Genomic DNA, 457,666 nt, shown 5'->3' with positions numbered 1-457,666 from the left:
GCCCAAGGGCACGCTGATCGAGCCGGCATTGTCGACGCTGCCACCGATCAGTGCGGCATAGCCGCCATGGCCGATCGAGACGGAGCCTTCGTTTGAAACAGCCGCCGAGGCGCCTCTGCCCTGGAACGTGAGCTTGCCCGCCTTGAAGTCGTCATCGTTGATATCGAGCGAGGACCCGACGAAACCGGCGGCGCTGACCTTGCCGGTCTTGGAGATGGCGATGCCGTTGGGGTTGACGAGAAAGACCTGGCCATTGGCATTGAGTTGCCCAGCGATAGTCGACTTGGTGCCGCCGGTGACGCGGTTGAGCATCGTCGAAGTCGATGTCGGCTGGTCAATGTTGACGGTCGCACCCGCGCCGATCGAAAAGCTCTGCCAGTTGACGATGGCCGAGTTTGTCGACTGCTTGATGCTGAGTTGCGAGGATGATGGGTTCGAGATGGTGACGCCGCCCGACGCAACACTGCCGCCGGTCGGCAATTCCTGCGCCCGCGCCGAGGTGAAACCGACAAGCGCGGTCGAGGTCAGCAACAGCGCCATCAGTGGCGCGCTGGTGCGGTTGAGGTGTCGTGGGAAGAGGTCTTGGTTTCGCATGCTCACGCCTCAGAACTGGATGGCACCGGCGAGCGAAAAGCGATCGCTGGTCGGTACATGGTCGTCGCGATGCTGGCGGCCCCATTCCAGCGTCAGGCTGGCGTTGGTCGCATCGCCGGCAAGGGCCGTGCCGACCTTCAGGCCAAGCCCGTAGGACGCGCCGACAATGTCGGCCGTCTCGAGCACGGTCGGCATTTCGAGATGGAGCTGCCCGACAGCGCCGAAGACATAGGGCGATAGCGAAACGATGCCGCCGGTGAACGGCACGTACCATGGCGAGGACACCTCGCCGCGCAGCACATAGCCGGAATCGCCCTGCAGCGCGCCGGCGTCGAAGCTCGACAGGCCATTGGGGCCGGTGAGCCCGATCTGCTCCGACTGCAGCAGCGGCTTGCCGAACGAGGTCTGCGCGCGGGCATAGAGATCGAGGCCGAGATGGGTGGCCAGCGGCTGGCTGTAGCTGGCCTGGATCTCCAGCTTCTGGAAGTCGGCATCGGCCCCCTGGCGCGACAGCGGCAGCAGCGGCGTGGCGTCGGCGGCCGAGCGCGCGCCGAGCCCGTCAATGCCGAACGAGGCCACGACATTGCCGGTGAAGACGCCGCCGGGCGGCGTGAACCAGGTGGCGTCCGTGCCGAACCTGATGATGCGCAGCCGATCCTCGGCGATCGGCAACGAAATCGGCGTCACCGCATTGAGAAAATCGTTCTGCGCATCGAAGGAAAGTTCGCTGCTGATGGTCAGCTCGCGGCTGCGGATCCAGGGATAGCGAAGCCTGGCCGAATAACGCTCGAACTCACTGCCAAAGCCGAGCGTACCGGGTTTGGCGGTCGGGTTGGCGTGCGTGCGGGTGGCTTCTAGGTTGAGCGTCAGCCCGTCATAGCCGATCGGCACGACGATGCCGGCGGCATAGTTGCGGTTGCGCGGAGCATCGGTGAACAGCCCGCTCTCGCCGCCATCGGGATAGCCGCCGATGCGCACATAGACGAGTTCGCCGAGGCCGAGCAGCGAGTTGAAATCGACGCCGACGCCCGTCGACCAACGCTGCAGCGATGGCGACAGCGAGTTGTCCACGGTGACCTGGCCGCCAAGCGGGCGGTACTTGCCGTCGATGACCAGCACGCTGGCGCCCTTCGCGGCGCCGGCTTGCAAGGTCGAGCGCAGCCTGGCGCCCGGCGTGTCGCCGGCCAGAAGCAGCTTGCGCTCGATCGCCGACAGCTTGATGCTTTTCTGTCCGACCAGTGACGCCAGCGTTGCCTCGACCCGTCCGCGTATGCGCTCGGGCAGGTTGCTGGTGTCAATCCGTTCGAGGTAGCCGTCGATGACGACGAGCCTGAGCCTGGCGCCGTCGTTGAGCTTTTGCGCCGGCAGCACGACCCGAACCAGCGCGTAGCCGGCGCGGCCATATTCGGTCTCCAGCGCGCGCGCCGCGGCAAAGATTTCCGCCGCCGTCACCGTGCGATGGGCAAGGCCCGCGACGATCTTGCGCGTTGCCTCGGCCATGTCAGGCAGGCCGCCTTCGACACTGACATCCCTGAGCTTGACCTTCAGCTTCTCGGCGCCCGCCGGCGCCTCGAGACCCGAACCTTCCGGGATCGTAACGGCCGCCATGTTGGTTTGCGGCGGCGGCCGGAAACTTGGCGGCGTGATCTGGCTCGCGGTCTCGGCGAATGCACTGGCGGGCAGCCCTAGACATATCGAAGCGGCGAGCATGGCGGACCACCCACCACGCACCCCGGGCCTGCAGGAAACGGGCAGGCCTTTGGCTTGTTTGCCAATCGCGATCTTGCTTCTATACTTCACCCAGCCACTCGTAATTCGAGGTACATGCGGGCATGGCTTCGCCGCCGGGCGATCTCTGATCGCTCGTCTTTGCAGTCGTTTCTCGAATTCATGTCCGAAAGGCATGCCCCCGCCCCTCGGATGACGCGGAAACTATGCCTGGCCCTGATGAAGGTCAATTCAACCTGCGGCGGCTCGGCTGACTATTATTGGGAGGGGTTTTTCAAGCTATAGCAATCAGTTAGCAAGTTGCGCCAGCAACCTGTCGCACTTTGACCGCTCCGGTTCTCGGCATTTGGTACCTCTGGACACAAGTGTTGAAGGCTGGAAAATGAGCAACAAAACTAAGCCGTTGGAGTTGACTCGAAAGAGCAGGAGGATGGCGCTGAATTTGGAAGATATTGCCGGCCATCCGGCGTTGCATCGCTTCGTTCAGGAGCAGTCGCTGGCGTTGATCCAGATCTATGAAGAGAGCCCCAGGCTGGCTGCCATTTTTGCCACGCAGCAGCGCTGGCTGATGGCTCATGTCGGCCTTGCCATGCACTTCAGGCGCGACCCGAACGACCGCCGCAAGGAGCTGACGGTATCGCGTTTCATCGAGGTCGTGCACAAGAACACCGTGGCCAGCCGCAACACGGCGGACGCTTTCATCAAGGAAATGCTGCACTACAACATCGCCGAGTATGTGGCGGGCGGCGATGGCCGTACGCATCCGCTGCAACCGACGGCGGCCACCATTGAGAGATTCACCGGCTGGGTGATCGCCCATCTGCGCACGCTTGACCATATCGATGGCGGCGACCGGCTGACCAGATACCTGGACCGGCCCGACATGCTTGCGACGCTGCAGCCGCTGGTGGCCGACGGCCTGCTTGCGTCAAAGCCGGTGCGCGAACCCAACCAGACCTTTTCCCTGTTCATCTGGCTCAACAATGGCGGCATCGTCATGGACTGGCTGATGTCGGGCATCGATCCCGACCATGCCGGGCTGGAGCGGATACCGACCAGCGTGGTTTCGATCGGCGACTTCGCCAAATGGCTCAAACTGTCGCGGACCCATCTCAGCCGCAAACTGCGCACCGCCGAGGAACTCGGCAGCATTGGCTGGCTCGGCCAGCGTGGCCATTCGGTGATGTGGGTGTCACACGGCTTCTATGAGGAATACATGACCGTCCAGGCCGCCAAGCTGGCCGTCGTCGACAGCGCGTTCGAAGCCTGTTTTCCGCCATCGCAAGGCGGTGGCTGAGCAGCGCCGCGCACAAGGGCAAATTTCGGGGAAGATCGTGAAGCGGATTTCCGTCTGGAATTAAGTCGAAACACCCACTGTACACATTCACTCACTATTGACGGCCGGCGTCTGGACACGAGCCGCGAAGGCTGAAAATGTGGTTTTCGCGTCTTCGCGACAAGGGGGCTTATCGCAGGCGGGGGAGAATGGCGCTCACATTGGAAGAAATTGCCGCTCATCCGGCATTGCATCGCTGTGTTCGCGTCCAGGCGCAGGCGATGAACCAGACCTATGAGACGAACCCGCGGCTTTCCTCGGTGTTCGCCACGCAGCAACGCTGGCTGATGGCCCATATCGGCCTTGCCCTGTATTTCAGGCGCGAGCCTGACGACTATCGCAAGGAACTGACAGCGGCGCGTTTCATCGACGTGATCCGGCAGCATGCCGTGGCCAGCCGCAACACCGCCGACGCCTTCATCAAGGAAATGCTGCACTACGGTTTCATCGAGTATGCGCCGGCGACACAGGACGGCCGCATCCGCCCCCTGCAGCCGTCGGTGGCCTCGCTGGAGCCGGTTACCCTCTGGCTGATGGCGCATCTGCACACGCTGGACAGTCTCGACGGTGCGAACCGCCTGGCCCTTTTCCTGACCCGGCCGGACGCACTCGCCATGGTGCAGCCACGGATTGCCGATGGCCTGCTCTCGTCCAATCCGGTGCGCGAGCCCAAGCAGACCTTTTCCCTGTTCACCTGGCTCAACAATGGCGGCGTCGTCATGGACTGGCTGATAGCGGGCGTCGATCCGGATCATGCCGGCCTGGATCGAATCCCGACGGGTATCGTGTCGATCGGTGATTTCGCCAGATGGCTGAAACTGTCTCGAACCCATCTGGCGCGCAAGCTGCGCGATGCCGAGGACCTCGGTAGCATCGGTTGGCTCGGCCAACGCGGCAATTCGGTGATGTGGATGTCGCCCGATTTCTACCAGGAATACATGACCGCTCAGGCCGTGAAACTGGCCATTATGGATGCCGCCTTCACCGAAGCCTTTGCTTCGACGACAGACCACTGACCGGTGCGGCATCCCCCGTGTGGGGGATGCACGAATCCGCGATGGCCGCTAGCACTTCAGTTGTCGCCATGCGCGGCATTACGATTGGAGAGGGACCTGCATGAAAAAGCGTTACGAAAAGCCGACGCTGGACAAGCGTCAGAAATTGTCCAGCGTTACTGCGGCCTGTACGCCCTCCACCTGTGTCGATTGACGCTCGACGAGCCTGATCGACACTGACCGGAGGCAGACCTCGGCGTTCTCACTCGATGTCGAACGAGACGCCCTGGGCAAGCGGCAGCGCCTTCGAATAATTCACCGTGTTGGTGGCGCGCCGCATATAGGCCTTCCACGCATCGGAGCCGCTTTCGCGGCCGCCGCCAGTTTCCTTTTCGCCGCCGAAAGCACCGCCGATCTCGGCTCCCGACGTGCCGATATTGACGTTGGCGATGCCGCAGTCCGAACCGTCGACGCCAAGGAACCGCTCGGATTCCTGCAGATCGCGGGTGAAGATCGACGAAGAAAGGCCCGCGCCGACCGCATTGTGCTCGTCGAGCACGGCGTCGAAATCCGAATATTTCATCACATAGAGGATCGGCGCGAAGGTCTCTTCCGTCACCGGCGAGACCTGCTTCGGCATCTCGACCAAGGCCGGATGCACATAATAGGCATCCGGGTGGCCGTTCTCGACCCGCGTGCCGCCAGTCACCTTGCCGCCATGGGCGGTGGCTTCCGTCAACGCCTTCTGCATGGCGTCGAACGCCGCCTTGTCGATCAGCGGCCCGACCAGCGACGACGTCTCCAGCGGATTGCCGACCGACACGCTCTGATAGGCCTTCTTCAGCCGCGGCACCAAGGCATCGTACACGCTCTCATGCACGAACAGGCGCCGCAGCGTCGTGCAGCGCTGGCCGGCCGTGCCCATGGCGCCGAAGGCGATGGCGCGCAGCGCCATGTCGAGATCGGCGGTCGGGCAGACGATGCCGGCATTGTTGCCGCCGAGTTCCAGCACGGCGCGGGCAAAACGCTTGGCCAGCCGCGGGCCGACATCCCGGCCCATGCGGGTCGATCCGGTGGCCGAAACCAGCGGCACCTTGGGATGGTCGACCAGGATTTCGCCGACGGCGCGGTCGCCGATCAACACCGGCGCCAGGCCCTGCGGTGCATCAGTGCCGAAACGCTTCACGGCCCGCTTGAAGATCGCCTCACAGGCAAGTGCGGTCAGTGGCGTCTTCTCCGATGGCTTCCACACCACCGCGTCACCGCAGACCAGCGCCAGTGCGGCATTCCACGACCACACCGCGACAGGGAAGTTGAAGGCCGAAATGACGCCGACGACGCCGAGCGGATGCCAGGTTTCCATCATGCGATGGCCGGGACGCTCGGTGGCGATGGTCAGACCATACAATTGCCGCGACAGGCCGACGGCGAAATCGCAGATGTCGATCATCTCCTGCACTTCGCCGAGGCCCTCGGACGGGATCTTGCCGACCTCGATCGACACCAGCCGGCCAAGCTCGGCCTTGTGCGCACGCAATTCCTCGCCGAGCAGCCGCACCAGTTCACCGCGCCGGGGACCCGGCACCATCCGCCACGACTGGAACGCCTTGTGCGCGGCATCGATGGTCTTGGCCGCATCGGCGGGCGAAATCGTCTTCAGCGCGGCAATCCCTTCGCCCGTCACCGGGCTGCGCACGATCAGGTCGCCACCAACAAGCGCGTCCTTGGCCACACCCAGTTTCGCCAGAAGCTCAGCCGTTTCCTTCGCTATGGTCATTTTTATCCCTTTCAGATCCCGTAATAGGGCGTCGGGTCAAAGCCTCGCGCCATGTCGCCCGCGTGCCGAAAGGCACTTCTGGCGCAGTCATGGCGTGGCCTTACTCGTTTCAGGAGAAAATCGCCACCCCGACATGGTCCAAGGCCGGGCGACACGATTGAGCCAGACAGGCGGATGCTGCTCAGTTGGCTTTTTTCGCCGGCGCGCGCACGGCGCCGTCTTTCATCAGCCGGTCGATATGCATGCGGATATGGGCCGCTTCCGCTGCCGTGTTGGCAAGCGCGATGGCGCGGTCGAAGGCGACCCGCGCCTCCTCACCCCGGTCGAGCTGCATCAGCAGCCCGCCCTTGAGGCCGAAGAAGTGGAAATAGCCGGAAAGCCTGTCTTCCAGCGGCTCGACCATGGCAAGGGCTGCTTCCGGGCCGCGCACCTTGGAGACCGCCACCGCGCGGTTGAGCGTGATGACAGGCGACGGCTGCATCTGTTCGAGCAGGCCATAGAGCAGGTCGATCTCCACCCAGTCGGTGTCCTCGGCTCTCTCTGCCCGCGCGTGCAGCGCGGCAATTGCCGCCTGCACCTGGTATGGACCAGGTTTGCGATGGCGCAATGCCTTGTCGACCAGCGCCAGCCCTTCGTCGATCATCTTGCGGGTCCACAGGCTGCGATCCTGGTCCTCGAGCAAGACGATCTCACCGTTCTCGTCGAAACGGGCGGGTGCGCGTGCATGCTGCAGCAGAAGCAGCGCCGTCAGCCCCATGATCTCCGGCTCGGTCTGGAACAGCCGCAGCAACAGCCGGGCGAGCCGGATCGCCTCTTCGCACAGCGGCGCGCGGGCTGGCGCCTCGCCGCTGTTGGTCGAATAGCCTTCGTTGAAGATCAGGTAGACCATGGCAGCGACAGCGGCGAGCCGCTCCGAGCGCTCGACCGCGCCCGGCGTCTCGAACGGCACGCCGGCGTCCGCTATGCGCGCCTTGGCGCGGGTGATGCGTTGCTCCATGGCGCTCTCGCCGACCAGAAAGGCGCGCGCGATCTGCTTGACGGTGAGACCGGAGACGATGCGCAGCGCGACCGCAATCTGCTGCGTTGCCGGCAAATCCGGGTGACAGCAGATGAACAGCAGCCGCAAAATGTCATCGCGGTAGTGCGCACCGTCCAACCGCTCGGCAATATCGCTCTCGGCATCTTCCAGATCGGAAATCTGGTCCTCTTCCGGCATCGGCGCCTGCTTGGCGCGCTTGCGCACCGCATCGATGCCGCTGTTGCGGCCGACGAAGATCAGCCAAGCCGCCGGATCGCGCGGCGGCCCGTTCTGCGGCCAGTTCTTCAACGCCCTGAGACAGGCATCCTGGAAAGCTTCCTCCGCCGTATCGAGATCGCGGAAATAGCGCAGCAGCGCGCCCATTGCCTGCGGGCGGGCAGAACTGATCGCCGAGCTGATCCAGGCAAGTTCGGTCATACGGCCACCTTGGTGGGATTGAACACCGAGACTGGCCGGATCTCATAGGAGCCGCCGCTCGGGTTGACCTCGGAGAGCTCGCGGGCGAATTCGACGGCCTCGTCGAGATCGGCGCATTCCAGCGTATAAAAACCGAGGAACTGCTCCTTGGTCTCGGCGAATGGCCCGTCGATGACCACCGATTCGCCCTTGACCTTCCGCAGCGTGGTCGCTGCCGTCGTCGGCAGCAGCCGGGCCACCGGACCAAGCCGGCCGGCCTTGGCGTACTTGTCCTGAACGTTGAGGAGATTGGCCATAACCTCGTCATCCTGTGCCTTGCTCCAGGAGCTGACGACGTCTTCGGAGGCATAACAGAGGATGGCGTAGAGCATGGTTCGTCCTTTTCTGTATCAAAGGACGAAACAGTAAGACTGATCCCGACACGGCGTCGATAAAAAAATCTGACATGGCGACCGCCAATTGTTGCGTGTCACCCTTCGTGCGTTCTCAACCATCTCAACACGAGCGCTTCCTCGTCATCGAGACCTTCTACGGACCGCTTGCGCTTGTTGGCCTCCGCCATTTCGGCCAGCAACCGCCCCTGCGACCAGGCCTCGAACACCTGCGGATGGATATAGCATTTGCGGCAGACGGCGCGGGTGTTGCCCAGCCGCTCGGCCACTCTGTCGATGACGCTGTTCATCACCCGCTTTTGCTGGGCTTGGGCTTCGGGCAGCTCCGTCTGCGCAAACAGCGACGCGGCATGGATGGTGCCGCCCCAGGTGCGGAAATGCTTGGAGCTGAACGCATCACCGGCGGCGTCCCTGATATAGCGGTTGACGTCGTCGGAGCGGACCGGGCGCCTGTTGCCGTCCTCGTCGAGATACTGGAACAGCTTCTGGCCCGGCAGATCCTGCGCGCCCCGCACGATCCCGGCGATGCGGCGGTCGACCAGCTTCAGTCTCCATTCCTTGCCGGATTTGCCCTTGAAGGCAAAGCGCAGGCTCGATCCCTTGATGTCGACATGGCGGTCGCGCAATGTCGTCAGGCCGAAGCTCTTATTGTCGCGCGCATAGGCGGCGTTGCCGACGCGGATCATCGTGTTGTCGAGCAGCCAGACGACCGCGGCGACGACACGCTCAAATGGCAGGCCGTGGCGGCGCAAATCGCTGTCTATCGTGCGCCGCAGGTCGGCCAAGCTTTCAGCAAAAGCAACGAGGCTCGAATATTTGGCGCCGTCGCGCTCCTCGGCCCATTGTGGATGATAGCGATATTGCTTGCGCCCCCGCTGATCCCTTCCGGTCGCCTGTATATGCCCATTGGCATCGGGCGAAATCCAGACATCCGTCCAGGCCGGCGGAATGACGATCGCCTCGATACGCGCCCTGGCGGCATCCGAGACCGCCTTCCCGTCCGGGCCCGTGTAAGAAAATCCTTTGCCGGTCCTCAGCCGGCGGATACCGGGCTCGGCATCGCTGACATAGGTGAGTGCGGCATCCCTGGCCGAGCTTTGCGCCCCGTTCTTCGGCGCAGCGTCCCCGTCGGTTGACCGGCCGTGCGGCAATCCGGATCTCTGCAGCATGCAAGCTCCACGCAAATATGCGTAGATAAGCTGTTGGCCGACTGCTGGTTCCACACACCGTCTGAAAAGCGGGCGATCCCGAAGGTGTTGGCGGCTGGCAGGTTACAGCGCGCCCTGCATTTGGTTCAGTGGAGCCGACAGCCGGCGTCGCACCGCGAGCTTGAGCCTGTAACGCAGGCAGCGCCAGGCCTCCGACCGCCGCTTCGGCGCGGCCGCGGCCACCGCCAGGAAGCGCGCGGCCATGGCCAGGCCGCCGCGCGCATAGTGGACGCGGGCTATCTTGAGGGCGACAAGCCCCTCCCTGGTCTTGAGCGCCGAGACCGGGATGTTGCAATCGGTGAGCGTGCGCAGTTCCCGGCGCCAATCAAGGAAGCGCCGCACCGGGTTGATCGTAAAACGATCGTCGGAGCGCATCGGCGAGACCTCGTAGACCATCACAGGCTGCTCGATCATGGCTAGCGACGCCGTGCTCATCAGCCGCGCCCAAAACAATGTGTCCTCGTCATAGGCCAGCCCGACCGGAAACCGCGTTTGGCCGATGAGGTGTCGCGAAGCAAGCACACTGCCCACCGCGACGGAGCGAATGTCGCCTTTCACATAGGCCGCAGCGTTTGCCAGGCAGCCGGCCTGATATCCGTTCGGCACCTTGATCTGGCGGTCCTGGCCATTCACCCGACGCCGGTAAGCGCCAACGATCATGTCGGCTTTTGGCTGGCGATCTGCCTGCTGGAGCAACGCGCGCAAGCCGCTCTCAAGATGCAGGTCGTCAGCGTCGATGAGGTACACCCAGGGGTACAGCACCTGCGCCAGCGCAATGTTGCGCGCGCCACCGGCATCGCGGCAATCGGCCGGCAGCACGCGCAGCGGCAGAGACAATTTCGCGGCGGCCTGTAGCGCCGCGGCAGCCGTACCGTCTGACGATGCGTCATCGACGAGCAGAATCTCGCCGATAATCCCGGCCTCGCTGGCGAGGGACGCCAGCGTTGTAGCGATGGTTTTCGCCGCATTGTGGGCAGGGATGACGACGCTGACCGCTTTCAATACCAAACCCCGCGCCCACCTGCCACTTCACCATTTGAGAAGTCATCTTGGTTCATGCCGAATGATACCAGTGCACCACCTGGCGTGGACAGGTCCCGTTTTCACACCTTTTCGAGCGCGACGGGAATGACGTCGACAGCCTGCTCGCCGACCTGTCCGCCAGTGGTTTTCAGCACGCCGACGATCGGCGCGACATCGGAATAGTCACGGCCGTAGCCGACAGTGATGTGGTCGTTGCTGGCCCGCATGCCGTTGGTCGGATCGAATTCCTGCCAGCCGGCGTCACGCCCGCACCAGACCTTGACCCAGGCATGCATGGCATCAGCGCCTTCCAGTCGGGGCTTGCCCTTGGGCGGGATGGTGCGCAGGAAGCCGCTGACATAGCCGGCCGGAATGCCGAGCCCGCGCAGCCCGGCAATCATGATGTGCGAGAAGTCCTGGCAGACACCGCGCTTCAGTTTGAACGCATCGCTGGCCCGGGTCCGCACTGTGGTTGCGTCACCGTCATAGGTGAAATCGCGATGAATGCGGTTGCATAGGTTCATTGCCGTGCCGGCGGCCGAGCCGGCGATGCTGTCTCGTGCGTAGGTGGTGATCGCCGCATCGATGCCGGAGTGAGCGCTTCCCGCCAGAAAGTGGTGCGGCGAGGCAGACGCCAACGAGCGCACCGCAGCCAGTTCCTGCCGCAGCCGCCCGATATCGGGCGAGACGTCGAGCCCGGGCTCCGGCCGTGACACGGAAACGCGGGCGCTCATCCTTATGTCGAGCGCATCATGCGCGTCGCGAAAGGCGATCGAGGTGACGTTGTTGCCGAAGAAATCGGAGAAGTCCGACCGTTCATTGGGCGCCGGCGCGAAGGACAGGGATGCGGCGATAACCCGCTGGACGCCTGATATCGTCGACGGCAGCACGCGGATCTGGTGGCGGCCGCCGCCCGCCGCCGCTGCATAATCGTAATGGAGATGAAGCCTGATGTCGTAAAGCATAGACTACTTTTCTTGTTTTGCCGCAGGTTCTTGTCGCAAAACCGCGCGACACTTTTGCGGAACCTGCCTAACTCTTTGTTTTGACGCAATTCCGGACGGAAAACCGTTTCACACTTTTCCTGGAATTGCTCTAGCCGAAATAGGCCTTGGCGAGGCTGTTGTAGAGGCCTCCGATTTCAAAAGCGAGTTCGTCCAGCGCCTTTGCCGTCATGTCCGAAGGCTCCTTGATGGCGATGGCCGTGTTGAGCTGCAGGATCTCCTTAGCCGCCGGCGACATGTGCCCCTCGCCCCCGACCGACGGCAAAAGGCCGATCTCGGCCTTCAGCCTTTCCAACTGGAACAGGATCGAGCGCGGATTGAGCGGATCGAGCGCCAGGAGATCGATCACCGTGCGCCGGCCGGCCTGCACCGGATATTGCCGGCGATGGGTCATGACGCTGTCGCCGATCTCCAGCATCATGTCGAGCGCGCCGTCCGGCGCCTTGGGACTGGTCAGCCGGGCGAGCGTACGGGCTATCTGGATGCCGCGCTCCAGCCGCCGGCCGATTTCGAGGAAGCGCCAGCCGGCGAAGCGGTACATGTTCTCGTGCAGCAGGCCAGAAAAGCCGGCGAGCTTGCGCAGGATCACCGTCATTGCCCGTGTCGCGTCATCCCCCGGCGCCACCGTCGTGGCGAACTGGTGGATGGTCTTCGACAGGTCCTTCAGCGCCAGCCAACCATCGGGCGAGAAGCGGTCGCGGATCTGGCCGGCGCTGTAGACGGCACTGTCGAGCGTGCCTATCAGCCCCAGCGGGATCGCCGTCTCGACATCAATTCCGAACGGTTCGAGATAGTCCCTGATGTCGGCGAGCAACGGCATGTCGGGGTCGGAGGTCTCGGCCAGCCGCACATGATAGGCGCGCAGGATACGCACCGTGTCTTCCGAACGCTCGATATAGCGGCCGAGCCAGGTCAGGTTTTCCGCCGCGCGGCTGGGCAGGCTGCCCGGCCTGGTGCGCGTAAAACTGTCACCCTCTTGCGGCAGCAGCGTCTCGCGCTCCACCGGCTTGTCGCTGACCACCCAGACGTCCGCCGCCTGGCCGCCGCGCTGCATGGCGATCGCGGTCGGGTCGAGCGACAGGCCGACACGGGCGAAGCCGCCCGGCATCACCGTCCAGCCCTCGGGCGTGCGCGCCAGGTAGACGCGCAGGCTCGCCGGCCGTGGCTCCAGCCAGCCGCCGACAAAGACCGGTGTCGTTGACAGCGTCACCGCTTCCTGGCCGACAAAGGCGCCGCCATCGCGTTCGATGCGTGCCACCAGTTCCGCCCGTTCTCCGGCCGACAGCGCCGAGCCGAGCGTGGTCTGGCCATCATCCTCGAAGGCAAGTCTCGTCGAAAGCGCCGGGCCGACCACCATGCGGTCGATATTGGCAAGCACATGGGCGCGTTCGGTCGCCTGCCCGCACCACCACGTCGCGACACTCGGCAGCAGCAGCTCCTCGCCGCGCAATTCGCGCGCGATCTTGGGCAGGAAAGCAAGCAGCGCCCGCGTTTCCATCAGGCCCGAGCCCAGCGCATTGACGGTCGCCACCGCCCCCTGGCGGATCGCCTCGACCAGCCCCGGCGTGCCGATCTGCGAATCCGAGCGCAACTCCAGCGGATCGGCGAAGGCGGCGTCGAGCCGCCGCCAGAGCACGCTGATCGGCATCAGGCCGGAAACCGTGCGCACCATCAGCCTGCCGCCGGAAACGGTCAGGTCCTCCCCTTCGAGCAGCATGATGCCGAGATAGCGGGCGATGTAGGCGTGTTCGTAATAGGTTTCGTTGAGCGGCCCCGGCGTCAATATGGCGACGCGGCCTTCGCTTTCCCTGGCCATGCCGATCAGCGCATCGCGGAAGCGACGGAAGAAGCCGGCAAGGCGGTGCACATGCATCTCGCCATAGATATCGGAGAGCGCGCGCGTCGTGGCGACGCGGTTCTCGAGCGCAAAGCCGGCGCCGGACGGGGCCTGTGTGCGGTCGCCCAACACCCACCACTGGCCGTCAGGCCCGCGGCCGAGCTCGAAGGCACAGAAATGCAGGTAATGGCCGCCGGCCGGCGTGGTGCCCACGACAGGCCGCAAATATTCGGGGCTGGCCGCGATCAACCCCGCCGGCAGGATGCCTTTTTCGATCAGCCGGTTCGGGCCATAGATATCGGCGATGGTTTCCTCGAACAGCTCGGCCCGCTGCACCAGCCCGGCGCTGATCGCTGCCCATTCGGCGTCTTCGATGAGCAGCGGTACATGCGCCAGCGGCCATTCGCGCTCATTGGCGCCCGCCTTGTCATAGACCCTGTAGTAGACGCCGGCATCGCGCAGATACTGGTCGGCGCGGGCAAAACGCTGGCCGAGCTTCTCGGCACCGAGATCGTCGAGTGCCTCGATGAAATGTTTCCAGACCGGGCGGGGGTTGCCTACGGCGTCGACCATCTCGTCGACGACGCCGTCGATCGGCTGGTAGTGTTCCAGCAGGCTGTGGGTTTGCGGCTTGCCGCGTACCCTTTTGTGATTCCCCTTTGCCATCGCTGATCAGAGTCTTGCCGGCCGCCTGAGGTCAAGGGTCATCGGGAAATCTTCCGCCGGTTGTTCCTCGCGCAGCACATAGCCAGACGGTGTGTGGCCGCGCGGTTCGAAGCGGGCGAGCCGCCGTGCTTCCGCCTCGTTGCCATTGACCGGGAAGGTGTCGTAGTTGCGGCCGCCGGGATGCGCGACATGGTAGACGCAGCCGCCGATCGCCCTTCCCGACCAGCGGTCATAGATGTCGAACACCAGCGGCGTGTTGACCGGCAGCGCCGGATGCAGGCCCGAAGCCGGCTGCCAGGCCTTGAAGCGCACGCCCGCGACCGCCACTTCGCGGTTGTCGGTGACCTTCATCGGCACGATACGGCCGTTGCAGACGATGGCATGGCGCTCCGGGTTGAGGCCTTCAGTCCTAACCTGAAGCCGCTCGACCGAGGAATCGACGAAACGCACGGTGCCGCCGATCGCGCCTTGCTCGCCCATGACATGCCACGGCTCCAGCGCCTGCCGCAGTTCCAGCTTGATGCCGGCGTGCTGGACCTCGCCGCAGAACGGGAAACGGAATTCGAGCTGCGCGTCGAACCATTCGGGACGGAACTCGAAGCCGTTGAGCTTGAGGTCGTCGAGCACGTCAAGAAAATCCGCCCAGACATGATGCGGCAGCATGAAACGATCATGCAGCGAGGTGCCCCAGCGCACGAAGCGGCCGTCGAGCGGGTTCTTCCACGCACGGGCGATGATCGCCCTGACAAGCAATTGCTGCGCCAGCGACATGCGCGCATTGGGCGGCATCTCGAAGCCACGGAACTCGACCAGGCCGAGCCGGCCGGTCGGCCCGTCCGGCGAGAACAGCTTGTCGATGCAGATTTCCGAGCGGTGCGTGTTGCCGGTGACGTCGGTCAAAAGGTTGCGGAACAGCCGGTCGACCAGCCACGGCAAGGGTGCCGCGCCCTGGTCCGGATGCGGCACCTGCGCCATGGCTATTTCAAGCTCGTAGAGCGAATCGTGACGCGCTTCGTCGAAGCGCGGCGCCTGGCTCGTCGGGCCGATGAACAGGCCGGAGAACAGGTAGGATAGCGACGGATGCCGCTGCCATTGCAGCACCAGGCTCTTCAACAGATCGGGTCGGCGCAGGAACGGGCTGTCATTGGGCGTAGCACCACCGACGACGACATGATTGCCGCCGCCGGTGCCGGTGTGACGGCCGTCGATCATGAATTTGTCGGCGCCAAGCCGCGTCAGCCGTGCTTCCTCATAGATCGCCGTGGTTGTCGCCACGCAATCCTGCCAGTTGGAAGCCGGATGGATGTTGACCTCGATGACGCCCGGATCGGGCGCCACACGGATGACGTTGAGGCGCGGATCATGCGGCGGGCCATAACCCTCGATATGGACCGGCAGACCGATCGCCTTTGCCGCATTCTCGGCGGCGGCGACCAGTTCAAGATAATCCTCCAGTGCCTCGACCGGCGGCATGAACACGCAAAGCCTTCCATCGCGCGGCTCAACGGAGAGCGCGGTGCGCACCGCGCCGCCGATCTCGGTGATCTCCTGCTCGACCCGGTCCTGCTGGCCGGTCGCGGCGGTGAAGGACACCGCCTGCTGGCGGCGTGCCATTTCGTCGGCGCCTTCCAGCTCGGCCGGGGCCGCAGTGGGCAAGATCGCCTCGCGCGCCGGCAATGGGCCGCGCGGCAGCGACGGATCGACCGGCACGATGTAGGGGAACTGGGCCGGCGGCACATAGGGCAGCGTGCCCAACGGCAAGCGATAGCCAACCGGTGAATCGCCCGGCACCAGGAACAACCGCCCTCGCCGCGTCTTCCATTTCTCCGAACGCCAGCGCGGTCCCGACGCCTGGCTGTTCCAGCGCTGCACCGGCAGCACGTAGCCGGACGGCTTGGTCAGCCCGCGCTCGAACACGCGCGCCATGCGGCTGCGCTCTTCCGGGTCTTCCAGCTTGGAATTGGACGGATCGACATTTTCGGGCAGCTTGCCTTCCTTGAGCAGCCACTCGGCCGGATCCTCATAGGCTTCGCTGACCATGGTTTTTTCGATGCCGAGTTCACCGGCGATCGCGGTGAGCAGGCTTTCCGCCTGCTGCGGGCCGATATCGGCCGAGCTCTTTTCGCGCGCGATCAGCGACGGGTCGCTCCATACCGGCTGGCCGTCGGCGCGCCAGTAGAGCGAGAAGGTCCAGCGCGGCAGGCTCTCGCCGGGATACCATTTGCCCTGGCCATAGTGGAGGAAACCGCCCGGCGCGAAGCGCTCGCGCAGCCTGCGGATCAGCGCATCGGCCTTTTCGCGCTTGGTCGGCCCGACAGCGGCGGTGTTCCACTCGGCGGACTCGAAATCATCGATCGAGACGAAGGTCGGCTCACCGCCCATCGTCAGCCGCACGTCGCCTGCGCCAAGTGCTGCATCGACCTTGGTGCCAAGCGCATCGAGCGCCTGCCAGCTTTCGTCGGAGAACGGCTTGGTGATGCGCGGATGCTCGGCGATGCGGTCGACCCGCATGTCGAAGCCGAACTCGACATTGGCGAAGCTCGCCATGCCGGAAATCGGCGCGGCATTGCGGAAATGCGGTGTCGCGGCGAGCGGCACATGGCTCTCGCCGGTCAGCAGGCCCGAGGTCGGATCGAAGCCGATCCAACCGGCGCCGGGAAGATAGACCTCGCACCAGGCATGCAGATCGGTGAAGTCGACCGCGGTGCCGGCCGGGCCGTCGAGCGCGATAAGGTCTGGCTTGAGCTGGATCAGATAGCCTGAGACAAAGCGCGCGGCGATGCCGAGATTGCGCAGGATCTGCACCAAGAGCCAGCTCGAATCCCGGCACGATCCCTTGCCGGCGGCGAGCGTCTCTTCCGGCGAGAACACGCCGGTTTCCATGCGCACGATATAGGCGATCTCGCGCTGCAGCCTCGCATTGAGATCGACGAGGAAATTGACGGTGTTTTTCGCGCTGGTGTCGATGGTTCCCAGGAAGGCCGAAAGCAGCGGCCCCGCCGGTTCCGGTGTCCGGTAGATGGCAAGATCGTCGCGAATCTCTTCCGGGTATTCGAATGGGAATGTCTCGGCCGACGGCTCGACGAAGAAATCGAACGGATTGTAGACCGTCATGTCTGCGACGAGATCGACCTCGATCTTCAATTCCGTCACCGGCTCGGGAAAGACGAAGCGGGCGAGGAAGTTGCCGTAGGGGTCCTGCTGCAAATTGACGAAGTGGTTCGCCGGTTCGACCTTGAGCGAATGGCTGAGCACCTTGGTGCGGGAATGCGGTGCCGGCTGCAGCCTGATGATCTGGGGCCCGAGCACCACCGGCCGGTCGTATTTGTAATGGGTCAGATGGTAGACGGCTGCCAGAATTGCCATGGGGCCCCGTAGATCGGCGTTTCAAACGAATTCGCCGAACCCTGACACATCTGCCGGCCATTCTCCAAGCACAGATGTTGCGGTGCACCTAATTTAAGCAGCTAAGGACTGGGCAACCGCGCTTGGCGACTCGTTCTACCAGCCTCCAGCCTCTGCGATTAGTGAGGGCCTCCGCGTCTTCGTCATCCCTGGGCGAAGCAGCCGCGCAGCGGCGTCGCGGAGACCCGAGGATGACGAAACGTAAGGCCTAGAAGAACGCCTGAATTCCCGTCTGCGCCCGCCCCAGGATCAGCGCGTGCACGTCGTGCGTACCTTCATAGGTGTTGACGGTCTCCAGATTCTGCGCGTGGCGCATGACGTGGTAGCCGATCTGGATGCCGTTGCCGCCATGCATGTCACGGGCCTGGCGGGCGATGTCGAGCGCCTTGCCGCAATTGTTGCGCTTGACGATCGAGATCATCTCCGGCGCCATCTTGCCTTCGTCGAGCAGGCGCCCGACGCGCAAGGATGCCTGCAGCCCAAGCGCGATCTCGGTCTGCATGTCGGCGAGCTTCTTCTGGTAGAGTTGCGTGCCGGCCAGCGGCTTGCCGAACTGCTTGCGGTCGAGACCATACTGGCGTGCGCGGTGCCAGCAATCTTCCGCCGCGCCCATCGAACCCCAGGAGATGCCGTAGCGCGCCCGGTTGAGGCAGCCGAATGGGCCGCCGAGCCCCTTGGCGTTGGGCAGCAGCGCATCCTCGCCGACCTCGACGCCTTCCATCACCACCTCGCCGGTGATCGATGCGCGCAGCGACAGCTTGCCGCCGATCTTCGGCGCCGACAGCCCCTTCATGCCTTTTTCCAGCACGAAGCCGCGGATCTCATCCTTGCCGTTCTCGGCCTTCAGCTTCGCCCAGACGACGAACACGTCGGCGACCGGCGCGTTGGAAATCCACATCTTCGAGCCGGAGAGCTTGTAGCCGTTCGCGGTCTTCTCGGCGCGCGTCTTCATGCCGCCCGGGTCGGAGCCGGCATCCGGCTCGGTCAGGCCGAAACAGCCGATCCACTCGCCGCTGGCGAGCTTGGGCAGATACTTCTTGCGCTGTTCGTCCGAGCCATAGGCGTAGATCGGATACATCACCAGCGACGACTGCACCGACATCATCGAGCGATAGCCGGAATCGACACGCTCGACTTCACGCGCCACCAGCCCGTAGGTCACATAGCTGGCGCCGAGCCCGCCGAATTCTTCCGGAATGTTGATGCCGAGAAGGCCGGCATCGCCCATCTCGCGGAAGATCGCGGTATCGAAGGTTTCGTTGAGATAGGCGTCCTCGATGCGTGGCGCGAGCTTGTCGGCGGCAAAGGCCGCCGCGCCGTCGCGCACCATGCGCTCGTCTTCCGAAAGCTGGTCCTCGATCAGGAACGGGTCTTCCCAGACGAATGCATTCTTGTCGGCGGCCATGGCTTCTCGGTCCTCAAACGGGTGAAGCCCGGCTTATCGGCCCGTGGCCTTAAAAAATCAAACGAAATTGCTTCACAGATCAATGAGCGTTAGGAATGGATCATGAGTGTCCAGCGCCGCCTCCTGCCCAACATCAGCGCCCTCGCCGCCTTCGAGGCGGTGGCCCGGCTTGGCAGTTTCACTGCCGCTGCCCAGGAACTGGATCTGACCCAGGGCGCCGTCAGCCGGCAGATCAGACTGCTCGAGGATCAGTTCGGCCGCCGGCTGTTCGAGCGCGACAGCCGCAATGTCCGGCTGTCGACGGCAGGCGAGATCTATGCCGAAGCGGTGCGCTCGGCCTTAGGTCAGTTGCGCGATGCCGCCCTTGGATTGATGAGCAATCGGCATAGTGGCATCCTGAACCTGGCCATCTTGCCGACCTTCGGCACGCGCTGGCTGATGCCGATGATCCCCGATTTCGTCGAGAACAATCCCGACATCACCATCAACTTCGTCACCCGCGTCGGCCGTTTCGACTTCGCCAGGGAGAGGCTGGACGCCGCCATTCATTACGGCCTGCCGGACTGGCCGGAGGCGGACTCCACACTGCTGGTGCGCGAAACGGTGGCGCCGGTGGTGTCGCCCGGATTCCTCGCCGGCCGCGCCGTCGCCACGCCGGCCGATATCGGCCGCCTGCCGCTGCTGCACATGGCAACGCGCCCCGGCGCCTGGACCGAATGGTTCGAGCATCAGGGCCTGAGCGCACCGACCGGGCCTGGCATGCAGTTCGAACAGTTCGGCACCGCCGCCCAGGCCTGCATGGCCGGGCTTGGCGTGGCGCTGTTGCCGCTGCTGCTGATCGCGGGTGAATTGCAGCGCGGCCAGCTCGTTCCCGCACCCGGCCAGCCCATGCAAAGCCGCAGTGCCTATTACCTCGTCGTCCCACACGACAAGCGCGGCCATCCGCCGGTCGCCAGTTTTCGCGACTGGCTGCTGGGCCAGCTTGAGAAGGAGCCGGCTGTTCTGGCTTGGTAGGCTACTTCCGCTTCAGCGCATCCGCCAGCGCCGCACCGAAAGCCCCTTGTTGGGCCGGCCGTTCCGGCTGGCGTTGCGGTGCTGGCGAGCGCGGCGCCGGTCTGCCGCCGCCATTGTCGCGCGGCCCGCCTTTCGATGCGCCGCCATCGCCGCCATCCTTGCGCATGGAGAGCGCGATACGTTTGCGTTTGATGTCGACGTCGACGACGCGCACCTTCACCACATCGCCGGCCTTGACCACCTCATGCGCGTCCTTGATGAAGCGGTCGGCCAGTTGCGAGACATGCACCAGCCCATCCTGATGGACGCCGATATCGACGAAGGCGCCGAAGGCGGCGACATTGGTGACGGTACCTTCCAAGAGCATACCGGGCTTCAGATCCTTGATGTCGTCGACGCCGTCGGCGAAGGTCGCGGTCTTGAAGCCGGGACGCGGGTCGCGGCCGGGCTTTTCCAGCTCGGCCAAGATGTCGCGCACCGTCGGCAAGCCGAAACGCTCATCGACGAAGACGCGCGGATCGAGCGCTTTCAGCGCAGCGCTGTCGCCCATTAGCGAGCGGACATCGCGCCCGCAAGCGGCGACGATCTTCTTGGCCACGCCATAGGCTTCCGGATGCACCGACGAGGCATCGAGCGGCTCGCTGCCATTGGCGATACGCAGGAAGCCGGCGGATTGTTCGAAGGCGCGCGGCCCAAGCCGCGGCACCTTGAGCAGATCCTTGCGGCTGGCGAAAGGGCCGGTCGCATCGCGATGCGCGACGATGGCGTCGGCGAGCGATGCGCCGAGGCCGGAAACGCGGGCCAGCAGCGGCGCCGAAGCGGTGTTGAGATCGACGCCTACCGCGTTGACCGCGTCCTCGACCACCGCCTCCAGCGAGCGGCCGAGCCGGTACTGGTCGACATCGTGCTGGTACTGGCCGACGCCGATCGATTTCGGTTCGATCTTGACCAGTTCGGCCAGCGGATCCTGCAGGCGCCGCGCGATCGACACCGCGCCGCGCAACGACACGTCGAGGCCGGGAAATTCCGCTGCCGCCGTTGCCGATGCCGAATAGACCGAGGCGCCGGCTTCACTGACGATCACCTTGAGCGGCTTCGGTCCGCCATCGGAAGGCATGTCGGACAGGATGTCCGCCACCAGCTTCTCCGTCTCGCGGCTGCCGGTGCCGTTGCCGATCGAAATCAGCTCGACCTTATGCAGGCGGACGAGCTTGGCGAGTTCCGCCTGCGTGCCGCGTACATCGTTCTTCGGCGGGAACGGATAGACCGTCGTCGTTGCCACCAGCTTGCCGGTGCCGTCGACCACCGCGACCTTGACGCCGGTGCGGATACCGGGGTCGAGCCCCATCGTCGGCCGCGAACCGGCCGGCGCTGCCAGCAGCAAATCCTTGAGATTGCGGGCGAAGACATGGATCGCCTCTTCCTCGGCCCGCTCGCGCAGATCGCGCATCAGGTCGAGCGTCAGGTGCAGCGAAAGTTTGATGCGCCAGGTCCAGCCGGCGACCTCCATCAGCCAGCGGTCGCCGGGCAGGCTGGCGCCGATCGCGTAGGCATTGGCGATCATCCGTTCGACCGGTTTCACCGGCGACGCATCGTCGGCATCGACCTCGATGTCGAGCGACAGCACCTCTTCGTTGCGGCCGCGCAGCATCGCCAGCGCACGATGGCTCGGCACGTTGACCCAGCGTTCGACATGGTCGAAATAGTCGGAGAATTTCGCGCCGGCCTCCTGCTTGCCGTCGACCACCCGGGCGCGCATGAAGGCGCGGTCCTTCATGTAGGTGCGCAATTTGCCGACCAGATCGGCATTCTCGGCGAACTGCTCCGACAGGATGTCGCGCGCGCCTTCAAGTGCGGCTTTGACGTCGGCCACCTCCTCGGTGACGTAGGCCAGCGCCGCCTCGGCAGGCACGAGCGAACGGTTGGCAAGGATGGCCTCCGCCAGCGGCCCCAGCCCACGCTCGCGGGCGATCTCGGCCTTGGTCCGGCGCTTGGGCTTGTAGGGCAGGTAGATGTCTTCGAGTTCCGCCTTGGTGGCCGCCGCCGCGATCTTGGTCTCAAGCTCCTCGGTCAGCTTGCCCTGCTCACGGATCGAGCCGAGGATGGTGTCCCGCCGCGCATCGAGCTCGCGCAGATAGGCGAGCCGCTCGGCGAGGTCGCGCAACTGCGTGTCGTCCAGCCCGCCGGTCACCTCCTTGCGGTAGCGCGCCACGAACGGCACCGTCGCGCCCTCGTCGAGCAATTCGATCGCCGCCGCCGCTTGTTCCGGCCGCGCCTTGATCTCTGTCGCGATGATGGCTGCGATGCGCTTGATGTCGGATGCCATGTCGTTCCTGCTCTCATCAAAAAGAGCGGCGACCATAGGCGTAGATGTCAGCCCCGCCAACCGCGACCTTTTCAACCGTCGCGGGCGGTCCACAGGAAAGCATGCGGCAACGGAACCGTGCCGGGCGGTTCAGACCCGTTGGCTCAACGCCTCGAAGAACGCGACAATCTCGGCATCGAGCGGATCGTCGACCGGCACCGGCTGCGACGACATCTTGGCAATGACGACCTCGGTCCTCGGATCGACATAAAGCCATTGGCCATGGATGCCGATGCCGCAATAGGCACCGTTCTCGTGTCCGGTCTGATACCATTTGTTGCGGTAGCGGCCTTTCGGGAACAGGAAAGCCATCGTTCCGCGCTGCCAGGCCTCCGCACTGCCCCCGGTGCTGACCGTGTCGCGCACCCAGGCCTCCGGCACGATGCGGCGGCCATCGACTCTGCCGCCTTGCCGCATCATCTCGCCGACGCGCGCCAGGTCGCGCGGCGTCACCGAAATGCCGCCGGCGGTGCGCGCCGTGCCTTCCATGTCGACGCCGATCGAAGCCTCGCTGACGGCGCCAAGCGGCAGCCACAATTTCTCGCGCATCAGATCGGTGAAGCGCTGGCCGGACGCGCGCTCAAGCAGCAGGCCGAGCAGGTCGGAATTGGGCGAACGGTAGCGGAAGGTCTGGCCATGCGGCTCAGCAAGCCGCTGCAAGGTCAGGATGAATTCGCGCAGGCTTTCCGTACCGCCACCAGGGTTCCACAACGTGGCGCGGCGGTAGCGGGCGAAGGCGCTTTCCGGATCGAGATAGGCCTCCTCGAAATCGAGGCTGACGCTCATGTCGAGCACATGGCGCGCACTCGCGTCGCCATAGGCGGAACCAGCAGCTTCGGGAATGTATTGCGTCACCGGCGCTTCCGGATCGAACACCCCCTCGCCTTCCAGTATGCCGGCGATGATCGCGGTCACCGACTTGCTGATCGAGAAGATGATGTGGCGGGCGCCGAAATCCATATGCGGCGCGAACCAGTCGCCGACCACCTTGCCGCCCTTCATCACCGTCAGCGCGTCGGTGCTGGAGCGCACGAGGAATTCGGCCACCGTCTCCGGCGCACTGGCCACCGAAACCTTTTCGCCGAGCAGGCCGCCCATATCCCGCACGGGTGCTTCGACACCACCTGCAGCCGCGGCCACGCGTGCCGTCGGCACCAGTTCGCCAAGGTTCTGGAACGACCATCGATTGAACGGGTTTTCCCGCCAGTTGGAAAGCAGCACCTGGTTACGGGCGAAGCCGTAGCGGGTCTCGAACGCGGTCTTGCCGGTCATGGCGTTTCCTTCCAGGTCGTTTCTTGTGGGGCGGCTTAGAGCAGTGCGGCGGCGATGGCGTGCACCGCCTTCAGCGTCGCCGTGGAATAGGCGAGATTGCTGAAATCCGGCCAGGTCGAAAGCTTCACCACGACCATTCCTGTGTTCCAGTCGATATGGATCATCTGCCCGAACACGCCCCGACACATCAGCGCGCGCGAGGCGGGATTCTCGATCCAGAACTGGTTGCGGTAGCTGCCCTGCGGCAGGCTGGGGGAGAAATCGGGGCCATGCCTGCCATTGCGTGTCGCCTCGATCCAGTCAGCCGGCACGATGCCGCCGCCATTGTCGAGGATCAGCTGGCCGAAGCGGGCATAGTCGCGCAACGTCGCGTTGAAGCCGCCATCGGCCACGGCATAGCCGGCGCTGTCGACGGTGAAGCAGGCGCTTTCGTCGGCGCCGAGCTTTTGCCAGAGTTCTTCCGACACCAGCTGCGCCAGCCGCTTGCCGGTCACCCGCTCCATGAGGAAGGCAAGCACGTCGGTCTCGATCGAGCGGTATTCGAACGCCGCACCATGCGGACGGATCGTGTCCTTCAAGCCCAGGATCAGCTCGAACATATGCGAGGGCCAGCGAAAGTCCGGATCGCTGCCCGGCGGCACCGGCTTCCAGCCGGTCGCGACATCGACCTGGCCGATATCGGAATAGCGGTCGGTGTATTCTTCGGAGAAACGCACGCCCGTCGTCATGTCGAGCACATGCTGAACGCTGGCACCGGCCCAGCCGGTGGCGCCGAGCTCCGGCAGATAGTCGGTCACCGGCCTGGCCGGATCGATCAGGCCACGCCCGGCCAGTATGCCGAACACCGCGCCGGTGATCGACTTGGCCATCGATTGCGACAGATGCAGCGTGCGCTCGTTCATGCCGTTGAAATAGCGCTCATAGGCGACCTTGCCGTGCTTGAGCACCAGGAAACCATCCGTATAGGTCTCGTCGAGCAGCCCGGCGAGCGTCGAGGGCCTGCCCTCGCTGTCCTCGACCGGCAGCCCGTCGAGATCGACCTCGGCGCGTTCGAGACGATGGCGATGGCCGTTGCCGCGCCAGACTTCGGCGGTCGGCAGAATTTCCCTGATGTGCTGGAACGCCCAGCGGTTCCATGGCGGCCGGTCCCAGTCGAGCCTTGGCGGCACCATGGCCGGCGGCGAGCCCTGCATGATCGGCGGCCGCGGGTCGCTGTTGCGATAGGAGTCCATGAAAGGCCATTCCCGGAAAGAAAAGACCCGGCGGCGTATGCCGCCGGGTCTGGCATGCAGCGATTACTTCTGCAGTTCGGTCCAGATCTTGGTGTAGATGTCCTGGATTTCCGGCGCGCACATCTTCTGGAATTCGCCTTTCGGCTTGGCGTCCGCCGGAATGACGACCTCCGGCGCATCCTTCATGTCGGCCGGCATGTATTTGTCCGAGCCGGTGATGGCGTTGGCGTAGCGGTGGAAGGCCGAGAGGCCTGCAGCGTTTTCCGGATCCATGATGAAGTTCTGGAACAGCTTGGCGTTTTCGACGTTCTTGGCTTCCTTCAGAACGACGACGTTATCGCTCCACAGGCCGTAGCCTTCCTTCGGATAATTGTAGTGGATGGCCGGATTGGCCAGCCGCTGGCGCAGCGCCGAACCGTTCCAGTCGCTGGTGGCCTTGAAGTCGCCGGCGCCCATCTTCTCGATGGTGTTGTACTCCATCGCGATCCAGTTCGGCTTGGCCGCGACCAGCGTGTCGCGCACCTTCTTCAGCACCGCCTTGTCGTCGGTGCACTGCTGACCGCCGACATATTTGATCGCCGCGAAGATGACGTCATTCATCTCGGGAACGACATTGACCTTGCCCTTCAACTCGTCCGGCGTGTTGAAGATGATACCCCAGCTGTCGGCCGGTCCCTTGTAGGTATCGGTGTTGACGACGACGCCGACGGTGCCCAGCGCCCACGGCACCGAATATTTGCGGCCGGGGTCGAAGTCGGGATTGGCCCATTCCGGCGCGACGTTCTTGAAGTTCTCCATCTTGCCCGGATCGGTTTCGAGCACGAGACCTTCCTTGATCCAGATCGGCACATAGGTCTGCGACGGCACGGCGATGTCGAAGCCGGTGCCGCCCTGGCGGACCTTGGCGAGCGCGGTGTCGTTGGAATCGTAGTCGGTGATGGTCACCTTGATGTTGTATTTGTCCTCGAACTTCTTGATCACGTCGGGGCTGGTGTAGTTGCCCCAATTGTAGATGTTGAGCACGCCTTCGGCACGGGCCAGGCCCGTCGAAGCGAGCAGCGCCAATCCCATGGCGCTCGCTGTTGTCTTCCAGTTCATCGTTCTAACTCCCATTATCGGTTTCAGTCTCGTTTCCTGCTGACGAAGAAAAACAACGTGACGATCGCGACCGAAAGCAGCAGGAAAGCGGTCGATATCGCGTTGATCTCGGGTGTGATGCCGCGGCGGATCTGGCCGAGCATATAAGTGGGCAACGTGTCCTGGCCGCCCGATTTGACGAACTCGGTGATGACCACATCATCAAGCGAGATGACGAAGGCCAGCATCAGGCCGGCGAGGATGCCGGGCCACAAAAGCGGCAGCGTGATGCGTCGGAAAGTCTTCCACGGCGTGGCGTAGAGATCGGCGGCGGCGCGCTCCAGCGTTAGGTCCATATTCTCCAGCCGCGCCCGGATCGGCAGATAGGCGAACGGAATGCAGAACGCCGTATGCGCGGCGACCAGGTAGCCGATGCCGGAATAGCCGGTGAAGATCTTGATGCGCGAAAAGAAGATCAGCAGCGCCACGCCGGTGACGATCTCGGGTACCATCAGCGGCTGGTTGATCGCCGCGTATTTGAAGGTGAGGCCGGGATAGGAGGCGGTGCGCGTGGTGGCGAGCGCGGCCATGGTGGCAAAGATCGTCGACAGCACCGCCGCGATGGAGCCGATCTGGAACGAGCGCAGCGTCGCGTCGATGACCTGAGTGTTCTGGTATGCCGACTGGAACCATTTCAGCGAAAAGCCGCCCCATTCGGAGGTCGAGGTCGCCGCGTTGAAGGCATAGATCACCAGCACCACGATCGGCAGGTAGAGCACGACGAAACAGGTCGCCGCGATCGTCGTGAAGCCCGGTTGGTGCTTGATGGAGAAGTTGCTAGCCATGCCGCACCCCCGACTTTCCGGCATTGCGCACATAGGCCAGCAGCGCCACCATGACGATGATCATCACCGTAATCGACAGCGCCGAGCCAAGCGGCCAGTTGCGGCCCTGCCCGAACTGCAATTCGATCAGGTTGGACAGCATCATGTTCTTGCCGCCGCCAAGCACGCTCGGCGTCACATAGGCGCCCAGCGCGGGAATGAAGACCAGGATCGAGCCGGCGATGACGCCGGGTTTGACCAGCGGGAAAATGATCTTGCGCAGCACCTTGAAGCGCGTCGCGTAGAGGTCATAGCCCGCCTCGACCAGGCGAAAATCGAGCTTCTCCATGCTGGCATAGATCGGCAGCACCATCAGCGGCAGGTAGACATAGGCCATGCCGATCAGGATCGCCGTGTCGGTGTAGAGGATCTGGATCGGCGCCGAGATGATGCCGAGTTTGAGCAGGATCGTGTTGATGATGCCTTCGTTGCGGATGATCTGCAGCACGGCGAAGGTGCGGATCAGGAGGTTGGTCCAGAACGGGATGGTGATCAGGAACAGCCAGAGATCCCTGGTCTTCTCGCTGCGCGTGGCCATGAAATAGGCGGTCGGGAAACCGAGCGCCAAGGTCGCCAGCGTCGTCACTATGGCGAGTTTGATCGAGCGCCAGAAGATGGTGACATGCGCCGCCGCGAGCGAAAGCGTGTCGTCGAAAATGTCGCGTTCCAGGAACACCGATGTCCAGGCGTCGGGCGAGAACTGCCATTTCACGTCGCCATAGGCGCCGGGCGTCAGGAACGAGTAGACGAGCACGATCAGCAACGGCCCGGTCGCGGCGAGCAGGATGACCAGCAGCGCTGGCGCTGACAACAGCCAGCGGTCACGGACATCACGCCGTTCCGCGGCCTTGGCGACTTCTTCCGCGGTGGCCATCAGTCCCTCAGCACTTGCGCGGCGTCATTGCCGATCAGGATGCCGACCTTGTCGCCGCGCTCGAAACCGCAGCCCGCGGTCCGCGTGTTTTGCTGGCGCACGGTGAAGGCCTCGCCGCTGTCGAGCTGGACATGGATATGCGTGTCGGTGCCGAAATAGACGATGTTCTCGACCGTGCCCGACAGGTCGCCCTTGTCCTTGGTCAGCTTGGCATGCTCGGGCCGCACCACCACGGTGGCGTTGTCCTTCGGCTGGAAGCCTTCGGCAACGGTTGCCTCGATGGTCGTGCCGGATTTGAGCGTCGCGCGCGCCTTGCCGTTGCCGGTACCCGATATGGCGGCGGTGAGGAAATTGGTTTCGCCGATGAAGTCGGCGACGAAGCGTTCCGCCGGCTTGTCGTAGATATCCCAGGGCGAGCCGACCTGCAGGATCTTGCCCGACGACATCACCGCGATGCGGTCCGACATGGTCAGCGCTTCTTCCTGGTCATGGGTGACGAAGATGAAGGTGATGCCGGTCTCATGCTGCAGCCGCTTCAACTCGATCTGCATCTCCTTGCGCAGCTTGTAGTCGAGTGCCGAGAGCGGTTCGTCGAGCAACAGCACTTTCGGCTGCGGCGCGAGCGCGCGGGCCAACGCCACGCGCTGCTGCTGGCCTCCCGAAATCTGAGCCGTGCGGCGACCGGCCAGCGCTTCCATCTTGACCAGCTTGAGCATCTCGGCGACGCGCGCCTTGATCTCGGCCTTGGGCTTGCCCAGCATCTCCAGGCCGAAGCCGATATTGTCGGCCACCGTCATGTGCGGGAACAGCGCATAGGACTGGAAGACGGTGTTGACCGGCCGCTTGAAGGGCGGCAATGGCGCGATGTCCTGGCCGTAGAGCAGGATTTCACCGGCGGTTGGAAAGTCGAAGCCGGCGATCAGCCGCAACAGGGTGGTCTTGCCGCAACCGGACGGTCCCAGCAGCGTGAAGAACTCGTTCTCGCGAATGGATACCGAGACCTTGTCTAGGGCAGCGACCTGCCCTTCACCCGATCCGAAAATTTTACTGACGTTTACTACTTCAATCGCATTCCGATCCGGTTTGTCCGGCACGATTACGCCTCACTGTTGACCCCGCTCTTGCTGGCGGAGCTGTTCCCCTGTTCGATGTGACCACACGCCCGGTAGGTTGGCAAGCCCGGCATTGAATCACAGTTCAGTCCGTCTTTAGCCAGCAAGCCTCATGCCATTGTCAGGCCTGATAGGTGACCTTGCCGCCGCAAATCGTCGTCACCGGCCGCACCTTGTGCAGATCGGCCGGCGCCGTCTTCTCAATGTCATCAGACAGAACCACCAGATCGGCCATATAGCCTGATTTCAGCGTGCCCTTGCAGTGCTCGGCGAATTCCGCGTAAGCGCCCTCGACCGTGTAGGCGGCGATCGATTCCTGCAGCGAAAAACTCTGGTCCGGATCGCTTGCTGCCCATGGTTTGCGCATCAATGCAGCCTGAATGCCCAGGATCGGATCGATCGGCGACACAGGCCAGTCCGAAGCGAAGACGACATGCGCACCGGCATTCTTCAGGGTGCGCCAGGCGTAGCTCAGCGGCCAGCGGGCCGGCCCGATGCGCGACACGGTCGGCTCCAGCGGGAAATCCATGGCGCCGGGCGGATGCGGCGGCTGCATCGAAGCGATGACGCCAAGTTCGGCAAAGCGCGGCACGTCCGATGTGGTGGTGACCTCGATATGTTCGATGCGATGACGGCTGTCGCGCTTGCCATTGGCCTTTTGCGCCGCCTCATAGCCGTCGAGCACGGCGCGCACCGCGCCGTCGCCGATCGAGTGGACCGCGATCTGCAGTCCACGCTTGTCAACGGCGACAGCCAGGTCGATGAACTGTTGCGGCGTGAACAGCGGCTCGCCGACCCAGTCGGGACGATCAGCATAGGGCTCGACCATGACAGCGGTCCAGGAATCGAGCACGCCGTCGTAAAACACCTTGACCATGCCCGACGACAGCCACTCGCTGTTGTAGCGCTCAGTCATGACGGAGGCCTTGTCGAGCATGTCGAGCGTCATAAAATTCTTGTAGTGGAAGGGGATCTGCACGCGGCAGGGCAAGCCTTCCTCGGCCTCGATTTCGGCCAGCAATTCGAGCTGGTAGAGATTGCCGTCCATGTTCTGGATCGAGGTGATGCCGTGGCGCGCGCACCAGGCGAGCCCGCGCCGCATGATGTCGCGGTCGGCGGCGCGCTCGGCCGCTGACGGCATCGGATCCGGCTCGCCGCCGGTCGCCAGCCCCAGCCGCACCCGGCTTTCGCCGGCAAGATCGAGCACCGGACCGAAGGCTTCGCCCTCGCGCAGTTCGCCCGCTGCCAGGCCGTCGTCGCCCATGACGATCTCATTGCCCGGACCGAGCGTGCGGCCATGAAGGATGCCGGCCATATCCAACGCCTTGGTGTTGGCCCACATTGTGTGATGATCGGGCGCGGCCATGCAGAAGGGGCGATCGGGTAAAATGGCGTCGAGATGGTGACGCGTCACCCGCTCGCTGCCGAGCACGGTGTAGTCGACGCCCTGCCCGACCAGCATTTTCGCGTTCGGCTTAGCCGACGCATAGTCGCGGATCGCCTTTTGCAGCGCTTCGAAGCCATGGACACCGCCAAGCTGAAGATGCGCGAGCTCGGCCCCTCCCGAGAACAGATGCATATGGGCTTCGATGAAACCGGGCAGGACCGAACCGCCCTTGGCGTCGATCACCTTTGTGGCGGGTCCCTTGAGCTCTTCGATGGCGGCGCGGCTGCCGATGGCGATGATGGCGCCGTCCTTGACGGCAACGGCTTCGGCGGTGGGATTGTCATCGTCCATGGTCAGCACACGACCATTGATGACGATCAAATCCGCACTACGACCCGCACCCGTGACAGACATCGCGACTCCGCGCTTTTGACGACTGACTGAAACCGGCAATCCAGCGCCCAACGGCCTGCCACTCCACCGGAGTGGCGCCATCGGACAAAAATCAATGCCAGCGCGCTGCCCTCGAAATTCCCCTTGTTATCCCTGGGGACAGCGTGGATAAAGAATGCGACTGATTATTCGCGTTTGTCAACATGCGGAATTTAGAATGTATTGTGGACAGCACCCTGCGCCTGTGTTCAGACCGGGCGGGGAACGAGGGCATCAAGCCGTGAAGCGCAGTCTCGACCGCAAAACCAAAATAGCGCTCGAGCCGCGCAAGCAGCCGCGGCAACAACGGTCGAGCAAGGTGGTCGACCGGATTCTCGATGCGGCCCTGATCTTGACGCGGGAGCAAGGGACCAGGACGCCGACGACGCTCGCCATCGCGCAGCGCGCCGGCCTGTCGGTCGGTTCGGTCTACCAATACTTTCCCAACAAGGAAGCCATTCTTCTGGACCTCGCCCGGCGCTGGCTGTCGTCCTTTCCCGAGGTGATCGAGAAGCGCATCAAGGTTCCCAGGCCCACCAACCGCGAAGAGTTCCGGCGCGAAGTGCGCAAGCTCTTCATCGACACGTCCAGTATCTATATCGAGAACGCGACCCTGATGCCGGTGATCGAGGCCATTTCAGGCAACGCCGATCTCAGGCCTATCCAGGACGAATATGACGAACAGATCATCGCGCTCTACGCCGCCTGGCTGCGGCATGTGAATCCTGCTCTCGAAGACAAGATCGCCAAACGGCTTGGCCTGGTGATGATGGAGGTCGGGCACGCCTGCCGGCTGGTCGGACTGAAGAGAGATCGCAGGACATTCGACCTCATCGAGGACGATGTCGAAGCCATGTGGCTCGCTCTGGTGAGCCCCTATCTCAACCTGGACTGATTTCGCATTTCGAGAGGAACTTCATGAAGACTGTCTATTCGCCGCTTCATGCTGGCCATGCCGGCCAGATGGAACTGGTCACATCAGCCATCGTGCCGGGTTTTGAAAAGCCCTCGCGGGCCGAGTTCATCAAGGCGCGGGTCGAAAGCGAGAAGCTCGGGCCGATCGTCCTGCCGCTCGAGCACGATCTTGCCGCGGCCAAGCGCATCCACAAATCGGACTACATCGACTTCCTGCCGACTGTCTGGCCGCAATGGGTGGCCTCCGGTCACGAGGGCACGGCCATGCCCTTCACCTGGCCGACGCGCGGCCTGCGCGGCGACGTGCCGCCGAAGCGTGTCGATGCGCTGCTCGGCTACTATTCCTTCGATGCCGGCGCCACCTTCGTCGAAGGCACCTGGGCCGCGATCAAATCATCCTATGACGTGGCGCTGACCGCAGCCGGCCTGGTCAAGGGCGGCGAGAGGTCGGCCTTCGCGCTCTGCCGTCCGCCCGGCCATCACGCGGGTGCCGGCTTCATGGGCGGCTATTGCTACATCAACAACGCCGCGGTCGCCGCGCAGTGGTTCCTTGACCAGGGCGCCAAACGGGTCTCCATCCTCGACGTCGACTACCACCACGGCAACGGCACGCAGGAGATCTTCTACGACCGCGCCGACGTGCAGGTCCTCAACCTGCATGGCGATCCGATGGTCGAGTATCCGTTCTTCCTCGGCCATGCCGATGAACGCGGCGCCGGCGCCGGCGAAGGCTTCAACATCAACTATCCCATGCCCTTCGGCACCGACTGGGACGCTTGGAACACCTCGCTGGAGGATGCTTGCGCGAGGCTCGCCGCCTACGCGCCCGACATCGTCATCGTCTCGCTTGGGGTCGACACTTTCGAGAAGGATCCAATCAGCCAGTTCAAGCTGAAAAGCCCGGACTATCCCAAGATCGGCCGTCGCATCGCCAGGCTCGGCCTGCCGACCCTGTTCGTCATGGAAGGCGGCTACGCCGTCGAGGAGATCGGCATAAACGCCGTCGGCGTGCTGACCGGTTTCGAGGACCGGTAAGCCTGCCCGGGAGTATAGGGCTGGCACGGAGCAAAAAAGGGCGGCATGGCCGCCCTTTTTTCAAGCTACGTTGCGGCACCGGCGCTTGGCGTCGCCATCGGTGCGGCCGCCTTGCGCGAGCGGCCGAGATAATAGACCGCCGCCGCCGCGATGACGCCGGCCGCCAGTATGCCCGCCGCCAGCACCGGCCGATACCAGAACCAGGCAATCGCGATCGTCGTCGTGCCGACCAGGATCGCCAGGAAGAAGGCAATGATGCCCGTCCCCATCCGCGCCATGCTGCCGAGGAACGGGATGACGTCGAGGATCACGCCGATAGGGCTGAGGAACAGGGCAAAGCCGATCGTCAGCAGCAAAAGGCCACCGGCGCGCAGCAGCCAGGTGATCAGCGTGTTGGCGCTCACCGCCTCGGCGAACATCTTGTCGGCCGGCACCAGGCCGGTATCGACCATCAGCAGCGCATCGCCGGCTCGCGTCTGGTAGGGTTCGAACCGGCTGCCGGCTTGGCGCGCGACGATGCTGATCACGCCGAGCGGCGCCAGTTCGTAGCCGATGCGGTAGTCGCCCAATGCGGGCGTCGTGTTGTCACTGCCGAGATAGATCTTGCCGTCGACGATGCTGAGCGGCTTCGTCCCGGTATAGGCGGCCTTGATCGCCGCCGTCTGATTGGCCGACAGCGAGTAGTCCTTGTCGCCCTCGATACGATCCAGCACCGGCGTATCCAGATCGAAGGCAACAAGCTTGCCCTGCGGAATCTGGAAGGCGCGGCTGTGGATCGCCATTGGCGGGTTCTGATGGCCGTCCGGCTTCTTGAAGTCCGACGAGTCGATCTGCTTGTCGTCCCACACCCTGGAATAGCTGTAGGTGGTCTCCGTTTCCTCGCCGCCGCCAAGCTTCTTGGTGGTCTCGGATTTGGACTCTTCCTTCCACTGATACATCTCGACGCTGCGCGACAGCCGCAGCCCTTGCGCGGCGATGCCGAAATCCGGATCGGACAGGCCGCTATCGGCCGTCACCGGCCCACTGACATGCACCAGCTTTCCGTCATTGCCGGCATCGACGCTGTCGGTGTTGATCGAGACCACGGCACCGGCGCCCTCGGCCAGCGAACGCGCCGTCTGCACCGCGCGGCCCTCGTTCCAGAACAGCGCGATCACCATCAGCACGATCAAGAGCAGGCCGAAGATGACCCCGCCGACCGCGCGCTTGATCCGCCCGAACCACGAGACGGAACTAACTTCCCGAAATGAATCGCTCATCGTTTCCCCCGAAACAAAAGATGCCAGGGAGCCCGCATGGCATTGCCGCGGACGACCGCGGCCGTAATGCAGTTACGAACTCCATTGCCGGAGGTGCCCACCCCTTCGGCACTTGCGAATCTATCGCATCGGGCAGAGCACGGATATGGCCGGCTTGCGCAGTCCCGGCATTTTCACACGCGCGAAAGCCACGAAAATCGGCCTCTGAGTCGCATGCGAGTCCGCCGGATTCGATTTTGTCAAATCGCGTTTGATGTCGGATTCATCTGCGGGTAGATTAGACCCGAATCAGCCGGTCCTCGGGGGGCGCGGCGACCACCCAAAGTCTCACGTTCCGGAGTGTTCCGGCGCCAGACGCGGATGTCTTCGCGTTCCCTAAATGGATTCCGTCTGGTTGGGCGCGGCCCCGCGCCTCGTGTGCGTCTCGTGAAAGTAACGCGTTTTTAGGGTTCGGTGGCTGGCCTCCAGCATCCGGGCAGCAGAAACGATTCCGGCCAAAAGCAACAAGAATGAGCAGTCCCGCCGCGCTTCTTCAATCCGACACATTGGGCTCGCGCCTGACGTCGCGCGGTGACTTGACCAGCTTCTTCATGGAGCTGACCGCCGAGATCGGCGCCGACAGCTACATGCTGGTCGCCATCGTCCACGACCAGGACCGCAACGACGCGCGCATCGTCTCGTCGAATTGGATCTTCGACGCCATAGAACTGACCGGCAAGCGGCTGATCGCCAGCCTTGCCCAGGGCGCGCTCACCGTCGCGCCCGGCATCCGCCCGCGACCACTGGTGGCCACGGAAGCGCCCGATGCCGACGGGTTGGTCTCCGGCGAAGAGGCCCGCCTTCTCGACGTGCTCGGCCATGCCGAAATCTACTCGCTCAGGCTGAATGTCGGCCGCCAGCGCCTGTTTGCCCTGTTCTCATCAGCGACGGCCGGCCAGATCGACCAGCCGTCGCTGATGAGAGCGCAGTTGAAATGCTGCTACGCGCTCTCGCATATTCCGCAGCTGATCGCCGCGGCTGCAATGCAGGATCCGCTGTCGGACCGTGAGCGCGAATGCCTGTTCTGGGTCTCGGAAGGCAAGACCACCGATGAGGTCGCGGTCATCCTTGGCGTGTCCTCCAACACCGTCAACAGCTACATCACCCACGCCATCCAGAAATTCGCGGCCTCGAACCGTGCGATGGCCATCGCCACGGCGATCAGGAGTGGCATCATTTGAAACACGCCGACATCAAGGACGCCGCGGAGGCCCTTTTCAACGAGCAGCGCAGCCCGTTCGGCGCCTTCTCGCTTGGCTCCGAAACGCATCATGCCGTCACCGTTCCCGATGCCGTTCGCCGCTGCCGCTGGATATCCGTCGACATCAACGCCTCGGCCTTCGGTCTGTACTTCGTCAGCCCGTCGCCGGAGCGGGCGCGGCTGGTCCCGTGCTTTGATTCCGACTATCCCGGCATTGCCGTGGCGACCAAGTTCATCTCGGGAGCCAATGGCGAGGAGATCGTGCGCCACACCCACAACTCGACCGAGCCACGCTGGTGGACGGATGACGGCATGGCGGCGATGGCCGAAATGTTCGGCAACCTCGCCTGGACCGCACAGATGGCGCCGCTGGCGCCCGGCACCAGCGGCATCGCCTTTCCTGTCCACGCCGATCGCGGCCAGTGCGGCCTCGTCGTCTTCCTGGGATCAGAGATCGCGCTGCCGCAGGATACGCTCTACGAAATCCACGCCCGCTGCTTCTCCCTGTTCGCCGCTGTCGCGCGTATCCGTCCCGGCGACACCGGCAAGATGCGCGCCATCTCCAAGCGCGAACTCGAATGCCTGAAGCTGACCGCCAACGGCAACACCAGCGAGGAGATCGCGCGGCTCTTGAAGCTGTCGGTCCACACAGCCAACCAGTATCTGACCCAGTCGACGCAGAAGCTCAACGCCGTCAACCGCAACCAGGCGGTCGCCAAGGCGCTGCGGCTCGGTTTGATCGAGTAGTGAGGTCTGTTGAGATTCAGGTCAGGGCGAGCCGAAAATGGTGGAGTCCGAGAACCGGAGCGGAGCGTACTTTTGGGTACGTGAGCACCGGAAGCGCAGGGAGCCGTCATTTGCAGGCCGGCCTCACCTGAATATCGACTGACCTCAGAAGGCCAGCGGCTCGACCCTGCGTATCCGGGCCTGTTCGATCACCGCTTCCAGCAGTGCCGTATTGTGCTCGGGGTCCTCGCCGGGCTTTTCGAACGACACGTAATTGACCGCGACCGAGTTGCCGACCTCGCTCAGCGTCAGCTGGAAATAGACGGTCACGCCGGGTGGCCTCAATTCCAGATCGAGCACGATGCGCGGGCTGCCGCTCCAGTCGACATGCGCCTCGCCGCCATGGCCGAGCCTGAGGGTGCCGGGCATGAAGAACAGCTCCACCGCTGAATCGACCAAGTCCGACAGGCAGGCGAAATGCTCCAGCCGGATGAAGGCGATGTAGTCGGCGACATCGATCAATCTCAGTTCGCCGACCACTTGCTCGATGGCGCTGGCGACGATGATCTCGCGGGATTTTGCGTGCGGTTGGCGGTTCATGAAATCTGTCTGCGCTCAGCCTTTTTCGAGTAGACGATCCGCACCAGTTCGGCGACGGCCTGGTAGAATTGCGACGGGATCACATTATCGACCGAAACTTGCTTGTACATGGAGCGGGCGAGCGCCACATCCTCGAAGATCGGGATGTTGTGCTCCTTGGCGATCTCGCGGATTTTCAGCGCGACCAGATCCTGCCCCTTGGCCACCACAAGCGGTGCCGAATCCTCGTCGCGCACATATTTCAGCGCGATCGAGAAGTGGGTCGGGTTGGCGATGATCAGCGTCGCGCGCGGCACCGCCGTCATCATCCGCTTGCGCGCCCGGTCGCGCGCCAGCGAGCGCAGCCGCGACTTGACGATCGGGTCGCCCTCGGATTGCTTGAATTCGTCCTTGACCTCCTGCTTGCTCATGCGCAGGTCCTGCTTCCAGTGGAAGCGCGACCAGACGATGTCGATCGCCGCGATCAATCCCATGACGAAGACAATCGCCACCAGTATGTCGACCGCGATGCTGCGGATGACGAGGCCGAAAGCGATGGGATTGGTGATCATTCCGGCAAGCAGCTTGCGGTGATCCTCCGACAGCGTGAAGGTCAGCACGGCGATGGCGAAGCCGACCTTGGCTAGGGATTTCAGGAACTCGACCCAGCCCTGGGCGCCGAACATCCGGTTCCAGCCCTTGGTGATCGAAATGCGCGAAAGCTGCGGCCTAATCCGCTCGCCGACGAATTGCGGCATGTTCTGGAGCACCGAGGCGCCGATGCCGGCGACGGTCAAAAGCACCAGCAGGCTGACGACGGCGCGGCCTACTTCCAGCATGACGATCTTGTAGAGCTCGATGACATCGGTCTCGGTGTCCATCGGCCAGGCCTCGGGCTTCTCGAGGAACATCGACAGGAACATGCCGAGGTCGATGACCGCGTCCTTGGCATAGAAGACGGTGAACACCAGTATGGCGACGAAGGAAGCGAGGATCGCGGTTTCCCTCGAATGGGGCAGCTTGCCCTGCTCGATGGTGTCGCGGACCTTCTTTTCCGTCGCCTCTTCGGTTTTCGAATCCTTGTCGGTGGCGTCGGACATGCCTTAGGCAGCGTTCTGCGTCGAGGGGAGTTCGAATGCGCCTTCGCGCGACAGCCGGATGGTGGTCGTCACGATGGTCTTGCGCGCCGCCTGTATGTCGGCGGCGGGAACGCCTTCCGACCCTTGGCCGAGTTCGGCTTCGATCATGCGGCGCGACCGCGCGCCGATCGCCGACAGCACCGCTTCGGCGAGCGCCGCCGACGTGCCGCGCAACGCCAGCGTGACGAGCTCGGTCGACAGCCCGTCGAACAGAAGCACGCGCGCCTTCTGGGTGAGCAGCGGCAGATCGTCGAAAGCAAACAGGCGGGCTCGCACACCGTCGAGGTCGGGCGTGCCGGCGGCTTCCAGGTCCTGCATGACCTCCTCGAGCAGCGGCTTGTCCAGCTCGTTGAGCACGCTGGCGACGCGCGCCTGCCCGGCCGAAGTGTCCTTGGTCGAGGTTTCCGCCAGCACGCTGGCGCGCAGCCGGTTCTCGACGATCCTGGTAGCGGCGGCCGGAACATTGGCCATCGTCACCATGCGCTTGATGATTTCGCCGCGCATCGGCTTCGTCAGCGTCAAAAGCACGCTCGCCGCCGCCTGCGGCGCCAGCTTTGACAGCACCATGGCCGCCGTCTGCGGATGTTCGCCGGCCAGGAAAGCACCCAGCCGCGAAGGTTCGAGCTTTTCGAGATCGGGCCAGATCGGCGGCGGCCCTTCGGGTGCCGCCTCCGGCTTCTTGTTGCCCATGATGGCGCTCATCTCTTCGGGCGACAGCGATTCGTTGAGGATGGTATCCATCCTGTCGGCGGAATCGAGCAGGCCGGCACCCTCGGTGAACTCGGCCTCGAATTCGGCGACGATGCGCTCGAGATCGCTCTGCGGGATGGTCCTGAGCAGCCGCGCGCCCTCGATCAGCGCCTTCAGCTCTTCCTGCTTGAAGAATTTCAGGAGGCGGCTGGCGGACGGCTTGCCCATCGCCACCAATATGGCGGCCGCCTTCTGCGCGCGCGTCAGGGTCGTCAGCGGCGTCATGCTGCCTCTCGCCTCCGCTGCAACCGGCAAGCCCCACCAGCCATGTCTAGGCGCCCTTCGTGCCGGCGATGATTTCAGTCAGCCTGATGCCGAAGCGCGAGGGGTCGCTTTCGAGCACGGTGATCTCGCCGCGCGCGATCTTGCGGCCGTTGACCACGACGTCGACCGGTTCCCCGATGCGGCGGTTGAGCGCCACGGTCGACCCCTTCTGCAGCGCCATCAGGTCGGCAACCGCCATCTCGGTGCTGCCGAGGATAATCTGGACATCGACGGGGATGTTCATGATGACGCTGGAATTGGCGCCTGCCGCGGCCCTGAACGCCGCGTCTGGGCGCTGTTCTTCTTCGTGCAGGACCCCGCGCAATTCCTCGATGGCGCGATCGAGCTGCTCGTCCGGCTGGTCGAGCTCTGCTTCCACTTTGGTTTTGGCCATGAATCGTCTCCAAAAGCTCAGGCGCGCCCGGCACCGGCCGGCATGAGCCCATCGATGAAATCTTGCCCGGCATCGAAGGGATGCCTGATTCGGACGGTGTAATTCTGCCCCAGTTTGCCGAACTCGCATACGAACAGCGTCTGGCCGCGGGCGCTGAGGCGTGCCCGTGATTGCGCCGTTTCGTCGAAGTCGATGACTTGGCCCACTTCGAGATTGGCGAGGTCGCCGAGCGTCAGCCGCGCCAGCGGCATGGTGGCTTCGAGCGCCACCGTCGAGCGCATCACCTCTTCCGAAAAGCGCGCGCGCCAACTGGTGCTGTGATCTTCTTCGCTGACGCTGGCGGTGCCGTCGCGGCCGGCAAGCACGACACGCTGCGGCATCGTCACCGTGATCGAGCCGCTGTCGACCGGTGTCGAGATACCAAGGACGATGCGGATGGCAGCACCGTCGCGCAGCACATGCCGTCGGGCCTCGATGCCGGACATGGCCCGCGGCACCGGCAGCCGCAGGTCGAGCGAGCGCCGCCCCGATCCGTTCAGCGCCTGCGCCACCTCCTGGAACACCATGGTCGAGACATCGGCCTCGATCTGCGACAGGTCGCGCTCGATCGGCGACGCCGGCATATCCGGATCGCCGCCAAACAGCGTGGAGACCAGGATCGCGATCGCGGCAGTGTCGATGACGAGCGTCATCGCATCCGAGGATGCCGGCGAGCTGACGATTGTCATGGCGAAATTATCGCCGGCGCGCGAGCGCGCCTCGGGGACGCGGCTGACTTCGACGGCCCTAAGGTCGACGATCACGGGAACGCCAAGCTCGCTCGCGAGCCCCTTCTGCAGCAGCGGCACGGCGCGCTGGGCCATGGCACGGCCGGCATCGATGACCTGGTCGGCCTCGCCGCTGTCGCCGACCAGACGCTCGATGATCAACGAGCGCGCTTGCGCGGGGCTGCCTGGACTGGTCATGACCGTGTCGGCACCGATCTGTCGTGCATCGCTCAAGCGGCCTTCTTCTCGGCGCCGCCGGTGTTCATCGTGCTCTGCTCGACGGCGTCGATGGTCGGCCGTTCATAGGATGAGATGGTCTTGCGACCGAATTCGATCGCCACCTGCGGCAGCGCACCGTTCATGTAGGCGAGCAGCGTCTGCTTGACGATGATGTAGAGGCGGTTCTTCTTCTCGCGCACCGTCTTGATCTTGGTGGCGACGGGCCCAACCACGGCATAGGACAGGAAGATGCCGAGGAAGGTGCCGACAAGTGCCGCGCCGATCAGGCCGCCAAGGATTTCCGGCGACTGGTCGAGTGCGCCCATCGCCTTGACCACGCCGAGCACGGCGGCGACGATGCCCAGCGCCGGCAGGCCGTCGCCGACCGCGACCAGCGCGTGATAGGCCTTCATCTTGTCGGAGCGGATCGTCTGGATCTCCTCATCCATCAGCGCCTCGATCTCATGCGAGCGGGCATTGCCGATGATGATGATACGGCAGTAGTCGCAGATGAAATTCATCAGATCGTGATTCTTGAGCACCGTCGGAAAGGCCTGGAAGATGGCTGATTCTTCTGGATTGTCGATATGCGCCTCGACCTCGCTGCGCGACTTCGAGCGCAATTCGCGCATCAGGCTGTGCAGCACGCCGAGCGTTTCCAGATAATCCTGTTCCTTCGGCACCGCCTGCTTGAAGGCCTCGATAATGCCCTTGCCGGTATCCTTGACCGTCTTCATCGGGTTGGCGACCAGGAAGGTACCCAGTGCAGCGCCGCAGATGACCACGGCTTCCCAGGGCTGGACCAGCACGTGCAGATGCCCGCCCATGGCCATGAAGCCGCCAAGGACGCAGCCGAGCGTCACTACAAGTCCAATGAGAATGCCCACGGCAGGTCCTTCCGCATTTCACGTCGGCTGCAAGGGATAGTCCCCGTGCCTTGTGTGAGGCTTGAATCGGGCCTGCCATCAAACCGAATGTCGGGCGATTCAGTTTCGCGCAAGGAAGTGAGGTTATTGTCGCGATATTAAGCTTCGGCCGGAGGCATGACGTTGCTCAGTACCTTTACCAGCTATCAGTTGATCACCAAGGACATCGCCAAGTCTATCGACCGCATCGAGCAGCAGCCGACGGTCGATCGCGACACCCAATATTATCTCGCCAACATCACCAAGGTGAAATCGATCGACGATTTCGTCAACAATGACCGGCTGTTCAAATATGCCATGAAGGCCTATGGGCTCGAGGACATGGATTACGCCAAGGCCTTCATGGTCAAAGCGCTCAAGGAAGGCGTTTCGGATTCCAACAGTTTCGCCAACAAGCTGACCGACAAGCGCTACGCACAGTTCGTCAGCGCCTTCAATTTCGCCGCCAACGGCGCCGACGCCACCATCTACAACAAGGCGCAGCAGCTGGTGACGAAGAACTACGCCACGCAGGCGCAGATCGCCGGCCTCGATCCGAACTCCGCCTATGTGAAGGGCGAGACGACCTACTACCTCGCCAACATCACCAAGGTGAAGTCCGTCGACGACCTGATGTCGAACAGCCGGCTCTACACCTATGCCCTGGCCGCATACGGTCTCGACTCGGCGACCGAGGACAAGGACCTGATCAAGCAGGTCCTGCAAAGTAAGGTGAGCGACCCTGCCAGCGTCGCCAACAAGCAGACAAACCCAGCTTACGCGGGACTGGCTTTGGCCTTCAATTTCGAGGCCAATGGCGAGAACGCCACCACCATCAATCCTGCGCAGCAGCCGACCGTCGACAAGTACCTGCGTCAGACCCTCGAGGAAGATGCCGGCCAGACCAATGAGGGCGTGCGGCTGGCGCTCTATTTCCAGCGCAAGGCGCCCGACATCACCAGTTGGTACGACGTGCTGGCCGATACGGCCCTTGCTAGCGTCGTGCGCACCGCGCTGGGGCTGCCCGATTCCTTCGCCACGGCCGACATCGACAAGCAGGCGCAGTTGTTCGAGCAGAAGCTCGACCTCACGGATTTCACCGATCCCGCGAAGCTCACCAAGTTCCTGACCCGCTTCACCAGCATGTACGAGATCAACAATCCGACCTCGACGGCGGTGTCGTCGGTCAGCGTGCTCTTCGCTCAGCCGGTCACGGTGGGCATTTCCACCGACCTGATGATGGCCATGCAGAAGTTGAAGTTCTGATCATGCAAGACAGTCTCTACGTCGCCCTTTCCGCGCAGATGGCGCTCGAGCGCCGGCTCGACACGATCGCTGACAATGTCGCCAACGCCAACACGGTCGGCTTTCGCGCCACCGGCGTGAAATTCGAGGACATGGTGTCGGGCACCGGGCAGAAATCGGTGTCCTTCGCCTCGTCGGGCAAGACCTATCTTTCGGGCGCCCATGGCCCCCTGACCGAGACCGGCAATCCGTTCGATTTCGCCATCCAGGGCGACGCCTGGTTCGCCATCGACACGCCGGCCGGCACCGTCATGACCCGCGACGGCCGCTTCTCGATGAACGAGAATGGCGAGCTGATGTCGATCGAGGGCCATCCGGTGCTCGACGCCGGCGGCGCGCCGATCCAGCTCGACCCCCGCAACGGCCCGCCCAAGGCCGGCGCCGACGGCTCGCTGCGCCAGAACGATCAACTCGTCGGCTCGATCGGCCTCTACAATTTCGACCCGGGCGAGAATTTCGTGCGTTACGGCAATTCCGGCATCGTGCCGGCGCACACCCCCGAGCCGGTCACCGATCGTTCCGATGTCGGCATCGCCCAGGGCTTCGTCGAGGAATCCAACGTCAATCCGGTGCTGGAGATGACCCGGCTGATCATGGTCCAGCGCGCCTTCGAGAACACCGCCGCCCTGATGCGGCAGACCGATTCCTCCACCGACGAGGCGATCAAGACGCTCGGCTCGAAGTCGTAGCATGTCGCTGGACCGGTCCTCCATCCGCGTACCCGAAAGACAGCCCCAGCCGGCGCCGGAGGATCGTCTGGCCGCGTTGGAACGGGTTATCAGGCGTTTCAGCAACGCCGACGAACTGGTCAAGCGTGGCGGTCTCGTCACCGAAGTCACGCCCACGCACTACAAGGTGCGCGGCCTTTCCGATTTCGCCAGGCTGGGCGACATGGTCGAACAGCGCGGCCAGGCTGGCGCGCGCCGCGGCGAGGTCGTCAAGATCAGCCGCGACGAGGTCGTCGTCGCCCCCTTCGAACGCAGCGCCGATGCCGGTATCGGCGACGCAGTGTTCCGCCGGGGACCGCTCGCGGTGGCGCCGCACGGCTCATGGCGCGGCCGCACCATCGACGCGCTCACCCGGGCGATCGATGGCGGCCCGCCGCTGATCAGGGGCGACGACCTGTCGGGCAGCGCCACGACGCCCGGTGCCATGGCACGGCAGCGCGTCGGCACCGCCTTCATGACCGGCGTCAAGGTCATCGATATCTTCACGCCGTTGTGCTTCGGCCAGCGCATGGGCGTCTTTGCCGGTTCCGGCGTCGGCAAGTCGACGTTGCTCGCAATGCTCGCCGGCGCCGACGCGTTCGACACCGTCGTCGTGGCGCTGATCGGCGAACGCGGCCGCGAGGTCCGCGAATTCCTCGAGGACACGATCGGCGACAGCATGGCCAAGACCGTGGCCGTCGTCGCCACCAGCGACGAGAGTGCCATGATGCGCCGGCGCGCGCCCGACACCGCCATGCGCGTCGCCGAGCACTTTCGCGACCAGGGCCACCGCGTGCTCCTGGTGCTGGACTCGATCACCCGCTTCGCCCATGCGTTGCGCGAGGTGGCGACGGGAACCGGCGAGCCGCCGGTCGCCCGCGGCTATCCCGCTTCGGTTTTCACCGAACTGCCCAAGCTGCTCGAACGCGCCGGGCCTGGCGTGGAGGGGAAGGGCTCGATCACCGCCATCATTTCGGTGCTGGTCGACGGCGACGACCACAACGATCCGGTCGCCGATTCCGTGCGCGGCATCCTCGACGGCCATGTCGTGCTCGACCGCGCGATCGCCGAACAGGGCCGCTATCCGCCGGTCAATCCGCTGTCGTCCATATCGCGCCTTGCCGGCAAGGCCTGGAGCGTCGAACAGCGCGCTTTGGTGACGCGGCTGAAGTCGATGATCGCCCGCTTCGAGGACACGCGCGACATCCGCCTGCTCGGCGCCTATCAGGGCGGCGCCGACGCCGAGCTCGACATTGCCGTGCGCCAGGTACCGCTGATCTACGAGGCGCTGACGCAATCGCCTAGGGACCGCCCGTCGGCCGATCCGTTCTCCGATCTCGCCCGCCATCTCAAGGGAAAGCTGAATGCCGAATCAGGAGACTGAACGCCAATACACCGAGCGCATCCTGAACGAGATGATCGCCGAGGCGAACGCCGCCGAGGAAGCCCGGGCCGCGGAGGAGAGGGCCGCCAAGGCAAAGGCCGCCAGCGCCATAGCCGCCAAGACCGCGGCCGTTTTGGCCAAGGCCGCCAAACCCGCTCTGCCCAGAGCCAGGCCGGCTCTCCCCAGATCAGAGCCGGCTCCCCCCAGACCCGAGCCTGTTCCGGCTCAGGCTGCCGTGCCCGCCATGCATGTGGTCCCTCGCGTCGAGCCTGCCGAGATGACGCAGGCAAGCCGCGAATCGCTGATCGACGGCCTGTTTCCCGTCACCGAATGGCCGCAACCGCCAAAGGTGCAATTTCCAAGATTGAGCAAGAAGGCGGATCGGCGAAGCGACTTCGTCATCGCCGCGCTCGGCGTCACGCTCGGCCTGATCTGCGCCCTGTTTCCCTGGTATATCTTCTTCAACCAGGAGCAGTTCGGCGTCCAGGCGATCAAGTTTGGCGGGACCGGCACCAATTCGGGACGCGCGGGCGGCGGTGTGGTCGCCTCGCGGAGCGCGCCACTGACGGCCAAGGACGTTCCCAACACCAGCATCGATCTGCTCGCCACCGGAACGGTGCAGGATGACGCCACCCCAGCACAGCCGCCCGGCGACCAGCCCTTTCCCGCCGACGTCGCGAAATTCCGCATGGTTCATGTCGCCAATGGCCGCGCCATGATCGAGGACGACACCGGCCTGTGGATCGTCCAGCGCGGCTCGACGCTGCCGGATTCAAGCACGGTGTCATCGATCGAGCAGCGCAACGGCAAATGGGTCATGCTGACCAGCACCAACCAGGTGATCCAGCTTTCCAGGTAAGGCCGCCGCGGTACGGCCTCGCGGTCGCCCGCAAGGTCCGCGCAAGACTGGCGGCCTAGTCTTTGGGCACATGCCCGGAGATTCCCATGGAGCCTGTTTCCCTTTTCGATCTCGCCGCCAAGCAAGCGCAGTGGCTTTCCGTGCGCCAGTCGGCGATCGCCGGCAACATCGCCAACGCCAACACGCCGGGCTACACGGCAAACGATGTCGAGCCCTTCGATAAGGTGCTCGACCGCACCGCGGTGTCGCTGCAGACCACCGAGGCCGGCCATCTCGGCAGCGCCGCGACCAATGCCGGCTTCACCATCAAGCCGCAGGAGGATGACGGCGTGGTGATGCCGTCCAAGAACACCGTCGTGCTTGAAGACCAGCTTCTCAAGGCCGGCGAGGTGCGCCGCTCCTTCGAGCTCAACACAGCGATCGTCAAGGCCTTCCACTCGATGATGATGATGGCGGTGAAGAGCTGATATGGACGCGCTGACCGCAGCCCTGAAAGTCGCAGCATCCGGCCTCGGCGCCCAATCCGAGCGCCTGCGCGTGGTTTCGGAAAATCTCGCCAATGCCCAGTCGACCGGCACCACGCCCGGTGCCGACCCCTATCGCCGCAAGACCATCAGCTTCGTCTCCGAGCTTGACCGGGCCTCCGGCAGTTCGACGGTTGAAGTGAACTCGATCGATCGCGATCCGAGTGACTTTCCCATCGAGTTCCAGCCGGGCAACGAGGCCGCCGACGAGAAGGGTTACGTCAAGATGCCCAATGTCAACGTACTGATCGAAATGGCCGACATGACCGAGGCCAACCGCTCCTACGAGGCCAACCTGCAAGTCGTGAAGCAGGCGCGCGACCTCATTTCAATGACCATCGACCTGATGAGGAACCAATGATCGTGAATGGCATCGGCGCGCTTAACCTTAAGCCCGGGCTGGGCGATACGGCGACCGACCTGCTTCAGGGCGGTGTCGCGCCGGCGACAGCCGGCAATCTCGGTACCTCCTTCGCCGAAGCGGTGAGCCAGGCCGCCTCCAAGACCGTCAACACGCTGCAGAATGCCGAGCAGGTGTCGCTCCAGGCGCTCAAGGGCGATGCCGACACCCGCCAGGTCGTCGATGCCGTGATGAGCGCACAGCAGGCGCTTCAGACCGCCGTCGCCATCCGCGACAAGGTCGTTTCGGCCTATCTCGAAGTCAGTCGAATGGGTATTTGAGGAGTTAGGGCATGAAAGCACTTGCCATCGCCGCCACCGGCATGAATGCCCAGCAGACGAATCTGGAAGTCATCGCCAACAACATCGCCAACATCAACACCACCGGCTACAAGCGGGCGCGCGCCGAATTCTCCGACCTGCTCTACCAGGTCGACCGCACGCAAGGCGTGCCCAACCGCTCCAACGCTTCGCTGGTGCCGGAGGGCGTTTCGATCGGCCTCGGCGTCAAGACGACGGCCGTGCGCAACGTGCACACCCAGGGCGAACTGACCAGCACCGGCAACAGTTTCGACATGGCGCTGACCGGCAGGGGCTGGTTCCAGATCGAGGGCGCCGATGGCGGCACGCTCTACACCCGCGCCGGCGCATTCAACACCAACGCCACCGGCCAGCTGGTCACGGTGGATGGGGCCAATGTCATTCCGGCCATCACAGTACCGGTTAATGCCGTTGAGGTCATCGTCAACAAGACCGGCGAGGTTTTTGCCCGCATCGACGGCCAGACCGCCTTGCAGAGCCTCGGCCAGCTTCAGATCGCCAACTTCGCCAATGAGGCAGGTCTGGCGCCGCTCGGCGACAATCTCTTCCAGGAAACCACGGCATCCGGCCCGGCCAATGTCGGCGTACCCGGCGATCCCGGTTTCGCCAGCATCCAGCAAGGCTACCTCGAGGCTTCCAACGTCGATCCGGTCAAGGAAATCACCGAGCTGATCTCGGCGCAGCGCGCCTACGAGATGAATTCCAAGGTGATCCAGGCCGCCGACGACATGGCCTCCGTCGTTTCCAAGAACATCAGGTAAGGGATGATGGCCATGCCGATCTCCTGCTCCGCATTCCGCCGCACCGCGCTGATCCTCGCGCTGGTGTCCGGCGGCATGCCGGCTTTCGCTCAGGAATCGACAAGTCAATCGGCAAATCAATCGGCAACCCAGATCGCCAGCAATCAGCCTGCCGGCGAGGTCGTGCTGATCCCCAACCGAGTCATCTATCCCGGCGAGACCATCGAGCTTGCCGCCCTGAAGCAGGTGACCCTCATCCCGGGCAAGCACAAGCCCGACGCCATGGCGACCCGTGCCGAAGAACTCCAGGGCAAGGTCGCCAAGCGCACGCTGCTGCCCGGCCGTTACATTCCCTCCACCGCCATCCGCGAAGCCTGGCTGGTCGAACAGGGTGCTGCCGTGCAAGTCTTCTTCATCGCCGGCGGACTGACGATATCCGCGACCGCGGTGACCTTGCAGCCAGGCTCGGCCGGCGACCTCATCAAGGTTCGCAACAGCGACAGCGGCAAGATCCTCTCCGGCACCGTGATGGCCGACGGAACCATCCAGGTCAGCGCTTCATGATGCGCCTGCTTGCCCTTCTGCTCGCGGCCACGCTCGGCCTGCAGCCGGCCCTGGCCGACGGCCTGACGCCCAAGGCCAAGCGCGAACTCGCTGCCAGGAATGGCGGCGTCGACAATGATCCGGAATATGATCCGGCCACCACCACCCGCATGTTCAGCGTTTCGCCCGGGCCAAGCTCGCTGCCGCCTGGCCAGGTCGCCTCGCGCATCAAGGACATCGCCCAGCTGCAGAGTTCGCGCGACAACCAGCTCGTCGGTTACGGCCTGGTCATCGGCCTCGCCGGCTCGGGCGACAGCCTGCGCAATTCGCCGTTCACCGAGCAGTCGATCCGCGCCATGTTGGAAAATCTCGGCATCGCCACCGAAGGCGGCAGCGCGCGCGCCAAGAACGTCGCCGCCGTCATCGTCACCGCCAACATGCCGCCCTATGTGCAATCGGGTGCCCGCATCGACATCGACGTCTCCTCGATGGGCGACGCCACCTCGCTTGCCGGCGGCACGCTGATCATGACACCTCTGAAGGCGGCGGACGGCGAAATCTATGCCGTCGGCCAGGGTGCGGTCATCGTTTCCGGCTTCATCGCCCAGGGTCAGGCCCAGCAGTTGACGCAAGGCGTGCCGACCGCCGGCCGGGTGCCGAACGGCGCCATTGTCGAGCGTTCGGTGAAGGCCGAATTCGACGACCAGTCGACGCTGACGCTGCAATTGCGCAATCCCGATTTTTCGACCGCCATCCGCATCGCCGACGCGATCAACGACTATACCAGCCAGCGCTTCGGCATGCGCGTGGCGGGCGAGCGCGATTCCCGCACGGTGCAGATCAGAAGGCCAAAGGGCGTTTCGGCCGCGCGCTTCTATGCCGAGATCGAAAACCTGGTGGTCGAATCCGATACGCCGGCCCGCGTCGTCATCGACGAGCGCACCGGCACCATCGTCATCGGCAACGACGTCAAGATCTCGCGCGTCGCCATTAGCCACGGCACACTGACGGTGCGCATAACGGAAGCGCCGCGCGTCGTGCAGCCCGAACCCTTCTCCAAGGGCGAAACCGCTGTCGAGCCGTTCACCGCCATCGACGCCAGCCGGCCCAATGGCCGCGTCGCGGTGCTCGACGGGCCAGACCTGCAAACCCTCGTTTCCGGCCTGAACCGCCTCGGCGTCAAGCCGGACGGCATCATTGCCATCCTGCAAGGCATCAAGTCGGCCGGCGCCCTGCAAGCCGATCTGGTTCTCCAATAGGCGATGCCGATGATCCCTCTCCTCTCACCCCATGAAAGACGCCGCGCGACGCTGTTCGCGGCTGCTGTTCTCACGGCCATGTCCGCTGCCAGTGGCGGTGCACACGGCGAGGATGTCGTTCGCCAGGTTCTACCCGGAGCGCAGCCCGCAGCGGCACCGCAGCAACTGACGCGGGAGAAAGCGCCGGATCAAAGCGAGATCGAGCGCTTCTGCTCCAACATCGCCGACGCCGCCCGCGACCGCCGCTATGCCTTGCAGGCCGAGGAGTTGAAGCAGCTGCAGGCCGGCATTGATGAGCGCATGAAGGCGCTGGACGCCAAAAAGGCCGAATACGAGACCTGGCTGAAGCGGCGCGAAGTCTTCCTGGCCCGGGCCGAGGACGGCGTCGTCAAGATCTATGCCGGCATGAAGCCGGACGCCGCGGCCGAACGCCTGGCAATCGTCAATGCCGACCTGGCCGCGGCCATCCTGATGAAGCTCGATCCACGCAAGGCCAGTGTCATTCTCAACGAAATGGACCAGAAGGCGGCGGCGACGCTCACCGGCATCATGGCCAGCGCAGCCCGAAGGGTAGATCCGTCATGATCCGCAGAATGCTCATCCTGTGCGCGGTCGCTGCGCTGTCCGGCTGCGGCACCAATCTCAGGGAAGTCGGCAAGGACCCGGCGCTGTCGCCGGTCGGCTCCGGCATCGACGGCGGCAACACGTCGGCCCTCTACAAATACCCCGAGCCGCCTCGGGCACCGGTGAAGAAATTCTCGCTGTGGGACGATCGCCAGAGCCGCCTCTTCACCGATCCCCGGGCGCTCTCGCAGGGCGACATCCTGACCGTCAAGATCAAGATCAACGACCGCGCCAATTTCAAAAACCAGAATGACAGGAGCCGTACCGCCAACCGCAAGCTCGGCTTCGACCTCAGCGCGCAGTGGGACAAGTGGAGCACTGCCGGCAAGGGGGCTGGCTCGTTAAACTCTGCCACGGATACAACGGCCGATGGCGAGATCAAGCGATCGGAAACGCTTGAGCTCAATGTCGCGGCGATCGTCACCGATGTCTTGCCGAACGGCAATCTGATGATCACGGGGTCGCAGGAAGTGCGCGTCAACGCCGAGCTGAGGGTGCTGACCATCGCCGGCATCGTGCGGCCGGCCGATATCGGTGCCGAGAACACGATCCCCTACGAACGCATCGCCGAGGCGCGCATCTCCTACGGCGGACGCGGGCGCATCACCGAGATCCAGCAGCCGGCCTACGGCCAGCAGGTTCTCGACCAGGTTCTTCCGTTCTAGCGATTGGAGAACAAAGCACCGTGGCCAATGTCGAACAGCTTCAGCCTCGCAAGGGTCCTTCCCTTGTCGTCCAGGGCGCCGCGCTGCTGGTGGTGACGGCCGCCGCCATCGGCATGGGCTGGATGTCCGGCGGCTATCTCAAGGGCGTCGGCGCGCCGTCATCGGTGCCAGCAGCGCCTGAAAATGAGGGCAAGGTCACCGAACCCGCTGCCGCGCAACAGCCTGGCATGGGGCCTACACTTGTCGCGCTGGCGCCAATCACCACCAACATTGCATCCCCCGCCGACACATGGATCAGGATGGAAGTATCCGTGGTCTACGACGCGCCGCAGCCGCCGGCGATGACGGAGGACATCCATCAGGACCTTCTGGCCTTCGTGCGCACGCTGAAGATGCATCAGGTCGAGGGCGCCAGCGGTTATCAGCACCTGAAAGCCGATATCGAGGAACGCGCCTCGATCCGCAGCCAGGGGCACGCAAAACAGGTTCTCATCAGGACATTGCTGCTCGAATGAAGAAGTTCCTTCTCGCCGCGGCGCTGATCGGCGCCGCCACCTCCGTCGCGGCGGCGCAGCAGCTGGACCTTGGCGGCATCGGCAAGGCCGACGGCACCACCGTCGGCTACATCATCCAGATGTTCGGCTTGCTGACCGTGCTGTCAGTGGCGCCGGGCCTGCTGATCATGGTGACGAGCTTCACCCGTTTCGTCATCGCCTTCTCGATCCTGCGCGCCGGCATCGGCCTGCAGTCGACGCCGGCAAACCTCATCCTGATTTCGCTGTCGCTGTTCATGACCTTCTATGTCATGGCGCCGACCTTCGATCAGGCCTGGAACACCGGCGTCAAGCCGCTGATGGACAACCAGATCAGCCAGACCGAGGCCTTCGAGAAGATCTCGGACCCGTTCCGCACCTTCATGCTGCACAATGTGCGCGACAAGGACTTCGACCTCTTCGCCGATCTCGCCCGCGAGCGCGGCCAGGTCGTTGCCAAAGAAACGGTCGACCTGCGCATCCTGGTTCCTGCCTTCATGATCTCCGAGATCCGCCGCGGCTTCGAGATCGGCTTCCTGATCGTGCTGCCATTCCTGGTCATCGACCTGATCGTCGCCACCATCACCATGGCGATGGGCATGATGATGCTGCCGCCGACCGTGGTGTCGCTGCCCTTCAAGATCCTTTTCTTCGTCCTGATCGACGGCTGGAACCTGCTCGTCGGCAGCCTGGTGCGATCCTTCAACTGACCTCGCCGTCTCGGCGCAAAGCGACGACTGCCGCAAGCACCGCGCAGTGCGCGAGGCGTCGATTTTTTCTCCAATTATTTTTGCTTAACCGTCCAGTTTAGGCCTTTGGTAGGAACTCGCCGCCATAGTCGCTCGCAGATGGCGGGTGACCCAAACGCAACGGTCATTGGCATGATGCCGCTCCGTCATACCGGACAAACCGGTATGTCAAAAAAACACCTGTAAAAACAAGGTACGAGTAGCCATGGCCAGTATCATGACGAACACCGCCGCTTTGACGGCGCTGCAGAGCCTTAACGCCACCCAGAAGAGCCTCGACACCACCCAGTCCCGCATCTCGACGGGCTATCGCGTTTCCCAGGCTTCGGACAACGCCGCCTACTGGTCGATCGCCACCACGATGCGCTCCGACAACCAGGCCATGTCCACCGTTTCGGACTCGCTCGGCCTCGGCGCCTCGAAGGTCGACACCGCCTACACCGGCATGAACAGCGCGATCACCACCATCAACTCGATCCAGCAGAAGCTGACCGCGTCCTACGGCCAGACCGACGCCGCCAAGGAAAAGACCCAGGTGGAAATCGCCGCCCTTCAGGCACAGTTGAAGGGTTACGCCGACTCCGCCACCTTCTCGGGCACCAACATGCTGTCCGTAAACAGCGGCGCGACGGCCACCACCGCTGCGGACGTCAAGGTCGTTTCGGCCTTCAACCGCACCTCCGCCGGCGCGGTTTCGATCTCGACGATCGACGTCAACGTGGAAAGCATCAAGCTGTATGAAGCCGGCACGGCCGCGACGTCGAAGGGCATCCTGGACGCCAACCGTCTCGGTGTCTCTGGCGCCGAGACTGCCACGGCTTCGGCTCCGACGCTGGGCGCTGCCGCTGCGGCCACCGATACCTACTCGGTCGCCAGCCTGTCGATCTTCTCGGGCACCACTGCCGCCAGCGACAGCCAGATCTCGCAGATGATGACCGTCGTCGATGCCGCGCTCAAGGACATGACGACCGCCGCCACCAAGCTCGGCGCCGCCAAGAGCTCCATCGACCTGCAGAAGACCTTCACGCAGAGCCTGATGGACTCCATCGATCGCGGCGTTGGCCAGCTCGTCGATGCCGACATGAACAAGGAATCGACCCGCCTCCAGGCTCTGCAGGTTCAGCAGCAGCTCGGCGTCCAGGCGCTGTCGATCGCCAACGGCTCGTCGCAGTCGATCCTGTCGCTCTTCCGCGGCTGATCGCTCTCGAGCGGCTACATCGGACAAACGGGCCGCGCCAAAAGCGCGGCCCGTTTTGCGTTTGCTCCAGCCCCACGCAACCCTCGTTTCTTAACCCTCGAAAGCTAGCCTTTAAGAGGCCGTTAACCATAACGCGCTAGTCATGGTTAACCATAGCTTACAACGGATTGGCGAATCGGCCCGGTCGGGACGACGCCAATCGATGGGCGGGCGAGTGGCTCGCGAGGGCAATGCCGGTTTTTGAGAAAGACCGGCCTGGAAAAAAGGAGCGAGTTTCTTGGCGAGCATCATGACAAACGCTGCGGCGTTGACTGCACTTCAAAGCCTCAACGCCACCAACAAATCGCTTGAGCACACACAGTCGCGGATCTCGACGGGCTACAGGGTCTCCGAGGCCGCCGACAACGCCGCCTATTGGTCGATCGCCACGACGATGCGCTCGGACAACCAGGCGCTGTCGACCGTGCAGGATGCGCTCGGCCTCGGCGCCTCGAAGGTCGACACTGCCTATACCGGCATGAACAATGTTCTGACGTCGATCGGCCAGCTCAAGACCAAGCTGCTTTCCACCGTTGGCCAGACGGACGCCGCCAAGGCAAAGACGCAGACGGAAATCACGACGCTTCAGGCGCAGATGAAGTCCTTTGCCGATGCCGCTACCTTTTCGGGCTCGAATTACCTTTCGGTGACGTCAACGCAGGTCGCTGCCCCTAATGACGGCGTCCAGGCCGACGCCAAGATCGTCTCGTCCTTCAACCGCTCCTCGTCGGGCGCCATCTCGCTCGGAACGATCGACATCAATGTCGAGAGCACGAAACTGTTCGACAACGGCCTCTCCACCGCCGTAAAGAACCAGGGCACGCTCGACCGCCAGACGTCCGTGTATGCGACAGCGGCCGCCCAGACCCTCTACGACAACGCCTATGCGACCGCGCTCGCCGGCGGCGCCACGGACATCGCCGCCAACACCGCCGGCCAGACGGCCGCGGGCGCGGTGGTCCCCAGGATCGACAATGTTTCCGCCTTCAATCTCGACATCACGGCAGCAGGCGTGACCGACGACATCATCACCCAGATGATCGGCAAGATCGACAAGGTCATGAGCCAGCTGACCGACCAGGCCACCATCCTCGGCGCCGCCAAGAGCTCCATCGACCTGCAGAAGACCTTCACGCAGAGCCTGATGGACTCCATCGACCGCGGCGTCGGCCAGCTCGTCGATGCCGACATGAACAAGGAATCGACCCGCCTTCAGGCACTGCAGGTGCAGCAGCAGCTCGGCATCCAGTCGCTGTCGATCGCCAACAGCTCCTCGCAGTCGATCCTGTCGCTGTTCAAGAACGGCTAATCCAGCCGTAGCCGACGGATACAACTTCCTCCAATTCTCGGGCCGCGCCGCAAGCGCGGCCCGATTTCATTTTCGCACAAGCTTCGAGGGCTAGTGTTCCGGCGGACAATCATGCTGGGAGTCGCTCTATCGTGCCGGAACAGATCCAGAGCATCATCTCGAATCTCCGCGGTTTTGGTGTGAAGCGCCTCGCCATGCTGGCGGGCATCGCCGTTCTGGTGATGGGCGTCATCGGCATCGCCTCGGTCTACCTCAACCGCCCGGCCTACGACACGCTCTATGTCGGCCTCGACCGTTCCGACGTGAACCAGATCGGTCTGGTGCTGGGCGAAGCCGGCATCGGCTTCGACGTCGGCGCCGACGGAACCTCCGTGCTGGTGCCGGCCGGCACCACGGCGCAGGCGCGCATGCTGCTTGCCGAAAAGGGTCTGCCGACCAGCGCCAATGCCGGCTACGAGCTGTTCGACAATGTCGGCGCGATGGGCCTGACCTCGTTCATGCAGCAGATCACCCGGGTGCGAGCGCTGGAAGGCGAGATCGCCCGCACCATCCAGTCCATTTCAGGCATCAAGGCGGCACGCGTCCACATCGTCATGTCCGAGCGCGCCAATTTCCGCCGCGACGAACAGCAGCCCTCGGCATCGGTGGTCATCCGCTATGCCGGCATCGACGCTGAGAAGAGCGCCCAGTCGATCCGCCATCTCGTCGCAGCCGCCGTGCCTGGCCTGTCGGCCGACAAGGTGACGGTCCTCGATTCCAACGGCAACCTCCTGGCCGCCGGCGATGATCCCTCCAACACCAGCGCGGCCCGCACGCTCGGCGTCGAGCAGACCGTGGAGGCGCAGATCGGCGACAACATCCGCCGCGCGCTCACCCCCTATCTCGGCCCCGACAATTTCCGCGCCAGCGTCAAGGCCGATGTCAACACCGACACCCGCCAGACTGAAGAGACGATCTTCGATCCGGAGTCGCGCGTCGAACGCTCGGTGCAGTCGGTGCGCGCCAATGAGAACAGCAACCAGAAGCAGGCCTCGACCCCGGCCAGCGTCGAGCAGAACCTGCCGGAAACCCAGGCGACCAGCACCGAGGGTCCGCAGACCTCTTCGGCGAACGACCGCAAGGAAGAGATCACCAATTACGAGATCAACTCCAAGAAGATCGCCACCGTCTCCAACGGCTACACCGTCACCAAGATGTCGATTGCCGTCGTCGTCAACCAGGACCGGCTGAAGACGATCCTGGGCAAGGACGCGACCCCGGAGCAGATCGCCAAGCGCGTCGCCGAAATCCAGAAGATGGTCAGTTCCGCCACCGGCTTCGACGACAAGCGCGGCGACGTCATCGACGTCTCGGCGGTCGAATTCATCGACGGGCTGGACGGCGAGGCGATCCCGCAGGCCGGCATGCTGGATTCCATTGGCCAGCACGCCGGCACGTTGATCAACGCCGGCGCTTTCATCGTCGTGGTGTTCCTGGTGGCTTTCTTCGGCCTGCGGCCGATGGCGGCGGCGCTGACGGCAAGAGCGACACCCGCTCTGTCTGGTCCCAATTTCGATGAAGTCCAGCGTTCGCTGCCGACACCGGAGGCAGCCGCTTCCGCCGATGCGGGCGCCGCCATCGGCGCCTTGCCCGGCTCGCGGTCAGGCGTCACGCCGCTCGATGATCTTCGCCAGAAGATCAGGCCGGCGCCACAAGAGCGGCTTGCCCGCATGGTCGACCTCAATGAGGAGCGCACCGCGCAGATCCTGCGCAAATGGGCGGCCCAGGAAGTCGCGGCGTAAACCATGGCCTCCGCAGCCCTTTTCGATCTTCTCCCTGACTTCGGTACGCGCGCGCCGCGCGTCAGCCAGCCCCAGGCCGCGTCCGAGCACAGACAGGAAGCACCCGCGCCGCAGGCCGATATCGGCACACTGATCGCCGAGGCGGTTGCCCAGGCGGAGGCAGCGCTGGCGGAACGGCTCGTCGCTGCCCATGACGCGGCGCTGGAAGCGGAGCGCCAGGCGAATGCCGAGGAAGCAAGGATCTTTCTCGAAAGCTTCGGCGGCGATATCGGCAAGGCGGTCTCGCTGCGCATCGACGCCATGGAGACGCACGTGACGGACCTCGTCGCCGCCACGGTCGCCCGCATCATCGGCGGCGTTGTCAGCGACGATCTGCAGAAGCGCTCGCTCGAGGCGCTCGCCGGCGCAATTCGCGAGGCCGTCGGCGATGGTGAAGCGGTGCGCATCGCAATCCGTGGGCCGCTGTCGCTGTTCGAAACGCTGAAGACATCGCTTGGGCCGCGCGCTGCAAATCTCGACTTCATCGAGGCGCCCGGCTTCGACCTGACGGTGACCATTGACGAGGCCGTGTTCGAGACCCGCATCGCCGAATGGTCGGCAACCCTTTCCGAGGTTCTGTCATGAGTGTCGCCGAGGCCGATCACGGCAGGCACGAGATCATCATCGTGCGGCGGGCTCATGACGACCACGACGAAGCCCATCACGGTGGCGTCTGGAAGATCGCCTTCGCCGACTTCATGACCGCGATGATGTGCTTCTTCCTGGTGATGTGGCTGATCAACGCCGCAAACGAACAGACCAAGGCGGCCGTCGCCAGCTACTTCAACCCGGTCAAGCTCGTCGACCGTGAGTCGAGCCGCAAGGGGCTGGAGGATCTCGGCAATGGGCCGCGCGCGGTCGGGATGACGGCCGACGACCCGCAGGAGGCGACAAAAAAGTCCGGACAGGACGGCATCGGCGCGGCGGGCTCATCCAACCGCAAGCAGGACAAGCAGGAGCCGAACAAGGCTGAGCAGTCGGATGAGCATCTGTTCGCCGACCCTTACGCGGTGCTCTCCGAAATCGCCACCGACACCGGCGTCATGCAGAATGTCAGCCAGAAGGGCGACGGCGGCGCGCAGAACGCCGGTCCGGCGACGGGCGCCTCCGGCGGCGCGTCCTACCGCGATCCTTTCGAGCCGGATTTCTGGTCGCAGCAGGTCGCGGCACCCGCCGCCGAGGCGAGTGCCCAGCGCCCCAAGATCGAGGGCGATCCGCTCAAATCAGGTGACAAGGCCGCGCAGACGCAGGTCGCCAAGGTCAAGGCCGTGCCACCGGCGCCGCCCATCAAGGATGCCCCGCTCGAACCCCTGGCCGCGGATGGCAAGGCCGCCGCGACGACGGCCAAGGCCGGCGAAACCAAAGCCAGCGAAACCAAGGCCAATGAGGCCAAGGCTGGAGACGGCAAGGCCGCGGCTGCCGCCAAGGCGGATGCCGCCGCGGCCGCGCAAGAGACAACCCCGCCTGAAGCCGCGGAAAAGCCGCCGACCGCCGCTGCCGTGAAGGCGGCGGCCGACGTCAAGCGGCAACTGGCCGATGCCTTCAAGCCCGGCGACAAGCTGCATGACGGCGTCTCGGTCGAAGCCACCGACAAGGGCGTCGTCATCTCGATCACCGATCAGCTCGACTTCGGCATGTTCGAAGTCGGGTCGGCGGTGCCGAGCCGCGAACTGGTGTTGGCGATGGAAAAGATCGGCCGCATCGTCAACAGCCAGAAGGGCACCATCAGCATCAACGGCCACACCGATGCGCGCCCGTTCCGCAGCGCCAGCTACGACAATTGGCGGCTGTCGACGGCGCGTGCGCATTCCGCCTACTACATGCTCGTGCGCGGCGGCGTCGACGAACGCCGCATCACCGAGGTCGCCGGCTTCGCCGACCGCCAGCCGAAGGATCCGGCCGACCCCATGTCGGCGGCCAACCGCCGCATCGAGATCCTGATGACGAGTGGCGGATGATGCGGGCGGCCGTCACCAGCCGGCTGATGGGCCTGTTGCTGCTGGTCGCCGGATATCCGTCGGCCGGCTTCGCCCAGGATACGCTGCAGCCTTACCAGCTGGTGCGCTCGCTGCAGCTCGTCCAGGACCGCATCGCCGCCGGCGATCACGCCGCGATGCCGATGCAGGCCAAGCTGCTGGAGATGACCGATACGCGCCTGCGCGAAGCGGATGCGGAGGACTTCAAGGACCTCAAGAATTTTCGCGCGCTGCTGGTTTACGGCATGAGCGGCGGCAATCCGGTGACCGTCGAGGCGGCCGTGTCGCGCGCCACCACGGATCCGGGCAGCCTTGCCATCGCCAAGGGTGTGATCGATTATCTGAACGGTCGGCCCGGCGCAGCGATCGAAGCCCTGAGGCCGATCGATCCGATGACACTGCCCGCCGATCTCGGCGCGTTCCTTGCCCTGGTCAAAGGGTCGCTGCTTGCCGGTGATCAGCCGGCGGCGGCGCTCACGCTGCTCGACGAGGCCAAGCTGCTCAGCCCTGGCACATTGGTCGAGGAAGCAGCCTTGCGGCGTTCGGTCGGCATCGCCGTGACGCAAGGCGACGCGGCACGGTTCGCGCTTGCCTCCACGCAGTATGTCGAGCGCTACCTCTATTCGCCCTATGCCAGCCAATTCGCCGATTCCTTCGTCTCCGGCGTCATCACGCTGCACATGTCGATCAGCCAGGACAAGCTGGCCGATATCACCGCGATGATGGATCCCGAGCGCGAGAAGGTGATCTATCTGCGCATCGCCCGCCGCGCCGCGATCGACGGCCTCAGCGACTTGTCGGCCTTCGCTTCCGCTCGGGCCGAACACGGCCGCGACGGCAACGCCAATCAGGGCGATCCGCGTGCCGAGCTTTACTCCAGCCTGTCCACGGTGACTTCCGGTACGATCGAGGACGTGCGCACCAAGCTCGGCAAGATCGACCGCAGCAAGCTGTCGGACGGTGACCGTGCCCTGCTCGATGCCGCCCAGGCCATCGCCGGTGAGGTGGTGGCGCCGCCTGCTTCCCTTCCAGCCGCAAGTCCGGCGCCTGCGGACGCTGCGCCACAGCTCAAACCCGAGGTCGCCGCCGCGCAGGCCGCCGACGAGGCCGGATTGCCGCCCGTTGAGGGTGCCGTCGCCGAGCAGCCTGCCGTCGCGCCGTCCGGTGGGACTGCGGCCGCTGCCCCGAATGCGCCGGCGCCTTCAGCCGATTCGGCGGCGGTCCTGCCGGCATCGGCGCCGGCAAATTCCGCCGGTCCCGACACGACCGATCCGACCGACGCCGCCATGATGAAAACCCGTCGACAGCTCGACCTGATCGACCAGATGCTTGGAGCCGCCCCGAAATGACCCCCAGCCTCGGCCCGGCCCTGCCAGGATTTACCGCCGCACGCACGGCGGAGCAGCCGGCTACGCCCGGCAAGAAGGATGATGTCGGTTTCGGCAGGCTGGTGCATGACGGCGCCAGCCAGGCGGAAAAGCAGCCGGCCACCGAGGCCGGCGGGCGCGATGCGCGTTGGAGCAAGCTAGCCGCCGGTCTTGCGGCACAGGCAGGCGAGGACGAACCGCTGCCGCCCGGCAAAGGCAGGACCACGCCGACCGGATCGACGGCTGCGAAGTCCACGAAGGACAGCAAGGACGTTGGGGCGGACGAGGACACCGATACCGAAACGCCGGCAACCGACGCCGGCGCAACGCCGCTCGACGACCATCTGCCTCTGCTGATGGCGTTTCATGATCTGCGCCATTTCTCGACATCGGCCAAGTCAGCCGATGCAAGCGAGGCCGGACAGGAACCGGCGCTCAGCGGGCAGGTCCTGCCGAAGGCCTATCGGGCGATATCCGCCGCTGGGCAGGACGACCTCGAACCGATGCCGAAGCCGGAGCGGGTCTCGCTCGTCGACGGACCGCTGACGACGCTTGAGTCCGCCCGCGACGCAAGCGCCGGCACTGGCGCGCCACGGCGTGACAACGCAATCGCCGCCGGCCCGCTGCCCGAGACGGCGGCCGCCGAGGTGCCGGGCGTTGAACCGAAGCAGGCGGCGCCGCAGCTGAAATCCATCGCCGACGTCCAGTCCTCGCTGCGGTCGGAGCCAGGAAAACAGCAATCGGCGCAGCCGCGCGTCGACGTGGTTTCCGAGCGCAGCTTCCCTGCCCCGCCGCAGGCGCCGATCAGTCAGGCAGCACTCAACGTAATCAATGCCGTAGCGGCCGATGTTAGCCCTCAGCAGGCGTTTTCGACTGCCGCCGCGGCCAGCCAGCTGGCCGGCTCTGTTGCCGTTCCGACACATGTGTTGAAGATCGAACTTCACCCGGCCGAACTGGGCATGGTCACGGCCCATCTTCGCCTCTCCGGAGAACAACTCTCGATTGAACTCAAGCCCGAAACACACGACGCCTACCGCCGGCTTTCCAGCGACAGCGAAGCAATCGTCAAGTCGCTGCGCGGGCTGGGCTTCGAGGTCGATAAGGTCACCATCATGCAACCGTCAGTCGCCGTTCCGGCTACAACCCGGACGGATGCAACCGCCACTCTCACCACTGCACCTGGCCGCGAGCAGTCTGCCTTTCAGCCCGGGAACTCCAGCGGCGGCAACGGCGGAGCCGGCGGTCAGCAACCAGGCCAACAGTCCGCAAGGGGCAACCATGATGACGCGCAAGCACTCGGCCGCGCCGCTTCGCCTTCTCGCGAGCGCGCTGGCGGCGATATGTTTATCTAGCCTCGCCAACGCCGCGACTGCCGCCACCAATCCCTGCGAGCCCGAGATCCTGCGCGCCGCCGATCGCTATGGCGTGCCCGCCGGCATCCTTTATGCCGTCGGCCTGACCGAGACTGGCAACAAAGGCAGCCTTCAGCCTAATGCATTGAATATAGAAGGAAAAGCGGTCTTCCCAAAGAGCCGGGCCGAAGCGCTCGCCACCTTCGCCAATGCGCAGCGCGAGGGCAAGACGCTGATCGATCTGGGCTGCATGCAGATCAACCATCACTATCATTCGTCGCATTTCCGCAGCGTCGAGGACATGCTCGACCCGCGCCAGAATGTCGACTACGCGGCGCGCTTCCTGGCCAGTCTCCATGCCCGCCACGAAACCTGGTCGATGGCCGTCGCCCGCTATCATGCCGGTCCCGACAACGACCCGGCGCAGAAGGTCTATGTCTGCCGGGTGATTGCCAACATGGTCGCCACCGGTTTCGGCAAGTGGACAACCAACGCCCGCGCCTTCTGCAACCCGTAAGCGTATTTTCTGCTTCTAATACGCCCACCGCGCTGCTCTGGGGTTGCCGTTTTGACTTGCCCAGAACTTGCCACGCCAAGCATATCTGGTTGCACGCTAATGCAACCGGCGCGATTCCAGACTCCCAAGAAACTAGTTACAAGAAATGACGGTTGTTCAGGATTCTCGCCAGCGGTTACGCCTTTCTCCACGGGGCAGATGTGCTGATTCGGAAGGCGGGGCCGATGATCGTGATCGTTGACGAGCGAGAGCTCGTAACTGAGGGATACAATTCACTTTTTGATCGCGAGGGCGTCGCCTGCGCAGGCTTCGCGCCCAGCGAATTCGGCGAGTGGGTGAACTCGGCCGCCGACACCGATCTGCGTTCGGTGCGCGCCTTCCTGATCGGCGACTGCCGTGACGGCGCCATCTCTCCGCGGCAGATCCGAGACCGCACCGGCGCTCCGGTCATTGCGCTCAGCGAGCAGCATTCCCTGGAAAACACGCTGCGGTTGTTCGAGAGCGGCGTCGACGATGTCATCCGCAAACCGGTCCATATCCGCGAGATCCTGGCCCGCATCACCGCCATCCGCCGTCGCGCCCATGAGGATGTCGCCTACACCGAGATCGGCGCCATGCGCATCTTCATGGACGGCCGCGACCCCGAGATCGACGGCCAGCCGCTGCCCTTGCCGCGCCGCGAACGCCGCATCCTCGAATATCTGGCGAGCAACCGCGGCCGCCGCGTCACCAAGACCCAGGTCTTCAACGCCATCTACGGCATTTTCGACGAAGAGGTCGAAGAGAACGTGGTGGAAAGCCACATCAGCAAATTGCGCAAGAAACTGCGCGAGAAGCTGGGCACAGACCCGATCGATTCCAAACGCTTCCTCGGCTACCGGCTCGTCTTCTGATGCCGCGCCGCGCCAGCCTCGCGCAAGACAGGACGCGTAGCCTCGCTGCCAGTGGCATGGATATTGCGGAGACATCTCGATGAGCCTCTACGGAATGATGCGGACCGGCGTTTCCGGCATGAACGCCCAGGCAAACCGCCTGTCGACAACAGCCGACAACATCGCCAATTCCGACACCACCGGCTACAAGCGATCCTCCGCCGAGTTCTCGACGCTGATCATGCCGTCGACGGGCGGCGCCTACAATTCCGGCGGCGTCACCACGACGATCCGCCAGGCGGTCAGCGATCCGGGCGTGCTGCAATACACCACCTCGGTGTCCGACCTCGCCGTCAGCGGTGACGGCTTCTTCGTCGTCCAGGACCCGAGCGGCACACCTTTCCTGACCCGCGCCGGCGCCTTCGTTCCCGATGCACAGGGCAGGCTGGTCAACGCGGCCGGCTTCCAGCTGATGGCCTACAGCTTCGCCAATGGCGTGCCGGCGGCGACGGTGAACGGTTTCGAAGGCCTGGAGCCGGTTGTCATCTCCGACCAGGGATTGACCGCGACCCCGAGCACCACGGGTAGTTTCAGCGGCAATCTGCCGGCGGGTGCGACACCGGTCGTCGCCGCCAACCTGCCCTCCACCAATTCGGCAGGCGCGCAATACACCTCGAAATCCTCGATGGTTGCCTACGACAATCTCGGCAACAAGAAGCTGCTCGACGTCTATTTCACCAACACGGGCACCGGCACCTGGGAAGTGTCGGTCTTCGATCAGTCGAAGGCCACGGCCGGAACATCGTTCCCCTACGCCGCCGGCGGCTCACTCGGCACGGCCAACCTGACTTTCGACACCACCACCGGCAAGCTGACCGGCGCCACCACCGGCGTTACCTTTACCGTGCCAGGCGGCGCCAGCCTCAACCTCGACCTGTCGACACTGACCCAGCTCGGCACCGGCTTCACCGTTACCGACGCGCAAGTCAACGGCAACGCGCCGAGCACCATCGACAAGGTGCAGATCAGCAAGGATGGCACCATCTACGCCCAGTACAAGGACGGGTCCACCAAGCCGCTCTACAAGATCCCGCTGGCCGACGTGCAGAGCCCGGACCAGCTCAAGGCGCTGCCCGGCAACGTCTACGCGCAAGGCACCGAATCCGGCGCGGTCCGTGTCGGCTTTGCCAATGAAGGCAAGGCCGGTTCGATCATCTCCGGCGCGCTCGAAAATTCCAACGTCGATATCGCCGAGGAATTGACCGACATGATCGCGGCGCAGCGCAGCTACACCGCCAATTCGAAAGTCTTCCAGACCGGTTCCGACCTGATGGACGTCCTTGTCAACCTGAAGAGATAAACCGGGCGTGGCCCGTGAAAGACCAGCATGTCGTTATCTTCCGCATTGAGCATCGCCCAATCGGCGCTTATGAGTACCGCGCGTCAGACCAGCGTCGTCACGCGTAACGTCTCTGACGCCTCCAATCCGGACTATACGCGCCGCATCGGCGTCGTCACCAGCACGGCGCCCGGCGCGCGTTCGGTTGATATCCAGCGCGTAACCAACGACCTGCTGTTCCGGCAGAATCTCAGCGCCTTGTCGGCCTATAGCGGCCAGAACGCGCTCTACAGCGGCATGGATCAGCTGGACGTGTCGGTCAACGGCGTAGACAACGCCTCCTCGCCCTCGACGGCCATCGCCAATCTGCAGCAGGCGCTGCAGCTCTACGCCACCTCGCCGTCCAACCAGAATCTCGGCTCCAGCGTCATCGACGCGGCCAAGCAGGTCGTGCGCTCCCTGAACGAAGGCTCCCAGGCCGTTCAGGATTTCCGAACCCAGACCGACGGCCAGATCGACACGGCGGTCAAGGACCTCAACTCGCTGCTCGGCCAGTTCCAGGACGCCAACCAGGCGGTCATTTCCGGCACCCGTTCCGGCACCGATGTTTCCGACGCACTCGACCAGCGCGACGCGCTGCTGAAGAAGATCGCGGACTACGTTCCGATATCGACCTTCACGCGCGGCGACAATGACATGGTCATCACCACCGGTGACGGCACCACGCTGTTCGAGACGATACCGCGCACGGTGAGCTTCACGCCATCGGCTGGCTATGCCGCGGGAAGCCCCGGCAACACCGTCTATATCGACAACGTGCCGGTCTCGGCGGGAAGCGGTGGTAACACCACCGCCAGCGGCAAGCTTGCCGGACTGCTGCAATTGCGCGACGGCGTCGCCTCGACCATGCAGAGCCAGCTCGACGAGACCGCGCGCGGCCTGATCACGGCCTTTGCCGAGACCGCGCCCGCGATGCCCAACGCCGCCGGCCTGTTCACCTGGTCCGGCGCGCCGGCGGTGCCGGCCGCGGGCACGCTGGTCAATGGCCTGGCCGGCACGATCAGCATCAATACGGCGATGGATCCAAGCGCTGGCGGCAATCCGATATTGCTGCGCGACGGCGGCGCCAATGGCGCTGCCTATGTCGCCAACACCACCGGCGGCGCTTCCTATTCCAACCTTCTGGTTGCCTATGGCGACCGGCTCGACCAGCCGATGACGTTCGACCCCGCCGCCGGGATTTCGGCAACGTCCAGCGTTTCCGACTACGCCGCCAATTCGATCGGCTGGCTGCAGGGCATGCGCCAGCAGGCTTCGACCGCCGCGGATGCCAAGGAAGCGCTGGCACAGCGCAGCTCAGAGGCGCTGTCCAATGCGACCGGCGTCAATGTCGACCAGGAAATGTCGCTGATGCTCGACCTCGAACATACCTATCAGGCATCGGCCCGGATGATGAAGACCGTCGACGACATGATGACGGCCCTGTTGAACGCGGTGGGATAATCCATGACCTCAGTCTCCTCGGCCGCCCTCACCAACGCCATGCGCTATCAACAGATGCGCATGCAGGCCGACCTCGTCAAAGCCACGAAGGAATCCTCGACCGGCAAGGTCGCCGATGTCGGCCTGGCACTGGGTGGACGCACCGCCCAGTCCGTCACCTTCCAGCGCGACCTCGACCGGCTGAACGTCATCGTCGATTCCAACGGGCTGGTCACCGCAAGGCTTGCGTCGACGCAGACCTCGCTCGGCCAGCTCTCCGGCGTGGCGCAGACCTTCCTGTCCGCCCTGACCACCGCATCGTCGGGCGACAACTCCGACAGCCTGACCCAATCGACCGGCCAGACGACCATCCAGCAGCTCACCTCGATCCTCAACACCAGCGTCAACGGCGAATATCTGTTTGCCGGCACCAACACCGACGTCAAGCCGATCAACGATTTCACCGCAGCCGGCTCACCGGCCAAGGCCGCCTTCGACGCCTCCTTCGTCGCCAAATTTGGCTTCACGCCCAGCGATCCGGCCGCGGCCAACATAACCACCGCCCAGATGGACGATTTCATCACCAACTATGTCACCCCGCAGTTCCTCGGCACGGGCTGGCAGACCAACATGTCGAACGCCACCGACCAGCAGATCGTCAGCCGCATCGCGCTCAACGAAACCACCGAGACGTCGACCAGCGCCAACAGCGACGGCATCAAGAAGCTTGCAATGGCCGCCGCAATGGTCTCCAGCCTGATGTCCACCAACATCAGCCAGGCGGCGAAGGACAGCATCGTCAGCCACTCGCAGACACTGGTCGGCGAGGCGCTGAGCGGCATTGCCCAGGTTCAGTCCGAAACCGGTATCGTCCAGAAGCGCGTCTCCGATGCCAGCGACCGCATGAAGACGCAGATCGACCTGTTCGAACGCCATATCCTCGATCTCGAAGCCGTCGATCCGGCCACGGCCGCCACCAAGGTCGCGGACCTGACGCAGCATATCGAGACGTCCTTCGCTCTGACAGCGCGCCTGCAGCAGCTCAGCCTGTTGAATTACCTGACCTGAAAACTCCCAGCGGAACGGTAGAGCCGACGATGTACCAATTCTCCTACGCCGACGTCCAAAGCACCTCCGTCTCAGACGCCAAGGACCGTGAGCGCGAACTCCTGACCCGCTCGATCGACATGCTGGCGGCCGCCGCCGCGGCCGGCCAGGATTCGATGGAGGCCGTGGAGGCGCTGAATTTCACCAACCGCGTCTGGACCGTCTTCGTCGAGGATCTTGGCTCCAGTGACAATGCGCTTCCCAAGGAATTGCGCGCCAACCTGATTTCCATCGGCCTGTGGCTGCTGCGCGAGGCGGAGGACATCCGCCAGGGCCGCACCAACAATTTCGAGGGGCTGATCGAAGTGTCCCAGATCATCCGCGACGGCATTCAATGAGCAACACGCTGAAGATATCGCTGAAGCCCAACGAGAAGATCTACATCAATGGCGCCGTCATCCGCGTCGACCGCAAGGTCACCATTGAACTGATGAACGACGTGCAGTTCCTGCTCGAAAGCCATGTGATCCAGGCCGACCAGGCATCGACGCCGCTCAGGCAGCTCTACTTCATCGTGCAGGTCATGCTGATCAATCCCGCTGGCGCCGATGAGGCCCGCGAAATGTTCCGCCGCTCACTGCCGCTGCTCATTGCCAGTTTCGAGGACGCCGAGATCTGCAGTGCACTGAAGCAGATCGACCGCATGGTCGGCGAGGATCATATCTACGAGGCATTGAAGGCGATCCGTTCGCTCTATCCTCTCGAACGCCGCGCGCTTGGCGGCAATGACGATGTTCCGGGCGCACCGCGCCCGCTGGCCGTGGGAGCACGCTACTAATGACCGTGGACATGACGACGACGATACCGGTTGGCGCCAATTCGACCACCACGTCGACCTCCAAGACCGCTGTCGACTACCAGTCCTTCCTGAAGCTTCTGATCGCCGAGATGAAGAACCAGGATCCGACCAAGCCGATGGATTCGACGCAGTACGTCGCCCAGCTCGCCACCTTCTCGCAGGTCGAGCAATCGGTGCAGACCAACACCAAGCTCGACCAGATCATGTCATCGTCGGCGTTGTCGCAGGCCGACGCGATTATCGGCCGCAACATCACCTCGGCCGATGGCAAGACCAGCGGTACAGTGGCTTCGGTGACACTCTCCAGCAGCGGACTGATCGCGGTGCTGCAGGATGGCACCCAGGTCCCCGTCGGCGCAGGCGTGTCGATCAAGCCGGCAAGCTAGGCCAACCTCTGACATGAACGAGGCCGACGCACTCGACATCGTCCAGTACGCGGTGTGGACAGTGCTGACCGCGTCCGCTCCGGTGGTGCTGGTCGCCATGGCGGTCGGCATCGGCATCGCCCTCATCCAGGCGCTGACGCAGATCCAGGAAATCACCTTGACCTTCGTGCCGAAGATCGTCGCCATCATGTTGGTGGTGGCGCTCACCGGCCCGTTCATCGGCGGCCAGATATCGGCCTTCACCAACGTCATCTTCCAGCGCATCCAGAACGGATTCTGACACCCTGCGAGGGAGCGTGCGGCGGCTTCCATCCGGAATTGCCCGAAACCAGCGGCCCGCTTGCGGTTGACCCGGTTCCGGCTAGATTGCCGTGCAGGCCACTCCCGGCCAGGCGATCCTTCTGTCCCAATGGCCTGTCGAAATCCCCTGAACCAACCCAGACCGACCGGCGGACCATGTGCGGCATAGCCGGCGTCTGGCGTAAGCGGAACCCGATCGGCAGCGGTGATCTCGCCGATGTCGGCCGCATGATGCAAGCACTGGCGCATCGCGGCCCCGACGACCATGCCAGCTGGAACGACAGCCGGCTGGCGCTCGGTCACCGGCGGCTGTCGATCATCGATCTCTCGGCGCAGGCGCGCGAGCCGATGCTCACCGCCTGTGGCCAAGGCGTGCTGGTCTACAATGGCGAGGTCTACAATTACCGGGCGCTGCGCGCGACACTTGAGGCTGAAGGCAGGCGGTTCCGTACGGTCTCGGATGCCGAAGTGGTCCTCGAAGCCTTGCACCACTGGGGGCCGGACAAGGCCATTCCGCTGTTCGACGGCATGTTTTCCTTGGCCTATTTCGACGCACGGGCCACCACGCTCTGGCTGGCGCGCGATCGCCTCGGCATCAAGCCGATGTCGGTGGCCGAGACGAGTGAGCGGATCCTCTTCGCCTCCGAAGACAAGGCGATCCTTGCCTGTGACGGCGTCGCACGGGCCATCGATGCGCGCGAGATCACCTTGCGGCTGGCCTGGCAGAGCCGCGACTCCAGTTCCAGCCTGTTCGCGGACATAGAGCGGCTGCCGCCGGCGGGCCTGTGGAAGATCACCGACGCCGGCATCGAGAAGCGCTGTTTCTGGCATGTCCTCGATGTACTCGACGCCGCCCGCATCGCCGGCGACACCGCCACCGACGCAGAGCACATGGCAACCTTGGAGACGTTGATCCAGGACAGCGTCGGGCTACACTGCATTGCCGACACCAGCCTGGCCGGGGCCTGCAGCGGCGGCGTCGATTCCGGTCTCGTCACGACGCTGGCGAAACGGTTCAGGCCGGAAATGACAGCCTATGTCGTCGACCCGCGCCTGGGTCACAGCGAAGCCGACGCCGCCGCACGCACCGCCCGCCATGCCGGTGTGCCGCTGAACAGAGTGCCCGTCGACAAGGACCGGTTCCTCGAACTCTGGCCAAGGACCATCTGGCACCTGGAAAGCGATGGCTGGCACGCAAGCCATGCCTGCCTGCTGGCGCTTGCCGAGCAATGCCGGGCCGACGGCATCAAGGTGCTGTTGACCGGTGAAGGCGCCGACGAGCTCTTTGGCGGCTACGACTGGCAGGAAGCCAGCATGCGGCCGTGGCGGCCCTGGTCATGGCCGGGACGGCTGTTTCGCTCCAAGGCCCGGCTTGCCCGCAGGTTCGAGCGCCAGCGCCATGCCCCCTTCCGGACATCGATAGCCGGTGGCCATGTCTGGGACCGCAACATCGTGCTCAGGGCACTGTCGCCGGAATTGAATTTCCTTCAGACCAAGATCTTCGACCGGCTCGAACCGGTCGCATCCCTCAGCGACCGTGCCTTCCTGGGCTGCTGCCTTCACGACCTGTATGCGCATCTGCAGGACCTGTTGAACAGGCATGACCGGCTCAGCATGGCGGCTTCGGTGGAGCTCAGGGTGCCGTTCCTTGAAAACCGGCTGATCGACTTCGCCATCCATCTGCCGAGGCGGCACAAATACCGCCACAACCAAGGAAAATGGCTTTTGAAGAAAGTCGCGGAAAAGCACATTCCGCTTCAGAACGTGAACGCCCGCAAGAACGGCTTCCAGGTATCGGCCAACTTCACCGCGGGCACAGAGGGTCTGCTCCGCGCAGGCTTGCTGCGCGATGTCATGAAATGGCCGGCCGCTTCCGTCGAGGACCTGATCGACCTGGCAAAGCGGGACCAGCCGTCGCGGCTGCGGCTGGTCGGCATGGAGCTTTTCCTTCGCCTGCACGCCGACGGCCAGGCCACCGGCCACCTCACCGAAGCGCTGCATGTAGCGGTCAACGACGCGCGCTGAAACCATGTCCCGCGGGGCCAATACCGGCGTGGCCCTCCTCTATCCCCTCGTTGGACCATGATCTTGTGCGCATGACATTCGCCCTTTGCGGCGCGATGCCATAGTTTCGGCAAACGATGCGGAGAAACCGCAAGGATCAGCACGCCGAGGCAGGAACCCATCCATGATTGACGAGAAACCGGATAGCGAAGGCGTTTCGGCGCTGGCGCCGTTCCGGCATGGCATTTTCCGCGCCGTCTGGGCCGCAAGTCTCGTTTCCAATTTCGGTGGCCTGATCCAGGGCGTCGGCGCCGCTTGGATGATGACGACGATCGCCACCTCGCCCTATCAGGTCGCCCTGGTCCAGGCCTCGACCACTCTGCCGATCATGCTGTTCGCGCTTGTCGCCGGCGCCATCGCCGACAGCTTCGACCGGCGCAAGGTGATGCTGGTCGCGCAGACCTTCATGCTGGTCGTTTCGCTGCTTCTGACCGTATTCACCTACTACAATCTGCTCACGCCCTGGACGCTGCTCGCCTTCACTTTCCTGATCGACAGCGGCACCGCGCTCAACAGCCCGTCCTGGCAGGCGTCCGTCGGCGACATGGTGCCCCGCAACAAGGTGCCTGCCGCCGTTGCGCTGAACTCCATGGGTTTCAACCTGACACGCAGCGTCGGCCCGGCGATCGGCGGCATCATCGTCGCGGCCGCCGGTGCCGCGGCCGCCTTCGCGGCGAACGCGGTCAGCTATATCGGCCTCATCATCGTGATGGCGCGCTGGAAGCGCGACGTGCCGGCATCGACATTGCCGCGCGAATCGCTGGGCGCGGCCATGGGGGCCGGCCTGCGCTATGTCGCCATGTCGCCCAATATCGGCAAGGTGCTGGTCCGGGGCGCGGCCTTCGGCTTCAGCGCCGGCGCCGTGCTGGCGCTGCTGCCGCTCGTCGCGCGCGACGTCGTCAAGGGCGACGCCTTGACCTATGGCATCATGCTTGGCTCCTTCGGCATCGGCGCCGTCGGCGGAGCACTGATCAGTGTGCGGCTGCGGCAACTGCTGTCCAGCGAGACGATGGTGCGTTGCGCCTTCGCCGGCTTCGCCGTCTGCGCCTTCAATGCCGCGCTCAGCCATCACGCCTGGCAGACCTCGCTCGGCCTGCTGGTCGGCGGTGCCTGCTGGGTGATCGCGCTCTCGCACTTCAACGTCACGGTGCAGATGGCGACGCCGCGCTGGGTGGTCGGCCGGGTGCTGTCGGTCTACCAGACCGCGACCTTCGGCGGCATCGCGCTCGGCAGCTGGATCTGGGGCGTCGTCGCCGATGCGCATGGCGCTGAGACGGCGCTGATCGCCGCCGCCATCACCATGCTGGCGGGCGGTGCCATCGGCCTCGTGCTGCCGCTGCCGCAGCAGCAGGTGCTGAACCTCGACCCGCTGAACCGCTTCAAGGAGCCGCATCTCGCGCTCGACCTGAAGCCGCGCAGCGGTCCCATCGCCATCATGATCGAATACATCATCCGCCACGAGGACGAGGCGGAATTCCTCGCCACCATGGCCGAGCGCGGCCGCATCCGCCGCCGCGACGGCGCCCGCAATTGGACGCTGGCGCGCGATCTCGAAAATCCGACGATCTGGATCGAGCACTACCACACGCCGACCTGGCTCGAATATGTCAGGCACAACGGCCGCATCACCCATGCCGACGCCATGGTCGGTGATCGCTTGCGGGCGCTGCACAGCGGCGACGAACCGCCGCGCGTGCGCCGCGTCATCGAGCGCCCGACCACCGCCGGCACCGCGCTGGTGATGGCCAAGGGGCCGATCGAGCACTGATTTCGTCAGAGCCGATCGACGCCCGTCAGCCGGCCGACTGGATCATGTAGAGCTTGCGCGTAGTCTCGCGGATGCGCCATTCGCCCTTCCATCCCTGCGGCAGCACGAGAAGGTCGCCCGGCCCCAGTTCGCGCGTCTCGCCGTCGGCGCGGCTCACCTCCACCCGCCCCGAAATGATGTGGCATATCTCCGACGAGCCGGTGCGATCGGCAGTGAAGCGGCCGGGCGTGCACTCCCAGATGCCGATGTCGACGGTCCCGTCCGGCGATTGGAAGAACGAGCGCACCGCCTCGACCTGATTTCCCTCGATGGAAGTCGGCTTGGGTGAGAACGCGCCGATATCGGCCTTGGCGAGGTCGTGGAAGGTCGAAAGGTCGATCAAACTGGTCTCCATGAACAAAGCAATTCCAGGAAAAGTGTCCAGCGGTTTTCCGTCCGGAATTGCGTAAAGACAAATTGCTGAAGCGGTTCAGCGAACGCTGAACCGCTTCAGTGGCCCGTGATGCTGTCGGCGAGCGCGGCCAGTTTCGATGTATGAGCAAGCCCGGCGGCCTCGCGCCCGTCAGCGATGCGATAAAGCTGGTACATCGAATGCACGCCGAGCCACCGGAACGGCTCCGGCTCCCATGGCCTGACCTTGCGATTGACCCAGGGCAGGCGCGTCAACTCCGTGTCCTGGTCAAGGATCAGGTCGGCAAGCGTGCGCCCGGAAAGATTGGAGCTCGACACGCCAAGCCCGACATAGCCGCCGGCCCAGCCGATGCGGGTCGCGGGATCGAGCCCGACCGTGGTGCACCAGTCGCGCGGCACGCCGAGCACGCCGCACCAAGCGTGCTCGATGCGGCAGTTCGCCGTCTGCGGCAGCAGCGTCGTCAGGATCTGATGCAGCTGGTCGATCGTCGCCTGCTGCGTCTGCCCATTGACGTCGGTGCGCGAGCCGTAGCGATAGGGCACGCCGCGCCCGCCCATGGTGATGCGCCCCTCGCGCGTGCGCTGGGCATAGCAATAGGCGTGGGCGGCGTTGCCGAGAAGCTCGTGCCCTTCCCAGCCGATCTGGCGCCAAAGCTCATCGGACAGCGGCTCGGTGACGATCTGCGCGCTGTTGAGCGCCAGCCAGGTTCGCTCCTCGCCGGGAATGCCTGCCGTGAACCCCTCCGTCGCGCGGATGATGGTTTCCGCCTGCACCGTGCCGCGGTCGGTGGTCACGCTGCCCTTGGCGATTGCCGTCACCGTCGTCTGTTCGTAGATCGGCACGCCCAGGCGCTCGACGGCGGCGGCAAGCCCGCGCACCAGCTTGGCCGGCTGCACCCGCGCCTGGCCGTGGACGACGAAGCCGCCCATGACATTGCGGATGTTGATGCGTGCCCGCGTCGCCGCCTGATCCAGCAGTTCGACGCGGTCCGGATCGACATCCCAGGCGCGGATCGTTTCGCACTCTTCGCGCGCGCGTTCGAGCTGCGCCGGGTTGGTGGCCACCGTCAGATTGTCGACGCGGCGGATATCGGCATCGATCCCCTCCTCTGTCGCCACCCGGATCACCTCGTCGACGCAGCCCGCCATCGCCGCCTGCATGGCGCTGACACCTTGCCGGGTCGAGGTCTTGAGATATTTTTCACGCGACCACGAGAACCCACCCGACAGCCAGCCGCCATTGCGGCCCGAAGCGCCGAAGCCGGCAAACTTTCGCTCGATCAGCGCGATGCGCAGCGAGGGCCTTGCCTTCTTCAGATAATAGGCGGTCCACAGCCCGGTATAGCCGGCGCCGACGATCGCGACATCGGCTTCGATATCGCCTGATAAGGGCGGCCGGGGCGTGGGAACCCCTCCTATATCCGCATACCAGAACGATATGTCGCCGTTGCGCATGGCTTGCATGGGATGACTTTCAGATGGGGAGCGGGATCAGGTGAGCGCGGTGTCGGCGGTGCTGTCGTCGGCCAGCAGCTTGGCGTCGGCACCGTGAAAGCAAAGCTCCACTGGTTCGCCCAGGCCAAAACTTTCGCCGGTCAGCGGTGAGCGCACGATTGCGGCGGAGCCATCGGCCAACTTCACTTCATATTTCGATTCCGAGCCGAGATAGATGGCCTCGGCGATCGTCCCCGACAGGCGGTTGGCGCCATCGGCAGCACTTTGGCCGGGTCGGCGGATGGCGAGCTTTTCGGGACGCAGCAGCATCACCGGCCTGGCATCCCCGTTGATGCGCGTCGATGCCGTTACCGTCTCGCCGGCTATGGTCAGCGCGGTGCTTGTGCCATCGCTTCTCGCCTCGCCACGCAACACGGTGGAGTCGCCGATGAAGCGGCCGACGAACAGCGTCGCCGGTTCGTCATAGAGCTGGCGACCGGTGCCGACCTGCTCGATGCGCCCGCGATTGAACACGGCGATGCGGTCCGACAGCACCAGCGCCTCCTCCTGGTCGTGTGTCACATAGACGAAGGTGGTGCCGAGCTCGCGGTGGATGCGCTTGATCTCGAGCTGCAGCCATTCGCGCAGCTTCTTGTCGAGCGCGCCGAGCGGCTCATCCATCAATAGCAGCGGCGGGTCGAAGACGATGGCGCGGGCCAGCGCCACCCGCTGCTGCTGGCCGCCCGACAGCTCGCTGGGATAGCGATGCGCGAAGTCGCCCATCTTGACCATGTCGAGCGCTCTGGCCACGCGCGCTTGCCGCGTGGCCAGGTCGACGCCGCGCAGCGTCAGCGGATAGGCGACGTTGCGGCCGACGCTCATATGCGGGAACAGCGCGTAGTGCTGGAAAACGACGCCGATGTTGCGCTTGTGCGCCGGCACGCCGACGACGCTTTTCTCGCCAACCAACAGGCTGCCGCTGGTTACGTCGGTGAAGCCGGCAATCACGTTGAGCGTCGTCGTCTTGCCCGAGCCGCTGGGGCCAAGCAGCGTCATGAACTCGCCGGGCTCGATGCGCAGCGACACACCGTCCAGCGCCTTGAACGTCCCATAGGCCTTGCTGACGGTGGCGAGGTCGATCGCAGCGCCCCGATTTTCCGCTCTCGGGTTCATAGGCGTCCTTTCCGCTCGCGACCAAGGAGAAGCATGCCGCCGCCGATCAGGAGTGTCGTGGCGAACAACAGGATGGTGCCGACCGCGGCCACCGTCGGATCGGCATCGCGCGTGATCGAGGAGAATATCTGCACGGGCAAGGTCTTGAGGTAGGGGTTGGTGATGAACAGCGACACGACGATCTCGTCGAAAGAGGTGGCGAAGGCGAAGAGCAGGCCGGACAGGATGCCCGGCAGGATCAGCGGCAGCGTCACCGTGCGGAACGCGGTCAGCGCTCCCGCGCCGAGGCTCGCCGCCGCCGTCTCCAAGCGCCTGTCGAACACTTCGAGACTGGCCGAGACCGCGATCAGCACGAAGGGCAGTGCCAGGATGGTGTGGGCGAGCACGAAGCCCAGCAGCGTGCCGACGAGGTGGGTATCGAGATAGACGGCATAGATGCCGATGGCCAGCACCACGCCCGGCACCACCATCGGCGTCAGCATCAGCATCCGCAACAGATTGGCCGGCCCAGCCTTCATGCGGTCAAGGCCGAAGGCCGCGAGCGTGCCGAGCACCGTCGCCAGCACCGCCACCACCGAGGCGACCTTCAGCGAGTTGAGGAAGCTCGACGACCAGTCCGGATTGGTGAAGAAGTTCTGGTACCACTGCCAAGAGAAGCCTTGCGGCGGAAAGGCGAGCGACTTGTTCTCGTTGAACGACATCGGCACGACAACCAGCGTCGGCGCCACCAGCCATATCGCCACCAGCAGGCAGACGAGGCCGAGGATCACGCGGGTGAGCGGCTTGATCTCCATTAGCGCCGCCCCGCTTCCCGGTACCGCGAACGCATCACGGGTGCTGCAAGCGCCAGAAGCACAAAGGTGGTGACGAGCAGCACCACGCCCATGGCGCCGCCGCGACCCCATTGCAGCAGGCTGAGCACCTGCGTCTGCACCAGCGTCGACAACATGGTCGAGCGCGGTCCGCCGAGCAGCGCCGGGGTGATGTAGAAGCCCAGCGCCAGGATGAAGACGATGATCGCGCCGGCATAGACGCCGGGCAGCGACAGCGGTAGGTAGACGGTAGAGAACGCGCGCGAAGGTCGTGCACCCAGGCTTTGCGCAGCCCGCATCAGCCTGAGGTCGATGCCCTTCATCACTGAATAGAGCGGCAGGATCATGAACGGCAGAAGCACCTGCGCCATGCCGATCACGACGCCGGTCTGGGTCCGGATCAGCCTTATGCCGTCAAAACCGGCCGACCTCAGCAGCGAATTGATGACGCCTGAATCCTGCAGCAGGATCACCCAGGACAGCGTGCGCACCACCCCGCTCACCCAGAACGGGATGAGCACGCAAAGCACCAGGACGAGCCGCACGCGCGGCCCGACGGCGGTCATCAGATAGGCATAGGGATAAGCGCAGATCACGCAGACGATCGTCACCCAGGCCGAGATGGTGAAAGTGCGCTGCAGTACCGTGAGATTGATGGGCGCGCCGAAGAACCAGACGTAGTTCTGCACGCCCCATTCCGGCTCCGACAGGCTGCGCACAACGATGGTGAACAGCGGATAGCCGATCACCGCGACAAGCAGGATCAGCGCCGGCGCCGTGAGCGCGAACGGCCGCCATGCCCGTCCCGGCCGCACATCGGCGGCGGGTTGGAGTGGAAGCTCAGACGCGCTCACGATCTGCCTCTCGTTCGCTGGTTCAGTTGCCGGCCATCAGCGCCGACCACTTCTCCTGCGCCACCGCGAAGTTCGGGACCCAGAACTTGAAGTTCTGCTTGTAGCCCTGCTTCTGGCGATCCGGCGTGTTGGTCAGGAAGGCGGCGACCGAAGCGTCGACCTTGGGCTGCGCGTCGCTGTTGATCGGCGTGTAGGAGGTCTTCTCCGCCAGGATTTCCTGCGACTGTTTGCCGAGATAGGCATTGAGCAGCGCATAGGACGCATCCGTATCCTTGACGCCGACCGGGATCGTCATCTGGTCCATCACCACCAGCCAGTCCTGCCAGGCGGGCGCGTATTTGGCGCCGTTCTTGACCGCGGTCATGGCGCGGCCGGTCCACATCATCAGCATGTCGGCCTCGCCGGATTCGGCGAGCTGCTGCGATTCAGCACCCGTCTTCCAGAAGATGGTATCGGGGCCGAGCTTGCGGACCACATCGATGGCCTTGTCGATATCGGCCACCGTCATCGTCTTCGGGTCGCCGCCGGCAACCTTGAGCGCCTGTTCGAGCAAGCCGCCCGTCGGGCTGCCGGAGCCGTCGATTCCGCGCACGCCCGGGAACTTTGCCGTGTCGAAGAAGTCGGCCCAGCTCTTGGGCGGATTATCCTTGTACTTCTCCTTGTTGTACATCAGCACGACGCCGTAGTTCATCGCCGGCACCGAGCATTCGCCGACCTGGCCTTCCGGGATTTTCGAGACGTCGAGCTTCGTCAGATCCAGCTTCTGGAACAGCTTGCCGCAATAGACGTAAGGCGGCAGGTCGTCGGTATCGACGACGTCCCAGGTGACATTACCGGACTCGACCTGCGCCTGCAGCTTGGCGATCTCGGTCGGTCCGTCATTGAGCAGCTTGACGCCGGACTTGTCGACGAACTCCTTCAGCGCCGCCGCCTGGCCGTCCTGGTAGATGCCGCCATAGGAGACGAACGTCAGCGTCTTGCCCTTGAGCGAACCTTCCTTCACCTCGCCCGCCACCGGCTTCTCCTGCGCAAAGGCCGCGCCGGCCACAACGCCAAGCGCCAGAATGGCGCCAAGGCCTGCAAATCTCGATCTAAACATCACACTAACTCTCCCATTCATGCCCGCGTTTTTGGATCGAACCTACCTGGCCGCGAGCGGTTTCCAGGCCGTGTATTGATCGAGCTCGGCGCGCACCGAGGTCGGCGGCGCGATGATCCACATCACTTCGGCTCGGCCACTGCCGATGTTCTCTGAGCGATGCGGTGTCGATGTCGTGTATTCGATGCTGTCGCCCTCCTCGAGCACATGGCGCGCCTCGCCGAGCGAGACCTCGACGACCCCGCGCAGCACGACGAGCATCTCGTGCGCGTCGCCATGGGTGTAGCGATCGGGCCCGGTCGAGCCGCCAATGTCGAATTCCCCGACATAGACTTCCATGTCGCTCAGCGGCGGGCGCGACAACAGCATCTTGCGGCAGCCGTCGCTGGGCGGCAGGCTCGGCCGCTCGCTTCGCCTCAGGACGCCATGGTTTTGTGCCGTGCTTTCCTCGAACAGCATGGCGACGCTGACGCCGAGCGCCGAAGCCATCTGGTTGAGCGAGGCGGTGCTGGCCCCGGTCAGGCCGCGTTCGAGCTGGCTGATGAAACTGGCGCTCGTTCCGGTCGCCTCCGCAAGCTCCCGCAGGGACAGCCTTCGGGCGAGGCGAAGGCTTTTGAGGCGCATGCCCAGCACCTGATGGGCATGCGTCGCGGCCGGCGCGTCGACCGTCTTTATCGAAGCCTTGTCGGACCGCTTGCGCATGCCGTCTCCTCACCGCACTTAACACTATGTACAGTACCACTGTACACTTGGCAAGCCGCGCACGGCGCCAGGAGCGCGCCAATACCCGGGCGGCTTGCTCAAATCAGAGGGTGTGTCCATGGGAGCAGGCCGTGCCTGCCGGTCGACAAGGGAACGTGGAGGAGAATCCCCTCTACCCCTCGCCCGACAGGTCCCGGCGCGCCTTTTCGAGCTCCTCGGCATAGCGCCGCATCAAGTGCCCCTCGGTTAGCAGACCAAGCACGATGTGATCGGTGAAATCCTCGACGACCGCCAGTTCCTCGGCGCCGGCGCGCTGGAACGTTTCGGCGGCGGCCTGCACGTTCATGCTGGGCACCAGGACGGCATCCTTGTACTGGGCCAGATCGCGCACCGGCACCTCATCACCGGCGGGATCGCTGTGCAGTTCGGCCACGATGAGCACGCCGACATATTCATCGCCCGGGTCGACGGCGATGACACGCTGGGCGGAGCCGAGCGGGATCTGCTTGCGGAAATCCGCCAGCGTCGTCGAGGCATCGATGGTCTTGATGTCCTTGCGCATCATCGAGCCGACGGTGAGGCTGCGCATCCAGCCGACATCGTGGGCGCTGCGGATCGTCTCGCCGCGCAGATGGAAGCGCCAGGTCGAGAACGAATAGCCGAAGGTTTCGCGCACCAGGATCGCCGCCATGATCGAGGCGGCCAGCACGACGCCGGTGAGCGTTAGGTCGCGGGTCGATTCCAGCGCCAGGAATGTCATGGTCAGCGGACCGCCGACGACACCGACGGCAAGCGAGGTCATGCCGACGACGGCGGCGACGGAGGGGTCGATGCCGGTCGTCGGCGAGACCAGCGCCATCACGCCGGCGAACGCCTTGCCGAGCAGCGCGCCGAGGAACAGCGACGCGAAGAACAGGCCCCCGCGAAAGCCCGAGCCCAGCGAGATGGCTGACGCCGCGAGCTTGAGCACGAAGACGCTCGCCACCACGGTCAAACCATAGTTCATGGCGAATTCGCGGTGCAGCGCGCCATGGCCGCTGGACAGGACCTGCGGCGTGATCAGCCCCAGCAGGCCGACGATGACGCCGCCAATGACGGGGCGCAGCGAGGCATCGACCGAGAGCCTGTTGAAACCACGTTCGATCAGCGTCACCAGCTGCATGATGGCAATCGAGGCGGCGCCGCCCAGCAGCCCGAGCAGCAGGAACGGCACGTACTGGCTGGGGGTGAGTTGCGGCAGCCCTGAAAGCTCGAGCGGAAACGGCACGCCGCCGAACATTTCCGCGGTCAGCGAGGCGCAGATCGCTGCCGTCATGACCGGCGCGACATTGGCGACCGAGTAGATGCCGATGACCAGTTCGAAACCATAGAAGGCACCCGTCAGCGGCGCATCGAAGGCAGCGGCGATGGCGCCGGCCGCGCCGCAGCCGACCAGGATGCGGACATCGTTGCGGCGCAGCCGGAAGATGCGCGCCAGCCGCGATGCCAGGCCGGATCCGACCTGCGTGTAGCCGGCTTCCAGACCGACCGAGGCGCCGAAGCCGCTGGAGATCATGGTCTGGCCGGCAATGATGAACGTATCGGTCAGCGACATGCGCCCGCCATAGAGCGCGTTGGCCTCGATCGGATCGACCGGCGTGCGGAATTTACGCAGCCGCAGCCAGATCACCGTCAATCCGAGCAGCGCGCCGCCGACCGCCGGTATCAGCGCCTGCATGGGATTGGCGAGCGAGAACATGCCCGACAGCCGGCCGCCGGGCTGAACGCCGAACAGCAGCCCATGCAAATCCTGCACGATCTGGCTCATCGCGGTCACCAGTATGCCCGCCATGACGCCGACGACGCCGGCCAGGATGACCACGGCGATGCCGCGCGCCTCGAGCAGAGGAATGGATCTCAGAAGCACCGCGCGCAGCCGGCGGGCGTAGACTTGTGGCTGGTTTCTGGAAAGCACCCGGGCGGCTCGGCGATATCAAAAGGGACGTGAGAAGGCTGATACGCCCAGGGAAACTGCATGGCAACCGCGATGCCGGCTCCCCCATCGCCTGCCAAATCGACGCAACGCCTGAAAGGTGGTATTTGGGTCCGTCTCAATTTCCCTCAAGGAGGAAAACATGAGTGCGCGGGGGTTTTTTTCGTTAGCTGCTTGCACGATTTTTTTGAGCTCGTCTGCAATGAGCAGCTCAAGCATAGATATGCCGGTTAAGCAGGATATTTCATACTCCATATCTCTTTTGCCCGGCGGCAATACGGAAAGACAGAGCCGGCCGACAGGAGGATTTCTTCAGCTTGCACAGCAGGATGTCTGCTGTCCCGGCGGTTATCCCTGGTACCGTAATTCAACAAACATGTGTTACGGCAGCTATGAAGATTGCCACGATACCGATGGCGGCGGTTGGTCCTGCAGACAGGTCAATGCCTGCTAGGCCTTGCGATGCCATATGCCGGCCAGCTTGAGCGGTAGGCCAACCGTCAGTCCGGTATGGTCAGCGGCCCGCAATCGTCGTCGGCGATGAACGTCGCTAGCAGTTCCGCTGGCTCGGTGGTGCTGGCATTCTCGGCGAAGAGATGGACCGTGCCGGGCGGCTCGAACCATGTCTGCCCCAGAGTATAGGTGCCGGCCGGGCTACCTTCGAGTTGCGAGCGCAGCGTGCCCTTCAGGACGAAGGCGCTGACCGAGCCCGGATGCCGGTGGCGCGGCGTAAAACCGTTGGGCGGAAATGCCACGATCACCGTGGTGATCGACTTGCCCGGCACGTTTGGCAGTTTTTCGCAGGAGATCGGCGTGACGACTGTCTTCGGCCGCGCCCCGGCGGCGCCGTCCGTATCGGCATTTGCCATCTGCATGTGCGTTTCCATGCCGTCCGGCACGGTGCCAATGAAACCCGGGCCGGCCCACTTTGCCGCGAGCGCGAACAGAACCCCGACAGCGCTGACGGCGATAAGGGATTGGCCGGTGCGCAAACGAGCTTGATTGCCGATCATACCGATGTCTCCGAATTCAGGCAGGCAAACGGAAATCGGCACGCCAGCCCAGTTCCTCGACCGCCTTCTGCGTCGAGACAGCCGGGTTGGGTTCCGCCACGTTGAAGACACCGGGCGCACCCTTGTCGAGCGCGAGCAGCGCGGCATAGGCAGCAGCGTCGACATGCACCGGTGACGCGCCGGCAGCCGTATCGGCTCCCGTTCCCGGCCCATAGAGCTGGCCGTAGCGTAGCACGACACCGGCGAAGGGCGCGTTGAGAACGGCCTTTTCCAAGGCGATTACACCGCCGACGCTGATGCCGCGATTGCCGCTCGCGCCGTCCTCCAGCGGGTCGGCTTCGCCATGCGGCTCCGGGCCTGGCGCATAGGCCCAGGCGATGCTTTGCGCCACCATGCGCCGGACACCGGAGGCGACGGCGACCGCGACCAGATTGCGGGTGCCCTCGTCGCGGATGCGCGCGTTGCGCACGACCGCCTCGCCCATCCGGCTCGGATCGAGGCCCGACGGCAGGTCGGTCAGCTGATGGACGACGATGTCAGGCCTGTCGGCAAGCATCGCACGCGACAGGGCATCGGCATCGAAGACATCCACGACCACAGGCTCCACGCCGAGGGCGCGCAATGTCGCGGCCTTGTCCGCATTGCGCGTGGTGCCGGTCACCTTATGGCCGGCGGCCAGAAGTTGCGGGATCAGCCGGTGGCCGATGGCGCCCGAGGCGCCGGCGAGAAAAATTCGATGACCCATCGTCATGGACTCCACATCGTCGTAGTATCAGCGCACGAACAACATATAAGAGCTCTGATATCATGCGCAAGCCGAATCCGCATCCATCGATTCCCGCTCCCGGCGAAGGCAAACGCGGCGAGGAAGGCTATCTCGGCTATCTCCTGCGGCAGGCCGCCGGCGCGCATCGGCTCAGGATGGACAGGGCGCTGGGCGATCTCGGTGTGACGCAGCCGCAATTTGTCACGCTGACCATGCTTGCCGCCTATCCCGGTCTCTCCAACGCCGATCTTGCCCGGCTGGCGCTGCTCACCCCGCAGACGCTCAGCGTCATCGTCGCTAATCTCGAACGGGCCGGTTCGCTGGTACGCAAGCCGCATGCCGTCCACGGCCGCATCCAGCACATCGATCTCAGCGACAGCGGCCGGGCACTGCTGAAAAAATGCCGCGAGCGGGTACAAGCCATCGAGAGCGAGCTGACACAGGGGCTGTCGGATGCGGAAGAACGCGCCGTCAGGCGCTGGCTGGTCAGCGTCGCGACGGCCGCCGACGCCTGATTGTTGCCGCTTGCCGACCGGCCAAGCAGCGGCCGATCAGGTCGGCTTGGCCTCACCGGCCTCATAGAGCACAAGGTTGCGCTCGCCAATGCCAAGCGCCGGCCAGCTTGAGCGCCACTCCGCGATGTGCGGCGAGCGGAAATGCGCGTCGAGCGCGGCCTTGTCACGCCACACCTCGCTGACCCGGATCAGCCCGGCGTCGAGCACATCGCGCGCATAGGAATATTCGAGGCAGCCATCCTCGGCGCGGCTGCCTGAAACCATGCGCTCCATCACCGGCCTTGCCTCCTCGAACCTGTCGGGCGGCAAGCGGATCGTGCCGATGATCAGGAGCATGGGTTTCCCTTCCTTCGCGACATTAGGCTCAGCCACTCTCCCACCCTCGCGCAAGCTTGGCCAGCTACCCTCGCCGGGCTGTCCTATGCGCGGCAGTCTATGGTTCGAGGATTTGAATGGCGATCAGCGAAAGCATCCAGCCCGGCGCGGTGGCCAAGAATGGCCGCGACGTCTTCTTCGCGCTCGGCATCGTCATCATCCTGGCCGTGCTGTTCCTGCCGATCCCGGCCTTTCTCATCGACATCGGCCTCGCCTTCTCGATCGCGCTCTCGGTGCTGATCCTGATGGTGGCGCTGTGGATCCAGCGGCCGCTCGATTTCTCCTCCTTCCCGACCGTGCTGCTCATCGCCACCATGCTGCGGCTATCCCTCAACATCGCCACCACGCGCATGATCCTGTCGCATGGCAATGAGGGCACGCACGCCGCCGGTTATGTCATTGCAGGCTTCTCCAAGCTGGTGATGGCCAGCGACTTCGTCATCGGCCTCATCGTCTTCATGATCCTGATCGTGGTGAACTTCATCGTCATCACCAAGGGCGCCACGCGTATCGCCGAAGTCGGCGCCCGCTTCACCCTCGACGCCATCCCCGGCAAGCAGATGTCGATCGACGCCGATCTCTCCGCCGGCATGATCGACGACAAGACCGCGCAATTGCGCCGCCGCGAACTGGAAGAAGAAAGCTCGTTCTTCGGTTCGATGGACGGTGCCTCGAAATTCGTGCGCGGCGACGCCATCGCCGGCCTCATCATCACCGCCATCAACATCGTCGGCGGTATCGCCATCGGCTATATCAGGCACGGCATGGGCATGGGCGAGGCCGCCGACGTGTTCATCAAGCTGTCGGTCGGCGACGGCCTGGTCACCCAGATTCCGGCGCTGATCGTCTCGCTCGCCGCCGGCCTGCTGGTTTCCAAGGGCGGCACCCGCGGCTCGACCAACCAGGCCGTGTTCGGCCAGCTCGGCGCCCATCCGCGCGCGCTTTACGTGGCGGCGGCGCTGCTGGTGCTGCTCGGCCTGATGCCCGGCCTGCCGCTGTTCCCCTTCTTTGCACTGGCCGGCGGCATGGCCGGCCTCGGCTACATCATTCCGCTGCGCGCCAACCGCGTCCTCGCCGCTGCCGAGGCACTGAAGACCCAGGAAAAGGCGACCAAGGCCGAGGAAGAGAAGAACTCGGTCAAGGCCTCGCTTGCCACCGCCGAGATCGAACTCCTGATCGGCAAGCAGCTGTCCACCCGGCTGCTGGTGTCGCATCAGGAGCTGGTCTTCCGCATGGGCAAGATGCGCAAGAAATTCGCCCAGCAATACGGCTTCGTCGTGCCGGAAGTGCGCGTCGCCGACGATTTCGCCATCCCGCCGAAGAGCTACCAGATCAAGGTGCATGGCACGGTGGTTGCCGAATATTCGATGCGCGTCGGCGAGATCATGGTGCTGCTTGGCAACCGCGAGGTGCCCGAAATCCCCGGCGAAGAGATCCGCGAGCCGGCCTTCGGCATGCGCGCCTATTCCGTCATGGAAACCTTCGCCGAGGATCTGAAGCGCGAGAACTACACTTTCGCCGACAATATGTCGGTGCTGCTCACCCATCTCTCCGAGGTGATCCGCAACAACCTGCCGCAGCTTCTGTCCTACAAGGACATGAAGGCGCTGCTCGAACGCCAGGACCAGGAATACCGCAAGCTCGCCGACGAGATCTGCACCACCCACATCTCCTATCCCGGCCTGCAGGCGGTGCTGAAACTGCTGCTCGCCGAGCGCGTCTCGATCCGCAATTTGCATCTGATCATCGAAGCCATCGCCGAGATCGCGCCGCATGTGCGCCGCACCGAGCAGATCGTCGAACATGTCCGCATCCGCATGGCCCAGCAGATCTGCGGCGACCTCTCGGAAGGCGGCGTGCTCAAGGTCCTGCGCCTCGGCAACCGCTGGGACCTCGCCTTCCATCAAAGCCTCAAGCGCGACGCCAAGGGCGAGGTGCGCGAGTTCGACATCGATCCGCGACAGCTCGAGGAATTCGGCCAGGACGCCACCAAGGCGATCAAGAAATTCCTCGAGGCCGGCGAGCGCTTCGTCCTCGTCACGGCGCCCGACGCCCGCCCCTATGTGCGCATGATCATCGAGCGCTTGTTCACCACGCTGCCGGTGCTCTCCCATGTCGAAATCGCCAAGGGCGTCGAGATCAGGGTGCTCGGGACCATATCGTGAGCGTTCTCTCGCAGAGCGTCGTCATCGCGGCGTTCCTCGCCTTCTGCCGCATCGGCGCCTGCTTCATGCTGATGCCTGGCCTGTCCAGCGCCCGCGTGCCGGTGCAGGTCAGGCTGTTCGTGGCGGTCGCCGCCACAGGCGGCCTGCTCGCCTTCCTGTGGGACCGCATCATTCCCTTCGTCGATCCGCGCCCGCAGATCCTGGTGCCGATGATCATCTCGGAACTCCTGGTCGGCGGGCTGATCGGCGCCATGACCAGGCTCTACATGGAGGCACTGCGCTTCATGGGATCGGCGATCGCCATGCTGATCGGCTATGGCGGCTCCGGCGGACCGGCGATCGAAGAGCCGGAACCCCAGGCCGCCCTTGCCGCCATCATCTCGTTTTCGGCGCTGTTGATGCTGTTCGTCTTCGACTTCGACCACGAGATCGTCCGCGCCCTGGTGGCGTCCTACACGGTGGCGCCGGTCAACGTCTTCTTCAACCCGCAGGCCGCCCTCGTCGACATCACCGACACCGTGTCGGATACCTTCTTCCTGGTCATCCGTCTCGGCAGCCCGTTCGTCGCCTATGCCATTCTGGTCAATCTGACGATCGGCTTCGTCAACAAGCTGACCCCGCAGATCCCGATCTATTTCATCTCCCAGCCCTTCGTCATCGCCGGCGGCATGATCATCTTCTATTTCGCCATCGGCACCATGCTGACGCTGTTCGTCGACGGCTTCGTCGACCTGACTTTGGCGAGGTAGCGATGACCACACGCAAGGACCGCCTGAAGAAACTGGTCAAGGTGCAGGAACAGTTGAAGGCGCTGCACGAGACCCGCCATGCCACCTTCCTCGCGGCGGCAAACACGGCGGAAGCCGAAGCCCGCGAATTGATCGGCCATTTCGACCAGGACAATTCGCTGTCCGGCCTGTTCCCCGACCTCTACCACCGCCGCATTGCCCAGGCGGTGGTGCGCCAGGAGACGAGCCTGGAAAGCGCCAGGCAAGAGGCCGGGCTCATCGCCACCGCGAACGCGCGCACCAACATGGTCGAACGCGCCTACAAGGACGTACGCAACCGCGACGAACGCGAACGCTCCGACCGCGAGCGGCTGGATCTGATCGCGCAGAAGCGGAACGAGGAGTAGCGGCGGGGGTGTTCTGGTTATGAACCTCAGTGGGGCATCCTAGGTGAAGTGCGCATGACTGGTTCACCCCTCACCGGCGATTTGGACGCCAACAAGAATGGGTTCCATGCGAGACTGGATGTTGAACCCAGTGACAACAGCCGACCCCACTGTTGTCTGGCTGCCGACAACTCGAATCCCGTGCATCGTCTCACCACCCTGTCCAACTTAGGAAATGGACAGGATCTCAAGTTCACGCTGTCCTACATGGACGACATCGCCAACGGTTTTGCCAATCAGCGCGATCGCAACTGGTGACCCGTGCGATATGGAAGCTTGGGACGGGTTGGCCTCATCCTCGCCAACGATGCGGAAGGTCTGGGTGCGGCCATCATCACGCTCGAAGGTAACGGTGTGACCGAAGGCGATCACTTCGTTGGACGTCGGCGCAGGCATAAGCTGGGCAGTACGGACGCGCTCGGCATAGTAGCGCGTATCTCGAACCGGAACGGCCGACTGCCGTCGCCTTTCGTTGACATCTCCCAGCATGTTGGCGGCCTCGAGCGCCTGCTGGGCGCGAGCCAACTCATCCAGCAGCATCTTGAAGCCCACCTCCGTAACGAGGTTGATCCGATCGGAGATAGGGCGAGCCGGCAGGATGGTTTCCGACGCGGCCTCGGCACTCTCCTCCTTGGCAAATGCTACGCTCAATGATCGGACTCCGTATGGAACATTGTCAGCAATCGGATAACCCATGGCCGACAATAAAGCTGCAAGAATTTAACAGCAGGCTTTGGCAGAAGCGGATTTGTCGGCAGTGGCCTGAACACCAGACCGGACCCCTCGGCACATACCCTTGCGGCGCAAAGCGAATATCCGATCCCCACCCCGCATTCCTCCCTCTCCCCCGCAAGCCTGCCACAAGCTTGTTGAGGCATGGTCTGGCTAAGGAAAACCGGCAAAAGGCGGACTTTCTTGGCAATTTCTCCACCCAGCGACATCGTGATGGATGTCGCCCGAGCTGCCGATCCGATGGATATCGAGGCTGCACGCGCGGCGCTGACGAAGCGCGCGGGTGGTGCCGCGGGCACGTTCTCGGTCGACACCGCGGCATCCGTCGATGCCGGCTCGATCCTGTCGCGCGCCACGGCTGACAAGGCGGCGGCGACAGCCGACCCGGCCAAGAAATTCAAGAAGTTCGAGGCGATGGTCCTGCAGACCTTCATCCAGAACATGCTGCCCAAGGACACCGAGGGCGTCTATGGCACGGGTCTCGCCGGCGACATGTGGAAATCGCAGCTCGCCGAGCGCGTCGCCGACGTCATGGCCGAGCGCGGCGGCATCGGCATCGCCAAGTCGCTGCTCGCCGACCACTATATGGACGGCAAGCGCAAGGTGCCGATCGGCCCGGTCTCGAACGGACCGGAGAAGACCGAGATCGATCAGCAAACCCGTCTGTCCACCTCGCTCGTCCAGGAATTGCAGCGCAAGGCCGCCAGGTCGATGACCGGCGACGAGACAACCATAAAAACAGACATCAAGATCTAGACTGGGAAACGCCATGGCCGACTCTTCCGAATTCACCGCCAACCTGCCGGCGCGGACCACCGCGTCGGAGGCTCCTATACCGTTCGCGCGGCCGGGAAACCTTGCCGCCATCATCGGCCGCATCGAGGAGGTGGTCGAGGAAGAGACCGCCGGCATCCGCCGCGATACCGGCTACGACCTCAAGGCGTCGAACGCCCGCAAGAGCCGCTATCTCTACGAACTGACTCGCGCCATGAAGGGGGGCAGCGAAGCCGATTTCCTCGAACAGCACCGCGAAGGCCTGACCCGGCTGCGCCAGAAACTGGCGAAGAACGAGGCGGCGATCCTGGCGCATCTGAGCGCCGTCAACGAGGTTGCCAGCCTGCTGCGCAGCGCCATCCAGCGCGCCGAAACCGACGGCACCTACTCCGCCGGCGAATTCGGCCGGATGAAGGGTTAGAGCATGATCCCGAAAAGTGGATGCCAGTTTTTGGAAAAGATCATGCGCAAACAAAGGGATAGAGCCCCATCCCGATTGAATCGGGATGAAACAGGCTCTAGAGCGCGATGATGTCGGGCTCGGGCTCTGAATGATCAAGGTCATCGCCATCGCGGTCTGGGTCTGCGCCGCCACGCTCGGCGCGGTGTTCTATTCGTTCCAGGCCGCCGGCGAAAGCGGCGTCGGCGAGAAGCCCAAGCCGATGCTGGGCGGGCTGGATTATGTCAAGACCGACGTCATTTCGGTGCCGCTGATCCGCGACTCCAAGATCGGCGGCTATTTCCTGGCCAAGCTGGTCTACACCGTCGAGCCGGAGCAGATAAAGAAACTATCGATTCCGGCCGAGGCGCTGATCACCGATCAGGTCTACAGCTACCTCTATTCCAATCCCCAGATCGACTTCACCAAGAAGGCGACGATCGACCTCGATGCCTTCCGCGCCGCGATCCGCGACACCGTCAACGCCCGCGTCGGCTCAACCCTGGTGCATGAGGTTCTGATCGATCAGGTCAATTTCCTGAGCAAGGACGAGATCCGCGACAACTGGCTGCGCCGGCGGCAGGATGCCACCAGCGCGGCGCCCGAGGCGGCCAAGCCGGCCGAAGCGGATGCGCCACCGGCTCACTGACCACCGGTGCCCGACAATTGCCTGGTGCGGCGATAGGAACCAGTCGCCGCAATTCGCGTTGACGTAAACGTCAATCCAAAGCTATATGCGCCAGCGATTGTATTCGTCTCAGAGACAGCATGGGCTTCGGCCGGACCGAAATGCCCTCCGCGACAGATGCAACCAGACAAGTGCAACGAGACAGGGAGAACAGCGTGAGCGTTCAGGAGATTGCCGAGAAGATCAAGTCTCGCGTGGCCAGCAGCGGGTTTGATCGTTCCGTGAAGTTCGACACCGGCGACGACGGCGTCATCGTCATCGACGGCGCGACCGTTTCGAACACCGATGCCCCCACCGACTGCACCATCAAGCTCTCGCTCGACGATCTCGATTCGCTGATCGCTGGCGACCTGAACCCGACCATGGCCTTCATGACCGGCAAGATCAAAGTCGAAGGCGACATGACGGTGGCCATGGCGCTCAGCCAGCTGATCGGCTGATGGCTGTCGCAAGCCGTACGGCGGCTTGAACAGACATGAAATCAGACAGGGCCGAAGCGCGCCGCATGATCATTTGGACGCGCTTGGCCTTATCGGAACACCGTCTTCAGGACGGCACTTTCGTTCCACGGGCTTCGGCAATCTTGGCACGAAACGTTCGCGCGGCGGAGAACCGCAAGCCGCTCATACCTTTGATTGCGAAATCACCCATTTAGTCTGACCTCGGCTCCAGAAGAGCGGCAAAGCAGCGAGGTCGGTAATGAATTTCCATAGTGTTCAAGCAGTGGCGCGTGCAGTGCTGATCGCTGCCCTGGTTTCGGTGACGGCGGTCGCGGCCGCCGATGAACGTGTCCTGATTTCCTACGAGGCCACACCTTCCCTCGGCTTCGACCTGCCAAAGCTGAAGACGGCCGGCTACGCTGAGCGGGCCGCGTTTTCGGCTGAGGTGCTTGAGAAAATCGTGCCCAAGATCGTCACCAGCATAGGCATCGATCCGGCCGTGCTTGAGACGGAAGTCACACCGGGTGGCTACCTCCTTAAGACCAACGCATCGCTGCAGACCGAGGCCGCGCTCGACGACGCGACCGCCGATCGTCTGGCCGCTGCCTTCGGCTACATTTTCCACCAGCACAGCGTGCTCGTCTCCCGACTGGACGACAGCAGCGGCAGCACTGGCTTCGTCACCGTCCGCTTCCCCCAGGATACGCTCGACGCCACCGTGGCACAGCGTTTCTTCGAAAAAGCCGATGCCGTGGAAAAAGGCCTGGGCGGCGGTTACACCGCCTTTGGCGACGAGCAGATATTCCTCAATGTCGTGGACGGTAACGGCAAGCCCTATAGCGGCCTCGACAATGCCGCGTTTCTGGATGGGCTCAAGCGCACGGCAGCCGCGTTCGGGCCGCCGGCGCCGGAAGTATCGGATTCCGGCACGGCAGCGGCCCGCTTCATCGGCAACGACTGGGACAAGGCCCCCAAGGGCGAGGACTATCTGGCCCGTCTCGGAGGCGCCGGTTCGCCGGCGGTGACAGCACTGGGTTCCATCGCGACCGAGTACGCCGCGCTGGTTTCAGCCAGCGCGTTGCACTTCGGCTGGAACTGACAGCTTGCGGCCGGAGGCCTTCAGCGTGCCGTGCACGCCATCAAGTGCGCCGTCCACCAGTTCCAGCGCCAGCAGGCGGTGCCGCTCATAGGGGCCTGGCATCGCCAGCCTGCCTGTCTTGTCGGCCGAGAAGCCGAAGCGTCCATAATAGGGCGCATCGCCGACCAGCAGGATTGCCGAGTGGCCGAGACGCGCCGCCTCGGCGACGGCGTGGCGCATCAGCGCCGAGCCGATGCCGGCATTCTTGAGCGACGGATCGACGGCGAGCGGGCCGAGCAGCAGCGCTGCCGGACCGCCCTCGCCCAGCCTGACATCCCACAGCCGCACCGTGCCGGCAACGCCGCCCGACGCATCGCGTGCGACGAAGGCCAAGCCTTCCGAGGGCCGGCGGCCGCGCCGCAGCTTCTCCGACGATTTTCTCCGCCGCATCGGCCCCATGGCGCGATCGAGCAAGGCTTCGCGTGCCACGACGTCGGCAACGGTTTCGGCGACCAGGACGAAGGCCGGCGCATGAGCTACGATTTCAACTGACATTTCCATTTCCGCGATCCCTTCACGAGCGGAGATCTGTTCCACAAGCGAACCCGGGCGGGCGACAGGCGCCCACCTAGGATGATCTGATCGGTTCTTCCGAACCGTCAGATCACGTAGGATCGGAGAGGCTCGAAGCCGTTGAACGCGACCGCCGAGTAGGTGGTCGTGTAGGCACCGGTGCCTTCGATCAGCACCTCGTCGCCGATGGTCAGCGACAAAGGCAGCGGATACGGCGTCTTCTCGTACATCACGTCGGCCGAATCGCAGGTCGGACCGGCGAGCACGCAAGGCGCGGTCTCCGAGCCGTCATGGCGGGTGACGAGGGGATAGCGGATCGCCTCGTCCATGGTCTCGGCCAGACCGCCGAACTTGCCGATGTCAAGAAACACCCAGCGCACATTGTCATTGTCGGCCTTCTTCGAGATCAGCACGACTTCCGACTTGATGACGCCGGCATTGCCGACCATGCCACGACCCGGCTCGATGATGGTTTCCGGAATGGCATTGCCGAAATGCTTGCGCAGCGCCGAGAAGATCGCTTGGCCATAGGCCTGGGCCGCCGGCACGTCACGCAAATAGCGCGTCGGGAAACCGCCGCCCATGTTGACCATCTTCAAGACGATGCCTTCCTCGGCGAGCGTCGCGAACACCTTCTTGGCGTCGGCGAGCGCACGGTCCCAGGCGGTCAGGTCGGTCTGCTGCGAGCCGACATGGAACGACACGCCATAGGCGTCGAGGCCAAGGCCCTTGGCATGGCGCAGCACGTCGACGGCCATGGCAGGCACGCAGCCGAACTTGCGCGACAGCGGCCATTCGGCGCCCTCGCCATCGGTCAGCACGCGGCAGAACACGCGCGCACCGGGAGCGACGCGGGCGATCTTCTCGACCTCCTCGACGCAATCGACTGCGAACAGGCGAATGCCGAGCTGGTAGGCGCGTGCAATGTCACGCTCCTTCTTGATGGTGTTGCCGAAGGAGATGCGGTCCGCGGGCGCACCCGCGTCCATCGCCATCTCGACTTCGGCAACGGAAGCGGTGTCGAAGGACGAGCCCATCGCAGCAAGGAGGCGCAGGATTTCCGGCGCCGGGTTTGCTTTCACCGCATAGTAGATCTTGGAATCGGGCAGCGCCTTCTCGAAGGCGCGGAAATTGTCGCGCACGACATCGAGGTCGACGACGAGGCAGGGGCCGGACGGACGTCGGGTGGCGAGGAAGTCGAGGATGCGCTGGGTAGCCATCGGGTTTCTCCAAACACGCCTTTCGGCGCGCACAAGGGTGCGGACGCGGGCTTTCGGCCTCGCGAACACGCGGTCAAACAAAGGCGGGACGAAAATTCCATGGAACCAGCCGGTGGAGACCCCGGAACCATGAAACGCCGTCTCGCGGCGATGGACCTCGGCCTTGCCCGGCTTCGGTCCGCTTTGTCTGCCTTGGCTTGGATTGGGAGAACCCCGTTCCGCACTGCCGGCAATGAAGGTGTGCCTCTTCAGTAACCCCGGTCTTTGGACAACCGGCAGAGAACCAGAAAGGCCCGCACCGTCGTTGCTTCAAGGTGTCCTCGGGCTGGCGGTTGGCCGCTAGACCGACTGGAGGGGTTAGCTCCAGTTACCTTACCGATTTCCCTCACCATTCGAGGATCGGCGGACACCCACAGGCACGTGCGACTTTGGGCAAGCGCGATATATGGCTGGTTGCCGTCACAATCAATAAAAATCGTATCCAAGGTTGTAAAATTTCTGGCATCGAACAATGTTGAGGCAACCGTATCCGGATATCGAACGATGCCAGGCACGCACGGCCCCTATAATGCCTTCCTCGATCTCCGCCAGATGCCGGTGGCCCATGCCGAACTCGGCCCGCTCGCCGGCCTGCGGCTGGCGGTCAAGGATATCTACGACGTTGCCGGCTACCGCACAGGTTGCGGGAATTTGCAGAAATTCGCCGAAAGCCATGCCGCGTCGCGCACGGCACCGGCCGTGCAGGCGATTCTCGATGCTGGCGCGCGCTTCGTCGGCAAGACGCAGACCGACGAACTGGCCTTCGCGCTGTTTGGCCAGAACGCGCATTTTCCGTTTCCAGTGAACCCGGCGGCCCCCGACCGCGTCACCGGCGGCTCGTCGTCCGGATCGGCGGCGGCGGTGGCGGGCAGGCTGGCCGACATTGCCACCGGCTCCGACACCGGCGGCTCGATCCGCGCGCCGGCAAGTTTTTGCGGACTGATCGGGCTGCGCACCACGCATGGCCGCATCTCGCTCGATGGCACGATGAAGCTGGCGCCGAGCTTCGACACGTTCGGCTGGTTCGCCGACGACATCGAGACCTACGAGACGGTCGGCAAACTGCTGCTTGGCCGCGACCCGCACCAGCATTCCCTGGACCGCCCGATATCGCTCCCTTGGCTGGACGAGATGGTCGCCCGCCCCGCGATTGCCGAATATGCCGGCATGAAGGGACTGGCGAGCGCGGTTTTCGGCACGCCGGCGACGTTAACCATGCGCTTCAGCTCTTCCCCTGATGAGCTCTACTGGTGCTTTCGCCGGCTGCAGGCCAGGGAAGCCTGGAGCGTGCATGGCGACTGGATCATCAGCGGCGAGCGCGACCTTGGACCCGGGGTCGAGGAGCGTTTCGGCTTTGGCCGTGCCGTCGATGACCGGACAGTGCAGGCCGAAAAAGTGCGCCGCCTGACCTTCCGCGGCGAACTCGGCGCCCTGCTCGGCAAGGACGGCTTCCTTGTCCTGCCGACGGTGCCCGGCCCGGCGCCCTATGTCGACTCGACGCCGGAGCAGTTCCAGGCCTATCGCGAGCGGGCGCTGCATCTTCTGTGCCTGGCCGGCCTCTCCGGCTTTCCACAGATCACCTTGCCCATCGGCTCGGTTGCAGGCGCACCGTTCGGCCTTTCGCTGCTTGGCCCTTCCGGCAGCGACATTGCCCTGATACGGCTCGGCCGAAAACTTCTCGACGCAGCACAAAGGGCCTGAACCATGGACACACTGACCCGCATGCGCGCCTTCATCGACGTCGTCGAGGCCGAGGGCTTTTCGGCGGCGGCGCGCAAGATCGGCCGCTCCAAGGCGCTGCTGTCGAAATATGTGCGCGAACTGGAGGACGAACTCGGCGCGCTGCTGCTCAACCGCACCACGCGCCAGTTCTCGATGACGGAGGCCGGCCACACCTATTACCGGCGCGCCTCGGAGATCGTGCGCGAGGTCGACAGCCTGGCGGACGCCGTGCGCGAATCCTCCGGCGACGTGCGCGGCCGGATCAAACTGTCAGCGCCACGCACTTTCGCCGACGCACCGATCGGCCAGTCGCTGATCGACTTCGCCAAGCAGCATCCTGACATCGTGCTCGACATCCAGCTCGACGACCGCTTCGTCGACCTGGTCGAGGAAGGCTTCGACCTCGCAGTGCGCATCTCGCGCCTGGAGAATTCGTCGCTGATCGCGAGACGCCTGGCGCCGTTTTCGATAAGGCTCTGCGCCTCGCCCGAGCTGATCGCCAAGCATGGCATGCCGACGCGGCCGCAGGATCTCGGCCACATGCCCTGCATCGTCGACACCAATGGCCGCGGGCTGAACAACTGGGCGTTCAAGGGCGACAACAACGATCAGCTGAGCGTCGCCGTGTCCGGCCCGATCGAGGTCAACAGCCCGATGGCGGCGCGAGCCGCCGCTCTGTCAGGGCTCGGATTTTGCATCCTGCCGGATTTCATCGCCGCGCCCGACCTCAAGAGTGGCCAGTTGGTGACGGTGCTCGACGACCGCATCCTGTCCGGCGGCGGCATCTTCGCCGTCTATCCGCATCGCCGCTATCTGCCGGCCAAGGTCCGCGTTTTCGTCGACTTCCTGGTGCAATGGTTCAGGACGCGTGAGGTCGCTTGACCTGCCTCGGGCTTGTTGTTGCGTGCGTGTCGTAGTCCCAAAACCGCTGCACACTTTTGGGTGACACGCTTTAAGTCTCGTGCGTGTCATTCCCCCAAAACCGCAGCACACTTTTGGGTGACACGCACTGGCGGTCCCATTTTCGCCCCCTTTCTGGTAACTTTCGGTTTCTCGCCAAAGCCAAGGGAATCGCGACCGGGAATGCACCTCAAACGGCACGCAATCATGCTGGCTTCGGCCTTGGCGGCGACCTTTACCGCGACGGGGCCGGCTTACGTGCATCCGCACGTCTTCGCCGAGGCCCGCCTCGACGTGATCCTGTCCCCGGATCACCAAAGTGTGAAAGCGCTGCGTCATCTCTGGCGCTTCGACGACCTGTTTTCGAGTACGGTGATGATGGAGTTCGACAAGAACTCCGACCTGAAGCTTGACGACAAGGAGCTGAAGGATGTCGCCGACACCGTTCATGCCTCGCTGGCCGAATTCAACTATTTCCAGCTCGTCACGCAAAACGGCAAGGACGTGACGATGACGCCTCCACCGCATCTGATGGCCAATTTCGACAACGACCAGCTGATCATCCTGTTCGAGTCCGAGCCCAAGGCGCCGATCAAGCTGACCGGCACGATCGACATCGGTGTCTACGATCCGACCTTCTATACAGCGATCGACTTCACCGAGGATTCCAACATCACCGTTGAAGGCCTGCCGTCGAACTGCACCAGCAAGGTGATCCGGCCGGATCCGGATGAGGCCATCAAGGAAAACCAGAAGACCTTGACGGATGCCTTCTTCAACGACCCGACAGGGACCGACATGAGCAAGATCTTTGCCACCAAGCTCGAACTGACCTGTCAGCCAGAAGGATGAAGCCGGTGACGAAACCGTCCCTGCGTTTGGCATTCGGCCTGTTGGCCCTCGCCTTTGTGTCGATGCATTTCGCCAACGCCGCGCACGCCCAGAGTTCGCTCGGCATCGGCGTCAATGACGGCACGGCCCCGACCACCGGTCCGTTCGCCCACATCCTGATGTGGATCAATCTCAGGCAGCAGGAATTCTACCGCGCGCTGGCGACGGCGATGAAGGCGATGCGCGAGGACAACAGCAAGCTCTGGGTGCTCATCGGCCTGTCCTTCGCCTATGGCATTTTCCACGCCGCCGGCCCCGGCCACGGCAAGGCGGTGATCTCGTCCTACATGGTGGCCAATGAAGTGGCGCTGCGGCGCGGCGTCCTGTTGTCCTTCGTCTCGGCCCTGCTCCAGGGCCTGACGGCGATCGCGGTCATGCTGCTCGCCTATTTCGTCCTGCGCGGCACCACCGTCTCGATGACCGACGCGGCCTGGTTCATGGAGATCACGAGCTTTGCCCTCGTCACCCTATTCGGTGCCTGGCTGCTGTGGCGCAAGCTCGGCCCGTCCATCCTGCGCCTGTTCGGCAAGGCACCCGCCTACAGCCTGTCGGCGGCGCACGCCGGCCATTCGCACGGTGGCCGCTCGCATGCAGGCCATTCGCACGCAGGCCATTCGCATGCCGCGCACAGCCATTCGGCGCATGCCCATTCGCACGCGCTGCACGGGCATGACCACGACCATTCGCATGACCATCACGGCCATGGCGCCCATGATCATAACCACGGCGCGCACGATCATGCGCATCATGACCATGCACATCACGATCACGCGGCGGGCGAGGTCTGTGAAACCTGCGGCCACTCGCATGCACCCGATCCGGCGCTGCTGTCGGGCGACCGTTTCGACTGGCGCACCGCCTGGTCGGCGGTGGCCGCCGTCGGCATTCGCCCCTGCTCAGGCGCGCTGATCGTGCTCAGCTTCGCCCTGCTCAACGGGCTCTGGCTCGGCGGCCTGCTGTCGGTGCTGGCGATGTCGCTGGGCACCGCCATCACCGTCTCGGCGCTGGCGACGCTTGCCGTGACCGCCAAGAACTGGGCGGTGTATTTCGCCGGCGAAGGCCGCATGGGCAACCGCATCCATTCGATCGTCGAGATCGGTGGCGCGGCCTTCGTGTTCCTGTTCGGGCTGCTGCTGCTGTCGGCGAGCCTGACCGGCGCCTGAGTAGCGTCAAGTGTCTGCTCTGAGATTTAGCTCCTGATTCCGTCTGTCAGGCTCTCCAACTTGCCATTTCTCAGAATGGCGAAGAGACTATTTTAACGAGTTGTCGTCTTTCGTGTAAGCGTGTCAGGCTCGTGCGGTATCTCGCAATGAACAAATTCTTCAGGATGTTTTTGTTGCGTATGACGCTCGTCATCCCGGCCGTCGTTGCAGGAGTGGTATTTCGCCCCTTTTGGCGATCTGCCTGGGGACTACCCACATTTGTTTTTCTCGTCTGGGTCGCAACGTCAATAGCAATAATTTGGATGGGAAAAGGGACCCGACATTCCTTCTTTTTCGGGATCATTGTAGGGAGCATTTTTGCATTGTCTCTTGTTGCGGTAGCTCTTACCAACAGCGCACTTGTCGGAATAGGGTTATTGCTGGCTTTGCTTTACGTGGGAGCAAAGACGAAATTCTTCGCGCGGTGGATCGAAGAAGCAAATTTTCGTCCGAAAAAATAGCGCGGCAGCAGATTTCAAACGCCATCCTTGCCGCCTAGTTCATCCTCGATATGCGCGCGGATGATCTCGTCAAAGCTTCTCTCGGCGCTGAAGCCGAGCTCCCTCGACCGCCGCGCCTCGAACCGGGTCGGCCAACCCTTGACGATCGCCCAGATTGTCTCGTCCGGCTCCTCGCGGATCAGCTTCACCACTTTCGGCCCGGCGATGCGCTCCAGCGCTTCGATCTGCTCGCCGACGGTGACGGCGACGCCGGGCATCGTCAGGTTGCGGCGCGGACCGACGGCAGCACCGTCGATCCCGGCCGCATGGATCAGGAAATTCACCGCCGAGCGCGGGCTGGCATGGGTGTGCACGACCGAGCGCGGCACCGGCAGGATCGCTTCTTGCCCGCTCAATGGCTCGCGGATGATGCCGGAGAAGAAGCCGGAGGCCGCCTTGTTCGGCTTGCCGGGCCGCACGCAGATCGTCGGCAGGCGGATGCCGATGCCGTCGAAGAAGCCGCGCCTGGAATAATCGGCGAGCAGCGCCTCGCTCATCTGCTTCTGCGTGCCGTAGGAGGTCAGCGGCGTCGGATGGAACTCGTCCGGGATGACGTCCGGGAACGGCGCGCCGAACACGGCGATCGACGAGGTGAAGACGACGCGCGGCGCAAAGCCCGCCAGTCGAATGGCATCGAACAGGGCGAGGGTACCGTCGAGATTGACGCGGTAGCCGAGTTCGAAATTGGCTTCCGCCTCGCCCGACACGATACCCGCGAGATGGAAGACGACATCCGGCCGCGACGCGACCAGGCTTTCGGCGGCACCTGCCTCGGCAAGGTCGCCGGTATGGGTGTTGATGCTGACGCCGTCCATGGCCGGGGCCTGCGGCGGCACGATGTCGTGCAGATCGAGCGCGGTGATCTTTTCGCCGCGCAACGTGCCGTCCTTGGCCAGCCGGGCGATGAGCTTGCGGCCAACCATGCCTGCGGCGCCAGTGATCAGAATGCGCATGTCAGATATCCCTTACTTGCCCTGATTTTTGCGCTGGCTGCGCGCACGCAGCCAGAACACGAGGAAAAACGCCAGCACGAAGACAATGCCGAAGATGCCGGCGAGCACGGTCGAAAAACTGCCGAGTGCCAGCATCACCGTCGGCAGATAGAAAGCGGCAATGCCGAACAGCAGCATGATCCAGACCGCCGCGATGGCCGCATTGCGCGTGTCACGGTCCATCATGCCGCACCGGAGCGGCGGTCGTTCGTCGGGCTGGGTTTCAAAGCTGGAGAACTCCTGAGGCAGGTCCGATCAATGGTCATCAATCGGGCCTAGTGATGGTGGCTGTGATGCGCGGCCGCATCGTGCTCATGCTCGTGATCGTGCTCGTCACCGTCATCGGCGCATTGGCCGAATTCCGGTTCCACGGTGGCATGGCTGATGCCGTGCTCGCTGGCAAGCCGCTTCTTGATGGAGCTGACCGCCTGATACGCATCGACGCCCTCATCGAGGCAGGCATGCAGCGTCGCCATATTGCTTGACCCATCTAGCGACCAGACATGCATGTGGTGCACTTCGCGCACGCCCGCGATCGTCGTTTCCAGGTCCTTGGCAACCAGATCCCGGTCGAGGCTTGGCGGCACGCCCTCGAGCAGCACATGGGCGGCGGCGCGCATCAGCGACCAGGCCGTCGACAGGATCAGCAGCGAGACCAGCACCGACAGGATCGGGTCGATCGGCGTCCAGCCGGTCGCCAGAATAACCACTGCGGCCACGATCGCCGCCGCCGAGCCAAGCAGATCACCCAACACATGCAGGATGGCGCCGCGCATGTTGAGGCTCTCGCGGTCGCCGCCATGCAGCACCAGGAAGGAGCCGATATTGACCAGCAGGCCGAGGATCGCCACCACCAGCATTGGTCCGCCCAGCACCGGCGTCGGCGTGAGCAGGCGCCCCCAGGCCTCGTAGACGATCCACAGCGCTATGACGAAGATGGCGATGCCGTTGGTGTAGGCCACCAGTGTCTTGACCCGGCCGAAACCGTAGGTGAGCTGGCCGGTCGCCGGACGCCCGGCAAGATGGAAGGCATACCAGGCAAGGCCGAGCGCGATGGCGTCGGCGAGCATATGACCGGCGTCGGCCAGCAGCGCCAGCGATCCGGTGAAGAGGCCGCCAAGCGCTTCCGCCACCATGAAGCCCGCCGTCAGGCAGGCGGCGATCAGCACGCGTTTCTTGTCGGTCGAACCATGCACATGGCCGGCGCCGTGATCGTGCCCATCGTGGTCATGCCCGCTATGGTCGTGGGTGTCCGCCAATGGCAGCTCCTGTCATGCGCCCCAAGCCGGACTTAAGCGCCGAATTCCGCGCGACAATCCTCGAGCCGTCGCTTCTGCTGACCGGCGTCGTCGAAATTGGCCGGGTCGAGCCACGCTTCATAGGCCTTGCGCAGGGCCGGCCATTCCTTGTCGATGATCGAATACCATGCGGTGTCGCGGTTTTCACCCTTGACGATCAGGTGCTGGCGGAAAATGCCCTCGAACTTGAAGCCGAACCGTTCGGCGGCCCGCTTCGACGGCTCGTTGCGGTTGTTGCATTTCCATTCGTAGCGGCGGTAGCCGAGTTCGTCGAAGATGTATTTCATGAACAGGAACTGCGCTTCCGTCGCCGCCGGCTTGCGCGAGATGAGCGGCCCCCAATAGATGTTGCCGATCTCGATGACGCCGTAAGCGGGATCGATGCGCATCAGGGTCTGGCGCCCGGCGACCTTGCCGCTGGCCTTGTCGATGATGGCGAAGAACAGCGGATCCTCGCTGGCCTCGACCTTGTCCAGCCATGGCTGGAAGGCGGCGCGGGTTTCCGGCGGATAGTCGGGCAGCCAGGCGAAGCGGCCCCCGACATCGGACACGGAAGACGCCTCATAGAGCCCGTCACCGTGCTTTGCGGCGCTCAGCGGTTCAAGCCTGACATAGCGGCCGTCGATCGCCTTGCGCTCCGGACGCGGACGTGGCTGCCAATTCGCGAGATTTTCCGACACCAAACACTCCAATCCGTTTGACTTTTGCGGGCCGAAGCTCACAAAAACGCAACCCCACAGTAAGAACCACACGGACGGGAAAAATGCTCCACACGATTTCGGCCTTCGACCGTCTCGGCGAGGAAAATGCCTTCGCGGTGCTGGCGCGGGCGACGGTGCTCGCCCAACAGGGCCGCGACATCGTCAATCTCGGCATCGGCCAACCCGACTTCAAGACACCGCAGCACATCGTCGAGGCGGCGATCAAGGCGCTGCGTGACGGCCACCATGGCTACACGCCGGCCAACGGGCTGCTGGCAACGCGCGAGGCGGTGGTGCGGCGCACGCTGACCACCACCGGCGTCGAAGTGTCGCCCGAGACAGTGATGATCCTGCCCGGCGGCAAGCCGACCATGTTCGCGGCGATCCTGATGTTCGGCGAACCCGGCGCCGAGATCCTCTATCCCGATCCCGGCTTCCCGATCTACCGTTCGATGATCGAGTTTACTGGCGCGGCACCCATCCCCGTGCCGATGCGCGAGGAGAACGGCTTTGCCTTCTCGGCCGAGGAGACGCTGGCGCTGATCACCTCGAAGACCAGGCTGCTGATCCTCAACTCGCCGGCCAATCCAACCGGCGGTGTCACGCCGCGCGCCGAGATCGAAAAGCTGGTCAAGGGGCTGGAGAAGCACCCTGATGTCGCGATCCTCTCCGACGAGATCTACGACGTCATGACCTATGACGGCGAGACGCATTGCTCGCTGCTCGGCTATCCCGAGATCCGCGACCGGCTGATCGTGCTCAATGGCTGGTCCAAGACCTGGGCGATGACCGGCTGGCGCATGGGCTGGTCGATCTGGCCGAACGGCGACAAGAGCGCCCATCTCTACGACAAGGTGCGCAAGCTGGCGGTCAATTGCTGGTCCTGCGTCAACGCGCCGAGCCAGTTCGCCGGCATCGCCGCCATCGACGGACCGCAGAACGACGTCGACACGATGATGCGCGCCTTCGACCGCCGCAGGAAGGTCGTGGTCGAGGGGCTGAACGCCTTGCCAAACATTTCCTGCATCACGCCCAAGGGCGCATTCTACGCCTTCCCCAACGTGTCGAAGACCGGCTGGAAGGCAAAGAAGCTGGCCTCGGCGCTGCTCGACGACGCCGGCGTGGCGCTGATCGGCGGCCCCGATTTCGGCATTCTCGGCGAAGGCTATGTCAGGCTCTCCTACGCCAATTCCGAGGAGAATATCTTGCGCGCGCTGGAGCGGATCGGGGCGTTCCTGGCCAAGTAGACCTCAAAGCAGGCCGGAGCCATTTTCGGATGGCTTGCGGCCGGCCCCGCCATGTCGATGTCATGATCCGTCCGGAGGATCACGGCCAAGACTGTGCGTCTATGTCGGGAACGGTTACGGTCCTGAGATCAGGATCGAACCGGGATGCCCTAGATGTTTTATGCAATCCTTGCCTATCACGTGGAAGATGCGATCAAGGCGCTGACGCCGCAGGAAGATGCGGCGCTGATGGCCGAGCTGCTCAAGATCAACACAAGGCTTCACGAGGCAGGTACGCTTGGACCGTCCGCGCGTCTGGGAGCGACGCAGGATGCCTTTACCTTGCGCGGCCCGGGCGAAGGCACGATCATCGACGGTCCTTTCGCTGAGACCAAGGAACAATTGCTTGGCCTCTACGTCGTCGACTGCGCCACAAAAGACGAGGCCATCGCCATCGCCCGCGACCTTCGCCGCGTCAATCCGACCGCGGTCTACGAGATCAGGCCCATCCTGCTGTTCAAGCCCGGTGTGCCGCTGGCTGGCAAATGAGCCGGCGGCAGCCCTGCCCGCGTCCGCTGCTCACCCACGCCCGACGAACGGCATCTTGGTCGCCATCACGGTCATGAACAGCACATTGGCGTCAAGCGGCAGGCTGGCCATGTGGACGACGGCATCGGCGACGTGCTGGACATCCATCACCGCTTCGGCGGCGATGGAGCCGTTGGCCTGCGGCACGCCGACGGTCATCGGCTGCGCCATGTCGGTCAGTGCGTTGCCGATGTCGATCTGGCCGCAGGCGATGTCATAGGGCCGGCCGTCGAGCGCCAGCGTCTTGGTCAGCCCCGTAATGGCATGCTTGGTCGCCGTATAGGGCACCGAGCCCGGGCGCGGCGCATAGGCCGACACCGAGCCGTTGTTGATGATGCGGCCGCCCATCGGCCGCTGCTTGCGCATGGCGCCGAAGGCAGCGCGGGCGCACAGGAACGAACCGGTGAGATTGACGCCGACGATATCGTTCCACACCTCGACGGGAATCTCGTCGATCGGCGTCGACTTGTACCCCATGCCGGCATTGTTGAAGAGCAGGTCGACGCGGCCGAAGGCTTCCGCCACCGTCTCGAACAGATCGTCGACCTCACCGGCCTTGCTGATGTCGCAGGCGACCGCCAATGCCTTGGCCTCGGTCCGGCCGGCCTCGGCGACCGCGGCGTCCAGCACCGATTTGCGGCGGCCGCAGAACACCGTATTCCAGCCGGCCTTAAGCAGCGCCGTGGCAACGCTCTTGCCGATACCCGTGCCGGCGCCGGTGACGATGGCGGTTCTTTGCTCGGTCATGGCAGATATCCTCCGGCAGCGCCGCGCGTGCCTGACTGATTTTCAGGATTTGGCTCGGCAGAAGGCATCGCAAATGACGGCAGCGATGGCAAGCTTAGTGGAATCTGGTTTTCGGAGAAAGCCCAGCAAGGGCCGACAAAAAGGGCGGTCATTGGCGACCGCCCTGATCTGAACCGGGCTTGGGAGGAGGAAAAGCCGATCCGACTGTGTAGAATCATGCGCTTCCTGAGTTAACGAAAGGTTAACGCGGGAAAGACGGCCTGTCCCGATCTGACCTACCAGCGCGGGTTGGGCGAGGTCCCTGCCTTGGTTGGCCCCTTGGCCGCAGAAACCGTCGCCTCGACATGGTCGACCAGCGCATCCGGCAGGCCAAGCCGGCCGGCCAGCAGGTCGAGATAGCCGCGCTCGGCGCGCGTGTCGGGATCGATGGTGAGGCGCGAGGCCGTATAGAGTTCGAGCTTCTGCGCGTCGGTCTTGGCGCCCGCCACCAGCGTGTCGAGATCGAGCGGGCTTTCCAGCTCGGCCATCAGGAATTTCTCGGCATCGGTATCGATCCCCGACACGCTGAGCTTGCCGGCGATCTTCTTGCGTTCCTCGTCATCGATATGACCGTCGGCCTTGGCCGCCGAGATCATCGCCCGCACCAGGGTCAGCGTGAACTCGTCCTCGCCCTGCGGCGCCTGCGACGGGTGGAAGGCGGTGTCCTTGGGCGGCGGCAGCAATTCCGGTTCGCCGGCGGCGGGCGCCTGCTCCGGTGCATTGCCGGCCTTGTAGTTCTGGTAGGCCTTGTAGGCGAGGCCGCCGATCGCGGCCAGCCCACCGAGCTTCACCGCGGCACCGGTCACTTCGCGGCCGGCACCTGTTCCAAGCAGCACTGCCGCAAGCGCGCCGGCGGCCAGCGGGTTGTCCTTGGCCATCTGCACCGCTTGTCCAGCCTTGTCGCGGACGGTGCCGCTGGTGCCGGGAATTTGCGAGCCGAGCAGATCGTCGAGAAGCTTCTTGGGATCGAACATTCAGTGCCTCCAGCTTTTGCCCGGCCGAACGGGCAGGTTTCGAACGCCGAAGACGTAGGTCCCGAAACCTGACATTGCAATGACAGGCCGCCGCTTTGCGGGAGCTCAGAGCCTTCGATCAGGATCCGATATGCGGCCCCTTGCCCCGCGCTTGCGCGAGCTCGACCTGCCGCTGACGCTCGGCATAGCGCTGACGGTCTTCGTCGCTACGAGCGTCGAAACAATGCGGGCAAGAGACGCCGGCGGCATACTTAGGCGACGCCAACTCGCTTGCCGTCAGCGGATGGCGGCAGGCACGACAGAGTTGCGCGTCACCCTCAGCGAGGCCATGCGACACCGAAACCCGCTCGTCGAACACGAAGCACTCACCTTGCCACAGGCTCTGTTCGGCCGGAACCTCTTCGAGATATTTGAGAATGCCGCCCTTGAGATGGAACACGTCCTCGAAACCGAGCGACTTCACGTAGGCAGTCGCCTTTTCGCAGCGAATGCCGCCGGTGCAGAACATCGCCACCTTGCGGCCTTCGAGTTCCGCCCGGTGCGCTTCCACCCAGGCCGGGAATTCGCGAAAGCTCGCTGTCGCCGGATCGACCGCGCCCTTGAAGGTGCCGATCGAAACCTCGTAGGCATTGCGCGTGTCGATGACGATCGTGTCGGGCTGCGAAATCAGCGCGTTCCAGGCGGCGGGCACGACATAGGTGCCGGCACTCGCCACCGGGTCGATATCTTCGACACCCATGGTGACGATCTCACGCTTCAGCCGCACCTTCATGCGGTGGAACGGCATATCCGCGGCACTGCTGTATTTGACCTCCAGGCCGGTCAGCCCGTCGATAGCCTCGATATAATCGATGAGCTCGGCGATCGCGGCTTCGCTGCCGGCGACGGTGCCGTTGATGCCTTCATGCGCCAGAAGCAGCGTGCCCTTGATGCCGCGTCCGCAGCAGAAGGCCGCGAGCGGCGCGCGCAATTCGTCAAAGGCATCGAGTCGGGCAAACCGGTAGAGCGCGGCGACGCGGACAGGCTGGGATGGAGCGAACGGTGTCATTGTCAGAGCAACTAGACGCTCGTAAAAGCCGATTCAAGGCGAAACGGAGTTTGTGGCCTGTCATGGCGCTGTCGGGGAAGAGCCCGTAAGCTGTCCGACGGCGCGTGACATCGCGACACGCCTGGTTTCGTGGACAGGCAAACACCCGTCTGCTAATCGGTTGAAATCCCCCTTGGTATGGAGAGACAGATGCCCAGCAAGACCGAAAAACTCCTGTCGCTCCTCAATGGCCAGCCGGTCATCCCGGTGCTGAAGATCACCGATGTCGCCAATGCGGTGCCGCTGGCCCGTGCCCTGGCACGCGGCGGCCTGCCGGCGATCGAGATCACGCTGCGAACCGCCGATGCGTTGGAAGCGATCCGTCGCGTGGCGGCCGAGGTCGAGGAAGCCATTGTCGGCGCCGGCACCATTCTGGACAGCAAACAGTTCGATGACGCAGCTAGCGCCGGCTCGCGCTTCATCGTCAGCCCCGGCATCACGCGCGAGCTGTTGGCGGCCGCCGCCGACAGCGAGGTTCCGCTGCTGCCCGGCGCCATCACCCCCGGCGAGATCATGGCCGCGCGCGAGGCGGGCCTGCGCTTCCTGAAATTCTTCCCGGCCGAGCAGTCCGGCGGCATCGCCTCGCTGAAGGCCTTCGCCTCGCCGCTGGCCGACGTCAAATTCTGCCCGACCGGCGGCATCACCGGCAAGAACGCCGCCGACTACCTCAACCTGCCCAACGTCATCTGCGTCGGCGGCTCCTGGGTCGCGCCCGACGACATGGTCAAGGCCGGCAAGTGGGACGAGATCGAAGCACTCGCCCGCGCTGCCAGCCAGCTCCGGAAATAATCCGTCCTTCGCTCACCAGGGCAACGGACCGTTTTCATCGAAATAGCCGCCGGTGGGGCCGCCGGCCTTGAGCGTCGCCAGCTTATGATCCCGGCGGCCTGCTGCACCGTACGGCCGCCTCTGTGCGCATTGAGATCCGTCGCGGTGTAGCCGGGAGCGGCGGCGTTGACCATGATGCCGCGCGGCGCGAGCTCCCGGGCGAAGGCCACGGTGATCGCATTGAGCGCTGTCTTCGAGCTTCCATAACCCATGACATTGGGCGACTGGCTGTTGCCGGCGGCACGCGCGATCGAGCCGAGGTTGCTGCTGACCATGACGATGCGGGCGGCCGGCGATGCCAGCAGCAGCGGCAGGAATGCCTGGGTGACGCGAACCGGGCCGAAGACGTTAACGTCATAGGTGGCCTTCATATCGGTGACATTCTCGCGGCTCGGCGGCCGTTCGTAGCGGCCGTCGGGTCCGAGCGCGTCGACATAGCCAGGCGCGATGCCGGCATTGTTGACCAGCACGTCGAGGCTGGATAGCTGCGCCGTGAGGGTTTTGGTCGCGGCCGCCACGCTGTCGTCGCTGGCGACGTCAAGCGCGAGCCATTCGATGTCGAGCCCTTCGTCTCGCAACGCCTTGGCCGCTGCCTCCCCGCGCTCGGCATCGCGAGCGCCAAGCCAGACCTTGAACCCCATGGCTGCCAGCCGTCGAGCGGTTTCGAGGCCGATGCCCTTGTTGGCGCCGGTGACCAGCGCATTCGCTTTCGTCGTCATGTCCATGATCTCCTTCTTGGTGACCTGGACATGACGTGCGTCGGCCGATTTCGCGCGCCGGATACTCGCGTCCTCTTGCCTAATCCTCTCAACCGGTTGCGCGGGGTGCATGGATCGGCAATGCTGAAGACATGGAAGAAGCCCTGCAGGAATTGATCGCCATCGCCGGCCGCCATGCGCAGGGGCGGCGCACCAAAACGGCCATCCCGCGCGTCACCATCGGCCGCAGCGAGGTTCCAACCCCGCCGCTGCCCGAGCTTTGCCAACCGACGGCGCTGTTCGTGCTGCAGGGGACCAAGACGGTACTGATCGGCGACCGCACGCTTCGCTATGGCCCCGGCAGCTATTTCGTCTATGCGGTGGAGACGCCCGCCACCAGCCAGCTGATCGAGGCGAGCAGCGCCCGTCCTTACATGGCCATCGCCTTCGCCCTCGATATCGAGCTGATCGCCAGCCTGCTTATCGACCACAGACCGGCGGTCGACGGCGACAGCTTCGTGACCAATCGGGTCGATGACGATCTGCTCGATGCATGGCGCCGCATGCTGCGGCTGCTCGACCGGCCAGCCGAGATCCCCGTGCTCGCGCCGATGCTCGAACGCGAGATCGCATTCCGCCTGTTGCAGGGCCCGCAAGGCGCGAAGCTGCGCCAGCTTGCGCACGCTGACGGCCGCTTGTCACAGATCCGCCGCGCCACCGCCTGGATACGATCGCACTACAACGAGCCTATCGATGTGACGGAACTGGCCGCGCTCGCGCATATGAGCAACGCTTCGTTTCACCGCCACTTCAAGGCGGCGACCGCCATGAGCCCGATCCAGTATCAGAAGCAGGTTCGTCTGCTGGAGGCACGTCATCTGCTGATCGCGGAGCCGGGCAGCGCCACGCGCGTCGCCTTTGCCGTCGGCTATGAAAGCGCATCCCAGTTCAGCCGGGAATATGCGCGTCATTTCGGATTGCCGCCGGCGCGTGACGCCGCACGGCTCCTGGCCAGGGGCGAAGCAGCCACGCTGGAAATCGACTGAAGCTCGGAACCAGACGTAGCGCGGCGTCAGCTGGCACATAAAAAGCCCGGCCGACTCTCGCCGACCGGGCCAATTTCCGGATCCTGTCAGTTCCGGATCGTGTCAGCGGCAGACCTTGACCTTCTCGACCACCCGGTGATGGTGAACCCAATGCGTGACCAGCTTGGTCCTGCAGTGATGTCTGCCATCCTTGATAATCAAGGTTTCGGCTTGCGATGGAGCGATCCCGGTCGATGCTGCAACCAATGCCAGAACCGATGCCAGTAGAATCTTCTTCATGAATTTCCCCAGGTTGGAACGTACGCACGCTAACCCGGAAATGCGGGAGCCGTTCCGGCCTCACGAGAAGTTCAGCCGCGTGTGATCCGCAGCATCGGGACATCGCATCGTTGCCCTGAACAGCAAAAAGCCGCGCCGGTTGCCCTGCACGGCTTCTGCTTTATCTGGCCAGCCGGCTACTTCGTCTGGAAGCGGGCGACCGACAGGAACTTGACGGCGTTGCCGGTGAAGCGGCTGGGGTCTGGCGCCTGGGCGTCGGTCTGGAAGCCGGCCGTATACACCTCGCTCGGCGGCGTATGCACGATATTGTAGGCGTAGCCCGGCGCCGTCGTCGCGCTCGAAACGGTGGCGACATTATCGCCGCTGGTCAGCGCCCAGCGGGCGGCCTGGGGTGCCGCCGCCACCACCATGGCCCTTGGGCCGGGCTTCTGGTCGCGGGCGGTGGCCCTGGCTTCCTTGCGGGTCGTCTTCACGCCGGCGCCGATCGCGGCGGCCGGATCGGAACCGGCCGGACGGGCGGCAACGGCCTGGCGCGGCGATGCGGCATCGACACCTGACGGGTCGTTGAAGGCCGAGCGCGGCTCTTCGGCCAGCGACGCAACCTTGTATTCGTCGGCATTGCCGACCTGCTTGTATTCGACGGCATTGCCGACCTGCGCGTTGGCCTCCTCGAGCACGGCCTTGACGGCGTCCGGCTTGGCCGGCTCGGGCCGTGCCGAGGGCAGCACCGAGAACGCGTCCGTCGCGGTCTTGCCCTGTTCGGCCGTATCCGCCAGCGCCATCAGCACATCCTTGCTGGGCGGCGGCGCGAGATCCGCCGGCAGCGTGTGTTCGGGACGCCATGTCGGCAAGGGGATATTGTTGACGGCAACCTGCGCCGGATCGGCGGCAGCCGCCGCCGCGAGCGCTGCGGGGTCAGCCTTGCTGAAAGGCATGTTTGCCGGCGCTTGCGCGGTCGCCACGGCCTGTTCGGTGGTCGTCGTCGCGTCCGCCATGGCGAACGGAACATTCTCAGGCTGCGCGCCGACATCGACCTTCGGCCGCGGCGCGAAATCGGGCAGCGGAATCTCCTTGGCCGGCAGCGCTGCGATGATCGTCTCCGGCGTATCCTTTTCAGGCTCCGGAGCCTGCTCGTCGGCAATCTGCGGAATGTTGGCGCGCTGCGCTTTCTCCGGCGCCACGATGGCGATGCCCGGCAGGTTGCTGCTCTTGGCGGTCGCGGCCGGCTTCAGGTTTCGAGCCTTGGGCGCGGGCTCGGCCGAAGCGGTCTCGACATCCGCGCTGTCGTCGGCTTCATCGGAGCCGCCGCCGAAGAGAGCAGACAGGAACCCACCCGACTTCTTACCGCCGCCGACACTGGCCATCTCGACATTGGGCGTGCCCGAACCCTTGCGGGCCTTGTAGGAGGCGAGCGCCTGTTCATATCCGGGCAGCGGCCGGCCGTCGCTCGGCACATGCAGCGTCTTGCCATTGGGGAACAGGCTGACCAGTTCCTGGCGGCTGATACCGGGCCAGTGGCGGACATTGCCGACATCCATATGCACGAAAGGCGAACCGGAGGTCGGATAGTAGCCGACGCCACCGCCCTGCATCTTCAGGCCGATGTTGCGCAGCTTCTTCAGCGGCACGCCGGGAATATAGAAATCCATCGCCTTGCCGAGCATATGCTGGCTCTTCTCGGCGACACCCCGGCTGCGGCTGCGCAGCATCGAGTTCGTCGCCGGCGAACGGTAGCCGCAGACAACCTGGATATAGTCGGTGGCGCCGCTTTCGCGATAGGCCTCCCAGACCAGGTCCAGCAGGCGCGGATCCATCTTGGTCGGCTCGTTGCGGCGCCAGTCGCGCAGGATGATGTTGATCTTGCGAAGGCCCTCGGGATCGTAGCGGCCATTGCGCTTGTAGACGATCTCCGCCTTCTCATGCGTGTGGAGGTGGTAGAGCTTCAGCGAACGAACTTCGGCCTGGGCGCAGGTGGCGGCCGCGGCAACAAAACCAAAAGCGACAATCATCGCTGCCAGCCATCTCGGCCAGACGCTCAAATGATCATGACGCCCGTTTCTGAGTCGTTCGATTCTGTTCAAATCAAAAGGCCTTGCAGGCTGCCGTTTGTCCCCGGATTTGCCCAAACGGATGTGTCGTTTTCACATCCGAATATCGATCCTAATGGTTAATCATCACTTATTGAAGCCGAAATGCGGTAACACCATGGCGATATCCCGTCAAAAATTGTTCACAAGATTTCTTGGTAAACCGCTGGTTTAGATCAGGATTCCGGCTTTGGCCGAACACGATCTGTTACCGTTAGCCTTAATGCGTGAACAGATCTGTCCACAGGCTTGCCATATTCCAGCCAAAACCCCGATACAGGGCCAAATCTAGCATGGCAAGCTGGTCCCGGCCTTGCGCCTCAGGAGGCGAGACGATCGACGCGGCCGGTTTCCGGGTCGATGCCGTATTCCTTGAGCTTGCGGTAAAGCGTCGAGCGGCCGATACCGAGGCGGCGAGCGACTTCGCTCATCTGGCCGTTGTAATGGTCGATGGCGAGCTTGATCATCTCGAGTTCGACATCGGCCAGTGCCCGCACGTTGCCGCGTTCGTCGAGCGCCCGCAGCGTTCCGAATCTCGGCTGGAGCACGGCCGGCCGATCCGGTTCGGCCGTCGAGGTGGAATCGCCGGCCGGAACCTCCTCATCGCGCGGTCCTGGAGGCGATGAAAAGTGCGGTGCTGTGTCGTCCGTTTCGAGATTGACGGTGCCTTCCACCTGCGCCCGGATCTGCGGGAAATCATCGACATCGAGCACGTCGCCGTCACACAGCACCGAGGCGCGGAAGACAGCGTTTTCGAGCTGCCTGATGTTGCCGGGCCAGTCATAGGCCTGCAGCACGGCAAGGGCTGCCGCCGAAATGCCTTGCAGGCGGTGGCGCGGGTCGGCGGGCGCCACCTTTTCCATGAAGTGCGTGACCAGATGCGGAATGTCGTCGCGGCGGTCGCGCAGCGGCGGCACGAAGATCGGATAGACGTTGAGCCGGTAGAACAGGTCCTCGCGGAACTTGCCGTCCTTGACCTGCTGCAAGAGGTTGCGGTGCGTCGCCGAGATCAGCCTGATGTCGACCCTGACGGTGGCACGGCCACCGACCGGATCGACCTCGCCGTCCTGCACGGCGCGCAACAGCTTGACCTGTACGTCGAGCGGCAGGTCGCCGATCTCGTCGAGGAACAGCGTGCCCGAATGCGCTTCGACGAACTTGCCGGTGTGCTTGTCGGTGGCGCCGGTGAACGAGCCCTTCTCGTGGCCGAACAGGATCGATTCGACCAGATTGTCGGGAATGGCGCCGCAATTGACGGTGACGAACGGTTTCGAGCGGCGGTCGCCGGTGCCCTGAATGGCGCGCGCCACCAGTTCCTTGCCGACGCCGGATTCGCCTTCGATCAGGATCGGGATGTTGGAGGCCGCCGCCTTCTGGCCAAGGCGGATCACCCTGTCCATGGCCGGACTGTGGGTGATCATATCCTTGAAGGTCAAAAGGCCGCCGCGCTTGCGCGACGTGCGCTTGACCTCGCCCTCGACCGCCTCGACCTTGAGCGCATTGGCGATCGACGCCTGCAGCCTGTCGGGCGACGCCGGCTTGACGACGAAATCGAAGGCGCCGTGGCGCATCGCCGACACCACTGTTTCGATGCCGCCCTGCGCGGTCTGCACGATGACCGGGACGGTGATGTCGCGTTCGCGCATCGCCTTCAGCACGCCGATGCCGTCGACACCAGGCATCACCAGGTCGAGGATGACCACCGAGACGTCGCGGGCGCCAGGCCCGTCGAGCACGTCGAGGCCGGCGGCACCGCCGTCGACGACGATTGCCGTGTGGCCGAAGCGTGTCACCGCCGCCTCGAGCAGCCGGCGCTGCACGGGATCGTCATCGACTATGAGTATGGAACCTGTCATGACTTTCTGAATCGCCCGCTCGAAATCCCCATGGATCATCTTGGCACAGGGTTCTAAATAAGGTTTCAAAAAACCCGGTGAACGAATTGCTTAGGATTTGACCGGCTCCTCTGTTCCCCCTTGAATTCTCTCTCCTTGATGCAAAAAAGGTATTGTCGATGCGCATGATGTTTGGTCGGCGGCTTGCGGCACCAGCGTCCGGTCAGGGCGCGGCCGAGCTTGGCGATCTGCCGGAATGGAACCTTGCCGACCTCTATGCCGGCATGGAAGCCCCGGAACTGAAGCGTGACATCGCAAAGGCCGCTGCCGACGCGATCGCTTTCGAGACCCGCTGGAAGGGCACGCTCGCCGCCGAGGCCGGGCGCGGCGGCACCGGCAGGCTTGGCGAGGCGCTGGTCGCCTACGAGGCGCTGGAGGAACTGATCGGCCGCATCGTCTCCTATGCCGGCCTGGTCTACGCCGGCAACACCGCCGACCCGCAGCGCGCCAAGCTCTATGGCGACATCCAGGAGAAGATGACCGACGCCAGTGCGCACCTTCTGTTCTTCGCGCTCGAACTGAACCTGATCGAGGACGCCGCGATAGAAAGCGCACTGGCCGCCGATTCCGCTTTCGGCCACTACCGGCCCTGGGTGCTCGACCTCAGAATGGACAAGCCATACCAGCTCGAGGACCGCGTCGAGCAGCTCTTCCACGAGAAGTCGATCACCGGACGCGGCGCCTGGAACCGCCTGTTCGACGAGACGATGACCGACCTTCGCTTCGACGTCGATGGCGAGGAATTGACGCTCGAGCCAGCCCTCAACCGCCTGCAGGATGCCGATGGCGAGGTGCGCCGCCGCGCCTCCGAGGCGCTGGCCGCGACCTTCCGCAAGAGCCTGCGCACCTTCACGCTGATCACCAACACGCTGGCCAAGGACAAGGAAATTTCCGACCGCTGGCGCGGCTTCGAGGACATCGCCGATTCCCGCCATCTCGCCAACCGTGTCGAGCGCGGCGTCGTCGATGCGCTCGCCACCGCCGTGCGCGAGGCCTATCCGCGCCTGTCGCATCGCTACTACGCGATGAAGGCGCGCTGGCTCGGCATGGACGTGATGAACCACTGGGACCGCAACGCGCCGTTGCCGGAGACACCGCAAGCGGTGATCGGCTGGGATGAGGCCAGGAACACGGTGCTGTCCGCCTACCAGCGCTTTTCGCCCGAGATGGCCGAGATCGCGCGCACCTTCTTCGACCGCAACTGGATCGACGCGCCGGTGCGCCCGGGCAAGTCGCCCGGCGCCTTTGCCCATCCGACCGTGCCGTCGGCCCACCCCTATGTGCTGCTCAATTACATGGGCAAGCCGCGCGACGTGATGACGCTGGCGCATGAGCTCGGCCACGGCGTGCATCAGGTGCTGGCCGCCGGCCAGGGCGCGCTGATGGCCTCGACGCCGCTGACGCTGGCCGAGACCGCTTCGGTCTTCGGCGAGATGCTGACCTTCCGCTCGCTGCTCGAACAGACCACCGACCGGCGCGAGCGCAAGGCCATGCTCGCCCAGAAGGTCGAGGACATGATCAACACGGTGGTTCGCCAGATCGCCTTCTACGAATTCGAGCGCAAGGTGCATGCCGAGCGCCGCAACGGCGAACTGACCTCCGACAGGCTCGGCCAGTTCTGGCTGGAAGTGCAGGCCGAAAGCCTCGGCCCCGCGATCAAATTGCGCGAGGGCTACGAAGTGTTCTGGACCTACATCCCGCACTTCATCCACTCGCCCTTCTATGTCTACGCCTATGCTTTCGGCGACTGCCTGGTGAACTCGCTCTACGCCGTCTACCAGAACGCCGAGCGCGGCTTCCAGGACAAGTATTTCGAGATGCTGCGCGCCGGCGGCACCAAGCATCATTCGCAGCTTCTGGCGCCCTTCGGCCTCGACGCCACCGATCCCGCCTTCTGGCAGATCGGGCTCGGCGTGATCAGTGGCCTGATCGACGAGTTGGAATCCCTCGACAGCTGAGAGGCCTCTCGCATGGACAGAACAGTTTAGCCGGAATGCATGTTGGGATCGCACTATTCTTGCGCTAAATATTTGTTCTTGAAGAACTCTGGGCAGAAGTTTTTCCCATAGCTTTCCACAAGCTCTATGATAGCCTTCGCTCCAAGCTCAGCCGGAGCGCATGCGGATCGGCGAGGGAAAATCTCAGCCGGCCGTGACGCTCAGGCGAACGCGACAACGGCGGTTGGCCACAGGCTGGAAAAGCCGATCGCCAATTGCTCGAACCAAAGCCGGCTGTTCTGCGAACCCGCGGAACTATCATCGAGTAGTCCATCGCCGAAGGTCATGACCCACGGCAGACGGATCTGACTGGAGAGAGACAATGGGCACTTTTTTCTACGTGGTCCTGGCGTTCCTGGTAGGCGTGTTGGTGGGCTGGTTCATCTGGGGTCGCCTGCGCGGTGAGCTCGACAGTCTGCGCGGCGACCTCGACCGCACCCGCAGCGAGCGCGACCGGCTGCGTGCCGACAGCGACCGGCTGACCGGCGAACTCAATGCATGCGGCAAGACCCGCGCCGACCTCGAACGCCAGTTGCGCGATGCCCAGGCATCCACGGGTAGCGGGGCAAAGGCGTCAAGCCAACCGCCGGCAGCCCTGGTGTCGACGCCGGCCGCGGCCAAATCCGCTCCGGCGGCGGCCAAGGCTGCGCCTGCCAAACCCGCTGCGAAGGCCGCGCCGGCGAAAGCCCCCGCCGCCAAACCCGCAGCGGCCAAACCGGCCGCGGCAAAGACAGCAGCTCCAGCCAAACCCGCCGCGAGCAAACCTGCAGCCTCCACCGCCTCGGCAGCCAAAAGCGCGGCCGCGCCCAAGCCGGCAGCCGCCAAGAAGGCCGCGCCGGCGGCAGCCAAGCCAGCGGCAGCCAAGCCAGCGGCAGCCAAGCCTGATAATCTTCGCCGGCTGATCGGCATCGGCCCGGTCAACGAGAAACTGCTCAAGGCGCAAGGCGTCACCAGTTTCGCCCAGATCGCGGCCTGGACGGCCGCCGACATCAAGCGGATCGAGGACGTGATGAACTTCGACGGCCGCATCGCGCGCGAACGCTGGATCGACCAGGCCAAGCTGCTCGCCGCCGGTGACGAGAAGGAATTCGCCAAGCAGTTTCCGACAGCCGGAACCGCCAGCAACACCTGAGCAGCGGAGGCGGGACAAATTACGACCGGCGGCGCGATAGTGCCGCCGGTTTGTTTTGCCGGCAAGGTCGGCTTACAGGTCTGCCCAAAAGGTCGGCCCAAAGGTCGGCTTTGAGGGGCAAGGTGCCGTTCCCTCGATTGCGCGCGAGCGGCCCCCCATATAGAGCGATCGACGGCTTCATCGATCCCGGTCCCCATGTCCCTGCCCGCCGCCATTTTCCGCAACGACGAAAGCGCGCGCCAGCTCGTGTTCGACCGGCCGGCCGACATCATCGTGGCGCATGAGGCCCGGGATTTCCGGCCGGCACTGGAGGCAGCGCAGGCCGCTCACGACGCCGGCAAGTGGCTTGCCGGCTATTTCTCCTATGAGGCCGGCTACCTGCTCGAACCGAAACTCGTTCCCTTGCTGCCGAAGGGACGTCGCGCGCCGCTGGTCTGCCTTGGTGTCTTCGATGCTCCGGCCGAAGAAGCGCTACCGCCGCGCAATGCGGCAACCCCGAACGGCCCGATCTTCGACGCACGGGCGACGTGGTCTTTCGATGACTATGAGAAACGCTTCTCGCGACTGCACCAGCACATCAGGCAGGGCGACTGCTACCAGGGCAATCTGACCTTTCCGGTGCGGGCGCAATGGTCCGGCGATCCGCTGGCCGCCTTCGACGCGCTGACCGAGCGCCAGCCGGTGAAGTATGGCGCGCTGGTGGCGCTGGGTGACCCGATCGTGCTGTCGCGCTCGCCCGAACTGTTCTTCGAGATCGACGCCGCCGGGATGATCGAGACGCATCCGATGAAGGGGACCGCGCCGCGCGGCGCGACCAAGGCCGAGGACGAGCGGCAGAAGACTTTCCTGCGCAATGACGAAAAGAACCAGGCCGAGAACCGGATGATCGTCGACCTCTTGCGCAACGATATCTCGCTGATCAGCGAGGTCGGCACACTGGAAGTGCCGGAACTGTTCCGCATCGAGAGCTACCCGACCGTCCACCAGATGGTGAGCGACGTCAGGGCGAAGCTGCTGCCGGGGCTCTCGATCCGCCAGGTCTTCGCGGCATTGTTTCCCTGCGGCTCGATCACTGGCGCGCCAAAAATCCGAGCCATGGAGATCCTGCACGATCTGGAGGGCACGCCGCGCGACGTCTATTGCGGCGCCATTGGCTGGATCGCACCCGGCGGCACGATGCGCTTTTCCGTGGCGATCCGCACCATCTCGCTCTTTGCCAGTGGCGAGGCCGTCTACAATGTCGGCGGCGGCATCGTCTTCGATTCGACGCCTGAGGAGGAGTATCAGGAGTGTCTGCTCAAAGCCCGCTTCGCGACGGGGACACCGCCGACTTCGAACTGATCGAGACCATGCGCTGGCAGCCAGAGACGGGCTTCCTGCGCTTCGATCGCCACCTTGCGCGCCTCTATGGCTCGGCGGCGGAACTCGGCTTTGCCTGCGATCCGCAGAGAGTGGGCGCCGTGCTGGGCAAGGCGGTCGACGGCGCCCAAACCGACATGCGCACGCGGCTCGCCTTGGCGCGCAACGGCGACGCAACGGCCTCGGCACAGCCCTACGAACCGCTCGCCGCCGACAAGGTCTGGATGCTGCGCCTGGCGCGGACGCGGCTCGATTCCGGCAACACGCTGTTGCGCCACAAGACCAGCCGGCGCCAGCTCTACACGCATGCCCGTTCCGAATATCTCGTCACCCAGGCCGACGAGGTGCTGCTGGCCAATGAGCGCGGTGAAATCTGCGAAGGCACCATCACCAATGTGTTCGCCGATTTCGGCAACGGCGTGCTGGCAACGCCCCGGCTCGATTGCGGCCTGCTGCCTGGCGTATTGCGCGCCGAGCTTCTGGATGAAGGCCGGGCGCAAGAAGCGATCTACAGCTACGACGATCTGAAGTCGGCCAAGGCGCTCTTTGTCGGCAATTCGCTGCGCGGCCTGATTCCCGCAAGGCTGGTATGACCAGGAGAACGCCATGTTCGTCGTTTCGCTGAACTACAAAGTGCCGCTGACCGAGATCGACCGCCTGCAGGCGGCGCACATCGAATGGCTGAAGGCCTGCTATGCGGAGGGTGTCTTCGTCGCCTCCGGGCCGAAGAAACCGCGGACCGGCGGCATCATCATCGCGCAATGTCCGCGCGAAATCCTCGACGCCAGGCTGGCAGCCGACCCGTTCGCCAAGGCGGGCGCAGCGGAGTACGAGGTCACCGAATTCCTGGCCAGGATGACCGCTGCCGGTCTCGAGGCCATCAAGGAAGCATGAGCTTGGCCGAGGCCCTTCCGACCCACACCCCCTATGACGGCTCGTCGAAGCTGTTCAACATCGGGCTGAAGCCGCTCGAGCCGGCAGGCTGGATCGAGGTCGACGGCCATCTTCTGCCCTATCTCGCCGAGAAGCGCCGGCTCTATGCCGAAATCCCCGACCGGGTTTTCGTCGAGGAGGACGGCACGCGCGACGCCCAGCAGGAAGTGCTCGACTTGCTCGGCGCCTATCTGCCGGACCGATTTCCAGACACCCATCGCCGCACCGATGCGGGCATCGAGGTGGTGGGCGCTGCGAACCACCCTGCTTTGCCTTCGGGTCTCGCCGACGCGCCGCTGGTCGCGGCCTCGCTGCTGGTCCAGGAAGACCTGATCCTGATGCGTCGCGACGACAGCGGCTGGCGGCTCGCCGCCGGATCGCTGTGCTTTCCCTCGTCCTGGTCGCTTCTCGAAAAATTCGGCAAGCCGCTGCAGCAGATCCACGAGCCTGTACCGGGCTTCGGTCCGGGCACGCGGCCGGCCGCATTGATCAACCGCATGTTCGACGGCCTGCAGGGCCAGGCGGTTGAGCGCTTCAACTGGTCGATCCAGGCCGACAATGCGCTCTACCATCCGCTGTCCAATGTCGAGCGCATCGACCGTGCCACCAACCGGCCGTCGCGCTTCCCCGACGGCGACGTCAAGGCGCACGCCTTCATCCGCGTCGAGCGGCAGACGCTGCGCAAGCTGCCGTCCTCACGCGACATCCTGTTCACCATCCGCATCCATCTCGACCCGCTCGCCGTGCTGGCCCGGCACCCCGACCGGGCGGCGCTAGCTGGGTCCTTTGCCGCTCAGCTCGAGGCGCTCGATCTCGACCAGCTCGACTACAAGGGCCTGACATCGGACCGCGACCGGCTGATCGAACATTTGAGGACAATGGCGCGCTGAGTCACGCTACAGGCTGCCGGCCAGGAACTCGACGAATATCCTTGCCCTGGCGCTCGCCTTACGTCCGGCCGGAAACAGCGCCCACAGTTCAACAGACGGCAATGTCCATTCGGTCAGGATCGGCCGCACCGCGCCACTGCGCAGTTCCGGCCCGAACATCCATTCGGAGCCGACCGTGAAACCAATTCCGGCAAGCACCGCCTCACGCGCCCCTTCGGCCGACGTCACGCGCAGCCGCCCCTGGCCGGCAAGCGAAACCTCTTCAGCGCCTCGCTGGAACGTCCAGCGATTGGAATAGCCTGCCTGGACGAAAAGGATCGCCTCGTGCCGCGACAGCTCATCCGGCGCCATGGGCTCGCCCTCGCGCGCCAGGTAGGAGGGTGCCGCCACCACGAGACGACGGCAAGTGGCGATCTTGCGCCCGATATGAGCGGGGGCGAAGCTTTCACCCAGACGCAGCATGACATCCACCCCTTCCTCGACAAGGTCGACGTTCCTGTCGTCCATCGCCACCTCGACGTCGAGCCTTGGGTGAGCGTCCAGGAAGGCTTTCAGTCTCGGCACGACATGCAGGCGGCCGAAGGTCACGGACGTGCCAATGCGCAGCAACCCGGTAAGCGCCGCCGCAGTGCCACGCGCCGCGTTCTCTGCTTCGTCGGCCTCGTCGACCGCGCGCTTGGCGCCTTCATAAAAGCTGAGGCCGGCATCGGTCGGCGATAGACCTCGGGTGGTGCGCGACAGCAGGCGAACGCCGAGCCGTTCCTCGAGCTGCGCGATCGCTTTCGAAACGGCTGGCTGCCCGACGCGCAAATGTCGCGCGGCCGCCGAGAACGAGCCGGTTTCGATGACCCTAATAAAGGTGTTCATCGCCATGAGCCTGTCCATCTATTCCACCTTGGAATTAGTTATATGGTGATATTCCTTCTACCTGACCGGTTTGGGAATAGCCAATTGGCTTGATGTCAAATCCATCCAGCCATTTGGAGAACCAAAATGAGCAAGCTCAACAACAAGGTCGCCATCGTCACCGGCGCCGCGCGCGGCATCGGTGCGGGCATCGCCAAGCGGCTGGCGGCGGAAGGCGCCGCCGTCGTCGTCAACTACGCCACCAGCCATGAAGCGGCCGAACGCACGGTGAAGGAGATCATCGCCAGCGGCGGCAAGGCGACCGCGGTTCAGGGCGACGTGGTCGAGGCCGCTGATGTCGAAAAGATGTTCGAGGCGGCAAGGATCGCATTCGGCAAGCCAAGCATTCTGGTCAACAACGCTGCCACGGCAGTCTTCGGCACCTTCGAGGAAGCCAGTGAGGCGGATTATCGGCGGCTGTTCGACACCAACGTGCTGGGCACGATCCTGACCACCAAGGCGGCGATGCGCCACTTCCCCGAGAGCGGCGGCAGCATCGTCAACATCGGCACGATCTCGAGCTGGAACCCGGTGCCAAACACCAGCCTCTATTCCGCCAGCAAAGCGGCGATCGACACGCTGACGCTTAGCCTGTCGAGAGAACTCGGAGCCCGCAACATCCGTGTCAACATCGTGGCGCCTGGCTATACCCATACCGAAATGACAGAAGGCATGGTTGGCACCGATTTCGGCAATATGCTGATCGCTGGCGTCCCCCTTGGCCAGCGCTTCGGCAGGCCGGACGACATCGCCCCGACCGTGGCCTTTCTCGCCTCGGACGAGGCGGCGTGGCTGACCGGCGAACGCATCAACGCGTCGGGCGGCGCCCGCTGATACGACGCCGGCTCAACATCCGCCATCGGGCAGGCCATGGCCTCCCGGTGGCATCGCCGAGCACTGCCACAGCGGCGTTCCCGGGCGTTTCGCTGGTTTTCCCTTTATTGTGACAATGATCTATGGTTTGTCGCGCCGCGGCCAAGCGGCTGTTCCGGAGTGTTTTTGAGGAGTGCTCGATAAAATGGCGAATGAAAACTGGCCCGTTTACGGTGAGATCACCGGCCCTGTGGTGATGATCGGCTTCGGCTCGATCGGACGGGGAACGCTGCCGCTCATCGAACGCCATTTCAAGTTCGACAAGTCGCGCATGACGGTCCTCGACCCACGCGACACCGACCGCAAGCTGCTCGACGAGCGCGGCATCGCCTTCGTCCAGGAAGCGGTGACCGAGAAGAACTACAAGAAGCTTTTGACGCCGCTGCTAACCAATGGCGGCGGCCAGGGCTTCTGCGTCAATTTGTCGGTCGATACCGGCTCGGTCGACCTGATGCGGCTCTGCCGCAAGCTCGGCGTGCTCTATATCGACACCGTCGTCGAGCCGTGGCTCGGCTTCTATTTCGACGCCAAGGCCGACAATGCCAGCCGCACCAACTATGCGCTGCGCGAGGCCATGATCAAGGAGAAGCACGACAAACCTGGCGGCGCTACCGCCGTCTCCACCTGCGGCGCCAATCCCGGCATGGTCTCATGGTTCGTCAAGCAGGCGCTGGTCAACCTCGCCACCGATCTTGGCCTTGAGTTCTCGGAACCCGCGCAGGAAGACCGCGAGGGTTGGGCGAAGCTGATGAAGAAGGCCGGCGTCAAGGGCATCCACATCGCCGAGCGCGACACCCAGCGCACCAAGAAGCCAAAGCCGATGGATGTGTTCTGGAACACATGGTCGGTCGAGGGCTTCATCTCCGAGGGGCTGCAGCCGGCCGAGCTCGGCTGGGGCACGCATGAGAAGTGGATGCCGAAGAACGCCAAGAAGCACAAGCACGGCTCCAAGGCCGCGATCTATCTGGAACAGCCCGGCGCCAACACGCGCGTGCGCTCGTGGTGCCCGACACCGGGCGCGCAATACGGCCTGCTGGTGACGCATAATGAGGCGATCTCGATCGCCGATTTCTTCACCGTGCGCTCCAAGAAGGGCAAGGTCCAGTACCGGCCGACCTGCCACTATGCCTACCATCCCTGCAACGACGCGATGCTGTCGCTGGACGAGATGTTCGGCGCTGCCGGCAAGCCTCAGCCGGTGCACCACGTGCTCGACGAAAATGAACTCGTCGACGGCGTCGACGAGCTCGGCGTCCTGCTCTACGGCCACGACAAGAATGCTTACTGGTACGGCTCGCATCTCTCGCTCGCCGAGGCGCGCAAGCTGGCGCCCTATCAGAACGCCACCGGCATGCAGGTCACCTCGGCGGTTCTGGCCGGCATGGTCTGGGCTCTGGAAAACCCGGATGCCGGCATCGTCGAGGCCGACGAGATGGACTACAAGCGCTGCCTGGAAGTGCAGTCGCCCTATCTCGGACCGGTCGAAGGCCATTACACCGACTGGACGCCGCTTGACAGGCGCCCCAGCCTCTTCCCGGAGGACCTCGACCGCAGCGATCCGTGGCAATTCCGCAACATCCTCGTCCGATAGCACCCTGCGCACCATGCGCCATTGCCTTGCAATCGCCCGGAAATCGGGCGATTGAAGAGATGCGGCCTGGGGCAGCGTGCGTCTTGCGGGACGCGCGCCCACTCCAGCACTTTGGACGTTCGCCTCGTGCCTGCCAAAATCGAAACCGATTTTTGGGCCGATGCGTTTGGAGAGGATTTCAGATGACTATTGCGCGCAAAGTTCTTTCGATGGGCATGGCGGGTTCCTTTGCCATGATGCTCGCTGCCTGCACGACCAGCGGTCCTGACCAACCGCCGATGGCAGCCGCGCCGAAAGGCGTCGAGGGCTCGTGGATCGATGCCAAGGGCACCGGCCTGTCGACCTTCACCGGCGGAAAGTTCACGACCGTCGCCACCGACACCGGCCAGAAGCTGGCCGATGGCAGCTACACGATGACCGGCGCCACATCGGTCGAGATCAACGGGACGTCGCTGATCCGGCAGACGCCGGTCAGCTTCAACTGCCTGCTGATCTCCACCAGCCAGCTGAACTGCACCAGTTCGTCCGGCCAGAACTTCGTCCTCACACGACGCGCCTGAACCGGCAAACATCGGACTCATCAAGGACGGCGGCCACGGGCCACCGTCCTTTTTTGCGCCGGCAAATCCCCCGGGTTTTTCGCCAGAAAATACCCCGGATTTTGCACTCGCAAATATCCCCGGTTCTGCCCTTGCACATACAGCTGGCATTTCCGCTTGCGTCAGCCGGAACGCGATGGGAACATGGTCAAAACGCTGGCTGTTATATCCCAGTCAAGCACAGGCATTAAACGCCTCTGATCAGCCTACCGGGAGACGAAGATGAAGAAGCTTGCCGCCATTGCAGCCCTGTCCGTATCGACGCTTGGCCTGTCGGCCGGCGCATCTTTTGCCGACTACACATTGAACATTCTGCATTTCAACGATTGGCACAGCCGCATCGAAGGCAACAACAAATACGAGTCGACCTGTTCGGCCGACGAGGAGACCAAGGGCGAATGCATTGGCGGCGCCGGCCGGTTGATCACGGCGATCGCCCAGGAACGCAAGAAGCTCGAAGGGCAGAATGTGCTGCTGCTCAATGCGGGCGACAGCTTCCAGGGATCGCTGTTCTACACCACCTACAAGGGCGCCGTGGAAGAGGAATTCCTCAATCAGATCAAACCCGACGCAGTGACGCTCGGCAACCACGAATTCGACGACGGCGAGAGCGCGCTGGTGCCTTACCTCGACAAGGCGAAGTTCCCGATCGTCAGCGCCAATGTCGTGCCGAACGACAAGTCCGGCGCGGCCGGCAAGATAAAGCCGTCGATCGTCGTCGAGGTTGGCGGACAGAAGATCGGCATCGTCGGCGCCGTCACCAACGACACGCCTGAACTCGCCTCGCCCGGCCCCAACATCGCCATCGCCGACGACGTCAAGTCGATCACGGCGGAGGTCGAGAAGCTCAAGGCGCAAGGCGTCAACAAGATCATCGCCGTGACCCATATCGGCTATAACAGGGAGCGCGATATCATCGCCAAGATCCCCGGCATCGACGTCGTTGTCGGAGGCCACAGCCATACGCTCTTGTCGAACACCGATCCGAAGGCGGCAGGTCCCTATCCGACGATGGTCGACAATCCCGGCGGCTACAAGGTGCCGGTGGTGCAGGCGGCGTCCTATTCGAAATATCTCGGCGAGTTCAAGGTGGTGTTCGACGACAATGGCGCCGTCAAATCGGCGAGCGGCGACCCGATCTACCTCGACAAGTCGATCACGCCCGATCCCGCCGTGCTCGCCCGCATCAAGGAACTCGGCGCGCCGATCGAGGCCCTGAAGAACAAGGAAGTGGCCGAGACCACCGATGTGATCGACGGCAGCCGCGAGAATTGCCGCGCCAGGGAATGCGCGATGGGCAATCTCGTCTCCGACGCCATACTCGACCGCGTCAAGGGACAGGGCGTCGAGATCGTCATCTCCAATGGTGGCGGCCTGCGCGCCTCGATCGACAAGGGCACGGTCACCATGGGCGAGGTGCTGACCGTGCTGCCGTTCCAGAACACGCTGGCGACCTTCCAGATTTCCGGCAAGGACCTGGTCGCCGGTCTCGAGGGCGGCCTCAGCCAGATCGAGGACGGCGCCGGCCGCTTCCCGCAGGTGGCGGGCCTCAAATATTCCTTCGACAAGTCGGTCGCGCCCAATGCCGGCCGCGTCAAGTCGGTCGAGGTGATGGAGAACGGCGCCTGGACGCCGATCAATCCCGACAAGGACTATGTCGTCGCCACCAACAATTATGTCCGCCAGGGCGGCGACGGCTACAAGGTCTTCGCCGAAAAGGCCAAGAACGCTTACGACTACGGCCCCGGCCTCGAGCAGGTCGTTGCCGACTATCTCGGCGCCCACCGGCCCTACACGCCGAAGCTCGACGGCCGCATCACCGAGATCGCCGCGACTGTCGCGGCGGCCCCCGCCGCCGAGCCCGCCAAACCGGCCGAACCGGCAAAGCCGGCCGAGACAGCGCCGGCAACCCCGGCGCCCGCACCGGCCGAGGCGGCGAAACCGGCTGAACCGGCAAAGCCCGCTGAAGCAGCACCTGCACCAGTCGAACCCGCGAAGCCTGCAGAACCGGCAAAGCCCGCCGAAGCAGCACCTGCGCCGGCAGAACCCGCCAAGCCTGCCGAACCGGTAAAGCCCGTTGAAACCGCGCCCGCCACGGGCAGCCATGTCATCGTCACCGGTGACACCTACTGGGACCTGGCCAAGAAGGCCTATGGCGACGCGACCAAGTGGAAACTCATCTACGAGGCCAACAAGGGTCAACGGCCGCATCGGCTTATGCCCGGCGCGACGCTGACCATCCCGGCGAAGTAGAGTCACTTCGCCTGTTCCGACGCCAAGCCCGTCCGGGAAACCGGGCGGGTTTTGCGTTTTCAGGCTAAGGTGCGGCCAGACGCTGCATTGAAAACCGGCGCGCCATCGCTAGTTTCGCGCCGTGTCCGGAGAACCCTTATGACGCTTTCCACTCCTGTCGATCCCAAAGCCGCGAAGGCCCTCGGCCCACAGCCGGCCGGGCATCCGCCGGTCAAGACCGGCAAGATCGGCGTCATGCTGGTCAATCTCGGCACGCCTGACGGCACCGATTTCAAGCCGATGTGGCGGTATCTCAGGGAATTTCTGTCCGACCCACGTGTCATCGAGCTCAACAGGGCGATCTGGTATCCGATCCTCTACGGCCTCGTGCTCACCACCCGGCCGAAGAAGTCCGGCGCCAACTATGCCCGGATCTGGAACCGGGAGAAGAACGAGTCGCCGCTGCGCACCTACACCCGAGCGCAGAGCGAAAAGCTCGCCGAGGCGTTGCGCGACTTGCCCGATGTCGTCGTCGACTGGGCGATGCGCTACGGCAATCCTTCGACCGCGAGCGTCGCCGAAAGCCTGGTCGCGCAAGGCTGCGACCGCATTCTTTCGTTCCCGCTCTATCCCCAGTATTCGGCGACCACCACGGCAACCGCCAACGACCAACTGTTTCGCGCCTTGATGAAGATGCGGGCAGCCCCTGCCATCCGCAGCGTGCCGCCTTACTATGACGAGCCCGTCTACATCGAGGCGCTGGCGCGTTCGATCGAACAGCATCTGACGACACTCGATTTCGAGCCAGAAGTTGTCATCGCCTCATACCACGGCATCCCAAAACCCTATTTCGAAAAGGGTGACCCCTACCATTGCCACTGCCTCAAGACGACGCGGCTGTTGCGCGACAGGCTCGGCTGGGACGAGAAGAAGCTGATCACCACCTTCCAGTCGCGCTTCGGCGCGCAGGAATGGCTGCAGCCCTACACCGACAAGACCGTGGAGAAACTCGGCAAGGACGGCGTGAAATCGATCGCCATCGTCAATCCCGGCTTTTCCGTCGACTGCATCGAGACGCTGGACGAGATCGGCCGTGAGGCGGCCGAGACTTTTCATCACGCCGGCGGCAAGAATTTCGCCCATATCCCTTGCCTGAACGACAGCGCCGAGGGCATGGCGGTGATCGAGGCCATGGTGCGTCGCGAATTGTCCGGCTGGGTCTGATAGCGGAACAACGGCCACTCCGGGGCGTTGAGGCGCGCCTTCCGGAGAATTCCATGCCCCGCAAACTCGACCTCAGAACTGGCCGGCCCGTCTGGTCCGCCTATCGGGCACCAGCCGTGCCGACTGACAGCCTGAGCCGGGACGTCAAGACCGATGTACTCATCATCGGCATGGGCATCAGCGGCGCCATGATGGCCGAGGCGCTGACGGCAGACGGTCATGCCGTGCTCTGCATCGACCGGCGCGGGCCGCTGAAAGGCTCGACCGCCGCGACCACCGCGCTGGTGCAATTCGAAATCGACCAGCCGCTTTCAACGCTCTCAAAGATGATCGGCAAGGCCAAGGCACAGCAGGCCTGGCGGCGCTCGCGGCTCGCCGTTCCCAACCTGGCTGGCCGTATCGAGGACCTCGCAATCGACTGTCGCCTGCGCCGCACCCAGTCCCTTTATCTGGCCGGCACGCTGCTCGGCCCGGCGGAACTGCGCGATGAAGCCGAAGCGCGGCGGCAAGCGGGCATTGCCGCCACCTATCTGACGCCGCGGCCACTGGCGGAAACATTCGGCATCGACCGCGGTGGCGCCATCCTCAGCCACGACAACATCGCGCTCGACCCGCGCAAGCTGACGGCCGGACTGTTGCTCAAGGCGCTCGAGCGCAAGGCCCGCTTCCACACCCCCGTCGAGGCGACAGCGATCGAGGACAGTGCCAACGAAGTGGTGGTCGCCACGAAAGACGGCCCGACCATCGCGGCACAGCATGTTGTCCTGGCCACCGGCTATGAACTGCTCGACATCGTGCCGGCCGCGGCCCACCGGATCATCTCGACCTGGGCGATCGCGACACGCCCGCAACCGCGAAAACTCTGGCCGGGTGCTGCGTTTATCTGGGAGGCGTCAGACCCCTACCTTTACATGCGCGCGACGGCCGACGGCCGCGTCATCTGCGGCGGCGAGGACGAGGATTTTGTCGACGAGACAAGGCGCGACGAACTGATCGCCGACAAGAGTGCCCGTATTGCCGAAAAACTCGGCCGGTTGTTCCCGCATCTCGACGTCAAGCCTGAGTTCGCCTGGACCGGTTCCTTCGGCACCACGTCCACGGGCTTGCCCTATATCGGCGCCATTCCCAGGCACCCACGCATCCATGCAGTCATGGGTTACGGCGGTAATGGCATCACCTTCTCGCGCATCGCTTCCGAAATTATTTCGGCTTCGATCAAGGGGCTAGCCGACACGGATGCAGAGCTGTTCGCCTTCAACCGGTGAGTGCAGGCCTGCAAACAATCCTTCATCACCTGATTGTAACGCATCTGAAACACACTTAAGTCTTTGGTGAAGTCGGCTGCGCGGGAATGGCTCTCGCGGCCTGCTTGTGAGGGAGAGCCAAATGGATTTCAGTGGTTTCGATATTGCGGTCATTGTTCTTGTCGCGCTTGTCGTTCTGGTGCTTTTCAAAGGCATCAAGACAGTTCCGCAAGGCTACAACTATACCGTCGAACGCTTTGGTCGTTACACAAGGACACTGAGCCCCGGCCTCAACATCATTACGCCCTTCGTCGATCGCATCGGCGCCAAGATGAACATGATGGAGCAGGTGCTCGACGTTCCGAGCCAGGAGATCATCACCCGCGACAACGCCATCGTCGGTGTCGACGGCATCGCCTTCTACCAGATCCTCAATGCGGCACAGGCGGCCTATCAGGTTGCCGGCCTGCAGAACGCCATCCTCAACCTGACCATGACCAACATCCGTACCGTCATGGGTTCGATGGACCTCGATGAGCTGTTGTCCAACCGCGACGCCATCAACGAGCGCCTGCTGCGCGTCGTCGACGAGGCGGCGCATCCGTGGGGCATCAAGATCACCCGCGTCGAGATCAAGGACATCAACCCGCCGGCCAACCTCATCGAATCGATGGGTCGCCAGATGACCGCCGAGCGCAACAAGCGTGCGCAGATCCTGGCCGCCGAAGGCCTCAAGCAGTCGCAGATCCTCGAGGCCGAAGGCCGCAAGGAAGCCGCCTTCCGCGATGCAGAGGCCCGCGAACGCTCGGCCGAGGCCGAAGCCCGCGCCACTCAAGTGGTGTCGGAGGCGATTTCCAAGGGCGACGTGCAGGCGCTGAACTACTTCGTCGCCCAGAAATACACCGAAGCGTTGGGCAAGATCGGCACGGCCACCAACAGCAAGATCGTGCTGATGCCTTTCGAGGCGTCATCTCTGATCGGCTCGCTCGGCGGCATCGGCGAAATCGCCAAGGAAGTCTTCCGCAGCGAAGGCACGACAGGTGCGCAACGCCAGGCCGCCCGCCCGCCGCTCGTGCGTCCGAGCGAAAATTGAGATCATAGGAGCATGATCCCGAAAGGTGGTAACCGGTTTTCGGAAAAGATCATGCTCAACAAGAAGTAGGAGCATACTCCCATGTTGGACCGCATTGTTTCTGAACTTGGTCCTTGGAACTGGATGGTCCTGGGCTTCGTCCTGCTGGTTGTAGAGGTCATCGCGCCCGGCTTCTTCATGCTGTGGATCGGCATCGCCGCGCTCATCATCGGCGCGGTGTCGCTGCTGATCTGGGACGCGGCGATCTGGACCTGGCAGGTTCAGGTCCTCGCCTTCCTGGTGCTGTCGCTGGTCTCGGCCTTTGTCGGCAAGAAACTGATGGGCGGACACGACCAGCCAACCGACCAGCCGCTGCTCAACCGCCGCGGCGCCCAGATGGTCGGCAGGATGGCGACGCTTGCAGAGCCGATCAAGGACGGCCGCGGCCGCATCAAGCTCGGCGACACGCTATGGCGCGTCTCCGGCCCCGACCTGCCCGCCGGCACGCAGGTGCGCGTGACGAGTGCCGCGGATACGGACCTGGAACTGAGGGTGGAGCGAGTTTGAATTTTCACAGCATACCCACCTAGGTAGGTATGTCGAGATTCAGGTCAGGCCGAGTCGAAAACGGTGGCTTCCGAGAACCGGCCTACGCCGGCCGTAGCCTTCATAGAGCGGCGAAGGCCGGGGCGGAGCGTACTTTTTCTACGTGAGCTCAGTTCTATTGCCACGCAATAGAACTGGGAAGCGCAGGTATCAGCCGTTTGCAGACCGGCCTCACCTGAATATCGGCATGCCTAAGCGGCGCCGATGCGCAGCAGGTCATGGAAATGCACCACGCCGAGCGGCACGTTGTTCTTGGTCACCACCAGCGCGCCGATATTGTGCTCGTTGAGCAGCGCGATCGCCGTGCCGGCAAGCGTCTGCGGATCGACCGTCTTGGGCGTACGGGTCATCACCTCGTCGACGATGACATCGGCCAGGTGGCGGTGCAGGTTGCGCGCGACATCGCCGTCGGTGATGATCCCGGCCAATTCGCCATTGGTGTCGACGATGAGGACGCAGCCGACCTTCTTCTGCGACAGCGTCATCACCGCTTCCGGCATCTTGGTGCCGAGAAGCGCCAGCGGAATCTGGTCGCCGACCCGCATGATCTCGGAGACCAGCGTCAAGTTGGCGCCGAGCTGGCCGCCGGGATGGAAGGTGCGGAAATGGTCTGGCGTGAAGCCGCGCGCCTCGAGCAGCGCGATCGCCAGCGCATCGCCGATGACCAGTTGCAGTAATGTCGATGTCGTCGGCGCCAGGCCGTGCGGGCAGGCCTCCGGGGTGCGCGGCAAAAGCAGCACGACGTCGGCCGCACGCGCCAGCGCCGACGTCTCCCCGGCGGTTATGGCGATAAGCGGAATGGAGAAGCGCCTGGAATAGGCAATGATGCCCTTGAGCTCGAGGCTTTCGCCCGACCACGACATGGCGATGATGGCATCGTCCTTGGCGATCATGCCGAGATCGCCATGGTTGGCCTCGACGGGATGGACGAAGAAGGCCGGCGTGCCTGTGGAGGCCAGCGTCGCTGCGATCTTCGAGCCGATATGGCCGCTTTTGCCGACGCCGGTGACGATCAGCCGGCCTTCGATCTTCGAGATCATCTCGACGGCCTGCGCGAAAGGCGCGGCCAGTCCGTTCTCAAGCGCTTCGGCCAGGGCGGCGATCCCGGCCTGCTCGGTTGCCACCGTTCTCAGTGCCGAATCAATCGACGCTTGCCTGTCCAGGGGCTTCTTATCCAAGGATTTCGCATGCATGGGTGATGCGATTAGCGCGTTGCCGCCCGCCTGTCCAACAGAAATGGCTTCGGTGCCCTGAGGACAGAGAGCTCGGACGCGCCGCTCGATGCCGCAGACAGCGGCACTTTAACCGGACGAACGATCGCTGCCTCAACCCTCCGTTAACCATCCCCATTTACGGTTCGGTAAGTATGGCGCGCATAGCGCCGCGCAAGCAGTGGTGGCGATGTCCGGGGTCCAGCCAGAAAAATCAAGAGGACGACGGGGCAAGGCGGTCTGCGCCCTGCTGCTGGCGACCAGCATGCTTGCCTTGCTGCGCCCGGGGCAGCTTCATGCCCAGGAAACCGAGCTGCGCGGCGAGGTTTCCGAATCGGCGATCCTCTCCGACCAGCAGCGCAAGGCAAGGCAGCTCGCCCTTGCCGCCCAGGGCCAGCAGCCACCGGCCAATGCCGCGCAGGACGATACGCCGCCGCGCACCTATTTGCCGGCCAGCGCCGGCGCCGTCCCCGACGAGACGGGCACGGATGCCGCCACCGGCAGCATTTTCGATCCACCGCAGGCGACCGACGACGCGTCCACCGACACTCCGACGCCGCCCAAGCCTCGCCGCCGTCCAACGAGCGCCGGGCAGAACGCGACGGATCAGGACAAGACCAAGGCGGACGCCAAGGCGGCCGGCAAGTCGAAAAAGAAGAAAAAATCGACGGCTGCAACCACCGACACCACCGCTTCAACGACTGCCTCCACGACGGACGCTGCCGGTACGACCGACACGGATGAGGAGACGGCCAACCGCCGTGCCCTCACCGTCGATAGCGCCGACAGGCAGAAACTCGACCCCGGTGCCGAGCGCACCGCCGCCATCGAAGGCCACAACAAGAAAGCCGAGGACGATCCGTTCGCCGCCACCGGCGTCAAATGGGGCTCCTTCGTCATCCGGCCGTCGATCGAACAAGGGCTGACCGCCACGACGAACGGCGATTCCAGCAGTGCCGGCACGTCGGCGCTGCTGTCGGAGACGGCATTGCGCTTTACCGCCGTTTCCGACTGGCGCGAAAACTCCGCCACCATCGACGGCTACGGCCTGTTCCGTGAGACCGTGTCGGGCTACCGTGTTCACGATGCGCAAGGCCGGATCGAGGGCCAGCTCAATGTCGACCTCGACAACGAACTGCGCGCCATCGCCAAGCTCGGCTATGAAGCGGTACCTGAAACGGCGTCCTCCCCCAACGCCATTGCCGGCGTCAGCACGCAGCCGCTGCGGCAGACGATCGACGGCAGCCTTGGCGTCGAAAAGCACATCGGCAAGATGCAGTACACGCTGACCGGCGCGGTCTCGCACGACTTCTATGGCGACGCCGAGCTTTCGGACGGCACCACGCTGTCGCAGAAGGATCAGGACAACACGCTCTACACGGCGACCTTGCGCACCGGTTACGAAATCTCGCCGGCCCTCACCCCGTTCACCGAAATCGAGGTCGGCCGCCGGGCCTATGATCAGCGCATCGACAATGAAGGCTTCGAGCGGTCCTCGACGCGGCTTGGCGCCCGCGCCGGCCTGCAACTCGACATGGGTGAGAAGCTGTCGGGTGAATTCTCGGCCGGCTGGCTGCGGGAAGCGATCGATGACAAAAGCCTGGAGGCGATTTCCGGCGCCACCGTCAACGCCGACCTCAAATGGTCACCGGAGCGCGGCACCACAATCGGCCTGACCGGCAAGACCACCGTCGAGACCACGACCACATCAGGCGAAAGCGGCGATATCCTCTATTCCGGCCGCCTGACCGGTGAACGCCAGATCCGTGCCAATCTCACCGCGAATGCGGCCCTGGGCCTCGACTGGCGCCACTATGTCGGCATCGATGGCCATGACCGAATCTTGAGCGCCGAGACCGGACTGACCTGGTGGCTGAACCGCTATGCCGGCCTCACCACAAGGGTGAGAACCGAAAAGCTGACCAGCAACCTGCCCGGCCGCGACTACACCGCCAACAGCATCTACCTCGGCCTGAAAGTGCAGCGTTGAGCTCACACGCGCCAAGGGTATGTCGAGATTCAGGTCAGGCCGAGTCGAGAATGGCTGACACCGAGAACCGGAGCGGAGCGTACTTAAGGTACGTGAGCACCGGAAGCGCAGGTATCGGCCATTCGCAGGCCGGCATCACCTGAATATCGGCGTACCCTAAAACGCCGCCCCGCGGCGCTCTGATGGCTTCATCTCGTCGAGAAGCGTGCGGATCACCCCGGCCATGTTCTCGTTCATGTCGCTGCGCCACAGCGCGAAGGCGACATTGGCCTCGACGAAACCTTCGGGCGAACCGCAGTCGAAGGTGCGGCCCTGATAGTGGTAGCCGTAGAAGGCCTGCTGCTTTTCCAGCTTCAGCATCGCGTCGGTGAGCTGGATCTCGTTGCCGGCGCCCTTTTCCTGGCCTTCGAGGATCTTGAAGATCTCGGGCTGCAGGATGTAGCGGCCGTTGATGTAGAGGTTGGAGGGCGCCGTGCCGGTTTTCGGCTTCTCCACCATCTCGGTGATGCGGAAGCCGTGATGCGTATCCTCGCCGCGGCCGACAATGCCGTATTTGTGGGTCTCCGCCGGGTCGCATTCCTGCACGGCAATGATGTTGTTGCCGGTTTCCTCGTAGAGCTCGACCATCGACTTCATGCAGCTCTTTTCCGACTGCATGATCATATCGGGCAGCAGCAGCGCGAACGGCTCGTCGCCGACCAGTTCGCGCGCGCACCAGACGGCATGGCCAAGCCCCATCGGCACCTGCTGGCGGGTGAAGCTGGTCTGCCCCGGCGCCGGCTGCAGCCGCTGCAGGCGGGCAAGCTGCTCGTCCTTGCCGCGCTGTGCCAGCGTGTCATAGAGCTCGAACTGGATATCGAAATGATCCTCGATGACCGCCTTGTTGCGGCCGGTCACGAAAATGAAATGCTCGATGCCGGCTTCCCGCGCCTCATCCACCACGTATTGGATGACCGGCCGGTCGACGACGGTCAGCATTTCCTTGGGAACAGCCTTGGTGGCCGGGAGGAACCGCGTGCCGAGACCGGCGACCGGGAAAACTGCTTTGCGAACTCTCTTCATGCTTTCAATTATCCGTTTGCTGGCCGGCTCCGCAATCCCGTCTCGCGACATTTTCACGCCGGAATTGAAGATTACTGGGGCGGGCGAGGGAAACTTCCACCGGTTAAAGCATCGAGGGTGTCTTTTCGTTCCAGGCGGCACCTATGGTAAACTAATTCCTAACCCGGTTCGGCGATGAATGGTCTTTCCTGAGACAGAGAAGGAGGAAAACATGTCCGTTCGCAATGCCGCAAAACGTTTCACCAGCGTCATGACGGCCGCCAGCCTCTCGCTCGCTCTGCTGATGCCCGCCGGACCAGCCTTCGCCGACGCCGGTTTCCGGCAGTGGGTCGCCGGCTTCCGCGCCACCGCTGTCGCGGGCGGCGTTTCCGGCGCTGTCTACGACCAGGCTTTCAGGGACATCAAGGAGCCCGATCCGGTGGTGCTGGAAAAGGCCCACACGCAGCCCGAATTCACCGCGCCCGCCTGGGATTATTTCGACAACCGCGTCCATGACCAGTCGGTCGCGGTCGGCCAGCAGATGGCGAAGAAGTGGAAGCCATGGCTGGACAAGATCGAGTCGAGGTTCGGTGTTGACCGCTACATTCTGCTCGCCATCTGGTCGATGGAATCGAACTATGGCGAAATCCTCAAGCGCGACGATATCATGCGCAACGTCATTCGTTCGCTGGCGACTTTGGGCTATGGCGACCCGAAGCGGTCCAAATATGCCCGCACCCAGCTGGTCGCGGCCCTGAAGATCCTGCAGACCGGCGACATCGACGAAAGCCACCTGATGGGCTCCTGGGCCGGCGCCATGGGCCAGACCCAGTTCATTCCCACCAGCTACCAGCATTATGCCGTCGACATGGACGGCAATGGCAAGCGCGACATCTGGAATTCCATTCCCGATGCGCTGGCGACATCAGCCAATCTGTTGAAGAAGAATGGCTGGCAGGCCGGCAAGACCTGGGGCTACGAGGTCACGCTGCCGGCCGGCAAACTGCCCGCCGGATCGAAGACGCTGGCACAATGGCAGGCGCTCGGCGTCGTCAGGGCCAGCGGCAAGCCGTTCAAGACCCTCACCGACAAGGCGACGCTGAAAGTGCCGGACGGCCGTGGCGGGCCGGCCTTCCTGATGATCAGGAATTTTTCGGTCATCAAGGCCTACAACAATGCCGACAAATATGCCCTGGCCGTTGGCCTTCTCGCCGACGAGATCGCCGGTGGCAGCGGCCTTGTCCAGGATTGGCAGCGGCCTTTCACCAAACTCTCCTTCGAGGAAAGGCAGGAACTGCAGAAGCGGCTTTCGCAGCACGGGCTTTATGACGGCAAGTTTGACGGCAAGATCGGTGACGGCACGAAGACCGCCATCATGACCTATCAGGCGAAGGTCGGCTTGACCCAGGACGGCTATCCGAGCATGGAAGTGCTCAAATGGCTCAGGCAAAAATAGAGCCTGTTACGGACTAGGGAGGAATGTTTGGTCTGGGCTATGCGCATTGGGACGCTCGTTCGTCGCATGCCGGTGCTTGTCCTGGCCATCGCCGTGCTCGCTATTGCCGTGGCGGGCACCTTCCATGTGCCGGCCATGGCGCAGGAGCAGCCGCAGCAAAATCGTGGCTGGTCGTTGCGCGATCTTCTATTCCCGCGTCGCAGCGAACGCGTCGAGCCGCCGCTCGACATTCAGAAGGCAAAGCCGAAGCCTCGCAAACCCCGAGTGCCACGTGCGCCGGTCGAACCACAAGTGCCGATAGCTGAGAAGGCGCCAGACGCCCGTACTGTCCTGGTGGTCGGCGACTTCATGGCGTCCGGTCTCGCCGAAGGCCTGGACACCGCCTTTGCCGACAACCCAGCCGTCAGGATCGTCGTGCGCAGCAATGGCTCGTCCGGCTTTGTGCGTGACGATTTCTACAACTGGCCAGAACAGATCAAAACGCTGATCGAGACCGAGAAACCGGCCGCGGTCGTCGTCATGCTGGGCTCCAACGATCGCCAGCAGATGAAAGTGGGGGATGTGCGCGAGCAGCCCCGGTCGGAGAACTGGACCAAGGAATATGAGCGCCGCACCGACGAACTCGGCAAGGCCATCGCCGACGCCAAGGTGCCGTTCCTGTGGGTCGGCATGCCGGCCTTCCGGGTGCCGAAGATGACGTCCGACATGCTGGCCTTCAACGACATCTACCACAAGGCCGCCGAAAGCCATGGCGGCGAATTCGTCGATGTCTGGGACGGCTTCGTCGACGAGAACGGCGCTTTCATCACCACCGGCCCCGACATGAACGGCCAGCCGGTGCGGCTGCGCGCCGATGACGGCATCAATGTCTCCAAGGCCGGCAAGCGCAAGCTTGCCTTCTACACCGAAAAGCCGCTGGCCAAGATCCTGGGCCTGGCCGCACCCGGCAGTGTGGCTCCGGCCACCGCACCCGCCGGTGCCCCCGTCGAGGCGCCTGCGCCGGCCGCCGCACCCATTGTCATCGACCGTACCGCGCCCATGCTGCTCAGCGACCCGGCGCTCGACGGCGGCACCGAACTGCTCGGCGCCGCCCCGCCGGCAAAAGCCAATCCGGCTCTCCCTGGGGAAAAACTGGTGATCGAGGGCAAGGCACCGGAAGCGTCACCCGGACGCGCCGACGATTTCTCCTGGCCACCGAAGGCCGAGCCGCCGGCGACAGCCGCGGCCGCCGACACGACGACGGCGATCACCCCTTAACGCGGCAATACCGACGACCCCATCAGCGCCTCGTCGATCGAGCGTGCCGCCTGGCGGCCTTCGCGGATCGCCCAGACGACCAGCGACTGGCCACGGCGCACATCGCCCGCCGCATAGAGCCGGTCGACGCTGGTCTTGTAGTCACGATCATTGGCCTCGACATTCCGGGAGCGGCGGCTGTCGGTGGTGATTTTCATCTCACCCTCGAGTTCCTTCGCCACGCCCACCGCCGCCGGTCCGGCAAAGCCGATGGCGATGAAGGCGAGATCGGCGCGGATGACGAATTCGGTGCCGGCGATCGGCTTGCGCTTCTCGTCGACCTCGCAGCACTTGACGCCGGTCAGCTGGCCGTCCTCGCCGATGAATTCGAGCGTCGCCACCTGGAATTCACGCTCGGCGCCTTCGGCCTGCGAGGACGAGGTGCGCATCTTGGTCGCCCAGTAGGGCCAGACGGCGAGCTTGTCTTCCTTCTCGGGCGGCTGCGGGCGGATGTCGAGTTGGGTGACGCGCACCGCACCCTGGCGGAAGGCGGTGCCGACGCAGTCGGACGCGGTATCGCCGCCGCCGACGACGACGACATGCTGCCCGCCGGCGATGATCGGATGCGACGGCCACGCCACCGACTGGATCGGCTCGCCGCCGACGCGGCGGTTCTGCTGCACCAGATAAGGCATGGCGTCATGCACGCCACCGAGATCGTCGCCCGGAATGTTGGCCGCGCGCGGTGTTTCCGAGCCGCCGCAATAGAGCACGGCATCATGTTCGGCGAGCAGTTCGGTGACGGGCTTGTCGACACCGACATTGACGCCGCAGTGGAAGCTCACGCCCTCGCCCTGCATCTGTTCGATGCGGCGGTCGATATAGTGCTTCTCGATCTTGAAGTCGGGAATGCCGTAGCGCATCAACCCGCCCGGGCGGCTCTCGCGCTCGTAGACATGGACGTCGTGACCGGCGCGGCCGAGCTGCTGGGCAGCCGCCATGCCGGCCGGGCCGGAGCCGATGATGGCGACCCGCTTGCCGGTCTTCTTCTCCGGCGGATAGGGCCGGATATGGCCGGTTTCATAGGCCTTGTCGGCGATCGCCTGTTCCACCGTCTTGATGGCAACCGGGATGTCCTCGAGGTTCAGCGTGCAGGCTTCCTCGCAAGGCGCGGGGCAGATGCGGCCGGTGAACTCCGGGAAATTGTTGGTCGAATGCAGGTTGCGGATCGCATTGTCCCAGTCCCGGTTGTAGACGAGATCGTTCCAGTCGGGGATCTGGTTGTGGATCGGGCAGCCTGTCGGCCCGTGACAGAACGGAATGCCGCAATCCATGCAGCGCGCGGCCTGTTTCTCGACCTCCTTGTCCGACATCGGCAGCGTGAACTCACGGAAATGCCGGATGCGGTCGGAGGCAGGCTGGTACTTATGCACCTGCCGGTCGATTTCGAGAAAGCCTGTTACCTTGCCCATAGTCCAGTTCCTGCTGTCCAGATGGTGCGGTTTTCGCCGCACCCGTTAACCTCTTGAGGCAGCCATGGCAACCTTGCGCCCGAGGTCAAACTGTCGATGAAGGGGGCCGGGAAGCCTGGGCTCCCCGGCGATTCTCACAAAACTATTCGGCCGCGACGCCCATGCGCATGCGTTCCATCTCGATCAGCGCACGGCGGTATTCGACCGGCATGATCTTGCGGAATTTCGGCCGGAACGTCGTCCAGTCGTCGAGGATCTCGCGGCCGCGCACCGAACCCGTATAGTGGACGTGGTTCGAGATCAGCTGGTAGAGCCGTTCCTCGTCATGGCTGGTCATGTCGCCCGACACATCGACGCGGCCCTTGTGGTCGAGGTCGCCGCCATGGTGCAGCAGCCTCTCCATCAGGTCGTCTTCTTCCGGAACCGGCTCCAGCTCGACCATCGCCATGTTGCAGCGCTCGGCGAAATCGCCCGCCTCGTCCAGCACATAGGCGACGCCGCCCGACATGCCGGCGGCGAAGTTGCGGCCGGTCTTGCCGATGACGACGACGACACCGCCGGTCATGTATTCGCAGCCATGGTCGCCGACGCCTTCGACGACGGCGGCGACGCCCGAATTGCGCACCGCGAAGCGCTCGCCGGCGACACCGGCGAAATAGGCCTCGCCCTCGGTTGCGCCATAGAGCACCGTATTGCCAACGATGATGGAGTCGGCCGCGACGATCCTGGCCTCTTCCGGCGGCCGGATGACGATGCGCCCACCCGACAGGCCCTTGCCGACATAATCGTTGCCGGCACCGACGAGCTCGAACGAGACGCCGCGTGCCAGGAAGGCGCCGAAGGACTGGCCGGCGGTACCGGTGAGCTTCACCTGAATGGTGTCCTCGCGCAGGCCCTTGTGCTTGAAGCGCTTGGCGACTTCGCCCGACAGCATGGCGCCCGTCGAACGGTCGACATTGCGGATGTCGACCTCGATCTTGACCGGCTGCTTGGCCTCCAGCGCGGGCTTGGCCAGTTCGATCAGCTTGCGGTCGAGTACGTCGTCGATCGGATGCTTCTGGCGTTCGGTCCAATGCACCGCTTCATGCGGCGCATCGGGCTTGTAGAACATCTTCGAGAAGTCGAGACCGCGCGCCTTCCAGTGCTGGATCACCTCGCGCTTTTCCAGAAGGTCGCTGTCGCCGATAATCTGGTCGATATGGGTGAAGCCCATATCGGCCAGCAACGCCCTGACCTCCTCCGCCACATAGAAGAAGAAGTTGATGACGTGCTCGGGCGTGCCCTTGAAGCGCTTGCGCAGCACCGGATCCTGGGTGGCGACGCCAACTGGACAGGTGTTCAAATGGCACTTGCGCATCATGATGCAGCCGGCCGCGATCAGCGGTGCAGTCGAGAAGCCGAACTCGTCGGCCCCGAGCAGCGCGCCGATGATGACGTCGCGCCCGGTGCGCAAGCCGCCATCAACCTGCAGCGCCACACGTGAACGCAAGCCGTTCAGCACCAGCGTCTGGTGCGTCTCGGCAAGGCCCATTTCCCACGGGGAACCGGCATGCTTGAGCGAGGTCAGCGGCGAGGCACCGGTGCCGCCATCATAACCCGAAATAGTGATGTGGTCGGCGCGCGCCTTGGCGACGCCAGCCGCGACCGTGCCGACACCGACTTCCGACACCAGCTTGACCGAGACGTCGGCCGCCGGATTGACGTTCTTCAGATCGTAGATCAGCTGCGCCAGATCCTCGATTGAATAGATGTCGTGATGCGGCGGTGGCGAGATCAGGCCGACGCCCGGCGTCGAGTGCCGCACCTTGGCGATGGTCGCGTCGACCTTATGACCGGGCAACTGGCCACCCTCGCCGGGCTTGGCACCCTGCGCGACCTTGATCTGCATGACATCGGAATTGACCAGATACTCCGCCGTCACACCGAAGCGACCCGAGGCGACCTGCTTGATCGCCGAGCGTTCGGGGTTCTTGCCGCCGCCGGGCAGTGGCAGATAGCGGTCGGCTTCTTCGCCGCCCTCGCCGGTGTTGGACTTGCCGCCGATCTGGTTCATGGCGCGCGCCAGCGTCGTGTGCGCCTCACGCGAGATCGAGCCGAACGACATCGCGCCGGTTGAGAAGCGCTTGACGATGTCGGCCGCCGACATGACGTCGTCGAGCGCGACCTTCTTGCGGCCGGTCTCCCCCGCCAGCCTGATCTTGAACAGGCCACGGATGGCCTGGGCGCGAGCCGTCTCGCTGTCGATCTGCGCGGAATACTCCTTGAACGTCTCCCACGAGCCCTGGCGCACGGCGTGCTGCAAGGTGGCGACCGCGTCGGGCGACCACATATGCGCCTCGCCGCGCATGCGGAACAGATATTCGCCGCCGACCTCCAGATTGTTGCGCAGCACCGGATCGTTGCCGAAACCGTCGGTGTGACGGCTGACGGTTTCGCCCGCGACCTCATCCAGCCCGACGCCTTCGATCAGCGTCGCCGTGCCGGTGAAATACTTCTCGACGAAATCGGTCTTCAGCCCGATGGCGTCGAAGATCTGCGCGCCGCAATAGGACTGGTAGGTCGAGATGCCCATCTTGGACATCACCTTGAGGATGCCCTTACCGATCGACTTGATGTAGCGCGACACCACCTCATAGGCATCGACCTCTTCCGGCAGCTCGCCGCGCTTGTGCATGTCGGTGAGCGTGTCGAAGGCGAGATAGGGGTTGATCGCTTCGGCGCCGTAACCGGCGAGGCAGCAGAAATGATGCACTTCGCGCGGCTCGCCGGATTCCACGACCAGGCCGACGGAGGTGCGCAGACCCTTGCGGATAAGGTGATGATGCACCGCCGCCGTCGCCAGCAGCGCCGGAATGGCGATGCGGTCCGGCCCAAGCTGGCGGTCGGACAGGATGATGATGTTGTAGCCGCCGGCGACCGCTGCCTCCGCCCGCTCGCAGAGCCGGTCGATGGCGCCCTGCATGCCCGCGGCGCCCTCATTCGAGCCATAGGTGATGTCGATCGTCTTGGTGTCGAAACGGTCCTCGGTGTGGCCAATGGAACGGATCTTTTCGAGATCGCCATTGGTCAGGATCGGCTGGCGCACTTCGAGCCGCTTGCGGCGCGAATTGCCGACCAGGTCGAAAATGTTCGGCCGCGGCCCGATGAACGACACCAGGCTCATCACCAGCTCCTCGCGGATCGGGTCGATCGGCGGGTTGGTGACCTGGGCGAAGTTCTGCTTGAAATAGGTGTAGAGCAGCTTCGACTTGTCCGACATCGCCGAAATCGGCGTATCGGTGCCCATCGAACCCACGGCTTCCTGGCCGGTGGTCGCCATCGGCGACATCAACAGCTTGGTGTCTTCCTGGGTATAGCCGAACGCCTGCTGGCGATCGAGCAGGCTGACATCCTTGCGCAGCGCGCGCGGTTCAACCGGCTTCAGATCTTCGAGGATGAGCTGCGTGTTGGCGAGCCAGGTCTTGTAGGGATGCCTGGTGGCGATCTCCGACTTGATCTCCTCGTCGGGCACGATGCGGCCCTTGGCAAGGTCGATCAGGAGCATGCGGCCGGGCTGCAGCCGCCACTTCTTGACGATCCTCTCCTCCGGCACCGGCAGCACGCCGGCCTCGGAAGCCATGATGACGCGGTCATCGTCGGTGACGATGTAGCGTGCCGGGCGCAGTCCGTTGCGGTCGAGCGTGGCGCCGATCTGGCGGCCATCGGTGAAGGCAACCGCGGCCGGCCCGTCCCACGGCTCCATAAGGGCCGCATGGTATTCGTAGAAAGCCTTGCGATCGGCATCCATGAGCTTGTTGCCGGCCCAGGCTTCCGGGATCAGCATCATCATGGCGTGGCTGAGGCTGTAGCCGCCCTGGAACAGGAATTCGAGCGCATTGTCGAAGCACGCCGTGTCCGACTGGCCGTCATAGGAGATCGGCCACAGCTTCGAGATGTTGTTGCCGAACAGTTCGGAATCGACCGAGGCCTGGCGCGCCGCCATCCAGTTGTTGTTGCCGCGCACCGTGTTGATCTCGCCATTGTGCGCGACCATGCGGTAGGGGTGCGCCAGCTTCCACGATGGGAAGGTGTTGGTCGAAAAGCGCTGATGCACCAGGATCAGCGCGGTCTCGAAGCGCGGATCCTTGAGATCCTTGTAGTAGGCACCGACCTGATAGGCCAGGAACATGCCCTTGTAGACGATCGTGCGCGCCGACAGCGACACGCAATAGGCGCCGATATCCTTGTTGTCGTTCTCGGCATAGATACGGCCGGAGATGACCTTGCGCAGCAGATAGAGCCGGGCTTCGTACTCCTCGTCATCGGGAATTTCAGCCGTGCGGCCGATGAACACCTGCCGGTGGAACGGCTCGGACGCGACGATATCGGGCGCCTTCGACAGCGACGAATTGTCGACGGGCACGTCGCGGAAGCCGATGAGCGGCAGCCCTTCGGACTGCGCCGATTCGGCAATGATGTCCTCGATATGGGCGCGCAGCGCCGCGTCCTGCGGCATGAACCAGTGTCCGACGCCATACTGGCCCGCTGGCGGCAGTTCGATGCCCTGGGCCGCCATTTCCTCGCGGAAGAACTGGTCGGGAAGCTGCACCAGCACACCGGCGCCGTCACCGACCAGCGGGTCGGCGCCGACGGCGCCGCGATGCGTCAGGTTTTCAAGCACGGCAAGGCCGTCCTTGACGATCTGATGCGACTTCACGCCCTTCATGTTGACGATGAAACCGACACCGCAGGCGTCATGTTCGTTGCGCGGATCGTAGAGGCCCCGAGGGGCAAAACCGGTTTGGCCAATGTCGGTTCGCGACATATTTTTGACGGCACCCGCTTTTGTCTGCGCGGCCTGGCCGTTCGTCGCAGAGAGCGTCATGTCCGTCATTGTCCTGTCCTCCATTCCCAGCCCTTCAGGCGCTGGCCAGTTCTTCGGTCGCTAATTTGCCTCGGCAAGCGCTTGGCTCACCCTGATCCTTGCGGCACGTCTTTTCGAAATCCTTGCCGAACCAGGCGGCTTTCCGCATGGTTCGCGTATGGTATCGTACAGGCCAGTGTCTGGCCGTCCACCTGTCGCTCGCAGCAACAGCCGGAGAGGCCAATATGTTACGCCAATCCAGCCTGTTTTGTGCGACAAAATAAGACAGCACTACTGTCCTAAATTTTTATGGCAGAATTCCCCGACGCACACAAGACCGATTCACAAAAAACTTGAGCTTTCCGCGACATAAAATTACGCGAAGTTGAGGGAAAACGTAAGCTTCAGTCGCCGATCCCTTAGCGCTGAGTTGATTGGCTTCAACGGTTTTCCGGCATCTGGCCCCTTGCGGTTGGGGCGTGAAACCGGTCAACTCCGCGCCGATTTCCCCAAAACCCCGACTTCCCCAAGACATAGGCAGATGCATGTTCTTCGCTTCCGACAATTGGGCAGGCGCCCATCCCAATATCGTTGCCGGCCTGTCGGCCGCGGCCGGCGGCTTTGCCACCGCCTATGGCGACAGCGCACTCGACCAGGCGGTTTACCGGCGCTTCAGTGAGATTTTCGAACGCGAAGTCGCGGTCTTCTTCGTGGCGACCGGCACCGCCGCCAACGCGCTGTCATTGACCACCTTCAACAAGCCCGGCGGCATCTCCTTTGCCCACCGCGAATCGCATGTCATCGAAGACGAGTGCGGTGCGCCTGAATATTTTTCCGGCGGCGCGCGCTTGCATGCCGTCGACGGTGCCCTGGGCAAGATCGACCCGCACAATCTGGAACGGGCCATCGGCCGCTTCGCGCCCGAAATCGTCCACTGGGGACGGCCGATGGCGGTCTCGATCACCCAGTCGACCGAGGTCGGCACCATCTACGGCCTGAAAGAGATCGAGACGATTTCGGCCATCGCCAAACAGCATTCGGTGCCGCTGCACATGGATGGCGCCCGCTTTGCCAATGCGCTGGCGGCGCTCGACACGACACCGGCCGAAATGACCTGGAAACGCGGTGTCGACATCCTGTCCTTCGGCGGCACCAAGAATGGCTGCTGGTGCGCCGAGGCGATCGTGCTGTTCGATCTCGACCGCGCCAAGGAATTGACCTTTCTGCGCAAGCGCGCCGCCCAGCTGTTTTCGAAGTCGCGCTTTGTCGCCGCACAGTTCGAAGCCTATTTCAAGGACGGCCAGTGGCTCGACACCGCGCGCCACGCCAACGCCATGGCCGCCCGCCTCGCGGCGGCGATCGAGGATTCGGCGCACGCGAAGCTGGCCTGGCTGCCGCAGGCCAACGAAGTGTTCGCCGTGATCAAGAAGACGGAAGCCGAGAGGCTGCAGGCGGCGGGCGCTGCCTTCTACGACTGGCATAAGCCGCACGGCTTTGACGGCCATATCGGCGAGGACGAACTGCTTTACCGCTTCGTCACGAGCTTCGCGACGTCAGCCGAGGAAGTCGACCGCTTCGGCCAGCTGATCGCCGGATAGTCGGTCCCCGAGCAACAAAAAAGCGGCGCCTTTCGGCGCCGCTTTCGTCTCGGGAGGAGACGCTTCTATTCCTAGGCTACATTACGCAGCGTTCTTGGCCTCGATCTGCTTGGCCTTGGCCGGAGCCGACGTGATCGCGATCTTGCGCGGCTTCAGTTCCTCGGGAATGTTGCGCTTGAGGTCGACGAAGAGCAGGCCGTTCTTCAGCGCGGCGCCGACGACTTCAACGTGGTCGGCAAGCTGGAAGCGGCGCTCGAAGGCCCTGGAGGCAATGCCGCGATACAGCAGCTCAGAGCCTTCGCCGGTGCCCTCGTCCTTGCGCTCACCCTTCACGGTCAGCACATTGCGGTGGGCTTCGATCGAGATTTCCTCGTCCGAGAAGCCGGCGACCGCCATGGAGATCCGGTAGGAATCCTCACCGGTGCGCTCGATATTGTAGGGCGGATAGGTCTGCGCGCCATCGGGCTGCGCGAGCGAATCCAGCATGGTGAAAAGACGGTCGAAGCCGACGGTCGAACGGTAAAGCGGGGAAAAATCAACGTGACGCATGAGGTGTTCTCCTGTTGAGCAACATGGTTTGCGTATGGTCGGTGCGAAACCCGTAAGCGGCGTTTCGGCAGGACCAGCGGCCCCAACATTGGCGACCGCATTCCACATTTGGGGAGCGCCTGAATGCATTTCAAGATTTCGCCGGACGGTAAAAAACCGTGCCGCCTGCCCCCTTGATGAACGGCAGATGAACCGGACCTTCGGCGCGCGTTCAGACGGCTGCCGCTAGAGTGACCCCAAGATCAAGGATTGGCGGCGCTGGATTTTCAGAGGCGCCGCAACGAGGCCGAACCGGGTGTTAACGTCCCTTCCTCCCGGATCGACAGGGGCCGGAAGCACGCCTTCGAGCGGCTTCCGGCCTTCCCCGTTACGGTCCCGGCATAAGCCGGATTTGCTTTGCTTTTGATGCGTTGGCGTCTATCACCTTGACGAGGCCAGCCGCGACAGGCTGGCACCCGAAGACGCCGAGCACAAAGCGCCGCATGACGGACCTTCTCCACGACACGCCGCTTTTCCACGAAACCGAGGGCAATCCGCGACCGGAAAACGCCACCGGCGGCTTTTTCATCACGCGCGACCGCAAGAAGATCCGCTATGGCCTGTTCGCGGCGGCGACACGTCCGATGCGGGGCACCGTGGTGCTGCTGTCCGGCCGCAACGAGTGCATCGAGAAATATTTCGAAACCATCCGCGACCTTGCCGCCCGCGGCTTTGGCGTCGCCACGCTCGACTGGCGCGGCCAGGGCGATTCCGACCGGTTGATCCGCGACCGCCAACGCGGCTATGTCCGCTCCTTCCGCGACTACACCGCTGACCTCGAGCAGTTCTTCGAGGAGATCGTGCTGCCCGATTGCCGCGGACCGTATTACATCCTCGCCCATTCAGCCGGGGCGGTGATCGCGCTTCTTGCCGCGCCATCGATGGTGAACCGCGTGCGCCGCATGGTGCTGATCGCGCCATTCCTGACCCTGCCGGACCTGCCGGTCTCGATCACGACAGTCCGCCGCGTCTGTTCGGTTTTCTGCGCTTTAGGGCTGGGCCGGCTCTATGCCGCCTGGGGTCCACGGCCCAGACACACGCTGCCTTTCGAAGCCAACAAGGTGACGTCGGATCCGCAGCGCTATCGCCGCAACACACGCATCTACGAAGAGTATCCGCAAATGGCGCTTGGCGGGCCGACCATCCGCTGGCTGCAGGCGGCGGCGAAGGCGTCGGAAGCGGTCAGCGACCCCGACTTCATGGCTCGGATACAGGTGCCGCTGCTCATCATCGCCGCTGGCGCCGACCAGGTCGTCTCGACCAGGGCGGTCGAGGCCTACGCCAGAAGCCTGAGACTCGGCTCGCTGCTGATGATCGACGGCTCCAAGCATGAAATCCTGCAGGAGGTCGACCTCTACCGCGAACAATTGCTCGCTGCCTTCGATGCCTTCATCCCTGGCTCTGACGACCCGACGGCCTGACCGGCGCCGCAGTCCCATCGCGGGCGGGCATAGCTGACACACCGTTGTCAGGATGATCGGCCAGCCGCTCCTCGCGGCAGGCAAACCGCTAAAGATTCTGACAGCCCACCCCGCCCCGAAATGCTCATCTCAATGCGTCGAATTGAACGCCATGGAGACGAGATCATGACCGAGAAAACCTGCGCCGCCTGCGATTGCCAGCTGGATGCCAATCCGATCCGCGTCAAGGTCGGCGGCAAGACCGTCGAGGTCTGCTGCGAGGAATGCGCGACGGCGCTGAACGAGGCCGGCGCCTCGGCGTCCGGCGTGAGCGAGGATTGAGCCATGCGTACCGATCATGCAGCGGCACAACGCCTGGCTGGACAGGTTCCGGCGCCGCCAGCCCGCACCCAAACCAGCCTGCAGGCCTTGCACGCCCAATGCATCGCGGTGGCGAGATGGCTCACCCGCCAGATGGAGAAGCGCCGAAGCCGGCTCGCCTTGCTGGAAATGACCGACGAACAGCTCAAGGACATCGGTCTGTCACGCGGCCAGGCCTATTCGGAATTCAGGCGCCGCTCGTGGGATTGAGGGACGTCCTTCGAGAAGTCTCCTGACAGGATTGGGCAGGCCGTTTGCATAGAGTGCCCATCGCAATTCCGGAATCATTCCGACGCGAGGGAAAACGCAACGGCCATGTCGCAATTCAGGGTGCAGCTCCTTCTGGACACCGGCGTCGTCAAGGTGCGGGACGTCGTCTGCAGCGGCGAATGCCGGCACAGGAGCGAAGAGGAATGCACTGCAACCACGCATCTGGTGTTTCCCTATCGCGGCGTCTTCGTACGCCATGTCGGCCGCAATGACGCCGTGGCGGAAGCCAATCAGTTGCTGTTCTTCAACGAGGCCGAGGGCTACCAGGTCAGCCATCCCATTGAGGGCGGCGATGCCTGCCTCGACCTCGTCGTCGAGGAAGGCCAGTTGCGGGAACTGGCGCCGAAGGAGCAGTTGCGTTCTGGCGGCGTCCTGGCGTTTCGCCGCCAGCGCCGGCGCATCGATCCGCGTGCGCAGGCGCTGGTGGCACTGCTGCGCCACAGTCTGAGCCGCAATGTCGCCGAAACGCTGGAGGCCGAGACGCTGGCGCTAACCCTGGTGCGGCGCTCCCTCGGCGAGCGCACCTCGCATGTCGCGGGCGCCAGCCCCGGCCGGCAAAAGCTGGTCGACCGCGCCAAGCTCGTGCTGGCGTCGGACCTGTCGCGGCGCTGGACGCTGGCCGAGATTGCCGCCGAGGTCGGCGTCTCGCCTGTCTATCTGACGCAGATATTCCAGCAGGTCGAGGCCATGCCGCTCTATCGCTATCATCTGCGCCTGCGGCTGGCGCGCGCGCTCGACTTGCTCGGCCGCTACGACAATCTGACCACTCTGGGCATGGATCTCGGCTTTTCCAGCCACAGCCATTTCAGTGCGTCGTTCAAGCAGGTCTACGGACGCACGCCGGCGGAGTTCCAGCGCTCGATCAAGCCACGCTGAAGCAACTGCTTCAAAGACAGCGCGGAGATATCAGCCGCGCAGGGCAGCCATGGCGGCCGCGTGAAGCTCCGGCGTCGCCGCCGCCAGCACGTCGCCGCCCTTTTCCGCCGGCCCGCCATCGAAGGTGGTGACAACACCGCCCGCCTTCTCGATGATCGGGATCAGCGCGACGATGTCATAGGGCTTCAGGCCGGGATCGGCGACGATGTCGACGCTTCCCGAGGCGATCATGGCGAAGGCATAGCAGTCGGCGCCGTAGCGGGCGAGCTGGACCTGCTTTTCGAACGCGTCATAGCGCGTGCGCGCCTCGCCCTTGTACAGCGCCGGCGTGGTGGTGAACAGCGTTGCGTCAGCGAGGCTGGTTGTCTTGCGGGTCGAAAGCTTGCGCGGGCCGCCCGGCCCCTCATAGTGCGAGCCCGAGGCGTTGGCGTAGAACAGTTCGCCGGTGAAAGGCTGCGCCATCATGCCGGCGACCGCGTCGCCATCAACCGTCAGCCCGACCAGCGTCCCCCACACCGGCAGGCCGGAGATAAAGGCACGCGTGCCGTCGATCGGGTCGATCACCCAGACATGCCGGCTGGAGATGTTTTCGCTGCCATGCTCCTCGCCGAGAATGCCATGGTCGGGATACTGCGCCGATATCAGCGCCCGGATGGCGCGCTCGGTCTCGCGGTCGGCTTCGGTGACCGGGTCGAAACTGCCCTTTTCCTTGTTGGCCACGGCACCCTGGGCGCGAAAGCGCGGCAAGGTCTCGGCCGCTGCCGCTTGCGCGATGCGGCGCATGAAATCGATGCTGATGTCCAACTGATTCTCCCGCATTGCCGAATGCCCAACCGGGCTCTGCCGACACTTTCCCGCGAAAACAAGCCTGTTTATCGATTTATTCGTCGCGACAGCTGTTGCCCAAATGTCACATCAACGTCATCGAAACGCAATTTCCACATCACTCTGAATTAAAAAAGCCTGAAGGTCGCTTGACATTTGTGCACCGCACAATACCCTCAATCTCGGACAGGTTTTCCTGTCCATGCCCTCCTTGGGCGTTTCCTCCCTAGACTTCGACCGTATCGTGCAAACGATGCGGTCTTTTTTTCGCCTTGCGGCTCCAATGCATGTCGCCCAAAAGTGTTTAGCGGTTTTGGGACAACGACATGCATGAAAACAAGCCGCGATTTCACTCGGCCGCCAGCGGCAGGTCGATGAAGTGATGGTCGGGCATTGCCATCAGATCCGCCGAGAATCGCGTCAGATCATCGGCCAGCGCATCGAAGCCGGCGACCTTCTCGAAGGTCCGTTCATTCATGTAGAGCCCGCGATTGACCTCGATCTGCAGCGCATGCAGATGGCGCGCCGGGCGGCCGTAATGTTCGGTAATGAAGCCGCCGGCATAGGGCTTGTTGTGGGCGACGGTATAGCCCATCGCGGTCAGCAGGCCGATCGCCGTCTCGGTCAGGGCCGCGGTGGCGGAAATGCCGAAACGGTCGCCGATGATGAAATCAGGCCGCAGGCCGCTGTCGCCGACGCGGATGCTCGCCGGCATCGAATGGCAGTCGATCAGCACGGCAAAGCCGAAACGGGCGTGCGTCCTGGTCAAAAGCCGCTTCAGCGTCTCGTGATAGGGCTTGTAGACGGCCTCGATGCGGGCAACGGCCTCGGCCAGCGGCAGCCGGCCGGAATAAATGTCGAGCCCCTCGCCGACCAGCTTCGGCACGGTGCCAAGTCCGCCCGCCACCCGCGCCGAGCGGATGTTGCAGAAGGACGGCACCGGCTCGGCGAACATGCGCGGATCGAGTTCCCACGGCTCGCGGTTGACGTCGAGATAGGCGCGCGGGAAGTTCGCCGCCAGCATCGGCGCGCCGAGCGCCACGGCGCCGCCGAACAATTCATCGACATAGCAATCCTCCGAGCGGCGGATGGCGTTGCGGTCGAGCCTCGCCATGGCGAGGAAGCGTTCCGGATAGTAGCGGCCGCTATGTGGTGAGTTGAACAGGAAGGGGACGCGCTGCTCGGCGCCCGATCGGATTTCGAAGGGTTGAACGACCGCAAAATCCTCGGCTGCCGTCTTCAATTTGCACGAACCCGAAAACACCGATGCATCATCGTATGAAACTGCCACCTTGCTGGCCGCATGTCCAGCATTTCGCCATCCGCATCGCCTTGCCGAATGCGGATAATGCTTCGCCGCGTTCACTTGATGTTTACCGTCACCTCCTCATATACAGGATGGTTAACGGGCCTGCCCGACGGCAGTCTCGAGCGGGTGATTCGGACGGGATATCATGGCACGCATTCTTCTGGCGGAAGACGACGACGATATGCGTCGTTTCCTCGTCAAGGCGCTGGAACGCGCCGGCTACCAGGTCAGCGATTTCGACAATGGCGCCAGCGCCTATGAGCGGCTGCGCGAGGAACCGTTCTCGTTGCTGTTGACCGACATCGTCATGCCGGAGATGGACGGCATCGAACTGGCGCGGCGCGCCACCGAGATCGATCCCGACCTCAAGGTCATGTTCATCACCGGTTTTGCCGCCGTTGCGCTGAACCCGGATTCCAAGGCGCCGAAAGACGCCAAGGTGCTGTCGAAGCCCTTCCACCTGCGCGATCTCGTCAACGAGGTCGAGAAGATGCTGCACGCGGCCTGAGCCGCCTTCCGCTGAGGCATCGCCGCTGCGGCGAGACGACGCCTTCTTTCCTTTTTCTCGCTATTGACGCGCCGGACCAAAAATGGTGTATGCGCGGCTTCGGATGGGCGTGTAGCTCAGCGGGAGAGCACTGCATTGACATTGCAGGGGTCACAGGTTCAATCCCTGTCACGCCCACCATCCTTTCAAACACATAGGCGATAGCTCTGCCGGGTTTTTTGCCGATCGCGTCGGCCGCTCCACGATAGTGGCCGGATCGAGCCACCATTGTCGGTCGCCGTTTCCCACGCCGTCCTGAACAAGCGTGAGCGACCGGAATCCTTGTCGGCTCAGATGGTCGTTGTTCTTGGCGGGCGTCCAATCGGTCGGCCGTCATCTATTCGGCCGATGCGCTGGATCAAGGAGGGCGCCACATTCAAACCGATCCTCTCGGATCGTTGGACATCCCAAAGCCGGTCCAGAAAGCCCCGCTTGACTCCCGGTCGGCGGGGTTTTTCATGCGTTCAACTCGCTAAAACGAGTGGCTGGCGCTAACGACGCGGTCGGGCTTTCGGCCCTGGCGAGCTTTCCGCCGGGTTTGCCGCCAATTTGGCGAATCGCCGATCTCTTAGCCACAGGAACTTCCCTTTTGCCAGGAGTTCATCGCGGTCGCCATCATCCGCGGTCGTTTGGCCATACGTCGCAGCAATCAGATAGTCGGCTTTGTTCGTTCTATAATCCTCTTTTTGCACAGACATCGTTTCCTCCCAGTCTGCGGCCTTTCCCTCCTTTGGCCAGACGGAGGAATTAACTGCCGGTACGTGGCGCGAGTCCACCAATTGGGGATTGTATTAAAATGATACACGTCAGGTCACGGCGAACCGCGGACCTGGCACTGGGCGCCGAGATTGTAGATCTCGCAGGGCTGCGTCTCCCGCACCTCCCCAAATCCCCCTCAGGGGATTCGTCTGGCCCGATTGGCCCGGCTCAAACACCCGCGACCGCGCACAGGCTCCTCATCCGCGATATGGCCACGTCCGGATCGGCCAGCAGGCCTGCCTGGTCGGCAAGCTGAAAGATTTCGGCATAGTGGCGGATGCCGCGCGCCGACTGCATGCCGCCGACCATGGCGAAATGGTGCTGGTGGCCGTTCAGCCAGGCCATGAAGACGATGCCGGCCTTGTAATATTCGGTCGGCGCCTCGAAGATCTTTCGCGACAGCGGCACCGTCGGCGCCATCAGCGCGTTATAGCCGACCCGATCGCCCGCGGCGAGCCTTGCCAGGGCGGCGTTGGCGACCGGCGCGATGGCATCGAAAATGCCAAGCAGCGCGTGCGAATGCCTGTTGCCGTCGCCGGCGATCAGTTCGGGATAGTTAAAGTCGTCGCCGGTGAACATCACGACGCTGTTCGGCAGGCGGTTGCGCAGCGCGACCTCCTTGCCGGCATCGAGCAGCGATATCTTGATGCCTTCGACCTTGCTGGCGTGGCGCTCAATGATGGCGACCACCGTATCGAGCGCGGTCTCGAAAACGCCGCTGCCCCAATAGCCCTTCAAGGCCGGGTCGAACATGTCGCCCAGCCAGTGCAGGATGACCTTGCCGGAGGCCTGGCTTAAGATGCGGTCATAGACGGCGGCATAGTCGTCCGGCCCCCTCGCGACAGCCGCCAGCGCGCGGCTGGCCATCATGATCGCCTTGCCGCCCTGTCCTTCGATGAAAGCGAACTGCTCCTCATAGGCGCCAATCACATCGTGCAGTGTCCTGGCCGCCGCCGGTGCCAGATGGTCGGTTCCGGCACCCGAGGCGAGATCGGCGCCATCGACGGCGCGGGACTCGGCGATCGACCGGCGGATCAATTCTTTTGCATTTGCCCAGTCGAAGCCCATGCCGCGCTGCGACGTGTCCATCGCCTCGGCGATGCGGAAGCCGAGCCGCCACAAATGGTGGCGGAACGCCATCGTCCTGTCCCAGTCGACAACGGGTCGCGACCACGGATCGGTCATTTCGAGGGGATCGGCGACGACATGCGCGGCGGCATAGGCGATGCGCGAAAACCGCGCGCCGGTCACCGGCTGCACCGGTTGTCCGACAAGCGTGTAACGGGTGCTGCGGCCACCCTCACCTGGCAAGGCAATGTCCATGGATCTCTCCCTTCGCAGCGCCTATAAATGGAACGTTCCAATAAATCAAGAACCTTTAAGATTCGAATTGGCCCGGAGACGATTGCTGCAATGCAGCACAAAAATCCTTGGTCGACATACTGTTGGACCACGTATGATCGCCTTTTCGGTTGGAGGAAAAAATCTCGATTGACTCCTCCATAGGGCCGAGATTAGAACGTTCCAATAAATTTGATCGAGAAAACCGGGAGGATGCATCGGGATGGCCAGCCGGGCCAAGGCGACGATATTCGACATTGCCCGCGAGGCGGGCGTGTCCAAATCGACGGTATCGCTCGTGCTCCAGGGCAGCGGGCTGATTCGGCCTGAGACCGCGGTCAAGGTGCGCAAGGCGATCGAGGATGTCGGCTATGTCTACAACCGCGGCGCCGCCAACCTGCGCAAGGCCCATTCCAACGTCATCGGCATGGTCATCAACGATCTCACCAATCCGTTTTTCGCCGAACTGGCGGTCGGCATGGAGCGTGTCTTCCAGTCGGCCGGCATCGTGCCTTTCATCGGCAACACGGCGGAGAATCCGGTGCGCCAGGAAGAGGTGCTGAAGTCGCTGATGGAGCAGGGCGTCGCCGGGCTCATCGTGTCGCCGGCGCGCGGCACCACGCCAGGCGCTTTCCGGCGGCTGGAGATGGCGGGTGTGCCGGTGGTCTTCGCCATGCGCCGCTTGCCGGAAAGCCGCATCCCGGTGATTGCGCCCGACAATCATCGCGGCGCCTATCTCGCCACCGCCCATCTGATCGGCAAGGGACATCGCCGGCTCGTCTTCTTCGGCGGCTCGTCCGATCTGGTTGTCTATCACGAGCGCCTTGGCGGATTTCGCGAGGCCTGCGAGACGCAAGGCATCGCCGCGCGCGACGCGCTTGTCGTTGAGGGGGAGACCAGTCGCAGAGGTGGTATCGCGTGTCTCGAAACGGCTCTGGCGATGGCTGAACCGCCGACCGCTGCCCTCTGCTTCAACGACGCCGTCGCCTTCGGCGCCATGCTGGCGTTGCGCAAGCGTGGGCTTGAGCCTGGTGCGGATTTCGCCATCGTCGGTTTCGACGACGTCGCCGAGGCCGAGCACTATATGCCGGCTTTGACCAGCGTCGCCGTGGACTCCGCGGGACTCGGCGAACGCGCCGCCCATGTCATGCTGAAGATGATCCAGTCGCGCACCACGCGGGCCGAAGACCACATCGGCGCGGTCAATCTCGTGGTCAGGGAAAGCTGCGGTCCGGATCGCCGCACGCGAAACAGGCCTGCCGGAGCGGGAGGCGCCGCGTGAGTGTCCTGAATGTCAAATGGGGGCTGATTGGCGCCAGCACGATCGCCAGGCAATTCATGATCAATGCCATCCGCGCGCAGGCCGATGGCAAGATCGCGGCGGTGATGAGTTCCAGCCCGGAGCGGGCCCAGGCATATGCCGTGGAAAACAACATTCCGCTTGCGGTCTCGACGCTTGACGAGCTCCTTGGCGAGGATATCGACGCCGTCTACATCTCGACCACCAACGAACTGCATCTCGATCAGGCGCTCGCGGCGATCAAGGCAGGCAAGCATGTGCTGTGCGAGAAGCCCCTGGCGCTGACCAGCGCCGATGCACGCAGGATGGTCAGTTCGGCCAAGGCCGCGGGCATCGTGCTCGGCACCAACCATCATCTGCGCAATGCCGGCGCCCATCGCGCCATGCGTGAGGCGATCGCAGCGGGGCGCATCGGCAAGCCGATCGCCGCGCGCGTCTTCCATTCCGTCTATCTGCCGGAGAATCTGCAGGGCTGGCGCATCACCAAGCCCGAAGCAGGCGGCGGCGTGGTGCTCGACATCACCGTGCACGATGCCGACACGCTGCGCTTCGTGCTTGGCGACGACCCGGTCGAGGTCTCGGCCTTCACGCAGGCCGCCGGCATGGCCGGCGGTGGGTTGGAAGACGGTGCCATGTGCATCTGGCGCTTCAAATCGGGCCTTATCGCCCAATCGCATGAGGGCTTCACCACCAAATTCGCAGGCACCGGCTTCGAAGTGCATGGTTCGGAAGGCTCGCTGATCGCCAGCAATGTCATGACCCAGAAGCCGGACGGTTCGGTGCTGCTGCGCACGGACAAGGGTGAGGAGCAATTGAGCTTCGACCGCGAGGATCTCTACACGAGATCCGTGCGTCAGTTCCATGCCGCGATCCACGGTGTCGGCCAGCCTGCCGCCACCGGTGAGGATGGCATCTGGTCGCTGGCCTCCGCCGAGGCGGCGCTTCAATCGGCCAGCTCCGGCAAGGCCGTCCAGATCGACCCGAAACTCGGGAGCATGAATTGAGCAAGGTCGTCTCCGCAGCACAGGCAGCCAGCCTGATCAGGGATGGCATGGTCGTCTCCGTGTCGTCATCGAGCGGCCTTGGCTGCCCGGACGCGGTGCTGGCCGCCATCGGCGAACGCTTCGACGGGGAAGGCCACCCAAAAGATATCACCACGCTGCACCCGATCGCCGCCGGCGACATGTACGGCATCAAGGGCATCGATCACCTGGCCAAGCCCGGCCTGTTGAGGCGCACGCTGTGCGGCTCCTATCCGTCCGGCCCCTCCTCCGCCGAGCCGCCGCAGATCTGGAAGATGATCGGCGACAATTCGGTCGCCGCTTACAATGTGCCGTCCGGAATCCTGTTCGACATGCATCGCGAGGCCGCCGCCAAGCGACCGGGCGTGCTGACCAAGGTCGGTCTCGACACGTTTGCCGATCCGCGCCATCAGGGCTGCGCCATGAACGCCGCCGCCAGCGAACCGATCGTCTCGGTGCAGCAGTTCGACGGCGAGGAATGGCTCTATTTCCGTTCGATCGTGCCAAACATCTCGATCATCCGCGCCACCACGGCCGACGAGCGCGGCAACCTCACCTATGAGCATGAGGGCGCCTATCTCGGCGGCCTCGAACAGGCGCTCGCCGCCCGCAACAATGGCGGTATCGTCATCGCGCAGGTCAAGCGAGTCGTCGAGAACGGCACGCTGAAGCCGCATGATGTGCGCGTGCCCGGCGTGCTGGTCGACCATATCGTCGTCGCGCCCGACCAGTTGCAGACGACGCTGACGCCTTACGATCCGGCCATCTCAGGCGAGATTTTCAGGCCGCTGTCGACCTTCCGCAATGCCGAGATGAACGTCCAGAAGGTGATCGCCCGCCGCGTCGCCATGGAATTGCGCGACGGCATGGCCGTCAACATCGGCTTCGGCATCTCCGCCAATGTGCCGCGCATTCTTCTTGAGGAAGGCCAGCACGGCAAGGTCACCTGGGTGATCGAACAGGGTGCGGTCGGCGGCGTGCCGCTGCTCGACTTCAAGTTCGGCTGCGCCTCCAATGCCGAGGCGATCATGCCCTCGCCGCACCAGTTCATCTATTTCCAGGCCGGCGGCTTCGACGCCTCGCTTTTGTCCTTCCTGCAGATCGACCGCCATGGCTCGGTCAACGTGTCGAAGCTGTCTGCGCGGCCGCATGTCACCGCCGGCGCCGGCGGCTTTGTCGACATCACCGCGCGGGCGAAGAAGATCGTCTTCTCCGGCTTCTTCAACGCCGGCGCCAAGCTTTCGCTGGCCGATGGCGGCATCCGCATCGACGCTGAAGGCAAGGTCAAGAAGGTGGTCAACGAGGTCGAGCACATCTCCTTCTCCGGCAAGCGCGCGGTCGCTCAAGGCCAGGACATCACCTATGTCACCGAGCGTTGCGTGATGAAGCTGACCCCTGACGGCCTGATGGTCACGGAACTGGCGCCCGGCATCGACCTCGAACGCGACGTGCTGGCGCAGGCCGAGATGCCGCTCGGTGTCGCCAACGATCTCAAGGTGACGCCGGCAGCGCTCTATCAGGACCGGCCGATCGGCCTGGCGCTCAATGGCGGCGCCTCGCTCGGAGGCGCGCATGGCTGAGCGCCTCGTCACCTTCGAAAGGGATGGCGCCATCGGCATCGTCACCTTGCACCGGCCGGAAAAGTTCAACGCGCTCGACATCCCGATGCTGCGCGCTCTCGAAGTCGCGCTCGACGAAGCGGAATTCGCCGAAGGCGTCCGCGTCGTACTGATCCGCGGCGAGGGCAAGGGCTTTTGTGCCGGCGGCGATGTCGAGGCCTGGGGCGCGATGAGCGCGGCCGATTTCCAGGTGCAATGGGTGCGCTACGGCCATCGTGTCTTCGACCGGCTGGCGCGGTTGCGGCAACCGACGATCGCCGTTCTGTCCGGCCATGCGCTGGGCGGCGGGCTGGAACTGGCGGCCGCCTGCGATTTTCGCGTCGCCGAGGCGCATGTAAAAATGGGCTTCCCCGAAACCTCGATTGGCGTCGTGCCCGGTTGGTCCGGCACGCAGCGCGCAGTGCGCCGTTTTGGCGCGCAAACCGTGCGGCGCATGGCGCTGGGTGGCGAGACGCTTCTCGCTCCCGAAGCGCTGGCCCTGGGCGTGGTCGACCGTGTGGCTGAGACCGGCGGTGGCTTGACCGAAGCCAGAAGCTGGGCCGAAAAGATCGCCGAACGCGGTCCGCTGGCAACGGAAGCCGCCAAGCTGATGATCGCGGTGGCCGAAGGCGAGGAAAGTGCCGCCGCGACCGAAGCGCTGGCCAGCGGCTTCATCGCGCTCACCGGCGACCTCAAGGCTGGCGTGAGCGCCTTCAAGACCAAGCAGAAGCCTGCATTTTCAAGAAGCTAGAGAAAACAGTCCTGATGAACGCACCTCTCAACATCGCCATGCCCGCCGAGGCGTCAGCCGCGCCGAAAACCTATCGGTTGCTGATCGATGGCAAGCATGTCGATGCCCGCGACGGCCGCACGCTGGAGCGCAAAAGCCCGGGCCATGGCTTCACCGTTTCGCGCTATGCACAGGCCGGCGAGGCCGAGGTGGAAGCGGCCGTGCAGGCCGCGCACAAGGCGTTCGAGACCGGCCCCTGGCCGCGCATGAAGGCCTCCGAGCGCGCCGCGATCCTGTTCAAAGCGGCCGACCTGATCGAGGCGCGGCTGGAAGACATCGCCCGGCTCGATGCGCTGGAATCCGGCAAGCCGATCGCCCAGGCGCGCGGCGAGATCGGCGGCGCCGTCGACATCTGGCGCTATGCCGCCTCGCTCGCCCGCACACTGCATGGCGAGAGCTACGCCAATCTCGGCGACGCCATGCTGGGCGTTGTCGTGCGCGAGCCGATCGGTGTCGTCTCGATCATCACGCCATGGAATTTCCCGTTCCTCATCGTCAGCCAGAAACTGCCTTTCGCGCTCGCCGCCGGCTGCACGGCGGTGGTCAAGCCCAGCGAAATGACCTCGGCCTCGACCTTCGTGCTCGGCAACATCCTGATCGAGGCCGGCCTGCCCGCCGGCGTCGTCAACATTCTCGCCGGTCTTGGTGCCGATGTCGGCGCGCCGATGGTCAGCCACCCCCTGGTCGAGATGGTCTCCTTCACCGGCTCCACCCGCGTCGGCAAGATGACCATGGCGTCGGCCGCCCAGTCGCTGAAGAAGGTCTCAATGGAACTCGGCGGCAAGAACGGCCAGATCGTCTTCCCAGATGCCGACCTCGAGGCCGCCGCCGACGCGGCGGTGTTCGGCGGCTTCTTCAATGCCGGCGAATGCTGCAATGCCGGCAGCCGGCTGATCGTGCACGAGGCGATCGCCGACGATTTTCTTGCCGCTGTGAAGGCACTTACGTCGAGAGTAACGGTGGGAGATCCACTGGATGATCGAACCAAGGTCGGCGCGATGATCTCGTCCGACCATCTGGCCAAGGTAACGGATTACGTTGCGGCAGCGGCAGGCCAAGGCAGCAACGTCTATAGCGGCGGCAAGCAGCTGGCCTCCAATGCCGGCCAATATCTCGACCCGACGATCTTACGCGACGTCACCGAGAACATGGCGATTGCGCGTGAGGAAGTATTCGGACCGGTGCTCTCCGTGCTGACTTTTGAAACGATTGAAAAGGCGTTGCACATCGCCAACAACACGCCCTATGGTCTGTCTGCGGGCGTGTGGAGCGCCAGCATCGACACTTGCATGTCGGTGGCGCGTGGGGTGCGTTCTGGGACGGTTTGGGTGAACACATTCATGGAAGGTTATCCCGAGCTGCCTTTCGGAGGCTACAAGCAGTCCGGTCTCGGACGCGAACTCGGCAAACGCGCCGTCGAGGATTATACCGAGGAAAAGACAATCCAGTTTCATCGCGGCCAGCGCACCGGATGGTGGGTCGGCTGAGTTTGGAAGAACCCGGTGGGCTTCCACCGGTCGTGTAATGCAACAAGGGAGGAAGTACATGTTGCGCAAATTGCTTATCGGAACGGCTCTTGCGACGAGCTTTGCGTTCTCGGCGCATGCCGCGGACGTCAAGGAAGTGCAGATGTTGCATTGGTGGACGTCGGGCGGCGAAGCGGCTGCTCTCAACGTGCTGAAGGGCGATCTGGCCAAGGAAGGCTATGCCTGGAAGGACGTGCCGGTGGCCGGCGGTGGCGGCGACGCTGCCATGACCGCGCTGAAGGCGATGGTCGCGGCCGGCAACTATCCGACCGCCTCGCAGATGCTCGGCTACACCGTGCTCGACTATGCCGCGGCCGGCGTCATGGGCGACCTGACCGAAACGGCGAAGAAGGAAGGCTGGGACAAGTCGGTTCCGGCGGCCCTGCAGAAGTTCTCGGTCTATGAAGGCAAGTGGGTTGCCGCTCCGGTCAACGTCCACTCGGTTAACTGGCTGTGGATCAACAAGGCCGTCATGGACAAGATCGGCGGCACCGAGCCGAAGACCTTCGACGACTTCATTGCCCTGCTCGACAAGGCCAAGGCTGCTGGCGTGATCCCGCTCGCTCTCGGCGGCCAGAACTGGCAGGAAGCCACCATGTTCGACTCGGTCGTGCTGTCGACCGGCGGACCTGAGTTCTACAAGAAGGCCTTCAACGACCTCGACGACGCTTCGCTTAAATCCGACACGATGAAGAAGTCGTTCGACAATTTGGCCAAGCTCGTCACCTATGTCGACCCGAACTTCTCGGGCCGCGACTGGAACCTTGCCACCGCCATGGTCATCAAGGGCGATGCCCTTGTGCAGGTCATGGGTGACTGGGCCAAGGGCGAGTTCCACGCCGCCAAGAAGACCCCGGGCACGGACTTCCTGTGCTATCGCTTCCCGGGCACCGACGGCTCCGTGATCTACAACTCCGACATGTTCGGCATGTTCAACGTTCCGGACGACCGCAAGGCCGCCCAGGTCGCGCTGGCCACCGCCACACTGTCGAAGAGCTTCCAGTCGGCCTTCAACGTCGTCAAGGGTTCAGTTCCCGCCCGTACCGACGTTCCGGACACCGACTTCGACGCTTGCGGCAAGAAGGGTATCGCCGACCTGAAGGCAGCCAATGACGGCGGCACGCTGTTCGGCTCGCTCGCCCAAGGCTATGGCGCGCCTCCGGCGGTCGCCAATGCCTACAAGGACGTCGTTTCGAAGTTCGTCCATGGTCAGATCAAGACCTCGGACGAGGCCGTGACCGAACTGGTCAAGGCGATCGACGACGCCAAGTAAGCGCCAGTCAGCAAACACCTTCCCCGCTTCGGCGGGGAAGGTTTTCATCTCAGGATTGGCCGGCTTGAACACCATGCCGACCAAAGACCCGTATGCACGGGCCGCCTTGCCGCCTGACGGCAGAGCACGGACGACCCGAAGCGGGAGGAGCTCATGAGCACGGTAGCAACAAGCCAGATCAAGCTGACGCCGGAGCGGTCGCGCCCCTCTGTGCGCTCGCGCCTGCAGGACGCCTTGCCGAAGATCGTGCTGGCGCCGAGCTTCGCCATCACCATCGTCTTCGTCTACGGCTTCATCCTGTGGACGATCTATCTGTCCTTCACCAATTCCAAGACCTTCCCGTCCTATGTCATCACCGGCTCGCGCGCCTATCAGCGGCTGTGGGGCTGGACCTTCGACACCGACCCGCCATCGAGCTGGTACACGTCGATCACCAATATGGGCATTTTCGGCTTTCTCTACATCCTGATCTGCCTGGCGCTCGGCCTGTTCCTGGCCATCCTGCTCGACCAGAAGATCCGCGGCGAAGGCGTGCTGCGGCCGATCTATCTCTACCCGATGGCGCTGTCCTTCATCGTCACCGGCGTCGCCTGGAAATGGTTCCTCGATCCCGGTCTCGGCCTCGAGCAGACGCTGCATCAGTGGGGCTGGACGAGCTTCCATTTCGACTGGATCAAGAACAAGGATTTCGTCATCTACACCGTGGTCATCGCCGGTGTCTGGCAGGCCTCCGGCTTCATCATGGCGATGTTCCTGGCTGGCTTGCGCGGCATTGACGGCGAGATCATGAAGGCGGCGCAGATCGATGGCGCCACCACCTTCCAGCTCTACCGACGCATCGTCATCCCGCTGCTGCGGCCGATCTTCCTGTCGGCCTTCATCGTGCTCGCGCACCTCGCCATCAAGTCTTATGACCTTGTGGTGGCGCTGACCTCAGGCGGCCCCGGCGGTTCGGCCTGGCTGCCGTCCAACTTCATGTATGAGTACACGTTCAAGCGCAACGAGATGGCCGTCGGTTCGGCCAGTGCGGTGATCATGCTGATGACCATCGTCGCCATCATCGTGCCCTATCTCTATTCGGAACTGCGGGAGAAGCCGCGATGAGCGCTGTCGCCACCCCTGCCCGCCAGGCCGCCGGCGGCATCAACACCAGGATCGTCAACCGCGTCGTCATCTACGGGCTCTTGGCGCTGTTCGCGCTGTTCTACCTGATGCCGCTGTTCGTCATGCTGGTCACCTCGTTCAAGACCATGGACGAGATCCAGAACGGCAACATGCTGGCGCTGCCCAAGGCGCCGACCTTCGACCCCTGGCTGAAGGCCTGGGGCGAGACCTGCGTCGGCCTCACCTGCGCCGGCATCAAGGGCTATTTCTGGAACTCCATCAAGATGGTGGTTCCCGCCGTGCTGATCTCGACCATGCTCGGCGCGCTGAACGGCTACGTGCTGACCAAATGGCGGTTTCGCGGCGCGACGCTGGTGTTCGGCCTGATGCTGTTCGCCTGCTTCATCCCCTTCCAGTCGGTGCTGCTGCCGATGGCGACGATCCTCGGCAGCGTCGGTCGCTTCGGCGTGACGCTGCAGAACTCGGTCGGTACCAGCTTCGGTCTCGGCAATTCGACGGTCAATCTCGTGTTCGTGCACGTCGTCTACGGCATCGGCTTCACCACTTTGTTCTTCCGCAATTACTACGAGGCCTTCCCGACCGAATTGATCAAGGCCGCACAGGTCGACGGCGCCTCCTTCTTCCAGATCTTCCGCCGCATCATGCTGCCGAACTCGATGCCGATCTTCGTCGTCACCGTCATCTACCAGTTCACCAACATCTGGAACGACTTCCTGTTCGCCTCGGCTTACGCCGGCACCGGCGACGCCATGCCGATGACGGTGGCGCTGAACAACGTCGTCAACACCTCGACCGGCGTCGTCGAATACAACGTCAACATGGCGGCCGCGATGATCGCGGCTCTGCCCACCCTGATCGTCTATGTCGTCGCTGGCCGCTATTTCGTGCGCGGGCTGATGGCGGGCGCGGTCAAAGGCTGACCAATTCAGAAGGAACGACCATGGCTTTTCTGGAAATTGACGGGCTGAAGAAGCGTTTCGGGAATGTTGAGATCCTGAAGGGCATCGATGTCGAGCTCGAAAAGGGCGGCTTCCTGGTGCTGGTCGGTCCGTCCGGCTGCGGCAAGTCCACGCTGCTCAACACCATCGCCGGCCTGGAGCAGATCACCGAGGGTGAAATCCGCGTCGACGGCCGCGCCATCAACGATCTGCACCCTTCAAAACGCGACATCGCCATGGTGTTCCAGAGCTACGCGCTCTATCCCAACATGACGGTGGCCGGGAACATCTCCTTCGGCATGGAGATGCGCGGCGTACCGGCCGACGAGCGCCAGAAGGCGATCGACAAGGTGGCCAAGGTGCTGCAGATCGGCCACCTCTTGCAGCGCAAGCCGAGCCAGCTTTCCGGCGGCCAGCGCCAGCGTGTCGCCATGGGCCGGGCGCTGGTGCGCGACCCCAAGCTGTTCCTGTTCGACGAGCCGCTGTCCAACCTCGACGCCAAGCTGCGCGTCGACATGCGCATCGAGATCAAGCGCCTGCATGCCACGACAGGCACCACCATCGTCTACGTCACCCACGACCAGATCGAGGCGATGACGCTGGCGACCAAGATCGCCGTCATGCGCGACGGCGAGGTGCAGCAGTTCGGCACGCCGGCCGAGATCTACAACAACCCCACCAACCTGTTCGTCGCCGACTTCATGGGCTCGCCGGCGATGAACCTGATCCCGGCGACCATTGCCACCTCGGGCAATGCGCTGTCCGTCGTGCTGCAGCGCGAGGCGCGCGAGCCGATCACGCTGCCGATGGCCAGTGCGCCGGCGGGCCTCTCGGCATTCCAGGGCAAGCCGATCATCTTCGGCGTGCGGCCGGAAGCGCTGACCGATCCGGAAGGCGCTGAGCGCAACGCCTCGAACATCGCCACCGCCGACCTGCACATCGAGGTCGTCGAGCCGGCGGGTTCCGACACTTTCGCGGTCACCAATCTCGGCGGCAAGGGCGTGGTGGCACGGTTGCGCGCCGACGCCAACATCCAGCCGGGCACCAGCACGCCGCTCGCCTTCAACCTGACCAAGGCGGTGTTCTTCGATCCGGCGACCGAGAACCGCATTCGCTAATGTATGTCGCCCAAAAGTGGATCCGGTTTTGGGGCAACGACATGCATCAAAAGCGCGCCAGGACGCGATTTAGGCTATGACAAATCCGGACATCGTCATCATCGGCTCCGGCATTGGCGGCGCCACGATCGCCTCCGGTCTGGCCGGCAGCGGCGCCTCGATCCTGATGCTGGAGCGTGGCGAACCCTTGCCGGCAACCCCGCATGCCCGCGACACGCGCTCGATCTTCGTCGACGGCCACTACCGGCCAAAGGAGATGTGGCGCGAGGCCGGCGGCGCTGCCTTCAACCCCGGCAACTACTACTATGTCGGCGGCAATTCGAAATTCTACGGCGCGGTGCTGATCCGCTACCGCAAGGAAGATTTTTCGGCCATGGAGCACTTTGGTGGTGTCTCGCCCGCCTGGCCGTTTCCCTACGAAGAGTTCGAGCCCTGGTATTCCAGGGCCGAGCAGCTGTTTCGCGTGCGCGGCGCGCTGGGCGAAGATCCGACCGAACCGTTCCATTCGATCCCCTACGCCTTCAAGCCGGTGCCTGACGAGGCGCCGATCGCGCGAGCCCGCGCCGAACTCAAGGGGCTTGGCCTGCATCCGGCCTCACTGCCGCTCGGCGTCGACATCGACACCTGGCTCAGGGAAGGCCGTACCGGCTGGGACGCTTTCCCCAACACCGGCCAGGGCAAGATGGACGCCCAGACAGCACCACTGGCGGCAGCGCTCAGGGACACCAACATCCGGATCGAGACCGGCTGCTACGTCGAGTATCTCGAGGCGGCGCCCGATGGCAAAAGCATCGTCGCGATCCACTACCGCCAGAATGGCGAGGCGAAGAAAGTCACGCCAAAACTGATCATCCTGTCGGCCGGCGCGGTCAATTCCGCCGTCATCCTGCTGCGCTCGCCCTCATCGGATGGCAAAGGCCTCGCCAACCGCTCCGACCAGGTCGGCCGCAATTTCATGAACCACAATTCCAGCGCCATGCTGGCCATCGATCCGCGCCGCCGCAACGATGCCGTCTACCAGAAAACGCTGATGCTGAACGACTATTATCTCTCCGACGGCAAGGGCGGCAAACCGCTCGGCAACGTCCAACTGCTCGGCAAGATCGACGGCAACATGCTCAAGGCCAATGTGAAGACGATGCCGAAATTCGTGCTGGATTACATGGCCGGCCACGCCGTCGACTGGTACCTGATGTGCGAGGACCTGCCCGATCCCGAAAGCCGCATCATGGTCGACGGCAAGGACATCGTCATGCAGTGGCGCCGTTCCAACATGCAATCGCTTGACGGCCTGACCAAGGTGATGCGCGAGAACTTCCGCGCCTGCGGTTATCCCATCGTGCTGTCTCGCCCCTTCGACAAGCGCACGCCATCGCACCAATGCGGCACGGTGAAAATGGGCGACGATCCTGCAACCTCCCCGCTCGATCCGTTCTGCCGGTCGTTCGACCACCAAAACCTGTTCGTCGTCGACGGTAGTTTCTTGCCGAACTCAGCCGCCGTGAATCCCGCGCTGTCGATCGCCGCGCAGGCGCTGCGCGTCGCTGATCATATCCGCAAGACAGAGTTGGCCGCATGACCCGCCCCGCGGCCATCGTCACCGGCGGCGCGCGCGGCATTGGGCTGGCTTGCGCCGAGGCGCTGGCCGATGCCGGCTTCGACATTCTGGTCGCCGACCTTGCCGAACAGGCGCCTGACGGGCTCGCCGAGAAAATCACAGCGGGTGGCGCGAAATTCGCTTATGTCAGCTGTGACATCGCCAATCTCCACAGCCACGCCGCACCCGTCGATGCCACCATGCGCGCCTTCGGCCGCATCGACTGCCTCGTCAACAATGCCGGCGTCGGCGCCGTCGTGCGCGGCGACCTTCTGGAGCTGAAGCCAGAAAATTTCGACCGCGCGCTGAACATCAACCTGCGCGGCACGGTCTTCCTGAGCCAGGCCGTCGCCAAGGCGATGCTTGCGGCCCCTGGCGATCACCCAAAATCGATCATCACCATCACCTCGGTGAGCGCCGAAATGGCCTCGCCGGAACGCTCCGAATATTGCATCTCGAAGGCCGGGCTTTCCATGTGGGTGAAGAACCTGGCGCTGCGTCTCGCCCCTGAAAACATCGGCGTGTTCGAGGTCCGGCCGGGCATCATCCGCACGGACATGACGGCAGGCGTGACCGCCAAATACGATGCCTTGATCGACAGCGGCCTGGTGCCGGCCAAGCGCTGGGGCGAGGCCTCCGACATCGGCGCGGTGGTGGCGACGCTTGCCGCCGGCAAGCTCGGCTTTTCGACCGGCTCGATCATCAATGTCGACGGCGCGCTCTCCGTGCCGCGACTGTAAGTGGATGAGACAATGACCGACTACATCATCGTGGGCGCCGGTCCGGCCGGCTGTGTTCTGGCCAACCGGCTGAGCGAGGATCCCGGCAATTCCGTGCTGCTGCTCGAAGCCGGCGGCAAGGACTGGCATCCCTACATCCATATGCCCGCCGGCTTCGCCAAGATGACCAAGGGCATCGCGTCCTGGGGCTGGTCGACCGTGCCGCAGAAAAACATGAAGGACCGCGTCTTCTGGTACACGCAGGCCAAGGTGGTCGGCGGCGGCTCCTCCATCAACGCGCAGATCTACACGCGCGGCAACGCCCGCGACTACGACGCGTGGGAGAAGGAAGAGGGCCTCGCCGGCTGGGGCTATCGCGACGTGCTGCCGTATTTCAAGCGCGCCGAGAACAACCAGCGCTACGCCAACGACTTTCATGGCGACCAGGGCCCTCTCGGCGTGTCGAACCCGATCTCGCCACTGCCGATCTGCGAGGCCTATTTCCGCGCCGGCCAGGAGATGGGCATCCCTTTCAATCCGGACTTCAACGGCGCTGCCCAGGAAGGCGTCGGCTATTATCAGCTGACGCAGAAGGACGCACGACGCTCGTCCGCTTCGGTCGCCTATTTGAAGCCGATACGGGCGCGCAAGAACCTCACCGTCAGAACCGACGTGCTGGTGACCCGCGTCGTCGTCGAGAAAGGCCGCGCGACCGGCGTTGAGGTCGTTGACAGGCCCGGCGGCGAGAAGAAAATCCTGCGCGCGGAGCGCGAGGTGATCGTCTCGTCCGGCGCCATCGGCTCACCAAAACTGCTGATGCAGTCGGGCATCGGCCCCGCCGACCACTTGAAGACGGTGGGCGTCACCCCGGTGCACGACCTGCCCGGCGTCGGCTCCAACATGCAGGATCATCTCGATCTGTTCGTCATCGCCGAATGCACCGGCGACCACACTTACGACAATTACGCCAAGCTGCACCGCACGGCCTGGGCCGGCCTGCAATATCTGCTACTGAAGAAGGGGCCGGTCGCCTCCAGCCTGTTCGAGACCGGCGGCTTCTGGTACGCCGACCCGACCGCCGCCTCGCCCGACATCCAGTTCCATCTCGGCCTGGGCTCCGGCATCGAGGCCGGCGTCGAGAAGCTGAACAATCCCGGCGTCACTTTGAACTCGGCCTTCCTGCGGCCGCGCTCGCGCGGCACGGTGCGGCTGAAGAGCGCCGATCCGGCCGACCACCCGCTGATCGATCCCAACTACTGGTCCGATCCCTATGACCGCGCCATGTCGATCAAGGGCCTGCGGCTGGCGCGCGAGATCATGCGGCAGAAGGCGCTTACGCCCTACGTGCTGCGCGAAGTGCTGCCCGGCCCGTCGCTCGCCAGCGACGACGAACTGTTCGACTACGCCTGCCGCACGTCAAAGACCGACCATCATCCCGTCGGCACCTGCCGCATGGGCCATGACGAAATGGCCGTGGTGACGCCGGATTTGCGGCTGCGCGGCATCGAAGGTCTGCGTGTCTGCGACGCCTCGGTGATGCCGCGTGTGCCCTCCTCCAACACCAATGCCCCGACCATCATGGTTGGCGAAAAAGGCGCCGACCTGATCCTCGGTCGCGAACCGCTGCCGCCGGCCGTGTTTTCCGGCAACCGGGCTGCTTGAGGGGAAAAGAAAATGATCAGGCACTGTGTCTTCGTCCGGTTTCGCAGCGATGTTCCCGACAGCGAGCGCGCGGCGATCCATACCGACCTCGAAACGCTGCGCTCTGTTATCGACGGCATGGACACCGTCCAGTTCAGCGTCAATGTCAGCCCGGAACCATTCGCGCGCGGCTTCAGCCATGGCTTCACCATTGACTTCCGCGATGCCGCCGCGCGCGATGCTTATCTCGTGCATGAAGCCCACCAGCGCGCCGGCGCCCGGCTGGTCGCCGCACTCGAAGGTGGCACCGATGGCTTGATGGTCTTCGACCTCGACCTTACGAAAAAGTGACCGCCGGTTCTTCGAAAGCCGGCTGATCGCTGTTCTCTTTTGCAAGCAGGGCGACATATCGTTCCTTTGGGGGCAGCAAAGGAGGACGCATTGAATCTCACTGCCGAGCAGAAGAAAACCGTTCTGGCCTCGTTCCTGGGCTGGACGCTCGACGCTTTTGATTTCTTCCTTTTGACGTTCCTGCTCACCGATATTGCGAGTGAATTCCACACCGATGTCCCGGCAGTCTCAAAGGCACTGTTCCTGACCTTGGCGACGCGCTTCATCGGCGCGTTTTTCTTTGGCATGCTCGCCGACAAATATGGGCGCAAGCCCATCCTGATGCTCAACATCGTCAGCTATTCGGTGATCGGCGCGCTCGCTGCCTTCTCGCCCAATCTCGGCATCTTTCTGGCCCTGCGCGCGCTATTCGGCATCGCCATGGGTGGCGAATGGGGGCTCGGCAGTTCGCTCGCCATGGAATCCATCCCGCCAAGCGCCCGCGGCATGGTCTCGGGCATCCTGCAATGCGGCTATCCGGCAGGCTACCTCCTGGCGGCGGTGGTCTATGGCCTGCTCTACCAGCAGACGATCGGCGGCTACACCATCGGCTGGCGCGCCATGTTCCTGCTCTCTTTCGTGCCGGCGCTGATCGTGCTCTTCATCCGCTCGCACGTGCCGGAATCGCCCGCCTTCGTCGAAGCGCGGAAATCCGTCAGGCCGGGGCTGCTGGAAACGCTGCAGAAGCACTGGGGTGTGGCGCTCTATGCCGTCGTGCTGATGATGTTCTTCAACTTCTTCAGCCATGGCACGCAGGACCTCTACCCGACCTTCCTGAAGAAGCAGCACGGCTTCGACCCGCATACAGTCAGCTGGATCACCATCGTCGCCAATCTCGGCGCCATTGTCGGCGGCCTGACATTCGGCGCGCTGTCCGAGAGGATCGGCCGCGTCAATGCCATTACCCTGGCCTGCCTGATCGCTCTGCCGGCTATTCCACTGTGGGCCTACAGCTCGACGCCCTTCATGCTCGCCATCGGCGCCTTCGTCATGCAGATCGCGGTCCAGGGCGCCTGGGGCGTCATCCCGGTGCATCTCAACGAACTGTCGCCCGGCACGGTGCGCGCCACCTTGCCTGGCTTCATCTATCAGGCCGGCAATCTCGCCGCGTCCTATGGCGGTCCCTACCAGGCAGGCATCGCTGAAGCCGCGGGCGGCAGCTACGGCTACGCGCTGGCGCTTTTCGCCGGCGTGGTCGCGGTCTGCATCATCGTCGTCATCCGCTTCAGTCCGGAACGGCGCGGCCAGGTGATGACGGTTCTGGAGCAGGGCTAACCCATCCGGAGCGCAATAACTCCAGCAACGATGCTGAGCGCGGCGGCGGCGCGCCAGCCCGTCATCTTCTCGCCGAGCGCGTAGACCGAGATCAGCATGGCAAACAGGATCGAGGTCTCGCGCAGCGACGCCACCGAGGCGATCGGCGCCTTGGTCATCGCCCACATCACGATCCAGTAAGCAGCGCCGCTGAGCACGCCGGTGAACAGCCCGGCCTTCCAGTCGCGCGCCAGCACGGGCAGCGACCGCGGCCCGCGGAAGACCACGCAGAGCACCAGCGCCCATGCCGCGTCGCAGACGAACAGCCAGGCCGCGTAGCTTTGCGCCGTCGCCGCCAGCCGGGCGCCGCTGCCATCCGACAGTGTGTAGCTGGCAATGAAGATCGACGTGCCGAGCGCAAAGCCGACCGCGCGAAGATTGAACCGCTCCAGATGTACGCCGCCGCGAAACGACATCACCAGTGTGCCCGCCGACAACAGAAGGATGCCGAGAATGGCAGATGGCGCCGGCACCTCGTGCACCACCACGATGCCACCAAGCGCTGCCAGCAGCGGTGCCGTGCCGCGCGCCAGCGGATAGGTCTGGGCGAAATCGCCGGCCTTGTAGGCGCCGATCAGGAAGGTTCGGTAGCCCATGTGGAAGACCACCGAAGCGAGAATGAATGGCCAAACCTCGGCCTTCGGGAACTCGACGAAAGGCAGCACGAACAGCGCGGCGAAACCCATGCCCAACGTCATCAGCGTGATTGAAAGGAAGCGGTCGAGATGGACCTTGACCAAAGCGTTCCAGATCGCGTGCATGGCGGCGGCGGCAAGCACCGCAAAGAAGACGAAAAGCGTCATTTCGGCCTTATCGACCTCCCGAGCCGAGCGGCGTTTCGAGATCGATGTCGATCCGGACAGGGAAATGGTCGGACGCCACCTCGCCTATGCCGGATGCCACCGACTGCACCCGCCCGGCGAACACCCCGCCGACGAAACAATGGTCGAGCCGGCGCTTTGCCAGCCTGCCGTCGATGATTTTCTCATGGGTGTGGAAATCACCCGCCGGTTCGATCGCGACGGCGGCGGCATCGACAAAGCCGTCGAGATAGGCAGCGCCGCGATGATAGGGCGTGCTGCCGACGATGCGGCGATATTCGGCGCTGCCCGGCTCCATGTTGAAATCGCCCATCCAAATCGCCGCCAGCGGATTTTCCGGCTCGGTCTCGCCGCTGGTCCAGTTGCGCGAAGGCTCGTCGTCCGTACCGCTCCATGGCCCGCCCTCGGACGGCGCGCGGCGATGTTCGGCCAGCAGATAGTCGATCTGCTCCAGCCGCTCCTCGGCGGCGATATGGGCGAGATGCAGCGAAAACACCCGCACCGGGCCGGCCGGCGTGCGGATCATGCATTCGAGCGCGGCATTGCGGGTGTTGAGTGGCCTGAGCGTCCGGCGCATCGGCAGTGCGTGCAGCCGTGACCAGACGATCGGCAGCTTCGACAGCACCATGGTGCCGAACTGCCGGCGCCGGCTGACCAGGCGGCCGTCCCGCCGCTCGCTGGCATCCATGTCGAAGGCCGGCCCGTAGACCCAGTGATACCAGGGCAGCAGGCGCGACAGCAGTTCCGGCTGGTCGTCGAAATTGCTGCGCTCCCAGTGCCGCTCCACCTCCTGCAGGGCAATGATGTCGGCACCGTCGACGATCCGCGCGGCGCGCGAAAGATCGTAGCGGCCGTCGCTGCCGAACCCGTACTGGATGTTGTAGCTGACCAGCTTCATTGCTTACCCGGCTCACCTTTGGTGATGGCAGTAGCGGCTCAGTGGATTGCTTGCAATGTGCAGGAGAATGGAACCGGCTTGTGCCAGAAGCCCTTCCCCGACGCTGCTGCGCGATCATGCACCGATTCCGGACCGCTCCGGTATCCTCCGCACGCTGGAAAACGCCGCGAGGCGCCTTAGGGACACCGGCGGCTGAGGTCTGACGATGAGCCGTCCTAATAGGTCGTCAGCGGCTGGAACCGGCCCGCTGGCGACGCGGCCAGTTCTGCCCAGTCGATCTCTTCTTCCAGCCGGTGATAGGCCTCGTCGCCGATCGTGCCGTTGCTGCGCAATTCCTCCAGCGTGTCGCGCTGGCGGTCGATGGCATAGAGGCGCAGCCGGTCGTATTCGGTCGCGGCTTGAGCGTCCTCCGGGTTTTCCGCAACGACACGCTGAGCCTCGTACTGCTCGCGCACGACAGCCGCCGCGGCCGAGGTCTTGCGGCTCAGCACGTCGAGTGCCGCCTGCATGATGGCGACGCGCGCCTGCGCCACCTCATTGTCGACTGTCCTGTCGGGATCGAAGTTGAGTATCCGCAGCAAAGGCTTAAGCGTCATCCCCTGCAGCACCAGCGTGCCCAGCACCACCGCGAAGGCGGCAAGCACGATCGGGTCACGTCCGGGAAAGCCGGCCGGCAGCGCGATGGCCACCACCAGCGTCACCAGCCCGCGCATGCCGCACCAGCCGACGAGCACGGCGCCGCCAAAGGTCGGCAAATCCCGCTTTTTGTCTTCGCCGCCGAAGCGGGCAAACCATCGTATGATCGCGACATAACTCGCCACCCAGACGAGACGTGCCACGATGACGACGACCAGCACCGTCGCGGCGAAAAGAAAGGCTTGGCCTTGCCCTTCGCCGGAAAGCCGGCCGACGATCGATCGCGCCTGCAGGCCCATCAGCACGAAAGCCAGCACGTTGAGCACGAACACCGCCGACTCCCACACCGAATAGGTGCTGACGCGCCGCCTTGCCGAAATGCGGCGCGGCGCCCTGCGCGCAAGGGTGATGGCGTAGACGACGATGGTGATGATGGCGGAAAGACCGAGCTTGTCGGCCAGGATCCACACGCCGAACGTGCCGGCGAACTGCACGACAGTGCTGCTCGCCGCATCTTCGATCCGGGTGAGCGTCAGCAGCGAGAAGCGGCCAAGCACATAACCCGCGATCAGGCTGCCTATGGTCGACAACAGGATCGTCGGAATGGCGTTGCTCAACATGATCGAGCCGAGCGCGGCCGAGACCGCCAGCCGATAGATCAAGAGCGCGGTGGCATCGTTGAGCAGGCTCTCGCCCTGCAGGATAGCGGTGATGCGGTGCGGCACCTTGAATTGCCCAAGCACGGCTGATGCCGCCACCGCATCCGGCGGCGCGACGATGGCGCCAAGCGCGATCGCCGCGGCGATCGGCAGGCCGGCCATCTTCCAGCCAACGAAGGCAACCACGACAGTGGTGAAGACCACGGCGCCAAGCGCCAGCAATAGCAGTGACAGCCGGTAGCGCTTCAGGTCGCGCAGCGAGGTGTCATAGGCGGCATCGAGAAGCACCGGCGCGATGAACAGCGCAAGCGCCAGTTCCGGATCGATCTCGATCATCGGCGCGCCAGGCACGAAGGCAATGGCGACCCCGGCCAGGGCCAGCAGGGACGGATAGGGAACCTCCAGCCGCCGCGACAGTGCCGTCAGCGCAACGGCCGTCAGAAGCAGGATAAGGGTGAGTTCAAAAAGAGCCATGGGCGGTTACTTCAATGGGACGGGAGTGCCGGTGCAAATATTCGTGCAGGATGCGGTGGATTGGCCATCAAACTCAAGCCCTCTGGCCGTACGCCTCAACCGCCTCCTGCCGTACAAGACCGGTATGATCCTCATCGGCCAATATGACTCGCCTTTCGTGCGCCGTGTCGGCATCGCGCTGACCCTGTATGGCATACCCTTCGAGCACCGTCCGTGGTCGGCCTTCGGCGATGCCGACAAGATTCGGCCCTACAACCCGCTGACGCGGGTGCCGACATTGGTGCTGGACAATGGCGAGGTGCTGATCGAAAGCCATTTGATGCTGGACTACCTCGACGGCCTCGTCCCGGGCGAAAAGAGGATGTTTCCGACAGCGGAACCGCTGCGTCATCAGGCGCTGAAAATCTCAGCTCTGGCCACCGGGCTCGGCGACAAGGCGGTCAGCCTGTTTTACGAGAAGCGGTTGCACGAGAAGGTCTCCAACGTCTGGGCCGGGCGCTGCCGCACGCAAATCGAGACCGTGCTTGCCGTGTTGGAAGCCGATCGTGCCGAGCGGTCGACGCCTTACTGGTTCGGTGACCGCATCGGCCATGCCGACATCGTGGTCGCCGCCGTGCTGCGTTTCATCGGCGAGGCGCATCCAGGGCTTGTGTCGCTGGCCGACTTTCCGGCGCTAAACACTCACGCCACGCGGATGGAAGCGCTGGTGGTCTTTCAGGAGATCTCGCAGCCCTTCATCGCGCCGGCTTGAAGGGTCTAAGATCCATCTGCAGAAGGCTTGAAGGACTGCGCTATGGCACCCGAACCGCACTGCTCGTTTTGTGGAAAATCCCAAGCAGAGGTGCTGCAGATAATTGCAGGCCCAGACGCCTTCATTTGCAATGAATGTGTTCAGATGTGCGTCGAGATCGTCGCAACCCAAAATCCCGATTGGCTGGACCAGCATCGCCAGTTTCTGACGACGCTACCCTCGAATTCTCGATATTGAACGCACCGCCAGGCGAGATCAGTGCAAGACCAGCATGTCGTCCGATGAGAACGAAATCTCGGCCTTCTCGCCGACGGCGGGCGGCGGTGTCGCCGGGCTGTTGAACGTGTCGAGCGACACCGTGTTGCCGCCGATGCCGACGCGAACGCGGATCACCGAGCCGAGGAAATGCACTTCGGAGATCTCGCCGGACAGGCTGGAATCGCGACCGGGCTGACGGCCGAGCGAAATCGCTTCCGGCCGCAGCGCCAGCGACAGCGTATCGCCGGACTTGGATCCGTTGAGCTTGCCCTTCAGCGAGACCTGTTCGGAATTGACCCGCACCGTGCCAGCCGCCGCGTCGGTGACGGTGCCTTCCAGCACATTCAATGTGCCGACGAAATTGGCGACGAACTTGGTCGCTGGGCGGTTGTAGATTTCGAACGGCGTGCCAACCTGCTCGGCCTTGCCGCCATACATGACCGCGATGCGGTCGGAGATCGACAGCGCCTCTTCCTGGTCATGGGTGACGAAGATGGTGGTGATGCCGAGCTTCTTCTGAATGGACCGGATTTCTTCACGCAGCGAGACACGCACCTTGGCATCCAGCGCCGAGAGCGGCTCGTCGAGCAGCAGCAGCTTCGGTTTCGGCGCGATCGCACGCGCCAGCGCGATGCGCTGCTGCTGGCCGCCCGAGAGCTGGTAGGGATAACGGTCAGCCATTTGCGGCAGCTTGATGATACCCAGCATCTCGGTGACACGGGCGTCGATTTCCGCCTTGGGCATGCCGGCGACCTTCAGGCCGAAACCGATGTTCTGCGCCACGGTCAGGTTCGGAAACAGCGCATACGCCTGGAACACCATCCCGACATTGCGCTGATTGGGCTTCAGCCTCGTAATGTCCTTGCCGCCAACGACGATCTTGCCGGCGCTCGGCTCCTCGAAGCCCGCGACCATGCGCAGCACCGTTGTCTTGCCGCAGCCGGATGGTCCGAGGAAAGAGACGAATTCACCACGTTCAACGTCGAGATTGAAATCCTCCACCACCGTGGTGGCGCCGAAGGATTTTCGAACGTGCTGGATGGAGAGGAACGGGTCGGCCATGGTGTTGTTCTTTCGATCAGTTCGGGCGGTTCGCCGATTTCGGCGCGAAGCGAGACAGGATCTGGATCAGCGACATGCAACCCCAGGTGATGGCGAAGGCAATGATAGCAAGCGCTGCCGGTTCATAGGCGCGGTTGGCGCCGATGTTCTGCAGATACGGGCCGAAGGCCGGCCGGTTGAGCAGGCTTGCCATAGTGAATTCACCAATGACAATCGCGAAGGTCAGGAACGCACCCGACAACACCGCGATCAACACGTTGGGCAGGATAACACGGGTGACGATCGTCCCCCAGCCGGCGCCGAGAATCTGCGCCGCTTCCGTCAGCGTGCGCACGTCGATGGTGCGAAGTCCTGTATCCACCGCGCGGTACATATAGGGCAACGACAGTGTGGCATAGCCGATAACCAACAGGGCATTGGTGCCCGTGTCGGTCGCCAGGAACGGCAACGGCGAATTCGAGCCATACATTCTGATGTATCCGAAGACGATGACGATGGCCGGGATGACCAGCGGCAGCAAGGTGATGAACTCGACGATGGGGCGCAGCTGCGGCAGGCGCAGCCGGATCCAGTAGGCTGCGGGCACCACGATCAGCACGCCGAGAATGATGGTGAAAACGGCGGCAAGCACCGAATAGCCGAATGTCGCCTGGAAGCGTGCGTCGCCCAGCACGACCTTGTAGGCATCAAAGGAGTAGACGCCGCGCCGCATGCGCATGGAGAACTCCACTGTCGCGATCAGCGGAATGAAGAAATAGGCCGCGCCCAGCGCGAAGACGACCCAGGCCCAGAACCTGCCAGCCTTCATTTGAGCCACCTCTCGGAACGGGTGCGGAACCAGATGTAGAAGACATTGGCAAGACCGGTGATGACGATCATGCCGAAGGCTATGGCATAGCCGAGATGGGCATTGTGCAGCACGTCGCCACGGATCTGGGCATAGAGCAGGATCGGCACGATGTTGAGCGACGAGCCGGTCAGCGCATAGGCGGTGGCGATGGCGCCGAAGGCATTGGCGAACAACAGGATCACGGTGCCGAGGAAGCTCGGCCAGATCACCGGGATGACCACCATGCGCCAGTACTGGGACATGGTCGCACCCAGCGTTGCGGCGGCCTCGCCCCACTCCTTCTTCAGCCCGTCGATGGCCGGCACGATGATGACCACCATCAGCGGAATCTGGAAGTAGACATAGGTCAGCGTCAGTCCCCAGAACGACAGGATGTTGAAGCCATGCGCGTAGATGTTGAGACCGAACAGCGTGTTCAGAATCACTGTTGCAAGGCCGAGCCGGCCGAGTGTGGCAAGGAAGGCGAAGGCCAGCGGCACGCCGGCAAAATTCGAGGCGACGCCGGAAAACGTCAGGGTCGCGGAGCGTATCCAGTCTGGCAGGCCGCCACGCACGATGGCAATGGCAATCGCCAAACCCGCAAAGGCGCCAATCAGCGATGAAGCAAGGCTGACCTTGATCGAAATCAAGTAGGCGGCAACGATCGACGGCTGCGCCAATGCAACTATGTTTTCGAGTGTGAATTCACCAGCATCGTTCTGGAATGCGCCCAGCATCAGATAGAGCGTGGGCAGGATCAGGAACATTATGGCGAAGATGAAGAAGGGCGCTACACCGAGCCACTGGGTCGGCAGCCTCATGCTGCGCGCCTCGGCGGGAGGCGCGGTCTTCCCGGAAACAGCGTGGTCGGACATTGAGATATCGGTCATGCGCCGGCTACCGTCTTCGAGAGAAAGAACCGGGCGGCCGTGAAGCCGCCCGGTGGATCTCAACTGTTACTTGACGTTGGCGCCGACAACGGCGTCCCAGTTCTTGGTGATGGCTTCCTTGGCCTTGCCCTGCTCGTCAAGCGTCGGGAACACCGCGGCCGCATAGGACTCAGCCGGCGGCAGCTTGGCCAACACGTCCGCAGGGATCTTGCCGTTCTTGGCGAGATCGTTGAAACGGATCGGGTGGCAATAGCCCTTCAGCCAGGCGATCTGGCCTTCGTCGGAGTAGAGGTATTCCAGCCAGAGCTTGGCCGCATTCGGATGCGGTGCGTAGGCACTGATTGCCTGCACGTAGACACCGGCGACGACACCGGTCTTCGGCACGACGACGTCGACGGGCGGGTTGCCCTTCAGCGTGTCGCGGCCGGCGAGCGCGTTGTAGTCCCAGGTGACGAGGATCGGGGTCTGGCCCTGGGCCAGCGTCGCGGCCTTGCCGATGACCGGCACGAAATTGCCGGCGGCGTTGAGCTTCTTGAAGAAGTCGAGGCCAGCGGTGCCGGCGGCTTCTCCAGCAGCCGCACCCGACGACAGGCCGGCGGCATACACCGCCTGGATGGCCTGGTTCGAGGCGCGCGGATCACCGGCAAGAGCAACCGAGTTGGCGAATTCCGGCTTCAGGAGATCTGCCCAGTCCGTCGGCGACGTCTTCACCAGGTCCTTGTTCACCTGGAAGGAAAGCACGCCGTAGTAGTCGCCCGTCCAGAAGCCGTCGGCATCCTTGGCGCTGTCGGGGATCGAGTCCCAGGTCGACACCTTGTAAGCCTGGATCAGGCCGTCCTTCTTGGCGGACGGACCGAAGGACAAGCCGACGTCGATGACGTCGGGCGCCTGCGGGCCCTTGTTGTCCTTGTTGGCCTTGATCGCCTCGACCTCGTCGCCGGAACCGGCATCGGGGTTGAGTTCGTTGATGGTGATTTCCGGATACTTCGCCTTGAAGCCGGCGATAACGTCGCCGTATCCGCACCAGTCGTGCGGCAGGGCGATGGTGGTGAGCTGGCCCTCGGCCTTCGCGGCCTTGACGAGATCATCCAGCGAAGCCGCGGACGAAATCACCGACGACACCATAAGGGTCGCGGCCGAAAGGGAAAGCACCTTCCCCGTGAATTTGAACATGTGTTCTCTCCGTTGAACTGACGCCGTTGGACGCCTGCGATGCGGTATCGTTTTCATGTGACAGCCAGATGAAAGCTTTATGAAACCGGCTGCTCGCAGTGCGAAAAAGTAAACTCTTTTTAACCGGTTGTAGCAATCGCCTCGCAATTCTTTTTCCGGCTAATTAGTTTGTGCCTTGCCCTTCATCCCCTCCCCTTGTTTTTGTACCCCTTTTTCAGATCAATTTCCTATGCCGAAAACGTCTCAGATCGTACCGGCAATGGCATTTTCCAGCAGCGTCAGCGCCGCCTTCTTGGTCAGCTTGACCGGGTTGCCGCCCGCTGTCGGGTCGACCACCGCCATGTCGGCGATCAGCGCCTTGCGCTTCTTGTCCATATCGAGCCCCTTGATCAGGCTAGGCAGCGCGTGCGGCACCTTCAACTCCTTGCGCAGCTTGATGACCGCCTTGGCGAAGCCGTCAAAGCCACCCTTGATGCCGCAATAGGCCGCGAGCCGGGCGATACGCTCCTCGATGGCGTCACGGTTGAAGGCCAGCACATAGGGCATGAACACGGCGTTGGTCATGCCGTGATGGGTGTCGTAGAGCGCGCCGATCGGATGCGACAGCGAGTGGATGGCGCCCAGTCCCTTCTGGAAGGCGGCAGCGCCCATGGCCGCCGCACTCATCATATGGGCGCGCGCGACAAGGTCCTTGCCGTTGGCGTAGGCCTTCGGCAGGTTTTCGAACACCAGCCGGACACCTTCCACCGCAATACCGTCGGCCATGGGGTGATAGCCCGGCGCGCAATAGGCTTCGAGGCAGTGGGCGAGCGCATCCATGCCGGTGCCGGCGGTGATGAAAGCCGGCATGCCGACCGACAATTCCGGATCGGCAATGACGATCGCCGGCAAAAGCTTCGGATGGAAGATGACCTTCTTGGTGTGCGTTTCTTCATTGGTGATGACACCGGCGCGGCCGACTTCCGAGCCTGTGCCTGCCGTGGTCGGCACGGCGATGATCGGCGCGATGGCGTCCGAATTGGCGCGCGTCCACCAGTCGCCGACATCCTCGAAATCCCACACCGGCCGCGTCTGACCCGCCTGGAAGGCGATCAGCTTGCCGAGATCGAGCGCCGAGCCGCCGCCGAAGGCGATGACACCGTCATGCTTGCCCTTCTTGAACACGGCGATGCCGGCAGTGAGGTTGGAATCGACCGGGTTTGGCTTCACCTCGGAAAACACGCCATAGGGCACCTTGGCATCGTCGAGGATCTTCAGCGTCGAAGCGACGACCGGCAGCTTGGCCAGCCCCGGATCGGTGACGAAGAGCGGCCGCTTGATGCCGGTGGCATCAAGCACCTCAGGCAGTTCCTTGATGCGCCCGGCGCCGAAGCGGACGGTGGTGGGGTAGTTCCATTTGGAGATCAGCTTGGACATTTTTTGTCTTTCGAAAAATCAGATGGCTTCGCGCAGGTGGAAGGATTTCGGGCGGGTCAGATTGTCGTAGCCGATGGCCGACAGTCCCGCGCCCTTGCCGGTGTCCTTGACGCCGGTCCAGACCAGCGCCGGATCGAGATAGTCGCAGCGGTTCATGAACACCGTACCGGTCTCGACGCGGTTGCCGATCGCCACCGCATGCTCGGTGTCGCGGGTCCAGATCGAAGCTGTCAGCCCGTATTGACTGTCGTTCATCAGCGCGATCGCCTCCTCGTCGTTGCGCACCTTCATGATGCCGACGATCGGGCCAAAGCTTTCCTCGCGCATGACGCTCATCTGATGGTCGACTTCAGTCAGCACTTCCGGTGCCAGGTAGGGCGAGCCGGCCTTGTCGTTAGCCACCTTCATGTTGATGTGCGCCTTGGCGCCCTTGCGCAGCGCCTCGGCCTTCTGCTCGCGGATCAGGTCGGCGAAACGCGCCTGCGCCATCGGCCCCATCGTCGTCGCCTGTTCCAGTGGATTGCCGACGACATAGTTCTTGGTCTCGGCGATGAAGCCCTCGACGAACTCGTCATAGACCTTCTCATGCACATAGACGCGCTCGATGCCGCAGCAGCACTGGCCGGAATTGTAGAAGGCGCCGTCGACCAGATTGGCAACCGCATGATCCATCTTGGCGTCGGGCAGCACATAGGCCGGATCCTTGCCGCCAAGCTCGAGGCCGAGCGTCATGAACGTACCCGCCGCCGCCTTTTCGATGGCGCGGCCGCCGCCGACCGAACCGGTGAAGTTGACATGGTCGATCTTGCCGGAGCCAAGCAGCTTCTCGGTCTGGGCGTGATTGAGCACGACATTCTGGAACACGCCCTTGGGCAGGCCGACCTTGTCGAAGGCCTGCTGAAAACGCTCGCCGACCAGCAGCGTCTGCGCCGCATGTTTGAGGATGACGGCGTTCCCGGCCATCAGCGCCGGCACGATGGTGTTGACGGCGGTGAGATAGGGGTAATTCCAGGGCGCGATCACCATGACCACGCCGAGCGGATCTTTTTTCACGTAGCGCCGGAAGCCGTCCTTGGGATTGGAGGCTGGTATGGATTTGAGCGCCTGCTCGGCGATCTCGACCATGTAATTGGTGCGCTCCTTGACGCCGCCGAACTCGCCGCCATAGCGCACCGGACGCCCCATCTGCCAGGCGATCTCCGGCACGATCTCGTCGGTCATCGCCACCAGCGCTTCGAGCATCGCCAGAATGTACTTGCCGCGCTCGACGATCGGCGTCTCAGCCCACTTCTCCTGCGCCGCCTTGGCGCGCTCGACAGCGGCATTGATCGCCTGGTCCGTGGCCACGGGCCGCTCGGCATAGATCGAGCCATCGATGGGGGATATCAACTTGACCGTTTCGGTCATTCCTTCAGTCCTCGCACTTCATGAAATCTTGATTTTGACGTCGCCCGCCATTCAGACGATGGCTAGGGAGGGCGACGCCGACATAGTTTAGTACCGCTCGAAACCCCTGTGCAGTTCCCAATCCGTAATGCGGCGGTCGTATTCGAACTGCTCCCACTTGGCGGTGTGGACATAATGTTCGAGCACGTCCTCGCCGAGCGCCTCTTTCAGCATCTTCGACTTGGCCAGCGTTTCGGTGGCATCGCGCAACGTCTTCGGGATCTCGGGCAGGCGCGAGGCCTGATAGGCGTCGCCGACGAAGGGCTTCTGCAGTTCGAGCTTCTCGTCGATGCCGGCAAGGCCGGCGGCGATCAGCGCCGCGAAGGCGAGATAAGGGTTGAGGTCGGCGCCGCCGATACGGCATTCCATGCGGATGCCCTTGGTGCCCTCGCCGCACAGGCGGAAGCCGGCGGTGCGGTTGTCCTCGCTCCACATGATCTTGGTCGGCGCGAAGGTGCCAGCCTGAAAGCGCTTGTAGGAGTTGATGTAGGGCGCCAGGAACCAGGTGAATTCCTTGGCGTATTTCAGCTGGCCCGCCCCCCATTGCTGGCCAAGCGTCGACAGCGTCCAGTCCGCCTTCTTGTCGAAGAACAGCGCCGTCTTGCCGTCAGCGCTCCACAGCGAATTGTGGATGTGGCTGGAGTTGCCGGCGAGCCCGTAATTGTACTTGGACATGAAAGAAATCGCCTTGCCTTCGGACTCGGCGATCTCCTTGGCGCCGTTCTTCAGGATGACGTGGCGGTCGGCCATGTCGAGCGCCTCGGCATAGCGCACATTGATCTCTTCCTGGCCCGGACCCCACTCGCCCTTGGAGTTCTCGATCGGGATGCCGGCGGCTTCCATCTCGTTGCGAAGCCGGCGCATGACGCCTTCTTCCTTGGTGGTGATGCCGATCTGGTAGTCGCCAATATAGGGCGAGGCCGTGTCGAGGCCCTGCCAGTGCTTCTTGCGGGCGGAATCATAGGTCTCGTTGAACAGATAGAATTCGAGTTCGGAAGCGAAATAGCCGATATAGCCACGCTCTGTCAGCCGCTTCACCTGCTTCTTCAGGATGGCGCGCGGCGAATGCGGCAGGTCGTCATGGGTGTGATGGTCGAGCACGTCGCAGATCACAAGTGCCGTCTTTTCCAGCCACGGAATGCGCCGCAGCGTGGCCAGGTCCGGCTTCATGACGAAGTCGCCATAGCCCTTCGACCAGCTTGCCGCCTTGTAGCCGGGCACCGGCTCCATATCGATGTCGGCGGCCAGGAGATAATTGCAGCCATGCGTTTCATCATGGGCGGAATCGACGAAGTACTGAGCCAGGAACCGTTTTCCCGCCAGCCGGCCCTGCATGTCGACGATGCAGGCCAGCACCGTGTCGATCTCACCGCTGGAGACCGCTTTCTTCAACTGATCGAACGAGAAATTTCCGGCCATTCCTTTGGCACTCCAGCGCTTGGTCATTGAAAGGGAGAAACGAAGCCATGGCCGGCTTGACGTCGGCCATGGCTGTGAAGGTTGAGGCTCAGTGGCCGGTCTCGCCGACCGCCTGTTCCGCTGCCTTGATCGCCGCCTGACGCGCGGCGATGATGTCGCCGAGCGGCGGCCCCTGGAAGCGGTTGCGCTCGAAGGCGAACCAGACAATCGCCGTCAGGATGAAGAAGCCGACGGTGATGTAGAGCGCCCAGTCGTTCGGAGGCTGGATGCCGATGACAAAGATCAGGATCATCGACATGATCGACAGGACGGCAAACAGCATGAAGACGCCACGCCCCATGTTCCACGGTCCCATTTTGTCCCACTTCGGCGTGCCCCAGGCCAGCATGCCAAGCACGATCGGCACGGTGAAGGACAGGAACAGGAAGATGACGGTGCACGACACCACGATGGTGTAGGCCGAGGTGCCGGCAACCGAAACCAGCGTCGAACCCCAGACGAACAGCACCGACAGGATCGACGCCGTCCAGATCGCCGCCACCGGCGTGCGATAGGTCGGGCTGACCTTGGCGAGTGCCGAGGAGCCCGGCAAGCCACCGTCACGCGAGAAGGCAAAGATCATACGCGAGGCCGACGTCACCGTGGCGAGACCGCACAGCAGCTGCGAGACGAACACGACGAGGTAGACGAACTCCTTGACGCCGGGGCTGACACGCTGGTCGAAAGCCCAGAAGAACACGTTCCAGCCCTGCTTGGCGGCATCGTCCATGTTGGGGATCATCAATACGAAAGCGGCGAGGAACAGATAGCCGAAGATCGCCGACCAGACGACCGACATCACCATGGCGCGCGGCACGGAAGAGGCCGCCTTGATGGTTTCTTCCGATGTGTGCGCGGAAGCGTCGTAGCCGGTGATCGTGTAGATCGGCAGCAACAGGCCGAGTGCGAACACCCAGGCATTCGACACCGACGGCCAGACACCGCCGCCGGCGTCACCCGAGTAGTTATGGAAGGTGAACAGGCGGCTGAAATCCCAATGTTCGGCCGAAATCAGGCAAACCACCGCGATCAGGATCGAACCGAAGAAGATCAGATAGCCCGAAAAATCGGTCAGCTTTGCCGTCAGCTTGATGCCGAGATGGTTGATCAGCGCCTGGGCGCCGGTGATGATGACCAGGAAGATCATCTGGTTGGTCAGCGTGCCCTCGATGCCGAGCGCCGGTCCGAAGGCGCCGATGAAGAACGTCCACGTGCCGACATTGATGGCGCCGAGCACGGTGATCAGGCCGAGCAGATTGAGCCAGGCCGTGACCCAGCCGGTGCCGCGATTGCCAAGGATCGAGCCCCAGTGATAGAGGCCGCCGGCGGTCGGATAGGCCGAACTGATCTGCGACATGGCGACGGCGAAGGTCAGCGACACGAAGCAGCCGACCAGCCAGCCGACGCCGATGCCGATGCCGCCGGCTCCCGACGTGCCTTGCGCCAGCGAATTGATGCCGCCCGACAAGATGCAGATGATGGAGAAGGAAACCGCGAAATTCGAAAAGCGGCTGAGACGCCGCTCCAGCTCCTGGGCATAGCCCATGCTGTGGAGGTGTTTTACGTCCTCCGCCTTGTCTGAATCTGTATAACCGGGTGTTGTCATCTCGGAATTCCCCTATGGTTCTCTGCTGGACCGGTCCTGCATACAGACGATGCAGGCCAGCACGGCGTAAATCCCCTCGCCGGAAACTTTTTCTTCAACGGATCGGACAAGAAATTCCCGGCCACTTGATAACATCTTTCAAACTGAAAACTCATGGTCGACGGGGTGCCCGATCGGCCTGAGCCGATCGGGCGATATTGCCTTGCCGTTAGCCGGCTGTCTGGCCGACCGCTTTTTCCGCAGCCGCGATCTCCGCCGCGCGACGAGCAATGTCGGCACCGATCGGCGGACCCTTGAAGCGGCGCGATTCTATGCCGAACCATAGAACCACGAGCAGAATGATCAGTCCGATGGCGTAGTTGATCAGGATGTCGAAGGGAGGCTGGATGCCGGCATACATCAACACCAGGACACCGAGCACGGTGATGACCGCGAACGGCTTTGACCAGACGCCGAGACGGAACGGACCGAACTCAGTCCAACTCTTGCCTTCCGCAAGAAGTCCGGCTGCGATCGGCATGGCATAGGAGACGTAAAGGAAAAGAGCGCAACCGGCAGCGAGCGCCGCGAAAGCCGGCGAATAGAGCGTGGCGGCGATCGAGAGCACCACGCCGAGCCAGATGGCAGGCACCGGCGTGCGCCAGGTCGGCGAAACCTGCTTCCACAAGGACGACCCAGGCAGACCTCCGTCACGCGAAAAGGCGAAGATCATACGCGAGGTCGAAGTGAGCCCGGCCAGCGCGCACAGATAGTTCGACAGCACGATGGCGATGCCGAGCAGAGCCTTCAGCCAGGTTGGCGCCGGCAGGTTGTTGAACAGGTTGAACCAGGCGTTGCCACCATCCTTGGCGGTCGCGACCAGATCGGGGCTGGCGAGAACGAAAGAAACCGCCATCACGAAGCCGAAGACGAGAGACCACAGCACAGCGTGGATCATGCCTCTAGGCACAGCGACACGGGCGTTGTGTGTTTCCTCGGCGGTGTGCGCCGAGGCATCGAAGCCGGTGATCGTGTAAAGCGGGTAGAGAAGGCCGATCAGGAAGGCCACGAGCGCCGTACGAGCCGTCGGAACATAGCCACCACCGGGATCGCCGGTCGTGTTGACGAAAGTCGTCAGCCGCGCAAGATCGAAGCCATGCGCGCCCCAAATCAGGAAAGTCAGCGTCAGCACGACTGCAACAACGAGGATGAGATAGCCGGAAAAGTCAGTCAACATCGTCGTCGTCTTAATGCCGAGATGATTGAAGAGGCCTTGGGTGACGGTAATCAAGACGACTGCCGCCGTCTGCTGCCAGAAGCCCCAGGTCGATGTGTCCCAACCGAAGATCGGACCCGCGACGAGCCCTTGAAATAGCAGATAGACGCCGACATTCACCGAAGCCACGACGAAGATCAGGCCAAGCAGGTTGATCCAGGCCGTTGCCCAACCCCAGCCGCGTCCACCGAGAATCGACGACCAGTGATAGAGGCCGCCGGCGGTCGGATAGGCCGAGCCGATCTGGCCGAGCGAGGCCGCGACGATAAGAGCGAAGACACCGCCGATGACCCAGCCAACGGTCGCCTCGAAACCGCTGCCGGTACCCATGGCCAGCGGAAATGAGGTGATGCCACCGGCCAGAATGCAAATGATCGAGAAGGATATGGCGAAGTTGGAGAAGCCGCTCATGCGGCGGGCCAGTTCCTGGGCGTAGCCCATACTGTGAAGGATCTTTACGTCCTCCGATTTCTCTGTGTGATCCGTTGTCATGCTGGAGTTCCCCTTATGGTTCTTAGCTGGCCGATTGAACTGACTTTCCCATTGCGCGTTGTCGAGAGCCCTTGGCCTCCTCCGGCTCCAGATCCGAAAAAATGCCCGTGAGCAGATCCGCCCATTTCCGCTGCCCGGCTTCGCCGGCGATTTCGTCGTTGCGGATTTCGATCATCGCGCAGGGCAGCCCGCGCGAGCGCGCATGCCGTTCCAGCGTGAAATAGACGCGGTCGGCCGGCGAATAGGGTTCGTTGACGCCGACGGTGACGCCGGCAAGCCGCTTCAGCGCCGATATCAGCGGCGACGCCAGCCGCTGATCGTCATCGTGGATGATGCCGATATGCCAGGGCCGGTTGCGGCCCTTGTAGACCGGGGTGAAGGAGTGCACTGAAACCAGGCGGGTCTCCTGCCCGCGCGCCAGCCTGCCGTCGACAATCTGCTCGATGGCTGCATGAAACGGCTGCCACGAAAGTGCAACGCGCGCCGCGCGCTGCTTTTCCGACAGCCCGGTATTGCCCGGTATCGCCGTGGTCTCGCTGACCGGCGGCACCAGGTCTGGCGCGTCGAGCGGTCGGTTGCAGTCGATGACAAGGCGAGAAATGCGGGTTTCAACCAGCGTCGCGTCGAGCGCCTCGGCCATGCGCAACGCAACCGGCAGCGCGCCTGGGTCCCAGGCGATGTGGCGGGACAGGTCCTCGACGGCAAGGCCCAACGTTCCGAATTCGGCGGGCAGGAAATTGGAAGCGTGGTCGCAGGTCAGCACGAATGGGCTTGACCCGCCTGGGTTGGTCACCCTCACGGTATCAGACGATGCAAGGCTGGCGGGCCGTGCTTTCTCCATAGTCTGCCGTCCCCGGGGAGCGCTGTATCGTATGTTACGTATTTTGCCTCATTGCGTCCCTATGGATGATTTCATACAGTTTGTCCGGCTTTGTCAAATGCGATCTCGTGGGCCAAGCCAGTGGGTGGGGGAAAAGATGATTTCCAGCATTGCCGAACTGATCGCCGACCGCCTCGGCACGATGCCGGCCGGCGAACGGCGCGCGGCGCAGACGCTGATTGCAAGCTATCCGATGATCGGCCTGAAGACGGTTGCCGAATTCTCGGCCGCAGCCGGCGTCTCCTCGCCGACAATCCTGCGTTTCGTGGCCCGGCTCGGCTTCCAGAACTATCCGGAATTCCAGTCGAGCCTGCAGGACGAACTGGCGGCGCAGCTGCAGTCGCCGGCGATACGCACGCTCAACCCGCCCTTGCCCGGTGGCGGCACGGTCTCGCCGATGCTGGAAGCGACGCTCGACAACATGCGCGAAACCTTCCGCCACCTCTCCGACAAGCAGCTTGCGGACATCGCCGCGCGGCTTGCCGACCGGCGTGGCAAGACGTTCCTGATCGGCGGCCGTTTCACCGATCCGCTGGCGCGTTACATGGCCGCCCACCTCGCTGTCATCCAGCCAGATGTCTTTCACCTGGCCGGCCAGGAGAGCATGTGGCGCGACAGGCTGATCGACATGGGCAAGCGCGACGTGCTGGTGATCTTCGACATCAGGCGCTACCAGGACAGTCTCGTCCGCTTCGCCGAGAAGGCGCATCAGCGCGGCGTCCAGATCGTGCTGTTTACCGACCAGTGGCTGTCGCCGATCGCCCGTTTTGCCCGCCACGTCATCGCCGGACGAACCGCGGTGCCGTCGGCATGGGATTCCTCGGCCGCGCTTTTCGTCGTCGCCGAAACGCTGATCGGCGCCGTCACCAGACAGCTCGAGGCCGACGGCGCCCGCCGCATCCGCGAAATGGAAGGCCTGCGTTAGCAGGTCCCGGCCAATTACATCCGGCTCCAACCGCGCGTCCCGCGTTCACGTTACCGAGATTTAATGTGCACGATTGCGTGATAATTGCCATAAACCGGTGATACCGGGATGTGGCGTGGCCAGGTTGCGCCGCCAGCCCTTATCGTCGCTGCATCCGCTTCCACCTGGAACCGGCAGACGATTTCTGCCGCTGGAGTATCGATGCCGAGTTGGAAGCAGATTGTCCTTGCGTTCGTGATCGTGGTCGCCGCCGCGGCTGCGTGGGCGCGCTTCTACCCCGGCGCTCCGCAAGTGCTGGCGCGCTGGGGCATCGACTGGGCCTATGGCGCGACACCTCCAGTAAAGGACACGGCGGCGGCTGGCTCCCGGCGAGCGGCGCGTAACGGCGCCCAGATTGCCACCATCGTCGCCGCGCCGGCCGGCAGCGCGACCATCAACGACCGCTTGCAGGCGATCGGCACCGGCCGCGCCAACGCCTCTGTGACCGTCAATCCATACAGTTCCGGCCGCCTTGCCGAACTGCTGGTCGAATCCGGTACGCATGTCGACAAGGGGCAGATCATCGCCACGCTCGATTCCGAGACCGAGATCATCTCTCAGGACCGGGCCAAGCTCGCTCTGCAGGATGCGCAATCCAAGCTTGACCGTGTCAAGTCGCTGCGCGCTTCCAATGCCGCGACGCCTGTCGCCGTTGCCGACGCCGAGGTGGTGCTGGCTGGCGCCAAGCTGGCGCTTCAGGATGCCGAGCTTGCGTTGCAGCGCCGCTCCATTCTGGCTCCTATCGCTGGCACTGTCGGCATCCTGCCGATCTCGGCCGGCAACTACGTCACCAACCAGTCGGCGATCGCCACGCTCGATGACCGCTCCTCGATCCTGGTCGATTTCCAGGTGCCGGAGCGCTTCGCCGCCGCCGTCAGGGTCGGCGCGCAGCTGACGGCGACGCCGATCGCAAATCCGAGCAACGCCTATACCGGCACGGTGTCGGCCATCGACAACCATATCGACGAGAAAAGCCGCACGCTGCTGGTCAAGGCCAAGATCGCCAATCCCGCCGATTCGCTGCGCGCCGGCATGTCGTTTTCCATCACCATGAAATTCCCCGGCGAAACCTATCCGGCCGTCAGCCCGCTGGCGATCCTGTGGGGGTCGGACGGCGCCTATGTCTGGCAGATCGAGGACGGCAAGGCCAAACGCGTGCCGGTGCGTATCATCCAGCGCAACACAGAGACCGTGCTGATCGACGCCCAGATCGACAGCGGCGACATGCTGGTCACCGAAGGCACGCAGAGCGTCAGCGAGGGCGGCGAGGTCCGCATCGCCGGCCAGGACCGGCCCGCCGCCAACACCGCCGAAGGCTCATGACCGGCCCCGTCAACGCCGCCAGCGATACCGGCTTCACCGCGCTCTTCATCCGCAGGCCGGTCATGGCCTTCGTGCTCAACGTCCTCATCGCGGTTGCCGGCCTCGCAGCCTTCTACGGCGTCGAGATCCGCGAATTGCCGGACGTCGATCGTGCCGTGGTCACCGTTTCGACCACCTTCGCGGGGGCTGCCGCCGAAACCGTCGACCGCGAACTGACCGACACGATCGAGGGTGCGGTGGCCCGTGTCTCCGGCGTCAAGTCGATCTCGTCCTCTTCCTCCTTCGGCCAGAGCCGCGTCACCATCGAATTCAACGACGGCGTCGATCTCAACGTCGCCGCCTCCGATGTGCGCGATGCCGTCGGCCGCGTCGCCAACCTGATGCCGGACACCGCCGATCCGCCGCGCATCGTCAAGGCCGATGCCAATTCCGACCCGGTGATGCGGCTGGCGGTGACCTCGGACAACATGTCGATCCAGGACATGACCGTCGTGGTCCAGGACCAGATCGAGGACGAACTGGCCGCCGTACCCGGCGTCGCCGACGTCCAGGTCTATGGCGACCGCGCCAAGATCTTCCGCATCGACATCGACCAGAACAAGCTCGCCAGCCTCGGCTTCACGGTCGCCGATCTCAGGGCAGCCCTGGCCTCCGTCGCTTTCGATTCCCCGGCTGGGTCGATCACCACCACCAACCAGGACCTGATCGTCCGCACGACCGCCGACGTAACCACGCCCGAGGAATTCGAAAACATTATCATCGGCGGCACGACGCGCATCCGCGACGTCGCCACCGTCACGCTCGGCCCCGATGTCGGCCAGACCGCGCTGCGTTCCGATGGCAAGACCGGCATCGGCATCGGCGTCATCCGCCAGGCGGAATCGAACACGCTGGACATCTCGACCGGCGTCCAGGCCGCCGTCGCCAAGCTGCAGGAAAACCTGCCCAAGGGCATGGCGATCAAGATCACCAGCGACGATGCCGTCTTCGTCAAGGGCGCGGTGCACGAGGTCGAGATCGCGCTCGGCCTGTCGGTGACGATGGTGCTGATCGTCATCTACATCTTCCTGCTCGACTGGCGTGCCACGCTGATCCCCGGCCTGTCGATGCCGGTCGCCATGATCGGCACCATCGCCGCCATTTATCTCGCCGGCTTCTCGGTCAACATCCTGACGCTGCTTGCCATGGTGCTGGCGACGGGCCTTGTCGTCGACGACGCCATCGTGGTCCTGGAAAACATCGTGCGACGACGCAATGAGGGCATGGGGCCACGCGCGGCCGCCGTGCTCGGCGCGCAGGAAGTGTTCTTCGCCGTCGTCGCCACGACGCTGACGCTGGTCGCCGTCTTCGTGCCGATCTCCTTCCTGCCGGGCCAGACCGGCGGTCTGTTCCGCGAATTCGGCTTCGTGCTTGCCATGTCGGTGCTGCTGTCCTGCGTGGTGGCGCTGACGTTATGCCCGATGCTCGCCTCGCGCATGCTGACCAGCGCCTCGCTCCATCACGAGGGCGGCCACGGCATCGGCGCCCGTATCGGCGGCGCCATGAATGCCGCCTACAAGCGCACCCTGCACGCTTGCCTCGATGCCCCCTGGATCGTGGTTCTGGTCGCGGTGCTGTTTGCCGGCATCGCCTTCGCCCTGTTCGGCACCATCCGCCAGGAGCTGACGCCGACCGAGGACCGCGCGGCCGTGCTGTTGCGCATCAACGCCCCGCAAGGCGTCAGCCTCGACTACACGACGCAGCAGATGCAGAAGATCGAAAAACTGATCCAGCCGATGCGCGATTCCGGCGAGATCCGCTCGACCTTCGAGAATGCCGGCCAGAACGGCTCCTACAATTCCGGCTTCATGGTGATGACGCTGGCGCCCTGGAACGAGCGCAGCCGCAGCCAGCAGGAGATCATGGCTGAGATCAGCCAGTTGACCAAGCAGGTGCCGAGCGTGCGCATCTTCCCGGTGCAGCCCAACAGCCTCGGCATCCGCGGCGCCGGCAACGGTTTGCAGTTCGCGCTGGTCGGCAATGACCGCAAGGCGCTCGGCGACGCGGCGGTGAAGATCATCGCCGAGATGCAGAAGGATCCGCGCTTCCAGACGCCGCGCCTGTCGATCGACCCGACGCAACCGCAGCTGGCCGTCGCCATCGACCGCGAGCGTGCCTCCGACCTCGGCATCGACATATCAGGCCTCGCCAACACCATGCAGGCCATGCTCGACGGCAACGACGTCGTCGACGTCTACATCGCCGACCGCAGCTATGGCGTGAAGCTGGTCTCGACCACCAATCCGATCAACGATCCGACCGATCTGGAAAATGTCTTCCTGAAGACGGCCGATGGCCGCTTCGTGCCGATGTCGACCATCGCCACGCTGACCGAGCGCGCCGTGCCGCCGTCGCTGTCGCGTGAGCAGCAGCAGCCGTCGGTGGCGATCACCTCCAACCTTTCAGGCAATTTCGCGCTTGGTGATGCGTTGAGCCAAGCCGAGGAGATCGCCACGCCGTTCCTGCCGCCGGGCAGCCGCATCCTGCCGCTGGCCGAGGCCGCGACGCTGGGCGAAACCAACAGCGCCATGGTCACCATCTTCGGCTTCGCGCTGGTCATCATCCTGCTGGTGCTGGCCGCCCAGTTCGAAAGTTTCGTCAGCGCCGTCATCATCATGGCAACGGTGCCGCTTGGTTTGGCCTGCGCCATCTTCGCGCTGCTGCTGTCCGGCACCAGCCTCAACGCCTACAGCCAGATCGGCCTGGTGCTCCTGGTCGGCGTCATGGCCAAGAACGGCATCCTGATCGTCGAATTCGCCAACCAGCTGCGCGACCGTGGGCTCGGAGTGCGCGAGGCGATCGAGCAGGCCTCGATCATCCGCCTGCGGCCGGTGATGATGACGATGATCTGCACCATCCTTGGCGGCGTGCCGCTGGTGCTGGCCGCCGGCGCGGGTGCCGAGGCACGCGTGGCGCTCGGCTGGGTCATCGTCGGCGGGCTCGGGCTGGCCACCATCTCGACACTGTTCCTGACGCCAGTCGCCTATCTCCTGCTTGGCCGCTTCGTCACCCCGAAGACCCATGAGGAGACACGCCTCAAGCGCGAGCTCGAGGAAGCCGCTTACGTCGGTGTGGAGCCGGCGGAGTAGCTGCTACTTCAGCAACCGTCCTTCGATCGACCAGCGCGCGGCAAGGAAATTCAGCACCGCCGCCACGATGACACCGACGATCTTCGCCGGCCAGACGCCGGCGATGCCGGCGAACAGCGCGATCGACAGGCTGGAGACGCCGAGCGAAATCAGCGCCCCAAGCGAGACGAAGCGCAGGAAGGCGTCATGCAGCCGGATGGCCTGGTTGCGTTCGAACGACCAGAAACCATTGGCCACGAAAGAGAAGACGACGGCGATCGACCATGAGACGACGTTGGCCGGCAGCGGCGGGACATGCAGCTTGAGCAGCAGGAAAAAGCCGGCAAGGTCGATGGCCGTGTTCACCAGCCCGACTAGGGCAAAGCGCACGATCTTGCTGCCGGTCGAACGGCGGGGCTGGTCGGCGCCACTCATCCCTTGCCGTCCATGATCTCGACGCCGGCGCGGGCGAGGCTCGCACCGAACGCGTCCGAAGCCAGCGCCGCGTATTCCACCTCGCGCACGCCTTGCATCGGGTCGCGCGCCCGCAGCGTCTCGTCGACATGGCCGGGGTGGCACATGAACAGGCCTCGTTCCGGCAGCGCCTCGACAGCGGCCTGCAGAACCGGCTCGAACCGTTCGGGTTGCCGCCAGTCATAGATACCGGTCAGCGGCGCGAAAAGGGTGAACCCGGCGCGCGCCATCGAGCGGTTGAAGCCGGCAGCCACGGCAGCGATTGCCGCGACTTTCGGCGCCACGGCGGCATTGCCCAGCGCCGGCGCACCGCGCAGCGCCGGCCTGCCGCCAGCTTCGGAAAAATGCGCCCGCAGCCATTTGCGCACGACAGGCAGGAAATGCACGTGCTGGTGCCCGTCTATGAAGTCAGGTTGGCGGCCAAGCGCTTCGACGAAGCGGCTGTACTGCGCGTCGAGCTCGGCATGGACATCCCGCTCGTCAATGTTTCCGCGCAGGACCGGCAGTGCCAAGGAACGCAGCGGCGGCAGCCGGCCTTCCGGCGCCAGGCTCGATTGGCCGGTGGTGGCCGGCTGGTCGGTGAGGGTCAGGTGCAGCCCGACCGCGGCACGGCCGCACAGCAGCTTTATACGCGCCGCCGCATCCGGCCATTCCGGAAAGCCGGTCATGCAACTGGTGCCGGTCAGCCGGCCGCGATCGAGCAGGTCGAGAATTCCGGCGGAGACGCCGGGTGCCAGGCCATAGTCGTCGGCGATCAGGCGGATGCGCCGCGTCATGCGCCCGGCGGCCTGTCCGGAACGTCGCCACGCACGACATCGCGCACGATATAGACCGGCCGGTCCTTGCTTTCCGAGAGCGTGACCCAGACATATTCGCCGATCAGGCCGAGCAAGGTGAGATTGAGGCCGCCGAGCAGGACGACGGCGACCATGAGGCTGGGATAGCCGGGGACGGCGATACCGTAGAACAGCACCTCGAAGAACACCTTGGCGCCGTAGATGATGCCCGCCAGCGCCGCCAGCATCCCGCTCAGGCTGATGATGCGCAGCGGGATAACGGAAAACGACGTAAACCCTTCCAGCGAGAAGGCGATCAGGTTGAGCCGGCTCCATTTCGAGGTGCCGACAGCGCGGTTTTCCGGCGAATATTGTATGGCTTTCTGGCGGAAGCCGGCCCAGGCGAACAGGCCCTTGTTGAAGCGCCGCTTGTCGCGCAGGCTCGTCAGCGCGCGCACCACGGCGCCACGCATGACGCGGAAGTCACCGGCATTTTCTGGAATGTCGAAACGCTGGCTGCTGTTGATCAGGCTGTAGAACAGCTTCGCCAGTTGGCTGCGCCGCCAGCTGGCCTCGCGGCGGTCGTTCTGCGCGAAGACGACATCGATATCCGGGTTTTCCACCAGCTCGGCGATCATCCTCAGGCTGGTGTCCATCGAATGCTGCAGGTCGGCGTCCATGACCAGCGCCATGTCGCCGCGCGACTGGTCGAGGCCGGCGAGCACCGCGACCTCCTTGCCGAAATTGCGGCTGAGCCGCACGATCTCCCAGGAGCCCGACAGCGCCCGCGAGAACCGCTCGGCGCCATCATCGCGGCTGCCATCGTCGACTAGGATCTTGTGGACTTCGATGCCGAAGCGCTGCGACACCTGGGCTTCAAGCTTGTCGAGCAATGCGGCAAACGCCGATGCCGATTGCGCCTCGTTGAAGAACGGCGCCACGATATCAAGAACGGGCCGCGACTCAGCCATTTGCGACAGGCCTTTCATTCATCACTTTGTCTCGCGTCACCTTGTCTCGTGCCCCCTTGTCTCCTGCGTTCGCCCAGAACCACCAGATCAGGGAGCCGGCGACAATGGTAACCGCGATCGGCCGGAACCAAGGATACGTGAAATCCTGGATATGGCGCTCGATGCCGGTCAGCCCCGTCAGGAACAGGGTCACCGCTAGCACCGACGCCAGTGCACCGCCGCGTTCCTCGCGCCACAACAAGGCGACAGCGAGACCGGCGGGCACGGCGATCATGGCATAGGTGTTGGGCTCGACGCGCGGGTTGAAGACGCACATGTAGAACGTCGCCGTCAGGAAGATGGCGAGACCAGCCGTTCCGCGTTCGAGCTTGCGATCGAACCAGATGACGGCTGAAAGCGTAAACAGGGCCATAACGATGCGCACGATCGTGGCGCCGAATTCCGGGATGGGCAGCCCCACACGGGTAAACGGCGCCGTGAAGTCGGTGGGGACGAAATGGCTGGTGTTGTCGACGGCCATCGAGGTCAGCATCTGGCCAAAAACACGATACTGGTCGTTGAGATAGCTTGCGGGGGCGAAAGCGTAGGGCAGTGCGAGGACGAACAGCACCGCCAGCACCAGCACCGGTATCAGCCGCAGGCGCAGGGCGCCCACCAACAGCAGCATGATGATCGCGGTCGGCTTGGCGATGATCGCGACCGAAGCCCAGAAGAAGGTTTCGGCGCGCCGCCCTTCGAGCGCCGACAAGGTGAGAAGCCAGCAAGCGCCGGTCAAGAGGATCGTCGCCTGGCCGTTGCGGATCGCCCCCAGCGCCATCGGCAGGGCAAGGAACAGCCCAAAGGACAGCAACCATGGCAACTCCCCGTCGCCGAGCTTGCGCACCTGCCGCATCGCGGCGAAGGTCAGCACCGCGAAACCTATGACATGCCACACCAGGCCGCCCAGATGCGGGCCGAGCTTGAACAGCGGAACATAGAGCGCGGCAAAGGCCGGCGCGTAGAGATACCCCATCTCGGACTGGAGATCATAGAGCGGCCGGCCGGCCAAAAACTCCTGGCTGCCATATCTGTAGGCCGACAGCACGCTACGCGTGTCAGGCGCCAACAGAACGAGGACAAGAACGACCAGGAACGCTCCGATCCACAGGCCAAGTCCCAAACGGTCGAAAACCGGCTTGGACATCGTCATCAAGACACCCCACAACACCCGGAACAGGTTCGGTCCAGCACTGTCCCGGCATTCGATGGCGGCGGCATATCACGGACAAAGCGGCGAGGCATAGGGGCTGAAGGACGCGCTTATGAACTCGACAGGCGCTGCGGATGGGTGGACGCCCGCGCGTCCTAACCGGAAAGAGGCCTCGAAAAGCTCCCCGGCACCGCTTCGAATGGCATCAAGGCCGGATGAAAACCTTGCCGTTGGGCTTGGCCAGTTCGGCCGGCACCCGCGCGATTGCCTCGGCGAGCGGCACGACAGCCGTCACGTCGGTCGACCAGCGCCCGTCGGAGAAACGCTTCTGCGCTTCCAGGATCGCCGGACCGCGCCGCTCCCTGGATTGCCGCATCCATTCGCTCAGCCAGAAGCCTTCGATATGCTTGTGTTGGAAGATCAACTGGCCGGGCTCTCGGATGATGGTGGCGTCGCTGTCGAGCCGACCATACATGATCCAGCGCGCCCGTTTCGGCATCGCATGGAAGATGGCTGAGGCCAGCGGCCCGGTGACCGCGTCGAGGAAGATGCGCGGTTGTTCGGCCTTCATCACCTCGCGCAGCGTGGCCTCGAAATCCGGCGCCTTCTCGTTCAGCACATGGGCAGCGCCGATCTCTTTCAGAAGCGCAATCTGCTCGTCGCGGCGCACGGTGACGATAGGCCGAAACCCTTCCTCCTTGGCCAGGCCGATGATCAGCTTGCAAAGCTGGCTGGCGCCGGCGGTCATGATGAAGGCCTTTTCGCCCTCCTGTTTGACGATGTCGAACATGGCGATCGCGGTGAGCGGATTGACGATCATTGCCGCGCCATCCTCGTCGCGCACCGTGTCGAGCAGCGGAATGCAGGCTGCCGCCTCGGCGACGGCATATTCGGCCCACGAACCCCAATTGCTGAGGCCGGTGGCGAAGGCGACGCGCTTGCCGACGAGGCTTTTTGCATAGGGCTCGTCGCCGCCGGCGACCACGGCGCCGACGCCCTCGAAGCCGGCCGGCCGGCCCTTGGCGCGCGGCTGGCCGTACTGGCCCTTAATGAAGGCGACATCGGACGGATTGATTGAAGCCAGGCTGACCTTGATCAGCACCTGGCTCGGTCCGGGCGCCGGCACCGCGATGCTGCCCGGCACGAGATAAGGCTCCATTGCCTCCAGCGCACTGCCGCTGGGCGTCTTGGTGTAGCCGTCGCCGACCAGGAGCAGTGCCTTCATTTCGGAGGGAATGGTCATCGGTGACACTCCTTGGTTGTTGGCGGAAGGACCATGGCGCAGCGGACCGAGCTGCTGTTCAGACCTTCTCCTGCGTGTATTTCTTCAACTCCGTCCGCGCCACCTGGCGGCGATGCACGGCGTCGGGCCCGTCGGCGAGGCGCAATGTCCGCAAATGCGTCCACGAGCGCGCCAGCGGGGTGTCCTGGCTGATGCCTTGTGCACCGAACATCTGCACCGCCTCGTCGGTAACCTTGAGCGCGACGCGCGGCGCGATGACCTTGATCTGGCTGATCCAGGGGGCAGCGGCGCGCGCATCGCCCTGGTCGATCATCCACGCCGCCTTGAGGCAGAGCAGCCGCGCCATCTCGATGTCCATGCGGCATTCGGCGATGATGTCGAAATTGGCGCCGAGTTTCGCCAGCTTCTGGCCGAAGGCCTCGCGGCGCACGGAGCGCTGGCACAGCATCTCCAGCGCCATCTCGGCCTGGCCGATGGCGCGCATGCAGTGATGGATGCGGCCGGGGCCAAGCCGGCCCTGCGCGATCTCGAACCCCCTGCCCTCGCCGAGGATCAGGTTTGTTGCCGGGACCCTGACATTGTCGAAGCGCAGGTGCATGTGGCCATGCGGCGCGTCATCGTCGCCATAGACCTGCATGGCGCGGACCTTGGTCACGCCCTTTGTGTCCGCGGGCACCAGGATCATCGAATGGCGGCGGTGCCGCGGCTCGCCGTCGCCGCCGGTCCGCACCATGACGATGTAGATGGCGCAGCGTGGATCGCCGGCGCCTGAGGCCCACCATTTCTCGCCGTTGAGGACATAGTCGTCGCCCTGCCGCTCGCAGCGCATCGAAATGTTGGTAGCGTCGGACGAGGCGACATCGGGCTCGGTCATCAGATAGGCCGAGCGGATTTTCCCGTCCAGAAGCGGTTCAAGCCACGCTTTCTTATGGTCGGCCGAGCCGTAGCGCTCCAGCACCTCCATATTGCCGGTGTCCGGGGCCGAGCAGTTGAAAGTCTCCGCGCCGAGATGCGCCTTGCCCATTTCCTCGGCGAGATAGGCATATTCGACGGTGGAAAGGCCGTAGCCGCGCTCCGAGCCGGTCAGCCAGAAATTCCACAGGCCGCGCTCTTTTGCGGTCTTCTTCAGCCCTTCGAGGATCTCGCTCTGGCGGGCGCTGTAGGTCCAGCGGTCGCCCGCCTTGCCCACCTCGCCCAAAAATTCCTTGTCGAGCGGCATGATCTCGTCGCGCACCATGGCCGCGACGCGCGCGTGGACCGGCTTCAGCCGCTCGGTCATGCCGAGATTCATCTCCGTCATCGGTCGCTAACCCTTCATAGAGGCCCGGCAATTTACCCGTGGCAAGGATGACCGTACTTCGGATAGCCTTGTCAACGCGAACTCTTTGCCCAGGGCAAAGCGCGGAGGATTGGAATGGCCTATCTCGACGAGCTGTTTTCGGTGGCCGGCAAGACCGCGCTGGTGACGGGCGCGGCGACCGGCATCGGCCGCATGGCGGCGACAGCGCTGGTCAAGGGCGGCGCCAGCGTCATGATCGCTTCGCGCAAGGGCGAGGACTGCATCAGGGTCGCCAATGCGCTGAACGGGCTCGGCGCCCCTGGCCGGGCCGAGGGCTTCGCCGGCGACGTCTCCAGCGAGGCTGGCATCGCCGCACTCGTCGCCGAGGTCAAGGCGCGGACCGGCAAACTCGACATTCTGATCAACAATGCCGGCGTTTCCTGGGGCGCGCCGCTCGAGAGCTTCCCCTATTCGGCATGGGCCAAGGTGCTCGGCGTCAACGTCACCGCGGTCTTCCATCTGACGCGTGAATTGCTGCCGCTGCTGGAAGCCGCCGCCAGCGATGCCGATCCGGCCCGCGTGATCAATCTCGGTTCGGTGATGGGCACGCAGCCGCTGGCCGACGACGCCTATTCCTACACGGCGTCCAAGGCCGCGGTACATCATCTGACACGTACGCTCGCGCTCGAGTTCGCCGCCCGGCGCATCACCGTCAACGCCTTTGCTCCCGGCCCCTTTCAGAGCCGCATGACGGCCTTTGCCACCGGTACCGATGAACAGGCCAGACACGTCGGCAGCCATGTTCCGATCGGCCGTATCGGCGCAGCGGATGACATTGCCGGCGCAACGCTCTATTTGTGCAGCCGTGCAGGCAGCTATGTCACCGGCGCCATCCTGCCGATCGACGGCGGGCAGTCGGTGCAGCATGGATTGACCTTGTTCAAGGAATGACATTTTCCGGCCGTAGAAGCCGGAGGTGAACTGGAGGACATGAGCGTGGAACCGATCAGTCTCGACGTGCTTCTGGCCAGTGTCGGCAAAGAAGTTGGCGTGTCGCCGTGGCGGGTGGTGACGCAGCGCATGATCGACCAGTTCGCCGACGCCACCGACGACCACCAGTTCATCCACTGCGACCCTGAGCGGGCCAAGCGCGAGACGCCGTTCGGCGGCACCATCGCGCATGGCTTCCTGTCGCTGTCGCTGCTTTCGGCCATGACCTTCGAGACCATGCCGCCGCTGGAAAACAGCAAGATGGGCGTCAACCACGGCTTCGATTCGCTGCGCTTCCTGGCCCCGGTGAAGACCGGCGCGCGCATCCGCACCCGTTTCGTGCTGGCCGACGTGAAAGTGAGACCCTCGGGCTGGGTGCAGACGGCGCACGACGTGACGATCGAGATCGAGGGTTCGAAGAAACCGGCTCTGACCGCCCGCTGGCTGACGCTGACGCTGATCGAACGCCAGCCCGAGACCGCATGAGCGACGCGAACGCGCTCGACCAGGCAGCGCTTGCGCCTTACCTCGAGGCTGAAATCCCGGGTTTTTCCGGGCTCGCGTCAATCGAAAAGTTCAAATCCGGCCAGTCCAACCCGACCTATCTCATCACGGCGGCCAGCGGCCGCTACGTGCTGCGCGCCAAGCCGCCGGGGCAGTTGCTGAAATCGGCGCATCAGGTCGACCGCGAATTCCGCGTGATGAAGGCGCTTGCCGGCACCGCCGTGCCGGTGCCGGCAATGCTGCATCTGTCGGAGGAAGACTCGCCGATCGGCCGCATGTTCTATGTCATGGATTTTCTGGACGGCCGCATCTTCTGGGATCCGGCATTGCCCGAGGCGCGCGACAATGACGAGCGCACCACGATCTACGACGCCATGAACGGCACGCTCGCGGCCCTGCACGATGTCGACGTCGACGCCGTGAGTCTTTCCGATTTCGGCCGGCCGGGCAATTATTTCGAGCGGCAGCTGGCGCGCTGGACCAGCCAATACCGCGCCTCGGAAACCGACGCCATTGCCGACATGGACGGGCTGATCGCCTGGCTGGAAACGCACATGCCAGCTGATGACGGCCTGATATCGCTGGTGCATGGCGACTACCGGCTGGACAATCTGATCTTCGCGCCGGACCAACCAAGGGTCATTGCGGTGCTCGACTGGGAGTTGTCTACGCTTGGCCACCCCTTTGCCGACATCGCCTATCAATGCATGCAGTGGCGTCTGCCGCATGCATCGGGCTTTCGCGGCTTGGGCGGTATCGACCGCGCCGCGCTCGGCCTGCCTTCCGAAGAAGACTATGTCGCCGCCTATTGCCGGCGGCGCGGGCTCGGCGGCATCGGCAACTGGACCTTCTTCCTTGCCTTCTCCTTCTTCCGTCTGGCGGCGATCTGCCAGGGCGTCTACAAGCGCGCGCTGGACGGCAATGCCTCCAATCCCGAAAAGGCCAGAACCTATGGCGAGGCGGTGAAGCTGCTTTCGCACCTCGCCGCCAGACTGATCGACAAGCAGACATAGTGAGGAGCCATGATGGGCCGCTTTGACGGAGCAACGGTCCTGATCACGGGTGCCGCCGGCGGCCTCGGCCGTGGTGCCGCGAAAGGCTTTGCCGCGGAAGGCGCCCGGCTGGTGCTGTCGGACATCGACGAAAAGGCGCTCGCCGATCTTGCCGCGACCTTGCCGGCCGAAACCGCGATCCTGGCCGGCGACGTGGCGGACGAAAAACTGTCCGAGGATCTGGTCAAGCTGGCGGTCGAAAGATTCGGCCGGCTGGATGTCGCCGTCAACAATGCCGGCATCGTCCAGAGTTTCGTGCGCCTGCCGCAGGTGCCGTCGGACGAGGCTCGCCGCGTGCTGGAGATCGACCTGCTCGGCGTCTTCTATGCCATGAAGCACCAGATCCCGCAGATGGAGCGGCAGTTCAAGGCGACGGCCAAGGGCGGCGCCATCGTCAACATCGCCTCGGTTGCCGGGCTGGTGGGCGCGCCGAAACTCTCGGTCTATGCCGCCGCCAAGCACGGCGTCGTCGGGTTGACCAAATCGGCGGCCGCCGAATATGCAACCAAGGGTGTGCGTATCAACGCCATCTGCCCGGCCCACACCAGGACAGCGATGGTCGACAGCTTCGTGCGTGTCTCCGGCGCGCCGGAGGCCGAAGCATTGGCCGAGCTGACGCGGGGCGTGCCGATGAAGCGCGTGGCGGAAGTCGACGAAATCACCACCGCCATCCTGTTCGCCGCCGATCCGGCCAACTCCTTCATGACCGGCCATGCGCTGGCCGTCGACGGCGGCATCGGCGCCATCTGACCCCACGATCCGACTCCCATGCCGCTTGGGAACTTCCCGTGCCCTTGTTCGTTTCCGTACAGCGTATATAATTTAGCCAGACACCAACCAACCAGGCACCACTGAGAGGCGCCAGACTTGCCGCCGAGCGTCCAGAAACGCCGCGAAAAACAGAAGGCCGAGCTGCGCTCCGAGCTGGTCGCGGCCGCGCACAAGCTCGTCCAGGAAGAAGGCTATGAAGGCCTGACGATCCGCAAACTGGCCAAGCGGGTCGGCTACGCGCCGATGTCGGTCTATTCTTATTTCGCCGACAAGCAGGACATCCTGTTCGCCCTGGCCGAAGACGCTTTCGAGACACTTGCCCGCCGCATCGAGGAGCACCCGTCCGACGACCCGGTCGAGGCCTTGCAGGCGGTGATGACCGAATATGCCGCCTTCGGCCTCGGCAATCCCAATGAATACCGCACCGTCTTCATGACCGAGAAGACCAGGCCACCGGAAGGCCAGAGTTTTCAAGAAATGCACGAGGCCAATCCGGCGATGAAGGCGCTGATCAGCCGGGTCGAGGCCTGCGTCGCCGCCGGAAAATTGCAAGGCGATGCGCGAGCCATCGCCACCATGCTGTGGGCTGTCGGCCACGGCACGATCTCGCTGCTGATCACCTTTCCGTTCTACCCCTTCGGCGACCCGCAGGCTTTCGTGAAACGCATGTGCGATTTCCAATTGGCCGCACTCAGCACGCAGAACGTGCCGCCATTGACCGAGACACCGGTCAACTGCTGAACGCCAACTCCTTTCGTTTCCAGACCCCTCGCGACCTTCCCCAGCCAAACCTGGGGGTGAATTTCTTGGTTAACAAAAATCTACCGTACGCGTACGAATTCGGCTTGAACTTCGTTATTGGCGGACGTATCTGTACGTAACATCGTACATGTACGGAAGAATTCACCCGTCGAAAACGGAGACTGACAATGAAAAAGACCCTCCTCACCCTCGCCGCCGTGCTGGCACTTTCGGGCTCGGCCTTCGCCGCCAACACCACTCACCCGGTCAAGCACGCGCCTGCCGCGACCTGCGTCGACACCAAGACCAATGTGAAGCTCGATTGCGCCTCGACCGGCTCGGTCGAGAAGAAGGGCACCACGGAAAACACAGCTGAAGGCAAGGGCCCGCGCCTCGGCATCAGCATCAACCCGTGGATCGTGCCGAGCGCGTTCTAAGATCGACTTGGAAATGTTTCTGACCGGCACCAGAGCAATTCCAGGAAAAGTGTGAAACGGCTTTCCCGGAAAAGCGCGTGGCGCTTTTCCTAGGGAGTTGCGTAAAAACAAAGAGTTAGAGAGGTTTCGCCGTTTCCGTGATACGGTGAACCTCTCTAGCCGGCCAGGCGGGTATGTCAGCCGATCGGGACCGGCAGCCTGGCCGCTGAACTCTCGAAGGCGGCGTCGATCAGCTTCTGCATGTCGGCGGCGCGCCGGAAGGACGGATCGCCGTTCTGCCCGGCATCCAGGGCGTCGACAAAACGCCGGGCATTGCGCTTGACATCCGGCAGGGACAGCTCTCGCCAAATCTGAACATCGACGTCCTCTCCCAAGCACGCCGACAACCGCGCCGCCTTGCCGTCGGTCTCGACCTTGAGCGCTCCCTTGGTGCCATGCAGCGTCAGCGACAAATCATTGCCATGGCCGGTTGTGTAGCGGCTCGCCATGATTGTCGCCAGCGCGCCGGATGCAAGCCGCGCCGTCATCGCCACACTGTCATTGGCGTCAAGCACATAGTCGCCGATCCGGTCGCCCTCGGCCTTCGGAAACGTCACCAGATCGGCGTGCAGGCTGACGATATCCTGGGCCGCACCATAGGTGGCAAAGTCCAGGATATGGATGCCGACATCGCCCAGCACGCCGGTCGACCCGTGCCGGCTCGACAGTCTCCACAGCCATTTGTCCTCGACGCGCCAGTCGCCCCACGATTTGCTGACCAGCCAGCTCTGCTTGTAGCTCGCCTCGACATGGCGCAATTCGCCGATCGCACCCGCTAACACCAGACGCCGTGCTTCCTGGATCGCCGGTGAATTGCGGTAGGTGAGATTGACCATGTTGACGAGGCCGGCGGCCTCGGCCGCTTCGGTCATGGCAAGCGCATCGGCATGGTTCGGCGCCAGCGGCTTTTCGCAAAAGACATGTTTTCCCGCGGCAAGCAGCGCCAGCGTTGTCGCCTTGTGCACACCGTCCGGGGTCGCGTTGATGGCGGCGTCGAAATCGCCCCAGGCGATCGCCGCTTCAAGGCTCTCGAAAGAAGCGGCGATCTTGTTGGCAGCGGCGAACGCCGCCGCGCGGCCAGGCAGTTGATCGACACAGGCGACGATGCTGCAGCCAGGAACCTTTGCGAACTCTTCGATATGATGTCCGGCGATCCAGCCGGTGCCGAGCAAGAGCAGGCGACGCATCAGATCAGGTCCCCCATTAACTCAAACCCTTGTCACCGTCGGCATGCAGGCGCAGGCCCTTCTGCACGATCTTCTCCTTGGCCTTGTCCGTCGGCACATTGGGCGCACTGGTGATGCTGGACCATGCGGGTGCCGGATTGTGCGCCCAGTGCACGGCGTTGCGTAGCACCTGCTGCACGCCCTCATTGTGATAGATCGGATAGGTCTCGTGGCCGGGTGAGAAATAGAAGATGCGGCCCGCGCCGCGCTGGTAGGTCAGCCCGGAACGGAACACCTCGCCGCCCTCGTACCAGGAGACGAACACCGTCTCCAGCGGCTCCGGGACCGCGAACGGCTCGCCATACATCTCGGTCTCGCCGATCTCCAGGCATTCGCCGATGCCTTGCGCGATCGGGTGGCTGCGGTTGATCGCCCAGACGCGCTCGCGCTCGCCTGCCTCGCGCCATTTCAGCGAACAGGGCGTGCCCATCAGCCGCTTGAAGATCTTCGAGTAGTGGCCGGAATGCAGCACGATCAGCCCCATGCCTTCCCAGACCCGCTTCTGCACGCGCTCGACGATCTCGTCCTTGACCTCGCCATGCGCGGCGTGTCCCCACCACAAAAGCACGTCGGTGGCGGCCAGGCGCTTCTCGCTCAGGCCGTGCTCAGGCTCCTGCAAGGTGGCGGTGGTCGCCTCGATGCCCTTGTCCTGGTTGAGCGCCGCGGCAATCGTGCCATGCATGGTCAGTGGATAGAGGTCGCGCACGGCGGCATTGGTCTGCTCATGGACATTCTCGCCCCAGACAACAGCTTTTATCGGCATTTTTCCTCTCCAAAGCGCTTTGAATATCTCAACTGCCGATGCCTTGGAAAGATGTCTTCGACCAAAATTGCGGAAAATCAGGGCTTGCGGGGTTTCCGTCCAGGGACGGTCTTGGCCTTGCCAGGCCTGGCAGGCCCGCCGGGGATCGCCGAACTGGTGATGGACACCGGGTCGCTGGCCGGGAACGTATCCTCGAGGCCTTCCTCGAGTTCCTCTTCCGCGCTCGACGCTTCGTGTTGCTCATGCTCAAGCGAGCGGACGGCCGGCGTCTTTTTCACCAGCGACTTCGGCGCGGACTTTGACGGCATCGGCACTTCTCCCTCGACCTGTTGCCGCACAACGAACGCGGGCGGCAAAACGTTCCGGGTCAGCCAGCCGCGTCGCGGGCTCCCTCGGACAGGAAAGTAAAGACATAGTCCGAGAACGAACGCCAGCACTCGACCCGGAAGGCGTCGTCCGCCGTGCGTAACAACACGATCTCGGCCTTGCCGAGGATGGTGCGCGAAGCCGCGCCCACCGGGAAGGCTTCGAGCGACAGGTCCTGCGGGCAGCCCGAATTGATCGCGGCTTCGGCCGCCAGACCAGCGACCGAGATCGCGATGTTGCGGTGTGAAATGCCAACCGCCGAATGCAGCGCGGCAACCCCTGCGCAGTCGGCGAGCGGATCGTTGCCGGCCTTGTCGATGACAAGCCATTCGTCGGGGCCGAGCCACAGGGCGGTGCGCCCACCCTTCGACGCGGAAGTCTTCGGCTTCTTCGGCAAGGTCAGGCCAAGCGCCTTCGACAGCACCGCGACCGAGGCTTCCGGCGCGCGCAGCGAGATGCGCTCGGCCGGCGGCAGCACTTCAACCTTCACGCCGGTCGCCGTCGTACTGCGTCCAGCCAATGCCGGACGGCGGTCGACCGAAGGCGATGCGGCCGCAGCCGTTTTCTTTGCAGCAGCCTTAGCCATTGAGGCGGCCTCCCGTCTCGTCGAAGAACACCATGCCGGTAACCTCCACTTCGATCACCCCGTTCGGCATCGGCACGTAGAGCGTGTCGCCCATCCGGTCGCGGCCGCCGGCGACCAGCGCCAGTGCAATCGAGCGGCCGCAATTCTGCGACCAGTAGCTGGACGTAACGTGGCCTATCATCTTCATCGGGATTGGCTGCTTGGGGTCCGCGACGATCTGCGCGCCCTCCTCCAGCACCACCTTAGGGTCCTTGGTCTTGAGGCCGACGAGCTGCTTGCGGCCCTTGGCGACCAGATCCGGCCGCGCCATGCCGCGGATGCCGACGAAGTCGGTCTTCTTCTTGCCGACCGCCCAGTCGAGACCGGCATCGTTCGGCGTCACCGTGCCGTCCGTGTCCTGGCCGACGATGATGTAGCCCTTTTCGGCGCGCAGCACGTGCATGGACTCCGTACCGTAGGCGGTCGCGCCGTGCTTCTGGCCCTCGGCCCACAGCGCTTCCCAGACGGCCTGTCCATAGTCTGCCGGAACATTGACTTCGAAGCCGCGCTCGCCGGTGAACGACATGCGGAACAGCCTTGTCGGCACGCCACAGATCTTGCCTTCGCGCACCGACATATGCGGCAGCGCCTCATCCGACATGTCGATGCCTTCGACCAGCGGTGCGATGATGTCGCGCGACTTCGGCCCCTGCACCGCGATAACAGCCCACTGCTCGGTGATCGAGGTCAGCCAGACATTCAGATGCGGGAACTCGGTCTGGAGATAGTCCTCCATATGGTTCATGACGCGCGGCGCGCCGCCGGTCGTCGTCGTCACATGGAAGCGGTCCGGCGCCAGCCTGCCGACGACGCCGTCATCATAGATGAAGCCGTCTTCGCGCAGCATGATGCCATAGCGGCAGCGCCCGGGCTCCAGCTTCTCCCACGGATTGGTGTAGAGCAGTTCCATGAACTTCGCCGCATCCGGCCCGACCACTTCGATCTTGCCGAGCGTCGAGGCATCGAACAGGCCAGCCGTCGTGCGGACCGCGACGCATTCGCGGTCGACCGCTGCATGCATGTCCTCGCCGGCCTTCGGAAAGTACCAGGCGCGCTTCCACTGGCCGACATCCTCGAAGACAGCACCTTGCGCCTCGGCCCACGGATGCGTCGCCGTCTTGCGCGTCGGATCGAACAGCGGCCCGCGCGCATGGCTGACGATCGCGCCGAAGGTGACCGGCGTGTAGGGCGCGCGGAATGTGGTCAGGCCAACCTCGGGGATCGGCTTGCCCAGCGTCTCCGCCGCGATCGCCAGACCGTGCATGTTGGACGTCTTGCCCTGGTCGGTCGCCATGCCGTTGGTGGTGAAGCGCTTGACGTGCTCGATCGAGCGCATCCCTTCATGCACCGCCTGACGGATGTCCTTGGCGGTGACGTCGTTCTGGAAGTCGACGAAAGCCTTCACCGTCGTGTCCGGCCCGGCGCCGGGCGCGGCGCCCAGCATGCCACGCGACCAGCTTTCCGAGGTGTCTACCTTCGGCTTCACACCCTTGGCGGTTTTCGCGCCGGCATCCTTGGCCGCCTTGGCGCCAGCCGCATAGGCCTCGTCCACCGTGGCCGACAAGCCGTCCGTGCCGTTGCAGGCGCCGACCGAGACGCAGTCCTGCGCATAGATGCCCGGCACGAAGCGCTTGGTCTCGTCATTGAAGGCGACCTTGCCGCGCGACTGCGAGAACAGGTGCACCGACGGCGTCCAGCCGGCCGACATCAGGATCGCATCGACGGGAATGGTGCGCTCGCCTCCGCCATTCTTCGGCTGCACGGTCATCGAGGACACCCGCAATTTGCCGCCGGCGCGGATCACCGCGCGGCCGAAATTGACCTCGATGCCGAGCGCCCGCGCCTCGTCGATCACTGGACCGGTCGGATTGTCGCGCAGATCGACGATCGCCGCGATGTTGACGCCAGCCTTCTTCAGATCGATCGCGGCCGCATAGGCCGAGTCATTGGCGGTGTAGACGCCGACATTCCGGCCGACCGCCACGCCATAATGGTTGAGGAAGGTGCGCGCCGCGCCCGCCAGCATGATGCCCGGGCGGTCATTGTTGGCGAACACCATGTGGCGCTCTATGGCGCCTGATGCCAGCACGACGCGCTTGGCCCTGATCTGCCACAGCCGCTCGCGCGGCAAATCATGGCCGGGAGCCTTCAAATGATCGCTGACACGCTCGACCAGCCCGACGAAATTCTGCGCGTAGTAGCCGAAGGCCGTGGTGCGCGAGAGCACCCGGACATTGCCCATCGCGCTCAACCTGGCGATCGCCGCTTGGGCCCAGACGAAACCGTCCTGGCCGTCGATCTTTGCCCCCGTCTCGAACCGCAGGCTGCCGCCGAACTCGGCCTGCTCGTCGGCGAGGATGACGCGCACGCCGGTCTCGGCCGCCGCCAAGGCCGCCGCGAGGCCGGCCGCGCCGCCGCCCAGCACCAGCACGTCGCAATGCGCGTAGCGCGAGGAATAGTGGTCGGGATCGGGCTTGTCAGGCGAAACGCCAAGGCCAGCGGCTTCGCGGATCTTAGGTTCGTACAGGCTCTTCCAGGCCGCCTTAGGCCACATGAAGGTCTTGTAGTAGAAGCCCGCCGAAAACATCGGCGACGCAATATCGTTGACTGCGCCGACATCGAAGGACAGCGACGGCCAGCGGTTCTGCGAATTGGCGGCGAGCCCGTCATAGAGTTCCTGCACGGTGGCGCGCACATTCGGCGTCTTGCGCGCATCGTCCCGCACGATCTGCACCAGCGCATTGGGCTCTTCCGCGCCAGCCGACAGGAAGCCGCGCGGACGGTGGTACTTGAACGAGCGGCCGACCAGATGCACGCCATTGGCCAGCAGCGCGGAGGCCAGCGTGTCGCCCTCGATGCCGGTATAGGACTGGCCGTCGAAACTGAACCGCGCAGTCTTGGCCTGGCTGAGGCGACCGGCTCTCGGGATGCGGAACGCGCCGCTCATTTGGCAACTCCCGGCAGCTTGGCGGGTTTGGGTTCGCCGGCCTTGTAGGTCATGACGAACTTGTCGGTTACGGTGTCGCGCACCGCGTTGAAGAAGCGCGCGCAGCCATGCATGTGCCGCCAGCGCTCATAGATGATGCCCTTGGGGTTCGAGCGGATGAAGAAGAACTTCTCGAAGTCGTCGTCGCTCTCGCCCGCAATGTTGGCCGAGCGCGCAATATGCGCCTCGCCGGCGTTGCGGAATTCGAGTTCCGGGCGCTCTTCCTCGCAATAGGGGCAGCGGATGAGAAGCATTCTGTTTGTTCCTACAATTCGCCGTGGCCGACGCGGGCGCCGGGGGGTTGGTCGCAAAGCTTCTGGCCCATGGTCACGAACGGCGCGACGAGCCGCAGCCGCTCCGCGACATCAGCGGAATCGCGAAACAAGGCGCGGTTGGCGATGTTGCCGAGCGTCAGTTGCATCGGGTCGGTCGTGACGATGACGCCACGCGGGTTGAAATCCTCGTCTTCATCCAGGCTCTTCGGCCGGCCTTCGAAGAACATCACAACTTTCTGGCCGCCGCCCCAGACGCAGGTGAGCGTTCCCTCATCGACCGAAAACGGCCATCCGGCCTCGTTGCCGGCGCGCGCGATCGGCTGCAGCCGCACCTCTTCAGCGGACGGCATATGGAACATGCCCTGTTCCCCCGCCAGCATCAGCGGCATAGCGACAGCCATCTCGGCCATCATCATCAGTGCGCCACCGCCGCCGCCGCCGCCTCGTCAATGAGCCGGCCGGTGCGGAAGCGCTCGATGGTGAAAGGCGCGTTGATCGGATGCGGATCGTCCTTGGCGATGGTGTGGGCAAAGACATGGCCCGAACCGGGCGTCGCCTTGAAGCCGCCCGTGCCCCAGCCGCAATTGACATAGAGGCCGGGCACCGGCGTCTTGGCCAGGATCGGCGAGCGGTCGGGCGTCACGTCGACGATGCCGCCCCAGGAGCGCAGCATCTTCATGCGCGTGAAGATCGGGAACATCTCGCAGATGGCATCGAGCGTATGCTGCAATATGTGCAGGCCGCCGGTCTGCGAATAGGAGACATACTGGTCGGTGCCGGCGCCGATCACCAGTTCGCCCTTGTCGGACTGCGAGATATAGGCGTGCACGGTGTTCGACATCACCACGCAGGGCACCACCGGCTTGATCGGCTCCGACACCAGCGCCTGCAGCGGATAGCTTTCCAGCGGCATGCGCACGCCGGCCATGTTCATGATGACCGAGGAATGGCCGGCGGCGACGACGCCGACTTTCTTGGCGCCGATGAAGCCGCGCGTCGTGTCGACGCCCATGACCGCGCCGTTCGGGGCGCGCTTGACGCCGGTGACCTCGCAATTCTGGATGATGTGCACGCCGCGCGCCGAGGCGCCCCGCGCATAACCCCAGGCGACCGCATCATGGCGCGCCGTGCCGCCGCGACGCTGCAGGGCCGCACCGACAACCGGGTAGCGTGCGTCTTTGGAGATATTCAGCGGCGGGCAGAATTCCTTCGCCTGCTCCGGCGACAGCCATTCATTGTCGATGCCGTTCAGCCGGTTGGCATGGACATGGCGCTTCAGCACCTGGATGTCGTGCACATTGTGCGCGAGCATCATGACGCCGCGCGCCGAATACATGACGTTGTAATTGAGCTCCTGGGAAAGCCCGTCCCACAGCTTCAGCGCATGGTCGTAAATGCCGGCGCTCTCGTCATAGAGATAGTTGGAGCGGATGATGGTGGTGTTGCGGCCGGTGTTGCCGCCGCCCAGCCAGCCCTTTTCCAGAACCGCGACATTGGTGATGCCGTGCACCGTGGCGAGATAATAGGCCGTGGCCAGGCCATGGCCGCCGGCACCGACGATGATGACGTCGTATTCCTTCTTGGGCTCCGGCGAGGACCATTGCTCCTCCCAGCCCTTGTGGCCGCGCATGGCCTCGCGGGCGATGGCGAATACCGAATATTTTTTCAACGTCCCAGCCTCGCGCCAACGGATCTCGCGGATTGCGGCCGGGCTTTTGTTGGGCCCGGCACGCGAGGTGTATCACTAGCGAAACAGCGCTTCCACCCTTGCGCTGTTTGCGACGGCGCTTGCCGTTTTGCGCCACAACGAAAAAGACCCATGCGGGCTGGCTCCCATGAGGGCCTTCAGCCACATTGCCTGTCGCGAATCTCTGGAGAACGATCGTGGGCAATGCCTGGTGGAATCTGACGTTGCGCTTCCTGTTGGAGCTTGCCGCCCTGCTTGGTCTCGGCATTGCCGGCTGGACCCTCTCCGACGGATGGTGGCGCTGGGGCCTCGCTCTGGCCTTGCCGCTTGTTGCGGCCGTGCTGTGGGGCATCTTCGCGGTGCCCAACGACCCAAGCCGGTCGGGCCGCGCACCGGTGCCTGTGCCGGGCACGGTACGGCTGACGCTGGAACTGATCATCCTGTTCGGCGGCGCAGCCAGTTTCTATCTGACCGGCCACACGACCACTGGCATCATTATGGCTCTGCTCATCGCCATCAGCTACGCATTTTCGCTCGACCGGCTCGGTTGGCTGCTGAAGCAATAAGTCACCAACCGGCCTGGCCCCGGCGCGCGGAGTGTCGCCAGCGAAACGGCACTTCTACCCTTGCGCTGTTCGCAACAGCGCTTGCCGTTTTGCGCCACGCCTTCGGCGGCCGGCGTTTTGAGCTTCGCCTTTTGGTGTTTCAGCCGACGCACGCGTCAGGATTGACGGCCTTATTGCATAGGTAGGCCGCAGAAAACCCTGACGGCAATCGGCCGCGATCTCACGAACTTCCGCATCGTCCGACTGCTCCACCATGGCCACGAAGCGCTCGATAATCACCTCGCGCGGCCTGATAGCCACCGCCGCTGCAAAGCGCCGCAATACCGCATCCGGATGCGCGAGCAACCGTGGCAGGTCCTTAGCGCCAGGCGTGACGTAGTGACCATAGGCACTGACCAGTGTCTTGAAAACCGAGTCCGGACGCAGCGCAGCGGCATTTTCCACCGCAAGTCTTAGCTGCCAGCGCTCCGCAAGGCAGATGAACTGGACGACCCTCCATCGAACGCCGGCATGTTCGTCATCCAGCCGCAGCATCACCCGGCCTAGGATCGCTCCATCGGCCGGCGTCGTGCATCCCAGAAGCGCCTCAATTGCATCGAACCGGATACCCGAAGACTCACTGTCGAGCAGATCGGCGATCTCCGCGACGACGCAATTCATCCTGTAACTCATTTTGGAATTGGCTTCAGCCACAAGGTAGGCGGCCGCAGCCTGCGTATGAAGGTTGTCGGACGTCAGCAGCGGCCGGAGGTTTTCGAGCGGAAAGCCTTTGTGAAATGCCGATTGAAGAGCGAGCGTCAACTCGCTGTCACCCTCGAAGCCGGGGGCCAACAACTTGCTCATTATGTCTTGGGGGGTCATTGAAATGGGTGGCGCGTCCACCCGCAAGGTTGAATGACGACTCGGTAGCCCGGTGTCGATCCGGCGTCAAGAAATCTTCGCCGACGCCTTCGCAGGTATCGGGTGGCTCGCGCCGCTCCAAGCTGCGACCAAGCATCCCGATTGCCGGCGAGACCGGCGCGAAAAAAGCAGGGATGCAAAAAAATGCTCGCACTTGCCAACAAGATCGCCATCGTCACCGGCGCCAGTTCCGGCATCGGCCGCGCCACGGCAAAACTCTTCGCCGAGGAAGGCGCGAAGCTCGTGGTCTCCGCCCGCCGCCAGGCCGAACTGGATACGCTTGTCGCCGAAATATCGGACGCGGAGGGCACGGCCATCGCGCTTGCCGTCGGCTTGATGGCGCCCCTGCCCGACATGCTGCCGGCGGCGTGGCACGAGACGATGGACATCAACCTGACCAGTGCCTTTCTCGGCGCGAAATACCAGATACCGGCCATGCTGGAGCGCGGTGGCGGCTCGCTGATCTTCACGTCGAGCTTTGTCGGCTACACCGCCGGCATGCCGGGCATGGCCGCCTATGCCGCCGCCAAGGCCGGCCTGATCGGCCTGACACAGGTTCTGGCCGCCGAATACGGGCCGCAAGGCCTGCGCGTCAACGCATTGCTGCCGGGCGGCACCGACACGCCGGGCGCGACAACGACAACGCCCGAGGCCCGTGCCTTTGTCGAAGGCATCCATGCCTTGAAGCGCATGGCGCAGCCGGAGGAGATCGCCCGCTCGGCGCTTTACCTTGCCTCGGACGCCTCGAGTTTCACCACGGGAACCGCGCTGTTTGCCGATGGCGGCGTCTCGATTAACCGGACGTGAAGGTTTTTTGCAGCGAACAGGCCGGTTCGCCGCTTTGCCGCAGGCGGCCGGTCTTGCTTTTTCCGCGCGATTTGGCGATTCCGTTTCCTGTCGAAACGGGTCCCGAAACCATGATGCTGATCCGAACCTATGTGGCCGCGAGCACAATCGAGGGCGTCGGCATGTTCGCCGCCGAGCCGATCCGGCAAGGCGCCTCGATCTGGCGGCTCGACCCGGATTTCGACCGGCTGATCCCGATGGACAAATATGAGGCCGCGCCCCAGCCTCTGAAGGAATTGCTCGATCGCTACGCCTATCCGAGCCCGGATCGGCCGGGTTTCATGGTCTATGAAGTCGACAATGGCCGCTTCATGAACCATTCGGCGACGCCGAACACCGACTTTTCGCAATATGGCGGCGCGACCGCGACCCGCGACATTGCCGCGGGCGAGGAGATCACCTGCGACTACGGCGAATTCTTCGAGGATTTCGAACGGCTGCACCTAGCCACGGCGTAGTTGGCGCCCTATCTCGGGGCGACCGTGGCAATTTGGCTGTTGTCCTTCATTTCGACTGTGGACAGCGCGGCCTGATTCTGCTATCAGCCGCCACAATTCGTGGTGTCGACCGCCGCGGAGGCTAGTGGCTATGGCCACTTGCCTGTTGATATCAAACCCGAAAGACAGGATTGCCCGTGCAGGTACTCGTCCGCGACAATAACGTTGATCAGGCGCTTCGCGCGCTCAAGAAGAAGATGCAGCGCGAAGGCATTTTCCGCGAAATGAAGATGCGCGGTCATTACGAGAAGCCTTCCGAGAAGCGCGCCCGTGAAAAGGCCGAGGCCGTGCGCCGCGCCCGCAAGCTGGCCCGCAAGCGCGCCCAGCGCGAAGGCTTGCTGCCGATGACGCCGCGTCCGGTGGCTGCTGCTGGTGCCGCTGGCGCAGCGCGTCCGCCGCGCTGATTATCGCCAATATTTCGTCCTTTTCGAAGGATACTGGGGTGGCGCGATGCGGAATCGCCGCCACCTTTTTATTTTTGATGTGACCCGGCCCGGAGGGGGGATCCGGACCTGAGCGACGCGGCTTGAAGTGAGGACAGGGCAGACATGAACGCAACAAGCGTGGAGCGCGGGACCGCATTGCGTGGTTTCGCCCTGACAGCCGCCCTGCTTTCCGGATTGGCGCTTGCCGGCTGCCAGACATCGGGCCCGACCGGCGAGTTCAACAACATCGACAAGGCGCAAGGGTCGAGCGAGAACATCTCCTCGCTGTCGGCGGTCATCCAGCGCAATCCCCAGGATCCCGAAGGCTACAATGTGCGCGGCTCGGCCTATGGCCGCGGCGGCCAGTATCAGGCGGCGCTCAAGGACTTCAACCAGGCCATCCAGCTCAATCCGAATTTCTACCAGGCCTATTCGAACCGGGCGCTGATCCAGCGCTTCCTCGGCAATCAGGCGGCCGCGCTCGACGACTACAACAAGTCGATCCAGATCAACGGCAATTACGACGCCGCCTATATTGGCCGCGGCAATCTCTACCGCAAGGCGGGCCGCACGCAGGACGCCTTCAACGATTTCCAGAAGGCGATCCAGCTCGACACGACGGACGCCCGCGCCTACCACAATCGCGGCCTGATCTATCAGAGCCAGGGCCAGCACAAATTCGCCATCGAGGATTTTTCGACCGCCATCTCGCTGGCGCCGGATGCCGCCGAGCCCTACAACGGCCGTGGCCTCTCCTATCTGGCGACGGGCGACGAGGACAACGCTTTCTCCGATTTCAACATGGCCATCAAGCTCGACGGCAAGAACGCCGAGGCCTGGGCCAACCAGGCGCTGATCTACGAGCGGCGCGGCGACAAGGCGAAGGCGGCGAAGTCCTACAAGGAAGCCGTCCGCCTCAACCCGAGCTACCAGCCGGCCAAGGACGGCTTGTCGCGCGTCGGTGGCAGCGCCAGCTGAGAACGGCTTCCGCTTAACCGGCTAAGCAGTACGGGTTGCTTGCGTGTCCAAAAGGACACGCGGCGCCAAAGATCGCCGCCAATCCGGCAACCGCGCGTTAACCCCTGCGACAATGCGTTAACCCTTGCCTTGTTCACGCCAAGTTTTCGACGGAACGCTCTGGCCATTCAAGCCGTTATTTCCAGGCGATTTGCGAAAGGACCCTCCCATGATCAAGAAACTCGTCTGCGCCGCTGCCCTTGCAACGACCGTGTTCGCTGCCGCCCCGGCCAGCGCCGGCAAGCTGCAGCTCGGCACGCTCGACTGCACCATCGATGGCGGCACCGCCTATATCGTTGCCTCCAACAAGGGCGTGTCCTGCGTCTTCCGTCCCTACCACCACGGACCGTCGGAGATTTACACGGGCGTCATTTCCAAGATCGGTGTCGATCTCGGCCAGACGCATCAGGGCCAGCTCGTCTGGGCCGTGCTGGCGGCGACCCGTGACCGCGACGCGGGCGACCTTGCCGGCAGCTATTATGGCGTTAACGCCGAGGCGAGCGTCGTCACCGGTGGCGGCGCCAATCTGCTGGTCGGCGGCTTCGACGGCGCCTTCATGCTCGAGCCGCTCAGCGTCCAGGCGCAGACCGGCGTCAACCTCGCCGTCGCCGTGACCTCGCTTCAGCTGATCCACTCGCTCAAGTGATTGCACGGAGCCACGCGCTCCACGACCCCTATTTCGCGGCGCGGAACCAGGTAGGATGGTTCCGCGCCGTTTGATTTTTGAGGGGAAGAGTATGCCGAAGACAGCCATCGCCGCTGCCATGATTGCACTCGTGCTCGGCGCGACACAGACGCAGGCGCAGGCGCAGGACCGAGGCATCGAACTCGGCACGCTTGAATGCGCCATATCGGGCGGCACGGGCTTCATTTTCGGCTCGAACAAGGATCTGAGCTGCACTTTCACCCCGACCGACAAGAGCTTCGCGCCGGAAGCCTATTTCGGCGCCGTCAACAAATACGGCCTCGACATCGGCACGACCAAGCAGACGGTGATGCAATGGCTGGTGCTGACGCCGCTGAAGAACATCTACGCGCCCGGTGCGCTGGCGGGCGACTATATCGGCGCCAGCGCCGAAGTGACGGCGGCCGTCGGCGCCGGCGCCAACCTCCTGGTCGGCGGCTCCTCACAGGCTTTCACCCTCCAGCCACTCAGCCTGCAGACCCAGACCGGTGTCAACCTCGCCATCGGCGTCAGCCAGTTCCAGCTGCGCAGCACCGAGAACTGATCGCGTCGACGTCACAGGCGGCTTCGGCCAATCTCGAACGTTGCGATGGTCCACCGAAACGAGCCGCTTGAACTCAACCATGGTTGAGGTCTTACAACCTCCCCAACTGGGCAGCGTCTGGATGCGGCGCTGTTGCTGCGCATGGTCCTGCCGGAAAGCCTTGCTGGCTTCTGGTGCCATGCGCCGGCATCGAGATATGCAAAGCATGGGGTGGACATGACTGAAATCAGCACAAACAGGGTCGACTGGCGCGCATTGTGGGCGAGCGGTGACCTGGCGCGCTTCTGCTTCATCAGCCTCGGCATCCTGCTGCACGCCACCAACGAGACGATGGTGGCAACCGTCATGCCGGCCATGGTCGGCGAACTGGCCGGCGTGCAGCTCGTCGGCTGGTCGCTGGCGATCTACGAACTTGGCGCCATTGTCGCCGGTGCCGCGGCCGGACGGCTGGTGAGCTATGTGGCGCTGCGCACCAACATGGTGGTCGCAGCCCTTCTCTATGCGGCCGGTGCGCTGATCTGCGCCACCTCGCCTTCCATGCAATTGTTCCTGGCCGGTCGCCTGATCGAGGGGCTGGGCGGCGGCGCGCTGGTGTCGCTCGCCTTCGTCTCGGTCGAACGGCTGTTTTCGCGCGCCATCTGGCCGCAGCTTTTCGGCATCATGTCGGCGATCTGGGGCGTCGCGGCCTTCAGCGGCCCGTTGCTCGGCGCGATCATGACCGAATTCCTGTCCTGGCGCTGGGCCTTCGGCGTCTTCACCCTCGGCGGCACCACCATGGCGTTGGCAAGCTTCCTCGTGCTCAACACACCGGAGGCGAAGAAGCCCATCACGAGCGCGGGCAAAGTGCCACCCTTCCCGTTCGCCGCCCTTGCCTGCCTTGCCGTCGCCGTGGTGCTGATCGCCTCGGCCGGCGTCGACATCGCCTTGCTGCGCTCGTCGCTGCTGATCGTGCTTGGCCTCGCCGGCCTGGGGCTGTTCTTCTATATCGACGCGCTGAAGCCGCGCTCCCGGCTGTTCCCGTCGGGCCTGTTCTCGTGGCGCACGCCGGTCGGCGCCGGCATGACCATGGTCGCGGCCTTTTCTGTCGCCACCTGCTCCTTCGGCGTCTACGGGCCGCTGCTTTTGACCAGCCTGCACGACATTCCGCTCTTGACCACCGGCTACATCATCGCCGCCGAATCGATAGCCTGGTCGATCCTGTCGATCCTGGTCGCCAACGCGCCGCCGCAGCGCGAGCGGCTGATCATCGTCGTCGGCGCGCTGATGATCGCGGCCGGCATTGCCGGCTTTGCTTACACGATACCGTTGGGTTCCATCCCGCTGATCCTGATATGCGCCCTGTTGCAGGGCGGCGGCTTCGGCATTGCCTGGCCATTCCTGACCCGTGTCATCGTCGCTTCCGCCCCGGACGACGAACAGACCATCGCCTCGGCCGCGGTGCCGACCATGCAGCGCATCGGCTATGCGGTGGGCGCCGCCCTTGCCGGCATCGTCGCCAATGCCACCGGCTTTTCGCAAGGGCTGAACCATGACGCGGCGGCCAATGTCGCGAGCTGGCTGTTTCTTGCTTTCGTGCCGCTTGGCATCCTCGGCTGTCTTGCCGCTTTGCGGGCGTCGGCCACGAACCGGCCATTGGAAGCCATCGGCTGACTGGAGCAATTCCAGGAAAAGTGTTTACGGTTTTCCGTCCGGAATTGCGTGAAAGCAAAAGTTAGAACTTCAATACGAAGGGTATCTCAGTCGACCCGCAACCGATAGCCGACACCGGTTTCAGTGGTTATGTGGTGCGGCTGGTCCGGGGTCTTCTCGATCTTCTGCCGAAGCTGCCTGACATAGACCCTGAGATACTGCACGTCGGTCGAATCGCCCCAGATCTGCTTCAGGATGAAATGGTGGGTCAGCACCTTGCCGGCATGCTGCACCAGGATGCGCAATATGTCGTATTCCTTCGGCGAGAGTTTTATCTCCTTGCCCTCGACCTTGACGATGCGCTTGACCAGATCAACGCTGAGGTCACCGCTCTGGAAGACAGGCTTCTCGCCCTGCTGCTGGAACTTGTGCCGCAGCGCCACGCGGATGCGCGCCACAAGTTCGTTCATGCCGAACGGCTTGGTGACATAGTCGTCGGCGCCGAGTTCGAGCGCATTGACGATGCCGGCCTCGTCGGTGCGGCTGGAGAGGATGACGACGGGAATGTCGAGGCCGTCGTCACGCCATTTGCGCAGCAGCTCATGGCCGCTCATGCCGGGCAGGCCGAGATCGAGCAGCACCAGGTCCGGCTTTTCCTGTTCCATCAGCTCGATCGCCGCCTTGGCGTTCGGCGCCTCGCTGACCGCATAGCCCTGGCTGCCGAGGCCGACGCGCAACAACTTGCGGATCGGCGGCTCGTCATCGACGACCAATATCCTGACATTCGTGTTCGTCATGCCAAATCACCCACATCATTGTCGTCCGCGCTGGCGGCGCCGAGATCGGGCGGGTTCGTCGTCTTCGGCATTTTGATGGTGAAAACCGCACCCGAACGGTCGGTTCGGTTTGCCGCGGTGATCGTGCCCCCCATCGCCTCGATGAAGCCGCGGCAAATGGACAGGCCGAGCCCGGTGCCGGCGCGAACCTGGTCGCGCTTGCGCACCCGGTAGAACGTGTCGAAAATCCGTTCCAGATCGCCTGGAGGAATGCCCAGCCCCTCATCCATGATCTGCAGGATGACGGAACCATTGTCGGTCCAACCCTGCACGCGGATCGTCGAGCCTGCCGGCGCGTATTTCGCCGCATTGTCGAGGAGATTGAACAGCGCCTGCTCGAACAGCACGGGATCGACCTTCAACATCGGCAAATCCGCCGGGATGTCGATCTCGGTCTTATGCTCGGCGATGATTTTCCTGGCCCTCTGCAGGGCCGAGCCGACGATGTCGCCGACATAGTGGAAAGCGAAGTTCGGCTCCATTGCACCGGACTCGATCTTGGTCATGTCGAGCAGGTTGGCGATGAAGCGGTTCAGCCGCTCGGATTCGTCGAGCACGGTCGTCAACAGCTCCGCCCGGTCCTGTTCGGGAAGAGCGGGCGCGAATTCCCGCAGCGTGCCGGCCGCGCCCATGATGGCGGCGAGCGGCGTCTTCAGATCATGCGAAATCGAGGTCAGCAGCGCCGAGCGCAGCCTGTCCGCCTCGGCGGCGAGCTTGGCCCGGTCGACATCGGCGACGAGCTGGATGCGTTCGATCGCCACCGCCGCCTGGTCGGCCAGCGCGTCCAGCAGGCGCTGCTGCTCCGGCGTCAGCAGCGGGCCCTGCTTGTCATTGTCGAGGCCGACGACACCGATCGCGGTGCGCCCTGTCCGCAAGGGAAGATAGAGGCGCTTGGCGCCAGGCAGCGTGTCGGCGCCGCGCCCCGCGGCACGGTTGTGCTCCCAGGCCCAGCGGGCGGCGGCGATGTCGGCCTCGGCCAGCGTGTCGTCGGGCGGATAGCCGGCCTTGACGGTAATGGTGCCGTCTTCCGGCAGAAGCAGCACCACCCGCAGCTTGAGCATCGAGGCGATCTGGAAGGCCGTGGCCCACAGAACGTCGTCGAGCGTGCCGGCACCGGCGAGCTTCTTGGAGAACAGGTAGATATCCTCCGTGGCCCGCGCCCGCGAGCGCGCGGCGATCGCCTGGCGCTGCACGCGGACCGTCAGATTGCTGGCAATGACGGCGACGACCAGGAACACGCCGAGCGCGACAATGCTCTCCGGATCCCGGATCGTCAGCGTGTAGCGCGGCTCCAGGAAGAAATAGTTGAAGGCAAGGGCGCTGGCGAGACAGGCGTAAAGGGCCGGCCACAGACCGCCGGTCACCGCCGACGCCAGGACCCCGATGAGGAAGATGATCGCAAGGTTGCGAACATCGAGAAACTGGTCGAGCAGCACGGCGAAGGCGAGCGAGCCTGCTACATAGGCCGTGGCCAGGAGATAGGGCCAGATCTGGAATTGCGTCTGCTCGTCCGCGGTCCTTACGTTCCTCGACGTCGCCTCGCTGTTGCGTTCGTTTCCCGAAATGACATGGACGCTGATGTCGCCGGCATTGCGGATGAGATCATAGGTCAGCGAGCCCTCGATCAATTCGCGCCAGCGCGAGCGGGTCGGCCTGCCGACAACGATATGGGTGAAATTGTTCGCCGTTGCGTAACGCACGATGTCCTGCGCGACATTCTGACCCGGAATGGTCGTCACCTCGGCACCAAGCTGCTGGGCGAGGCGCAAATTGTTCGCGAGCCGGTCCTTGTCCTCCTCGGGCATGCTGGCCGAGCGAGGGCTGTCGACATGCAGTGCCGTCCACGGCGCACGCAGCCGATCGGCCAGCCGGCGCGCATAGCGGATGCGGGCCGCGCCGCCCAGGCGCGCGTCGAGGCAGACGAGGACCCTTTCCCCGGCAGCCCAGGGGCCCTGGATGGCATGGGACTGCATGTGATTGAGCAACTGCTCGTCGACACGCTGGGCAGTGCGGCGCAGCGCCAGTTCCCTGAGCGCCGTCAGATTGCCGGGCGAGAAATAATTCTCGATGGCGCGTTGCGCCGTGTTGGGGAAGTAGACCTTGCCTTCCTCGAGCCGCTTGATCAGGTCGTCGGGGGTGAGATCGATGATCTCGACATCGTCGGCCTGGTCGATGATGGAGTCCGGAACCGTCTCGCGCACCCTGACCTTGGTGATCTGGGCGACGACATCGTTCAGGCTTTCGACATGCTGGACGTTGAGCGTCGTGTAGACGTCGATGCCTTGCGTCAGGATTTCCTGGACATCGAGATAGCGCTTGGGGTGGCGGCTGCCGGGCGCGTTGGTGTGGGCGAGCTCGTCGACGAGCACCAATGCCGGACGCCGGGCAAGGATGGCGTCGATGTCCATCTCGTCCAGCATGCGCCCCTTGTAGTCGACCTTGCGGCGGGGAATGACTTCATAGCCTTCGACCAGGGCCTGGGTTTCCTGACGGCCATGCGTTTCGACGACGCCGATCACCACATCGATACCGTCGGCCAGCCTGGCGCGGCCCGACATCAGCATTTCGTAGGTCTTGCCGACACCAGGCGCCGCGCCGAGGAATATCCGCAGACGACCGCGCCCCTCCCGCTCGGCATGCTCGAGCAGCGCGTCGGGGGAAGGTCGGTTTTCGTTGCTTCTGTCTTCCGGCATCAGGATCGATCATGGAGAGGTCCGGGGATGCTGTCGATCCCCGGCCCTCGCCGTCACCTATTTAGCGGCGTCCAGCGCCAGGTTGAGCGCCAGCACGTTGACCACCGGCTCGCCCATGAAACCGAGCTCCCTGCCCTCGACCTGGCCGTCGACAAGTGTCTTGACCTTGGCTTCGTCGATGCCCCTGGCCTTGGCGACGCGCGGAACCTGGAAATAGGCCGCCTCCGGGCTGATCTGCGGATCGAGGCCGCTGCCGGACGTCGTCACCAGGTCCATCGGCACGGGCTGGTTCGAATTCTCCGCCTTCAGCTTCTCGGCATCGCCCTTGATGCGCTCGATCAGCTTCGGGTTGGTCGGCCCAAGATTGGTGCCGCCCGACGCCGTGGCATCGTAGCCGTTGCCGGCCGCCGAAGGCCGGCCATGGAAATACTTGTCGCTGGCGAAGGCCTGGCCGATCAGCTCGGAGCCGATGACCTTGCCATCTTTCTCGATCAGGCTGCCATTGGCCTGGCGCGGAAACAGCGCCTGCGCAATGCCGGTCATGCCCAGGGGATAGACCAGGCCGGTCAGCACGGTGAAGAAGACGATCATGATGATCGCGGGTCTGATTTGCTTGAGCATCGGAATGATCCTTATGCAAGGCCAAGGGCCGTGACGGCCATGTCGATTATCTTGATGCCGACGAACGGCACGATGATGCCGCCGAGGCCGTAGACCAGAAGGTTTCGGCTGAGCAGCGCGCCGGCGCCGATCGCGCGATACTTGACGCCTTTCAGCGACAGCGGGATCAGCGCGATGATGATGAGCGCGTTGAAGATGATGGCCGACAGGATGGCGCTCTGCGGCGTCGCCAGATGCATGATGTTGAGCGCCTGCAGCGGCCCGGTGGTCTGTCCCGGCGCGATGTAGAAGACGGCGAACATGGCCGGGATGATGGCAAAATACTTGGCCACGTCGTTGGCGATCGAGAAGGTCGTCAGCGAGCCGCGCGTCATCAACAGCGCCTTGCCGATCTCGACGATCTCGATGAGCTTGGTCGGATCGCTGTCGAGATCGATCATGTTGCCGGCTTCGCGCGCGGCGACCGTGCCGGTGTTCATGGCGACGCCGACATCGGCCTGGGCAAGGGCGGGCGCGTCGTTGGTGCCGTCGCCGCACATGGCGACCAGCTTGCCCTTGGCCTGTTCGTCCCGGATCAGCTTCAGCTTGTCCTCGGGTGTCGCCTGGGCGAGGAAGTCGTCGACGCCGGCTTCCGCGGCGATGGCGGCCGCCGTCAGCGGATTGTCGCCGGTGATCATCACCGTGCGGATGCCCATGCGGCGCAGCTCCGTGAAGCGCTCGCTGATGCCGCCCTTGACGATGTCCTTGAGGTGGACGACGCCGAGCAGGCGCCCGTCACGCTCGACCGCCAGCGGCGTACCGCCGGACTTGGCGACCTCGTCGGCGATCGCCTGGAGATCCCGTACGGACTCGCTGCTTGGACGCGTGCCATGGGCGGCGACCGTCGACTGGTTGACATGGGCAAGCACGGAATCGACCGCACCCTTGCGCACCGACGAGCCGTCGACGTCGACGCCGCTCATGCGGGTCTGCGCGGTGAAGGGGACGAAGGTTGCGTGCAGCGTTGCCATGTCGCGGGCGCGGATGCCGTATTTCTCCTTGGCCAGGACGACGATCGAGCGGCCTTCCGGCGTTTCGTCGGCAAGCGAGGCGAGCTGGGCCGCGTCGGCCAGTTCCTGTTCGGTGACGCCCTTGACCGGACGGAATTCCGTCGCCTGGCGATTGCCGAGCGTGATCGTACCGGTCTTGTCGAGCAGCAGCGTGTCGACGTCGCCAGCGGCCTCGACGGCACGGCCCGACATGGCGAGCACATTGAAGCGCACCAGGCGGTCCATGCCGGCGATGCCGATCGCCGACAGCAGCGCGCCGATCGTGGTCGGGATCAGGGTGACGAACAGGGCGACGAGCACGGTCACCGAGATATAGCCGCCGGAATAGGCGGCGAAGCTCGGGATCGTCGCCGTGGCCAGCACGAAGATCAGCGTCATGCCGACGAGTAGGATGTTGAGCGCGATCTCGTTCGGCGTCTTCTGGCGTTCGGCGCCTTCGACCAGCGAGATCATGCGGTCGAGGAAGGTGTGGCCTGAGGCAGCGGTGATGCGCACGCGGATCCAGTCGGACAGCACCTGCGTGCCGCCGGTGACCGCCGAGCGGTCGCCGCCGGATTCGCGGATGACGGGAGCCGACTCACCGGTGATCGCCGCTTCATTGACCGAGGCGACGCCTTCCATCACCTCGCCGTCCGACGGGATGATGTCGCCGGCTTCGACGAGGACGATGTCACCGACCTTCAGGCTGGTGCCGGGCACCAGCTTGAACTTGGCTCGGTCCTCGCCGGCCAGAAGCTTGGCCTGGGTCTCGGTGCGCGCCTTGCGCAACGAGTCGGCCTGAGCCTTGCCGCGGCCTTCAGCAACCGCCTCGGCGAAATTGGCGAACAGCACGGTGAACCACAGCCAGATGATGATCTGCAGGGTGAACTTGAAATCACCGCCGCCGGTGATGAGATCCCTGACGAACAGCACCGATGTCAGCGCCGAGACGACGGCGACGACGAACATCACCGGGTTCTTGATCAAGGTGCGCGGGTTCAGTTTCCTGAAGGCCCCGCCGATGGCGGGCCACAGGATGCTGGCATCCATGATGCTAGCGGATTTGGACTGGCTCATTTGTTGGCTCCAGTATCGATGTTGTTGGCGGGCACCGATCGATCGGATGCCGAAGGAAGATGCGGCGGCCCATAGACCAGCAGCCAGATCACGATCATGGCTGCCGCAATGCCGAGGAATGTGGACACGGTCGGAAAAGGAGGGGGGATTCTCTCCCCCTCTTTGTCGGTCCGACGCTCAACGTTGCGACGCGTGTTTTTGAACCAGGACATGGCGGCCTCAGAAGGTTTGCCCGTGGATCATGGCCAGGTGTTCGACGATCGGTCCGATCGCCAGTGCAGGGAAGAAGGTCAGGCCGACGACGATCAGGATGACGCCGACCAGCAGGCCGACGAACAGCGGACCGTCGGTCGGGAAGGTACCGGCGGAGGCCGGCACCGTCTTTTTCGCCACCAGCGAGCCAGCGATGGCAAGTGCTGGAATGACGACGAAGAAGCGACCCACCCACATGGTGATGCCGAGCGTGATGTTGTACCAGGGCGTGTTGCCGCTGAGGCCGCCAAAGGCCGAGCCGTTGTTCGCCGCTGCCGAGGTGTAGGCATAGAGAACTTCGGAGAAGCCGTGCGGACCGCCATTGGCCATCGAGGCCACCGCACTTGGCAGCACGACCGCGATGGCCGTGAAGACCAGCATGACCAGGGGCAGAGCGAGGATGGCGAGCATCGCCATCTTGACCTCCTTGGCCTCGATCTTCTTGCCGAGATATTCGGGCGTGCGGCCGACCATCAGGCCGGCGACGAAGACGGCGATGACGATGAACATCAGGATGCCGTAGAAACCGGCGCCGACGCCGCCGACGATGACTTCGCCGAGCTGCATGTTGATCATCGGGATGAAGCCACCTATCGCGGTGAACGAGTCATGCATGGCATTGACCGCGCCGCAGGAGGCGGCCGTTGTGATGACGGCGAACAAAGCCGACAGAGCGATGCCGAAGCGGCTCTCCTTGCCTTCCATGTTGCCGCCGTCGATGCCGAGTGCATGCACCAGCGGATTGCCTGATGCTTCCGCCCAGTAGCAGATGGTGACGCCGGCGATGAACAGCACACCCATCGTCGCCAGGATCGCCCAGCCCTGGCGCTGGTTGCCGACCATGCGGCCGAACACGTTGGTCAGCGAGGCGCCAAGCGCGAAGATCGTCACCATCTGGATGAAGTTGGAGATCGCGTCGGGGTTTTCAAAAGGATGCGCGGCATTGGCGTTGAAGAAGCCGCCGCCATTGGTGCCGAGCATCTTGATGGCGACCTGCGAGGCGACAGGACCAAGGGCGAGCGTCTGCTTGGCGCCTTCGAGCGTAGTGGCGTCGGCATAGGGGCCGAGCGTCTGCGGCATGCCGAGCCAGACATAGACAAGGGTAAGCACGATGCAGGCCGGCAGGAGGATGTAGAGCGTGCAGCGGGTCATATCGACCCAGAAATTGCCGATCGACTTGACCGAATGCCGGGCGAAGCCGCGGATCAGCGCGACGGCGATTGCGATGCCGACCGCCGCCGACATGAAGTTCTGCACCGTCAGGCCGGCCATCTGCACGAGGTAGGACATCGTGCTTTCGCCGCCGTAATTCTGCCAGTTGGTGTTGGTCACGAAGCTGACGGCGGTGTTGAAGGCGAGGGTCTGCTCGACCGCTGTCATGCCGGCCGGATTGTAGGGCAGGACGCCCTGCAGCCGCTGCAAGGCATAGAGCGCCAGGAAGCTGGCCAGGCTGAAGAACATGATGCCGGCCGCATAGGCGGTCCAGTGCTGTTCCTCGCGCTCGCTGGTTCCCGAAATGCGGTAAAGGACCCGTTCGACAGGCCCGAGGATCGGCGAGAGGAATGTCCGATCGCCGTTGAAAACGCGGTACATGTAGCCGCCAAGCGGCTTCACCAGCAGAACGACGACCACGCAGTAGGCGAGGATCTGTATCCATCCGTTGAGAGTCATTGAAGTAGCTTTCCGTGCCTTGCTTCGGTTGCCGTCAGAAGCGTTCTGGGCGAACGAGGGCGTATGTCAGGTAGGCGAGCAGGAACAAGGTCACACCGCCGCCGAGGATATAGTCGAGAAGCATGTTGCAATCCTCCGGCTCAAAGAATGTCGCAGACTTTGATGTAGGCGATGGAGAGAGCGAAAAACAAAATCTCCAGCCCGATAACGACGATATCCATCGTGGGTGTTCCTTATCTTCGTTTTATTTGCGCATTGCGCTGTACGCCTGCAGTCGGCAGGCGGAAACCAAATGGAACCACTCCGCCACGATGGATAATCGCGACCGAGCTGTCTGTTCCCTGGAGAATATGGACCCGATCGCCATAAAGGTTCGAGACGGCACGGGACGGAAAGAAATAGGAATTTTATAAAGGTTTTTGCCAGCCCATCGCCGACGGGCGGATGGCGTCTCGATGAGGATTCGCCGGGGTAAACCGCTTCACCGCGCTGTGCGGCCTGAATGGAACAAATCATCCCGCGGGAGATTGTCGGCCTGAGGGTTCACGCATCAAAGGATATGACGATGGCAAGACAGAAAATGCTCGACGACCTGTTTCACGACACGCTGAAGGACATCTATTTCGCCGAAAAGAAGATATTGGCGACGCTGCCGAAAATGGCCAAGGCCGCGCAAAGCGCCGAACTGAAGGCCGCCTTCGAAAAGCACCGCACGGAAACCGAAGGCCATGTCGCAAGACTGGAGAAGGTCTTCGGCGTCATCGGCAAGAAGCCGGTCGGCAAGACCTGTGCGGCCATCATGGGCATCACCGAGGAAGGTGCCGAGATCATGGAAGAGTACAAGGGATCTCCCGCGCTCGATGCCGGCCTGCTGGCCGCCGCACAAGCGGTCGAACACTACGAGATCTCGCGCTATGGCACGCTGAGGACATGGGCCGGCGAACTCGGCCTGAACGAAGCCGTGACGCTTCTCGAAGCGACGCTGAAGGAAGAGAAGGCGACGGACCAAGCGCTGACCACGATCGCCGAGTCCGCTGTCAACGTTGCGGCCGAAGCGGCGTGATCTGTAGAGATCGGTAGCGCCTAAGGTGTGTTGAGATTCAGGTCAGGACGCGCCGAAAACGATGGCTTTCGAGAACCGGAGCGGAACGTGCTTAGGCACGTGAGCACCGGAAGCACAGAAAGCCACCGTTTGCAGGCCGGCCTCACCTGAATATCAATACACCTTAGCGTGGCTCCCGCATCATGCTCAGATAAGTCGGATCGAACTCGGCGATGTCCTGCAGCCGGTGCCAGTCCAGAATGGTCACCGTATGGTTCGCCCAGCTGACGACGCCGACCTTGCGCAAGGCGCCGATAACCCGGTTCATATGCACCACCGACAGGCCAAGCACGTCGGCCATCTCCGCTTGCGACAGCGGCAGATGAAAGCTCATGCCGTTGGTCCGCTGCACCACCTGTAACCGCACGAACAGCTCACAGACGAGATGGGCCAGATGCGAGGTCTTGGAGCGCCGTCCCATCGCGACGATCCATTCGCGGTGAATGGCGCCGTCGACCAGCGTATCCAGCCACAACAGCCGGGTCAGATGCGGCGCCTGCTCGGTGATGGTGCGAAGCCGGCTGTGATCGGCGAACATGACATGACAGGGCGACAAAGCGACGATGCCGTGATCCATTGTCTTCAAGAGGAAGGCGTGGAGATCGACGAAGTCGCCGGGCACCTGCAACGAGGTGAATTGCCGGCCGCCATTCTCCAGCACCTTGTAGCGCGCCGCCAGCCCGTCGAGGATCAGTGTCGAGTAGGTTGGCCGCGATCCCGATGCGACAATGTCCTGGCCGGTGGCGAAATGCCGCTCGAACGTCATGGCGCCAGCCAGCAGCGCTTTCTCGGCATCGGACAGCGCATCGTGCTGGCCGAGGTTCAGGTAAAGGGATTCAAGCACCGCGACCTCCGGCGAAAGGGCTTCAGGTGGCCGACGCCCAAGTGTTTCTGTCGGAAGCAAGGCGGCTTCGGATGCACTAGGCCTTTGGGCACTGATGAGCATTAACATTTGTTAGGCCCGCTTGTTCCAAATGCCACCGTTGGTGGAACAACTGCCCGGCCCGCGAATTGTCGGTTGAATATCTCGCCATTTCAACAGCCTGAGGTCCAGCCCATCATGCCTCGATATTATCTCGACCTCTACAATGGCGACGGTCTGACGGTCGATGATGACGGCCAGATCTTCGAAACCCGCGAACGCCTGCGGCGCGAAGCGATCCGCATCCTGCCCGACATCGTCCGCGACGAAATGATCGAGAACGACCGCACGGCCATTACTGTCAAGGTGCGCGACGAGAGCGGACGCCATATCTTCGAGGCATCGCTCGTCGTCTCTTCGGGGTGGTGCGACTGACGGCCCTCTCCGGCATCGATGACAAAAGTTCTCCGACCATCATTTGTAATCGCCGCCCCCGCCGCAACGCTGCACCATGCGGGGCCGGAAGAGGCGGCGTTCCGAACCGCCGCCCCCTGCGGGATGGAGGTAGCAGCAGATGAACCGTGCAAAAGTCGACACCCAGCGCGACGAGCGCGCCAAACGTGAATCGCAGATCGTGATCGATGCCGAGCGGGCGGCCCGCGAGGCAAAGACCGCCAAGCTGAGAGAGCTGCGCCTTGCCGCGCAGGCAGCGCAGGAGCCTGATCCGACGAGGCGCAAGACTGCACGCCGGGGCACAGCTTCGAAAGGGTGATTGCCCAAAAGCGCTGGGCAAACATCATCGGTGGATAGGCGCGATCTTCCCTTGGCAAAGTAAAAGCCCGGCTGGAAGGGCCAGGCCGGGCTTTCTGTGGCGGCTGATGTCGAATCGGCCACCACGACGGGAGGTGGCCTCCAAAATCAGGCGGCGTAGCCGCCATAGCCGCGCGCGACGGCGCGCGCCACGATCACCGGCTCGATCTCGGGCCAGAGGATGCCGGCGGCTTGCGCGAATTCGACGAGCGCATGGCGCGCCTCATCCCGGGTGATGCAACCTTCCAGCGCAAGGCCACACGCCTGGACGGCATGGCGATGGAGCGGACCACGGCGCGAGGTCGTCCAATTGGTCAGGAAATCGTGCATTTCGGCCAACGAGGCAATCTCGCGCTTGAAACCGAGGCCGACGGTGAGCGCCACCGGCGAATGAAACAGCTTGTCGTACATGAAACGGCTCCTGATTATCGCAGCGCCAGGAGAAATATCCGGGCTGGTCCACGGACGGGACGCCGTGAAACGCGCGGCAGGGCGGGAGGTTCCAGATGCGCTTTTATTCCTCCGCGACGATGGCTCGTGGGACGACATCAGATGCCCGGTCCGCCAGCCTTGGCTGCTGCTGGCACGATCATCAATGCATGGCCTACAGGCGGGGACGCTTCGTTTGTGTAAGAGAGCGGTCGGCAAGGAAACGCGCGTTCACGCGGCGCGCGGAGGCCGGTCCGGGGCCGCGCATATAGTGAAGCTCTGGTCGGTAGCGCGGTGCAACGAATTCGCGAAAGGCTGATGCAAACCGATTGATTACAGCCAGACGTCCTGTGACCCAATCTCTGCAAGATGCCGCTGCATGAGGCTGTTCAATTCCGATCCATAGTCTCGTCGCCATCGAGGTGGTTCCTATGATCTTGTGATGGCCGGCGGACATGATCGCACGGTCCGCGACACTGACGCCGCCGCCGATAAGGTCTCGGCTGGTGGAGCGCTTGAGCAAAAGACCGAATTGTTTTGAGCCGCAGTCAAAAACCCCCACGAGGGCGGCATGGGGGCGACCACCCCCAGGGCGATGGCCAAGAACACTGCCAGAAGCCCGAACAGAAGCTTACGCGACATCATTGTCCCAACCTCACACGCCGGTGTCGATATGAAACAGCGTCTTTGCGCCCGGCATTGCCTGAACCTGTAGATGCAAGAACCGTGCCACGCGTGCCTCGCATGCTTCATGGAGAGATTGATGTGGCGGCTCTCTTTGAAGAAAACAGGTCAGGCCTTGGCTCGACAATCGACGCAAAGATTTTGAGTTCTGGAGGCGGTGCCGAAACTGTTCCGAAAACTTCCGAAACGTCTAGTATGCCCACATGCAGGGCACCCGCATCGCTTTTGGTCCGTTCCTACTCGATCCCGACACCGGGACGCTCCTTAAAGAGCAAATCCCGATCGCTGTCGGGCATCGTGGGCTGACGCTGCTTGCTGCGCTTACGGCCCGGCCCGGTGAGATCCTGACCAAGGCCGAGCTGATGGACGCTGCCTGGCCGGACACTGCCGTTGAGGAAGGCAACCTTACCGTCCAAATCGCGGCACTAAGAAAGGCACTCGGTCCGGCTGATAAAGGCGGCGAGTGGATCGCCACGGTGCCCCGCGTCGGCTACCGCTTCACCGGGACTGTCGAGCCGGTGGCGAGCGCATCCCGCAGACTGATACCACCCGCCGGCAAGCCGTCGATTGCGGTGCTGCCTTTTGCCAACTTGAGTGGCGATCAGGACCAGCAGTATCTCAGCGACGGCATAACCGAGGACATAATTACGGAGCTGGCCAGGTTCCGCTCCCTCCTCGTCATCGCGCGCAATTCATCTTTTCAGTTTCGCCATCCGGCATTGGACATTGCCGAAGTCCATCGCAAACTGGGCGTTCGCTACCTCGTCGAAGGCAGCATACGAAAGCTTGGCGATCGCATTCGCATCACCACACAGCTGATTGACGCCGCCACCGGCACCCACCTGTGGGCACAACGGTACGACCGGGCCCTCGACGACATCTTCGCATTGCAAGACGAGGTTGCGGCTCTTATCGCCTCGATGGTCGAAGGCCAGGCGGAGGCCGATTCGGCGAGCCGCACCAGACGCAAGCCTCCGGCCGATTGGGATGCATACGACTACTACCTGCAGGGGCGCGCACACTTCTACCGGTATGAACTGGACAAGTCCGAGCCGCTATTCGTCCGGAGCGTCGAGCTCGATTCGACGTTCGCTCAAGGCCACGCCTTCCTCGCACAGGCCCTCGTCGGCAGATTTTGGTACGACAACGATCCGCGGACGCTACAGAAGGCCTGGGACTCGGCACGAACGGCACTCGCTCTCGACAGGAGCGATGGTGTCTGTCACCAGAGCATGGGGTTAGTGCTTACGCACATGCGCCAGCACAGCGATGCGGGAGCGCATTTCGAGCGAGCGCGCTCGTTGAACCCGCTAGACGTGAACATAGCGGGTGACTACGCAAGCTGGCTCAACTACGGCGGACAGGCCGAGACGGCGCTGAACGTGCTCGAAACCGCGCTCCTGCGCGACCCGTTGCCTCCGATATGGTTCTGGGAGGTGAAGGGCAGCTCCCTCTTCCTGCTTGGAAGGTACTCGGAAGCCGTCCGTTCGTATCAGATGGCCGGCGACCATTTCTTCATTCATGCCTTCCTCGCAGCGGCGTACGCGCATTTGGGCGAGGCGCAGAAGGCGTGCGCTGAAGTCGAGGAAGCACTGACAAGGAAACACGACCTGACTGTCCGGCTGATTTCAGGTCTACCGTTCGCCGACCAAGTCGCCCTCGAGCTTTTCACGTCAGGCTTCAGAAAGGCTGGCTTTCCCGCGTGAAACTGGTTTCCCCCAGGAGAAGACAGTATAGCAAGAATTCGGCGTCCTTTATTGACTGAAAGGACACGAAGTGGTGAACACCGACCTCGTATTTGGCCATCCCTTGAAATTTGTCTTCATGGATTGGAGTGGCGAAGACGCTCACGAACAGCTATCGACGAGACTGATGAACGAATTTCAGCCGTGGAAAATTTCGGGGTTTTGCCCCATTTGCCAGAAGAACACAGAGTTCCTGGCGAAGGGCGCCTGGCTTCGCGAGGAACTGCTCTGTACATCGTGCCCTAAAGGGTCAATCCCCAGGGAGCGGGCACTGGCGCTGATCCTCAATGAGCTGAGACCCGACTGGCGCGACTTGCACATCCATGAGTCATCGCCCGAAGTCAGGGGTATATCTCCGGTGATGAAGCGGGAGGCGCGACACTACATCGCCTCGCAATACTTCCCGGACCAGCCATTCGGGTCAATGCACAAGGGAGTTCGCAACGAAAATCTCGAAAGCCTGACTTTTGATGATTGCTGCTTTGATATCACTGTGACGCTCGACGTGATGGAGCACGTATATCATCCGGACAAGGTCATTTCGGAGATTTTCAGAACGATAAAACCCGGCGGAATTTACATCTGTACTTTTCCGGTCCGAAAATCTCAAACCAACGCATGGGAGCGCAGGTTCGTTCAGAATGCGGATGGGACGAGAGAGCATTTGAAAGAGCCGGAAATCCATGGAAATCCGGTCAGCAGCGACGGTTCCATCGTGACTGTCGATTACGGTTACGATCTCCATCTGGCCATCGCGGAATGGGCACCATTTGACGTTCGCGTGTATCGCTTCGCTGATCGCACGCACGGTATCCTTGGCGAATACACAGACCTGATTGTCTGCACCAAGCCGGCTTCAGCCGCCGGAGACAGGACAGCCGTCGAACCGACACCGCCAGCAACGGGGCTTGGTCGCTGGCTTGCTCTTCCTCGCTTCATCAAACGGGCTCGCTCACGTGGTCGCTGATGAACCGGCCCGGCCTGAGATTACCCCGAGAGCCTCCTGGCGTCGCCTCGTCAAGGTTCGCGTGGGAAAATACGAAGTGATTTCAATAATTTAGATGGAACTGGCGGAGAGAGCGCCCGCCTTGTCGCAATAGCGTATCGTTCCAATCGATGCGGAATGCCATTTAAATTCAGCAATATAAGCTTCTCCAGTGTTTTATGCCGCTGCATGTAACCCTACTGTGTTGCATGCTTTTTGGTGGGCCTAATGATGGGTCCGGGAGATCAGATTGCCGCGCAAAGCCAAAGAGCTTGGGCCGTTGGAGGTCAAGCGACTTTCGAAGCCGGGATTACACGCGATCGGCGGCGTGGCATGTCTGGCATTGCAGGTCAAGGATACCGGCGCACGCTCCTGGTTACTGCGAATCTCTATCGGGCAGCGCCGACGCGAAATTGGACTTGGTGGGTATCCGGATGTCACGCTCGCCCAGGCCCGTGAGAAAGCGCGGGAGATGCGTGCGGCAGTTGATCGCGGCATCGACCCTGCCGAAGAGAGGCGGGCAGCTAGGAGTGCCTTGGCATCCGCAGTCGCTAGTGAAATTACCTTCGATGAAGCGGCGCGGCGTTGGCATAAGTCGAAGCGCCGAGAATACCGGAACGAAAAACACGCTGCGCAAGTTCTGACAACGATCCTGACCTACGCGTCTCCGGCATTGGGTACTTTGCCGGTGGGGTTGATCTCACTTGCGCACATTGTTCAAGTTCTCGAACCCATCTGGGCCGACAAGACTGAGACAGCTACCAGGCTTCGCGGTCGAATTGAGAACGTCTTATCCTGGGCCACAGTGTCGGGTTTTCGATCCGGAGAAAATCCTGCCCGGTGGAAGGGGAACCTCGATGCAATCCTTCCAAAGCCGAAAAAGCTGAGGCCGGTATCGCACCATTCAGCCTTGCCATTTGATCGAGTTGCAGAGTTTCTTGTTGCTTTAAAGCGGATCGAGGGGATGGGGGCCAAGGCCCTCGAATTTGCTATTTTGACAGCCGCTCGATCAGGCGAGGTCCGCGAAGCAAGGTGGACCGAATTTGACATGCAGAAATCCGTTTGGACAGTCCCGGCCGATCGAATGAAGGCTGGTAGGGAACACAGCGTCCCTCTCTCACGGCAAGCGATGCTTGTTCTCAACGACATTCCAAAGTTCTTACATTCGGAGCTTGTTTTCACGGCGCCGCGCGGTGGCTCACTCTCGGACATGACGTTGTCAGCGGTGATGAGGCGGATGGGGGTTGCTGCTGTTCCGCACGGCTTCCGGTCTACGTTTCGCGATTGGGTGGCCGAACGCACTGCATATCCAAGTGATGTAGCTGAGATGGCGCTGGCACACAGCATCCGCAACAAGGTTGAGGCTGCCTATCGGCGCGGTGATCTTTTTGAAAAGCGTCGGCAGCTCATGCAGGATTGGGCGATCACCAGATATGTACGGATCACTTCCATCACGATCAGCAGTCCCAGTGCCCACGAGATGAATCCAGTCAATGCAAACGCAGTCGCCGACATATGCCGTCCCCGTTGCTAACAGTCTCGGTCGTCGTAACCAATCACCTAGTCTACCGCTATGCGTTGGTGGAGGCCAATGGCACACCAGTGGCGCATTGCTGGCAGGCGGCCTTGGGGTCGGTTGCCGACAATCCGCTTTTGAATCGAACTAGGTAGAAAGCGGTCGTCCGGCGTTCGCCCGCACGTGAAGACGCTGTGACTGAAGGGCCGCAGGAGGAGAACTATATCCAGTTGGAACCATGGTCCGACTCTTGTTGCGCTACGCGGCACAAACGGCGCGCACATGCTGTGTCTCAAGACAGATCGCCGGCAGGCCAAGTTTCTTGAGGGCGGTAGCGTGGTGCGCTCTCTGCTTCACGGCATTAAAAAGCTCGGTGAGGCTCAAATAGCGCTCGTCATCGGGACGCGAGAACCATTCCGAGGAAACTCGTCCGATCCGCTCGCCGAGCGAGATATCCACACGAAAGCAGCTGGAAGCCGCCTGTTGCTGGTTGTTGCTCAGGCTGGCGATGATGGTGGTCATGTTCATTGTGTTCAATCCTTCTTCCGTCAAATGACGAAGGCATGTCTTTCGGCATGCCTTCCGGGACGCGTGAGCGCGCGGGAGTGATGGGGCCAATGCCGGCGCGCGGAGCGGGCTGCACGGTCGAGCGAAGCGGATGGAAATTGATGGCCACTGTGCTGCAGTCGGCCGCTTTGCGAGCCTGCGGCCTGCTCTGCACAGGCGGCAATGGCGGGGAAGCGAGGGGAGTTCCTCGCTTCCCAACGGACCGACAAGGGTATCCGCAGTCGATGAGAACGATAAAAGCGAAGCTTACTCTTATAATGTTGTGCAAGAGACGTGGATTTTACAAAGAAATGTACTATTTGCCTCGTTGGCGGGACGGGGAAATCAACCGTCGCTCAATTCGTCCGATACAATAAGAGGAAATTATATGACCGCTGCTCTCGAACAAGACGGCCAACTGGATACCGTGTCGATCGCGGCGGACATCGTCGCCGCCTATGTGTCGAACAATCCATTGCCGGTTGGCGAGTTGCCGAAGCTGATCGGCGATATCCATGCCGCTCTGAAAGGCATCGGCACGCCGGCGATAGAACCTATGATCAAGCAGGAACCGGCAGTATCGATCAGGAAATCGGTGACGCCGGATTTCATCATCTGTCTTGAAGACGGAAAAAAATTCAAATCGCTCAAGCGGCATCTTCAGCACTTTAACCTGACCCCCGACCAATATCGGCAGAAGTGGAACCTGCCGGCCGACTATCCGATGGTGGCGCCGAACTATGCGGCGACCCGATCGGCCTTGGCGAAATCAATTGGACTCGGGCGCAAAGCGCCGGCGGCCACATCCGCCGTTGCAGAAAAGCGGAAACCCGTCGTACGAGCGGCGGCAGCGAAAACGACTGCGACTGCCATCAAGTCGCCGGTGAAGAAGGCGCGCAAGTCGCCGGCCAAAGCCTAGCCTGCTGTGTCTGAAACAGGCCTAGGCTGAGCCTGACCTGAACATGGCGAAGCCGGCCTTGCGGCGGGGCTTCGTGTTTTGTCGAGTCACTCTGCGGTGCGGCGTGACCAGATGAGCGAGAACTCGCCCTCGGTGTCGGTCTCGACCAGGCTCGCATAGATCGGAGCGGGGAAGCTGGGATCGTCGAGCTTGACGGAGTGGTAGTCGCGTCCCTCGCGCGAGGTCTTCTTCCATGCCGCCCCGAATTCGGTGGCGCCGGCGAAGATTCGGAAGTCAGGACCTTTTCATTTTCGCCGTCGGTCGGGGAGAACGTGACCGTCTTGACGTTGAGGTTGAGGGTGTTGACCGAGCCGGAGAAGCCGTTCGCGGTGCGGGAGAATGTGCCGATCGTAGCCATTGTGGTGTTCCTGCTGTTTTCTCGGGCCGCGCCCATTGCGGCGTCGATGGTGGTCGTGAGACCGGAGACGATCGTTCTGCATCCCGAAGGGGCTGAAACGAAGTGAAAGACGGCGGCGCGAGCCTTCTTGGACCGCGAGGAATGGACGCGCAGCGACCAGGGGAAGAAAACGCAGCGACGTCGATGTGGGAAGACGATCGATTTGCCTAATCTTTGGGCTGAATCGTCATCGCGTTCGGGGCGGCTCCGAAGGCAACCAAGTGATTGCTGAGGGCAGCGGCTCCTATTCGGCTTCGATTACACTGCGGTCCACCTTGCGGCGACGCTCGGAATAGGTCTGCATCGCCTCCTTCCGGTATCGGCCTGGTGACACTCCGGTTGAGCGACTGAATGCATTGCTGAAGGCACTTTCGGACCCATATCCGAGCGAACAGGCAATATCGGCGACGGAATGGTCCGTCTCACTCAACTCCCGTTCGGCCAGGCGCATCCGCCAATTGAGTACATAGGTCAAAGGCGGGACACCAACGACATCACGAAAGCGTACCGCGAACGATGTGCGCGACATTCCCGACATCTTCGCCAGTCCCTCCAGATTCCACGCATGTGATGGTTTAGCGTGGATTCCTCGTAGCGCGATCGAGATGCGTCTGTCGTCAAGCGCGGTAAGCCAACCAGATCGATCCGACTTGGTCGATTCGATGTGAAGCCGAAGAGCTTCGACGAACAGCAACTTTGCCAAATGGGTGATCGCTGTTGTGGAACCGGCGCGCTTGCGCTGCGTCTCCTCGGCCAACTCTGTAAGGAGCCAGCGCAGCTTCGCAGCTTCTCCTCTCTGACCATTGACGTGAACCACGGGAGGGAGACTTTCTCGCAAAAAGCCGCAGCGCTGCTCGTCGACCTCCAGCAACCCTCCGATCATCGTGAATTCGGAGCCTTCCCCGACGCGCAGGTTACCTTCTGTATCTCGCTCAAGCGGTGTGGAGGATGCGTTCGGCAGCCACTCCACAGCACTGGCCAGGATGACTGCTGGCGCTCTATTCGTGATTACGACGTCACCCGCCTCGAATAATGCCGAGGCTGCTGAGTCGGCTTCGGTCGACAGCCAGCACGTTCCTCTCACGACGGCGAGAAACTTTACCGCGTCCGAGCGCTTGAACTTTCGCGCCCAGTCACCCCCAGCAACAAGCGTGCCGGTGAGAACGCAGCGCGCATCGGCGAGATCGAGGACATCAGAGAGCGGGTCTGTGCGCATAGTTGTACCATCTCGCATAAACATCGCACGATCAAGCATTCATCATTCAGAAATAGCGACTTACCAAGACACGGCGCTCGCGAACAAAAGGAGTCCCACATGCCTCTTGACCATTTCATCACGCTTGGCCGCTCAGGCTTGCGTGTAAGCCCGCTGTGTCTTGGCACGATGACATTCGGCGAAGACTTCGGTTGGGGTGCGAGCGAGGGGGACTCGCATGCGATGCTGTCCGCGTATCTCGATCACGGCGGCAACTTCGTCGACACAGCCAACATCTACACTGGCGGACACTCCGAGAGGATCATCGGCGACTATCTGCGGCAACGGGATGTTCGCCGTGACGGGATTGTGCTCGGCACGAAGTTCTACTGCAGCCTGTTTCCCGGAGACCCCAACGGCGGCGGTGCTGGGCGCAAGGCGCTCTTGCAGCAGTGCGAAGCGTCGCTCAAGCGACTCCAGACCGATTACATCGACATCTACTGGCTCCACAACTGGGATCAGACGACACCCGTCGAAGAGACGCTGCGAGGTCTCGACGATCTCGTCGCGGCCGGCAAGATCCGTTACGTCGGCTTCTCGGATATCCCTGCCTGGAAGACGGCCGAAGCGCAGACGATCGCCCACTTTCGGGGATGGGCGCCGGTCATCGCGCTCCAACTTGAATACTCGTTGCTCGAGCGGACCAGCGAAGGCGAGCTTTTTCCCATGGCCCAGGCTTTGGGAATGGGCATCATGCCTTGGTCGCCGCTGAAGAGCGGATTCCTGAGCGGCAAGTTCAAGCGCGGCAGTAAAGGAGACGTCGACACGAAGCGCACCGGGTTGGTGGGCATCCCAAGCGAAGCCGACTACGACGTCATCGAAGCGGTCGCAGCCGTTGCATCGGAGCTGGGAGCAAGCTCCGCGTCGATAGCGCTCGCCTGGGTCAGGTCACGCGCAGGCGTCAGTTCCACCCTTATCGGCGCCAGGCGCGTCGACCAGCTCAAAGCCAATCTCGATTCCCTCAATGTGACACTGTCTGCCGAGCAGATCAAAAAACTCGATGACGTCTCCAAGCCAAAACTAAATTTCCCGGCCGAGAACAACGAAATGCTGGCCCCGATGATCGGCTTCCCTGGCACGACCATCGACGGACGAACGGTGCCCTCAGCATCGCGCCTTGCGGCCTAATCGCTAGATGATGGTCCACGGTTTCTGCTGTGGACCCAGGCAATCCGCGCAATCGGAGGTGTTTCGAGCGAGTTCAAAGATGATGTCATGAAAGCTAGGAAGAACGCTCTACAATACCAGCGGCGGTGCCGGACTCCGGCAGGCTTGCGTGATCGCTTTCGCCGCTGAGAGTGCGATCGTCACGACCACCGGACGGACTATCCGGCCGATGCGAACGATCGCTCATCAAATATGGACGACCAAGCATTCATCGTTCGCACATGGCTGCGTATTTCTGTCTCCACAAAAAGGAGATATAGCAATGAGCACAGCCCAAGCGCCAGGTTGGCAAACGCCAGCCCTCCACTTGAGTCGTCGGAATTTCGTTGCGGCGATGGGTGCCGCGGGGTTGCTGTTTCTGCCGAAGCACGTCGCCGCAGACGAAATGATAGATCTCGGTCTGCCGGGTGGCGGCGGGGAGCGGCCGGTGACCACGGCCTTCCCGCAAAAAGGCAAGATGATCCTCCAGCGGACCCGGCCGCCGCTTCTTGAAACGCCCTTCGAGGTGTTCGATCAAGGCGTATTGACGCCGAACGATCGCTTCTTCGTGCGTTGGCATTGGGCAAATATTCCAACGCAGGTCGACGCCGGCAGCTTTCGACTGAATATCCGAGGCCATGTGAACGCGACACTCAGCTTGTCGCTCGCTGATCTGGTAGCGATGCCGACTTTCGAGATTGTCGCGGTCAACCAGTGCTCAGGCAATTCGCGAGGCCTATATGTTCCGCGCGTGCCGGGCGCGCAATGGGGCAACGGGGCGATGAGCAATGCGCGCTGGACTGGGGTCCGCCTCAAGGACGTTCTGGATCGGGCCGGTGTCAAGGCCGGAGCGATCAGTGTGCGTTTCAGTGGTCTCGACGAACAGGTGATCGAGGAAGCACCGCACTTCATGAAATCCCTTTCCGTCGACCACGCACGGGATGGAGAGGTAATGATCGCCTATGCGATGAATGGTGAGCAGTTGCCGCTCGTCAACGGATTTCCGCTGCGCCTCATCGTTCCTGGCTGGTATTCGACCTATTGGGTCAAAATGCTCAACGACATCGAAGTACTGGATCGGCCTGACGACAATTTCTGGATGGCGAAGGCCTACGTCATCCCGGATACACCTTTCGCGGCAGTGAAGCCTGGCGAGACCGGATACCAAACCGTTCCGATCAACCGGATGCTGCCCCGCTCTTTCGTGACCAATCTGAAGTCCGGCGCTCGGGTAAAGGCAAATGCGCCGCTCACGCTGCGCGGAATTGCTTTCGGCGGTGATACTGGCATCAACAAAGTCGATTTATCGAGTGACGGTGGCGCCACTTGGTCTCCTACCCAACTTGAATCGGATGAAGGTAAGTATAGCTTTCGAAGGTGGGAGACATCGATCTCTCCAACACCTGGTGATCATCAGATCTTAGTTCGCTGCACCAATTCAAATGGCGAAGTTCAGCCGATGCAGACCTATTGGAACCCATCAGGTTTCATGCGGAATGTCATTGAATCCATCAGCTTTAGCGCAGCGTGAGGAAGGGGCCATGTCAAGATTTCTCGCGCCTTTGGTCCTCGCCACCATCATTGTCGAGGTTGGGTTCAGTGTTTCGACGGCAGCAGCGCCTGCCTCGATGCACTTCAATTCGCTGTCGCTCGACCTGCCATTCGGGGACCGGATGTTTGATGGTCCCGATGCGGACGCGATCAACAACAACTGCCTTGCATGCCATTCGGCAGGCATGGTCCTGAATCAACCCAAGCTGCCGCGCAAAGTCTGGGAAGCGGAAGTCGAAAAAATGCGGGCGGCCTACAAGGCTCCAGTCGCGGAGGAGGATGTAAAGGCGATCGTCGACTACCTCACGCGGATCAAGGGATCAGATTAGGGGTCTGCAACTGCCCCTCACGCACATGCGCTTGTCCGCTCGTGATCGGGCCTGCCATTCCTCAGCGGATTCAACGCTCTCTACGCACCACTCTCAATAATTAATCAAACCTCGCGGAAGCATCTCGCCGGGGGAAGGAGAACTGATGAAATATTTGCTCGCGCTCGCCACCATCGCCGGTTCTTTGTTGATCGGCGGCGTCGCCTCGGCCGCAACCTTCGAAGTGAAGATGCTGAACAAGGGAAGCGATGGCCAGATGATGGTGTTTGAGCCAGCACTGCTGAAGATCCAGCCGGGTGACACGGTCAAGTTCATTCCGACCGACAAGACACATGACGCCGAGACGATACCGGGAATGCTTCCCTCCGGTGCACAGCCGTTCAAGGGCGCTTTGTCACAGAGGCTTTCCGTGACGTTTCAGGAGCCCGGAATTTACGGCTACCGCTGTGCACCCCATTTCGGCTTCGGCATGGTCGGATTGATTGAAGTTGGTGAGAATACGTCAAATCTCGATGCGGCGAGACAGATCAAGCTGCCGCCGCTTGCTACGAAGCGGATGTCTGGACTGTTCGATCAAGTTTCCGCTCACTAGTGCCGCTTTGACCCTTGGCGATATGTTCGGCAAGGGCCGGGCTTCTCGGTCAGTTTCCAGAAAATCCTGCCCGAGAAGCCGCGAAATTTGTGTGTACCTGCCGAGGCTGATCGTGTGACTCATAGGGATGCGGCCGCGCTACGGAAGGATCGTATCGAAGTCGTTCTCGATTGGAAGAGCGACTTGGCCCCGCATTGCCGCGGAGCGCGCGACATATTCGGCGCAGGTCTTAGCGTACCTGCGCACCACGGCGGCCTCCTGCCGCGCCCTCGTTTAACCTCGCCGATGCCTGCTTTCGAGGAGTGGCAGAATTGACGTCAACGACCGGGCTGGGGCGCTCAGCTGAATGCCCGCAATCTGGCGATGAGCCAATGTCTTTGGAAAGGCAACTCCATCCCAATGGCCGATGAGGATCGGGGTGGCGGCAATCAGACGTATCCGGCCGATCGCGAACGATCGCTCATATTTTCTGGACTATTGAGCATTCATCGTTCGACTCCTGTCCCTTATTCATGTCTCCATGAAAACGGAGACATTCCCCACAGCCACGCCACGCGCAACGGTTTCGCCCTGCGCATTCCCCTCCTCTGACCCAGCCCAATCTCCACTCCAGTTCTCGAAAGGATATCCGTCATGAACACGATCAAGACGGCTGCTGCCGCTGCCGCCATGGCGCTGACCGCCTCCGGCACCGCGCTTGCCCAGGCCGCACCGCCCGTCGCCGACGACCCGAACCTCGACCCGCAGGTCCGGTCATTTCTTGAGCAGATCAACAAAGACCCATCCCCGTTTTGGGAACTGCCGCAACCTCGCCCCCAAGAAATTTTGACAGGCCTTCAGAACCAGACGCCGGTTGACATGTCGGGCGTTTCAACGTCGGAGCGTACCATCCTGGTCGAGGGCCGGCGGGTGAAGCTCTACATCATGAAGCCCGATAAGGCTGCGAAGAAGCCCGGCGTATTGCTGTTCATTCACGGCGGCGTGTGGATCGTCGGCAACTTCGACAACCATCAGCGCCTGCTGCGTGATCTCGTCGTTAAGTCGGGCCAGGTCGGTGTGTTCGTCGAATACACCTCTCTTCCCGAGGCGAAGTTCCCGACCCAGCTCGACGAGAGCTATGCTGCGTTGGAATGGGTGAAAGCGCATGCTGCGGACTTCGGCGCCGACGGCAGCCGCATCGCGGTCGCCGGGAATTCGGTGGGCGGCGACATGACGGCCGCACTCTCACTGATGGCCAAGGACCGCAATGGCCCGAAGATCAGCTATCAGGTGCTGTTCATTCCCGCGACCGACGCCAGCGTCGATAGCGCCTCCTATCTGACCTATGGACAGGACCGATTTCTTGGCCGAGCGTTCATGAAATACGGCTGGGATCTCTACGCTCCAGATGCTGGGCAGCGTGACAATCGTTACGTGTCCCCGCTCCGCGCCACCCTCGATGAACTGCACGGTCTGCCGCCCGCACTGGTGATCACCGCAGAGAATGATCCGCTTCGGGACGAGGGCGAAGCCTATGCTCGCAAGTTGAAGGCGGCCGGAAATACGGTCTCGGCAGTGCGGTTCAACGGTACGATCCATGACTTCGTGCTACTCAACGCGCTCAAGGACCTGCCTTCTACTCAGGCAGCCATCCAACTCGCAGCGGACGGAATTCGTCAGCACCTCGATCACTGAGATCAACCCATTCACACGGCGCAGCGTCCGCGCTGCGCCGTGTGTCATGTGTACGCTTCACGGAACGTCGGATCGGGCGCCCGTTGCCATGGCGCAATTGGATACAGCTGAGCGGCAGACCTCTGCCAAGAATAAGATGCAGCGACCGTTCCTGGCTTAAACGAGCCTCCGGACTCTCCCACTGGATTCATATGTGACAAGCTGCAATTGGCTGCGCTCCGGATCGCAATCATCGACCGGTGATCCACGCTTATTGCAAAACGGTCGCGCCGGATCACAAAGGCAAACTGGCAAGCCAGCGGGGGCAAGGAAGGCGCTCATGCGCTCTCTGTGCGCGTCCCCCATCGACCGCTAACATTCAAAGCCCCCATTGCCGATTGGTGATAGGGAGATGCCAAGCGCCGAGCTTCGATACGATCAACCGGCCTCTCAGGCAAGAACGCTCGCACGCTGCCATAGCCCATCGATGGCGAACGATCGCTCATATTTTATGAACCAGTAAGCATTCATCGTTCCGCCCTGGTCGATTATTCCATCTCCATGGAAACGGAGACACAGCAATGAACACAACACAGGCACCGATCCGTTCAGGATTTAGCCGCGCCTCCACGACCGTCGACGTCATCAAGGGAGTCGATCTCGTCGGCAAGGTAGCGATCGTCACAGGCGGCTACTCAGGCCTGGGACTTGAAACAGCGTGCACGCTCGCCTCAGCGGGCGCGCGAATTATCGTGCCGGCGCGTGACGTCGAGCGCGCGCGCAGGGCCATCGCCGAAGCTGGCGGCGGCATGGAGGTTCAATCGATGGACCTCACCGATCCGCGCTCGATCGATGACTTCGCGCGCGACTTCGTCGAGACAGGCCTGCCGCTTCATATGCTCATCAACAACGCCGGCATCATGGCGCTGCCCGAACTGAAGCACGATGTGCAAGGCAACGAATTGCAGTTTGCCACCAACCATCTCGGCCATTTCCGGCTGACCCTTCGGCTCTGGCCGGCGCTGAAGCGCGCTCATGGCGCGCGCGTCGTGTCGGTCTCGTCCGCGGGACATCGCTTCTCGCCGGTGGTTTTCGACGACATCAATTTCGAGCGCCGCGCCTATGACCCTTTCAAGGCCTATGGTCAGTCGAAGACGGCCAATATCCTCTTCGCAGTCGCACTCGACCGGCGAGGCAAGGAAGAAGGCATTCGCGCGTTCGCGCTTCATCCCGGCGGAATAGCGGCAACGAATCTCGGTACGCATGTCGGGGTAGAAATGCTGAAAAAGACCGGGTTCGTCGACGAGAATGATCGGCCGGTCGTCGATCTGAGCCGTGACCTAAAATCGGTGCCACAGGGAGCGGCCACCCACGTCTGGTGCGCGGTCAGCCCGCAGCTCGACGGCAAAGGCGGGGTGTACTGCGCCGATTCAGACATCACCCTCGTATTGCCGGAGGGCGGTTCTTTCGCTCTGACTGAAGATCGTGCCAATCGCGGCACCGGGGTCCAGGCCTATGCGGTCGACCAGAAAGCCGCCGAAGAGCTTTGGCGCAGAAGCGAGGAGATCACCAATATCTCCATCCAAAGCCAGTCGTGACGCGACGACGTTGCGCTGCCTCCCCGTCCAGTGGTTCGATCGCATCGGCGCGCGCGCTTCAGTCCAAAAGGGCCTCGCCACCTTTCGGAGAGACTGAGGCGGGTGCAGCCGATATTGGCCGCGATCGACATGATCGCTGGCTCTTGGGACGGCTGATCATGCTCGTGATCCAGAACCCGCCGCACGGCGCGCTGGCGTACTTGTCTTACTCATATCGACTAGCCTTCTCAGGAATTGAAGCCTCCGGCAAACCCAGCGGGTTCAATGCAGTTGACGATTAGGCCTCGCCTTGTACCTGCTTGCGAATATCGTCAGCGAGTGGGTGCAGCGCTTCAGAGGGCAATGAGCCCACAAGACTGTAACCCATACCGTTCGACGCCCAAGCCCAGCCGTCAACCTTGCCTTGGGAGTGGGGCGTCATCGTCCGCGTCTGGTCCACGGCCATCGGTCTTGTCAACATGACAAGGCGCGTGCCCTGGTCATTGTCATACATCAGCATCAGGCCGGCGCCGTGAGGTGTGGAAACGACGCGACCGCCCATCAGCCGATAGCCGGACTTCGACAGGTCTGGCAGGACCGGCTTGCGCCCCATCCGTTCAGTCGACCAGTCAACCAGTTCTACCATATTGTCGGCCCGGAGCTCCACCGGCCTGGTCCTGTCTCCTGCATAGGTGGTGAAACTGTCAGAGGCTTCGCGAGCGAGGGCGACCACACCTTCGGTTGGAGGCACCATCATATCGCGCATGTACCAGCCGCCGGATCCGCCGGCGAACAGAAGCACCGCGGCGGCGGCTGCAAGCCGCCAGCTGGAGACCCTGCTTTGCCGTCTGGTGGCAATGATGTGGTTGAGATTGAGCCTTGATGGCACTGGCTCGCCAGCGATGGGGTCAAAGGCGCCCTGCAAAAGGGTGCGCTGGACGGAATAGGAGGCAAAACGATTGGCGACATCCGGGTGCTTGTCGAGATACGCGGAGACTTCCTCGTTTCGGGCAGCGTCAAGCCGGCCGTCGACATAGGCGTGGAGATCGTCCTCGGTGATTGGCCTATCCGTCATTTCACTCTCCGCAGATGTGAGCCCGGTCTAACGCCCCTGGCGGGGCTTTCCAAGATCTGCCGCAGGCGCTCACGCGCGCGCGACAGTCGCGACATCACGGTTCCGATTGGGATCGCCAGTACTTCGGCGACCTGGGCGTAGCTAAGGTCTTCGACAGCTACCAGCAGCAGCACGCTACGCGGTTCCTCCGGCAGTTGTTGGATCGCCGAGACGACGTCCTCTCTTGCAAGCTCGTCCTCCTGCGTCGGCGGATGCGCCATGAGATCGTCTGCGATCTCTTCTATGGCAACATGTTGGCCGCGCCGGGCCGCCTGCCGCAGCCGGCTGACTGCAAGATTGTGCAGGATCGCGAACACCCAGGTGCGGGCATCATCATTTCGGCGCCGGTGCCAATGAGAGATCACGCGTTCAAGGCAGTCCTGCACGAGATCGTCAGCAGCGACCGCGTCGTGAACGAAACCACGGGCATAGCGTCGTAGTGCCGGGATCATCGGTTCGACCTGGAAAAGAAGATCATCCATCGCACATCTGCTTCCCGTGGGTTGGCCCGCCTCGACCGAGGCGGGCCATTTTCACTTACTCTGCCTGAACCTGAACAATCTTACCGGGCTTGCCATCGGCAGAGGTGGTGGCAACGACGAGATAGCGCTTCTCGTCCTTGTGCTTGGCTTCGACGATCTGTCGGATCGGACCGACCGCGTTGACAATAGCCGAACCGGCGGGATTGGTCATGAATGCTGCCAGGTCCTGAAGCTGACCGGTGCCATCGGGCTTGTCGGAAAGCGCAAGCACGTAAGGCATCTTCGGAACGAGGCCAGCGACGGCAGCCTGCAGAACCTGCGTCAGCCCCTGATTGAAGAGCGTGACGCTCGTCGACTGCTGCCTGTCCTTGTCACCCTTGGCCGCAAGCTTCAGGTGAGCGGCGTCTCCCGCCCCGCCAAGCGGCACGAGGTTCTGCATCCCATCTCCTTCGGGAACCGCGTTCGGGACGTAGGCGACCGCCTGCGGTGCCTGGCCGATCGGGATGTTGGCGATAACCTTGTTGGTCAGCGTATCGATGACGGCGAACTGGTCGGCATTCTCGAGGCCAACATACACTCGCGTGCCATCGCCCGACGGCCAGATACCGTGCGGCAGGTTACCGACCGGGATGGTCGCGACCTGCTCGAAATTATCCGTGCGATACACCTTCACTTGGTTCAGGCCACCCACCGTCACGTAAGCAAAACTGCCGTTTTTGTTGACGACGAGATTGACGTGGTTGGTGATCGGTCCGGTATCGATGGTCTTGATGAGGTCAAACGGCGCTTGGGCGTTGAAGACCTGCGTCTTGCCGACATCCTTCAGCGTGAACCAAACCTGCTTGCCGTCGGCGGAGGCGGCAATGTTCGGGCAGAAGGGGCTAACCTGCTTCACATGGCCGACGATCTGATGGTCTGCGACGGTGACGACGGCGACATCCGGATTAAAGGAAGAGCAGATATAACCGTATTTGCCGTTCGGCGAGAATATCTGCATGCCGGGGCCAGGAGCGACCTTGATGCGGGTCTTTTCTTCGAAAGTGCTCGCGTCGATCACGGAGATATAGTCTTCGCCGCGGACTGTCACCCAGACTTCCTTGCCGTCGGGCGTAAAAAAGGCCTCATGCGGGGACCGGCCGACATAGGTCGTGTGCTTCACGGCATTGGTGGCCGTATCGATGAAAGTGACCGAATTGGAGCCGATCGACACGATCGCGAGCGTCTTGTGATCCGGGGAGAAACCCATGCCGTGGACCAGCACCTGACCCTTGTAGAGGGGGCTCAGATTGCCGGGCTGTGGATCGCCAAGCTTGATGACGCCGAGAAGTTTGTTGTCGACCGGGTCGGAGACAGAAACCGTGTTGGAGAACTGCTCGGCCGCATAGACGCGGTCTTTGTGGCTGATCGGAATGTCCGGGTCGGAGGCGAGGCCGGGCGCCTGGCCGGCAAAAGCTGCCACGGGAGCAATTAAGGTGCTTGCCAGAAGAGCAAGGATCTTCAGGTTGGTTCTCATGTCTCGGTCCTTTTCAGTTGGCCGGTTTCATCGTCATCATCTGCATGGCCGGGGCCTTTGATGACGTCTCTTCGTGAGGGCTCTGTGTTGTCTTGGCATCATTGGGATCGACCTGCGTCGGCGCCGCGTCGGAGGCGGGAAGCGGATCGCCAAGCGCCATGCGCATAGCCGCGATCTCCTGTTGCTGGTCGACAATGATTTCTTGCGCGATCCGCTTGAGTTGCTCGTTATTGCCGTAGCGCAGGTAGGCGACGGCCATGTCGATCGCTCCTTGGTGATGCGGGAGCATCATCTCGACGAAATCGCGACTGACATCGCCTGCCGGCTTGACCGCCATGTCGTTCATCATTTTCACCATGGCAGCGTCGTTTTCCTGCAGAAACGGTGCTTCGTCCGTCACGCCGGATACGGTTTCATGATGGTGGGCTGGCACATCCTGGGCAAAGGCCCACACCGAGACGACGGCGAGCATCGATGTGGTTACCAGAATAGAAGTTCTGCGAAAAAAGGCGGTCATTTTTATCTCCTGATCTCTCTCGAAGAGTTCAGGAGGGTAGACACCGCAGGCAGCGGATTATTCCGGGCGAACTGAAATTTTTCTTGGCGATGCCGTGCCGGGTCGCGGCGGCATAGGATATTGAGATGAAAAAGCGACATCGGCGGCCTTGGATGCCGTCAAAACGGATCCATGGTTCCGAAGGCGGCAACGAGCGCGATAACGACGGCGCCAAGCAGGAGTTCGAAGGCAGCGCCGGCCAACAACGCGGTTTCTGCCTCGCGGCGCTTTCTGCGCAAGAGGGGAACGAAGATATAGCGATTGACGATGGCCGCGAGCGCCATGATCGCGACAAGTCCGATCTTGATGAGGAGCCTTGCCTGATAGGGCGACCGCCAATCCGTCGGCAAATAACCGAGGATGAGCAAACTATTGGCCACGCCGCTCAAGATCGCTAGTGCGACGGCAACGTGGCCGAGCCTGGAGAATCGGGACAAAGCGACCAATGCTTGAGGCCGATGAGCAACGTCGCGTGCCGCCCGCATGACAAATACAAAGCCAACAAGACCGCCAAACCATGCTCCGGCGGAAAGAACATGGACGATGTCGATGCCGGTATGAAGAGTGCGCTCAAAGCCCGTCCTCATTGCTGCATGCCCCGTCAGGGAAAGGCTCGTCAAGGAACCGCCGGCCAAAACCGCCGCAAGAGTATGGCGACGTGGCATGAGCCAACGGGCCAGTCCAAGCAGTAACGCACCTGCGGCGAGCATATCCCATGCCCGTCCACCGGTCGTCAGCGTGAGAAACGACCAGAGCGTTTGCGGATCCATGGTCGCGCGCCAATCGTCGGTTACGATAGCGATCTGCGCCGGAAGGACCGCCAGGACGCCTGTCGCCACCATCATTGTGCAAATTGCGGAGACCCCTGAAAATCGCCGCACCAGGACTGCGCTTAGGGGTGGCGGTGTAGCGGCCGAAAACAACCCCCAACACCCCCAGAGCAACATGAGGGTGGTGTCAATAACGGCACGACCCAAAATCCAAAGCCCTTGCGGATCGATCAAGGCTTGGCCGTGAAGCTGTAGCTGCCTTCGGTCTTGTGGCCGTCGGCCGAAAGAACATGCCATTTGACCGTATAGTCGCCAGGCCTGAGCGTCGATTGCACAGGAATGGTGAGGGTTTCGTCTCCGTTCGACAGCAGCGCCTTGCCCGACGGAACTTGCGAACCTGAAGCGTCTTGCAGATTAACCCCGGAAAAATCTGGGTTCAGTCCCTCTGTAAAGTCGAGCGTCAGCGCCATCGGGGAGGTCGATACGATCGTCTTATCGGCGGGGTTGGCGCCCTTGAGATGGGCATGCGCGAACGCCGGGCCGGCTGCAAAAAGGCAACCGAGGCCGGCGAATACGAGGAAAACAGAAGCATGTTTCATCGATATGTCCTTCCATGCGTGGAGTGATTTCCACCGATGTGGACATCCGGGAAGCGCGCTTATTCCATCGGACAACGAAAATTGCCGCAGGTAATGTCGCAAGCGTGACGAGGCGTTCACGCAGAAATTCGCTTAGGAGAGCCAGACATTAAGGGGTCCAAGAAGATGGTCTTCATGGACACGTGAATGTCGGGTTCTCCAAACCCATCAATTTCGACAGCTTTTGTGGGTGATGCCTTAGTTGGATGCCGATTGGCGGAAAACAAAGTATGCATTGGCTCTCGGCCCAGGGGATTCGTCAGCTTTTGGGACCCTGCACAACAGTCCGCTACGACCGCGGAAGGCGAGCCGTCAAACATGCTCGGCAAAGGAGTATTTCGGATTGATAGGGCGCAACGAGGTCATCGTGGAATATGCGTTGGCGGGTTCAGCGCATCGTTGCGGACGATGCGTCCTTAGCGCGCCGCCATGACGCACGTCGACAGATTTTAGTATGGCTTCGCTGGAACAGGTTTTGGGTTGGCCACGATACCGATCCGTCTCTGAGCTAGCGCGGGAACGCATGCTCAGGACGAACAGCAGCCGGGTCCTTATAGTGGTATCGCGGCGGGGAACTGCTCGAACGCGGTCATGTCATGCTGTTAGAGGTCAACCCCTTTGCAGCCGCCAGCTTGCGGTATTCGCCGACGGGCATCCCGCCCAACCCCAATTCTCCATCTCTCCTTCCTCAAACACCACCCAGGTCCAGTCCAGCGGCTTCCCGAGGACGTCGAGTAGGACCTCACTCACGCCCTTGTAGATGGCTGCTTTCTGCTCCGCTGTAACATGGTCCACACCGGGCTCGGTGCCCTCGGGTGTGAGTTGGACGGTAACAATAGGCATGAAGGGTCTCCCTTGACTGGTGGGTCAGTGGCGGTGGGTCAGTGGCCAGCGCTCTGGCCGCAGTCGACATGAAGCGTTCCCTCGTCACGAAAAAGGCATCCTCAAGAGGACCGCGCCGACGATGTCGGAAATCTCACCGAGGCGGCCCAGCGGATGCAAGGCGGCCAGCCCGTCGTACGTCTCCGGCGCATGCATCGGCGTCCTGATGACGCCCGGCGACACGGCGTTCACCCGGATTCCACTGCGGGCATATTCGATCATCATGCAGCGTGGAGGATGGTTCAGGCGAAGAAGCCCGCATCCTCTTCGCCGAGATACTTCCTGGCCCCTTCGGCGGCGATTATCGAGACCGAGCCCCGGCGCCTCCAGCAGGCGATTTCGCCGTGTCGAACTGCCACCACGTCGTGGAATGGCAGGCGGCAAGGCTTGATTGACTGATTGTCGCCGCCGGCAAATATTGACCGGAAGGCCCTATTGTCGGCGTGTCTTGGTCAGCGAATCGTTCGAGGCACTGGAAATGAGCCAATCGCAGGTCTTAGCGGCGCCGCCCGGATGGTTGCCGGACGCGTGGCTGCGCAACGCACGGCTGGTGTCGGGCCTTGTGCTTATGGCGTTCGTGACGCTGCATTTCCTGAACCATGCATTGCTCCTGATCTCGCTTGCAGCAGCGGAGAAGGGGCGCGCGGTGTTCCTGCTGATCTGGCGCAACCCGGCCGGCACGCTGCTCCTCTACGGCGCGGTCGCCACGCATCTCGTCCTTTCGCTGCTGGCGCTCTACCAGCGCCGCACGCTGGCTATGCCGGTGCGGGAGTGGGCGCAGATACTGCTCGGCCTCGCCATCCCGCTTCTGATTGCCGAGCACGTGGTCGGCACGCGTGCCATGCACGCCCTCTATGAAGCCAACGACACTTACGAGTTTGTGGTGCGCTCGCTATGGATCCTTGCCCCGCAGGTCGGGGTGCGGCAGGCGATCGCGGTGGTCGTCATCTGGGCGCATGGCTGCCTCGGCCTCTACTTCTGGCTGCGCCATCGTCAGTGGTATCCGCGCGTCGCCTCGGCTCTGCTTGTCTTGGCGGTGCTGGTTCCGGTGCTGGCGTTGCTCGGGTTCGCCAGCGCCGGAAAGGAGGTCTCCGCGATAGGACCGCCGCAGTCGCAGTCCATCGAGCCAGCCCTTTTCGACCGGGCGTTGGCGACCAAGGAGCGCATCGACAGCAGCATCTATGCCGGTTTTGCGGGACTGATCATACTGGTGCTGGCTGCGCGCATCGTTCGCGACCGCATCGAGCGGCGCAACCTGATCGAGGTGCGCTATGCCGGCGGGCGCAAGGTGCGCGTTCCCCGCGGCTACAGCGTGCTCGACGCCAGCCGGCTGGGCGGCATCGCGCATTACGCCGTCTGCGGCGGGCGCGGACGCTGCTCGACCTGCCGCATCCGCGTGGTCGACGGCCTGGCCGAGCAGCCGGAGCCCGGTTCGATCGAAGCGGCGACCCTGCGCCGCATCGCGGCCGACGGCGACGTGCGGCTCGCCTGCCAACTCAGGCCGCGCGGCGATCTTCGCGTCGCGCCGCTGCTGTCGCCGCCAGTCACGGCGGAGGGCCAGCTCGCCGCAACCGCCAACGATCCCGGCCACGAGAAGGTCGTGGTGGTGATGTTCTGCGACATGCGCGGCTTCACCGCGATGACCGACCAGCGCCTGCCGTTCGACGTGGTCTTCCTGCTCAACCGCTATTTCGGCGTGGTCGGCCGCGCCGTCGAAAGCTCCGGCGGCCGCCTCGACAAGTTCGTCGGCGACGGCGCCATGGCGCTGTTCGGTTTGGAGACCACGCCCGGCGAGGCATGCCGCAACGCGCTCTCCGCCGCCAGCGCCATCGTCGAAGGGGTTCGCGCCCTCAGCGACGACCTTGCCGAGGAACTGCGCGCCACTATCAGGGTCGCGATCGGCATCCATGTCGGCCAGGCGATCGTCGGCTCGATGGGCTACGGCGCGGTCATGAACGTGACCGCGATCGGCGACACTATCAACGTCGGCAGCCGGCTGGAGGCCGCGGCGAAGGAATTCGAGGCCGAGATCGTCGTCTCCGAAGCGGCGGTGCGGCTTTCGGGCATGGACCTACCCGGCGCGGAGGCGCGCGAGATCGACATCCGCGGCCGCGCGCGCCCGCTCGGCGTGCTGGTCGTGCCGCGCGGCGCGGCGGTGCCGATCGCCTTGCCGACAAAATGAGATGCGAAGGCGGTTTTTTTGGAACCTGTGTTCGGATTTCTAGCGTCGCAAAACCTGCAATCGCACACGTTCGTCAACGCCCTCAACAAACCACGTCGTGGGCCCCCTTCCGAAAATTTCATAAAAATCAGCCACTTAAGCGGTTGTTTTGGTGGGCCCGGAGGGCGCCTTCAAATCGTTGATTTTGTTATCTTTTTCGTGGGCACAAATCAAGAATTGTTCCGCATCGTCCCGCATGGTTCCGCCGCTCATGTAGCTGGAACACGCGATTCTCCAACGACCCTGTTGGCATCTGGCATGTGACGCCCATGCCTTCTATGCAGCATCAGCTACCCTATGCCTCCTTCCCGCCAAGAGCCGCCGTCACTGAGCCGTTCTCTGAGTGACGTGTTCGGGCCAGGAGCAGTAGGTCCGCTTGAGGTGCAGAGAAGACGACAGCGGACCGTTCAATCTCCAAAGGTCCGGCGACGTGAGCTGACCCGAAACGAGCATCAGATGCAGTGACAGCCCACGTGGCTGGTCTTGGTTGAAATTCGCCGGATTGCACTGGAATGCGCATGTCGTATAAGTTCGAATGCGGCATAAACCCGTGAACGGTCGACGCCCGTCTCGCAGGCGGATGTTCTCTCCGCATTGAGCGCGACCATGAAGGTAGTCACGAGCTACCGGAGTCCACCATGCTCGATCAGGACGTTTCTCATGACGTGATTGCGTCTTTCGGCCCATTTCGCCTGAGCGTCTCTGAGAGATTGCTCGCAAGAGGCGGGGAACCTGTCGGGATTGGCGGCCGGGCGTTGGATATCCTCATCGTACTGGTGGAGCACGCCGGGGAAGTCCTCAGCAGCAAAGAGCTGCTCAAGCGTGTCTGGCCCGACGTGATTGTCGAGGAGGGAAGTCTCCGGGTACACCTCTCCAATCTTCGCAAGGCTTTGGGTGACGGGAAAGATGGCAACCGATACATCGCCAATGTGGCCGGACGGGGATACAGTTTCCTAGCACCGGTGCAGTACTCCGCTCGCATGATCCCGGCACCACCCAGCGGGGGAGCCGGTCGGCCCAAAAGGCTGCCGCCGCGACTTGAAAGGATGATAGGGCGCGAAGAAACAGTTGCCGCCTTGTCCTCTCTCCTTTCGGAGCGGCGGTTCGTCAACGTGGTCGGACCGGGAGGCATGGGTAAGACGACCGTCGCGGTTGCGATAGCCCACTCCTTGCGCGGCGCGTTTTCCGATCAGATCTATTTTCTCGATCTCGGCGCGCTGGGAGATGCATCCCTCGTCCCCGGCGCTGTGACGTCAACGTTGGGTTTGAGCAGTCAGGCGACACAGGACCCGGTTTCTGCTCTGGTTGCCTTTCTGGTCGACAAGCCGACTCTTCTCGTCCTGGACAGTTGCGAGCATGTGATCGATGCCGTCGCCGTGCTGGCAGAGCGTCTGTTTGCCGAGATCCCTCTTATGCACCTGCTTACAACCAGCCGCGAGGCCCTGCGTGTCGAGGGCGAGAATGTGCATCTGCTGATGCCCCTTGAAGGGCCGCCCGAAGACAGTGGGTTAACCGCTGCGCAGGCACTTGCCGCGCCCGCTGTGCAGCTCTTCATGGAACGCGCCGTTGCGGGAGGCCTTTGTGCCGAACTCAGCGATGCGGACGCGCCGATCCTGGCGGCAATATGCCGCCGGCTTGACGGCATAGCACTGGCAATCGAACTCGCCGCCGGCCGCGTGGGCACCTACGGAATTCGCGGAACCGCCGAACTGCTTGATGATCGCTTCAAGCTTCTATGGCACGGCCGGCGAAGCGCAATTCCGCGTCATCAAACGCTCCAGGCAATGTTCGACTGGAGCTACAACCTGCTCTCCCCATACGAACAGACGATCTTGCGCCGGTTGTCTGTATTCGTCGGCCCCTTCACCCTCAAGGATGCCATAGCAATCGCGTCGGACGGTGAAGCCGATGCATCAGCGGTGGCAGACGCCGTCGAGAGCCTAGTCAATAAGTCGCTTATCAGGACGTCCGAGTTGGCGGGATCGACTTACCACCGGCTCCTCGATACCAGTCGAGTGTATGCGGCAGCCAAGCTTGCCGAAACCGGCGAAGGCGCAGCGCTGTCGAGGCGACATGCGCATCACTATGCCGATCGCTTCAAACCAGACTCGACAAGAGCGACTGCGTTCGGGAACCGCGACGTCTCCGCTTACGAGCCGCACATGGGCAATATCCGAGCAGCACTCGAGTGGAGCTTTTCGGACGGCGGCGAGGCCCAGAACGGTGTCCAACTTGCAGCCGGAGCGGCGCCTCTGTTCTTGGGGTTCTCGCTTCTGGGCGAGTGCGAACGGTGGTGTGAGCGGGGCCTGTCCGCTCTAGGGGAGACAGATCGCGGAACGGAGCGCGAATTGGCGCTTCAAGCTGCGCTGGCGATCTCATCGATGTTCACACGCGGTAACAGCGATGCCGTCAGAAAAGCCATCGAACGAGGCATCGGACTGGCGGAGGCGCTGCGGGACGGCCAATACAAGTTGCATCTGCTGGCCGGGCTGAACATCTTTCTTACTCGCATCGGGGACTTTCGCGGGGCCCTCGCCTGCGCCGAGCGGAGCGTGCTCGTTGCGGCAGAGCTTGGGGAGCAGTCAGGGGTCATCATGGCCGAGTGGATGCTCGGCGTATCGCATCACCTGGTCGGAAACCAGGCAGCGTCACAGCGACACAGCGACCGTGGACTGGAGCTGGAAGCAGACGCTGGCAGCGTCCAGGTCGATTTCTTCGGCTACGACCACAGGATACGCGCGCTGATAGCGCTGGCGCGAGCCTTGTGGTTGCGAGGTATGCCGGAAAGAGCGCTCAAAACTGCGGACCAGGCCGTCGAAGAGGCAATCAAACGCGAGCATCCGGTCGCGGTCTGCATGTCGCTTGTTTACACTGTGCCGGTCTATCTCTGGAGCGGCGACTTTGACCGCGCGGCGCAATGGATCGAACGTGTTCTGGCTTATGCAGCGAAGTATTCCCTGGCCCCTTATCACGCCATGGGACTTGCTTTGAAGGGCGAACTCATGATCTTGCAAGGCGAGCCGGCCGAGGGCGCGCAATTGCTCCGGAGCGCTGTTGCAACGCTGAGCGCTGAACGGTTCAATATCCTTGCGACGGCATTCTTGCGAGCGCTTGCCGAAGGCATGATCCGAAGCGGCCAGCTTGATGAGGCTACAACCACAATCGACCGGGCTATTGCCTTGGCAGACCAAGCCGGCGAGACGTACGATCGTCCGGATCTACTGCGTGTGTGGGCCGAAATTCGCCTGGCATATTCTCCGCCCGATGTGAGTGCGGCTGAGGACTCGTTGCTTCAAGCGGTCTATTGGGCAGGTAAACAGGCTGCAACGGCATGGGAGTTGAGGGCAGCCATTCCGCTGGCCAGAATTTGGCAACAAGAAGGTCAGGCAGATCGTGCCCGGGACTTGCTCGGTCGGCTCCTTCAGCGGTTCGGCGAGGGAGTGGGAACGGCGGATGTTAGGACAGCGAGCGATCTGCTAGCCGAATTGAACGGCACATCCGCAAATGCATCGCGCTGACGCTCCCGTTAACGACTCTTAACAACGCATAACGAGCAATTCCCTCCCGTTCGAGCGAACATTCCTCCGCGGCCATTCGATCTGCGTGACCGCATCCGAACAAATAGAAAAATAGAGGAGGATGTCATGTCATCAGCATCAATGTCGCCCACGCGGCGCGAACTTCTTGCCACCGCAGTTGCAGCCGGGGCCATCAGCGCGCTTCCCTCTGCGCTACACGCGGCAACCGGGGCCGACTCGATTCGCCCCTTCACGTTCAGTGCCTCAGAGGAAGATCTGGCCGACCTGCGCCAACGCCTGGCACGGGCCCGATTACCCGACAAGGAAACCGTTACCGATTATTCGCAGGGCGTACCGCTCAAGACGGTTCAGCAGCTTCTGCGTTACTGGCAGACCGAATTCGACTGGCGAAGAGTTGAAGCCAGGATCAATGCCGTGCCTAACTTCATAACTGAAATCGACGGACTGGATATCCACTTCATCCACGTCCGGTCGAAGCATGAGAATGCCCTGCCGCTGATCGTCACACATGGCTGGCCGGGTTCGGTGGTCGAGCAGCTCAAGATCATCGGACCGCTGACAGATCCTACCGCGCACGGCGGCACCGCGGCCGACGCCTTCGATCTGGTGATCCCGTCTATGCCGGGCTACGGGTTCTCCGGCAAGCCAACCACAACCGGCTGGGGTCCTCACCACATCGCCAGCGCCTGGATCACGCTGATGCGGCGCCTCGGTTACAAGCACTTTGTCGCCCAGGGTGGTGACTGGGGTTCGCTCGTCACAGATCTGATTGGCGTGCGAGCGCCGCCGGAACTCCTGGGAATCCACGTCAATATGCCGGGCGCAATTCCTGTGGACATCAACCAGGCTTCGTTCGCTGGCGCGCCGGCACCATCTGGCCTCTCGGCCGAGGAGAGAAAGTCGTACGACCAACTGGTGTTCTTTTATCAGCACGCTTACTACGCGTTCTGGCAGGGAACCCGCCCGCAATCATCGGCCGCGTTTGCGGACTCTCCTATCGGTCTCGCAACCTTCCTGTTGGACCACGACGCGCGCAGTCTCGAGCTCATTGCACGATCGTTCGATGGGCAGACTGAGGGCCTCACACCAGACGACATCCTCGAAAACATCACGCTGTTTTGGCTGACCAACACGGGGGTTTCGTCAGCTCGGCTGTACTGGGAAAACAAGTTCCCGTTTTTCACCCCAAAGGGCGTCTCAGTGCCCGTCGCGGTGAGCGTCTTTCCTGACGAGCTTTACCATACGCCCAAGAATTGGGCGGAGCGAGCGTACCCCAAACTCATTCACTACAACCAGCTCGACAAGGGCGGTCATTTTGCTGCCTGGGAACAGCCGAAGCTCTTTACCGAAGAGCTTCGCACCGCGTTCCGGTCGCTTCGGCAATCGATATGAGATGAACGGGGCGCCCGCCGCTCCGCTCTCCTTCCAAGGCGGACCGGGCACACGCCCCGGTCCGCCGCATATGAACTCACCAGCCACCAAAATCGGAGGAAATTGACATGAACGCTATTCAGCAGCGCGGCGAAGCCGCAATCGCGACACCCGCAGCGCGGGGAGTAGACATAAGGCTCGAAGTCGCGGTCATTCCCGTTTCGGACGTCGAACGTGCCAAGCACTTCTATAGCGGCTTGGGTTGGCGACTGGACGCCGACCTCACAGGCGACGGATTTCGTGTCATCCAGTTTACGCCTCCGGGCTCCCCGTGTTCGATAGTCTTCGGCTCAGGGACCACAACGGAACCCTATGCCCGGCTCGAACTCGATGTCCTCAAAAGCGCTGGCGAGCTGGTCGTGTCGGATGTCGAGATAGCGCGCGCCGAACTTGCCGATCGCGGCGTCGACGTGAGCGAAGTGTTCCACTATGCCGGCAGTGAAGGCCGTGTCAGCGGTCCGGACCCCCAACGGCGCAGCTACTTGTCGTGGGCATCCTTCAGCGATCCGGCCGGAAATATCTGGATGTTGCAGGAGGTCACTGCGCGAGCGCCCGGCCGCGTCGACACTGGCGAAACCACCTTTGGCTCGTCGGCCGAGCTCGCGGCCGCGCTCCGGCGTGCGTCTGTGGCCCATGGCGAGCACGAGAAGCGGACAGGCGGCCAGCGTGATGAGAATTGGCCGGACTGGTACGCGGAGCACATGGCGGCGGAGCAGGCAGGCAAGGAGCTGCCTCTATAAGACGTGCTGTCAGTTGGTTTGAACCAAAGGAGCGGCGTGACTCTCACACTCGCCAACGGCCGCTCCTTGCGCGCAAAGTTGCCTGCGGCTTCTGCAATAGCTATGTCCGCTTTCGGTGAATGGACGGGACCGCAGGAATGACTGCCATGAGGCGCATTTCTGACCGGCAGATTGGGGGCCGCAACCGGACTGTCAGTTTGCGGGACGACTGGATACGAAAGCGGACCTAGACGTCCCGTCATCGTGAGAGCGTCACGAACTTCTTCCAGACCACATGTATCAGGCGGTCTCACCATGGTCGTTCGCATGCCGCGTAAAATTGATGATTAGTGAAGTGACTGCCAACAGAATAACGCCCGCGCCATAGAAATTTGCGATCCGGGTGAGGCCAACAACAGGGGCGAGAAAGCCGGCCGCTATCGCAGGAAGGGTGAAGGAAAGATAGCCCACGACGAAGTAGGCTGATAACAACGCGGCGCGCTCATCCGGTTTGGCAAAAGGCAGTATGGTGCCGAGGGTCCCCGAGAACACAGTCCCAAAGCCGATGCCTCCGATAACCGTGCCAGCGAGCATGACAGCAACATTCTGGTACAGGATACCGGCCAACGTTACCGGTACGCCGAGAGTCAGCATCACGATGCCAACAGCAAGCATCCTGGTCGGGGGAAGATTGCGCAATGCCACTACGGCCGAAGCGCCTGACACGGTCAACGTGGCAACGACCAACCCGCCGATGATAGGGAGGGTGGCTCCTGTCGCGACCCTAACCACAGAAGGCATCAACGAAAAGTAGAACCCGCCTAACGACCATGACGCGATGTTGACGGGCGTTGCGGCAGCGAATGTCGCGCGGGCAGCAGGCGGCACACGGACGTGAGGAAATAGCGATGCGAGCGCGCCAGGCTTCGGCGTTCCTGTCTCGGGCATGAACCAGAGGGTCACTGCCTCCATGAAACTGAGGAGCAGCAAGACAACATAGACAAGCTGTTCCGGCGCTGGTGCAAACGTAACCAGCGCACCGGCACCTAAAGCGCCAGCCGAGAGGCCAGCAAATGCCGTAAAGCTGTTGAGCAGCGGGGCGTGCGCCCTGTCAGTGTCAAGGATTGTGGCCGCCAACGTGGTGATTGCAAAGCCGTTTGCAAATCCCTGTATGCATCGTGCGAGGATAAGCTGAATTGCCGAACCGGCTGTCATGAAGACAACCATGGCCAGGCAATTAATCATGAGGGCAGTCAGGATCACAGGGCGGCGTCCCACATAGTCTGACACGGAGCCGACGGTGAGCAGCGCAACAAGAAGGCTCACAACGTACGCCGCAAATATGATCGTGATCATGAACGGCGTTAGGCCGAAGTGTTCCTGGTAGTCATGATACAACGGGGTCGGGGCGGCCCCGCTAGCTGAAAAAGTAATCGCGGCGGCGACGCATGTTACGGTGGTCACAAAGCATGACAATGTGCCTGGAGGTTTCGATCGGTAGGACTCCGCGCTCGCTGTCATTGAACTCTCCTTTGATCAATTGACCGGTCGGGGTTCTATCCGCGGCTATCGCATCGAGCCACGCCACTTCGACCGGGGTTCTTACTAGCTTTCAGACTTTCTCGGTCGCGCCTCAGCCCGACTTGCGTTTGCTTGTGGACAACGTGGGACAGTTGACAAAACGGCAATCGACGCACGTTAGCACCGGGTCGAAATTGCGATATCCTGGAGATGAGGCAGCCGTTTTCCAGCGCTGCCCAAACTTCCATTGCCCTAATTCTATACCTGCCCGCTAAACATTGAATGGCCACTCGCCGAGCCCTTTGCCTCGTCCTGAATGACATCCCAGTGCTCAACCATCACGCCATTTTTCATGCGGAGAATATCGACCACGATCCAAGGAATAGGAAAGCCATTGTCCGAATATTTGCCATGCACCATGACGAAATCGCCTTCGGCAACAGCAAGCTGATGTTCGAAGCGTGTCGACGCGGGTAAGGAGGCAACGTAGCTGAAAAGGGCTTCCCGCCCATTCGGGATCAGGGGATTGTGCTGGATGTAATCGTTGGCCCAGAAGCGGCTGGCGCCTTCGAAGTCTTTACGGTTGAAGAGGGCATTGAATGCTTCCAAAACTATCTTCTTGTTTTGCTCAGGGGTCATGTCTTTGATCCTGTTGAAATGATGTTCGCGCGCGTGATTAGCCTGCGGCTTTGCAAATTAGATCGGCGACTGCGTTGGGTTGGGCTAGCATAGCCACGTGACTGGCGTCGGCGTGTGCGACGTTAGCCTTCATCCGCGTCGCCATCTTTTCTTGCTCACCGCGGGGGATGGCCCTGTCTTGGTCGCCAATGAGATACCAGGACGACTTCGTCCTCCAAGCCGCCTCGGCCACAGTCCCGCCGAGCGCAGCGCCGCTTATTGGACCTTGGGTTACCAACAGCAGTGATTTTTCCGCCGCCGTCAGATCCTGTGCGAAAACATCGAATATTCCTGCCTTGGACAGTTTGAGAAAACCTTCAGCATCAGGCCGGATCTCGGGGTTCAACGGCGCCGATTCAAATTGCGCAAACAGTGAGCCAGCCGACTCCCCTGCATCCGGCGCGAACCCATCGACGTAAACAAGCGCGGCGACCTTTGCGTGGTTGCCGGCTTGTGTCACGACCGAACCGCCGTAGCTGTGGCCGACCAGGACAACCGGACCATCTTCCAGTTCGATGGCTCTGCTCACTGTGTTCACGTCAGCCTCATAGGAATTGAGAGGCAACTGCACGGCAGTCACGTTTAACCCCTCGCCCACAAGCAGAGGAATGACTTTCGACCAGCTTGAGGCATCAGCCCACGCACCATGGACCAGAACGATGTTTGAGATCTTGCTCATCAGATTATCCTTTGGTTTACCGGCCGCCGAAATGGACGACCAGAAAGAAGATGGCTGCATGGGCTTGCGTTCGAGGCCTCCCTAGGCCGCTACGTGAACGGAGCTAGGGGTGTGAGGAAGAGCGGTTTCGCCTTTTGCGAAGAACCGCTCGCTGATTTCGGTGGCGGTCTGGTTGGCGGCACCGACCTGTTCGATCAATTCTGCTGACCGACTGCCTCTGATGCCGGCAATGGTCGGCTTGCCATCCCGCACGAAGGTATAAAAGCCTGTGACCAGGTAAGCGCCAAGCGCGTCGATGTATTTTTCCTGGGCGCCCAGCATTTTGCGGAATGGCTTGGTAGCGAAGAAATCTCGCGCCGATCGCGCGCTGTCGAAAGCCGCTTCGATAACGGCCAGATTGAGCCGGTCGGCGCCGACGAAATGCCCGACATTGGGCGCCGGCGGCGAAGGCCGGGCGTTGTCATATGTTGTCGGCAGATGCAGCTTCCATTTGCGGACCACATTATCTCCAACCAACTCGGCGCTGATGTCCGTCAGCCAGGCATCGGCGTCTGGTCCCGGCTTGCGGTTCATATAGACATGCACACGATGCAATCGTTCCGGTCCATTGCGCAGGCCATCCTCTTCCCGGTCGACGAAAGTGGCCGATCCATTGGGCAGGTTGTAGGCCACGGACTCGCTGAACAGGTTGAATTCGTCGCCATAGAGGATTGTCCCGGCCTGCCCAAAGGCAGCTTGATCTTCCAGGTTGGCAAAACCCAACTCTGCAGAGCCATCCAAGACGGCCTCAATCCGGTGAACACCATCGGCCATGGGCCAAAGATTGGCGGTGTGGTTGCGGTCGAAATGCTGCTGAACATAGAAGCCAAGGCCAGGAAGCCGTGAGCAAAGTGTCGAATGGACGTCGCGCCAGTAGTTGGTGAAAAGCGCGGCCGGCAGGCCATCCCGGCGGCGAACCGAGGCATAAACATTGTGGCGTACCGCTTTGTCCCGATCAGAATAGTCAGTCGACATGGATAGTCTCCTTGCAGGATGTGATGAGGTTTAGGCGCCGGCTCGGCGCAACAGGGGAGTCGGATCGAAATAGGCCACGCGCAAACGCACGGCTTTGTCATCCCGCACGTCCCAATGCTCGGAAATGATGATGGCGTTATCCGTACCGCTCACGCCGATCTCGATAAGGGCTACGACATGGTCGCCTTCAGCCGTGAGGCTGAGATATGTCATGTTGGCGAAATCGAGGGCATCCGCGACCTGCGGAAGCAGATCGATATACTGCTGCCTGTTGAAAGTGCCGCCCCAAGGAAGCTGTGGCGGGACGAACAGTTCGAAGTCCTCAGACAGGCTGCCTGCGAAGCTCGTGATCTCGCCACGGGCGCCGCCGTCGTAAAAGGTTTTGACCAAGGCGCGTGCGCGCTCAGTTGCCTGTGGATCTGTCATGGCGGGCCTCTGTGTTAAAGGAGGAGTTACGGTCGCGGATGTGAATCGCGGCGGCTATTGGCTGATCTGCTGCATGGCCGCGGCCCAGTTCTCCACATGGTAGGCACTGGCCAGCTTGCCGTCGCGGACAGTGAACATGTCGATGGAGATTGTGCGGAAGCTCTTTCCGGTAGGCTTCACACCGAAGAGCGGTTGGACCGGCGTGCCAGAGGCTTCGCCCCGTACCACGATCTGGTCGCCCGATGTCCAGATATCTTTGACGGTCCAGTGCAGGTCGGGGATGATGGTGCCGAACACCTTGAACTGGCCGGCTAACTCATCTCGCCCAAGGCAATCCTGGTTTGTCGAGCAGGATTTATAATCAGCGTTGGCAGCCCGCGCCAACAATCCGGGGATGTCTTTCTTAAGGGGCTCATTCAGCGCGTCGTAAAGCGGCGCTACGATCGCCCGGGCCTGCTGCAGCGTTAGCGATTCGGCGGCGGCCGAAGCCCCAGCCGTTGAGGCAAAGAGCAGCGCCGCGGCGCCAAGGACGAGTTTCGACATAGCGGGATCCTTCATTGCTGAATACAGGGAATGAAAAAGCGACGGAGGCGCGGAGGCGCCCGCCGTCGGGTTGTTCGGAAGGGGTTTAGCGGGCAGCGGTTTCGATCAGCGCGGCCACAGCCTTCGGGTGCGAGATATATACAACATGGCTTGATGCCACCTCGACCACTTGCGCCTTCGACCGCTTGTACATGAAGCGCTCAAGTTCGGGATTGATCGAACGGTCCTGTGTCGCGACCATTGCGAAGCTGGGCTTGGACTTCCAAGCTGGCGACGTCACCGGGGTGCCGGCCGCCTTGCCTGCTAAAAACACCTGCGACTTGCCCATGAGATCAGCCTGGGCGGCCGGAAGGTCTGCGGCGAAATCGGCATGAAACAGCGTTTGATCCAGATACAGGAAACCGTCCGACGTCTGTTTGATTGCCTTGGAAGCGGGCGGCATCTTTGCACCTAGCGAACCCAGGCTCTCGCCGGTATCCGGCTGGAATGCCGCGATATAGACAAGGTTTTTCACATGCGTGTTGTTGCCTGCCTCCGTGATGATAGCACCACCATAACTATGTCCCACCAAAACGGCCGGACCGTCCAAAGAATCCAGGACGCGGTTGGTAGCGGCAACGTCGTCTTCCAGCGAGGTCTCCGGCGGCTGGACGATGAACGTCTTGTAGCCGTCCTTTTCAAGGATAGCACTCACTGCGGCCCAACCCGAGCCATCGGCAAATGCGCCATGAACGAGCACGATATTCTTGGTAGCGCCGGCGGGTGCGGCGATCGAGGGGAAAGCGCTCGACATCAGAATGAGCGCGATTGCGGTGAGCCCGCGCGAGGTCTTGATCATTGTAGTCTCCTTTGGTTGAAATGGTGTGATCGGCGACGTGTTGGTGCCGTCATCTTCATGATGACCGGCGTTGAGGTTCCACCTGATTGCGCTGGGCTAGGAAACGAACGTTACGTGGCGAAAGTCGATGGAAACCAGCAAGGGCTCCGGCACCTTTTGCAGTTTCTCGTCATAGGCATAGATGCGCCGAGTCATCGGCATCATCAGACCCTGGAAATCCTGGTAGTTCGTCGTGTAGTTCGCACCCGTGGCGCCGCCCAGGATGTCGACCGTGTAGTCATGCCGTCGCATGAGGCCATCGGGTCCAAAATGAGTGATTTGTGTCCTTGTGTGGCTGACGATGTGGTCAGGAAATGTCACACGCAGACGGCGCCAGCGCTCACCATTCTCATACCAGGGGTCGATCTCTTCGCTTTCAAAACCTGGATAGGTGTAAAGGAAGGGCGAAGTAAGATAGGTCCATAGGGCTTCACTAGCAAAGAAAGCCGCGTGAAACTTATCCCAGGGGGTCGAGCGCACATGGTTCTCGAAAGCCGTTTCTGGGTGCTCCCGGACCTCCGCAACTTCGCCCGTCAGCGTCTCGAGTGTCTGGCGGTCCGGGACAAACACTGTCCGCAAACCCGGTTTGAGGTAAGGCGTGATCGAGAGCTGTTGATAGTGCGTCTGCAGGTCGATGGTCTTGTCGGTCAACAGCCCTTGGCAATGCTTCACCTCCCAAATGGCTCCGCCGATTGACAGCTCAGCGCGAAGGGTTTGGAATTCATTCCAGCGCTTCAGCCCGCCGTGCGCCTCTAATGCGAAGTTCAACAGGTCGCTCATTGGGAAACCTTCCGACTGATGTGCTCGACAACGGCTTTTGTCGTCTCGGCAAGCAGTAGAGCTAGGTTCGCCGTCATGCGCTTTAACAAAGCCAGCGCAGATGGGATAAATCCGCCTAATAGGTTCCAGAGTGCCAGGCGCAGCGAAATAGCGAAGGCAGAGAGGCTTCTATTCGTCGTCTACATGGCCCATGGTCCGATGGCGTCTTGCGCAAAGTGCCAAGGTGGGCACGCGATAGCTGCGACTGGAGACTGCGCGATGAAAGCATTCAACCAATCGATAATCAGTGAGCGGTGGGGCGTAGACGCGCCGCCAACGATATTGGCTGACATCAAGTCAGGATCGCCGATTTCCATGTGCCACTTGCTGGGGGCGTCGCCCCGTAGCGAAGTCGCGGTTGTTCCGGAATCCGCCTTTGTCTTCTTGGTACCTCTTGACGTCCTGGCGACAAGCTCCAAGACTGGTGGACAGCGTGTCATCGTCGACGTGAGTGCTGCGCCTGGAGATGTCTACCTTTTGGACCTCTCCAAGAGTTCCAAAAATGCGATAAATACGCCGTTCAATATCATTCGCTTGTACATTTCTACACAGCGGTTGACAGAGTCAGCCTATGAAAAGGAATTGCCGCTGGTCCAAGGATTGTCGTTATCCTCACTTTCAGGGCACGACCCCATCTTGTATCAACTGGCTCAGACAATGGCGTCGGTAATCGCTCGCGGACAATACGCACCAACTCTGTTGACGGATTACCTTGCGCTTGCATTTCACGCGCATGTCGCAAAGACATACGGAGGAGCGACAAGCGATCGGCTTATCGTCAAAGGCGGACTAAGTCCGTGGCAGTTGCGCAGGATTTACGAGTTCATCGACAAACATCCTATGAATCCGTCAATTTCGGAGCTCGCGAGCGAATGCGGGATTTCAGATAGCCATTTTGCGCGTGCCTTTCGCCGTACCGTCGGGATGGCACCCCATGAGTGGTTGATCAAACAGCGGGTTCAGAAAGCCAAGGAAATGTTGATGATTGCCAACGGTCTGTCATTGGCAGAAATCGCCTTGGTATGCGGCTTCGTAGACCAGAGTCATTTTACACGTGTCTTTTCAAGGCGTGAGGGCAAAAGCCCAGGAACTTGGAGAAGGCACTCGGCCTTCAGCAACGGCCACTAGGCGCCGGCACCCTATTGCGACCAACGGAACTGCGCCACGCGCCTAATCCGGACCTGCTGGACGAATATCCGATGGCGGCGCCGAACTATTAGGCCAGCCGACCGTCAGCTTTCGGGAGATCGTGATTCTTATTGAAGCGGCCGATGTCAGGCGCAAAGCTACCCTGCGCGTATTCGAGGGTCTGCACCAGCTGACGTTGGAAATTGCCGATCGTTTCGCGTTACGTTGGACACACTCGACCGCCGACGTGCAATTAAGCCCGCGGCATCCCTCATCCTCGTCAGGCGGTTCAAGCAGATAGCGAAACTTCCATCGCATTCGTTCGTCAGTCGCTCCGTGACGCATTCGGGCCAACTCAGTTTGACACTACCGATGGCGAAGGGCGCTGGATTGCCCGCGACGAACGGGCAAGATCGCCAGCGACTTCACCGGTCTACGCGATACGTTTTTTGACACCAGAAAGTGGCCATAAGGCCGGCGCTCGACCGCCTCAAACTGCCCACTTGATAGCAACCTGCCTATTGGGGGGCCTTAAGGCGGGTCTCTTCGACACAGATTCTTATCGAATTGATTTTTATTATTTTTATCAAGCAACTGGCGGAGAGAGCGGGATTCGAACCCGCGTTACGGTCTCCCGTAAACACACTTTCCAGGCGTGCGCCTTCAACCACTCGGCCACCTCTCCGTCCTTGCCTTCGCGCCGGCCGGTTTCGCCGCGCGGGTTGGGGAGATGCATCTCCTTTGGGGCTGCGGTGCGGATTTTCCGAACCATGATGCCGCCCAACCGGCGGACATCCTTCCCCGGCACCTGAGCTGTCGAAGCAACAGGCGCGGGGCTCATCTAGTCGATCCCGCGCCGAATGCCAAGCCATAAGCGCAGTCTATTCGCTTTGCCGGCCATATGGTGTTTCGCAAGGCCGCCGCCGCACCCGTTTCCGGGGTGTCGGCCCCGAATGATGTGCACAGGCAAGGCAGCAAGGCCGGCCGCGCTTGACTTCCCTGCTGGTCGCGCGTCGAGTGAAGCAGAGGCCATGCGGGGGCATTGTCCGGACATGACATCAAGCAGCGAACAACCGGGCAGTGGGCAGGCGCCAGCCAGCCGCCCGGGCGGTGATCTTTTTTATGTCCCGGTGGGCTGGCTCATCTTCGTCATGGCGTGGTCGGTCTATGGCCTGGCGTCGGCCTGGTGGCTGGTCGGGAATTCCGGCCTGCCGGACAAAATCTTCAATTTCCTGCTCGGCGGCCTCGTCGCCAATGTCATCATCATCCTGTGGGGGCTTTACCTGCTCGGCCTCGCCTTTGGCCGCTCGGGGCGTTTCCCCCGTCATTTCACTGTCTGGCAGATCGCCCTCATCGTCTGGGTGCTGGCAAGGCAGGCCTATGTGCTTGTCGTGCCGGATTTCGTCTTCTCCGCCAGGAGCCTCGGCATCACGGCAATCGAGATCGGCATCGGCCTGCTGTGCATCTACCTGCTGCGCGGTGGCTCCGGTGCCGAGACCGTCTACGCCAGACCGCAAACCGAAGCGCCCTCGGTCGGCGTTTCCATTGCCGCCGCCTTGCTCGGCATCATTCTCGGCGCCGCCATCGGTGCCGTGGGCGGCTTCCTTGCCGGTTCGGTGATCGCCGATGTCGCCGAGGTGAGTTGCTTCGAGGGTGGCTGCGGCTATTTCGCAGCCTTCTTCGGCCTGGGCGGGCTGGTGGTCGGTGCCATTGGCGGCGGCATTCTCGCCGTCTGGCTTGCCCACCGGCGCAGGCGCAAGCCGTTGGCATAGGGAGAGCAAGCACGAGCCTTCAAATTCGCGTATCGCGGTTGCGGGCAGGCCATGCGCACTCTATTTCTCGCAGGGGATACGTGCCGGAGATATTTGGGAAAGCATCCAGGATCGGCCGGGGGAGAGCTTGATGTTTCGCTTCATTTTTCGTCTGGCCGCCATGGTCGCATTATCGGTTTCTGTGATCATGGCGGTGCTCGACACGACCCGCACGGTGGCGGCTTCGGCGCTTGTGCTGACCCCGCTCAACGCCAGCTGGCTGGCCGTCTCGCCGGACACGCGGGCGGCCTTCGAGACCTTCGTCCGCGCCAAGGCCAGCCCGCTTTTGTGGGATGGCGCCATCGCCTGGGTGCTCAACCAGCCGGGCTTTGCCGTGTTCGCCGTGCTTGCCTTCCTGCTTTACGCCGTCGGCTACAGGCGCCAGCGGCGCACGGGCCAATTCGCCGCCAACTGATCCATTTCTTGCGATCCCGCCCAGGGAAGGAAGGCCGCGCATGTTCTTTCTCAGCGACATGCTGAACAAAAAGCTCAATATGCCGAAGCCGTCCGAGGCTTTGCCGGGCCGTGCCAAGGCGATCCCGACAATTTCCAAGCACCATGTCCTGAAAAGGCCGCTCAAGGGCCCCTACCCCGATGGGCTGGAGACGGCGATGTTCGGGCTCGGCTGCTTCTGGGGCGCCGAGCGTCTGTTCTGGCAGACCGAGGGCGTCTGGGTCACCGCTGTCGGCTATGCCGGCGGCATCACGCCCAATCCGACCTATCAGGAAACTTGCACCGGGCTGACCGGCCATGCCGAAGTGGTGCTGGTCGTCTTCGACCCCAAGATCGTCTCCTATGCCGACCTCCTGCAGCTGTTCTGGGAAAGCCATGACCCGACGCAAGGCATGCGCCAGGGCAATGATGTCGGCACCACCTATCGCTCGGCCATCTACACATCAGGCGATGCGCAATTCCAGGCGGCGAACGCCTCGCGCGATGCCTATCAGGCCGCGCTGCGCGGTGCCGGCCACGGCAGGATCACCACCGAGATCGCGCCGGCGCCGGCTTTCTACTTCGCCGAGGCCGATCACCAGCAATATCTGGCGAAGAACCCTTACGGTTATTGCAACCTCAAGGGCACCGGCATTGCCTGCGCCATGCCGGCCGCTACCGCCTGAGGGCTGGAGCAATTCCAGGAAAAGTGTGAAACGGTTTTCCCGGGGAAAGCGCAGAGCGCTTTCCCACAGGAATTGCGTCAAAACAAAATGTTAGAGCGGTTCGGCGTTTCCGCGAAACGATGAACCGCTCTAACGCGCAAGGATCGCTTTGCGGCACGGTCCGCCCGCGGCACGCTTTTCCAAAAGGTCAAAATTCCGCGTGAATTTTGTTTCGGGCCGTGCCAGATTGCCGCCGAGCGGGAGGGGAATACACTCCTGGCTGACGTCGCATGCCTGCCGCAGAACCGGGCAGGCAGGCAGGCGTAACGGAAAAAATAACCGACAGGGTGTGGATCACATGAAACGTATCGTTCTCGGCCTCCTGGCCGCAACCGCAATGGTTCTTCCGGCTTTCGCCGCGGATGTGCAGCCGGCCATCCTTTATGATCTGGGCGGCAAGTTCGACAAATCCTTCAACGAGGCGGCCTTCCACGGCGCCGAAAAATTCAAGACCGAGACCGGCGTCGCCTATGTCGAGTTCGAAGTGTCCAACGCTTCGCAGCGCGAGCAGGCCCTGCGCCGCTTCGCCGAGGATGGCCGCAACCCGATCGTCATGGCCGGTTTTGCCTGGGAAGATGCCCTCAAGGCGGTCGCAAAGGATTATCCCGACCTGAACTTCGCCATCATCGACGACGCCGTCGACATGCCCAATGTCCGCTCGCTGGTGTTCAAGGAGAATGAAGGCTCCTATCTGGTCGGCATCCTGGCAGGGATGGCCTCGAAGTCCAAGAAGGTCTCCTTCATCGGCGGCATGGACATCCCGCTGATCCGCAAGTTCGAATGCGGCTATGTCGGCGGCGCCAAGGCCGCCGGTGCGACGGACGTCATCCAGAACATGACCGGCGACACGCCGGCTGCCTGGAACGACCCGGCCAAGGGCGGCGAGATCGCCAAGACGCAGATCGACCAGGGTTCCGACGTGGTCTACGCCGCGGCCGGCGGCACCGGCGTCGGCGTGCTGCAGGCGGCGGCTGATGCCGGCAAGCTCGGCATCGGCGTCGATTCCAACCAGAACGGCCTGCAGCCCGGCAAGGTGCTGACCTCGATGATGAAGCGCGTCGACGTTGCCGTCTACAATGCCTTCATGGACGGCAAGAACGGCACCTTCAAGGGCGGCGTGCAGAATCTCGGCCTCAAGGAAGGCGGCGTCGACTACGCCATGGACGACAACAACAAGGCGCTGGTGACGGACGAGATGAAGGCGGCGGTCGAGAAGGCCAAGGCCGACATCATCGCCGGCAAGATCCAGGTGCACGACTACACGGCTGACAACGCCTGCCCCTATTGATCGGCAGCGCCATACAGCCAAGAATCTGCAACCGCCGGGCGCAAGCCCGGCGGTTTCGCGTCGGCCTATAGTTTTCCTGCCAGATAGCCGAGCGCGAAGACCGCGATCAGCACGATAGCGATGACGGCACCGCGCCGGTCGCCAAGCGAATGCACACCGACGCCGTAGGGCCGGCGCTCTAGGCTGCGGATCACCGGCGTTGGTTTCGACCCGTCCAGACCAACGCCGCGCATCTGCGGCAATTCGGCGATACGCTGGGTGACCAGTTCCCAATGATTGGCTGGCAGGCCACCCGGTTTTTCGGCACGGTCGAACATATGCATGCGTTCGGCAAGCTGCAGCACGGCATCGCGGAAGGCGGGGTCGATTTCCAGATCGCGTTCGGCCCGTTCGCGCTCCGCGTCGTTCATCAGGCCAAGCACATAGTCACCGGCCCTTGCGATGCGGTCGCTCATGATGTGCGCCCTCCCCTTTTCCTCACCAGTGCGGCGGCTTGGTCACCGGCACATCGGGCGCCGACTGCTCCTCCAGCGCCAGGAAACGGTCGGTGAGCGCGTCGAGCTTGCGCTGCATGCGCTCGATCACCGTCCACTGCTCGGCGATCTGGCCCGACAGCTCCTCGATGGTCTTCTCCTGCTCGGCGGCGCGGATTTCCAGCGTCGTCAGCCGGTCGGCGGGCATGATCATTTGCAGTCCCTGATGTTGCTCCACAATGCCTTGCATCGTGATGCGAATTTCGATGCCGTCATATTAGCGAATATGAAGCTGGCGGACACGTTGGAAATTGACAAGCACACCGGGATTTGCCGAGAGTGGATGCTGCTCCGGCCGATTGGCATGGGCGGAGCGTCATGCTAGGCATTTTGACCAAGCGATAAAAAAATAAGAGTGGGACTGGCTGCATGGCGCAAGCCGCAATCGAACTGATCGGCATCAACAAGAGTTTTGGCGCCGTGCGCGCCAACCGCGACATCAATCTGGAGATCGCGCGCGGCACCATCCATGGCATCGTCGGCGAGAACGGCGCCGGCAAGTCGACGCTGATGTCGATCCTCTATGGCTTCTACCAGGCCGACAGCGGCGAAATCCGCGTCGGCGGCCAGCCGGCGTCGATCAAGACGCCCAACGACGCGATCGCGCTCGGCATCGGCATGGTGCACCAGCATTTCATGCTGGTCGACAATTTCACGGTGCTGGAAAACATCATCCTCGGAGCCGAAAGCGATGCGCTGTTGAAGCGCAGCATCACCAAGGCACGCTCCGAACTCGAACGCCTCGAACGTGAATATGGGCTCGAAGTCGATCCGGACGCGATCATCGAGGAACTGCCGGTCGGCCTGCAGCAGCGCGTGGAAATCCTCAAGGCGCTCTATCGCGGCGCCGAGATTCTCATTCTCGATGAGCCGACGGGCGTTTTGACACCGGCCGAGGCCGATCACCTCTTCCGCATCCTCAAGCAGCTGAAGGAACAGGGAAAGACGGTGGTGCTGATCACCCACAAGCTGCGCGAGATCATGGCCATCACCGACACCGTGTCGGTCATGCGCCAGGGCACGATGGTGGCAACGAGGGAAACGAAAAAGACCACCGTCGAGGAACTGGCCGAACTGATGGTCGGACGCCGCGTGCTGCTGCGGGTCGAGAAGGGTGAAGCCGAAGCCGGGGCCGTCAAGCTTGCGGTCAAGAACCTGACGGTCAAGGATTCGCGTGGCGTCACTATGGTCGACGACATCTCCTTCGACCTGCGCGCCGGCGAGATCGTCGGCATCGCCGGCGTCGCCGGCAACGGACAATCCGAACTGCTCGAGGCGATTTCCGGCATCAGGCACGCCGTTTCCGGCTCCGTCATGCTGGACGGCAAGCCGATCGATCTCACCGGCAAGGCCGACCCCGGCGAATTGCGCGACCGCGGGCTCGCCCATGTGCCGGAGGATCGCCACCATGTCGGGCTGGTGCTGGCCTTCGAGGAGAACGAAAATTCCATCCTCGGCTATCACGACGACCCCCGCTATCTCAAAGGGCCATTCCTCAACGTCGATGCCATCATGGCCGACGCCAAGGACAAGATCGAGAAATACGACATCCGTCCCGGCAATCCGCGGCTGAAGACCGCCAACTTCTCCGGCGGCAACCAGCAGAAGATCGTGCTCGCGCGGGAAATGGAACAAGACCCGGGTGTGTTGATCGTCGGCCAGCCGACGCGCGGCGTCGATGTCGGCGCCATCGAATTCATCCACAAGCGCCTGATCGCCATGCGCGATCAGGGCAAGGCCGTGCTGGTGGTGTCGGTTGAGCTCGATGAGATTCGTTCGCTGTCGGACCGCATCCTGGTGATGTTTGCCGGCCGTATCGTCGGCGAGCGCGGCCCGGAGGCGACCGAGGGCGAGCTTGGCCTGCTGATGGCGGGCGTCGAGCAAGAGGCCGCCGCATGAGCACGCCTTACGCTAAATTGCCGGCCTGGGCCGACTATGGGCTGATCCCGGTGATCAACCTTTCGGTGGCCTTCATCGTCGCCGGCTTCGTCGTGCTGCTGGTCGGCGAAAATCCGTTCCGCGCCGCGGTCATCCTCGTCGAGGGCGCCTTCGGCAAGGGAACCGGCATCGCCTTCACCCTGTTCTATGCCACCACCTTCATTTTCACCGGGCTTTCGGTGGCGGTGGCGGCGCATTGCGGCCTGTTCAACATCGGCACCGAGGGGCAGGCCTATATCGCCGGCCTTGGCATCGCCATCGTCTGCCTGTCCTTCGACAGCACGCTGCCCTGGTGGCTGACATTTCCGCTGGCCATCGTCGCTTCGGCGGCTGTCGGCGCGTTGTGGGCGCTGATCCCCGCCTATCTGCAGGCCAAGCGCGGCTCGCACATCGTCATCACCACCATCATGTTCAACTTCATCGCCGCCTCGATCATGGTCTATCTGCTGGTCGGGCCGTTGAAGCCGGCAGGGTCGCAAGCGCCGCAAACGCGCAACTTCTTCGCGGGCGCCGAACTGCCGAAGCTCAACTGGATCATCGAGCTGTTCGGCGCCAAGATCCGCTCGGCGCCGCTGAACGTCACCTTCCTGCTGGCACTGCTCATGGCCTTCCTGGTCTGGCTGCTGATCTGGCGCACCAAGCTCGGCTATGAGATGCGCACCTATGGCCACAGCCCCAAGGCAGCGCGCTATGCCGGCATTTCGGAAACCCGCATCATCATCACTGCCATGATGATCTCGGGCGCGCTCGCCGGCATGATGGCGCTCAATCCGGTGATGGGCGACCAGCACAATGTCGCGATCGACTTCGTCTCCGGCGCCGGTTTCGTCGGCATCGCCGTGGCGCTGATGGGGCGCCTGCATCCGGTCGGCATCGTGCTGGCGGCAGTCCTGTTCGGCATGCTCTACCAGGGCGGCGCCGAACTCGCCTTCGAGATGCCGGCGATCAGCCGCGACATGATCGTCATCATCCAGGGTCTGGTGATCCTGTTCGCCGGCGCGCTGGAACACATGTTCAGGCCTTACATCCAGGCACTGTTCGCCTCGTTTAGCCCGAGGTCGGTCGGCATGGAAGCGGTCAAGGGAAAGGGCGCCTGAGATGGATGTCTTTATCGCCATCGTGCAGATATTGGACTCAACCATCCGCCTGTCGGTGCCCTTGCTGCTCGCCTGCCTCGCCGGCCTCTTTTCCGAGCGTTCGGGCATCTTCGACATCGGGCTGGAAGGCAAGATGCTGGTCGGCGCTTTCGCCGGTGCCGCCGCGGCTTCCGTGTTCCATTCGGCCTTTCTCGGCCTCGGCATGGCGATCCTGATTTCGGTCGCCTTTGCCATGGTGCACGGCTTCGCCTCGATCACGCACCGCGGCAACCAGATCGTGTCCGGCGTGGCCATCAATTTCATCGCCGCCGGCTCGACCATCATCCTCGGTCAAGCCTGGTTCCAGCAGGGCGGGCGCACGCCGGCGCTGCAACCGGGCGAGCGGTTCGACGCGATTGTCTGGCCCGGCGCCGAGGCGGTCCGGGACGTGCCGATCATCGGTCCGATCTATGCGGAACTGATCTCCGGCCATTCGCTGCTGGTCTACCTCGCTTTCCTGATGGTGCCGTTCACCTGGTGGGTGCTGTTCCGCACCCGCTTTGGCCTGCGCCTGCGCGCTGTCGGCGAGAACCCGGCCGCTGTCGACACTGCCGGCATCTCGGTCGCCTGGCTGCGCTACCGCGCGCTGATCTGCACCGGCATCCTCACCGGCGTCGCCGGTGCCTATCTGTCGATGGTGCAGAATGGCGGCTTCGTGAAGGACATGACCGCCGGCAAGGGTTACATCGCGCTAGCCGCGCTGATCTTCGCCAAATGGAAGCCGGTCAACGCCATGTTCGCCTGCCTGCTGTTCGGCTTCCTCGATGCGGCGGCAATCCGCCTGCAGGGCTCGCCGCTGCCGATCATCGGCAAGGTGCCGGTGCAGTTCATGCAGGCCCTGCCCTATATCCTCACCGTCATCCTGCTCGCCGGCTTCATCGGCAAGGCCATCCCGCCGCGCGCCGGCGGCGTGCCCTACGTCAAGGAACGCTAGGCTCGGCGCGAGGCACGCGCCGGGTTTTGGACACGATCATCGGAGAGAAGAACTGAATGTCGCATGATCTGTTCGAAGCGGCCAGGACCGCCATGGCCAAGGCCTATGCGCCCTATTCGAAATTTCCGGTGGGCGCCGCCTTGCGCACCGAGGACGGGCGCGTCTTCACCGGCGCCAACGTCGAGGTCGCCTCCTATCCGGAGGGCTGGTGCGCCGAGACCACCGCGCTCGGCCACTACATCATGGGCGGCGGCGGCAAAATCGTCGAGATCGCGGTTATTGCCGAACGCATGGCCAAATGCTCGCCCTGCGGCGGCTGCCGCCAGCGGCTCGCCGAGTTCTGCCGCCCGGAGACAAAACTCTACCTCTGCGACAACACCGGCGTCGCCGAGACCGTGACCATGGGCGACATGCTGCCCTACGGTTTTCGCGGCGACATTCTCAAATGAAGAATTGGCTCAAATGAAGAATTGGCTCAAATGAAGAGCGGGCTGCAATGACCGAAAAAACGGTGGACCATCTGATCGAAAGGCTGGACGGCCTGGCCCCGTCGACAGCGCTGGTGCTGGGTTCGGGCCTCGGCGTGCTTGTCGACCGGATCGAGCACCCGATCCGCGTCCCCTATGCCGACCTGCCGGGTTTTCCCAGAAGCGGCGTCAGCGGCCATGCCGGCGAAGTCGTGGCGGGGCTGTTTGCCGGCGTGCCGGTGCTGATGCTGTCGGGCCGCGCCCATTACTATGAGCATGGCGATGCGGCGGCGATGCGGCCGGTGCTGGAGGTGCTCGCCGGCATTGGCATCACCAAACTGATCCTGACCAATGCCGCCGGCTCTGTCGATCCGGATATGCCGCCGGGCTCGGTGATGCTGCTCACCGACCACATCAATTTCTCGGGCAGCAATCCGCTGATCGGCGAGCCGAGCGACCGCCGCTTCGTCGGCCTGACCGAAGCCTATGACGCCGGCATCCGCAAGGCGATCGAGCGCGCGGCGAAGGCGACCGGCACCACGCTGCACCAGGGCGTCTATATGTGGTTTTCCGGCCCCTGTTTCGAAACACCGGCCGAAATCCGTATGGCGCGCATCATGGGCGCCAACGCGGTGGGCATGTCGACCGTGCCGGAGGTCATTCTTGCCCGCTTCCTTGGCCTGCGCGTCGCCGCCTGCTCGGTTATCACCAATCTGGCGGCCGGCATGACCGGAGCCGAACTTTCGCACCAGGAGACCAAGGACATGGCGCCGGTCGGCGGGTCGCGGCTGGCAACGGTCCTGCACAGAGTGTTCCGCGACGGACTGCTGGAGAGCTGATGCTTCCGCAGGAAATCATCCGTCACAAGCGGGACGGCCACAGGCTCTCGGCCGGTGAAATCGCGGCCTTCATCAATGGCGTCACCTCGGGCGCCGTCACCGATGGCCAGGCCGCGGCTTTTGCCATGGCGGTGTTCTTCAACGGCATGAACCGCGACGAGGCCGTAGCGTTGACGCTGGCCATGCGCGATTCCGGCGATGTGCTCGACTGGTCGGACCTGCCCGGCCCGGTCACCGACAAGCATTCGACCGGCGGCGTCGGCGACAATGTCTCGCTGATGCTGGCGCCGCTCGTCGCTGCCTGCGGCGCCTATGTGCCGATGATCTCAGGCCGTGGCCTCGGCCATACCGGCGGCACGCTGGACAAGATGGATGCGATCCCCGGCTACACCAGCCAGCCCGATATTGCGTTGTTTCGCCGGGCGGTTCTGGAAACGGGCTGCGCCATCATCGGCCAGACCGCCGATCTGGCGCCGGCCGATCGCCGGCTCTATGCCATCCGCGACGTCACCGGCACGGTGGAATCGGTGCCGCTGATCACGGCCTCGATCCTGTCGAAGAAGCTGGCCGCCGGCCTGGGTTCGCTGGTGCTCGACGTCAAGGTCGGCAATGGTGCCTTCATGGAGAAATCGCGAGACGCGACCGCGCTCGCCAACAGCCTGGTCGAAGTCGCCAGCGGCGCCGGGCTGAAGGTCTCGGCGCTGATCACCGGCATGAACGAGCCGCTGGCCTCGGCCGCCGGCAACGCCGTCGAGGTGCGCAACGCCGTCGATTTCCTCACCGGCCGTTTGCGTGACCGGCGCCTGGAGGACGTGACACTGGCGCTGGCCGCCGAAATGCTGCAGTCGGCCGGATTGGTGTCGTCCAACCAGGATGGCCTGCGGCGCGCCACCGAGGCGCTCACCAGCGGCCGTGCCGCCGCCACCTTCGCGCGCATGGTGGCGGTGCTTGGCGGCCCCGCGGATTTCATCGAGAATCCGGAAAAATACCTGCCCGACGCGGCAACGGAATTCGCGGTCAAGGCAACGGCAAACGGGTTCGTCACCGGCATCGCCACCCGCGACATCGGCCTTGCTGTGGTTGGCCTGGGCGGCGGGCGCACAAGGCCTGACGACAAGATCGACCCCAGCGTCGGCATCACCAGGCTGCTGCCCATAGGGGCGGAAGTGCACGCCGGAGATGCTCTGGCGCTGATCCACGCCCGCTCACCCTCCGATGCCGAGGCCGCAGCCGCCACCGTGGTTTCGGCCTATGCCATCGGCGCCTCGAAACCGCCGGCCGACAAAACCGTCATCCGGCGGATCCTGCCGCGCGGCTGACCGAGCCGGGAGCCTATTGGACGAGCAGCAACGTGCCGTTTTCGGCCTGGTATTTGCCGAGCCGGTTGAGGAAGCTCATGCCGATCAGGTTGGTGCGCAACGCCTTGTCGTCGAGCACGATGGCCTGCACGCCATCGACGCTGATGCTGCCGATCTGCAGCCGGTCGATCATCACCACCGCCGCCTTGATCGAGCCGTTGGCGGTGTTGACCTCATGGCTGAAATCGGACGGATTGAGCGACAGCCCGATCCGGCGCGCCGTCGACGTGTTGACCGCGACCAGCGTGGCGCCGGTGTCGATCATGCCGTCCACCTGACGGCCGTTGAGTTTGAAGGTCGACGAGAAGTGTCCGCGCCCGTCCGCCGCGACGACGACCTTGCGCCCGGTCGGCAGCGGCGCCGCCGGCTTGTCGGGAACCGACGCCAGGCTGACCTGCGGTTGTCCCTCGACCTCGGGCTTGGCCGTCACCGTCGATTTCAGCAGGTTTTCAAATATCTGCGGATTCGACTGGTAGGCGACCGGGATCGATGCCGATGTACCGGCAAAGACGCTGAGGATGAGAAGCTTGCGCAGCATGGATCGGCCTTTGTGCTGCCGATCCTTTAGCCCCTGATGGTGTTTGCCGCTTTAACGGGCGCCAAAACCGCACCGTTACGTAAACATTCGGTAAATTACTTTGTCCCGTACATGCGGTCGCCGGCGTCACCGAGGCCGGGCATGATGTAGCCCTTCTCATTGAGCTGGCGGTCGATGGACGCTGTGAACACAGGAACGTCCGGATGCGCCTTGGTGAAACGCTCGATGCCTTCGGGTGCCGCCAAAAGGCACAGGAACCGGATGTTGGTGGCGCCACGCCCTTTCAGCTTGTCGATCGCCGCGATCGCCGAATTGGCGGTCGCCAGCATCGGATCGACGACGATCACCAGCCGGTCGGCGAGGTCGCTCGGCGCCTTGAAGAAATATTCGACCGCCTCCAGCGTCTCGTGGTCGCGGTAGAGGCCGATATGGGCGACGCGGGCCGCCGGCACCAGGTCGAGCAGGCCTTCCAGCAGACCGTTGCCGGCGCGCAGCACCGAAGCGAACACCAGCTTCTTGCCCTCCAACGTCGGCGCTTCCATTTCCTCGATTGGTGTCTCGATGGTGGTGGTGGTCAGTTCGAGATTGCGGGTCACCTCGTAGCCGAGCAGCAGCGATATCTCGCGCAACAGCCGCCGGAAGCCGGCGGTCGAAGTCTCCTTCTTGCGCATGATGGTCAGCTTGTGCTGGACAAGCGGGTGGTCGACGACGGTGACGCCCTTCATGGTGCTCTCCTGATGCGTGTCGCCCGGCGCGCGGACGCGCTTCAGGCAGCTGGAACGACCCTAGCGACTATGGAGCGGCCAAGGAACCGCTTGGCCGGCATCGACCACAGCTTTGTCGGAAGAAAATCAGCGTGCCGCGCCGTTCAGCCGCGCAAGAAGTGCCGCCTTGGTCTTCCTGTCGACGAAGGCGGCTTCGATGGCGGTTCTGGTGACGGCCGCAAGCGCCTTTTCGTTCATTGCGAAATGCTCGGCGGCGATATCATATTCGCGCTTCAGCGAGGTCCAGAAATAGGGCGGGTCGTCGGAGTTGAGCGTCACCTTGCAGCCGGCCGCCTGCAAGGCGGGAAACGGATGGTCGGCAAAACTGTCGAACACCTTGAGCGCGATGTTGGAACCAGGACAGCATTCCAGAACGATGCCTTCGTCGGCGATGCGCCGGACGAGGTCCGGGTTCTCGATGGCGCGCACGCCGTGGCCGATGCGCGAGGGGCGGATATGGTCGAGCGCCGCCTGCACGGTCTCCCAGCCCGTCAGTTCGCCGGCATGGATGGTGATGCCGAGCCCGGCCTCGCGCGCGATCTCGAAAGCCCTGACATAGTCTTCCATCTCGCCCATGCGCTCGTCGCCGGCAACGCCGAAGCCGGTGACCAGCGGATGCCCGCAACGTGCCGCGAAGCGCGCCGCCCGTTCGATCGATTCCACACCGACATGGCGCACGCCGGTGACGATCATGCGGCCCTCTATGCCGGTCTTGGCCTTGGCGCGGAGCATGCCTTCGCCAAGCGCGTCGGTATAGGCCTTGGGCGACAGCCCAGCCTTCGTCGCATGATCCGGGGAGGTGAACACTTCGGAATAGATGGCGCCGTCGCGGGCCAGGCTGGTCAGATAATGATCGGCCAGCCGCGCATAATCCTCCTCGGTGCGGAACAGATCGGCGGAAAAGTCGTAGGCCGCGAGGAAGGACGTGAAATCGTGCCAGACGAAGGAACCGTTCTGGATATAGGGCGAGGTATCCTTGCCGTATTTCTGCGCCTGGCGGATGACGAGTTCTGGCGCGGCTGCCCCTTCAATGTGGCAGTGCAGTTCCGCTTTCAAAGGCATTCAAACATCCCGTCTGTCAGTCCAGGTCTTGAAAACCCACCACCTGGAAGCGCGGCTGAACACCGCGCCTTAAACAATAGCGCCCACAGCATCGATCGGCTATGGTCCCGCCGGTTTTATGACGGATCAAAAAAATGTCAGTTGAGAGAACCACGGCCGCGGGCGGCATGGAAACCTCCTATGGTTTCAAGCGTGTAGGGGAAGGCGAGAAGCAGTCCCTGGTCAACGATGTTTTCCACAAGGTCGCCAACCGCTATGACCTGATGAACGACCTGATGTCGGCCGGCCTGCACCGGCTGTGGAAGGATGCCATGGTGACATGGCTCAATCCGCCGAAGCGGGCGGGCTGGAAGGTCCTGGACGTGGCCGGCGGCACCGGCGACATCGCCTTCCGCATTGTCGATGCCAGCCATGGCAACGCGCATGCCACGGTGCTCGACATCAACGGCTCGATGCTCAGTGTCGGGCGAGACCGGGCCGAAAAGAAAGGCCTGTCCGGCAACACCGATTTCGTCGAGGCCAATGCCGAAGAACTGCCCTTTGCTGACGCCACCTTCGACGCCTACACCATCGCCTTCGGCATCCGCAACGTGCCGCGCATCGATGTCGCGCTTGCGGAAGCGTTCCGCGTGCTGAAGCCGGGCGGTCGGTTCCTGTGCCTGGAATTTTCCGAGGTCGAGATGCCGCTGCTCGACAAGGCCTATGAAGCCTGGTCATTCAACGCCATCCCCAGGATCGGCAAGATGGTCACCGGCGACGGCGAGCCCTATTCCTATCTGGTCGAATCGATCGCGAAATTCCCCAACCAGCAGAATTTTGCGGCGATGATTTCCCGCGCTGGTTTCGACCGCGTTTCCTTCCGCAACTATTCCGGCGGTATTGCCGCGCTGCATTCGGGCTGGAAGCTTTGAGGCTGGCCCGCATTTCCCATCCCCGATATGGCTCGTGCCGGTCGCAAGGACCGGCCGGGGTGCGGCCATGAGCAGCGTCGGCGCTGGTTTCAGGCTCGCACGGGCCGGCTGGGTGCTGGTGCGCGAGGGCGTCATCGCCGCTCTGCCGGGCGAGGAACTGTCCGGCCTGCCGAAATTCGGCTGGCGGCTGGCGCGGCTGTTCACCCGCCGCCGCGCGCTGGCCTATGAGCGCAGCGACCGGCTGGCCAAGGCGGTGGTTCGGCTCGGCCCGTCCTATGTCAAGCTTGGCCAGTTCCTGGCAACGCGGCCCGATGTCGTCGGCAACGACATGGCGCTCGATCTCGCCATGCTGCAGGACAAGATGCATACCTTCCCGAGAGCCGAGGCGGTCTCGGCCATCGAAGCCTCGCTCGGGCGCAAGGTGAGCGATCTCTACGCGGAGTTCGGCGACCCGGTCGCCGCCGCTTCGATCGCCCAGGTCCATACCGCCGAAACCATCCATGACGGCGCTGCCACCAAGGTCGCGGTGAAGGTGATCCGGCCCGGCGTGCGCCGCCGCTTCTTCCAGGATCTCGAAAGCTATTTCCTCGCCGCCCGCCTGCAGGAGAAATACATCCCCTCCTCGCGCCGACTGCGGCCTGTCGAGGTGACCGAGACGCTTGCACAGACCACCAAGATCGAGATGGATTTGCGCCTCGAGGCGGCGGCACTCTCCGAACTTGGTGAGAACACCAGGGACGATCCGGGCTTTCGCGTACCGTCCGTCGACTGGGAGCGCACCGGCCGCGACGTGCTGACGATGGAATGGGTCGATGGCGTCAAGATGAACAACATCGCAGGCCTGGAGGAGGCCGGCCATGATCTGAAAGCGATCGCCGCGAACCTCATCCAGTCGTTCCTGCGCCATACTTTGCGCGACGGTTTCTTCCACGCCGACATGCATCCCGGCAATTTGTTCGTCGAGGCGAGCGGTACCATTGTCGCCGTCGATCTCGGCATTGCCGGCCGTCTCGGCAAGAAGGAGCGTCGCTTCCTCGCCGAAATCCTCTATGGCTTCATCACGCGCGACTATCTGCGCGTCGCCGAGGTGCATTTCGAGGCCGGTTACGTGCCGCGCCAGCACAATGTCGCGGCCTTTGCGCAGGCGATCCGCGCCATAGGCGAGCCGATCCATGGCCAGCCGGCCGAGACCATCTCCATGGCCAAGCTGCTGACGCTGCTGTTCGAGGTGACCGAACTCTTTGACATGGCGACGCGGCCCGAGCTGATCCTGCTGCAGAAGACCATGGTGGTGGTCGAGGGCGTGGCGCGCACGCTCGATCCGGCCTTCAACATGTGGAAGACGGCCGAGCCGGTGGTCGGCGGCTGGATCGCTGGAAACCTTGGCCCGCGCGGCATGATGGTCGATGCGCGCGACGGCGCCAGGGCGCTGCTGACGCTCGCCCGCCAGGCGCCGGAGCTTGCCGCGCGCACCGACCGGCTGTCGCGCGAAATCGACCTGATGGCCGAGCACGGGCTACGCTTCGACGAAACCACGGCGCGGGCCATCGGCAGGGCCGAGGCGCGCTACAGCCGCTCCGGCCGCGTGGCGCTGTGGGTGATTGCGCTGACGCTAGTCTATATAGCCTGGAAGTTGCTCTGAGCACCCTCAATGACAGCAATGCAGGCATTGCTGTCATTGAAAGCAACGCTTTCATGGACTACGTTGAGGGTAAGGAGCAAAAACATGAGCACACTTACCATCCGCAATCTCGATACCAACGTGAAGCAGAAACTGCGTGAGCGAGCTGCCATGAGGGGAGTCTCAATGGAAGAGGAAGCGCGCAGCGTTCTTGCCAAGAGTGTCCTTTCGGACGGTGTGGACCAAGACCCTCGGGGCGAGTCCCTTTACGCCGCGATTCGTAGACTGGTTGAGCCCCATGGCGGTTTCGATATCGAGTTGCCGGAGCGCGGCCCTACGCGCGAACCACTGAAATTTGACTAACCATGTTCGTGCTGGATACGAATGTTATTTCCGAAACCTTCAAACCACGGCCGGATGCAGGGGTGGCTACCTGGATGGATAGCTCCCTCGCGACCCGCTCATATGTCACGGCGATGACCAAGGCAGAGCTGCTTGTCGGACTTGCGAACATGCCCGATGGAAAGCGTAAAGCTGCACTGGGCAGTGTTATCGGGGCCTTTTTCACCACGTGGCTCAAGACCCCAGTGCTCGCGTTTGGAGACCGTGAGGCCGAAGCATACGCAGAGATTGTTTCGAAGAGACGATTTCTGGGACGCCCTATCCGCGAATTTGACGCACAGATCGCCTCGGTTGCTCGCTCACGAGGCTTTGCGGTAGTGACTAGAAATGTTGCTGACTTTTCCGACTGCGGTATCAACATAGTCAATCCTTGGGAGGGTGCATGAGCCTCTCCAGCAAACGCATCCTGCTCATCATCGGCGGTGGCATCGCCGCCTACAAGGCGCTCGACCTGATCCGCCGGCTGCGCGAGCGCGGTGCGGCTGTTCGGGTGGTGATGACTGCCGCTGCCCAGGAATTCGTCACCACCCTGTCGGTTGGAGCACTCTCGGCCGACCATGTCTTCACCGAATTGTTCGACCGCAATGACGAACACGATGTCGGCCACATCAGGCTGTCGCGCGAGGCCGATCTTCTGGTTGTGGCGCCCGCCACCGCCGATCTGATGGCCAAGCTTGCCAACGGCCATGCCAACGATCTTGCCTCCACCGTGCTCATCGCCACCGACAAGCCGGTGCTGATGGCGCCGGCGATGAACCCGAGGATGTGGGCGCATCCGGCCACTCGCCGCAACCGCGCGACCTTGGGCAAGGATGGCATCGCTTTCGTCGGTCCGGCCAAAGGCGAGATGGCCGAAAGCAACGAGGCCGGCGAAGGCCGCATGGCCGAGCCGCTGGAGATCGTCGCCGCGGTCGAGGCGATGCTCGATGCCGGCCCCAAACCGTTGGCGGGGCGCAAGATCATCGTTACCTCCGGTCCGACGCACGAACCGATCGACCCGGTGCGCTATATCGCCAACCGTTCCTCCGGCAAGCAGGGCCACGCCATCGCCGCGGCATTGGCAAGGCTTGGCGCCGATGTGCGCCTCGTCTCGGGTCCTGTAAGCATCGCCGACCCGGCCGGCGTGAAGACCATCCATGTCGAGCGTGCGCAAGAGATGCGCGACGCGGTCGAACAGCTTCTGCCCGCCGATGCCGCGGTGTTCGTCGCCGCCGTCGCCGACTGGCGCAGTGAGAATTCGGCGGGCGAGAAGATCAAGAAAGTAGCAGGCGAAGGACCACCGGTGCTGCGCATGGTCGAAAACCCCGACATCCTGGCAGGCGTCGGCCATCACAGCCAACGGCCCGGCCTGGTCGTCGGCTTCGCCGCCGAGACGCAGGATCTTTTGCGCAATGCAGAGGCCAAGCTCAGAAAGAAAGGCGCCGACTTCATCGTCGCCAACGACGTCTCGCATGAAAGCGGCATCGGCCCCACGGGCGTCATGGGCGGCGACCGCAACAAGGTGCGGATCGTCTCAAAGACTGGCGTCGAGGAATGGCCCGAAATGACCAAGGACAAGGTGGCGGCGCGGCTCGCCACCCTCATTGCCGAACGGTTGAAAACAACAATCGTTTGACGCGCATTGGATAAGACACGCGGCGCCCGTTGGACGCCGCGCATCGGATTCCTGTCTGAACCGTCAGTTTGACAACAGTTCCGCCGTGCGGGCGAGCGCGCCGCCGAAACCGTTGAGCGGAATGGAAAAGCTAACCGCTTGTCCCGTGTCGGCCGCAAAGGCGTCGATCTTCAGCGTGGTGCCGTTCTTGAGCAGCGGCGTGACATTGGCGTCGAACGCCACCGGCACCAGGCAGCCGACCACCTGGCAAGTGTTGAACGCCAGGCTGCCATCGAGCTTCTGGTCGTCGATGGTCAGGGTGACGCCCTTGGCGAGCGCCAAGCCAAACGGCAGGGCAAGCGTGCCGGTGGCGTCTTCGCCGGTCTTGCTCGACAGTTCGATCGCCAGCAGCCGCTGGTTGCTTTGCTTGTTGAACTGCTGGTGCGACAGGCTGCAGACCTTGTTCGTGCCCGATATCTGGCAGTTGACCGTCCAGTCGCCATGGGTTTCGGACAAGGCCGATGCCCCGCCGGGCAGCTGCGGCGCATCAGCCGCGGCGGGCGGCGCCGCCACCTTGTCGCCCTTGGTCTGCGCGGCCACGGCCGGCACACCGGCGATGCAGGCCGCACCCAGCATCGCAACCAAATACGCGTATTTCCTCATCAAGACCTCTCCCGCCCGGCTCCGTCTCGAACCAGCCTGGAAGCTGACCTTGAGAGACGCGCTGGCTACATTCTGTTTGACCGTTTCCCCGAAGGCGCCGTTGTACCCGACGGACATGCCGACGCCATTGACGCCATTCAGTTCGAGGCCAGCGCCGACCCCGATAGAGCGGCGAATCGATCGCCTCCGTCAAGTGCAATGCGGGGTTGCCGGGCAGATTCTCGGCAGCCGCAAAGCGACCTTTATTGCGGCAACTCCACCTGGCCTTCCATGGAGCGAATGCCGCAGTGTCGCCGGGCGCGATGTCCATGCCGATCTCAAGCATTGGCGTCGTCGGCAATCTGCGGTCGCGGTCGGATGGCCAGCAGAGGGCTTGATCGATTTCAACGCGCCCGATGGGCCGGCCATGGCATCGCCGGACAAACACCCTATATTACGGGCATGAACAGGTTTTTTGGCAGGAATGATCGGATGGCGGTGGGTCTCCCGTCGGTGCGTCTGGTGTCGGCGCTGCTGGCCGCGGCTTTCGTGGCCGGGCTTGCGCTGCCCGCTTCCGCGCAGGTGCTCAATCCCGCGGCCAACGGCAACGCGCTGGTCCAGCAGAACGATTTGCAGATCTTGCAGAACCGGGTGCAGCGGCAGCAATTTCAGCAGCAGCAACAGCAGTATCGCGCCCAGGACCGGGTGATCGTCCAGCAGCCGGCGCCAGTGGTGCCGCAGGTCAGGCCGAGTTGCCAGACCCAGATCATCGGCAACACCGCCGTGAGCACTTGTCGCTGACAGCCAGACCACTCTTTTAATTAGCCGACTTACATGATAGGGGCCTTCGAGTGCCCCTGCGGCAGTTTGGGTTTTGCAAAGGCGCCGCATCACGCTATGGGGCACTGCACCGACTGGATTGTTACGAATGGCAGTCACCAAGAAAAAGGCCGTGCGCAAGGCCAAGAAAGGCGAGCGGATCCGCCAGGTCGCGGCGATCCCCTTTCGGTTGACCGCGGACGGCGATTTCGAGGTGATGCTGGTCACGTCGCGGACGACGCAGCGCTTCATCGTCCCCAAGGGTTGGCCGATGAAAGGCAAGAGCGGGCGCAAGGCGGCCACCATCGAGGCGCAGGAGGAAGCCGGCGTGCTCGGCAAGGCGCTGAAGAAGCCGGCCGGCACCTATTCCTACTGGAAACGGCTGGCCAACCGCTTTGTCCGCGTCGACGTCATCGTCTACCTGCTTGAAGTGACCGAAGAGCTGGCCGACTGGCAGGAAGCCAGACGCCGGCAGCGGGCCTGGCTGGCGCCGGCCGATGCGGCGATGCTCATCGACGAACCCGATCTGTCGACGCTGGTGAAGACCCTGAAGCTTCCCGATCCTGTGCCGCTCGGCCAGGCATAGGCTTCACTCGCCAGCCCCGTCCTCGCTCGGAAACGACCGTACCGGCGTGCCGGTATAGGCCCACAGCCATTCGCGCGGCAGCGGGCCCTTGTTGCGCTCGCTCTGCTGCGACTGTTCCCAGGCATGCGCCAGGATGCCGACAGAGCGCGACAGCACGAAGAGTCCCCGTGTCAGCGGAGGCGGGAAGCCCAGTTCTCCGTAGATGACGGCCGTGGCGCCATCGATGTTGAGCGGGATCTTCTTGCCCTTGCGGCGTGCGACCTCCGCCTCGATCGCCTCGGCGATGTCGGCGAACCGTCCATTGACGACACCCCGCGCGGCAAATTCGCGGGTCAGTTCCAGCAGGCGCGGTGCGCGCGGATCGACCGGGTGAAAGCGGTGGCCGAGCCCCGGCACATAACCCTTTTCCTCGCCGAAGAACCGGTCGAGCCGGGCGGAGACCGCCTCCCCCAGCGCCATCCCGCCATCGATTGCCATGGCAATATCGCCATAGAAGGACAGCGCCTGTTCACCGGCGCCGCCATGCACGTCGCCAAGCACGTTGATGGCCGAGGCCATGGCGCTGTTGATGCCGACGCCGCAGGTGATGGCCATGCGGGCAATGGCGATCGACGGCGCCTGCGGCCCATGGTCGACGGCCGCACCGAGCGCAATGCCAAGCAGCGCGGCCTGGTCCTCGCTGGGCAATTCGCCACGCAGCATCAGCCAGATCATTGCCGGGAAGCTGACGCGGCCGATCAGGTCCTGGATCTCATAACCGCGCAGCCGGATGACGCCGGGGCTCATCTCGATGATGCCGGTCTGCCACCATTCCTCGCCGCGTTCACGGCCGGTTTTCTTCTGTATATCGCTCATGCCCGTGCCCCGGCCTTGGCGCGTGGTGGCAGCTGGGCGAAGATCTCGTCCATATGCTCGCCAAGTGCCGGCGGCGGCTTCGTCGGCAAAGGCGCCTCACCGTCGACCATGAAGCCGCCGCGCAGAACCGTCAGCGGCCTGTCCATCCCGGCCACATCGTCAAAATTCGCGGTCACCTGGCGTTCGAGCACTTGCGGCTCGACCAGCACTTGCGGGATCGTCAGCACCCTGCCAGCCGGCACACCGGCGCGATTGAACTTCTCTTCCCAAGCCGCGGCCGAGGCCCCTGCCAGGGCCTCCTCGATCTCGGCCTTCAGCGCCACGCGGTTCTTCTTGCGTGTCTCACGCTCGGCAAAGCGCGGGTCCGAGGCCAGCTCCTGTTGACCGATCAGCCGACACAGCGCCACGAACTGCTCCTGCTTGTTGGCGGCGATGTTGAGCAGGCCGTCGCCGGTGCGGAAGGCGCCGGAGGGTGCCGCGGTCATGTTCTCATTGCCCATAGGCATGGGATCGACCCCTGCCGTCAGATAGTTCGACACCGGCCAGCCCAGCGCGGAAAGCGTGCATTCGAGCATCGAGACGTCGAGGAAGGCACCCTCGCCTGACGTCTTCTGCCTGACCAGTGCCGCCGCAATACTGAAGGCACCGACCAGGCCGCCCAGCGTATCGGCAACGGGATAGCCGACACGCAGCGGCGCCGTTTCCGGCGTGCCGGTGATGCTCATGATGCCCGACAGCCCCTGGATGATCTGGTCGTAGGCGGGATTGTCACGCATTGGCCCGGTCTGGCCGAAACCCGATATCGCGCAATAGACGAGACCGGGACGGACCGCCTTCAGCGCTTCATAACCAAGGCCAAGCCGATCCATCACGCCGGGGCGGAAATTCTCCACCAGCGCGTCCGCACTGGCGACCAGGTCGAGGAAACGCTCGCGATCGGCCACTGTCTTGAGGTCGAGCACGACCGATCGTTTGCCGGCGTTCTGCGCCAGGAAGGAGGCGCCCATGCCGGCCTGGTTGAGTTTTGGCGAACCGCCGAGCTGGCGCGCCAGGTCGCCGCCTTGCGGCCCCTCGACCTTGATCACGTCGGCCCCCAACAGCGCCAGCTGATAGGCACAATAAGGCCCGGCCAGGACATTGGTCAGGTCGAGAACGCGGATACCGGAAAGCAGGTCAGTCATGTCGTCTCAAATCGATCAGGCATCGCCCGGCACATGCTCCGGTCCGCGCCGCCGGCGATGTTCGATGAAGGCCCAGATATGCGGCCCGGCGAGGCCGATGAAGGCGAGCGTCAGCAGCGTCAGCGACAGCTTGTGCGTATAAAACACCGACCAGTCGCCGTTCGAGATGGTCATTGCCCGGCGGAACTGGGTTTCGGCGAGCGGCCCCAGGATCATGCCGATGATGACGGGCGCGGTCGGGAAGTCGAAGCGCCGCATCAGGAAGCCCGCCGCGCCCAGAAGATAGAGGATGACGAGATCGATGGGCGATTGCGAGATGCCATAGGTGCCGACGGTCGCGAACACCAGGATGCCGGCATAGAGCTGCGGCGCCGGGATCTTCAACAGTCGCACCCACAGCCCGATCAGCGGCAGGTTGAGGATGACGAGGATGACGTTGGCGATGAACAGGCTGGCGATCAGGCCCCAGACCAAATCGGCCTGCGTCGTCAGAAGCAGCGGCCCCGGATTGATGCCGTAGCTCTGGAACGCCGACAGCATGATCGCCGCCGTCGCCGAGGTCGGCAGGCCGAGCGTCAGCATCGGCACCAGCACGCCGGCGGCGGACGCATTGTTGGCGGCTTCGGGACCGGCAACGCCCTCGATGGCGCCGACCGTGCCGAACTCCTCCTTGTGCTTCGACAGCTTCTTTTCGATGGCATAGGACAGGAAGGTCGGGATTTCGGCGCCGCCGGCCGGCATGGCACCGATCGGGAAACCGATCGCGGCACCGCGCAGCCAGGCCTTCCATGACCGGCCCCATTCGGCCGCGGTCATGTAAAGGGAGCCCTTCAGCGGCACGATCTCGTCCTTGCCGGCATAGCGGCGCGAGGCCATGTAGAGCGTCTCGCCGACCGCGAACAGGCCGACGGCGGCGATGATGACGTCGACGCCGTCGAGCAGTTCGGTCGTACCGAAGGTGAAGCGCGGCTGACCGGTCTGCAGATCGACGCCGATCATGCCGATGACGAAGCCGGCAAACAGGCTGGTGAGCCCACGCACCGAGGACGAGCCGAGCACGGCCGAAACCGTAATGAAGGCCAGCACCATCAGCGAGAAATATTCGGCCGGGCCGAAGGCCAGCGCGAACTTGACCACCACCGGCGCCAGGAAGGCGACGCCCAGCGTGCCGATGGTTCCGGCGACGAACGAGCCGATCGCCGAGGTGGCAAGGGCCGCACCGCCGCGGCCGGACCGGGCCATCTTGTTGCCCTCCAGCGCGGTGACGATGGTGGCGCTTTCGCCGGGCGTGTTGAGCAGGATCGATGTCGTCGAGCCGCCATACATGGCGCCGTAATAGATGCCGGCAAACAGGATGAAGGACGCTTCCGGCGCCACCTGGTAGGTGATCGGCAGAAGCAGCGCGATGGTCAGCGCCGGTCCAAGGCCGGGCAGCACGCCGATGGCGGTGCCGAGCGTGGTGCCGAGCAGGCACCACATCAGGTTCATCGGCGTGAAGGCGACCGAAAAGCCGTGCGCGAGATGGCCAAGCGTTTCCATGGCGTCAGCCTCCAAACGCGCCGATGATCGCATCGATCACCGTGTTCAACTGGTTCTCGATGAAACCGGCGCCGATGTTGACGCCGAGCGCCCTGGCGAAGCCGAAATAGGCGGCCAGTGCCAGGATAAGGCCGGTAAGCGCATCACGCAGCGTACGCTTGCTGCCGAAGCCATAGCAGACGAGAACGAACATGATGACCGACGCCGCGGTGAAGCCGAGCGGCCGGATAAGCAGCAGGTTGGCGACCAGGCCGATGACGACGAAACCCATCGCCTTCCAGTCGGTCGGCGTTTCCTTTTCCTCCTCCGGCTGCCAGCCGCCGCGAAACGCGGCGAGGATGAGCAGCAGGGACAGCACCACCAGGCCGACCATGGTGAGATAGGGGAACACGGTCGGGCCGACCTTGGAATAGAGCGGCGACACCGGGATCGCCAGTGTCTGCCAGGCCACGGCGCCGGCGCAGGCCAAAAGCCCGATGCCAACAAGCAGTTCCGGCACGGCAAGGCGCGAGGGCGGCGCCGGCTGGTTGATGGTGCTCATGGAATGTCCTCCCCAGGATTACGGGCCAAGACGGCTGTCATCGGCCTTCACGCTGTCAGCCATGACCGATCTCTTCTTCGATGCGATCGGCGGAGCTGAGAAAATGAGGGACGGCTCGCGCCGCCCCCCTGGGGAAAATCAGGCGAGGCCGAGATCCTTGAGGATGGCTTCGATACGTGCCGAATCCTCGGCGACGAATTTCGCATAGTCGTCGCCGGTGAGCAGGATGGGCGTCCAGTTGCGGTTCTTGCACTCAGCAGCCCAGGCATCGCTCTTGGCCATCGTCTCGACCATCGTGATCATCGCTGCCTTGTCGGCATCGGACACGCCGGGAGGCGCGAAAACGCCGCGCCAGTTGAACAGCTCGACATCGATGCCGGCTTCCTTCAGCGTCGGCGCGTCGATGCCGTCCTGGCGCTTGTCGGCCGAGATGGCGAGCAGCCTCAGCGCGCCGGCCTTGACCTGCTCGGAGAATTCACCAAAACCGGAGATGCCGGCCGCCACCTGGTTGCCGAGCAACGCCGACAAGGCCTCGCCGCCGCCGGCGAACGGCACATAGGAAAGACTGGTTGCCGGAACGCCGACCGTCTTGGCGATCAGGCCGAACAGGATGTGGTCGGAGCCACCGGCGGAACCGCCGGCCACGGGAACCTTGGTCGGATCGGCCTTGAGCGCGGCGACGAAATCGGCGGCCGTCTTGAACGGCGACTCCGCCGGCACCACCAGGGCCTCGAATTCGCCGGTGAGACGGGCGATCGGCGTGACCTGCGTCAGATTGTTGGCGGCCTTGTTGGCGATGATGGCGCCAACCATGACCATGCCGGCAACCATCAGCGAATTGCCCTTGCCGTTCCACTGGCTGATGAACTGCGGCAGCCCGACCGTGCCGCCGGCGCCGCCGACATTGGTGATCTGCGAGCCGGAGATCAGCTTCTCTGCGCGCAGCACCTGATCCATCGTGCGCCCGGTCTGGTCCCAGCCGCCGCCGGGTGCTGCCGGCACGAAAATCTGGATCTGCGGCGCGCCTTCGGCGAAAGCGGGCGTGAGATGAAGTCCTGCAAGGCCGGCAGCACCTGCCGCCGCCGTGCTCATCAAAAATCTGCGTCTGTTCAGCATGGGATTCCTCCAGATCACGACACCTCCTCCGGTGCCTGCCAAACGCGCCTGCAATCACAGACCCGTGATCGAGTTCAAGCAGATGTTACTGAGTTCTGTCAACGGGAACGATATTCTGCTGGACAGAACGGTCCTGTGGCGCGACAGAGTGGCTCCGCTCGGGCTTCTCCGAACTGGGAACCGCAATGGACTTACCAAGCCAATCGACTGATGAGGAAAGCCGGCGCGCGACAGCCGAAGGTGTTGCGGCACTTGACCGGGCGATTGCCATCCTCGATGCCTTCACCACCGCCGACCGCTCGCTCAGCCTGGCCGAAATCGCGGCGCGCACCGGCCTCTACAAGAGCACGATCCTGCGCCTGGCGAATTCGCTGCTGCGCGGGCAACTGCTCGAGCGCCTCGACGACGGGCGCTACCGCGTTGGGCCGGCCACCTTTCGGCTGGGCGCGCTCTATCAGCGTTCGGTCGTGGCGGTCGACATCCTGTTGCCGATCATGCGCGACCTTTCCGAGCGAAGCTGGGAGAGCGTTGCCTTCTATGTCCGCTCGGGCGACGTCCGCACCTGCCTCTACCGCGTCGAATCCAAACATCCGATCCGCTACACCATTCGCGAGGGTGACGTACTGCCTTTGCTGGTCGGCTCGGGCGGGCGCGTGCTCGCGGCGTTTTCCGGTCAGCCGGGCGAACCCTACGAGACCATCCGCAGGACTTGCAACTGCCTCGCCGTCGGCGACCGCGACCCCGACACGGCGGGCATCTCTGCGCCGGTGTTTGGACCGGGACGCATCCTGCTCGGCGCCTTGACGCTGGCCGGTCCGAGCACGCGCGTAGATGCTGCCTTCCTTCAACGCATGAAACGTCCGTTGCTCGAGGCAGCTGCCCGCGCGACCCGCGCCTTCGGCGAGGATGCCTCCGTGCTCGAACAGGCAAGTCTTACGACGGAGGCTCTGCCCTAGCCTCGGCGGTTGCGACCTGCAAAAGGACCGATAAGCTTCGAATACAAACTGATTCAACTTTAAGCAGTCACTTGACGTTGCGTAATATTCGACTGCCCACGGCAAGAAAAGGCTTCATAGAGAACGGAACTATTTATTAGCTGTTAAGCCCCTCGTGATACCCGATTGCTGTCGCCCTTTAAGCGACATGAGGGAAGAAACATCGTCTCAACCGGCGGATGAAACAGCCGGACAGACGCGCTGACAGGATCATGGCACGTCCGTGAATTCGATGAAGCCGTCATCGAGGAACGCCAGCCCCCGTCTTCTCGGGCTCGTCTGGCCGTTCATTGCCGTCGTTCTCGTCCAGGCGCTGGTCGCCAGCCTCAGCCTCTACACGCTTTCGGCGGTTCGCGCCTATGTCGGCGGCGAAAGCCAGTGGTCCAAAGGGCAAAAGCACGCCATCTATTTCCTCAGCCTCTATGCCGACACCGGCAATGAGGAGTTTTTCGACGAGTATCGCGAAGCGATCGCCGTTCCGCTTGCCGACCGCTCGGCGCGCCTGGCGCTCGAGCAGCCCGACCCCGATACAGAGGCGGCGCGCGCAGGCTTTCTGCAGGGCAGAAACCACCCGGACGACGTGACCGGGATGATCTGGCTGTTCCAGAATTTCCGCGGCTTCATCTATCTCGACACCGCTATCCGGCACTGGACCGCCGCTGACGCGATGATCCTCGCCATCCAGCAGCTCGGCGACGCGATGCACGCGACGTTGAGCAGAGGGCAGGCGTCACCGGCTGAGATCAACGCCTGGAAGACGGATATCCATCAGCTAGACCGTCAGATCAGTCCGCTTTCCAAGGCTTTCTCGGACAGTCTCGGCGAGGGATCGCGCTTCATCGAGCTGCTGCTTACCCTTGCCAATCTCGTCACCGCAGCCTTGCTGATCCTGCTCGCCGTCTGGCGCACGCGCAAACTCCTGGCGCAGCGCCAGGCCTTCCAGCTAGCGCTCAATGCTGAGCGCGAGCGCGCCCAGGTCACGCTGGCTTCGATCGGCCAGGCTGTCATCAGCACAGGCCGTGACGGGCGGCTGGACTACATGAACGCGGTTGCCGAGAAACTGCTGGCCTGCCCGTTCGGCACTGCCAGAGGCAAACCGATCGCATCGCTGTTTCGCCTTGTCGACAAGGACACCAGCGTTGAAGAAACGCAGCTGGTCGAGCGTCTCCTGGCCGGCGAGCAGCGCCGTTCCAGCGCCCGTCCGCAATTGCTGCAGCGGCCGGACGGCTCTGTTGTTCCCGTCGCGCTGACCGGCGCGCCGCTGCTCGTTTCCGGTGAGGTCGTCGGCGCGGTGCTCGCCTTCCACGACATGACGCGCGAAGAGGACTATATCGAGCGGCTTTCGTGGCAGGCTTCGCATGACGCGTTGACCGGGCTCGCCAACCGGCGCGATTTTGAAAGCCGGCTGGAAAGGACGATCGTCGAATTGCAGGGCCAGCCCCGGCAGCACGCCTTGATGTATCTCGATCTCGATCAGTTCAAGCTGGTCAACGATACCTGCGGCCATGCCGCTGGTGACCAATTGCTGCGCCAGATCTCCGCGCTGCTGACCCACGAATTGCGGCCGGGCGACGTGCTGGCCAGGCTGGGCGGCGACGAATTCGGTGTGCTGCTCGTGGACAGTGATTGCGAAACCGCCGCCGACACCGCCGAACGGCTGCGCACAGCCGTGCAGGACCTGCATTTCGCCTGGGATAATAGGCCTTTCAACACCAGTGTCAGCATCGGCATGGTGCAGATCGCCGATGCGCACGTGACAATCGAGGAGACGCTGCGTGCCGCCGATGTCGCCTGCTACATGGCCAAGGAAAAGGGCCGCAACCGCGTCCAGATCCACAGCGATGGCGACATGGCCCTGCGCGAACGTTTCGGTGAGATGGCTTGGGTGCAGCGCCTGCACGCCGCATTGGAGCAAGACCGCTTCAGGTTGCATGCCCAGGAAATCTGGCCGCTCAATGACGACATCGTCGAGGCGGGAGCCCATATCGAGATCCTGTTGCGGCTGACCGACGAAGACGGCAGCTTCGTCACCCCGCAGAGCTTCATTCCCGCGGCCGAGCGCTACGGCCTGATGCCGTCGATCGACCGCTGGGTGGTACGCAACACCTTCCGCATCCTGGCCGCACGGCAAGCCGATCCGCTCACGCCGCCGATCACCACATGCGCCATCAATCTTTCCGGTGCGACTTTCGGCGACGAGACCTTTCTCGGCTTCCTGCGCGAGCAGTTCCTCGTTCATGGCATTTCACCGGCCGTGATCTGCCTTGAGATCACCGAAACCAGCGCCATCGCCAATCTCACCAATGCCATGCGCTTCATTGCCGATCTGCGCGGCCTGGGCTGCCGTTTCGCACTCGACGATTTCGGCTCCGGCATGTCATCCTTCGCCTATCTGAAGCACCTGCCGGTCGACTACCTCAAGATCGACGGCAGCTTCGTCAAGGACATGCTGGAGGATCGCATCGACCGCGCCATGGTCGAGATGATCCATCATATCGGCAAGGTCATGGGCAAACGCACCATCGCCGAATTCGTCGAAAGCGACGGCATCATCGCCGCCCTGAAGACGATCGGCGTCGACTATGCCCAGGGCTATGGCATCGCCAGGCCGAAGCCTTTCGATGCCTCGACGGTGCTGCTTGGCCAGGTTGTCACGCCGGCCGCGGAGAGCGCCGATCCATGGGCCGATCTGACACGGAAGCTGCGCCGCAAGGCCGGTTAGGCCTCACCTCGGTTTAGGGCCGTCGCTCCAGCAGGATGGTCGGGGCATCGTGATAGAGGGTCCGCGTCACCTCGCTGTAGCCGCACTTCCTGGCGACATTCTGTGAAGCCGTATTTTCCGGATCGATGATGCAGACGGTTTTGGTACGTCCGAAGGTCTCGTCGCCCCAGACATGCACGCGACTGACGATCTCGGTGGCAAGGCCGGCACCGTGCACGGCCGGCGCCAATGCCCATCCGGCCTCGGGAATGCCTTCGATCGACGGTTCCATATCACGCTTCAGGTCGTGAAAACCGGCCTCGCCGACGAAGCGGCCTGTCGCCCTCTCCTCGATCGCCCAGAAGCCGTAGCCGAGCAGCGACCACAAGCCGGCGTGACGCAGAAAGCGCATCCAGCTCTCTTCACGCGTGCGCGGCTTGCCGCCGATGAAACGGGTGACGACCGGATCGGCCCACATCGCGACATAGGCGTCGAAATCCTCGATCCGGTGCGCCCTCAGAATGGTTCGCTGCGTCTCGATGACGGGTGCGATGGTCGCTTGCGGATTGTTCATGGGACTTGCCTCGCTGATGTTGTCCGCGCTTAGCAAATCGCCCCTGCGGTGCAAGGGCCAGCACGAGACGCGCCATCATCCAGAAAAGCCGTATGGCCGCTACCAGCTCCGCTATGGGATTTCTGCCTGACAGTGTTATTTTCCCGGCAGGCTGATTCAGCACCTGCCGAGGCGACCTTTTCAGGCGCTCAAACCCACGGGAAAAAAGCATGGACACGACCGACCTTGTGCTTGCCATCGTCCATCATCTGCTGGTGTTTTCGCTGGCAGGGATCATCGGCGCCGAATTCGTGCTGATCCGCGGCGACCTGCCCGCCGTGACGCTCAAGCGGCTCGCTGGCATCGACCGCCACTATGGCATCATCGCCGCGCTCGTTATCATCGTCGGCATCGGCCGTGTCTTCTGGGGCCTCAAGGGTTGGGAGTTCTACGTCTACAACTGGATATTCTGGGCCAAGATGGCCGCCTTCGGAATTGTCGGCCTGCTGTCGATCATCCCGACCGTGCGCTTCATTTCCTGGAACCGGCAAGCCAATGCCAACCCCACCTTCGCCGTGCCCGCGAGCGAACTGGCCTCGGTGAAGACCTGTATCCGCACTGAGGCCTTCGTCTTCCTGCTGATCCCGGTCTTCGCGGCGGCGATGGCGCGCGGTTACGGCACCTGATCGGCAGCGACCGCCGTTTCGAGCGGCGCGATCGGCACCAGGGGCGCCGGCACGCTGGTGGTCTTCTCCTCGGCTTTGCAGATATCGGCGATGACGCAGGCCGGGCAATCCGGCTTGCGCGCCTTGCAGACATAGCGGCCATGCAGGATCAGCCAGTGATGTGCATGGCGCATATATTCGTCCGGGATGATCTTCAGCAGCCCCTGCTCGACCTGTTCGGGCGTCTTGCCGGGCGCCAGGCCAAGCCGGTTGCCGATGCGGAAAATGTGCGTGTCGACCGCCATCGTATGCTGGCCGAACGCCATGTTGAGCACGACATTGGCGGTCTTGCGCCCAACGCCCGGCAGCTTGACCAGTTCGTCGCGGTCGTCGGGCACCGCGCCGCCATGGTCGCGGATCAGCGCTTCCGACAGGGCGATGACGTTCTTGGCCTTGTTGCGCCAGAGCCCGATGGTCCTGATGTAATCACCGACCTTGGCCTCACCCAGCGCCAGCATCTTCTGCGGCGTGTCGGCGACCTTGAACAGCGCCCTTGTCGCCTTGTTGACGCCGGCATCCGTCGCCTGCGCCGAAAGCACTACCGCCACCAGCAGCGTGAAGGCATTGACGTGCTCGAGTTCGCCCTTCGGCTCCGGCCGCTGGACGGAAAAGCGCCGGAAAATCTCGTGCACTTCCGCCGGACTGTAGCGCGACGTCCGCCGCGCCGGCCGTGGACGCGGCTTGGCGTTCGATCCGTCACGTCGTCCGGCCGGCAGCTTTTTTTCGGGCATGGGAGAATCTTTGGACTTGGGGGGCGCGATTTCCCTCCTATAATATCCTGTCATGAGCGACACAAACGCCTCGTTTCAGGCTGACGAGCCCTTCTTTCACGCATTGCTGACGCCGCACCGGTCGCTGGGCAGGACGGGCTTCCTGGTCCTGATGGGCGCGCTGCTGTTCGGCTGGCTGGTGACCGGTGCGTTTTTCCTGTCGCGCGGCGCCTGGCCGGTGTTCGGCTTCTTCGGCCTCGACGTGATCGCCGTATACATCGCCTTTCGCGTCAACTACCGCGCCGCCCGCGCCCGCGAGGAAGTGTCGGTCTCGCGCACCAGCCTCGACATCCGCAAGACGGCCCCCTCGGGAAGATCGGAAGCGCACCGCTTCAACCCGTTCTGGGCGCGGTTTTCGGTCGCCCGACACGCCGAGATCGGCATCACCAGAATGACGGTCGAAGGCCAAGGCCAGAACGTGCCGATCGGCGGCTTTCTCGATCCCGAGTCCCGCGAGAGTTTTGCCACCGCCTTTTCGCGAGCGCTGGCAACTGCCAAGACACGCTGAACCGGCTCAAAAGCGATAGCGCAAGAGCCTGCCGACCTTGCGCAGCGCCGGAATGTGTTTCCACAGCCTAACGAACAGTTTGGCGGACCAGCCCATGCGGGCGGCGTGTTCGGGTTTGTAAGCGGAGATATCCTCGACGAACCGCAGCTTGGGAACCGCCAGTTCCAGTTCGTGCGGATCATCGATCGCCCAGTGAACTTCGGCGCCTGTCGCCTTGATGGTCGGATTGAGGCGAAGCAGCGTCAGGCCGAAACGGCTGTAGGCGTCGAACATCAATTCGCCGCCGGCAAGATGTGAGACCAGCCGCGAAACCAGGCGCAACCCTTCGTCGGCGGGAAGATAGGGCGTCAGCCCCTCCGCCACCACGATGGCCGGGCGGTTGCGGGGCACGTCGGCCAGCCAGCCGGGCTCGGTCACCGACGAAGCGATGAGATGGTAATGGTCGCGGGACGGGTAGAGCCTGCGCCTGAGCTCAATGACCTGGGGATAGTCGACATCGAACCAGTCCACGCCCGCTGGCGGATCGACGCGGAAGATGCGCGTATCGAGCCCGCAACCGAGATGCAGCACGATGGCGCCGGGATTTCTGGCCAGAAATTCCTCGACGCGAACGTCCAGTGTCTTGGCCCGGATCGCCAGGCCGATGCCGAGATTCTCGTCGACCTTGAGCCTGGAAAAATCGTAATCGATCTTGCGCACCGCCTCGTCGGCGAAATGATCCCCAAGCAGCGAATGGGGCAGCCGGCTCTCCAGCGCCTTGCCGTAGAGCGTCATCAGCAAGGTTTCCTTTGCCCCGGTCAGATGCACTTTCTCGCCGGCCATGAGCGACTCCTGGGCACGAAACCCGAGTCTATCTGGGCATGCGCGGCAAGAAAGCAAGTTTCGGGTGGCGATCGGCGCCCCAAGGGGCGATATTCCTGGCCAAGGAGACAGTTCGATGAGCACACAGACGGCCGTCCTCAAGAAGGACATCACACCGCAAGGCAGCGACTACGAGATCGTGCGGCGCGCCATCGAGAAGATCAGCCTCGACTACCGCGACCAGCCTTCGCTCGAGGAGCTCGCGGAAGAGGTCGGCGAGACGCCGACCGGCCTGCAAAAACTATTCACCCGCTGGGCCGGCCTGTCGCCCAAGGCGTTCCTGCAGGCGGTGACGCTCGACCATGCGCGCCGGCTGCTCGATTCCGGCATGCCGCTGCTCGAAACCTCGTTCGAACTGGGCATGTCCGGTCCCGGCCGGCTGCACGACCTGTTCGTCACCCATGAGGCGATGTCGCCGGGTGATTACAAGACACGCGGCGCCGGCCTCACCATCCGCTACGGCTACCATGCCTCACCTTTCGGCACCGCCCTGATCATGGCCACCGACCGTGGCCTTGCCGGTCTCGCCTTCAGCGACCCGGGCGAGGAACGTGCGTCGTTCGCCGACATGTCCAGCCGCTGGCCGAACGCCATCTATGTCGAGGACATGGCCGCGACTGGTCCTTATGCCGCGCGCATCTTCGATCCGACATTGTGGCGTCCCGATCAGCCGCTGCATGTCGTCATGATCGGCACCGACTTCCAGGTCCGCGTCTGGGAGGCCCTGCTGCAGATCCCGATGGGCAAGGCCCGCACCTATTCCTCGATCGCAGCCAGCATCGGCGCTCCAAGCGCCAGCCGCGCCGTCGGCGCCGCCAATGGCGCCAACCCGCTCTCCTTCGTGGTGCCTTGCCACCGCGCCATCGGCAAGTCCGGCGACCTCACCGGCTATCATTGGGGCCTGACCCGCAAGCGCGCCATCCTGGGCTGGGAGGCGGGCCAGGTGTCGCCGTAAAATGTCGATTTTTCAATTTCGATCCAAGAAATATATGAATAGTCGCACCATAAAGTATTAGTGCGATTTCTCATCGGAATTTCTGGATACAACCGGGGACAACCATCGGTTTGTTCATGGTCATTATTGCCGCGAATTATTTAAGTTTACGCTAAATTAACCACGATAAAGCGATCATGACCCATATTAATTCGGGCGATCCGACTTAATAGGAGGTCTCGATGAAGTTGTTTCGCACCGCCTTCGGTGCAGCCTTTCTGGTCGCATGTCTGGACCAGCCCGCATTGGCAACGACGCAAAATGTCATTTTCAATGGCACGATCTCCCCGACCTGCACGCTTGTCATTGCCACCAATGGCACGATGACGGTCAGTCCCGATCTCCAGTCGCTCAGCTCCCACAACAGCGGCGGCTCGGCCGGAACCGTCACGCTGACGACGACCGGCGGCGTGTCGTTGAGCGTCGATCCGGTTACCACCACGACGGTGCCGTCAGCCGACACGACATCGACCACCTGGACCCCGACCTATTCTTCCGCCGGTACGCACTCCATCGTCGAGACCGGCTCGGCGACCGCCATCAGCACGCCCGGCGCCGACCTTGTCTCGGTCCATCTCGCCGGCACCAAGGGCGGCAGCAACCGCTTCGCCAACGGAAACTATCAGGCAACGGTAACGCTGCGCTGCGAGTAGCGCCCGGGAAGGGAGGCATCCTTGACACTTTTTCGAACTCTGGCGACGGCGCTGGCCGTCGGCCTGATCCCTGTTGCCGCGGCAGCCCAATCGATGTCGCCGATGCGCGGCGAGGTCAACAGTTTCACCGACGTCTTCGCGGTCCGCGTATACCCGGCCAATCCATACGACCAGAAGATCAAGGTCGAAATCCACGTCTACGATCAGGATTTTCAGCCGGTGGACGCCAGGATCTCGCCGAGTGCCTTCCAACTGGGGTCCCAGGCTTCCCGTCCTGTCCTTGTGGTCGTGCCTTTCGGCGGCGCCGCCGAGCGTAAAGTGCGTATCTGTACCGAAAGCATCCCCTTCCCCAATCAACAGACGCAGATAAGGGCACAGATATGCGGAAAGTTTTTTGGGCACCGCAAGTCCTGACGCTGGCAGTCGCGGTTGCTGTGACAAGCACCGTTCCAACCCAGGCCCAGGACCAGATCTACAATCTCAACCAGAACGAGAACGGCTTCAATTTGCCCGGTGTCACCTTGCCCCAGGGCCAGGACGAGGTCCATGCCGCGGACGGCACCACTTGCCGTTCCGCCGTTTCCGGTTCCGGTGCCTATATGGATCTCGGCGTTATCAGAGGCAACAACCAGACGGACAATGGCGTCGCCACCTATGGCCGGGTGGTGATCCCGATCGGGCGTACACCGACGCGTCTCGACTGCAGCCGGTTGTACGAACTTGAGGTCCAGCGCCTGCAACTGGAGCTGAAACTGCTCAAGATGGGCCTCGGCGGAGACGGCCCGACGGGAAGCGTGGCCGCCAGCGCTCCCGCTACCGCGGCCGCGTCACCCGGGTGGGCCAACGAAGGCTGGAGCATCAGGACCGGAGATGGCGATGGCAAGAAAAAGAGGAAGAAGAAATAGCCGCACGCTGCTTGCGATGGCCGCACTTGCCGGCTTCTGCCAGCCTGCGCCGGCGGCAATCATCGGCACCTGCACCATCATGGTCGGGGCGTCGGGAACGATGAAGGCAAATCCCGGCCTTAACGTGTTCGGCTCCAAGCAGGCCGGCGGATCGAGCGCGGACGCCACCATCACCGCCAGCTCGCTGCTTTGTACATTGCTCAACCTGCTCGATTGTTATTCCGTTTCCGCACCGGCGCCCGCATCGTTCTCGTCGGCGCCAAGCGGCGGCGGCACCAATGTCAACTTCAGCACCGTCTACCGCCTCGACGGCACCGGCGTCGACACCTCTGGAAGCGTGCCGCAGCGCGTCGTCAACGGCACCCACACTATCCAGGTCGATCTCACCGCCACCAAGTCGAGCGGCATCTTTCCCGCCGGCAGCTATCAGGGCACGGTCACCGTGCGCTGCGAGTGAGGCGACAAATCGCTTTTTGGTATCCACATGGTCTGGCAAGTCATCGCATGACGCGCTAGCTTCCCGCGCAATCGGGGTGCCGGTGCAGCCACAGTGATGCATCGGCGCACCCCGCCATCTCGATCCACATTGTGGATCTTCGATCCACATCGTGCTTTCCGAAAGTCGATCCTGATTTCCGGCCAGCGCTGGCAGGGAGGCACTTTCTTGATAGTCGTCATCGGCTCGATCAACCTCGACCTAATCGCCAAAGTCGACCGCTTGCCGACCCCCGGCGAAACGGTGAGCGGCTCCGGTTTCGCCACGGCGCCCGGCGGCAAGGGCGCCAACCAGGCGCTGGCCGCCGCACGCGCCGGTGTCCCCGTGCGCATGGTCGGCGCCGTCGGCAGGGACAGTTTCGCCGGCGAGGCGCTGGCATTGCTGCGCGAGGCCAAGGTCGACCTGTCGGGCGTGGGGGAAACCTTTGCCTCGACCGGCACGGCGCTGATCATGGTCGGTGATGACGGCGAGAATATCATCGCCGTGGTTCCCGGCGCCAATGCCTCCGTGGTGCCCGGCGACCTTTCCAAGGCCTTCCTGAAAAAGGGCGACGTCGTTCTGCTCCAGCACGAGATCCCGCTGGCGACCGTCGATGCCGCGCTCGACCAGGCGCGGGCGGCCGGCGCCATCACCGTGCTCAACACGGCTCCTTTCCAGGGCGATGCGGCGGCTTTCCTCGGCAAGGCCGATTATGCCGTCGCCAACGAGACCGAGTTCGACCTCTATGGCGAGGCGCTGGCGCTGAGCGGCCGCGACCGCGCGGCGCGCATGCGCGACTTCGCCGCGAAAACCGGCCGCACCATCGTCGTCACGCTCGGCGGCGATGGCGTCATGGCGGCGACGCCGAGCGATTTCCTGACCGTTGCGGCCATGAAGATCACGCCTGTCGACACGGTCGGCGCCGGCGACACCTTCTGCGGCTACTTCGCTGCCGGCCTGTCGTCCGGCCTAGCGCTCGACAAGGCGCTGGCGCGCGCCGGTGCGGCAGGCTCGCTCGCATGCCTCAAGCCGGGTGCCCAGCCGGCGATCCCGCTGGCCAGGGATGTCGACCAGGCCTTGCAGGAAGCCAGCTGAGATGATGCGTCCCCAGACGAAACATGCCGTGCCGCCGGTCGGCGATATCTGCCGCCTGTCGGCCATCGAGCTTGCCGATGCGATCCGCCGCCAGAAGCTGTCCGTGCGCGAGGTGGTGACCGCCTTCCTCGATCGCATCGAGGCGGTCAATCCGCTGGTCAATGCCATTGTCTCGTTGCGCGACCGCGGCGACATCCTGCGCGAGGCCGATGCAGCCGATAGCAGACGGGGAGGCGAAACCGGTACACTCTTCGGCCTGCCGATCGCCATCAAGGATCTCGCCTCGACCACCGGCCTCAGGACTTCCTTCGGCTCGCCGATCTTCGCCGATTTCGTGCCGCAGGAAGACGATTTCTTCGTCGAGCGCATCCGCGACGCCGGCGCCATCATCATCGGCAAGACCAATGTTCCCGAATTCGGGTTGGGATCGAACACCTACAACAATGTCTTCGGGGCGACGCTGAACGCCTTCGATCCGGCGCTCACCGCCGGCGGCTCTAGCGGCGGTGCGGCGGTGGCCCTGGCGCTCGACATGGTGCCTGTCGCCGACGGCAGCGACTTCGGCGGCTCGCTGCGCAATCCCGCGGGCTGGAACAATGTCTACGGTTTTCGCCCGTCGCAGGGGCTTGTGCCCGGCGGGCCGGACTTCGAGGTCTTTCATGCGCAAATGGGCGTCGAAGGGCCGATGGGCCGCAACGTCGCCGACATGGCGCTGCTGCTCGACGTCCAGGCGGGCTACCACCCGCAAGCACCATTGTCCTATGAGAAACCGGGCTCCTTTCTCGAAGGGCTCGCAACGGCATCGACCGGCGGCCGCATCGCCTGGCTCCGCGACCTCGGCGGCCATCTGCCGGTCGAACCGGGCATCCTCGATCTGTGCGAGTCCGCGCTGAACCGATTTGCCGATGCATCCTTCCTGACCGAGCCCTTGCTGCCGGATTTCGATTTCGAAGCGCTGTGGCAGGCCTTCGTGACGCTGCGCCAGGCCAGCAGCGGCTGCGCGCTCAAGGTCCATTACGACGACCCTTCCAGGCGCGGCCTGCTGAAGCCGGAAGCCATCTGGGAAATCGAGAACGCGATGCGGCTGACGGCGCCGCAGATCCGCGCCGCCTCGGTGATCCGTACCTCCTGGCATCGCACGCTGCTGTCGATCTTCGACCGCTTCGATCTGATCGCGCTGCCGACCGCGCAGGTCTTCCCCTTCGAGATCGGCACGCACTGGCCAAGCGAGGTCGCCGGACGGCCTATGGACACCTATCACCGCTGGATGCAGGTTTCCGCCTTTGCCACGCTGGGCGGCTGCCCGGCGGTCAACGTGCCGGTCGGCTTCGACGACAAGGGCCGGCCAATGGGCATGCAGCTGATCGGCCGGCCGCGCGGCGACCTCGCCGTGCTGAGGGCGGCCGCAGCTTATGAGGCGACGCTGCCCTGGCAAGCCGGCGCCTGACGCGCGTGTAGCGGCCCGGCGCTTCGCGCATGGCTTGCGCGGAGCCTGTCGCCATGCATTGATTGTCGCCTGCTGGATCGACAGCATTCCAAGGGAAAAATCATGTCGCTCGAACTCTACGCCGCCTATGTCCTTGCCTGCATCGTCATCATCCTGGTGCCCGGCCCGACGGTCACGCTGATCATCGCCAACAGCATCCGCCACGGCGCCCGCGCCGGCCTTGCCAATGTCGCCGGCACGCAGGCCGGGCTTGCCATCATGATCGCCATCGTCGGCATCGGCCTCAACACGCTGATCGCGGGCATGGGCCACTGGTTCGAATGGGTGCGGCTGATCGGCGCCGCCTACCTGATCTGGATGGGCGTGCAGATGTTCCGCTCCAAGGGCACGCTGAACGCCGACGGCACCGCGAGGAAGCCGCGCGGCGGCTTCTTCCTGCAGGGCCTGGTGGTGGCGCTGAGCAACCCCAAGACGCTGGTGTTCTTTGGCGCCTTCTTTCCACAGTTCATCGCGCCGCAGGGCAATTACACGCTGCAGATCGTCGTCATGGGCCTGACCGCCATGATCTTCGCCGCCCTGTCGGATTCGAGCTATGCGCTCGCCGCCAGCCGCGCCGGACGCCTGCTGTCGGCCAGCCGCATCAAGCTCATGTCCAGGATCAGCGGCAGCTTCCTGGTCGGCGGCGGCCTGTGGCTGGCGTTTTCAAGATCGAAGTAAAGGCGGCCGCTAGGCGGGCGCCGCAAAGAGTTGCAGCGCCCTGGAATGGCAACCGATTGAAACCGTGCTCGCCCACCACCACATGAATCTGCATCGGGGGATTCATGTCTGTCTTTTGGACTTGGGATGGTTTGAAGAGGAACGCGCCTAGCGTGATCCTTTTCATCGGTGCGTTTGCTATTATGCTCATGTTGGCGGCAAACCAATGGGCCAACGACGCAAGCCCGATCCGGTCAGTTGGTGCCATCGATGCAACGATTAAAAGTGCCCAATGGAGAGACGGTAAGTACATCCGCTATGTGCTTGCTCTCAATGATGGCTCGTACGTGCTCATCGACGACGACCGCTCGCATCTGATTGGGTCAGATGCGAGCATCGAACGCGTCACGCGCGACAATGGCGCCGTCTTCTACCGGTTTCCCGAGTGAGACATGCCCAAAAGCTCTATGCTCTGGGCTAACCATTTGCATCGAGGGTGGAGGTGTTACAGCCGCCCCAGCCTCTCCAACAGCAGTGCGAAGAAGCCGTCGTGGTCGATGTCGCGCATCACCATGGCGTTCTTCGGACGCTTGGTCACGCCCCACCAGTCGATCACGGTCATGCCCATGGTCAGTTCCGAGGCGGTCTCCACGCTGACATTGCAGTTGCGGCCCTTGAACAGCTCCGGCTTCAGCAGATAGGCGATGACGCAGGGGTCGTGCAGCGGCCCGCCGTCGGTGCCGTACTTGCCCTCATCGTAACGTTCGAAGAATTCCAGCATCTCGGCGGTCGCGATACCGACCTTGGTGCCGAGCTTGCGGAAGGCCTGTGTGCGCTTGGTCGTCGTCAGCGCCTTGTGGGTGACGTCGAGCGGCATCATCACGATCGGGATGCCGGACTTGAACACCAGATCGGCCGCCTGCGGATCGACATAGATGTTGAATTCGGCCGCGGGCGTAACGTTACCGCCTTCGAAGAAACCGCCGCCCATCAGCACGATTTCCTTGATGCGCGGGGCGATGCGCGGTTCGCGGATCAGCGCCAGCGCGATGTTGGTCAGCGGCCCGAGCGGGCAGAGCGTGATGGTGCCGCTCTCCTCCTTCATCAGCGTCTCGACGATGAAGTCGACGGCATACTGCTCCTGCAATTTCATCGTCGGTTCCGGCAGCTGCGGTCCATTGAGGCCGGTCTTGCCATGCACTTCCTCGGCGGTGACCAGTGTGCGCGCAAGCGGACGGATCGCACCGGCATAGACCTTGATCTCCGGCCGGCCGGCGAGTTCGCAGATCTTGCGGGCATTCTTTTCGGTGAGCATCAACGGCACGTTGCCGGCAACGGCGGTGATGCCGACGATCTCCAGTTCGTTGCTGCCGAGTGCCAACAGAATGGCGACGGCATCGTCCTGGCCGGGATCGGTGTCGATGATGATCTTGCGTGGTTGGGGCATTTCAATTCCTTGTTTGGCTGGCTGTGAGCTCACCGGATCGAGAGCACGCCTGAAGGACGACCTTGGCGCTTCTCCTTGCATCCGCGCGTCGTTTCAAGCGCCATGTCGATTATTCCTGTGAGTCCAAGGCCTGGTCTTTTTGGGCGGGTCTTCTGGTGGCTTGAACTTGGTCGCGGGGCGGACCATATCAAGAGCATCGGGAAAAATGCCATCTGGGTTTTTCCAGTTTATGTCGCTCTTGAGAGGACAGTGTAACATGAGCCGAATGACGCCTTTCTCCAGCCCGCTTCTCCTTGGTTTCGACGCCATGGAAAAGACCTTGGAGCGCCTGGCGAAATCCGGTGACAGCTATCCTCCGTACAACATCGAGCGCCTCAGCGGGACTGACGGCAAAGCCGAAAGGCTGCGCATCACGCTCGCCGTCGCCGGTTTCGCCGAAAGCGATCTCGATGTGACAACGGAGGAAAACCAGCTGGTCGTGCGCGGCCGTCAGACCGACGACACCGAGCGCGAATTCCTTCATCGCGGTATCGCCGCGCGCCAGTTCCAGCGCTGTTTCGTGCTGGCCGACGGCATGCGGGTTATCGCGGCGGAGCTGAAGAACGGCCTTTTGTCGATCGACCTCGATCGGCCGGAGTCGGAACGGCTGGTACGGAAAATAAACATATCGGTGAAAGACTGATCTTTACCGATGGCTCTCATGCGGGATGGCCTATTGCCCAGGAAAGGGCGGCGTCCTCGCGCCAAGGAGGCTTGAAATGACCAGAACTGAAACTGTCACCATGACCAACGGCGAATTCGCTCATCTGGGCGAAGGCTCGGTCGCTTATCTGCGCAAGGTCTCGAGCGACGACCTGCTCGGCCGCTTCCCCAACATCGGCGAAATCGCGCCCGGCATGGAGCTGTGGGCCCTGTTTGCCGCAAACGGCCAGCCGATCCTGCTTTCCGACGCGCGTGATCGTGCACTGGCCGGCGCCATGGAAAACGACCTGACCACCGTCGCGATTCACTAAAGCGACCGGTTGCTGAAACGAAAAAGGGCCGCTCGCGGCGGCCCTTGGCGAATTCATCCAAAATTGGCTTCAGGCGGCGTGCGAGGCCTGCGTGTCCGACAACAGCGCGTGGATCGCCGTGGCGTCGCGCGTCCCCCTGATCTTGGCCACCGTGTCGGCGTCGCGCAGCACCCGCGCGATGCGTGACAGCGCCTTGAGGTGATCGGCGCCAGCCCCTTCCGGCGCCAGCAGCAGAAACACCAGATCGACAGGCTGGTCATCCAGCGACTCGAAATCGACCGGCGTTTCCAGCCGGGCGAAGACACCGGCGATGCGCTTCACGCCGGCGAGCTTGCCATGCGGAATGGCGATGCCGTTGCCGACGCCGGTCGAACCCAGCCGCTCACGCTGCAGGATGGTGTCGAACACTTCCCTCTCCGGAATGCCCGAAATCCCCGCGGCCCGTTCGGACAGCAATTGCAGAAGCTGCTTCTTGGAGTTCGCCTTCAACGCCGGCAAAATCGCCGGAACGCTGATAAGATCGCTCAGATCCATGCTTGAAAATCCCTTGTTCGCCTGCCGTCACCAGTCCTCACCCCTCGTGCGGCTGGCTTTTATCCCTGTGCGACCTTGGTCGTGGACGGGTCGATCCAGCCGATGTTTCCGTCGGGCCGGCGATAGACGATATTGAGATGATCGGTTCCGGCGTTGCGGAAAACGAACACCGGACTGTCCTTGGTATCGAGCTCGATGACCGCCGAGGCCACCGACATGGTCTTCAGCGTCATGGTTGATTCGGCGACGATGGCCGGCGCGAAATCCTCCGGGATCTCCTCGTCGTCATCGGCGAGCGGCGCCATCACCGTATAGGCGATGTCGGTCAAATCGCCATTGCCATTGCCCGAATTGTGCGATTTGAGACGGCGCTTGTAGCGCCGAAGCCGGGTCTCCAGCCGATCGGCCGCGGCCTCGAAGGCGAGCGTCGGATCCTGGGCATCGCCCGTGGCCTGCAGCGAGGCGCCGGAATCCAGCCGGATCATGCAATCGGCCGAATAGCGTGAACCCGATTTGATGACGGTGACGTGTCCCGCAAAACCGCGATCGAAATATTTCCCGATCGCTTCGCCGACACGATCGTTGATGCGTGTGCGGAACGCATCGCCGATATCCATGTGTTTTCCCGATATGCGCAGATTCATCTGAAAACTGACCTTCCTTGCTCAGGCTTCAAACTGGCCCGAGTTTATACTCGTGATCCGTGCGCACAAGCTTTGCGGCGTCACTCGCGCCGATTTAAATCCGAACTTTCCGGTTGATCACAAGCCGCCTTTTTGACCGTCCCGAGGCCATTGTCGTGACGGACCATCCGCTAGCGGGCATCGGGCCCGTCTCATGCGGGCGGGCTTCTAGCCACTTCCCCGCGGCTTGTCAATGAAGCTCGAAAGCTGTGGAAAATCGGGAATTCTTTGTTTGATGCAATTCCCAAGGGAAAACGCTATGCGTTTTTCCCGGCAAAACCGCTTCACACTTTTCCTGGAATTGCTTTAACGCCCCGCGCTGGCGAGCGCCCGCTTCTCGCGCCGGCGCTGCACGGAAGACGGAATATTCATGCCTTCCCGGTACTTGGCGACCGTGCGCCGGGCAATATCGACGCCGCTCTCCTTGAGCATGTCGACGATCGCGTCGTCCGAAAGCACATCGACGGGCTTCTCCTCGTCGATCAGCTGCTTGATGCGGTCACGCACCGCTTCCGAGGAATGCGCGTCGCCGCCACCCGATGCGGCGATCGAGGCGGTGAAGAAATAGCGCAGTTCGAACACGCCGCGCGGGGTCAGCATGTATTTGTTGGCGGTGACGCGGCTGACGGTCGATTCGTGCATGCCGATGGCGTCGGCCACCGTGCGCAAATTGAGCGGCTTCAGCTGGCGCACGCCATGAACCAGGAAGGCATCCTGCTGGCGCACGATTTCCGAGGCCACTTTGAGGATCGTCTTTGCCCGCTGGTCGAGGCTGCGCGTCAGCCAGTTGGCGTTTTGCAGGCATTCAGCCAGGAAATCCTTTTCCGCCTGGTTCTTCGCGTGCGGCGAGACCTGGGCGAAATAGATGTGGTCAACCAGCACGCGCGGCAGCGTTTCGGCATTGAGTTCGACGGTCCAACTGCCGTCATTGGCCGCACGCACCTCGACATCGGCGACGATGGCGTCGCTGGCGCCGCCCGAAAATGCCATCCCCGGGCGCGGGTCGAGCGCCCGAATCTCGGCCAGCATGTCGAGCAGGTCCTCTTCGTCAACGCCGCAGATCCGCTTCAGCGCCTGGAAATCGCGCCGCGCCAGAAGCTCGAGATTGGCGACCAGGGCCTTCATCGCCGGGTCGAGACGGTCGCGCACCGCAAGCTGCAGCGACAGGCATTCGGCAAGGTCGCGGGCGAACAGGCCAGCCGGCTCGAAGGTCTGGCACACCGCCAGCACCTTGGCCACGCTCTCGGCATCAGTGCCCAGGCGCGCGGCAATCTCGGCGAGATCGGCCCTGACATAGCCTGTCTCGTCCAGGCCATCGGCGAGTTCTCCGGCAATCAGCCGCGCCGCGGGATCGGCGAAGGCGAGTGCGACCTGCTCGCCGACATGGTCGCGCAAGGTGATGGCGCCCGCCGCCATATCGCCGGCGTCGAGCCCCTCGGACGAGGAGCCGCCGCCATTGCCGGAAGCCGATTTCCATTGCGCCGTCAGGTCGGGCCCGAGCCGCTCGCTGGTGCCGGGATCATCGGGAAACAGGTTTTCCAGCGACGTATCGAGTTTTTCCGAGATCGCCTCGGCGCTCCATCCCGCCTCGTTCTCGAACCAGTCGCCCTCGACGGCCACTTGCGGCTCCGCATCGATCTTCTGCGCCTGGTCGCTCGCGGCGTCATCCTGCGGCTCGGCGCGTTCCAGAAGCGGGTTGCGCTCGATTTCCTCGTCGATGAAGTGCTCGAGTTCGACATGGGTGAACTGCAGCAGCCGAATCGACTGCATCAGCTGCGGCGTCATCACCAGCGACTGCGACTGTCGAAGCTGTAGTTTCGCCGCCAACGCCATGGTTCGGTTTCAAACGCCTCCTCTGCGCGTCCGGACTTACCGGAAATGAATTTCGCGGCCGACCATAGAAACTGGCCCGGCTTTTGCTTGTCAAGGCAAAGCCTAGCAAAAGCCGCTTACCGGAGCGTTATCTCGGGGCAAAATCGCCGAAAATCAGGCCGTCACACGCAAAAAATCGTGTCAGGAAACAAATTTCACGCCCAAGGCAATTCCAGGCCAAGTGTGCTGAGGGCCGCAATTGTGCGCGAAAAACGGGTCAGAGCGTAAAACCCTCGCCGAGGTAAAGCCGCCGCACATCCGGGTTTGCCACCACCTCGTCGGCGCGGCCATGGGTCAGCACCTGACCGGCATGGATGATGTAGGCACGGTCGATCAGACCGAGCGTCTCACGCACATTGTGGTCGGTGATGAGGACACCGATGCCGCGTGCGGTCAGGTGACGCACCAGCTGCTGGATATCGGCAACAGCGATCGGATCGATGCCGGCAAAGGGCTCGTCGAGCAGCATGTAGGCCGGGCGCGTCGCCAGCGCGCGCGCGATTTCCAGGCGCCGCCGCTCGCCGCCGGAGAGCGACATGGATGGCGCCTTGCGCAGATGGCTGATGTGGAATTCCTCGAGCAGTTCGTCGAGATTGCGCTCGCGCACCTTGCGGTCCTTTTCGACCACTTCGAGCACGGCGCGGATATTCTGCTCGACATTGAGGCCGCGGAAGATCGACGCCTCCTGCGGCAGATAGCCGATGCCGAGACGCGCGCGACGATACATCGGCATCGAGGTGACGTCGAAGCCGTCGATCTCGATCGTGCCTTCATCCACCGGCACCAGGCCGGTGACCATGTAGAAACAGGTCGTCTTGCCGGCGCCGTTGGGGCCGAGCAGACCGACGGCCTCGCCGGCACGCACGCCGAGCGTGACGCCACTGACCACCTTGCGGCCCTTGTAGCTCTTGGTCAGGCCCTTGGCGATCAAGGTTCCCTTGAACTTCGCCTTGTCGACGGTGATCGTGGCCGGAGCCGAAACCTTAGCCGCGGCTCGTCCCGGAAGACGCGCCGTCAGCGATGACAGGCTGGCCATCAGGGGTTCGTCGCTCCCGATTTCGGCGGCGGCGTGATCGACATCTGGACACGCTGCCCAGAGCATGGATCAACCTGGGCCAGCCCGCTTTTCATCTGGACGGTAAGCTTGCAGCCGACCAGGACGTTGTCGTTTTGCGACAGAACGACCTTTTTGCCCGAAAGCACCAGCACCTGGCTCTTCATGTCGAAGCTGCCTTGATCGCCGGTCGCGACCTGCTGATCGGACTTGATGTAGATCTTGTCGGAGATCTCCAGATGGTCGATGTTGGCCGAGCCGGTCATCGCCGCGCCCGCGGCTTCCGTGCCCTTGGCCGCGGCATTGGGATCCTTGATATAATAGACCATCATCTTGCCGGCCTTCATCAGCGTCGGCCCCTGGACGACGGTGACATTGCCGGTGAAGATGGCGACATTTTCGGCCTGCCGGACTTCCAGCTTGTCGCTTTCGATCTGGATCGGCTTGTCGCCGGACAGTTTGAGGCCTGATACCTGACTGGTGGCGCTGGACTGCGCCAGCGACGGCACAAGGCCCAGCAGGAGCAACGCCGAAGTTGCGGCCGCAAGCCGTGTCGAACTATTGAGCCACATTCGCTTCTTCGCCCTTTGCCTCAGCCGCCTTCGCACTGGCGGGATCGATGTTGACGCGCACCCTGTTCTCGAACACCAGGACCTTGCCATTGTCCTGGACCGACAGGGAATTCGCTGTGATCTGTGACCCGCCACTGCTGACGTCGACGGGATCATCCGTCTTCATAGTGCCTTTGCCCATGTCGAGGAAGACCGATTTGAACTTGGCTCGCATGCCGTCGGTCGTGGTGATCGTGACGTCGCTGGTCATTTTCATCGTATTGCCGTCGCGATCGTAGGTACCGCGCGAGGCTTTGATCGCGGCGACATTGTCCGGACCGACCGGCACCTTGGCGTCTATGCCTTCGAGCTCGATGATGCCTTGCGTGTTGACATCCTGTATCGCCCGCAGGGCCGTCATCGAATAGGGCTGCTTCTGCTTGGTGAAACCGTTGAGCTTGGGATTGGCCATCACCAGCTTGCCATTGGAAAAGGCGGTGCCTTCCGCCTGCACCGCGACGGAGACCGGTGCGGCGAGATAGGAATAGACCGGGAAGGCGACGGCGATCAGCGCCGCGGCCAAGGGCACGGCGAACTTGAGCACCCGCACGCGGCGCGAATGGCGTTGGGCGCGGTCGAATGCGTCGCCCCGCTCCCAGCCATCCACCGGGGGAGCCAACTCCATTTCGGGGTTGGTCGGTTCATTCGATCGCGCTAACATGACTGCTTTCTTCTAAACCCCTGCCCGCCAGGGAGCACCGCCTATAGGTGGGGGGCCGGCGCCCTCAAGCAAGCACAAGCCCACGAAAACCGCAAAAATGTGACAACTGTTGTTGTACAAACGAAAACGAGGTCGGCACAACAGCCGCCACTTCATAGCAGAAATGGACGCGCTTGCGCCGTTTTTTCATCACTGCCGTTGCTCCCCCTTACCTTGTGTCCCTTGCGCAGGCCAGTCACAAAACTGACAGCGCCAGGATCGCGGCGGGCGGATTGCCGCGCCATAGGCAAGACGGAACTGCTTCCCGATGAGGACATCATGGTCTAAAAGCGTCTCTTCCCGCCGACTGTGAGGCTGACCATGGCATTGAGAGCCGACGACCTGATCGACCGCCGCCGTTTGCGGCGCAAGCTGACATTCTGGCGTGTTGCGGCCATCGGCATCGTGGCACTCGGGGTGATTGCGCTGTCGGCCTGGTTCTATCGCGACGATCTCGGCGGCTCGGCTGTCGACCATATCGCCAAGGTCAGGATCGAAGGCACGATCACCGAGGACGAGGAACTCATCAAGCGGCTGGAGGACATCCGCAAGTCGTCCAAGGTGAAAGGCGTGATCCTTGCGATCGATTCTCCCGGCGGCACCACTGTCGGCGGTGAATCGATCTACGAGGAGGTGCGCAAGGTGGCCGCCGACAAGCCTATCGTGGCCGAGGTCGGCACGCTCGCCGCATCGGCAGGCTATATGATCGCAAGTGCCGCCGACCACATCGTCGCCCGCAAGACCTCGATCGTCGGCTCGATCGGCGTGCTGATCCAGTATCCTGACGTCAGCGGCCTGATGGACAAGCTCGGCGTCAAGCTGGAGGAGGTGAAATCCTCGCCGCTCAAGGCCTCGCCGTCTCCCTTCAAACCGACCAATGACGACGAGCGCGCCATGGTCCGCAAGCTTATCCTCGACAGCTACGACTGGTTTGTCGGCATCGTCGCCGAACGCCGCAAGATGACCCACGAACAGGCACTGGCGCTCGCCGACGGGTCGATCTTCACCGGCCGCCAGGGTGTCGCCAACGGGCTGATCGACGCCGTCGGCGGCGAGACCGAGGCGGTCGACTGGCTGGCGACCAAGGGGGTCGACGCCAAGCTCAAGGTGGTCGAATGGAAGGATACGGACCGGCGCGGCAGCTTCCTGTGGTCAAAAGCGATGGTGAAAATGGCCGGCAGTGCACTCGGCCTGCCGGACTCCAGCAGCGATGTCATCCACGAACTTGGCGCCGACCGCTTGTTTCTTGACGGCCTCGTTTCCGTCTGGCACCCTTGAGCGCGGTTTGGGATAGCTGAAAAAGCCAATAAAATCATCCTCATAATTTTGACCGAACTGCTTTCACGGGGACCCGTCTGATGATCAAGTCCGAACTTGTGCAGATTATTGCCACGCGCAATCCGCATCTTTTCCTGCGCGACGTCGAAAACATTGTCGGCGCGATCTTCGACGAGATCACCGACGCCCTTGCCGAAGGCAACCGGGTCGAGCTGCGCGGCTTCGGTGCTTTTTCGGTGAAAAATCGCCCCGCCCGCACCGGCCGCAACCCGCGTACCGGCGAATCCGTCGAGGTCGAGGAGAAATGGGTGCCGTTCTTCAAGACCGGCAAGGAACTGCGCGAAAGGCTGAACGGCGGCAAGTAGGCGCGGCTTCAGCGCCGGCTTCCGACGGAAAACACAATGCTCAATCGTTTCATGCTCATCGTGGTCTTCGTGCCCCTGGCGATCATCCTGATCGCGCTCGCCGTCGCCAACCGCGAACTCGTCGCCTTCACGCTGGACCCATTCAACCCCGGCAATCCGAAGCTGACGCTCACCTTGCCGCTGTTCATTTTCCTGTTCCTGGCGCTTGCCATCGGCATGATCGTCGGCAGCCTGGCGACCTGGGTCAAGCAGGGCCGCTACCGCAAGCTGGCGCGCCAGCGCGGCGTCGAGGCGGAAAACCTGCGCCAGGCGGTCGGCCGCGCGCCGTCAGCACCCCAGGGATCAGCCCAAGGGTCGGCCCAAGGATCGGCATTGCCGAAGCCGACCAGTTGAGCCGCCGGCCGGCGGCTTTCGTTCCACGGAGCCTTTCATGCTGACCATTTCGGCTGCCGAGGTCGATCATGCGCTGACCTTTCCCGGACTGGTCGAGACACTGCGCGCCGCCTTTCGCGACGGCGCGGTTCAGCCGGTAAGACACCATCACCCCGTGGAGCGGCCGGATGGCGCGGCTTCGACTTTGCTGCTGATGCCAGCCTGGACCGATTTCAACGCCGCCGGCACCTCGGCCGGTGGTCATATCGGCGTCAAGATCGTCACCGTCTCGCCCGACAACAATGCCATCGGCAAGCCGGCGGTGATGGGGCTCTATCTCCTGCTCGATGGTGCCACCGGCGAACCGGAAGCCCTGATCGACGGCCAGCGCCTGACCCAGTGGCGCACGGCCTGCGCCTCGGCGCTGGCGGCTTCCTATCTGGCACGCGAGGACGCCTCCAGGCTGCTGGTGATCGGCGCCGGTGCGCTGTCACCCTTTCTCGCCAAGGCGCATTCGGCCGTGCGGCCGATCAAGACCATCCGCATCTGGAACCGGACGTTGGCCAATGCCGAGAAGGTCGCGACCGATCTGCGCGCCGATGGCTTCGCCGCAAGTGCTGCAAGTGATCTCGATGCCGAACTTGGCGAGGCCGACATCATCTCCTCGGCAACGATCGCCACCAAGCCGCTGATCAAGGGCGCGCTGCTGAAGCCAGGCGCCCATGTCGACATGGTTGGTGGTTTCACGCCGACCATGCGCGAAAGCGACGACGATGCGATCCGGCGCGCCCGCGTCTATGTCGACACCCGCGCCGGCGCCACCAAGGAGGCCGGCGACATCGTCATCCCGCTTGCGTCGGGCCTGCTGAAGCCGGACGCCATCGTCGCCGACCTGCACGAACTGGCGCGCGGCGAGAAACAGGGCCGCCAAAGTTCCACCGAGATCACGCTGTTCAAGTCGGTCGGCGCAGCACTTGAGGACCTTGCCGCCGGCATTGCCGTTTATAACGCGCTGAAGGCCTAGCTCTCGGTTGCAGCCATTTTGGCGCCCATCGCCTCGGCGATCAGGGCGAAATCGGCCGCGCTGACCGGAAACAGGCCAAAGCGAAGCTGATAGCCCCAGTTCGACTTGCCGGCGGTGAAGTCCAGCCGGTCGAGCAGCGGCTTGATCGGTGCTTCTTCAGCCGCCATCCACTCGACATCGCGCCGGAACGGCGTGAAGCCGGCGCCCATTTCGCCCTGATAGGGTTCGCCCTCCCCCACCGTGCCGATTGCCGTGAAAGTCTGCAGGCCGTCCTTTTCGCCCAAAATTGTGGTCGGCGAATAATAGGCGATGCCATCACCGGGCTTGATGCGGCGCAGCGGTGCCGCCTTGCCGTGATTGACCTGCATGAAGCCGTCCTTTCGGCCGCGCCGGACATGTTGCGCCGACGCCACGGCGATCCAATACGCGTTCATTTCTGTTCCCCATTGGCCTGTTGCCCGTCCGACAGCCAGTAGACACGCAGGCGGTGATTGTCGGGATCGAGCGCAACGAAGGTGCGGCCGAAATCCAGGTCGGTCGGCGTCTGCAGGATCTTCAGGCCGCGTCCGGACCAGTCGGCATGGGTTGCGTCGACCGCCTCGGGCGCCTCCAGCGCAAAGACGATCTCGCCGCCGCCACCGGCCGCGCTCGCGGCCGGCTCCACCGTATGCCGCGACCACAGGCCAAGCTTGAAGCCGTTGTCGAGCACGAACAGCACGAAGGTCGGCGCGCTTTCGACCGGCTCGCGCCCCAGCAGCGCGCTGTAGAAGGCGCCGCTCTCCAGCGGCTGGTCGACATAGAGGATGACGAAATTCGGCGTGGTCATGATCGGCTCTCCAAGGGGTCAGCGTTTTGACGCCCGTGACATAGGACAGGATACTGTCAGATTCTGGCAGCAGCCATCATGACCCACGCGGCTTGTCGAGCGTCGCCCGCCATTCCTTGAGCAACACCTGGCGGCGTCTGGGATAGCGCGTATCGATAGGATTGAGGCCGGATATGCGGTCGGCGCGAAAATGCCGGAAATCCTGCCGCATCTCGCACCACGCCACCACCACCCGCACCTTGTCGAAGAAACCGAGCGCGAACGGCCAGACCACACGCTGCGAAGCAGCACCTCCGGCATCGTGATAGACAAAACCGATCTTGCGTTCGTTGCGGATGGCCTGCCGCACGACGCCGAGGTCTATGCCTTCAACGGCCTGCATCGGAGGCCCAACCAGCAGCGTCGAAGCATCGAGATCCTCGCGCAGATCGTCCGGCAGCACGGCCGCGATCTTGGCCAGCGCATTACCGGCAGCGGCTGAAAGCCGCTGGTCCGGCTGCTTGGCGACCCAACGCGATCCCAGCACGATGGCCTCGATCTCCTCGTCGCTGAACATCAGCGGCGGCAGCATGAAGCCGGGCTTCAGCACATAGCCCAGACCCGCCCCGCCCTCGATCGGCGCGCCTTGCCCCTGCAGCGTGGCGATGTCGCGGTAGAGTGTGCGGATCGAAATCCCAAGCTCATCGGCCAACACATGTCCGCTCACCGGCCGGCGATGCCGGCGCAGGCATTGGATGAGGTCAAGCAGGCGTTCGGAGCGGGACATGATTCTCGCGGTTTGCAGTCTTCACGATAATATATCTCGCTCCGAAGCGCGCAGGCGTCTGAGCTTCACGCCGCCGCGCCGTCAGAGGTGGAATACCTTGACCTCGTTGCCGCGTTCCAAGGCTTTGTTGGCCACGAACATCTGCGTCTTCGACATTTCGACCTCACGCTCGGCAAGGACACCCAGCATCGCTTCCAGCCGCCGCAGCGCGATCGCCTTGTTGCGGTGCTGCGAGCGCTCGTTGCGTGCCGTCACCACAATGCCGGTCGGCAGGTGGATGGCCCGCACGGCGCTGTCGGTGGTGTTCTGATGCTGTCCGCCTGGGCCACCGGCCCGCAAGGTTTCGAAACGGACATCGGACGGTGCAATCGAAACGGCGACGGCATCCGACAGATCCACCACCTGCACACCGACGAACCAGTTCTGTCGCTTGTGGCCTGCGCGCACCGGGCTCTTGAAGACGAACTTGATGGTGCCGCAATAGTCCTGCGCGAGCGCTTCGGCGTTGCGGCCCTCGAGACTGAGCACGGCGGATTTGGCGCCATGCCGGTCCGGCCTGTGACCAAACGAGGCCTCGAAAGTGCAGCCAAGCCGAACGGCTTCCTTCTCGATGATACCGACCAGAGCCATCAAGGCGATGCGGCATTCCACCGGTCCGTTGCCCGAGGTGACGAGCATGTCAATCACGGCCATGGTTCGCCCTCCTTGCCATACGGTCGCGCGACGGCTTCTTGCGTGTCCGGTCGGGCGGGCCTTCCATCGCCTTCTTGTAGGTCACCAGCGGTTTCATCGCCGCAAGCGTCACGACCAGGCCGGCATCGGCAAGGTCTTGCACCACCTGCCCGGCATCCTTGTAGGCGGACGCCGCTTCCTCGATGACCAGGTTGCGGTCGTCGCAGATCAATTGCCCACCCCATGCATTTCTCAGCAAGGCGTCGCGCTCCGACCTGTTGCGCCCGGCACGGCCATGCATGGTGGCACGGTCGTATTTGCGGCCGGCGCCGTGCGAAATGCCGCCCAGTGACGGCCCCGTCCCATCGAGCGCCCGCACGACATAGCTCAGGCTGGCGCGCGAACCGGCGATCGGTGCGACATCGCCTGCCCGCACCGCGGCCGAGCCCTTGTGATGAACGAAACCATCGGCCCGGTCGCGCACAAGGTTATGCGGCACATCTGCCACCAGCCGGACTTCGCTGCGCAAGGCGCTTGCCGCGCGCTCGGCGATCAGCCGGCGGTTGAGCGACGCCCAGGTGACGCAAATGTCATGCTGACGACACCAGCTCCTGCCCTCCGCGGACTCCGGATCGAGCCCGGCCGTGACCGCGGACTGGAGGTCGAGCATCTGCCCGAAGACAAAGGCACCAAGTCCGCGCGAGCCGGAATGCACCAGCAGATAGAGCTTCTGGCGATCGAACAGGCTTTCGCCGGCCACATCGGTCTGGTCGACCGCTTGCAGCTCGCAGAAATGGTTGCCGCCGCCGATCGTGCCCAGTGCATCCGGATAAAGATCCGTCGGCAAATCCGAGGCAGCGAGCGCCGCATGCGGATCGATGTCTTCCGCTTCGATCCGGCGCAGGCATTCGACGGCTTTGTCGATCCTGAGCTTGCGCAATGGCAGATCGAGCTCGAACAACGACATGCCGCAGCCAATGTCGTTGCCGATCAGCTGTGGATGCAGACGCTGCGACAACACGGCAATGCCGGTCGGGCCATATTTGCCCGGATGCAGGTCTGGAAAGGCCGCAACCGAGGCGACGCCGGGCAAGGCCGCGACATTGCGAAGCTGCTGGAGCGCCGCGCCCTCGATCCATGTCTGCGGCGAAAAACAATGCAGGATGCGCGCAGCAGGCGCAGCGCACGACGAAGAGGGGCCGAGGCCCCCGATAAAATTGCCCATGACAAGAACACTTCTGGATAAAGGTCACAAACCGGACGCCGTCAGGCATCCGTTCGACCGGCGGCAGGCAGCAAAATGCTGGCTTACGCCGGAACCCTCGAGGGGTGCGCGGTGAAGATGCTCGTCATCTTTCGCTCCCATTCCAGAAACAACAATGCGGCCCTCATAAACCAAGCGCGCGAAAAAACAAGCGCGATGCCGCAACACCGCCGCACCACTTCGAAGGCGAAGGCTTCCAGTTGCACCAATCGAGCTGCGGGCCATCGCTTGTTGCACCGCCGCTGTCCTCATGCCAAAAGCGGCACGCCGCTCGGAGATGCTCCTGCTTGAAGTCTTTTCGCGACAAACGCCGCGACAGCCGCCCGCCCGCGAAAGGCGGAACCGGAGAGGTGCGTCCGCACGAGCCGCGTGGCCGGCCGGACACCAGGCCGCGCGAACCGCGTGACGTGAAACCGGATAGCCAGCCCGCAGTGAAATCCGCGCCGCGCATCCTTGCCCGCCGCGACGGCGCCCTTCCCGCTGAACAGCTTCCGGTAATCCTCGAAGTAGCTCCCAACGCTGATTACGCGCTGCTCGACAGCGGCGCCGGCCAGAAACTCGAACAATACGGCCCCTATCGCATCGTGCGGCCCGAGGGTCAGGCGATCTGGCAGAAAGCCTTGCCGGCAAAGGACTGGGAGCGTGCCGACGCCATCTTCACCGGCGACACCGACGAGGAAGGCATCGGCCGCTGGCGTTTCCCGAAGACGCCGCTCGGTGAGACCTGGCCGATGAAGCATAACGGCATCGATTATCTCGGTCGTTTCACCTCGTTTCGCCATGTCGGTGTCTTTCCCGAGCAGGCCTCGCACTGGGATCATATGGCCGGCCTGATCGCGGCGGCGAAGCGGCCGGTCAAGGTGCTCAACCTGTTCGGCTATACCGGCCTCGCCTCGCTGGTGGCTGCCCGCGCCGGCGCCGAGGTCACCCATGTCGATGCCTCGAAGAAGGCGATCGGCTGGGCGCGTGAAAACCAGGAAATGGCAGGGCTGGGCAGCAAGCCGATCCGTTGGATCGTCGACGATGCCGTGAAATTCGCCGAGCGCGAGGAACGCCGCGGCAGCCGCTACGACATCATCCTGTTCGACCCGCCGGCCTATGGCCGCGGCCCCAAGGGCGAGGTCTGGCAATTGTTCGAGGATCTGCCTGATCTGACCGACCTTTGCCGCGCGATCCTGACGCCGAAACCGCTTGCCGTGGTGCTCACCGCCTATTCGATCCGCGCCTCCTTCTTCGCCATCCATGCCTTAATGCGCGACACCTTTGCCGGCATGGGCGGCAGGGTTGAATCGGGCGAGTTGATCATCCGTGAAAAGTCCGCCGGCAGGGCGCTTTCGACCTCATTGTTTTCGCGCTGGGTGGCCTGAATGCCCGGGAGTCCTAAATGAACGAACGGCATGTCGGCGCACCCGGCCAGGTGAAGGAAGTCACCAGCCTCGCCAATCCGCTGATCAAGGACATCAAGGCGCTCGCCTTGAAGAAATTCCGCGACCAGCAAAACGCCTTCATGGCCGAGGGTCTGAAGCTGGTCATCGATGCGCTCGACTTGGGCTGGCAGATCAGAACGCTTGTGTTCGCCAAGGCCGGACGTGGCAATGCCGCGGTGGAAAAGGCCGCGGCGCGCACGGTTGCCGCCGGCGGCACGGTGCTCGAAGTCTCGGAGAAAGTGCTTGTCGCCATCACCCGCCGCGACAATCCGCAAATGGTGGTCGGCGTCTTCTCGCAAAAATTCCTGGCCCTCAGGGATATCCGCGCCGACAATGGCGATGTCTGGGTGGCACTCGACCGGGTGCGCGACCCCGGCAATCTCGGCACCGTCATCCGCACCGTCGATGCCGTCGGTGCCAAAGGCGTCATCCTGGTCGGCGACACCACCGATCCGTTTTCCGTCGAGACGGTGCGCGCCACAATGGGTTCGATTTTCGCCGTACCGGTGGCCAAGGCAACGACCGAAGCTTTCCTTGCCTGGCGCGGCGGCTTTTCAGGCCTGGTTGCCGGCACGCATCTGAAAGGTGCGGTCGACTACCGCTCGGTCGATTTTTCCCGCGGACCGGTGCTGCTGATGATGGGCAATGAGCAGCAGGGCCTGCCCGAAACCCTGGCGGCGAGTTGCGACAGGCTGCTCCGGATTCCGCAAGCAGGCCGCGCCGATTCGCTCAATCTCGCCGTCGCCACCGGCATCATGCTGTTCGAGATCCGCCGCGGCGCGCTGAAGCTCGAACCAATCGCCGACCCGCAATGAAGGTTGCCCGCCCGTGAGATCATGGTCCCCCTACGCGCTGCTCGTCGTCGCGGCCATCGCGCTCGATCAGTGGATAAAGCATCTGGTCGAGACCGGCCTGCCCTTCCAGGAAAAGCTCGATCTGGTGCCCTTCCTGGCGCTGTTTCGCACCTACAACAACGGCATCGCCTTCTCGATGTTCTCCTCCTTCGGCGACACCGGCCTGGTGGTCATAGCCGTGCTGGTCGTCGCTTTCGTGCTCTACCTCGCCACCCGCACGCCATCAGGCCATGTCATCGCCCGCACCGGCTTTGCCCTGATCATCGGCGGCGCGTTGGGCAATCTGATCGACCGCGCCGTCTATGGCCACGTCATCGACTACATCCTGTTCCACACGCCGGTCTGGTCCTTTGCCGTCTTCAACCTCGCCGACGCCTTCATTTCCGTGGGCGCGGCGCTGGTCGTCTACGACGAACTCATCGGCTGGCGGCGCGAGCCCAAGTCTTCGAACGCCGAGTCTTCAAACGCCAAACCTTCCAAAGATTGACCCCGCGCGGCCATCGCCGCACAGTTCCAGGACGCCAAGCAAAGCTCGCGGAGAAAAAGATGCCCGAAACCTTCAAAGCCATCCTCGTCTCGCGCGACGCCGACAAGAAACAATCGGTCGCCGTGACCGACCTCACCGAAGCCGACCTGATGGAGGGCGACGTCACGGTCGCTGTCGAGGCGACGACTGTGAACTACAAGGATGGATTGGCCATTACCGGCAAGGCGCCGGTGGTCCGCCGCTGGCCGCTGGTGCCCGGCATCGACTTCGCCGGCACAGTCATCTCGTCCTCCAATCCCGACTGGCGTAAGGGGGACAAGGTCATCCTCAATGGCTGGGGCGTCGGCGAGACGCATTTCGGCGCCTATGCCGGGCGTGCCCGCGTCAAGGGCGACTGGCTGGTGCCGCTGCCGGAAGGCATCAGTGCGCATGACGCGATGGCGGTCGGCACAGCCGGCTACACCGCCATGCTCTGCGTCATGGCGTTGGAGCGGCACGGCATCCTGCCCGACCGGGGCCCGGTTGTGGTGACGGGTGCTGCTGGCGGCGTCGGTTCGGTCGCGGTCTCCATCCTGTCCAGCCTCGGTTACCATGTCGTAGCGTCGACCGGGCGCAATGCCGAAAGCCCCTATCTGATCAACCTGGGCGCCGCCGAGGTGATCTCGCGCGACGAACTCAGCCAACCCGCCAAGCCGCTGGCCAAGGAACGCTGGGCCGGCGGCATCGATTCGGTCGGCAGCCACACGCTGGCCAATGTGCTGTCGATGACCTCCTATGGCGGCGCGGTCGCGGCCTGCGGCCTGGCCGGCGGCATGGATCTGCCGTCAAGCGTCGCCCCCTTCATCCTGCGCGGCGTCTCGCTGCTCGGCATCGATTCGGTGATGGCGCCGAAGGCCGTGCGCCTGGAGGCCTGGCGGCGCATCGGCTCCGATCTCGACCTGGAGAAGCTCGCCAGCCTGTCTAGGACCATCGGCTTCGACGGCATCATCGATGCCGCGCGCGACATCGTCGACGGCAAGATCCGCGGACGCGTCGTCGTTGATATGTAGACCCGCCTGGCCGGTCGCAGGCAGCGGACGGAATTGCCAGATCCGGTGGCAAATCCGCCGCTACCGGGGCAAAAACGCCCTATCCGCTAAAATTCGAACGATCCGCCGCAATTTTCCATAATCTCTGTCTGGCAAGGGTTTCGCATGATCGCGGAATCCGACAGCCAGCAGGCAAACAAAGGCGACGATGTCGATGCGGTTCCGGCGCCGGCGCGGCGGTTTATCGCTGCGCCGCCGCTGGTGCCCGAGCAGCAATTGGCCAGGCAGGAAAGCCTGCCGCTGCTCACCTTCGTTGCCATCATGATCCTGGCAGGCCTCGCGCATCTGACCGGGGCGCCGATCTTCATCAGCCTCGCCTTGCTGGCAACCGGCCTCGCCGGCCTTGGCCTGCATCTGCATGCCAGGCGCAGCGCCCACCGGACCGTGGTGCTGCTGGACGAGACAACCGCCCGCAGCCGCGCCGAGATCGAGACGTTGGCCGACCGCATGTGGGAAATGCAGGAAAGCGAGGAGCGCTTTCGCGGTCTCATCGACGCGCTTGGCGATCTCGTCATCCATCGCGACCGCGACGGCTACATCGTCTATGCCAACAAGGTGTTCGCCGATCTGGTCGAAACCGATCAGCGCGATCTTGCCGGCAAGACCCTGGCCGAACTCGGTGTCGAAGTCGGCATCGTGCCCGATGCCGCCTTTTCCGACCATGAGTGCCTGAGTTCCACCGACGTTGCCATCCGCACGCCGAGCGGCCCGCGCTGGTTCTCGTGGATCGAACTGTCAGTGCGCGACAAGGAGAGCGGAGCGGTTTCGCATCGCGCCATCGCCCGCGACATCACCGCCCGCAAGCGCGCCGAATCCTCGCTGATCACCGCGCGCGAGCGGGCCGAATACGCAAGCCAGGCCAAATCGCGCTTTCTCGCCACGGTCAGCCATGAAATCCGCACGCCGATGAACGGCATCATGGGCATGGCCAGGCTCTTGGCCGACACCAGCCTGTCGCCGGAACAGCAGACCTATGTCGGCGCCATCTCGACCTCGGCCAGCGCCTTGCTCGCCCTGATCGAGGACCTGCTCGACTATTCCAAGATCGAGGCCGGTCGCTTCGATCCGGAGCCGCAGCCAATGTCGGTGCGTGAGATCGCCGACAACATCATCGAATTGCTCGCCGCGCGCGCCTTCGCCAAGGGTATCGGCCTCGGCTGCCACGTCGAACCGGATGTACCGCAATTGATCACCGCCGATCCGGGCCGCGTCAGGCAGGTGTTGCTCAACCTGATCGGCAACGCCATCAAGTTCACCGACAGCGGCGGCGTGCTGGTCAGCGTCGCGCGCGCCCGCACCGAGACCAGCGACCGCATCTGCTTCACCATCACCGACACCGGCCCGGGCCTGCGCGAGGAGGACATGGAGCGCATCTTCGAGGAGTTCGAGCAGGCCGACGGCACCTCCACGCGCACGCATGGCGGGGCGGGGCTGGGACTTGCCATCTCCAAGCGCCTGGTGGCTGCCATGGGCGGCACGATTTCGGTCTCCAGCCGGCTTGGCCAGGGATCGGAATTCGTCTTCGAAATCCCGGCCACGGAGGCCACTGGGGCGCCGCAGGGCCAGCAGAACGTGCTCGCCGGCAGGCGCGCGGTGATCCTGTCCAGGAACGCCATCGAGGCCGACGCCATCGCCCGCACCATCCGCGCCAATGGCGGCACCGCCGGTATCGCCACCACCGTGGCGCAGGCCGTACCCTTGGCAGAGGGCTGCGACGTTCTTCTGGTCGACGCGGCCATCGAGGAGAGCGACGGGAGAGTGCTCAAGCGGTTGCGCCAAAGCGGCTTTTCCGACTGCGAAGCCATCACGCTGATCGCGCCGACCGACCGCGGCATGCTTGGCGAGTTCCGCGCCAGCGGCTACGCGACCTTCCTGGCCCGACCGGTGCGCGGTGGAACACTTTTGCGTGTCCTTTTGACCAGCCATGCACCGGCCCTTACCCAGCCGCAGCCGGAAAAGGGCCGCACCCCGGCGCTTCGCGCCTCAAGTGGCCGCCAGCAGGGCCTGTCCGTGCTGATCGCCGAGGACAACGACATCAATGCCATGCTGGCCCGCGCCACGCTGTTGAAGGCGGGGCACCGCGTCAAGGTTGTCGGCAATGGCAAGGCCGCCGTCGAGGCCGTCACCAGTGCCGGGCACAAGCACCGCTTCGACGTGGTACTGATGGACCTGCATATGCCGGTCATGGACGGTCTGGACGCCATTGCCGCGATCCGCCGCCATGAAGAGGAAACATCGGCGCCGCCCGTGCCGATCATGGTGCTGTCGGCCGACAGCCAGGAAAAGACCCGTCATGCGGTGCTCGCCCATGGCGCCAGCGGCTTCGTCACCAAGCCGCTCGACCCCGATGCACTGGTCAATGCCGTCGAGGGCCAGGTCGCCGCTTGATCCGCTTTTTTCCAACCGCGCGCTGATGCATGTCACCCAAAAGTGACCGCCATTTTGCAAGGGTGACATGCGTGGAAACAGGGACCTTGAGCGCTCCAAATGGGTTCGCGCAGACGAGACATGCCTCGGCTCTCCTCACCGAACGTAGCCGGTTGACCGTTTTCGCCAGCCGACGAAGTATTGCCCGCAACGCCGTATCACGGTACTGTCACAATCCTGTTGCACCTACACCGTATCCCCGTGCCAAGAGGGATGGCTCGAAGGAGAATCACTCGTGCATACAGTTATGCCGGAATGTGACACTCGGCCGAACGCCAGCAGCGCCTTGCTTGCCGGGCGTAATGTCGATTCCGTCATAAAAGGCGCAGCACTCGGCCGTATCGGCAATCTCGAAGTGCGGCTCGCACGCAACGAGGCCGAGATCGCGGCCGCGCAGGAAGTGCGTTACCGGGTATTTTACGACGAGCTTGGCGCCCGCAAGGACCTGTTCCAGGCGCAGGACCGTCGCGACGCCGACCGCTTCGATCCGCTCTGCGACCATCTTCTGGTCCTGGATACGACGCTTTCCGGCCCCGAACATCGCCGTATCGTCGGTACCTATCGCCTGCTGCGGCAAGAAATCGCGGCCACCGCCGGCGGCTTCTATTCCGAAGGCGAGTTCGAGCTGACCAAGCTCATCGCCCGTCATCCCGGCCAGCGCTTTCTCGAACTCGGCCGCTCCTGCGTTTTGCCGCAATACCGCTCGAAGCGCACCATCGAGGCGCTGTGGCAAGGCATCTGGGCCTACATCAATCACTACGAAATCGGCGTGATGACCGGCTGCGCGTCCTTCCATGGCACCGTGCCGGCCGCTCACGCGGAGGCGCTCACCTATCTCGCCCATCACTGCCGCACCAACTCCGCCTGGGACGTGCGCGCGGTTTCCGATCGGTACTGCTCCATGGATCTGATGCCGATCGAGGCAGTCAATGCCAAAGCGGCGATCGCGGCAATGCCGCCTCTGGTCAAGGGCTATCTGAGGGTCGGCGCCCGCATCGGCGACGGCTGCGTCATCGACCGCGAATTCTCTACGGTCGATGTGTTCGTGGTGATGCCGGTCAAGGAAATCGGTGCCCGCTACGTCAACTACTATGGCGGGGAAGCGCAGCGTTTCGCGGCGTGAAGGCAGTAGGCAGTAGGCAGTAGGCAGTAGTGAAGACGGTGCGATTCGTGCTTTTTGCCTACTGACTGATCCCTACCCACTAATCCCTCTCTCACGGAATATCTTCCGGCCTTCGTCCCGGCCGGCTCTTGTAGGACGGAAACGACCAGCCGAAACGCAGCGCGCCGCCGCGCACGGCGAGCGCCACACCGAAGCCGGCCAACCCCGAGATGATCTGCGGCAATCCGGCGACGTCGCCCAGTGTGAAGATCGCGGCGCCGGCCAGGGCGGCCGTCACGTAGATTTCCGGTCTCAGCAGCACCGATGGCTCGCCGGCCAGCAGATCGCGCAATATGCCGCCGAAAGTCGCGGTCAGCATGCCGGTGATGATCGAAACCACCGGCGAACCGGTGATTGCCAAGCCCTTTGCCGCGCCCATCACCGAAAAGGCGGCCAGCCCGATGGCGTCGAGCCACAGCAGCAGTTTGTAGCGGGATTCGACGCGATGCGCGGTGAAGAAGACCAGGACCGCCACCACGGCGCAGATCAGCACATAGTCGCGGTTTCCCACCCAGAAGACCGGCACATTGAGGATGAGGTCGCGAAACGTGCCGCCGCCAATGCCGGTGACGCTGGCCAGGAACAGGAACCCGATAATGTCGAGTTGCTTGCGCGACGCAGCCAACGCCCCGGTCGCCGCAAAAACGGCGACGCCGGCATAGTCGAGAAGGGCGATGGGATGCATGGAAGGCCAGGGCAGTAAGGGAGTAGGGCAGTATGTTTAACACGAAGCGGGAGAGTTGGGACGACCCCTATTCTCCCACTGCCCTACTGCCCAATCCCTAACTACGCATCCCTCTCCGCCTCGTCATTCACCGGCCCCGGCTCGACCGGCGCCTCGGCGGCGACTTTCGGGCCGCCCTTGGCGACGCCGACCATAGCCGGACGCAGCACCCGCTCGCCGATCGAATAGCCCGGCTGCACGACCTGGACCACGGTGTTGGCCGGGACATCGGGATTGGGCACTTCGAACATCGCCTGGTGGAAATTGGGATCGAACTTCTCGCCTTCGGGAGTAAGCTTCTTGACCCCGTGCCGTTCCAGCGCCGAAAGCATGGCGCGCTCGGTCAGGTCGACGCCTTCGATCAGCGCCTTGAAGCCGGCGTCGCCCGACGCCTTGGCCTCGGCGGGTATGGCGTCCAGCGCGCGGCGCAGATTGTCCGACACTGACAGCATGTCGCGGGCGAAATTCGCAACCGCGTAGGTGCGCGCGTCGTGCACGTCGCGCGCGGTGCGGCGGCGCAGGTTCTCCATCTCGGCCGCGACGCGCAGCGCGCGGTCCTTCAGCTCTTCATTTTCCTTCAGCAGCCGCACAAGCGCTTCATAGTCGCCGTCAATGCTGCCTTCCGTGCGCTCGGCATTGGCCTCGGCCGCCTCGGCTTCGCTGGGCGCGCGTTCGTCTTTTGCCTGGTCGCTCATCGCCGTTTCCCGTCATCTCGAATGGTATGGATTTTGTGCCCGATATCGAGGTTTGGCAGCCAAAAATCAAGGGGTAAGCGACCGTTTGGCCTTTGGCCCGACCTGAGCGGCGATCAACGGCGATATTTCGATTTTAATTCAAATTTTACCATGACTGCCGGCTTGGCTTGCCACAGAAGCGTGATGAGGGAACCATTCCCTTGCTGGAGGAGTTTCCGAGCCGACACAGGATTTTATAATGATGACCCGCGACAAGGCTGAAAAAGGAGAAAGGCTCGCCGCCGAAGTCAGGCGCCAGTTCGGTGCCGAGGCGATGACGCGCTTTCTGCGTACCTTGCCGGCTTTCCGTATCCAAGCCGATACTCACGACCGCTTCAGGCAATTGCTCGACCGCCTCGACCGGGTCGAGGACGAGGATACAGGCTGGCGGCGGCAATAATTCCCGTTGGGCGCTTACGCGACAATTACGCACAGTAATTCTGCGTGATGGTTGCCTTGCGGTGGCCACACGCCGCGCCTATGGTTCCTGATGAACATGATTTCCCCCGATGCGGCCGCCAACAGCAAGCGCGCCTGGCTGAAGATTCTGGCGCGCTACAAGAAGCCAGACCGGCGGCGCAGCGCCATCGAACTCGCCATCACCCTCATTCCGTTTGCCACGCTCTGGGCACTGTCCTCGGCGGCCTATGCCTATGGCCATTGGTGGGGGCTGATCCTGATCCTGCCGGCGGCCGGGTTCCTGGTGCGCATCTTCATGATCCAGCACGATTGCGGCCATGGCTCTTTCTTTGCCAATCGCTACGCCGACGACTGGATCGGCCGCGCGCTCGGTGTCCTGACGCTGACGCCCTATGATTGCTGGCGGCGCGCGCACGCGACACATCATGCCAGCGCCGGCAATCTCGACGAACGCGGCATGGGCGATATCAGGACGCTGACCGTTGCCGAATACCGGCAATTGTCCTGGCGCGGCCGCCTCGCCTATCGGCTCTATCGCCACCCGCTGGTGATGTTCGGGCTGGGGCCGATCTGGCTGTTCATCTTCTCGCAAAGGCTGCCCATCGGCATGATGCGCGGCGGCCTGACGCCCTGGGTGTCGTCGATGACCACCAACCTCGCCATCGCGCTTGCGGCAGCCATTCTCATCTGGGCCGTCGGCCCCGGTGCGTTCCTGGTTGTCCATCTGCCAATCGTCATTCTCGCAGGCTCGGCCGGCATCTGGCTGTTCTACGTCCAGCACCAGTTCGAGGAGACGGAATGGGCAAAGGACGACGACTGGGAGTTCCAGCATGCCGCCCTGCACGGCTCGTCCTATTACGACCTGCCGCCGGTGCTGAACTGGTTCACCGGCAATATCGGCGTCCACCACGTGCACCACCTCTCCGCCAAGGTGCCGGGCTACCGGCTGCAGGAGGTGCTGCGGGATTATCCGGAGCTGCGCGGTATCGGTCGCGTCACGCTGCTCGACAGCTTGCGCTGCGTCAAACTGGCATTGTGGGACGAGAACCGCCGCAAGCTGGTGTCGTTCCGCGAAGCACGGGCGGCGTTGTAGAAAGACTGCCGCGCCATGGCGCGGCAGCTTGCCACCGGATCAAGCCGCCTGGCGCTCGTCGCGCATCAGGATCTCGCCATGGCGGATCTCGGTGCCCAGCACCTTCAGGCATTCGCGGATGAAGTTGGACAGGCCAGGCCAACCCTTGGCTGAAACGAGATTGCCGTCGACATGGGCACCGGTCGGGGCGACGTCGATGTAGATGCCGCCGGCCAGCGTCACTTCCGGCTCGCAATAGTGCAGCGCCGCCACTTCCCTGCCCCGCACTACGCCGTCGACCGCGATCAGGATCTGTACGCCATGGCAGATGGTGAAGATCGGCTTGCCGGCCTCGTGGAAATGCCGCACCAGCGCCTGCACCCGCTTGTCGATACGGATGTATTCGGGACCGCGCCCGCCCGCCGCGTAGACGGCGTCATATTTGGCCGGGTCGACCTCGGAGAACGTCTTGTTGAGGATGTAGTCGTGGCCGAGCTTTTCCGTGTAGGTCTGGTGGCCTTCGAAGTCGTGCAGCGACGTCTTCAGAACATCGCCCGCCTTCTTGTCCGGGCAGACGACATGGACCGTGTGGCCGACCGCATGCATGGCCTGTTCAAAGACGAAAATCTCATACTCCTCGCTGAACTCGCCAACGAGCATCAATATTTTCTTGCCAGCCATTCCCGGTTCCTCCCTTGTGGCTATATTTATTTCGGGTCGCGAAATAATGTTCCCTATCCTAGGGGCAGGACGGTTAAAGGGAAAGCTCAAATCGCCAAATTGGTATGACCAGTTTTCCGCATTCTTGACCGAAGGCCGTTCCCGGCAGGCGAAAACAGCCTCGCTGGCTCGACCAGAGCCGCAGTCAGGCGGCCGCCTTGATCATGTCCGCCGCCTTCTCGGCAATCATGATGGTCGGCGCGTTGGTGTTGCCGCCGATCAGGGTCGGCATCACCGAGGCGTCGACGACCCGCAAGGCCTTGAGCCCGTGGACCCGCAATTGCGGATCGACCACTGCCATCTCGTCGACGCCCATCTTGCAGGTGCCGGCCGGGTGATAGATCGTGTCGGCGCGGGCACGGATGTGCGACATCAACTCCGCGTCGCTCGAAACACCGGCGGTGTAGATTTCCTTGTGGCGATATCTGGCCAGCGCCGGCGCCTCCAGGACGCCGCGCATCATCCTGGCCCCCTTGAGCAAAAGTTCGGCGTCGCGTTCGTCCGAAAGAAAGCGCGGATCGATGCGCGGTGGTGCCATGGGATCATGGGTCGACAGCCCGACCTCGCCGCGCGAATGCGGCCGCAGCACGCAGACATGGCAGGAAAAGCCATATCCCATATGCAGCTTTCGGCCATGATCATCCACGATCGCGATGCAGAAATGCAGTTGCAGGTCGGGCCGTTCTATCGCCGGATCGGACTTGAGGAAGGCACCGCCTTCGGCATAGGGCGTGGCGATCATACCGCCGCCATCTCTTCGCCAGCGCAGAATGTGCCGCAGCAGGCCAGGCAGGCCGCGCACTCCGATGCCCATCATGTCGGCATCCCTGGACGTCCAGCCCATGATGAAATCGAGGTGGTCTTGCAGGTTCTTGCCAACGCCGGGCAGCTCATGAATGACCGGAATACCATGCATGGCAAGCTCGGCAGCCGGGCCGATGCCCGACAGCAAGAGGAGCTGAGGCGAACCGAAAGCGCCACCACAGACGATCACCTCGCGCCTGGCTTTCGCGACGGCTTCGCCCTTCCCCGCGCGATACCGCACGCCGGTGGCGCGCTTGCCATTGAGGATGACCGCCGTGGCATGCGCTCCGGTGATGACGGTAAGGTTCGGCCTGTTCATGACCGGTTGCAGATAGGCAGCGGCCGCCGAACAGCGCTCGCCATTGCGGCGTTCACCCCAGAATTGCGTCACCTGATAGAGCCCGGCACCTTCCTGTTCGACGCCGTTGAAATCATCGTTGCGGCGGATCTGGTTTTCGCCGCAGGCCTCGACAAAGGCCCGGGAGAGCGCACGAGGCTCTTGCTGCTCGGCAACCCGCAGCGGCCCGTCACCGCCATGCAGGGCATCAGCGCCGCGTTGGTTGCCTTCCGCCCGCCGGAAATAGGGCAGCACCTCGTCCCATGACCAGCCGTCACAGCCGAGGTCGGCCCATTCGTCATAGTCGCCGCGGTGCCCGCGCGTATAGAGCATGGCATTGATGGCGCTGGATCCGCCCAGCGCCTTGCCGCGCGGCTGAAAACCCCTGCGGCCGTTGAGACCCTTTTGCGGCACCGTCCGGAAGGCCCAGTTGTTGATCTTCGGCCGTCCCGGCAGCAGAGCGATGATGCCGGCCGGCGCGCGGATCAACAGGTTCTTGCCCTCGCCACCGGCTTCGATCAAGCAGACCGTCTTCGATGGATCTTCGGAAAGCCGCGCGGCAAGCGTGCAGCCGGCGGATCCGCCACCGGCGATGACATAGTCGAAATCCATGATCTTCTCCTCCCGCCCGGCGGATGTTTCCGTCCGGACAGCCAAGAGAAGGCCTGATCAGAGCTGATGTAAAGACGCGCGCGATTACCGCTGCGTCAGCTCTTGCGAACGCGCCGCCAGGAATATTTGGGGCCCTTGGGCTCCGGCACGGCGGTTGGCTGGTAGTAAAGCCCCAGCCCACCGGTGTGGCCCTCTTCCAGGCGCTTCAACAGCACCGGATTGGAGATCTCGAACTCGTCGAAGCCCAGCCGCAACATATGCGGCAACGGATCGACCAGCACCTGGCCGGTAGCGCGAACGGCGCCTTCAAAGTGGTAGCGGCTGCGCAGCAGTTCAGCCTTGGAGAAGGAGCGCCCATCGCTGAAGGCCGGGAAGACCAGCGCCACCAGCGACAGCTGGTCGAGCAGGTCCGCTATCTTCTCGAGCTGATCGCCGGGCTGCAGCACCACGCCGAGCCGCTCCTTGGCGGACCGGCGCACCTCTGGATCAAGGCCGAGGAATGCCTGCAGCGGCAGGATGAAGCGGCCATTGCCGGAAAGCGCGTCGGCACTTTCGGCATGAGCCCATTCGTCCTCGCGAAAACCCTGCGGGGTCCAGAGCCGGGTCTCCGCTGTCGTCGTTTCAGTCATCAAAAATTCCTAAAAATTCGAAGAAGCTCGGAGCGCGTTGAGATTCAGGTCAGGCCGTGTCGAAAATGGCTGATACCGAGAACCGGAGCGGAGCGTACTTGAAGTACGTGAGCACCGGAAGCGCAGGTATCAGCCATTTGCAGGCCGGCCTCACCTGGATATCAACCCGCCTATAGCGATGCGTCGGTCAGCGACACTTCCAGCCCCGACAGGTGGATGCCGCACTCGGTCTTGGCGTGACCGGCCCAGCGGCCGCTGCGTGCATCCTCACCCGGCTGCACCGGTTGCGTGCACGGGAAACAGCCGATCGAGAGATAGCCATAGGCGACCAGCGGATTTTCGCGCAGTGCATGGGCGCGCATGTAGTCGGCCTGGTCCGAGGTTGTCCAGTGCGCCAATGGATTGATGCGGATGCGCGCGCCGACCGCCTCGAACACCGGCAACGCCGCCCGCGTCGAGGCCTGGAAGCGCTTGCGGCCGGTGAACCAGGCACGAAACGGCGCCACGCCACGCGCCAGCGGCTCGACCTTGCGCACGTCGCAGCAGGCGTCGGTGTTGCTCTGGTGCAGATTGCCCGTCGGGTCGATCCGCTCGAGCGCGGCTTCCTCGGGCTTGATCACCTGGATGTTGGTCAGCCCGAAATCGGCGACGAGCGCGTCGCGATAGCCGAGCGTCTCCTCGAAATGCTTGCCGGTGTCGAGGAAGATGACCGGCAGCGTACGGTCGATCTCGGCGATCATGTGCAGCAACACCGCCGAGTCCGCCCCGAAGGACGACACGGCGGCGATCTCGTCGTGAAACAGCTCGCGGGCCGAGCGTTCGATGATCTCGAGCGGCTTCAGATGGCCATAGAGCGCGTCGAGCCCCGCCGCCTTGGCGGCGACGCCGTCATCGACGTTGGCGATGTGGTCAAGCGGCCTTGGTTTCGCCAGCATAGAGCGCCTCCTTGAACGGCGCGGGACCGACACGGCGGTAGGCGTCGATGAATTTTTCCTGTGGGTCGAGCCGGAGGCCGAGATAGGTCTCGACGATCTGCTCGATGGCGTCGGTGATCTCTTCCGACGAGAAGCCGCGGCCGATGATCTCGCCGACCGACGTGTTTTCGTCGGCCGAACCGCCCAGCGTCACCTGATAGAGCTCGGAGCCTTTCTTCTCGACGCCGAGTATGCCGATATGGCCGACATGGTGATGGCCGCAGGCATTGATGCAGCCGGAGATCTTCAACTTCAGTTCGCCGATCTCGCGCTGGCGTTCCAGCGAGGCGAAACGTTGCGAGATTTCCTGCGCGATCGGGATCGAGCGCGCGGTGGCCAGCGCGCAATAGTCGAGGCCGGGGCACGAGATGATGTCCGATATCAAATTGGAGTTGGCCGTCGCCAGCCCGATATCAACCAGCGCGTCATAGACCGCCTTGAGGTCGGCGCGCGCGACATGCGGCAGGATCAGGTTCTGCTCATGGCTGACGCGCAGTTCGTCGAAGGCGTATTTCTCGGCGATGTCGGCGACCGCTTCCATCTGGCTGTCGGAAGCATCGCCCGGCACCTCGCCGATGCCCTTGAGCGAAATCGTCACCGCCGCATAGTCGGGATGGCGGTGCGTCACCACATTCTGGTCGAGCCACTCCGAGAAACCCTTGGAATCGAGACGCGCCAGCTTGACGGCCTGGTCGCCTTCCGGCCGATCGGCGAGCGTTGGCGGTGCGAAATAGGCTTCGATGGCGCGGATATCGGCGTCCGGCAGCTTCAGCTCGGCGTCCTTCAACTCCTGCCATTCGGCCTCGACCTGGCGGGTGATTTCCTCGACGCCGGTCTCGTGCACGAGGATCTTGATGCGTGCCTTGTACTTGTTGTCGCGGCGGCCATAGAGGTTGTAAACGCGCAGGATCGCCGTGCAGTAGGACAGAAGGTCGGCTTCCGGCAGGAAGTCGCGGATCTTCCGCGCCACCATCGGCGTGCGGCCCTGGCCGCCGCCGACATAGACGGCGAAGCCAAGCTCGCCGGCGGCGTTCTTCTTCAGGTGCAGGCCGATATCGTGGGTCTGGATGGCGGCGCGGTCGCGCTCGGCACCCGTCACCGCAATCTTGAATTTCCTGGGCAGGAACGAGAATTCCGGATGCACCGACGACCATTGCCGCAGGATCTCCGCATAGGGGCGCGGATCGGCGACCTCGTCGGCGGCGGCACCGGCGAAATGGTCGGCGGTGACATTGCGGATGCAGTTGCCGCTGGTCTGGATCGCGTGCATCTCGACGCTGGCCAGATCGGCGAGGATCGCCGGAATGTCCGACAGCGCCGGCCAGTTGAACTGGATGTTCTGGCGCGTGGTGAAATGGCCGTAGCCCTTGTCGTATTTGCGGGCGATGTGGCCGAGCATGCGCAGCTGCTTGCCGTTCAGCGTGCCGTAGGGCACCGCGATGCGCAGCATGTAGGCGTGCAGCTGCAGGTAGACGCCGTTCATCAGCCTGAGCGGCCGGAACTGGTCCTCGGTGATTTCGCCGGACAGCCGGCGCTGGACCTGGTCGCTGAACTCGGCGACGCGGGCCTGGACAAAATCGTGGTCGAACTCATCGTAACGGTACATGCTTCGTCTTTCAGGGCGCGTCCGCCCGTTTCACTCAAATCCTGGCTATGCCGCCCGCTCGGCCTGCTTGCCGAGATCGCCGCGGATGGTCGGGCCGGCGGCGCGGATCTTTTCACGCAACCGCACCGGCTCAACGACACCGTCGACGACTTCCGCGTCGATCAAATTGACATCGACCACTTCATTGTCGGCATAGGCCTTGGCGCCGATCGCCTCCAGGCGGTCCTCGGCTGCCTTGTCATGGGCAAGGTCGGCCTGGCCCACGGTCTCGGCCCAGCCGCCGTCGGCGTACCAGACGGCGATGCCGTCGGTCAGGCGGTTGGCGGTGAGTATCTTCATGGCTGAACTCTCTCAGTGGCGGCTATGGCCGCGCCTTCATGTCCCAAATCGTCATGCCTGTGTGCCGCGAGCGGCTCGGACCGTTCAAAATTGGCGCCGGCGACCGCATCGCCGATGATGGTCATGACCGGCCCGGAAAGATCGCCACGCGCTTCCAGCGACGGCAGATCGGCCAGCGTGCCGTGGAAGCGGCGACGGTTGGCCAGGCTGGCATTCTCGACCACGGCCACCGCCGTGTCTGGCGACAGGCCGGCCTCGATCAGCCGGCCGGCGACTTCGGCCGCCACCGAGCGGCCCATATAGACGGCGACGGTGGCGCCGGAAATGGCGAGCTTGGCCCAGTCGGGCAATGAATTTCCCTTGAGATCGTGGCCGGTGGTGAACACCATCGACGACGACACGCCGCGCAAGGTCAGCGGCAGTTCGAAATCGGCGGCGGCGGCGAAGGCCGCGGTGACCCCCGGAACCACTTCATAGGCGATGCCGGCATCGCGCAATGCGGCCATTTCCTCGCCGGCGCGGCCGAACACCAGCGGATCGCCCGACTTCAGCCGCACCACGCGCTTGCCCTGTTGGCCGAGCTCGACCAGCAGCGCGTTGATCTCGGCCTGGCTCTTGGTGTGGCAGCCCTTGCGTTTGCCGACCGGAAGGCGCTCGGCGTCGCGGCGGCCCATGGCAACGACCGCCTCCGGCACCAGCGCGTCGTGGACGATGACATCGGCTTCCATCAGCAGGCGATGCGCCCGCAACGTCAGAAGATCCTCGGCGCCGGGGCCGGCGCCGACCAGGGCGATGTGGCCCGAAGCCGGTGCGTTCGACAGCAGCAGATCGACGGCCGCGTCATGCGCCTGCGACAGCTGGCCGGCTTCCACGGCATGGGCAGGCGCACCCTGGAAAAAACTGCTCCAGAAGCGCCGGCGGGCATTGCCTTTCGGCAACAATTTCTCGGCGGCGCCACGCAGTGAAGCGGCGAGCGTCGCCAGCGAACCGAGCGATGGCGACAGCATCTGATCGATGCTGCTGCGCAACAGCTGGGCAAGCACCGGGCCCGCACCTTCGGTGCCGATGGCGATGGCGACCGGCGCGCGGTTGACCAGCGCCGGGGTGAAGAAATCACAGAGCTCTGGCCGGTCGACGGCATTGACCGGGATGCCCAGCCGGCGCGCGTCCGCAGCCACGCGACGATCAAGCGCCTCGTCGCCGCTGGCGGCAAACGCCATGACCGCGCCTACCAGCTGCGAGGCATCGTAAGCTGCCGCAACGTGGCTGGCGCCGGACTGAGCGATGAAGGCAAGCAGCTCCGGCTCGGCATTTTGCGCGATGATGCGCAGCACCGCACTCGACTGTCCGATCAGCCGCGCCTTGGCCAGGGCCTCATCGCCACCGCCGACGATGGCCACGGCTTCGCCCTCGACCCGCACGAAGACGGGAAAGGCGTTGAGCTTGGGCACGGCATGCGGCATGAGATAAGCAATCCGGGAACAGGTTGGCAGTTTTACGCCCGGGCGCGAAAAACCAGAAGCAAAGCACTCGCGCATCCTGTGATGGCAGGCAATCGCTTTTTCGCAACTGCGAAAGGCAGGAGAAAAATATTCCACATCCAGGGTGCGGACGGATTCAAGCCGCTGAAGCGGGCCTTGATTTCAGGTCTTTCTAGCGACCTGCCCCTTATTTCGCAAAACAGTTTTTTCTAATTTCTACCAATTCAGTAGATTAAAGTCACCAACTCAAAGATCCCGAATTCAACCGCCGGGCGGCACCGCCGTAGGGGGGTGGAACGTTGCCGGGTTGAAACGCGTTCCGAAGCGTAGCCATTCATCAAAAGGAGCGCTTTCATGGACACGATCAAACTGAAGCACGGCATCTGGGTCCTGGTGGCCGACGGCGAAAAAGCGCTCTTGCTGAAGAACGCCGGCGACAACAAGTTCCCAAATCTCGAAGTCGTGCAGATAATGGAACAGGAGAACCCGCCCACTCGTGAACAGGGAAGCGACAGCCCCGGCCGGTACAATGATGGCCCGTCCGTGCACCGCAGCGCCGTCGAGGATACCGACTGGCATCGGATCGGCAAGGAACGCTTTGCGGACGAGATCGCGGCCCGCCTCTACAAGCTCGCTCATGGCGGTGAGTTCGACAGCATCGTGCTTGTCGCCCCGCCGATGATGCTTGGCGCCATGCGCAAGAAGCTGCACAAGGAGGTCGGTGACAAGGTGACGGCTGAAATTCCAAAAACCATGACCAACCACGCCATCTCCGAGATCGAGGCCTTTCTGCAAGCGGCCTGACCGCGCGACGGGTCTCCTTATCGGGGCGAATGCCACAGCGGGCGCAAACCGGGCCGGCGGCCTCTCGGCCGCCGGCCAAGCATTTTGTCGCCCCACCGTCGATTTTCACACCCGTTGCGGGTTGCATCACCGTCACCCCTTCCACCATATTGCAAAACAGGCGGCGGCTTCGGGCGGCGCAAATCCGACATCCCCAGCTTGAAAGGCGCTCCATAGACAATGCCGCATGACACGCCCCTTATCGCCACCATCGTCGCCGGTCTGGGGCTGGCTTTCGTCTTCGGCGCTCTCGCCAATCGTTTCCGCATTCCGCCGCTGGTCGGCTATCTCGTGGCCGGCGTGCTGGTCGGGCCGAACACGCCGGGTTTCGTCGCCGATGCCGGCCTTGCCAACGAGCTGGCGGAAATCGGCGTCATCCTCTTGATGTTCGGCGTCGGCCTGCATTTCTCGCTGAAGGATTTGCTGTCGGTCCGGGCCATCGCCGTGCCCGGCGCCATCGTCCAGATCGGCTTCGCCACGCTGCTCGGCGTAGGGCTTGCCTGGATGCTCGGCTGGTCAATGGGCGCGGGTCTGGTGTTCGGCCTGGCGCTGTCGGTCGCCTCGACCGTGGTGCTGCTGCGCGCGCTTCAGGAACGCCGGCTGATCGAGACCGAACGCGGCCGCATCGCCGTCGGTTGGCTGATCGTCGAGGATCTGGCCATGGTGCTGGCGCTGGTGCTGCTGCCGGCCCTTGCCGGCGTGCTCGGCGGCCAGGAACAGGCGGACATGCACACAAGCGGCCTGCTGTCGCTGCCGGCCAGCTACGGCATCTGGGGCGTCGTCGGCATTACGCTCGCCAAGGTCGCCGCCTTCGTCGTCGTCATGCTGGTGGTCGGCCGCCGAGTCATTCCGTGGATCCTGCACTACGTCGCCCATACCGGATCCCGCGAACTGTTCCGGCTGGCGGTGCTGGCCATCGCACTTGGTGTCGCTTTCGGCGCGGCAAAACTGTTCGGCGTTTCGCTGGCGCTCGGCGCCTTCTTCGCCGGCATGATCATGAGCGAATCCGAACTCAGCCACCGCGCGGCCGAAGAATCCCTGCCGCTGCGCGACGCCTTCTCGGTGCTGTTCTTCGTCTCCGTCGGCATGCTGTTCGACCCGTTGAGCCTGTTCAGCAACGGCCTGCCGATCCTGGCGACACTGGCCATCATCGTCATCGGCAAGTCGCTGGCCGCCTTCGTCATCGTCGTCGCCTTCGGCTATCCCCTGGCCACGGCCCTGATGATTTCGGCCAGCCTTGCCCAGATCGGCGAATTCTCCTTCATCCTGGCCGAACTCGGCGTCGGACTGAAACTTCTGCCCGAACAGGGTCGCGACCTGATCCTGGCCGGCGCCATCCTGTCGATCGTGCTCAACCCGCTGATGTTCCTGGTCATCGACTGGATGAAACCATGGCTCGAGGCCCGCGCCGCCCGGACGGCACCGCCGGCCGACGCCAAGCCGGTCGGTCCGGCGACCGAACCCGGTCAGGTGGCCTCGGTTGCCGCGACATCCAAAAAGGAAGACGGCCCACCGCCCAGGACGGCGCTCACCGGCCACGCCATCCTCATCGGTTACGGCCGCGTCGGCGGCCTGGTCGGCGCGGCGCTGAAAGAAGCAGCCCTGTCCTTCCTCGTCATCGAGGATGCCGACAAGACGCTGGCCAAACTGAAAGCCGACGGCGTCGAGACCGTCGCCGGCAATGCGGCCAACGCCGAAGTGTTCGCCGCCGCCAATCCCGAAGGCGCCAGCCGGCTGATCCTCGCCATCCCCAATGCGTTCGAGGCCGGCCAGATCGTGCTCAGGGCGCGCTCCGCCAATCCCAAGATCAACGTCGTCGCCCGCGCCCATTCCGATGCCGAAGTCGAGCACCTCAAGGGGCTCGGCGCCAACACGGTGATCATGGGCGAACGCGAAATCGCGCGCGGCATCGTCGAAGAGGTGCTCGGCCACAAGCCATTCGCGATCGAACCGTCCGCCGCCTGATCACGCCACGAACGCGGAACCGCCATTGCGTGCGATGCTGCTGAGATACTGCGCGGGAGGCTTGCCGAGTGCCTTCTTGAACATGGTGATGAAGGCTGTGACGGACTCATAGCCGAGATCGCCCGAAACCCGCTGGACGCTGGCACCCGAAGCCAGTTCCCTGATCGCAACGATCAGGTGCAATTGCTGGCGCCACCGGCCGAAGCTCAAGCCGGTCTCCTTGACGACGAGGCGGGCAAGACTGCTCTCGCTGAGCGCGAGACGACTGGCCCACTCGGCCAACGTGCTGCGGTCAGCCGGGTCCTGCGCCAGCACTTCTGCGATCCGCCGCAAGCGTGGTTCGGAGGAGATCGGCAGATGCAATTGCTGGATAGGCATATCGGGCAGTTCGGCGAGCAGGATGCTTCCCAGGAAAGCGCACCTCGCATCGTCAGGCGCACAGTCAGACAGTTCGATGATGAGCTCGCGCAGCAGCGGCGAGATCGAAAGCGTGCAGCACCGATCCGGCAGCTCGGCCGCGCCCGGCTCGATATAGACGAAGAAAATCCGCGCGTTGGCCGTCGCGATGTTGCTGTGCTGCATGCGGCTTGGCACCCATACGCCGCAATGCGGCGGCACCATCCACAAGCCGCTGGGAACGCGGCAGGTGACGCCGCCGCCAAGCGCGAAGACGAGTTGCCCCTTGCGATGCCAATGATCCGACACCTCGGCCTTGGTCTCGGTGACGTCAACGCGCACGGCGATCGCCGGAGCAGGGATGTCATCGACGTCGAAATCGAGCCATGGGTAGCGGAGAGGCTGTCGCATGATGCCCGCTTTTAGCGATCAATTGCCTTTATATCTAGATTACTCGACGGCGTAAATCGATAGGCTCGGGCCGTTCTCGCCATTTGGCCAAGGAAGACCCCATGCTCGCCCTCACCATCTCCTCCGACAATGCCGCCAGGCTGAAGCTCACCGAAGTGGACGAGCCACGTCCTTGCGCGAACGAGGCTCTGGTCGCCGTCCGCGCAACCTCGTTGAACCGCGGCGAACTGCGCCTGCTCGCCATACGTCCGGACGGCTGGATACCTGGCCAGGATGTGGTCGGGGTCGTCGAACGGGCGGCAGTCGATGGCTCCGGGCCGACCGTGGGCACAAGGGTCGTGGCCCTGGTCGACGAGGCCGGCTGGGCCGAACGGGTCGCGGTTCCGACCGACCGTCTCGCCGTCCTGCCGGATGAGATCGGCTTCGTCGCGGCGGCCACGCTTCCTGTGGCCGGCACGACGGCGCTGAGGACCTTGCGCCATGGCGGTGACCTCGCCGGCCTAAAGGTGCTGATCACCGGCGCGAGCGGTGCGGTCGGCCGTTTCCAGATCCAGATCGCCCGCGAACAAGGCGCCTCGGTGACCGCGATCGCCGCCGCCCGGCACGCCGGGGATCTGCGAGATCTCGGAGCCGAGCAGGTGGTCGAGGCGATCGAACTGGCCGAAGGGCCGTTTTCATTGATCACCGAGTCCGTTGGCGGTGAAAGCCTCGCCCACGCGATCGAACGCGTCGCGCCCGGCGGGACCATCGTCATGTTTGGCTCAAGCAGTGGCGAACTCACGCCGGTAGGCTTTCGCCAGTTCGTTCCGGGCCATGAGGGCGCGAGGCTTCAGACCTTCGCCTACTACACGTCCGGCTCGGGCATCGGCGCTGATATTGCCGCGCTGCTCGCCCTGGTCGCGGCAGGACAGCTGGAAACCCGTGTCGCCTTGACCGTGCCATGGACTGACATCGCTCAGGCCCTGGACGCCCTGCGGCAGCGCAGCTTCAGCGGCAAGGCTGTTCTCACCATGGCCGGATGAGCAGGCCCAGCCGAAGTCGGCTTGCTCACACGTGCTGGCCGCCATTGATGTGGATTTCCGAGCCGGTCACATAGGAGGCCTGCTGCGAGCACAGGAAGAAGATGATGTCGGCGACCTCCGCCGTGGTGCCGAGGCGCCTGAGCGGAATCGTCTCGACGATCTTTTCCGTACCTGGCGACAGGATCGCCGTGTCGATCTCGCCAGGCGCAATGGCGTTCACGCGAATGCCGTGCGGGCCGAAATCATGTGCCATCTCGCGCGTCAGCGAGCCGAGAGCCGCCTTCGATGTCGCATAGGCGGTGCCGGCGAAGGGATGCACCCGGGTGCCGGCGATCGAGGTGACGTTGACGATCGATCCCTTGGCCGCGGCTAACTCTTTGAACAACCCCCGCGCGAGCATGATCGGCGCGAAGAAGTTGACCTGGAACACGTCGCGCCAGACATGCATCGGCGTATCGATCGAGTCCATGCGGCTGTTGCCGTCCTTGAGCTTGGGCGAAATGCCGGCATTGTTGACCAGCGCGTGCAGCTGACCGCCATGCGCTTCCAGCCGGTGGCGGATCTCAGAGACGGCGACGCCGACATCTTCCTGGTCGGCGAGGTCGACCTTGATGTGGTCCTCGGGGCCTGCCGGCCACGGGCAATCCTCGGCAAAGGCCTGGCGCGAGCAGGTGATGACGCGCCAGCCTTCGCGCGAAAAGCGCTTGACCGTGGCATGGCCGATGCCGCGGCTGGCGCCGGTCAGCACGATGGTTTTTCTGGTGTCGCGTTCAGCCATGTCAGATCTCCGGGCGGAGATGTAGCGGAACGCCGTGGCGCTGGCGAGAGGCGAATTACCGCTCAGCCGCCGCCCAGAATATCCAGGATCGAGGTCTGCTTCTTCTTCTTCAGCGGACCGCCAACATTGCCCGGCGGCACGGGATGGCCGACCGAAGCGGTGGTGCCGTCGTCCGCCGGCATGTTGAAGCCATCGGCATCGACGGTCTGGGCAGGCCGCGCCACGCGGGCCTGCGCTTGGGCCGCCGGCGCGGCTGCCTGCGCTGACGGCGCCTGCTGGCCAACCGACGCTGAAGGAACCGGCGCCGGCTGGTTGTTGTCGGCGGACGGTATGTCGTCGGGCACGATCGTATCGGCCGGCGTCGACTTCCAGGTGCCGGGCAGCGGCCGCACCGGCACGCCTTCATGTGCGGCAACCATGAATTCATGCCAGGCCTGCGCCGGCAGCGCGCCGCCGGTGACCTTCTTCATCGCCGTGCCGTCATCATTGCCGAACCACACGCCGGTGGTGAGATTGGCGGTGTAGCCGACGAACCAGGCATCGCGCGAATTCTGGCTGGTGCCGGTCTTGCCGGCCGACGGCCAGGCAAAAGCCGCCTTCTTGGCGGTGCCGATCTCGACGGTGCCGGTCATCATCGAGTTCATCATGCCGACGATCTCGGGTTTGACCACACGCGGCGCGCTGCCGCCGCTGCTGTCATAGAGCACCTTGCCCTCGGCTGTCGTGATGCGGCGGATGAAGTGGATGTCGGGCTTGTAGCCGCCATTGGCGAACGGAACATAGGCCGAGGTCAGCTCCAGCGGCGTCACTTCCGAAGTGCCGAGCGCGATCGAGGTGTTGGCCTGCAGCTCGGACTGGATGCCCATGCGGTGCGCCGCCTCGACGACGGCGTTCGGCCCGACCTCCATAGTCAATTGCGCGGCAACCGAGTTCAGCGACTTGGCCAGCGCCGTCGCCAGTGTGACCTTGCCAAAGTACTTGCCGCCGTAATTGTCGGGTGTCCAGTTGCCGATCCTGATCGGCGCATCGTTGCGCGTGCTGTCGGGCGTGCGGCCGGCTTCGAGCGCCGCCATATAGACGAACGGCTTGAATGCCGAGCCCGGCTGGCGGCGCGCTTCCGAGGCGCGGTCGAACTGGCTGGTCGAATAGTCGTAACCGCCGACCATGGCGCGCACCGCGCCGGAATCGTCGATCGACACCAGGGCGCCCTGGGTGACGTTGAGCTTCTTGCCGCTTTCATCGATCAGCCGGCGGATCGACTGCTCGGCAAGCTTCTGCAGGTTCAGGTCGACGGTGGAGTCGATGACGATGTCGCCGCGCACGTCGCCGATCAGGTCGGGCAGTTCTTCCATGATGGTGTCGGCGACATAGTTTTCCGAACCCGTCCAGTAGGACGGCGAACGCGTTGCGGGAGCGCTGAGCGCCGTCTTCAGCTCCTTGTCGCTGATCTTGCCCTCTTCGCGCATGGCGGCGAGCACGAGCTGCGAACGCTCCTCGGCGGCCTTCGGATCGCGCGCCGGCGACAGCCGCGACGGCGCTTTCAGCAGGCCGGCAAGCAGGGCTGCTTCCGAGAGCGTGACGTCCCGCGCGCTCTTGCCGAAATAACGTCGCGACGCCGCCTCGACGCCATAGGCGCCGGAGCCGAAATAGACCCGGTTGAGGTACATTTCGAGGATCTGGTCCTTGGTGTGCTTGTGCTCCAGCCACAGCGCCAGCAGCACCTCCTGCACCTTGCGCTCCAGCGTGCGGTCGGGCTTCAGGAACAGGTTCTTCGCCAATTGCTGCGTCAGCGTCGAACCGCCCTGCGAGAAATGCCCGCCAAGCAGGTTGGTCACCATGGCGCGCGACAGGCCGATCGGGTCGACGCCGAAATGCGAATAGAACCGGCGATCCTCGATCGCGATGACGGCTTCGGGAATGTAGGGCGACATTTCGTGCAGGCCGACTGCTTCGCCGCCGCTCATGCCCCTGTTGGCGAGCAACTGGCCATCGGCCGAGACGATCTTGATGTTGGGGGCGCGGTCGGGGATCGACCAGGTCGTGGCCGCCGGCATCTTGGCGCCGTAGTAGACGACGACGCCCGCCACCGCGATGCCGCCCCAGATGGCGAGCACGAAGCACCAGTAGAACAGCCGGCCGAGCACGCCGAACAGGCCGCGGCGGCTTCTGCCACGCCCGCCGCGCGACGATTTCGCCTTCGACGATTTGCGTTTTGCGGAGGCTTTGCGGTTGCTCGGCACGACGCGGTCCTCCTCGCTCACCGAAAGGCCCGTCTGGGATCGCGCCTGTGACGGTCCCTCGAAACTGGGCTCGATGCGGCTGTCTCTGCGGTTCGCCATGCCTTGCGCTTGCTATCCCCGGTGCTAACGGCGTCCGGGTTGAAGAGTAGATGCGGCGGTTTAAAGGCGGGTTAAGTCGGAAAAATTCAAGGCGATTGATAATCAAATGCCTGGGGTCCGGCAGTTAGTGCGCAGTTGGCGCTCTGTTCGAGGCCCCTGATTTTGGCGCTGGTAAACGGTCGCGGCCGCCGCGATGGAACAATCCTCGCCGTGGCATTTTGTCCAGGGCGCCAAGGCCCGAACCATTCTCAACCGCGACCCAGGCAGTCGCGGACATGTTCCACCTTAGGGCGCGATCGCAAATGATCGCGGCTTCGCGTCCGACCGCGGCCCCAAATCACCCGTCACCAGGTGGTCACCTGGTGGGCATGCGTCAGCCAATCGCCGCACGGACCGAGAGGGCTGCCCTGGACGATTGCATGACCTCGCCGACATGGCAGTAGCAGACGATCTCGTGCAGTTGGTGGTCGGTCAACTCGAAGAAGCGCTTGGCTTCGCCATAAGTGTCGTCTTTCAGACCCTCGTCGCGCAATATGGGGTCCGTGAAGGCAACCGCTATCGGCGAGCCATCGCCTCGCATGACATCGCGCTCCGGCAGCGCACGGTATTCGGTTCCGGCAAGCGCGGTCAGGAGCCGGCTGGGCTCACGTTCAAGAAGCTCGGCCCAACGTACGAGACGTTGGGTTCGGCTCATTACCGGCTGTGTGTTGACCTCGGCCACTGCATGCAGTTGGTCCAGTGTTTGGTGTTTCATGGCAACCTCCTAGCACTAGGTTGGTTGACCCCAAACGCCCTGTATCGACATCATAGCGCCGAAGCGTCGATCCGTCATTCTAATTCCATGTCGGGGTAGTCGCGCTTCCGGCACTACGCCAATGCAATGGCCCCGCTTTGCCGGCAATTTTCAACTCCACCGAATATCGACGACAACGCGAAAAAGGCCAGCGTCTGCTCCTCGCAGGTCACCGCCACGACGCTGTTCGACCGGTCGATGTCGAGGCCCTTCGGGCCGCCTTCCTCGGGGCTGGCCCGGCCGCGCAGGAAGGTTTCCTCGTCGAGCACGGTGGCCGAGCGCGCGGGCGCGCCATGCCCGCTCCAGTCACCGTCGCCGGCATAGACATGCACCATCCGGCTGCCGGCGTCGGCGACGAGGATGTGCCGGTCGTCGCTCGTGAAGCGCACGCCATGCGGATAGCCGGCGTGCTGCAGGACGCCGGCGGGTTCGGTGCCGGGTCCAAGCGAAGCGGACATGCAGTAGAGTTTCACATCCTGGGTGCCGTGGCTGCTGACCGCGATCCAGCGGCCGTCATGGCTGAGCGCAATGCCGTCCGGTATGTCCAGACCACGCTCCAGCAGCCGCTGGTTGCTCGTCGTGCGATAGCCAAGCCATCGATTGACCACGTGCCGGGTAACCAGATGCGTGTAATTGTTGCAGACCAGCAGGCTGACGCGACCGCGCGACTCCCGCTTGACGGCAATCGAACCCGGCGAATTCAGCTTGCAAAGCCGCCTGCCCTTTACCCGGCGAATGGCTGATATCTCGAGGCTCTGGCCAGCCGGTTCTTCGCGCGGCAGGCTGAAGATCGCAACCAACCCATCGCGGTTGGCGATCGCCAGGGTGCGGTCATCGATGAAATCCAGGCCATGGATTTCGCTCATATCGTCTGATGTCAGCTCCATGAAATCGTGAAGCGTAACGACTGGACCATCGGATCCGGCCTCGATGTCGATGCGCAGAACCAGCAAGCGCTTGCGCGCATAGCCGGCAATCGCCAGCAATCGATTGTCCGGTGAAAAGCGCAGATCCTCGGTGCGTCCAATCGCCGAAAGCGCCGCCCGCACCGCCGCATTGGCCTTGAAGGCGATCACGGGGATTGTTCGTGGTGCGCCCTGAGGATCGAACGACGAAAGGGGTCGAGAAGTATCCAACTGTTCCCCGTCCATTGACGACTGTTGCCCCGTTTCGATGTTGCCGACTAAACCCACGGCGACCGCGGCGCTTCTATCGCTCGACGCTGCCCGCCATCTGGAAATCAAGCGACGTGACGAGCCCCGATCTGTTCAGATCGGCTCGAACGTCACATCCGGCTGGTCAGGACCCCCAACCTGTCGCAACAAGGCGACAAGATGCTCGCGCCTGTCAACCGGCTGTTTTCGCCAGTTTGAAGCGTTGGTGACATGCAGCCAGCCGTCAACCGACATGAAGAAATCCTCGTGCGGGTCATCGCCCTCGCCGAAGTGCAGCAACTTGTTTTCGGTAGATCTGACCCGTGCGGAATCGATCGAGCGGTAGAGCAGCGGCCAGTTGCCACCACCCGAATCCATATGGAATTTGTAGCTCGGCGCGAAATCCAGCCGCTGCCGCAACAGGCTTCCATCAAAAAAACAGAAGCCGGGCCACAGGAACCAGCCGCCCGGCGTCGGCGTATCGTGCCGCATACTGCCATAGACACTTTTGCCCTTCAGCCGGTCGCGGATTGAAAACGGTTCCGTCGGAAAGATGTCGTGGTCGATGAAGCCGAAGAGCTTCGGGCCAAAACCGGTCATGAAATTCCGCACGATCCAGTTGATCGCCTGGCCGTGCGATCTGCTGACCACCAGCCTATTCCTCGGCAACGAGACGTAGGGGACGTGCTGGCGACGGCAGAGGTCGCGGATTGCGTCCCTTGCTTCCTGCTTCTTGCTGTTGTCGAAGACGATGTAGCTCTCGTGCTCGGCCAGGTATCGGCGCACGAGATGGATTTGCCATGCGATCACATCAGGCCGGTTGAAGGCGACGCTGGCGACGATCGCGTTACGGAACGCTTGCTGTCGTCCCTGCAATTCGCTGACCGGCGCCGATGTCCTCAGGAAGCGAAAAGTCCGCCAGCGATAGCGCAGCAGCGCCTCGCGCCGTGGCGGCCGGTTAAGCCTCTCCCATTCCGCCACGGTAATCCTGGGCTGATCTTCGCCTGCCGGCGCATCGGAAGCCACCATGCCGCGCTCCTGCATCCTCAATATCGACGGCAGACTCAGTTCTGCTGGATCGAAATGCCCTTGTCGTCGATCTTGAGTTCCACGCCTTTCGGCTTGGTCTGCTCGCGGTAGACATAGACGCCGAGCGCGATGACCACGACGACGAGCGCGCCAATGATGAGATAGAGCGTATTCTGCTTCATGGCGCGCCCTTTGTCGTCTCGAGCCTCAGGCTCGTTTCAGGACCTTGACCAGCACCAAGAGGATGATGGCACCGATCGTGGCGTGGATGATGGAAGCAATGACGCCGCCGCCGATGGAGAAGCCGATCCGTGGCAACAGCCAGCCGGCGATGAACGCGCCGACGATGCCGACGATGATGTTGCCGATCAGGCCGAAGCCGAAACCGGAAACGATGAGACCGGCAAGCCAGCCGGCGATAGCACCAATGATGATGAAGACGAGCAGGCTTTCGACGCCCATGGTGATTTCCTCCGAGCAAAGTGGGCGAGCGCGGAGCGGAAGGCTCCGAATCGGCCCCGATATCAACGGCTTCAGGCTATTCGAAAGCAGCTGGCCTCGCCAGCTTCGCGGTCATTCGTCGTTGTCGCCACTGGCAGTGGGCCGCCAGCTGGTCGGCTCGACCTTCTTTTGCGTGTTGCTGTCGATGTAGACCCACCAGCCGCCATCACGATATTGCGCGATGGATTCGTTGACGACGCCGTCGCTGTCCTTCCACATGACAGAAACTTTGGAGCCGTCGGTCGGCGCTGTCGACATCGGCTTTCGGTCGGCCATCCAATCCCCCATCGAGCCGTTAACCTGGGCCGACAACGCGGCGGCCAGCATCTGGTTCCAGCCGGCCACCGGCCAGGAGGCTTTCAAGCGATCAGCTGTGCGCGAAGATATCCTCTTCGTCCCAGCCCATCAGGTCAAGCTTGGCCCGCGTCGGCAGGAAGCGGAAGCAGGCATCGGCCTCCTTGGCCCGCCCCTCGCGCGCCAGCCGCCCGGCCAGCACATCGCGCAGCCGGTGCAGATAGAGCACGTCGGAAGCGGCATATTCGAGCTGCTCGGGCGACAGCGTCTCGGCCGCCCAATCCGATGATTGCTGCGCCTTTGACAGGCCGACGCCGAGAAGCTCGAAGCAGATGTCCTTCAGCCCGTGACGGTCAGTATAGGTGCGGGTCAGCCGTGAGGCGATCTTGGTGCAGAACACCGGTTCGGGCATCACCCCGAACGCGTTGTAGAGCACGGCAAGGTCGAAGCGTCCGAAATGGAAGAGCTTCGTCACGCCGCGATTCCTGAGCAGACTGACGAGGTTCGGCGCCTTCTTCTGGCCGGGCGCGATCTGGATGACATCGGCGCTGCCGTCACCAGGCGATATCTGCACCACGCACAACCGGTCGCGATGCGGGTTCAGCCCCAGCGTCTCGGTGTCGATAGCCACCGCCCCGACGTTGTAATGCGAAAGGTCGGGCAAATCATGCTTGTGGAAACGGATGTCAGCCATTGTCTTCTCCGGTCGCGGCGTTCCCCGTCCTCGCCGCGATCCGGTGAAAAATCAACAAGAAAACGACTTTTGAGCCGCTCAGCGTGTTAGTGCATCGAGAATACGCGCCCAGGAGCGCTGACCCTTGTGGAAGGAGGATAGCTCGTATTTCTCGTTGGGCGAGTGGATGCGGTCGTCGTCGAGGCCGAAGCCGACCAGCAGTGACTCGATACCGAGATAAGTCTGGAAATCGCCGACAACCGGGATTGATCCGCCACTGCCGGTGGTGACCGCCTGTTTCTCCCATTCGTCCGACAGTGCGTCCTTGGCCTTGGCCAGGAACGGCGAGTCGTAGGAAAGCTGGATCGCCGGCGAGCCGCCATGCGGGTGGAATTCGACCGAGCAATCGGCTGGGATACGTTCCCGCACGAACGCCTGAAACGCAGCACGGATTGCCTTCGGGTCCTGCTTGTGGACGAGGCGGAACGACACCTTGGCCGAGGCTTCCGCCGCGATCACCGTCTTGAAGCCCTTTCCAGTGTAGCCGCCGATGATGCCGTTGAACTCGGCGGTCGGCCGCGCCCAGGTCAGTTCCAGTACCGAGCGGCCTTTTTCGCCCGAAGGGATCGACAGGCCGACGGGGCCGAGGAAAGTCTCGGCCGTCTCGCCCAGACTTTCCCAAGACTTCAGAACCTGTGAGGGTGTTTCCTCGACGCCGTCATAGAAGCCTGGAATGGTGATATGACCATCCTTGTCGTGGATGTCGGCCAGCACCTTGGCCAGGATGCGGATCGGATTGGCGGCAGCACCGCCATAAAGCCCCGAATGCAGGTCGCGGTCAGCCGCCTTGACCGTGACCTCCTCGCCAACCATCCCGCGCAGCGAAACGCAGATGGACGGCGTCTCGCGGTCCCACATGCCGGTATCGCAGACCAGCGCGAAATCGGTACTGAGCTCGTCGGCATTGGCCTCGAGGAACGGCTTCAGCGACGGTGAACCGGATTCCTCCTCGCCCTCGAACAGGATGGTGACACGGCACGGCAGAACGCCATGCACCTGTTTCCAGGCGCGGCAAGCCTCGACGAAGGTCATCAGCTGGCCCTTGTCGTCGGCCGAGCCGCGGCCAGTGATCACCTTGTGGTCAGGCCCAACCTGCTTGATGGCGGGCGCGAACGGATCGTTTTCCCACAATTCGATCGGGTCGACCGGCTGCACGTCGTAATGCCCGTAAAACAGCACATGCGGCGCGCCGGCCGGCCCCTCATGATGCGCAACCACCATCGGATGTCCCGGCGTGTCGCGCACGCTGGCATCGAAGCCGATCAGCTTGAGCTCCGCCACCAGCCATTCCGCCGCCTTGCGGCAGTCGGCGGCATAGGCCGGATCGGTGGAGATCGACTTGATCCTGAGCAGGCCGAACAGCCGCTCCAGGCTCTGGTCGAGATTCTTGTCGAGACGGTCGAGGACGGGGGAAACTGCGGACATTTGGCAAGCCTTTCGATTCAGTGGCGGAACCGTAAAGGCAGAGCGGCGAAACGAAAAGCCCGGGACGATTGGACCACGGCGCCTATCGGCTGCCGCAGGCCAAAGAAGTCGGCTGCCGCGAGGCAAAAAAAGACCGCCGTGGTGGAGGGGGAACCACGGCGGCCTCATACTCGAAACGATGCGGCAGCCCGGAGAGGGGGGATAGGCTGCCGCAATTGTCCGGGATAGGCGGGGGACGGGCCTTGCTCCGGACTTCGGCGAAAACTGCCGATGACGTGTATTTGGGTCTCTGAACGTGGCGATTCAAGGGCATCAACGTTACACTTTTGTAACGTGCCCGTGATCGGGCCTGTAGAACCCCGATCTGTCAGGGTGTTGCCGGAACCGGTACCTGACGGTGTCTTTGGCATGGACCAAGCCATCGCGCCGCGCTATCCCTGCCGGCATGAAAAAAGGCGATCATCTCTTCCTTGTCGACGGCTCCGGCTACATCTTCCGGGCCTATCACGCACTGCCACCACTGACACGCAAATCCGACGGCCTGCCGGTCGGTGCCGTTTCCGGTTTCTGCAACATGCTGTGGAAGCTGATGCAGGATGCCCGCAACACCGATGTAGGCATTGTGCCGACGCATTTCGCGGTCATTTTCGACTATTCCTCGAAAACCTTCCGCAACGACCTCTACCCCGAATACAAGGCCAACCGTTCGGCACCGCCGGAAGATCTGATCCCGCAATTCGGCCTGATCCGCCAGGCAACCAGGGCGTTCAACCTGCCTTGCATCGAGATCGAAGGTTATGAGGCCGACGACCTCATCGCCACTTATGCCAGGCTGGCCTGCGAGGCCGGTGGCGACACCACCATCATCTCCTCCGACAAGGATTTGATGCAGCTGGTCGGCGATACGGTCGGCATGTACGACCCGATGAAGGACCGTCAGATCGGCATTCCCGAGGTCATCGAGAAATGGGGCGTGCCGCCGGAAAAGATGGTCGATTTGCAGGCGCTGACCGGCGATTCCGTCGACAATGTGCCCGGCGTGCCCGGCATTGGCCCTAAGACGGCGGCGCAATTGCTGGAGCAGTTCGGCGACCTTGACGGGCTGCTGGCCCGCGCCGGCGAGATCAAGCAGGACAAGAGACGCGAATCGATCATCGCCAACACCGAAAAGGCGCTGATCTCGCGCCAGCTGGTGACGCTGAAGAACGATGTGCCGGTGACCGACGGGCTGGACGATTTCGTCCTCCATGCCCCGGACGGGCCGAAGCTGATCGGCTTCCTCAAGACCATGGAATTCACCTCGCTGACCCGCCGCGTGGCGGAAGCCACCAGCACCGAGGCCGGCGACGTCCAGGCCGTCGCTGTGACCGTCGAGCGCGCCGACCATGCGCATGGCCCCGACGTTGGGGCGGGAGCGCCAGTGGTGTCCCGGGGCGGCGCCCAGCCGGCCCAGGCCAACGGTGAGGCAGCCGCCGCACCCGACAAGGCCAAGCAAGGCGACACCCCTTCCCTGCTCTCAGCCTTGCGGCTGGAGCGCGCGGCCACCAGCAAGATCGACACGGCGGCCTATCCCTGCATCCGTGATATCGCGACGCTGAAGGCCTGGGTCGCCGAGGCGCGCGAGGCTGGCATCACCGCCTTCGACGTCAGGGCGACATCGGGCGATCCGATGCAGGCCGAACTGATCGGCATGGCCATAGCCACGGCGCCCGGCCGCGCCGCCTACATTCCCTTCGCCCACAAGAGCGGCAATGGTGACCTGCTCGGCGGCGGCACGCTCGAAAACCAGATCCCGCTGCGCGAAGCACTGGCGGTGCTGAAGCCGCTGCTGGAGGACAAATCGGTCCTCAAGATCGCGCAGAACCTGAAATACGATCTCGTCATCATGAGCCGCTACGGCATTGATGTCGCGCCCTTCGACGACACGATGCTGATCTCCTATGTGCTCGATGCCGGCACGCCGCACGGTCATGGCATGGACGCACTGGCCGAGAAATGGCTCGGCCACACCCCGCTCCAGCTCAAGGACGTGACCGGTTCCGGCAAGAGCTCGGTCGGTTTCGATCAAGTCGACATCGACAGGGCGACGGCCCACGCCGCCGAGGACGCCGATGTGACGCTGCGGCTCTGGCTGGTGCTGAAGCCCAGGCTTGCCGCCAAAGGGCTGGTCTCGGTCTATGAGCGGCTGGAACGGCCGCTGGTGCCGGTGCTGGCGCGCATGGAACAGCGCGGCATTTCGGTCGACCGGCAAATCCTGTCCAGGCTGTCGGGCGAGCTGGCGCAGGGCGCTGCCCGGCTCGAAGAGGAAATCTACCAGCTCGTCGGCGAGCGCATCAACATCGGCTCGCCCAAGCAGCTCGGCGATATCTTGTTCGGCCGCATGGGCCTGCCCGGTGGTTCGAAAACCAAGACCGGCCAATGGTCGACCTCGGCGCAACTTTTGGAAGACCTTGCCGCCGAAGGCCACGAACTGCCGCGCAAGATCGTCGACTGGCGCCAGCTGACCAAGCTGAAATCGACATATACCGATGCGCTGCCGGGCTTCATCCACCCGGACACCAAGCGCGTCCACACCTCCTATGCGCTGGCAGCAACAACGACGGGCCGGCTGTCGTCCTCCGATCCCAACCTGCAGAACATTCCGGTGCGCACCGCCGAAGGCCGCAAGATCAGGACCGCCTTCATCGCCGACAAGGGCAACCGGCTGGTCTCGGCCGATTACAGCCAGATCGAACTGCGCGTGCTCGCCCATGTCGCCGAAATTCCGCAATTGCGGCAGGCTTTCGCCGACGGTGCCGATATCCATGCCATCACCGCCTCCGAAATGTTCAACGTGCCGGTGGAGGGCATGCCTTCCGAAATCCGCCGCCGCGCCAAGGCGATCAATTTCGGCATCATCTACGGCATCTCCGCCTTCGGCCTCGCCAACCAGCTGTCGATCCCGCGCGAGGAAGCCAGCAACTACATCAAGAAATATTTCGAGCGCTTTCCCGGCATCCGCGACTATATCGAGGAAACCAAGGCCTATGCCCGCGAGCACGGCTTTGTCGAAACCATCTTCGGCCGCCGCATCCATTACCCGGATATCCGCTCGTCCAACCCGTCGCTACGCGCCTTCAACGAGCGCGCCTCGATCAACGCCCGCCTGCAAGGCACCGCCGCCGACATCATCCGCCGCGCCATGGTGCGCATGGAGGAGGCGCTGGACAAGGCAAAACTGTCGGCCCGCATGCTCCTGCAGGTGCATGACGAACTGATCTTCGAAACAATCGAGGCGGAAGTGGAGGCGACGATCCCGGTCGTGCGGCACGTCATGGAAAACGCGGCGATGCCGGCGGTGTCGATGTCGGTGCCGCTGCACGTCGACGCGCGAGCCGCGAACAATTGGGACGAGGCGCACTAGCGCCAACGCAAGGTGTGTTGAGATTCAGGTCAGGCCGAGTCGAAAATGGTGGGTTCCGAGAACCGGAGCGGAGCGTACTTTTGGGTACGTGAGCTCAGTTCTACTGCGACGCAGTAGAACGGGGAAGCGGAGGAAGCCGCCGTTTGCAGGCCGGCCTCACCTGAATATCAATACACCTTAGGCCGCCTCAGCCCTGCACTTCGCACACACGCCGCGAAACTCGATCACCGCCTTCTTGGCGGCGAAGCCGGTCGAACTGACCCATTCATTCAGCCGGTGGTCGACATCGTGATCCGACATCTCCGTCACTTGTCCGCATGTGTCGCAGATGGCGAAGGCGGTCATTGAATGGCTGTGGTCGTGCGGCTCGGCGCAGGCGACGAAGGAGTTGATGCTTTCCAGCCGGTGCACGAAGCCCGACTTTACCAGCGTGTCGAGTGCCCGATAAACCTGCAGCGGCGCGCGGAAACCGCGTTCACGTAGCTGGTCGAGCAAGGTGTAGGCGCTGAGCGGTCCGCTGGCGGCCTCGAGTTTCTCGAGCACGCACACCTGGTTTTTCGTCAGCACATCCCTTGCCGCCATGGTTCTGTTCCAACTTGTCCTGCGCCATTCCCAGGCTGTTTGCCCGTGCAAACGGCCCGATCCCAATCAGATAGCGACGAACCGTCGTCTTTGCTACTCTTCTGTTGTTGTCCCGGGCCAATCGATGACGTGCCGGCACATTTGACGATGGCAGGGTTGATGGCGGAGCGACATTCAAAATACTGACAAAATCCTCGACGAGGGTGGTTTCGCTTGGGAAATTCGATCGGGCTTGGGGAAGCGATATGATCAAATTGACACGCCGGACGCTGCTTGTCGGCACGTCGGCGCTGATGGCGGCCGGTACGCTCTCGTTCCGGGCACTGGCGGCATCGCGCACCTATCATGCGCTGCTGGTCGCCTGCACCGAATATCCTGCCCTGCCGCAGAGGAACTGGCTGATCGGGCCGAAGAACGATGCCGGCCTGGTGCACGAGTATCTGCTGAAGAACGTGCCCGACCCGGTACGCTTCGCGCCCGAAAACGTCACGCTGCTCGCCAAGGATGTGCCCGGCGCCAACGGCTTGCCGACCCATGCGGCGATCAAGGCGGCGTTGGCGGATCTGGCAGCCAAGGTTCAGCGTGACGATTTCGTCTATCTGCATCTATCCGGCCATGGCGCCCAGCAGCCTGAAATGGTCAAGGGCGGCGAGACCGACGGGCTCGACGAGATTTTCCTGCCGGTCGACATCGAGAAATGGATAAACCGCGACGCCGGGGTGCCGAACGCGCTGGTCGACAATGAGATCGGCGACGCGCTCGACGCCATCCGCAACAAGGGCGCCTTTGTCTGGGCCGTCTTCGACTGCTGCCATTCCGGCACCGCGACCCGCGCCGTAGAGGTCGACGACGAGCTGGAACGCAAGGTTGAGTTCGCCGATCTGGTCGGCGGCGACGAGGCCGCCAGGGCGGCGGCCATCAAGACCTATGAGGACACGGTCGCAAGCGCCTCGCGCGGCCTCGACGAGAATGGCGCGCGCAAACCCGCCTTCAACCTGACGCCGACTGGCGGCGAGCCGATCACCAAGGGCAAGCTGGTCGCCTTCTATGCCGCGCAGACGGTGGAAACGACACCGGAGATGCCGCTGCCCAAGGGCACGACGGACGCGCCGCGCTTCGGCCTGTTCACCTTCACCATCCTTTCGAAACTGGCCGAGAATCCCAACGTCACCTATCGCCAGCTTGGCCAGGCCGTGCTGCAGCAATATTCGGCAGACAGCCGTACTCGGCCGACGCCGCTGTTCGAGGGCGAACTCGACGCGCGCGTCTTCGGCACCGACAAGACCGACGCGGTCATGCAGTGGCCCATCGTCGTCAAGGACGGCGAGGCGACGATCGGCGCCGGCCTGCTGCATCGCCTCACCCCGGGCAGCAGGCTCGCCATCCTGCCCTCGGCGCTGTCGTCGCTGTCCGACGCGGTCGGCTATCTCGAAGTGGAGTCGGCCAAGAACCTGGAGAGCCACGTCAAGCCGGTCGAGTTCGAGAAGAAGCCGGCGCTCAAGCTCACCGACATTCCCGCCAACGCCTATGCGCGGGTGGCGGAGATCGCCGTCGACTACAAGCTCGCCGTCGCGCGGCCGGCCGCGACCAAGGGATTGGAGAAGGAAGCCGAACTCGTCAATTCGGTTCTCGACGAACTGGCCGCGGCCAAGGAGACTGGCTTCAACATCGAGCTGGTCGATCCCGGCAAGAGCGCCGAACTGCGCTTCGCGGTGATGCGCGAGAATGCCATTGAAGGCGCGGCCGGGGACGCCACCGACAAACCAGCGCTGTGGTTCCTGCCGGCATCGGGCGACGTGACCCTGAAGGACGGCAGCAAGCCGCCGCTGATCATCATCCATCCGGACGATCGCCAGAAGCTGGTCGACGCAACGGCCAGGAATTTGCGCACCATCTTCCGCGCCACGGGCCTGTCGCGGCTGGCAGCGGCCTCCGACTACAAGCCCGAGGATGTCGACGTGCAGTTCCAGGTCAAGCGCCGCGACAAGGATGGCCTTGAACCGCTGCAGGCTTCCGCGGTGCCGCGCGTCTCGCCGGGCGACGAAGTGCATGTGCTGGCCAAGAACAGTTCGGACCAGCTGGTCGACATCAACGTGCTCTATGTCGGCAGCGACTATTCGATCACCCACATCGTTGCCGAGCGTCTTGCCCCGCAAGCCACGCTGGAGGAAGGGCTGCTCGCCTTCACCGACACCAGCTTCGGCATGGAACGGATGATCGCGGTGCTGACCGAGGCGCCGCCGGAGAGCGAGAAGGAGGATCTGAGCTTCCTGGCGCAGGACGGCGTCGCCTCGATGACCCGCGGCCTCGGCCCCGCCAGTTTCTCCGACATGCTCGCCGATATCGGCGCGGCACCGCCGACCCGCTCGGTGATGCGGCTTGCCGACAAGAGCGGCCCGAAGGGCGCGGTGATGATCTTCCCGATGGAGACGGTGCCGCGCGCCTGAGTTCCGGTGCCAGGGCCGCACGGCCCTGTTGCGCCGGCTCTTGCGCGATTGGCGCGATATGAGAACATTCCCGGCCGCCATGGCGCATGTCGGCTGGACGAAGCAGATAGGATCGATTGTGAAGAATTCCGTGTTTTCCTGGCGCGTGGCGGTGGCCGGCTTGGCCGGCAGCCTGTTGCTGGTCGCCAACGCTTCGGCAGAGGACGCTTGCGGCCTGTGCGTCAAGCAGATCGTCACCAACTCGGAACTGGCGACCTGTTTTCTCGATCAGTACGACCAGATCGCCAAAAGCAAAAGCAACGCTGTCGTGGTCGATCTCTCGAGCTGTGCCTCGCGCGGCATCGTCGAGGCATTGCCGTCACCGACAAAGGCGCCTGCGGAACCGGACGTGCAGTTCATGGTCTCGCGCCCGCAACTGCAGTGCCTAAAGAAGCAGCTGGAGACGCCGGGCATCGTGCTTGATCCCTCCGCCACCATCGAACTGGACAACTGCAAATGAAGAAGCCGGGGGGCACGACAAAGCAGACACGGATGGCCGCGCCCGCCAAGGTGCCGGCGGCGAAGCAGACGCTGCCGGAAACCACGGAAGGTTTCCCCTGGCCAAGCAGCCACGAGATCAAGAAGGAGAGCAATCCCTTCACCGATCGCGACTGGCGCATGCTGGTCTATGCCTGGTCGGGCTTGCTGGTGCGTTTCGCCATCATCTTCACCCTGGCATTCTCGGTCTACCAGTTCCTCGCCAACCAGGAGCAGAAGCGCGTCGAGCAGACCATGTCGCTGGTCGAGCTCTGGGAAACCAAGGACTACCAGCAGGCGCAGCGGGCGCTGAAGGATCGTCTCGCTGCCCTCAATGCCAAATACGACAATCTGCTCAGCGCCAATCCTTCGCCGACCGAGGAACAGGTGTTCCGTCAGCGCATCGGCATCGAGGCGATGACCGCCTCCGGTGGCGACATGCCGCTCGCCGACTTCAACGAGAATTTCGACCGCATCGTCTATTTCCTCAACCGCTTGTCCTTCTGCGTCGACGGCAACCTGTGTTCGCGCAAGGTCACCGATGCCTATTTCCGCGACTATGCCGTCTCGTTCTGGAGCTATTTTGCCGGCTATGTCGACAAGCAGCGCAAGGCCGGTTCGCCGACTTTTGCCACGGCGATCGAGGCCTATGTGCGCAACGGGCAACCGGCGGCCGAAGCCAAATAGCGATGAGACAAGTCCGGGTCAGCTTCCGCCTCATGCGTGCCTGCAGGTGGCTGGCCATGGCTGGAGCTTTGGTCACGGCCTCGGCCGTCCGCGCCGAGGACGCCCCGGATTTCCATCTCGACCTTGACACTGGCGGCCATACCGCACGGATTGCCGACCTCGCTTTCACACCTGATGGCGAGGATCTGGTCTCGGCATCCGATGACAAGACCATCCGCATCTGGGACTGGCAGAGCGGCGTGACGCTGCGCACCATCCGCGGCTATCTCGGCTATGGCAACGACGGCAAGATCTTCGCGGTCGCGGTCTCGCCGGACGGCAAGACGATCGCCGCCGGCGGCTATTTCGGCGCTGGTCTCGGCGACAAGCCGCCCTATGGCGATATCAGGCTGTTCGACTTCGCCACCGGCAAGATCAAGGCCGTGCTCAAGGCCGCCGACTACGCAACCTATGACCTCGCCTTCTCTCCCAACGGAAAGACGCTTGCCGCCGGCGGTGCCGACGGCGTCGTCTATCTCTGGAAACAGGACGACAAGGCCACGTCTGGCTGGACGCTGGACAAGAAGCTCGATGCTGATTCCTGGCACATCGACAAGCTGGCCTTCGCCGCAGGAGGAACCCGACTGGCGGCAACGACGACCGACAACGGCATCCGGCTGTGGGACGTCACCAAGGGCGAGGAGATCGCCTTGCCGGCTGAAGCCGAGCCATTGCGGGACATCAGCGTCATGGCGCTAGCGGCCTCGCAGGATGGCAGCCTGTTCGCCACCGGCAGCAAGGACGGCCAGGTCCAGCTCTGGCGCGCGGCCGACGGCACGCTCGTGCGTGCCTTGCCGAAGCAGGATTTCCTCATCGGCTCGCTGACCTTCGCCAAGGGGTCGTTTCTGGTCGCCTCATGCGGCTATCGCTGCGCCGACAAGCATCGCTCCACCGTCTGGAATACCGACAGCGGCGAGAAGCTGCTCGACTACAGCGGCCACGACGGCACCGTCTATGCCAGTGCCGCCAATGCCGACGGCTCGCTGGTGGCGACCGCCGGCGGCACCCGCAACGCCATCCAGGTCTGGGACCCGGCAACCGGGCAACGCAGGGCCTTGCTGCAAGGTGTGGGAGAGCCGGTGACCGCTGTCGGCGTCGATCCGGCGAACGGCATCATCGCCTGGGGCAATGCCAACCCCTGCCCGGAGCGCGTGGCTTGCCCGGAACAGCTGGGCGCGCTGGACAAGACGCTGGAACTGCCCACCACCGAGCGGTTCTTCGACGACCCGCAGCCCCTGACCGAGCCCGGCTCGTTTGCACGCGCAGCACTTGCCGACGGCCAGTGGTCGCTACACGCCACGGCGGGTGGCAAGGATGCGCTGGAAAACGCGGTGCTGGAGATTGCCAATGGCGGCAAAATGGTGCGCTCGATCGAAAACGACGCCACCAACGGCTTCGTCCATTCCGCCTTCACGCTGATCGACAACGGACTTGGCCTGATCACCGGCGGCAGTGACGGCACGTTGCTGGAATACAAGGCCGCGACCGCCAGGGTTTCCGGCGAATTCATCGGCCATGCCGGCGAAATCAACGCCATGGTCGCCTCGGAGAAAGCCGGCCTGCTGGTCACCGGTAGTGCCGACCAGACGCTGAGGCTGTGGAACCTGAAGACGCACGAGCTGATCGTGTCGATGTTCTTTGCCGGCTCGCAATGGATCGCCTGGATGCCGCAGGGCTATTATTATTCCTCGGACGAGGGCGACAAGCTGATCGGCTGGCAGGTCAACCAGGGCCGCGATCATGAAGGCCGTTTCATCCGCGCCGGCCAGTTGAAGAAATACCTCTGGAGCCCGGAAATGGTGCGCCGCGCCATCATCCTGCGCAGCGCCAAGCAGGCGGTCAAGGAGATGCGGCCGGGCGTCGACGACGAGTTGCAGAAGCTATTGCAGCGCAAGCCGCCGGAATTCGACATCCGGCTGGCCGACGACCAGAGCAAGGTCCGTGACGGTTATGTCGCCGTGGAGATCACAGGCGCCAAGGAGGCCGGCACCGATGTCGCCGGCTTCTCGATCTTGTCGAACAGCCGCAATGTCGGCGACATTGCCACGCGTTCGGCGGACGGCAACAAGACCATCGTCGAGATCCCGGTCGAGAATGGCGAAAACACCATCCGTATCACCGGCACCAACGAGTATGGCTATCTGACCGAGCGCAGCGTGACGGCGCTGGCAAGGAAGGTCGAAAAGGCCGAGGCCAAGGGCAAGCTCTATGTCGCTGTCATCGGTGTCGACAAATATCCGTTCCTGACCGACGCCTGCTCCGGCCACGCCTGCGACCTGCGCTACCCCGTCGATGATGCCACCGAATTCCTCAAAGTGATCGCGCAGAAATCGGCGCCTTTGTTCTCCTCGATGGAGACGCTGGTGCTGGTCAACCGCGAGGCGCTCGACGAGAGCCCCGACAAGGCGCAGCAGACCTACACGGTTGCCAGCGCCGATAACATCATGGAGCCGGACTCGCACACGATCGACGACCAGCTTGCCGATTTCCTCGACAGACCAGGCGAGCACGACACCACCATCATTTTCGTTGCCGGCCATGGCATCAACATCGACGAGGACTACTATTTCATCCCGACCGATGGCCGCAAACAGGATGCCGATCGCTGGAAGCGCTCCTCGCTTGTCGACTGGGGTGACATCCAGAAATCGGTCGAGCGGGCCAAGGGCATGCGCTTCATGCTGCTCGACACCTGCCATGCCGCCAATGCCTTCAATCCGCGCCTGGAAAAGGACGCGCAGGACGCGCGCATCGTCGTGTTCTCGGCGACCGCCGCCAACAACACCGCCGCCGAACTGCCGGAGCTCGGCCACGGCGTCTTCACCTATTCGATCCTCGAAGGCCTGCGCGGCAAGGCGCGGACTTCCGATGGCGGCGTCACGCTGTTCGGGCTCGCCGATTTCATCTCGCGCGAAGTGGAGCGGCTGACCGCGTCGAAGCAGAAGCCGTTCTACTATGTCGGCGGCGTGGAAAATATTGTGTTGGCCGAGCCGTGAGGGGGCTGCGCCAAGCCACCCCCCTCTGTCCTGCCGGACATCTCCCCCTCAAGGGGGGAGATTGGCTGTCATATTCGACTTCGCAAATCTTCAACGTCTCAAACGATCAACCGGCGACGAAGAGACTAATCTCCCCCCTGGAGGGGGAGATGTCCGGCAGGACAGAGGGGGGGCGCCTCGCGCGATCGTGGCTGGGTATCGCAGCAGCATTTTTCCTCTTCTTTACCCTTCCCTTCCACGCCTTCGCCGCCCCTGTCGTCTGCCCGCCCGGCACCGAAAACTTCCCGCCCTTCTACGACGACGCCACTTTGTTCAAGAACGCCATCGCCAATGCCGCCAGTGTCCCGCTATCCAACCAGCGGCTGACCGGCATCACCGTGCCACATCATCTGCTGGCCGCCGACCTCGTGGCACTCGGCTTCCGGGCAGCCTCCGGCTTCCGTTACAAGCGCATCGTCATCCTGTCGCCGGACCATTTCCACAAGACGCACAAGCTCTACGCCACCACGACGCGCGGCTTCGACACCGTGCTTGGCCCGGTGGCCGGCGACAGCGATGCGGTGCGCCTTCTGGAGACACATGGCGACATGGTCGAAGACTCCTGCCTGTTCGACAAGGAGCATGGCGTGCGCGCCATGCTGCCGTTCCTCCACTATTATTTCCCGGAGGCGAAGATCGTGCCGGTGGCAATGTCGGTGAAGGCGAAGCGCGGCGACTGGGACAGGCTGGCGGAGGCGCTCAAACCGATCGTCGACCGCGACACGCTGATCGTCGAATCCACCGACTTCTCGCACTATCTGCCGCAGCATGATTCCAGGCGTTTCGACCAGCAGACGCTGAACATGCTGGCCGCAAGCTCGCTCGACGGCATCGCGGCCCTGCGCCAGCCCGACCATGCCGATTCCGTCGGCGCGCTCTACGTCCAGACCAGGCTGCAGCGTGAATTGTTCGGCGCCCAGCCGCTGGTCGTCGCCAATGAGAATTCGCAGGAACACACGTCCGACTACGTCGAGCGCACCACCAGCTATGTCGTGGCGCTATTCGGCGCCTTCGGCCCCGGCTTCAACAACCCGGCGCGGCCAAAGGACAGGATCTACTATCTCGCCGGCGACGTGAATTTCGGCCGTGCCATGAAGAAGATTTTGGTCCGCGACGGTGTTGCCGACAAGATCGTCGACAGCATCCTGGCGCTGACCGGATCGCGGCCGCTGATCGTCAATCTCGAGGGCGTCATCCTGCCCAACGTGCCGGAAGCGATCGACGACATGACGCTGGCCATGCCGGAAGATCTCGCGGCCAGCATGCTGAAGCGGCTGCATGTCGCCGGCGTCAGCCTCGCCAACAACCACGCCTATGATCTCGGTCCATCAGGCTATGCCGAAACGCTGCGCGCGCTGGGCGAGGCCCGCATCCCGCATTTCGGTCAGGGCGAGACGCTGGCACTGGACGATCTCGACCTGGTCGGCTTGACCGACATCGACACCAACGGCTCGAAGAACACCGACCTGCTCACTCCTGCCTTGCTCGACCGGCTGCTGCACGAAAATGCCGAGCGGCCGGTGGTCGCCTTCGTCCATTGGGGCCGCGAGTACAAGACCGAACCATCCGCGCGCGAAGACATGCTTGCCGACGAGATGCGGCTGCGCGGTGTCTCGGCCATTGTCGGTGGCCATCCGCATGTGTCGAGCGAGGCGATCGTCCCGCTTGCCGGCGGCGATGTGGCGGAGGTCTATTCGCTCGGCAATTTCCTGTTCGACCAGAGCGCCGAGCGCTCGTCCGGATCGATGCTGGAACTGCGCGTCTTCGCCCAGGGCACGATCTTCGTCAGGCTCATCCCGCTGCCCAACTATTTCGAGATGGGCCGGAAGTAACTAGCCGCAGCCGATCATCTGCCGCGGCAGATAGCACGCCGCAGGCTCGGTCTTGGTCTCGAACAGCGACTGCTTCGGCCGGAAATAGAAGAAGGTCACCGGCTTGCTCTCGCGCACGCTGCCGTCGGCAAAATGCGCGGCGATGCTGAAACTGTGGATCGACGACATCGCCGACCACATTTTCAGCCGCGCCGTGTAGGCGCTGACATTCTTGTTGCCGCGCACCGGCATGGCGATCGTGTAGTCGTGTTTGCCGATCGGGAATTCGATGTTCTGGTAGCGCATGGCTTCGGGGTTGCCGCCACCGCCATCGCCGCATTCGGCCATCGGTTCAGGCGTCTCGAAGACCGCCATGGTCATCTGAGCGCGAAACGGCTCGCTCTGCTGGTAGACATTGCCCTGATCGTCGGCCCAGGAATAGTCTAACTTGCCGATTGCATTCAGCGTCATCGCCTGATTGAAATTGCCAAGATAGTCGCCGACCTCACCGAACTTGATCTTGTTGGTGAGCTGGCTGCGGCAGACGTTGAGACTGTCGACCGACGGACAGGGAAAACGCCCCGTTTCCAGGCTCGCCGTATCGACGCCGGCCTCGTCGAGCACGCTCTTGATCGACACGTCGACGCCATCGCCGAAACCGCCGATGTCCTTGGTGAACATGCGGCTTGGCTGGCCGGTCGGATTGCCTTCCTCATCCACCGTGGTGAACTGGATCGACATCTTCATGTCCTTGGCGTCGCCCCAGCCATTGTTGAGAACAGAGAAATCCGGCCGGAAGCCGATGCAGCCAAAATGCTCCGAGATCGACAGCATCGGTTTACGGTAGGCGTCGCTGGCAGCGACCTTCATTTCCAGACTTTCGAGCTTGACCCTGGACTCGTCCGTCGTCTTCAGGTCGACCTCGGCAAAGGCCGGCGTGTTTTCCCAATCCGGACCGTCATAGACATTGGTGGTGTTGACCGTTCCGGTGCCGTTCCAGGCGTCATTGTAGAGGTTCTCCTCCGGATAGATCGCCACGTCCTCGTCGCGCACCAGATGCTGGTATTTCATGTCGGCCTGCTGGGTCATGCGCTGGTCGACAATGACGCCGATCTCGACCTTGTCGGCATCGCCGCCGCCGGCCTGCGCCTTGAGCAGGCCGCCGACCCTGGCATCGGCTAGGACGTCGGGACGCGAACCGCCGACCTCCTTGCCCATCACCCATTGCGATTCATAGACCGTGCCGCCGGCAAGCCGGGTCTGGCCCTTGCCGTTCTTCAGCCCGCCGACAAAGGAGCCGGCGAAGATCTCGCCTGTATTCGACAGCAACCGGCCCTGGCCATTCGGGATGCCGTCAACGAATTGGCCTTCATAGCGATTGCCGTCGGCATCGATATGCATGCCCTTGCCGTTGAGTTCTCCGGCTAACCAATGGCCATCGAACACTTCCCCAGAGCGCAGCTCGAGCCGGCCTTGCCCACCGGGCCGGCCGTTCCTGACATCGCCGAAATAGCTGGAATAGACGGTCTTCGGATCATAGCTCGCCGAGCCGCGCACCCGCCACACCAGCCTGCCCTTGCCGTTGATCGTGCCATCCTGCGCGATCGTCTTGTCGGGCGACTGGCCCGCCGCCGGCTCCCAGACGAAGTCGAGGTTTTTCTCGGGATGAAAGTCCCAGACACGCACGGTCCTGCGCAGCACGGAGCGTGTGTCGGCCCGATAGAGGATCTGCACGCGCTCCGCCCAGGCGCCGCCGACAGGGGCGGGATCGGCGAAAGCCGTCGAAAGCATCAACGTGGCCAGCATCGATGCGGCCGCGACCCCGAACACTACCCTTGCCCGCGCCATCCCTTGAGCCCCTTGGATGCCTCGCCCCCTTGGCAAGCCAAGCGTAGTCGGGGCACGGGCCTCGTGCAAGGGAAGCCGTGCGGAAGGATCGGCACGAAAAAAGGCGGCGGGATTGCTCCGCCGCCTTTTTTGTAACTGCTTGTACGAGCGTTATTTATACAGGCTGTTGATCCACTGCACGTTTGCGGCATTCAGGCGCACGGCGGTGTTCGCCTCGGGGCTTTCCGCCACGTTGACGCCGGTGATGATGCGCTGCTTGGAGTTGTTGTCGTAGGCATAGACCGAGCTGCCGCTCGACCCCGGGAACGTATCGCAGTCATACTGGAAATATTCCGGAGCGATGTTTTCGGCATGCACTTCGCAGCTTGCCTTCCACATCGTGCCCATCGGCTTATCGCCGGGATAGCCGACGAGATTGGCGGTGAAGTCGCCGAGATCGTCATAGTTGGCATAGCCCAGCCAGCCAAGGTTGGTGCCGACATCCTGCTTCAGCGTGACGATGCCGAGATCCCACGGGATGACCGAACCATAATAGCCCTGGTAGTTGTCGATGAACCCCTGCAACACATAGGCGCTTTCATAGGTGAAGGCGCCGAACGGTGCGTCATCGGCAGTGCTGCCGTTGAGGCCCGGCACGAACAGATAGTCGGACAACCAGTCCTTGTCCTCATGGCTGTAGAGGCAGTGCGCCGCGGTGAGCACGGTGCGCGGGCCGATCAGGGTTGCCGAGCAGCTGCCGTAGCCGGTCTTCGACTTGGCTTCGAGATAGCCTATTGCCGAGAACGGATAGGTCTTGGTGTTCTTGACCTGCTCGCGATCGTCGGTGCCGAAAACCTGGCGGCCGGCTTCGCCTTCGCCGAGCCCGGGATCCTCGGTCTTGCGCGGCCCACCTTCAGCCCCATTGGCCGGCGCATTCAGTTCCTTGATGATGAGCTCGCGCAGCGCTTCGCTCGGCTCGATCTTGATCACCTTGCCATCGGCGGAACGCCCGACGATGCCATAGGATTTCACAGCCGTCTTCTCGTCGGTGAGCGGCGCGGCGCGATTGTCTTCGTCGGTAAGCTTCGGTGTCGTGATCGGTTTTGCCCGACCGGCCTTGAAGTCGCCTGAAGTAACGTCCCGCATGCTTTCGCCACTACCGGCACTGGCGGAACCAGGGTCGGCGGCGAAGACCGGGACCGTCCACATTGCAGTGGAAAGCAATGCAGACGCAATAAGTGCGTTTGTCAGTTTTGTCATGGTGAGACTCTCCCAAAAGTCAGCAAGGACTGGATCAAAATACAGAAATATTGTCGAGATCGTGGTGGTACCGGAAAAATGGTTAAGGCAATCGGCGCACGCACCGGTTCGTTGTTTGCCACGGTCAATCTAAGCCCCCGCCAAAAGACCCTATCGCGACATACTGCCTAAAATAATCCTAGATTGGCAATGACAAATCGCTTCCACGTAGCCCGTGGGGGGCTATAGGGTTTTGTGCGGGTTCTGCTCGCGGGCACGGTTAGCAAAAGTGGGATTCGGTTTTGTGACCGATCGCGCGCCGTTTCGACACGGCACGCGTGCGGATCGCCGAACCGGCAGCGCTTCCTTGCACAAATGCCCGGCGTTGATCTGCGCGGGAGAATTGTCTCAGGAGGTTCAGGTGCACATCAAAAATCGGTTCGGGCCAATCGTTGCCGCATCGCTGCTTGGCATTGCCGCTGCCGTTACTTCAATCAACACAGGCCTGGCGGATGAAAGCACCGCGCGGCCAGAAGCGGCGGTCTCGCCGATGCAGCGGGTGACCGAGGCCAGGGCCAAGGCAGCGGCGGAGAACCCTGATGGCGCCGACCGGGTCTATGGCGGCAACCAGGCCGAAAAGGGCGCCTATCCTTTCCAGGTCGCGCTGCTCACCACCGCCAGGCTGGACGAGAACCCGGCCTCGCAGGCCAATGCACAATTCTGCGGCGGCAGCCTGATCGCGCCGCAATGGGTGCTGACGGCGGCGCACTGCCTCAACGACAAGGGCAAGCCGATCTCGCCTGATGCGGTCACCGTGCTGACCGGCGCCACCGACCTCAGCGAAGGCAAGCGTCACAAGGTGCTGGAGGTCATCGTCAACGAGGGCTACAGCGAACAGACGCTCGACAACGACCTTGGCCTGCTCCGGCTTGCCGAACCGGCCGATGCGCCGACCATCAAGCTTACCCGCGAGGCGACCCCCGACACCGGCAAGACCACCGTCACCGGCTGGGGCAAGATGCAGGACGGGACGTTCCCGACGACGCTGATGGTCGCCGACCTCGATCTGCAGCCGAACAGCGCCTGCAACAGCGGCATCAAGGCCATCTATGCGCATGATCTGAAGGCAGCGCTTGGCGATCTGTCTCACCGCATGCGCTATTCGGAAAAGGGCATCGATGCCGCCGCGAACGCGATCGCCGCCGACATGACCGACCCGCTGACCAGCAACATGATCTGCGCCGGCACCACCAGCGGCGTGCGTGATGCCTGCAATGGCGACAGCGGCGGTCCGCTGTTCATCACCGGCGCCGGCGGCCCGGTCCAGGTCGGCGTCGTCAGCTGGGGCGAAGGTCCGGCCGACGGCAGCGCGGCCTGCGGCCACAAGGACGCCTATGGCATCTACACGCGGCTGGCCAATTACGGCGGCTGGATCGAGGCGAAGATGAAGACCCCTGCTCCGGCGCCGGAAAAGCCGAAGGCCGGGCTTGGCACCGCCCAGAAGCCCAAAACGCCCTGACGCCGGCGCGATCCCGGGAAAAGCGTGTGTCTGCCACCTTCACCGTCAGGCGCGCCACACCGCAGGACGAAGCCGGGGTAAGCGAGTTGCTGCTCGCTTCCTACCCCGGCTCGATGCGCACGGCCTACGATCAGGCCACTCTCGAAGCCGCGCTGCCTCTGATCACGCGCGCGAACCCGGCACTGCTTTCTTCCGGCACCTACTATATCGCGGTGGATGACGATGACCTTGCCGTCGGCTGCGGCGGTTGGTCCCGGGAACTGCCAGGAGGCTGCGAGGTGACGCCAGAACTCGCGCATATCAGGCATTTCGCCACACATCCCGAGTGGTTGCGTCGAGGGATAGGACGAGAACTGTACCGGCGTTGCGAGGAAGATGCCCGGTCGTTCGGCGTGCGCCGTTTCGAATGCCAGGCCAGCCTCAACGCGGAAGGTTTCTATGTCGCCTTGGGCTTCAGGGCGGTGAGGCGGATCGAACTGCGCATTGGCCCCGGGCCAATGTTGCCCTGCATCCTCGTGGAGCGGGCCATCTGACGAAATAAACGTCCGGCCACGACCAAGTGGGTACGCTCCACTCCCTCGCGCCATCTGACAACAAACGGCGAGGGAGACCCTCACCGTTTGTTGCCGGCTTGTCGGACAACCCTATTTCCTCGGCGGGCCTTTGCGCTCGGCAGAGGCCGCCCACAGATTGATGTCGGATTCGCGCGCGTAGCTGTCGATCTCGGCCAATTCGGCATCGCTGAAGTCGAGCACCTTCAGTGCACCGACGCAGTCCTCGATCTGCTCCGGCCGGCTGGCGCCGATCAGCGCCGACGTCACCTTGCCCTTGCGCAGCACCCAGGCCAGCGCCATCTGCGCCAGCGTCTGCCCACGCTTGCCGGCAATGGCGTTGAGCGCCTTGATGTTGGTGATGGTGCGGTCGTTGATGAAGGCCGACTTCAGCGACTTGCCCTGCGAGGCGCGGCTGCCTTCGGGGATGCCGCCGAGATATTTGTCGGTCAGCATGCCTTGCGCCAGCGGCGAGAACACGATGGAACCGACGCCGAGTCCCTCCAGCGTATCGAGCAGACCGTCCTCCTCGACCCAGCGGTTCAGCATAGAATAGCTCGGCTGGTGGATGACGCAGGGTGTGCCGAGCTGCTTCAATATATCGGCGGCCTCGCGGGTGCGCTGCGAATTGTAGGACGAGATGCCGGCATAGAGCGCCTTGCCCGAGCGCACCGCATGGTCGAGCGCGCCCATCGTTTCTTCCAGCGGGGTGTCGGGATCGAAGCGGTGCGAGTAGAAGATGTCGACATAGTCGAGCCCCATCCGCTTCAGGCTCTGATCGAGACTGGCCAGCATGTATTTGCGCCCGCCCCATTCGCCATAGGGCCCCGCCCACATCTCGTAGCCAGCCTTGGTCGAGATGATCAGCTCATCGCGATATCCGGCAAAATCGGTGCGCAGGATTTCGCCGAAAGCGGTCTCGGCCGAGCCGGAAGGCGGCCCGTAATTGTTGGCGAGGTCGAAATGGGTGATACCGAGATCGAAGGCCTTGCGGGCGATCGCCTGCTTGGTCTTGTGCGGCGTGTCATTGCCGAAATTGTGCCACAGCCCAAGCGAGATCGCCGGCAGCTTGAGGCCGGACCGTCCGCAACGGTTGTAGATCATTTTTTCGTAGCGGTTTTCGGCGGCGATGTAGGGCATGGGAAATCCTTGGGGATCAGGCGGCGCGGGGATCGCCGGAAGGAACGATTGAATCGATGCTCGCCCTCTCCTTACCCCCTCCCCGGCGAAACGGGGAGAGGGAGATTTGAAAAATTATCGATAATCCTTGCGGCTTACTTTTTCTTGGCCAGCAGTTCCTTGGCCGCCTTGACGCCAAGCGCGGCCGGCCGCTCGCAAGTGGTCTGCATGGCGACGAATTTTCCTGTCTCGCCGGAGCGCAGGATGCCGGTCATGACATCGACGGCATGCAGCGCCAGTTCCATCGAACAGCGGTGCGGCCGCCCCTCGACGATCGCCAGCGCCATGTCGGCGAGGCCTGATGTGCGGTAATTGGCCATCATGCCCTGGCCGTGCATCTCATTCGGCACGCCAAGCGGATGCTTCCATTTCGGCAGTTTCTTGACCGGCTTGCCCTCTTCGGTGAAGCGCACGTCGCCGCCGAAGAAATTCGGATCCGGCACGAACACCGTGCCCGCCTCGCCGTAGAGTTCCATCGGTGCGTGGCCGTGAGCCCAGACATCCCAGCTGGTGTTGAGCGTCACCACGGCGCCGTTCTCGAACTCGAGCAACCCGTGGATGGTGGTCGGCGTGTTGACCGGGATCTTTTCGCCCGCGCGCGGTTTCGATGAAATCGTCCGCTCCTTGGCAGGGGTTGTCGCGAAAGCCGCCACCTGCTTCACCGGCCCGATCAGCTGGATCAGATTGGTGATGTAGTACGGCCCGATATCGAGCACCGGCCCGGCGCCCGGCTGGAAGAAGAAATCCGGATTGGGGTGCCAGTGCTCCATGCCGTGGCCCATGACATGGCAGGTGCCGCTGGTGATCTTGCCGAGCTTGCCCTCGTCGATCAGCTCACGCACCAGTTGGTGCGCGCCGCCGAGGAAGGTGTCGGGCGCCGAACCGATGCGCAGCCCCTTCTTCTCGGCCCGCGCCTTGAGGTCCTGGCCCTCCTTGAGTGACAGCACGAACGGCTTTTCCGAATAGACGTGCTTGCCGGCGTCGAGCACCCGTTTCGACACCTCGTAATGCACCGCCGGTATCGTCAGGTTGACGATAATGTCGATGTCGTCGGCCTTGAGCAGGTCGTCGACGGTCTCGGCGCGCAGCTTGAATTCCTTCGCCCGCGCCCTGGCCGCGTCCATGTTGATGTCGGCGCAGGCGCGCATCTCGATGCCGCGAAACAGCGGCGCCAGCGAGAAATACGCTTTCGAGATGTTGCCGCAGCCGATGACGCCAATACCCAGCTTCCCAGTACCCAGCTTCTTTGCCATGATGATTGTTCCTAGTAAGCCTTGACGGATGCGAGCGAGCGGCGGGCGAAGCGCTCGATGTCGTTGGGATTGTCCTGTTCCATGACAAAGTACTTTGCCGCGCTCTTGGCCCGCAACAGTTTGATCAGGCCGGCCCAGTCGATCGTGCCGTGGCCGACATCCGACCAGCCATCCTCATCCAGTCCTTCGCCCGGCCTGGCGATGTCCTTCACATGCACGGCGACGATGCGCTTGCCATGCTTTTCGATCCAGGGCAGCGGATCGGCGCCACCGCGCACCACCCAGGCGAGGTCCATCTCCCAACCGATAGCGGGGGCGGCAGACAGGATGTGATCCTGCGGCACCGAACCGTCGGCGAGTGCCTTGAACTCGAAATCGTGGTTGTGCCAGGCAAAGCCGTAGCCGGCCTTCGAGGCCACCTCGCCAACCTTGGCCAGGCGTTCGCCGAAGCCGCGCCAGCCGGCGGCATCGGACGGCCTGTCCTCGGCCATCAGATAGGGGCAGATCAGAAGCTTGATGCCGAGCGCTTCGGCTGTTCTGCGCACGCCGTCGAAATCCTTTTCCAGCGCATCGATGGAGAAATGCCCGGTCGGCATCGAAAGGCCGTTCTTGTCGAGTTCGGCGCGGAAGGCTTTGGGATTTTCATAGACGCCACCGAAGCCTTCGACTTGCGTGTAGCCGAGCTTGCCGAGTGTGGCGAGCACGCCTTCCCAGGGCTGGAAGTTGCGGGCGCTGTAAAGTTGGAATGACCAGTTCATCGTCTTTGTCCGTTCTGCTTGTGGGTGGGTCTCTTGGGGGATGGATCTCTTGGGGGTGGATCCTGGGGGAAAATTAGAGGCGGTTGCCGGTTTGGGCATCGAAAAGCGAGGCCCGCATCGGATCGAAGCCGATGCTCACCGCATCCGCATTCCTGGGCGTGCGCTCCGATGTCACCCGGACGGTGAAATTCTGCTTGCCGAGCTTCAGCCAGACCAGCGTGTCGGAGCCCATCGGTTCGACGACTTCGACATTTGCGTCAGCCGTAAACGGCCAGCCGGTGCCGCTGTTGAAGGCGACATGCTCGGGGCGCATGCCGAATACGGCCGGCCCCGGCACCGGTTCCTTCTCGAAGGCGTAGGTCGCGAGCGGGATGCGCACATCCTCGACGACGAAGTGCCAGTCGCCCTTGTCCTTCTCCAGCCTGCCGTCGATGAAGTTCATCGCCGGCGAACCGAGGAAGCCGGCGACGAAGCGGTTGACCGGGCGGTTGTAGATGGTCTGCGGCGCGTCGAGCTGCTGGATGACGCCGCCCTTCATCACCGCGATGCGGTCGGCGAGCGTCATCGCCTCGATCTGGTCGTGGGTGACATAGATCATGGTGTTCTGCAGTTTGCGATGCAGCAGCTTGATCTCGACGCGCAGCTCCGAGCGCAATTTGGCATCGAGGTTGGACAGCGGCTCGTCGAACAGGAAGACGTCGACATCGCGCACCAGCGCCCGCCCGATCGCCACGCGCTGGCGCTGGCCGCCGGAAAGCGCCGAGGGCTTGCGCTGCAACAGCGGCTCGATCTGCAGGATCTCCGCGGCGCGCGCGATGCGTTTGGCGATTTCCTCCTTGGGCAGGCCTGCGACACGCAGGCCGAAGGACAGGTTCTTTTCCACCGTCATCTGCGGATAGAGCGCGTAGGACTGGAACACCATGCCGATGCCACGATCCTTCGGCTCTTCCCAGGTGACGTTCTTGCCCTTGATGAAGATGCGACCTTCAGAGATATCGAGCAGGCCGGCCACGCAGTTGAGCAAGGTCGACTTGCCGCAGCCGGAGGGGCCTAGAAGCACGACGAACTCGCCTTCGGCGACATCGAGATTGAGCGTCTTTAGAACCGACACCGCGCCGAAATTCAGCGACAGGTCCTGGATCGATACGCTGGTACCGTTTTGCGCCATATCCATCAGCCTTTCACCGCGCCGGCGGCGATGCCGCGCACGAACCATCGTCCGGAAACGAAGTAGATGATCAGAGGTACCGCCGCCGTCAGAATGGTGGCCGCCATGTTGACATTGTATTCTCTCACGCCGGTCGTGGTGTTGACGATGTTGTTGAGCTGCACAGTCATCGGCCAGTTGGACCGGCCGGCGAACACGATGCCGAACAGGAAGTCGTTCCAGATGCCGGTGACTTGCAGGATGACGGCGACGACGGTGATCGGCACCGACATCGGCAGCATGATGGAGAAGAAGATGCGCCAGAACCCGGCACCGTCGACCCGCGCCGCCTTGAACAGCTCGACCGGCAATGCCGCGTAGAAATTGCGGAACAGCAGCGTCAGGATGGGCATGCCGAAGATCGTATGAATGATGATGATGCCGGGAAGGGTCGCGAACAACCCGACCGAACTCAGTCCGATGATCAGCGGATAGATGACGACCTGATAAGGCACGAAGGCACCGAAGACGAGCAAGCCGAACAGCAGATTGGCGCCCTTGTATGGCCAGAAGGTCAGCGCGTAACCGTTGATCGAAGCGCAGATGATCGAGATCATCACGCTCGGCACGGTGATCTTCAGCGAATTGTAGAAGCCGGGGCTCAGGCCGTTGCAGTCGCGGCCGGTGCAGGCATGGAGCCATGCGTCGGCCCAGGGCTGAAAGGTCGGCTCGGCCGGAAGGCTGAAAAGATGTCCCAGCCTGATCTCCGGCATCCCCTTCAGCGATGTGACGATCATGATGTAGACCGGGATGAGGAAGAAGAGAGCAGCAATGACCAGGAAGACGTAGATGCCGATACGGCCAGGCGATACGCGCCGCGGTTTCGGCCCGAAGGGCGCCACGCCGGCCTGTTCCAACGCGTCCTGGCCGGGTTGATTTGCGGTGATCTGGCCGGCGGTCATACGCGCGCCTCCTGCCGGCGATTTCGCCGCCACAGGACAAGTCCGCTGAAACCCAGCACGACCAGCACCGGCAGCAGCATCATCGTTGCCGCAGCCATGCCCTGGCCGACATTCTGGCGCACGGTGATGAGCTGGATGACGTAGACTGCCGGCATCGAGGTGGCGATGCCGGGACCGCCGCCGGTCATGGCAATGACCAGATCATAGACGCGCACCACGCCGACACATTGCAGAACGAAGGCGGTGGCGAAGGCGCCCTTCATCATCGGCGCGACGATCGACAGATGCGTGCGCCATGTCGGGATGCCGTCGACCCTCGCCGCTTTCCAGATTTCCTCGTCGACGCCGCGTAGGCCGGCAAGCAAGATCGCCATCGTCACGCCCGAGCCCTGCCAGATGCCCGCCACGACCAGCGCGTAGATCGCGGTGTTGGCGTCAACCAGAGGGGCGAAGCTGAAGCTCGACCAGCCCAGATTGCGCATTGCCGCCTGCAGGCCGAGATTGGGATCGAGCACCCATTGCCAGACGAGGCCGGTGACGATCAGCGACATGGCGAAGGGATAGAGGAAGATCGAGCGGAACAGGTCTTCCTGGCGGATGCGCTGGTCCATGAAAACGGCGAGCAGATAGCCGAACACCATGTTGCAGCTGATGGACATCAGGCCGAAGAACCAGATGTTGTTGACCGAGACCAACCAGCGGCTGTCGGCCCAAAGGCGCCTGTATTGCGCCAGGCCGACGAAGTCGTAGGTTGGGAAGAGCTTGGAACTGGTGAAAGACCAGAGCACCGAGAAGCCGATACCGATCACGAACACGCCGACCGCAACGAGAATCATCGGTATCGTGCCGATGACGGCGGGCAGGTGAAATCTCTGCCTCCAACTCCTCTGCATCGTCCGTTTTTCTCCGCTTCTACCGACACGCCGGGCCATCTGCCGGCGCGCAAGCCAGCCTTCCGAACCGCCACGGCTTCCGATCGGGCGATTGTCAGCCCACCGGCAAAATCTTCTTGCTTGGCGAGCGAGTTAGGCCGAGGCGCCGCTGCAAGTGCGGCGCCTCGGATGCTGATCGGCTCCTAGTCGGAATTGCCGATGATGGTGGAGAACTTCGCGGTGGCGTCGTCAGCCGTCATGGAGTCGTCGGCGAAGAATTGCGCGACGAGTTCATTGAGCTGCTGGTTGGTGTTCTCGGTGATGAACCGGTTCGTCGCGGTGACGATGTTGGCCGGGTCTTCCACCGCCTTCAGCGACTTCTGCATGCATGGGTCGGCCGTCGACATATCGACATCGCCGCGCACGGGCATGGAACCCTTGGCATTGTTGAAGGCGACCTGCACCTCCGGGCTGATGAGCAGTGCGGCAAGACGCTTCTGCGCTGCTTCGACATCCGGATTGTTCTGCTTGAAGAAGACGATGATGTCGCCGTCGGTGCTGACCACCGGCTTGGCCTCGTTCAGGCCGATCATGCAGCCGAAATCCTTGACGCCGGTCATGCCGGCGGCCGCGAATTCGCCGCGCGCCCAGTCGCCCATTACCTGAAGTCCGGCCTTGCCGGTGATCACCAGATTGGTGGTGTCGTTCCAGTTGCGGTTGGCGTAGCCATTGTCGGTGTACTGCTTCAGCGCCCTCAACTGCGTGAAGACGCCCTTCATCTCGGGGCCGCCTGCAATTTCGGCGCTTTTCTTGGTATACATCTCGTCACGCTTGGCGACGCCGAGAGCCTCGGTGACCATATCCTGGAAGAGCAACTGGATCTGCCAGCCGTTTCCGTCGCCGCCGATGGCGAAGGGAATGAAGCCGGCCTCCTTGATCTTCGGCGCGGCCGCGATGAAATCGGCCAGGCTCTTCGGCTCCGGCACGCCGGCCTTCTCGAACACCGGCTTGGAGTACCAGGCCCAGTAGTTCGAGTGAATGTTGACCGGAACGCACCACCAGTGGCCGTCAACCAGGCAGGCGCTGCCAATCGCCTTCGGTCGAATGACCTGATCCCACTTGCCGGCGGTCGCGATGTCGGTGAGGTCGAGCAGCTTGCCGCCCGAAATCAGTTCCTCGTACTGCCGACCGGGATTGAACTGGGCCGCACCGGGCGGATCGCCGCCGAGGACGCGCTGCATGACGGTCGAGCGGGCGGTTTCGCCCAGAGCAATCGCGCTGTCCACCCACTTGTCGCCATGGCCGTCATTGTCGAAGGCCTTTGCGAACTGCGAGACCGCAGCCGACTCGCCCTTCGACGTCCACCAGTGGATGACTTCCAGGTCCGCGGCCCTGGCCGGGCCGGCAAACTGCAGCGCGGCCGATGCTGCCAGCGCAGCGGTCAAAATCCTGTATCGCATTTCGGTTCCTCCCAGAATCTGAAACGTTACAGATTTTGGATAAGGCAATTGCAGGGACGACGCAACCCTGAGCAAGCGGCTCGTTCGATATTTTTTCGAGCCGCGAATAAAATACATTGCCAAACATCTCGTTGTGCGTCGCAATATGAGCCATCGCAGCGCAAAACAAACTGTTCTGCCACGGAAGTCGGCAAAAGGAGCGTTGGAGGAGCGCTTCGCCTTGTATTCTCAAGAGAAATCACGACCCCGTGTCCGCCTGCCCATTCGCCGACTGGCAATCGAGATTGGCAATCTGTAACGTTTCAGTATATTGCCACCTTCGCCGGGCTTGAAATTGTGCGATGCCGCAAATCGCGGCGATTGCCGACCCGCCCTGCGACTGCTATGCGCCTGACGGGCGGGACGAATGGACAAACGGCGTACGGAAAAGAGCGACGAGACGTCGGCCAAGGAGCGGCCAACGCTGAAGACGCTTGCCTTCATGACCGGGCTTGGCGTGACCACCGTATCGCGCGCCCTGAAGGACGCCCCGGAGATCGGCGCCGAGACCAGGCGCCGCGTCCAGCTGGTCGCCAAGCAGATCGGCTATCGGCCGAACCGTGCCGGCGTGCGCCTGCGCACCGGCAGGACCAATGTCATCAGTCTTGTGCTCAACACCGAGCGCGAGATCATGAGCTTCGTCTCGGACATCATCTATGGTGTTTCGGAAGTGCTCGCCGACACGCCCTATCACCTGATCGTCACGCCCTATTCGCGTTCACAGGATCCGCTCGACCCCATACGCTATCTGGTCGAGACCGGTTCCGCCGATGGCGTCATCATTTCACGCACGCAGCCGAATGATGCCAGGGCCCGCTATATGCTGGAGCACGGCATTCCGTTTGCCACGCATGGCCGCACCGACATGGGGCTGGTTCATCCCTATCATGATTTCGACAATCATGCCTTCGCGGTCGAAGCCGTACGGCGCCTTGCGAGCATGGGACGCCGCAAGCTCGCTCTGCTGACGCCGCCTGTCGGACTGACCTATCACGGCCATACCGTCGACGGCTTTGCCGATGCGCTGAGCGAGGTCGGTGCCAGCGAAATCCCGTTCAGCACCGTATCGATCGACCATTCGATTGAGCAGATCAGGACGAGGACCGCACAGCTGATGCGCCGCGACATCAGGCCGGATGGCTTCGTCAGCAGCGCCGCCGCCGCCACGCTTGCGCTCGTCGCCGGCATCGAGGATGCCGGCCTCAAACTTGGCCGTGACGTCGACATCGTCTCCAAGCAATCATCGGACCTTTTGCATCTGTTTCGGCCCGAACTGCTGATCGTCAACGAGAACTTCCGGCTGGCGGGCTCGGAGCTCGCCCGCTCGGTGCTCGGCTGGATCGGCGGCGCAGCACCCGGCTCGCTGCAAAGTCTCAGCGTGCCAAGCGAAGTTCTGGCTTACAAACGCTCCACGGATTAGCCGGCAGCGCCGCTGCCCCACGGGCCGTGGAATGCGCCCTGTTCGCCGATGCGTTCGAAACCATGCGCACCGAAGAAGTCGCGTTGCGCCTGGATCAGGTTCGAGGTGCCGCGGCCCTGGCGGTAGCTGTCGAAATAGGCAAGCGCCGAAGACAGCGCAGGCACCGGCGAACCGGCCTCGGAAGCCCTCGCCACGATACGCCGCAGCGACGGATGCGCCTCCTGCATCAAAGAGATGAAAGCCGGCGCCATCAAAAGATTGGTCGATGCACCGCCGCTGCTGAACGCCTCGGCCATCGTATCCAGCATTTGCGAGCGGATGATGCAGCCGGCGCGCCAGATCCTGGCGATGGTCGGCATCGGCAGGTTCCAGTTGAACTCCTTCGAGGCGCCGCTCATCACCGCAAAACCTTGCGCGTACGCCGCGATCTTGCCGGCGAAGAGCGCCAGTTCGAGATCGTGCAGCAACGCATCCTTGTCGCCGGAAATTTTCGTCACGCCGATGTTGCCATAGGCCTTTTCCGCCGCCTGACGCTCATCCTTGATCGACGACAGAACGCGTGCCGCCACCGCCGCCTCGATCGCGGTCGCCGGAATGCCGAGCTGCTGCGCCTCGATGACCGACCATTTGCCGGTACCCTTCTGGCCGGCGCGGTCGAGGATGATGTCGACCACCGGCTTGCCGGTCTTCGGATCGTCGGCGGCCAGCACCTTGGCGGTGATCTCGATCAGGTAGGAATTGAGCCGGCCCTTGTTCCAGTTGGAAAACACCGTGCCGATCTCTTTCGGCCCCATGCCCAGGCCATCACGCAGGATGCCGTAGATCTCGGCGATCATCTGCATGTCGGCATATTCGATGCCGTTGTGGATGGTCTTGACGAAATGGCCGGCGCCATCGGTGCCGAGCCATGCAGCGCAGGGCTCGTCCTTGAACTTAGCCGAGATCGCGGTCAGCACGTTTTCGACGCGCTTCCAGCTATCTTCGGTGCCGCCGACCATGATCGATGGGCCGTGGCGCGCGCCCTCCTCGCCGCCGGACACACCCATGCCGATGAAGGTCAGGCCCGAGCCGGACAGTTCGGAGAAGCGTCGCATCGTATCGCGAAAATTGGCGTTGCCGGCATCGATGACGATGTCGTTGTTGGATAATACGCCCCGCAAGGCTTCGATCTGCTCATCGACCGGCTTGCCGGCCAGCACCATGATGATGATCGGACGCGGCGGTCGGATCGCGGCGGCAAGTTCTTCCAGGCTGTAGCAGGGGACAACCATGTCCTTCAACGCGCCGGCATTCTCGACGAAAGCGTCGGTGCGTGCCCTTGTGCGGTTGAAGACGGCGATGCGGTGCCCGTGTTCGGCGATGTTCAGCGCCAGGTTGGAACCCATCGTGCCAAGGCCGATCAGGCCGATTTCGGCTTTTTCCATCGTTTCTTCCCTGCTTTCGGATCTTGTTGGTTGGAGCCCGCGATTTTGCCGGGATGATTGACGGGCCTTTCGCGCCGCGTCAACCGCCTCGCCGAATTGTGTTGCGTCCCGGTTGCATGAGACTGAGGTCAAGCCGAGTTGGGAAGTGTCCGTTGGTGACCAGGCAACGCCTTGTCGATTGCACATATGGCGTAGGTTCGACGTGTGGCAGTCAGACGGAGCGGCCCGGCGCGACTTCCCCAGAGGTCGAGTGACGTTCTGACATCGGGTACTATCCTTTTACCAGGGACGAGGAGTGCAGCTCTCCGGGCGGTACGTGGCCAGGACTGCGTCCATGGCTTTGCTGTATTCGGAAAAGCTTGGAACGAGCCCCAATTCGATGGCCTGAGCGACACATCTATCGCCGGCAGCGGGGGAATTTGCCTGAGAAAGGCAATCTTTCAACTTTGTCATTGAAGCCGGAGGAGGAGGCTTGATTGAGCTATAACTGATCGAGCCTGAACGAATGGATACAACCGTGACATCGCCCTTGTTCCATCGAGCAGGGTCAAAGACGTAGTTGAGATTGCGTTTGCCGTCAGGGTGTTTTGACGCACCGTTGATTGCAATGACAATCACATTGGCATCATGCCAATCACCTTTCATATCCGAATCCGAGGCCGGCATCTTGAGCCCTAGCTCAAGCTCAAAGGCCAGCTCTGAAAGAGCTTCGCCATCGCCTTCTCGCGCCAATGGCCAAAGCACAGCCCACTGCTTTTTACATTGGCTTTTGTAGAAGGAGTCTAGGGCAAACTTCAGGCGCTCCTCACGGGTCAAACTCGGCTGCATCAAGCTTGATTTACCTGTGAGATCGCATCCGCAGACAAGAAAAAAGACCAGAAGACCGCAACATACTTTCACTACAAATCGGGCTGATGTGGCCGCTGCTTCAATTGTTTTTTGCCAAGAAAAGCGTTCCGTCAGCGGCATCGCCCGATCCCGAACATCTCAATGCATTAGTAAAACCAACGAACCGCACAAGGCGACCGGCAGCTCATGCGGAAAACGAAAGCATAGCCATCTGGCATATTCGCGCTAGGACTCCACTCATTCTTCGCCAAGGAGCCATCCTGGTGAATACCTTAGTCGGCGCGAATGTCGATCGGCGCCTCTATCTTCACCATGTCGAAGTCCGAGACGAGGATATCGATACGCACCGTCCAGCGGCCGGGAACCGGGATGACGAGGTTGTCGACACGCCAGCTGCCGTCGCCGGGCTTGGTCGCCGCGCGCTTCATGGGCTCGATGCCGGAATCCGGTTTCGACAGCACCAGCGTCACTTCCTTGGCGTCGAGCGGCCCGAAATCGCCGGTCATGATGATCATCGAGGCGGCGACAGGCCCGGCATGGCCCGGCGTGATGCTGAGATCGGCCATCGCCTGCAGCGCGTGGATATGGACCGAAACCGGCTGTGCCGCCGCGATCGCCAGGGCCCGTGGCGGCGGCGTGAAGCGCCAGCCCGCGGCAACGCCGAAGATTGCCAGCACGATCAGCATCTCGACGCCGATCGAGCGGGTGAGCCTGCGCTGCACCTCCGTTGCCCCTGCCTCGGCGGAGGCCGTGAGTTTCCAGCGATTGACCGCGGCCAGCGTGAACAGGAAGACCAGCAGCGCCAGCTTGACCAGCAGCAGCCGGCCATAGGCGGTGCCGATCAAGGCCGAGGGCGTCTGAACCTGGATGACGGCCAGCACAATGCCAGCCACGGCAAGCACGGCCACGACAGGCAGGATCGCTGCGGAGAAACGGCGCAGGAAAGCGACGGCACCGGTCGTTTGGCGCTTCAACGCGAGACCGAGCGGCACCAGGGCACCGGCCCAGAAGGCGATGCCGACACCATGCACGAACACCAACGGTCGCGTCAGCCATTGCGGTTCGGCCGCGCTGGCATGGCCGCTGGCGGCCAGCGCGACACCGACACCAGCCAGGCCGGCAAGGGCAAATGGCCTTGCAAACACACGCGGTCCGGCCAGCGACAGCAGACCGAGTCCCAGCGCGATCAGGGCGACCAGCATCGTCCAGCCGAAGCTGGTGCCAAGCCCGGTCCGCCAGATCACCGCTTGCGCGAGATGGGAGAGTGGCGCCCCGAGCGCGTCGAGACCCTGAAAGCCGAGTGACAAGGGTGCCGCCACCAGGCCGCACAGGATCGCGGTCGCGACAAAGCGCTGACCGGCTCGTCCCTCGCCGCCCAGCCAGGCAAGGGCGAAAGCGCCGCCCACCCCAAAGAAAAGGCCGATATAGAGCAAGACCTTGCCGATCCAGACAGCCGACCGCAGCTGCCAGTCGACGGCTTCGGACACGGCGGGCGGTTCGCTTGGCGCGCCGATGGAAAACAGCAGCGAACCACCGACCGGATGGCCGTCGGCGGAAATGACGCGCCAGCTCAGCACATGCGTGCCGGATTTGAGCGCTTGCGGATTGTCGATCTCGACCGTCTGGTCGGTGAGGCGGAAGGAGGTCAGCGCAACCGGCGTACCGTCAGGCTTCACCAGCGTCAGCACCAAGGGCGAAACCGGCTCGCTGAAGGTCAGCGAGAATTGCGTCGGAGCCTGCGCCAGGACCGCACCGTCGGCCGGATCGGTCTTGATCAGCGCGGCATGGGCAAAAGCCTGATCTGTCGATGCCATGACCATGAGCCCCACGAGCAGGCCCAGCAGCCCGCCGGCGATCCAGTCGATAAGCTTGTTGTTGGTATCGACCATTCGGGAAAATACTGCGGTCATGCCATGCCCCGGAGATGCGGCGCGCTCCGCAAGCAGAGCGCGCCAGGGGAGAAAGTTATTTCTTCGGCGTGAGCTTGATGCCGGGCGCCGGGTTTTCGAGCGCGTCTTCATCCTGCCCTGCCGCCGGGATTTCGATCCAGCGGTCGACGGCATCGCCGCATTCCTGCACCACAGGGAAATAGAGTTTCTGGCCGATGGGCAGATCCGCCGTCAGCGTCGCGCGGAAGACGAACTCGTCATAGAATTCATCGGGCAGATTGCCGCCGCTCCAGTCGACTTCCTTGACGCCGTCGGTCACCGCCTGGCCATAGAGCTGATAGGATTTTTCATATTTGCCCTTCTTGGCCTGCAGCGTCCAGCCCGGCTTCGGCATCGGCTTCACCGCGATCACCCCTTCCGGAATCTGCACGCGCACAGCGGTCGTCGCCTTGCCGTCGCAACCATGCGGCACGCGCAGCACGGCCTTGTAGGTCGAGCCGACCGCCGCTTCCTGGGTTTCGAGCGTGATGTGCGCAAAGGCGGCATTTGTCCCCAGCACCAGAAGCGCTGCGGCCGACAGAAAATACTTGTTCATGATGGTCCCTCTAGAATCTTGATCGGTACGACGGCCGGTTCAGTCGTTGTCTTCTTGAGGCGCCGCGCTACCCATGGCCTGCACGGCGAATTTGATCGTCACCGTCCCGGCCTTTTCGAAGGTCAGCGTGGCGGCGAACATCTCGCCTTGCTTGGGTGGCTGCTTCAAATCCATGAACATCACATGATAGCTGCCGGGACCCAAAACGACCTTGCCGCCGGCTGGAATCTCCAGGCCGCCGACAACGGGCCGCATGGTCATGACGCCGTCCTTGACACCCATCTCATGCAGTTCGGCCTTGTCCGAGATGTCGGAGGAAATCGACAGCAGCCGGTCCGGTGCGCTGCCGTTGTTTGTAATGCTAAAATAGCCGCCGGCCACCTTGGCGCCGGCCGGCGTGGCGCGAGACCAGGGATGGCCGATCTCGATATCGCCGACCTTGAACTCATGCGCCAAGACGGACTGGGCGCCGACGAGCATGATCGCGAAAGCCAGCGTGACAATGCCGAGATGCTCCTGGAAGCGGGACAGAATGCGGCTGAACAGCGTGCCTATCGCTGTGGGGGAAGAATGGGACATGGTTGCTCCATGAAGTGATGATCGCGCCGTTGCCGGTCGCGAGCCGTTTGATCTTTGGATGGGTGCGCCCGCGAAAGGTTCCGACGGGCAAAAAGGCTCAGGCCGCCGGCGGCGGCGCGCGCGGGTTCGACGGCGAGCGTTCGCGCGCGAGATCGAGATGAATGCTCGACGGAAAGACCAAGGCGACCGTTTCAACGGACAGGCTGCCCAAGGCCAGCCCGGCATCGGGCGGCGGCGCGAAGGCCGATGAAAACATGCTGCAGCCAAGCGCGCAGCAGGCCGGCAGATGGGACGGGTGCTGGTCGCCGCCGGGAAGCTGGGTGGCGCCGTCGCGGGTACAGATGACGTTGCCGAAAGCGTCGAGTTGCGCGGCATTCGGGCCGGTGCCGAAGGCGAACGCGCCGAGCGTCGACTGGAGCAGCAGCAGGTAGGCCGCGACAAGCGCGGCCGGCATGCTCCAGCGTCTCCCCCGGCGGTTCAAGCCATCTGCCTCTTCAAGCAATTCCTGGAAGGATACGTATCATGGCAGCGGCAGGTCGAAAATCGCCAATTCGATGCTGCGGCAACGCGGCTCAGGATTTTTGCGGCGGACGGCTTTCGGGGATCGAGGTCAAAAGCGTCTGGCGCGCCGATTTCAGGTGCTTGCGGCAGGCCGCGTCGACCTTGCCGAGGTCGCGCGATTTGAGCGCCTCGATATAGGCAAGGTGCTCGCCGACCGCGACTTCGTTGCGCTCGCGCTCCTGCGCCTTGTTCCACTGGTAGTGGTAATGGAAGATCATGGCGATGACGTCGTAGAAATCGACGATAAAGCGGTTGCGAGAGGCGCGGTGGATGAGCCGGTGGAAGCGCTCGTCCAGCTCGGAAAACGCGTTGAAGCGCGTGGCGATCTCGCGGGCCAGCTGGCGATGTTCGTCCTCTAGGCGGTCCAGATCGGCCCAGACCGGGCTGTCCTGCGGCAGTGCGGCGAAGGCAGCAGCCGAGCGCAGTTCGAACATTTCGCGGATCTCGGTCAGTTCGAGCGCGAAGGCCCGGGTAAAGCCCTTCAGCACCCAATGGCTGTTGCGGCGTTTCTCGATCAGGCCGAAGCGCGAGAAGCGGATCAGGAACTCGCGCACGCTGGTGGTGCCGACGCCGATCTCGCGCGCCAGTTCGAGCTCGTTGATCTGCATGCCGGCCTCGGCGCCGCCGGCGAGCAGGCGCCGCATGAATGAGCGCTCGATGATCTCAGCCAGCGTGTCTGTCTCTTCCTCGGGGAAGAAATCGTCGGAGCGCGGGTCGCGCAGCACCGTCTTGGCGCGTTTGTTCCAGGCGATCAGCCCGGTTTCCTCCATGCGCGCCAGGATGCTGCGCACGGTAGTGCGGCTGACGCCGAGCAGTGTGCCCAGTTCCGGTTCCGACGGCAGGCTGCGCGTTTCGTCGAGCAGCCTGAGGCACCTGTTGTAGGCGTCCTTGTAGACGTTGTTGCTCTTCGACATCCCCTGACCCAATCATGCCGGTGCTTGCGGCGGCCGGCTTGAAGCGCAATATGACGTTCCCGTGACCCTGAAAAGCAGGAATCGCTTTCGCCGGGGTCCGGTTCATCGGTTGCAGCGCCACCACACACCCGGGGCACGCGGAACGCCCGCGAAAAAACAATTGACGCAAAACTGTTTTTTCACGATAAAAGACATTAACTCTTAACAGGCGCGTGTCAATCAGCGCATCCCAGGATCACCCAGGAAACCGCCCGTGAACGTCTCGAACACCATTCTTCTGTCCCCCGCCGACAATGTCGCCGTTGCCAATGGCCGCATCGAGATCGGCACTGCTCTGCCGGGCGGCGCGCTTGCCACCGCAATCATCGAGCCCGGCCACAAGGTGGCGATCAAGCCGATCGCCGCCGGCGAGGCCGTGGTCAAATACGCCCAGGCGATCGGCCGCGCCACGCAGGACATCGCGCCGGGCGAACACGTTCATTCGCACAATCTGGTGTTCGAGGCCGGCCGCCTGCCGGTGGTGCCGCCGAGCGAGGCCGAGCACGCGACGGAGGCCGACCGCGCCCGCACCTTCATGGGTTATCGCCGCGCCGACGGCCGCGCCGGCACGCGCAACTTCATCGGCATCATCGCCAGCGTCAATTGCTCGGCCACGGTCTGCCATTCCATCGCCGACACCGCCAACCGGACCTTGCTGCCGAAATATCCTGGTATCGACGGCTTCGTGCCCATCGTCCACGGCCAGGGCTGCGGCATGAGCGCTACTGGCGACGGCATGATGGTGCTGCACCGCACGCTCGCCGGCTATGCCCGCCACCCGAATTTCGGCGGCGTGCTGATGGTCGGCCTGGGATGCGAGGTCAACCAGCTCACCCTCTACGGCCAGAAAGGTGCGGCTGCCGGCAAACGCCATTTCAACATCCAGGACGCCGGCGGATCGCGCAAATCGGTGGAAAAGGCGATGGGCGTGCTGGCCGAGATCGCCGAGGAAGTCGGCCAGTTGAAGCGCGAGCCGATCCCGGTCTCAGAGATCGTTGTCGGCCTGCAATGCGGCGGCTCCGACGGCATGTCGGGCATCACCGCCAATCCGGCGCTGGGCGCGGCTGTCGACATACTGGCCGGCGTCGGCGGCATCGGCATCCTCTCCGAGACCACGGAAATCTACGGCGCCGAGCACCTGCTTGCCTACCGCGCGGCGACGCCCGAGATCGCCAAGAAGCTCGACGGCTATGTGAAGTGGTGGGAAGATCACGTCGCCAAGCATGGCGCCTCGATCGACAACAACCCCTCGCCCGGCAACAAGCGCGGCGGCCTCACCACCATCCTGGAAAAGTCGCTGGGCGCGGTCGCCAAGGGCGGCCAGACACCGCTCAATGGCGTCTTCGGCTATGCCGAGAAGGTCACCGGCAACGGACTGGTGTTCATGGACACGCCCGGTTACGACCCGGTCTCGGCCACCGGCCAGGTCGCGGGCGGCGCCAATGTCATTGTCTTCACCACCGGCCGCGGCTCCTGCTTCGGCTGCCGGCCGACGCCGTCGATCAAGGTCGCCACCAACTCGACCATGTATCACCAGATGGAAGAGGACATGGACGTCAATTGCGGCGTCATCGCCTCGGGCGAAAAGACCATCGCGGGCATGGGCCGCGAGATTTTCGAACTGATCGTCGAGACGGCTTCCGGCCGTAAGACCAAGAGCGAGGATTTCGGCTACGGCGACAACGAGTTCGTGCCCTGGCACCTCGGCGCGACGCTCTGAATTCAACGCATATGTGGTAGAACTGCCGGGCTGGACAGCGCCCGGCAACGGGGAGGGTTTGCATGGAAAAACGCCGCATCGGCAAGACGGCGCTCGAGGTCACCGAGGTCAGCTTCGGGGGTGCCGCGATCGGCGGCCTCTACCGCGCCTGTTCGCGCGAGGCGGCGATGGAGACACTGCAAGGCGCCTGGGAGGCGGGCTTGCGCTATTTCGACACCGCGCCCTTCTATGGTTTCGGCCTGTCGGAGCGGCGTTTCGGCGACTTCCTGCGCTACAAGCCGCGCGATTCCTACGTGCTGTCCACCAAGGTCGGACGTCTGTTTCGCCCGGTGCCGGAAGACAAGGTGCCCGATCATTCCTATGTCGATCCGCTGCCCTTCGCGCTCGACTACGACTACTCCTATGACGGCATCATGCGCTCGGTCGATTTCAGCTATGCGCGGCTTGGGCTGAACAAGATCGACATCCTCTATGTGCACGACATCGGCGTCTACACGCATGGCGTCGAGAAGACCAAGCTGCACTTTCGCCAGCTGATGGATGGCGGGCTCAAGGCGCTCGAGGAGCTGAAGCGGGCCGGCACGATTTCCGCCTATGGGCTCGGCGTCAACGAAGTCCAGATCTGCCTAGATGTGATGCGCCGGGCGCCGCTCGACTGCATCCTGCTCGCCAGCCGCTATTCCTTGCTCGACCGCAGCGCCGAAGCCGAACTGCTGCCGCTGTGCCGGGCGCAGCAGACGTCACTGGTGATCGGCGGCGTGTTCAACTCCGGCATATTGGCGACCGGGCCGGTGCAAGGCGCGCATTTCGACTACCTGCCCGCCAGCCGCGATATGCTCGACCGGGTCGACGCCATGGAGAAGATCGCCGGCGAAGGCGACTACCCGCTGGCCGCCGCCGCCTTCCAGTTTCCTCTGTACGAGCCGACGGTCGCCACTGTGCTGACCGGCACCGCCAAACTGGCGAATCTGACGCGCAACCTCGAACTGCTCGACGTCGACATCCCGGAGACGGAATACCAGAAATATCGTCCCTACACGGTGGTGCAGGAGCTGGCGTGAAAGCGGCACTATGGGCCTTGGCGGGAAAGGCCCGCCCTGGAAGAAAGAATGAATGTTCCATATTGACTAACACATGGAATTAATATTCCATGTGTTTACGGAACGGAACGGGAGCGTTGGCTGCGTCCAGGGAGGAGCGGCATGAGTCTGTGCCCGCCATGGGAGGTCAGGCGCGAAACACCGCTTGCATCGTCCAGATCGATGCACTATCAAAACAGCGTAAATGTTTTTTATTGATAAAGTTCTGTTTGGGCCACGCCTATCCGAACGGAGCTTCCGTAACGTTCACCAGGCGACTTAGGGAGGAATCCTATGAAATTCGTGACCAGCATTCTCAACCGCCGCGCCGTGATGGCTCTGGCAGCAGCCTCGATGCTCGCCGGCGTCATGCATTCGGCGCCGGTTTCGGCGGCGGACGTGACCATTCCGATCATCGTCAAGGACACAACGTCCTTCTACTGGCAGATCGTGCTCGCTGGCGCCCGCAAGGCCGGCAAGGATCTCGGCGTCAACGTGCCGGAGCTCGGCGCCCAGGCTGAAACCGACGTCAACGGCCAGATCTCCATCCTCGAGAACGCCGTCGCCGGCAACCCGGCCGCCGTCGTCATCGCGCCGACCGAAGCCAAGGCGCTCGGCAAGCCGATCGACGAGGCAGCAAGCAAGGTCAAGGTGATCGGCATCGACTCCAGCGCCGACTCCAAGGCCTTTACCTCGTTCCTGACCACCGACAACGTCCAGGGCGGCCGCGTCGCCGCGGACGGTCTTGCAGCGGCCATCGGTGCGGCCAATGGCGGCAAGGTCGAAGGCAAGGTAGCCCTGATCACCGCGCTGCCCGGCGCCGGCTCGCTCGAGCAGCGCGCCCAGGGCTTCAAGGAACAGCTCAAGGCCAAATATCCCGGCCTCGAACTGGTCGCCGACAAATATGCCGACGGCCAGGCCACCACCGGCCTCAACATCGCGACTGACCTGATCACCGCCAATCCGGACCTGAAGGGCATCTTCGCCTCCAACCTGATCATGGCGCAGGGCGTCGGTCAGGCGATCGCCGAGAACAATCTTGCCGGTAAGGTCGGGCTGATCGGCTTCGATAGCGACGAGAAGCTGATCAAGTTCCTGAATGACGGCGTCATTTCCGGCCTCGTCGTCCAGGATCCCTATCGGATGGGCTATGACGGCATCAAGACCGCGCTCGCCGCTTCGAAGGGCGAGAAGGTCGAGGCCAATGTCGACACCGGTGCCAACCTCGTCACCAAGGCCAACATGAAGGAACCCAAGATCGACGCGCTGCTCAACCCGAAGCTCAACTGAGCCTTCGCGTAGCCGTACTCGTTTCCGGGGCCTCGTGCCCCGGAAACGACAGCCATATCGCTTGGAAATCCGCCAAGCTGGGCTAGGTTGCTCTTGCGGGCATTTCAAAGCCTCGCCGCGCGCCAAATCGTGAGGCCAATCTGGGAGGCCAATCTGGGAGGATTGTCATGACATCGACGGCGCAAGACCTGCACCCTGCCCCCGTGCTGGAGCCCGGCAGGACGATCCTCGAACTGCGCGGCCTCGAGAAGAAATATCCCGGCACCCATGCGCTGAAGCCGGTGACACTGGCTTTCAAGTCCGGCGAAATCCACGCCATCGTCGGCGAAAACGGTGCCGGCAAATCCACCCTGATCAAGCTTCTGACCGGCGTCATGCCGCGCACATCAGGCGATGTCATCTGGGAAGGCAAGCCGGCGGCGCTGGCAACCCCGCATGAGGCGATGGCGCTCGGCATCAATGCCGTGCATCAGGAAGTCGTGCTCTGCCGTCATTTGACCGTCGCCGCCAACATGTTCCTCGGCGAGGAGAATTCGCGTTTCGGCATCCTGCAGCAGCGCGCCATGGTCAAGGAAGCGCAGAAGATCATCGACGATCTCGGCTTCGACCTGCCGGCGCATGTCGTGCTCGGCGACCTTACCATCGGCCAGCAGCAGTTGATCGCCGCCGCCCGCGCCACCGTGCGCGGCACCAAATTCCTGATCTTCGATGAGCCGACCGCCTACCTCACCCGCAAGGAGGCAGACCAGCTTTTCACGCTGATCCGCCGGCTGAAGGGCGAAGGCGTGACGATCATCTACATCAGCCATCGCATGGAGGAAGTCTTCGAGCTCGCCGATCGCGTCTCCGTGCTGCGCGACGGCACGCTGGTCGGCACCAGGAACATTGCCGAGACCAACGATGCCGAACTGGTCAAGATGATGATCAACCGCTCGATCGAGCAGGTCTATCACAAGGAGCACTTCACGCCGGGAGCCGTGATCGTCGAGGCCAGGAACCTCTCGGGCAAGGGTTTCGAAAATGTCTCGATGACGGTCCGCGCTGGCGAGATCGTCGGGCTCTACGGGCTGATCGGCGCCGGACGTAGCGAGTTCGTCACCACCCTCTATGGGCGTCATAAGAAGTCGGCTGGCCAGATCCTGTGGGAGGGCAAGCCGGTTCAGATCAATTCCGAACATGACGCGATCAAGCTCGGCATGGCGCTGGCGCCGGAAAGCCGCCGCGACCAGGGCCTCTGCCTCAATTTGCCGGTCGGGCTCAATCTCAACCTGCCGATCTACAAGCGCATTTCCAAGAACCTGTTGATCTCCGGCACGCAGGAAAAGACCCAGGCCGACCGCCAGATCGCGGATCTGCGCATCAAGACGCCGACACGCAATGCGCTGGCCTCCAGCCTGTCGGGCGGCAATCAGCAGAAGATCGTCATCGGCAAATGGCTGGCGCATGGCGCCAAGCTGTTCATCTTCGACGAGCCGACGGTCGGCGTCGATGTCGGCACCAAGGCTGAGATCTACCGCCTGTTCGGCGCACTCTTGTCGAAGGGCGCCGGCATCATCCTGATCTCGTCCTATCTGCCGGAAGTCTATGAGCTGGCCGACACGCTGCATGTGTTCCGCCGCGGCAAGCTGGTGGCGACACACGGCTTCCGCACCGCCGATCACGAGGAAATTCTCACACAGGCGCTCGCCGAGAAACAAGAAAAGCTGGGAGGAAAGACATGAGCACCGAGGCGATTCCTGCCGAAAAACCCAAGCGCAATTACAACGCCCTGTTCGGGCTGACGCTGCTGGCGCTGCTGGTGCTGCTCTGGGTCATCCTGTCGCTGTCGACATCGAGCTTCGCCTCGGCCAACAACATCTCGAACCTTCTGCGTCAGGGTTCGATGATCGCCATCCTGGCGGTCGGCCAGACCTTCGTCATCATCACCGGCGGCATCGATCTGTCCGTCGGCGCGGTGGTCGGTTTTGCCACCGTCATCGCGGCGATGCTGATCAATGCCGGGGTGCCCGTCTTCCTCGCCATCCTCCTCACCTTGCTGGTCGGCGTTGCCATCGGCCTGTTTCACGGCTTCGGCATCGTCAAGATGGGCCTGCCGCCCTTCATCATCACGCTGGCGACGCTGACCTCGCTACGCGGCATCGGCCTTCTGATGACCAACGGCAACTCGATCTCGATCAACAACGATGCCTTCCAGGAGTTCTCGCGCAACTCCTTCCTCGGCGTGCCCAATCTGTTCTGGATGGTGATCCTGGTCGGCATTCCGGCCTATATCTTCCTGCATCACAGCCGTTGGGGCCGCTACCTCTTCTCGGTCGGCTCCAACGCCGAAGCCTCGCGCCTCTCGGGCGTCAATGTCCAGCGCACCATCTACATGGCCTACACGCTGTCGGGCCTGTGCGCGGCTTTTGTCGGCGTGCTTCTGGCTTCGCGCATCGGCATCGGCAACCCGACCCAGGCCGAGGGCTGGGAACTGCAGGCGATCGCGTCCTCGGTGATCGGCGGCACCTCGCTGTTCGGTGCGGTCGGCTCGGTGCACGGCCCGCTGCTCGGCGCCTTCATTCTGGCGACCATCAACAACGGCGCCAACCTGCTCAACGTCAACGCCTTCTGGCAGCGCATCATCACCGGCGTGCTGATCATCGTCATCGTCTACTTCGACGGCCTGCGCCGCCGCGGCGGCAAGTGATCACCACCGAGATCGATCGCCGGCCTGTCATGACGGGCCGGCGATTTCATAAACCTTGACTGGATTGAAGCATGAAAGCCGTCGTTTGCCGCTCGCCCGGCGACCTTGTCCTGGAAGACCGCCCCGCACCCGGTTCGCCATCAGCCGGCTGGGCGCTGGTCGCGGTCAGCCATGTCGGCATCTGCGGCACCGACTACCACATTTTCGAGGGCAAGCACCCGTTTCTCGCCTACCCCCGCATCATGGGCCATGAAGTGTCGGGAACGATCGTCGAGACCGGTGACGGTGTCGATCTTGCCATTGGCGAACCGGTCGTCATCAACCCCTATCTCTCCTGCGGCAAATGCATCGCCTGTCGGCACGGCAAACCGAATTGCTGCGTCAAGATCGAGGTACTCGGCGTCCATCGCGACGGCGCCATGTGCGAACATATCCTTGTCCCGGCGCAAAATCTCTATCCGGCCAATGGCCTGTCGCTGGCCGACGCCGCCGCCGTCGAATTCCTGGCCATCGGCGCGCATGCCGTGCGGCGCTCGCGCGCCGATCCAGGCGCCCGTGCGCTGGTCATCGGCGCCGGCCCGATCGGGCTCGGCAACGCCATCTTCGCCCGCATTGCCGGCCTCGACGTGACGCTGCTCGACATGAGCAGTGAACGCCTTGCCTTCGCCGAAAACGAACTTGGTTTCAGTGTGCTCGACGGCTCGCGCGGAGCGGTGCCCGACCTGGTCAGGGAGGCGACATCAGGCGAAGGCTTCGACGTGGTCTTCGACGCCACCGGCAACACCCAGTCGGTGCAATCGGCCTTCGCCCATGTCGCGCATGGCGGGACGCTGGTGCTGGTCAGCGTCGTCAAGGACGACATTACCTTTTCCGACCCGGAATTCCACAAGCGTGAAATGACGCTGGTCGGCAGCCGCAATGCGCTCAAGGCCGATTTCGACCACGTCGCCGCCTCGATCCGCAACGGCGCCGTGCCCATGGCCAAGCTCGTCACCCACCGCACAACGCTGGCCGGCACGCCGAGCGATCTCGCGCGCTGGGCGCACGAAAAGTCCGGCCTGATCAAGGCTGTGATCGAGGTGGGGTAGCCGGCCGCCGCCCCCCTACAGCGCCGACAGCCTCAGCTCCACCCGCTCCGCCGGAAAGCGCGAGTCGGAAAACTGGATCGGCTGGCCGTCCGGCGTGACGTTGACCGCCACCGTCACCAGCACGATGGCACCTGGCTGCAGGTCGAGGTCGGCAAGATCGGCCGCATCGGCATGGCGCGCCGACAGCACGGTCGATTGCCTGAGATAGTCGTCGATGCCGAAGCGGGCCAGCGACGCGGTGATCGAGCCGGTCTCGGCCATCGCCTTGTCGATGCCGGCAAAGCGCCTGGCCTCGAACCAAGCGGCAGCGCGCGACACAGCCCGTCCATCGGCTTCGCCGCGTGTCTCCAGCCTGATCACCTCGGTCCCCCTGGTTAATCCGAGGCCCTCGGCGACGCGCGGGCTGGCCGGCTCGACCGATGAGGCAAGCAGCACGATGTGCCGTTCCGAGGTCTGCCCTTGCAGGCCTGTCGAAAACCGCGTGCGCGCGCCGATCGGATAGGATAGCCGCTTGCGCGACAAGACGAAGGTGCCGCGCCCCTGCTCCGCCCGCAGCACGCCTTCCTGCACAAGCGCCGATATGGCGCTGCGCACCGTGTGGCGGTTGACGCCATAGCGCTCGGCCAGCACCACCTCTGGCGGCAGCGCGGCATTCTCGGCGAAATCGCCGGTGGCGATCGCCTGCAGGATCCTATCGGCAATCTGCCGCCATAGCGAGACGCCGCTGCGCCGCTCGATGCTGTCGGCTTCCTGTCGCCCGATCATGATTTGCCCCAGCCTTCTATCCCCTGTCATCCACCCGTCATGGACTCGCGCTACGTAGTATGTATAATTTGTATAATTGTCTATATCAATAGACAAATTTAACAAAGAGGAATTTAACAAAGAGGAATGCTGCCGATGCGAGGACAGGAAGCCCGCGACCAGGCCGAACGCAAGGCCGCCATGGCGACGCTGGCGCAATCGAGCGGTGACGACATCGTCCGGCTCTGGAATGAGGCCGGCCTGCCTTCGCAGGCCGAACTGCTGCGCGGTCCCGAGACCGGGCTGGTGACGCTGCGCGGCCGCATCGGCGGCGGCGGCGCACCCTTCAATGTCGGCGAGGCGACCGTCACCCGCGCCACCGTCCGGCTGCCGTCGGGACAGGTCGGCCATTGCTACGCGCTTGGCCGCGACAAGCAGAAGGCGAAGCTGGCGGCAATAGCCGACGCGCTCTGGCAGGACCCAGCCCGCCGCGCCGAGGTGGAGACCAGGCTGATCGCGCCTTTGCGGTCGGCGCTCGCCACCGCCCAGGAAAAACGTCGCGCCGAGACGGCGGCAACGAAGGTGGATTTCTTCACCATGGTTCGCGGAGAAGACTGATGGATATCGCAGCGCAATCGATCGAGGGCGGCTTCGCCGATCCGGTCTTCAACGCCCAGACGGTGTTTCGCGCGGTGATGGACGCGATGGCGCGGCCGGGCAGCGTGCAGCCTTTGCCGGCCTTGGCCCGCCCACCCGCGCCGCTCTCGGGAACTGCTGGCGCCGTGGCATTGGCGCTGTGCGACAACGACACGCCGCTCTGGCTCGACCCCGCCTTGCACACCTCCGCCGCGATCGGCTCATGGCTTGGCTTCCACACCGGCGCGCCACTCGCCAACACGCCTGCCGACGCGCATTTCGCCTTTGTCGCCACGCCTGCCGAGATGATGGCGCTCGACGGCTTTTCGCAGGGAACGCAGGATTATCCCGATAGGTCGACCACCCTGATCCTGCAGGTCGGCGATCTGACCTCCGGCGTTCCGCTGTTGCTCGAAGGCCCAGGCATCGAAGCCAGCGCCACGATCGCCCCGGCGCAGATGCCGCGTCACTTCATCGAGCAGTGGAAGCAGAACATCCAGCGCTTTCCACGCGGCGTCGACATCATCCTCGCTACGCCGGAAGGCATAGCCTGCCTGCCGCGCACCACGCGCATCAAGACGATGGAGGCTTGAAGATGTATGTCGCGGTAAAAGGCGGCGAAGCCGCAATCGCCAACGCCCACAGCCTGCTTGCCGACCGCCGGCGCGGCGACCGTTCGGTGCCGGCGCTGCGCCTCGACCAGATCGTCGAGCAGCTGGCGCTCGGCGTCGACCGGGTGATGAGCGAAGGCTCGCTCTACGACCGGGAACTCGCGGCACTCGCCATCGTCCAGGCGCGCGGCGACATGATCGAGGCGATCTTCCTGGTGCGCGCCTATCGCACCACGCTGCCGCGCTTCGGCTACACCAAGCCGATCGACACCGGCGCCATGCTGGTCGAACGGCGCGTCTCGGCGACCTACAAGGACCTGCCCGGCGGCCAGCTTCTCGGGCCGACCTTCGACTACACGCACCGGCTGCTCGATCCCGAACTTGCCGCCGGCGCCGATGTCGCCGAACCCTTGCAGCGCGAGACGGAGGCCCAGGCCATGCCGCGCGTCTCGGCGATCCTCGCCCGCGAGGGCCTGATCGAACCGGATGGCGAGATGCCTGGGGATCATGTGCCCGGCGACATCACCCGCGAGCCGCTGGAATTCCCGATGGCGCGCGACATCCGCTTGCAGGCGCTGTCGCGCGGCGACGAGGGTTTTCTGCTGGCGCTCGGCTATTCCACCCAGCGCGGCTATGCCCGCAACCACCCCTTCGTCGGCGAAATCCGCATCGGCGAGGTCGAGCTGGAACTCGACGTCCCCGAACTGCCCTTCGCCGCGCCACTCGGCAAGGTCCGCGTCACCGAATGCCAGATGGTCAACCAGTTCAAGGGTTCGGCCAAGGCGCCGCCGCAATTCACCCGCGGCTACGGCCTAGTCTTCGGCCAGAGCGAGCGCAAGGCGATGGCCATGGCGCTGTGCGACCGCGCCCTGCGCGCCTCCGAGCTCGGCGAGGACATTGTCGCCGCCGCCCAGGACGAAGAGTTCGTCATCTCGCATTCCGACAATGTCCAGGCGACCGGCTTCGTCGAGCACCTGAAGCTTCCGCACTATGTGGACTTCCAGGCCGAACTCGACCTAGTGCGGCGCATGCGCGCCGAATACGAGGCACGCGAAAACCCCACCAGGGTGGAAGAAAAGCGGGAGGGCGCGGAATGATCGAAGGCCTGTCCCACATGACCTTCATCGTCAGGGATCTCGACCGGATGACTGCCATCCTCAAGGGCGTCTTCGACGCGCGCGAGGTCTATGCCAGCGATGCCGAGCAGTTCTCGCTGTCGCGCGAAAAATTCTTCCTGATCGGCGACATCTGGATCGCCATCATGCAAGGCGAGGCGCTGCCGGAGCGCAGCTACAACCACATCGCCTTCAAGATCGACGACGCCGATTTCGACCACTACGCCGAACGCGTCGGCAGGCTAGGCCTAGACATGCGCCCACCACGCCCACGTGTCGAGGGTGAAGGTCGCTCGATCTATTTCTACGATGACGACAACCACATGTTCGAACTGCACACCGGCACGCTCAATGAGCGGCTGGCGCGCTACGCCAGGGGATTGGAGGCCGCGGAATGACCCTAGTTGCCTACGCCGCCATGCCCACCGTCGGGGAAATGGCCGCCGCCATACCCTCCATTGTAGCCACGGCTGCCGGCAACGGTCTCGCCTGTAGCGCCTTCCTTCGGTGCTGGCAGAACCATCCGTCGAAGGAAAAACAGCACCGCGCCAGCGAACACCACCAGCAGAATTCCGAGATGTATCCAACCGTCTTGGGTCATCGGAATTCGCCCCTAGTTCCGCGTCCTGGACGTCAAATCAATAGCACAATGTGGATGTGATCGCCATGACCGACATCACCACCTACAACTTTGCTTATCTCGACGAACAGACCAAGCGGATGATCCGCCGGGCGATCCTCAAGGGCATCGCCATCCCCGGCTATCAGGTGCCGTTCGCCTCGCGCGAAATGCCGATGCCTTATGGCTGGGGCACTGGCGGCGTCCAGGTCACCGCCTCGATCATCGGCCCCGACGATGTGCTGAAGGTCATCGACCAGGGCGCCGACGACACCACCAACGCGGTCTCCATCCGCGCCTTCTTCAAGAAGGTCGCCAACGTCGCTGTCACCACCGACACCGCCAGCGCCACCATCATCCAGACCCGCCACCGCATCCCCGAACATCCGCTCACTGCGGGCCAGGTGCTGGTCTACCAGGTGCCGATCCCCGAGCCGCTGCGCTTCCTCGAACCGCGCGAGACCGAGACGCGCAAGATGCATGCGCTGGAAGAGTACGGTCTCATGCATGTCAAGCTCTACGAGGACATCGCCAAGCACGGCCGCATCGCCACCACCTATGCCTATCCGGTCAAGGTCGAGGGCCGCTATGTGATGGACCCCTCGCCGACGCCGAAATTCGACAATCCCAAGATGCACCGCTCGCCCGCGCTACAGCTGTTCGGCGCCGGCCGCGAAAAACGTATCTACGCGGTGCCGCCCTTCACCGATGTCGTCAGCCTCGACTTCGAGGACCATCCGTTCGAGGTGCAGACCTTCGACCAGCCGTGTGCACTGTGCGCGGCCGAGAATGTCTATCTCGACGAGGTCATTCTCGACGACCATGGCGGCCACATGTTCGTCTGCTCCGACACCGACCACTGCGAGAAGCGGCGGGCAGATGGCCATCGCGGCCATCTTGCCCCCGAAAATCATTCTGCCCCAGAAAACATGGAGCCGGCACAATGACCGACGAACCGCTGCTGCGCGTCTCGGCGCTCTCCAAATTCTACGGCTCGCGCGTCGGCTGCGACAACGTTTCCTTCGACCTGTGGCCGGGCGAAGTCCTGGCAGTGGTTGGCGAATCCGGTTCCGGCAAGACGACGCTGCTCAACTGCCTGTCGACGCGGCTCCTGCCGTCTTCCGGCACCGCCAGCTACCGCATGCGCGACGGCCAGTTCCGCGAGCTCTACCGCATGAGCGAGGCCGAGCGCCGCTTCCTGATGCGCACCGACTGGGGCTTTGTCCACCAGAACCCGGCCGACGGCCTGCGCATGACGGTGTCGGCCGGGGCCAATGTCGGCGAGCGGCTGATGGCGGTCGGCGACCGCAACTATGGCAAGATCCGCGCCACGGCCGTCGACTGGCTGTCGCGCGTCGAGATCGAGCAGGACCGCATCGACGACGAGCCGCGCGCCTTCTCCGGTGGCATGCGCCAGCGCCTGCAGATCGCCCGCAACCTCGTCACCGGTCCACGGCTGGTGTTCATGGACGAGCCGACCGGCGGCCTCGACGTCTCGGTGCAGGCGCGCCTGCTCGACCTGTTGCGCGGGCTGGTCACCGATCTCGGCCTCGCGGCCATCGTCGTCACACACGATCTCGCCGTGGCGCGCCTGCTGTCCCAGCGCATGATGGTGATGAAGGACGGCCGCGTCGTCGAAAGCGGCCTCACCGACCGCGTGCTCGACGACCCGCGCGCGCCCTACACGCAGCTTCTCGTTTCCTCGATTCTTCAGGTTTGATGATGGCGCCAAGTCACCCCCCTCTGACCTGCCGGCCATCTCCCCCTCAAGGGGGGAGATTAGCTGTCGTTGCCGGTTTCGCCAGACTTCGACGTAGCAGAAAAAGCGAGGCAGAGACGCTGCTGATCTCCCCCCTTGAGGGGGAGATGCCTGGCAAGGCAGAGGGGGGCGGCGCCCCGCAAACGAACGACAATTGGAGAACCTTCTGATGCCGACGCCCCTCGTTGTTTCCGACGTCGCCAAGAGCTTCACCATGCATCTGCGCGACGGCATCAAGCTGCCGGTCGTCGCCGGTGTCTCGTTCTCGATCAAGGCGGGCGAATGCACCGTGCTCGGCGGCCCGTCCGGCGCCGGCAAGAGCTCGATCCTGAAAATGCTCTACGGCAACTATGCTGTCGACGAGGGCCAGATCATCGTCAGGCACGAGGATGGACTGATCGATCTCGCCCATGCCAGCCCGCGTACCGTGCTTGCCGTTCGCCGGCAAACGATCGGCTATGTCAGCCAGTTCCTGCGCACCGTGCCGCGCGTCTCGGCGCTCGACGTCGTCGCCGAACCGCTGGTCGAGCGCGGCGAGGAGCGCGAGACCGCCAGAGGCAAGGCACGCGCCCTGCTTGCGCAGCTTAACCTGCCGGAAAAACTCTGGGCTCTGCCGCCAGCAACCTTCTCCGGTGGTGAGCAGCAGCGCGTCAACATCGCGCGCGGCTTCATCACCGAGCACCCGATCCTGCTGCTCGACGAGCCGACCGCCTCGCTCGACGCCACCAACCGCGACGTGGTGATCCAACTCATCGCTGCCAAGAAGGCGGCGGGCGTTGCCCTGCTCGGCATCTTCCACGACCATGACGTGCGCGAGGCGGTGGCCGACCGCATCATCGACGTCACCGCCTTCGCTCCGGGAAAACTCGCGGCATGACCAGGAAACTGTCGGAAACGCCGTTGGTCCACCCGACGGCGGAGGTGCACAATTCGACCCTTGGCCGCTGGACGGAGATCGCCGACCGCAGCCGAGTTTCGGAATCTGAACTCGGCGACTATTCCTACATGATGCAGGATTGCGCCGTCTGGTGCGCGACGATCGGCAAGTTTGCCAACATCGCGGCAAGCGTGCGCCTCAATGCCACCAATCACCCGACCTGGCGGCCGACGCTGCACCACTTCACTTACCGCGCCTCGGACTATTGGGACGACGCCGAGCACGAGAGCGAATTCTTCGCCCAGCGCCGCGCCAAGCGCGTCACCATCGGTCACGACACCTGGCTCGGCCACGGCTCGACCGTCCTGCCCGGCGTCACCGTCGGCGATGGCGCGGCAGTCGGCGCCGGCGCGGTTGTGTCGAAGGATGTCGCGCCCTACACCATCGTCGCCGGCGTGCCTGCCAAGCCGATCCGCGAGCGCTTCGACCGCCGCACCGCCGAACGCTACCAGGCCCTTGCCTGGTGGGACTGGGACCACGCCAGGCTGCGTGCTTCGCTCGATGATTTTCGCGAGCTTTCGGCCGAGGCATTCCTGGAGAAATACGAGGGATAGTTCCTCACGTCATCGTCATCAGGGGAGCCTGTTCACATCTCTGACACAGGACTCGGACAGGACGCCATCTCCCCCAAGGAGATCGCCATGCTCGACACCGTCAGACCCTCGCTTGCCGGATTCTTTGCCGGCTCCAATCCGATGCCGCCAGTACATCTCGGCACGCGCTACGACACCTCAGGCAATTTCCTGACCGAGCCCGGCAACACCGTCGTCAGTCATCTCGTCGGCGGTTCGCCGTCCAAGGCCGTGGTGCTTGCGGTGCGCGAGAAGATGCTGGCGATGCCCGACGCCGACCGGCTCGCCTTCACGCCCGTCTCCAGCCTGCACATGACGCTGTTCCAGGGCATTATCGAATATCGCCGCCGCTTGCCCTACTGGCCGCATGACGTACCGCTCGACACCGGCATCGACGCCATGACCCGCCTTTATCTGGAACGCTTGAAGGGGTTCAAAGGCTTCGGCCCGTTCAACATCAAGGTGGTCGAAGTCGTGCCGACCGGTCTCACCGTTGCCGGCGCCACGGACGAGGATGTGCGCATCATGCGTCAATGGCGCGATGCGCTGGCGGTGCCTTTCGGCTACCGGCACCCCGATCACGACACGTACGTCTTCCACATCACCTTCGCCTATCAGATCCAGCGTCTTGCGGATGACGGGGCAGCGGCGTGGGAGGCGCTGTTCGACGATTGCCTGGCGCTTTTCGCAAGGCAGGCGCCGGTGATCGAGATCAAGCCGCCCGCCTTCTGCGCTTTCCGCGACATGAAGCATTTCGAGGAATTGCTGGTGTTCGGCTGATTGTCCGCAAGGCGCCAATGCATGTCGCCCGAAAGTGACCCTCGGTTTTGGGAGAACGACATGCATAAAAACAAAGACCTGAAGCGCGTCGCACGAATTCGTTTCAGCGCGACGCGCTTCGGCGGCCAAGCCTGTGGAGCGTAACAAAACTGACATGCTGGCGACATGGCAGGTTCATGTGGCTGCGCTAGGCGAATGCCTGACGATCAATAAGGTCCGGACTGGAACCTGCCTATGTCAGCAAGCTCTGCCACGCTCGAAATCCGCGGTGTCAGCCGACGATTTGGCAAGAACACCGCCGTCAGCGACGTCAACATCTCGATCCCGCAGGGTCAGATGGTCGGCGTCATTGGCCGTTCGGGCGCCGGCAAATCGACCCTTCTTCGCATGATCAACCGTCTTGTCGACCCCAGCCAGGGGTCGATTTTTTTTGACGGCGCCGAAGTTTCCCAGTTGCGAGGCTCGCCGCTGCGGCGCTGGCAGCGCGACTGCGCCATGATCTTCCAGCAGTTCAACCTGGTGCCGCGCCTCGACGTGCTGACCAACGTGCTGCTTGGCAAGCTGAACCACCGGTCGACCCTGTCCAACCTGCTCGGCATATTCTCGCGCGCCGAATGCGCCGAGGCCGTCGCCGCGCTCGAGCGGCTCGACATCGCCCGCACCGCACTTCAGCCCGCCGGCACCTTGTCCGGCGGACAGCAGCAGCGTGTCGCCATCGCCCGCGCCCTGATGCAGCAGCCCAAGGTGGTCCTCGCCGACGAGCCGATCGCCTCGCTCGACCCGCTCAACGCCAAGGTGGTGATGGATTCGCTGCAGGACATCAATCTGCGCGAAGGCATCACCGTGGTCACCAATCTGCATACGCTGGATACCGCGCGCGCCTATTGCAACCGCATCATCGGTATGGCCGCTGGCAAGGTCGTCTTCGACGGCCCGCCCGAAGAGCTCACTCGTGAGGCCGTTCGCCTCGTCTACGGCGCCGACAGCAATGGCGCAGAGATATCGGAGGCCATCACCTCCACAAGCGTTGCCTTCAAGCAAAAGATCGCTGCATCCGCCGGACCGCTCGAACCTGCATTCCCAGGTTACTGAGTTCAAGAAAGAGCGGCTCGGATCGTCCGCCCGCGTCAAGGGCAATTGTCAAGATCAAGAACGCTGCCGGCGCGGGGCCGGAACTTACAGGAGAGACATCAAATGTTCAGGAAGATGGTTTTCAGCGCCGTTTCGGTGCTCGCCATGGCGACCAGCATGGCCCACGCCGCCGATCTGAAGGAATTCCGCGTCGGCATCCTCGGCGGTGAAAACGAGACCGACCGGCTGCGCAACTACCAGTGCCTGGCCGATCATCTGAAGACCGAATTCGGCTTCGAGAAGGTCTCGCTGTTCCCCGCCGCCGATTATGACGGCGTCATCCAGGGCCTGCTCGGCGGCACGCTGGACTTCGCCGAACTCGGCGCCTCCGGCTATGCCAGCGTCTATCTCAAGGACCCCAAGGCGGTCACCCCGATCCTCACCACCAAGCAGACCGACGGCTCGACCGGCTATTATTCGATCGGCCTGGCTCTGAAGACCTCGGGCATCACCGACATCAAGTCGGCCAAGGGCAAGAAGCTCGGCTACGCCGATCCGGATTCGACCTCCGGCTACCTGATCCCGCTGACCCAGATTCCGAAGACCACCGGCGCCTCGAACGAGACCTTCTTCGCTTCGACCCAGTTCAACGGCGGTCATGAGAACAACGTCCTGGCCGTGCGTGACGGCAAGGTTGACGTCGCGGTCGACGATTCCTCCGGCATCGGCGACTTCAAAAACGGCTACACTTCGGGTACCTTCCACAAGGAAGTCGCCAAGGGCGCCGTCGACCCGAACGACTTCGTCGAAGTCTGGCGTTCGGGCCTGATCCCGAACGGCCCGCTGGTCGTGCGTACCGCGCTCGGCGACGAGATGACCGCCAAGCTCACCGCTTTCTTCACCGACCTGCCGAAGAAGGACAAGGCCTGCTTCGAAGGCGTCGAAGGCGGCGATTTCACTGGCTACGTCCCGGTGAAGCCGGACTTCTACAGCGTCATCGTCGAAGCCCGTAAGGCAGCCATCGGCGGCTAACGGCGAAATCGGAAAGGGCGGTGCTGAAAACACTGCCCTTTTTGCATCTCCGATCATGACCCTTTCCGTGACAACCCCCTCGTTGACAGCCTCTTCTGGCGCCACCCACCCGATGGCCGATGCCTGGCGACGCCAGACGTCGCTGCGCAGATTCTATACCGTGCTCGGCGTCGGCCTGCTGCTCGCCGCGATGTTCGCCAGCATGTGGTTCGCCGACGAAGCCAATGCCGGGCATTTCTTCGACCGGCTGCCGCATATTCTGGATTTCTTGAGCTGGCTGGTCCCCAAGCACTGGAACGACGTCTGGCGGGCATTGTTCGACATTGCCTCGCCGCATGACACCGGCACCCAGGAATACAACTTCCCGCTCGGGCGCGTTTATGTCTGGGGCGGATTTTACATTCCCGAATATTTCGAGCTGATGCTGACCACGGTGAACGTGGCGCTGGTCTCGACCTTCATCGGCTTCACCTTCGCCGTGCCGTTTTCCTTCATCGCCGCGCGCAACCTGACGCCCCATCCGGCGCTGAGGCTGATCGTCAAGCGCTTCATGGAGCTGCTGCGCGCCTTCCCCGAAATCGTCATTGCGGGCCTGTTCGCGGCCATCGTTTCCATCGGCCCGATCGCCGCCATCATCGCCATCGGCCTGCATTCGATCGGCGCGCTCGGCAAGCTGTTCTACGAGATCAACGAAAACATCGACATGCGTGCCGAGGAAGGCTTGCGCGCGGTCGGAGCCAACTGGTTCGAGCGCGTGCGCTTCGCCGACCTGCCGCAGGTGCTGCCGAATTTCATGTCCTACACACTGCTGCGCGTCGAGATAAATGTCCGCGCCTCGACCATCATCGGCGCCGTTGGCGGCGGTGGCATCGGCGAGGAGTTGAAGCTCTCCATCTCGCGCGGCTTCGGCGCCAAGACACTGGCGCTGGTGCTGCTCCTGTTCACGACCATCTTCATCATCGACCAGTTCTCCGCCTGGCTGCGCCGCAAGCTGGTCGGCGAGCAGGCCTTTATGATGGGAGCGTGAACCATGACGACCATGACCGCCGAGGAGATACTGTCGATCGAGGAACGTTACCCCCAGGTGTTCCGGCGGCCGCTGTACAAGCGCTTCGCGCCGCTCTTCCTGTTCGTCGGCATCCTGACGTACCTCATCTATGTCCTATGGTTCTTCAGCCTGCCGCAAGTGCTGCGGGAATCGCACTGGGAGCGTCTGCCGCTCTTCCTCACACAATGGATCAGCTACGATCTACAGCCCGAGTTCCGCCTCGACCAGCCGGAGATCACGCCAAAATACCCGCGCTTTTCCGCGCTTGGCGAAAACCCCAACCCCGACTGGGTGATCAGGAACCCGGACGGCACCTTCACCGTGCTGATCGACGGTCCGGCGAAATCCGTCACCTTCGACAAGGCGCAGGCAACGATCGTGGCCAATGGCGAAACGGTGCCGGTTGCGCTGAGCAGCGGCAAGCCGGTGATATCAGGCCCGGTGCCGGACTGGATCACCGCGCATGACGACGAGGTGGTCGCCAAGATGGGCTTCGTCGGCGAGGTGCGCGTCACCGTCGACCGCGTCAAGGTGCGCAAGCGCTTCCTCGGCTGGGCGAATTTCGTCTTCGACACACGCTCGCCTTTCTTCGGCAAATCGGCCGGAGAAGTGGTCTCGCTGATCGTGTCCGGTCCTGAGCTGAAGCCGGGCACCTCGAACCTCGCGCTGGCCGGCGACAACATCTGGAACAACGCCCAGTGGCAACACGGCGACGTTTGGACGAAGCTTTTGCAGACCATCGTCATGGCGTTCCTGGGCACGCTGCTCGGCGGCATCGTCGCTTTCCCGCTTGCCTTCTTCGCCGCCCGTAACATCACGCCGAGCGGCGTGCTCAGTCAGGTCCTGAAACGCTTCTTCGACTTCATGCGCTCGGTCGACATGCTGATCTGGGCGCTGTTCTTCACCCGCGCCTTCGGCCCCGGTCCGCTGGCGGGCAGTGCCGCGATCTTCTTCACCGAGATCGGCACGCTCGGCAAAACCTACTCCGAGGCGCTGGAGAACATCGACGACAAGCCGCGCGAAGGTGTGTTGTCGACCGGCGCCAACGGCCTCCTGGTGCAGCGCTACGGCGTGATGCCGGAAGTGATACCGGTCTTCATCAGCCAGACGCTCTACCAGTGGGAATCCAACACCAGGGGCGCCACCATCATCGGCGCCGTCGGCGCCGGCGGCATCGGCCTGAAACTGTGGGAAGCGATGCGCACCAACTCCAACTGGGCCAACGTCTTCTACATGGTGCTGCTGATCCTGTTGGTCGTCTTCATCTTCGACAACATCTCCAACTTCCTGCGCCGCCGACTGAGCCGGACGATCCACGACTACAACAGGCTGCAGGCCGAGCACGGTTAACCTTGTGACCCACAGGCGCGGGCATCGCATAGTGCCGCGCCATGGTTCGACCCCCACTCCGTCGAGCTGCGCTCGACACCTCTCCCCCGATCGACGGGGGAGAGGAAAGGCGCCAGGCTGTCCGAGCCGACACCTGTCCTTCTAGGCCGAGGCTTCGAGCCACCAGGCTCCCTTTCCTCTCCCTCCGGAGGGGGGAGAGGTGGCTCGGCAAAGCCGAGACGGAGTGGGGGAACCACTCGGCAATCGCCGCGAACGCAAATAGAAAATGGACAAGGCTCAACATTGGCTCGCCTCGCGCCAAGGGTCGCCGACGCAGTCTTCTTTGCGTCACCCTCACCCGACCAGGGCGCTAAGCCGCCTTCTTCCACCCGTTCCTGATATGCTTGTACCCCTCCCGGTACACCGCCTCCGGCGTCTCCGCGAAATCGCGCCACACCTTCGTCGCCGCCGCCAGGTCCTTCAGCGACCGGCCAAACGACTCGATCGTCAGCCAGTCGTCATAACCGCTCTTGCGGATCGCCGCGAACGTCTCTTTCCATGGGATGTTGCCGCGCCCCGGCACGCCGCGATCGTTCTCCGATATGTGGATGTGCACGACATTCCTGCGATGCTTCGTATAGGCGCCGATCGGGTCGGCCTCCTCGATATTGGCATGAAAAGTGTCGTACATCGCCTTGATGTGTGGTCGGCCGACGGCATCGATGTGCTCCGACAGGTCCGCCATCGTGTTGAAGAGATAACATTCGAAGCGGTTCAGAGCCTCCAGCCCGATGGTCACGTTGCGCTTGCCGGCATGGTCGCCGATGGCGCGCTGCGAGGCGACGGAACGGTTCTTCTCGGCGGGTGTCGGCCCGCTGCCGGAAAAGGCGCCGAGCGTCGAATGCAGCGGCCCGCTAAGCGTCCTGGCGCCGAGCGCATCGGCGCAATCGACAGCCCATTTCATGTAAGCGATACCGGCCTTGCGCGTTGCCGCATCCGGCGAGATCAGGTTCATCGAGGGATCGCCCATCGCCGAGACCGCGGTCCGCTCCAGCCCGATGCGGTCGAGCAGGTCGCCAAGCTTTTTGTAGTCGTCTGGCGTGCCGGCGAAAATCGGTATCTCGACACCGTCGAAACCCGTCGCCTTGATGTCGCGAAGCAGCGGCTCGTGTTTTTTCGAGACGCTGGTCGTCCACAAGAACATGCACATGCCGATTTTCATCGACGCCCCTCCCCCATTTGATGGCGCGTTCTGGCTGTCCCCGCCAGCTTCGCGCAAACTCCCCCTCATCCGGCCGCTCCGCGGCCACCTTCTCCCCGAGGGGAGAAGAGATTTAGCGTTGGCGCCGGCACCTCCTCTCCCCTCGGGGAGAGGTCGGATTGCCCCGAATTGCCCTTTGCAATTCGGCTGGCAATCCGGGTGAGGGGGAGGCGCGCGCGACTACAGTTTCGTCCACGCTCCGTTCTTCTTCGACGACTTCACGCAGGCCTCGATGAAGGCCATGCCTTCGACGCCGTCGTGGATGGTCGGGAAGACGACATCCTTTGCCGGTTTGCCACCCTTCTTGCGCGCCGCGCGGATGGCGCGTGCAGCCTCCTGGTAGATGTTGGCGAAACCTTCGAGATAGCCTTCCGGGTGGCCAGATGGCACGCGGCTGACGCGGCCCGCCACCGGCAACGCCCCGGCGCCGTTGCGGGTGATCAGCTGCTTGGGTTGGCCGAACGGCGTGTACCAGAGATAGTTCGGATCAGCCTGCACCCATTCCAGCCCACCCTTCGAGCCATAGACGCGCAGCTTCAGCCCGTTCTCATGGCCCGGCGCCACCTGGCTGGCCCAGATCATGCCCTTGGCCGGATGCGTCTTGCCGGTGGGCTTGAAGCGCAGCATGACGTTGACATTGTCGTCGAGCAGACGCCCCGGCACGAAGGCATCAAGATCGGCCGACAGCGAATCCAGTTCCAGCCCAGAGACGAAGCGGGCGAGATTGTAGGCATGGGTGCCGATGTCGCCCAGCGCACCGCCCGCCCCCGCCTGTTTCGGATCACCGCGCCATGAGGCCTGCTTCTGGCCGGTGGCGGCGAGATCCTCGGTCAGCCAGTCCTGCGGATATTCCGACTGCACGATGCGGATGTCGCCAAGCACGCCCTTGGCCACCATTTCGCGTGCCTGCCGCACCATCGGATAGGCGGTGTAATTGTGGGTCAGCACGAACACCTTGCCGGTTTTCTCGACGACCGCGGCGAGCCTTTTCGCCTCGGCCAGTGTCGTTGCCAACGGTTTGTCGCAGATCACGTGGATGCCGGCCTCGAGGAAGGCCTTGGCAGCCGGCACGTGGACATTGTTAGGCGTGACGATGGCCACCGCCTCGATGCCGTCAGGGCGCTTGGCTTCGGCCTTGGCCATCTCGGCATAAGAAGCGTAGCTGCGGTCCGGATCGAGCCCGAGTTCGGCCGCCGAGGCCTTGGCGCGCTCGGGGTTCGCCGATAGCGCACCAGCCACCAGCACGAACTCATTGTCCAGACGCGCCGCGATGCGGTGCACCGCACCGATGAAGGCGCCTTGCCCGCCACCGACCATGCCATAGCGGATCGGGCCGCCTCCCGTTTCCGACTTCGATGCGCCGACCATGTTTTTTCTCCTGGCTGTTGCTCACCTCCCCCTTGAAGGAGGTCGATCCGCGCAGCGGATCGGGTGGGGTCGTAGAGGTGGAGCTCGGCCTGAACCGACCCACCCGGCCCTTCGGGCCACCCTCCCCTCGAGGGGGAGGGAAAGTAGCGCTAGATACCCATCATGGCGCGCAGCAGCTTCTTGTCCGTGGTGCCGCTGGCAAAATCGTCGAATGCCCTTTCCGTCACGCGGATGATGTGATGCTGGATGAAAGGCGCGCCTTCGGCCGCGCCGTCTTCGGGATGCTTCAGGCAGCACTCCCATTCCAGCACCGCCCAGGAATCATAATTGTACTGCGTCAGCTTGGAGAAGATGCCGCCGAAATCCACCTGCCCGTCGCCGAGCGAGCGGAAGCGGCCGGCGCGGTTGGTCCAGCTCTGATAGCCGGAATAGACGCCTTGCCGACCGGTCGGATTGAACTCGGCGTCCTTGACGTGGAACGCCTTGATGCGCTCGTGATAGATGTCGATGAATTCGAGATAGTCGAGCTGCTGCAGCAGGAAGTGCGACGGGTCGTAGTTGATGTTGCAGCGCTTGTGGCCGCCGACTGCATCAAGGAACATCTCGAAGGTCGCGCCGTCGAACACGTCCTCGGAGGGGTGAATTTCGTAGCCGACATCGACGCCATTGTCCTCATAGACATCGAGGATCGGCTTCCAGCGTTTGCCGAGTTCGCCAAAGGCCTCCTCGATCAGTCCGGCCGGCCGCTGCGGGAAGGGATACAGGTAAGGGAAAGCCAGCGAGCCCGTGAACGACACCGAAGCGTTCAGTCCGAGATTGCGCGATGCCTTGGCGCCGAACTTCATCTGTTCGACCGCCCATTTCTGCCGCGCCTTCGGATTGTTGTGGACCGAGGGCGGCGCGAAACCGTCCATCTGGGCGTCATAGGCCGGGTGCACCGCCACCAACTGCCCCTGCAGATGCGTCGACAATTCCGTGATCTCGACGCCGGCATCGGCACAGATGCCCTTCACCTCGTCGCAATAGGCCTTGGAAGAGGCCGCTTTTTTGAGATCGAACAGGCGCGCGTCCCAGGTCGGGATCTGCACGCCTTTGTAGCCGAGACCGGCGGCCCATTTGGTGATCGAGGCCAGCGAATTGAATGGCGCTGCGTCACCCGCGAACTGCGCCAGAAACAGTCCAGGGCCCTTCATTGTCGTCGGCATCGGCATCCTCCCTCATTGTGTCGCGACCAAGCATAGCGCCGATTGGAAGCAGGGCCAGCCATTTTGGTCTTTTCGCACCGGGCGCTTTGCAGGCACTGCCATTCTGGTATTACCAAATAGCGAAATTTGGTCAAGCCTAACAATGCACCGGCAAAGCCCTCGGCACATCTGAAGTATCGGCATATATCGCAATACAATCAATGGAGTAATTCGCACAAAAAGTTGCGCCTCTGCGCTTCTTGCCGTTCCAGGCAATTTGCTGTAGACCTCGCTTCAGGCCCAATTGGTCGAACCAGTTTGCGAGAAAAGGCTGGGGATGCCTTGGGGAGGAACCCTTGCGTCGCCTTTCGGCGATGCATGTCGCAGGCAAACCATACGGACGAATTTGGGAAGGACAGACCATGCATCTTTCGACGCACAACTGGATGCGTGCGGAGCCGTTGGAGACGACGCTCAAGCGCATCAAGAAGTTCGGCTATGAGTCGATCGAGATTTCCGGTGAGCCCGACCAGTACAAGACCAAGGAGACGCGGGCACTCTTGAAGGAGCATGGCATCCGTTGCTGGGGCGCGGTGACCTTGATGCTGGGCGAACGCAACCTTGCCGCCAAGAACCAGGGCCAGCGCGAGCGCTCGGTGCAGTACGTCAAGGACGTGCTGACCATGGTCAGCGAGCTTGACGGCGAGATCATCACGCTTGTCCCCGCGACCGTCGGCAAAGTGGTGCCGGACGGTACCGAGGAGGAGGAATGGAAGTGGGTGGTCGACGCGACCCGCGAGTGCTTCACCCACGCCAAGAAGGTCGGCGTCAAGATCGCCGTCGAGCCGCTCAACCGCTTCGAAACCTATCTGTTCAATCGCGGCGCCCAGGCGCTGGCGCTGGCCGACGCGGTCAGCCCCGAATGCGGCGTCTGCCTCGACGCCTACCACATCCATATGGAGGAATTTAACGTCCATGACGCCATCCGTCAGGTCGGAAAGCGCCTGTTCGACTTCCATGTCGCCGACAACAACCGCTTCGCCGCCGGCCTCGGCCAGATCGACTGGCCCAGGATCGTCGCCACCTTGAAGGAAGTCGGCTACGACGGTGCATTGACCAACGAGTTCGTCGCCCCGGTCGACCGCACGCCGGCAGCGCCCTATCCCGACATGGTCGAGCGCCACCCGGTCGATATCTCGCCTGAGCAGCTGAAGTTCATCCAGGACCACGGCTCCAGTGTGCTCACCGAAAAATTCTACACCGACCAGATGCGCATCACCGCCGAAACGCTGCTGCCGCTGATCAAGTAGTCGACGTCTGTTGGGAAATTCGCCTTTCCGCCCTGACCGGCGGCAGGGCCGGGGAAGAATATGCGCATCAAGACCGTCCAAGCCTGGTGGGTCCGCATCCCGATCGAAGCCGCGCGGCAGCACCGCAGCGACTTCGGCCAGGTGACGACCTTCGACGCCGCCATCCTGCGCATCGAAACCGATGACGGGCTCATCGGCTGGGGCGAAGGCAAGAACGCCGCCGGCAGCGCCGGCAGCTACGGCGCCCTTGTCCATATGCTGAACCATGAGGTCGGGCCGCAGTTGATCGGCCGTGATCCGGCCGATATCGGCATCATTTGGGAGATGCTCTACAATGGCGTGCGCCACGACAGCGCCGCGCGCGCCGGCCACGCCATGCCGCAACTGGCGCGGCGGGGCATGAGCATCGCCGCCATCAGCGCTGTCGACATCGCGCTCTGGGATATCCTCGGCAAGTCGCTCGGCCAGCCGGTCTGGCGACTGCTCGGCGGCCGCAAGGTCGATCGCATGCAGGCCTATGCCTCGGGCGGCTGGGCCTCAGCCGATGCCATAGGCGAGCAGTTGAAATCCTACATCGCCCGGGGCGGCTTCAAGGCGCTGAAGATGCGGGTCGGCGCCATGGATGGCGCAGCACACATTTCCGCTGCCCGTGTCCGTGCCGCGCGCCAGGCGCTCGGCCCCGATGTCGAGCTGATGGTCGACGCTCACGGCACCTATACGGTTGCCGAAGCCAAACGCTTCATCCATCTCGTCGGCGACCTCGATCTCGCCTGGTTCGAGGAACCCGTGATCGCCGACGACAAGCCGGGCATGGCGGAGGTGCGCGCCTCCGGTACCGTGCCGATCGCCACCGGCGAAAGCGAGGCGACGCGCTATGCTTTCCGCGACCTCGCAATGCTCAAGGCCGCCGACATCTTCCAGCCCGATCCCGCCTTTTGCGGCGGCATCAGTGAGGCGATGAAGATCGGCACCATCGCCAGTGCCTTCAACCTGCGCTTCGCGCCGCATCTGTGGGCCGGCGCCCCCTGCTTCTTCGCCGGCTTGCATGTCTGCGCCGCCTCGCCATCGAGTTTCACCGTCGAATATTCGCTTGGCGCCAACCCGATGATCCACGATCTGATCGAAGAGACTGTCGAAGCTAGGGACGGTATGATAGCGATCCCGGAAAAGCCCGGATTGGGGTTCACCGTTTCAGAGCGATTCCTGGAGGCGCACGCGCAACGCAATTGACGATGAAAGAAAAGAACCTTCTCGCGGAACTCGCAGCCTATCTGTTCTCCCACTCGGACAGCGAGACCGGCCGCACGCCGTCGGAGCGTGAACTGGCGGAGCATTTCGCTGTCAGCCGCGGCCAGATCCGCGAGGCGCTGGCCATCCTGGAAGCGATGCGCATCGTCGAGCGCCGCGCCAAGTCCGGCATTTACATCGACACCAAGCAGGCGAGCGTCGAGGCGCTAGCGCTGTTCGCGCGCGCCGGCCTGCCGCTCGATCCCTTGCAGATTTACGAGACGGTCGAATTGCGCAAGATCCACGAGATCAAGGCCGCCGAGCTTGCCTGCTCGCGTGCCACCGAGGAGAATTTCGAACGGCTGCGCGAAATCCTCAAGGCTTCCGAGGAGCGCATAGCCGCCGGCGAAGGTCTGGCCAAGGAGGACCGCGAATTCCACCTGGAGATCGTGCGCGCCACCAAGAACAGCGTGTTCCACAACATCTGCAGCGTCTACTATCTGATGGGCGAACAGCGCCTGCCGATCTACTTCAACGACCCTGAACGCAGCGTGCGTTCGCATGCTGAACACGTGCAGATCTACGAGGCGCTGCTGCGCCGCGACGGCAATCTCGCCCAGGCGCTGATGAGCGCCCATCTGCAAGGGGCGGAGAGCTACTGGAAGGGTCTGATCGAGGGCGGCAATGCGGCAGCGCCCCTAAGCCCGGCGCTCGAAAAGGCCTGAGCGTGGCCCAGACCGTGCCCAAGATCCTGTCGACCCATCCGCTGCATCCACGCGCCTCGGCCAAGCTTGCCGGCGCCGGCCAGCTTGTCATCGCATCGGCGCTCGACCCCGCCACCTTGACCGCGGAGGCCAAGGATGCCGATATCGTCATCGTGCGCGCGCCCCTGCCGCCGGCGCTGTTCGAGGGCGCCTGGAAGCTGAGAGCCGCCATCCGCCATGGCGCAGGGCTCGACATGATCCCGATGGAGGCAGCGACGGCCGCCGGCGTGCTGGTGGCCAACGTGCCGGCCGTCAATGCCCGCTCGGTGGCGGAACATGTGATATTCACCGCACTTGCGCTGCTGCGGCAATTCCGCAGGGTCGACCGCGACCTGCGCGCCAAGGGCTGGCTCGCCGGACGCGAACATGCCAACGCCAACATCGAGCTCGCCGGCAAGACCATCGGCATTGTCGGTCTCGGCGCCGTCGGCCAGGCCGTCGGGCATATCGCGGCGCACGGCTTCGACCTGAAAGTGGTGGCTACGACGCGCAGCATGCAGCCGGCGCCCGAAAAAGTCGGTTTCCTCTCCATCGACGCGCTGGTCGAGCAGAGCGACATCATCGTGCTCTGCTGTCCGCTGACGCCGGAGACGCGCGGCCTGATCAGCCGCGAGCGCATCGCCCGCATGAAACCCACTGCGCTTTTCATCAACGTGTCGCGCGGGCCGGTGGTCGATGACGACGCCCTGATCGAGGCCTTGCGGGAACGCCGCATCGGCGGTGCAGCACTCGACGTGTTTTCGACGCAGCCGCTGCCGTCCAATCATCCCTATTTCGGCTTCGACAACGTCATCATCACCCCGCACATGGCAGGCATTACCGAGGAATCGATGATGCGCATGGGCGTCGGCGCGGCGGGTGAAGCCTTGCTGGTGCTGGCCGGCAAACTGCCGGTCAATCTGCGCAATCCAGAAGTGGTCGATCACTATCGGCGGCGGTTTCCGCTCGACCTATAGCAATCGCGGTTTCGCCCCAATTCTCCGCGACGGTGCGGCCATGTCCGGTCTTCGCCTCGCATTTTTGATTGCCGCAGCCTCGTCCATCTGCACATTGCCGGCATTCGCCGCGGCCGAAAGCAGCTATGTCTATTGCGACAATGGGCTGCGCTGCTTCAAGGCGCCCTGCCCGTCGAACAGCGTGCTCGACCTTGCCACCGGCAAGATCATCAACGGTGTGTCGATCGATGCCAGCGGGCTGCCGCAGGCCGACAAGGCGATAGTGGATCAGTCCGACGTGCTGTACAGCGGGAAAATTGTCGTCAGGGGTTCGATCGAGCAGCGCACCCAGACCATCACCGGCAAGGATTACAGCCTGCCCTGGCTGGTCGCGACCCGGATCGTGCGCACCGCCAAGGACAGCGAACGCAAGCACTGTTCATCGCCCTGATCCGCCAATCGCCGATCAGCCGGCCAGCAGCCTCTCCACCTCGGCGGCAATCCGCAGCAGATTCCGGTCATGGCCATTGCGCGCCACCAGCATCAGTCCGGCCGGCAGCGCCATATCAGGCATCGGCAGCGAGATCGCGCAGAGATCGAACTGGTTGGCGACCTGTGTGTTGCGCAGCAGCAGGCCTTCGACGCGGTCGCGCAGTTCGGCATCCTCGGCCATCGAACCAATGGTCGGCGCCGTCACCGGCGTGGTCGGCAGCGCCAGCACATCAACCGATGTCAGCCGCTCATCCATGGCGGCGGCCAGAGCGGTGCGGCGGCGCAGGGCCCTGATATAGACCGGCGTCGGCAGCATCGATGCCCGCGACAGAGGTCCGCTGACATGCGGGTCGACTGGCACCGCCGCGCCCGTCGCCAGCCAGTCGGCATGCACTTCGGCCCCCTCCATGGCAGCGATCGAGCCACGTTTGGTCGCCGCGCGCAGATCGGCAATCATGTCGTCGATCGATAGATCCGCAATGCGCGCGCCAGCCTGTTCGATCTTGCCGAGACAACGTTCGAACGACGTCATGACCTCACCTTCCGTGTCGCCGAAAAGAACGCCCCGCGGCACACCAACGCGAAGTCCCGCGAGCGATATGGCCACCAGTTCGGTCGGCACCTCGCCGGCCATCACGGCGTCGGCGGCGGCACATTGCGCGACGGTTCGGGCAAGCGGCCCGATCGAGTCCAGCGTGCCCGACAGCGGAAAGGCACCAGAGAGCGGCACGCGCCGCGCCGTGGGCTTGAAGCCGACGACACCATTGAGCGCCGCCGGAATGCGGATCGAGCCACCAGTATCGGATCCGATCGATATGTCGCTCGTCCCCTCGCCGACGGAAACACCGGCGCCCGAGGACGAACCGCCGGGGATACGGCTGGCATCGACGGCGTTACCTGGCGTGCCGTAATGCATGTTGTCGCCGATCGCGGTGAAGGCGAATTCGGTCATGTTGGTCTTGCCGATGATGACCGCTCCGGCCTGCCGCAGCCGGCTGACGATGGCCGCATCGCGCAACGCGGGTGCCGCTGTCCTGCGCATCAGCGAGCCTGCAGCGGTCGCCTCGCCGGCGACATCGAACAGATCCTTGATCGAGACGATTGTGCCGTCGAGTGGTCCCAGCGTGACGCCGGCTCGGGCGCGGGCGTCGCTGGCGTCAGCCGCGGCCCGCGCAGCCTCGGCATAGAGCTTGGTGAAGACCTTCTCGTCGGCCGCACGATTGGCAAGACGTGACAGGATGATTTCGAGATGGTCGTGAATGGATTGCATGTCGATGTCGGACTCCGCCAGGATGCAACGTCTTTAAAGCAATTCCAGGAAAAGTGTGTAGCGGTTTTCCGTTCGGAATTGCGAAAAAACAATGACTTAACGCGGCCGCTTGGGCTTGCGGAAGGGATAACCCGGCCAGCGTGCCTTTGCACCTGCCAGCGATAGGAAGATGCTGATGCTGTACAAAGGCAGCTGCCACTGCGGCAAGGTCGCCTTCGAATTCAAGGCGGAACTGGCCGGCGCCATCAGGTGCAATTGTTCGATCTGTTCGCGCAAGGGCGCGCTCTTGTGTGCCATCCCGCATAAGGACCTGACGGTCCTGGCCTGGGGCGATGATCTGGGCACCTATTCATTCGGCAATCAAGCGATGGCGCACCGCTTCTGCCGCACCTGCGGCATCCACCCTTTCGCCGAGGATGTCCGCGAAGGCGGCGAACGCAGCGCCTATATCAACCTCAACTGCGTCGCCGATCTCGACCCGTCCACCCTGTCGGTCTTCGATTTCGACGGGCGCTCGGCCTGATTGCCTTACCGGTAACCCGTTGCGTCGGCGGGCTTGCCGGCGTCCTGGACCTCCGGCACATAGCGCCAGGCATCGGGCCGCGAACCGTCGAGATCGGTAAAGCCATAGACCTGCGCCAGCCCGCCGCTGGACAGCGACTGCCCGTTCCAGCGCGAACGATCCGGATCGGCAGCCAAAGCGGTAACGGCACGGCCGATAAAGCGCGGCGTCTCCGAAATAATGAAATGCGGCACTTTTGCCGTGGCATCGCGCCAATTCTCCTCGCGTACTCCAAAGGCCTCCAGCATCATCTCCGACCGCAGCCAACCTGGCGTCAAAGAGACGGAGGTAGCACCGTGTTTCGCGAGATCCTTGGCATGAGTCCAAGCCATACGGTTCACCGCGACCTTGGCAAGGTCGTAGAACGGCGACAGGCGGTAGTGCTCGGCATTGTATTCGGCCGTGCCGTCGGTGACTTCCACCAGCAGTCCGCCCGGCCGCTCGATCATGAGGGGCAGCGCATGGTGGGCGGTGATCAGATGCGTGTCGATGGCTAGGCGCAGCATGCGCAAGCCATTGTCCAGATTGTGCTCCCAGACCGGCTTGTCCCATTCGAACAGCTTTTCACCGCCCCAGATGTCGTTGACCAGTATGTCGAGGCGGCCCTGTTCGGTGCGGATGCGCTCGACCAGCCTGCGCACATCCTCGGCCACAAGATGATCGACCTGCACGGCGATGCCCTTGCCGCCGTTCGCGTTGACCAGTTCCGCCGTCTCCTCGATTGTTTCGGGCCGCGCATATTCGGATTGCTGGGCACGCGTGCTCCGTCCCGTGACATAGACCGTGGCGCCGGCGGCGCCGAGCTCGACCGCTATGCCGCGTCCGGCACCTCGCGTGCCGCCGGCGACCAGGGCAACTTTTCCTTGCAACGTCATTGAACTCTCCCAAGAACGGCACCATCGATGAAACCCGAGCTGGCCTGCGCCGCTCGCATCATATATAAATGATCATTCGGTTATATCAGGATGTCAAGATGACCCGGCCCAAAACCCAATCCGACGAGCAGGTGCTGGAAGCCGCATTGCGATTGATCCACGAGCATGGCCCGGAAGCGCTCACCTTCGAGCGCCTGGCCAAAGCCTGTGGTCTCTCCGGTGCGACCCTGGTGCAGCGCTTTGGGAACAAGGCGCGGTTGAAGCAGCGCACCTTGCTGCATGCCTGGGATGGTCTTGACGAAAAGACCGGGACGCTGGCGGCCACCGTTCCAAAAACGCCGGCCGGCGCGATCGAATTGCTGGTGGCACTGTCGCAAGGCTATGGCGGCATCGAATCCTATGCCGAGGGCCTGCTCGTCTTGCGCGAGGATTTGCGTGACCCCATGCTCAGGACGCGCGGTGCGGCCTGGAAGACAGCCCTGTGCAATGCACTCGCGGCTTGCTTTACCGGAACGCCCGGCCCGCCGCAGGATATCGGCCTGCTGATGGCGTCGCATTGGCAGGGATCGTTGCTGTGGTGGAGTTTCGATCCGACGATCGAAGTCGCCGTCTATGTCGAAGACAGTCTCAACCGCTTCGTTGCCGCCATCACGACAGCGGCCCGAAAACCATGATGGTTCCCGGGCCGCTGGATAGGTTGGGATAAGGGACTATTCGGCCTGCTTCGGGCCGCGCAGGAACACCACGATGGCCGCCAGCAGCGTTGCGACGCCGCAATAGGCGAAGGCGCTGGCCACGCCGGCATGGTCGACCAGCAGGCCGCCGAAGACGGCGCCCAGCGCAATCGCCACCTGGAAGGTCGCCACCATCAGTCCGCCGGCGCTTTCGGCCTGGTCAGGCGCTGCCCGCACCAGCCAGCTCTGCAGCCCGACCGGCACCGCGCCGAAGGCAAAGCCCCAGGCGGCAACGGCGGCCGCGGCGATCGTCGGCGAGGCGCCAAGGATCAGCATCGACGCAGCTGCCAGGGCGATCAGCAGGGGCGCCAGCGCCACGGTTATCTTGAGGTTGCGCTCCGCCAGGAAGCCGCCAGCGATATTGCCGAAGAAACCGCCAATGCCATAGGCGAGCAGCACCAGCGAGATCGTCTCGATGTGCAGCACCGGTACTTTTTCGAGGAAGGGGCGCACATAGGTGAAGCCAGCAAAGTGCCCCGAGGCAACCAGCAGCACGACCAGCAAGGCCACCCGGATCGACGGCCGCTCCAGCACCTCGAGCAAGGTGCGGAAGCTCGCGACACCCATCGGCGGCAGCTTCGGAATGGTGGCCAATTGCACAAGCAGCGCCAAGGCGCCGACGATGGTCGCGATCATGAACGCCGTGCGCCAGCCCCAGATGTCGCCGACATAGGCACCGACCGGGGCGGCGGTGACCGTGGCCAGCGAAACACCGGTCAGGATGATCGACATGGCGCGCGGCATCAGCCGCATCGGCACCAGCCGCAGCGCCATGGCCGCCGACATCGCCCAGAAGCCGCCCAGCGCCACGCCGAGCACGACGCGGGCCAGCAGAAGCATGGGCAGCGATGCGGCAAAGGTGGCGAGAAGGTTGGACAGGATGAGGAACGCCGTCAGCATCCACATCACCAGCCTGCGGTCCATGCGCCTTGTGATGATGGCCATGGTGGGCGCGGCAATGGCGCCGACGATGGCGGTTGCGGTCACCGCTTGCCCGGCGACACCCTCGGTGACGCCGAGGTCACGCGCCATCGGCGTCAGCAGGCTGGCGGGCAGGAATTCGGCGGTGACGAGACCGAAAACGCCAAGCGCCAGTGAAACCACCGCGCCCCATGCCGGTTCTGTTCGTTCATCATTGTCTGCGGGGTTCAGAAGTGCGGCGTCGATGACATCAGTCGCGGGGTCGGCCATGGTCAGTCTCCGATCTGTTTGCAACGCCACATAGAGAAAGACCGGCCCGGGCTTCCACCCGTTCCATGCCTTGCCGTCACGGCTTGGCTATGAGGTCGGTCTCGGTTTGTTTGCGGCGCAACATTTGGCTGCAGTGCAACATAGGGAGTGACCGCCTGGAGTTTCCATGCTAGAAACCCCATTATGTCTAGCCATTCGTCCAAAATTCCGATCACGGGTGACCCGTTGACGGACATATTGCGCGGGCTGCGCCTCGATGGCGTCGAATACGGCCGTTGCGAAATGAAGGAGCCCTGGGGCATCCAGTTTCCGGCTCAGCCCGGGGCGCGGTTCCATTTCATCGGCCGCAAGGGCTGCTGGCTGAAGCAGCCCTCCGGCGAGTGGGTTGAACTCAATGCCGGCGATGCGGTGCTCTTACCGCGCGGCGAAGCCCATGTGCTCGCCAGCGAACCCGGTGCGAAGGCCTGGCCGATCCATGGCTATGAGCTCGAGGAAGTCTGCAAGGACGTCTATTGCACGTCGAACGCCGAGATGTGCGACAAGAATTGCCAGCCGGGAACGCTGCTGTTCTGCGCCGCGATGTACTTCAACCTCGATGGCCTGCATCCGCTGCTCGGCATGATGCCGGACGTGATGCGCTCGCATGAGCTGGAAGCCTATGAGCCGGGCATTCCGCATCTGCTGGAGGCCATGGCGCGCGAAGTGACGATGGAGCGCGTCGGCTCCGGCGGCATCCTGGCGCGGCTGGCCGATGTGCTGGCCGCCACCGTCATCCGCTCATGGGTCGAACGCGGCTGCGGCGATTCTTCCGGCTGGATCGCCGCGGTCCGGGATCGCGACATCGGCCGCGTGCTGGCCGCCATCCATCTCGAACCCGACCATGACTGGACGGTCGAGTCGCTCGCCCGGATGATGGGCGCTTCGCGCTCGGGCTTTGCCGAGCGCTTCGCCACCGTCGTCGGCGAAACGCCGGCAAGATATGTCACCCAGGTCAGGATGCATCAGGCACGGCAGTGGCTGGTCCGCGACCGGATGAAAATATCCGTCGTTGCCGCACGCCTCGGTTATGAATCGGACGCCGCCTTCAGCCGTGCCTTCAAGCGCGTCATCGGTTCGGCGCCCAGCCATCTGCGCGCCGAGGAACAGGCTGAAATCCGCCAGGCCAGTTGAGACAATATCCTTCGTTGCAGGCTACCCGGCTGAGCCGAAAACAGCGCTTCACCCGGCGTGGCGCAAGCTGACACCGCTACCCTTGTCGAACAGCACCACCTTGTCGGGGTTCCAGGCAAAACGCACCGGCTGTTCGATCGCGACATCGGTCCTGGCCGGCACCGTGGCGCGCAGTGTTGTGTCGCCAACCCGCAGCGTCAGGATCTTTTCGACGCCATGGTTCTCGACATCATGGACGCGCGCCTCGACCGGCGCGCCGCTCTCGAGATAGACGTCTTCCGGACGGATGCCGAAGACGAGCGGGCGACCGTCGGTCGCTCCACTCGCCTTGGCTCCCCCTGAAAAGGGCAGTTCGAAATTCAGCGGCGCCATCACCGCGCGGCCATTCACCAGCTTGCCGTCGATGAGGTTCATCGGCGGCGAGCCGACGAAGCTCGCCACATAGGTGTCGCGCGGATTGTTGTAGATCTCGTGCAGCGTGCCGGTCTGCACGATGCTGCCGTGGTTCAACACGCCGACCTTGTCGCCCATCGACATCGCCTCGATCTGGTCGTGGGTAACGAACAGGAAGGTGGCGCCGAGCTGTATCTGCAGGTTCTTCAGTTCCGTGCGCAGCGCCTCGCGCAGCTTGGCGTCGAGCGCCGACAGCGGCTCGTCCATCAGGAACACGCGCGGCTTGCGCACGATGGCGCGGCCGATCGAGACGCGCTGCATCTCGCCGCCTGAGAGGCGGTCGGTCTTGCGGTCGAGCAGATGCTCGATCCGCAGCGTACGGGCGGCGCGGTCGACGCGATCCTTGATCTCGGCATCGGGTCCTCCGGTCAAGCCGGAGGATGACGGCGTGAGAGTTGAGAGGCGACGCACACCGACCGTCGTGGACCGGCGCGAGCGCGACCTGCCGGATAGCGTCAGCTGCTGATCATCGCGCTGTCTTGTTGAGAGCGGTGACGACCAGCGCGAGAATCACCGCCGCGGCGGCGATTTCCCACACGAAAGCCTGCTTGTAGAAAGGCGGCGTGGCGAGCTGCGCCTTGCCGGCGAGAGTGTTGGGGTCCGGTGGATTGAGGAAGAAGACGCCGTAGAGATGCGCCGCCGTGATCGAAACCAGCAGCACAATGCAGAAGACCAGCGCCACGACCAGCGCTACTGTCACCACACTGCGCACCTTGACGCCCGGCTGGGCCAACGGCAGCAGGTTGTTGATGAGTCCGGCAAGCACCACGAGACCGCTGCCGACCGCGTACAGGCCGATGGAAAAGGGTTGGAAGATCAGCACCAGCGCCACGACGCCGAGGCCAATGATGAAGACCTCGAGGCAGAACGCGCCGGCCCGGCTCATGCCGGAAGAACTGTCGCTCATGACCGCACCGCCTTTCCGGCGCCATCGAAGACATGCGTTTGCCTGGGATCGGGGCGTAGATTCAGCGCCTCGCCGACCTTGACCCGCTGGCTTCTCGTCACCACGACGCGGATGTCGGCGCCTGCCGCCGTGCGGGCATGAATAAGGGTTTCGGCGCCCATGGGCTCGATGAGCTCGGCCCGGGCGGAGATGGTGCCACGGTCCCCCGTATCGGTCGGGGTGAAGGCGCGGGGGCGGACACCGATCGTCACCTTGCCGGGCTGCAGGCGCGCGACCGCCGCGTCCGTGCGGATCGCCAGACTAATGCCGGCCACGGTCATGTCCGCCGTGCCATCGGCGAAGGTCTTGAGGTCGGCCTCGAGAAGATTCATCTGCGGCGTGCCGATGAAGCTCGCCACGAAAGCATTGGCGGGCTTGGCAAATACCTCGTGGGGTGAGCCGACTTGCTCGATCAGGCCGTCCTTCATGATGGCGATTCGGTTGGCCATGGTGAGCGCTTCGAGCTGGTCATGGGTCACGATCACGGTCGCTTTGGAGAGGCCCTGCAGCACTTCCTTGATCTGGCCACGCATGGTCTGGCGCAGTTCGACATCGAGACGCGACAAGGGCTCGTCGAAGAGGAAGCAATTGGGGTCGCGGACGATGGCGCGGGCCATGGCGGCGCGCTGCTTTTCGCCCTCGGATATCTGGTTCGGCAGCCGGTCGAGAACGTGCTCCAAGTGGAGGATCGCGGCGACGCGGTTGACGCGGGCAGTCCGCTCAGCCCCGGAAATGCCGTCGTGATAGAGCGGGAAGGCGATGTTCTCGGCGATCGATGCCGACGGGTAGAGCGCGTAGAACTGGAACACCATGGCGATGTCGCGCTTTTCGGGCGGCAGGTTGTTCATCACCTTGCCGGCGACGACGACCTCGCCGTCAGTGACGCGTTCCAGCCCGGCGATGACGCGCAAGGTCGTCGTCTTGCCACAGCCGGACGGGCCGAGAAGGCAGACGACCTCACCGGCGGCTACCGACAGGTCAACGTCCTTGACCGCGGTGAAGGAGCCGAAGCGTTTGGTGACTTTACGGAGTTCGATGGTTGACATCTCAGCGCTTCACCGTGCCGAAGGTAACGCCGCGCAACAGATGGTTTTGCAAGAAGAAGGTGACCAGGAAGACTGGGACAAGGAACAGGGTTTCGATGGCGGCAAGCAAAGTCCAGTCGGTGCCGCGTCCACCCGACGACACGGCCTGGTTCATGGCGACCGGGACCGTCCTCGTGTCGGGCCCCGAGAGCAACAGGGCGAAGAGGAACTCGTTCCAGGTGAGGATCAGGCCGAACACGAACGTGGCGGCGAGCCCGGCAATGACCTGGGGCAGGCAAATCTTGAAGAACACCCGCATTCCGGACGATCCGTCGATGCGGGCGGCATCCTCGACGTCTGGCGACAATTCATCGAAGAAGCTCTTCATCATCCAGATGGTGAAGGCCAGGTTGAAGGCGGTGTAGAGCATGATGATGCCGAGATACGAGCCCGACAGGCCCACCACGCGGAACATCAGGATCACCGGAATGATCACCACAATCGCCGGCAGCATGCGCGTGGTCAGGATGATGAACAGGTAGGTGTCATTGCCTTTCAGCGGATAGCGCGAGAAGCCGAAGGCCGCCAGGGTGCCGATGACCAGCGCCAGCAGCACCGACGCCGAGGCGATGAAGATCGAGTTGAAGAAATAACGGTCGAATCCTGTCGCTTCCGGGGCACCGTCCGGCGTCATCGAGCGGGAAAAGACGGACCCAAAATTTTCGAGCGTTGGCTTGAACACAAAATGGTCCGGAATCAAGCCGAACAGCGACGTGGGCGACAGCGTCGGAGGCACCAGGAGCGCGTCGCCCTGCGGTTTGAAGGCGGTGAATATGATGAACAGCACCGGCAGAAAATAGATAAAAGCGACGACGGCCACGGCGAGCGTCCGCCCCCAGCCGGCCTCGTCTACTCCGCTGGCCCTGCGGAAGCCGAGCTTTCCCAATATCGATTCGGCCACGGGTTATGCTCCCTGCGTACGGCGGTTTGCGAGGTACAGATAGAGGTTGGTGAGAACGATCACCATGAACAGCATCAGATAGGAGATCGCCGCGCCCTCACTCGTCTTGTTCTGCTCGTTGGCGATGCGGATCAAGTGATAGGAGATCGTCAGTGTGTCGTTGCCGCCCTTGGTGAGGAGGATGACGAGATCCGCCAGCTTGAATGCCTCGATAGTGCGGAAGAGAAGGGCCAACATCAGAAGGCCGCGGATGTAGGGGAAGGTGATCATCCAGAATTGCCGCCATCTGGAAATACGGTCGATGGCAGCGGCCTCGTAAAGGTATTTCGGCACCGAGACGAGGCCCGCCAGCACAAGGAGCATGACGAAGGGCGACCACATCCAAGCGTCGGCGAAAACGATTCCCGCCACGGCACCGACTTTGTTGCTCATCAGGATGAACTGGTTGCCGGAGATGGAATTGATGACGTAGCTGAGAATCCCGAATGTCGGGTCATAGTAGTAGGTGAAGAACACGCCAGAGGCGACAACCGAAAGCATCATCGGTGTCAGCACCAGGATCAACAAATACTTGCGCAGCGGAAATTGCTTGGCGAACAGGATGGCCAGGAGAAAGCCGACGATCATCTGCGCGGAGACGGTGAACACGACGAACATGGCGGTATTGATCAGCGCGCCCCAAGTCGCGTGAGCAGCCAGATCGTTGGTAAGGATCCGGGTGTAGTTCCCGAGTCCGACGAAGCGGATCGTCTGCTGGTTTGCCTGGTAGGCGAAGAACGAAAGGCCCAGCGACCACAGCAGGGGGAAGATATTCATCACAAACAGAACGGCGATTGCCGGAGCGACCAGCAAGGCGCCGAAGTAGTGGCGGCGATACGCGTTGACGGTAAATGCGGCCGCGACCAACGCCGCCGTGGCGCCCACCACCCAGAAGGAGACAGCCGCCGGCAAGCCCGCCATTGATATGGCCGACACGACGACAGCGACAGCGATGGCGAGTTTCCAGTTGTGGGCAACAACCGTGGTAAGGCTTGGTGTCAGCAGCGTGCTTGAAACAGCGGTCATGGGAGTCCGAAATATGGAGCGCCTGACGTGGCAATGACGGGAAGCGGCTTTTGCCCGCTCCCCGCAGCTATGTCGGAAGGTTACTGGATAAGGCCAGCGTTCTTCAGAAGGTCCTCCTGGAACTTGGCGATGTTATCCAGGGTGGTCTTGGCGTCCTGCTTGCCAGTGATGGCCAGGTCGTACTGGTCCTGCTGCTGGGTGAGCAGTTCGAAGAACTGCGGCACGTGCCACATGTCCTTCTGCCAGTCGAGCGAGTTCGCCCAGGCGCGGTCCCACGGACGATAGGTCACATACTTCGGATCGCTGTAGACCGACTTGATCGCGGACTGGCCGCCGCCGGCGGCGAACTGGTTCTGGATATCAGGCGAGAGCCACCACTTCACGAAGCCCACCGCTTCCTTGATTTGCTCAGGCGTCGTCCAGGTGGTGAGAACGAAAGGCTGTCCGCCGATCTGTGACGTACGATTCACCTTGCCGTCGGGACCGCGCAGGCCTGGCGCCAATCCGAACACCAGCTTGTCGGCAACCTTCGACGTCTTGGGATCGAGCGAGGCTTCGGCGAGACCGATCCAGTCGATGTTCATGGCCACCTTGCCTTCACGGAACAACTGGTCCGAGACGAAGATGTCCATGGTGCCGGTCTTGACCACCGGCGGCATGAACTTCAGCAATTTGAGGAAATGCTCCATGCCCTCGATGGACTTCGGGGAGTTTACAACGCCTTCGGCATGTCCGGTCGGGGCCTTGGTTTCATCCCAGATGCCGCCGCCATGCTGCCAGACGAACGAGTGGACCGAGCTCGTCGAGAAGTCGTAGCCTTTGCCTGCCTGATAGGCGATGCCGTAGAAATCGTCATCCAGCACCTGGCCGGCGAGCTTGTCGCCCTTCTTGCGCTGGAAGAATTCGCCAACATGCTCGAACGTGTTCCAGTCCATGGCGTCGATTTCTTCGCCGGTGCAGGGCAGCTTCTCATTGTACTTCGCCTTGAAGGCGGCCTGCTCGTCGGCGTTGCAGAGCACGTCCTTGCGGCCGTAGGTGACCAGCACGTCCGGGAACTGCGGGAAGCCGTAGTAGTTCGGCGTGCTGTTGGGATAGGTCGAATAGGCGTTGAGCACGGCGGGATGCATCGACTCCATCGTCGCCTTGAGTTCCGGATCGGCATCGATGAGATCGTTGATCTTGCGGAAGTAGCCGCCTTCGACGAAGGCGCCCAGCCATTGCGAGTCCGACACGATGAAGTTGTACTTCTTTTCGCCCGAGGTCAACGAGGCGTTGACGCGGGTGTAGAAATCCGGCCACGGAATGAAATCGACATCGAGCTTCACGGTATTGCCAGACTTGGGCTTGTACTGCTCGTCGAAGAACTTCTTCATAATGCGGGTCGGGGGCCAATCCGGCACCGCCATCGTCAACGTCACTTCTTCGGCAGAGGCATAGGTCACGCCTCCCACCAGTAGCGTGGCAGCGAAGCTTGCGGCTGTCGCTAGCCCTTTCACTTTGGTCATCGCCGTCATTCACGTTTCCTCCCTTGGTTAACCGGATTGCTTCTCGCCGTTCGCGTCAGGTCATTGACTGGCCGCTCGCGGCGCGGAAGACGTGGATTTTCCTGTTATCGATGGCGATCGATGCCGAATCGCCGGTCCTGATGCTGGCGGCGATCGCTTCCGGCAGCACCATGCGCAACATCTCGCCGCCGGCCACGACCGAGACGATCGTGATGTCGCCGAGCGGTTCGACCAGATGCACCTTCGAGGCAACCCCGGCTTCGCCCTTGGCGGCGAGCCGAATGTCGCTCGGGCGAATGCCGATCAGCGCGGCCTCGCCGGCATCGGCAGTCTTTGGCGCCGTCGCCGGAACCAGAGTCCCGAGCGGCGTGTCGAAAGACCTGGTGTCGGCGCGCACCGAGGCCGTGAACAGATTCATGTGCGGCGAGCCGATCTTGCTGGCGACATAGGTATGGATCGGCTGCTCGTAAAGCTCGTCCGGCGTGCCGATCTGGACGATGCCGCCATCGCGCATGACGGCGATCGCCTCGCCCATCGAGAGAGCCTCGAGCTCGTCGGGCGTGGCATAGATCACGGTCATGCCGAACTGGCGGTGCAGCCGCTTCAGCTCGGCGCGCGTCTCGTGCCGAAGCTTGGCGTCGAGATTGGTGAGCGGCTCATCGAGGAGAAGAATCTTAGGCCGGCGGATCAGGGAGCGGCCGAGCGCGACGCGCTGCTGCTCTCCGCCGGACAGCGTTGCCGGCTTGGCCTTCAGGCGGTGTGTCAGTTTCAGGATCTCGGCGGTCTCTTTCACCCGCTTGTCGATCTCGGCGCGCGCGGCTTTCTCCTCGCGCAGCGGATAGGCGAGATTGTCATAGACCGTGAGGTGGGGGTAAAGCGCGAAAGACTGGAAGACCATCGAGATGCCGCGGCCGGCGATCGGCGCATGGGTCATGTCGCGGCCGCCTATCTCAAGCGTGCCGGAGTCGGCCTGGACGAGGCCGGCGATAGTGCGCAGCGTCGTCGTCTTGCCAACCGAGCTCGGCCCGAAGAGTACGAAGAAGCGGCCTTCGTCGACGGAGAAGCTCAGGTCGTTGATGGCGCGCACGGATCCATAGGCCTTGCTGAGCCCATCGAGGCGCAGCGCAATCCCCTTGCCGGCACTGGCGCGAGGCGACGTCTGCGTCACGATGCGCCACCTCGTGCGGACGGAACACGTGACATCCGTATGATCCTCCTCGCCCTACCGAAATGGACTGCGGCTGTCATTCCCGATCCGCCTTTTCTTTCCTAATCTGGTATTACCAATCTAAGATGCCCGTCAAGCGCTTTCTTGAAATTCGCCGTCACCAAAATAAGCTGAATACGTCCGCTATATGTTCGTATTTCCTTCATTTTTGGCAGTTCTCCACCTTCATCCCGTTCGCAAAACGCCAATCCCCAAAATTATTGAAATCGCCGACCTTCAAATCTGGTCGAACCAGATTCGCTCCGAGCTACCGCGGCGACCGCCCTGGATTGCCCTCGACGCCCCCCCCAATCGGTCCGCATCGGGAGAAGTCTCATATCCTGCATCCGCCTTCGTCCAGCCCTCCTCCATGCCCAACTCACGCCGCCACCGCCGCTGGTCAGGATGGCGTCCGGAGTCGCGCCTGCCGCACCAGCGCTGAGGCCGCCCACTGGGCGACGGCCAGGGTCTTGCCGCTGTCCAGGCCCCAGATGTCCTTGAGCACGATCAGCACTTCGACGCCGAAGACCAGCGACAGCGCCTGCGCAAGGCGTTTGAACTCACGCGGCGGCAATTGGCCCTTGAGCGGCGCGATCGCTTGCTGCAGCAGATCGACACGATGACCGCGCGTGAAGGCCGGCTCGCCGCCCAGCGTGCCAGCCTGACGTCGTGCCCATTGATCGAGCGACAACTTCAGCGCCGCCTTGAACGTCGCCTCGAAAGCCTCGATGCGCGGCATGGCCGTGTCGAACAATTCCGCGACCCGGCGTTCGGCATCGAGAGAGGTCGACTGCCAGGTCAGGATTGGTCCCAACCCCTCGTCGACGACAGCCTGCACCAGAGCGGCCTGGCTCGGGAAATAGCGATAGGCGGTGGCGCGGGAGACTTGCGCGGCTTCCGCCACCTCGCTGACCGACGGCGTGACGCCCGCCTGCATCAGCCGTGTCGCCGTCTCCAGCATCAGCCGTTTTGTCCGCGCCCGGGGTCCGCGCTCGGCGGCCTCGCCGCTTCTCCGCTCGGTGTCGCCGCTTGCAGCGGGTCGTTGACGTGAGACATCCATATCAATATGATACGCGCGTCTCAAAAATTTGCAATGACCTTGGAAGGCGCCAATGAAGCGCATCTATGTGGTGGGCACCGCGGACACCAAGGGTGAGGAGCTCGCCTTCCTGGCCGATGCGATTGCCGCCACCGGCGCCGCCGTTTCCCGCGTCGATGTCGGCACGCGCGATGCAACCATACCCGTCGATGTTACCGCGGAGGAAATCGCCAGCCATCATCCGGACGGCGGCACAGCCGTGCTCGGCGGCGATGACCGTGGCGCCGCGGTTGCCGCCATGGGCGTCGCCTTCACCCGCTTCGTCCAATCGCGAAACGATATCGCCGCCATGATCGGCATTGGCGGTGGCGGCGGCACATCGATCATCACATCGGGCATGCGCGCTTTGCCGCTCGGCCTGCCGAAAATCATGGTCTCGACGCTCGCCTCGGGCGACACGGCGCCTTATGTCGATGTCTCCGACATCATCATGATGCCATCGGTGACCGACATGGCCGGGCTGAACCGGCTCTCCCGCGTCGTGCTGCACAATGCCGCCCAGGCGATATCGGGCATGGCGGCAAGACCGGCACCGCCGCCCGATGGCAAGCCGTCGATCGGGCTGACCATGTTCGGCGTCACCACGCCTTGTGTGACGGCCATCGCCGACCAGCTTCGCTTGACCTACGACTGCATGGTCTTCCACGCCACCGGCACCGGCGGCCGCAGCATGGAAAAACTGGGCGACAGCGGCCTGCTGTCGGGCGTCATCGACATCACCACGACCGAAGTCTGCGACCTCCTGTTCGGCGGCGTGCTGCCGGCAACGCAAGATCGCTTCGGCGCGATCGCCCGCACCGGCCTGCCTTATGTCGGCTCGGTCGGCGCCCTCGACATGGTCAATTTCTGGGCGCCGTCGGCTATTCCCGAACGGTATCGAGGAAGACTGTTCTACGAGCACAATCCCAACGTCACGCTGATGCGCACGACGGCGCAGGAATGCCGCACGATCGGCGAATGGATCGGCGCCAGGCTCGCCCTCTGCGAGGGGCCGGTGCATTTTCTCATTCCGGAAAAGGGTGTCTCGGCGCTCGACATCGAGGGCGGCGCCTTCTTCGACCCGGAGGCCGATGCCGTGCTGTTCGAAGCCATCGAGCGGACCATCAAGCCGAATGCCAATCGTCGCGTCACGCGCTTGCCGCTGCACATCAACGACTCCGAATTCGCCAGGGCGGCAACCGCCGCCTTCCTCGACATAGCCAGACACTGAGGTTCAAAAAAATGCCCGCCATACCGCGCAAGGACATACTCAAGAAATTCAGGGGAATGATCGACAAGGGCGTGCCGATCGTCGGCGGCGGTGCCGGCACCGGCCTGTCGGCCAAGGCCGAGGAGGCCGGCGGCATCGACCTGATCATCATCTACAATTCCGGCCGCTACCGCATGGCCGGGCGCGGCTCGGCCGCCGGCCTGCTCGCCTATGGCAATGCCAACGAGATCGTCAAGGAAATGGCCTATGAGGTGCTGCCGGTGGTCAGGCACACGCCTGTGCTGGCCGGCGTCAACGGCACAGACCCGTTCGTCATCATGCCGCTGCTTCTGGCAGAGCTGAAGACGATGGGCTTTTCCGGCGTGCAGAATTTCCCGACCATCGGCCTGTTCGACGGCACCATGCGGCAGAGTTTCGAAGAGACCGGCATGGGCTTCGGGCTCGAGGTCGACATGATCGCCGAAGCGCACAAGCTCGATCTGCTCACCACCCCCTATGTCTTCAATCCCGACGAGGCGCGCGCCATGACCAAGGCCGGCGCCGACATCGTCGTCGCCCATATGGGCGTGACGACAGGCGGCTCGATCGGCGCCACCTCGGCCAAGTCGCTCGACGATTGCGTGGTTGCGATCGACGCCATCGCCGAGGCCGCCCGCTCGGTGCGCAAGGACGTCATCCTGCTTTGCCATGGCGGGCCGATCTCCATGCCGGATGATGCCCGTTACGTTCTGTCTCGCGCCAAGGGCCTCCACGGCTTCTATGGCGCGAGCTCGATGGAACGGCTGCCGGCGGAAGCGGCGATCGCCAGGCAGACGGCCGATTTCAAGGCGGTGACGCTCGGTGGTGAGAAGACCAAGCCAAAGAAAAAGAAGTGATGAGACCATGACCGACAAGAGTAAGGTGTTTGTCTATCCAAAGGACGTCAGCGCCTTCGGCTTCGACTGGGGCAGACTGGCACTGACCGTGGCGCCCGAAGTGAATGGCGCGACGCGCTTTTCCGGCGGCGTCGTCGACCTGCCCTCCGGCAAGGGCCACACCCGCCACAACCATCCGGGCGCGGAGGAAATCATCTTCGTCATCTCGGGCCATGGCGAACAGATGGTCGAGGACGAGCAAGGCAATCCGGTGGTGGCGAAGGTCGGCCCCGGCTGCACCATCTACGTGCCGGAGAGCCGGTTTCACTCGACACTGAATACCGGCGACGGGCCGATGCAGTTGTTTGTCGTCTACTCGCCGGCCGGGCCGGAACTGGTGCTGCGGGAGTTGCCGGATTTCAGGCTATTGCCGGCGGGCGCATAGATTTTCACATCGTGGAAATTTGCACATAAACGCCTTCGAATAACCGGCTTCGAGGCGAAACCATGGGAAGCCAGCTGATTGCCCGCTCGAAAAGGAATATATTCTTGCGCCGGTACTTCGTGATAATTCCGATAGTGGCCGCGCTATCACTTTGGATTGGATGGGACCATTACAGAGATGCTTTTTATACGAAAGCACTGCCCGATAAAATACAGACATACCGCGTCAACACACAGGGAAGCGACGCGGTGCCGCTTCTCAGGAAGGCATGTGGCGGAGTCATTTTCGACCTGACCGATGAGACACTTTCCGCAATTGGGCAACAGGGGTTGTCGTTTTTCCAAAATGCCCGTCAGGGTCGGGGTTATCCAGCGACAGATCGGAACGCTTACTACCACAGCTATGCGGAATGGCAGGAGACGCCGGTGCCGGAAGGCTGGGTCGGTCCAGAGGGCTTTTTCTCACTATCTTTGCAGTGCATGAACAACTCACCCGAAACGGACAAAGCCATATCCGAGGCGCTAAAATTGCCTGGCTCGTATTTTACGACAAAGCAGTCCGGAGAGCTCGTCGTGGTACCGAGCCTAAAAATGGCAATCCTGGCTTACTACAATTAGGACGCCCCACCCCTGTTCCACCCCCTGCCCCGGTCGCCAAACATGACATAACCAGTCTCCGTCACCGCCAGCGTATCCTCGAGCTTGATGAACCCGCGCGTCGGGTGAAGCATCGTGGTCTCGACCGAAAGCACCATGTTCTTTTCCAGCGGCTTGGCCGCATAGGTGCCTTCATAGGCCACGGGATGGTTGGTCATCAGGAACGGCGCCTCATGCGTGATCAGGCCCATGCCGTGCGCGAAGAAATCCGTATAGGCCGCGACCTTCGACGCCTTCAAGACACCCTCGGCGTGCGAAATCATATCACCGCCGAGCGTGCCTGCTTTGACCTTGGAAAAGGCCGCCTGCTGCACCGTCTCCACTTCAGCCAGGAGATCCTCGAGCTCGGCATCCGGTTCGCCGAGAATGCCCATGCGGCAGAGGTCGCCGATATAGCCGTGATAATTGCCGCCGGAATCGATCGACAGCACCTCGCCCTTCTTCCACGCCTGCGGTGAAGCGGCGCGGTTGTGGCTGGAGCCGAGCGTCAGCAGGCAATATTCGAAATGTGCGCCGCGGTTGGTCTCCTCGCGCCGCAACTGCTCGATCATCTCGGCCTTGGTCGTGCCTTCGCGCGCCCAGGCAATGGTCGCCAGCATGGAATCGGTGATCAGCTCGGAGGCGGTGCGCAGCTTCTCCAATTCCGCATCGGTCTTGATGGCGCGCATGCTTTCCAGCATCGCGGTCGCATCGATCAGCTTGGCGTCCGGCAATGCCTTGCGGATCAGCGTGTAGGCGTCCGACGGCAGGAAGCCTGGCTCGATACCGATGCGCGCGCCGGCCTTGCCGATCTTCTGCAGATGCTCGACAGCAAGGTTCGCGGCATCGAGCGTGCCCCAGCAGGCGGCGTGCAGCGTCGGCGTCCAGAATGGATTGTTCTGGTGCTCGCCGCCTTCCATGCGGTTGCCGATATAGGCGGCATGATCCGGGCCGCCTTTTTCGTAGACGACGATCGGCAGGTAACGGCTGTGGCCGATCGCATCCATGGCGGCAAAGAAGATGAATTTGTAGCCGCCAAGCAGATATTGCGTGTTGTGCTTGGAGGTCGCGAGCAGCACATCGATGCCGGCCTCCTCCATCAGCCGATCGACCCTTGCCTGCTCGAACGGGATATTGCTGACAGCATTCTTGCCCGGCGCAATGTTCATCTCTCTCTCCCTGAATTGCCTGGGATCAACGCTGTTCAGCTCCTGGTCCCTTGGCGGTGGATCAAATCTGCACCATTTTGCCCGCTCTGGTCTAGCCAGAAATGCGCCAACGGCGCGGCTTTGCGGTCACCAAGTCGTCATCCATCGTCTATCAGTGAAATCTGGTCCTACCAGATAGATGGAATTGAACCCGGTCTCTTGAACTGGTCCAGCGGACGAAAATTTCAAAGCCAAGCCAGGATGCGCCAATTCCGTCTCTGGCGAAACCCTCGGCAAGGCTCATAATCACCGCGGCAAGGATGCCGATGCCGGCGTCCGAGGGGTGTTGTCGCGCCGATCGGGTCGCGGAGAGGACGGAGTTCGATCATGTCAGGTTTCACGATTTCCAGACGCAAAATGCTTGCCGGCTCGGCGATGCTGCTCGCCTCCACCGCCATGCCGACATTGGGCTGGGCGCAGACACCGAAGAAGGGCGGCCGGCTGGTGCTCGCCGCCGATTCCGAGCCGCGCAACCTCAACCCGGCGATCGTCGCCTCCAATGGCGTCTTCTTCATCTCCAGCAAGATCGTCGAGACGCTGGCCGAAGCCTCCTTCGACGGCAAGGACGGGCTTGCGCCACGCCTGGCGCTGAGCTGGGAAGGCGCCGCCGACGGGCTCTCCGTCACCTTCAAGCTGCGCGAGGGCGTGAAATGGCATGACGGCAAACCGTTCACCTCGGCCGACGTCGCCTTCTCGGCGCTGCAGGTCTGGAAGCCGCTGCAGAATCTCGGCCGCACCGTGTTCAAGGATCTGGCCAGCGTCGAGACGCCTGACGAACTCACGGCCGTGTTCAAATTTGGCAAGCCGACGCCGTTCCAGCTGATCCGCAACGCGCTGCCGGCGCTGTCGAGCGTCGTGCCGAAGCACATCTATGAGGTCGGCGAGATCGAGGACAACCCGGCCAACACCGCGCCAATCGGCACCGGTCCGTTCAAGTTCGGCGAGTACAAGGCCGGCCAGTATTACCGGCTGACGAAAAACACCGACTATTGGGGCAAGGACGAGCCTTATCTCGACGAGATCATCTACCAGGTGCTGCCCGACCGCACATCGGCCGCCAGCGCGCTGGAAGCCGAGGAAATCCAGCTCGCCGCCTTCTCCGCCGTGCCGCTGGCCGACCTCGACCGCATCTCCAAGGTGCCGGGCCTGAAGGTGATCACCAAGGGCTATGAGGGGCTGACCTATCAGCTCGTCGTCGAGATCAACCATCGCCGCAAGGAACTGGCCGATCTGAAGGTGCGCCAGGCGATCGCGCACGCTATCGACAAGGACTTCGTCGTCAAGACGGTGTTCCTCGGCTATGCCGCGACCGCCACCGGCCCGGTGCCGAAGAACGATCCGCAATTCTACACCGCCGACGTCCCGACCTATGCCTTCGATGTCGCCAAGGCCAACGCCCTGCTCGACGAGGCCGGCTACAAGAAAGGCGCTGACGGCAAGCGCTTTTCGCTCAAACTTTTGCCGGCGCCCTATTTCAACGAGACCAAGCAGTTCGGCGACTATCTGCGCCAGGCGCTCGCGGCCATCGGCATCGACGCGCAACTGGTCAACAACGACTCCGCCGCGCACATCAAGGCCGTCTACACCGACCACGCCTTCGATCTCGCCGTCGGCCCGCCGGTGTTCCGTGGCGACCCGGCGATCTCGACCACCATCCTGGTGCAGAGCGGCATTCCCGACGGCGTGCCGTTCTCCAACCAGGGCGGCTACAAGAACGACGCGCTCGACGCGCTGATCGCCAAGGCCTCGGAAACGCTCGACACATCGGCCCGCACCGACCTCTACAAGGCGTTCCAGAAGGAGGTGGCCGCCGACCTGCCGCTGATCAACGTCGCCGAATGGAGTTTCATCAGCGTCGCGCGTGATACGGTGGGCAATATTGCCAACAACCCGCGCTGGGCCGTGTCGAACTGGGCGGACACGTATCTGGAATCGTGACACGTTTGCGCGGATGAAAGTTCGCGAAGAAATCGGTGGTGAGACATGGCCTAAGGCCGAGTTTCGTCACACCCCCCTCTGTCCTCCCGGACATCTCCCCCTCAAGGGGGGAGATCAGCAGCTTGTCTGTCCCGCGAATTCTTCAACGTTGAACATTGGCGAAGCCAAAAATGACAGCCAATCTCCCCCCTTGAGGGGGAGATGTCCGCCAGGACAGAGGGGGGCACTCACGCGCGACATTTCCTTTAGTCGTCGCGCACCGCCGACGCCCCCATGACCCGCGCCCTGATCCTTCTCCGTCGCCGTCTCGCCGGCAGCGTCTTCGTGCTGTTGATCGTCGTCATCGGCACTTTCCTGCTGCTCGAAGCAGCCCCCGGCGACGCCGTCGATGCCTATATCGTCTCGACAGGCGGCGATGCCGGCATGATCGAATTGCTGCGCCATCGCTGGGGTCTCGACCAGTCGGAGCTGACGCGGCTGGCCAACTATCTCTGGGCGCTGCTGCATCTCGATCTCGGCCAGTCGGTGACCTTCTCCAGGCCAATCCGCGACGTGATCCTCGAACGCCTGCCCAACACGCTGCTGTTGATGGTCAGCGCCACCGCGCTGTCCTTCGGGCTCGGCTCGGCACTCGGCATCTATGCCGGCGCCAGGCCCGGCAGTTTCCGCGACCGCTTCCTGTCGATCGGCTCGCTGGCGCTTTATGCCGTGCCGGGTTTCTGGCTTGGCCTGGTGCTGATCGTCGTCTTCGCCGTCGACCTGCGCTGGCTGCCGATCGGCGGTATCGAAACCTTGGCCTCGGACAAGGCCGGCCTCGACCGCGCCGCCGACATCGCCATCCATCTCATCCTGCCGGTGGCCGCACTCGGCTTCATCTATCTCGCGCTCTATCTGCGGATGATGCGCGCCGGCATGGCCGAGGTCTGGCGGCAGGATTTTGTGCTGGCCGCCCGCGCCAGGGGGCTTTCGCGCCGCCGCATCGTGCTCGCCCATGTCGCCCGCAATGCGCTGCTGCCGCTCATCACCATGCTCGGCCTGCAATCGGCGCAGATGCTTGGCGGCAGCGTCGTCATCGAGAGCGTGTTTTCCGTGCCGGGCCTCGGTCGGCTGGCGCAGGAAGCGGTGGCTTCGCGCGACACGCCGCTGCTGCTCGGCATCATTCTGGTCAGCGCCGTCCTGGTCATCGTCATCAACCTGCTCGTCGACATCGCCTATGCTTTCCTCGATCCGCGCGTCGGCGCCAATGAGGCCGGCGCATGAGCCCGCTGCGCCGCTTTCTGCGCACGCCCGAGGCGGTCGCCGGCGCGATCCTTCTGGCCGCACTGATAGCGATGGCGCTCATCGCGCCGCTGCTTTTCCCCGGCGATCCACAAGCCATTGCTGGACCGGCGCTGCTGCCACCGTTCCGGGACTGGTCGCTGCCGCTCGGCACCGACCGGCTCGGCCGCGACGTGCTGGCCGAACTGTTCCATGGCGCTCTTACCTCGCTTGCCGTCGGGCTGGCGGCAGCGGCAGCGGCACTCGCCATCGGCGCGGTGGTCGGCACGCTGGCCGGCTTTGCCGGCGGCCTCGTCGACGAGGTGCTGATGCGCATCACCGATGCTTTCCAGACCGTGCCGAGCTTCCTGCTGGCGCTGGCTTTCGTCAGCGTTGTCGGGCCGTCGCTCGGCGTCGTCGTTGCGGCAATAGCGCTTGGCACCTGGACGGGGCCGGCGCGAATTGCCCGCGCAGAAGTCCTCTCCATCCGTGAACGCGACTATGTCGCCAGTGCGCGTGCCATCGGCATGCATCCGCTGGAAATCGCCTTTCGCGAGGTGCTGCCCAACGCCTTGCCGCCAGTGCTGGCAATGTCGTCGGTGATCGTCGCCGCCGCGATCCTCACCGAGGCGGCGCTGTCCTTCCTCGGCCTCGGCGACCCCAACCGGGTCACCTGGGGCGGGATGATCGCTGAAGGCCGCGCCGTGCTGCGCACCGCACCCTTCCTGTCGATCGTCCCGGGCATCGCGCTGGTGCTGACCGTGCTCGGCGTCTATCTGGCCGGTGAAGGCATCGTCGAGACGACAGCGGTCAGGAGAGGCCTTTCGTGACGATGCTCGCTTCGATCCGCGACCTGACGGTGACCTACCGCCGCGACGGTCGCGAAGTGGCGGCACTGAAGGACATCAGCTTCGATATTGCGGCTGGCGAGCGCCTGGCCATTATCGGCGAAAGTGGTTCAGGGAAAAGCACGCTGGCGCTGGCGATTGCCGGGTTGCTGCCGGCATCGTCCGGGATCGATGGGCGCATCGATTGGTTTTCGCAAACACAGCCAACCTCGGGTGCCCAGGCGCCCCCCTCTGTCCTGCCGGACATCTCCCCCACAAGGGGGGAGATCGGCAGCTCCGTCGCCGGCACTCCCTCTGCAGCGTTGGAGATTGGCGAAAGCGGTGGCGACAGCGCAATCTCCCCCCAAGTGGGGGAGATGTCCGGCAGGACAGAGGGGGGCGCCGTAGAGCGCCAACTTCGTCATTTTCGCAGTGGAACGCCCCTCCTCGGCCGCGACATCGGCTTCGTCTTCCAGGATCCCTCCGCCAGCCTCGACCCGGTGATGACCATCGGCAAACAGATCGCTGAAGTCGTCCGCACCCATCTCAGCCTCTCATGGCCGCAGGCATTCAGCAAAGCCAAAATCCTGCTCGAACGCGTCCGCCTGCCCGACCCGGACTCCGCCCTGCATGCCTTCCCGCATCAGCTGTCCGGCGGCCAGAAGCAGCGCGTGGCGATTGCCGCGGCCATCGCAGCGGGACCGAAACTGCTGATCGCCGACGAGGCGACCAGCGCGCTCGACACCATCGTGCAGGCCGAGATCGTCGCCTTGATCCGGAGGCTGGTGGCCGAGGATGGCATGACGCTGCTGTTCATCAGCCACGACATCGCGCTGGCCGCCGAACTCGCCGAGCGCATCGCCGTGTTTCGCCACGGCCGGCTGGTCGAGCTTGGCACGACGGCGCGGATTGTTGGCGCCCCAACCCAAGCCTACACACGCACCTTGCTCGACGCCCATATCGGCCTCGACGCCGCGCCATTGCTGAACCGGACTGGGCTCCCCGCATGAGCCTGCTCGCAGTATCCAACCTCACCAAACGCTACCGTCGCGGCGGCAAGACCATTGCTGCCGTCGACGATGTCTCTTTTCACATCGAGCCCGGTGAAACATTGGCGCTGGCCGGCCCCTCCGGCAGCGGCAAATCGACGATCGCCCGGCTGGTGCTGCGCCTGATCGAGCCGGACGCCGGCCGCATCGACTTCGAAGGTGATGATTTCCTGGCCTTGCGTGGCGCTGCCCTGCGCGCTCGCCGCGCGCACCTGCAAATGGTGTTCCAGGATCCACTTGCCGCCTTCAATCCGCGCGCCTCGGTGGCGCGCGTACTCGACGATCCCTTGCGCATCCATGGTATCGCCTCCCGCGCCGAGCGCCCGCGCCGCATCGCCGCCTTGCTCGAGCGCGTCGGCCTGACGGCCGATCTCGCGCCGCGCGCCATCCATGAAATCTCCGGCGGGCAGCGGCAGCGTGTGGCCATCGCCCGCGCCATCGCCACGAAACCGTCGCTGATCGTGCTTGACGAGGCGGTATCGGCGCTCGATGTCTCGGTGCGCGGACAGATCCTCGACCTTTTGCTCGACCTGCAAAGGCAGGAGCGGATCGCCTATCTCTTCATTTCGCATGATCTCGGCGTCGTCCGTGCCGTCGCCCACCGCGTCATCCTTCTCGACGCCGGGCGGATTACCGAAAGCGGCGATGCCCGCACCGTCATCGACGCCCCACAATCGGCCATCGGCAGAGCGCTGGTGGCGGCAGCACCCAGGCTCATTCGACAAGAGGCATCATGACCGACCCCGAAACCAGAGCCGAAAAGCTGTCGCGTGAACTCGATTCCGCCTTCCGCAACCGCGCCGATCTCTACCGCCTGTTCCTCGAAGAACTGACCGGAGAGCTGGGCGCCGAAAGGGCCGAGACGATCATGATCCGCGCCATCGAGCAGCGCGGCAAGGAAGTGGCAGCGACCGCCTTCGCCAGCTTCGGCGCCAACGATGCGCGCGCGATCGGCGAGGCCTTCCTGGCGATCAGCCCGGATGGCGGCCTGATGTATCCGACCGACGTCAAGCGTGGCGACGACCGCATCGCCTTCAACGTTGCCCGTTGAAGGACGCCTGGGTCGGGGCCGGCGTAGGCGACGAAAAGCTCGCCACGCTCTGCCGCATCGCTGGCGCCTTCGACCGCGGCCTGTTCGAGGCGACCGGCGTGCGTTTCGACAATGTCACCTGGACCCCGGGCCACGGCTCCGGCTGCTGCCACATCGCCCTGACGAATCGGGACGCAGCTTAGAAATCAGCCGCCGACCATCAGCTTGACAACTTCGTCATGGTTGGTCTCGGAGATCTTGCGCTCGCCGGCCTGGACGCCTCGCCGCAGCACGACGATGCGGTCCGATACGGCGAAGATGTCCTGCAGATTGTGCGAGATGAAGATCACGCCGCGCCCCTGCGCCTTGAGCTGATGGATCAGCGAGATCACCTTGCGCTGCTCCGGCACGCCAAGGGCGGCGGTCGGCTCGTCCATGATCAGGATCTGCGCGTCCCAATAGACGGCGCGGCCGATAGCGACGGCCTGGCGCTGGCCACCGGAGAAATTGCTGACCGGGGCCTCGAGCCGGCTGACATGGAAGTCCAGCCGGCCCATCGTCGCCTTGGCGGCCTCCGCCATGGCCTTGCGGTCCAGCACCGGCAGGAAGCCGAACGCCTTGCGCATCGGTTCGCGGCCAAGAAAAATGTTGGCGCCGATCGATAGATTGTCGGCGAGAGCCAGATCCTGGTAGATCGTCTCGATGCCCTTTTCGCGCGCTTCCTGCGGCGTCGCGAACGTCACCGGCTGGCCTCGCAGCAAGATCTCGCCGCCGGTCGGCTGGAACACCCCCGATATCGCCTTGATCAGCGTCGTCTTGCCGGCGCCGTTGTCACCGGCCAGCGCCACCACTTCACCCGGCCGCACGGCCATGGAGAAGTCGTTGAGCGCACGCACGGCGCCGAAGTGCTTCGACAGATTGCGGACTTCCAGCAAGGGGCCGTTCTGGTTGGTGCTATTCATCCTGACGGGCTCCACTGAACCGGCGCTGCGCCTGGTCGATAAGGACGGAAATGATGATGACGACGCCGACGGCGATGAACTGCCAGAACGGTTCGACATTGACGAAGACCAGCCCATACTGGATGACCGCGATCACCAGCGCGCCGGCCACCGTGCCGAAGATGGTGCCGGAGCCACCAAACAGGCTGGCGCCACCGATCACCACCGCCGCGACGCTGTCGAGCAGCAAGGGCTCGCCGGCCTGCGCCGCACCCGCGGTGAAGCGCGCGGCATAGAGCGCGCCGCCAAGGCCGGCGCACATCGCCGACAGCACATAGAGCCGCAATATGTGGCCCCTGATGTCGATGCCGGCGCGCCGCGCCGCCTGCACATTGGCGCCGATGGCATAATTGTGCTGGCCGAACCGGGTCTGGCTGAGCAGATAGTGCATCGCGATGACGAAGATTGCGGTGATCAGCACCAGATAGGGCACGCCATAAAACCTGCCGTTGCCGAGCAGAGCGAACCAGGAGTTCTGCACCGGCACCGTGGTGCCGCCGGCAAGCAGAAAGGCGGCGCCGCGCGCGACGCCAAACATGCCGAGCGTGCCGATGAAGGGCGGCACTTTGAGCCGCGAGATCAGCAGGCCGTTGATGACGCCAGGCACGCCGGCAACGATCACCGAGGCGAGGATGCCGGCCAGCATGGCCAGCGGCAGGGGAATGGCGGCGCCCGCCATGTTGGTGGCATGCGCTGCAATGACGGCGGCAAGGCCCATGATAAAGCCGAGCGAGAGATCAATGCCGCCCGAAATGATGACGAAGGTCTGACCGGTCGCCAGCAGCAGCGGCGCCACGGCGAAGATCGCGATGGACTGCAGGTTGAACGGGTTGAGCACGAAGGTCGCGCCGAAGGCGAGCCGCGACCAGATCTCGAAACAGATGAGCAGGCCGGCGAGGAACAGCCAGGCGCGCCCTTCGGCGATGCGTGCGACCAGGCTCCTGGCCGGATCGCCATGATCGGCCTGAGGGGCGACATGCTTCTCGGCAGGCTGGGCTGGTGATGTCGAGGTCATGGATACTCCGCGGCGCCTTCAAACAGGTCTCGACTGGCGAGGACCTAGTGCAGCTCCTCCCGGCGGACCGGGAGGAGCAAAGCAGGTCTGGGCTTACTCGGAGTAGAGATACTTCGAGATGTTCGGATCCGCGATGTTGGACTTGTCCATGATCGTGAAGCCGGTGCCGATGGTGACCGGGATCGAATGACCAGTCAGATGAGCATAGGCCGAGACGACGCCGTAATAGCCGATCTCGGCCGGATGCTGGGCGATCGCCACGTCGACCAGCCCGGTGTTGATGTTGTCGACGATGCTGGTCGGAGCATCGAAGGCGACAACTTTGACGGTGCCCGTCTGTCCGGCCTGCTTGACGCCGTTGGCCGCACCCAGCGCCGAGAACAGATTGGCGCCGAAGACGCCGACCAGGTCGGGATTGCGGGCGAACACCGCCTGCAGCTGCGAGGCCGCCTTGTTGGCGTCGTCGTCATTGAACTGGGTCTCCAGCACGGTGATGCCCGTATGCTTGGCCATCTCCTTCTTGAAGCCCTCTTCACGCTGGTCGGTGGTCGAGATGCCGGGCTTGACGTTCGACACATAGACCTTGCCCTTGTCGCCAATGGCGGTGGCAAGAGCGCGCGCGGCGATCTCGCCGCCAAGCACATTGTCCGACGCGATATAGGCCAGCGGGAAATCGGCATCGCCGGCACCGGTCTGGTAGACGCCGCTGCCGATGAAAGTGTCGACGGTGATGACCGGGATGCCGGCGTCATTGGCCTTGCGCAGCGGCTCGACCAGCTGAACCTTGTCGGTCGGCGCGATCAGGATCGCGTCAGGCTTCTTGGCGATGACCGCGTCAAGCACCGGCACCTGGGTGACCGGGTTGAAGTCCGGCGCGCCCTGGAAAACCAGGTTCACGCCGAGCGCGTCGGCGGCCGCCTGGGCGCCCTTGCGCATGGTGATATAGAAGCCGTCGGTGGTCAGGCCCGGAATGAGCGCAATGGTGTATTTCTTGTCCTGCGCCTGCGCGGGCGCCATCAGCACCGTCGCACTGACGGCAAGCGCCGCGAGTGCGGCAACAATCTTCTTCATGACATCCTCCTCATTGTTGGCAGATCTGCCGTTGCAAGTGACATTGGAATGGCCGCCATCCGTGCGGATGCCGACGGCCGGGAACGCCTGTTTGCCTTTCGCGGGCAGCTCCTCCCAAGCGCCCTCCAGTCGATATGTCAGCCGGTCAGCCGACCGGCGCACCTGGCCACAACCCCGTTCCTCCGCCTCCGCGAGGGCCGGCAAACTGTGCCCGACGCCTCGCCTTGCCGGCGGGCGCTCGAACTTGTAACACTTTGCAGAAATAAATTGCAACCCGGTTTTTCCGAGCTGACAGCGCCGGGCTTTTCACACCGTGCAACATCCGACTGCTCCGCAGAGCCCCCAGTCAACTATCGCCCGGGGCTTTCAGCGGCACAACTGGTTTTCGCGGGCAGCATCCTGCCCGTTCCATGGCTACGCGAGCGCCGTGAGGATGGCCTGCGCCGTCTTGGTGTCCGTCACCAGCGTGTTGATGAGGCCGGCGCGAACGGCGGCAATGATTGCCGTCGCCTTTTCCGGCGAAGCGGCAAGGCCGATAACCAGCGGCACGGCGCGCAGCTGCGCCGGCGACATGGCGATCATCCGGCTCTCCCCTTCCCAGGCGATCAGCGCCCCCTCGGCATCGAAGTAATGGCGAAGCACGTCGCCGGCGGCATGAACCAATGCCTGCTCGCTCGGCGTGGCGGCACTTGCCTCGGGGGCATTGATGGCATGCGGCAGACCGATGCCGACGATCGCGACATCGGTCCTCTCCCACAAAGCGACGGCATCGCGGATGGCGGCGTCGCGCAGGAAGACCTCGCGCAATTCGGTGGAGGGCAGATAGGGCGCGTGGATGAAATGCGGCGTGCCGCCGAACTCCTCGGCGGCGAGCCGCACGAATTCGTTGACCTGAAAATGCGCCGCCTGCTGCTGCATGCCGCCGGTGGCGGCCACGGTCAGCACGCCCGGCATGCGCGGCAGGCCGGCCCGGATCACCTCGCGCACGGCGCGCCCCCAACCGATGGCGACGACGGAGCCAGCCACCAGCTGTGCCTGCCTGAGCAGCCCGCCAAGCGGTGCCGCCAGCGCCGCCAGCGTGCCCGCCGCCGGCGTCTCGACCACAGCGGCATCCCGCAATTTCAAGCCATCGATCAACTGCCGGGTGATGTCCTCCGGCGTTGCCAGGTCGAGAACCTCGATGCGGACGATGCCCTCGGCCCGCGCCCGCTGCAGCAGACGCGAAATCGTCGCGGTTGAGACACCGAGCCGGCGCGCGATATCGACCTGCGACATCTCCTCCACATAATGCAGCTTGGCTACCGTGTGCAGCATCGTCCGCGATGCGGTCGCATCCTGGATGGGGGAAACAGACAGCTTGCAATTCCTTTCAGCAACGTGTTACACACGTATACGCCGACGGGAGTTATCGCGCAAATCCAGCCAACTCGCAATGTGTGGTGGCTTCCAGGCCGCAGGGTCGGCGAAGCGCTTTCCTCGAGGGCGATGGCGCATCACGGCTTCCCGCCGGCAGGGCGGGCAGGACTGAACATTGTTGTTTCCACGGGATCCGCGCCCTCCGCGAGAGAGCGCCAACATCGGATGAGACCATGACCAAGATGACCACCGCGGAGCTGCGCGGCTATCAGCAGATATGCGGCAAGGACGGGGCCATGGTGGCCATTGCCTGCGACCAGCGCGGCGGCATGCGGACCTTGCTGGCGTCGGACCCTGCGGAACAGGCCAAGATCACCAACGACATGCTCGGCGACACCAAGGCCGACATCACGCGCTACCTCGCCAGTGCCGCGTCCTGCGTGTTGCTCGACCCGCTCTGCGCGGTACCGCGCATTGTCGACGAGGGCGTCTTGAACCGCGATACGGCGCTGCTCATCGGCCTCGACGCTTCCGGTTTCGACGTCTCGCCCGAGGGCTACCGCCTGTCACGCCTGGTTCCCGACATCGACGCGCGGCGTGTCCGCGCGCTGGGCGGCACCGGCGGCAAGATCATGGTGTATCTGCGGGCCGACAAGCCTGAAGCCAATGAGCACAACATCGCCATCCTGCGCCAGTGCATCGCCGATTTCGGCCAGGAGGACCTGCTGCTGGTCGTCGAATTCCTGACCTACCAGCTCGACGGGGAAAGCCCGGAGGACTATGCGGCCAAGACGCCATGGCTTGTCGAAGAAGGCACCAGGATTTCGCTGGAGTGCGGCGCGAAGGTGTTGAAGCTCCCCTACCCCGGAACGCCGCAAGCCTGCGCCAACATCACCAAAATGGCCGGCGACGTGCCGTGGGCCGTGCTGTCGGCCGGCGTCAACCACGCCACCTTCCTTGGCCAGGTCGAGATCGCCATGCAGAACGGCGCCTCCGGCGTCATTGCCGGCCGCTCGCTGTGGAAGGACTGCATTTCGCTCGACCGTGACATCCAGCGCGAAAGGCTTAAGACCATCGCGGTGCCGCGATTGCGTGAGATCCAGGCCGTGATCAGGCACTACCGGCAGAAAGCCGCTGCCTGATAATCTGCGTTAGACGAGAGCTATTCCGGCAAAAGTGTGAAGCGGTTTGCGTCCGGAATTGCGTGAAGACAAATGCAGGACGCCATGCCTCTCAGCATAGGAATAGACATAGGCGGCACCAATCTGCGTGCCGCCCGCATTTCCCGCACCGGTGAAATCCTCAAGCGCGTTTCCGAAAAAAGCGCGCCTGACCCGGAGTTGGTGCTCGGCCGCATCGCCGACATGGTGCGCCTTCTCGACACGCCTGACGTGAAGGCCATCGGCGTCGGCGTTCCGGGCCGCGTCGATGCGCGGCGCGGCGCGGTCCTGTCGGGCGGCTATGTCAACCTCGCCTCGGTTGCGCTGGCGCAGCGCCTGGAAGACATGACAGGCAAGCCTGTCATCATCGACAATGACTGCAACATGGCGCTGGCCGCCGAGATGGCGCTCGGCGCCGGGCGCGGCCACGCCAACATCGTCATGTTCACCATCGGCACCGGCATTGGCGGCGCCGTCGCTCAAGATCGGCGGATCACGCGTGGTTCGGCAACGGCGGGCCAGCTCGGCCACATCACTGTCGACGTCAATGGCGAGGTCTGCGCTTGCGGCCGCCGCGGCTGCGTGGAGACCACCAGTTCGGGCACGGCGCTCGGCCGTCACATTGCCCGCGCCGGGCTCGGCGCCGACATTTCGGTCGACCAGCTCTTTGCCCGCGATGCAACGGGCGACACCCAGGCGCGCGGCATACTGGATGCCTGGGCGAAACCGTTGCGTGCCGCCATCGACACCGCCGTTGCCATGCTCGCTCCCGATCTGGTGCTGCTCGGCGGCGGCCTTGGCCGCACGGCCCATGCTGCACTCGACCAGGCCCCGGCGCTGGCGCCCTGGTATCAATGCCAGGTCGAAGCAGCACAACTCGGTGACGACGCCGGTGTGATCGGCGCAGGCCTGCAGGCACTGGCGGCGGAGCCGCACGCGGTTCCGGCTTCACCCACGGCCCAGTCCAGCCGCCCGCGGCGCGCCGTGCTCGTCAACGGCATTCCCGCCAGTGGCAAGAGCACGGTCTCGCGCGGCATCGCCGATCGCATGGGCTGGCCGCTGCTGGCGCTCGACACGATCAAGAACCCGTTCCTCGAAGTGCTCGGCGGCGGCGACCGCCTGTTCAATCGCACGCTCGGCCGCGCCAGCTACCAGGCGATCTGGTCGGTTGTCGGCGAAGCCCCGCCCGGCACCACCGTGGTCGTCGATGCCTGGTTCGGCTTCCAGCCGCGCGAGGTTCTGGAGGATCATCTGCGAAAGGCCGGCGTCGAACAGACTTTCGAAATCTGGTGCCACGCGCCCGGCGAGGTGCTTGCCGAGCGCTACGGCGCCCGGCTCGACCAGCGTCCGGCGGGCCATCCCGGTGCGGCCTATATCCCCGAACTGATCGAGCTTGCCAAGCGCGCCGAGCCGCTGCGGCGCGGACCGCTCTTCGACGTCGACACAACGAAATCGATCGACTTCGATGCCATCACGGCCTGGCTGCGAGCCGTCATGGCCGGCGGCGCGTAGGCAGTCTATGCCGGCGGCCGCAACGCAGTGCGGGCGATCTGCCAGGCCGATTCGACATGCCGCCGCGCCGCGGCTTCCGCCTCTTCCGGCTTGCGAGCCCGGATCGCAGACATGATCTCGTTCATCTCGGCGATCGCCGCTTCGCGCCGGTTGGCGGAGACAATGGTCATCGAACGAAGCTGGTTGATGCGGACATTCAGCCCGCTGACGATTTCCCAGGCGACGCGCTTGTCGGCGGCCTCGAACAGCGCCTCGTAGAACTTCGTCGTCGCCCGCATCACCGCCGGCGGCGCTCCTGACGCCCAGGCCTCGAACAGGTCCGCCAGGGCGCGCTCGAGCGTCGCCAATTGTTCGCTGGTCGCCGACAGGGCGCAGGCGCGGGCGGCAATGCCTTCAAGCAGTGCTCTCAGTTCATAGATCTCGTCGGTGCGGCCAAGGTCGGGCCTTGCCACCGCCGGCCCATGCCCAGGGATCATCTGCACGAGGCCCTCGGCCTCCAACTGCCGCAGAACCTCGCGCACGACGGAACGGCTGACGCCAAGCTGATCGCACAGCGGCCGCTCGACCAGCCTTTCGCCGGGCTGGAAATGGAAATCCATGATCGCCTCGCGCATGCGCTCCAGCGCCAGCGTTCTCAAAGTCTTGGCGCTGCGGTCGATGCGAAGCGTGTCGTCTGGCATGTCTTGCCTCCTGCGCCGCCACGAAAACAGATTCCATACCCGGTTGACAAGGTACTTGGCGCTCCATAGCATGGTATACCATAAGATGATACAGGGATCGCATGATCCCTTGGCATCGCCGACCCGAGGATTCCATGCAGCCTGCCATCCGCAAGATCGTGACCTACACCGAGAACACGCTGATCGAAGGCGGCAAGGTCGCGTCCAGGCCGCTGCGCCTGATCGGTGTCGCCGCGGTGCTGACCAATCCCTGGGCCGGGCGTGGCTTCAGCGACGACCTGTCGCCCGAGATCCGCGCCTGTGCGCCGGTGCTGGGAGAAATCCTGACCCGCGAGATCATTGCCATCGCCGGTTCGGGCGAGGCGATCGAGGGCTATGGCAAGGCGGCCATCTGCGGCACGTCGGGCGAGATCGAACATGCCTCGGCGCTGATCCACACGCTGCATTTCGGCAATCATTATCGCCGCGCCGTCGGTGCCAAGACCTATCTTGCCTTCACCAATCTGCGCGGCGGGCCGAACACGCCGATCATGATCCCGCTGATGGACAAGAATGACGAAGGGCGCCGCTCGCATTACCTGACCGTGCATTTCCAGATCGGCGATGCGCCGGCGCCGGACGAGTTGGTGGTGGCGCTCGGCGCGTCGATCGGCGGCCGCCCGCACCACCGCATCGGCGACCGCTACCAGGACCTCAAGGAGCTTGGTAATCTGCATGGCTGACGCTTCCGCACCAGCCTGGGCCCGACAGGGCACCGCGCCCGACGGCACCGGCTTCATCCGCGCCGGATCGGGCACACCGGTGCTGTTCATCCATGGTGTCGGCATGAACGCCGCGATCTGGCAGCCGCAGATCGAGCGCATGGCCGGTGGCTTTGACGTGATCGCCATCGACATGCTCGGCCACGGCCAGTCGCCGCTGCCGCCTCAGCACCCGGAACTGGCCGACTACGCCGACCAGGCCATGCGCCTGCTCGATCATCTCGGCCTCGACAAGGTATCCGTCGTCGGCCATTCGATGGGTGCGCTCGTTGCCCAGGAGTTGGCCCTGCGCGCACCGGAGCGCGTCCGCCGCATCGTTTCCCTGAATGCAGTGTTCCGCCGCCCACCTGAACTGGCCGAAGCCGTTCGCCAGCGCGCGGTGGCGCTCAACGGCCGCAGCGATACGGCCGGCACGGCACAGACCATTGCCCGCTGGTTCGGAGATCCGGTGCCGGCCGCGTTGGAGGCGGCAGCGCAGAAGACGGCATCCGCACTGAGCGCGGTCGACCCGGAAGGCTATGCCCGCACCTATCGCCTGTTCGCTCGTGCCGACCGCGATCATGCCGACCGCCTGCCGACGCTGGCCGTGCCGGCCCTGTTCATGACCGGCTCCGAGGACAGGAACTCTTCGTCGGCAATGTCGGCCGCGATGGCACGCCTGGCGCCGCATGGCCGCTGCACGGTACTGCCGGGCCAGAAGCACATGATGGCGGTCGCGGCATCGGACATCACCACGCGCCATATCGTCGACTTCCTCGCAGAGGACGAAGCGGCCGAACAAGACGGCACTGCGAAGACGAATACCGGGTTCGACAGCGGCGAGTTCCGCCGCGCGCTGGGCTCCTTCCTCACCGGCGTCACCATCGTCACCACGATCGGACCCGAAGGCGAGCCGCGCGGTTTCACCGCCAACTCCTTCACCTCGGTGTCGCTCGATCCGCCGCTGGTGCTGGTCTGCATCGCCCACAAGGCGCTAGGCCATCCCGTCTTCGCAACTTCAAAGAGCTTTGCCATCAACGTCCTCAACGAGGGTCAGAAGGTAGCGTCCGGCATCTTCGCCTCGAAAGCGGCCGACAAGTTCGCCTCGGTGGCCTGGCGGCCGGGACGGACCGGCAGCCCCGTGCTGGACGGTTCCGTCGCATGCTTCGACTGCGACATGGAGCGGCTGGTCGATGCCGGCGATCATTCGATCCTCATCGGCCGTGTCCGCGATTTCGAGCATAATTCCGCGCAGCCGCTCGGCTATTGCCGCGGCGCCTATATCGCGCCCGGTCTCAGCCAGGATGCGCTGGCGGCCACCCAGCCCGGCACCGATGTCGGTGCCATCCTCGAAAATGGCGGCCGGATCCTGTTTCTGGAAACGGCCGACGGTTTCGAACTGCCGCGCGGCCGGGGCTTGGGCTCGGCCGGCGATGGCAAAAGCCTGCGGGGACTGCTTGCGGCGAAGGCCATCGAGGCCCAGCTCGGCTTCCTGTTCGCCGTCTGGGATGACGCCGGAGCTGTTTCACGCACCCATGTCTACTATCGCGGCACGTTCGACGTGCCCGCTTCCAGCGATCGCGGCATCAGGCTCATCGAGATCGACGCGATCGAAGGATTGAAGATCGCCGATCCTGCGATCCGCTCGATGCTCGCGCGCTATATCAGGGAATGCTCGGTGGACGCATTCGGCGTCTATGTCGGCAACGACGTCGAAGGTGAGGTCCGCCCGCTCGCCAGGGCCGACGCTTCCGCCGTCAACACAGGTGACCAGCGATGAAATTCTCGCTCTTCGTGCACATGGAACGGTCGGATCCGGCCAAACCGCATTCCGAGCTTCTGACCGAGCTCGAGGAACTGGTCCTGATGGCCGAACAGGCTGGCTTCGAGACGGCCTGGATCGGCGAGCATCACGGCATGGAATTCACCATCTCGCCCAATCCTTTCATCAACATCGCCTATCTCGCGGCCAAGACCAGCCGCATCCGCCTCGGCACCGGAACCGTGATCGCGCCCTTCTGGCATCCGATCAAGCTTGCCGGCGAAGCGGCGATGGCCGACGTCATCAGCGGCGGCCGACTTGACATCGGCATCGCGCGCGGCGCCTACAGCTATGAATACCAGCGCGTCTTCCCAGGGCTCGACGCCTGGGGCGCCGGCCAGCGCATGCGCAAGATCATACCGGCGATCCGCGGCCTCTGGGACGGCGACTTCGAGCTCTCCGGCGAGTTCTGGCAGTTCCCTGCCACCACCTCCTCGCCCAAGCCGCTGCAGAAACCCTACCCGCCGATCTGGGTGGCCGCGCGCGACCCGAACTCGCACGATTTCGCCGTCGCCAATGGCTGCAAGGTCCAGGTGACGCCGCTGGCGTCCGGCGATGAGGAGGTGACGAGCCTGATGCAGCGCTTCAACACCGCCTGCGCCGCGCATCCAGAGGTCGAACGGCCCGAAATCATGCTTCTGATGCACACCTTCGTCGCCGAGGACGCGGCCGATTCCGATCGCCTGACGCAGGACCTGTCGAATTTCTACTGCCAGTTCGGCGCCTGGTTCCAAAACAAGAAGCCGGTGCATCAAGGCATATTGGAGCCGCTGACGGCGGACGAGATCGCGGCCATGCCGCAATACGCGCCCGACAAGATCAGGCAGAATCTGGTGATCGGCGAGGCCGACGAGGTCATCGCCCGGCTGAAGGCCTATGAGGCGCTCGGCTACGACCAGTATTCGGTCTGGATCGACAGCGGCCTTTCGCACGAGCGCAAGAAAAAATCGCTGCAACTGTTCATCGACCGGGTGATGCCGGCCTTCCTCTGATCGCGAGCCCTTGACTGACCAGCCAATGACCGACGCTCTTTTCAGGAACTTCATCGACAGCCGCTTCGACGAGCCATCCGTCACTTTCGACAGTGTCGACCCGTCGACCGGGGCGGCCTGGGCGAAAATGCCGGCGGCGAGCGAAGCCGATGTCGACCGTGCCGTCGAGGCGGCGCACCGCGCGCTACACTCAGACCCATGGCGAAGGATGACAGCGACAGCGCGTGGAAAACTGCTGGTCAAGCTCGGTGACCTCGTCGCTACCAATGCCGGGCGCCTGGCCGAACTCGAGACACGCGACACCGGCAAGATCATCCGCGAGACCCGCGCCCAGATCGCCTATGTCGGCGACTACTATCGCTATTATGGCGGGCTTGCCGACAAGCACGAAGGCGCGCATGTGCCGATCGATAAGGCGGATCTCGACGTCACCATCCGCCGCGAACCGATCGGCGTCGTTGCCGCGGTGGTGCCGTGGAATTCGCAGCTCTTCCTCTCGGCCGTCAAGCTCGGTCCGGCGCTCGCCGCCGGCTGCACCATCGTGCTCAAGGCCTCCGAGGACGGACCGGCGCCGTTGCTCGCTTTTGCCGAACTGGTTCATGAGGCCGGCTTCCCCCCAGGCATCGTCAACATCCTCACCGGCTTTGGCCATGATTGCGGCCGGCGCCTGACCAGCCATCCGCTGGTTTCGCGCGTCGCCTTCACCGGCGGTCCGTCGACGGCGCGCGCCATCGTCAGGAACACCGCAGAGAACCTCGCTTACACTACGCTCGAACTCGGCGGCAAAAGCCCGGTCGTCGTCTTCGCCGACGCCGATCTCGACAGCGCTGCCAATGCGGTGGTCGCCGGCATTTTCGCCGCGACCGGCCAGAGCTGCGTCGCCGGCTCGCGGCTGCTGGTCGAGCGTTCGGTGAAGGATGAATTCGTTGGCCGGCTGAAACGCAAGGCCGAAGCGATCCGCATCGGCGATCCGCAGGACCCGGCGACCGAAATGGGTCCGCTCGCCACGCTGCGCCAACGAGACTGGATCGAGAAGGTTGTCGCGGAAAGCCTTGCCGCGGGCGGCACGCTGGTCACCGGCGGCACGCGGCCAGCCGGCAGCGGCTTCTATTACACGCCGACCATCATCGACGCCGGCGACAGCGACCTGCCTTGTGTGCGCGAAGAGCTGTTCGGACCGGTGCTCAGCGTGCTTGCCTTCGACAGCGAGGCACAGGCGCTGGCACTCGCCAACGACACGCCCTTCGGCCTGGCTTCCGGCGTGTTCACCAGCAATCTCGGCAAGGCCCACCGCATGGCGCGCGACATCCATGCCGGCGTGGTCTGGGTCAACACCTATCGCGCCGTATCGCCGCTCGTTCCGTTCGGCGGCTACGGCCTGTCGGGCCTCGGCCGCGAAGGCGGGCTCGACGCCATCAGAGATTACACGCGCTCGAAATCCGTCTGGATCAACACCTCGGACGAGCCGATCCCGGATCCCTTCGTCATGCGCTGAGCAGGGCGGGGCGCAGGTGCACTGAGAAAAACAAGAACAGACCAACAGAGGAGAATGACATGAAACTGATTTTGACCGGCCTGCTGGCCGGACTGCTCGCGGCGACCGCCGCCAAGGCCGATGAAATGGCGTTCACCAGCTGGGGCGGCACCACGCAGGAGGCGCAGACCAAATCCTGGGCAGCCCCCTTCGAGGCCAGCTCCGGTATCAAGGTCCTGCAGGACGGGCCGACCGACTATGGCAAGCTCAAGGCCATGGTCGACGCCGGCAATGTCACCTGGGATGTCGTCGACGTGGAAATGGACTTCGCCATCAAGGCCGCCAAGGACGGGCTGCTGGAGCCGATCGACTATGCGGTCGTGCCCAAGGCCGATCTCGACCCGCGCTTCAGCAATGATCATGCCGTCGGCAGCTTCTATTATTCCTTCGTGCTCGCCTGGAACAAGGGCGCGGTCCCCGGCGAACCGGCCGGCTGGGCCGACATGTTCGACACCAAGAAGTTTCCTGGCAAGCGGACCTTCTACAAATGGTCGGCGCCGGGCGTCATCGAAATCGCTTTGCTGGCCGACGGTGTGCCGGCGGACAAGCTCTATCCGCTCGATCTCGACCGTGCCTTCAAGAAACTCGACACCATCAAGTCCGATATCGTCTGGTGGGGCGGCGGTGCCGAGTCGCAGCAGCTGATCGCCTCCGGCGAGGCCGCCTTCGGCCAGCTGTGGAACGGGCGCGTCTTCGCCCTGCAGCAGGATGGCACCGACGTCGGCGTCGCCTGGAATCAGAACCTCACCGCCGCCGACGTGCTCGTCGTGCCGAGGGGCGCGAAGAACAAGGGCAGCGCGATGAAGTTCCTCGCCGCAGCGACCAGCCCGGCCGGCCAGGCGAAATTCGCCGAGGCAAGCGGCTATGCGCCCATCAACACCAAGGCCAAGGCGGAAATGCCCGCCGATGCCGTCAAGGCTCTGCCCGATGCCCATGTCGATGGCCAGATCAACCTCGACATGAACTACTGGGCCGCGCATCGCGACGAGATCGCCACGCGCTGGTATGCCTGGCAGACCAAGTAACGCCGGTGCAGGTTGACGGGGCGCGGCTTGCGCGCCCCGTTTCGAGACAGGATCGCTCGATGCAGGGAAGTTCTTTCAGACGCTCTTCCGTTGCCGGCCTGCCGGCCGGCAGCGGCAGCGCCTTGCCGGCCCTTCTCCTGGTTGGCCTGTTCTTCATCGTGCCGGTGGTCGCTTTGCTGTTGCGCAGCATCACCGATCCTGAACCGGGCTTGCAGAACTACGCGGCGCTGTTCGGCAGCGGCACCTATGTGCGGGTGTTCCTCAACACCTTCCTGGTCGCCGGTGTCGTCACCGCCGTCACTATCCTAGTGGCCTTCCCCGTCGCCTGGATGCTGGCGATCATGCCGCCGGCCATGGGCTCGATCGTCTTCGGCATCATCATCCTGTCGATGTGGACGAACCTTCTCACTCGCACCTATGCGTGGATGGTGCTGCTGCAGCGCACCGGCGTCATCAACCGAGCGCTGATGGGCCTGGGCATCATCCACGCGCCGCTGCCCCTCATCAACAACCTGGCCGGCGTCACCATCGGCATGGTCTACATCATGCTGCCCTTCATGGTCCTGCCTCTGGTCGGCACTTTGCGCGCCATCGACCCGATGACGCTGCGCGCCGCCGCCCTTTGCGGCGCGAGCCCATTCGAGGCCTTTCGCCGCATCCTCTTGCCGCTGTCGCTTCCCGGCATCGCCGCCGGCGGCCTGATGGTCTTCGTCATGTCGCTCGGCTACTTCGTCACGCCTGCCCTGCTCGGCGGCACGTCCAACATGATGCTGGCCGAGATGATCGCCCAGACGGTGCAGTCGCTGCTCAACTGGGGGCTCGGCAGTGCGGCCGCCTTCGTCCTGCTCGTCGTCACCATGGCGCTCTACGCGATCCAGCTTCGCCTGGTCGGCGCCAGGCGCACCGGCGGAGGGATCTGAGCATGCTGCTCGACTATGACAGGCTCGGATGGCTGCGCGTGGCGCTTGTCGGCTTCACCGCGGCAGTCGCGGCTTTCCTGTTGCTGCCGGTGGTCTTCATCGTGCTCCTGTCATTCGGCTCGTCGCGCTGGCTGGCGTTCCCGCCACCCGGCTGGACGCTGAAATGGTACCAGCAGTTGCTGGCCGACCCGACGTGGATCGATGCCGCGCTGACCAGCGCCCGGATTGCCGCCATGGCGGCAATCCTCGCCGTCATCATCGGCCTGTTCGCCTCCTTCAGCCTGGTCCGGGGTGAGTTTCGCGGGCGCCAGGTCCTGCGCGGGCTGCTGTTGACGCCGATGGTGCTGCCGGTCGTCGTGTTCGCCATCGCCATCTACGCCTTCTTCCTGCGCATCGGCCTCGCCGGCACCACGCTCGGCTTCGTCATCGCCCACACAATCCTGGCGCTGCCTTTCGCCATCATCCCGATCACTGCCGCGCTCGAGGGTTTTGACAAATCCATCGAGGATGCGGCCATCGTCTGCGGCGCCAGCCCGCTGCAGGCACGGTTGAGGATCACCTTGCCGTCGATCCGGATCGGCATCTTCTCGGCGGTGATCTTCTCCTTTCTGGCTTCATGGGACGAGGTCGTGGTGGCGATCTTCATGGCAAGCCCGACCTTGCAGACCTTGCCGGTGAAGATCTGGGGCAGCCTGCGCGCCGACCTAAGCCCGGTCGTCGCCGCCGCCTCCAGCCTGCTCGTCGGCCTGACGCTCTGCCTGATGATCGTGACCGCACTCCTTCGCAGGAAATTGTCCAGATGACCCGACCGTTCCTGTCTATACGCGCGGTGAGAAAGACGTTCGGCGCCTTCGTCGCCGTCCATGACGTCACCATCGATGTGCCCAAGGGCGAGTTCCTGACCTTCCTCGGCCCGTCTGGCTCAGGTAAGTCGACGACGCTCTACGCCATTGCCGGCTTTCAGGATCCGAGCTCGGGCGATGTGCTCCTGGAGGACAGGTCGCTGCTCTCGGTGCCGTCGCACAAGCGCAACATCGGCATGGTTTTCCAGCGCTACACGCTGTTCCCGCATCTGAGCGTCGCCGAGAATGTCGCCTTTCCGTTGCGCGTGCGCCGCCGGCCGGACAGCGAGGTCAGGCGCAAGGTCGCCGACATGCTGGCGCTGGTGCGCCTCGAAGACTTCGCCGACCGCTTTCCTAGCGCGCTATCGGGTGGCCAGCAGCAGCGCGTGGCGCTTGCCCGGGCGCTCGCCTACGATCCGCCGATCCTCCTGATGGACGAGCCACTGTCGGCGCTCGACAAGAAACTGCGCCAGGAAATCCAGGCGGAGATCCGCCGCATCCACCGCGAGACGGGCGTCACCATCCTCTATGTCACGCACGACCAGGAGGAGGCGCTGCATCTTTCGGATCGCATCGCTCTGTTCAGGGAAGGCCGCATCGAACAGATCGGCACCGGCGAGGATCTTTACCTCAGGCCAGCGAGCGAGTTCGTTGCCGGCTTCATCGGCAACTCGAATTTCTTGCCGGCCGAGCATCTGCAAACAACGGACGGTACGTCAACGATCCGCCTCGGCGACGGCTCGATCGTGACCGGTGTCAAGGCGACAATACCCTTCGGTCAAGGCCAGAAGGTCCGGCTGATGGTGCGCCCGGAAGCCTTCCGCCTCACGTCGGGGCCTGCGAGCGCGGCTTTGGCCGTCGAGATCGTCGACACCGCCTTCTTCGGTGACCGCCGCCGTGTCGTGGCGCGCACGGCCAGCGGCGACGAGATCGATGTCAGGCCAACCTCTGACGCAGAGGGGGCGGACAGCGCCATTGCATCAGGTCAGTGCATCTTTTTCGATCCCGCTTCGGCGTTCCTGTTCCCGGCCTGACGGCTGCAATCTTCCTGCCAGGTCCGGTTTTCGCCTTCCGGCAACTCTGTTCAGTCGCCGCTGAAGACATGAAGTTCCGTTCCAGCCGCCTCAATGACAGCGCGCAGCGCCGGTTGCGGCTCTCGATCGGTGACGATGTCGGAAAGCTCGCCGAGCGCGCAGACGCGTTCGAGACTGTTGCGGCCGAACTTGTCATTGGTCACCACAAGCGCTGTCGACAGCGCGCGCGCAATCATCGCCCGCTTGACCGCGGCCGCCCCCGAGATCATGTCGCTAGGCCCGTCCGCGGACAGGCTCGAGGCGCCAATGATGGCAATGTCGGCATTGTAACGCCTGACGAATTCCACCGTATCCTCGCCGACCACACTGGCTTCGCGGCTGTCATAGGTGCCGGGGCACAGGATGACCCGGAACGTCGGATTGGCCCCAGTTACCGAGGCCACGCCGATGGAGTTGGTGATGATGGTCAGCTCGCGCTTCAGCTGCGAGAGACTGCGCGCCACCTCGTAGGTCGTCGAGCCGCCATCGATCATCACGATCTGGCCTTTCTCGACCAATCCCGCCGCGCCACGCCCGATCCGGGCACGCTCCTCGATCATGGTCTGGCTGCGCTCGGCGATCACCGGCTCGGATGTCACCAGCGAGATCGTCGCGCCGCCATAGGTACGGTTGAGCAACCCCGCATCGCCAAGCTCGATCAGGTCGCGGCGGATCGTTTCGCCGGCGACACCCAGGCGCAAAGCGAGCCTGGAGATACGGATCGAGGCCGAGCGACGCACTTCCGACAGGATGAGTGCATGCCGCTCCTTCTTCGATAGCCGGCTTTGCTCCATGATCGATCCTCCGCGAAGTCGACACTATTAACCATGCCGACGCTGATGGGGAAGGCGTCTCGCAAGACCAGCCGACTGCCTCGATTCGAACGGTTCTATCCGGATGCCGGCTGACAAGCGCAAGCGCCGGTGATCAGATGATGTTCTGACGAATCGGCGCAAGACGACGGAGACCGCAATGCATGTCGTGACATTGCTGAAGGCTGACATGTTCGACGTCGAGATCGACGGCAAGCCCGCCTCGATCGCGCAAGCCTTGCCGGACTGGAACCCGCATGACCGCTTCGGCCTGGTGATCGACGACGCGCTTGGCGGCATCGGCGCCACCCATCTGCTGCAGATCGCCATCACCGCCTTCTACGATATCAAGCCGAGCCGTCGCACTGAGCTGACGGTCTATCCCGAAATCTATGCCTTCCACATCGGCAAGGGTTATGGTGCGCATGCGCCCTATGATTTCTGGCCGGCCCGGCGCGAAGTCATCACCTCACTCGATCATCGTGAGGTTCTCGACGCCATCAATGATCGCGGCATCACAAGGCTGGCCGTTCCCGATCGTGCGCCGCGCGAGGTGGTGCATCGGCCCAAGGAGGTCGACGCGGCGCTCGATCGCATCGCCTCGGCCTTCGTCTACAGCCCGTCGGGCCGGGTCGCGGATCCGGATCTGGTCATTTCGGGAAACGACAAGCGGACGGAATACAACCCCAACAGCGCCTTGCGGCCGCGCTACACCGACAGCCGGCCGGCTTCGGTTTCGACCGGGGCCAAGCCGGTCAAGGAACTCGATTCGTCCTATCAGGACTGGCTTCGCGAGCGTGAGCACGATTTGACCAGCGAGGAACGCGCCTTTGTCGAACGCCGCCGCCAGGAGCTGAGACAGGACGGCCTCGCCACCGAAACCTATCGGCGCGTCGGTGTCCGCGAGGCGCTGATGCGGCTGGCGTCGGCCGGCCTCGATCGAGACACGGCCATTGCCGTTTGATCAATAGCCGACAGTGAACCGCTGCCTGACATGGGCAGGCTTCTCGATCTCGTCGACCATGACGATGGCATAGTCCTCGAAGGAGATGCTGCTGCCCTTGTCCGACGCCAGAAGCGTGTCCTTGCCAAGGCGGTATTTGCCGGTGCGCTCACCCGGGACGAACATGGCGGAAGGCGACAGGAAGGTCCAGTCGAGGTCGCCAACGGTCTTCAACGTGTCGAGGAAGTCCGCGCCCTTCTGCGCCTCGGCCTTGTAGATTGCCGGGAATTCGGGGGTGTCGACCAGCCTTTTGCCGGGGGCGACTTCAAGGCTGCCGGCGCCGCCGACGACGAGGTAGCGCTTCACGCCCGAAGCGCGTACCGCGGCGATCAGCGTATCGGGATCGCTGTCCAGAAAGTGCACGGCACTGATTACCACATCATGACCTCGGATCAGATTGGCGAGACCTTCCTTGTCGAAGACATCGCCCTTCCTGGCCGTCACACCGGGCAGCGCGGCGATTTTTTCAGGGTTGCGGGCAATACCGGTGACCGTGTGGCCACGGTCGGAGAGTTCCTTGAGCAGGCGCGAACCGACTGCGCCTGATGCGCCGATGAGAGCGACTTTTGCCATGTCTTTTCCAGTCCTTGTTGGAGATCAGGTGGGGGAGATCACGCCGCCGCTATATGGGCGAGGAGATTGTCGAAGCTGCCGAACAGCGCGTTGGAGCCGATCAGCCGGGGGGCATCGTTGCGGACAATTGCAAGGGAAGGAACGCCATTGGCATGCAGGCGCTGGAACAACGCGCGGCCGAGCCCAACCAGTTCGCGGTAAGCCGCCAGCAATGTCTCGCTCGGCTGCCTCAGCATGACTGCGGCATCCGCCATGCCGGCGTCGGCGAGCACGGCAGCGACACCTTCGACAGTCACGATGTCGCGGCCATTGACATAGCGCGCACGCTGGATCGCCTTCAGTGCGGTAAGCCGGCGGCTGGAGTCTTCGAGGCCGGCGGCACTGATGCCGAGGGGCGCCGCATGCGAGTCGAGCAAGGTGCCGCGGATGCCAAGGACGTTGCGCTGATAGGCCTGTGTGAATGCCTGTCCGGTCAGACGCTCGATACGCTGGTCGTTCGCCCAGGCATGAGTGGCAAAACCTTCATCCATCGGCCGCGCACCGGCACCGGAGAACAGGCCGGTCGGCAGCAGCTCGACGCGCACGCCGCTGGCCGACAACCTCTCCAGCATCGGCGTGGCGCCATAGCACCAACCGCAGAGCGGATCGAACAGGTAAGTTACGTCTGGATTGCTCACGATCGCTGCCATCCTTGCTGCGGGATACCGGCCGCGGGGCCAGTCGAATGTCTTGGCCCACATGTGGCAGGCGGCAGTCTTGCGATAAATGCCACTCAATAATACAAACTGTCTGATCAGATCAGACAAAAAGCACTCACCTTGGCCGACCTTCTGAACCTCAACCGGCTCGTCTACTTCACCACGGTGATGGAAACCGGTTCGTTCACGGCGGCGGCGGACCGGCTCGACGTCGCCAAGGCCGTGGTCAGTCATCAGATCGGCAGGCTCGAAGAGGAGTTGGGCGCGACGCTGCTGCAGCGCACGACCCGGCGCGTCACGCCGACCGAGGAAGGCCGGCTCTTCTATGACAGGGCTATGATCATCCTGCGCGAGGCGGAGGCGGCCTATGGCGAAATCTCGCACGGCGCGATTGAGCCAAGCGGAATGCTGAGGCTGACCGCGCCGCTCGACTACGGCACCAGGATAGTGGCGCCGGTCATGGCGGCATATCTGAAGACTTATCCAAACATGCGGGTCGAGGCGATCTTCGACGATGCGGTGAGCAATCTGGTCGACGAGCAGATCGATCTCGGCATCCGCGTCGGCTGGCTCACCGATTCTTCCAACCAGGCGCGGCGCTTGGGCACGATACGGCAGGTCGTGGTGGCGAGCCCGGCTTTCGCCGCAAACCTGCCGCCCGACGTCACCCCGCGCCAAGCGCGATCACTGGCCTGGGTCGGCAACGCCCAGCTGCGCGGCGTCGGCCAATGGCTGTTTTCCAGGGATGGCGAGACGGTGCTGACCGAGCTCAATCCCGTCGTCGTCTGCGACAAGAGCCCGGCGGCCTATGCTTGCGTGCTCGCAGGTATCGGCCTGGGTATATTTCCCGACTATGCGGTCGATGAGGATATCATCGGGGGTCGGCTTGTGCGGATATTCGCCGAGTGGACCTTGCCGATCGGCGGCATCCATGCGGTGTTTCCGCCGGCCCGCTTCCGGCCCGCCAAGGTGCGTGCCTTCGTTGAATTGCTGGCGGCGGCCGAGAGAAAGCGGGTGCGCGGCGCTGCCAAGGGGTAGCGCAACATGGGATGCAAAATGTCAGCGACAACTTACGCAAAGGCATCGTCACCCTTCCTGCATCATCGCGCTTCACTCGAGCCAAAAACGCGAACGGCCCGCTTGATGCGGGCCGTTTTATGTTGGTTTTGGGGTAGGCTTTGAGTTTTCTGTCCTGCGGCTTTGGCTTTGCCTGCTTGCGGGCCGCTGATGACAGGTTCGAATCGGCGGCCAGCGTCAGCAAAAAGCAAAACGGCCCGCTTGAGGCGGGCCGTTGAATGTTGGTTGCGGGGACAGGATTTGAACCTGTGACCTTCAGGTTATGAGCCTGACGAGCTACCGGGCTGCTCCACCCCGCGTCATATTTCGTCACCGCCAAATGAAAGGGCCGCTTGCGCGGCCCGTGGTCCCTTGGCGGGCCTTGTTCGTAGAGAGAAGATTTCACTGACATCCGCTTGGATGTGAGTTCAACGTGCGTTTAGCAGACCTGGCAGCGACCTACTCTCCCGCGTCTTGAGACGAAGTACCATCAGCGCTGGAGCGTTTCACGGCCGAGTTCGGAATGGGATCGGGTGCAGCCGCTCCGCCATAACCACCAGGTCGGCAAAACGCACGTTGTTCGAGAAGCTGTTTTCTGTGCCAAGGCGACGTTTGTGGCTTTTGGGCGTAAGCCCGCAAGCGCGACTGCGCGTCGCCGGTTTCCGGCGCCCTCGCGGAGCATAGGCCCGTAAGGGCCGCTCATGCGTGAGCGCTGGTCAGACCATCGTGTTCTGGCGCAATCCACTGGATTGCGCCGAGATGGGCATAAGGAATGAGAACGATCAAGCCGATCGAACTATTAGTACCGGTAAGCTTCAAGCGTTGCCGCTCTTCCACACCCGGCCTATCAACGTGGTCGTCTTCCACGGTTCTCAGGGAATACTCGTTTTAAGGTGGGTTTCCCGCTTAGATGCCTTCAGCGGTTATCCCGTCCGGATATAGCTACCCTGCTATGCGGCTGGCGCCACAACAGGTCCACCAGAGATCCGTCCATCCCGGTCCTCTCGTACTAGGGACAGATCCTTTCAATATTCCTACACCCACGGCAGATAGGGACCGAACTGTCTCACGACGTTCTGAACCCAACTCACGTACCGCTTTAAATGGCGAACAGCCATACCCTTGGGACCTGCTCCAGCCCCAGGATGCGATGAGTCGACATCGAGGTGCCAAACAACCCCGTCGATATGGACTCTTGGGGGTCATCAGCCTGTTATCCCCGGCGTACCTTTTATCCGTTGAGCGATGGCCCTTCCACGCGGGACCACCGGATCACTATGACCGACTTTCGTCTCTGCTCGACTTGTCAGTCTCGCAGTCAGGCAGGCTTATGCCATTGCACTCAGCGAACGATTTCCGACCGTTCTGAGCCCACCATCGCGCGCCTCCGTTACTCTTTAGGAGGCGACCGCCCCAGTCAAACTACCCACCATACATTGTCCCGGACCCGGATAACGGGCCGCGGTTAGACATCCATAGTAATAAGGGTGGTATTTCAAGGGTGGCTCCACCTGAGCTGGCGCCCAGGTTTCAAAGCCTACCACCTATCCTACACATGCCACTACGAATGCCAATGTAAAGCTATAGTAAAGGTGCACGGGGTCTTTCCGTCTAACCGCAGGAACCCCGCATCTTCACGGGGAATTCAATTTCACTGAGTCTATGCTGGAGACAGCGGGGAAGTCGTTACGCCATTCGTGCAGGTCGGAACTTACCCGACAAGGAATTTCGCTACCTTAGGACCGTTATAGTTACGGCCGCCGTTTACTGGGGCTTCGATTCAGAGCTTGCACCCCTCCTCTTAACCTTCCAGCACCGGGCAGGCGTCAGACCCTATACGTCGTCTTGCGACTTCGCAGAGCCCTGTGTTTTTGATAAACAGTCGCTACCCCCTGGTCTGT

The 457,666-nt window shown here is 63.4% G+C and carries 442 protein-coding genes, 3 tRNA genes, 2 rRNA genes and 5 pseudogenes (2 of these 452 cut by a window edge); 243 read left to right on the top strand and 209 right to left on the bottom strand.

What is annotated here, in order from left to right:
- Together JN279_RS11940 and JN279_RS11935 are read right to left on the bottom strand one after the other, a co-directional pair.
- Positions 1-594, bottom strand: the 5' portion of a protein-coding gene (locus tag JN279_RS11940; RefSeq protein WP_202352849.1) for an MBG domain-containing protein. 6,030 nt of this gene lie to the left of the window's left edge; only the first 594 of its 6,624 coding nucleotides appear in the window; the start codon lies at positions 592-594; its stop codon lies beyond the left edge, outside the window.
- A 9-nt stretch (positions 595-603) separates the two neighbouring features.
- Positions 604-2,304: a ShlB/FhaC/HecB family hemolysin secretion/activation protein gene (locus JN279_RS11935; protein ID WP_202352848.1), complete on the bottom strand. Its 1,701-nt coding sequence runs from the start codon at positions 2,302-2,304 to the stop codon at positions 604-606.
- 448 nt (positions 2,305-2,752) lie between these two features.
- Here JN279_RS11935 and JN279_RS11930 point away from each other — a divergent pair, with 448 nt between their 5' ends.
- Positions 2,753-3,619, top strand: coding sequence for a hypothetical protein (locus tag JN279_RS11930; RefSeq protein WP_202352847.1), 867 nt, complete (start codon positions 2,753-2,755; stop codon positions 3,617-3,619).
- 188 nt (positions 3,620-3,807) lie between these two features.
- Positions 3,808-4,674, top strand: coding sequence for a hypothetical protein (locus tag JN279_RS11925; RefSeq protein WP_096449754.1), 867 nt, complete (start codon positions 3,808-3,810; stop codon positions 4,672-4,674).
- 241 nt (positions 4,675-4,915) lie between these two features.
- Here the strand turns inward: JN279_RS11925 and amaB are convergent, their stop codons facing one another.
- The 9 genes from amaB to JN279_RS11880 form a co-directional block, all read right to left on the bottom strand.
- Positions 4,916-6,430: an L-piperidine-6-carboxylate dehydrogenase gene (amaB, locus tag JN279_RS11920; protein ID WP_202352846.1), complete on the bottom strand. Its 1,515-nt coding sequence runs from the start codon at positions 6,428-6,430 to the stop codon at positions 4,916-4,918.
- Between the two features lie 181 nt (positions 6,431-6,611).
- Positions 6,612-7,886 (bottom strand): RNA polymerase sigma factor, encoded by a 1,275-nt coding sequence (locus JN279_RS11915; protein WP_202352845.1) that lies wholly within the window; start codon positions 7,884-7,886, stop codon positions 6,612-6,614.
- Positions 7,883-8,257: a YciI family protein gene (locus tag JN279_RS11910; protein ID WP_095199302.1), complete on the bottom strand. Its 375-nt coding sequence runs from the start codon at positions 8,255-8,257 to the stop codon at positions 7,883-7,885. The genes JN279_RS11915 and JN279_RS11910 overlap by 4 nt, the downstream gene beginning before the upstream one ends.
- A 98-nt stretch (positions 8,258-8,355) precedes the next feature.
- A complete protein-coding gene (locus JN279_RS11905; RefSeq protein ID WP_202352844.1) occupies positions 8,356-9,447 on the bottom strand; it encodes a DNA topoisomerase IB in 1,092 nt (363 codons plus the stop codon).
- 102 nt (positions 9,448-9,549) lie between these two features.
- Positions 9,550-10,488, bottom strand: coding sequence for a glycosyltransferase family 2 protein (locus JN279_RS11900; protein ID WP_202352843.1), 939 nt, complete (start codon positions 10,486-10,488; stop codon positions 9,550-9,552).
- Between the two features lie 101 nt (positions 10,489-10,589).
- Complete coding sequence (locus JN279_RS11895; RefSeq protein WP_202352842.1) at positions 10,590-11,474, bottom strand: transglutaminase family protein; 885 nt, start codon at positions 11,472-11,474, stop codon at positions 10,590-10,592.
- A 130-nt stretch (positions 11,475-11,604) separates the two neighbouring features.
- The gene (locus JN279_RS11890) at positions 11,605-14,016 is read right to left on the bottom strand and encodes a circularly permuted type 2 ATP-grasp protein (RefSeq protein ID WP_202352841.1); all 2,412 of its coding nucleotides are present in this window, start codon (positions 14,014-14,016) and stop codon (positions 11,605-11,607) included.
- Between the two features lie 6 nt (positions 14,017-14,022).
- A complete protein-coding gene (locus JN279_RS11885) occupies positions 14,023-17,382 on the bottom strand; it encodes a transglutaminase family protein (RefSeq protein ID WP_202352840.1) in 3,360 nt (1,119 codons plus the stop codon).
- A gap of 247 nt (positions 17,383-17,629) precedes the next feature.
- Positions 17,630-18,826, bottom strand: a complete 1,197-nt coding sequence (locus JN279_RS11880; protein WP_202352839.1) for an acyl-CoA dehydrogenase — start codon at positions 18,824-18,826, stop codon at positions 17,630-17,632.
- A 102-nt stretch (positions 18,827-18,928) separates the two neighbouring features.
- On the opposite strand from JN279_RS11880, the gene JN279_RS11875 reads away from it, so the two are divergent.
- Positions 18,929-19,840, top strand: a complete 912-nt coding sequence (locus tag JN279_RS11875) for a LysR family transcriptional regulator (RefSeq protein WP_202352838.1) — start codon at positions 18,929-18,931, stop codon at positions 19,838-19,840.
- A 1-nt stretch (position 19,841) separates the two neighbouring features.
- Here JN279_RS11875 and JN279_RS11870 read toward each other — a convergent pair whose 3' ends face one another.
- From JN279_RS11870 to JN279_RS11835, 8 genes are all read right to left on the bottom strand, one after another.
- Positions 19,842-22,166: a Tex family protein gene (locus JN279_RS11870; protein WP_202352837.1), complete on the bottom strand. Its 2,325-nt coding sequence runs from the start codon at positions 22,164-22,166 to the stop codon at positions 19,842-19,844.
- Between the two features lie 129 nt (positions 22,167-22,295).
- Entirely contained in the window at positions 22,296-23,477 is a 1,182-nt protein-coding gene (locus JN279_RS11865; RefSeq protein ID WP_202352836.1) for a serine hydrolase domain-containing protein, read from the bottom strand.
- 35 nt (positions 23,478-23,512) lie between these two features.
- Positions 23,513-24,709: a serine hydrolase domain-containing protein gene (locus tag JN279_RS11860; protein ID WP_202352835.1), complete on the bottom strand. Its 1,197-nt coding sequence runs from the start codon at positions 24,707-24,709 to the stop codon at positions 23,513-23,515.
- A 63-nt stretch (positions 24,710-24,772) separates the two neighbouring features.
- Positions 24,773-25,807, bottom strand: coding sequence for an ABC transporter substrate-binding protein (locus tag JN279_RS11855; protein WP_096449780.1), 1,035 nt, complete (start codon positions 25,805-25,807; stop codon positions 24,773-24,775).
- Positions 25,808-25,830: 23 nt separating this feature from the next.
- Positions 25,831-26,631, bottom strand: coding sequence for an ABC transporter permease (locus JN279_RS11850; protein WP_095199313.1), 801 nt, complete (start codon positions 26,629-26,631; stop codon positions 25,831-25,833).
- Positions 26,624-27,544 carry an ABC transporter permease gene (locus JN279_RS11845; protein WP_096449782.1) on the bottom strand — a complete coding sequence of 307 codons (921 nt, stop codon included), beginning with the start codon at positions 27,542-27,544 and terminating at the stop codon, positions 26,624-26,626. The genes JN279_RS11850 and JN279_RS11845 overlap by 8 nt, the downstream gene beginning before the upstream one ends.
- Entirely contained in the window at positions 27,544-28,638 is a 1,095-nt protein-coding gene (locus tag JN279_RS11840; RefSeq protein ID WP_096449784.1) for an ABC transporter ATP-binding protein, read from the bottom strand. Before JN279_RS11840 ends, JN279_RS11845 begins: the two co-directional genes overlap by 1 nt.
- Before the next feature lie 139 nt (positions 28,639-28,777).
- Positions 28,778-30,457, bottom strand: coding sequence for an amidohydrolase (locus JN279_RS11835; RefSeq protein ID WP_202352834.1), 1,680 nt, complete (start codon positions 30,455-30,457; stop codon positions 28,778-28,780).
- A gap of 259 nt (positions 30,458-30,716) precedes the next feature.
- Here JN279_RS11835 and JN279_RS11830 point away from each other — a divergent pair, with 259 nt between their 5' ends.
- The gene (locus JN279_RS11830) at positions 30,717-31,370 is read left to right on the top strand and encodes a TetR/AcrR family transcriptional regulator (protein WP_096449788.1); all 654 of its coding nucleotides are present in this window, start codon (positions 30,717-30,719) and stop codon (positions 31,368-31,370) included.
- A gap of 23 nt (positions 31,371-31,393) precedes the next feature.
- The gene (locus tag JN279_RS11825; protein ID WP_202352833.1) at positions 31,394-32,425 is read left to right on the top strand and encodes a histone deacetylase family protein; all 1,032 of its coding nucleotides are present in this window, start codon (positions 31,394-31,396) and stop codon (positions 32,423-32,425) included.
- Between the two features lie 65 nt (positions 32,426-32,490).
- Here JN279_RS11825 and JN279_RS11820 read toward each other — a convergent pair whose 3' ends face one another.
- Positions 32,491-33,684, bottom strand: coding sequence for a TMEM43 family protein (locus JN279_RS11820; RefSeq protein WP_202352832.1), 1,194 nt, complete (start codon positions 33,682-33,684; stop codon positions 32,491-32,493).
- 509 nt (positions 33,685-34,193) lie between these two features.
- Here JN279_RS11820 and JN279_RS11815 point away from each other — a divergent pair.
- Both JN279_RS11815 and JN279_RS11810 read left to right on the top strand, forming a co-directional pair.
- Positions 34,194-34,904, top strand: a complete 711-nt coding sequence (locus JN279_RS11815) for a helix-turn-helix transcriptional regulator (RefSeq protein WP_096449794.1) — start codon at positions 34,194-34,196, stop codon at positions 34,902-34,904.
- Positions 34,901-35,671, top strand: a complete 771-nt coding sequence (locus tag JN279_RS11810) for a helix-turn-helix transcriptional regulator (protein ID WP_096449796.1) — start codon at positions 34,901-34,903, stop codon at positions 35,669-35,671. Before JN279_RS11815 ends, JN279_RS11810 begins: the two co-directional genes overlap by 4 nt.
- Positions 35,672-35,815: 144 nt before the next feature.
- Here JN279_RS11810 and JN279_RS11805 read toward each other — a convergent pair whose 3' ends face one another.
- Genes JN279_RS11805 through motA form a run of 6 tightly spaced genes read right to left on the bottom strand, consistent with a single transcriptional unit; the run spans position 35,816 to position 40,649 of the window.
- A complete protein-coding gene (locus tag JN279_RS11805; RefSeq protein ID WP_096449798.1) occupies positions 35,816-36,250 on the bottom strand; it encodes a hypothetical protein in 435 nt (144 codons plus the stop codon).
- The gene (flhB, locus tag JN279_RS11800; protein WP_202352831.1) at positions 36,247-37,329 is read right to left on the bottom strand and encodes a flagellar biosynthesis protein FlhB; all 1,083 of its coding nucleotides are present in this window, start codon (positions 37,327-37,329) and stop codon (positions 36,247-36,249) included. The genes JN279_RS11805 and flhB overlap by 4 nt, the downstream gene beginning before the upstream one ends.
- Before the next feature lie 3 nt (positions 37,330-37,332).
- Complete coding sequence (locus tag JN279_RS11795) at positions 37,333-38,343, bottom strand: flagellar motor switch protein FliG (protein WP_202352830.1); 1,011 nt, start codon at positions 38,341-38,343, stop codon at positions 37,333-37,335.
- A 46-nt stretch (positions 38,344-38,389) separates the two neighbouring features.
- Positions 38,390-38,776 carry a flagellar motor switch protein FliN gene (gene fliN / locus JN279_RS11790; RefSeq protein ID WP_015315922.1) on the bottom strand — a complete coding sequence of 129 codons (387 nt, stop codon included), beginning with the start codon at positions 38,774-38,776 and terminating at the stop codon, positions 38,390-38,392.
- A gap of 17 nt (positions 38,777-38,793) precedes the next feature.
- Positions 38,794-39,741 carry a FliM/FliN family flagellar motor switch protein gene (locus JN279_RS11785; protein WP_096457827.1) on the bottom strand — a complete coding sequence of 316 codons (948 nt, stop codon included), beginning with the start codon at positions 39,739-39,741 and terminating at the stop codon, positions 38,794-38,796.
- Positions 39,742-39,773: 32 nt separating this feature from the next.
- Positions 39,774-40,649, bottom strand: coding sequence for a flagellar motor stator protein MotA (gene motA / locus JN279_RS11780; RefSeq protein ID WP_096449804.1), 876 nt, complete (start codon positions 40,647-40,649; stop codon positions 39,774-39,776).
- Between the two features lie 156 nt (positions 40,650-40,805).
- Between motA and JN279_RS11775 the strand changes: the two genes are divergently transcribed.
- From JN279_RS11775 to JN279_RS11620, 32 genes are all read left to right on the top strand, one after another.
- Positions 40,806-41,933: a DUF1217 domain-containing protein gene (locus JN279_RS11775; RefSeq protein ID WP_446720405.1), complete on the top strand. Its 1,128-nt coding sequence runs from the start codon at positions 40,806-40,808 to the stop codon at positions 41,931-41,933.
- Positions 41,934-41,935: 2 nt separating this feature from the next.
- Positions 41,936-42,661, top strand: a complete 726-nt coding sequence (gene flgF, locus JN279_RS11770; RefSeq protein WP_096449806.1) for a flagellar basal-body rod protein FlgF — start codon at positions 41,936-41,938, stop codon at positions 42,659-42,661.
- A gap of 1 nt (position 42,662) precedes the next feature.
- Complete coding sequence (fliI, locus tag JN279_RS11765; RefSeq protein ID WP_096449808.1) at positions 42,663-44,063, top strand: flagellar protein export ATPase FliI; 1,401 nt, start codon at positions 42,663-42,665, stop codon at positions 44,061-44,063.
- On the top strand, positions 44,044-44,922 hold the full coding sequence (locus JN279_RS11760; protein WP_096449810.1) for a hypothetical protein: 879 nt from the start codon (positions 44,044-44,046) through the stop codon (positions 44,920-44,922). Before fliI ends, JN279_RS11760 begins: the two co-directional genes overlap by 20 nt.
- An 86-nt stretch (positions 44,923-45,008) precedes the next feature.
- On the top strand, positions 45,009-45,389 hold the full coding sequence (gene flgB, locus JN279_RS11755; RefSeq protein WP_096449812.1) for a flagellar basal body rod protein FlgB: 381 nt from the start codon (positions 45,009-45,011) through the stop codon (positions 45,387-45,389).
- 1 nt (position 45,390) lies between these two features.
- Entirely contained in the window at positions 45,391-45,807 is a 417-nt protein-coding gene (flgC, locus tag JN279_RS11750) for a flagellar basal body rod protein FlgC (RefSeq protein ID WP_027045477.1), read from the top strand.
- Entirely contained in the window at positions 45,804-46,127 is a 324-nt protein-coding gene (locus JN279_RS11745; RefSeq protein WP_172224748.1) for a flagellar hook-basal body complex protein FliE, read from the top strand. Before flgC ends, JN279_RS11745 begins: the two co-directional genes overlap by 4 nt.
- An 11-nt stretch (positions 46,128-46,138) precedes the next feature.
- Positions 46,139-46,927 carry a flagellar basal-body rod protein FlgG gene (flgG, locus tag JN279_RS11740; protein WP_096449814.1) on the top strand — a complete coding sequence of 263 codons (789 nt, stop codon included), beginning with the start codon at positions 46,139-46,141 and terminating at the stop codon, positions 46,925-46,927.
- Between the two features lie 6 nt (positions 46,928-46,933).
- Positions 46,934-47,470 carry a flagellar basal body P-ring formation chaperone FlgA gene (flgA, locus tag JN279_RS11735; protein ID WP_202352829.1) on the top strand — a complete coding sequence of 179 codons (537 nt, stop codon included), beginning with the start codon at positions 46,934-46,936 and terminating at the stop codon, positions 47,468-47,470.
- Complete coding sequence (locus JN279_RS11730; RefSeq protein WP_096449818.1) at positions 47,467-48,708, top strand: flagellar basal body P-ring protein FlgI; 1,242 nt, start codon at positions 47,467-47,469, stop codon at positions 48,706-48,708. Before flgA ends, JN279_RS11730 begins: the two co-directional genes overlap by 4 nt.
- Before the next feature lie 3 nt (positions 48,709-48,711).
- Complete coding sequence (locus JN279_RS11725) at positions 48,712-49,293, top strand: MotE family protein (RefSeq protein WP_096449820.1); 582 nt, start codon at positions 48,712-48,714, stop codon at positions 49,291-49,293.
- Positions 49,290-49,997: a flagellar basal body L-ring protein FlgH gene (gene flgH / locus JN279_RS11720; protein ID WP_096449822.1), complete on the top strand. Its 708-nt coding sequence runs from the start codon at positions 49,290-49,292 to the stop codon at positions 49,995-49,997. Before JN279_RS11725 ends, flgH begins: the two co-directional genes overlap by 4 nt.
- 20 nt (positions 49,998-50,017) lie before the next feature.
- On the top strand, positions 50,018-50,512 hold the full coding sequence (locus tag JN279_RS11715; protein ID WP_095199334.1) for a flagellar basal body-associated FliL family protein: 495 nt from the start codon (positions 50,018-50,020) through the stop codon (positions 50,510-50,512).
- Entirely contained in the window at positions 50,509-51,240 is a 732-nt protein-coding gene (gene fliP / locus JN279_RS11710) for a flagellar type III secretion system pore protein FliP (protein WP_095199335.1), read from the top strand. Before JN279_RS11715 ends, fliP begins: the two co-directional genes overlap by 4 nt.
- Before the next feature lie 244 nt (positions 51,241-51,484).
- Positions 51,485-52,477, top strand: coding sequence for a flagellin N-terminal helical domain-containing protein (locus tag JN279_RS11705; RefSeq protein WP_096449824.1), 993 nt, complete (start codon positions 51,485-51,487; stop codon positions 52,475-52,477).
- A gap of 277 nt (positions 52,478-52,754) precedes the next feature.
- Positions 52,755-53,825 (top strand): flagellin N-terminal helical domain-containing protein, encoded by a 1,071-nt coding sequence (locus JN279_RS11700; RefSeq protein WP_096449826.1) that lies wholly within the window; start codon positions 52,755-52,757, stop codon positions 53,823-53,825.
- 131 nt (positions 53,826-53,956) lie between these two features.
- Entirely contained in the window at positions 53,957-55,606 is a 1,650-nt protein-coding gene (gene fliF, locus JN279_RS11695; protein WP_096449828.1) for a flagellar basal-body MS-ring/collar protein FliF, read from the top strand.
- 3 nt (positions 55,607-55,609) lie between these two features.
- Complete coding sequence (locus JN279_RS11690) at positions 55,610-56,230, top strand: hypothetical protein (RefSeq protein ID WP_096449830.1); 621 nt, start codon at positions 55,610-55,612, stop codon at positions 56,228-56,230.
- On the top strand, positions 56,227-57,603 hold the full coding sequence (locus JN279_RS11685) for a MotB family protein (protein WP_096449832.1): 1,377 nt from the start codon (positions 56,227-56,229) through the stop codon (positions 57,601-57,603). The genes JN279_RS11690 and JN279_RS11685 overlap by 4 nt, the downstream gene beginning before the upstream one ends.
- Positions 57,600-58,970 carry a chemotaxis protein MotC gene (locus JN279_RS11680; protein ID WP_202352828.1) on the top strand — a complete coding sequence of 457 codons (1,371 nt, stop codon included), beginning with the start codon at positions 57,600-57,602 and terminating at the stop codon, positions 58,968-58,970. Before JN279_RS11685 ends, JN279_RS11680 begins: the two co-directional genes overlap by 4 nt.
- Complete coding sequence (gene fliK, locus JN279_RS11675; RefSeq protein WP_202352827.1) at positions 58,967-60,340, top strand: flagellar hook-length control protein FliK; 1,374 nt, start codon at positions 58,967-58,969, stop codon at positions 60,338-60,340. The genes JN279_RS11680 and fliK overlap by 4 nt, the downstream gene beginning before the upstream one ends.
- Positions 60,270-60,857, top strand: coding sequence for a transglycosylase SLT domain-containing protein (locus JN279_RS11670; RefSeq protein WP_202352826.1), 588 nt, complete (start codon positions 60,270-60,272; stop codon positions 60,855-60,857). The genes fliK and JN279_RS11670 overlap by 71 nt, the downstream gene beginning before the upstream one ends.
- Before the next feature lie 224 nt (positions 60,858-61,081).
- Entirely contained in the window at positions 61,082-61,750 is a 669-nt protein-coding gene (locus JN279_RS11665; RefSeq protein ID WP_202352825.1) for a response regulator transcription factor, read from the top strand.
- A 79-nt stretch (positions 61,751-61,829) separates the two neighbouring features.
- Entirely contained in the window at positions 61,830-63,089 is a 1,260-nt protein-coding gene (locus JN279_RS11660) for a flagellar hook protein FlgE (protein ID WP_202352824.1), read from the top strand.
- 27 nt (positions 63,090-63,116) lie between these two features.
- Entirely contained in the window at positions 63,117-64,571 is a 1,455-nt protein-coding gene (flgK, locus tag JN279_RS11655; protein ID WP_202352823.1) for a flagellar hook-associated protein FlgK, read from the top strand.
- 3 nt (positions 64,572-64,574) lie between these two features.
- Entirely contained in the window at positions 64,575-65,618 is a 1,044-nt protein-coding gene (locus tag JN279_RS11650; RefSeq protein WP_095199345.1) for a flagellar hook-associated family protein, read from the top strand.
- Between the two features lie 29 nt (positions 65,619-65,647).
- The gene (gene flaF / locus JN279_RS11645) at positions 65,648-65,995 is read left to right on the top strand and encodes a flagellar biosynthesis regulator FlaF (RefSeq protein WP_095199346.1); all 348 of its coding nucleotides are present in this window, start codon (positions 65,648-65,650) and stop codon (positions 65,993-65,995) included.
- Positions 65,992-66,435 (top strand): flagellar biosynthesis repressor FlbT, encoded by a 444-nt coding sequence (gene flbT, locus JN279_RS11640; protein ID WP_096449841.1) that lies wholly within the window; start codon positions 65,992-65,994, stop codon positions 66,433-66,435. The genes flaF and flbT overlap by 4 nt, the downstream gene beginning before the upstream one ends.
- Positions 66,435-66,842 (top strand): flagellar hook assembly protein FlgD, encoded by a 408-nt coding sequence (flgD, locus tag JN279_RS11635; protein ID WP_202352822.1) that lies wholly within the window; start codon positions 66,435-66,437, stop codon positions 66,840-66,842. Before flbT ends, flgD begins: the two co-directional genes overlap by 1 nt.
- A gap of 13 nt (positions 66,843-66,855) precedes the next feature.
- The gene (gene fliQ / locus JN279_RS11630) at positions 66,856-67,122 is read left to right on the top strand and encodes a flagellar biosynthesis protein FliQ (protein ID WP_010911298.1); all 267 of its coding nucleotides are present in this window, start codon (positions 66,856-66,858) and stop codon (positions 67,120-67,122) included.
- Between the two features lie 176 nt (positions 67,123-67,298).
- Complete coding sequence (gene asnB / locus JN279_RS11625) at positions 67,299-69,167, top strand: asparagine synthase (glutamine-hydrolyzing) (RefSeq protein ID WP_202352821.1); 1,869 nt, start codon at positions 67,299-67,301, stop codon at positions 69,165-69,167.
- A 163-nt stretch (positions 69,168-69,330) separates the two neighbouring features.
- Complete coding sequence (locus JN279_RS11620; RefSeq protein WP_202352820.1) at positions 69,331-70,974, top strand: MFS transporter; 1,644 nt, start codon at positions 69,331-69,333, stop codon at positions 70,972-70,974.
- Positions 70,975-70,999: 25 nt separating this feature from the next.
- Here JN279_RS11620 and JN279_RS11615 read toward each other — a convergent pair whose 3' ends face one another.
- From JN279_RS11615 to JN279_RS11580, 8 genes are all read right to left on the bottom strand, one after another.
- Positions 71,000-71,368, bottom strand: coding sequence for a cupin domain-containing protein (locus JN279_RS11615; RefSeq protein WP_202352819.1), 369 nt, complete (start codon positions 71,366-71,368; stop codon positions 71,000-71,002).
- 95 nt (positions 71,369-71,463) lie between these two features.
- The gene (locus JN279_RS11610; protein WP_202352818.1) at positions 71,464-72,849 is read right to left on the bottom strand and encodes an NAD(P)/FAD-dependent oxidoreductase; all 1,386 of its coding nucleotides are present in this window, start codon (positions 72,847-72,849) and stop codon (positions 71,464-71,466) included.
- A 27-nt stretch (positions 72,850-72,876) separates the two neighbouring features.
- Positions 72,877-73,992, bottom strand: coding sequence for an ABC transporter ATP-binding protein (locus tag JN279_RS11605; RefSeq protein WP_202352817.1), 1,116 nt, complete (start codon positions 73,990-73,992; stop codon positions 72,877-72,879).
- Entirely contained in the window at positions 73,989-74,786 is a 798-nt protein-coding gene (locus JN279_RS11600; RefSeq protein ID WP_096449853.1) for an ABC transporter permease, read from the bottom strand. Before JN279_RS11600 ends, JN279_RS11605 begins: the two co-directional genes overlap by 4 nt.
- Positions 74,786-75,658, bottom strand: coding sequence for an ABC transporter permease (locus JN279_RS11595; protein ID WP_244734522.1), 873 nt, complete (start codon positions 75,656-75,658; stop codon positions 74,786-74,788). The genes JN279_RS11600 and JN279_RS11595 overlap by 1 nt, the downstream gene beginning before the upstream one ends.
- 22 nt (positions 75,659-75,680) lie before the next feature.
- Positions 75,681-76,757: an extracellular solute-binding protein gene (locus tag JN279_RS11590; RefSeq protein ID WP_202352816.1), complete on the bottom strand. Its 1,077-nt coding sequence runs from the start codon at positions 76,755-76,757 to the stop codon at positions 75,681-75,683.
- A gap of 42 nt (positions 76,758-76,799) precedes the next feature.
- A complete protein-coding gene (locus tag JN279_RS11585; protein WP_202352815.1) occupies positions 76,800-77,459 on the bottom strand; it encodes a helix-turn-helix domain-containing protein in 660 nt (219 codons plus the stop codon).
- 172 nt (positions 77,460-77,631) lie between these two features.
- On the bottom strand, positions 77,632-79,413 hold the full coding sequence (locus tag JN279_RS11580) for a chloride channel protein (RefSeq protein ID WP_202352814.1): 1,782 nt from the start codon (positions 79,411-79,413) through the stop codon (positions 77,632-77,634).
- A gap of 160 nt (positions 79,414-79,573) precedes the next feature.
- Here JN279_RS11580 and JN279_RS11575 point away from each other — a divergent pair, with 160 nt between their 5' ends.
- Positions 79,574-79,885, top strand: a complete 312-nt coding sequence (locus tag JN279_RS11575) for a hypothetical protein (protein ID WP_202352813.1) — start codon at positions 79,574-79,576, stop codon at positions 79,883-79,885.
- A 46-nt stretch (positions 79,886-79,931) separates the two neighbouring features.
- Here JN279_RS11575 and JN279_RS11570 read toward each other — a convergent pair whose 3' ends face one another.
- Both JN279_RS11570 and JN279_RS11565 read right to left on the bottom strand, forming a co-directional pair.
- Positions 79,932-80,444 carry a cupin domain-containing protein gene (locus JN279_RS11570; RefSeq protein ID WP_244734520.1) on the bottom strand — a complete coding sequence of 171 codons (513 nt, stop codon included), beginning with the start codon at positions 80,442-80,444 and terminating at the stop codon, positions 79,932-79,934.
- A gap of 16 nt (positions 80,445-80,460) precedes the next feature.
- Positions 80,461-81,189, bottom strand: coding sequence for an NAD-dependent epimerase/dehydratase family protein (locus JN279_RS11565; protein WP_202352812.1), 729 nt, complete (start codon positions 81,187-81,189; stop codon positions 80,461-80,463).
- 62 nt (positions 81,190-81,251) lie between these two features.
- Between JN279_RS11565 and JN279_RS11560 the strand changes: the two genes are divergently transcribed.
- Positions 81,252-81,725, top strand: a complete 474-nt coding sequence (locus JN279_RS11560; RefSeq protein ID WP_202352811.1) for a MarR family winged helix-turn-helix transcriptional regulator — start codon at positions 81,252-81,254, stop codon at positions 81,723-81,725.
- 36 nt (positions 81,726-81,761) lie between these two features.
- On the opposite strand, the gene JN279_RS11555 is transcribed toward JN279_RS11560, so the two are convergent.
- A complete protein-coding gene (locus tag JN279_RS11555; RefSeq protein WP_202352810.1) occupies positions 81,762-82,061 on the bottom strand; it encodes a putative quinol monooxygenase in 300 nt (99 codons plus the stop codon).
- 116 nt (positions 82,062-82,177) lie between these two features.
- Here JN279_RS11555 and flhA point away from each other — a divergent pair, with 116 nt between their 5' ends.
- From flhA to JN279_RS11540, 3 genes are read left to right on the top strand one after another with little or no spacing between them, the layout of a single operon-like run.
- Positions 82,178-84,265: a flagellar biosynthesis protein FlhA gene (gene flhA, locus JN279_RS11550; RefSeq protein WP_202352809.1), complete on the top strand. Its 2,088-nt coding sequence runs from the start codon at positions 82,178-82,180 to the stop codon at positions 84,263-84,265.
- The gene (fliR, locus tag JN279_RS11545; protein ID WP_095199361.1) at positions 84,262-85,014 is read left to right on the top strand and encodes a flagellar biosynthetic protein FliR; all 753 of its coding nucleotides are present in this window, start codon (positions 84,262-84,264) and stop codon (positions 85,012-85,014) included. Before flhA ends, fliR begins: the two co-directional genes overlap by 4 nt.
- A 2-nt stretch (positions 85,015-85,016) precedes the next feature.
- Positions 85,017-85,400: a hypothetical protein gene (locus tag JN279_RS11540; RefSeq protein ID WP_202352808.1), complete on the top strand. Its 384-nt coding sequence runs from the start codon at positions 85,017-85,019 to the stop codon at positions 85,398-85,400.
- Positions 85,401-85,607: 207 nt separating this feature from the next.
- Here the strand turns inward: JN279_RS11540 and greA are convergent, their stop codons facing one another.
- Positions 85,608-86,090 carry a transcription elongation factor GreA gene (greA, locus tag JN279_RS11535; RefSeq protein WP_202352807.1) on the bottom strand — a complete coding sequence of 161 codons (483 nt, stop codon included), beginning with the start codon at positions 86,088-86,090 and terminating at the stop codon, positions 85,608-85,610.
- Positions 86,091-86,315: 225 nt separating this feature from the next.
- Here greA and JN279_RS11530 point away from each other — a divergent pair, with 225 nt between their 5' ends.
- From JN279_RS11530 to JN279_RS11510, 5 genes are all read left to right on the top strand, one after another.
- Entirely contained in the window at positions 86,316-86,927 is a 612-nt protein-coding gene (locus tag JN279_RS11530) for a rod-binding protein (RefSeq protein WP_183462808.1), read from the top strand.
- Between the two features lie 13 nt (positions 86,928-86,940).
- On the top strand, positions 86,941-87,366 hold the full coding sequence (locus JN279_RS11525) for a hypothetical protein (RefSeq protein ID WP_096449872.1): 426 nt from the start codon (positions 86,941-86,943) through the stop codon (positions 87,364-87,366).
- Between the two features lie 130 nt (positions 87,367-87,496).
- The gene (locus JN279_RS11520) at positions 87,497-88,033 is read left to right on the top strand and encodes a hypothetical protein (protein ID WP_096449874.1); all 537 of its coding nucleotides are present in this window, start codon (positions 87,497-87,499) and stop codon (positions 88,031-88,033) included.
- A 194-nt stretch (positions 88,034-88,227) separates the two neighbouring features.
- Positions 88,228-88,512, top strand: coding sequence for an SCP2 sterol-binding domain-containing protein (locus JN279_RS11515; RefSeq protein WP_096449875.1), 285 nt, complete (start codon positions 88,228-88,230; stop codon positions 88,510-88,512).
- A gap of 295 nt (positions 88,513-88,807) precedes the next feature.
- Entirely contained in the window at positions 88,808-89,611 is an 804-nt protein-coding gene (locus tag JN279_RS11510) for a hypothetical protein (RefSeq protein ID WP_342216363.1), read from the top strand.
- Here JN279_RS11510 and JN279_RS11505 read toward each other — a convergent pair.
- Positions 89,579-90,151, bottom strand: coding sequence for a GNAT family N-acetyltransferase (locus JN279_RS11505; RefSeq protein WP_096449879.1), 573 nt, complete (start codon positions 90,149-90,151; stop codon positions 89,579-89,581). The genes JN279_RS11510 and JN279_RS11505 overlap by 33 nt on opposite strands.
- 98 nt (positions 90,152-90,249) lie before the next feature.
- Positions 90,250-91,383: an ornithine/lysine decarboxylase gene (odc2, locus tag JN279_RS11500; protein ID WP_010911321.1), complete on the bottom strand. Its 1,134-nt coding sequence runs from the start codon at positions 91,381-91,383 to the stop codon at positions 90,250-90,252.
- Positions 91,384-91,926: 543 nt separating this feature from the next.
- Here odc2 and JN279_RS11495 point away from each other — a divergent pair.
- The 5 genes from JN279_RS11495 (at position 91,927) to JN279_RS38195 (ending at position 96,598) form a co-directional block, all read left to right on the top strand.
- A complete protein-coding gene (locus JN279_RS11495; RefSeq protein WP_096449881.1) occupies positions 91,927-93,123 on the top strand; it encodes an amidase in 1,197 nt (398 codons plus the stop codon).
- Positions 93,124-93,126: 3 nt separating this feature from the next.
- Positions 93,127-94,026, top strand: a complete 900-nt coding sequence (locus tag JN279_RS11490; protein ID WP_096449883.1) for a LysR family transcriptional regulator — start codon at positions 93,127-93,129, stop codon at positions 94,024-94,026.
- A 201-nt stretch (positions 94,027-94,227) separates the two neighbouring features.
- On the top strand, positions 94,228-94,896 hold the full coding sequence (locus JN279_RS11485) for a DUF1007 family protein (RefSeq protein ID WP_096449885.1): 669 nt from the start codon (positions 94,228-94,230) through the stop codon (positions 94,894-94,896).
- Positions 94,893-96,098 carry a nickel/cobalt transporter gene (locus JN279_RS11480; protein ID WP_096449887.1) on the top strand — a complete coding sequence of 402 codons (1,206 nt, stop codon included), beginning with the start codon at positions 94,893-94,895 and terminating at the stop codon, positions 96,096-96,098. Before JN279_RS11485 ends, JN279_RS11480 begins: the two co-directional genes overlap by 4 nt.
- A gap of 146 nt (positions 96,099-96,244) precedes the next feature.
- A complete protein-coding gene (locus JN279_RS38195) occupies positions 96,245-96,598 on the top strand; it encodes a hypothetical protein (RefSeq protein WP_244734519.1) in 354 nt (117 codons plus the stop codon).
- 14 nt (positions 96,599-96,612) lie between these two features.
- On the opposite strand, the gene denD is transcribed toward JN279_RS38195, so the two are convergent.
- The 4 genes from denD to JN279_RS11455 all read right to left on the bottom strand — a co-directional run bounded on the left by denD (position 96,613) and on the right by JN279_RS11455 (position 99,607).
- Positions 96,613-97,590 (bottom strand): D-erythronate dehydrogenase, encoded by a 978-nt coding sequence (gene denD / locus JN279_RS11470; RefSeq protein ID WP_202352806.1) that lies wholly within the window; start codon positions 97,588-97,590, stop codon positions 96,613-96,615.
- Between the two features lie 12 nt (positions 97,591-97,602).
- Complete coding sequence (locus JN279_RS11465; RefSeq protein ID WP_096449891.1) at positions 97,603-97,815, bottom strand: hypothetical protein; 213 nt, start codon at positions 97,813-97,815, stop codon at positions 97,603-97,605.
- An 89-nt stretch (positions 97,816-97,904) separates the two neighbouring features.
- Complete coding sequence (locus JN279_RS11460) at positions 97,905-98,888, bottom strand: cation diffusion facilitator family transporter (protein WP_096449893.1); 984 nt, start codon at positions 98,886-98,888, stop codon at positions 97,905-97,907.
- Positions 98,889-98,920: 32 nt separating this feature from the next.
- On the bottom strand, positions 98,921-99,607 hold the full coding sequence (locus JN279_RS11455; protein WP_096457841.1) for a GNAT family N-acetyltransferase: 687 nt from the start codon (positions 99,605-99,607) through the stop codon (positions 98,921-98,923).
- Between the two features lie 83 nt (positions 99,608-99,690).
- Here JN279_RS11455 and JN279_RS11450 point away from each other — a divergent pair, with 83 nt between their 5' ends.
- Complete coding sequence (locus JN279_RS11450) at positions 99,691-100,875, top strand: pyridoxal phosphate-dependent aminotransferase (protein ID WP_202352805.1); 1,185 nt, start codon at positions 99,691-99,693, stop codon at positions 100,873-100,875.
- 153 nt (positions 100,876-101,028) lie between these two features.
- Entirely contained in the window at positions 101,029-101,403 is a 375-nt protein-coding gene (locus tag JN279_RS11445) for a YciI family protein (protein ID WP_096449896.1), read from the top strand.
- A gap of 30 nt (positions 101,404-101,433) precedes the next feature.
- Here JN279_RS11445 and JN279_RS11440 read toward each other — a convergent pair whose 3' ends face one another.
- From JN279_RS11440 to trhO, 3 genes are all read right to left on the bottom strand, one after another.
- Complete coding sequence (locus JN279_RS11440) at positions 101,434-102,189, bottom strand: SDR family oxidoreductase (protein WP_096449898.1); 756 nt, start codon at positions 102,187-102,189, stop codon at positions 101,434-101,436.
- 275 nt (positions 102,190-102,464) lie between these two features.
- Positions 102,465-103,202, bottom strand: a complete 738-nt coding sequence (locus JN279_RS11435; RefSeq protein WP_202352804.1) for a tellurite resistance TerB family protein — start codon at positions 103,200-103,202, stop codon at positions 102,465-102,467.
- Between the two features lie 118 nt (positions 103,203-103,320).
- Positions 103,321-104,250, bottom strand: a complete 930-nt coding sequence (trhO, locus tag JN279_RS11430) for an oxygen-dependent tRNA uridine(34) hydroxylase TrhO (RefSeq protein WP_202352803.1) — start codon at positions 104,248-104,250, stop codon at positions 103,321-103,323.
- Between the two features lie 189 nt (positions 104,251-104,439).
- Here trhO and JN279_RS11425 point away from each other — a divergent pair, with 189 nt between their 5' ends.
- A complete protein-coding gene (locus tag JN279_RS11425) occupies positions 104,440-105,078 on the top strand; it encodes a 2-dehydro-3-deoxy-phosphogluconate aldolase (RefSeq protein WP_202352802.1) in 639 nt (212 codons plus the stop codon).
- 12 nt (positions 105,079-105,090) lie between these two features.
- Here JN279_RS11425 and JN279_RS11420 read toward each other — a convergent pair.
- Positions 105,091-105,836 (bottom strand): annotated as a pseudogene (locus JN279_RS11420) (SDR family oxidoreductase).
- Positions 105,837-105,967: 131 nt separating this feature from the next.
- Between JN279_RS11420 and JN279_RS11415 the strand changes: the two are divergent.
- On the top strand, positions 105,968-106,861 hold the full coding sequence (locus JN279_RS11415) for an AraC family transcriptional regulator (RefSeq protein ID WP_202352801.1): 894 nt from the start codon (positions 105,968-105,970) through the stop codon (positions 106,859-106,861).
- Between the two features lie 102 nt (positions 106,862-106,963).
- Here JN279_RS11415 and JN279_RS11410 read toward each other — a convergent pair whose 3' ends face one another.
- The 3 genes from JN279_RS11410 to JN279_RS11400 all read right to left on the bottom strand — a co-directional run bounded on the left by JN279_RS11410 (position 106,964) and on the right by JN279_RS11400 (position 111,083).
- On the bottom strand, positions 106,964-107,140 hold the full coding sequence (locus JN279_RS11410) for a hypothetical protein (RefSeq protein ID WP_202352800.1): 177 nt from the start codon (positions 107,138-107,140) through the stop codon (positions 106,964-106,966).
- Positions 107,141-107,316: 176 nt separating this feature from the next.
- Positions 107,317-109,149, bottom strand: coding sequence for a DUF882 domain-containing protein (locus JN279_RS11405; protein WP_202352799.1), 1,833 nt, complete (start codon positions 109,147-109,149; stop codon positions 107,317-107,319).
- Between the two features lie 398 nt (positions 109,150-109,547).
- Positions 109,548-111,083, bottom strand: coding sequence for a sigma-54-dependent transcriptional regulator (locus tag JN279_RS11400; RefSeq protein ID WP_202352798.1), 1,536 nt, complete (start codon positions 111,081-111,083; stop codon positions 109,548-109,550).
- 158 nt (positions 111,084-111,241) lie between these two features.
- On the opposite strand from JN279_RS11400, the gene JN279_RS11395 reads away from it, so the two are divergent.
- From JN279_RS11395 to JN279_RS11370, 6 genes are all read left to right on the top strand, one after another.
- On the top strand, positions 111,242-113,080 hold the full coding sequence (locus JN279_RS11395; RefSeq protein WP_202352797.1) for a M3 family oligoendopeptidase: 1,839 nt from the start codon (positions 111,242-111,244) through the stop codon (positions 113,078-113,080).
- A gap of 361 nt (positions 113,081-113,441) precedes the next feature.
- Positions 113,442-114,251 carry a proton-conducting membrane transporter gene (locus tag JN279_RS11390; protein WP_202352796.1) on the top strand — a complete coding sequence of 270 codons (810 nt, stop codon included), beginning with the start codon at positions 113,442-113,444 and terminating at the stop codon, positions 114,249-114,251.
- Positions 114,252-114,434: 183 nt separating this feature from the next.
- Complete coding sequence (locus JN279_RS11385) at positions 114,435-115,592, top strand: aminodeoxychorismate synthase component I (protein WP_446720417.1); 1,158 nt, start codon at positions 114,435-114,437, stop codon at positions 115,590-115,592.
- Positions 115,541-116,203 (top strand): aminotransferase class IV family protein, encoded by a 663-nt coding sequence (locus JN279_RS11380; protein ID WP_202352794.1) that lies wholly within the window; start codon positions 115,541-115,543, stop codon positions 116,201-116,203. The genes JN279_RS11385 and JN279_RS11380 overlap by 52 nt, the downstream gene beginning before the upstream one ends.
- A 13-nt stretch (positions 116,204-116,216) precedes the next feature.
- Positions 116,217-116,504 (top strand): YciI family protein, encoded by a 288-nt coding sequence (locus tag JN279_RS11375; RefSeq protein WP_202352793.1) that lies wholly within the window; start codon positions 116,217-116,219, stop codon positions 116,502-116,504.
- Entirely contained in the window at positions 116,501-117,433 is a 933-nt protein-coding gene (locus JN279_RS11370; protein ID WP_096449920.1) for a heme-dependent oxidative N-demethylase family protein, read from the top strand. Before JN279_RS11375 ends, JN279_RS11370 begins: the two co-directional genes overlap by 4 nt.
- Positions 117,434-117,439: 6 nt before the next feature.
- Here the strand turns inward: JN279_RS11370 and JN279_RS11365 are convergent, their stop codons facing one another.
- The gene (locus JN279_RS11365; protein ID WP_202352792.1) at positions 117,440-118,318 is read right to left on the bottom strand and encodes a LysR family transcriptional regulator; all 879 of its coding nucleotides are present in this window, start codon (positions 118,316-118,318) and stop codon (positions 117,440-117,442) included.
- A 108-nt stretch (positions 118,319-118,426) separates the two neighbouring features.
- Between JN279_RS11365 and JN279_RS11360 the strand changes: the two genes are divergently transcribed.
- The 8 genes from JN279_RS11360 (at position 118,427) to JN279_RS11325 (ending at position 127,741) form a co-directional block, all read left to right on the top strand.
- Complete coding sequence (locus tag JN279_RS11360) at positions 118,427-119,173, top strand: SDR family NAD(P)-dependent oxidoreductase (protein ID WP_202352791.1); 747 nt, start codon at positions 118,427-118,429, stop codon at positions 119,171-119,173.
- A gap of 184 nt (positions 119,174-119,357) precedes the next feature.
- Positions 119,358-120,803, top strand: a complete 1,446-nt coding sequence (locus JN279_RS11355; RefSeq protein WP_096449926.1) for a homospermidine synthase — start codon at positions 119,358-119,360, stop codon at positions 120,801-120,803.
- Between the two features lie 182 nt (positions 120,804-120,985).
- The gene (locus JN279_RS11350; RefSeq protein WP_202352790.1) at positions 120,986-121,363 is read left to right on the top strand and encodes a hypothetical protein; all 378 of its coding nucleotides are present in this window, start codon (positions 120,986-120,988) and stop codon (positions 121,361-121,363) included.
- Between the two features lie 261 nt (positions 121,364-121,624).
- Positions 121,625-123,655: a bifunctional metallophosphatase/5'-nucleotidase gene (locus JN279_RS11345; protein ID WP_202352789.1), complete on the top strand. Its 2,031-nt coding sequence runs from the start codon at positions 121,625-121,627 to the stop codon at positions 123,653-123,655.
- Positions 123,656-123,793: 138 nt separating this feature from the next.
- Positions 123,794-124,858, top strand: a complete 1,065-nt coding sequence (gene hemH / locus JN279_RS11340; RefSeq protein WP_202352788.1) for a ferrochelatase — start codon at positions 123,794-123,796, stop codon at positions 124,856-124,858.
- A 53-nt stretch (positions 124,859-124,911) separates the two neighbouring features.
- Entirely contained in the window at positions 124,912-126,123 is a 1,212-nt protein-coding gene (locus JN279_RS11335) for an NAD(P)/FAD-dependent oxidoreductase (protein ID WP_202352787.1), read from the top strand.
- Positions 126,124-126,244: 121 nt separating this feature from the next.
- Positions 126,245-127,195: an SPFH domain-containing protein gene (locus JN279_RS11330; protein ID WP_202352786.1), complete on the top strand. Its 951-nt coding sequence runs from the start codon at positions 126,245-126,247 to the stop codon at positions 127,193-127,195.
- Positions 127,196-127,276: 81 nt separating this feature from the next.
- Complete coding sequence (locus JN279_RS11325; RefSeq protein ID WP_202352785.1) at positions 127,277-127,741, top strand: NfeD family protein; 465 nt, start codon at positions 127,277-127,279, stop codon at positions 127,739-127,741.
- Between the two features lie 230 nt (positions 127,742-127,971).
- On the opposite strand, the gene JN279_RS11320 is transcribed toward JN279_RS11325, so the two are convergent.
- Positions 127,972-128,973, bottom strand: a complete 1,002-nt coding sequence (locus tag JN279_RS11320; RefSeq protein ID WP_202352784.1) for a KpsF/GutQ family sugar-phosphate isomerase — start codon at positions 128,971-128,973, stop codon at positions 127,972-127,974.
- Positions 128,974-129,181: 208 nt separating this feature from the next.
- On the opposite strand from JN279_RS11320, the gene JN279_RS11315 reads away from it, so the two are divergent.
- Complete coding sequence (locus tag JN279_RS11315; protein ID WP_202352783.1) at positions 129,182-130,981, top strand: outer membrane beta-barrel protein; 1,800 nt, start codon at positions 129,182-129,184, stop codon at positions 130,979-130,981.
- A gap of 156 nt (positions 130,982-131,137) precedes the next feature.
- On the opposite strand, the gene galU is transcribed toward JN279_RS11315, so the two are convergent.
- Positions 131,138-132,043 carry a UTP--glucose-1-phosphate uridylyltransferase GalU gene (gene galU, locus JN279_RS11310; protein WP_096449942.1) on the bottom strand — a complete coding sequence of 302 codons (906 nt, stop codon included), beginning with the start codon at positions 132,041-132,043 and terminating at the stop codon, positions 131,138-131,140.
- Between the two features lie 211 nt (positions 132,044-132,254).
- Between galU and JN279_RS11305 the strand changes: the two genes are divergently transcribed.
- Together JN279_RS11305 and JN279_RS11300 are read left to right on the top strand one after the other, a co-directional pair.
- Positions 132,255-133,478: a lytic murein transglycosylase gene (locus tag JN279_RS11305; RefSeq protein WP_202352782.1), complete on the top strand. Its 1,224-nt coding sequence runs from the start codon at positions 132,255-132,257 to the stop codon at positions 133,476-133,478.
- A gap of 27 nt (positions 133,479-133,505) precedes the next feature.
- On the top strand, positions 133,506-134,735 hold the full coding sequence (locus JN279_RS11300; RefSeq protein WP_202352781.1) for an SGNH/GDSL hydrolase family protein: 1,230 nt from the start codon (positions 133,506-133,508) through the stop codon (positions 134,733-134,735).
- Here JN279_RS11300 and JN279_RS11295 read toward each other — a convergent pair.
- Both JN279_RS11295 and gltB read right to left on the bottom strand, forming a co-directional pair.
- The gene (locus JN279_RS11295; protein ID WP_096449946.1) at positions 134,732-136,186 is read right to left on the bottom strand and encodes a glutamate synthase subunit beta; all 1,455 of its coding nucleotides are present in this window, start codon (positions 136,184-136,186) and stop codon (positions 134,732-134,734) included. The two genes, JN279_RS11300 and JN279_RS11295, sit on opposite strands and share 4 nt — an antisense overlap.
- Before the next feature lie 142 nt (positions 136,187-136,328).
- Positions 136,329-141,059, bottom strand: coding sequence for a glutamate synthase large subunit (gltB, locus tag JN279_RS11290; RefSeq protein WP_202352780.1), 4,731 nt, complete (start codon positions 141,057-141,059; stop codon positions 136,329-136,331).
- A gap of 515 nt (positions 141,060-141,574) precedes the next feature.
- On the opposite strand from gltB, the gene JN279_RS11285 reads away from it, so the two are divergent.
- Positions 141,575-142,627: a threonine aldolase family protein gene (locus JN279_RS11285; RefSeq protein ID WP_202352779.1), complete on the top strand. Its 1,053-nt coding sequence runs from the start codon at positions 141,575-141,577 to the stop codon at positions 142,625-142,627.
- 81 nt (positions 142,628-142,708) lie between these two features.
- Here JN279_RS11285 and JN279_RS11280 read toward each other — a convergent pair whose 3' ends face one another.
- On the bottom strand, positions 142,709-143,176 hold the full coding sequence (locus JN279_RS11280; protein WP_096449952.1) for an Hsp20 family protein: 468 nt from the start codon (positions 143,174-143,176) through the stop codon (positions 142,709-142,711).
- 482 nt (positions 143,177-143,658) lie between these two features.
- Between JN279_RS11280 and JN279_RS11275 the strand changes: the two genes are divergently transcribed.
- From JN279_RS11275 to JN279_RS11260, 4 genes are all read left to right on the top strand, one after another.
- Complete coding sequence (locus tag JN279_RS11275) at positions 143,659-144,636, top strand: alpha/beta fold hydrolase (RefSeq protein WP_096449953.1); 978 nt, start codon at positions 143,659-143,661, stop codon at positions 144,634-144,636.
- Positions 144,637-144,801: 165 nt separating this feature from the next.
- Positions 144,802-144,957, top strand: coding sequence for a hypothetical protein (locus tag JN279_RS11270; protein WP_202352778.1), 156 nt, complete (start codon positions 144,802-144,804; stop codon positions 144,955-144,957).
- Between the two features lie 3 nt (positions 144,958-144,960).
- A complete protein-coding gene (locus JN279_RS11265; RefSeq protein ID WP_096449955.1) occupies positions 144,961-145,206 on the top strand; it encodes a DUF1127 domain-containing protein in 246 nt (81 codons plus the stop codon).
- Positions 145,207-145,311: 105 nt separating this feature from the next.
- Complete coding sequence (locus JN279_RS11260; protein ID WP_202352777.1) at positions 145,312-146,142, top strand: helix-turn-helix domain-containing protein; 831 nt, start codon at positions 145,312-145,314, stop codon at positions 146,140-146,142.
- Positions 146,143-146,172: 30 nt separating this feature from the next.
- On the opposite strand, the gene hisN is transcribed toward JN279_RS11260, so the two are convergent.
- Both hisN and JN279_RS11250 read right to left on the bottom strand, forming a co-directional pair.
- On the bottom strand, positions 146,173-146,946 hold the full coding sequence (gene hisN, locus JN279_RS11255) for a histidinol-phosphatase (protein ID WP_202352776.1): 774 nt from the start codon (positions 146,944-146,946) through the stop codon (positions 146,173-146,175).
- 370 nt (positions 146,947-147,316) lie between these two features.
- Entirely contained in the window at positions 147,317-148,258 is a 942-nt protein-coding gene (locus JN279_RS11250; protein ID WP_096457862.1) for an N-formylglutamate amidohydrolase, read from the bottom strand.
- A gap of 163 nt (positions 148,259-148,421) precedes the next feature.
- On the opposite strand from JN279_RS11250, the gene cpdR reads away from it, so the two are divergent.
- Positions 148,422-148,784 carry a cell cycle two-component system response regulator CpdR gene (gene cpdR, locus JN279_RS11245; protein ID WP_010911372.1) on the top strand — a complete coding sequence of 121 codons (363 nt, stop codon included), beginning with the start codon at positions 148,422-148,424 and terminating at the stop codon, positions 148,782-148,784.
- Positions 148,785-148,889: 105 nt separating this feature from the next.
- Positions 148,890-148,964: transfer RNA gene (locus JN279_RS11240), tRNA-Val, on the top strand.
- A 350-nt stretch (positions 148,965-149,314) separates the two neighbouring features.
- Here JN279_RS11240 and JN279_RS11235 read toward each other — a convergent pair.
- Together JN279_RS11235 and JN279_RS11230 are read right to left on the bottom strand one after the other, a co-directional pair.
- Positions 149,315-149,521 (bottom strand): hypothetical protein, encoded by a 207-nt coding sequence (locus JN279_RS11235; RefSeq protein WP_096449959.1) that lies wholly within the window; start codon positions 149,519-149,521, stop codon positions 149,315-149,317.
- Positions 149,522-149,750: 229 nt separating this feature from the next.
- A complete protein-coding gene (locus JN279_RS11230; RefSeq protein WP_202352775.1) occupies positions 149,751-150,905 on the bottom strand; it encodes a dihydrodipicolinate synthase family protein in 1,155 nt (384 codons plus the stop codon).
- A gap of 241 nt (positions 150,906-151,146) precedes the next feature.
- Here JN279_RS11230 and JN279_RS11225 point away from each other — a divergent pair, with 241 nt between their 5' ends.
- The 14 genes from JN279_RS11225 to JN279_RS11160 all read left to right on the top strand — a co-directional run bounded on the left by JN279_RS11225 (position 151,147) and on the right by JN279_RS11160 (position 167,235).
- Complete coding sequence (locus tag JN279_RS11225) at positions 151,147-152,205, top strand: LacI family DNA-binding transcriptional regulator (RefSeq protein ID WP_096449963.1); 1,059 nt, start codon at positions 151,147-151,149, stop codon at positions 152,203-152,205.
- Between the two features lie 5 nt (positions 152,206-152,210).
- On the top strand, positions 152,211-153,227 hold the full coding sequence (locus tag JN279_RS11220) for a Gfo/Idh/MocA family protein (RefSeq protein ID WP_096457865.1): 1,017 nt from the start codon (positions 152,211-152,213) through the stop codon (positions 153,225-153,227).
- Positions 153,224-154,825 (top strand): acyl CoA:acetate/3-ketoacid CoA transferase, encoded by a 1,602-nt coding sequence (locus tag JN279_RS11215; protein ID WP_202352774.1) that lies wholly within the window; start codon positions 153,224-153,226, stop codon positions 154,823-154,825. The genes JN279_RS11220 and JN279_RS11215 overlap by 4 nt, the downstream gene beginning before the upstream one ends.
- Entirely contained in the window at positions 154,818-155,594 is a 777-nt protein-coding gene (locus JN279_RS11210) for an enoyl-CoA hydratase/isomerase family protein (protein WP_202352773.1), read from the top strand. Before JN279_RS11215 ends, JN279_RS11210 begins: the two co-directional genes overlap by 8 nt.
- Positions 155,595-155,608: 14 nt before the next feature.
- Positions 155,609-157,120 carry an aldehyde dehydrogenase family protein gene (locus JN279_RS11205; RefSeq protein ID WP_202352772.1) on the top strand — a complete coding sequence of 504 codons (1,512 nt, stop codon included), beginning with the start codon at positions 155,609-155,611 and terminating at the stop codon, positions 157,118-157,120.
- A gap of 58 nt (positions 157,121-157,178) precedes the next feature.
- The gene (locus JN279_RS11200) at positions 157,179-158,432 is read left to right on the top strand and encodes an ABC transporter substrate-binding protein (RefSeq protein WP_091577884.1); all 1,254 of its coding nucleotides are present in this window, start codon (positions 157,179-157,181) and stop codon (positions 158,430-158,432) included.
- Between the two features lie 153 nt (positions 158,433-158,585).
- Positions 158,586-159,536: a carbohydrate ABC transporter permease gene (locus tag JN279_RS11195; protein ID WP_095199413.1), complete on the top strand. Its 951-nt coding sequence runs from the start codon at positions 158,586-158,588 to the stop codon at positions 159,534-159,536.
- The gene (locus tag JN279_RS11190) at positions 159,533-160,477 is read left to right on the top strand and encodes a carbohydrate ABC transporter permease (protein WP_202352771.1); all 945 of its coding nucleotides are present in this window, start codon (positions 159,533-159,535) and stop codon (positions 160,475-160,477) included. The genes JN279_RS11195 and JN279_RS11190 overlap by 4 nt, the downstream gene beginning before the upstream one ends.
- 20 nt (positions 160,478-160,497) lie before the next feature.
- Positions 160,498-161,613 (top strand): ABC transporter ATP-binding protein, encoded by a 1,116-nt coding sequence (locus tag JN279_RS11185; protein ID WP_096449973.1) that lies wholly within the window; start codon positions 160,498-160,500, stop codon positions 161,611-161,613.
- A gap of 76 nt (positions 161,614-161,689) precedes the next feature.
- Entirely contained in the window at positions 161,690-163,192 is a 1,503-nt protein-coding gene (locus JN279_RS11180) for an FAD-dependent oxidoreductase (RefSeq protein ID WP_202352770.1), read from the top strand.
- Positions 163,189-163,950 carry a 3-ketoacyl-ACP reductase gene (locus JN279_RS11175; protein ID WP_202352769.1) on the top strand — a complete coding sequence of 254 codons (762 nt, stop codon included), beginning with the start codon at positions 163,189-163,191 and terminating at the stop codon, positions 163,948-163,950. The genes JN279_RS11180 and JN279_RS11175 overlap by 4 nt, the downstream gene beginning before the upstream one ends.
- Before the next feature lie 12 nt (positions 163,951-163,962).
- Positions 163,963-165,591: a GMC family oxidoreductase gene (locus JN279_RS11170; protein ID WP_202352768.1), complete on the top strand. Its 1,629-nt coding sequence runs from the start codon at positions 163,963-163,965 to the stop codon at positions 165,589-165,591.
- Between the two features lie 12 nt (positions 165,592-165,603).
- Positions 165,604-165,921 carry a Dabb family protein gene (locus JN279_RS11165; protein WP_202352767.1) on the top strand — a complete coding sequence of 106 codons (318 nt, stop codon included), beginning with the start codon at positions 165,604-165,606 and terminating at the stop codon, positions 165,919-165,921.
- A 90-nt stretch (positions 165,922-166,011) separates the two neighbouring features.
- Complete coding sequence (locus JN279_RS11160; protein ID WP_202352766.1) at positions 166,012-167,235, top strand: MFS transporter; 1,224 nt, start codon at positions 166,012-166,014, stop codon at positions 167,233-167,235.
- Here the strand turns inward: JN279_RS11160 and JN279_RS11155 are convergent.
- From JN279_RS11155 to JN279_RS11145, 3 genes are all read right to left on the bottom strand, one after another.
- Positions 167,232-168,077 carry an EamA family transporter gene (locus JN279_RS11155; RefSeq protein WP_202352765.1) on the bottom strand — a complete coding sequence of 282 codons (846 nt, stop codon included), beginning with the start codon at positions 168,075-168,077 and terminating at the stop codon, positions 167,232-167,234. The two genes, JN279_RS11160 and JN279_RS11155, sit on opposite strands and share 4 nt — an antisense overlap.
- A gap of 7 nt (positions 168,078-168,084) precedes the next feature.
- Entirely contained in the window at positions 168,085-168,993 is a 909-nt protein-coding gene (locus JN279_RS11150; RefSeq protein WP_202352764.1) for an endonuclease/exonuclease/phosphatase family protein, read from the bottom strand.
- A 215-nt stretch (positions 168,994-169,208) separates the two neighbouring features.
- Positions 169,209-170,762, bottom strand: a complete 1,554-nt coding sequence (locus JN279_RS11145) for a cation:proton antiporter (protein ID WP_202352763.1) — start codon at positions 170,760-170,762, stop codon at positions 169,209-169,211.
- 124 nt (positions 170,763-170,886) lie between these two features.
- Between JN279_RS11145 and JN279_RS11140 the strand changes: the two genes are divergently transcribed.
- Both JN279_RS11140 and JN279_RS38915 read left to right on the top strand, forming a co-directional pair.
- Positions 170,887-171,513 (top strand): glutathione S-transferase family protein, encoded by a 627-nt coding sequence (locus tag JN279_RS11140; RefSeq protein ID WP_202352762.1) that lies wholly within the window; start codon positions 170,887-170,889, stop codon positions 171,511-171,513.
- A gap of 42 nt (positions 171,514-171,555) precedes the next feature.
- Positions 171,556-171,664, top strand: a pseudogene (locus tag JN279_RS38915) (ClpX C4-type zinc finger protein); the annotation flags it as partial.
- Between the two features lie 104 nt (positions 171,665-171,768).
- On the opposite strand, the gene JN279_RS11130 reads toward JN279_RS38915, so the two are convergent.
- The 10 genes from JN279_RS11130 to JN279_RS11085 all read right to left on the bottom strand — a co-directional run bounded on the left by JN279_RS11130 (position 171,769) and on the right by JN279_RS11085 (position 184,239).
- Positions 171,769-172,833, bottom strand: a complete 1,065-nt coding sequence (locus JN279_RS11130) for an ABC transporter ATP-binding protein (RefSeq protein ID WP_096449995.1) — start codon at positions 172,831-172,833, stop codon at positions 171,769-171,771.
- A gap of 16 nt (positions 172,834-172,849) precedes the next feature.
- Complete coding sequence (locus JN279_RS11125; protein WP_202352760.1) at positions 172,850-173,641, bottom strand: ABC transporter permease; 792 nt, start codon at positions 173,639-173,641, stop codon at positions 172,850-172,852.
- Positions 173,638-174,552, bottom strand: a complete 915-nt coding sequence (locus tag JN279_RS11120) for an ABC transporter permease (protein WP_096449999.1) — start codon at positions 174,550-174,552, stop codon at positions 173,638-173,640. Before JN279_RS11120 ends, JN279_RS11125 begins: the two co-directional genes overlap by 4 nt.
- Before the next feature lie 66 nt (positions 174,553-174,618).
- The gene (locus JN279_RS11115; RefSeq protein ID WP_202352759.1) at positions 174,619-175,725 is read right to left on the bottom strand and encodes an ABC transporter substrate-binding protein; all 1,107 of its coding nucleotides are present in this window, start codon (positions 175,723-175,725) and stop codon (positions 174,619-174,621) included.
- Between the two features lie 243 nt (positions 175,726-175,968).
- Complete coding sequence (locus tag JN279_RS11110) at positions 175,969-177,141, bottom strand: iron-containing alcohol dehydrogenase (protein ID WP_202352758.1); 1,173 nt, start codon at positions 177,139-177,141, stop codon at positions 175,969-175,971.
- An 18-nt stretch (positions 177,142-177,159) separates the two neighbouring features.
- Positions 177,160-178,548, bottom strand: coding sequence for an aldehyde dehydrogenase family protein (locus JN279_RS11105; RefSeq protein ID WP_202352757.1), 1,389 nt, complete (start codon positions 178,546-178,548; stop codon positions 177,160-177,162).
- 87 nt (positions 178,549-178,635) lie between these two features.
- Entirely contained in the window at positions 178,636-180,006 is a 1,371-nt protein-coding gene (locus tag JN279_RS11100) for a glutamine synthetase family protein (protein WP_096450007.1), read from the bottom strand.
- Positions 180,007-180,094: 88 nt separating this feature from the next.
- Positions 180,095-181,651, bottom strand: a complete 1,557-nt coding sequence (locus JN279_RS11095) for an amino acid permease (protein ID WP_202352756.1) — start codon at positions 181,649-181,651, stop codon at positions 180,095-180,097.
- A 208-nt stretch (positions 181,652-181,859) separates the two neighbouring features.
- Entirely contained in the window at positions 181,860-183,398 is a 1,539-nt protein-coding gene (locus JN279_RS11090; RefSeq protein WP_096450011.1) for an amino acid permease, read from the bottom strand.
- 22 nt (positions 183,399-183,420) lie between these two features.
- Positions 183,421-184,239 carry an N-formylglutamate amidohydrolase gene (locus JN279_RS11085; protein WP_202352755.1) on the bottom strand — a complete coding sequence of 273 codons (819 nt, stop codon included), beginning with the start codon at positions 184,237-184,239 and terminating at the stop codon, positions 183,421-183,423.
- Positions 184,240-184,375: 136 nt separating this feature from the next.
- Between JN279_RS11085 and JN279_RS11080 the strand changes: the two genes are divergently transcribed.
- The 3 genes from JN279_RS11080 to JN279_RS11070 all read left to right on the top strand — a co-directional run bounded on the left by JN279_RS11080 (position 184,376) and on the right by JN279_RS11070 (position 189,693).
- A complete protein-coding gene (locus tag JN279_RS11080; protein ID WP_202352754.1) occupies positions 184,376-185,203 on the top strand; it encodes a MurR/RpiR family transcriptional regulator in 828 nt (275 codons plus the stop codon).
- A 201-nt stretch (positions 185,204-185,404) separates the two neighbouring features.
- Positions 185,405-186,565, top strand: a complete 1,161-nt coding sequence (locus JN279_RS11075) for an efflux RND transporter periplasmic adaptor subunit (RefSeq protein WP_202352753.1) — start codon at positions 185,405-185,407, stop codon at positions 186,563-186,565.
- Complete coding sequence (locus tag JN279_RS11070; RefSeq protein ID WP_202352752.1) at positions 186,562-189,693, top strand: efflux RND transporter permease subunit; 3,132 nt, start codon at positions 186,562-186,564, stop codon at positions 189,691-189,693. Before JN279_RS11075 ends, JN279_RS11070 begins: the two co-directional genes overlap by 4 nt.
- Positions 189,694-189,696: 3 nt before the next feature.
- On the opposite strand, the gene JN279_RS11065 is transcribed toward JN279_RS11070, so the two are convergent.
- From JN279_RS11065 to JN279_RS11040, 6 genes are all read right to left on the bottom strand, one after another.
- Complete coding sequence (locus JN279_RS11065) at positions 189,697-190,107, bottom strand: GtrA family protein (RefSeq protein ID WP_202352751.1); 411 nt, start codon at positions 190,105-190,107, stop codon at positions 189,697-189,699.
- The gene (locus JN279_RS11060) at positions 190,104-190,922 is read right to left on the bottom strand and encodes a ChbG/HpnK family deacetylase (protein ID WP_096450023.1); all 819 of its coding nucleotides are present in this window, start codon (positions 190,920-190,922) and stop codon (positions 190,104-190,106) included. The genes JN279_RS11065 and JN279_RS11060 overlap by 4 nt, the downstream gene beginning before the upstream one ends.
- Positions 190,919-191,893, bottom strand: coding sequence for a glycosyltransferase family 2 protein (locus JN279_RS11055; protein WP_096450025.1), 975 nt, complete (start codon positions 191,891-191,893; stop codon positions 190,919-190,921). Before JN279_RS11055 ends, JN279_RS11060 begins: the two co-directional genes overlap by 4 nt.
- The gene (locus JN279_RS11050) at positions 191,886-193,082 is read right to left on the bottom strand and encodes a glycosyltransferase family 87 protein (RefSeq protein WP_202352750.1); all 1,197 of its coding nucleotides are present in this window, start codon (positions 193,080-193,082) and stop codon (positions 191,886-191,888) included. The genes JN279_RS11055 and JN279_RS11050 overlap by 8 nt, the downstream gene beginning before the upstream one ends.
- Before the next feature lie 205 nt (positions 193,083-193,287).
- Entirely contained in the window at positions 193,288-194,325 is a 1,038-nt protein-coding gene (locus tag JN279_RS11045; protein ID WP_202352749.1) for a zinc-binding dehydrogenase, read from the bottom strand.
- Between the two features lie 58 nt (positions 194,326-194,383).
- Positions 194,384-195,625 (bottom strand): acyl-CoA dehydrogenase, encoded by a 1,242-nt coding sequence (locus JN279_RS11040; protein WP_202352748.1) that lies wholly within the window; start codon positions 195,623-195,625, stop codon positions 194,384-194,386.
- A 114-nt stretch (positions 195,626-195,739) separates the two neighbouring features.
- Between JN279_RS11040 and JN279_RS11035 the strand changes: the two genes are divergently transcribed.
- From JN279_RS11035 to JN279_RS11010, 6 genes are all read left to right on the top strand, one after another.
- Positions 195,740-196,555 carry an SDR family oxidoreductase gene (locus JN279_RS11035; protein WP_202352747.1) on the top strand — a complete coding sequence of 272 codons (816 nt, stop codon included), beginning with the start codon at positions 195,740-195,742 and terminating at the stop codon, positions 196,553-196,555.
- A 39-nt stretch (positions 196,556-196,594) separates the two neighbouring features.
- A complete protein-coding gene (locus JN279_RS11030) occupies positions 196,595-197,080 on the top strand; it encodes a MaoC family dehydratase (protein WP_010911413.1) in 486 nt (161 codons plus the stop codon).
- A complete protein-coding gene (locus JN279_RS11025) occupies positions 197,077-198,111 on the top strand; it encodes a phosphotransferase (protein WP_202352746.1) in 1,035 nt (344 codons plus the stop codon). Before JN279_RS11030 ends, JN279_RS11025 begins: the two co-directional genes overlap by 4 nt.
- Positions 198,112-198,123: 12 nt before the next feature.
- Positions 198,124-198,900, top strand: coding sequence for an SDR family NAD(P)-dependent oxidoreductase (locus tag JN279_RS11020; protein ID WP_202352745.1), 777 nt, complete (start codon positions 198,124-198,126; stop codon positions 198,898-198,900).
- Between the two features lie 117 nt (positions 198,901-199,017).
- Positions 199,018-199,662 (top strand): TetR/AcrR family transcriptional regulator, encoded by a 645-nt coding sequence (locus tag JN279_RS11015; RefSeq protein ID WP_096450037.1) that lies wholly within the window; start codon positions 199,018-199,020, stop codon positions 199,660-199,662.
- Between the two features lie 188 nt (positions 199,663-199,850).
- Positions 199,851-200,099, top strand: a complete 249-nt coding sequence (locus JN279_RS11010) for a DUF680 domain-containing protein (protein ID WP_202352744.1) — start codon at positions 199,851-199,853, stop codon at positions 200,097-200,099.
- A 176-nt stretch (positions 200,100-200,275) separates the two neighbouring features.
- On the opposite strand, the gene JN279_RS11005 is transcribed toward JN279_RS11010, so the two are convergent.
- From JN279_RS11005 to JN279_RS10970, 8 genes are all read right to left on the bottom strand, one after another.
- On the bottom strand, positions 200,276-201,325 hold the full coding sequence (locus JN279_RS11005) for a Gfo/Idh/MocA family protein (RefSeq protein ID WP_096450041.1): 1,050 nt from the start codon (positions 201,323-201,325) through the stop codon (positions 200,276-200,278).
- Positions 201,326-201,341: 16 nt separating this feature from the next.
- On the bottom strand, positions 201,342-202,127 hold the full coding sequence (locus tag JN279_RS11000) for a ThuA domain-containing protein (protein WP_202352743.1): 786 nt from the start codon (positions 202,125-202,127) through the stop codon (positions 201,342-201,344).
- Between the two features lie 77 nt (positions 202,128-202,204).
- A complete protein-coding gene (locus JN279_RS10995) occupies positions 202,205-202,435 on the bottom strand; it encodes a hypothetical protein (RefSeq protein ID WP_202352742.1) in 231 nt (76 codons plus the stop codon).
- A 59-nt stretch (positions 202,436-202,494) separates the two neighbouring features.
- Positions 202,495-203,079, bottom strand: a complete 585-nt coding sequence (locus JN279_RS10990) for a sarcosine oxidase subunit gamma (protein WP_202352741.1) — start codon at positions 203,077-203,079, stop codon at positions 202,495-202,497.
- On the bottom strand, positions 203,072-206,065 hold the full coding sequence (locus JN279_RS10985; RefSeq protein ID WP_202352740.1) for a sarcosine oxidase subunit alpha: 2,994 nt from the start codon (positions 206,063-206,065) through the stop codon (positions 203,072-203,074). Before JN279_RS10985 ends, JN279_RS10990 begins: the two co-directional genes overlap by 8 nt.
- Positions 206,062-206,358 carry a sarcosine oxidase subunit delta gene (locus JN279_RS10980; protein WP_095199452.1) on the bottom strand — a complete coding sequence of 99 codons (297 nt, stop codon included), beginning with the start codon at positions 206,356-206,358 and terminating at the stop codon, positions 206,062-206,064. The genes JN279_RS10985 and JN279_RS10980 overlap by 4 nt, the downstream gene beginning before the upstream one ends.
- Before the next feature lie 11 nt (positions 206,359-206,369).
- Positions 206,370-206,792 (bottom strand): hypothetical protein, encoded by a 423-nt coding sequence (locus tag JN279_RS10975; protein ID WP_202353693.1) that lies wholly within the window; start codon positions 206,790-206,792, stop codon positions 206,370-206,372.
- 2 nt (positions 206,793-206,794) lie between these two features.
- Entirely contained in the window at positions 206,795-208,048 is a 1,254-nt protein-coding gene (locus tag JN279_RS10970; RefSeq protein WP_202352739.1) for a sarcosine oxidase subunit beta, read from the bottom strand.
- A 215-nt stretch (positions 208,049-208,263) separates the two neighbouring features.
- Between JN279_RS10970 and JN279_RS10965 the strand changes: the two genes are divergently transcribed.
- On the top strand, positions 208,264-208,632 hold the full coding sequence (locus JN279_RS10965) for a YrdB family protein (RefSeq protein WP_096450053.1): 369 nt from the start codon (positions 208,264-208,266) through the stop codon (positions 208,630-208,632).
- Between the two features lie 54 nt (positions 208,633-208,686).
- Here the strand turns inward: JN279_RS10965 and JN279_RS10960 are convergent, their stop codons facing one another.
- On the bottom strand, positions 208,687-209,475 hold the full coding sequence (locus JN279_RS10960; RefSeq protein WP_202352738.1) for a hypothetical protein: 789 nt from the start codon (positions 209,473-209,475) through the stop codon (positions 208,687-208,689).
- A 201-nt stretch (positions 209,476-209,676) separates the two neighbouring features.
- Between JN279_RS10960 and JN279_RS10955 the strand changes: the two genes are divergently transcribed.
- The 7 genes from JN279_RS10955 to JN279_RS10925 all read left to right on the top strand — a co-directional run bounded on the left by JN279_RS10955 (position 209,677) and on the right by JN279_RS10925 (position 215,196).
- The gene (locus JN279_RS10955) at positions 209,677-210,339 is read left to right on the top strand and encodes an SDR family oxidoreductase (protein WP_202352737.1); all 663 of its coding nucleotides are present in this window, start codon (positions 209,677-209,679) and stop codon (positions 210,337-210,339) included.
- Positions 210,340-210,449: 110 nt separating this feature from the next.
- Positions 210,450-210,836 (top strand): SET domain-containing protein, encoded by a 387-nt coding sequence (locus JN279_RS10950; RefSeq protein ID WP_096457877.1) that lies wholly within the window; start codon positions 210,450-210,452, stop codon positions 210,834-210,836.
- Positions 210,837-211,012: 176 nt separating this feature from the next.
- Positions 211,013-211,279, top strand: a complete 267-nt coding sequence (gene rpsU / locus JN279_RS10945; RefSeq protein ID WP_096457879.1) for a 30S ribosomal protein S21 — start codon at positions 211,013-211,015, stop codon at positions 211,277-211,279.
- Between the two features lie 144 nt (positions 211,280-211,423).
- Positions 211,424-212,278, top strand: a complete 855-nt coding sequence (locus JN279_RS10940) for a tetratricopeptide repeat protein (RefSeq protein ID WP_096450057.1) — start codon at positions 211,424-211,426, stop codon at positions 212,276-212,278.
- Positions 212,279-212,486: 208 nt separating this feature from the next.
- Entirely contained in the window at positions 212,487-212,963 is a 477-nt protein-coding gene (locus tag JN279_RS10935; protein WP_019861134.1) for a DUF992 domain-containing protein, read from the top strand.
- A 91-nt stretch (positions 212,964-213,054) separates the two neighbouring features.
- Positions 213,055-213,546: a DUF992 domain-containing protein gene (locus tag JN279_RS10930; protein ID WP_202352736.1), complete on the top strand. Its 492-nt coding sequence runs from the start codon at positions 213,055-213,057 to the stop codon at positions 213,544-213,546.
- A gap of 216 nt (positions 213,547-213,762) precedes the next feature.
- The gene (locus JN279_RS10925; protein ID WP_202352735.1) at positions 213,763-215,196 is read left to right on the top strand and encodes an MFS transporter; all 1,434 of its coding nucleotides are present in this window, start codon (positions 213,763-213,765) and stop codon (positions 215,194-215,196) included.
- Between the two features lie 86 nt (positions 215,197-215,282).
- Here JN279_RS10925 and JN279_RS10920 read toward each other — a convergent pair whose 3' ends face one another.
- Genes JN279_RS10920 through kdpF form a run of 7 tightly spaced genes read right to left on the bottom strand, consistent with a single transcriptional unit; the run spans position 215,283 to position 223,477 of the window.
- Complete coding sequence (locus JN279_RS10920) at positions 215,283-215,972, bottom strand: response regulator transcription factor (RefSeq protein ID WP_202352734.1); 690 nt, start codon at positions 215,970-215,972, stop codon at positions 215,283-215,285.
- Positions 215,969-218,704: a sensor histidine kinase gene (locus JN279_RS10915; RefSeq protein ID WP_202352733.1), complete on the bottom strand. Its 2,736-nt coding sequence runs from the start codon at positions 218,702-218,704 to the stop codon at positions 215,969-215,971. Before JN279_RS10915 ends, JN279_RS10920 begins: the two co-directional genes overlap by 4 nt.
- 57 nt (positions 218,705-218,761) lie before the next feature.
- Complete coding sequence (gene kdpC, locus JN279_RS10910; protein ID WP_202352732.1) at positions 218,762-219,325, bottom strand: potassium-transporting ATPase subunit KdpC; 564 nt, start codon at positions 219,323-219,325, stop codon at positions 218,762-218,764.
- Between the two features lie 11 nt (positions 219,326-219,336).
- Entirely contained in the window at positions 219,337-221,430 is a 2,094-nt protein-coding gene (gene kdpB / locus JN279_RS10905; RefSeq protein WP_096450068.1) for a potassium-transporting ATPase subunit KdpB, read from the bottom strand.
- On the bottom strand, positions 221,427-221,642 hold the full coding sequence (locus tag JN279_RS10900) for a hypothetical protein (RefSeq protein ID WP_202352731.1): 216 nt from the start codon (positions 221,640-221,642) through the stop codon (positions 221,427-221,429). Before JN279_RS10900 ends, kdpB begins: the two co-directional genes overlap by 4 nt.
- Before the next feature lie 7 nt (positions 221,643-221,649).
- The gene (gene kdpA, locus JN279_RS10895) at positions 221,650-223,353 is read right to left on the bottom strand and encodes a potassium-transporting ATPase subunit KdpA (RefSeq protein WP_202352730.1); all 1,704 of its coding nucleotides are present in this window, start codon (positions 223,351-223,353) and stop codon (positions 221,650-221,652) included.
- A gap of 34 nt (positions 223,354-223,387) precedes the next feature.
- Complete coding sequence (gene kdpF, locus JN279_RS10890) at positions 223,388-223,477, bottom strand: K(+)-transporting ATPase subunit F (RefSeq protein WP_032918612.1); 90 nt, start codon at positions 223,475-223,477, stop codon at positions 223,388-223,390.
- Between kdpF and JN279_RS10885 the strand changes: the two genes are divergently transcribed.
- On the top strand, positions 223,476-223,766 hold the full coding sequence (locus tag JN279_RS10885; protein WP_202352729.1) for a hypothetical protein: 291 nt from the start codon (positions 223,476-223,478) through the stop codon (positions 223,764-223,766). The two genes, kdpF and JN279_RS10885, sit on opposite strands and share 2 nt — an antisense overlap.
- Positions 223,767-223,918: 152 nt before the next feature.
- Complete coding sequence (locus JN279_RS10880) at positions 223,919-224,416, top strand: YciE/YciF ferroxidase family protein (RefSeq protein WP_202352728.1); 498 nt, start codon at positions 223,919-223,921, stop codon at positions 224,414-224,416.
- A 163-nt stretch (positions 224,417-224,579) separates the two neighbouring features.
- Here JN279_RS10880 and JN279_RS10875 read toward each other — a convergent pair whose 3' ends face one another.
- Positions 224,580-225,299, bottom strand: a complete 720-nt coding sequence (locus JN279_RS10875) for a Crp/Fnr family transcriptional regulator (protein ID WP_096450076.1) — start codon at positions 225,297-225,299, stop codon at positions 224,580-224,582.
- 216 nt (positions 225,300-225,515) lie between these two features.
- Here JN279_RS10875 and JN279_RS10870 point away from each other — a divergent pair, with 216 nt between their 5' ends.
- Positions 225,516-225,752, top strand: coding sequence for a DUF6894 family protein (locus JN279_RS10870; RefSeq protein ID WP_096457885.1), 237 nt, complete (start codon positions 225,516-225,518; stop codon positions 225,750-225,752).
- Between the two features lie 139 nt (positions 225,753-225,891).
- On the top strand, positions 225,892-226,089 hold the full coding sequence (locus JN279_RS10865; protein WP_202352727.1) for a hypothetical protein: 198 nt from the start codon (positions 225,892-225,894) through the stop codon (positions 226,087-226,089).
- Positions 226,090-226,235: 146 nt separating this feature from the next.
- On the opposite strand, the gene JN279_RS10860 is transcribed toward JN279_RS10865, so the two are convergent.
- Positions 226,236-226,538 (bottom strand): DUF982 domain-containing protein, encoded by a 303-nt coding sequence (locus JN279_RS10860; protein ID WP_096450080.1) that lies wholly within the window; start codon positions 226,536-226,538, stop codon positions 226,236-226,238.
- 905 nt (positions 226,539-227,443) lie between these two features.
- On the opposite strand from JN279_RS10860, the gene JN279_RS10855 reads away from it, so the two are divergent.
- The 3 genes from JN279_RS10855 (at position 227,444) to JN279_RS10845 (ending at position 231,504) form a co-directional block, all read left to right on the top strand.
- Positions 227,444-228,946 carry a winged helix-turn-helix domain-containing tetratricopeptide repeat protein gene (locus JN279_RS10855; protein WP_096450082.1) on the top strand — a complete coding sequence of 501 codons (1,503 nt, stop codon included), beginning with the start codon at positions 227,444-227,446 and terminating at the stop codon, positions 228,944-228,946.
- A 73-nt stretch (positions 228,947-229,019) separates the two neighbouring features.
- Positions 229,020-229,952, top strand: a complete 933-nt coding sequence (locus JN279_RS10850; RefSeq protein WP_202352726.1) for a class I SAM-dependent methyltransferase — start codon at positions 229,020-229,022, stop codon at positions 229,950-229,952.
- Positions 229,953-230,220: 268 nt separating this feature from the next.
- Positions 230,221-231,504 carry a tyrosine-type recombinase/integrase gene (locus JN279_RS10845; RefSeq protein WP_096450084.1) on the top strand — a complete coding sequence of 428 codons (1,284 nt, stop codon included), beginning with the start codon at positions 230,221-230,223 and terminating at the stop codon, positions 231,502-231,504.
- Positions 231,505-231,813: 309 nt separating this feature from the next.
- Here JN279_RS10845 and JN279_RS10840 read toward each other — a convergent pair.
- Positions 231,814-232,008 (bottom strand): annotated as a pseudogene (locus JN279_RS10840) (DUF932 domain-containing protein); the annotation flags it as partial.
- A 412-nt stretch (positions 232,009-232,420) separates the two neighbouring features.
- On the opposite strand from JN279_RS10840, the gene JN279_RS10835 reads away from it, so the two are divergent.
- Positions 232,421-232,951 (top strand): MucR family transcriptional regulator, encoded by a 531-nt coding sequence (locus JN279_RS10835; RefSeq protein WP_202353692.1) that lies wholly within the window; start codon positions 232,421-232,423, stop codon positions 232,949-232,951.
- Positions 232,952-233,037: 86 nt separating this feature from the next.
- Here the strand turns inward: JN279_RS10835 and JN279_RS10830 are convergent.
- Positions 233,038-233,348, bottom strand: a pseudogene (locus JN279_RS10830) (DUF736 domain-containing protein).
- Between JN279_RS10830 and JN279_RS10825 the strand changes: the two are divergent.
- Positions 233,293-233,454, top strand: coding sequence for a hypothetical protein (locus JN279_RS10825; RefSeq protein WP_202353900.1), 162 nt, complete (start codon positions 233,293-233,295; stop codon positions 233,452-233,454). The pseudogene JN279_RS10830 and the gene JN279_RS10825 overlap by 56 nt on opposite strands.
- Before the next feature lie 177 nt (positions 233,455-233,631).
- Here JN279_RS10825 and JN279_RS10820 read toward each other — a convergent pair whose 3' ends face one another.
- On the bottom strand, positions 233,632-234,642 hold the full coding sequence (locus JN279_RS10820; protein WP_202352725.1) for an AraC family transcriptional regulator: 1,011 nt from the start codon (positions 234,640-234,642) through the stop codon (positions 233,632-233,634).
- 60 nt (positions 234,643-234,702) lie between these two features.
- Between JN279_RS10820 and JN279_RS10815 the strand changes: the two genes are divergently transcribed.
- From JN279_RS10815 to JN279_RS10790, 6 genes are all read left to right on the top strand, one after another.
- Entirely contained in the window at positions 234,703-235,770 is a 1,068-nt protein-coding gene (locus JN279_RS10815) for an aldo/keto reductase (protein ID WP_202352724.1), read from the top strand.
- Between the two features lie 373 nt (positions 235,771-236,143).
- Positions 236,144-237,319 carry a molybdopterin-dependent oxidoreductase gene (locus tag JN279_RS10810; RefSeq protein WP_202353691.1) on the top strand — a complete coding sequence of 392 codons (1,176 nt, stop codon included), beginning with the start codon at positions 236,144-236,146 and terminating at the stop codon, positions 237,317-237,319.
- 10 nt (positions 237,320-237,329) lie between these two features.
- The gene (locus tag JN279_RS10805) at positions 237,330-237,668 is read left to right on the top strand and encodes a c-type cytochrome (RefSeq protein ID WP_202352723.1); all 339 of its coding nucleotides are present in this window, start codon (positions 237,330-237,332) and stop codon (positions 237,666-237,668) included.
- A 145-nt stretch (positions 237,669-237,813) separates the two neighbouring features.
- Positions 237,814-238,260, top strand: coding sequence for a pseudoazurin (locus tag JN279_RS10800; RefSeq protein WP_096450094.1), 447 nt, complete (start codon positions 237,814-237,816; stop codon positions 238,258-238,260).
- A gap of 633 nt (positions 238,261-238,893) precedes the next feature.
- The gene (locus tag JN279_RS10795) at positions 238,894-239,934 is read left to right on the top strand and encodes an alpha/beta hydrolase (RefSeq protein ID WP_244734518.1); all 1,041 of its coding nucleotides are present in this window, start codon (positions 238,894-238,896) and stop codon (positions 239,932-239,934) included.
- 560 nt (positions 239,935-240,494) lie between these two features.
- Positions 240,495-241,511, top strand: a complete 1,017-nt coding sequence (locus tag JN279_RS10790) for an SDR family NAD(P)-dependent oxidoreductase (protein WP_202352722.1) — start codon at positions 240,495-240,497, stop codon at positions 241,509-241,511.
- A 277-nt stretch (positions 241,512-241,788) separates the two neighbouring features.
- Here the strand turns inward: JN279_RS10790 and JN279_RS10785 are convergent, their stop codons facing one another.
- From JN279_RS10785 to JN279_RS10750, 8 genes and pseudogenes are all read right to left on the bottom strand, one after another.
- The gene (locus JN279_RS10785) at positions 241,789-242,565 is read right to left on the bottom strand and encodes an anti-sigma factor family protein (RefSeq protein ID WP_096450098.1); all 777 of its coding nucleotides are present in this window, start codon (positions 242,563-242,565) and stop codon (positions 241,789-241,791) included.
- Positions 242,562-243,086: a sigma-70 family RNA polymerase sigma factor gene (locus JN279_RS10780; protein WP_069093331.1), complete on the bottom strand. Its 525-nt coding sequence runs from the start codon at positions 243,084-243,086 to the stop codon at positions 242,562-242,564. Before JN279_RS10780 ends, JN279_RS10785 begins: the two co-directional genes overlap by 4 nt.
- Before the next feature lie 55 nt (positions 243,087-243,141).
- A complete protein-coding gene (locus JN279_RS10775) occupies positions 243,142-244,599 on the bottom strand; it encodes a YncE family protein (protein WP_202352721.1) in 1,458 nt (485 codons plus the stop codon).
- 13 nt (positions 244,600-244,612) lie between these two features.
- Positions 244,613-245,116, bottom strand: coding sequence for a DUF305 domain-containing protein (locus JN279_RS10770; protein ID WP_202352720.1), 504 nt, complete (start codon positions 245,114-245,116; stop codon positions 244,613-244,615).
- Between the two features lie 158 nt (positions 245,117-245,274).
- Positions 245,275-246,222, bottom strand: a complete 948-nt coding sequence (gene copD, locus JN279_RS10765) for a copper homeostasis membrane protein CopD (protein ID WP_274608681.1) — start codon at positions 246,220-246,222, stop codon at positions 245,275-245,277.
- The gene (copC, locus tag JN279_RS10760; protein WP_202352718.1) at positions 246,156-246,524 is read right to left on the bottom strand and encodes a copper homeostasis periplasmic binding protein CopC; all 369 of its coding nucleotides are present in this window, start codon (positions 246,522-246,524) and stop codon (positions 246,156-246,158) included. The genes copD and copC overlap by 67 nt, the downstream gene beginning before the upstream one ends.
- A gap of 648 nt (positions 246,525-247,172) precedes the next feature.
- The gene (locus JN279_RS10755; protein ID WP_096450108.1) at positions 247,173-247,406 is read right to left on the bottom strand and encodes a tautomerase family protein; all 234 of its coding nucleotides are present in this window, start codon (positions 247,404-247,406) and stop codon (positions 247,173-247,175) included.
- A 38-nt stretch (positions 247,407-247,444) separates the two neighbouring features.
- Positions 247,445-247,664: pseudogene (locus tag JN279_RS10750) on the bottom strand (SDR family oxidoreductase); the annotation flags it as partial.
- A 259-nt stretch (positions 247,665-247,923) separates the two neighbouring features.
- Between JN279_RS10750 and JN279_RS10745 the strand changes: the two are divergent.
- The 4 genes from JN279_RS10745 (at position 247,924) to JN279_RS10730 (ending at position 255,376) form a co-directional block, all read left to right on the top strand.
- Positions 247,924-249,627 carry an adenylate/guanylate cyclase domain-containing protein gene (locus JN279_RS10745; protein ID WP_096457900.1) on the top strand — a complete coding sequence of 568 codons (1,704 nt, stop codon included), beginning with the start codon at positions 247,924-247,926 and terminating at the stop codon, positions 249,625-249,627.
- Between the two features lie 677 nt (positions 249,628-250,304).
- A complete protein-coding gene (locus tag JN279_RS10740; protein WP_096450112.1) occupies positions 250,305-253,184 on the top strand; it encodes an ATP-binding protein in 2,880 nt (959 codons plus the stop codon).
- A 126-nt stretch (positions 253,185-253,310) separates the two neighbouring features.
- Positions 253,311-254,597, top strand: a complete 1,287-nt coding sequence (locus tag JN279_RS10735) for an epoxide hydrolase family protein (RefSeq protein WP_096450114.1) — start codon at positions 253,311-253,313, stop codon at positions 254,595-254,597.
- A 107-nt stretch (positions 254,598-254,704) separates the two neighbouring features.
- Complete coding sequence (locus tag JN279_RS10730) at positions 254,705-255,376, top strand: VOC family protein (protein ID WP_096450116.1); 672 nt, start codon at positions 254,705-254,707, stop codon at positions 255,374-255,376.
- Positions 255,377-255,655: 279 nt separating this feature from the next.
- Here the strand turns inward: JN279_RS10730 and JN279_RS10725 are convergent, their stop codons facing one another.
- The 8 genes from JN279_RS10725 to JN279_RS10690 form a co-directional block, all read right to left on the bottom strand.
- Entirely contained in the window at positions 255,656-256,876 is a 1,221-nt protein-coding gene (locus JN279_RS10725; RefSeq protein ID WP_096450118.1) for an MFS transporter, read from the bottom strand.
- Positions 256,877-257,134: 258 nt separating this feature from the next.
- A complete protein-coding gene (locus tag JN279_RS10720; protein WP_096450120.1) occupies positions 257,135-257,515 on the bottom strand; it encodes a nuclear transport factor 2 family protein in 381 nt (126 codons plus the stop codon).
- 37 nt (positions 257,516-257,552) lie between these two features.
- A complete protein-coding gene (locus JN279_RS10715) occupies positions 257,553-258,233 on the bottom strand; it encodes an alpha/beta hydrolase (RefSeq protein ID WP_096450122.1) in 681 nt (226 codons plus the stop codon).
- An 81-nt stretch (positions 258,234-258,314) separates the two neighbouring features.
- The gene (locus tag JN279_RS10710; RefSeq protein WP_096450124.1) at positions 258,315-259,247 is read right to left on the bottom strand and encodes an EthD domain-containing protein; all 933 of its coding nucleotides are present in this window, start codon (positions 259,245-259,247) and stop codon (positions 258,315-258,317) included.
- A gap of 30 nt (positions 259,248-259,277) precedes the next feature.
- On the bottom strand, positions 259,278-259,673 hold the full coding sequence (locus JN279_RS10705; protein WP_202352717.1) for a nuclear transport factor 2 family protein: 396 nt from the start codon (positions 259,671-259,673) through the stop codon (positions 259,278-259,280).
- 54 nt (positions 259,674-259,727) lie between these two features.
- Positions 259,728-260,216: an ester cyclase gene (locus JN279_RS10700; protein ID WP_202352716.1), complete on the bottom strand. Its 489-nt coding sequence runs from the start codon at positions 260,214-260,216 to the stop codon at positions 259,728-259,730.
- A gap of 85 nt (positions 260,217-260,301) precedes the next feature.
- Positions 260,302-261,054, bottom strand: coding sequence for an alpha/beta fold hydrolase (locus tag JN279_RS10695; protein ID WP_096450130.1), 753 nt, complete (start codon positions 261,052-261,054; stop codon positions 260,302-260,304).
- A 96-nt stretch (positions 261,055-261,150) separates the two neighbouring features.
- On the bottom strand, positions 261,151-261,873 hold the full coding sequence (locus tag JN279_RS10690; RefSeq protein ID WP_096450132.1) for a hypothetical protein: 723 nt from the start codon (positions 261,871-261,873) through the stop codon (positions 261,151-261,153).
- Between the two features lie 258 nt (positions 261,874-262,131).
- On the opposite strand from JN279_RS10690, the gene JN279_RS10685 reads away from it, so the two are divergent.
- Complete coding sequence (locus JN279_RS10685) at positions 262,132-263,040, top strand: AraC family transcriptional regulator (protein WP_202352715.1); 909 nt, start codon at positions 262,132-262,134, stop codon at positions 263,038-263,040.
- Between the two features lie 595 nt (positions 263,041-263,635).
- Here the strand turns inward: JN279_RS10685 and JN279_RS10680 are convergent.
- Positions 263,636-263,725 (bottom strand) — tRNA-Ser (locus JN279_RS10680).
- A 367-nt stretch (positions 263,726-264,092) separates the two neighbouring features.
- Between JN279_RS10680 and JN279_RS10675 the strand changes: the two genes are divergently transcribed.
- The 4 genes from JN279_RS10675 (at position 264,093) to JN279_RS10660 (ending at position 267,296) form a co-directional block, all read left to right on the top strand.
- Positions 264,093-264,812: a hypothetical protein gene (locus tag JN279_RS10675; protein WP_244734517.1), complete on the top strand. Its 720-nt coding sequence runs from the start codon at positions 264,093-264,095 to the stop codon at positions 264,810-264,812.
- Between the two features lie 130 nt (positions 264,813-264,942).
- A complete protein-coding gene (locus JN279_RS10670) occupies positions 264,943-265,266 on the top strand; it encodes a hypothetical protein (RefSeq protein ID WP_096450138.1) in 324 nt (107 codons plus the stop codon).
- Positions 265,267-265,306: 40 nt separating this feature from the next.
- A complete protein-coding gene (gene msrA, locus JN279_RS10665) occupies positions 265,307-265,969 on the top strand; it encodes a peptide-methionine (S)-S-oxide reductase MsrA (RefSeq protein ID WP_096450140.1) in 663 nt (220 codons plus the stop codon).
- Between the two features lie 337 nt (positions 265,970-266,306).
- On the top strand, positions 266,307-267,296 hold the full coding sequence (locus tag JN279_RS10660) for a BMP family lipoprotein (protein ID WP_096450142.1): 990 nt from the start codon (positions 266,307-266,309) through the stop codon (positions 267,294-267,296).
- A 65-nt stretch (positions 267,297-267,361) separates the two neighbouring features.
- Here JN279_RS10660 and JN279_RS10655 read toward each other — a convergent pair whose 3' ends face one another.
- Entirely contained in the window at positions 267,362-267,751 is a 390-nt protein-coding gene (locus JN279_RS10655) for a hypothetical protein (protein WP_096450144.1), read from the bottom strand.
- 22 nt (positions 267,752-267,773) lie between these two features.
- The gene (locus tag JN279_RS10650) at positions 267,774-267,980 is read right to left on the bottom strand and encodes a SlyX family protein (protein WP_202353688.1); all 207 of its coding nucleotides are present in this window, start codon (positions 267,978-267,980) and stop codon (positions 267,774-267,776) included.
- A 218-nt stretch (positions 267,981-268,198) separates the two neighbouring features.
- Here JN279_RS10650 and JN279_RS10645 point away from each other — a divergent pair, with 218 nt between their 5' ends.
- From JN279_RS10645 to deoA, 6 genes are read left to right on the top strand one after another with little or no spacing between them, the layout of a single operon-like run.
- Positions 268,199-269,728 carry an ABC transporter ATP-binding protein gene (locus JN279_RS10645; protein ID WP_096450148.1) on the top strand — a complete coding sequence of 510 codons (1,530 nt, stop codon included), beginning with the start codon at positions 268,199-268,201 and terminating at the stop codon, positions 269,726-269,728.
- The gene (locus JN279_RS10640; RefSeq protein ID WP_096450150.1) at positions 269,725-270,864 is read left to right on the top strand and encodes an ABC transporter permease; all 1,140 of its coding nucleotides are present in this window, start codon (positions 269,725-269,727) and stop codon (positions 270,862-270,864) included. The genes JN279_RS10645 and JN279_RS10640 overlap by 4 nt, the downstream gene beginning before the upstream one ends.
- A 1-nt stretch (position 270,865) precedes the next feature.
- Entirely contained in the window at positions 270,866-271,837 is a 972-nt protein-coding gene (locus tag JN279_RS10635; protein ID WP_096450152.1) for an ABC transporter permease, read from the top strand.
- A gap of 56 nt (positions 271,838-271,893) precedes the next feature.
- Positions 271,894-272,286 (top strand): cytidine deaminase, encoded by a 393-nt coding sequence (cdd, locus tag JN279_RS10630; protein WP_096450154.1) that lies wholly within the window; start codon positions 271,894-271,896, stop codon positions 272,284-272,286.
- A 47-nt stretch (positions 272,287-272,333) separates the two neighbouring features.
- A complete protein-coding gene (locus tag JN279_RS10625; protein ID WP_096450156.1) occupies positions 272,334-273,143 on the top strand; it encodes a purine-nucleoside phosphorylase in 810 nt (269 codons plus the stop codon).
- A complete protein-coding gene (deoA, locus tag JN279_RS10620) occupies positions 273,143-274,462 on the top strand; it encodes a thymidine phosphorylase (protein WP_096450158.1) in 1,320 nt (439 codons plus the stop codon). Before JN279_RS10625 ends, deoA begins: the two co-directional genes overlap by 1 nt.
- Before the next feature lie 13 nt (positions 274,463-274,475).
- On the opposite strand, the gene JN279_RS10615 is transcribed toward deoA, so the two are convergent.
- From JN279_RS10615 to JN279_RS10605, 3 genes are all read right to left on the bottom strand, one after another.
- Positions 274,476-275,039, bottom strand: coding sequence for a TIGR02281 family clan AA aspartic protease (locus tag JN279_RS10615; protein WP_202352714.1), 564 nt, complete (start codon positions 275,037-275,039; stop codon positions 274,476-274,478).
- 95 nt (positions 275,040-275,134) lie between these two features.
- Positions 275,135-275,764, bottom strand: coding sequence for a uracil phosphoribosyltransferase (gene upp / locus JN279_RS10610; protein ID WP_095199484.1), 630 nt, complete (start codon positions 275,762-275,764; stop codon positions 275,135-275,137).
- 126 nt (positions 275,765-275,890) lie between these two features.
- Positions 275,891-276,865, bottom strand: a complete 975-nt coding sequence (locus JN279_RS10605; RefSeq protein ID WP_096450162.1) for an adenosine deaminase — start codon at positions 276,863-276,865, stop codon at positions 275,891-275,893.
- 134 nt (positions 276,866-276,999) lie between these two features.
- Here JN279_RS10605 and ubiE point away from each other — a divergent pair, with 134 nt between their 5' ends.
- The 5 genes from ubiE to coaBC all read left to right on the top strand — a co-directional run bounded on the left by ubiE (position 277,000) and on the right by coaBC (position 281,414).
- Entirely contained in the window at positions 277,000-277,776 is a 777-nt protein-coding gene (gene ubiE, locus JN279_RS10600) for a bifunctional demethylmenaquinone methyltransferase/2-methoxy-6-polyprenyl-1,4-benzoquinol methylase UbiE (protein ID WP_096450164.1), read from the top strand.
- A gap of 67 nt (positions 277,777-277,843) precedes the next feature.
- Complete coding sequence (ubiB, locus tag JN279_RS10595; RefSeq protein WP_096450166.1) at positions 277,844-279,418, top strand: 2-polyprenylphenol 6-hydroxylase; 1,575 nt, start codon at positions 277,844-277,846, stop codon at positions 279,416-279,418.
- A gap of 84 nt (positions 279,419-279,502) precedes the next feature.
- Positions 279,503-279,760 (top strand): FitA-like ribbon-helix-helix domain-containing protein, encoded by a 258-nt coding sequence (locus JN279_RS10590; RefSeq protein ID WP_096457903.1) that lies wholly within the window; start codon positions 279,503-279,505, stop codon positions 279,758-279,760.
- 2 nt (positions 279,761-279,762) lie between these two features.
- Positions 279,763-280,185 (top strand): type II toxin-antitoxin system VapC family toxin, encoded by a 423-nt coding sequence (locus tag JN279_RS10585; protein ID WP_202352713.1) that lies wholly within the window; start codon positions 279,763-279,765, stop codon positions 280,183-280,185.
- On the top strand, positions 280,182-281,414 hold the full coding sequence (gene coaBC / locus JN279_RS10580) for a bifunctional phosphopantothenoylcysteine decarboxylase/phosphopantothenate--cysteine ligase CoaBC (protein ID WP_096450170.1): 1,233 nt from the start codon (positions 280,182-280,184) through the stop codon (positions 281,412-281,414). Before JN279_RS10585 ends, coaBC begins: the two co-directional genes overlap by 4 nt.
- A 63-nt stretch (positions 281,415-281,477) precedes the next feature.
- Here coaBC and JN279_RS10575 read toward each other — a convergent pair whose 3' ends face one another.
- Positions 281,478-282,056, bottom strand: a complete 579-nt coding sequence (locus JN279_RS10575) for an invasion associated locus B family protein (protein WP_096450172.1) — start codon at positions 282,054-282,056, stop codon at positions 281,478-281,480.
- A gap of 471 nt (positions 282,057-282,527) precedes the next feature.
- On the opposite strand from JN279_RS10575, the gene JN279_RS10570 reads away from it, so the two are divergent.
- The gene (locus JN279_RS10570) at positions 282,528-282,836 is read left to right on the top strand and encodes a hypothetical protein (RefSeq protein ID WP_202352712.1); all 309 of its coding nucleotides are present in this window, start codon (positions 282,528-282,530) and stop codon (positions 282,834-282,836) included.
- Between the two features lie 127 nt (positions 282,837-282,963).
- The gene (locus JN279_RS10565; RefSeq protein ID WP_202352711.1) at positions 282,964-283,440 is read left to right on the top strand and encodes an NUDIX hydrolase; all 477 of its coding nucleotides are present in this window, start codon (positions 282,964-282,966) and stop codon (positions 283,438-283,440) included.
- A gap of 3 nt (positions 283,441-283,443) precedes the next feature.
- Here the strand turns inward: JN279_RS10565 and JN279_RS10560 are convergent, their stop codons facing one another.
- The 5 genes from JN279_RS10560 to JN279_RS10540 form a co-directional block, all read right to left on the bottom strand.
- Positions 283,444-284,295, bottom strand: coding sequence for a citryl-CoA lyase (locus JN279_RS10560; protein ID WP_202352710.1), 852 nt, complete (start codon positions 284,293-284,295; stop codon positions 283,444-283,446).
- Positions 284,292-285,476 carry a CaiB/BaiF CoA transferase family protein gene (locus tag JN279_RS10555; protein WP_202352709.1) on the bottom strand — a complete coding sequence of 395 codons (1,185 nt, stop codon included), beginning with the start codon at positions 285,474-285,476 and terminating at the stop codon, positions 284,292-284,294. The genes JN279_RS10560 and JN279_RS10555 overlap by 4 nt, the downstream gene beginning before the upstream one ends.
- A 15-nt stretch (positions 285,477-285,491) precedes the next feature.
- On the bottom strand, positions 285,492-287,015 hold the full coding sequence (locus JN279_RS10550) for a tripartite tricarboxylate transporter permease (protein WP_202352708.1): 1,524 nt from the start codon (positions 287,013-287,015) through the stop codon (positions 285,492-285,494).
- Positions 287,016-287,019: 4 nt separating this feature from the next.
- Positions 287,020-287,556, bottom strand: a complete 537-nt coding sequence (locus tag JN279_RS10545) for a tripartite tricarboxylate transporter TctB family protein (RefSeq protein WP_096450184.1) — start codon at positions 287,554-287,556, stop codon at positions 287,020-287,022.
- 138 nt (positions 287,557-287,694) lie between these two features.
- Positions 287,695-288,672 (bottom strand): Bug family tripartite tricarboxylate transporter substrate binding protein, encoded by a 978-nt coding sequence (locus JN279_RS10540; RefSeq protein WP_202352707.1) that lies wholly within the window; start codon positions 288,670-288,672, stop codon positions 287,695-287,697.
- 185 nt (positions 288,673-288,857) lie between these two features.
- Between JN279_RS10540 and JN279_RS10535 the strand changes: the two genes are divergently transcribed.
- The gene (locus tag JN279_RS10535; protein ID WP_202352706.1) at positions 288,858-289,628 is read left to right on the top strand and encodes an IclR family transcriptional regulator; all 771 of its coding nucleotides are present in this window, start codon (positions 288,858-288,860) and stop codon (positions 289,626-289,628) included.
- Positions 289,629-289,899: 271 nt separating this feature from the next.
- On the top strand, positions 289,900-292,389 hold the full coding sequence (locus tag JN279_RS10530; RefSeq protein WP_202352705.1) for an EAL domain-containing protein: 2,490 nt from the start codon (positions 289,900-289,902) through the stop codon (positions 292,387-292,389).
- 13 nt (positions 292,390-292,402) lie between these two features.
- Here JN279_RS10530 and JN279_RS10525 read toward each other — a convergent pair whose 3' ends face one another.
- The gene (locus JN279_RS10525) at positions 292,403-292,942 is read right to left on the bottom strand and encodes a GNAT family N-acetyltransferase (protein WP_202352704.1); all 540 of its coding nucleotides are present in this window, start codon (positions 292,940-292,942) and stop codon (positions 292,403-292,405) included.
- A gap of 209 nt (positions 292,943-293,151) precedes the next feature.
- On the opposite strand from JN279_RS10525, the gene JN279_RS10520 reads away from it, so the two are divergent.
- Positions 293,152-293,607, top strand: coding sequence for a DUF2214 family protein (locus JN279_RS10520; protein ID WP_202352703.1), 456 nt, complete (start codon positions 293,152-293,154; stop codon positions 293,605-293,607).
- On the opposite strand, the gene nth is transcribed toward JN279_RS10520, so the two are convergent.
- Positions 293,595-294,377 (bottom strand): endonuclease III, encoded by a 783-nt coding sequence (gene nth, locus JN279_RS10515; protein WP_202352702.1) that lies wholly within the window; start codon positions 294,375-294,377, stop codon positions 293,595-293,597. The two genes, JN279_RS10520 and nth, sit on opposite strands and share 13 nt — an antisense overlap.
- Before the next feature lie 52 nt (positions 294,378-294,429).
- On the opposite strand from nth, the gene JN279_RS10510 reads away from it, so the two are divergent.
- The gene (locus tag JN279_RS10510) at positions 294,430-294,924 is read left to right on the top strand and encodes a DUF2244 domain-containing protein (RefSeq protein WP_202352701.1); all 495 of its coding nucleotides are present in this window, start codon (positions 294,430-294,432) and stop codon (positions 294,922-294,924) included.
- 6 nt (positions 294,925-294,930) lie between these two features.
- On the opposite strand, the gene JN279_RS10505 is transcribed toward JN279_RS10510, so the two are convergent.
- The gene (locus tag JN279_RS10505; RefSeq protein WP_202352700.1) at positions 294,931-295,746 is read right to left on the bottom strand and encodes a class I SAM-dependent methyltransferase; all 816 of its coding nucleotides are present in this window, start codon (positions 295,744-295,746) and stop codon (positions 294,931-294,933) included.
- A gap of 115 nt (positions 295,747-295,861) precedes the next feature.
- Between JN279_RS10505 and JN279_RS10500 the strand changes: the two genes are divergently transcribed.
- The 9 genes from JN279_RS10500 to JN279_RS10460 all read left to right on the top strand — a co-directional run bounded on the left by JN279_RS10500 (position 295,862) and on the right by JN279_RS10460 (position 302,499).
- The gene (locus JN279_RS10500; RefSeq protein ID WP_202352699.1) at positions 295,862-296,740 is read left to right on the top strand and encodes a methylated-DNA--[protein]-cysteine S-methyltransferase; all 879 of its coding nucleotides are present in this window, start codon (positions 295,862-295,864) and stop codon (positions 296,738-296,740) included.
- A gap of 221 nt (positions 296,741-296,961) precedes the next feature.
- Positions 296,962-297,432, top strand: coding sequence for a hypothetical protein (locus tag JN279_RS10495; protein WP_202352698.1), 471 nt, complete (start codon positions 296,962-296,964; stop codon positions 297,430-297,432).
- Between the two features lie 21 nt (positions 297,433-297,453).
- A complete protein-coding gene (locus JN279_RS10490) occupies positions 297,454-297,846 on the top strand; it encodes a hypothetical protein (RefSeq protein ID WP_096450204.1) in 393 nt (130 codons plus the stop codon).
- Positions 297,813-298,337, top strand: coding sequence for a hypothetical protein (locus JN279_RS10485; protein WP_096450206.1), 525 nt, complete (start codon positions 297,813-297,815; stop codon positions 298,335-298,337). The genes JN279_RS10490 and JN279_RS10485 overlap by 34 nt, the downstream gene beginning before the upstream one ends.
- Positions 298,309-298,794 carry a hypothetical protein gene (locus tag JN279_RS10480; protein WP_202352697.1) on the top strand — a complete coding sequence of 162 codons (486 nt, stop codon included), beginning with the start codon at positions 298,309-298,311 and terminating at the stop codon, positions 298,792-298,794. The genes JN279_RS10485 and JN279_RS10480 overlap by 29 nt, the downstream gene beginning before the upstream one ends.
- Before the next feature lie 207 nt (positions 298,795-299,001).
- A complete protein-coding gene (locus JN279_RS10475) occupies positions 299,002-299,907 on the top strand; it encodes a ribokinase (RefSeq protein WP_096450210.1) in 906 nt (301 codons plus the stop codon).
- Between the two features lies 1 nt (position 299,908).
- On the top strand, positions 299,909-301,354 hold the full coding sequence (locus JN279_RS10470) for an amidase (RefSeq protein WP_202352696.1): 1,446 nt from the start codon (positions 299,909-299,911) through the stop codon (positions 301,352-301,354).
- Between the two features lie 102 nt (positions 301,355-301,456).
- Positions 301,457-302,071, top strand: a complete 615-nt coding sequence (locus JN279_RS10465; protein ID WP_202352695.1) for a LysE family translocator — start codon at positions 301,457-301,459, stop codon at positions 302,069-302,071.
- A 152-nt stretch (positions 302,072-302,223) separates the two neighbouring features.
- On the top strand, positions 302,224-302,499 hold the full coding sequence (locus tag JN279_RS10460; RefSeq protein WP_244734514.1) for a hypothetical protein: 276 nt from the start codon (positions 302,224-302,226) through the stop codon (positions 302,497-302,499).
- Positions 302,500-302,555: 56 nt separating this feature from the next.
- Here the strand turns inward: JN279_RS10460 and JN279_RS10455 are convergent, their stop codons facing one another.
- Positions 302,556-303,497: a nucleoside hydrolase gene (locus tag JN279_RS10455; protein ID WP_202352694.1), complete on the bottom strand. Its 942-nt coding sequence runs from the start codon at positions 303,495-303,497 to the stop codon at positions 302,556-302,558.
- Between the two features lie 256 nt (positions 303,498-303,753).
- On the opposite strand from JN279_RS10455, the gene JN279_RS10450 reads away from it, so the two are divergent.
- Together JN279_RS10450 and JN279_RS10445 are read left to right on the top strand one after the other, a co-directional pair.
- Complete coding sequence (locus tag JN279_RS10450) at positions 303,754-304,179, top strand: Hsp20 family protein (RefSeq protein ID WP_096450220.1); 426 nt, start codon at positions 303,754-303,756, stop codon at positions 304,177-304,179.
- A 76-nt stretch (positions 304,180-304,255) separates the two neighbouring features.
- Positions 304,256-304,510, top strand: a complete 255-nt coding sequence (locus JN279_RS10445) for a BQ00720 family protein (RefSeq protein ID WP_096450222.1) — start codon at positions 304,256-304,258, stop codon at positions 304,508-304,510.
- Between the two features lie 69 nt (positions 304,511-304,579).
- On the opposite strand, the gene ptsN is transcribed toward JN279_RS10445, so the two are convergent.
- The 6 genes from ptsN to lptC form a co-directional block, all read right to left on the bottom strand.
- Positions 304,580-305,044 carry a PTS IIA-like nitrogen regulatory protein PtsN gene (gene ptsN / locus JN279_RS10440; RefSeq protein WP_095199512.1) on the bottom strand — a complete coding sequence of 155 codons (465 nt, stop codon included), beginning with the start codon at positions 305,042-305,044 and terminating at the stop codon, positions 304,580-304,582.
- A 59-nt stretch (positions 305,045-305,103) separates the two neighbouring features.
- Positions 305,104-305,688: a ribosome hibernation-promoting factor, HPF/YfiA family gene (gene hpf / locus JN279_RS10435; RefSeq protein WP_010911487.1), complete on the bottom strand. Its 585-nt coding sequence runs from the start codon at positions 305,686-305,688 to the stop codon at positions 305,104-305,106.
- Between the two features lie 345 nt (positions 305,689-306,033).
- A complete protein-coding gene (rpoN, locus tag JN279_RS10430) occupies positions 306,034-307,560 on the bottom strand; it encodes an RNA polymerase factor sigma-54 (RefSeq protein ID WP_202352693.1) in 1,527 nt (508 codons plus the stop codon).
- A gap of 256 nt (positions 307,561-307,816) precedes the next feature.
- On the bottom strand, positions 307,817-308,635 hold the full coding sequence (lptB, locus tag JN279_RS10425) for an LPS export ABC transporter ATP-binding protein (protein ID WP_019861197.1): 819 nt from the start codon (positions 308,633-308,635) through the stop codon (positions 307,817-307,819).
- The gene (locus JN279_RS10420; RefSeq protein ID WP_096450226.1) at positions 308,635-309,225 is read right to left on the bottom strand and encodes an LptA/OstA family protein; all 591 of its coding nucleotides are present in this window, start codon (positions 309,223-309,225) and stop codon (positions 308,635-308,637) included. Before JN279_RS10420 ends, lptB begins: the two co-directional genes overlap by 1 nt.
- On the bottom strand, positions 309,212-309,925 hold the full coding sequence (lptC, locus tag JN279_RS10415; protein ID WP_202352692.1) for an LPS export ABC transporter periplasmic protein LptC: 714 nt from the start codon (positions 309,923-309,925) through the stop codon (positions 309,212-309,214). The genes JN279_RS10420 and lptC overlap by 14 nt, the downstream gene beginning before the upstream one ends.
- A gap of 360 nt (positions 309,926-310,285) precedes the next feature.
- Between lptC and sppA the strand changes: the two genes are divergently transcribed.
- The 4 genes from sppA (at position 310,286) to JN279_RS10395 (ending at position 313,003) form a co-directional block, all read left to right on the top strand.
- On the top strand, positions 310,286-311,242 hold the full coding sequence (gene sppA, locus JN279_RS10410; RefSeq protein ID WP_202352691.1) for a signal peptide peptidase SppA: 957 nt from the start codon (positions 310,286-310,288) through the stop codon (positions 311,240-311,242).
- Between the two features lie 80 nt (positions 311,243-311,322).
- Complete coding sequence (locus tag JN279_RS10405; RefSeq protein ID WP_006200394.1) at positions 311,323-311,607, top strand: integration host factor subunit beta; 285 nt, start codon at positions 311,323-311,325, stop codon at positions 311,605-311,607.
- Positions 311,608-311,643: 36 nt separating this feature from the next.
- The gene (locus tag JN279_RS10400; RefSeq protein WP_096450230.1) at positions 311,644-312,000 is read left to right on the top strand and encodes a DUF1049 domain-containing protein; all 357 of its coding nucleotides are present in this window, start codon (positions 311,644-311,646) and stop codon (positions 311,998-312,000) included.
- A 37-nt stretch (positions 312,001-312,037) separates the two neighbouring features.
- Entirely contained in the window at positions 312,038-313,003 is a 966-nt protein-coding gene (locus tag JN279_RS10395) for an ornithine cyclodeaminase family protein (RefSeq protein ID WP_096450232.1), read from the top strand.
- On the opposite strand, the gene JN279_RS10390 is transcribed toward JN279_RS10395, so the two are convergent.
- The 5 genes from JN279_RS10390 to JN279_RS10370 all read right to left on the bottom strand — a co-directional run bounded on the left by JN279_RS10390 (position 313,000) and on the right by JN279_RS10370 (position 316,492).
- Positions 313,000-313,437: an EVE domain-containing protein gene (locus JN279_RS10390; protein ID WP_202352690.1), complete on the bottom strand. Its 438-nt coding sequence runs from the start codon at positions 313,435-313,437 to the stop codon at positions 313,000-313,002. The genes JN279_RS10395 and JN279_RS10390 overlap by 4 nt on opposite strands.
- Positions 313,434-313,829 (bottom strand): VOC family protein, encoded by a 396-nt coding sequence (locus JN279_RS10385; RefSeq protein ID WP_202352689.1) that lies wholly within the window; start codon positions 313,827-313,829, stop codon positions 313,434-313,436. The genes JN279_RS10390 and JN279_RS10385 overlap by 4 nt, the downstream gene beginning before the upstream one ends.
- Before the next feature lie 76 nt (positions 313,830-313,905).
- On the bottom strand, positions 313,906-314,595 hold the full coding sequence (locus JN279_RS10380; protein WP_202352688.1) for a helix-turn-helix transcriptional regulator: 690 nt from the start codon (positions 314,593-314,595) through the stop codon (positions 313,906-313,908).
- A gap of 81 nt (positions 314,596-314,676) precedes the next feature.
- Positions 314,677-315,288, bottom strand: coding sequence for a peptide chain release factor H (gene prfH / locus JN279_RS10375; RefSeq protein ID WP_202352687.1), 612 nt, complete (start codon positions 315,286-315,288; stop codon positions 314,677-314,679).
- Positions 315,275-316,492 carry an RNA ligase RtcB family protein gene (locus JN279_RS10370; protein WP_202352686.1) on the bottom strand — a complete coding sequence of 406 codons (1,218 nt, stop codon included), beginning with the start codon at positions 316,490-316,492 and terminating at the stop codon, positions 315,275-315,277. The genes prfH and JN279_RS10370 overlap by 14 nt, the downstream gene beginning before the upstream one ends.
- Positions 316,493-316,603: 111 nt before the next feature.
- Here JN279_RS10370 and JN279_RS10365 point away from each other — a divergent pair, with 111 nt between their 5' ends.
- From JN279_RS10365 to JN279_RS10335, 7 genes are all read left to right on the top strand, one after another.
- A complete protein-coding gene (locus JN279_RS10365) occupies positions 316,604-316,822 on the top strand; it encodes a hypothetical protein (RefSeq protein WP_202352685.1) in 219 nt (72 codons plus the stop codon).
- Positions 316,819-317,898: a class I SAM-dependent rRNA methyltransferase gene (locus tag JN279_RS10360; RefSeq protein WP_202352684.1), complete on the top strand. Its 1,080-nt coding sequence runs from the start codon at positions 316,819-316,821 to the stop codon at positions 317,896-317,898. Before JN279_RS10365 ends, JN279_RS10360 begins: the two co-directional genes overlap by 4 nt.
- A gap of 17 nt (positions 317,899-317,915) precedes the next feature.
- Positions 317,916-318,773, top strand: a complete 858-nt coding sequence (locus tag JN279_RS10355) for a TrmH family RNA methyltransferase (protein WP_202352683.1) — start codon at positions 317,916-317,918, stop codon at positions 318,771-318,773.
- Between the two features lie 13 nt (positions 318,774-318,786).
- Complete coding sequence (gene lspA, locus JN279_RS10350; RefSeq protein WP_096450248.1) at positions 318,787-319,299, top strand: signal peptidase II; 513 nt, start codon at positions 318,787-318,789, stop codon at positions 319,297-319,299.
- A 59-nt stretch (positions 319,300-319,358) separates the two neighbouring features.
- Complete coding sequence (acuI, locus tag JN279_RS10345) at positions 319,359-320,348, top strand: acrylyl-CoA reductase (NADPH) (protein ID WP_096450250.1); 990 nt, start codon at positions 319,359-319,361, stop codon at positions 320,346-320,348.
- Between the two features lie 144 nt (positions 320,349-320,492).
- Positions 320,493-322,775, top strand: a complete 2,283-nt coding sequence (locus JN279_RS10340) for a PAS domain-containing hybrid sensor histidine kinase/response regulator (protein WP_096450252.1) — start codon at positions 320,493-320,495, stop codon at positions 322,773-322,775.
- A gap of 286 nt (positions 322,776-323,061) precedes the next feature.
- Positions 323,062-323,937 (top strand): GNAT family N-acetyltransferase, encoded by an 876-nt coding sequence (locus JN279_RS10335; RefSeq protein WP_056577807.1) that lies wholly within the window; start codon positions 323,062-323,064, stop codon positions 323,935-323,937.
- Between the two features lie 91 nt (positions 323,938-324,028).
- Here the strand turns inward: JN279_RS10335 and JN279_RS10330 are convergent, their stop codons facing one another.
- Positions 324,029-324,661, bottom strand: a complete 633-nt coding sequence (locus JN279_RS10330) for a trimeric intracellular cation channel family protein (RefSeq protein ID WP_096450254.1) — start codon at positions 324,659-324,661, stop codon at positions 324,029-324,031.
- Between the two features lie 101 nt (positions 324,662-324,762).
- A complete protein-coding gene (grpE, locus tag JN279_RS10325) occupies positions 324,763-325,395 on the bottom strand; it encodes a nucleotide exchange factor GrpE (protein WP_096450256.1) in 633 nt (210 codons plus the stop codon).
- Between the two features lie 238 nt (positions 325,396-325,633).
- On the opposite strand from grpE, the gene JN279_RS10320 reads away from it, so the two are divergent.
- Both JN279_RS10320 and JN279_RS10315 read left to right on the top strand, forming a co-directional pair.
- A complete protein-coding gene (locus JN279_RS10320; RefSeq protein ID WP_096450258.1) occupies positions 325,634-325,834 on the top strand; it encodes a hypothetical protein in 201 nt (66 codons plus the stop codon).
- Between the two features lie 90 nt (positions 325,835-325,924).
- Entirely contained in the window at positions 325,925-326,947 is a 1,023-nt protein-coding gene (locus JN279_RS10315) for a fatty acid desaturase (RefSeq protein ID WP_096450260.1), read from the top strand.
- A gap of 39 nt (positions 326,948-326,986) precedes the next feature.
- On the opposite strand, the gene JN279_RS10310 is transcribed toward JN279_RS10315, so the two are convergent.
- The 7 genes from JN279_RS10310 to cysG form a co-directional block, all read right to left on the bottom strand.
- The gene (locus tag JN279_RS10310; RefSeq protein WP_013892983.1) at positions 326,987-327,607 is read right to left on the bottom strand and encodes a DJ-1/PfpI family protein; all 621 of its coding nucleotides are present in this window, start codon (positions 327,605-327,607) and stop codon (positions 326,987-326,989) included.
- A gap of 184 nt (positions 327,608-327,791) precedes the next feature.
- Positions 327,792-329,399 (bottom strand): GMC family oxidoreductase, encoded by a 1,608-nt coding sequence (locus JN279_RS10305; protein WP_202352682.1) that lies wholly within the window; start codon positions 329,397-329,399, stop codon positions 327,792-327,794.
- Between the two features lie 95 nt (positions 329,400-329,494).
- Complete coding sequence (locus JN279_RS10300; protein WP_096450264.1) at positions 329,495-330,028, bottom strand: DUF934 domain-containing protein; 534 nt, start codon at positions 330,026-330,028, stop codon at positions 329,495-329,497.
- A gap of 170 nt (positions 330,029-330,198) precedes the next feature.
- Positions 330,199-330,963, bottom strand: coding sequence for a phosphoadenylyl-sulfate reductase (locus JN279_RS10295; protein WP_202352681.1), 765 nt, complete (start codon positions 330,961-330,963; stop codon positions 330,199-330,201).
- Complete coding sequence (locus tag JN279_RS10290; protein ID WP_202352680.1) at positions 330,938-332,608, bottom strand: nitrite/sulfite reductase; 1,671 nt, start codon at positions 332,606-332,608, stop codon at positions 330,938-330,940. The genes JN279_RS10295 and JN279_RS10290 overlap by 26 nt, the downstream gene beginning before the upstream one ends.
- Positions 332,609-332,653: 45 nt before the next feature.
- Positions 332,654-332,947 (bottom strand): DUF2849 domain-containing protein, encoded by a 294-nt coding sequence (locus tag JN279_RS10285; RefSeq protein ID WP_032931682.1) that lies wholly within the window; start codon positions 332,945-332,947, stop codon positions 332,654-332,656.
- Positions 332,944-334,410, bottom strand: coding sequence for a siroheme synthase CysG (gene cysG / locus JN279_RS10280; protein ID WP_202352679.1), 1,467 nt, complete (start codon positions 334,408-334,410; stop codon positions 332,944-332,946). Before cysG ends, JN279_RS10285 begins: the two co-directional genes overlap by 4 nt.
- Here cysG and JN279_RS10275 point away from each other — a divergent pair.
- The 3 genes from JN279_RS10275 (at position 334,402) to JN279_RS10265 (ending at position 337,236) form a co-directional block, all read left to right on the top strand.
- Complete coding sequence (locus tag JN279_RS10275) at positions 334,402-334,641, top strand: hypothetical protein (protein WP_202352678.1); 240 nt, start codon at positions 334,402-334,404, stop codon at positions 334,639-334,641. The genes cysG and JN279_RS10275 overlap by 9 nt on opposite strands.
- A gap of 141 nt (positions 334,642-334,782) precedes the next feature.
- The gene (locus tag JN279_RS10270) at positions 334,783-335,232 is read left to right on the top strand and encodes a baeRF12 domain-containing protein (protein WP_202352677.1); all 450 of its coding nucleotides are present in this window, start codon (positions 334,783-334,785) and stop codon (positions 335,230-335,232) included.
- Between the two features lie 219 nt (positions 335,233-335,451).
- Complete coding sequence (locus JN279_RS10265; protein WP_202352675.1) at positions 335,452-337,236, top strand: cation:proton antiporter domain-containing protein; 1,785 nt, start codon at positions 335,452-335,454, stop codon at positions 337,234-337,236.
- On the opposite strand, the gene JN279_RS10260 is transcribed toward JN279_RS10265, so the two are convergent.
- Complete coding sequence (locus tag JN279_RS10260; protein WP_202352674.1) at positions 337,237-338,043, bottom strand: AraC family transcriptional regulator; 807 nt, start codon at positions 338,041-338,043, stop codon at positions 337,237-337,239.
- A 101-nt stretch (positions 338,044-338,144) separates the two neighbouring features.
- Here JN279_RS10260 and JN279_RS10255 point away from each other — a divergent pair, with 101 nt between their 5' ends.
- The gene (locus tag JN279_RS10255) at positions 338,145-339,065 is read left to right on the top strand and encodes a zinc-binding dehydrogenase (protein WP_202352673.1); all 921 of its coding nucleotides are present in this window, start codon (positions 338,145-338,147) and stop codon (positions 339,063-339,065) included.
- Positions 339,066-339,090: 25 nt separating this feature from the next.
- Here JN279_RS10255 and JN279_RS10250 read toward each other — a convergent pair whose 3' ends face one another.
- The 10 genes from JN279_RS10250 to JN279_RS10205 form a co-directional block, all read right to left on the bottom strand.
- The gene (locus JN279_RS10250) at positions 339,091-339,843 is read right to left on the bottom strand and encodes an SDR family NAD(P)-dependent oxidoreductase (protein ID WP_096450280.1); all 753 of its coding nucleotides are present in this window, start codon (positions 339,841-339,843) and stop codon (positions 339,091-339,093) included.
- 62 nt (positions 339,844-339,905) lie between these two features.
- Positions 339,906-342,182, bottom strand: a complete 2,277-nt coding sequence (locus JN279_RS10245) for a transglycosylase domain-containing protein (protein WP_202352671.1) — start codon at positions 342,180-342,182, stop codon at positions 339,906-339,908.
- A 373-nt stretch (positions 342,183-342,555) separates the two neighbouring features.
- Positions 342,556-342,936, bottom strand: coding sequence for a hypothetical protein (locus JN279_RS10240; RefSeq protein WP_202352670.1), 381 nt, complete (start codon positions 342,934-342,936; stop codon positions 342,556-342,558).
- Between the two features lie 113 nt (positions 342,937-343,049).
- A complete protein-coding gene (locus JN279_RS10235; RefSeq protein WP_244734512.1) occupies positions 343,050-344,051 on the bottom strand; it encodes a hypothetical protein in 1,002 nt (333 codons plus the stop codon).
- Positions 344,052-344,243: 192 nt separating this feature from the next.
- Positions 344,244-345,158, bottom strand: coding sequence for a hypothetical protein (locus tag JN279_RS10230; RefSeq protein WP_202352669.1), 915 nt, complete (start codon positions 345,156-345,158; stop codon positions 344,244-344,246).
- 35 nt (positions 345,159-345,193) lie between these two features.
- Complete coding sequence (locus tag JN279_RS10225) at positions 345,194-345,340, bottom strand: hypothetical protein (RefSeq protein ID WP_019861232.1); 147 nt, start codon at positions 345,338-345,340, stop codon at positions 345,194-345,196.
- A gap of 25 nt (positions 345,341-345,365) precedes the next feature.
- Complete coding sequence (locus tag JN279_RS10220) at positions 345,366-345,620, bottom strand: GlsB/YeaQ/YmgE family stress response membrane protein (protein ID WP_010911563.1); 255 nt, start codon at positions 345,618-345,620, stop codon at positions 345,366-345,368.
- Positions 345,621-345,731: 111 nt separating this feature from the next.
- Positions 345,732-345,935: a hypothetical protein gene (locus JN279_RS10215; protein ID WP_096457914.1), complete on the bottom strand. Its 204-nt coding sequence runs from the start codon at positions 345,933-345,935 to the stop codon at positions 345,732-345,734.
- Between the two features lie 91 nt (positions 345,936-346,026).
- On the bottom strand, positions 346,027-346,647 hold the full coding sequence (locus tag JN279_RS10210; RefSeq protein ID WP_096450286.1) for a ribonuclease D: 621 nt from the start codon (positions 346,645-346,647) through the stop codon (positions 346,027-346,029).
- A gap of 78 nt (positions 346,648-346,725) precedes the next feature.
- Complete coding sequence (locus JN279_RS10205; protein ID WP_096450288.1) at positions 346,726-348,111, bottom strand: M20/M25/M40 family metallo-hydrolase; 1,386 nt, start codon at positions 348,109-348,111, stop codon at positions 346,726-346,728.
- A 445-nt stretch (positions 348,112-348,556) separates the two neighbouring features.
- Here JN279_RS10205 and polA point away from each other — a divergent pair, with 445 nt between their 5' ends.
- Positions 348,557-351,514 (top strand): DNA polymerase I, encoded by a 2,958-nt coding sequence (polA, locus tag JN279_RS10200; protein ID WP_202352668.1) that lies wholly within the window; start codon positions 348,557-348,559, stop codon positions 351,512-351,514.
- Between the two features lie 177 nt (positions 351,515-351,691).
- Here polA and JN279_RS10195 read toward each other — a convergent pair whose 3' ends face one another.
- The gene (locus tag JN279_RS10195; RefSeq protein WP_095199553.1) at positions 351,692-352,096 is read right to left on the bottom strand and encodes a Fur family transcriptional regulator; all 405 of its coding nucleotides are present in this window, start codon (positions 352,094-352,096) and stop codon (positions 351,692-351,694) included.
- Between the two features lie 245 nt (positions 352,097-352,341).
- Here JN279_RS10195 and JN279_RS10190 point away from each other — a divergent pair, with 245 nt between their 5' ends.
- From JN279_RS10190 to amrB, 5 genes are all read left to right on the top strand, one after another.
- Positions 352,342-354,543 (top strand): caspase family protein, encoded by a 2,202-nt coding sequence (locus tag JN279_RS10190; protein ID WP_202352667.1) that lies wholly within the window; start codon positions 352,342-352,344, stop codon positions 354,541-354,543.
- A gap of 58 nt (positions 354,544-354,601) precedes the next feature.
- Entirely contained in the window at positions 354,602-355,042 is a 441-nt protein-coding gene (locus JN279_RS10185; protein ID WP_244734510.1) for a hypothetical protein, read from the top strand.
- Complete coding sequence (locus tag JN279_RS10180; RefSeq protein ID WP_202352666.1) at positions 355,039-355,746, top strand: DUF4760 domain-containing protein; 708 nt, start codon at positions 355,039-355,041, stop codon at positions 355,744-355,746. Before JN279_RS10185 ends, JN279_RS10180 begins: the two co-directional genes overlap by 4 nt.
- Positions 355,747-355,802: 56 nt before the next feature.
- A complete protein-coding gene (locus JN279_RS10175) occupies positions 355,803-358,781 on the top strand; it encodes a caspase family protein (protein WP_244734508.1) in 2,979 nt (992 codons plus the stop codon).
- Positions 358,782-358,930: 149 nt separating this feature from the next.
- Positions 358,931-360,652: an AmmeMemoRadiSam system protein B gene (gene amrB, locus JN279_RS10170; protein ID WP_244734506.1), complete on the top strand. Its 1,722-nt coding sequence runs from the start codon at positions 358,931-358,933 to the stop codon at positions 360,650-360,652.
- Here the strand turns inward: amrB and JN279_RS10165 are convergent, their stop codons facing one another.
- Positions 360,653-362,479, bottom strand: coding sequence for an MORN repeat-containing protein (locus JN279_RS10165; protein ID WP_202352665.1), 1,827 nt, complete (start codon positions 362,477-362,479; stop codon positions 360,653-360,655).
- A 150-nt stretch (positions 362,480-362,629) separates the two neighbouring features.
- On the bottom strand, positions 362,630-363,718 hold the full coding sequence (locus JN279_RS10160) for a trypsin-like serine peptidase (protein ID WP_202352664.1): 1,089 nt from the start codon (positions 363,716-363,718) through the stop codon (positions 362,630-362,632).
- A gap of 400 nt (positions 363,719-364,118) precedes the next feature.
- Here JN279_RS10160 and JN279_RS10155 point away from each other — a divergent pair, with 400 nt between their 5' ends.
- Both JN279_RS10155 and JN279_RS10150 read left to right on the top strand, forming a co-directional pair.
- Positions 364,119-365,216 (top strand): S1 family serine peptidase, encoded by a 1,098-nt coding sequence (locus JN279_RS10155; protein ID WP_096450302.1) that lies wholly within the window; start codon positions 364,119-364,121, stop codon positions 365,214-365,216.
- Positions 365,217-365,242: 26 nt separating this feature from the next.
- A complete protein-coding gene (locus JN279_RS10150; RefSeq protein ID WP_244734504.1) occupies positions 365,243-365,749 on the top strand; it encodes a GNAT family N-acetyltransferase in 507 nt (168 codons plus the stop codon).
- A gap of 111 nt (positions 365,750-365,860) precedes the next feature.
- Here the strand turns inward: JN279_RS10150 and mgrA are convergent, their stop codons facing one another.
- The 7 genes from mgrA to JN279_RS10115 all read right to left on the bottom strand — a co-directional run bounded on the left by mgrA (position 365,861) and on the right by JN279_RS10115 (position 373,398).
- Positions 365,861-366,907, bottom strand: a complete 1,047-nt coding sequence (mgrA, locus tag JN279_RS10145) for an L-glyceraldehyde 3-phosphate reductase (protein WP_202352663.1) — start codon at positions 366,905-366,907, stop codon at positions 365,861-365,863.
- A 134-nt stretch (positions 366,908-367,041) separates the two neighbouring features.
- Entirely contained in the window at positions 367,042-368,199 is a 1,158-nt protein-coding gene (locus JN279_RS10140) for a Gfo/Idh/MocA family protein (RefSeq protein WP_202352662.1), read from the bottom strand.
- Between the two features lie 11 nt (positions 368,200-368,210).
- Entirely contained in the window at positions 368,211-368,957 is a 747-nt protein-coding gene (locus tag JN279_RS10135) for a sugar phosphate isomerase/epimerase family protein (RefSeq protein ID WP_183463215.1), read from the bottom strand.
- A 73-nt stretch (positions 368,958-369,030) separates the two neighbouring features.
- Positions 369,031-370,131, bottom strand: a complete 1,101-nt coding sequence (locus JN279_RS10130) for an ABC transporter ATP-binding protein (RefSeq protein WP_202352661.1) — start codon at positions 370,129-370,131, stop codon at positions 369,031-369,033.
- Entirely contained in the window at positions 370,131-371,066 is a 936-nt protein-coding gene (locus JN279_RS10125; protein WP_202352660.1) for a carbohydrate ABC transporter permease, read from the bottom strand. Before JN279_RS10125 ends, JN279_RS10130 begins: the two co-directional genes overlap by 1 nt.
- A complete protein-coding gene (locus JN279_RS10120) occupies positions 371,063-371,959 on the bottom strand; it encodes a carbohydrate ABC transporter permease (protein ID WP_096450314.1) in 897 nt (298 codons plus the stop codon). Before JN279_RS10120 ends, JN279_RS10125 begins: the two co-directional genes overlap by 4 nt.
- Positions 371,960-372,141: 182 nt before the next feature.
- Positions 372,142-373,398, bottom strand: coding sequence for an ABC transporter substrate-binding protein (locus JN279_RS10115; RefSeq protein ID WP_202352659.1), 1,257 nt, complete (start codon positions 373,396-373,398; stop codon positions 372,142-372,144).
- A 406-nt stretch (positions 373,399-373,804) separates the two neighbouring features.
- On the opposite strand from JN279_RS10115, the gene JN279_RS10110 reads away from it, so the two are divergent.
- Entirely contained in the window at positions 373,805-374,857 is a 1,053-nt protein-coding gene (locus JN279_RS10110; protein ID WP_202352658.1) for a LacI family DNA-binding transcriptional regulator, read from the top strand.
- Here the strand turns inward: JN279_RS10110 and gndA are convergent.
- The 7 genes from gndA to JN279_RS10075 form a co-directional block, all read right to left on the bottom strand.
- Positions 374,854-376,281 (bottom strand): NADP-dependent phosphogluconate dehydrogenase, encoded by a 1,428-nt coding sequence (gene gndA / locus JN279_RS10105; protein ID WP_202352657.1) that lies wholly within the window; start codon positions 376,279-376,281, stop codon positions 374,854-374,856. The two genes, JN279_RS10110 and gndA, sit on opposite strands and share 4 nt — an antisense overlap.
- Before the next feature lie 279 nt (positions 376,282-376,560).
- A complete protein-coding gene (locus JN279_RS10100) occupies positions 376,561-377,250 on the bottom strand; it encodes a hypothetical protein (RefSeq protein WP_202352656.1) in 690 nt (229 codons plus the stop codon).
- A 152-nt stretch (positions 377,251-377,402) separates the two neighbouring features.
- The gene (locus JN279_RS10095) at positions 377,403-379,019 is read right to left on the bottom strand and encodes a copper resistance CopC/CopD family protein (protein ID WP_202353682.1); all 1,617 of its coding nucleotides are present in this window, start codon (positions 379,017-379,019) and stop codon (positions 377,403-377,405) included.
- A gap of 76 nt (positions 379,020-379,095) precedes the next feature.
- Entirely contained in the window at positions 379,096-379,614 is a 519-nt protein-coding gene (locus JN279_RS10090) for a YcnI family copper-binding membrane protein (RefSeq protein WP_202352655.1), read from the bottom strand.
- A 39-nt stretch (positions 379,615-379,653) separates the two neighbouring features.
- A complete protein-coding gene (locus JN279_RS10085) occupies positions 379,654-380,193 on the bottom strand; it encodes a copper chaperone PCu(A)C (protein WP_096450325.1) in 540 nt (179 codons plus the stop codon).
- A gap of 97 nt (positions 380,194-380,290) precedes the next feature.
- Positions 380,291-380,647, bottom strand: coding sequence for a DUF2946 family protein (locus JN279_RS10080; RefSeq protein ID WP_202352654.1), 357 nt, complete (start codon positions 380,645-380,647; stop codon positions 380,291-380,293).
- A gap of 118 nt (positions 380,648-380,765) precedes the next feature.
- A complete protein-coding gene (locus JN279_RS10075; RefSeq protein WP_202352653.1) occupies positions 380,766-381,668 on the bottom strand; it encodes a GntR family transcriptional regulator in 903 nt (300 codons plus the stop codon).
- Between the two features lie 253 nt (positions 381,669-381,921).
- On the opposite strand from JN279_RS10075, the gene JN279_RS10070 reads away from it, so the two are divergent.
- The 6 genes from JN279_RS10070 (at position 381,922) to JN279_RS10045 (ending at position 389,570) form a co-directional block, all read left to right on the top strand.
- Positions 381,922-383,427, top strand: a complete 1,506-nt coding sequence (locus JN279_RS10070; protein WP_202352652.1) for a UxaA family hydrolase — start codon at positions 381,922-381,924, stop codon at positions 383,425-383,427.
- Positions 383,428-383,489: 62 nt separating this feature from the next.
- Positions 383,490-384,488 carry an aldo/keto reductase gene (locus JN279_RS10065; RefSeq protein ID WP_096450333.1) on the top strand — a complete coding sequence of 333 codons (999 nt, stop codon included), beginning with the start codon at positions 383,490-383,492 and terminating at the stop codon, positions 384,486-384,488.
- Positions 384,489-384,800: 312 nt separating this feature from the next.
- Entirely contained in the window at positions 384,801-385,796 is a 996-nt protein-coding gene (locus JN279_RS10060; protein WP_096450335.1) for an ABC transporter substrate-binding protein, read from the top strand.
- Between the two features lie 167 nt (positions 385,797-385,963).
- On the top strand, positions 385,964-387,517 hold the full coding sequence (locus JN279_RS10055) for a sugar ABC transporter ATP-binding protein (RefSeq protein ID WP_096450337.1): 1,554 nt from the start codon (positions 385,964-385,966) through the stop codon (positions 387,515-387,517).
- Positions 387,514-388,482, top strand: coding sequence for an ABC transporter permease (locus JN279_RS10050; RefSeq protein WP_095199576.1), 969 nt, complete (start codon positions 387,514-387,516; stop codon positions 388,480-388,482). Before JN279_RS10055 ends, JN279_RS10050 begins: the two co-directional genes overlap by 4 nt.
- Before the next feature lie 71 nt (positions 388,483-388,553).
- Positions 388,554-389,570 (top strand): zinc-binding alcohol dehydrogenase family protein, encoded by a 1,017-nt coding sequence (locus tag JN279_RS10045; protein ID WP_202352651.1) that lies wholly within the window; start codon positions 388,554-388,556, stop codon positions 389,568-389,570.
- 15 nt (positions 389,571-389,585) lie between these two features.
- On the opposite strand, the gene phnF is transcribed toward JN279_RS10045, so the two are convergent.
- A complete protein-coding gene (gene phnF / locus JN279_RS10040; protein ID WP_202352650.1) occupies positions 389,586-390,335 on the bottom strand; it encodes a phosphonate metabolism transcriptional regulator PhnF in 750 nt (249 codons plus the stop codon).
- A gap of 135 nt (positions 390,336-390,470) precedes the next feature.
- Between phnF and phnG the strand changes: the two genes are divergently transcribed.
- The 4 genes from phnG to fosX are packed head-to-tail and all read left to right on the top strand — an operon-like array spanning position 390,471 to position 393,074.
- The gene (gene phnG, locus JN279_RS10035) at positions 390,471-390,932 is read left to right on the top strand and encodes a phosphonate C-P lyase system protein PhnG (RefSeq protein ID WP_096457929.1); all 462 of its coding nucleotides are present in this window, start codon (positions 390,471-390,473) and stop codon (positions 390,930-390,932) included.
- On the top strand, positions 390,932-391,543 hold the full coding sequence (gene phnH / locus JN279_RS10030) for a phosphonate C-P lyase system protein PhnH (RefSeq protein ID WP_096450341.1): 612 nt from the start codon (positions 390,932-390,934) through the stop codon (positions 391,541-391,543). Before phnG ends, phnH begins: the two co-directional genes overlap by 1 nt.
- 2 nt (positions 391,544-391,545) lie before the next feature.
- The gene (locus tag JN279_RS10025; protein ID WP_096450343.1) at positions 391,546-392,658 is read left to right on the top strand and encodes a carbon-phosphorus lyase complex subunit PhnI; all 1,113 of its coding nucleotides are present in this window, start codon (positions 391,546-391,548) and stop codon (positions 392,656-392,658) included.
- Entirely contained in the window at positions 392,655-393,074 is a 420-nt protein-coding gene (gene fosX, locus JN279_RS10020) for a FosX/FosE/FosI family fosfomycin resistance hydrolase (RefSeq protein WP_096450345.1), read from the top strand. The genes JN279_RS10025 and fosX overlap by 4 nt, the downstream gene beginning before the upstream one ends.
- A gap of 2 nt (positions 393,075-393,076) precedes the next feature.
- Here the strand turns inward: fosX and JN279_RS10015 are convergent, their stop codons facing one another.
- Positions 393,077-393,277, bottom strand: a complete 201-nt coding sequence (locus JN279_RS10015) for a hypothetical protein (RefSeq protein WP_096450347.1) — start codon at positions 393,275-393,277, stop codon at positions 393,077-393,079.
- Between the two features lie 65 nt (positions 393,278-393,342).
- On the opposite strand from JN279_RS10015, the gene JN279_RS10010 reads away from it, so the two are divergent.
- The 9 genes from JN279_RS10010 (at position 393,343) to phnE (JN279_RS09970) (ending at position 401,844) form a co-directional block, all read left to right on the top strand.
- Positions 393,343-394,242, top strand: coding sequence for an alpha-D-ribose 1-methylphosphonate 5-phosphate C-P-lyase PhnJ (locus tag JN279_RS10010; protein WP_096457932.1), 900 nt, complete (start codon positions 393,343-393,345; stop codon positions 394,240-394,242).
- Positions 394,239-395,015, top strand: a complete 777-nt coding sequence (phnK, locus tag JN279_RS10005) for a phosphonate C-P lyase system protein PhnK (RefSeq protein ID WP_135898898.1) — start codon at positions 394,239-394,241, stop codon at positions 395,013-395,015. Before JN279_RS10010 ends, phnK begins: the two co-directional genes overlap by 4 nt.
- 208 nt (positions 395,016-395,223) lie before the next feature.
- Positions 395,224-395,931 (top strand): phosphonate C-P lyase system protein PhnL, encoded by a 708-nt coding sequence (phnL, locus tag JN279_RS10000; RefSeq protein ID WP_096450352.1) that lies wholly within the window; start codon positions 395,224-395,226, stop codon positions 395,929-395,931.
- A complete protein-coding gene (locus JN279_RS09995) occupies positions 395,928-396,545 on the top strand; it encodes a DapH/DapD/GlmU-related protein (RefSeq protein WP_096450354.1) in 618 nt (205 codons plus the stop codon). The genes phnL and JN279_RS09995 overlap by 4 nt, the downstream gene beginning before the upstream one ends.
- Positions 396,546-396,632: 87 nt before the next feature.
- On the top strand, positions 396,633-397,343 hold the full coding sequence (locus JN279_RS09990; protein ID WP_096450356.1) for a DUF1868 domain-containing protein: 711 nt from the start codon (positions 396,633-396,635) through the stop codon (positions 397,341-397,343).
- A gap of 234 nt (positions 397,344-397,577) precedes the next feature.
- Positions 397,578-398,435, top strand: a complete 858-nt coding sequence (gene phnC / locus JN279_RS09985) for a phosphonate ABC transporter ATP-binding protein (protein WP_202352649.1) — start codon at positions 397,578-397,580, stop codon at positions 398,433-398,435.
- A gap of 102 nt (positions 398,436-398,537) precedes the next feature.
- Complete coding sequence (gene phnD / locus JN279_RS09980; protein ID WP_096450360.1) at positions 398,538-399,446, top strand: phosphonate ABC transporter substrate-binding protein; 909 nt, start codon at positions 398,538-398,540, stop codon at positions 399,444-399,446.
- A 55-nt stretch (positions 399,447-399,501) separates the two neighbouring features.
- On the top strand, positions 399,502-400,473 hold the full coding sequence (gene phnE / locus JN279_RS09975; RefSeq protein ID WP_096450362.1) for a phosphonate ABC transporter, permease protein PhnE: 972 nt from the start codon (positions 399,502-399,504) through the stop codon (positions 400,471-400,473).
- A 3-nt stretch (positions 400,474-400,476) separates the two neighbouring features.
- Entirely contained in the window at positions 400,477-401,844 is a 1,368-nt protein-coding gene (gene phnE, locus JN279_RS09970) for a phosphonate ABC transporter, permease protein PhnE (protein WP_096450364.1), read from the top strand.
- A 349-nt stretch (positions 401,845-402,193) separates the two neighbouring features.
- Here phnE (JN279_RS09970) and JN279_RS09965 read toward each other — a convergent pair whose 3' ends face one another.
- The 3 genes from JN279_RS09965 to JN279_RS09955 all read right to left on the bottom strand — a co-directional run bounded on the left by JN279_RS09965 (position 402,194) and on the right by JN279_RS09955 (position 405,657).
- Complete coding sequence (locus JN279_RS09965) at positions 402,194-403,045, bottom strand: sugar phosphate isomerase/epimerase family protein (protein ID WP_096450366.1); 852 nt, start codon at positions 403,043-403,045, stop codon at positions 402,194-402,196.
- Positions 403,046-403,264: 219 nt separating this feature from the next.
- Complete coding sequence (locus JN279_RS09960; protein ID WP_202352648.1) at positions 403,265-404,452, bottom strand: Gfo/Idh/MocA family protein; 1,188 nt, start codon at positions 404,450-404,452, stop codon at positions 403,265-403,267.
- A gap of 149 nt (positions 404,453-404,601) precedes the next feature.
- On the bottom strand, positions 404,602-405,657 hold the full coding sequence (locus JN279_RS09955; protein ID WP_096457935.1) for a sugar phosphate isomerase/epimerase family protein: 1,056 nt from the start codon (positions 405,655-405,657) through the stop codon (positions 404,602-404,604).
- A gap of 401 nt (positions 405,658-406,058) precedes the next feature.
- Here JN279_RS09955 and JN279_RS09950 point away from each other — a divergent pair, with 401 nt between their 5' ends.
- The 5 genes from JN279_RS09950 to JN279_RS09930 are packed head-to-tail and all read left to right on the top strand — an operon-like array spanning position 406,059 to position 410,323.
- Entirely contained in the window at positions 406,059-406,946 is an 888-nt protein-coding gene (locus tag JN279_RS09950) for a sugar phosphate isomerase/epimerase family protein (protein ID WP_096450370.1), read from the top strand.
- Between the two features lie 60 nt (positions 406,947-407,006).
- Entirely contained in the window at positions 407,007-408,176 is a 1,170-nt protein-coding gene (locus JN279_RS09945; RefSeq protein ID WP_202352647.1) for a mandelate racemase/muconate lactonizing enzyme family protein, read from the top strand.
- Between the two features lie 2 nt (positions 408,177-408,178).
- Positions 408,179-408,898 carry a FadR/GntR family transcriptional regulator gene (locus JN279_RS09940; protein WP_096450374.1) on the top strand — a complete coding sequence of 240 codons (720 nt, stop codon included), beginning with the start codon at positions 408,179-408,181 and terminating at the stop codon, positions 408,896-408,898.
- A 2-nt stretch (positions 408,899-408,900) separates the two neighbouring features.
- Positions 408,901-409,893, top strand: coding sequence for a hydroxyacid dehydrogenase (locus tag JN279_RS09935; protein WP_446720398.1), 993 nt, complete (start codon positions 408,901-408,903; stop codon positions 409,891-409,893).
- A gap of 40 nt (positions 409,894-409,933) precedes the next feature.
- Positions 409,934-410,323, top strand: a complete 390-nt coding sequence (locus tag JN279_RS09930; protein WP_096450376.1) for a hypothetical protein — start codon at positions 409,934-409,936, stop codon at positions 410,321-410,323.
- 15 nt (positions 410,324-410,338) lie between these two features.
- Here the strand turns inward: JN279_RS09930 and JN279_RS09925 are convergent, their stop codons facing one another.
- Positions 410,339-411,634 (bottom strand): amidase, encoded by a 1,296-nt coding sequence (locus JN279_RS09925; protein WP_202352646.1) that lies wholly within the window; start codon positions 411,632-411,634, stop codon positions 410,339-410,341.
- Positions 411,635-411,809: 175 nt separating this feature from the next.
- Between JN279_RS09925 and JN279_RS09920 the strand changes: the two genes are divergently transcribed.
- Positions 411,810-412,157: a GFA family protein gene (locus JN279_RS09920; RefSeq protein WP_096457941.1), complete on the top strand. Its 348-nt coding sequence runs from the start codon at positions 411,810-411,812 to the stop codon at positions 412,155-412,157.
- 5 nt (positions 412,158-412,162) lie between these two features.
- Here the strand turns inward: JN279_RS09920 and JN279_RS09915 are convergent, their stop codons facing one another.
- Entirely contained in the window at positions 412,163-413,071 is a 909-nt protein-coding gene (locus tag JN279_RS09915) for an SDR family oxidoreductase (RefSeq protein ID WP_096450380.1), read from the bottom strand.
- A gap of 98 nt (positions 413,072-413,169) precedes the next feature.
- Here JN279_RS09915 and JN279_RS09910 point away from each other — a divergent pair, with 98 nt between their 5' ends.
- Entirely contained in the window at positions 413,170-413,745 is a 576-nt protein-coding gene (locus JN279_RS09910; protein WP_244734499.1) for a TetR/AcrR family transcriptional regulator, read from the top strand.
- A 36-nt stretch (positions 413,746-413,781) separates the two neighbouring features.
- On the opposite strand, the gene JN279_RS09905 is transcribed toward JN279_RS09910, so the two are convergent.
- Positions 413,782-414,996 carry an MFS transporter gene (locus JN279_RS09905; protein ID WP_202352645.1) on the bottom strand — a complete coding sequence of 405 codons (1,215 nt, stop codon included), beginning with the start codon at positions 414,994-414,996 and terminating at the stop codon, positions 413,782-413,784.
- 183 nt (positions 414,997-415,179) lie between these two features.
- On the opposite strand from JN279_RS09905, the gene JN279_RS09900 reads away from it, so the two are divergent.
- Positions 415,180-416,166, top strand: coding sequence for an AraC family transcriptional regulator (locus tag JN279_RS09900; RefSeq protein ID WP_202352644.1), 987 nt, complete (start codon positions 415,180-415,182; stop codon positions 416,164-416,166).
- 48 nt (positions 416,167-416,214) lie between these two features.
- Here JN279_RS09900 and JN279_RS09895 read toward each other — a convergent pair whose 3' ends face one another.
- The 8 genes from JN279_RS09895 to JN279_RS09860 all read right to left on the bottom strand — a co-directional run bounded on the left by JN279_RS09895 (position 416,215) and on the right by JN279_RS09860 (position 424,388).
- Positions 416,215-417,078 carry an ABC transporter ATP-binding protein gene (locus tag JN279_RS09895; RefSeq protein ID WP_446720416.1) on the bottom strand — a complete coding sequence of 288 codons (864 nt, stop codon included), beginning with the start codon at positions 417,076-417,078 and terminating at the stop codon, positions 416,215-416,217.
- A 7-nt stretch (positions 417,079-417,085) separates the two neighbouring features.
- Complete coding sequence (locus JN279_RS09890; protein ID WP_064980944.1) at positions 417,086-417,526, bottom strand: hypothetical protein; 441 nt, start codon at positions 417,524-417,526, stop codon at positions 417,086-417,088.
- Complete coding sequence (locus tag JN279_RS09885) at positions 417,523-418,611, bottom strand: ABC transporter ATP-binding protein (protein ID WP_096450390.1); 1,089 nt, start codon at positions 418,609-418,611, stop codon at positions 417,523-417,525. The genes JN279_RS09890 and JN279_RS09885 overlap by 4 nt, the downstream gene beginning before the upstream one ends.
- 1 nt (position 418,612) lies before the next feature.
- Positions 418,613-419,551, bottom strand: coding sequence for a carbohydrate ABC transporter permease (locus tag JN279_RS09880; RefSeq protein WP_020629045.1), 939 nt, complete (start codon positions 419,549-419,551; stop codon positions 418,613-418,615).
- 3 nt (positions 419,552-419,554) lie between these two features.
- Complete coding sequence (locus tag JN279_RS09875; protein ID WP_202352642.1) at positions 419,555-420,616, bottom strand: carbohydrate ABC transporter permease; 1,062 nt, start codon at positions 420,614-420,616, stop codon at positions 419,555-419,557.
- An 80-nt stretch (positions 420,617-420,696) separates the two neighbouring features.
- On the bottom strand, positions 420,697-422,130 hold the full coding sequence (locus JN279_RS09870) for an ABC transporter substrate-binding protein (protein WP_019861307.1): 1,434 nt from the start codon (positions 422,128-422,130) through the stop codon (positions 420,697-420,699).
- Between the two features lie 46 nt (positions 422,131-422,176).
- On the bottom strand, positions 422,177-423,289 hold the full coding sequence (locus JN279_RS09865; protein WP_202352641.1) for an ABC transporter ATP-binding protein: 1,113 nt from the start codon (positions 423,287-423,289) through the stop codon (positions 422,177-422,179).
- Positions 423,290-423,728: 439 nt separating this feature from the next.
- Positions 423,729-424,388 carry a TetR/AcrR family transcriptional regulator gene (locus tag JN279_RS09860; protein WP_202352640.1) on the bottom strand — a complete coding sequence of 220 codons (660 nt, stop codon included), beginning with the start codon at positions 424,386-424,388 and terminating at the stop codon, positions 423,729-423,731.
- A 52-nt stretch (positions 424,389-424,440) separates the two neighbouring features.
- On the opposite strand from JN279_RS09860, the gene JN279_RS09855 reads away from it, so the two are divergent.
- From JN279_RS09855 to JN279_RS09840, 4 genes are all read left to right on the top strand, one after another.
- Positions 424,441-425,637 (top strand): Tm-1-like ATP-binding domain-containing protein, encoded by a 1,197-nt coding sequence (locus JN279_RS09855; RefSeq protein WP_202352639.1) that lies wholly within the window; start codon positions 424,441-424,443, stop codon positions 425,635-425,637.
- An 11-nt stretch (positions 425,638-425,648) separates the two neighbouring features.
- Positions 425,649-426,512, top strand: a complete 864-nt coding sequence (locus JN279_RS09850) for a phosphoenolpyruvate hydrolase family protein (RefSeq protein WP_202352638.1) — start codon at positions 425,649-425,651, stop codon at positions 426,510-426,512.
- 7 nt (positions 426,513-426,519) lie between these two features.
- Positions 426,520-426,936: a cupin domain-containing protein gene (locus JN279_RS09845; RefSeq protein ID WP_096450401.1), complete on the top strand. Its 417-nt coding sequence runs from the start codon at positions 426,520-426,522 to the stop codon at positions 426,934-426,936.
- A gap of 62 nt (positions 426,937-426,998) precedes the next feature.
- On the top strand, positions 426,999-427,553 hold the full coding sequence (locus tag JN279_RS09840; RefSeq protein WP_202352637.1) for a hypothetical protein: 555 nt from the start codon (positions 426,999-427,001) through the stop codon (positions 427,551-427,553).
- On the opposite strand, the gene JN279_RS09835 is transcribed toward JN279_RS09840, so the two are convergent.
- On the bottom strand, positions 427,550-428,740 hold the full coding sequence (locus JN279_RS09835; RefSeq protein ID WP_202352636.1) for a M24 family metallopeptidase: 1,191 nt from the start codon (positions 428,738-428,740) through the stop codon (positions 427,550-427,552). The two genes, JN279_RS09840 and JN279_RS09835, sit on opposite strands and share 4 nt — an antisense overlap.
- 366 nt (positions 428,741-429,106) lie before the next feature.
- On the opposite strand from JN279_RS09835, the gene JN279_RS09830 reads away from it, so the two are divergent.
- The 7 genes from JN279_RS09830 (at position 429,107) to JN279_RS38185 (ending at position 435,083) form a co-directional block, all read left to right on the top strand.
- Positions 429,107-430,717: an ABC transporter substrate-binding protein gene (locus JN279_RS09830; RefSeq protein WP_202352635.1), complete on the top strand. Its 1,611-nt coding sequence runs from the start codon at positions 429,107-429,109 to the stop codon at positions 430,715-430,717.
- Positions 430,718-430,990: 273 nt separating this feature from the next.
- On the top strand, positions 430,991-431,977 hold the full coding sequence (locus JN279_RS09825; RefSeq protein WP_096450409.1) for an ABC transporter permease: 987 nt from the start codon (positions 430,991-430,993) through the stop codon (positions 431,975-431,977).
- Positions 431,974-432,804, top strand: coding sequence for an ABC transporter permease (locus tag JN279_RS09820; RefSeq protein ID WP_096450411.1), 831 nt, complete (start codon positions 431,974-431,976; stop codon positions 432,802-432,804). The genes JN279_RS09825 and JN279_RS09820 overlap by 4 nt, the downstream gene beginning before the upstream one ends.
- Positions 432,801-433,811, top strand: a complete 1,011-nt coding sequence (locus JN279_RS09815; protein WP_274608677.1) for an ABC transporter ATP-binding protein — start codon at positions 432,801-432,803, stop codon at positions 433,809-433,811. The genes JN279_RS09820 and JN279_RS09815 overlap by 4 nt, the downstream gene beginning before the upstream one ends.
- Positions 433,808-434,587, top strand: a complete 780-nt coding sequence (locus JN279_RS09810) for an ABC transporter ATP-binding protein (RefSeq protein ID WP_096450413.1) — start codon at positions 433,808-433,810, stop codon at positions 434,585-434,587. Before JN279_RS09815 ends, JN279_RS09810 begins: the two co-directional genes overlap by 4 nt.
- Entirely contained in the window at positions 434,584-434,901 is a 318-nt protein-coding gene (locus JN279_RS38190; protein WP_244734495.1) for a hypothetical protein, read from the top strand. Before JN279_RS09810 ends, JN279_RS38190 begins: the two co-directional genes overlap by 4 nt.
- Complete coding sequence (locus tag JN279_RS38185) at positions 434,898-435,083, top strand: hypothetical protein (protein WP_244734493.1); 186 nt, start codon at positions 434,898-434,900, stop codon at positions 435,081-435,083. Before JN279_RS38190 ends, JN279_RS38185 begins: the two co-directional genes overlap by 4 nt.
- A 3-nt stretch (positions 435,084-435,086) precedes the next feature.
- Here the strand turns inward: JN279_RS38185 and JN279_RS09800 are convergent, their stop codons facing one another.
- The 4 genes from JN279_RS09800 to JN279_RS09785 form a co-directional block, all read right to left on the bottom strand.
- On the bottom strand, positions 435,087-435,842 hold the full coding sequence (locus tag JN279_RS09800) for an ATP-binding cassette domain-containing protein (protein WP_096450415.1): 756 nt from the start codon (positions 435,840-435,842) through the stop codon (positions 435,087-435,089).
- Complete coding sequence (locus JN279_RS09795) at positions 435,835-436,896, bottom strand: ABC transporter permease subunit (protein ID WP_096450417.1); 1,062 nt, start codon at positions 436,894-436,896, stop codon at positions 435,835-435,837. Before JN279_RS09795 ends, JN279_RS09800 begins: the two co-directional genes overlap by 8 nt.
- A 93-nt stretch (positions 436,897-436,989) precedes the next feature.
- Positions 436,990-437,967 (bottom strand): ABC transporter substrate-binding protein, encoded by a 978-nt coding sequence (locus JN279_RS09790; RefSeq protein WP_096457947.1) that lies wholly within the window; start codon positions 437,965-437,967, stop codon positions 436,990-436,992.
- 414 nt (positions 437,968-438,381) lie between these two features.
- Complete coding sequence (locus JN279_RS09785) at positions 438,382-439,281, bottom strand: sugar-binding transcriptional regulator (protein WP_096450419.1); 900 nt, start codon at positions 439,279-439,281, stop codon at positions 438,382-438,384.
- 275 nt (positions 439,282-439,556) lie between these two features.
- On the opposite strand from JN279_RS09785, the gene JN279_RS09780 reads away from it, so the two are divergent.
- Complete coding sequence (locus JN279_RS09780; RefSeq protein WP_096450421.1) at positions 439,557-440,465, top strand: tagatose-bisphosphate aldolase; 909 nt, start codon at positions 439,557-439,559, stop codon at positions 440,463-440,465.
- Between the two features lie 84 nt (positions 440,466-440,549).
- Positions 440,550-441,995, top strand: a complete 1,446-nt coding sequence (locus JN279_RS09775) for an ROK family protein (protein WP_244734491.1) — start codon at positions 440,550-440,552, stop codon at positions 441,993-441,995.
- A 5-nt stretch (positions 441,996-442,000) separates the two neighbouring features.
- Here JN279_RS09775 and JN279_RS09770 read toward each other — a convergent pair whose 3' ends face one another.
- Positions 442,001-442,675 (bottom strand): GntR family transcriptional regulator, encoded by a 675-nt coding sequence (locus JN279_RS09770; RefSeq protein ID WP_096450425.1) that lies wholly within the window; start codon positions 442,673-442,675, stop codon positions 442,001-442,003.
- A 134-nt stretch (positions 442,676-442,809) separates the two neighbouring features.
- Between JN279_RS09770 and JN279_RS09765 the strand changes: the two genes are divergently transcribed.
- Genes JN279_RS09765 through JN279_RS09730 form a run of 8 tightly spaced genes read left to right on the top strand, consistent with a single transcriptional unit; the run spans position 442,810 to position 451,584 of the window.
- Positions 442,810-443,397: an amino acid synthesis family protein gene (locus JN279_RS09765; protein ID WP_096450427.1), complete on the top strand. Its 588-nt coding sequence runs from the start codon at positions 442,810-442,812 to the stop codon at positions 443,395-443,397.
- Entirely contained in the window at positions 443,390-445,195 is a 1,806-nt protein-coding gene (locus JN279_RS38680; protein WP_096450429.1) for an alpha/beta fold hydrolase, read from the top strand. The genes JN279_RS09765 and JN279_RS38680 overlap by 8 nt, the downstream gene beginning before the upstream one ends.
- The gene (locus JN279_RS09755; protein ID WP_096450431.1) at positions 445,192-446,229 is read left to right on the top strand and encodes an LLM class flavin-dependent oxidoreductase; all 1,038 of its coding nucleotides are present in this window, start codon (positions 445,192-445,194) and stop codon (positions 446,227-446,229) included. Before JN279_RS38680 ends, JN279_RS09755 begins: the two co-directional genes overlap by 4 nt.
- Positions 446,230-446,254: 25 nt before the next feature.
- A complete protein-coding gene (locus tag JN279_RS09750; RefSeq protein WP_096450433.1) occupies positions 446,255-447,724 on the top strand; it encodes an aldehyde dehydrogenase in 1,470 nt (489 codons plus the stop codon).
- 59 nt (positions 447,725-447,783) lie between these two features.
- Entirely contained in the window at positions 447,784-448,788 is a 1,005-nt protein-coding gene (locus JN279_RS09745) for an ABC transporter substrate-binding protein (protein WP_096450435.1), read from the top strand.
- A gap of 59 nt (positions 448,789-448,847) precedes the next feature.
- On the top strand, positions 448,848-449,708 hold the full coding sequence (locus JN279_RS09740) for an ABC transporter permease (RefSeq protein WP_096450437.1): 861 nt from the start codon (positions 448,848-448,850) through the stop codon (positions 449,706-449,708).
- 2 nt (positions 449,709-449,710) lie between these two features.
- A complete protein-coding gene (locus tag JN279_RS09735) occupies positions 449,711-450,511 on the top strand; it encodes an ABC transporter permease (protein WP_096450439.1) in 801 nt (266 codons plus the stop codon).
- Positions 450,508-451,584: an ABC transporter ATP-binding protein gene (locus tag JN279_RS09730; RefSeq protein ID WP_096450441.1), complete on the top strand. Its 1,077-nt coding sequence runs from the start codon at positions 450,508-450,510 to the stop codon at positions 451,582-451,584. The genes JN279_RS09735 and JN279_RS09730 overlap by 4 nt, the downstream gene beginning before the upstream one ends.
- A gap of 50 nt (positions 451,585-451,634) precedes the next feature.
- Here JN279_RS09730 and JN279_RS09725 read toward each other — a convergent pair whose 3' ends face one another.
- On the bottom strand, positions 451,635-452,417 hold the full coding sequence (locus JN279_RS09725) for a DeoR/GlpR family DNA-binding transcription regulator (RefSeq protein ID WP_096450443.1): 783 nt from the start codon (positions 452,415-452,417) through the stop codon (positions 451,635-451,637).
- A 178-nt stretch (positions 452,418-452,595) separates the two neighbouring features.
- On the opposite strand from JN279_RS09725, the gene JN279_RS09720 reads away from it, so the two are divergent.
- Positions 452,596-453,399: a hypothetical protein gene (locus JN279_RS09720; protein ID WP_096450445.1), complete on the top strand. Its 804-nt coding sequence runs from the start codon at positions 452,596-452,598 to the stop codon at positions 453,397-453,399.
- Here the strand turns inward: JN279_RS09720 and JN279_RS09715 are convergent, their stop codons facing one another.
- Positions 453,400-454,011, bottom strand: a complete 612-nt coding sequence (locus JN279_RS09715) for an NAD(P)-dependent oxidoreductase (protein ID WP_096450447.1) — start codon at positions 454,009-454,011, stop codon at positions 453,400-453,402.
- A 38-nt stretch (positions 454,012-454,049) separates the two neighbouring features.
- Positions 454,050-454,688, bottom strand: a complete 639-nt coding sequence (locus tag JN279_RS09710) for a DsbA family protein (RefSeq protein WP_096457950.1) — start codon at positions 454,686-454,688, stop codon at positions 454,050-454,052.
- A 141-nt stretch (positions 454,689-454,829) separates the two neighbouring features.
- Here JN279_RS09710 and JN279_RS09705 point away from each other — a divergent pair, with 141 nt between their 5' ends.
- Positions 454,830-455,747, top strand: coding sequence for a LysR family transcriptional regulator (locus JN279_RS09705; protein WP_096450449.1), 918 nt, complete (start codon positions 454,830-454,832; stop codon positions 455,745-455,747).
- 261 nt (positions 455,748-456,008) lie between these two features.
- On the opposite strand, the gene JN279_RS09700 is transcribed toward JN279_RS09705, so the two are convergent.
- The 3 genes from JN279_RS09700 to JN279_RS09690 all read right to left on the bottom strand — a co-directional run.
- Positions 456,009-456,085: transfer RNA gene (locus JN279_RS09700), tRNA-Met, on the bottom strand.
- A gap of 126 nt (positions 456,086-456,211) precedes the next feature.
- Positions 456,212-456,326 (bottom strand): 5S ribosomal RNA (gene rrf / locus JN279_RS09695).
- A gap of 217 nt (positions 456,327-456,543) precedes the next feature.
- A 23S ribosomal RNA gene (locus JN279_RS09690) occupies positions 456,544-457,666 on the bottom strand; it runs 1,736 nt beyond the window's last position.

The sequence above is a fragment of the Mesorhizobium sp. 113-1-2 genome (assembly GCF_016756475.1).
In the GTDB taxonomy this organism is placed as follows: Bacteria; Pseudomonadota; Alphaproteobacteria; order Rhizobiales; family Rhizobiaceae; genus Mesorhizobium; species Mesorhizobium loti_C.
Note: the sequence above shows the minus strand (reverse complement) of the source record. Positions and strands in the feature narration are given on the sequence as shown.

Coding starts and splice junctions, on each gene's coding strand:
- JN279_RS10115 (WP_202352659.1), bottom strand. CDS start 373,398: ATGCGATACAGGATTTTGACCGCTGCGCTGGCAGCATCGGCCGCGCTG.
- ubiB (WP_096450166.1), top strand. CDS start 277,844: ATGAGCAGCGTCGGCGCTGGTTTCAGGCTCGCACGGGCCGGCTGGGTG.
- grpE (WP_096450256.1), bottom strand. CDS start 325,395: ATGAGCGACCAGGCAAAAGACGAACGCGCGCCCAGCGAAGCCGAGGCG.
- deoA (WP_096450158.1), top strand. CDS start 273,143: ATGCTTCCGCAGGAAATCATCCGTCACAAGCGGGACGGCCACAGGCTC.
- JN279_RS09905 (WP_202352645.1), bottom strand. CDS start 414,996: ATGGCCGACCCCGCGACTGATGTCATCGACGCCGCACTTCTGAACCCC.
- JN279_RS10320 (WP_096450258.1), top strand. CDS start 325,634: ATGATGACCCGCGACAAGGCTGAAAAAGGAGAAAGGCTCGCCGCCGAA.
- JN279_RS11275 (WP_096449953.1), top strand. CDS start 143,659: ATGACGGACCTTCTCCACGACACGCCGCTTTTCCACGAAACCGAGGGC.
- JN279_RS10805 (WP_202352723.1), top strand. CDS start 237,330: ATGTCAAGATTTCTCGCGCCTTTGGTCCTCGCCACCATCATTGTCGAG.
- JN279_RS11425 (WP_202352802.1), top strand. CDS start 104,440: ATGCCCAGCAAGACCGAAAAACTCCTGTCGCTCCTCAATGGCCAGCCG.
- JN279_RS11835 (WP_202352834.1), bottom strand. CDS start 30,457: ATGTCTGTCACGGGTGCGGGTCGTAGTGCGGATTTGATCGTCATCAAT.
- flgA (WP_202352829.1), top strand. CDS start 46,934: ATGGCCATGCCGATCTCCTGCTCCGCATTCCGCCGCACCGCGCTGATC.
- JN279_RS11450 (WP_202352805.1), top strand. CDS start 99,691: ATGCTCCACACGATTTCGGCCTTCGACCGTCTCGGCGAGGAAAATGCC.
- JN279_RS10790 (WP_202352722.1), top strand. CDS start 240,495: ATGAACACAACACAGGCACCGATCCGTTCAGGATTTAGCCGCGCCTCC.
- JN279_RS10010 (WP_096457932.1), top strand. CDS start 393,343: ATGACCGACATCACCACCTACAACTTTGCTTATCTCGACGAACAGACC.
- JN279_RS09925 (WP_202352646.1), bottom strand. CDS start 411,634: ATGCAATCCATTCACGACCATCTCGAAATCATCCTGTCACGTCTTGCC.
- JN279_RS09885 (WP_096450390.1), bottom strand. CDS start 418,611: ATGTCAACCATCGAACTCCGTAAAGTCACCAAACGCTTCGGCTCCTTC.
- JN279_RS10470 (WP_202352696.1), top strand. CDS start 299,909: ATGATGCGTCCCCAGACGAAACATGCCGTGCCGCCGGTCGGCGATATC.
- fliP (WP_095199335.1), top strand. CDS start 50,509: ATGAAGAAGTTCCTTCTCGCCGCGGCGCTGATCGGCGCCGCCACCTCC.
- JN279_RS11865 (WP_202352836.1), bottom strand. CDS start 23,477: ATGACCGGCAAGACCGCGTTCGAGACCCGCTACGGCTTCGCCCGTAAC.
- JN279_RS11505 (WP_096449879.1), bottom strand. CDS start 90,151: ATGGAAATGTCAGTTGAAATCGTAGCTCATGCGCCGGCCTTCGTCCTG.
- JN279_RS10800 (WP_096450094.1), top strand. CDS start 237,814: ATGAAATATTTGCTCGCGCTCGCCACCATCGCCGGTTCTTTGTTGATC.
- JN279_RS10710 (WP_096450124.1), bottom strand. CDS start 259,247: ATGTCGACTGACTATTCTGATCGGGACAAAGCGGTACGCCACAATGTT.
- JN279_RS10090 (WP_202352655.1), bottom strand. CDS start 379,614: ATGAACAAGTATTTTCTGTCGGCCGCAGCGCTTCTGGTGCTGGGGACA.
- JN279_RS10055 (WP_096450337.1), top strand. CDS start 385,964: ATGACATCGACGGCGCAAGACCTGCACCCTGCCCCCGTGCTGGAGCCC.
- JN279_RS11785 (WP_096457827.1), bottom strand. CDS start 39,741: ATGACCAGTCCAGGCAGCCCCGCGCAAGCGCGCTCGTTGATCATCGAG.
- phnE (WP_096450362.1), top strand. CDS start 399,502: ATGACCCTTTCCGTGACAACCCCCTCGTTGACAGCCTCTTCTGGCGCC.
- JN279_RS10725 (WP_096450118.1), bottom strand. CDS start 256,876: ATGACAGCGAGCGCGGAGTCCTACCGATCGAAACCTCCAGGCACATTG.
- JN279_RS10060 (WP_096450335.1), top strand. CDS start 384,801: ATGAAATTCGTGACCAGCATTCTCAACCGCCGCGCCGTGATGGCTCTG.
- JN279_RS11205 (WP_202352772.1), top strand. CDS start 155,609: ATGAACGCACCTCTCAACATCGCCATGCCCGCCGAGGCGTCAGCCGCG.
- JN279_RS11405 (WP_202352799.1), bottom strand. CDS start 109,149: ATGATTGTCGCTTTTGGTTTTGTTGCCGCGGCCGCCACCTGCGCCCAG.
- JN279_RS11725 (WP_096449820.1), top strand. CDS start 48,712: ATGCCGATGATCCCTCTCCTCTCACCCCATGAAAGACGCCGCGCGACG.
- JN279_RS10735 (WP_096450114.1), top strand. CDS start 253,311: ATGTCATCAGCATCAATGTCGCCCACGCGGCGCGAACTTCTTGCCACC.
- JN279_RS10730 (WP_096450116.1), top strand. CDS start 254,705: ATGAACGCTATTCAGCAGCGCGGCGAAGCCGCAATCGCGACACCCGCA.
- gltB (WP_202352780.1), bottom strand. CDS start 141,059: ATGACGGACATGACGCTCTCTGCGACGAACGGCCAGGCCGCGCAGACA.
- JN279_RS10915 (WP_202352733.1), bottom strand. CDS start 218,704: ATGCCGGAAGACAGAAGCAACGAAAACCGACCTTCCCCCGACGCGCTG.
- JN279_RS09830 (WP_202352635.1), top strand. CDS start 429,107: ATGTCAGGTTTCACGATTTCCAGACGCAAAATGCTTGCCGGCTCGGCG.
- JN279_RS10130 (WP_202352661.1), bottom strand. CDS start 370,131: ATGGATATGGCGCAAAACGGTACCAGCGTATCGATCCAGGACCTGTCG.
- JN279_RS11685 (WP_096449832.1), top strand. CDS start 56,227: ATGAGTGTCGCCGAGGCCGATCACGGCAGGCACGAGATCATCATCGTG.
- JN279_RS11870 (WP_202352837.1), bottom strand. CDS start 22,166: ATGGCATCCGACATCAAGCGCATCGCAGCCATCATCGCGACAGAGATC.
- phnG (WP_096457929.1), top strand. CDS start 390,471: ATGCGAGGACAGGAAGCCCGCGACCAGGCCGAACGCAAGGCCGCCATG.
- JN279_RS10615 (WP_202352714.1), bottom strand. CDS start 275,039: ATGCTGCGCAAGCTTCTCATCCTCAGCGTCTTTGCCGGTACATCGGCA.
- JN279_RS10815 (WP_202352724.1), top strand. CDS start 234,703: ATGCCTCTTGACCATTTCATCACGCTTGGCCGCTCAGGCTTGCGTGTA.
- JN279_RS11805 (WP_096449798.1), bottom strand. CDS start 36,250: ATGAACCGCCAACCGCACGCAAAATCCCGCGAGATCATCGTCGCCAGC.
- flhB (WP_202352831.1), bottom strand. CDS start 37,329: ATGTCCGACGCCACCGACAAGGATTCGAAAACCGAAGAGGCGACGGAA.
- JN279_RS11495 (WP_096449881.1), top strand. CDS start 91,927: ATGCCAGGCACGCACGGCCCCTATAATGCCTTCCTCGATCTCCGCCAG.
- JN279_RS10185 (WP_244734510.1), top strand. CDS start 354,602: ATGAGAACATTCCCGGCCGCCATGGCGCATGTCGGCTGGACGAAGCAG.
- JN279_RS11530 (WP_183462808.1), top strand. CDS start 86,316: ATGGTCTGGCTAAGGAAAACCGGCAAAAGGCGGACTTTCTTGGCAATT.
- JN279_RS11000 (WP_202352743.1), bottom strand. CDS start 202,127: ATGCCGATAAAAGCTGTTGTCTGGGGCGAGAATGTCCATGAGCAGACC.
- JN279_RS11565 (WP_202352812.1), bottom strand. CDS start 81,189: ATGGGTCATCGAATTTTTCTCGCCGGCGCCTCGGGCGCCATCGGCCAC.
- JN279_RS11210 (WP_202352773.1), top strand. CDS start 154,818: ATGGCTGAGCGCCTCGTCACCTTCGAAAGGGATGGCGCCATCGGCATC.
- JN279_RS09780 (WP_096450421.1), top strand. CDS start 439,557: ATGACCAAGATGACCACCGCGGAGCTGCGCGGCTATCAGCAGATATGC.
- JN279_RS11115 (WP_202352759.1), bottom strand. CDS start 175,725: ATGTTCAAATTCACGGGGAAGGTGCTTTCCCTTTCGGCCGCGACCCTT.
- JN279_RS10690 (WP_096450132.1), bottom strand. CDS start 261,873: ATGAGCGACCTGTTGAACTTCGCATTAGAGGCGCACGGCGGGCTGAAG.
- JN279_RS10110 (WP_202352658.1), top strand. CDS start 373,805: ATGGACAAACGGCGTACGGAAAAGAGCGACGAGACGTCGGCCAAGGAG.
- JN279_RS11585 (WP_202352815.1), bottom strand. CDS start 77,459: ATGCGCAAGCGGTCCGACAAGGCTTCGATAAAGACGGTCGACGCGCCG.
- JN279_RS10165 (WP_202352665.1), bottom strand. CDS start 362,479: ATGGCGCGGGCAAGGGTAGTGTTCGGGGTCGCGGCCGCATCGATGCTG.
- JN279_RS09910 (WP_244734499.1), top strand. CDS start 413,170: ATGACCCGGCCCAAAACCCAATCCGACGAGCAGGTGCTGGAAGCCGCA.
- JN279_RS11395 (WP_202352797.1), top strand. CDS start 111,242: ATGCGCATGATGTTTGGTCGGCGGCTTGCGGCACCAGCGTCCGGTCAG.
- kdpF (WP_032918612.1), bottom strand. CDS start 223,477: ATGCTTCTCGACTATATCCTCGGCGGCGGTGTGACCTTGTTCCTGCTC.
- flgK (WP_202352823.1), top strand. CDS start 63,117: ATGTCGTTATCTTCCGCATTGAGCATCGCCCAATCGGCGCTTATGAGT.
- JN279_RS11315 (WP_202352783.1), top strand. CDS start 129,182: ATGTCCGGGGTCCAGCCAGAAAAATCAAGAGGACGACGGGGCAAGGCG.
- trhO (WP_202352803.1), bottom strand. CDS start 104,250: ATGACACCGTTCGCTCCATCCCAGCCTGTCCGCGTCGCCGCGCTCTAC.
- JN279_RS11400 (WP_202352798.1), bottom strand. CDS start 111,083: ATGACAGGTTCCATACTCATAGTCGATGACGATCCCGTGCAGCGCCGG.
- JN279_RS11045 (WP_202352749.1), bottom strand. CDS start 194,325: ATGACCATTCCCTCCGAAATGAAGGCACTGCTCCTGGTCGGCGACGGC.
- JN279_RS09755 (WP_096450431.1), top strand. CDS start 445,192: ATGAAATTCTCGCTCTTCGTGCACATGGAACGGTCGGATCCGGCCAAA.
- amrB (WP_244734506.1), top strand. CDS start 358,931: ATGTCCGGCAGGACAGAGGGGGGGCGCCTCGCGCGATCGTGGCTGGGT.
- flgG (WP_096449814.1), top strand. CDS start 46,139: ATGAAAGCACTTGCCATCGCCGCCACCGGCATGAATGCCCAGCAGACG.
- JN279_RS10660 (WP_096450142.1), top strand. CDS start 266,307: ATGAAACGTATCGTTCTCGGCCTCCTGGCCGCAACCGCAATGGTTCTT.
- JN279_RS11705 (WP_096449824.1), top strand. CDS start 51,485: ATGGCCAGTATCATGACGAACACCGCCGCTTTGACGGCGCTGCAGAGC.
- copD (WP_274608681.1), bottom strand. CDS start 246,222: ATGGCATGTTCTTTCGGCCGACGGCCACAAGACCGAAGGCAGCTACAG.
- JN279_RS38195 (WP_244734519.1), top strand. CDS start 96,245: ATGAACAAATTCTTCAGGATGTTTTTGTTGCGTATGACGCTCGTCATC.
- JN279_RS11415 (WP_202352801.1), top strand. CDS start 105,968: ATGGAAGAAGCCCTGCAGGAATTGATCGCCATCGCCGGCCGCCATGCG.
- JN279_RS11230 (WP_202352775.1), bottom strand. CDS start 150,905: ATGGACATTGCCTTGCCAGGTGAGGGTGGCCGCAGCACCCGTTACACG.
- JN279_RS10025 (WP_096450343.1), top strand. CDS start 391,546: ATGTATGTCGCGGTAAAAGGCGGCGAAGCCGCAATCGCCAACGCCCAC.
- JN279_RS09850 (WP_202352638.1), top strand. CDS start 425,649: ATGCCCGCCATACCGCGCAAGGACATACTCAAGAAATTCAGGGGAATG.
- JN279_RS10485 (WP_096450206.1), top strand. CDS start 297,813: ATGCGGAAAGTTTTTTGGGCACCGCAAGTCCTGACGCTGGCAGTCGCG.
- JN279_RS10240 (WP_202352670.1), bottom strand. CDS start 342,936: ATGAAACACCAAACACTGGACCAACTGCATGCAGTGGCCGAGGTCAAC.
- JN279_RS11795 (WP_202352830.1), bottom strand. CDS start 38,343: ATGACGCCGCTGACGACCCTGACGCGCGCGCAGAAGGCGGCCGCCATA.
- JN279_RS11745 (WP_172224748.1), top strand. CDS start 45,804: ATGATCGTGAATGGCATCGGCGCGCTTAACCTTAAGCCCGGGCTGGGC.
- JN279_RS11170 (WP_202352768.1), top strand. CDS start 163,963: ATGACCGACTACATCATCGTGGGCGCCGGTCCGGCCGGCTGTGTTCTG.
- JN279_RS10715 (WP_096450122.1), bottom strand. CDS start 258,233: ATGAGCAAGATCTCAAACATCGTTCTGGTCCATGGTGCGTGGGCTGAT.
- JN279_RS10635 (WP_096450152.1), top strand. CDS start 270,866: ATGGATGTCTTTATCGCCATCGTGCAGATATTGGACTCAACCATCCGC.
- JN279_RS09810 (WP_096450413.1), top strand. CDS start 433,808: ATGAGCCTGCTCGCAGTATCCAACCTCACCAAACGCTACCGTCGCGGC.
- denD (WP_202352806.1), bottom strand. CDS start 97,590: ATGCGCATTCTGATCACTGGCGCCGCAGGCATGGTTGGCCGCAAGCTC.
- JN279_RS10520 (WP_202352703.1), top strand. CDS start 293,152: ATGGACACGACCGACCTTGTGCTTGCCATCGTCCATCATCTGCTGGTG.
- JN279_RS10780 (WP_069093331.1), bottom strand. CDS start 243,086: ATGGATGATCTTCTTTTCCAGGTCGAACCGATGATCCCGGCACTACGA.
- JN279_RS11555 (WP_202352810.1), bottom strand. CDS start 82,061: ATGCTCCTGATCATCGGCACGATCCGCTTGCCGCCCGACAGGTTCGAG.
- JN279_RS11165 (WP_202352767.1), top strand. CDS start 165,604: ATGATCAGGCACTGTGTCTTCGTCCGGTTTCGCAGCGATGTTCCCGAC.
- JN279_RS11295 (WP_096449946.1), bottom strand. CDS start 136,186: ATGGGCAAGGTAACAGGCTTTCTCGAAATCGACCGGCAGGTGCATAAG.
- JN279_RS11590 (WP_202352816.1), bottom strand. CDS start 76,757: ATGTTTAGATCGAGATTTGCAGGCCTTGGCGCCATTCTGGCGCTTGGC.
- JN279_RS10315 (WP_096450260.1), top strand. CDS start 325,925: ATGAACATGATTTCCCCCGATGCGGCCGCCAACAGCAAGCGCGCCTGG.
- JN279_RS10935 (WP_019861134.1), top strand. CDS start 212,487: ATGATCAAGAAACTCGTCTGCGCCGCTGCCCTTGCAACGACCGTGTTC.
- kdpC (WP_202352732.1), bottom strand. CDS start 219,325: ATGCTCAAGCAAATCAGACCCGCGATCATCATGATCGTCTTCTTCACC.
- JN279_RS10330 (WP_096450254.1), bottom strand. CDS start 324,661: ATGCATCCCATCGCCCTTCTCGACTATGCCGGCGTCGCCGTTTTTGCG.
- JN279_RS11665 (WP_202352825.1), top strand. CDS start 61,082: ATGATCGTGATCGTTGACGAGCGAGAGCTCGTAACTGAGGGATACAAT.
- JN279_RS11325 (WP_202352785.1), top strand. CDS start 127,277: ATGTTGGACCGCATTGTTTCTGAACTTGGTCCTTGGAACTGGATGGTC.
- flaF (WP_095199346.1), top strand. CDS start 65,648: ATGTACCAATTCTCCTACGCCGACGTCCAAAGCACCTCCGTCTCAGAC.
- JN279_RS11005 (WP_096450041.1), bottom strand. CDS start 201,325: ATGCGTCGCCTGCTCTTGCTCGGCACCGGCTGGATCGCCGGACATCAT.
- asnB (WP_202352821.1), top strand. CDS start 67,299: ATGTGCGGCATAGCCGGCGTCTGGCGTAAGCGGAACCCGATCGGCAGC.
- JN279_RS09795 (WP_096450417.1), bottom strand. CDS start 436,896: ATGACCTCGACATCACCAGCCCAGCCTGCCGAGAAGCATGTCGCCCCT.
- JN279_RS11690 (WP_096449830.1), top strand. CDS start 55,610: ATGGCCTCCGCAGCCCTTTTCGATCTTCTCCCTGACTTCGGTACGCGC.
- JN279_RS11185 (WP_096449973.1), top strand. CDS start 160,498: ATGGCTTTTCTGGAAATTGACGGGCTGAAGAAGCGTTTCGGGAATGTT.
- JN279_RS10120 (WP_096450314.1), bottom strand. CDS start 371,959: ATGCAGAGGAGTTGGAGGCAGAGATTTCACCTGCCCGCCGTCATCGGC.
- prfH (WP_202352687.1), bottom strand. CDS start 315,288: ATGGCCGTGATTGACATGCTCGTCACCTCGGGCAACGGACCGGTGGAA.
- JN279_RS09735 (WP_096450439.1), top strand. CDS start 449,711: ATGCTGCTCGACTATGACAGGCTCGGATGGCTGCGCGTGGCGCTTGTC.
- JN279_RS11110 (WP_202352758.1), bottom strand. CDS start 177,141: ATGTCCAAGCTGATCTCCAAATGGAACTACCCCACCACCGTCCGCTTC.
- phnC (WP_202352649.1), top strand. CDS start 397,578: ATGTCAGCAAGCTCTGCCACGCTCGAAATCCGCGGTGTCAGCCGACGA.
- JN279_RS10885 (WP_202352729.1), top strand. CDS start 223,476: ATGTTGCAATCCTCCGGCTCAAAGAATGTCGCAGACTTTGATGTAGGC.
- JN279_RS09800 (WP_096450415.1), bottom strand. CDS start 435,842: ATGAATAGCACCAACCAGAACGGCCCCTTGCTGGAAGTCCGCAATCTG.
- phnL (WP_096450352.1), top strand. CDS start 395,224: ATGCCGACGCCCCTCGTTGTTTCCGACGTCGCCAAGAGCTTCACCATG.
- JN279_RS11125 (WP_202352760.1), bottom strand. CDS start 173,641: ATGAAGGCTGGCAGGTTCTGGGCCTGGGTCGTCTTCGCGCTGGGCGCG.
- JN279_RS09890 (WP_064980944.1), bottom strand. CDS start 417,526: ATGAGCGACAGTTCTTCCGGCATGAGCCGGGCCGGCGCGTTCTGCCTC.
- JN279_RS11875 (WP_202352838.1), top strand. CDS start 18,929: ATGAGTGTCCAGCGCCGCCTCCTGCCCAACATCAGCGCCCTCGCCGCC.
- mgrA (WP_202352663.1), bottom strand. CDS start 366,907: ATGCCCTACATCGCCGCCGAAAACCGCTACGAAAAAATGATCTACAAC.
- fliI (WP_096449808.1), top strand. CDS start 42,663: ATGTCGCTGGACCGGTCCTCCATCCGCGTACCCGAAAGACAGCCCCAG.
- JN279_RS10510 (WP_202352701.1), top strand. CDS start 294,430: ATGAGCGACACAAACGCCTCGTTTCAGGCTGACGAGCCCTTCTTTCAC.
- fliN (WP_015315922.1), bottom strand. CDS start 38,776: ATGGCCAAAACCAAAGTGGAAGCAGAGCTCGACCAGCCGGACGAGCAG.
- JN279_RS10980 (WP_095199452.1), bottom strand. CDS start 206,358: ATGCTTCTCATCCGCTGCCCCTATTGCGAGGAAGAGCGCCCGGAACTC.
- JN279_RS10675 (WP_244734517.1), top strand. CDS start 264,093: ATGACATCAAGCAGCGAACAACCGGGCAGTGGGCAGGCGCCAGCCAGC.
- fliK (WP_202352827.1), top strand. CDS start 58,967: ATGACCCCCAGCCTCGGCCCGGCCCTGCCAGGATTTACCGCCGCACGC.
- JN279_RS09960 (WP_202352648.1), bottom strand. CDS start 404,452: ATGGTCGGCGCATCGAAGTCGGAAACGGGAGGCGGCCCGATCCGCTAT.
- JN279_RS10795 (WP_244734518.1), top strand. CDS start 238,894: ATGAACACGATCAAGACGGCTGCTGCCGCTGCCGCCATGGCGCTGACC.
- JN279_RS10335 (WP_056577807.1), top strand. CDS start 323,062: ATGCCGGAATGTGACACTCGGCCGAACGCCAGCAGCGCCTTGCTTGCC.
- rpoN (WP_202352693.1), bottom strand. CDS start 307,560: ATGGCGTTGGCGGCGAAACTACAGCTTCGACAGTCGCAGTCGCTGGTG.
- JN279_RS09730 (WP_096450441.1), top strand. CDS start 450,508: ATGACCCGACCGTTCCTGTCTATACGCGCGGTGAGAAAGACGTTCGGC.
- JN279_RS11490 (WP_096449883.1), top strand. CDS start 93,127: ATGGACACACTGACCCGCATGCGCGCCTTCATCGACGTCGTCGAGGCC.
- JN279_RS11075 (WP_202352753.1), top strand. CDS start 185,405: ATGCCGAGTTGGAAGCAGATTGTCCTTGCGTTCGTGATCGTGGTCGCC.
- JN279_RS10960 (WP_202352738.1), bottom strand. CDS start 209,475: ATGAGCAAGTTGTTGGCCCCCGGCTTCGAGGGTGACAGCGAGTTGACG.
- JN279_RS10355 (WP_202352683.1), top strand. CDS start 317,916: ATGAACGAACGGCATGTCGGCGCACCCGGCCAGGTGAAGGAAGTCACC.
- JN279_RS10655 (WP_096450144.1), bottom strand. CDS start 267,751: ATGAGCGACCGCATCGCAAGGGCCGGTGACTATGTGCTTGGCCTGATG.
- JN279_RS10670 (WP_096450138.1), top strand. CDS start 264,943: ATGTTTCGCTTCATTTTTCGTCTGGCCGCCATGGTCGCATTATCGGTT.
- JN279_RS11190 (WP_202352771.1), top strand. CDS start 159,533: ATGAGCGCTGTCGCCACCCCTGCCCGCCAGGCCGCCGGCGGCATCAAC.
- JN279_RS11180 (WP_202352770.1), top strand. CDS start 161,690: ATGACAAATCCGGACATCGTCATCATCGGCTCCGGCATTGGCGGCGCC.
- JN279_RS09920 (WP_096457941.1), top strand. CDS start 411,810: ATGCTGTACAAAGGCAGCTGCCACTGCGGCAAGGTCGCCTTCGAATTC.
- JN279_RS10135 (WP_183463215.1), bottom strand. CDS start 368,957: ATGAACTGGTCATTCCAACTTTACAGCGCCCGCAACTTCCAGCCCTGG.
- JN279_RS09715 (WP_096450447.1), bottom strand. CDS start 454,011: ATGGCAAAAGTCGCTCTCATCGGCGCATCAGGCGCAGTCGGTTCGCGC.
- JN279_RS11910 (WP_095199302.1), bottom strand. CDS start 8,257: ATGCTCTACGCCATCCTCTGTTATGCCTCCGAAGACGTCGTCAGCTCC.
- JN279_RS09930 (WP_096450376.1), top strand. CDS start 409,934: ATGTCCGGTCTTCGCCTCGCATTTTTGATTGCCGCAGCCTCGTCCATC.
- JN279_RS09845 (WP_096450401.1), top strand. CDS start 426,520: ATGACCGACAAGAGTAAGGTGTTTGTCTATCCAAAGGACGTCAGCGCC.
- JN279_RS11155 (WP_202352765.1), bottom strand. CDS start 168,077: ATGACGCTTTTCGTCTTCTTTGCGGTGCTTGCCGCCGCCGCCATGCAC.
- JN279_RS11615 (WP_202352819.1), bottom strand. CDS start 71,368: ATGGAGACCAGTTTGATCGACCTTTCGACCTTCCACGACCTCGCCAAG.
- JN279_RS11660 (WP_202352824.1), top strand. CDS start 61,830: ATGAGCCTCTACGGAATGATGCGGACCGGCGTTTCCGGCATGAACGCC.
- JN279_RS10740 (WP_096450112.1), top strand. CDS start 250,305: ATGCTCGATCAGGACGTTTCTCATGACGTGATTGCGTCTTTCGGCCCA.
- JN279_RS10045 (WP_202352651.1), top strand. CDS start 388,554: ATGAAAGCCGTCGTTTGCCGCTCGCCCGGCGACCTTGTCCTGGAAGAC.
- JN279_RS11095 (WP_202352756.1), bottom strand. CDS start 181,651: ATGACAACACCCGGTTATACAGATTCAGACAAGGCGGAGGACGTAAAA.
- JN279_RS09900 (WP_202352644.1), top strand. CDS start 415,180: ATGTCTAGCCATTCGTCCAAAATTCCGATCACGGGTGACCCGTTGACG.
- msrA (WP_096450140.1), top strand. CDS start 265,307: ATGTTCTTTCTCAGCGACATGCTGAACAAAAAGCTCAATATGCCGAAG.
- phnE (WP_096450364.1), top strand. CDS start 400,477: ATGACGACCATGACCGCCGAGGAGATACTGTCGATCGAGGAACGTTAC.
- JN279_RS11435 (WP_202352804.1), bottom strand. CDS start 103,202: ATGTTCGATCCCAAGAAGCTTCTCGACGATCTGCTCGGCTCGCAAATT.
- kdpB (WP_096450068.1), bottom strand. CDS start 221,430: ATGAGCCAGTCCAAATCCGCTAGCATCATGGATGCCAGCATCCTGTGG.
- upp (WP_095199484.1), bottom strand. CDS start 275,764: ATGAAGGGCGTCACCGTCGTCGACCACCCGCTTGTCCAGCACAAGCTG.
- JN279_RS10225 (WP_019861232.1), bottom strand. CDS start 345,340: ATGAAGCAGAATACGCTCTATCTCATCATTGGCGCGCTCGTCGTCGTG.
- flgC (WP_027045477.1), top strand. CDS start 45,391: ATGGACGCGCTGACCGCAGCCCTGAAAGTCGCAGCATCCGGCCTCGGC.
- phnD (WP_096450360.1), top strand. CDS start 398,538: ATGTTCAGGAAGATGGTTTTCAGCGCCGTTTCGGTGCTCGCCATGGCG.
- JN279_RS10450 (WP_096450220.1), top strand. CDS start 303,754: ATGAGCCGAATGACGCCTTTCTCCAGCCCGCTTCTCCTTGGTTTCGAC.
- JN279_RS11040 (WP_202352748.1), bottom strand. CDS start 195,625: ATGACGGAGATGAATCTCGGCATGACCGAGCGGCTGAAGCCGGTCCAC.
- JN279_RS10940 (WP_096450057.1), top strand. CDS start 211,424: ATGAACGCAACAAGCGTGGAGCGCGGGACCGCATTGCGTGGTTTCGCC.
- JN279_RS10205 (WP_096450288.1), bottom strand. CDS start 348,111: ATGTCCGCAGTTTCCCCCGTCCTCGACCGTCTCGACAAGAATCTCGAC.
- JN279_RS10555 (WP_202352709.1), bottom strand. CDS start 285,476: ATGACTGACCTGCTTTCCGGTATCCGCGTTCTCGACCTGACCAATGTC.
- JN279_RS10745 (WP_096457900.1), top strand. CDS start 247,924: ATGAGCCAATCGCAGGTCTTAGCGGCGCCGCCCGGATGGTTGCCGGAC.
- JN279_RS10445 (WP_096450222.1), top strand. CDS start 304,256: ATGACCAGAACTGAAACTGTCACCATGACCAACGGCGAATTCGCTCAT.
- JN279_RS11925 (WP_096449754.1), top strand. CDS start 3,808: ATGGCGCTCACATTGGAAGAAATTGCCGCTCATCCGGCATTGCATCGC.
- JN279_RS11375 (WP_202352793.1), top strand. CDS start 116,217: ATGTTCGTCGTTTCGCTGAACTACAAAGTGCCGCTGACCGAGATCGAC.
- polA (WP_202352668.1), top strand. CDS start 348,557: ATGAAAAAAGGCGATCATCTCTTCCTTGTCGACGGCTCCGGCTACATC.
- JN279_RS09995 (WP_096450354.1), top strand. CDS start 395,928: ATGACCAGGAAACTGTCGGAAACGCCGTTGGTCCACCCGACGGCGGAG.
- JN279_RS10525 (WP_202352704.1), bottom strand. CDS start 292,942: ATGAACAATCCGCAAGCGACCATCGCACCCGTCATCGAGACGCAGCGA.
- JN279_RS11390 (WP_202352796.1), top strand. CDS start 113,442: ATGGGCACTTTTTTCTACGTGGTCCTGGCGTTCCTGGTAGGCGTGTTG.
- JN279_RS10930 (WP_202352736.1), top strand. CDS start 213,055: ATGCCGAAGACAGCCATCGCCGCTGCCATGATTGCACTCGTGCTCGGC.
- JN279_RS11935 (WP_202352848.1), bottom strand. CDS start 2,304: ATGCTCGCCGCTTCGATATGTCTAGGGCTGCCCGCCAGTGCATTCGCC.
- JN279_RS10770 (WP_202352720.1), bottom strand. CDS start 245,116: ATGACCGCCTTTTTTCGCAGAACTTCTATTCTGGTAACCACATCGATG.
- cdd (WP_096450154.1), top strand. CDS start 271,894: ATGTCGCATGATCTGTTCGAAGCGGCCAGGACCGCCATGGCCAAGGCC.
- JN279_RS10860 (WP_096450080.1), bottom strand. CDS start 226,538: ATGTACGACAAGCTGTTTCATTCGCCGGTGGCGCTCACCGTCGGCCTC.
- JN279_RS10585 (WP_202352713.1), top strand. CDS start 279,763: ATGTTCGTGCTGGATACGAATGTTATTTCCGAAACCTTCAAACCACGG.
- JN279_RS11370 (WP_096449920.1), top strand. CDS start 116,501: ATGAGCTTGGCCGAGGCCCTTCCGACCCACACCCCCTATGACGGCTCG.
- amaB (WP_202352846.1), bottom strand. CDS start 6,430: ATGACCATAGCGAAGGAAACGGCTGAGCTTCTGGCGAAACTGGGTGTG.
- JN279_RS11855 (WP_096449780.1), bottom strand. CDS start 25,807: ATGAACTGGAAGACAACAGCGAGCGCCATGGGATTGGCGCTGCTCGCT.
- JN279_RS09840 (WP_202352637.1), top strand. CDS start 426,999: ATGGGAAGCCAGCTGATTGCCCGCTCGAAAAGGAATATATTCTTGCGC.
- JN279_RS10215 (WP_096457914.1), bottom strand. CDS start 345,935: ATGGCCGACCGAAAGCCGATGTCGACAGCGCCGACCGACGGCTCCAAA.
- JN279_RS09945 (WP_202352647.1), top strand. CDS start 407,007: ATGCGCATCAAGACCGTCCAAGCCTGGTGGGTCCGCATCCCGATCGAA.
- JN279_RS11885 (WP_202352840.1), bottom strand. CDS start 17,382: ATGGCAATTCTGGCAGCCGTCTACCATCTGACCCATTACAAATACGAC.
- odc2 (WP_010911321.1), bottom strand. CDS start 91,383: ATGGCTACCCAGCGCATCCTCGACTTCCTCGCCACCCGACGTCCGTCC.
- JN279_RS10080 (WP_202352654.1), bottom strand. CDS start 380,647: ATGCCGGCCGCGCTTGTCGCGGCCTACCTGCTGCTGCTCCAGTCGACG.
- JN279_RS10160 (WP_202352664.1), bottom strand. CDS start 363,718: ATGACAAAACTGACAAACGCACTTATTGCGTCTGCATTGCTTTCCACT.
- JN279_RS11285 (WP_202352779.1), top strand. CDS start 141,575: ATGTTCTTCGCTTCCGACAATTGGGCAGGCGCCCATCCCAATATCGTT.
- JN279_RS10625 (WP_096450156.1), top strand. CDS start 272,334: ATGACCGAAAAAACGGTGGACCATCTGATCGAAAGGCTGGACGGCCTG.
- JN279_RS10380 (WP_202352688.1), bottom strand. CDS start 314,595: ATGTCCCGCTCCGAACGCCTGCTTGACCTCATCCAATGCCTGCGCCGG.
- JN279_RS10305 (WP_202352682.1), bottom strand. CDS start 329,399: ATGGATTTCGACTATGTCATCGCCGGTGGCGGATCCGCCGGCTGCACG.
- JN279_RS09875 (WP_202352642.1), bottom strand. CDS start 420,616: ATGACCGCTGTTTCAAGCACGCTGCTGACACCAAGCCTTACCACGGTT.
- JN279_RS11480 (WP_096449887.1), top strand. CDS start 94,893: ATGAAGCCGGTGACGAAACCGTCCCTGCGTTTGGCATTCGGCCTGTTG.
- JN279_RS10870 (WP_096457885.1), top strand. CDS start 225,516: ATGCCTCGATATTATCTCGACCTCTACAATGGCGACGGTCTGACGGTC.
- lptB (WP_019861197.1), bottom strand. CDS start 308,635: ATGGCCAGCCTGTCATCGCTGACGGCGCGTCTTCCGGGACGAGCCGCG.
- JN279_RS11915 (WP_202352845.1), bottom strand. CDS start 7,886: ATGACCGAACTTGCCTGGATCAGCTCGGCGATCAGTTCTGCCCGCCCG.
- JN279_RS38680 (WP_096450429.1), top strand. CDS start 443,390: ATGGCTGACGCTTCCGCACCAGCCTGGGCCCGACAGGGCACCGCGCCC.
- JN279_RS11150 (WP_202352764.1), bottom strand. CDS start 168,993: ATGAAGCTGGTCAGCTACAACATCCAGTACGGGTTCGGCAGCGACGGC.
- JN279_RS10420 (WP_096450226.1), bottom strand. CDS start 309,225: ATGTGGCTCAATAGTTCGACACGGCTTGCGGCCGCAACTTCGGCGTTG.
- JN279_RS11825 (WP_202352833.1), top strand. CDS start 31,394: ATGAAGACTGTCTATTCGCCGCTTCATGCTGGCCATGCCGGCCAGATG.
- JN279_RS10605 (WP_096450162.1), bottom strand. CDS start 276,865: ATGCCTTTGAAAGCGGAACTGCACTGCCACATTGAAGGGGCAGCCGCG.
- JN279_RS11890 (WP_202352841.1), bottom strand. CDS start 14,016: ATGGCAAAGGGGAATCACAAAAGGGTACGCGGCAAGCCGCAAACCCAC.
- JN279_RS10560 (WP_202352710.1), bottom strand. CDS start 284,295: ATGAGCGATATACAGAAGAAAACCGGCCGTGAACGCGGCGAGGAATGG.
- JN279_RS09750 (WP_096450433.1), top strand. CDS start 446,255: ATGACCGACGCTCTTTTCAGGAACTTCATCGACAGCCGCTTCGACGAG.
- JN279_RS11105 (WP_202352757.1), bottom strand. CDS start 178,548: ATGACCGAAACGGTCAAGTTGATATCCCCCATCGATGGCTCGATCTAT.
- JN279_RS11525 (WP_096449872.1), top strand. CDS start 86,941: ATGGCCGACTCTTCCGAATTCACCGCCAACCTGCCGGCGCGGACCACC.
- JN279_RS11140 (WP_202352762.1), top strand. CDS start 170,887: ATGATCCTCATCGGCCAATATGACTCGCCTTTCGTGCGCCGTGTCGGC.
- flgH (WP_096449822.1), top strand. CDS start 49,290: ATGATCCGCAGAATGCTCATCCTGTGCGCGGTCGCTGCGCTGTCCGGC.
- JN279_RS10245 (WP_202352671.1), bottom strand. CDS start 342,182: ATGGCGAACCGCAGAGACAGCCGCATCGAGCCCAGTTTCGAGGGACCG.
- JN279_RS10575 (WP_096450172.1), bottom strand. CDS start 282,056: ATGAGGAAATACGCGTATTTGGTTGCGATGCTGGGTGCGGCCTGCATC.
- JN279_RS10590 (WP_096457903.1), top strand. CDS start 279,503: ATGAGCACACTTACCATCCGCAATCTCGATACCAACGTGAAGCAGAAA.
- JN279_RS10195 (WP_095199553.1), bottom strand. CDS start 352,096: ATGGCGGCAAGGGATGTGCTGACGAAAAACCAGGTGTGCGTGCTCGAG.
- JN279_RS10260 (WP_202352674.1), bottom strand. CDS start 338,043: ATGCGACAGCCTCTCCGCTACCCATGGCTCGATTTCGACGTCGATGAC.
- JN279_RS11760 (WP_096449810.1), top strand. CDS start 44,044: ATGCCGAATCAGGAGACTGAACGCCAATACACCGAGCGCATCCTGAAC.
- JN279_RS10545 (WP_096450184.1), bottom strand. CDS start 287,556: ATGAGCACCATCAACCAGCCGGCGCCGCCCTCGCGCCTTGCCGTGCCG.
- JN279_RS11100 (WP_096450007.1), bottom strand. CDS start 180,006: ATGGCCGGAAATTTCTCGTTCGATCAGTTGAAGAAAGCGGTCTCCAGC.
- JN279_RS11610 (WP_202352818.1), bottom strand. CDS start 72,849: ATGCAAGCCATGCGCAACGGCGACATATCGTTCTGGTATGCGGATATA.
- JN279_RS10700 (WP_202352716.1), bottom strand. CDS start 260,216: ATGTCGAAACTCGTCCTTGGCGCCGCGGCGCTGCTCTTTGCCTCAACG.
- JN279_RS10210 (WP_096450286.1), bottom strand. CDS start 346,647: ATGGCTGACATCCGTTTCCACAAGCATGATTTGCCCGACCTTTCGCAT.
- JN279_RS10975 (WP_202353693.1), bottom strand. CDS start 206,792: ATGATGGCCGAGATGGCTGTCGCTATGCCGCTGATGCTGGCGGGGGAA.
- JN279_RS10785 (WP_096450098.1), bottom strand. CDS start 242,565: ATGACGGATAGGCCAATCACCGAGGACGATCTCCACGCCTATGTCGAC.
- JN279_RS11620 (WP_202352820.1), top strand. CDS start 69,331: ATGATTGACGAGAAACCGGATAGCGAAGGCGTTTCGGCGCTGGCGCCG.
- JN279_RS10290 (WP_202352680.1), bottom strand. CDS start 332,608: ATGTACCGTTACGATGAGTTCGACCACGATTTTGTCCAGGCCCGCGTC.
- nth (WP_202352702.1), bottom strand. CDS start 294,377: ATGCCCGAAAAAAAGCTGCCGGCCGGACGACGTGACGGATCGAACGCC.
- JN279_RS10755 (WP_096450108.1), bottom strand. CDS start 247,406: ATGCCTATTGTTACCGTCCAACTCACACCCGAGGGCACCGAGCCCGGT.
- flgF (WP_096449806.1), top strand. CDS start 41,936: ATGCAAGACAGTCTCTACGTCGCCCTTTCCGCGCAGATGGCGCTCGAG.
- JN279_RS10300 (WP_096450264.1), bottom strand. CDS start 330,028: ATGACTGAAACGACGACAGCGGAGACCCGGCTCTGGACCCCGCAGGGT.
- JN279_RS09765 (WP_096450427.1), top strand. CDS start 442,810: ATGCAGCCTGCCATCCGCAAGATCGTGACCTACACCGAGAACACGCTG.
- JN279_RS11235 (WP_096449959.1), bottom strand. CDS start 149,521: ATGTCTGTGCAAAAAGAGGATTATAGAACGAACAAAGCCGACTATCTG.
- JN279_RS10400 (WP_096450230.1), top strand. CDS start 311,644: ATGCTCAATCGTTTCATGCTCATCGTGGTCTTCGTGCCCCTGGCGATC.
- JN279_RS11815 (WP_096449794.1), top strand. CDS start 34,194: ATGAGCAGTCCCGCCGCGCTTCTTCAATCCGACACATTGGGCTCGCGC.
- JN279_RS11070 (WP_202352752.1), top strand. CDS start 186,562: ATGACCGGCCCCGTCAACGCCGCCAGCGATACCGGCTTCACCGCGCTC.
- JN279_RS10180 (WP_202352666.1), top strand. CDS start 355,039: ATGAAGAAGCCGGGGGGCACGACAAAGCAGACACGGATGGCCGCGCCC.
- JN279_RS11060 (WP_096450023.1), bottom strand. CDS start 190,922: ATGACGCGGCGCATCCGCCTGATCGCCGACGACTATGGCCTGGCACCC.
- JN279_RS10275 (WP_202352678.1), top strand. CDS start 334,402: ATGCGGCATGAGATAAGCAATCCGGGAACAGGTTGGCAGTTTTACGCC.
- gndA (WP_202352657.1), bottom strand. CDS start 376,281: ATGGAAAAAGCCGAAATCGGCCTGATCGGCCTTGGCACGATGGGTTCC.
- JN279_RS11335 (WP_202352787.1), top strand. CDS start 124,912: ATGCCCCGCAAACTCGACCTCAGAACTGGCCGGCCCGTCTGGTCCGCC.
- JN279_RS09950 (WP_096450370.1), top strand. CDS start 406,059: ATGCATCTTTCGACGCACAACTGGATGCGTGCGGAGCCGTTGGAGACG.
- phnK (WP_135898898.1), top strand. CDS start 394,239: ATGACCGACGAACCGCTGCTGCGCGTCTCGGCGCTCTCCAAATTCTAC.
- JN279_RS11600 (WP_096449853.1), bottom strand. CDS start 74,786: ATGGAGATCAAGCCGCTCACCCGCGTGATCCTCGGCCTCGTCTGCCTG.
- JN279_RS10075 (WP_202352653.1), bottom strand. CDS start 381,668: ATGTCGAAGAGCAACAACGTCTACAAGGACGCCTACAACAGGTGCCTC.
- acuI (WP_096450250.1), top strand. CDS start 319,359: ATGCCCGAAACCTTCAAAGCCATCCTCGTCTCGCGCGACGCCGACAAG.
- JN279_RS10175 (WP_244734508.1), top strand. CDS start 355,803: ATGGCTGGAGCTTTGGTCACGGCCTCGGCCGTCCGCGCCGAGGACGCC.
- JN279_RS11130 (WP_096449995.1), bottom strand. CDS start 172,833: ATGGCCGACCCGTTCCTCTCCATCCAGCACGTTCGAAAATCCTTCGGC.
- JN279_RS10570 (WP_202352712.1), top strand. CDS start 282,528: ATGGCGGTGGGTCTCCCGTCGGTGCGTCTGGTGTCGGCGCTGCTGGCC.
- JN279_RS10265 (WP_202352675.1), top strand. CDS start 335,452: ATGCCGCATGACACGCCCCTTATCGCCACCATCGTCGCCGGTCTGGGG.
- JN279_RS10995 (WP_202352742.1), bottom strand. CDS start 202,435: ATGCCGTCAAAGTCCGCGCCGAAGTCGCTGGTGAAAAAGACGCCGGCC.
- JN279_RS11350 (WP_202352790.1), top strand. CDS start 120,986: ATGACTATTGCGCGCAAAGTTCTTTCGATGGGCATGGCGGGTTCCTTT.
- JN279_RS11055 (WP_096450025.1), bottom strand. CDS start 191,893: ATGGCTGAGTCGCGGCCCGTTCTTGATATCGTGGCGCCGTTCTTCAAC.
- JN279_RS11520 (WP_096449874.1), top strand. CDS start 87,497: ATGATCAAGGTCATCGCCATCGCGGTCTGGGTCTGCGCCGCCACGCTC.
- fosX (WP_096450345.1), top strand. CDS start 392,655: ATGATCGAAGGCCTGTCCCACATGACCTTCATCGTCAGGGATCTCGAC.
- flgB (WP_096449812.1), top strand. CDS start 45,009: ATGGAGCCTGTTTCCCTTTTCGATCTCGCCGCCAAGCAAGCGCAGTGG.
- JN279_RS11440 (WP_096449898.1), bottom strand. CDS start 102,189: ATGACCGAGCAAAGAACCGCCATCGTCACCGGCGCCGGCACGGGTATC.
- JN279_RS09915 (WP_096450380.1), bottom strand. CDS start 413,071: ATGACGTTGCAAGGAAAAGTTGCCCTGGTCGCCGGCGGCACGCGAGGT.
- JN279_RS10340 (WP_096450252.1), top strand. CDS start 320,493: ATGATCGCGGAATCCGACAGCCAGCAGGCAAACAAAGGCGACGATGTC.
- JN279_RS11880 (WP_202352839.1), bottom strand. CDS start 18,826: ATGGCCGCCGACAAGAATGCATTCGTCTGGGAAGACCCGTTCCTGATC.
- JN279_RS10455 (WP_202352694.1), bottom strand. CDS start 303,497: ATGCCCCAACCACGCAAGATCATCATCGACACCGATCCCGGCCAGGAC.
- JN279_RS11280 (WP_096449952.1), bottom strand. CDS start 143,176: ATGCGTCACGTTGATTTTTCCCCGCTTTACCGTTCGACCGTCGGCTTC.
- JN279_RS11030 (WP_010911413.1), top strand. CDS start 196,595: ATGAGCGTGGAACCGATCAGTCTCGACGTGCTTCTGGCCAGTGTCGGC.
- JN279_RS11025 (WP_202352746.1), top strand. CDS start 197,077: ATGAGCGACGCGAACGCGCTCGACCAGGCAGCGCTTGCGCCTTACCTC.
- JN279_RS10065 (WP_096450333.1), top strand. CDS start 383,490: ATGGAAAAACGCCGCATCGGCAAGACGGCGCTCGAGGTCACCGAGGTC.
- copC (WP_202352718.1), bottom strand. CDS start 246,524: ATGAAACATGCTTCTGTTTTCCTCGTATTCGCCGGCCTCGGTTGCCTT.
- JN279_RS10015 (WP_096450347.1), bottom strand. CDS start 393,277: ATGACCCAAGACGGTTGGATACATCTCGGAATTCTGCTGGTGGTGTTC.
- JN279_RS38190 (WP_244734495.1), top strand. CDS start 434,584: ATGACCGACCCCGAAACCAGAGCCGAAAAGCTGTCGCGTGAACTCGAT.
- JN279_RS10505 (WP_202352700.1), bottom strand. CDS start 295,746: ATGGCCGGCGAGAAAGTGCATCTGACCGGGGCAAAGGAAACCTTGCTG.
- JN279_RS10395 (WP_096450232.1), top strand. CDS start 312,038: ATGCTGACCATTTCGGCTGCCGAGGTCGATCATGCGCTGACCTTTCCC.
- JN279_RS11680 (WP_202352828.1), top strand. CDS start 57,600: ATGATGCGGGCGGCCGTCACCAGCCGGCTGATGGGCCTGTTGCTGCTG.
- JN279_RS11670 (WP_202352826.1), top strand. CDS start 60,270: ATGACGCGCAAGCACTCGGCCGCGCCGCTTCGCCTTCTCGCGAGCGCG.
- JN279_RS10100 (WP_202352656.1), bottom strand. CDS start 377,250: ATGCCGCTGACGGAACGCTTTTCTTGGCAAAAAACAATTGAAGCAGCG.
- JN279_RS09860 (WP_202352640.1), bottom strand. CDS start 424,388: ATGGATGTCTCACGTCAACGACCCGCTGCAAGCGGCGACACCGAGCGG.
- JN279_RS10495 (WP_202352698.1), top strand. CDS start 296,962: ATGAAGTTGTTTCGCACCGCCTTCGGTGCAGCCTTTCTGGTCGCATGT.
- lptC (WP_202352692.1), bottom strand. CDS start 309,925: ATGTTAGCGCGATCGAATGAACCGACCAACCCCGAAATGGAGTTGGCT.
- JN279_RS10140 (WP_202352662.1), bottom strand. CDS start 368,199: ATGGCAAAGAAGCTGGGTACTGGGAAGCTGGGTATTGGCGTCATCGGC.
- JN279_RS11175 (WP_202352769.1), top strand. CDS start 163,189: ATGACCCGCCCCGCGGCCATCGTCACCGGCGGCGCGCGCGGCATTGGG.
- JN279_RS11065 (WP_202352751.1), bottom strand. CDS start 190,107: ATGAGTGGCGCCGACCAGCCCCGCCGTTCGACCGGCAGCAAGATCGTG.
- JN279_RS11050 (WP_202352750.1), bottom strand. CDS start 193,082: ATGACGATGTCCAAGCCGGTTTTCGACCGTTTGGGACTTGGCCTGTGG.
- JN279_RS10955 (WP_202352737.1), top strand. CDS start 209,677: ATGCTCGCACTTGCCAACAAGATCGCCATCGTCACCGGCGCCAGTTCC.
- JN279_RS10125 (WP_202352660.1), bottom strand. CDS start 371,066: ATGACCGCCGGCCAGATCACCGCAAATCAACCCGGCCAGGACGCGTTG.
- JN279_RS10295 (WP_202352681.1), bottom strand. CDS start 330,963: ATGCTGGCGAAACCAAGGCCGCTTGACCACATCGCCAACGTCGATGAC.
- phnF (WP_202352650.1), bottom strand. CDS start 390,335: ATGATCGGGCGACAGGAAGCCGACAGCATCGAGCGGCGCAGCGGCGTC.
- JN279_RS10500 (WP_202352699.1), top strand. CDS start 295,862: ATGAGCACACAGACGGCCGTCCTCAAGAAGGACATCACACCGCAAGGC.
- JN279_RS09820 (WP_096450411.1), top strand. CDS start 431,974: ATGAGCCCGCTGCGCCGCTTTCTGCGCACGCCCGAGGCGGTCGCCGGC.
- JN279_RS10900 (WP_202352731.1), bottom strand. CDS start 221,642: ATGTCCTGGTTCAAAAACACGCGTCGCAACGTTGAGCGTCGGACCGAC.
- cpdR (WP_010911372.1), top strand. CDS start 148,422: ATGGCACGCATTCTTCTGGCGGAAGACGACGACGATATGCGTCGTTTC.
- JN279_RS11605 (WP_202352817.1), bottom strand. CDS start 73,992: ATGAACCCGAGAGCGGAAAATCGGGGCGCTGCGATCGACCTCGCCACC.
- JN279_RS11540 (WP_202352808.1), top strand. CDS start 85,017: ATGACCACACGCAAGGACCGCCTGAAGAAACTGGTCAAGGTGCAGGAA.
- JN279_RS10565 (WP_202352711.1), top strand. CDS start 282,964: ATGGCAGTCACCAAGAAAAAGGCCGTGCGCAAGGCCAAGAAAGGCGAG.
- JN279_RS11265 (WP_096449955.1), top strand. CDS start 144,961: ATGCGTACCGATCATGCAGCGGCACAACGCCTGGCTGGACAGGTTCCG.
- JN279_RS10720 (WP_096450120.1), bottom strand. CDS start 257,515: ATGACCCCTGAGCAAAACAAGAAGATAGTTTTGGAAGCATTCAATGCC.
- JN279_RS10990 (WP_202352741.1), bottom strand. CDS start 203,079: ATGGCTAAGGCTGCTGCAAAGAAAACGGCTGCGGCCGCATCGCCTTCG.
- JN279_RS11035 (WP_202352747.1), top strand. CDS start 195,740: ATGGCCTATCTCGACGAGCTGTTTTCGGTGGCCGGCAAGACCGCGCTG.
- JN279_RS09770 (WP_096450425.1), bottom strand. CDS start 442,675: ATGCCAGACGACACGCTTCGCATCGACCGCAGCGCCAAGACTTTGAGA.
- JN279_RS09955 (WP_096457935.1), bottom strand. CDS start 405,657: ATGCCGACGACAATGAAGGGCCCTGGACTGTTTCTGGCGCAGTTCGCG.
- JN279_RS09990 (WP_096450356.1), top strand. CDS start 396,633: ATGCTCGACACCGTCAGACCCTCGCTTGCCGGATTCTTTGCCGGCTCC.
- JN279_RS11345 (WP_202352789.1), top strand. CDS start 121,625: ATGAAGAAGCTTGCCGCCATTGCAGCCCTGTCCGTATCGACGCTTGGC.
- JN279_RS11905 (WP_202352844.1), bottom strand. CDS start 9,447: ATGCTGCAGAGATCCGGATTGCCGCACGGCCGGTCAACCGACGGGGAC.
- galU (WP_096449942.1), bottom strand. CDS start 132,043: ATGAAGAGAGTTCGCAAAGCAGTTTTCCCGGTCGCCGGTCTCGGCACG.
- JN279_RS09790 (WP_096457947.1), bottom strand. CDS start 437,967: ATGAAGAAGATTGTTGCCGCACTCGCGGCGCTTGCCGTCAGTGCGACG.
- JN279_RS10095 (WP_202353682.1), bottom strand. CDS start 379,019: ATGGTCGATACCAACAACAAGCTTATCGACTGGATCGCCGGCGGGCTG.
- JN279_RS11895 (WP_202352842.1), bottom strand. CDS start 11,474: ATGCTTTACGACATCAGGCTTCATCTCCATTACGATTATGCAGCGGCG.
- cysG (WP_202352679.1), bottom strand. CDS start 334,410: ATGCCGCATGCCGTGCCCAAGCTCAACGCCTTTCCCGTCTTCGTGCGG.
- phnH (WP_096450341.1), top strand. CDS start 390,932: ATGGATATCGCAGCGCAATCGATCGAGGGCGGCTTCGCCGATCCGGTC.
- JN279_RS09965 (WP_096450366.1), bottom strand. CDS start 403,045: ATGAAAATCGGCATGTGCATGTTCTTGTGGACGACCAGCGTCTCGAAA.
- JN279_RS10820 (WP_202352725.1), bottom strand. CDS start 234,642: ATGCTTGATCGTGCGATGTTTATGCGAGATGGTACAACTATGCGCACA.
- JN279_RS10405 (WP_006200394.1), top strand. CDS start 311,323: ATGATCAAGTCCGAACTTGTGCAGATTATTGCCACGCGCAATCCGCAT.
- JN279_RS11020 (WP_202352745.1), top strand. CDS start 198,124: ATGGGCCGCTTTGACGGAGCAACGGTCCTGATCACGGGTGCCGCCGGC.
- JN279_RS10540 (WP_202352707.1), bottom strand. CDS start 288,672: ATGCTGAACAGACGCAGATTTTTGATGAGCACGGCGGCGGCAGGTGCT.
- JN279_RS09725 (WP_096450443.1), bottom strand. CDS start 452,417: ATGGAGCAAAGCCGGCTATCGAAGAAGGAGCGGCATGCACTCATCCTG.
- JN279_RS10855 (WP_096450082.1), top strand. CDS start 227,444: ATGCAGGGCACCCGCATCGCTTTTGGTCCGTTCCTACTCGATCCCGAC.
- JN279_RS10685 (WP_202352715.1), top strand. CDS start 262,132: ATGAAAGCATTCAACCAATCGATAATCAGTGAGCGGTGGGGCGTAGAC.
- JN279_RS09720 (WP_096450445.1), top strand. CDS start 452,596: ATGCATGTCGTGACATTGCTGAAGGCTGACATGTTCGACGTCGAGATC.
- JN279_RS10220 (WP_010911563.1), bottom strand. CDS start 345,620: ATGGGCGTCGAAAGCCTGCTCGTCTTCATCATCATTGGTGCTATCGCC.
- JN279_RS10370 (WP_202352686.1), bottom strand. CDS start 316,492: ATGGGCAATTTTATCGGGGGCCTCGGCCCCTCTTCGTCGTGCGCTGCG.
- kdpA (WP_202352730.1), bottom strand. CDS start 223,353: ATGACTCTCAACGGATGGATACAGATCCTCGCCTACTGCGTGGTCGTC.
- sppA (WP_202352691.1), top strand. CDS start 310,286: ATGGCATTGAGAGCCGACGACCTGATCGACCGCCGCCGTTTGCGGCGC.
- JN279_RS11650 (WP_095199345.1), top strand. CDS start 64,575: ATGACCTCAGTCTCCTCGGCCGCCCTCACCAACGCCATGCGCTATCAA.
- JN279_RS10695 (WP_096450130.1), bottom strand. CDS start 261,054: ATGATCAAGACCTCGCGCGGGCTCACCGCAATCGCGCTCATTCTGATG.
- JN279_RS09855 (WP_202352639.1), top strand. CDS start 424,441: ATGAAGCGCATCTATGTGGTGGGCACCGCGGACACCAAGGGTGAGGAG.
- JN279_RS11260 (WP_202352777.1), top strand. CDS start 145,312: ATGTCGCAATTCAGGGTGCAGCTCCTTCTGGACACCGGCGTCGTCAAG.
- coaBC (WP_096450170.1), top strand. CDS start 280,182: ATGAGCCTCTCCAGCAAACGCATCCTGCTCATCATCGGCGGTGGCATC.
- JN279_RS10285 (WP_032931682.1), bottom strand. CDS start 332,947: ATGAAGATACTCACCGCCAACCGCCTGACCGACGGCATCGCCGTCTGG.
- hpf (WP_010911487.1), bottom strand. CDS start 305,688: ATGAATCTGCGCATATCGGGAAAACACATGGATATCGGCGATGCGTTC.
- JN279_RS10530 (WP_202352705.1), top strand. CDS start 289,900: ATGAAGCCGTCATCGAGGAACGCCAGCCCCCGTCTTCTCGGGCTCGTC.
- JN279_RS10810 (WP_202353691.1), top strand. CDS start 236,144: ATGGGTGCCGCGGGGTTGCTGTTTCTGCCGAAGCACGTCGCCGCAGAC.
- JN279_RS10465 (WP_202352695.1), top strand. CDS start 301,457: ATGTCGCTCGAACTCTACGCCGCCTATGTCCTTGCCTGCATCGTCATC.
- JN279_RS11445 (WP_096449896.1), top strand. CDS start 101,029: ATGTTTTATGCAATCCTTGCCTATCACGTGGAAGATGCGATCAAGGCG.
- JN279_RS10645 (WP_096450148.1), top strand. CDS start 268,199: ATGGCGCAAGCCGCAATCGAACTGATCGGCATCAACAAGAGTTTTGGC.
- JN279_RS11775 (WP_446720405.1), top strand. CDS start 40,806: ATGACGTTGCTCAGTACCTTTACCAGCTATCAGTTGATCACCAAGGAC.
- JN279_RS10865 (WP_202352727.1), top strand. CDS start 225,892: ATGAACCGTGCAAAAGTCGACACCCAGCGCGACGAGCGCGCCAAACGT.
- JN279_RS11860 (WP_202352835.1), bottom strand. CDS start 24,709: ATGGACTCCTATCGCAACAGCGACCCGCGGCCGCCGATCATGCAGGGC.
- JN279_RS10640 (WP_096450150.1), top strand. CDS start 269,725: ATGAGCACGCCTTACGCTAAATTGCCGGCCTGGGCCGACTATGGGCTG.
- JN279_RS09940 (WP_096450374.1), top strand. CDS start 408,179: ATGAAAGAAAAGAACCTTCTCGCGGAACTCGCAGCCTATCTGTTCTCC.
- JN279_RS09775 (WP_244734491.1), top strand. CDS start 440,550: ATGCCTCTCAGCATAGGAATAGACATAGGCGGCACCAATCTGCGTGCC.
- JN279_RS11080 (WP_202352754.1), top strand. CDS start 184,376: ATGATTTCCAGCATTGCCGAACTGATCGCCGACCGCCTCGGCACGATG.
- JN279_RS11330 (WP_202352786.1), top strand. CDS start 126,245: ATGGATTTCAGTGGTTTCGATATTGCGGTCATTGTTCTTGTCGCGCTT.
- JN279_RS10925 (WP_202352735.1), top strand. CDS start 213,763: ATGACTGAAATCAGCACAAACAGGGTCGACTGGCGCGCATTGTGGGCG.
- flgD (WP_202352822.1), top strand. CDS start 66,435: ATGACCGTGGACATGACGACGACGATACCGGTTGGCGCCAATTCGACC.
- flbT (WP_096449841.1), top strand. CDS start 65,992: ATGAGCAACACGCTGAAGATATCGCTGAAGCCCAACGAGAAGATCTAC.
- JN279_RS10310 (WP_013892983.1), bottom strand. CDS start 327,607: ATGGCTGGCAAGAAAATATTGATGCTCGTTGGCGAGTTCAGCGAGGAG.
- JN279_RS11930 (WP_202352847.1), top strand. CDS start 2,753: ATGGCGCTGAATTTGGAAGATATTGCCGGCCATCCGGCGTTGCATCGC.
- JN279_RS11355 (WP_096449926.1), top strand. CDS start 119,358: ATGGCGAATGAAAACTGGCCCGTTTACGGTGAGATCACCGGCCCTGTG.
- JN279_RS10950 (WP_096457877.1), top strand. CDS start 210,450: ATGATGCTGATCCGAACCTATGTGGCCGCGAGCACAATCGAGGGCGTC.
- JN279_RS10250 (WP_096450280.1), bottom strand. CDS start 339,843: ATGGCTGAACGCGACACCAGAAAAACCATCGTGCTGACCGGCGCCAGC.
- ubiE (WP_096450164.1), top strand. CDS start 277,000: ATGTCAGTTGAGAGAACCACGGCCGCGGGCGGCATGGAAACCTCCTAT.
- JN279_RS11120 (WP_096449999.1), bottom strand. CDS start 174,552: ATGACCGATATCTCAATGTCCGACCACGCTGTTTCCGGGAAGACCGCG.
- JN279_RS10880 (WP_202352728.1), top strand. CDS start 223,919: ATGGCAAGACAGAAAATGCTCGACGACCTGTTTCACGACACGCTGAAG.
- JN279_RS11570 (WP_244734520.1), bottom strand. CDS start 80,444: ATGATCGGCAATCAAGCTCGTTTGCGCACCGGCCAATCCCTTATCGCC.
- JN279_RS11485 (WP_096449885.1), top strand. CDS start 94,228: ATGCACCTCAAACGGCACGCAATCATGCTGGCTTCGGCCTTGGCGGCG.
- JN279_RS09745 (WP_096450435.1), top strand. CDS start 447,784: ATGAAACTGATTTTGACCGGCCTGCTGGCCGGACTGCTCGCGGCGACC.
- JN279_RS11410 (WP_202352800.1), bottom strand. CDS start 107,140: ATGAAGAAGATTCTACTGGCATCGGTTCTGGCATTGGTTGCAGCATCG.
- JN279_RS10705 (WP_202352717.1), bottom strand. CDS start 259,673: ATGACAGATCCACAGGCAACTGAGCGCGCACGCGCCTTGGTCAAAACC.
- JN279_RS10255 (WP_202352673.1), top strand. CDS start 338,145: ATGCTCGCCCTCACCATCTCCTCCGACAATGCCGCCAGGCTGAAGCTC.
- JN279_RS11090 (WP_096450011.1), bottom strand. CDS start 183,398: ATGACAACGGATCACACAGAGAAATCGGAGGACGTAAAGATCCTTCAC.
- flhA (WP_202352809.1), top strand. CDS start 82,178: ATGGCGATCAGCGAAAGCATCCAGCCCGGCGCGGTGGCCAAGAATGGC.
- JN279_RS10985 (WP_202352740.1), bottom strand. CDS start 206,065: ATGAGCGGCGCGTTCCGCATCCCGAGAGCCGGTCGCCTCAGCCAGGCC.
- JN279_RS10050 (WP_095199576.1), top strand. CDS start 387,514: ATGAGCACCGAGGCGATTCCTGCCGAAAAACCCAAGCGCAATTACAAC.
- JN279_RS10085 (WP_096450325.1), bottom strand. CDS start 380,193: ATGTCCCATTCTTCCCCCACAGCGATAGGCACGCTGTTCAGCCGCATT.
- JN279_RS11850 (WP_095199313.1), bottom strand. CDS start 26,631: ATGGCTAGCAACTTCTCCATCAAGCACCAACCGGGCTTCACGACGATC.
- JN279_RS09825 (WP_096450409.1), top strand. CDS start 430,991: ATGACCCGCGCCCTGATCCTTCTCCGTCGCCGTCTCGCCGGCAGCGTC.
- JN279_RS11010 (WP_202352744.1), top strand. CDS start 199,851: ATGAAAAAGACCCTCCTCACCCTCGCCGCCGTGCTGGCACTTTCGGGC.
- JN279_RS10835 (WP_202353692.1), top strand. CDS start 232,421: ATGACCGCTGCTCTCGAACAAGACGGCCAACTGGATACCGTGTCGATC.
- JN279_RS11575 (WP_202352813.1), top strand. CDS start 79,574: ATGAGTGCGCGGGGGTTTTTTTCGTTAGCTGCTTGCACGATTTTTTTG.
- JN279_RS10390 (WP_202352690.1), bottom strand. CDS start 313,437: ATGAACGCGTATTGGATCGCCGTGGCGTCGGCGCAACATGTCCGGCGC.
- ptsN (WP_095199512.1), bottom strand. CDS start 305,044: ATGGATCTGAGCGATCTTATCAGCGTTCCGGCGATTTTGCCGGCGTTG.
- JN279_RS11145 (WP_202352763.1), bottom strand. CDS start 170,762: ATGGCTCTTTTTGAACTCACCCTTATCCTGCTTCTGACGGCCGTTGCG.
- JN279_RS10480 (WP_202352697.1), top strand. CDS start 298,309: ATGGCAAGAAAAAGAGGAAGAAGAAATAGCCGCACGCTGCTTGCGATG.
- JN279_RS11225 (WP_096449963.1), top strand. CDS start 151,147: ATGGCCAGCCGGGCCAAGGCGACGATATTCGACATTGCCCGCGAGGCG.
- JN279_RS11820 (WP_202352832.1), bottom strand. CDS start 33,684: ATGAGCGATTCATTTCGGGAAGTTAGTTCCGTCTCGTGGTTCGGGCGG.
- JN279_RS10535 (WP_202352706.1), top strand. CDS start 288,858: ATGGACTTACCAAGCCAATCGACTGATGAGGAAAGCCGGCGCGCGACA.
- JN279_RS10550 (WP_202352708.1), bottom strand. CDS start 287,015: ATGGAAACGCTTGGCCATCTCGCGCACGGCTTTTCGGTCGCCTTCACG.
- JN279_RS09870 (WP_019861307.1), bottom strand. CDS start 422,130: ATGACGGCGATGACCAAAGTGAAAGGGCTAGCGACAGCCGCAAGCTTC.
- JN279_RS09740 (WP_096450437.1), top strand. CDS start 448,848: ATGCAGGGAAGTTCTTTCAGACGCTCTTCCGTTGCCGGCCTGCCGGCC.
- JN279_RS11320 (WP_202352784.1), bottom strand. CDS start 128,973: ATGCATGCGAAATCCTTGGATAAGAAGCCCCTGGACAGGCAAGCGTCG.
- JN279_RS11270 (WP_202352778.1), top strand. CDS start 144,802: ATGACCGAGAAAACCTGCGCCGCCTGCGATTGCCAGCTGGATGCCAAT.
- hemH (WP_202352788.1), top strand. CDS start 123,794: ATGACGCTTTCCACTCCTGTCGATCCCAAAGCCGCGAAGGCCCTCGGC.
- JN279_RS11465 (WP_096449891.1), bottom strand. CDS start 97,815: ATGATGGACCGTGACACGCGCAATGCGGCCATCGCGGCGGTCTGGATC.
- JN279_RS11305 (WP_202352782.1), top strand. CDS start 132,255: ATGTCCGTTCGCAATGCCGCAAAACGTTTCACCAGCGTCATGACGGCC.
- JN279_RS09835 (WP_202352636.1), bottom strand. CDS start 428,740: ATGAACATTGCGCCGGGCAAGAATGCTGTCAGCAATATCCCGTTCGAG.
- JN279_RS11085 (WP_202352755.1), bottom strand. CDS start 184,239: ATGGAGAAAGCACGGCCCGCCAGCCTTGCATCGTCTGATACCGTGAGG.
- JN279_RS09785 (WP_096450419.1), bottom strand. CDS start 439,281: ATGCTGCACACGGTAGCCAAGCTGCATTATGTGGAGGAGATGTCGCAG.
- JN279_RS11195 (WP_095199413.1), top strand. CDS start 158,586: ATGAGCACGGTAGCAACAAGCCAGATCAAGCTGACGCCGGAGCGGTCG.
- JN279_RS10775 (WP_202352721.1), bottom strand. CDS start 244,599: ATGAGAACCAACCTGAAGATCCTTGCTCTTCTGGCAAGCACCTTAATT.
- JN279_RS11365 (WP_202352792.1), bottom strand. CDS start 118,318: ATGGACAGGCTCATGGCGATGAACACCTTTATTAGGGTCATCGAAACC.
- JN279_RS10385 (WP_202352689.1), bottom strand. CDS start 313,829: ATGACCACGCCGAATTTCGTCATCCTCTATGTCGACCAGCCGCTGGAG.
- JN279_RS11360 (WP_202352791.1), top strand. CDS start 118,427: ATGAGCAAGCTCAACAACAAGGTCGCCATCGTCACCGGCGCCGCGCGC.
- JN279_RS11845 (WP_096449782.1), bottom strand. CDS start 27,544: ATGGCCACCGCGGAAGAAGTCGCCAAGGCCGCGGAACGGCGTGATGTC.
- fliQ (WP_010911298.1), top strand. CDS start 66,856: ATGAACGAGGCCGACGCACTCGACATCGTCCAGTACGCGGTGTGGACA.
- JN279_RS10190 (WP_202352667.1), top strand. CDS start 352,342: ATGATCAAATTGACACGCCGGACGCTGCTTGTCGGCACGTCGGCGCTG.
- JN279_RS11560 (WP_202352811.1), top strand. CDS start 81,252: ATGCGCAAGCCGAATCCGCATCCATCGATTCCCGCTCCCGGCGAAGGC.
- JN279_RS10270 (WP_202352677.1), top strand. CDS start 334,783: ATGGACACGATCAAACTGAAGCACGGCATCTGGGTCCTGGTGGCCGAC.
- JN279_RS10230 (WP_202352669.1), bottom strand. CDS start 345,158: ATGGTGGCTTCCGATGCGCCGGCAGGCGAAGATCAGCCCAGGATTACC.
- JN279_RS11730 (WP_096449818.1), top strand. CDS start 47,467: ATGATGCGCCTGCTTGCCCTTCTGCTCGCGGCCACGCTCGGCCTGCAG.
- JN279_RS10920 (WP_202352734.1), bottom strand. CDS start 215,972: ATGACGAACACGAATGTCAGGATATTGGTCGTCGATGACGAGCCGCCG.
- JN279_RS11200 (WP_091577884.1), top strand. CDS start 157,179: ATGTTGCGCAAATTGCTTATCGGAACGGCTCTTGCGACGAGCTTTGCG.